Origin of the sequence: Enterocloster lavalensis (genome assembly GCF_046603895.1) — a bacterium.
GTDB lineage: Bacteria > Bacillota > Clostridia > Lachnospirales > Lachnospiraceae > Enterocloster > Enterocloster lavalensis.
Genome location: NZ_CP176637.1, coordinates 4,952,067 through 5,413,439 on the forward strand (window position 1 = coordinate 4,952,067; position 461,373 = coordinate 5,413,439).

Annotated in this window: 425 protein-coding genes, 3 tRNA genes, 2 other RNA genes, 7 pseudogenes, 2 riboswitches and 2 other annotated features (1 of these 441 cut by a window edge); of the genes and pseudogenes, 358 read left to right on the forward strand and 79 right to left on the reverse strand. The window is 55.7% G+C overall.

All coding sequences use genetic code 11. The features are described from left to right. Positions 1-91: 91 nt before the first annotated feature. The 7 genes and pseudogenes from ACK2JC_RS22180 (at position 92) to ACK2JC_RS22210 (ending at position 7,959) form a co-directional block, all read left to right on the forward strand. Entirely contained in the window at positions 92-730 is a 639-nt protein-coding gene (locus tag ACK2JC_RS22180) for a phosphoribosyltransferase (RefSeq protein WP_092363473.1), read from the forward strand. A gap of 75 nt (positions 731-805) precedes the next feature. Next, complete coding sequence (locus tag ACK2JC_RS22185; RefSeq protein WP_320938411.1) at positions 806-1,156, forward strand: inorganic pyrophosphatase; 351 nt, start codon at positions 806-808, stop codon at positions 1,154-1,156. A gap of 220 nt (positions 1,157-1,376) precedes the next feature. Next, the gene (locus ACK2JC_RS22190) at positions 1,377-2,411 is read left to right on the forward strand and encodes a YhcG family protein (protein WP_092363467.1); all 1,035 of its coding nucleotides are present in this window, start codon (positions 1,377-1,379) and stop codon (positions 2,409-2,411) included. Positions 2,412-2,563: 152 nt separating this feature from the next. Beyond that, the gene (locus tag ACK2JC_RS22195; RefSeq protein WP_368271254.1) at positions 2,564-4,411 is read left to right on the forward strand and encodes a DUF6320 domain-containing protein; all 1,848 of its coding nucleotides are present in this window, start codon (positions 2,564-2,566) and stop codon (positions 4,409-4,411) included. A gap of 35 nt (positions 4,412-4,446) precedes the next feature. Then, a pseudogene (locus ACK2JC_RS22200) lies at positions 4,447-5,406 on the forward strand (alpha/beta hydrolase); the annotation flags it as partial. 733 nt (positions 5,407-6,139) lie between these two features. Beyond that, positions 6,140-6,856 carry a FadR/GntR family transcriptional regulator gene (locus ACK2JC_RS22205; protein ID WP_320938413.1) on the forward strand — a complete coding sequence of 239 codons (717 nt, stop codon included), beginning with the start codon at positions 6,140-6,142 and terminating at the stop codon, positions 6,854-6,856. Positions 6,857-6,930: 74 nt separating this feature from the next. Beyond that, the gene (locus ACK2JC_RS22210) at positions 6,931-7,959 is read left to right on the forward strand and encodes a threonine aldolase family protein (protein ID WP_320938414.1); all 1,029 of its coding nucleotides are present in this window, start codon (positions 6,931-6,933) and stop codon (positions 7,957-7,959) included. A gap of 119 nt (positions 7,960-8,078) precedes the next feature. Here ACK2JC_RS22210 and ACK2JC_RS22215 read toward each other — a convergent pair whose 3' ends face one another. From ACK2JC_RS22215 to ACK2JC_RS22225, 3 genes are read right to left on the reverse strand one after another with little or no spacing between them, the layout of a single operon-like run. Next, positions 8,079-8,717 (reverse strand): class II aldolase/adducin family protein, encoded by a 639-nt coding sequence (locus ACK2JC_RS22215; RefSeq protein WP_320938415.1) that lies wholly within the window; start codon positions 8,715-8,717, stop codon positions 8,079-8,081. Further along, on the reverse strand, positions 8,714-10,156 hold the full coding sequence (gene otnK, locus ACK2JC_RS22220) for a 3-oxo-tetronate kinase (protein WP_368271255.1): 1,443 nt from the start codon (positions 10,154-10,156) through the stop codon (positions 8,714-8,716). Before otnK ends, ACK2JC_RS22215 begins: the two co-directional genes overlap by 4 nt. A 16-nt stretch (positions 10,157-10,172) precedes the next feature. After that, entirely contained in the window at positions 10,173-11,588 is a 1,416-nt protein-coding gene (locus ACK2JC_RS22225; RefSeq protein ID WP_320938417.1) for an SAF domain-containing protein, read from the reverse strand. 357 nt (positions 11,589-11,945) lie between these two features. Here ACK2JC_RS22225 and ACK2JC_RS22230 point away from each other — a divergent pair, with 357 nt between their 5' ends. The 7 genes from ACK2JC_RS22230 to ACK2JC_RS22260 all read left to right on the forward strand — a co-directional run bounded on the left by ACK2JC_RS22230 (position 11,946) and on the right by ACK2JC_RS22260 (position 21,136). Next, positions 11,946-13,913, forward strand: a complete 1,968-nt coding sequence (locus ACK2JC_RS22230) for a sigma 54-interacting transcriptional regulator (protein ID WP_320938418.1) — start codon at positions 11,946-11,948, stop codon at positions 13,911-13,913. Between the two features lie 322 nt (positions 13,914-14,235). Further along, positions 14,236-15,156: an ABC transporter permease gene (locus ACK2JC_RS22235; RefSeq protein WP_007714757.1), complete on the forward strand. Its 921-nt coding sequence runs from the start codon at positions 14,236-14,238 to the stop codon at positions 15,154-15,156. A 15-nt stretch (positions 15,157-15,171) separates the two neighbouring features. Next, a complete protein-coding gene (locus tag ACK2JC_RS22240; protein WP_118754725.1) occupies positions 15,172-16,077 on the forward strand; it encodes an ABC transporter permease in 906 nt (301 codons plus the stop codon). Positions 16,078-16,096: 19 nt separating this feature from the next. After that, positions 16,097-17,467 (forward strand): M20/M25/M40 family metallo-hydrolase, encoded by a 1,371-nt coding sequence (locus ACK2JC_RS22245; protein WP_118754724.1) that lies wholly within the window; start codon positions 16,097-16,099, stop codon positions 17,465-17,467. A gap of 59 nt (positions 17,468-17,526) precedes the next feature. Then, positions 17,527-18,510, forward strand: coding sequence for an ABC transporter ATP-binding protein (locus ACK2JC_RS22250; RefSeq protein WP_118754723.1), 984 nt, complete (start codon positions 17,527-17,529; stop codon positions 18,508-18,510). After that, positions 18,503-19,453, forward strand: coding sequence for an ABC transporter ATP-binding protein (locus ACK2JC_RS22255; protein WP_118754722.1), 951 nt, complete (start codon positions 18,503-18,505; stop codon positions 19,451-19,453). The genes ACK2JC_RS22250 and ACK2JC_RS22255 overlap by 8 nt, the downstream gene beginning before the upstream one ends. Positions 19,454-19,531: 78 nt before the next feature. Continuing rightward, positions 19,532-21,136 (forward strand): glutathione ABC transporter substrate-binding protein, encoded by a 1,605-nt coding sequence (locus ACK2JC_RS22260; RefSeq protein ID WP_368271256.1) that lies wholly within the window; start codon positions 19,532-19,534, stop codon positions 21,134-21,136. 77 nt (positions 21,137-21,213) lie between these two features. On the opposite strand, the gene ACK2JC_RS22265 is transcribed toward ACK2JC_RS22260, so the two are convergent. Beyond that, positions 21,214-23,190 carry an MATE family efflux transporter gene (locus tag ACK2JC_RS22265; protein ID WP_118754720.1) on the reverse strand — a complete coding sequence of 659 codons (1,977 nt, stop codon included), beginning with the start codon at positions 23,188-23,190 and terminating at the stop codon, positions 21,214-21,216. Positions 23,191-23,433: 243 nt separating this feature from the next. After that, entirely contained in the window at positions 23,434-23,877 is a 444-nt protein-coding gene (locus ACK2JC_RS22270) for a GNAT family N-acetyltransferase (protein ID WP_320938420.1), read from the reverse strand. Between the two features lie 276 nt (positions 23,878-24,153). Between ACK2JC_RS22270 and ACK2JC_RS22275 the strand changes: the two genes are divergently transcribed. The 5 genes from ACK2JC_RS22275 (at position 24,154) to ACK2JC_RS22295 (ending at position 30,024) form a co-directional block, all read left to right on the forward strand. Further along, positions 24,154-24,342: a hypothetical protein gene (locus ACK2JC_RS22275; RefSeq protein ID WP_411337829.1), complete on the forward strand. Its 189-nt coding sequence runs from the start codon at positions 24,154-24,156 to the stop codon at positions 24,340-24,342. 213 nt (positions 24,343-24,555) lie between these two features. Next, entirely contained in the window at positions 24,556-25,410 is an 855-nt protein-coding gene (metF, locus tag ACK2JC_RS22280; protein WP_007714696.1) for a methylenetetrahydrofolate reductase [NAD(P)H], read from the forward strand. Between the two features lie 38 nt (positions 25,411-25,448). Further along, entirely contained in the window at positions 25,449-26,096 is a 648-nt protein-coding gene (locus tag ACK2JC_RS22285) for a vitamin B12 dependent-methionine synthase activation domain-containing protein (protein WP_320938421.1), read from the forward strand. 144 nt (positions 26,097-26,240) lie between these two features. Beyond that, entirely contained in the window at positions 26,241-27,275 is a 1,035-nt protein-coding gene (locus ACK2JC_RS22290; RefSeq protein WP_276855300.1) for a threonine aldolase family protein, read from the forward strand. 13 nt (positions 27,276-27,288) lie between these two features. Beyond that, positions 27,289-30,024: a homocysteine S-methyltransferase family protein gene (locus tag ACK2JC_RS22295; protein WP_320938422.1), complete on the forward strand. Its 2,736-nt coding sequence runs from the start codon at positions 27,289-27,291 to the stop codon at positions 30,022-30,024. Positions 30,025-30,154: 130 nt separating this feature from the next. Here ACK2JC_RS22295 and ACK2JC_RS22300 read toward each other — a convergent pair whose 3' ends face one another. After that, entirely contained in the window at positions 30,155-31,474 is a 1,320-nt protein-coding gene (locus ACK2JC_RS22300) for a GGDEF domain-containing protein (protein WP_276855673.1), read from the reverse strand. Between the two features lie 251 nt (positions 31,475-31,725). Between ACK2JC_RS22300 and ACK2JC_RS22305 the strand changes: the two genes are divergently transcribed. Then, the gene (locus tag ACK2JC_RS22305; RefSeq protein WP_320938423.1) at positions 31,726-32,088 is read left to right on the forward strand and encodes a hypothetical protein; all 363 of its coding nucleotides are present in this window, start codon (positions 31,726-31,728) and stop codon (positions 32,086-32,088) included. A gap of 98 nt (positions 32,089-32,186) precedes the next feature. On the opposite strand, the gene ACK2JC_RS22310 is transcribed toward ACK2JC_RS22305, so the two are convergent. Further along, positions 32,187-33,116, reverse strand: coding sequence for a LysR family transcriptional regulator (locus ACK2JC_RS22310; protein ID WP_320938424.1), 930 nt, complete (start codon positions 33,114-33,116; stop codon positions 32,187-32,189). Between the two features lie 142 nt (positions 33,117-33,258). Between ACK2JC_RS22310 and ACK2JC_RS22315 the strand changes: the two genes are divergently transcribed. The 7 genes from ACK2JC_RS22315 to ACK2JC_RS22345 all read left to right on the forward strand — a co-directional run bounded on the left by ACK2JC_RS22315 (position 33,259) and on the right by ACK2JC_RS22345 (position 40,794). Then, the gene (locus tag ACK2JC_RS22315; RefSeq protein WP_227169987.1) at positions 33,259-34,149 is read left to right on the forward strand and encodes a DUF6282 family protein; all 891 of its coding nucleotides are present in this window, start codon (positions 33,259-33,261) and stop codon (positions 34,147-34,149) included. 20 nt (positions 34,150-34,169) lie between these two features. Continuing rightward, positions 34,170-34,898, forward strand: a complete 729-nt coding sequence (locus ACK2JC_RS22320; protein WP_227169985.1) for a PIG-L deacetylase family protein — start codon at positions 34,170-34,172, stop codon at positions 34,896-34,898. 41 nt (positions 34,899-34,939) lie between these two features. Further along, entirely contained in the window at positions 34,940-35,629 is a 690-nt protein-coding gene (locus ACK2JC_RS22325) for an RraA family protein (protein ID WP_276952957.1), read from the forward strand. Positions 35,630-35,654: 25 nt separating this feature from the next. Continuing rightward, positions 35,655-36,746 (forward strand): TAXI family TRAP transporter solute-binding subunit, encoded by a 1,092-nt coding sequence (locus ACK2JC_RS22330; RefSeq protein WP_320938425.1) that lies wholly within the window; start codon positions 35,655-35,657, stop codon positions 36,744-36,746. Between the two features lie 109 nt (positions 36,747-36,855). Further along, positions 36,856-38,736, forward strand: coding sequence for a TRAP transporter fused permease subunit (locus tag ACK2JC_RS22335; RefSeq protein ID WP_320938426.1), 1,881 nt, complete (start codon positions 36,856-36,858; stop codon positions 38,734-38,736). After that, positions 38,733-39,836, forward strand: coding sequence for a mandelate racemase/muconate lactonizing enzyme family protein (locus ACK2JC_RS22340; RefSeq protein WP_227169977.1), 1,104 nt, complete (start codon positions 38,733-38,735; stop codon positions 39,834-39,836). The genes ACK2JC_RS22335 and ACK2JC_RS22340 overlap by 4 nt, the downstream gene beginning before the upstream one ends. 136 nt (positions 39,837-39,972) lie before the next feature. After that, positions 39,973-40,794, forward strand: a complete 822-nt coding sequence (locus tag ACK2JC_RS22345) for a DUF368 domain-containing protein (protein ID WP_118754713.1) — start codon at positions 39,973-39,975, stop codon at positions 40,792-40,794. A gap of 36 nt (positions 40,795-40,830) precedes the next feature. On the opposite strand, the gene ACK2JC_RS22350 is transcribed toward ACK2JC_RS22345, so the two are convergent. Next, the gene (locus ACK2JC_RS22350; RefSeq protein ID WP_118754712.1) at positions 40,831-41,718 is read right to left on the reverse strand and encodes a DegV family protein; all 888 of its coding nucleotides are present in this window, start codon (positions 41,716-41,718) and stop codon (positions 40,831-40,833) included. Positions 41,719-42,053: 335 nt separating this feature from the next. Continuing rightward, complete coding sequence (locus ACK2JC_RS22355; protein WP_368275008.1) at positions 42,054-43,787, reverse strand: IS1634 family transposase; 1,734 nt, start codon at positions 43,785-43,787, stop codon at positions 42,054-42,056. A 488-nt stretch (positions 43,788-44,275) separates the two neighbouring features. On the opposite strand from ACK2JC_RS22355, the gene ACK2JC_RS22360 reads away from it, so the two are divergent. From ACK2JC_RS22360 to ACK2JC_RS22415, 12 genes are all read left to right on the forward strand, one after another. Next, positions 44,276-44,953, forward strand: coding sequence for an HAD family hydrolase (locus ACK2JC_RS22360; RefSeq protein WP_092363386.1), 678 nt, complete (start codon positions 44,276-44,278; stop codon positions 44,951-44,953). Next, positions 44,946-45,941, forward strand: a complete 996-nt coding sequence (locus ACK2JC_RS22365) for a metal ABC transporter substrate-binding protein (protein WP_331681191.1) — start codon at positions 44,946-44,948, stop codon at positions 45,939-45,941. The genes ACK2JC_RS22360 and ACK2JC_RS22365 overlap by 8 nt, the downstream gene beginning before the upstream one ends. A gap of 60 nt (positions 45,942-46,001) precedes the next feature. Next, positions 46,002-46,859 carry a metal ABC transporter ATP-binding protein gene (locus ACK2JC_RS22370; protein ID WP_320936191.1) on the forward strand — a complete coding sequence of 286 codons (858 nt, stop codon included), beginning with the start codon at positions 46,002-46,004 and terminating at the stop codon, positions 46,857-46,859. Further along, positions 46,843-47,664, forward strand: coding sequence for a metal ABC transporter permease (locus ACK2JC_RS22375; protein WP_092363377.1), 822 nt, complete (start codon positions 46,843-46,845; stop codon positions 47,662-47,664). The genes ACK2JC_RS22370 and ACK2JC_RS22375 overlap by 17 nt, the downstream gene beginning before the upstream one ends. 53 nt (positions 47,665-47,717) lie before the next feature. After that, on the forward strand, positions 47,718-49,088 hold the full coding sequence (locus tag ACK2JC_RS22380) for a TrkH family potassium uptake protein (RefSeq protein WP_320936190.1): 1,371 nt from the start codon (positions 47,718-47,720) through the stop codon (positions 49,086-49,088). Between the two features lie 47 nt (positions 49,089-49,135). Beyond that, on the forward strand, positions 49,136-49,792 hold the full coding sequence (locus tag ACK2JC_RS22385; RefSeq protein WP_118754709.1) for a potassium channel family protein: 657 nt from the start codon (positions 49,136-49,138) through the stop codon (positions 49,790-49,792). 161 nt (positions 49,793-49,953) lie between these two features. Continuing rightward, on the forward strand, positions 49,954-51,270 hold the full coding sequence (locus ACK2JC_RS22390) for a CobW family GTP-binding protein (protein WP_320936189.1): 1,317 nt from the start codon (positions 49,954-49,956) through the stop codon (positions 51,268-51,270). A gap of 6 nt (positions 51,271-51,276) precedes the next feature. Then, positions 51,277-52,233 carry a GTP-binding protein gene (locus ACK2JC_RS22395; protein ID WP_092363368.1) on the forward strand — a complete coding sequence of 319 codons (957 nt, stop codon included), beginning with the start codon at positions 51,277-51,279 and terminating at the stop codon, positions 52,231-52,233. 104 nt (positions 52,234-52,337) lie between these two features. Beyond that, a complete protein-coding gene (locus tag ACK2JC_RS22400; protein WP_368271437.1) occupies positions 52,338-53,321 on the forward strand; it encodes a GGDEF domain-containing protein in 984 nt (327 codons plus the stop codon). A gap of 582 nt (positions 53,322-53,903) precedes the next feature. Then, positions 53,904-54,911, forward strand: coding sequence for a 3-dehydro-L-gulonate 2-dehydrogenase (yiaK, locus tag ACK2JC_RS22405; protein WP_368271436.1), 1,008 nt, complete (start codon positions 53,904-53,906; stop codon positions 54,909-54,911). A 41-nt stretch (positions 54,912-54,952) separates the two neighbouring features. Further along, positions 54,953-55,942, forward strand: coding sequence for a LacI family DNA-binding transcriptional regulator (locus ACK2JC_RS22410; RefSeq protein WP_368271435.1), 990 nt, complete (start codon positions 54,953-54,955; stop codon positions 55,940-55,942). Positions 55,943-56,260: 318 nt separating this feature from the next. Then, the gene (locus tag ACK2JC_RS22415) at positions 56,261-57,967 is read left to right on the forward strand and encodes a DEAD/DEAH box helicase (protein WP_092363717.1); all 1,707 of its coding nucleotides are present in this window, start codon (positions 56,261-56,263) and stop codon (positions 57,965-57,967) included. Between the two features lie 142 nt (positions 57,968-58,109). On the opposite strand, the gene ACK2JC_RS22420 is transcribed toward ACK2JC_RS22415, so the two are convergent. Beyond that, the gene (locus ACK2JC_RS22420; RefSeq protein ID WP_368271434.1) at positions 58,110-59,207 is read right to left on the reverse strand and encodes a DUF362 domain-containing protein; all 1,098 of its coding nucleotides are present in this window, start codon (positions 59,205-59,207) and stop codon (positions 58,110-58,112) included. A 145-nt stretch (positions 59,208-59,352) separates the two neighbouring features. Here ACK2JC_RS22420 and ybaK point away from each other — a divergent pair, with 145 nt between their 5' ends. The 5 genes from ybaK (at position 59,353) to ACK2JC_RS22445 (ending at position 63,984) form a co-directional block, all read left to right on the forward strand. Further along, entirely contained in the window at positions 59,353-59,820 is a 468-nt protein-coding gene (gene ybaK / locus ACK2JC_RS22425) for a Cys-tRNA(Pro) deacylase (RefSeq protein WP_368271433.1), read from the forward strand. A 45-nt stretch (positions 59,821-59,865) separates the two neighbouring features. After that, the gene (locus ACK2JC_RS22430) at positions 59,866-60,378 is read left to right on the forward strand and encodes an adenylate kinase (RefSeq protein WP_368271432.1); all 513 of its coding nucleotides are present in this window, start codon (positions 59,866-59,868) and stop codon (positions 60,376-60,378) included. 130 nt (positions 60,379-60,508) lie between these two features. Next, positions 60,509-61,198, forward strand: coding sequence for a deoxyribose-phosphate aldolase (deoC, locus tag ACK2JC_RS22435; protein WP_276855701.1), 690 nt, complete (start codon positions 60,509-60,511; stop codon positions 61,196-61,198). Positions 61,199-61,460: 262 nt separating this feature from the next. Further along, positions 61,461-61,635, forward strand: a non-coding RNA gene (gene ssrS / locus ACK2JC_RS22440) — 6S RNA. Between the two features lie 81 nt (positions 61,636-61,716). Then, positions 61,717-63,984 carry a SpoIID/LytB domain-containing protein gene (locus tag ACK2JC_RS22445; protein ID WP_368271431.1) on the forward strand — a complete coding sequence of 756 codons (2,268 nt, stop codon included), beginning with the start codon at positions 61,717-61,719 and terminating at the stop codon, positions 63,982-63,984. A 292-nt stretch (positions 63,985-64,276) separates the two neighbouring features. Here the strand turns inward: ACK2JC_RS22445 and ACK2JC_RS22450 are convergent, their stop codons facing one another. After that, positions 64,277-65,425, reverse strand: coding sequence for a glycerate kinase (locus tag ACK2JC_RS22450; RefSeq protein WP_368271430.1), 1,149 nt, complete (start codon positions 65,423-65,425; stop codon positions 64,277-64,279). A 189-nt stretch (positions 65,426-65,614) separates the two neighbouring features. Here ACK2JC_RS22450 and ACK2JC_RS22455 point away from each other — a divergent pair, with 189 nt between their 5' ends. After that, complete coding sequence (locus ACK2JC_RS22455) at positions 65,615-66,736, forward strand: CdaR family transcriptional regulator (RefSeq protein ID WP_368271429.1); 1,122 nt, start codon at positions 65,615-65,617, stop codon at positions 66,734-66,736. Between the two features lie 11 nt (positions 66,737-66,747). Here ACK2JC_RS22455 and ACK2JC_RS22460 read toward each other — a convergent pair whose 3' ends face one another. Together ACK2JC_RS22460 and ACK2JC_RS22465 are read right to left on the reverse strand one after the other, a co-directional pair. Next, positions 66,748-67,485: a 3D domain-containing protein gene (locus ACK2JC_RS22460; RefSeq protein WP_092363330.1), complete on the reverse strand. Its 738-nt coding sequence runs from the start codon at positions 67,483-67,485 to the stop codon at positions 66,748-66,750. Positions 67,486-67,930: 445 nt separating this feature from the next. Next, positions 67,931-68,530, reverse strand: a complete 600-nt coding sequence (locus ACK2JC_RS22465) for a 3D domain-containing protein (protein WP_368271428.1) — start codon at positions 68,528-68,530, stop codon at positions 67,931-67,933. Between the two features lie 116 nt (positions 68,531-68,646). On the opposite strand from ACK2JC_RS22465, the gene ACK2JC_RS22470 reads away from it, so the two are divergent. The 6 genes from ACK2JC_RS22470 (at position 68,647) to ACK2JC_RS22495 (ending at position 74,313) form a co-directional block, all read left to right on the forward strand. Then, complete coding sequence (locus tag ACK2JC_RS22470) at positions 68,647-68,820, forward strand: hypothetical protein (RefSeq protein ID WP_166435009.1); 174 nt, start codon at positions 68,647-68,649, stop codon at positions 68,818-68,820. 84 nt (positions 68,821-68,904) lie between these two features. After that, positions 68,905-69,951: a heat-inducible transcriptional repressor HrcA gene (hrcA, locus tag ACK2JC_RS22475; protein WP_107435727.1), complete on the forward strand. Its 1,047-nt coding sequence runs from the start codon at positions 68,905-68,907 to the stop codon at positions 69,949-69,951. A 21-nt stretch (positions 69,952-69,972) separates the two neighbouring features. Further along, complete coding sequence (gene grpE / locus ACK2JC_RS22480; RefSeq protein WP_411338526.1) at positions 69,973-70,635, forward strand: nucleotide exchange factor GrpE; 663 nt, start codon at positions 69,973-69,975, stop codon at positions 70,633-70,635. A 53-nt stretch (positions 70,636-70,688) separates the two neighbouring features. Beyond that, the gene (gene dnaK / locus ACK2JC_RS22485) at positions 70,689-72,548 is read left to right on the forward strand and encodes a molecular chaperone DnaK (RefSeq protein ID WP_092363320.1); all 1,860 of its coding nucleotides are present in this window, start codon (positions 70,689-70,691) and stop codon (positions 72,546-72,548) included. An 88-nt stretch (positions 72,549-72,636) separates the two neighbouring features. Further along, positions 72,637-73,779: a molecular chaperone DnaJ gene (gene dnaJ / locus ACK2JC_RS22490; RefSeq protein ID WP_092363317.1), complete on the forward strand. Its 1,143-nt coding sequence runs from the start codon at positions 72,637-72,639 to the stop codon at positions 73,777-73,779. Positions 73,780-73,875: 96 nt separating this feature from the next. Further along, positions 73,876-74,313, forward strand: a complete 438-nt coding sequence (locus tag ACK2JC_RS22495) for a GNAT family N-acetyltransferase (protein WP_320936669.1) — start codon at positions 73,876-73,878, stop codon at positions 74,311-74,313. A gap of 118 nt (positions 74,314-74,431) precedes the next feature. Here ACK2JC_RS22495 and ACK2JC_RS22500 read toward each other — a convergent pair whose 3' ends face one another. Continuing rightward, positions 74,432-75,061: a CatB-related O-acetyltransferase gene (locus ACK2JC_RS22500; protein WP_368271426.1), complete on the reverse strand. Its 630-nt coding sequence runs from the start codon at positions 75,059-75,061 to the stop codon at positions 74,432-74,434. Between the two features lie 243 nt (positions 75,062-75,304). Here ACK2JC_RS22500 and ACK2JC_RS22505 point away from each other — a divergent pair, with 243 nt between their 5' ends. After that, a complete protein-coding gene (locus ACK2JC_RS22505; protein ID WP_368271425.1) occupies positions 75,305-76,750 on the forward strand; it encodes a transglutaminase-like domain-containing protein in 1,446 nt (481 codons plus the stop codon). A 115-nt stretch (positions 76,751-76,865) separates the two neighbouring features. Further along, positions 76,866-77,249: a DUF2500 domain-containing protein gene (locus ACK2JC_RS22510; protein ID WP_092369400.1), complete on the forward strand. Its 384-nt coding sequence runs from the start codon at positions 76,866-76,868 to the stop codon at positions 77,247-77,249. Positions 77,250-77,279: 30 nt separating this feature from the next. Here ACK2JC_RS22510 and ACK2JC_RS22515 read toward each other — a convergent pair whose 3' ends face one another. Next, positions 77,280-78,161: a DNA-3-methyladenine glycosylase family protein gene (locus tag ACK2JC_RS22515; RefSeq protein WP_320936667.1), complete on the reverse strand. Its 882-nt coding sequence runs from the start codon at positions 78,159-78,161 to the stop codon at positions 77,280-77,282. Positions 78,162-78,489: 328 nt separating this feature from the next. Beyond that, positions 78,490-78,731 (forward strand) — a binding site (T-box leader). 127 nt (positions 78,732-78,858) lie between these two features. Between ACK2JC_RS22515 and pheS the strand changes: the two genes are divergently transcribed. From pheS to ACK2JC_RS22575, 12 genes and pseudogenes are all read left to right on the forward strand, one after another. Then, positions 78,859-79,878 carry a phenylalanine--tRNA ligase subunit alpha gene (gene pheS / locus ACK2JC_RS22520; RefSeq protein ID WP_276952984.1) on the forward strand — a complete coding sequence of 340 codons (1,020 nt, stop codon included), beginning with the start codon at positions 78,859-78,861 and terminating at the stop codon, positions 79,876-79,878. Positions 79,879-79,938: 60 nt separating this feature from the next. Next, complete coding sequence (gene pheT, locus ACK2JC_RS22525; protein ID WP_411337846.1) at positions 79,939-82,362, forward strand: phenylalanine--tRNA ligase subunit beta; 2,424 nt, start codon at positions 79,939-79,941, stop codon at positions 82,360-82,362. 281 nt (positions 82,363-82,643) lie between these two features. Next, a complete protein-coding gene (locus ACK2JC_RS22530; RefSeq protein ID WP_368274871.1) occupies positions 82,644-86,483 on the forward strand; it encodes an EAL domain-containing protein in 3,840 nt (1,279 codons plus the stop codon). Between the two features lie 5 nt (positions 86,484-86,488). Then, entirely contained in the window at positions 86,489-87,421 is a 933-nt protein-coding gene (locus tag ACK2JC_RS22535) for a hypothetical protein (RefSeq protein WP_320936141.1), read from the forward strand. Between the two features lie 140 nt (positions 87,422-87,561). After that, positions 87,562-88,178: pseudogene (locus ACK2JC_RS22540) on the forward strand (ApaLI family restriction endonuclease). A gap of 68 nt (positions 88,179-88,246) precedes the next feature. After that, positions 88,247-89,395 carry a DNA-methyltransferase gene (locus tag ACK2JC_RS22545; RefSeq protein ID WP_207666188.1) on the forward strand — a complete coding sequence of 383 codons (1,149 nt, stop codon included), beginning with the start codon at positions 88,247-88,249 and terminating at the stop codon, positions 89,393-89,395. A gap of 104 nt (positions 89,396-89,499) precedes the next feature. Further along, positions 89,500-90,765, forward strand: coding sequence for a phosphopyruvate hydratase (eno, locus tag ACK2JC_RS22550; protein ID WP_092369428.1), 1,266 nt, complete (start codon positions 89,500-89,502; stop codon positions 90,763-90,765). Between the two features lie 154 nt (positions 90,766-90,919). Further along, a complete protein-coding gene (locus ACK2JC_RS22555) occupies positions 90,920-91,867 on the forward strand; it encodes a type I phosphomannose isomerase catalytic subunit (protein ID WP_320936138.1) in 948 nt (315 codons plus the stop codon). A gap of 257 nt (positions 91,868-92,124) precedes the next feature. Next, positions 92,125-92,376: a preprotein translocase subunit SecG gene (gene secG, locus ACK2JC_RS22560; protein ID WP_092369434.1), complete on the forward strand. Its 252-nt coding sequence runs from the start codon at positions 92,125-92,127 to the stop codon at positions 92,374-92,376. A 198-nt stretch (positions 92,377-92,574) separates the two neighbouring features. After that, complete coding sequence (gene rnr, locus ACK2JC_RS22565) at positions 92,575-94,776, forward strand: ribonuclease R (protein WP_302327705.1); 2,202 nt, start codon at positions 92,575-92,577, stop codon at positions 94,774-94,776. Positions 94,777-94,790: 14 nt separating this feature from the next. After that, the gene (gene smpB, locus ACK2JC_RS22570) at positions 94,791-95,258 is read left to right on the forward strand and encodes an SsrA-binding protein SmpB (RefSeq protein ID WP_092369437.1); all 468 of its coding nucleotides are present in this window, start codon (positions 94,791-94,793) and stop codon (positions 95,256-95,258) included. Between the two features lie 147 nt (positions 95,259-95,405). After that, positions 95,406-95,789, forward strand: coding sequence for a hypothetical protein (locus tag ACK2JC_RS22575; protein ID WP_092369440.1), 384 nt, complete (start codon positions 95,406-95,408; stop codon positions 95,787-95,789). A gap of 121 nt (positions 95,790-95,910) precedes the next feature. Here the strand turns inward: ACK2JC_RS22575 and ACK2JC_RS22580 are convergent, their stop codons facing one another. Continuing rightward, a complete protein-coding gene (locus ACK2JC_RS22580; protein ID WP_233460654.1) occupies positions 95,911-96,744 on the reverse strand; it encodes a DUF305 domain-containing protein in 834 nt (277 codons plus the stop codon). Positions 96,745-96,883: 139 nt separating this feature from the next. After that, positions 96,884-96,955 (reverse strand) — tRNA-Glu (locus ACK2JC_RS22585). A gap of 358 nt (positions 96,956-97,313) precedes the next feature. Here ACK2JC_RS22585 and ACK2JC_RS22590 point away from each other — a divergent pair. From ACK2JC_RS22590 to ACK2JC_RS22615, 6 genes are all read left to right on the forward strand, one after another. Then, the gene (locus ACK2JC_RS22590) at positions 97,314-99,233 is read left to right on the forward strand and encodes a putative bifunctional diguanylate cyclase/phosphodiesterase (protein WP_320936137.1); all 1,920 of its coding nucleotides are present in this window, start codon (positions 97,314-97,316) and stop codon (positions 99,231-99,233) included. Between the two features lie 150 nt (positions 99,234-99,383). Beyond that, positions 99,384-99,480, forward strand: a riboswitch (purine riboswitch). 246 nt (positions 99,481-99,726) lie between these two features. Next, positions 99,727-102,153 carry a xanthine dehydrogenase subunit XdhA gene (gene xdhA, locus ACK2JC_RS22595; RefSeq protein ID WP_368271924.1) on the forward strand — a complete coding sequence of 809 codons (2,427 nt, stop codon included), beginning with the start codon at positions 99,727-99,729 and terminating at the stop codon, positions 102,151-102,153. A gap of 12 nt (positions 102,154-102,165) precedes the next feature. Next, entirely contained in the window at positions 102,166-103,056 is an 891-nt protein-coding gene (gene xdhB / locus ACK2JC_RS22600; RefSeq protein ID WP_320936135.1) for a xanthine dehydrogenase subunit XdhB, read from the forward strand. Continuing rightward, complete coding sequence (gene xdhC, locus ACK2JC_RS22605; RefSeq protein ID WP_092369452.1) at positions 103,049-103,543, forward strand: xanthine dehydrogenase subunit XdhC; 495 nt, start codon at positions 103,049-103,051, stop codon at positions 103,541-103,543. The genes xdhB and xdhC overlap by 8 nt, the downstream gene beginning before the upstream one ends. Before the next feature lie 76 nt (positions 103,544-103,619). After that, positions 103,620-104,975, forward strand: coding sequence for a uracil-xanthine permease family protein (locus tag ACK2JC_RS22610; protein ID WP_092369455.1), 1,356 nt, complete (start codon positions 103,620-103,622; stop codon positions 104,973-104,975). A 151-nt stretch (positions 104,976-105,126) separates the two neighbouring features. Beyond that, positions 105,127-106,740: a sensor domain-containing diguanylate cyclase gene (locus tag ACK2JC_RS22615; protein ID WP_320936134.1), complete on the forward strand. Its 1,614-nt coding sequence runs from the start codon at positions 105,127-105,129 to the stop codon at positions 106,738-106,740. 7 nt (positions 106,741-106,747) lie between these two features. Here ACK2JC_RS22615 and ACK2JC_RS22620 read toward each other — a convergent pair whose 3' ends face one another. Beyond that, positions 106,748-107,608 carry a Cof-type HAD-IIB family hydrolase gene (locus tag ACK2JC_RS22620; protein ID WP_092369460.1) on the reverse strand — a complete coding sequence of 287 codons (861 nt, stop codon included), beginning with the start codon at positions 107,606-107,608 and terminating at the stop codon, positions 106,748-106,750. A gap of 141 nt (positions 107,609-107,749) precedes the next feature. On the opposite strand from ACK2JC_RS22620, the gene ACK2JC_RS22625 reads away from it, so the two are divergent. Then, on the forward strand, positions 107,750-108,109 hold the full coding sequence (locus tag ACK2JC_RS22625; RefSeq protein ID WP_320936133.1) for a hypothetical protein: 360 nt from the start codon (positions 107,750-107,752) through the stop codon (positions 108,107-108,109). Between the two features lie 465 nt (positions 108,110-108,574). On the opposite strand, the gene ACK2JC_RS22630 is transcribed toward ACK2JC_RS22625, so the two are convergent. After that, positions 108,575-108,943, reverse strand: coding sequence for a hypothetical protein (locus ACK2JC_RS22630; protein WP_320936875.1), 369 nt, complete (start codon positions 108,941-108,943; stop codon positions 108,575-108,577). A 232-nt stretch (positions 108,944-109,175) separates the two neighbouring features. On the opposite strand from ACK2JC_RS22630, the gene ACK2JC_RS22635 reads away from it, so the two are divergent. The 3 genes from ACK2JC_RS22635 (at position 109,176) to ACK2JC_RS22645 (ending at position 112,405) form a co-directional block, all read left to right on the forward strand. Continuing rightward, positions 109,176-110,018, forward strand: a complete 843-nt coding sequence (locus ACK2JC_RS22635; protein WP_320936874.1) for a DUF6612 family protein — start codon at positions 109,176-109,178, stop codon at positions 110,016-110,018. A 226-nt stretch (positions 110,019-110,244) separates the two neighbouring features. Continuing rightward, the gene (gene ytvI, locus ACK2JC_RS22640) at positions 110,245-111,333 is read left to right on the forward strand and encodes a sporulation integral membrane protein YtvI (protein ID WP_368271928.1); all 1,089 of its coding nucleotides are present in this window, start codon (positions 110,245-110,247) and stop codon (positions 111,331-111,333) included. 220 nt (positions 111,334-111,553) lie between these two features. Further along, a complete protein-coding gene (locus ACK2JC_RS22645; protein WP_320936872.1) occupies positions 111,554-112,405 on the forward strand; it encodes a DUF3658 domain-containing protein in 852 nt (283 codons plus the stop codon). 46 nt (positions 112,406-112,451) lie between these two features. Here ACK2JC_RS22645 and ACK2JC_RS22650 read toward each other — a convergent pair whose 3' ends face one another. Continuing rightward, positions 112,452-112,964 (reverse strand): DUF4397 domain-containing protein, encoded by a 513-nt coding sequence (locus tag ACK2JC_RS22650; protein ID WP_320936871.1) that lies wholly within the window; start codon positions 112,962-112,964, stop codon positions 112,452-112,454. Positions 112,965-113,209: 245 nt separating this feature from the next. On the opposite strand from ACK2JC_RS22650, the gene ACK2JC_RS22655 reads away from it, so the two are divergent. From ACK2JC_RS22655 to ACK2JC_RS22720, 14 genes are all read left to right on the forward strand, one after another. Next, positions 113,210-114,058 (forward strand): MurR/RpiR family transcriptional regulator, encoded by an 849-nt coding sequence (locus ACK2JC_RS22655; protein ID WP_320936870.1) that lies wholly within the window; start codon positions 113,210-113,212, stop codon positions 114,056-114,058. Between the two features lie 203 nt (positions 114,059-114,261). Next, positions 114,262-115,347: a 2-hydroxyacid dehydrogenase gene (locus tag ACK2JC_RS22660; protein ID WP_276855316.1), complete on the forward strand. Its 1,086-nt coding sequence runs from the start codon at positions 114,262-114,264 to the stop codon at positions 115,345-115,347. 18 nt (positions 115,348-115,365) lie between these two features. Then, positions 115,366-116,202, forward strand: coding sequence for a ketose-bisphosphate aldolase (locus ACK2JC_RS22665; protein ID WP_092369506.1), 837 nt, complete (start codon positions 115,366-115,368; stop codon positions 116,200-116,202). Between the two features lie 58 nt (positions 116,203-116,260). After that, positions 116,261-117,634 carry a GntP family permease gene (locus tag ACK2JC_RS22670; protein WP_007714464.1) on the forward strand — a complete coding sequence of 458 codons (1,374 nt, stop codon included), beginning with the start codon at positions 116,261-116,263 and terminating at the stop codon, positions 117,632-117,634. A 33-nt stretch (positions 117,635-117,667) separates the two neighbouring features. Beyond that, positions 117,668-119,185, forward strand: coding sequence for an FGGY-family carbohydrate kinase (locus ACK2JC_RS22675; RefSeq protein ID WP_320936869.1), 1,518 nt, complete (start codon positions 117,668-117,670; stop codon positions 119,183-119,185). Positions 119,186-119,382: 197 nt separating this feature from the next. After that, entirely contained in the window at positions 119,383-120,201 is an 819-nt protein-coding gene (locus ACK2JC_RS22680; RefSeq protein ID WP_320936868.1) for a 6-phosphogluconolactonase, read from the forward strand. A 74-nt stretch (positions 120,202-120,275) separates the two neighbouring features. Further along, complete coding sequence (locus tag ACK2JC_RS22685) at positions 120,276-123,020, forward strand: sigma 54-interacting transcriptional regulator (RefSeq protein WP_320936867.1); 2,745 nt, start codon at positions 120,276-120,278, stop codon at positions 123,018-123,020. Positions 123,021-123,050: 30 nt separating this feature from the next. Then, positions 123,051-123,524, forward strand: a complete 474-nt coding sequence (locus tag ACK2JC_RS22690; protein ID WP_092369519.1) for a PTS system mannose/fructose/N-acetylgalactosamine-transporter subunit IIB — start codon at positions 123,051-123,053, stop codon at positions 123,522-123,524. An 18-nt stretch (positions 123,525-123,542) separates the two neighbouring features. Beyond that, on the forward strand, positions 123,543-124,280 hold the full coding sequence (locus ACK2JC_RS22695; RefSeq protein ID WP_320936866.1) for a PTS sugar transporter subunit IIC: 738 nt from the start codon (positions 123,543-123,545) through the stop codon (positions 124,278-124,280). Further along, positions 124,273-125,100, forward strand: a complete 828-nt coding sequence (locus ACK2JC_RS22700) for a PTS system mannose/fructose/sorbose family transporter subunit IID (RefSeq protein WP_227169928.1) — start codon at positions 124,273-124,275, stop codon at positions 125,098-125,100. Before ACK2JC_RS22695 ends, ACK2JC_RS22700 begins: the two co-directional genes overlap by 8 nt. A 31-nt stretch (positions 125,101-125,131) precedes the next feature. Continuing rightward, positions 125,132-125,521, forward strand: coding sequence for a PTS sugar transporter subunit IIA (locus ACK2JC_RS22705; protein WP_092369524.1), 390 nt, complete (start codon positions 125,132-125,134; stop codon positions 125,519-125,521). Between the two features lie 155 nt (positions 125,522-125,676). Further along, positions 125,677-126,633: a hypothetical protein gene (locus ACK2JC_RS22710; RefSeq protein WP_368271949.1), complete on the forward strand. Its 957-nt coding sequence runs from the start codon at positions 125,677-125,679 to the stop codon at positions 126,631-126,633. Beyond that, positions 126,630-127,079: a hypothetical protein gene (locus ACK2JC_RS22715; protein WP_320936268.1), complete on the forward strand. Its 450-nt coding sequence runs from the start codon at positions 126,630-126,632 to the stop codon at positions 127,077-127,079. The genes ACK2JC_RS22710 and ACK2JC_RS22715 overlap by 4 nt, the downstream gene beginning before the upstream one ends. Positions 127,080-127,174: 95 nt before the next feature. Next, on the forward strand, positions 127,175-127,735 hold the full coding sequence (locus ACK2JC_RS22720; RefSeq protein ID WP_227169924.1) for a Uma2 family endonuclease: 561 nt from the start codon (positions 127,175-127,177) through the stop codon (positions 127,733-127,735). A gap of 685 nt (positions 127,736-128,420) precedes the next feature. On the opposite strand, the gene ACK2JC_RS22725 is transcribed toward ACK2JC_RS22720, so the two are convergent. From ACK2JC_RS22725 to ACK2JC_RS22740, 4 genes are all read right to left on the reverse strand, one after another. Further along, positions 128,421-129,461, reverse strand: coding sequence for a site-specific integrase (locus ACK2JC_RS22725; protein WP_368271951.1), 1,041 nt, complete (start codon positions 129,459-129,461; stop codon positions 128,421-128,423). A 185-nt stretch (positions 129,462-129,646) separates the two neighbouring features. After that, positions 129,647-130,084 carry an ImmA/IrrE family metallo-endopeptidase gene (locus ACK2JC_RS22730; protein WP_368271953.1) on the reverse strand — a complete coding sequence of 146 codons (438 nt, stop codon included), beginning with the start codon at positions 130,082-130,084 and terminating at the stop codon, positions 129,647-129,649. Between the two features lie 9 nt (positions 130,085-130,093). Continuing rightward, a complete protein-coding gene (locus ACK2JC_RS22735) occupies positions 130,094-130,930 on the reverse strand; it encodes a helix-turn-helix domain-containing protein (protein WP_368271955.1) in 837 nt (278 codons plus the stop codon). Between the two features lie 601 nt (positions 130,931-131,531). Next, the gene (locus tag ACK2JC_RS22740) at positions 131,532-132,017 is read right to left on the reverse strand and encodes a hypothetical protein (RefSeq protein WP_302327699.1); all 486 of its coding nucleotides are present in this window, start codon (positions 132,015-132,017) and stop codon (positions 131,532-131,534) included. 98 nt (positions 132,018-132,115) lie between these two features. On the opposite strand from ACK2JC_RS22740, the gene ACK2JC_RS22745 reads away from it, so the two are divergent. The 40 genes and pseudogenes from ACK2JC_RS22745 (at position 132,116) to ACK2JC_RS22940 (ending at position 158,365) form a co-directional block, all read left to right on the forward strand. Further along, complete coding sequence (locus ACK2JC_RS22745; RefSeq protein WP_368271957.1) at positions 132,116-132,625, forward strand: Rha family transcriptional regulator; 510 nt, start codon at positions 132,116-132,118, stop codon at positions 132,623-132,625. Positions 132,626-132,715: 90 nt separating this feature from the next. After that, positions 132,716-132,958, forward strand: coding sequence for a hypothetical protein (locus ACK2JC_RS22750; protein ID WP_368271959.1), 243 nt, complete (start codon positions 132,716-132,718; stop codon positions 132,956-132,958). Then, positions 132,939-133,127, forward strand: a complete 189-nt coding sequence (locus tag ACK2JC_RS22755; protein ID WP_368271961.1) for a hypothetical protein — start codon at positions 132,939-132,941, stop codon at positions 133,125-133,127. The genes ACK2JC_RS22750 and ACK2JC_RS22755 overlap by 20 nt, the downstream gene beginning before the upstream one ends. An 11-nt stretch (positions 133,128-133,138) precedes the next feature. Further along, positions 133,139-133,381 (forward strand): hypothetical protein, encoded by a 243-nt coding sequence (locus ACK2JC_RS22760; protein WP_368271963.1) that lies wholly within the window; start codon positions 133,139-133,141, stop codon positions 133,379-133,381. 10 nt (positions 133,382-133,391) lie between these two features. After that, a complete protein-coding gene (locus tag ACK2JC_RS22765; protein ID WP_368271965.1) occupies positions 133,392-133,580 on the forward strand; it encodes a hypothetical protein in 189 nt (62 codons plus the stop codon). Positions 133,581-133,596: 16 nt separating this feature from the next. Then, complete coding sequence (locus tag ACK2JC_RS22770; RefSeq protein ID WP_368271967.1) at positions 133,597-133,782, forward strand: hypothetical protein; 186 nt, start codon at positions 133,597-133,599, stop codon at positions 133,780-133,782. A 92-nt stretch (positions 133,783-133,874) separates the two neighbouring features. Further along, a complete protein-coding gene (locus ACK2JC_RS22775; RefSeq protein ID WP_320976996.1) occupies positions 133,875-134,369 on the forward strand; it encodes a siphovirus Gp157 family protein in 495 nt (164 codons plus the stop codon). Continuing rightward, a complete protein-coding gene (locus ACK2JC_RS22780; RefSeq protein WP_368271969.1) occupies positions 134,369-134,635 on the forward strand; it encodes a hypothetical protein in 267 nt (88 codons plus the stop codon). Before ACK2JC_RS22775 ends, ACK2JC_RS22780 begins: the two co-directional genes overlap by 1 nt. Further along, positions 134,553-135,227: a hypothetical protein gene (locus tag ACK2JC_RS22785; protein ID WP_368271971.1), complete on the forward strand. Its 675-nt coding sequence runs from the start codon at positions 134,553-134,555 to the stop codon at positions 135,225-135,227. The genes ACK2JC_RS22780 and ACK2JC_RS22785 overlap by 83 nt, the downstream gene beginning before the upstream one ends. 10 nt (positions 135,228-135,237) lie before the next feature. Then, positions 135,238-135,897, forward strand: coding sequence for an AAA family ATPase (locus ACK2JC_RS22790; RefSeq protein WP_320976999.1), 660 nt, complete (start codon positions 135,238-135,240; stop codon positions 135,895-135,897). Beyond that, on the forward strand, positions 135,890-136,513 hold the full coding sequence (locus ACK2JC_RS22795) for a hypothetical protein (RefSeq protein ID WP_368271973.1): 624 nt from the start codon (positions 135,890-135,892) through the stop codon (positions 136,511-136,513). The genes ACK2JC_RS22790 and ACK2JC_RS22795 overlap by 8 nt, the downstream gene beginning before the upstream one ends. After that, complete coding sequence (locus ACK2JC_RS22800; RefSeq protein WP_368271975.1) at positions 136,491-137,111, forward strand: CHC2 zinc finger domain-containing protein; 621 nt, start codon at positions 136,491-136,493, stop codon at positions 137,109-137,111. Before ACK2JC_RS22795 ends, ACK2JC_RS22800 begins: the two co-directional genes overlap by 23 nt. After that, positions 137,041-138,966 (forward strand): DUF927 domain-containing protein, encoded by a 1,926-nt coding sequence (locus ACK2JC_RS22805; RefSeq protein ID WP_368271977.1) that lies wholly within the window; start codon positions 137,041-137,043, stop codon positions 138,964-138,966. The genes ACK2JC_RS22800 and ACK2JC_RS22805 overlap by 71 nt, the downstream gene beginning before the upstream one ends. Positions 138,967-139,254: 288 nt before the next feature. Then, positions 139,255-139,635: a hypothetical protein gene (locus tag ACK2JC_RS22810; RefSeq protein ID WP_368271979.1), complete on the forward strand. Its 381-nt coding sequence runs from the start codon at positions 139,255-139,257 to the stop codon at positions 139,633-139,635. A 14-nt stretch (positions 139,636-139,649) separates the two neighbouring features. Continuing rightward, on the forward strand, positions 139,650-140,072 hold the full coding sequence (locus ACK2JC_RS22815; RefSeq protein ID WP_368271981.1) for a hypothetical protein: 423 nt from the start codon (positions 139,650-139,652) through the stop codon (positions 140,070-140,072). Positions 140,073-140,076: 4 nt separating this feature from the next. After that, positions 140,077-141,456 carry a DEAD/DEAH box helicase gene (locus ACK2JC_RS22820; protein WP_368274778.1) on the forward strand — a complete coding sequence of 460 codons (1,380 nt, stop codon included), beginning with the start codon at positions 140,077-140,079 and terminating at the stop codon, positions 141,454-141,456. Then, positions 141,453-141,686 carry a hypothetical protein gene (locus tag ACK2JC_RS22825; protein WP_368274777.1) on the forward strand — a complete coding sequence of 78 codons (234 nt, stop codon included), beginning with the start codon at positions 141,453-141,455 and terminating at the stop codon, positions 141,684-141,686. Before ACK2JC_RS22820 ends, ACK2JC_RS22825 begins: the two co-directional genes overlap by 4 nt. Further along, positions 141,683-141,964, forward strand: coding sequence for a hypothetical protein (locus tag ACK2JC_RS22830; protein WP_368272728.1), 282 nt, complete (start codon positions 141,683-141,685; stop codon positions 141,962-141,964). Before ACK2JC_RS22825 ends, ACK2JC_RS22830 begins: the two co-directional genes overlap by 4 nt. Next, positions 141,961-142,779, forward strand: a complete 819-nt coding sequence (locus tag ACK2JC_RS22835; RefSeq protein WP_368272729.1) for a DNA adenine methylase — start codon at positions 141,961-141,963, stop codon at positions 142,777-142,779. Before ACK2JC_RS22830 ends, ACK2JC_RS22835 begins: the two co-directional genes overlap by 4 nt. A 31-nt stretch (positions 142,780-142,810) precedes the next feature. Continuing rightward, a complete protein-coding gene (locus ACK2JC_RS22840; protein ID WP_368272730.1) occupies positions 142,811-143,608 on the forward strand; it encodes a DNA adenine methylase in 798 nt (265 codons plus the stop codon). A 19-nt stretch (positions 143,609-143,627) separates the two neighbouring features. Beyond that, positions 143,628-143,792, forward strand: coding sequence for a hypothetical protein (locus ACK2JC_RS22845; protein WP_368272731.1), 165 nt, complete (start codon positions 143,628-143,630; stop codon positions 143,790-143,792). Positions 143,793-143,813: 21 nt separating this feature from the next. Then, positions 143,814-144,008 (forward strand): hypothetical protein, encoded by a 195-nt coding sequence (locus ACK2JC_RS22850; RefSeq protein ID WP_368272732.1) that lies wholly within the window; start codon positions 143,814-143,816, stop codon positions 144,006-144,008. 41 nt (positions 144,009-144,049) lie between these two features. Continuing rightward, positions 144,050-144,334, forward strand: a pseudogene (locus ACK2JC_RS22855) (hypothetical protein); the annotation flags it as partial. A gap of 482 nt (positions 144,335-144,816) precedes the next feature. Further along, entirely contained in the window at positions 144,817-145,863 is a 1,047-nt protein-coding gene (locus ACK2JC_RS22860) for a tyrosine-type recombinase/integrase (protein ID WP_368272775.1), read from the forward strand. Between the two features lie 13 nt (positions 145,864-145,876). Continuing rightward, positions 145,877-146,305 (forward strand): hypothetical protein, encoded by a 429-nt coding sequence (locus ACK2JC_RS22865; protein ID WP_411337865.1) that lies wholly within the window; start codon positions 145,877-145,879, stop codon positions 146,303-146,305. 166 nt (positions 146,306-146,471) lie between these two features. Beyond that, positions 146,472-147,005, forward strand: a complete 534-nt coding sequence (locus ACK2JC_RS22870; RefSeq protein ID WP_368272029.1) for a terminase small subunit — start codon at positions 146,472-146,474, stop codon at positions 147,003-147,005. Further along, complete coding sequence (gene terL, locus ACK2JC_RS22875) at positions 146,995-148,392, forward strand: phage terminase large subunit (protein ID WP_368272028.1); 1,398 nt, start codon at positions 146,995-146,997, stop codon at positions 148,390-148,392. The genes ACK2JC_RS22870 and terL overlap by 11 nt, the downstream gene beginning before the upstream one ends. Before the next feature lie 493 nt (positions 148,393-148,885). Beyond that, the gene (locus tag ACK2JC_RS22880; RefSeq protein ID WP_368272027.1) at positions 148,886-150,424 is read left to right on the forward strand and encodes a phage portal protein; all 1,539 of its coding nucleotides are present in this window, start codon (positions 148,886-148,888) and stop codon (positions 150,422-150,424) included. 220 nt (positions 150,425-150,644) lie between these two features. Beyond that, a complete protein-coding gene (locus ACK2JC_RS22885; protein ID WP_411337866.1) occupies positions 150,645-151,997 on the forward strand; it encodes a minor capsid protein in 1,353 nt (450 codons plus the stop codon). 4 nt (positions 151,998-152,001) lie between these two features. Beyond that, complete coding sequence (locus ACK2JC_RS22890) at positions 152,002-152,280, forward strand: hypothetical protein (RefSeq protein ID WP_368272025.1); 279 nt, start codon at positions 152,002-152,004, stop codon at positions 152,278-152,280. A gap of 127 nt (positions 152,281-152,407) precedes the next feature. Continuing rightward, positions 152,408-152,998, forward strand: a complete 591-nt coding sequence (locus ACK2JC_RS22895) for a phage scaffolding protein (protein ID WP_368272024.1) — start codon at positions 152,408-152,410, stop codon at positions 152,996-152,998. A gap of 21 nt (positions 152,999-153,019) precedes the next feature. Continuing rightward, positions 153,020-154,141 carry a phage coat protein gene (locus tag ACK2JC_RS22900; RefSeq protein ID WP_368272023.1) on the forward strand — a complete coding sequence of 374 codons (1,122 nt, stop codon included), beginning with the start codon at positions 153,020-153,022 and terminating at the stop codon, positions 154,139-154,141. A 4-nt stretch (positions 154,142-154,145) separates the two neighbouring features. Further along, entirely contained in the window at positions 154,146-154,484 is a 339-nt protein-coding gene (locus ACK2JC_RS22905; RefSeq protein ID WP_368272022.1) for a hypothetical protein, read from the forward strand. After that, on the forward strand, positions 154,478-154,870 hold the full coding sequence (locus ACK2JC_RS22910) for a hypothetical protein (RefSeq protein ID WP_368272021.1): 393 nt from the start codon (positions 154,478-154,480) through the stop codon (positions 154,868-154,870). The genes ACK2JC_RS22905 and ACK2JC_RS22910 overlap by 7 nt, the downstream gene beginning before the upstream one ends. Beyond that, positions 154,870-155,478: an HK97 gp10 family phage protein gene (locus ACK2JC_RS22915; RefSeq protein ID WP_368272020.1), complete on the forward strand. Its 609-nt coding sequence runs from the start codon at positions 154,870-154,872 to the stop codon at positions 155,476-155,478. Before ACK2JC_RS22910 ends, ACK2JC_RS22915 begins: the two co-directional genes overlap by 1 nt. Beyond that, positions 155,471-155,908 carry a DUF6838 family protein gene (locus ACK2JC_RS22920; RefSeq protein ID WP_368272019.1) on the forward strand — a complete coding sequence of 146 codons (438 nt, stop codon included), beginning with the start codon at positions 155,471-155,473 and terminating at the stop codon, positions 155,906-155,908. Before ACK2JC_RS22915 ends, ACK2JC_RS22920 begins: the two co-directional genes overlap by 8 nt. Before the next feature lies 1 nt (position 155,909). After that, the gene (locus ACK2JC_RS22925) at positions 155,910-157,238 is read left to right on the forward strand and encodes a phage tail sheath family protein (RefSeq protein ID WP_368272018.1); all 1,329 of its coding nucleotides are present in this window, start codon (positions 155,910-155,912) and stop codon (positions 157,236-157,238) included. Positions 157,239-157,254: 16 nt separating this feature from the next. After that, positions 157,255-157,731, forward strand: a complete 477-nt coding sequence (locus ACK2JC_RS22930; RefSeq protein WP_092371388.1) for a phage tail tube protein — start codon at positions 157,255-157,257, stop codon at positions 157,729-157,731. A 20-nt stretch (positions 157,732-157,751) separates the two neighbouring features. Continuing rightward, positions 157,752-158,183: a phage tail assembly chaperone gene (locus tag ACK2JC_RS22935; protein WP_276949803.1), complete on the forward strand. Its 432-nt coding sequence runs from the start codon at positions 157,752-157,754 to the stop codon at positions 158,181-158,183. 14 nt (positions 158,184-158,197) lie between these two features. Beyond that, on the forward strand, positions 158,198-158,365 hold the full coding sequence (locus ACK2JC_RS22940) for a hypothetical protein (protein WP_166435107.1): 168 nt from the start codon (positions 158,198-158,200) through the stop codon (positions 158,363-158,365). A gap of 44 nt (positions 158,366-158,409) precedes the next feature. On the opposite strand, the gene ACK2JC_RS22945 is transcribed toward ACK2JC_RS22940, so the two are convergent. Further along, positions 158,410-159,504, reverse strand: a complete 1,095-nt coding sequence (locus ACK2JC_RS22945) for an SAP domain-containing protein (protein ID WP_092371382.1) — start codon at positions 159,502-159,504, stop codon at positions 158,410-158,412. A 98-nt stretch (positions 159,505-159,602) separates the two neighbouring features. On the opposite strand from ACK2JC_RS22945, the gene ACK2JC_RS22950 reads away from it, so the two are divergent. The 13 genes from ACK2JC_RS22950 to ACK2JC_RS23010 all read left to right on the forward strand — a co-directional run bounded on the left by ACK2JC_RS22950 (position 159,603) and on the right by ACK2JC_RS23010 (position 170,434). Beyond that, positions 159,603-162,146 carry a tape measure protein gene (locus tag ACK2JC_RS22950; RefSeq protein ID WP_276949805.1) on the forward strand — a complete coding sequence of 848 codons (2,544 nt, stop codon included), beginning with the start codon at positions 159,603-159,605 and terminating at the stop codon, positions 162,144-162,146. Then, on the forward strand, positions 162,146-162,817 hold the full coding sequence (locus ACK2JC_RS22955) for a LysM peptidoglycan-binding domain-containing protein (protein ID WP_092371376.1): 672 nt from the start codon (positions 162,146-162,148) through the stop codon (positions 162,815-162,817). The genes ACK2JC_RS22950 and ACK2JC_RS22955 overlap by 1 nt, the downstream gene beginning before the upstream one ends. A gap of 15 nt (positions 162,818-162,832) precedes the next feature. Continuing rightward, entirely contained in the window at positions 162,833-163,792 is a 960-nt protein-coding gene (locus tag ACK2JC_RS22960; RefSeq protein WP_092371373.1) for a hydrolase, read from the forward strand. Beyond that, entirely contained in the window at positions 163,785-164,099 is a 315-nt protein-coding gene (locus ACK2JC_RS22965; protein WP_092371371.1) for a DUF2577 domain-containing protein, read from the forward strand. The genes ACK2JC_RS22960 and ACK2JC_RS22965 overlap by 8 nt, the downstream gene beginning before the upstream one ends. Positions 164,100-164,114: 15 nt before the next feature. After that, on the forward strand, positions 164,115-164,516 hold the full coding sequence (locus tag ACK2JC_RS22970; protein WP_092371368.1) for a DUF2634 domain-containing protein: 402 nt from the start codon (positions 164,115-164,117) through the stop codon (positions 164,514-164,516). Beyond that, on the forward strand, positions 164,509-165,564 hold the full coding sequence (locus ACK2JC_RS22975; protein ID WP_092371365.1) for a baseplate J/gp47 family protein: 1,056 nt from the start codon (positions 164,509-164,511) through the stop codon (positions 165,562-165,564). The genes ACK2JC_RS22970 and ACK2JC_RS22975 overlap by 8 nt, the downstream gene beginning before the upstream one ends. After that, positions 165,557-166,501 (forward strand): putative phage tail protein, encoded by a 945-nt coding sequence (locus tag ACK2JC_RS22980; RefSeq protein WP_092371362.1) that lies wholly within the window; start codon positions 165,557-165,559, stop codon positions 166,499-166,501. The genes ACK2JC_RS22975 and ACK2JC_RS22980 overlap by 8 nt, the downstream gene beginning before the upstream one ends. Before the next feature lie 25 nt (positions 166,502-166,526). After that, positions 166,527-166,913 carry a phage tail protein gene (locus tag ACK2JC_RS22985; RefSeq protein ID WP_092371360.1) on the forward strand — a complete coding sequence of 129 codons (387 nt, stop codon included), beginning with the start codon at positions 166,527-166,529 and terminating at the stop codon, positions 166,911-166,913. A gap of 12 nt (positions 166,914-166,925) precedes the next feature. After that, positions 166,926-167,360, forward strand: coding sequence for a hypothetical protein (locus ACK2JC_RS22990; protein ID WP_118756410.1), 435 nt, complete (start codon positions 166,926-166,928; stop codon positions 167,358-167,360). Between the two features lies 1 nt (position 167,361). Next, on the forward strand, positions 167,362-168,672 hold the full coding sequence (locus ACK2JC_RS22995; RefSeq protein ID WP_411338527.1) for a glycine-rich domain-containing protein: 1,311 nt from the start codon (positions 167,362-167,364) through the stop codon (positions 168,670-168,672). Between the two features lie 13 nt (positions 168,673-168,685). Next, complete coding sequence (locus tag ACK2JC_RS23000; protein WP_092372108.1) at positions 168,686-169,039, forward strand: hypothetical protein; 354 nt, start codon at positions 168,686-168,688, stop codon at positions 169,037-169,039. After that, positions 169,029-169,190, forward strand: a complete 162-nt coding sequence (locus tag ACK2JC_RS23005) for a hypothetical protein (protein WP_166435116.1) — start codon at positions 169,029-169,031, stop codon at positions 169,188-169,190. Before ACK2JC_RS23000 ends, ACK2JC_RS23005 begins: the two co-directional genes overlap by 11 nt. Positions 169,191-169,687: 497 nt before the next feature. After that, positions 169,688-170,434: a glycine-rich domain-containing protein gene (locus ACK2JC_RS23010; RefSeq protein ID WP_411338528.1), complete on the forward strand. Its 747-nt coding sequence runs from the start codon at positions 169,688-169,690 to the stop codon at positions 170,432-170,434. A gap of 238 nt (positions 170,435-170,672) precedes the next feature. On the opposite strand, the pseudogene ACK2JC_RS23015 reads toward ACK2JC_RS23010, so the two are convergent. After that, a pseudogene (locus ACK2JC_RS23015) lies at positions 170,673-172,050 on the reverse strand (transposase). 173 nt (positions 172,051-172,223) lie between these two features. Here ACK2JC_RS23015 and ACK2JC_RS23020 point away from each other — a divergent pair. The 4 genes from ACK2JC_RS23020 to ACK2JC_RS23035 all read left to right on the forward strand — a co-directional run bounded on the left by ACK2JC_RS23020 (position 172,224) and on the right by ACK2JC_RS23035 (position 174,758). Beyond that, entirely contained in the window at positions 172,224-172,676 is a 453-nt protein-coding gene (locus ACK2JC_RS23020) for a phage holin family protein (protein ID WP_092369887.1), read from the forward strand. 17 nt (positions 172,677-172,693) lie between these two features. After that, positions 172,694-172,951 carry a hypothetical protein gene (locus tag ACK2JC_RS23025; protein WP_368274700.1) on the forward strand — a complete coding sequence of 86 codons (258 nt, stop codon included), beginning with the start codon at positions 172,694-172,696 and terminating at the stop codon, positions 172,949-172,951. Positions 172,952-173,034: 83 nt separating this feature from the next. Further along, complete coding sequence (locus ACK2JC_RS23030) at positions 173,035-173,883, forward strand: SH3 domain-containing protein (protein ID WP_368274701.1); 849 nt, start codon at positions 173,035-173,037, stop codon at positions 173,881-173,883. Between the two features lie 176 nt (positions 173,884-174,059). Then, positions 174,060-174,758 (forward strand): BRO family protein, encoded by a 699-nt coding sequence (locus tag ACK2JC_RS23035; RefSeq protein ID WP_368272105.1) that lies wholly within the window; start codon positions 174,060-174,062, stop codon positions 174,756-174,758. A gap of 83 nt (positions 174,759-174,841) precedes the next feature. On the opposite strand, the gene ACK2JC_RS23040 is transcribed toward ACK2JC_RS23035, so the two are convergent. Further along, positions 174,842-175,072 carry a helix-turn-helix domain-containing protein gene (locus tag ACK2JC_RS23040; protein WP_368272106.1) on the reverse strand — a complete coding sequence of 77 codons (231 nt, stop codon included), beginning with the start codon at positions 175,070-175,072 and terminating at the stop codon, positions 174,842-174,844. Between the two features lie 117 nt (positions 175,073-175,189). On the opposite strand from ACK2JC_RS23040, the gene ACK2JC_RS23045 reads away from it, so the two are divergent. Further along, positions 175,190-175,375: a hypothetical protein gene (locus ACK2JC_RS23045; RefSeq protein WP_368272107.1), complete on the forward strand. Its 186-nt coding sequence runs from the start codon at positions 175,190-175,192 to the stop codon at positions 175,373-175,375. A 208-nt stretch (positions 175,376-175,583) separates the two neighbouring features. Here ACK2JC_RS23045 and ssrA read toward each other — a convergent pair. The 3 genes from ssrA to yaaA all read right to left on the reverse strand — a co-directional run bounded on the left by ssrA (position 175,584) and on the right by yaaA (position 177,381). After that, positions 175,584-175,923: a transfer-messenger RNA gene (ssrA, locus tag ACK2JC_RS23050) on the reverse strand. Positions 175,924-176,110: 187 nt separating this feature from the next. Then, on the reverse strand, positions 176,111-176,584 hold the full coding sequence (bcp, locus tag ACK2JC_RS23055; RefSeq protein ID WP_092365615.1) for a thioredoxin-dependent thiol peroxidase: 474 nt from the start codon (positions 176,582-176,584) through the stop codon (positions 176,111-176,113). A gap of 5 nt (positions 176,585-176,589) precedes the next feature. Next, a complete protein-coding gene (gene yaaA, locus ACK2JC_RS23060) occupies positions 176,590-177,381 on the reverse strand; it encodes a peroxide stress protein YaaA (protein ID WP_320936267.1) in 792 nt (263 codons plus the stop codon). Between the two features lie 209 nt (positions 177,382-177,590). Between yaaA and ACK2JC_RS23065 the strand changes: the two genes are divergently transcribed. Then, positions 177,591-178,382 carry an SIMPL domain-containing protein gene (locus ACK2JC_RS23065; RefSeq protein ID WP_320936266.1) on the forward strand — a complete coding sequence of 264 codons (792 nt, stop codon included), beginning with the start codon at positions 177,591-177,593 and terminating at the stop codon, positions 178,380-178,382. Between the two features lie 92 nt (positions 178,383-178,474). Here the strand turns inward: ACK2JC_RS23065 and ACK2JC_RS23070 are convergent, their stop codons facing one another. Then, entirely contained in the window at positions 178,475-179,017 is a 543-nt protein-coding gene (locus tag ACK2JC_RS23070) for a hypothetical protein (RefSeq protein ID WP_320936265.1), read from the reverse strand. Between the two features lie 284 nt (positions 179,018-179,301). On the opposite strand from ACK2JC_RS23070, the gene ACK2JC_RS23075 reads away from it, so the two are divergent. Both ACK2JC_RS23075 and ACK2JC_RS23080 read left to right on the forward strand, forming a co-directional pair. Further along, positions 179,302-180,141, forward strand: a complete 840-nt coding sequence (locus tag ACK2JC_RS23075) for an Mrp/NBP35 family ATP-binding protein (RefSeq protein WP_007714434.1) — start codon at positions 179,302-179,304, stop codon at positions 180,139-180,141. Positions 180,142-180,176: 35 nt separating this feature from the next. Beyond that, complete coding sequence (locus tag ACK2JC_RS23080) at positions 180,177-180,887, forward strand: GTP pyrophosphokinase family protein (RefSeq protein ID WP_092365602.1); 711 nt, start codon at positions 180,177-180,179, stop codon at positions 180,885-180,887. 6 nt (positions 180,888-180,893) lie between these two features. On the opposite strand, the gene ACK2JC_RS23085 is transcribed toward ACK2JC_RS23080, so the two are convergent. Next, a complete protein-coding gene (locus ACK2JC_RS23085; RefSeq protein WP_411338530.1) occupies positions 180,894-181,715 on the reverse strand; it encodes a GNAT family N-acetyltransferase in 822 nt (273 codons plus the stop codon). Positions 181,716-181,934: 219 nt separating this feature from the next. Between ACK2JC_RS23085 and ACK2JC_RS23090 the strand changes: the two genes are divergently transcribed. The 8 genes from ACK2JC_RS23090 to ACK2JC_RS23125 all read left to right on the forward strand — a co-directional run bounded on the left by ACK2JC_RS23090 (position 181,935) and on the right by ACK2JC_RS23125 (position 190,752). Beyond that, entirely contained in the window at positions 181,935-182,438 is a 504-nt protein-coding gene (locus tag ACK2JC_RS23090; RefSeq protein ID WP_331681200.1) for a CidA/LrgA family protein, read from the forward strand. Then, entirely contained in the window at positions 182,428-183,132 is a 705-nt protein-coding gene (locus tag ACK2JC_RS23095; RefSeq protein WP_302326267.1) for an LrgB family protein, read from the forward strand. Before ACK2JC_RS23090 ends, ACK2JC_RS23095 begins: the two co-directional genes overlap by 11 nt. A gap of 55 nt (positions 183,133-183,187) precedes the next feature. Beyond that, a complete protein-coding gene (gene pepF, locus ACK2JC_RS23100) occupies positions 183,188-184,969 on the forward strand; it encodes an oligoendopeptidase F (RefSeq protein ID WP_320936263.1) in 1,782 nt (593 codons plus the stop codon). Positions 184,970-185,207: 238 nt separating this feature from the next. Next, entirely contained in the window at positions 185,208-186,578 is a 1,371-nt protein-coding gene (locus ACK2JC_RS23105; RefSeq protein ID WP_276855443.1) for an MATE family efflux transporter, read from the forward strand. Between the two features lie 13 nt (positions 186,579-186,591). Continuing rightward, positions 186,592-187,410 carry a pyridoxamine kinase gene (locus ACK2JC_RS23110; RefSeq protein WP_411337877.1) on the forward strand — a complete coding sequence of 273 codons (819 nt, stop codon included), beginning with the start codon at positions 186,592-186,594 and terminating at the stop codon, positions 187,408-187,410. Beyond that, complete coding sequence (locus ACK2JC_RS23115) at positions 187,407-187,670, forward strand: TIGR04076 family protein (protein ID WP_118754656.1); 264 nt, start codon at positions 187,407-187,409, stop codon at positions 187,668-187,670. Before ACK2JC_RS23110 ends, ACK2JC_RS23115 begins: the two co-directional genes overlap by 4 nt. Before the next feature lie 174 nt (positions 187,671-187,844). Next, positions 187,845-188,690 carry a helix-turn-helix domain-containing protein gene (locus ACK2JC_RS23120; RefSeq protein WP_368272110.1) on the forward strand — a complete coding sequence of 282 codons (846 nt, stop codon included), beginning with the start codon at positions 187,845-187,847 and terminating at the stop codon, positions 188,688-188,690. After that, positions 188,683-190,752 carry an ATP-binding domain-containing protein gene (locus ACK2JC_RS23125; protein ID WP_368272111.1) on the forward strand — a complete coding sequence of 690 codons (2,070 nt, stop codon included), beginning with the start codon at positions 188,683-188,685 and terminating at the stop codon, positions 190,750-190,752. Before ACK2JC_RS23120 ends, ACK2JC_RS23125 begins: the two co-directional genes overlap by 8 nt. Positions 190,753-190,758: 6 nt before the next feature. On the opposite strand, the gene ACK2JC_RS23130 is transcribed toward ACK2JC_RS23125, so the two are convergent. Next, complete coding sequence (locus ACK2JC_RS23130; RefSeq protein WP_320936259.1) at positions 190,759-192,237, reverse strand: phospholipase D family protein; 1,479 nt, start codon at positions 192,235-192,237, stop codon at positions 190,759-190,761. A 133-nt stretch (positions 192,238-192,370) separates the two neighbouring features. Between ACK2JC_RS23130 and ACK2JC_RS23135 the strand changes: the two genes are divergently transcribed. After that, a complete protein-coding gene (locus ACK2JC_RS23135) occupies positions 192,371-194,035 on the forward strand; it encodes an amidohydrolase (RefSeq protein WP_368274703.1) in 1,665 nt (554 codons plus the stop codon). 190 nt (positions 194,036-194,225) lie between these two features. Here ACK2JC_RS23135 and ACK2JC_RS23140 read toward each other — a convergent pair whose 3' ends face one another. Next, a complete protein-coding gene (locus ACK2JC_RS23140) occupies positions 194,226-194,390 on the reverse strand; it encodes a DUF6364 family protein (protein ID WP_092365549.1) in 165 nt (54 codons plus the stop codon). Positions 194,391-194,528: 138 nt separating this feature from the next. On the opposite strand from ACK2JC_RS23140, the gene ACK2JC_RS23145 reads away from it, so the two are divergent. Then, positions 194,529-195,047: a zinc ribbon domain-containing protein gene (locus ACK2JC_RS23145; protein WP_368271634.1), complete on the forward strand. Its 519-nt coding sequence runs from the start codon at positions 194,529-194,531 to the stop codon at positions 195,045-195,047. 37 nt (positions 195,048-195,084) lie between these two features. Further along, entirely contained in the window at positions 195,085-196,836 is a 1,752-nt protein-coding gene (locus ACK2JC_RS23150) for a zinc-ribbon domain-containing protein (RefSeq protein WP_368271636.1), read from the forward strand. Positions 196,837-196,955: 119 nt separating this feature from the next. On the opposite strand, the gene ACK2JC_RS23155 is transcribed toward ACK2JC_RS23150, so the two are convergent. Continuing rightward, positions 196,956-197,954, reverse strand: coding sequence for an AraC family transcriptional regulator (locus ACK2JC_RS23155; RefSeq protein WP_320936257.1), 999 nt, complete (start codon positions 197,952-197,954; stop codon positions 196,956-196,958). Between the two features lie 146 nt (positions 197,955-198,100). On the opposite strand from ACK2JC_RS23155, the gene ACK2JC_RS23160 reads away from it, so the two are divergent. Genes ACK2JC_RS23160 through ACK2JC_RS23170 form a run of 3 tightly spaced genes read left to right on the forward strand, consistent with a single transcriptional unit; the run spans position 198,101 to position 202,598 of the window. After that, positions 198,101-199,969, forward strand: a complete 1,869-nt coding sequence (locus ACK2JC_RS23160; RefSeq protein WP_320936256.1) for a glucose PTS transporter subunit IIA — start codon at positions 198,101-198,103, stop codon at positions 199,967-199,969. A gap of 10 nt (positions 199,970-199,979) precedes the next feature. Continuing rightward, positions 199,980-201,443 carry a glycoside hydrolase family 1 protein gene (locus tag ACK2JC_RS23165; protein ID WP_320936255.1) on the forward strand — a complete coding sequence of 488 codons (1,464 nt, stop codon included), beginning with the start codon at positions 199,980-199,982 and terminating at the stop codon, positions 201,441-201,443. Positions 201,444-201,467: 24 nt separating this feature from the next. After that, positions 201,468-202,598, forward strand: coding sequence for a M20/M25/M40 family metallo-hydrolase (locus ACK2JC_RS23170; protein WP_368271638.1), 1,131 nt, complete (start codon positions 201,468-201,470; stop codon positions 202,596-202,598). Positions 202,599-202,781: 183 nt separating this feature from the next. Here ACK2JC_RS23170 and ACK2JC_RS23175 read toward each other — a convergent pair whose 3' ends face one another. The 8 genes from ACK2JC_RS23175 to ACK2JC_RS23210 all read right to left on the reverse strand — a co-directional run bounded on the left by ACK2JC_RS23175 (position 202,782) and on the right by ACK2JC_RS23210 (position 213,979). Further along, the gene (locus tag ACK2JC_RS23175) at positions 202,782-203,852 is read right to left on the reverse strand and encodes an ABC transporter ATP-binding protein (protein WP_320936253.1); all 1,071 of its coding nucleotides are present in this window, start codon (positions 203,850-203,852) and stop codon (positions 202,782-202,784) included. Positions 203,853-203,863: 11 nt separating this feature from the next. Further along, on the reverse strand, positions 203,864-205,549 hold the full coding sequence (locus ACK2JC_RS23180) for an ABC transporter permease (RefSeq protein WP_092365526.1): 1,686 nt from the start codon (positions 205,547-205,549) through the stop codon (positions 203,864-203,866). A 206-nt stretch (positions 205,550-205,755) separates the two neighbouring features. Continuing rightward, positions 205,756-206,895, reverse strand: coding sequence for an ABC transporter substrate-binding protein (locus tag ACK2JC_RS23185; RefSeq protein ID WP_207648757.1), 1,140 nt, complete (start codon positions 206,893-206,895; stop codon positions 205,756-205,758). 137 nt (positions 206,896-207,032) lie between these two features. Continuing rightward, positions 207,033-207,812 (reverse strand): response regulator, encoded by a 780-nt coding sequence (locus tag ACK2JC_RS23190; protein ID WP_092365523.1) that lies wholly within the window; start codon positions 207,810-207,812, stop codon positions 207,033-207,035. A gap of 2 nt (positions 207,813-207,814) precedes the next feature. Beyond that, on the reverse strand, positions 207,815-209,488 hold the full coding sequence (locus tag ACK2JC_RS23195; RefSeq protein ID WP_092365520.1) for a sensor histidine kinase: 1,674 nt from the start codon (positions 209,486-209,488) through the stop codon (positions 207,815-207,817). Between the two features lie 7 nt (positions 209,489-209,495). Then, positions 209,496-210,557, reverse strand: coding sequence for an extracellular solute-binding protein (locus tag ACK2JC_RS23200; protein ID WP_092365517.1), 1,062 nt, complete (start codon positions 210,555-210,557; stop codon positions 209,496-209,498). Between the two features lie 324 nt (positions 210,558-210,881). Further along, positions 210,882-212,252 (reverse strand): response regulator, encoded by a 1,371-nt coding sequence (locus tag ACK2JC_RS23205; protein WP_368271642.1) that lies wholly within the window; start codon positions 212,250-212,252, stop codon positions 210,882-210,884. Beyond that, positions 212,249-213,979, reverse strand: coding sequence for a sensor histidine kinase (locus ACK2JC_RS23210; RefSeq protein WP_368271644.1), 1,731 nt, complete (start codon positions 213,977-213,979; stop codon positions 212,249-212,251). The genes ACK2JC_RS23205 and ACK2JC_RS23210 overlap by 4 nt, the downstream gene beginning before the upstream one ends. A 182-nt stretch (positions 213,980-214,161) precedes the next feature. On the opposite strand from ACK2JC_RS23210, the gene ACK2JC_RS23215 reads away from it, so the two are divergent. From ACK2JC_RS23215 to ACK2JC_RS23260, 10 genes are all read left to right on the forward strand, one after another. Beyond that, positions 214,162-215,502, forward strand: a complete 1,341-nt coding sequence (locus tag ACK2JC_RS23215; protein WP_320938608.1) for an ABC transporter substrate-binding protein — start codon at positions 214,162-214,164, stop codon at positions 215,500-215,502. A 15-nt stretch (positions 215,503-215,517) separates the two neighbouring features. Beyond that, a complete protein-coding gene (locus tag ACK2JC_RS23220; RefSeq protein ID WP_007714376.1) occupies positions 215,518-216,393 on the forward strand; it encodes a carbohydrate ABC transporter permease in 876 nt (291 codons plus the stop codon). Next, complete coding sequence (locus tag ACK2JC_RS23225) at positions 216,390-217,211, forward strand: carbohydrate ABC transporter permease (protein ID WP_092365505.1); 822 nt, start codon at positions 216,390-216,392, stop codon at positions 217,209-217,211. Before ACK2JC_RS23220 ends, ACK2JC_RS23225 begins: the two co-directional genes overlap by 4 nt. A 42-nt stretch (positions 217,212-217,253) precedes the next feature. Then, entirely contained in the window at positions 217,254-218,102 is an 849-nt protein-coding gene (locus ACK2JC_RS23230) for a glycerophosphodiester phosphodiesterase family protein (protein ID WP_320938609.1), read from the forward strand. Next, positions 218,099-218,824 (forward strand): sulfite exporter TauE/SafE family protein, encoded by a 726-nt coding sequence (locus ACK2JC_RS23235; protein ID WP_320938610.1) that lies wholly within the window; start codon positions 218,099-218,101, stop codon positions 218,822-218,824. Before ACK2JC_RS23230 ends, ACK2JC_RS23235 begins: the two co-directional genes overlap by 4 nt. Positions 218,825-218,949: 125 nt before the next feature. Continuing rightward, complete coding sequence (locus ACK2JC_RS23240; protein ID WP_227170742.1) at positions 218,950-219,660, forward strand: LytR/AlgR family response regulator transcription factor; 711 nt, start codon at positions 218,950-218,952, stop codon at positions 219,658-219,660. Positions 219,661-219,665: 5 nt separating this feature from the next. After that, positions 219,666-220,988, forward strand: a complete 1,323-nt coding sequence (locus tag ACK2JC_RS23245; RefSeq protein ID WP_320938611.1) for a sensor histidine kinase — start codon at positions 219,666-219,668, stop codon at positions 220,986-220,988. Positions 220,989-221,119: 131 nt separating this feature from the next. Next, entirely contained in the window at positions 221,120-221,878 is a 759-nt protein-coding gene (locus ACK2JC_RS23250) for a hypothetical protein (RefSeq protein ID WP_368272176.1), read from the forward strand. 15 nt (positions 221,879-221,893) lie between these two features. Further along, complete coding sequence (locus ACK2JC_RS23255) at positions 221,894-223,396, forward strand: hypothetical protein (protein ID WP_368272177.1); 1,503 nt, start codon at positions 221,894-221,896, stop codon at positions 223,394-223,396. A gap of 26 nt (positions 223,397-223,422) precedes the next feature. Further along, entirely contained in the window at positions 223,423-224,076 is a 654-nt protein-coding gene (locus ACK2JC_RS23260; RefSeq protein WP_320938150.1) for an ABC transporter ATP-binding protein, read from the forward strand. Between the two features lie 91 nt (positions 224,077-224,167). Here ACK2JC_RS23260 and ACK2JC_RS23265 read toward each other — a convergent pair whose 3' ends face one another. The 8 genes from ACK2JC_RS23265 to ACK2JC_RS23300 all read right to left on the reverse strand — a co-directional run bounded on the left by ACK2JC_RS23265 (position 224,168) and on the right by ACK2JC_RS23300 (position 233,977). Next, a complete protein-coding gene (locus ACK2JC_RS23265; RefSeq protein WP_092365482.1) occupies positions 224,168-225,457 on the reverse strand; it encodes an SLC13 family permease in 1,290 nt (429 codons plus the stop codon). A 59-nt stretch (positions 225,458-225,516) separates the two neighbouring features. After that, a complete protein-coding gene (locus ACK2JC_RS23270; protein WP_092365479.1) occupies positions 225,517-226,383 on the reverse strand; it encodes an oxaloacetate decarboxylase in 867 nt (288 codons plus the stop codon). Between the two features lie 200 nt (positions 226,384-226,583). Then, on the reverse strand, positions 226,584-227,783 hold the full coding sequence (locus ACK2JC_RS23275; protein ID WP_320938151.1) for a glycine C-acetyltransferase: 1,200 nt from the start codon (positions 227,781-227,783) through the stop codon (positions 226,584-226,586). Between the two features lie 16 nt (positions 227,784-227,799). Then, complete coding sequence (gene tdh, locus ACK2JC_RS23280; RefSeq protein ID WP_368272178.1) at positions 227,800-228,861, reverse strand: L-threonine 3-dehydrogenase; 1,062 nt, start codon at positions 228,859-228,861, stop codon at positions 227,800-227,802. A gap of 330 nt (positions 228,862-229,191) precedes the next feature. Then, positions 229,192-231,423 (reverse strand): sigma 54-interacting transcriptional regulator, encoded by a 2,232-nt coding sequence (locus ACK2JC_RS23285; protein WP_368272179.1) that lies wholly within the window; start codon positions 231,421-231,423, stop codon positions 229,192-229,194. A 213-nt stretch (positions 231,424-231,636) separates the two neighbouring features. Continuing rightward, positions 231,637-232,362: an SDR family oxidoreductase gene (locus tag ACK2JC_RS23290; RefSeq protein ID WP_368272180.1), complete on the reverse strand. Its 726-nt coding sequence runs from the start codon at positions 232,360-232,362 to the stop codon at positions 231,637-231,639. Continuing rightward, positions 232,349-233,182 (reverse strand): sugar phosphate isomerase/epimerase family protein, encoded by an 834-nt coding sequence (locus tag ACK2JC_RS23295; RefSeq protein ID WP_092365464.1) that lies wholly within the window; start codon positions 233,180-233,182, stop codon positions 232,349-232,351. The genes ACK2JC_RS23290 and ACK2JC_RS23295 overlap by 14 nt, the downstream gene beginning before the upstream one ends. A 3-nt stretch (positions 233,183-233,185) precedes the next feature. Then, entirely contained in the window at positions 233,186-233,977 is a 792-nt protein-coding gene (locus ACK2JC_RS23300) for a VOC family protein (protein ID WP_368272181.1), read from the reverse strand. Between the two features lie 357 nt (positions 233,978-234,334). Here ACK2JC_RS23300 and ACK2JC_RS23305 point away from each other — a divergent pair, with 357 nt between their 5' ends. The 8 genes from ACK2JC_RS23305 to ACK2JC_RS23340 all read left to right on the forward strand — a co-directional run bounded on the left by ACK2JC_RS23305 (position 234,335) and on the right by ACK2JC_RS23340 (position 242,125). Next, positions 234,335-235,363 (forward strand): LacI family DNA-binding transcriptional regulator, encoded by a 1,029-nt coding sequence (locus ACK2JC_RS23305; protein ID WP_368272182.1) that lies wholly within the window; start codon positions 234,335-234,337, stop codon positions 235,361-235,363. A gap of 18 nt (positions 235,364-235,381) precedes the next feature. Continuing rightward, the gene (locus tag ACK2JC_RS23310; protein ID WP_166445618.1) at positions 235,382-236,689 is read left to right on the forward strand and encodes an ABC transporter substrate-binding protein; all 1,308 of its coding nucleotides are present in this window, start codon (positions 235,382-235,384) and stop codon (positions 236,687-236,689) included. Positions 236,690-236,745: 56 nt separating this feature from the next. Continuing rightward, entirely contained in the window at positions 236,746-237,666 is a 921-nt protein-coding gene (locus ACK2JC_RS23315; protein WP_368272183.1) for a carbohydrate ABC transporter permease, read from the forward strand. Continuing rightward, positions 237,663-238,496: a carbohydrate ABC transporter permease gene (locus tag ACK2JC_RS23320; RefSeq protein WP_118754626.1), complete on the forward strand. Its 834-nt coding sequence runs from the start codon at positions 237,663-237,665 to the stop codon at positions 238,494-238,496. Before ACK2JC_RS23315 ends, ACK2JC_RS23320 begins: the two co-directional genes overlap by 4 nt. Before the next feature lie 22 nt (positions 238,497-238,518). Further along, a complete protein-coding gene (locus ACK2JC_RS23325; protein ID WP_368274702.1) occupies positions 238,519-239,685 on the forward strand; it encodes a Gfo/Idh/MocA family protein in 1,167 nt (388 codons plus the stop codon). A 134-nt stretch (positions 239,686-239,819) separates the two neighbouring features. Beyond that, the gene (locus ACK2JC_RS23330) at positions 239,820-240,431 is read left to right on the forward strand and encodes an ROK family protein (RefSeq protein ID WP_368272524.1); all 612 of its coding nucleotides are present in this window, start codon (positions 239,820-239,822) and stop codon (positions 240,429-240,431) included. Next, positions 240,412-240,750 carry an ROK family protein gene (locus ACK2JC_RS23335; protein ID WP_368272522.1) on the forward strand — a complete coding sequence of 113 codons (339 nt, stop codon included), beginning with the start codon at positions 240,412-240,414 and terminating at the stop codon, positions 240,748-240,750. The genes ACK2JC_RS23330 and ACK2JC_RS23335 overlap by 20 nt, the downstream gene beginning before the upstream one ends. Further along, positions 240,731-242,125, forward strand: a complete 1,395-nt coding sequence (locus ACK2JC_RS23340) for a glycoside hydrolase family 1 protein (protein WP_368272520.1) — start codon at positions 240,731-240,733, stop codon at positions 242,123-242,125. Before ACK2JC_RS23335 ends, ACK2JC_RS23340 begins: the two co-directional genes overlap by 20 nt. A gap of 75 nt (positions 242,126-242,200) precedes the next feature. On the opposite strand, the gene ACK2JC_RS23345 is transcribed toward ACK2JC_RS23340, so the two are convergent. Next, the gene (locus ACK2JC_RS23345) at positions 242,201-243,658 is read right to left on the reverse strand and encodes a sodium:solute symporter (RefSeq protein WP_092365439.1); all 1,458 of its coding nucleotides are present in this window, start codon (positions 243,656-243,658) and stop codon (positions 242,201-242,203) included. Between the two features lie 287 nt (positions 243,659-243,945). Here ACK2JC_RS23345 and ACK2JC_RS23350 point away from each other — a divergent pair, with 287 nt between their 5' ends. Together ACK2JC_RS23350 and ACK2JC_RS23355 are read left to right on the forward strand one after the other, a co-directional pair. Further along, on the forward strand, positions 243,946-244,659 hold the full coding sequence (locus ACK2JC_RS23350; RefSeq protein WP_233460650.1) for a LytR/AlgR family response regulator transcription factor: 714 nt from the start codon (positions 243,946-243,948) through the stop codon (positions 244,657-244,659). A 7-nt stretch (positions 244,660-244,666) separates the two neighbouring features. Next, positions 244,667-245,980: a GHKL domain-containing protein gene (locus ACK2JC_RS23355; RefSeq protein WP_368272518.1), complete on the forward strand. Its 1,314-nt coding sequence runs from the start codon at positions 244,667-244,669 to the stop codon at positions 245,978-245,980. 137 nt (positions 245,981-246,117) lie between these two features. Here the strand turns inward: ACK2JC_RS23355 and ACK2JC_RS23360 are convergent, their stop codons facing one another. Further along, the gene (locus ACK2JC_RS23360; protein ID WP_118754615.1) at positions 246,118-246,561 is read right to left on the reverse strand and encodes an Hsp20/alpha crystallin family protein; all 444 of its coding nucleotides are present in this window, start codon (positions 246,559-246,561) and stop codon (positions 246,118-246,120) included. Between the two features lie 803 nt (positions 246,562-247,364). Then, on the reverse strand, positions 247,365-249,254 hold the full coding sequence (locus ACK2JC_RS23365; protein ID WP_368271588.1) for a PfkB family carbohydrate kinase: 1,890 nt from the start codon (positions 249,252-249,254) through the stop codon (positions 247,365-247,367). 336 nt (positions 249,255-249,590) lie between these two features. On the opposite strand from ACK2JC_RS23365, the gene rbsK reads away from it, so the two are divergent. The 33 genes from rbsK (at position 249,591) to ACK2JC_RS23530 (ending at position 283,591) form a co-directional block, all read left to right on the forward strand. Beyond that, a complete protein-coding gene (gene rbsK / locus ACK2JC_RS23370; protein WP_107434859.1) occupies positions 249,591-250,529 on the forward strand; it encodes a ribokinase in 939 nt (312 codons plus the stop codon). Positions 250,530-250,670: 141 nt separating this feature from the next. Further along, on the forward strand, positions 250,671-251,594 hold the full coding sequence (locus tag ACK2JC_RS23375) for a dihydrodipicolinate synthase family protein (RefSeq protein ID WP_107434860.1): 924 nt from the start codon (positions 250,671-250,673) through the stop codon (positions 251,592-251,594). Between the two features lie 17 nt (positions 251,595-251,611). Beyond that, on the forward strand, positions 251,612-253,018 hold the full coding sequence (locus ACK2JC_RS23380; protein WP_107434861.1) for an ABC transporter substrate-binding protein: 1,407 nt from the start codon (positions 251,612-251,614) through the stop codon (positions 253,016-253,018). Positions 253,019-253,125: 107 nt separating this feature from the next. Then, entirely contained in the window at positions 253,126-254,040 is a 915-nt protein-coding gene (locus ACK2JC_RS23385; RefSeq protein WP_092365385.1) for a carbohydrate ABC transporter permease, read from the forward strand. 11 nt (positions 254,041-254,051) lie between these two features. After that, complete coding sequence (locus ACK2JC_RS23390; RefSeq protein ID WP_107434862.1) at positions 254,052-254,936, forward strand: carbohydrate ABC transporter permease; 885 nt, start codon at positions 254,052-254,054, stop codon at positions 254,934-254,936. A 33-nt stretch (positions 254,937-254,969) separates the two neighbouring features. Then, positions 254,970-255,989 carry a nucleoside hydrolase gene (locus ACK2JC_RS23395; protein WP_227168829.1) on the forward strand — a complete coding sequence of 340 codons (1,020 nt, stop codon included), beginning with the start codon at positions 254,970-254,972 and terminating at the stop codon, positions 255,987-255,989. Next, on the forward strand, positions 255,973-256,875 hold the full coding sequence (locus ACK2JC_RS23400; protein ID WP_320936508.1) for a nucleoside hydrolase: 903 nt from the start codon (positions 255,973-255,975) through the stop codon (positions 256,873-256,875). Before ACK2JC_RS23395 ends, ACK2JC_RS23400 begins: the two co-directional genes overlap by 17 nt. Positions 256,876-257,391: 516 nt before the next feature. Further along, on the forward strand, positions 257,392-258,309 hold the full coding sequence (pyrF, locus tag ACK2JC_RS23405; protein WP_107434864.1) for an orotidine-5'-phosphate decarboxylase: 918 nt from the start codon (positions 257,392-257,394) through the stop codon (positions 258,307-258,309). A gap of 18 nt (positions 258,310-258,327) precedes the next feature. Continuing rightward, complete coding sequence (locus tag ACK2JC_RS23410) at positions 258,328-259,113, forward strand: dihydroorotate dehydrogenase electron transfer subunit (RefSeq protein WP_107434865.1); 786 nt, start codon at positions 258,328-258,330, stop codon at positions 259,111-259,113. Between the two features lie 43 nt (positions 259,114-259,156). After that, complete coding sequence (locus tag ACK2JC_RS23415; RefSeq protein WP_107434896.1) at positions 259,157-260,059, forward strand: dihydroorotate dehydrogenase; 903 nt, start codon at positions 259,157-259,159, stop codon at positions 260,057-260,059. A gap of 192 nt (positions 260,060-260,251) precedes the next feature. Continuing rightward, positions 260,252-260,935 carry an orotate phosphoribosyltransferase gene (gene pyrE, locus ACK2JC_RS23420; RefSeq protein WP_007714275.1) on the forward strand — a complete coding sequence of 228 codons (684 nt, stop codon included), beginning with the start codon at positions 260,252-260,254 and terminating at the stop codon, positions 260,933-260,935. A 24-nt stretch (positions 260,936-260,959) separates the two neighbouring features. Then, positions 260,960-261,118: a hypothetical protein gene (locus ACK2JC_RS23425; protein WP_166434445.1), complete on the forward strand. Its 159-nt coding sequence runs from the start codon at positions 260,960-260,962 to the stop codon at positions 261,116-261,118. Positions 261,119-261,129: 11 nt separating this feature from the next. After that, on the forward strand, positions 261,130-261,606 hold the full coding sequence (locus ACK2JC_RS23430; RefSeq protein WP_092365365.1) for a VanZ family protein: 477 nt from the start codon (positions 261,130-261,132) through the stop codon (positions 261,604-261,606). Continuing rightward, the gene (locus ACK2JC_RS23435; RefSeq protein ID WP_007714265.1) at positions 261,603-261,923 is read left to right on the forward strand and encodes a hypothetical protein; all 321 of its coding nucleotides are present in this window, start codon (positions 261,603-261,605) and stop codon (positions 261,921-261,923) included. The genes ACK2JC_RS23430 and ACK2JC_RS23435 overlap by 4 nt, the downstream gene beginning before the upstream one ends. Positions 261,924-262,229: 306 nt before the next feature. Further along, entirely contained in the window at positions 262,230-264,326 is a 2,097-nt protein-coding gene (locus ACK2JC_RS23440) for an aminopeptidase (protein ID WP_107434897.1), read from the forward strand. 356 nt (positions 264,327-264,682) lie between these two features. Beyond that, positions 264,683-265,198, forward strand: coding sequence for a 5-(carboxyamino)imidazole ribonucleotide mutase (gene purE / locus ACK2JC_RS23445; RefSeq protein ID WP_107434866.1), 516 nt, complete (start codon positions 264,683-264,685; stop codon positions 265,196-265,198). Between the two features lie 118 nt (positions 265,199-265,316). After that, the gene (gene purM, locus ACK2JC_RS23450; protein WP_320936534.1) at positions 265,317-266,348 is read left to right on the forward strand and encodes a phosphoribosylformylglycinamidine cyclo-ligase; all 1,032 of its coding nucleotides are present in this window, start codon (positions 265,317-265,319) and stop codon (positions 266,346-266,348) included. Further along, positions 266,342-266,938, forward strand: coding sequence for a phosphoribosylglycinamide formyltransferase (gene purN, locus ACK2JC_RS23455; RefSeq protein ID WP_092365355.1), 597 nt, complete (start codon positions 266,342-266,344; stop codon positions 266,936-266,938). The genes purM and purN overlap by 7 nt, the downstream gene beginning before the upstream one ends. Positions 266,939-267,075: 137 nt before the next feature. Beyond that, positions 267,076-268,359, forward strand: a complete 1,284-nt coding sequence (purD, locus tag ACK2JC_RS23460; RefSeq protein WP_320936509.1) for a phosphoribosylamine--glycine ligase — start codon at positions 267,076-267,078, stop codon at positions 268,357-268,359. Positions 268,360-268,512: 153 nt separating this feature from the next. Then, the gene (locus tag ACK2JC_RS23465; protein ID WP_320936510.1) at positions 268,513-269,130 is read left to right on the forward strand and encodes a GNAT family N-acetyltransferase; all 618 of its coding nucleotides are present in this window, start codon (positions 268,513-268,515) and stop codon (positions 269,128-269,130) included. Between the two features lie 172 nt (positions 269,131-269,302). Further along, positions 269,303-269,911, forward strand: coding sequence for a metallophosphoesterase (locus ACK2JC_RS23470; RefSeq protein ID WP_368271595.1), 609 nt, complete (start codon positions 269,303-269,305; stop codon positions 269,909-269,911). 268 nt (positions 269,912-270,179) lie between these two features. Next, positions 270,180-271,388, forward strand: coding sequence for a substrate-binding domain-containing protein (locus tag ACK2JC_RS23475; RefSeq protein ID WP_092365349.1), 1,209 nt, complete (start codon positions 270,180-270,182; stop codon positions 271,386-271,388). Positions 271,389-271,473: 85 nt separating this feature from the next. Continuing rightward, positions 271,474-273,033 (forward strand): sugar ABC transporter ATP-binding protein, encoded by a 1,560-nt coding sequence (locus ACK2JC_RS23480; protein WP_320936512.1) that lies wholly within the window; start codon positions 271,474-271,476, stop codon positions 273,031-273,033. After that, complete coding sequence (locus ACK2JC_RS23485; protein WP_007714206.1) at positions 273,030-274,025, forward strand: ABC transporter permease subunit; 996 nt, start codon at positions 273,030-273,032, stop codon at positions 274,023-274,025. Before ACK2JC_RS23480 ends, ACK2JC_RS23485 begins: the two co-directional genes overlap by 4 nt. A gap of 3 nt (positions 274,026-274,028) precedes the next feature. After that, positions 274,029-274,985: a sugar ABC transporter substrate-binding protein gene (locus ACK2JC_RS23490; RefSeq protein WP_320936513.1), complete on the forward strand. Its 957-nt coding sequence runs from the start codon at positions 274,029-274,031 to the stop codon at positions 274,983-274,985. Next, complete coding sequence (locus tag ACK2JC_RS23495; RefSeq protein WP_118756248.1) at positions 274,982-276,475, forward strand: histidine kinase; 1,494 nt, start codon at positions 274,982-274,984, stop codon at positions 276,473-276,475. Before ACK2JC_RS23490 ends, ACK2JC_RS23495 begins: the two co-directional genes overlap by 4 nt. A gap of 3 nt (positions 276,476-276,478) precedes the next feature. Then, positions 276,479-277,726 carry a helix-turn-helix domain-containing protein gene (locus tag ACK2JC_RS23500; protein ID WP_107434873.1) on the forward strand — a complete coding sequence of 416 codons (1,248 nt, stop codon included), beginning with the start codon at positions 276,479-276,481 and terminating at the stop codon, positions 277,724-277,726. Next, positions 277,726-278,646: an alpha/beta hydrolase gene (locus ACK2JC_RS23505; RefSeq protein WP_302326212.1), complete on the forward strand. Its 921-nt coding sequence runs from the start codon at positions 277,726-277,728 to the stop codon at positions 278,644-278,646. The genes ACK2JC_RS23500 and ACK2JC_RS23505 overlap by 1 nt, the downstream gene beginning before the upstream one ends. Positions 278,647-278,957: 311 nt before the next feature. Next, on the forward strand, positions 278,958-280,289 hold the full coding sequence (locus tag ACK2JC_RS23510) for an MATE family efflux transporter (protein WP_411337902.1): 1,332 nt from the start codon (positions 278,958-278,960) through the stop codon (positions 280,287-280,289). A 34-nt stretch (positions 280,290-280,323) separates the two neighbouring features. Then, a complete protein-coding gene (locus tag ACK2JC_RS23515; protein ID WP_320936515.1) occupies positions 280,324-281,019 on the forward strand; it encodes an MBL fold metallo-hydrolase in 696 nt (231 codons plus the stop codon). Between the two features lie 381 nt (positions 281,020-281,400). Further along, positions 281,401-282,474, forward strand: coding sequence for an RNA ligase RtcB family protein (locus tag ACK2JC_RS23520; protein ID WP_118756243.1), 1,074 nt, complete (start codon positions 281,401-281,403; stop codon positions 282,472-282,474). A 9-nt stretch (positions 282,475-282,483) separates the two neighbouring features. Then, a complete protein-coding gene (gene prfH, locus ACK2JC_RS23525) occupies positions 282,484-283,071 on the forward strand; it encodes a peptide chain release factor H (protein ID WP_276949464.1) in 588 nt (195 codons plus the stop codon). A gap of 49 nt (positions 283,072-283,120) precedes the next feature. Then, positions 283,121-283,591 (forward strand): GNAT family N-acetyltransferase, encoded by a 471-nt coding sequence (locus ACK2JC_RS23530; RefSeq protein WP_320936516.1) that lies wholly within the window; start codon positions 283,121-283,123, stop codon positions 283,589-283,591. A gap of 72 nt (positions 283,592-283,663) precedes the next feature. On the opposite strand, the gene ACK2JC_RS23535 is transcribed toward ACK2JC_RS23530, so the two are convergent. From ACK2JC_RS23535 to ACK2JC_RS23545, 3 genes are read right to left on the reverse strand one after another with little or no spacing between them, the layout of a single operon-like run. Continuing rightward, positions 283,664-284,077 carry a DUF2871 domain-containing protein gene (locus ACK2JC_RS23535; RefSeq protein ID WP_368271518.1) on the reverse strand — a complete coding sequence of 138 codons (414 nt, stop codon included), beginning with the start codon at positions 284,075-284,077 and terminating at the stop codon, positions 283,664-283,666. Positions 284,078-284,091: 14 nt separating this feature from the next. Then, the gene (locus ACK2JC_RS23540; protein WP_302326207.1) at positions 284,092-284,775 is read right to left on the reverse strand and encodes a hypothetical protein; all 684 of its coding nucleotides are present in this window, start codon (positions 284,773-284,775) and stop codon (positions 284,092-284,094) included. Between the two features lie 14 nt (positions 284,776-284,789). Continuing rightward, positions 284,790-285,338 (reverse strand): TetR/AcrR family transcriptional regulator, encoded by a 549-nt coding sequence (locus ACK2JC_RS23545; RefSeq protein WP_276851813.1) that lies wholly within the window; start codon positions 285,336-285,338, stop codon positions 284,790-284,792. A gap of 190 nt (positions 285,339-285,528) precedes the next feature. On the opposite strand from ACK2JC_RS23545, the gene ACK2JC_RS23550 reads away from it, so the two are divergent. After that, the gene (locus ACK2JC_RS23550; RefSeq protein ID WP_107434883.1) at positions 285,529-285,939 is read left to right on the forward strand and encodes a DUF3788 domain-containing protein; all 411 of its coding nucleotides are present in this window, start codon (positions 285,529-285,531) and stop codon (positions 285,937-285,939) included. Between the two features lie 109 nt (positions 285,940-286,048). On the opposite strand, the gene ACK2JC_RS23555 is transcribed toward ACK2JC_RS23550, so the two are convergent. Then, positions 286,049-286,477, reverse strand: coding sequence for an NUDIX hydrolase (locus ACK2JC_RS23555; RefSeq protein ID WP_024735385.1), 429 nt, complete (start codon positions 286,475-286,477; stop codon positions 286,049-286,051). A 166-nt stretch (positions 286,478-286,643) separates the two neighbouring features. On the opposite strand from ACK2JC_RS23555, the gene ACK2JC_RS23560 reads away from it, so the two are divergent. The 7 genes from ACK2JC_RS23560 (at position 286,644) to ACK2JC_RS23590 (ending at position 291,147) form a co-directional block, all read left to right on the forward strand. Beyond that, positions 286,644-286,727: transfer RNA gene (locus tag ACK2JC_RS23560), tRNA-Tyr, on the forward strand. A gap of 4 nt (positions 286,728-286,731) precedes the next feature. Further along, a tRNA-Ser gene (locus tag ACK2JC_RS23565) sits at positions 286,732-286,819 on the forward strand. 263 nt (positions 286,820-287,082) lie between these two features. Further along, a complete protein-coding gene (locus ACK2JC_RS23570; RefSeq protein WP_007714143.1) occupies positions 287,083-287,355 on the forward strand; it encodes a hypothetical protein in 273 nt (90 codons plus the stop codon). A gap of 13 nt (positions 287,356-287,368) precedes the next feature. After that, positions 287,369-287,728, forward strand: coding sequence for a YccF domain-containing protein (locus ACK2JC_RS23575; protein ID WP_092368001.1), 360 nt, complete (start codon positions 287,369-287,371; stop codon positions 287,726-287,728). 71 nt (positions 287,729-287,799) lie between these two features. Next, entirely contained in the window at positions 287,800-288,498 is a 699-nt protein-coding gene (locus ACK2JC_RS23580) for a metallophosphoesterase (RefSeq protein ID WP_320936517.1), read from the forward strand. Positions 288,499-288,848: 350 nt separating this feature from the next. Beyond that, on the forward strand, positions 288,849-290,222 hold the full coding sequence (locus ACK2JC_RS23585; protein ID WP_118756235.1) for an MATE family efflux transporter: 1,374 nt from the start codon (positions 288,849-288,851) through the stop codon (positions 290,220-290,222). Positions 290,223-290,316: 94 nt separating this feature from the next. Continuing rightward, positions 290,317-291,147 carry an alpha/beta hydrolase gene (locus ACK2JC_RS23590; RefSeq protein WP_320936518.1) on the forward strand — a complete coding sequence of 277 codons (831 nt, stop codon included), beginning with the start codon at positions 290,317-290,319 and terminating at the stop codon, positions 291,145-291,147. Positions 291,148-291,320: 173 nt separating this feature from the next. Here ACK2JC_RS23590 and ACK2JC_RS23595 read toward each other — a convergent pair whose 3' ends face one another. After that, on the reverse strand, positions 291,321-291,821 hold the full coding sequence (locus ACK2JC_RS23595) for a pyridoxamine 5'-phosphate oxidase family protein (protein ID WP_320936519.1): 501 nt from the start codon (positions 291,819-291,821) through the stop codon (positions 291,321-291,323). Positions 291,822-292,040: 219 nt separating this feature from the next. Between ACK2JC_RS23595 and ACK2JC_RS23600 the strand changes: the two genes are divergently transcribed. From ACK2JC_RS23600 to ACK2JC_RS23665, 14 genes are all read left to right on the forward strand, one after another. Beyond that, complete coding sequence (locus tag ACK2JC_RS23600; protein ID WP_320936520.1) at positions 292,041-292,613, forward strand: HTH domain-containing protein; 573 nt, start codon at positions 292,041-292,043, stop codon at positions 292,611-292,613. Continuing rightward, positions 292,595-293,959 (forward strand): BglG family transcription antiterminator, encoded by a 1,365-nt coding sequence (locus ACK2JC_RS23605; protein ID WP_320936521.1) that lies wholly within the window; start codon positions 292,595-292,597, stop codon positions 293,957-293,959. Before ACK2JC_RS23600 ends, ACK2JC_RS23605 begins: the two co-directional genes overlap by 19 nt. A 2-nt stretch (positions 293,960-293,961) precedes the next feature. Continuing rightward, complete coding sequence (locus ACK2JC_RS23610) at positions 293,962-294,432, forward strand: PTS sugar transporter subunit IIB (protein WP_320936522.1); 471 nt, start codon at positions 293,962-293,964, stop codon at positions 294,430-294,432. A 175-nt stretch (positions 294,433-294,607) separates the two neighbouring features. Further along, positions 294,608-295,555: a class I mannose-6-phosphate isomerase gene (locus ACK2JC_RS23615; RefSeq protein ID WP_320936523.1), complete on the forward strand. Its 948-nt coding sequence runs from the start codon at positions 294,608-294,610 to the stop codon at positions 295,553-295,555. A gap of 15 nt (positions 295,556-295,570) precedes the next feature. Beyond that, positions 295,571-295,999 (forward strand): PTS fructose transporter subunit IIA, encoded by a 429-nt coding sequence (locus ACK2JC_RS23620; RefSeq protein ID WP_320936524.1) that lies wholly within the window; start codon positions 295,571-295,573, stop codon positions 295,997-295,999. A 2-nt stretch (positions 296,000-296,001) separates the two neighbouring features. Beyond that, positions 296,002-296,487, forward strand: coding sequence for a PTS sugar transporter subunit IIB (locus tag ACK2JC_RS23625; RefSeq protein ID WP_227168769.1), 486 nt, complete (start codon positions 296,002-296,004; stop codon positions 296,485-296,487). Between the two features lie 75 nt (positions 296,488-296,562). Continuing rightward, positions 296,563-297,345, forward strand: a complete 783-nt coding sequence (locus tag ACK2JC_RS23630) for a PTS mannose/fructose/sorbose/N-acetylgalactosamine transporter subunit IIC (protein ID WP_227168767.1) — start codon at positions 296,563-296,565, stop codon at positions 297,343-297,345. Next, positions 297,338-298,162, forward strand: coding sequence for a PTS system mannose/fructose/sorbose family transporter subunit IID (locus tag ACK2JC_RS23635; RefSeq protein WP_320936525.1), 825 nt, complete (start codon positions 297,338-297,340; stop codon positions 298,160-298,162). The genes ACK2JC_RS23630 and ACK2JC_RS23635 overlap by 8 nt, the downstream gene beginning before the upstream one ends. A 35-nt stretch (positions 298,163-298,197) precedes the next feature. Then, positions 298,198-299,421 (forward strand): hypothetical protein, encoded by a 1,224-nt coding sequence (locus tag ACK2JC_RS23640; protein ID WP_320936526.1) that lies wholly within the window; start codon positions 298,198-298,200, stop codon positions 299,419-299,421. Positions 299,422-299,433: 12 nt separating this feature from the next. Beyond that, complete coding sequence (locus ACK2JC_RS23645) at positions 299,434-300,375, forward strand: class I mannose-6-phosphate isomerase (RefSeq protein ID WP_320936527.1); 942 nt, start codon at positions 299,434-299,436, stop codon at positions 300,373-300,375. 21 nt (positions 300,376-300,396) lie between these two features. After that, positions 300,397-300,672, forward strand: coding sequence for an HPr family phosphocarrier protein (locus ACK2JC_RS23650; protein WP_320936528.1), 276 nt, complete (start codon positions 300,397-300,399; stop codon positions 300,670-300,672). Beyond that, entirely contained in the window at positions 300,669-300,815 is a 147-nt protein-coding gene (locus ACK2JC_RS23655) for a hypothetical protein (RefSeq protein ID WP_320936529.1), read from the forward strand. Before ACK2JC_RS23650 ends, ACK2JC_RS23655 begins: the two co-directional genes overlap by 4 nt. Beyond that, entirely contained in the window at positions 300,812-301,606 is a 795-nt protein-coding gene (gene proC / locus ACK2JC_RS23660; RefSeq protein WP_320936530.1) for a pyrroline-5-carboxylate reductase, read from the forward strand. The genes ACK2JC_RS23655 and proC overlap by 4 nt, the downstream gene beginning before the upstream one ends. Before the next feature lie 39 nt (positions 301,607-301,645). Beyond that, positions 301,646-302,344, forward strand: coding sequence for a phosphoenolpyruvate-utilizing N-terminal domain-containing protein (locus ACK2JC_RS23665; protein ID WP_320936531.1), 699 nt, complete (start codon positions 301,646-301,648; stop codon positions 302,342-302,344). Positions 302,345-302,558: 214 nt separating this feature from the next. Here the strand turns inward: ACK2JC_RS23665 and ACK2JC_RS23670 are convergent, their stop codons facing one another. Together ACK2JC_RS23670 and ACK2JC_RS23675 are read right to left on the reverse strand one after the other, a co-directional pair. Beyond that, positions 302,559-303,302 (reverse strand): hypothetical protein, encoded by a 744-nt coding sequence (locus tag ACK2JC_RS23670; protein WP_320936532.1) that lies wholly within the window; start codon positions 303,300-303,302, stop codon positions 302,559-302,561. A 20-nt stretch (positions 303,303-303,322) separates the two neighbouring features. Beyond that, positions 303,323-303,421: a hypothetical protein gene (locus ACK2JC_RS23675; RefSeq protein WP_368271520.1), complete on the reverse strand. Its 99-nt coding sequence runs from the start codon at positions 303,419-303,421 to the stop codon at positions 303,323-303,325. A 256-nt stretch (positions 303,422-303,677) separates the two neighbouring features. On the opposite strand from ACK2JC_RS23675, the pseudogene ACK2JC_RS23680 reads away from it, so the two are divergent. The 9 genes and pseudogenes from ACK2JC_RS23680 to ACK2JC_RS23720 all read left to right on the forward strand — a co-directional run bounded on the left by ACK2JC_RS23680 (position 303,678) and on the right by ACK2JC_RS23720 (position 313,270). Then, positions 303,678-304,924, forward strand: a pseudogene (locus tag ACK2JC_RS23680) (acetate/propionate family kinase). Continuing rightward, positions 304,914-306,716, forward strand: coding sequence for a sigma 54-interacting transcriptional regulator (locus ACK2JC_RS23685; protein WP_331681217.1), 1,803 nt, complete (start codon positions 304,914-304,916; stop codon positions 306,714-306,716). Before ACK2JC_RS23680 ends, ACK2JC_RS23685 begins: the two are co-directional and overlap by 11 nt. A 198-nt stretch (positions 306,717-306,914) precedes the next feature. Beyond that, positions 306,915-308,144, forward strand: a complete 1,230-nt coding sequence (locus ACK2JC_RS23690) for an MFS transporter (RefSeq protein ID WP_411337911.1) — start codon at positions 306,915-306,917, stop codon at positions 308,142-308,144. Between the two features lie 31 nt (positions 308,145-308,175). Continuing rightward, positions 308,176-308,952: a MalY/PatB family protein gene (locus ACK2JC_RS23695; RefSeq protein ID WP_368272153.1), complete on the forward strand. Its 777-nt coding sequence runs from the start codon at positions 308,176-308,178 to the stop codon at positions 308,950-308,952. A gap of 6 nt (positions 308,953-308,958) precedes the next feature. Beyond that, positions 308,959-309,354: a hypothetical protein gene (locus ACK2JC_RS23700; protein WP_368272152.1), complete on the forward strand. Its 396-nt coding sequence runs from the start codon at positions 308,959-308,961 to the stop codon at positions 309,352-309,354. A gap of 80 nt (positions 309,355-309,434) precedes the next feature. Next, positions 309,435-310,886 (forward strand): Na+/H+ antiporter NhaC, encoded by a 1,452-nt coding sequence (nhaC, locus tag ACK2JC_RS23705; RefSeq protein ID WP_320936826.1) that lies wholly within the window; start codon positions 309,435-309,437, stop codon positions 310,884-310,886. 259 nt (positions 310,887-311,145) lie between these two features. Continuing rightward, the gene (locus ACK2JC_RS23710; RefSeq protein WP_320936825.1) at positions 311,146-311,874 is read left to right on the forward strand and encodes a rubredoxin; all 729 of its coding nucleotides are present in this window, start codon (positions 311,146-311,148) and stop codon (positions 311,872-311,874) included. A 1-nt stretch (position 311,875) separates the two neighbouring features. Further along, positions 311,876-312,547: a 4Fe-4S binding protein gene (locus tag ACK2JC_RS23715; protein ID WP_320936824.1), complete on the forward strand. Its 672-nt coding sequence runs from the start codon at positions 311,876-311,878 to the stop codon at positions 312,545-312,547. 351 nt (positions 312,548-312,898) lie between these two features. Then, the gene (locus ACK2JC_RS23720; RefSeq protein WP_276851774.1) at positions 312,899-313,270 is read left to right on the forward strand and encodes a heavy-metal-associated domain-containing protein; all 372 of its coding nucleotides are present in this window, start codon (positions 312,899-312,901) and stop codon (positions 313,268-313,270) included. 61 nt (positions 313,271-313,331) lie between these two features. On the opposite strand, the gene ACK2JC_RS23725 is transcribed toward ACK2JC_RS23720, so the two are convergent. Beyond that, entirely contained in the window at positions 313,332-314,573 is a 1,242-nt protein-coding gene (locus ACK2JC_RS23725) for a RelA/SpoT domain-containing protein (RefSeq protein WP_092368046.1), read from the reverse strand. Between the two features lie 401 nt (positions 314,574-314,974). Here ACK2JC_RS23725 and ACK2JC_RS23730 point away from each other — a divergent pair, with 401 nt between their 5' ends. The 5 genes from ACK2JC_RS23730 to ACK2JC_RS23750 all read left to right on the forward strand — a co-directional run bounded on the left by ACK2JC_RS23730 (position 314,975) and on the right by ACK2JC_RS23750 (position 321,670). Continuing rightward, a complete protein-coding gene (locus ACK2JC_RS23730; RefSeq protein WP_320936428.1) occupies positions 314,975-316,888 on the forward strand; it encodes a diguanylate cyclase domain-containing protein in 1,914 nt (637 codons plus the stop codon). Between the two features lie 206 nt (positions 316,889-317,094). Beyond that, positions 317,095-317,466, forward strand: coding sequence for a type II toxin-antitoxin system PemK/MazF family toxin (locus tag ACK2JC_RS23735; protein ID WP_092368049.1), 372 nt, complete (start codon positions 317,095-317,097; stop codon positions 317,464-317,466). Positions 317,467-317,525: 59 nt separating this feature from the next. Beyond that, positions 317,526-318,968, forward strand: a complete 1,443-nt coding sequence (locus ACK2JC_RS23740; RefSeq protein WP_333684793.1) for a PTS transporter subunit EIIC — start codon at positions 317,526-317,528, stop codon at positions 318,966-318,968. 8 nt (positions 318,969-318,976) lie between these two features. Continuing rightward, positions 318,977-320,401 carry a glycoside hydrolase family 1 protein gene (locus ACK2JC_RS23745; protein ID WP_320938295.1) on the forward strand — a complete coding sequence of 475 codons (1,425 nt, stop codon included), beginning with the start codon at positions 318,977-318,979 and terminating at the stop codon, positions 320,399-320,401. 155 nt (positions 320,402-320,556) lie between these two features. Further along, a riboswitch (NiCo riboswitch) is annotated at positions 320,557-320,648 on the forward strand. A 95-nt stretch (positions 320,649-320,743) separates the two neighbouring features. Continuing rightward, a complete protein-coding gene (locus ACK2JC_RS23750) occupies positions 320,744-321,670 on the forward strand; it encodes a cation diffusion facilitator family transporter (RefSeq protein WP_320938294.1) in 927 nt (308 codons plus the stop codon). Between the two features lie 11 nt (positions 321,671-321,681). On the opposite strand, the gene ACK2JC_RS23755 is transcribed toward ACK2JC_RS23750, so the two are convergent. Then, complete coding sequence (locus tag ACK2JC_RS23755) at positions 321,682-322,623, reverse strand: AEC family transporter (RefSeq protein ID WP_092368061.1); 942 nt, start codon at positions 322,621-322,623, stop codon at positions 321,682-321,684. Between the two features lie 240 nt (positions 322,624-322,863). On the opposite strand from ACK2JC_RS23755, the gene ACK2JC_RS23760 reads away from it, so the two are divergent. The 6 genes and pseudogenes from ACK2JC_RS23760 to ACK2JC_RS23785 all read left to right on the forward strand — a co-directional run bounded on the left by ACK2JC_RS23760 (position 322,864) and on the right by ACK2JC_RS23785 (position 329,790). Beyond that, positions 322,864-323,673, forward strand: a complete 810-nt coding sequence (locus ACK2JC_RS23760) for a Cof-type HAD-IIB family hydrolase (protein WP_092368064.1) — start codon at positions 322,864-322,866, stop codon at positions 323,671-323,673. Positions 323,674-323,716: 43 nt separating this feature from the next. Further along, positions 323,717-324,772 (forward strand): suppressor of fused domain protein, encoded by a 1,056-nt coding sequence (locus ACK2JC_RS23765; RefSeq protein ID WP_320938293.1) that lies wholly within the window; start codon positions 323,717-323,719, stop codon positions 324,770-324,772. A 295-nt stretch (positions 324,773-325,067) separates the two neighbouring features. Next, a pseudogene (locus tag ACK2JC_RS23770) lies at positions 325,068-326,445 on the forward strand (transposase). 463 nt (positions 326,446-326,908) lie between these two features. Beyond that, positions 326,909-327,952 (forward strand): TRAP transporter substrate-binding protein, encoded by a 1,044-nt coding sequence (locus tag ACK2JC_RS23775; protein WP_320938292.1) that lies wholly within the window; start codon positions 326,909-326,911, stop codon positions 327,950-327,952. After that, positions 327,952-328,482 carry a TRAP transporter small permease gene (locus ACK2JC_RS23780; protein WP_092368073.1) on the forward strand — a complete coding sequence of 177 codons (531 nt, stop codon included), beginning with the start codon at positions 327,952-327,954 and terminating at the stop codon, positions 328,480-328,482. The genes ACK2JC_RS23775 and ACK2JC_RS23780 overlap by 1 nt, the downstream gene beginning before the upstream one ends. A gap of 3 nt (positions 328,483-328,485) precedes the next feature. Further along, complete coding sequence (locus tag ACK2JC_RS23785) at positions 328,486-329,790, forward strand: TRAP transporter large permease (protein ID WP_007714036.1); 1,305 nt, start codon at positions 328,486-328,488, stop codon at positions 329,788-329,790. Between the two features lie 58 nt (positions 329,791-329,848). Here ACK2JC_RS23785 and ACK2JC_RS23790 read toward each other — a convergent pair whose 3' ends face one another. Further along, positions 329,849-330,430: a LysE family transporter gene (locus tag ACK2JC_RS23790; protein WP_092368079.1), complete on the reverse strand. Its 582-nt coding sequence runs from the start codon at positions 330,428-330,430 to the stop codon at positions 329,849-329,851. A gap of 175 nt (positions 330,431-330,605) precedes the next feature. Here ACK2JC_RS23790 and ACK2JC_RS23795 point away from each other — a divergent pair, with 175 nt between their 5' ends. The 6 genes from ACK2JC_RS23795 (at position 330,606) to ACK2JC_RS23820 (ending at position 335,875) form a co-directional block, all read left to right on the forward strand. Next, entirely contained in the window at positions 330,606-331,148 is a 543-nt protein-coding gene (locus tag ACK2JC_RS23795) for an XRE family transcriptional regulator (protein ID WP_331681311.1), read from the forward strand. A 22-nt stretch (positions 331,149-331,170) separates the two neighbouring features. Then, positions 331,171-332,139, forward strand: coding sequence for a tRNA-dihydrouridine synthase family protein (locus ACK2JC_RS23800; RefSeq protein ID WP_320938290.1), 969 nt, complete (start codon positions 331,171-331,173; stop codon positions 332,137-332,139). A gap of 181 nt (positions 332,140-332,320) precedes the next feature. Continuing rightward, the gene (locus ACK2JC_RS23805) at positions 332,321-333,307 is read left to right on the forward strand and encodes a diaminopimelate dehydrogenase (RefSeq protein WP_320938289.1); all 987 of its coding nucleotides are present in this window, start codon (positions 332,321-332,323) and stop codon (positions 333,305-333,307) included. Positions 333,308-333,439: 132 nt separating this feature from the next. Further along, positions 333,440-333,934 (forward strand): HD domain-containing protein, encoded by a 495-nt coding sequence (locus tag ACK2JC_RS23810; protein WP_007714025.1) that lies wholly within the window; start codon positions 333,440-333,442, stop codon positions 333,932-333,934. Positions 333,935-334,182: 248 nt separating this feature from the next. Next, positions 334,183-334,689: a CarD family transcriptional regulator gene (locus tag ACK2JC_RS23815; RefSeq protein ID WP_368270920.1), complete on the forward strand. Its 507-nt coding sequence runs from the start codon at positions 334,183-334,185 to the stop codon at positions 334,687-334,689. Between the two features lie 415 nt (positions 334,690-335,104). Then, the gene (locus ACK2JC_RS23820; protein ID WP_007714021.1) at positions 335,105-335,875 is read left to right on the forward strand and encodes an SDR family NAD(P)-dependent oxidoreductase; all 771 of its coding nucleotides are present in this window, start codon (positions 335,105-335,107) and stop codon (positions 335,873-335,875) included. Here the strand turns inward: ACK2JC_RS23820 and ACK2JC_RS23825 are convergent. Then, a complete protein-coding gene (locus tag ACK2JC_RS23825) occupies positions 335,872-336,768 on the reverse strand; it encodes a LysR family transcriptional regulator (RefSeq protein WP_320938288.1) in 897 nt (298 codons plus the stop codon). The genes ACK2JC_RS23820 and ACK2JC_RS23825 overlap by 4 nt on opposite strands. Before the next feature lie 229 nt (positions 336,769-336,997). On the opposite strand from ACK2JC_RS23825, the gene ACK2JC_RS23830 reads away from it, so the two are divergent. The 4 genes from ACK2JC_RS23830 (at position 336,998) to ACK2JC_RS23845 (ending at position 341,472) form a co-directional block, all read left to right on the forward strand. Further along, positions 336,998-337,456 carry a MarR family winged helix-turn-helix transcriptional regulator gene (locus tag ACK2JC_RS23830; protein WP_092368094.1) on the forward strand — a complete coding sequence of 153 codons (459 nt, stop codon included), beginning with the start codon at positions 336,998-337,000 and terminating at the stop codon, positions 337,454-337,456. Then, positions 337,453-339,228 carry an ABC transporter ATP-binding protein gene (locus tag ACK2JC_RS23835; RefSeq protein WP_368270919.1) on the forward strand — a complete coding sequence of 592 codons (1,776 nt, stop codon included), beginning with the start codon at positions 337,453-337,455 and terminating at the stop codon, positions 339,226-339,228. The genes ACK2JC_RS23830 and ACK2JC_RS23835 overlap by 4 nt, the downstream gene beginning before the upstream one ends. After that, the gene (locus tag ACK2JC_RS23840) at positions 339,221-341,158 is read left to right on the forward strand and encodes an ABC transporter ATP-binding protein (protein ID WP_320938286.1); all 1,938 of its coding nucleotides are present in this window, start codon (positions 339,221-339,223) and stop codon (positions 341,156-341,158) included. Before ACK2JC_RS23835 ends, ACK2JC_RS23840 begins: the two co-directional genes overlap by 8 nt. 110 nt (positions 341,159-341,268) lie before the next feature. Continuing rightward, entirely contained in the window at positions 341,269-341,472 is a 204-nt protein-coding gene (locus ACK2JC_RS23845) for a DUF378 domain-containing protein (protein WP_092368104.1), read from the forward strand. Positions 341,473-341,604: 132 nt separating this feature from the next. Here ACK2JC_RS23845 and feoB read toward each other — a convergent pair whose 3' ends face one another. Continuing rightward, positions 341,605-343,971 (reverse strand): ferrous iron transporter B, encoded by a 2,367-nt coding sequence (gene feoB, locus ACK2JC_RS23850; RefSeq protein ID WP_320938285.1) that lies wholly within the window; start codon positions 343,969-343,971, stop codon positions 341,605-341,607. Between the two features lie 143 nt (positions 343,972-344,114). Then, a complete protein-coding gene (locus ACK2JC_RS23855) occupies positions 344,115-344,348 on the reverse strand; it encodes a ferrous iron transport protein A (RefSeq protein WP_007713999.1) in 234 nt (77 codons plus the stop codon). A gap of 132 nt (positions 344,349-344,480) precedes the next feature. On the opposite strand from ACK2JC_RS23855, the gene ACK2JC_RS23860 reads away from it, so the two are divergent. The 11 genes from ACK2JC_RS23860 to ACK2JC_RS23910 all read left to right on the forward strand — a co-directional run bounded on the left by ACK2JC_RS23860 (position 344,481) and on the right by ACK2JC_RS23910 (position 355,664). Then, complete coding sequence (locus ACK2JC_RS23860; protein ID WP_092368210.1) at positions 344,481-344,879, forward strand: metal-dependent transcriptional regulator; 399 nt, start codon at positions 344,481-344,483, stop codon at positions 344,877-344,879. A gap of 96 nt (positions 344,880-344,975) precedes the next feature. Continuing rightward, on the forward strand, positions 344,976-345,575 hold the full coding sequence (locus tag ACK2JC_RS23865; RefSeq protein ID WP_320938284.1) for an MBL fold metallo-hydrolase: 600 nt from the start codon (positions 344,976-344,978) through the stop codon (positions 345,573-345,575). A gap of 95 nt (positions 345,576-345,670) precedes the next feature. Further along, on the forward strand, positions 345,671-347,167 hold the full coding sequence (gene glpK / locus ACK2JC_RS23870) for a glycerol kinase GlpK (protein ID WP_227168526.1): 1,497 nt from the start codon (positions 345,671-345,673) through the stop codon (positions 347,165-347,167). 42 nt (positions 347,168-347,209) lie between these two features. Then, entirely contained in the window at positions 347,210-348,199 is a 990-nt protein-coding gene (gene dhaK / locus ACK2JC_RS23875) for a dihydroxyacetone kinase subunit DhaK (RefSeq protein WP_320938283.1), read from the forward strand. Positions 348,200-348,212: 13 nt separating this feature from the next. Beyond that, positions 348,213-348,845 carry a dihydroxyacetone kinase subunit DhaL gene (gene dhaL / locus ACK2JC_RS23880; RefSeq protein WP_320938282.1) on the forward strand — a complete coding sequence of 211 codons (633 nt, stop codon included), beginning with the start codon at positions 348,213-348,215 and terminating at the stop codon, positions 348,843-348,845. Positions 348,846-348,860: 15 nt separating this feature from the next. Continuing rightward, a complete protein-coding gene (dhaM, locus tag ACK2JC_RS23885) occupies positions 348,861-349,241 on the forward strand; it encodes a dihydroxyacetone kinase phosphoryl donor subunit DhaM (RefSeq protein ID WP_320938281.1) in 381 nt (126 codons plus the stop codon). A 266-nt stretch (positions 349,242-349,507) separates the two neighbouring features. Beyond that, on the forward strand, positions 349,508-350,893 hold the full coding sequence (locus tag ACK2JC_RS23890; RefSeq protein ID WP_320938280.1) for an MATE family efflux transporter: 1,386 nt from the start codon (positions 349,508-349,510) through the stop codon (positions 350,891-350,893). A gap of 150 nt (positions 350,894-351,043) precedes the next feature. Next, entirely contained in the window at positions 351,044-351,673 is a 630-nt protein-coding gene (locus ACK2JC_RS23895; RefSeq protein WP_092368128.1) for a manganese efflux pump, read from the forward strand. 239 nt (positions 351,674-351,912) lie between these two features. Beyond that, positions 351,913-352,755: a hypothetical protein gene (locus tag ACK2JC_RS23900; protein ID WP_320938279.1), complete on the forward strand. Its 843-nt coding sequence runs from the start codon at positions 351,913-351,915 to the stop codon at positions 352,753-352,755. Positions 352,756-353,274: 519 nt separating this feature from the next. Continuing rightward, positions 353,275-354,666, forward strand: a complete 1,392-nt coding sequence (gene ltrA, locus ACK2JC_RS23905; RefSeq protein WP_411337926.1) for a group II intron reverse transcriptase/maturase — start codon at positions 353,275-353,277, stop codon at positions 354,664-354,666. A gap of 170 nt (positions 354,667-354,836) precedes the next feature. Continuing rightward, positions 354,837-355,664 (forward strand): RNA methyltransferase, encoded by an 828-nt coding sequence (locus tag ACK2JC_RS23910; protein ID WP_320937274.1) that lies wholly within the window; start codon positions 354,837-354,839, stop codon positions 355,662-355,664. Positions 355,665-355,696: 32 nt separating this feature from the next. Here ACK2JC_RS23910 and ACK2JC_RS23915 read toward each other — a convergent pair whose 3' ends face one another. Further along, the gene (locus ACK2JC_RS23915) at positions 355,697-356,218 is read right to left on the reverse strand and encodes an ECF transporter S component (protein ID WP_320937273.1); all 522 of its coding nucleotides are present in this window, start codon (positions 356,216-356,218) and stop codon (positions 355,697-355,699) included. Between the two features lie 337 nt (positions 356,219-356,555). Here ACK2JC_RS23915 and ACK2JC_RS23920 point away from each other — a divergent pair, with 337 nt between their 5' ends. The 10 genes from ACK2JC_RS23920 to ACK2JC_RS23965 all read left to right on the forward strand — a co-directional run bounded on the left by ACK2JC_RS23920 (position 356,556) and on the right by ACK2JC_RS23965 (position 368,222). Next, positions 356,556-357,440 carry a MurR/RpiR family transcriptional regulator gene (locus ACK2JC_RS23920; protein ID WP_092368140.1) on the forward strand — a complete coding sequence of 295 codons (885 nt, stop codon included), beginning with the start codon at positions 356,556-356,558 and terminating at the stop codon, positions 357,438-357,440. Further along, positions 357,424-358,314: an N-acetylmuramic acid 6-phosphate etherase gene (gene murQ, locus ACK2JC_RS23925; protein WP_092368143.1), complete on the forward strand. Its 891-nt coding sequence runs from the start codon at positions 357,424-357,426 to the stop codon at positions 358,312-358,314. Before ACK2JC_RS23920 ends, murQ begins: the two co-directional genes overlap by 17 nt. Before the next feature lie 68 nt (positions 358,315-358,382). Further along, the gene (locus tag ACK2JC_RS23930) at positions 358,383-359,840 is read left to right on the forward strand and encodes a PTS transporter subunit EIIC (RefSeq protein ID WP_118756207.1); all 1,458 of its coding nucleotides are present in this window, start codon (positions 358,383-358,385) and stop codon (positions 359,838-359,840) included. A gap of 11 nt (positions 359,841-359,851) precedes the next feature. Beyond that, a complete protein-coding gene (locus ACK2JC_RS23935) occupies positions 359,852-360,766 on the forward strand; it encodes a PHP domain-containing protein (protein WP_368271521.1) in 915 nt (304 codons plus the stop codon). A 335-nt stretch (positions 360,767-361,101) separates the two neighbouring features. After that, the gene (locus ACK2JC_RS23940; protein WP_320938075.1) at positions 361,102-363,018 is read left to right on the forward strand and encodes a fructose-specific PTS transporter subunit EIIC; all 1,917 of its coding nucleotides are present in this window, start codon (positions 361,102-361,104) and stop codon (positions 363,016-363,018) included. Between the two features lie 11 nt (positions 363,019-363,029). After that, the gene (locus ACK2JC_RS23945) at positions 363,030-365,342 is read left to right on the forward strand and encodes a pyruvate formate lyase family protein (RefSeq protein WP_320938074.1); all 2,313 of its coding nucleotides are present in this window, start codon (positions 363,030-363,032) and stop codon (positions 365,340-365,342) included. Beyond that, entirely contained in the window at positions 365,326-366,237 is a 912-nt protein-coding gene (locus ACK2JC_RS23950) for a glycyl-radical enzyme activating protein (RefSeq protein ID WP_320938073.1), read from the forward strand. Before ACK2JC_RS23945 ends, ACK2JC_RS23950 begins: the two co-directional genes overlap by 17 nt. Positions 366,238-366,285: 48 nt before the next feature. Further along, positions 366,286-367,044 (forward strand): DeoR/GlpR family DNA-binding transcription regulator, encoded by a 759-nt coding sequence (locus ACK2JC_RS23955; protein WP_118756202.1) that lies wholly within the window; start codon positions 366,286-366,288, stop codon positions 367,042-367,044. A 291-nt stretch (positions 367,045-367,335) separates the two neighbouring features. Beyond that, positions 367,336-367,872 (forward strand): DMT family transporter, encoded by a 537-nt coding sequence (locus ACK2JC_RS23960; protein ID WP_368271522.1) that lies wholly within the window; start codon positions 367,336-367,338, stop codon positions 367,870-367,872. Then, positions 367,824-368,222 (forward strand): EamA family transporter, encoded by a 399-nt coding sequence (locus ACK2JC_RS23965; RefSeq protein ID WP_368271523.1) that lies wholly within the window; start codon positions 367,824-367,826, stop codon positions 368,220-368,222. The genes ACK2JC_RS23960 and ACK2JC_RS23965 overlap by 49 nt, the downstream gene beginning before the upstream one ends. Positions 368,223-368,275: 53 nt before the next feature. On the opposite strand, the gene ACK2JC_RS23970 is transcribed toward ACK2JC_RS23965, so the two are convergent. Next, positions 368,276-369,277, reverse strand: a complete 1,002-nt coding sequence (locus ACK2JC_RS23970; protein WP_092368152.1) for an asparaginase — start codon at positions 369,275-369,277, stop codon at positions 368,276-368,278. Positions 369,278-369,496: 219 nt separating this feature from the next. On the opposite strand from ACK2JC_RS23970, the gene ACK2JC_RS23975 reads away from it, so the two are divergent. The 13 genes from ACK2JC_RS23975 (at position 369,497) to ilvC (ending at position 382,043) form a co-directional block, all read left to right on the forward strand. Further along, entirely contained in the window at positions 369,497-369,922 is a 426-nt protein-coding gene (locus tag ACK2JC_RS23975; protein ID WP_320938072.1) for an NfeD family protein, read from the forward strand. 27 nt (positions 369,923-369,949) lie between these two features. Next, positions 369,950-370,912: an SPFH domain-containing protein gene (locus ACK2JC_RS23980; protein WP_092368158.1), complete on the forward strand. Its 963-nt coding sequence runs from the start codon at positions 369,950-369,952 to the stop codon at positions 370,910-370,912. 154 nt (positions 370,913-371,066) lie between these two features. Next, complete coding sequence (locus tag ACK2JC_RS23985) at positions 371,067-372,431, forward strand: MATE family efflux transporter (RefSeq protein ID WP_118756262.1); 1,365 nt, start codon at positions 371,067-371,069, stop codon at positions 372,429-372,431. A 118-nt stretch (positions 372,432-372,549) separates the two neighbouring features. Beyond that, a complete protein-coding gene (locus ACK2JC_RS23990) occupies positions 372,550-373,002 on the forward strand; it encodes a hypothetical protein (protein WP_320936747.1) in 453 nt (150 codons plus the stop codon). Between the two features lie 30 nt (positions 373,003-373,032). Further along, on the forward strand, positions 373,033-373,719 hold the full coding sequence (locus ACK2JC_RS23995; protein ID WP_320936748.1) for a response regulator transcription factor: 687 nt from the start codon (positions 373,033-373,035) through the stop codon (positions 373,717-373,719). Next, entirely contained in the window at positions 373,706-374,695 is a 990-nt protein-coding gene (locus ACK2JC_RS24000) for a sensor histidine kinase (protein ID WP_118756199.1), read from the forward strand. The genes ACK2JC_RS23995 and ACK2JC_RS24000 overlap by 14 nt, the downstream gene beginning before the upstream one ends. An 88-nt stretch (positions 374,696-374,783) precedes the next feature. Further along, positions 374,784-375,467 carry an ABC transporter ATP-binding protein gene (locus ACK2JC_RS24005; RefSeq protein ID WP_320936749.1) on the forward strand — a complete coding sequence of 228 codons (684 nt, stop codon included), beginning with the start codon at positions 374,784-374,786 and terminating at the stop codon, positions 375,465-375,467. Beyond that, on the forward strand, positions 375,464-378,172 hold the full coding sequence (locus ACK2JC_RS24010) for an FtsX-like permease family protein (RefSeq protein ID WP_368271524.1): 2,709 nt from the start codon (positions 375,464-375,466) through the stop codon (positions 378,170-378,172). Before ACK2JC_RS24005 ends, ACK2JC_RS24010 begins: the two co-directional genes overlap by 4 nt. Before the next feature lie 105 nt (positions 378,173-378,277). Next, a complete protein-coding gene (locus ACK2JC_RS24015; protein ID WP_024735233.1) occupies positions 378,278-378,472 on the forward strand; it encodes an HPr family phosphocarrier protein in 195 nt (64 codons plus the stop codon). Between the two features lie 184 nt (positions 378,473-378,656). Then, positions 378,657-379,493 (forward strand): NAD(+) diphosphatase, encoded by an 837-nt coding sequence (nudC, locus tag ACK2JC_RS24020; RefSeq protein WP_320936751.1) that lies wholly within the window; start codon positions 378,657-378,659, stop codon positions 379,491-379,493. Positions 379,494-379,598: 105 nt separating this feature from the next. Beyond that, entirely contained in the window at positions 379,599-380,267 is a 669-nt protein-coding gene (locus ACK2JC_RS24025) for an HAD family hydrolase (RefSeq protein ID WP_368271525.1), read from the forward strand. A 146-nt stretch (positions 380,268-380,413) separates the two neighbouring features. Next, a complete protein-coding gene (ilvN, locus tag ACK2JC_RS24030; protein ID WP_024735219.1) occupies positions 380,414-380,917 on the forward strand; it encodes an acetolactate synthase small subunit in 504 nt (167 codons plus the stop codon). A 115-nt stretch (positions 380,918-381,032) separates the two neighbouring features. After that, positions 381,033-382,043, forward strand: a complete 1,011-nt coding sequence (gene ilvC, locus ACK2JC_RS24035) for a ketol-acid reductoisomerase (protein WP_007713890.1) — start codon at positions 381,033-381,035, stop codon at positions 382,041-382,043. A 162-nt stretch (positions 382,044-382,205) separates the two neighbouring features. Here the strand turns inward: ilvC and ACK2JC_RS24040 are convergent, their stop codons facing one another. Then, positions 382,206-383,087, reverse strand: a complete 882-nt coding sequence (locus ACK2JC_RS24040) for a LysR family transcriptional regulator (protein WP_007713886.1) — start codon at positions 383,085-383,087, stop codon at positions 382,206-382,208. A 179-nt stretch (positions 383,088-383,266) separates the two neighbouring features. Here ACK2JC_RS24040 and leuC point away from each other — a divergent pair, with 179 nt between their 5' ends. Further along, positions 383,267-384,529 (forward strand): 3-isopropylmalate dehydratase large subunit, encoded by a 1,263-nt coding sequence (leuC, locus tag ACK2JC_RS24045; protein WP_024735215.1) that lies wholly within the window; start codon positions 383,267-383,269, stop codon positions 384,527-384,529. A gap of 118 nt (positions 384,530-384,647) precedes the next feature. On the opposite strand, the gene ACK2JC_RS24050 is transcribed toward leuC, so the two are convergent. Further along, a complete protein-coding gene (locus ACK2JC_RS24050) occupies positions 384,648-385,853 on the reverse strand; it encodes an IS110 family transposase (protein WP_368282939.1) in 1,206 nt (401 codons plus the stop codon). A gap of 303 nt (positions 385,854-386,156) precedes the next feature. Here ACK2JC_RS24050 and leuD point away from each other — a divergent pair, with 303 nt between their 5' ends. After that, the gene (gene leuD, locus ACK2JC_RS24055; RefSeq protein ID WP_092368185.1) at positions 386,157-386,642 is read left to right on the forward strand and encodes a 3-isopropylmalate dehydratase small subunit; all 486 of its coding nucleotides are present in this window, start codon (positions 386,157-386,159) and stop codon (positions 386,640-386,642) included. Between the two features lie 95 nt (positions 386,643-386,737). Here leuD and ACK2JC_RS24060 read toward each other — a convergent pair whose 3' ends face one another. Beyond that, a complete protein-coding gene (locus ACK2JC_RS24060; RefSeq protein WP_276851714.1) occupies positions 386,738-387,019 on the reverse strand; it encodes a hypothetical protein in 282 nt (93 codons plus the stop codon). A gap of 38 nt (positions 387,020-387,057) precedes the next feature. Continuing rightward, positions 387,058-387,945 (reverse strand): LysR family transcriptional regulator, encoded by an 888-nt coding sequence (locus ACK2JC_RS24065; protein ID WP_320938602.1) that lies wholly within the window; start codon positions 387,943-387,945, stop codon positions 387,058-387,060. A 322-nt stretch (positions 387,946-388,267) separates the two neighbouring features. On the opposite strand from ACK2JC_RS24065, the gene ACK2JC_RS24070 reads away from it, so the two are divergent. From ACK2JC_RS24070 to hydF, 6 genes are all read left to right on the forward strand, one after another. Then, complete coding sequence (locus ACK2JC_RS24070; protein WP_320938601.1) at positions 388,268-388,999, forward strand: hypothetical protein; 732 nt, start codon at positions 388,268-388,270, stop codon at positions 388,997-388,999. Between the two features lie 250 nt (positions 389,000-389,249). Continuing rightward, a complete protein-coding gene (locus tag ACK2JC_RS24075) occupies positions 389,250-390,539 on the forward strand; it encodes a serine dehydratase subunit alpha family protein (protein WP_092368195.1) in 1,290 nt (429 codons plus the stop codon). A 321-nt stretch (positions 390,540-390,860) separates the two neighbouring features. After that, a complete protein-coding gene (locus ACK2JC_RS24080) occupies positions 390,861-391,121 on the forward strand; it encodes a TM1266 family iron-only hydrogenase system putative regulator (RefSeq protein ID WP_092368198.1) in 261 nt (86 codons plus the stop codon). A gap of 227 nt (positions 391,122-391,348) precedes the next feature. Further along, positions 391,349-392,452 carry a [FeFe] hydrogenase H-cluster radical SAM maturase HydE gene (gene hydE, locus ACK2JC_RS24085; protein ID WP_334309322.1) on the forward strand — a complete coding sequence of 368 codons (1,104 nt, stop codon included), beginning with the start codon at positions 391,349-391,351 and terminating at the stop codon, positions 392,450-392,452. A 121-nt stretch (positions 392,453-392,573) separates the two neighbouring features. Next, positions 392,574-393,992, forward strand: coding sequence for a [FeFe] hydrogenase H-cluster radical SAM maturase HydG (hydG, locus tag ACK2JC_RS24090; RefSeq protein WP_107434889.1), 1,419 nt, complete (start codon positions 392,574-392,576; stop codon positions 393,990-393,992). A 16-nt stretch (positions 393,993-394,008) separates the two neighbouring features. Continuing rightward, on the forward strand, positions 394,009-395,370 hold the full coding sequence (hydF, locus tag ACK2JC_RS24095; protein WP_320938600.1) for a [FeFe] hydrogenase H-cluster maturation GTPase HydF: 1,362 nt from the start codon (positions 394,009-394,011) through the stop codon (positions 395,368-395,370). A 33-nt stretch (positions 395,371-395,403) separates the two neighbouring features. Here the strand turns inward: hydF and ACK2JC_RS24100 are convergent, their stop codons facing one another. After that, positions 395,404-395,892, reverse strand: coding sequence for a DUF2752 domain-containing protein (locus ACK2JC_RS24100; RefSeq protein ID WP_320938599.1), 489 nt, complete (start codon positions 395,890-395,892; stop codon positions 395,404-395,406). A gap of 21 nt (positions 395,893-395,913) precedes the next feature. Next, positions 395,914-396,177, reverse strand: a complete 264-nt coding sequence (locus tag ACK2JC_RS24105; protein ID WP_206196991.1) for a DUF4190 domain-containing protein — start codon at positions 396,175-396,177, stop codon at positions 395,914-395,916. A 354-nt stretch (positions 396,178-396,531) separates the two neighbouring features. On the opposite strand from ACK2JC_RS24105, the gene nagA reads away from it, so the two are divergent. The 12 genes from nagA (at position 396,532) to ltrA (ACK2JC_RS24165) (ending at position 408,840) form a co-directional block, all read left to right on the forward strand. Continuing rightward, complete coding sequence (nagA, locus tag ACK2JC_RS24110; RefSeq protein ID WP_118756190.1) at positions 396,532-397,671, forward strand: N-acetylglucosamine-6-phosphate deacetylase; 1,140 nt, start codon at positions 396,532-396,534, stop codon at positions 397,669-397,671. 175 nt (positions 397,672-397,846) lie between these two features. Continuing rightward, entirely contained in the window at positions 397,847-398,314 is a 468-nt protein-coding gene (rimP, locus tag ACK2JC_RS24115) for a ribosome maturation factor RimP (RefSeq protein WP_320938603.1), read from the forward strand. A 76-nt stretch (positions 398,315-398,390) separates the two neighbouring features. After that, a complete protein-coding gene (nusA, locus tag ACK2JC_RS24120; protein ID WP_092371947.1) occupies positions 398,391-399,554 on the forward strand; it encodes a transcription termination factor NusA in 1,164 nt (387 codons plus the stop codon). 29 nt (positions 399,555-399,583) lie between these two features. Next, a complete protein-coding gene (rnpM, locus tag ACK2JC_RS24125) occupies positions 399,584-399,856 on the forward strand; it encodes an RNase P modulator RnpM (protein WP_024735204.1) in 273 nt (90 codons plus the stop codon). Further along, positions 399,846-400,181, forward strand: a complete 336-nt coding sequence (locus ACK2JC_RS24130) for a L7Ae/L30e/S12e/Gadd45 family ribosomal protein (RefSeq protein WP_007713851.1) — start codon at positions 399,846-399,848, stop codon at positions 400,179-400,181. Before rnpM ends, ACK2JC_RS24130 begins: the two co-directional genes overlap by 11 nt. Continuing rightward, positions 400,168-403,545: a translation initiation factor IF-2 gene (gene infB / locus ACK2JC_RS24135; RefSeq protein WP_368272054.1), complete on the forward strand. Its 3,378-nt coding sequence runs from the start codon at positions 400,168-400,170 to the stop codon at positions 403,543-403,545. The genes ACK2JC_RS24130 and infB overlap by 14 nt, the downstream gene beginning before the upstream one ends. Positions 403,546-403,590: 45 nt before the next feature. Then, the gene (gene rbfA / locus ACK2JC_RS24140) at positions 403,591-403,998 is read left to right on the forward strand and encodes a 30S ribosome-binding factor RbfA (protein WP_007713846.1); all 408 of its coding nucleotides are present in this window, start codon (positions 403,591-403,593) and stop codon (positions 403,996-403,998) included. 96 nt (positions 403,999-404,094) lie between these two features. Further along, positions 404,095-405,069: a DHH family phosphoesterase gene (locus tag ACK2JC_RS24145; protein ID WP_320937980.1), complete on the forward strand. Its 975-nt coding sequence runs from the start codon at positions 404,095-404,097 to the stop codon at positions 405,067-405,069. 11 nt (positions 405,070-405,080) lie between these two features. Then, positions 405,081-405,989, forward strand: a complete 909-nt coding sequence (gene truB / locus ACK2JC_RS24150) for a tRNA pseudouridine(55) synthase TruB (RefSeq protein WP_276951016.1) — start codon at positions 405,081-405,083, stop codon at positions 405,987-405,989. Positions 405,990-406,036: 47 nt separating this feature from the next. Then, positions 406,037-406,993, forward strand: a complete 957-nt coding sequence (locus ACK2JC_RS24155; RefSeq protein WP_320937979.1) for a bifunctional riboflavin kinase/FAD synthetase — start codon at positions 406,037-406,039, stop codon at positions 406,991-406,993. Positions 406,994-407,270: 277 nt separating this feature from the next. Further along, positions 407,271-407,489, forward strand: coding sequence for a hypothetical protein (locus ACK2JC_RS24160; protein ID WP_411337816.1), 219 nt, complete (start codon positions 407,271-407,273; stop codon positions 407,487-407,489). Further along, a complete protein-coding gene (ltrA, locus tag ACK2JC_RS24165; RefSeq protein ID WP_411337943.1) occupies positions 407,449-408,840 on the forward strand; it encodes a group II intron reverse transcriptase/maturase in 1,392 nt (463 codons plus the stop codon). Before ACK2JC_RS24160 ends, ltrA (ACK2JC_RS24165) begins: the two co-directional genes overlap by 41 nt. A 172-nt stretch (positions 408,841-409,012) precedes the next feature. Here the strand turns inward: ltrA (ACK2JC_RS24165) and ACK2JC_RS24170 are convergent, their stop codons facing one another. Further along, positions 409,013-409,690, reverse strand: a complete 678-nt coding sequence (locus tag ACK2JC_RS24170; protein WP_320938358.1) for a Crp/Fnr family transcriptional regulator — start codon at positions 409,688-409,690, stop codon at positions 409,013-409,015. Positions 409,691-409,816: 126 nt separating this feature from the next. On the opposite strand from ACK2JC_RS24170, the gene ACK2JC_RS24175 reads away from it, so the two are divergent. Further along, positions 409,817-410,401, forward strand: coding sequence for a flavodoxin family protein (locus tag ACK2JC_RS24175; protein WP_320938359.1), 585 nt, complete (start codon positions 409,817-409,819; stop codon positions 410,399-410,401). 68 nt (positions 410,402-410,469) lie between these two features. On the opposite strand, the gene ACK2JC_RS24180 is transcribed toward ACK2JC_RS24175, so the two are convergent. Further along, positions 410,470-411,933: a GntR family transcriptional regulator gene (locus ACK2JC_RS24180; protein WP_320938360.1), complete on the reverse strand. Its 1,464-nt coding sequence runs from the start codon at positions 411,931-411,933 to the stop codon at positions 410,470-410,472. 172 nt (positions 411,934-412,105) lie between these two features. Between ACK2JC_RS24180 and ACK2JC_RS24185 the strand changes: the two genes are divergently transcribed. Next, positions 412,106-414,676, forward strand: coding sequence for a response regulator (locus ACK2JC_RS24185; RefSeq protein WP_411337946.1), 2,571 nt, complete (start codon positions 412,106-412,108; stop codon positions 414,674-414,676). 100 nt (positions 414,677-414,776) lie between these two features. On the opposite strand, the gene ACK2JC_RS24190 is transcribed toward ACK2JC_RS24185, so the two are convergent. Further along, positions 414,777-416,237: a nicotinate phosphoribosyltransferase gene (locus tag ACK2JC_RS24190; RefSeq protein ID WP_302327934.1), complete on the reverse strand. Its 1,461-nt coding sequence runs from the start codon at positions 416,235-416,237 to the stop codon at positions 414,777-414,779. Between the two features lie 252 nt (positions 416,238-416,489). Here ACK2JC_RS24190 and ACK2JC_RS24195 point away from each other — a divergent pair, with 252 nt between their 5' ends. The 16 genes and pseudogenes from ACK2JC_RS24195 (at position 416,490) to ACK2JC_RS24270 (ending at position 428,971) form a co-directional block, all read left to right on the forward strand. Continuing rightward, positions 416,490-418,160, forward strand: a complete 1,671-nt coding sequence (locus ACK2JC_RS24195) for an SMI1/KNR4 family protein (RefSeq protein WP_320938362.1) — start codon at positions 416,490-416,492, stop codon at positions 418,158-418,160. Positions 418,161-418,182: 22 nt separating this feature from the next. Next, on the forward strand, positions 418,183-419,115 hold the full coding sequence (locus ACK2JC_RS24200; RefSeq protein WP_276851434.1) for a hypothetical protein: 933 nt from the start codon (positions 418,183-418,185) through the stop codon (positions 419,113-419,115). Between the two features lie 46 nt (positions 419,116-419,161). Then, positions 419,162-419,719, forward strand: coding sequence for a DUF3795 domain-containing protein (locus tag ACK2JC_RS24205; protein WP_092367415.1), 558 nt, complete (start codon positions 419,162-419,164; stop codon positions 419,717-419,719). Positions 419,720-419,769: 50 nt separating this feature from the next. Continuing rightward, positions 419,770-420,198 carry a DUF3592 domain-containing protein gene (locus tag ACK2JC_RS24210; RefSeq protein ID WP_320938363.1) on the forward strand — a complete coding sequence of 143 codons (429 nt, stop codon included), beginning with the start codon at positions 419,770-419,772 and terminating at the stop codon, positions 420,196-420,198. A 26-nt stretch (positions 420,199-420,224) separates the two neighbouring features. Beyond that, complete coding sequence (locus ACK2JC_RS24215; protein WP_320938364.1) at positions 420,225-420,665, forward strand: GNAT family N-acetyltransferase; 441 nt, start codon at positions 420,225-420,227, stop codon at positions 420,663-420,665. After that, entirely contained in the window at positions 420,647-420,799 is a 153-nt protein-coding gene (locus tag ACK2JC_RS24220) for a hypothetical protein (protein WP_368271409.1), read from the forward strand. Before ACK2JC_RS24215 ends, ACK2JC_RS24220 begins: the two co-directional genes overlap by 19 nt. A 34-nt stretch (positions 420,800-420,833) precedes the next feature. After that, a pseudogene (locus ACK2JC_RS24225) lies at positions 420,834-420,962 on the forward strand (helix-turn-helix domain-containing protein); the annotation flags it as partial. 61 nt (positions 420,963-421,023) lie between these two features. Continuing rightward, entirely contained in the window at positions 421,024-421,278 is a 255-nt protein-coding gene (locus ACK2JC_RS24230) for a winged helix-turn-helix transcriptional regulator (RefSeq protein WP_368271410.1), read from the forward strand. Between the two features lie 179 nt (positions 421,279-421,457). Further along, the gene (locus ACK2JC_RS24235; RefSeq protein ID WP_024735194.1) at positions 421,458-422,042 is read left to right on the forward strand and encodes a helix-turn-helix domain-containing protein; all 585 of its coding nucleotides are present in this window, start codon (positions 421,458-421,460) and stop codon (positions 422,040-422,042) included. A 237-nt stretch (positions 422,043-422,279) separates the two neighbouring features. After that, complete coding sequence (locus ACK2JC_RS24240; protein WP_320938365.1) at positions 422,280-423,509, forward strand: ABC transporter substrate-binding protein; 1,230 nt, start codon at positions 422,280-422,282, stop codon at positions 423,507-423,509. Position 423,510: 1 nt separating this feature from the next. Then, positions 423,511-424,551 (forward strand): ATP-binding cassette domain-containing protein, encoded by a 1,041-nt coding sequence (locus tag ACK2JC_RS24245; RefSeq protein ID WP_320936622.1) that lies wholly within the window; start codon positions 423,511-423,513, stop codon positions 424,549-424,551. Continuing rightward, the gene (locus ACK2JC_RS24250; protein WP_320936623.1) at positions 424,548-425,792 is read left to right on the forward strand and encodes an ABC transporter substrate-binding protein; all 1,245 of its coding nucleotides are present in this window, start codon (positions 424,548-424,550) and stop codon (positions 425,790-425,792) included. Before ACK2JC_RS24245 ends, ACK2JC_RS24250 begins: the two co-directional genes overlap by 4 nt. Further along, positions 425,789-426,475, forward strand: coding sequence for a GTP-binding protein (locus ACK2JC_RS24255; RefSeq protein WP_227168463.1), 687 nt, complete (start codon positions 425,789-425,791; stop codon positions 426,473-426,475). Before ACK2JC_RS24250 ends, ACK2JC_RS24255 begins: the two co-directional genes overlap by 4 nt. A gap of 3 nt (positions 426,476-426,478) precedes the next feature. Beyond that, positions 426,479-427,516 (forward strand): iron ABC transporter permease, encoded by a 1,038-nt coding sequence (locus ACK2JC_RS24260; protein ID WP_320936625.1) that lies wholly within the window; start codon positions 426,479-426,481, stop codon positions 427,514-427,516. Between the two features lie 5 nt (positions 427,517-427,521). Then, a complete protein-coding gene (locus ACK2JC_RS24265) occupies positions 427,522-428,298 on the forward strand; it encodes an ABC transporter ATP-binding protein (RefSeq protein WP_320936626.1) in 777 nt (258 codons plus the stop codon). 43 nt (positions 428,299-428,341) lie between these two features. Beyond that, positions 428,342-428,971 (forward strand): class I SAM-dependent methyltransferase, encoded by a 630-nt coding sequence (locus ACK2JC_RS24270; protein WP_118756174.1) that lies wholly within the window; start codon positions 428,342-428,344, stop codon positions 428,969-428,971. Between the two features lie 110 nt (positions 428,972-429,081). On the opposite strand, the gene ACK2JC_RS24275 is transcribed toward ACK2JC_RS24270, so the two are convergent. Then, positions 429,082-430,122: a lactonase family protein gene (locus tag ACK2JC_RS24275; RefSeq protein WP_320936627.1), complete on the reverse strand. Its 1,041-nt coding sequence runs from the start codon at positions 430,120-430,122 to the stop codon at positions 429,082-429,084. Between the two features lie 357 nt (positions 430,123-430,479). Here ACK2JC_RS24275 and ACK2JC_RS24280 point away from each other — a divergent pair, with 357 nt between their 5' ends. From ACK2JC_RS24280 to ACK2JC_RS24360, 17 genes are all read left to right on the forward strand, one after another. Beyond that, the gene (locus ACK2JC_RS24280) at positions 430,480-431,748 is read left to right on the forward strand and encodes an SLC13 family permease (RefSeq protein WP_166434461.1); all 1,269 of its coding nucleotides are present in this window, start codon (positions 430,480-430,482) and stop codon (positions 431,746-431,748) included. Positions 431,749-431,829: 81 nt separating this feature from the next. After that, positions 431,830-432,723 (forward strand): LysR family transcriptional regulator, encoded by an 894-nt coding sequence (locus tag ACK2JC_RS24285; protein WP_092367376.1) that lies wholly within the window; start codon positions 431,830-431,832, stop codon positions 432,721-432,723. Between the two features lie 463 nt (positions 432,724-433,186). Then, positions 433,187-434,545, forward strand: coding sequence for an 8-oxoguanine deaminase (locus ACK2JC_RS24290; RefSeq protein ID WP_320938457.1), 1,359 nt, complete (start codon positions 433,187-433,189; stop codon positions 434,543-434,545). A gap of 142 nt (positions 434,546-434,687) precedes the next feature. Further along, positions 434,688-436,040: a uracil-xanthine permease family protein gene (locus ACK2JC_RS24295; RefSeq protein WP_118756170.1), complete on the forward strand. Its 1,353-nt coding sequence runs from the start codon at positions 434,688-434,690 to the stop codon at positions 436,038-436,040. Positions 436,041-436,109: 69 nt separating this feature from the next. After that, positions 436,110-436,343 (forward strand) — a binding site (T-box leader). A 93-nt stretch (positions 436,344-436,436) separates the two neighbouring features. Then, on the forward strand, positions 436,437-437,678 hold the full coding sequence (gene tyrS / locus ACK2JC_RS24300) for a tyrosine--tRNA ligase (RefSeq protein ID WP_368271408.1): 1,242 nt from the start codon (positions 436,437-436,439) through the stop codon (positions 437,676-437,678). 433 nt (positions 437,679-438,111) lie between these two features. After that, positions 438,112-441,246, forward strand: a complete 3,135-nt coding sequence (gene ileS / locus ACK2JC_RS24305) for an isoleucine--tRNA ligase (protein ID WP_368271407.1) — start codon at positions 438,112-438,114, stop codon at positions 441,244-441,246. A gap of 127 nt (positions 441,247-441,373) precedes the next feature. Beyond that, entirely contained in the window at positions 441,374-443,827 is a 2,454-nt protein-coding gene (locus ACK2JC_RS24310; RefSeq protein ID WP_320938459.1) for a glycogen/starch/alpha-glucan phosphorylase, read from the forward strand. Positions 443,828-443,939: 112 nt separating this feature from the next. Then, a complete protein-coding gene (locus ACK2JC_RS24315; protein WP_320938460.1) occupies positions 443,940-445,355 on the forward strand; it encodes a Wadjet anti-phage system protein JetA family protein in 1,416 nt (471 codons plus the stop codon). Further along, positions 445,336-446,127, forward strand: a complete 792-nt coding sequence (locus tag ACK2JC_RS24320; protein WP_320938461.1) for a DUF4194 domain-containing protein — start codon at positions 445,336-445,338, stop codon at positions 446,125-446,127. The genes ACK2JC_RS24315 and ACK2JC_RS24320 overlap by 20 nt, the downstream gene beginning before the upstream one ends. After that, positions 446,114-449,584 carry an SbcC/MukB-like Walker B domain-containing protein gene (locus ACK2JC_RS24325; protein ID WP_368271406.1) on the forward strand — a complete coding sequence of 1,157 codons (3,471 nt, stop codon included), beginning with the start codon at positions 446,114-446,116 and terminating at the stop codon, positions 449,582-449,584. The genes ACK2JC_RS24320 and ACK2JC_RS24325 overlap by 14 nt, the downstream gene beginning before the upstream one ends. Next, positions 449,466-450,740: a Wadjet anti-phage system protein JetD domain-containing protein gene (locus tag ACK2JC_RS24330; RefSeq protein WP_320938463.1), complete on the forward strand. Its 1,275-nt coding sequence runs from the start codon at positions 449,466-449,468 to the stop codon at positions 450,738-450,740. Before ACK2JC_RS24325 ends, ACK2JC_RS24330 begins: the two co-directional genes overlap by 119 nt. Beyond that, entirely contained in the window at positions 450,733-451,236 is a 504-nt protein-coding gene (gene greA / locus ACK2JC_RS24335; protein WP_227168441.1) for a transcription elongation factor GreA, read from the forward strand. The genes ACK2JC_RS24330 and greA overlap by 8 nt, the downstream gene beginning before the upstream one ends. 107 nt (positions 451,237-451,343) lie before the next feature. Beyond that, positions 451,344-451,979, forward strand: a complete 636-nt coding sequence (locus ACK2JC_RS24340; RefSeq protein WP_227168439.1) for a GyrI-like domain-containing protein — start codon at positions 451,344-451,346, stop codon at positions 451,977-451,979. Between the two features lie 371 nt (positions 451,980-452,350). Beyond that, complete coding sequence (locus ACK2JC_RS24345; protein WP_107434962.1) at positions 452,351-453,232, forward strand: tyrosine-type recombinase/integrase; 882 nt, start codon at positions 452,351-452,353, stop codon at positions 453,230-453,232. A 292-nt stretch (positions 453,233-453,524) separates the two neighbouring features. Continuing rightward, positions 453,525-454,313: a transglutaminase domain-containing protein gene (locus ACK2JC_RS24350; protein ID WP_227168840.1), complete on the forward strand. Its 789-nt coding sequence runs from the start codon at positions 453,525-453,527 to the stop codon at positions 454,311-454,313. An 89-nt stretch (positions 454,314-454,402) separates the two neighbouring features. Continuing rightward, the gene (locus tag ACK2JC_RS24355) at positions 454,403-456,043 is read left to right on the forward strand and encodes a cell surface protein (protein ID WP_227168436.1); all 1,641 of its coding nucleotides are present in this window, start codon (positions 454,403-454,405) and stop codon (positions 456,041-456,043) included. 18 nt (positions 456,044-456,061) lie between these two features. Next, positions 456,062-461,373, forward strand: partial view of an InlB B-repeat-containing protein gene (locus ACK2JC_RS24360; RefSeq protein WP_411337956.1) — the 5' portion only. 964 nt of this gene lie beyond the right edge of the window; only the first 5,312 of its 6,276 coding nucleotides appear in the window; it begins with the start codon at positions 456,062-456,064; the stop codon falls past the right edge of the window.

The following is a 461,373-nucleotide window of genomic DNA, read 5'->3' on the forward strand; positions in this document are numbered from 1 at the left end:
AATTTCTTGTGTGTTGGCCCTGTTCCGTAGTATAATAAAAGAAAAGCGGCGCGTTTTTCGAGGGAAAACGGCTGCGGACAGGGGGTATTTTATGGATAGCCGGACATTTAAAATCACATCCACGAACAACCACGTGCCACTGAAGATTACGCCGGGACATTTTGCCACCAACCACTCCCACATCAACTACTATCTTGACGTGACCACCTTAAAGGCCAGGATGAGCGAGGCCCGCCAGGCGGCGGAGGCCCTGGCCGGCATGTACATGTACGACACGGTGGTGGACACCATCGTCTGCCTGGACGGCACCCAGATCATCGGCGCGTATCTGGCCGAGGCGCTGACCAACGCGGGCGTGATGTCAAAGAATGCTCACCAGACCATTTATGTGATCGCGCCTGAGTACAACAGCAACAGCCAGATGGTGTTCCGCGAGAACACCCAGCCCATGGTCACGGGCAAGAACGTGATCCTTTTGATGGCTTCCATCACCACGGGCAAGACCATCGCCAAGGGCATCGAGTGCATCCGCTATTATGGCGGGATTCTGGCCGGTATCTCCACCATTTTCTCTGCCATTGAGGAGACGGACGGCATTCACATCAACAGCATTTTCGGCATGCGGGACCTGCCGGATTACCAGGCCCACGACTACCGCGACTGCCCGTTCTGTCAGAAGGGGATTAAGCTGGATGCGTTGGTGAACAGTTATGGGTATTCGAAACTTTAGATGAGACATTAAGGGATTTTGCGGCGGCGCCTGGAGCGCCGCTGTTTTTGGATAAAAATGCGACGGAGGCAGGAAATGGATAGAAATGAAGGATTCTGGGCGGCGCTCGACCGGCTTGTGGAGGAATCGGAGATTGTGATTGACCGGCCGAAGGGAACGGCCCACCCAAAGTTCCCGGATTTCATTTATAAGGTGGATTACGGTTATCTGAAAAATACCTCGTCCATGGACGGCGGCGGAATCGACGTCTGGGTGGGGACGGACGAGGGGAAACGGGTCGGCGGGGTGATGTGTATTGTGGATATGCTGAAACGGGATTCGGAGATCAAGATTTTGATTGGGTGTACGAAAGAGGAAGAGGAGATTGTCTTTGAGACGCATAATGGGACGGAGTTTATGAAGGGGGTGTTGGTGAGGAGGGGGTAAAGCGAAAACAGTAAATGCAAATTCATAAGTCATCAATCCGCCTCCAATTTTTCGAACAGAGCCTCCACGCTATCGAAAACGGGCTGCTCGCCGGAGGCAATTTTGGTTGTAACGTCATCGATGTCGATTATGTATGTCAAGAAAGTGGATGAATTAATTTTATTTTTAGCGTCGGTATGATATACTATTAAATATAAATTTATTAGGCAGGAGGCCGCGCATGGAAAATTTGAGCACTAATTTCTTGCAGCAGGTATGTAATCTTCTTGATGACGCACGAAAAAATGTTAAAACAGCGGTTAATTTGTCTATGGTTTATACCTATTATAATATTGGGCGTATGATTACGGAAGAAGAACAAAAAGGCAATGATCGTGCAGACTATGGTAAATATGTATTGAAAGAACTATCCCTGCATCTGGTTGAAAGATTTGGCAAGGGATTTTCAGTTACCAATTTAAAGCAAATGCGTCAATTTTATATGATTTATTCAAAGGATCAAATTGGTCAGACGCTGTCTGACCAATTTGAAAATATTCCAACCGTTGATACAGGCCGTAAGTTTTTCCTAAGTTGGTCGCATTATCTTCAGCTGATGAGAATTACCAATATTGACGAGCGCCACTTCTATGAGATCGAAGCGGTAAAAAATGATTGGAGTTTATCAGAGTTGAAAAGACAGTTCAACAGCTCTTTATATGAACGATTAGTGTTGAGCAAAGATAAAAGGGCAGTTGCACGGTTGGCCTCTGAAGGGCAGGTGGTTGAGTCACCCCAGGATTTAATAAAAGATCCATATGTATTGGAGTTTTTGGGTTTACCAGAGATGCCGGCTTATTCGGAAACCGAACTGGAAAGTAGAATTATAAGTAACTTGCAAAAGTTTTTGCTGGAATTGGGGACAGGATTTACATTTGTTGGAAGGCAGGTACGATTTACATTTGAAGAGGAGCACTTTAGAGTTGATTTAGTCTTTTTCAATCGACTACTTCGATGTTTTGTTTTATTTGATTTAAAAATTGGTGAATTGAAGCACCAGGATATCGGCCAGATGCAGATGTATGTTAATTATTATGATCGGAAGGTTAAGATGCCGGAAGAAAATCCGACAATTGGTATTATTTTATGTAAGGATAAAAAGCAGTCTATTGTTGAAATGACGCTTCCTATGAACAATAATCAGATTTTTGCAAGCAAGTATGAAACAATATTGCCGAGCAAAACGGACTTACAAAGATTATTAGAGCAAGGGTAAAGGCGAAAGATAAAATATGTGTTTATAATAGGGACATGTTAAGCTTTATCTCAATCCATCCCAAAAGGAAAATATACCTACCACTCACAACGCATACCCAAAGCCACATCGCAGGATGATAAAACATAGAAGAAGCTGGGAGAAGTAAAAGCATGAAGAAAAATCCACAGGGGAAGTGGTGGCGCAGACTGGATAACACCGGAAAAATCTTCCCGTTGATTGCAAATGAAAACCTGAGCAATGTGTTCCGCATCACCGCGATCCTGAAGGAGGAGGTGCGGCCGGAGCTGCTGCAGCGGGCCTTAGAGGACGTGCTGCCTCATTTTGAGGGCTTTCAGGTCAAGCTCAAGCGGGGCTTTTTCTGGTATTATTTCGAGTCAAATAAGCGCACGCCGCTCATCGAGCGGGAGAGCGGTTATCCCTGCCGCTATATCGACCCCAAGAGCAATCAGCTGTTTCTGTTCCGGGTGTCCTACTACAAGCGCCGGATTCATTTTGAGGTGTTCCACGCGGTCACCGACGGCATGGGGGCGGTGCTCTTCATCCGGGCGCTGGTCACCCGGTATCTGCAATTAAAACGGGGAGACGAGCGGGAGATGGAGCCGACGCCGGAGGAAAATGCCGTCGAGCCGGAGGACAGCTATCTGAAGAATTACCGCAAGCTTCCCAAGAAGCGCTACAGTTCTGCGCAGGCGGTACAGCTCAGCGGGGAGGAGCTGGAGTTGGGCGCGGAAAATGTGATTCACGGCAAGGTAAAGGTGCCGGAGCTGAAAGCGGTCTGCAAACGGTACGGCGTCAGCATCACCAAATACCTGGCTGCCTGCCTGATCTGGTCCATTTATGAGGAATATCTGGACGGCCAGCCCTGCGGCCGGCACATCGGGGTGAACCTGCCCATCAATCTGCGGGCCTTTTTCGGATCCCGGACCATGTCCAATTTCTTCGCGGTGACGGCCATCGATTTTAAGCCCGACGAGGCCCACATGCCCTTTGAGCGGATTTTAGAGCTGGTGAGCGGGCAGATGGACGAGAAGATCGTGAAGGAGAAGCTGGAGGAGACCATCTCCTACAACGTTTCCAATGAGAAAAAGTGGTATGTGCGGATTATCCCGCTGTGTGTGAAATGGGCGGCGCTGGGGTTCATTTTCCGGCGGAACGACCGGGCGCATACCATTACCTTATCCAATATCGGTCCCATATCCGTGGACGAGGAATATCGGGACGAGGTGGAGGGATTCCACCTGATCATCGGCGTGTCCAAGCAGCAACCGGTGAAGTGCGGGATCTGTTCCTACGGCGAGGACATGGTGATCTCCTTCACCACCGTGTTCGCGGACGCCCGGCTTCAGAAACGGTTTTTCGGAAAGCTGGAGGCGGACGGCGTGAAGGCGCAGTTCGAGAGCAACGGGATCGCCATGCCGGAGGCGGATCAGAAGAACTACCCCGAAATCGGATATGATATCAGTAAATGGAAAAAACTGGTTTGGATATTTTACGCGGTGCTGGCCGCGGCGGCTGTGATTGTGGGGGTGGTCAACTTGGCCACCTACTCCGGGCTCTGGTGGTCGGTGATCGCCATTTTCGGCATGGCCTACGCGGGTCTGACCATGCGCTATTCCATTCTGCGCCACGCCAACCTGGGGAAATCCCTGGTGATCGAGACGTTGGGCATGGCGGCGCTGCTGCTGGTGACGGACCACGTGCTGGGGTATCAGGGGTGGTCGGTGAATTATGGGATTCCAAGTATTATCCTGTTCGCGGATATCGCCATCGTGTTTTTGATCCTGGTGAACCGGATGAACTGGCAGAGTTATTTTATGTATCAGATTGCGATCACGCTGTTTTCATTTATTCCCATCGCCCTGTGGGCAGCGGGATTTATCACCCAGCCGGTGATGGCGATTATCACGGTCATTCTGTCCGTGCTGATTCTGACCATGACGGTGCTTTTGGGGGACCGGCGTGTGAAAAATGAGCTGATCAGGAGATTTCACCTGTGAGGTGAGACAGACAATTTCAACAAGATGGAGGTACGATGCGAGACAAGAGCGTTAGCGTGCGGGGAGCACTGATCCGCGATATGATTCAGGATGTGACGGAAACCACCTTCGGGCGGCCCATCAAGACCGGGGAGTTCCGCAAAAATCCCGTGGAGCCGGCCTGGGTGTGCCCGGCGGGATATCAGTACGAGATTATCGAGAAAGATGATTTTCTCATGGAGTATCTGCGGCCCGAGGGAGTGGTGACGGGCCGGGTGATTTTGCAGATTCACGGGGGCGGCTATATCGGTCCTATGAAGAACATTTACCGGAAATTTGCGGTGCGCTATTCCAAGCTGAGCTATGGCGGGGACGTGCTGACGGTGGACTACCGGGTGGCTCCGGAGCATCCCCACCCCGCGGCCCTGGAGGATGCGTTGGCCGCGTATCTCTGGCTGGTGCGGGAGAAAAAATACCGGCCGGATATGGTGGTATTTGCAGGGGATTCCGCCGGGGGTGGGCTGGCGCTGGCGCTGGTCATGTACCTGAGGGATCACCGGCTGCCGCTTCCGGGCGGGATGATTCTCATGTCCCCCTGGGCGGACCTTACCTGCGGCGGGGAGAGCTACGACAGCAACTATGAGCTGGACCCACTGTTCGGAAATACACGGGAGAGCATGCTCTACGATTCCCCCTATATTGGGGAGGAGGACCCGAAGAATCCCTATTTGTCCCCTGTTTTTGGAAATTTCAGGGGGCTGCCGCCTATGCTGTTCCAGGTGGGAAGCCTGGAAATGCTGTTGAGCGATTCCCTGACGGCGGCGGAGAAAGCCGGGAAGGCCGGGGTCCGCAGGCGGATTTCCGTCTATGAGGGGATGTTCCATGTGTTCCAGATGAGCATGGACCTGTTCCCGGAGAGCCGGGAAGCGTGGGCAGAGGCGGGACGTTTTTTGCAGATCATTTACCATATCCGGGTGAAGCCGGACGGGGTGGTGGTGCGGAAGGTCAAGCCGCGGTCGGGCCTGCGGGGATTTTTTCAACGGTTGTGGGCCGATATGGAGGCGGAAGGAGACGCGCGGGCCGGTGCGGGAAAGACAGAGGGCGGGCCGGTTCACACGCGCGGGGGGAAGAAGGTTGGGAGCGGCGGAGAGATGGCCGGGAGCGGCGGGAAGAAGGCCGGGAACGGTGGGAATAAGGCTGTGGGCGGCGGGAAGAAGGTCGGGAGCGGCGGAGAGATGGCCGTGGGCGGCGGGAAGACGTTCGGGAATGGCGGAGAGACAGCCGGGAGCGGCGGGAAGAGGGCCGGGAACAGTGGGAATAAGGCTGGGAACGGTGGGAAGAAGGCCGTGGGCGGCGGGAAGAAGGCCGGGAGCGGCGGAGAGAAGGCCGGGAACGGCGGGAATAAGGCTGTGGGCGGCGGGAAGACTGCCGGGAACGGCGGAGAGAAGGCCGGGAACGGTGGGAAGAAGGCCGTAGGAGGCGGGAAGACGGCCGGGAGCGGCGGAGAGAAGGCCGTGGGCGGCGGGAAGACGGCCGGGAATGGCGGGAAGAAGGCCGTGGGCGGCCCGAAGACGAGGTCGGCGTGCGCGATGAGCGCAATGAGGGCGACAAGGGCCTAAAACCATTTGCCCAACTGATTATGTTGTGCTAAAATGTGTGTATTATGCAGTTTTTCGTAACAGTTCGGACAGCAGATAAAATGATGGCTGTCCCGGCTGTTACAATTTTCAAGAAGGGAAGACGTCAGAGATGTTTACAGCGTTAAATGCAGAGGATAAGACCCTTCCAGAGCGGGCGGCGGACCAGGTGATTTCCATGATTGTGGATGGAACCTTTCAGCCGGGGGACAAGCTGCCGGGAGAGTATGATCTGGCGCAGCGGCTGAACGTGGGAAGAAGCACGGTCCGGGAAGCCATCAAGTCCCTGGTCAGCCAGAACATATTGGAGGTGCGCCGGGGAAACGGCACCTTTGTGAAGGAACATACCGGGGTGGCGGACGACCCGCTTGGATTCCGGTTCGTGCCGGACAAGCTGAAGCTGGGCCTGGACCTGTGCGAGATCAGGCTGATGATTGAGCCGGACATCGCGGCCATTGCCGCACAGAAGGCTACGGAGCAGGAGATGGATCAGATGCAGGAAGCCTGCGATCAGGTGAAATCCATGATCCGCCGGGGAGAAAACCACATGAAATGCGACGTGGAGTTTCACACCATGCTGGCGCGGTGCACCAGGAACAGTGTGATTTACACCCTGATCCCAATTATCAACCAGGCGATTCCGTATTTTATTGATATTACCAGACGGGAGCTGGTGGAGCAGACCATCGAGACGCATCAGCAGGTGCTGGACGCGGTCCGCGCCCGGGACGGCCATGCCGCCGCAGAGGCCATGCGCCGCCATTTAGAGTACAACCGGCGGAATATTGAAAATGCCATCAGCATGGAGCGGGAACAGAGCGGAAAATAGACGGGACAGGTCCGGCTGCGCAGGCGGTAAATACCGCGGCGGCGGGCCTGTTTTAGAGAAAAAGGAGTTTGGATATGGTTTCTTTTGAAAGCGACTACATAGCGGGAGCGCATCCGCAGATCATGAAACGTCTGGCGGAGACAAACCTTGAATGTCTGTCCGGCTACGGGACGGACAAATACTGTGAGAGAGCCCGGGAAAAGATCAGGGCCGCGTGCCGGTGCGAAAATGCCGACGTGGAATTTCTGGTGGGCGGAACTCAGGCGAACGCAGTGATTATCTCCACGATGTTGAGGGACTGCGAGGGCGTGATCGCCGCAAAAACGGGGCATGTGAGCGTCCATGAGGCCGGGGCCATCGAGTACACCGGGAATAAAGTTTTGGAATTGCCGGAGCAGAATGGGAAGATTGTGCCGGATGTGCTGGCCGGGTATGTGGCGGATTTCTATGCCGACGCCAACCACGAGCATATGGTATTTCCGGGAATGGTCTATTTGTCCCATCCCACGGAGTACGGCACGCTTTATACGAAACAGGAGCTGGAAGCGATCGCGGACATTTGCCATCAGTACGGCATGACGCTTTTTCTGGACGGCGCGCGCCTGGGATATGGGCTGATGAGCCGGGAATCCGATATGACGCTCTGCGATATTGCGCGAATCTGCGATGTGTTTTACATCGGCGGCACCAAGGTGGGCGCGCTGTGCGGGGAGGCCGTGGTATTTACCAAGAACAATAAGCCGAGGCATTTTATGACGTCGGTAAAAAAGCGGGGAGCGCTGCTGGCTAAGGGGCGGCTGCTGGGCATTCAGTTTGACGCGCTGTTTACGGATGATCTGTATTTTAAAATCAGCAGCCACGCCATCGAGATGGCGGAGCGGATGAAAGGGATTTTTGAAGGAAAAGGGTACAAGTTCCATATTGAGTCGCCGACGAATCAGCAATTTGTCATTCTGGAAAATGAGCGGATGGAGCGGTTGAAGCGGGATGTGGCGTTCAGTTTCTGGGAAAATCTTGATGAGAAGCACACGGTTGTGCGGTTCGCGACCAGCTGGTCTACGACGGAGGAGGATTTGATGGCGTTGGAGATGGCGTTGGGGTGAAAGGGCTGCAGTAATGTTACAGGGGAGACTTGAATATTTCGAGTCCCCCCTATTTTTTTGAATGCAATGAGACGCTGGCGATTGCCAGGTGATTTACGGATCGCTGTGTCCCATATGGATCAGGCGAATGGAAAATCCGCCTCATTTCTCAGCTCCCAGGCGATCCTGGCGCTCTCCTCCAGCTCTTCCAGCCGGAAGAACGCATCCATCACATCCCGCCCCGGCACCACCGGTCCGTGCTGCTTCAGCAGAAAGCCGCTGCTTTTGCCCAAGACGTTGCCGAAGGCGGCGAAGAGTTCCTCGGAGCCGGGCTTTTCGTAGGGAACAAGGCCAACAGGTCCCAGCTTCATGTCCAGGTAGGGCGTGATGGGCGGGATACAGTTAAATGGATGGGCGGCGGCATACCCCGTGCAGCTCCAGAGCACGCTGTAGGTGCTGTGGGTGTGGATGACCGCCCGGACGGCGGCGTCCGACTGGTAGAGCATCCGGTGCAGAGGCAGCTCCTTGCTGGGCTTTTTTCCGGGGAGAACGGTTCCGTCGGGCGCAACGGCGGCGAAATCTTTTGTGGTCAGGGTTCCGAAGCAGGTTCCGCTGGCGGAAATGTAGATTACGCCGTTGTGGATTACGCTTAAATTGGCGGAGGAGCCGGAGGTCTTGCCACGCTGGAACAGGCTGTGGGCGACCCAGACGGCTTCCGAGAGTATTGTTTCTATATCGTCATCCGCCGGAATCTCCGGCAGGTATTGATTCTGATTCATGTCACATCTCCTCTCTGCGGTTCGCAGATTTTGTCATCCCCGGTGATCTCCAGCGCGCGGAAGAAGAAGTCTTTCCGGCCGAAATTCCCGGATTTGAGCACGATCCGCAGCTCCGGGAACTGCGGCGGGATCAGCACAGGAACGCCCGGCGCCACGCTGGCTCCGATGTCGTAAGAGTTCAGGCCCAGTTTGCGGGTGACGGCCCCGGAGGTCTCGCCCCCGGCCACGATGAGCCGTCGCCATCCCCGCTCTACAGCCCTGCTGGCCAGCAGGGCCACGGTCTCCTCCAAAAGTGGGGAGAGGGGCCTGCCTCCCGCCAGCTTTCTGGTCGCCTGGAGTTGTTCCGTGGTCTCAGAGCTGTAAATCAGGACCGGCTGGCCGCGGTGATTTTCCAGAAAATGCCAGAGCGACTGAGCCGCCTCCTCGGGAGAATGGTCCAGAACCAGGGCGGGCTCCAGTTTCTTTGCGATGCCGCCCCGGCTCTCAAAATAGGCGATCTGAGCCAGCGTGGCCGGCGAACAGCTCCCCGCCAGCAGAAGGGCGGGGGAGGAGGTGAAAACGCCGGTCTGCACGGCACAGTCGCCGGATTGCCGGGTATAATCGCCGCTCTGCCGGCCACAATCCCCACCTTCCCCCGTCTCATATTCCCCCTCTCGCGTTTCCTGCGCCCTGCTTTCCCCCGTCAATCTCCGTGCCAACGGCTCCAGCAATCCGCTCCCTCCCGTCAAAAGAGGCAGGTGTCCGAAGAGCGCCGCGATCCGCTCGCCGTCCTGTGTATTTCCATAGTCAGGCACCACGTAAAAGCGGTCCAGGCCCAGACTCCTGGCTTTTTTCATCAGCCCAGCCTCCACGGTTTCCCGGGAGTAGGACAGGCAGGCCCTTTCGAGCAGCAGGCATTCCCAGCGGCTCTGGGGTTCCATCAGGGCGGGGAGGAAGGAATCCCACATGGGGTTTAACGGATGGTCCTTCATGGGGCTTTGATCCAGCGGGACGCCGTTCACATAGAGATGTCCCGCCGCCACGGTTCTCCCGTTGACCGGGAGAGAGGGGCAGAGGAGGGTGTAAGGGCTTCCGGTAAACTCCATGGCGGCGTCCGCGATGGGGCCGATGTTGCCCGCGGGGGTGGAGTCGAAGGTGGAGCAGTATTTCACATAAAATTGACCGGCGCCCTGGTCCCGCAGCCATCTGAGGGCCGCCAGGGAGTCGCGGACCGCCTGCCCCGCCGGCTGGATCCGCGTTTTCAGCGCAACTACCAGGGCCGCCCCGGTATCGTCCCCGGCAGGCGTCCCGCTGCGCAGCCATTCTTTGATCCTGTCTGTCTCCGCCTTCCCCTCCGGTATCCCGTTAAAGAGCCGGACCGCCATCCCGCCCGCGGCCAGAAAGGAGGCCGCGTCGCTGGCGCCGGTGAAATCGTCGGCGATGCATCCCAAGACTGCCATAAGCGTCCCCCTTTCCCTATAACCCGAATTCCCGGTCCTGGCGCGCTCTCAGCCGCCACAGGGTGGTGTCGGACCGGTCCTCGACCATGCCGTAGGTGATCAGCTCCCCGGCCTTGATATCCCGGGCCGCCCGGTTGCCGGTGATCATGTGGGCGGGGATGGGATTGTCCGGCGCTTTGGGGCTTGCGGGCTTTATCATGGCCTTCAGGCGCAGATCGTGGTCATTTCCCAGGACCTCTCCGGCGGGGATGTCGCAGAGCGCCTTTTTGACCAGGTCGAACCGGGGAATATATTCCAGTGTGCCGGTGTCGGTCCCCAGCAGCGCAGCGCAGAGGATGGTGATGGAGACCTCCAGTCCGCACAGATGGTAGGGGCGGTAGATGACGGCCGCAGAGCAGTCGTCGTTGGGAATCTGCCCCTTGGTGGTCAAAATGTAATTGGAGTACGCGTTGTCGCAGCGCACCACCATGTAAACGCCGCCGCCCATGCCGGACTCGTCCCTGCGCCGCAGGTTAGTGTGCACGTCGATGATCCCCTCATCCTGGTAAATGCCTCCGTTGCGCCGGGCGCAGTAGGCCACCGGCAGCTCCGTGATGCGCAGAATGCCGTCGGTGAGCTCAGGACAGGCCGGTTTCAGCCCGGTGGCGTTGGCGATCATGGTCAGTTCGCACAGATCGAAGGCTCCGGCCCCCGGAAGCCCGGCAAGGGCTTTGGCCCGGCCTTCCAGGTATTCCACGGCTTTTCCTGATGGGATTTTATGGAAATACTTCAGGTCCTCAGGTGAAACGTAGGCCACGTAGTCCTCGTGCACGGTGATGCCGTCGGCGGAAATGGACACGGCGCCCTTGTCCTCGTCCAGCACAAATTCCCCGTCCCTGGCCTTACCCGCGGAGATTACGGTCAGGCCCACCGATCTGGCCCACTCCACCATGGCCATCAAAAGCGCGGGCTGGTCGCCGTCCACCGGGGAGTAAACCAGACCCTTTTCCCGGGCCATTTTTTTCAGAATAGGGCCAACCACGCTGTCCATTTCCTTGCTGATGGCTGCCACGTGCTTGCCCTTTTCCAGGGCGGCCACACAGAATACGGCTCCCGCCTCAGGGACGCCGGTGCCCTCGCAGACTACCTCGATGCACGGAATATCCATGATCATCATGGGATTGTCGGTATAAATGTACCGGCCTTCCCGGATCAGGGCCGCCGCCTCCGCCGCGTCGGCGGAATAGACGATATGTTCCTCCGGGATATCCGCCTTCACAAACGCGCTTTTCGCCCGCTCGGGGTCCTTGTCCGCCACCACGCTGACCCGCAGCATGGGCGTCTGGTTCTGCTGGGTCACAACGGCGGTGCCGAAATGCCCCGCGCCGATCACCGCGGCCTGGACCTCCCTGCCCTTTTCCAAAAACGGTTGAAACAGATGACTGTAAATCATTGCGATCCTCCTCAATCGATATGTTTGATGCTGCTTCTTTTTAAAGCAAGTTTGGTGCCAAATTTTAATGACGGAACGATGGCGCGTTCTCCCGCCTTCGAGCGGCTGTCCCCGTCTCCTCCGCGGGGCAGCTGGGAATTTCCGGCCGGCGGCAGCCGCATAGCGGAAATGCGCTGGGGTCCAGCCGCTGCGTGGCGGAACCTCCCGGGATGTCAGACCGGGGAGGGGCATTTTTGGAAACGGAAAAATGAAAAATATGGGAAAATATGGTCATTGACGCGGTGAGCACTGCCGTTGTATGATTTCCATAATGCAACACATCTGCAACATTTTACCAACATATCAGGAGGTGTCCGTATGAAACAGGAGGGGGGCAGGCCGGCGAAAACGCGGCTGCTGTTTGTGGTGCCGTACCCGGAGCTGAAGGAGAAGGCGGAGTTTGTGGTCCGCAATCACCCGGAGCGCAGCCGGATCGCGGTGGATATCCGGGTTCTGACGGTGGAGGAGATGCCGGAGAAAATGGACGTGAGCGCCTACGACGCGGTGATCGCAAGGGGGTATTCGGCCCAGAAGATCCGCCAGCTTGCGGATCAGGTGCCGGTGATCGGCCTGGAAATTTCCAGCTACGACATTGTCCGGGCTATCATGGAGTGCAAGGAGCTGACCAATCCGGGAAAGATCGCGGTGATCAGCCCGGACGGGCCGCTCTACGAGGTGGAGGCGGTGTGCGGCCATTTCGGCTGTCAGGCCAGAGCCTATATGACCACCCGCCCGGAGGAGCTGGCCCAGGTGATCCGCCAGGCCAGGGAGGGGGGCTGCGACGCGGTGATCGGCGGCTATTCCGTGAACCTGTACGCAAAACAGGAGGGGATGCCTTCGGTGGTGATCCGCACCGGCGAGGACACGATCCGCCAGGCCCTGGGCGAGGCGGTTCGGATTGTGGAGCAGATCCGCAAGGAGCAGGTGGTGTCCCAGACCTACAAAACCATCATCTACGCCTCGAAAGAGGGGATTCTCTATGTGGACAGCCGGGGAATCATCCAGGTGCGCAACCGTGTGATCCGGGAAATGGAGGGGAACAACAGTCTGATGCACCGGAAGCTGGAGGAGGTGATTCCATTTTTCGCGGAGCCGTTTCGGGAGGCGGTGGCCACCGGCCGGGAGGTCAGCGGGAAAATTTACACCTTTCCCCAGACCCGGATCACGGTTTCGGCAGAATTTACCCCTGTGGTGGTAGGCCGGAAGGTGGCGGGTGTGGTGGTCAACGTGTCCGATATCACGAAGATACAGGAGATGGAGGGTAAAATCCGCCGGAAAATGGGGGAGAAGGGGCTGAGGGCCCGGTATACCTTCGACGACATTATCCATGAGAGCGCGGTGATGGAGGAGACCATCGCCCAGGCCCGCCGCTACGCGGCCTCGGAGGCCAACGTGATGATTCTCGGGGAGACGGGCACCGGCAAGGAGCTGTTCGCCCAGAGCATCCACAACGCCAGCCAGCGCAAGAACGGCCCCTTTGTGGCCATCAACTGCGCGGCTCTGCCGGAGAATCTGCTGGAGAGCGAGCTGTTCGGCTACGTGGAGGGGGCGTTCACGGGGACGGCCAAGGGCGGGAAAATGGGTCTGTTCGAGCAGGCCCACGGCGGAACCCTGTTTCTGGACGAGATCGGGGAAATCTCACTGGCCATCCAGACCAAGCTGCTGCGCGCCCTCCAGGAGCGGGAGGTGAGGCGCATTGGGGACGACAAGGTGATCTCTGTCAATGTGCGGATTATCTCGGCCACCAACAAGAATCTGACGCGGCTGACGGGCCGGGGGGATTTCAGGAGGGATTTGATGTACCGGCTGGATGTGCTGCGTCTGCTGATCCCGCCGCTGCGCAAGCGGGGCCAGGACGCCTGGCTGCTGTTCGGGCGGCTGCTTGACTCCTACGGGGCGGACCGGACGGGCGCGCCCGCCATGGAACCGGAGGCCCTTGCGATGTTTCGAAGCTATCCCTTCCGGGGAAATATCCGGGAGCTGGAAAATGTGACGGAGCGCATTATGGTTCTCTGCCGGGGCGGAAGAATCTCCGCGGCGGACATGGAACAGATTCTCTATCCCCGGGACGTGGAGGACGAGGAACCGCCAGCGGAGGGAGACGACGGGCAGAGCGCCGGAACCTGGGAACGTGAATATAAGAAGGAGCAGCCCTCCGGCGTCAGCGAGCGGGAGCTGATTCTCTGGGGCCTGAAGCAGTGCCAGGGCAACCAGAGCAGGACGGCGAAGCTGCTGGGAATGGACCGGTCCACCCTCTGGCGGAAGCGGCAGAAATATGGAATTTGAGGCGCACCGGGGGAGTGTTGCAGGAAATGATGCAGAAAATGTTGCCATTTTGCAACAAAAAAGGCAAAAGCAGGGGTCGGGATGAGAAAAATTCCGCAGAAAGTTTGTTATTAATTTGTCAGATATAAAAAAATACCAGCAAATAAAAGAATTTTCCGCGCCGCGGGGGAAGGCGCGGAATTTTTGGCACTGAAATTGCTTTATTTAGGGTTATAAACGGCGGCCCGGCCAGTACGGCCTGCTGGGACCCGCATACGCCGAGCCCGGCCTACCGCGGCCCGCATACGCCGCCGCGCCGTCAAAAAGGGGAAAGGATGGTTTTATGAGAAAATTTATATTAAAACGATTGTGCACGCTGATTCCGGTTTTGATTGTCGTCTCGATTCTGGTGTTTCTGATGGTGCATGTGATGCCCGGGGACCCGGCGCGGATCATGGCCGGGGACACGGCCACGGAGCAGGATGTGGAGAAGATCCGGGTGGCCTACGGATTTGACAGGCCGCTGTACGAGCAGTATTTCCGCTACATAAGCAAAGCCCTCCGGGGCGACTTCGGCACCTCTTTCCGCACCGGGCGTCCGGTGGCCCAGGAGATCGCCATCCGTTTTCCAAATACCATGCTGCTGGCGGTGGCGGCCATTGTGATCTCCATCGTGTTCGGCATCGGGATCGGGCTCATTTCCGCCACCAAGCGGAACTCGATTTTTGACAGCGTCAGTATGGTGCTGGCGCTGGTGGGACTGTCTATTCCGCCCTTTTACCTGGGGCTCATGCTGATGCTGATCTTCTGCGTCATCCTGAAATGGCTTCCCATCACCGCCGAGGTCAGCTTTGTGGGCATGATCCTGCCGTCCTTGACGCTGTCGGCCAGAAGCCTTGCCACCATCGCCCGCATGACCCGGTCCAGTATGCTGGAGGTCATGAGCCAGGACTACATCCTGACGGCCAAGGCCCAGGGCTTTAACAGCCGGAAGATTATTTTCAGCCACGCGCTGAAAAATGCCATGAACTCCATCGTCACGGTGGCGGGCATCCAGTTCGGCACACTGCTGGGCGGCTCGGTGATCACGGAGAAGGTGTACGGCTGGCCGGGGCTTGGCGAGCTGGTGATCACGGCCATCAAGGCCAGGGATTTCCCGGTGGTGCAGACGACCATTTTGGTGATCGCGGTGTCCTTTGTGGCGGTGAACCTGTTTGTGGATGTGCTGTACGTGCTGATTAACCCTCGGATCAAATATGTGTAGGGAGGGAGAGAGATTATGAGCGCAGAGAATCAGAACATGGCCTGCATGTTGTTGCAGGATGAAGATAATGAAGTGGTGGTGGGCAATCAGCTCCGCCGTATGTGGTACAGTTTCTGCAAGCGCAAGGTGGCGGTGCTGGGGTTGGTGATCGTGCTGATCTATATCATCGTTGCGATCTTCGCGCCGCTTTTGGCCCCCTACGATCCGGTGAAGCAGGATCTGGCCAACATGCTGCAGACGCCCGGGCCCAAACATCTCCTGGGAACCGACGAGATGGGACGGGATATTTTGAGCAGGATCATTTACGGGGCGCGGATTTCCATGAAGGTGGGCTTCTACGCGGTGGGCGTGGCCTTTGTGATCGGGATTCCCCTGGGGATTTTCGCCGGATATTTCGGCGGGAAGGTGGATCTTCTCATCATGCGCGCCATGGACGTGCTGCTGGCATTTCCGGGCATACTGCTGTCCATCGTGTTCGTCAGCGTGCTGGGGCCCAATCTGGACAACGCTATTTTGTCTGTGGGCATTTACACGGTGCCTAATTTCGCCCGGATGGCGCGAGGGGAGACCCTGGCCCTCAGAAACAGCGAGTTCATTGAAGCGGCCAGAGCCATGGGCTCCGGGGATATCCGCATCGTATTTTCCCATATCCTCATCAATATCGTCTCGCCCATGATCGTTATGGGAACGTTGAGCTTCGGCACAGCCATTATCACCACCTCGGGCATGGGCTTTCTGGGGATCGGAGCCCAGCCGCCCACGCCGGAATGGGGCGCAATGCTCTCCAGCGGCCGCCAGTATCTGCTGGTAGCCCCCCACGTGACCACGTACACCGGCCTGGCCATCCTGTTTCTGGTGCTGGGCTTAAACCTTCTGGGCGACGGCCTGCGGGACGTTCTGGACCCCAAGATGAAGGATTGATTTTGACAGGGAGGTAAGTATGACGGCAATCAGGGAACAGATATCGGCTTATGTGGACGCCAACGCCGGGCGTCTGGTGGAGGAGCTGCAGCGCTTTCTGCGCCAGCCCAGCATTTCCACCGTGAACCAGGGCATGGAGGAGTGTGTGGACATGCTCCGGGAAGAGTTGGAGGGCCTTGGGCTGAAAACAGAACTTTTGCAGGTGGAGGGGGCGTTCCCGGCGGTATTTGCCAGAAGCCCTAAAAAGGGGGAGAAGAAGGAGCTGTTCGTCTACAACCATTACGACGTGCAGGACCCCGATCCACTGGACCAGTGGCAGTCCGATCCCTTTGGGGCGGAGATTCGGGACGGGTATGTGTACGCCCGGGGCGCAACGGACGACAAGGGCAATCTCTACGCCAACATGAAGGCGCTGGAGGTTTTGAAGGAGCTTTTGGGGGAGGTTCCCCCGGGAATCAAGCTGTTTGTGGAGGGCGAAGAAGAGATCGGAAGCCCCAATCTGGAGCGTTATCTCAGCCGTTTTGCGGACGAGCTTCACGCCGACGGCGCGGTGGCCTGCGACCGGGGCGTGCACGAGTCGGGGCGGCCTCAGATGTATCTGGGCTGCAAGGGTATGGTGCGGGCGGAAATATCCTGCCACCGGGCCAAGCGGGACGTGCACTCCGGCCAGGCCCCGCTGATCCCCAACGCGGCCTGGGATCTGGTGCGGCTGTTAAATTCCATGATGGACGAAAATCATCATATCACCATACCGGGCTATCTGGACGCGGTGTTGCCTCCGACAGAGGAGGAACTGGCGCTGATTGGCACCGTTCCCATGGATCTGGGGGATTACAAGACAGAGTACGCTGTGGACCGGCTGGTCTGCGGGGACAAGGACGGGGAGGAGCTGGTGAAGGAGCTGCTGTACCGGCCCACCTGCAACATTTCCGGGATCAAAAGCGGCTGGACCGGGGAACGGGGAAAGACTATTGTGCCCTGCGACGCCTGGGTGCGGCTGGATTTGCGGCTGATCAAGGACATGACGGCGGAAGATGCCGCGAAACGGCTGGAGGAGTTTGTGAAGGCTTCCCCTTACGGGCCTTTTGAGGTGACGGCGGTGCCCAGCATTCCGCCCTACAAGGTTCCGCCAAACGACGAGCTGGTGCAGCTGGCCGGCCGGCTGGCCAAGGAGGTGTACGGCCGGGACCCGGTGGTCTGGCCCTATCTGGACGGCACCGCTCCCTTCGGGCTGTTCCCGCGTTACATCGGAGGGGACATCTTCGTCATTGGCCTGGGAGCGCCCTTTGCCACCGCCAATACCCACGCGCCAAATGAAAACATCAGCATCGAACAGTACCTGACCGGCATCAAGTACATGGCCAATATTTTCTATGAATATCTGTGTTAGCGCGGCAGCGAGCCGGAATATACACCGCGCCGGAGGGCGGCGGCGAAAGGGGAGTGTTTATGAGTGAAAATATATTAGAGATCAAAAATCTCAGCGTGGAGTTCCGCACCTTCGACGGTGTGGTGAAGGCCATCAACGGCATGAGCTTTGACGTCCCCCGGGGAAAGACCGTGGGCCTGGTGGGCGAGACGGGGGCCGGCAAGACGACCACCGCGCTGAGCGTAATGGGGCTGGTGCAGTCGCCTCCCGGCGTGATTACAGAGGGGGAAATCCTCTTTGACGGCGAGGACCTGCTGAAGGCAGGCGAGGCAAAGCTGCGGAAGTACCGGGGGGATAAAATTTCCATGATTTTCCAAAACCCCATGACCTCGCTGAATCCGGTCTACACGGTGGGGCGGCAGATCGCCAACGTGATCATGCAGCACCAGAACGTGAACAAGGCGGAGGCGGAGAAGCGGGCCGGGGATATGCTGGAAGTGGTAGGAATCCCAAGGGAACGGACCGCCAACTACCCCCACGAGTTCAGCGGGGGCATGCGGCAGCGGGTGTGCATCGCCATGGGGCTGGCCTGCAATCCCAGCCTGCTGATCGCCGACGAGCCCACCACGGCCCTGGACGTGACCATCCAGGCGCAGATTCTGAATTTGATGAAAGGGCTTAAGGATCAGTACGACACCTCCATCATTTTCATCACCCACGCCCTGGGCGTGGTGGCGGAGATCGCGGACTATGTGGTGGTGGCCTACGCAGGCAGCGTGATTGAGAAGGGGGATATCAAGTCCATTTTCACCAATCCCCTGCACCCCTACACCCGGGGGCTGTTCGGCTGCCTGCCGGACATCGAGTCCGTGGAGTCCAAACGGCTGCAGATCATTCCGGGCGCCATGCCGGACCCCATGAACCTGCCGGAGGGCTGCAAATTCTGCAAGCGCTGCAGCGAGGCCATGGACATCTGCCGGGTAAAGGAACCGGAGGAAATCCGGGTGGACAGCGAGCACATGGTGAAATGCCACAAATATCAAGGAGGCGGCAAAGATGAGTGAGATTCTTCTGGACGTTAAAAATCTCTGTAAGTATTATCCGGTCTCCGGCGGCACCCTCCACGCGGTGGACGACGTCAGTTTCCACATCAACAAGGGGGAAACGCTGGGGCTGGTAGGGGAGAGCGGCTGCGGGAAATCCACCATCGGGCGCACGGTGCTGCGGCTGATCCCACATACCTCGGGGGAGGTCCATTACAAGGGGGAGAACATTCTCACCTGTTCCCCGGCCAGACTGCGGTCCCTGCGCAGGCAGATCCAGATCATTTTCCAGGACCCGTACTCCTGCCTGGACCCGCGAAAGACCATCGGACAGATCATTTCCGAGCCGTTAGTCATCAACCGGCTGGCCGGAAAGAAGGAACTGAACGCCAAGGTGCTGGACCTGATGAGTAAGGGCGGCGTGAGCCGGAAGCTGTACAACGCGTACCCCCACGAGCTGGACGGGGGCAGGCGGCAGCGGGTGGGCATCATCCGGGCCCTGGCAATGAACCCCGAGTTCATTGTCTGCGACGAGCCGGTGTCCTCCCTGGACGTGTCAATCCAGGCGCAGATTCTCAACCTGCTCCAGGAGATGCAGGAAAATATGGGGCTGACCTACCTGTTCATTTCCCACGACCTCAGCGTGGTGCGCCATATCAGCAACCGCATCATCGTGATGTATCTGGGAAAGATCGTGGAAATCTGCCGGTCCAGGGAGCTGTTCGCCAATCCGGTCCACCCCTACACCAGGGCGCTGTTGTCGGCGGTTCCCATCGCCAAGTACAATTACAACCGCAGGGAACAGATTCTGTTAAAGGGGGACGTGCCCAGCCCGGTGAATCCGCGGCCCGGCTGCCGGTTCGCCAACCGGTGCTGGATGGCAAAGGAAATCTGCCACCAGGAGACGCCGGAGTTAAAGAATGTGGGAACAGACCACCAGGCTGCCTGCCATTTTGTGGGGTAGCGGGTGTGTAAGGGATATAACACTCTAAAGAAAGGAGAGGTATGGGTATTGGCGACAATACATCATACGAGGGGAAAGATGAAAAAAAGAAATTTGACCAGGGGATGCGCAGTTTTATTGACACTGACAATGCTGGCGCTGGCGGGCTGCGGCGGAGGAAAGGGCGCGGCTACGGCAGAGAGCCAGGGGGGACAGAACAGCCCGGCCGCCACCGAGGCGGCGGGAGGCGGGGAGTCCGCGAAAAGCAAGGATTTTGTCTACTGCTGCGGCACGGAACCGACCACGCTGGACCCCCATCTGATCAACGACAACGCCACGGCCAGAGCGGCGTTCCAGATTTACGAGACGCTGGTTTACCGCGACACGGATTCCTCCATTAAGCCCAGGCTGGCGGAGAGCTGGACCACCTCGGATGACGGCATGGTCTGGACCTTCAAGCTGCGCCAGGGCGTGAAATTCCACGACGGGGAAACCTTCAACGCGGAGGCGGTGAAGTACAATATCGAGCGGCTGAAAAATCCCGAGACCGCGGCCCCCAAGGCTTCGGTGGTAGATATGGTGAAGAACGTGGACGTGGTGGACGAGTACACGGTGGCCTTCACCCTGTCCGAGCCCAGCAGCGTGTTCCTGGCTCAGATCAGCAGCTACACCACGGGCATGTTGAGCCCCAAGTCGGCGGAGAGCCAGGGCAAGGAATTCGGCCAGCACCCCGTGGGCACCGGCCCCTTAAAGCTGGAGTCCTGGGATTACGGCAGCAGCCTGGTGATGACCCGTTTTGACGATTACTGGGGGGAGAAAGCCACGGTGGATTCCATCACCTTCCGCATCGTGCCCGAGGACGCCTCCCGGGTGATGATGTTAAAGACCGGAGACGCCGACCTGGTGGCAGGTATTCCGCCGGTGCAGATCGAGGAACTGCAGAGTGATCCCAACGTGAAGGTGCTGGTGGAGACCGGCTACCGGACCATTTTCCTGGGTATGAACAGCACAGTGAAGCCTCTGGACGACGTGCGGGTGCGCCAGGCCGTGAACTACGCCATCGACCGGGAGTCCATCATCAAGAACGTGATGCGGGACGTGGCCTCCTACCCGGATTCCTTTATGGTGTCCAATGTGATCGACAACTCCGCCAAGGGGCTGGGCTGCTATGAGTTCGACCAGGAGAAGGCCAAAGCGCTGTTGGCCGAGACGGGATATGCCGACGGCTTTACCCTGACGCTGAGCACGCCGGAAGGCCGCTACGCCATGGACCGCCAGGTGGCGGAGGTGATCCAGGCCATGCTGATGGAAGTGGGCATCACGGCGGAGATCAATGTTCTGGACTGGGGCGCTTACAGCGAGCAGGCCACTTCCGGCCAGCACCAGTTCTTCCTTCTGGGCATGGGCTGCCCCACCGGCGACCCGGAATTCAATCTGTTTATGAACTTCGGCACGGAAGGCCCTCAGAACTACTCACGGTTCAGCAACGCCACCGTGGATCAGCTGCTGGCCGAGCAGAGCACCATCCTGGACGCTGAGGAGCGCTCCAAGGTGATGTACCAGATCCAGGAGGAATTGAAAAATGACGCCTGCGGTGCGCCGCTGTATTATGAGCAGCAGACTTATGGAAGCGGGGCGGATGTGAATGGGTTTATTATTTATCCCGATGAGAACGCGAGTATGGCGTATTTGGTGAGGGAATAACAGCAGAGTGTGGCCAGGATGAGAGAGGACGCCGGGTAACGGCGTCCTCTTAACGTGCTTGCGCAATGAAATCGGTTTTAGTTATTCTTTCCCCTATGCCGCATATACTCACAAATCAAGCTTGCCGTGGCCTCCACCCCGATGGAGCTGTCAACGCATAATTCGTATTCATGGGGATCGCCCCACTCGCGGCCGGAGATGCTTTTGTAGTATGCAGAGCGTGCGGCGTCGGATCGGGTGATGCTTTTTTGGCCCTGTTCATGGGTGTCCCCATACATTTTCATCACATTTTGAACACGATAACCGGCAGGGGCGTAGATAAAGACGCGGACCACATTTTTGCAGCCGCGCAGCACATAATCAGCCGCCCGGCCCACGATGACGCAGGAACCCATGTCCGCGATACGCTTAATCGCCTTGTCCTGGGCGGTGACCGCCTGCTGGACGGCCTCCGTGCTCAGGTATAGTTCCCTCATGGCCATGTTTTCATTGGTATTCAGGCTGGAAATGAATTCCCTGGACAGACCGCTTTCCTTTGCGGCCAGGGCGATCATCTCCTTGTAATAGCATGGAATCCCCATTTTTTCCGCAACAAGCTGCCCGATCTGTTTTCCGGCCGAGCCGTGTTCGCGGGAGATGGTCAAAATAATACCGGCCCGGGACGGCTGAAGGACGGTTATCTCCGTTTCCTCTGAAGCCGCAGGGCGGCGGGGCAGTTCACCCCAAAGCCGGATCATGAAAAAGAATGTGACGAGGATGGCGATTGTATCGGCGGCGGGAGCGGCCCAAAAGATTCCGGTTACGCCCAGCCTGAGTGGCAGAATCAGGGAGAACACGATCAGAAGCGCGTCGCGCAAAATGGAGAGCGGAACTGCGGCCCTGGCGTGGCCGATGGACTGTAAAAAGATCGCGCACACCTTTTGCACGCAGGTGAACACAATCAATGAGAGATAAATCCGCAGGCACTGGGTGGCGAACTGCGTATAAAGTTCACCGTCCGAACCGAACATGCGGATAAAGAGCTGCGGGACTGCCTCGAACAGCACCGTACAGATCAGGCAGATGATCGCCGTCCATTTTAACATCAGTTTCAGCAGCTCCCGTACACGATCATACTGCCCCGCCCCATAGTTGTATCCGACGATTGGCTGCGCGCCTGCGGCGATCCCGATTCCGATATTCAGCACGATCTGAAACAGCTTCATAATGACGACAAAGGCAGCCAACGGAATGTCCGGGCCAAAAACCGACACTGAGCCATAACGTACCAGCAGGATGTTGTTGATCACGGTGATCACAACAATGGACCACTGTGTCAATAAGCTGGAAGTTCCCAGCGCCATCACGTGCTTTAACTCAATGAAATCAAGGCGGAAGCTGTCCGTGGACAGGCGGAACGTCCTGCTCTTGGCTAAGTAGGCGGAGCAGATTAAAAAGCTGACAAACTGCCCGAGTATGGTTGCCCAGGCAGCGCCCTTAATTCCCAGATCGAGAACAAAGATTGCCAGTGGATCGCCGACGATGTTGATGGCGGCTCCGGCCAGCATAGCTCCCATTGCATAGCGGGGACTGCCGTCCGCGCGGATAATCGAGGCCAGCGTGTTCTGCACCAGGGCGAAGGGGATCATGGCATAGATAATGAAGCCGTAATCGCGGGCCAACGTGAGGTTCGCGTCGGTTGCCCCGATCAGGCGCAGAAGGTGATCGCCCCCGAGGTACCCGGCCACAGTGATGACAAGCCCGGCCAAAAAGGAACACAGAATACTGTTTCCTACGCTTTTGTGAATTTTCTGGGTTTCCTTCCGGCCCAGTGAGACACTGAGCACGGCGGCGGCTCCGTCGCCAAAGAACAGGGACAGCCCCCAGCCTACGACTGTGATTGGGAAAATGACGCCTGTCGCTGCATTACCCAGATACCCGATCCCGTTTCCGACAAAAATCTGGTCGACAATGTTGTAGAGACAGGAAATGAGTAAAGAAAAGATACATGGAACCGCAAATTTTCTTAACAGCGATCCCACTTTTTCGGTTCCCAAATAGTTGCTTTCTTGCATAACATACCTCCGGTTTACAGGCAAAAACAGCACATGCAGAACCCATGCGCTGTCAAAAAATCACAACAAAAAAAACAACACATGCATCTGTACCGTGATCAGATTTATGCGCCGTGCGCTACATGTGTCGTTGATTGCCCTTATTTAATTTACGTCTATCAGCATATCATTTTAGAAAAAAATTTTCAAAGGCATTTTTTCACAAACTATCATCCGCCTCATGGTTGGGCATTTTCGCAATCTTCACGTCTGTTCCTGCCCGTCCAGCGCCTCCGTGAATTTAAAATGGCTGGCCGCCATCCCCTGCCGCTCATAAAACCGGTGGCTGGCTGTCCGTTTCCGGTTGCAGCATACCTCCAGCTGTAAACATCCCGCCGCTCTGGCGGTTTTTTCGGCTTCCGAGAAGAGAAGGCTGCCGAGGCCCTGGCCCCTGCGGCTTTCCGCCACCACAATCTCCTGCAATTCCGCGATTTTTCCGCCATGGTGCAGCAGACACTGGACATGCACGCTGGCAAAGCCCGCGGCCCCGCCGTTTTCCAGGGCGATCAGATAATGAATTCCGGGGTCTGTCAGATTCCTCAGATAGACTGCTTCAAGCTTTGCCCGGTCCAGGGGCGCTTCCTCCAGCTCGCAGATCAGGGAGTAGATTTGTGGGAAATGTTCAGGGCGGGCGTTTATAATTTCCATAGGGATACCTCCGTGAGGGCTTATGTTTTGGAAATAGTTTACCATCCGGGCGGGGAGATTGCAATGGTTGAGGCAGTGGGGAGGAATTTAATGAGTAACTAATAAATTCCATAGTAACTTGCAGACGTACAGCTTATTTTATAGAAGCTTCTTTGGCCTCAACGGCGGCCTCTCTGCACTTGGAGATCGCCATTCTCAACTTGGTGCTTCATGAGTACAATGTGAATGGGGTGAGGCCAAAGATGATTTCCATGAAATTGAAGGAGAAACATTATTTTGAATCTAACGAGTGTTCCGGCCGTGATTGTGCTGCTGATTATTTTGATATGCAAACGGGACAGTCTGATTCCGGCCGTCATTGTCTGCGTGCTGCTAATAGCGAAGCGGAGGATAGCCAAAAAAGTTGAAACGGGAGGGCACGGGATCCAGGACAAAGATGTAGAGAAACGATATAAAGAGAGCTAAAAAAATTTTATAGCATTATGAAGAAACAAAAATCCCCGGCGATTGGCGGAGGGTCCCAGAGGACTGGTATCCGCCACTGCCGGGGATTTTTCGGTCCGCGTTTATTCCGTTGACATATCCCGCCCCAGTCCTTATAATTGGAACTGTCGGCGGCTTTTCTCACGGTGAAGGGGGAAAGCGGCCGTTTGAATCAAAGGAAGCGAGGAAAATAACGTGAAGATAAGAGATATATTGGCGGCGGGAAAACCCACCCTTTCCTTCGAGGTGTTTCCGCCCAAGACGGTGGACGCCTACGAGCCGGTGGAGCGCGCGGCCTGTGAGATTGCGAAGCTGAAACCGGCGTTTATGAGCGTTACATACGGGGCGGGAGGCGGAACCAGCCGTTACACGGTGGATATCGCCGACACCATCAAGGGGTACGGCGTTACGCCGCTGGCCCACCTCACCTGCGTGTCCTCCACCCGGGAGAAAGTGCACCAGGTATTGGACGAACTCAAGTCCAGGGGAATCGAGAACGTGCTGGCGCTGCGGGGAGATCTCCCGGCGGACGGGGAAACGCCCCGGGAATACCGGTACGCCTCCCAGCTGATCCGGGAGATCAAGGAAAGCGGCGATTTCTGCATCGGCGCGGCCTGCTACCCGGAGGGCCATGTGGAGTCGGCCAACAAATCGGTGGATATGGATTATCTTAAGGAAAAGGTGGAGGCGGGCTGTGATTTCGTCACCACCCAGATGTTCTTTGACAACAGCATTTTATACAGCTATCTGTACCGGATCCGGGAGAAGGGCATCACGGTGCCCGTGATCGCCGGAATTATGCCGGTGACCAACGCCAAACAGATCAGCCGTATCACCGGCATGTCCGGCACCTATCTGCCCGCCCGGTTCAAAGCCATTGTGGACCGGTTCGGTGACAACCCGGCGGCCATGAAGCAGGCGGGCATTGCCTACGCCACGGATCAGATCATCGACCTGATCGCCAACGGGGTGAACGGCATCCACGTCTATTCCATGAACAAACCCGACGTGGCGGCCAGAATCCGGGAGAATTTGTCGGAAATTCTGTAACCGTGAAATATGGATTGTAAGGAAAATGGAGGTGGCCTATGGATCAGACCGAGGTGAGCCGGGGGGAGGTCCTCCGGTATATGGGCTGCAAGGGAGCACAGAGCGAAGCGGTAATGGCGCTGGTGGAGGACTGTCTGGACCAGCTGGGTCAGGCCTGTGAGCCGCGCCATCTGACGGCCGTGTTTCCGCTGTCTCTTTCGGCGGACGGAGGGATCGACGGGGGCTGTTTTCGCACCCACAGCCGGAATCTGTCCCGCAACCTGGCGGACTGCCACAAAATCATTGTATTTGCGGCCACCCTGGGCACCGGGGCGGATCACCTGATCCACAAGTACAGCCGCCTGGAAATGAGCCGGGCCGTGGTCTTGCAGGCCGCCGCCGCGGCTATGATCGAGGAATACTGTGATCAGGTGTGTTCCGCGCTAAAGGAAGAGTACGAGGCCCGGGGAGAGTACCTGCGGCCCCGGTTCAGCCCCGGCTACGGGGATTTTCCGCTGGAATGCCAGCCGGCCCTGTTAAATGCGCTGGAGGCGGGTAAGCGCATCGGAATCAAGCTGACGGACAGCCTGCTCATGATGCCGTCCAAATCCGTGACCGCGGTCATGGGAATCAGCAAAAAGCCGCACCGCTGCGACGTCAGGGGCTGCGAGGCCTGCGGCAAGACGGACTGCGCCTACCGGAGGTAGGATGCGTATGGCCTGGCGGTCCGGGCAGGCATTTCCGCCGTCCGTCACTCATTTCCGCTATGGGCCAATCATTTCCGTCGTCCATCAATCGAGAATGGAACACAACCTCATGGGCTGTGCCACAATATAAGGAGGAAGAGAAAAATGATACGTTTTAACTGTGATTACTGCGAGGGCGCGCACCAGCGCATTTTAGACAAGCTGGTGGAGACCAACATGGAGCAGACGCCCGGGTACGGGAACGACCGCTTTTGCGCCGAGGCGGCTCAGATGATCCGCGATCTGTGCAAGGCGCCCGAGGCGGCGGTGCATTTCCTGACCGGGGGAACCCAGGCCAACTTAACGGTGATCGCGGCCGCGCTGCGTCCCCATCAGGGCGTGCTCTGCTCCGAGGCCGGCCACATTGCGGTCCACGAGGCGGGGGCTGTGGAGGCTACGGGCCACAAGGTGCTGGGACTGTCTGCGCCCGACGGAAAGATCACGGCCCAGCAGGTGAAACAGGCCTATGTGGATCACATAAACGACGAAAGCTACGACCAGATCGTAAAGCCCGGCCTGGTGTACATTTCCCAGTCCACGGAGCTGGGCACCACCTATTCCAAAGCGGAGCTGGAGGAAATGTACCAGGTCTGCAAGGAGTGCGGCCTCTACCTCTACGTGGACGGCGCGCGCCTGGCCTACGCCCTGGGAGCTGAGGGAATGGACGTGGACTTTGAGGTTCTGGCTGCCAACTGCGACGTATTTTATATCGGAGGCACCAAGGTGGGCGCGCTGTTCGGCGAGGCCGTGGTGATCTTAAACGACGCGTTGAAAACGGATTTCCGCTACATTATGAGGCAGGAAGGCGGCCTGGTGGCCAAGGGACGTCTGCTGGGAATCCAGTTCTCCGAGCTTCTGCGCGACGGATTTTACATTGAGACGGGCCGCAGGGCCGACCGGCTGGCGGACGAGATCCGCAAAGCCTGCGAGGACCGGGGGTATCCCTTCCTGGTGCCCAACAATACCAACCAGATATTCCCGGTGATCCCGGACGCCGTGCTGGAGAGCTGGAAGGACAAATATGCCTTCGCGTACCAGTGCCGCGTGGACAAGAGCCACAGCGCCGTGCGCTTCTGCACCAGCTGGGCCACCAGGCCGGAGGACGTGAAAGCCCTGGCCGACGACATTCGCAACAGTTAAAGAGGACGGATACATGGATTTGTTAAGGGAAATGAGACAGCGCCGCCTGTTTTTCGACGGCGGCACGGGAAGCCTGTTACAGGCCCAGGGGCTAAAAGCGGGGGAATTGCCGGAGGTGTGGAGCATCACCCGCCCGGAAATCTGCGTGAAGCTCCACCGGGATTACCTGGAAGCGGGCGCGGACATCATCAAGACCAATACCTTCGGAGCCAACGGGCTGAAATTTAAGGGGCGGGAAAATGCGAGCGGCGCGGAGCAGGGCGCGTCCACGGCGGGTCACTCCGGTGCAGAGCGGGGAGCGTCCACGATGGGGCGCACCGGCACAGAGCAGGCAGCGTCCACGGCGGGCCATCCCGGCGCAGAGCAGACAGCGCCAACGGCGCCCCCTGCCGCCGCCCGCCCGGCCGACTCCTACAGCGTGGACGAGATCGTCACTGCAGCCATGAAAAACGCCCGCCGGGCGGTGGCGGAGGCTGGCCACGGTTATATCGCCCTGGACCTTGGGCCGACTGGCAAGCTTTTGAAGCCACTGGGCGACCTGGATTTCGAGGATGCGGTGGAGCTTTATAAGGAAGTGGTGAGGATCGGGCGCAGGGAAGGCGCGGACCTGCTGCTCATCGAGACCATGAGCGACAGCTATGAGCTGAAAGCCGCGGTGCTGGCCGCCAAGGAGGCGGGGGAGGGGCTGCCGGTGTTCGCCACCGTCGTTTTCGACGGAAAGGGCAAGCTTTTGACCGGCGGAAACGTGGAGTCCACAGTGGCGCTGCTGGAAGGGCTGCGGGTGGACGCCCTTGGGATCAACTGTGGCCTGGGGCCGGTGCAGATGAAGGGGATCGTTGAAGAGCTTCTGAAGGTCTCCTCCCTGCCCGTGATCGTCAACCCCAACGCGGGCCTTCCCCGCAGTGAGAACGGGGTGACGCTCTACGACATCGATGGGGACCGGTTTGCCCAGGTGATGGAGGAGATCGCCCGCATGGGCGCCTGCTTCCTGGGGGGCTGCTGCGGCACTACGCCGGAACATATTCAGAAAACCGTGGGCCGCTGCAAGGATGTGCCCCTGGTCTGGCCGCAGGCCAGGAAACGCACGGTGATTTCCTCCTATTCCCAGGCGGTGTGCATCGAGGGAAAGACCGTAATCATCGGCGAACGGATCAATCCCACCGGCAAATCCAAGTTTAAGCAGGCCCTGCGGGACCACAACCTGGAGTATATTCTGAAAGAGGGCGTGACCCAGCAGGACAACGGGGCCCAGGTGCTGGACGTGAACGTTGGACTGCCGGAGATCGACGAGCCCTCTATGATGGAGGAAGTGGTGAAGGAGCTGCAGGCCATCATCGACCTGCCCTTACAGATCGACACCTCCAATCCCCGGGCCATGGAACGGGCCCTTCGGGTCTACAACGGCAAGGCGCTGATCAACTCCGTCAACGGCAAGGCCGAGGTGATGGATGAAATCTTCCCGCTGGTGGCCCGATACGGCGGCGCAGTGGTAGCGCTGTGCCTGGACGAGTCCGGGATACCGGAGACGGCCGAGGGCCGCATCCAGGTGGCGAAAAAGATCATCCGGGAGGCCGCCCGCTACGGTATCGGCACCGAGGACCTGATTTTCGACGGTCTGTGCATGACGGTCAGCTCCGACAGCAAAGGCGCGTTGACCACTTTGGAGACCCTGCGCCGCATCCGGGACGAGCTGGGCTGCAAGTCGGTGCTGGGCGTGTCCAATATTTCCTTCGGCCTGCCCCAGCGGGAAATCATCAACGCCTCGTTCTTCACTATGGCTATGGAGTGCGGCCTGAGCGCGGCTATCGTGAATCCCAACTCCGAGGCCATGATGCGGGCCTACTACAGCTTTAACGCGTTGATGGATATGGATCCACAGTGCGGGGAATATATCCGCATCTATGGGGGCCAGTCGGGAAGCCTGGGGAAAACCCTGCCCCGGAACCCAGGCGCGGGAAGCGCCGGTGCTGCCGGTGGGGGCCTGGGCGCGGGAAGCGCCGGAACTGCCGGTGGGGGCCTGGGTACGGGGAACGCTGGAACTACCGGTGCGGGCTCCGCCTCCGGCACCACCGGCGCAGGCGCGGAATCCGCCTCCGGCCAGTCCGCAGCCGCTTTCGAAATCGCCTCACGCCTGTCCGCCGCCATCGAGCGCGGCCTGAGGGAGGAGGCCCACCGGGCGGTGGGAGAGCTTCTTGAAACCCGGGAGCCGCTGGACGTGATCAACACCGAGATGATCCCGGCCCTGGACCGGGTGGGAAAGGGCTTTGAAGCCGGAACCATTTTCCTGCCTCAGCTGCTCATGAGCGCCGAGGCTGCAAAGGCGGCGTTTGAAGTGATCAAGGACCGGATGGCCAGTTCCGGTCAGGTGCAGGAGAAGAAGGGAACGATCATCCTGGCTACGGTGAAGGGCGATATCCACGACATCGGCAAGAACATCGTCAAGGTGCTGCTGGAAAACTACAGCTACGAGGTGATCGACCTGGGCCGGGACGTTCCGCCAAAGACCATCGTGGAAACCGCGATGGAGCGGAAGGTCCGCCTGGTGGGCCTCAGCGCTCTGATGACCACCACGGTTCCCAGTATGGAGGAAACCATCCGTCTGCTGCGGGAGCAGCTGCCGGGCACCCTGGTGATGGTGGGCGGAGCCGTGCTGACGCCCGAATACGCCAGAACCATCGGCGCGGACGCTTACTGCCGGGACGCAATGGCCTCGGTGAACTACGCGGAGGAGGTTTTTGCGGGGACGTGATCCGGGCGTTACAGGGACGTATAAACTTAATTTTCATAAAAATAAGGCGCTGTGGGACATACTCTCACAGCGCCTTACTTATATCACGGCTTCCATCGCGGTCGGTGGCGAGGGAACAGCATCCCGGCCCTTATGAAGGAGGAAAATGAGCCGGTAAGGAGGAGCCAATGGATCGAATGCCAGAGTCAGAGCCCGCAAAGGAGATGTTCGTCCCATGCTCCGCCGCAGTTACGGGGAAGTCCTGAAAATCCGTCCCAAACGGGCACTCTCCGGGCGCGGAGCCGCACAGGCGGCAGGCGCTCACCTTATTTTTTCCGGTTTCCTTGGAATGGTACAGCTGTTGGTCCGACAGCCGGACCAGGGCGTCGAAATCCCGTTCATGTCTCAGCACGCCCGAGGCCAGCCCCAGGCTGATGGTCATATGGGGAGATACACTGTGGTCGGGAGCGGGGATTTCAAGGCACTCCACCAGCCTGCGCAGCCGCTCGGCGGCCTTGACCGCGTTGGCGTGGTCGATGCCGTAGAGAAGAATCTGGAATTCTTCCCCGCCGTACCGGCAGATCAGATCGGAACTGCGGTGGATGCCGCCGGCTAGGGCGGAAGCGATCTGCTGAAGGCACAGATCCCCCTCGCAGTGGCCGTTGGCGTCGTTAAAGCGCTTGAAATAGTCGATATCCACCATGATCACAGCGATGGGAATTTCCATGCGGATGGTGATGGGGAGAAGCTCTTCCAGTTTCTGGGCAAAGCCGCAGCGGTTTAACAGGCGGGTCAGGGAGTCGTGGTGGGCCTGGTTCATGAGGCATAGATTGGTCTCGTTGGCCTGGTACAGCTCCCGAAGGCTCCCGGTGATGCTGTGGTAACGGCTGCGGGAGAGAAAGACAGCCGCGCAGCAGAACAGGGCCATGTGGGAATAGATCATGGGCGGAGCCTGCCGGAGGCTGAACAGGCAGAAGGCCACCGAGGCGGTGAGGGAGATCGTGGTGACCAGTTCCCGCAGGGTAAGAAGCGGGCACGCGGCGATGTAGAGCATGAACAGCAGATAATTCTCCATGGTGATCCGCTCCCGCAGGTTCAGAAACGTCATGGAGAGGCAGAAAAGCGCCATCACCGCGGTGAAGGCGTAGGTATGGTATTTCAGCCGGGTGGTACCGGCGCCCTTTGCCAATGCGCGGAACATGTACTCGGTCAAAAAAATATTTCCGGCCATGACAAACACAAACAGCGCGATCACCGCCATATAGAGCCCGAACTGTCTTGTCCGGGCGTGGATCATGCAGAAAATGCTGACATTGACAGCCTGCACGAGAATCATCATAATGGAAAAATTTAAAATCTGCCGCAGATTGCTTAGGCGGATTCTGTCGGTCAGCTGCCGTTCCGTCTGAGGCGTGGAATTCCGGCTCGGGCAGCTGGACCAGAATACGCTCTTTTTAACATTGTCTAACATTTGTATTTCCTTTTCTCACAAGTTATTCCGCGTAAAATTACACATGTTAATTAGAATATGCGTGAAGAAGAGAAAATATAACCATGGGATGGAAAAATTTACACTTTTTTGACGGATGGGGGAGATGGAATATTCTGGAGGACCGCCCAGAAATTACCGCGCACAGATGAGGAAAAATGTGCTAATATAGATTTGTAACAAAAAAGAAATAATTTTGTAACAATTTTAACGACGGAAAGTGAGGACAAACTATGACAGTAACGATTCCCGCAATGGCGCTGGCAGCCATGGTCGGCTCCGGATGCCCGGTAAACCAGGCGAACATGAACCAGTACAGTCAGGTCATGAACAATCCCGGCAGCGCACAGCCTTACATACAGATGCAGAATGGGGGCGCAGACCTGGACGCGCTGCTCCGGCAGATGGGCGTTTCCTGCCCAGGCGGGATCTGCGACGGATTTGACAGCAACTGCCCCACCGGAAGCTGCGGCGCCGAACTGGACGGGAGCTGCTTTACCGGCGGTAATAACTGCGCGGGCCAGGGCAACAGCTGCAGTCTCCAGGGTTCCGGCACCGGCTGCGGCAGCCGGAATTACAGCGGCATTTACCGCTGATTGACAGACTGATTCGACATTTTCAATACTCCTTTTTATGAGAGGGGGCCCCAGAGGCCGGCGGCGGGCTTTGGGGTCCCCTTTCCGCACCCCAGAGCCTACATCCTCTTTTTCACAGTCTCAATAAAATCGCTGAAATACTGGGGCTGGTAATTTCCGCGCAGATAGCAGAGTGAGAGCTGCAGGATAGCCGCGGGATTCCCGAGGGAAAAGCAGACGGGCTTAAAGGGTAGCATCATATATTTAATATGGGTTTCCGCAGCGAAGCACACGCCCATGTCCTGGAGCACCATGCGCACGGACGCCTCGATGCTTCTGGTGGTGCACAGCACCCGGGGCGTGATCCCGGCATCCTTCATGATCCGGTCCGCGGCCCTGCGGGTGCGCTGGTCGTTGGGCTGCATGATGAAATTCTCATCCTTGAAAAGGCTTAAATCGATCTGCTTGTGCCTGGAACCGGGCCGTTCTATTCCGGCCCCGGCCAGCGGATGGGAGGGGGAGACGATCAGCATCACCTCGTCGTCCCGGATGTGTTCGGCTACGATTCTGGGATCTTTTGGGACATCGTTTAAAATGGCGAAGTCCACATCGCCGTCCAGCAGCATATTTTCCAGAAATCCCGAGTGCAGCTCTGTGATGATAATGTCCACATTCGGGTATTGCCTGGAAAAGGGGGGAAGGATACGGGGCAGAATGTTGGGGCTTCGCAGCACCGGCAGGGCGAGCCTGAGCCGTCCCTGTTTCTGTTTGTTGATATCGCTGAGCTCGTTTTGCAGCTCCTGCTCGATCTCCATGATCCGCTTCGCATGGTATAGGAAGCGCTCGCCCTCGTAGGTCAGCAGGAAACGGTTGCCCACGCGCTGGAACAGCGTGACGCCGATGCGTTTTTCCAGATTGCTGATGAACCGGCTGAGGGCCGGCTGGGAGATGTAAAGGGATTCGGCGGCTGCGGTGATGCTGTCGTACTGAGCTACCGCGGCTACATACTCCATATTCTTGTTGTTGATCTGCAAACCGCCTGGATTCATGGCAATTCCTCCAACCATAACATTGTGTTATTATTTATATTTGTTTTATGCATTTGACTTATTATAAATCAATGATAGAATAAAAATATAGTAAAAGTCAATAATTTTTTTCTCATTTTTCAAATTTTATTGGAGGTATTATATGAGCAGTCTGATCCAAGGGGCCTATGACCTGCATATTCACTCCGCCCCCGACGTATTGCCGCGCAAGGCCGACGATCTGGAGCTGGCACAGCGCTTTCTGAAGGCGGGGATGGCGGGATTTGCCATCAAGTCCCACTATTTCTGCACGGCGGAGCGGGCCGGGCTGGTGAACAAGGTGTATCCGCAGATTCACGCGGTGGGGGCGGTCACGCTGAATTCTTCCGTTGGCGGACTCAATCCTGCGGCGGTGGAGCTGGCGGGCCGGGCCGGCGCGAAAATCGTGTGGTTTCCCACCTGCGATTCCCAGTACGAACAGCAGCACGTGTTCCCGGAGAACCCGGGCAAAGCGGTCAAGCTGCCGTTTTGGGCCAACATCATTATCCAGATGCGCGAGGAAAATATTTCCTGCCCAACCATCACCCTGCTGCATGAGGACGGAAAGCTGAAGGACGAGGTCTGGGACATACTGGATATTATCGCAAAGTGGGATATGGTGCTGGCCACCGGTCACATTTCCCATGAAGAGACCTTTGCCCTCATTTCCGCAGGGAAGGAGCGGGGGGTGAAGAAGATGGTCGTCACCCATGTGGATTTTCCCAGCACCTTCTATGATATTGAACAGCAGCGGGAGTTGGTGGCCATGGGCGCGCAAATGGAGCACTGCTTCACCACCTACAGCACGGGAAAGGTGGATTTTGGTGTGACGCTGGAACAGATTCGAGCCGTGGGGGCGGACCGTGTGATCTGCTCCACGGATTTGGGGCAGAGGGCCAATGTCTACCCGGACGAGGGTATGGAGCAGTTCGCCCAAAAACTTCTGGAGGCCGGGGTCAGCGAGGATGATATCCGAAAAATGTTTGTAACGAATCCAAAAAATCTTATTTCATAAATGAAAGGGGAGGAATGCGTATGATGCAGGATGAACGGCTCCTGGTTGTGAGCGCCCACGCCGCCGATTTTGTGTGGCGGGCAGGCGGCACAATCGCCAAGTATGTGAAAAACGGGGCCCAGGTGCACCTGGTAGTGCTGAGCGTGGGGGTCCGGGGGGAATCCAACGATCTCTGGAAGGCCCCGGATCAGACCGCGGAGCGTGTGAAGGAGATCCGCACAGCGGAATCCAGGAAGGCCGCCGGGATTCTGGGGGTCCGAGACATCGAGTTCTGGGACATGGAGGATTATCCGCTGCGGTTTTCAGAAAAGCAGGAGGAGGACATGGTCAGAAGGATTCGTGAAATACGGCCCACGGCCATTATCACCCACGACCGTCGGGATGTCCTGAACCCGGACCACAACGCGGTCCACGAGTTTGTGTTCCGGTGCAGCGTGGAGTCCAACTCCGCCGGTGTGATCACGCCGGGCCTCAAAGCCACCAGTCAGATGCAGCTTTACGGCTTTGAACCCCACCAGACCGAGCTCAGCGGCTATGTGCCGGGGATATTTGTGGATATCACCGAGAGCTACCCGCAGAAGGTGGAGGCCATGGAGTGTTTCAAGGCGCAGGGGCACCTGATCGAATACTACAAGCAGCGCGCCTTCATGCGGGGGAACCACGCCAGACGTCTTTCGGGAAGGAAGGACTGCCAGTACGCGGAGAGCTTCGCCCGGGTATTTCCCCAGGTGGCGTCCGGCCTGGCGTAAGGGCGCATGCAACTGTCAATCAGATCACAGAGGAAATGAAGATGAATGATACGATAATGGGAAGAATCGGCTGCCGGGTCAAATCCAACTATGAGTTCGATCAACCGTGGCGGGAGCTGACAAAGGGGCTGGAGGGATTCTCCACCGCCAATCTGGCGGACGGAATGAAAGGCTTCTACTGTATGGATATGGGCATCCGCCCAATGGTTCCGGGCGCTAAAATGCTGGGTCCGGCCCTGACCGTCAAACTGAGGCCGGGAGATAATCTGATGTTACATAAGGCGACGGAGCTTGTAAAGGACGGCTATATCGTGGTCTGCGATACCCAGGGCTGCACCAGCTACGCCCTTTTGGGTGAGCTGATGGCCTCGGCGCTGAAAAAACAGAATGCGGGGGGAATCGTGATCGACGGCGTGATCCGGGACTGCGAGGAAGTGATCGAAGTGGGACTTCCGGTATACGCCCGCGGCTCCGTCAGCTGCGCCGGGGACAAGGAAGGGCCGGGGGAGATCAATGTTCCGGTCTGCTGCGGAGGTGTGGTGGTCCGTCCCGGAGATTTCATCGCCGCCGACGCAAGTGGCGTGGTGGTGATCCCCAGGGAGGATGTGGCCGACGTGGCTGCAGGTGCGAAGAAAAAGACGGATTATGAGGAGGTCCGCAGGCAGGAGATCGCGGACGGAAACATCAAAAAGGACAATATTAACCGTATATTAAGCGCCAAATGCGTGTGATCACGCAAAGGAAGGAGAAAGAATTATGTATAGAAATAACAGAAGGATGTTGACGGCTCTGGCTCTGGCGGTGTGCACCGCGTTTACCGCCGCCTGTTCGTCCGGCGCGGGCGCTGCCGCCCCGGAAACCACCAAAGAGGCCCAGACCCAGGCCCCGGCGGAAACTGAGAAGGAGACCGCCCAGGGTGCGGAATCCGAAACGGCGGCCCCGGAGGGGCAGAGCCATTCCCTGACCATGGCCAGCGGAACCAACGGCGGCGTGTTCTACATGCTGGCAGCCGCTTACTCCCAGCTGATCCCGTCGGTGAACCCTAATATGACCATCAACGTGGAGGCTTCCGCGGGAACCAATGAAAACCTGGCCCTTCTCTCCTCCTACGAGGCGGATGTGAGCTTTGCCAACCCCGGCGACGCCCTGAGCGCTTACGAGGGAAAGAGAGAGTTCGAGAGCAAGGCGGCCACGAACCTGCGGGCGGTTATGTCCGGTAACATGAACTATTTCCATGTAATGACGCTGGAGGACTCCCCGATCAAAACTCTGGAGGATATTAAGGGCAGAAAAGTGAGCGTGGGGCCCACCGGAGCGCCCTATATTATGCCTGAGATCATCGAGGCCGCAACGGGCTTTGTGGTCAACGAGGACTATACCGGCGAGTGGATGAGCCACGACCAGGCCGCCGAGGCCCTGATCAACGGCGATATCGATGCGATCTGCGCCACAAACGCCATTCCGTCCTCCGCCTACTCCAGCCTGACCGCGGCTCACCCGGACGTGGTGTTCATCAGCCTGACGGAGCAGGAGATCAACAACGTGATCACCAAACATCCCCAGTCCTATGTGCCTACTGTGATCAAGGCGGGCGCATATTCCACCATCAAAGAGGACACGCCCACGGTGGGACTGCGGGTGCTGATGTTCACCAACGACCAGGTAGACGAGGACGCCATTTACCAGCTGACCAAGGCCATTATGGAGAATACGGAGGCTGCGGAGGCCATCTACGCGCCTGCGGCGGACTACTGTCTCGAGACGCAGAAAGAGTCCATCGACAGCTATCCCCTGCCCATCCATCCCGGAGCGGAGAAGTATTACCGGGAGGCCGGTTTGATCCAGTAAGCGTTTTGATTGACTCCGGGCCCGCGCATTTTCGCGGGAATCCCGGAATCGACCGTTGCGGCGGCCGCAGACTGGCCGCCGCAATCCACGGGGAAAGAGGTGTTTCCACATGAAAACTGAAAAACCGGATATGAAAAAGTACCTCAATTATCTCATCACCGTACTTTCGGCCGTGCTCTGCCTGTTCCATCTGTACGCCGTGTACCGGGGTACGCTGTCCATCATGCGGCAGAAGGTGGTTCACATCGGGCTGATTCTGCTGTTGGCGGTGCTGGTGTATTTTGTGAAAAAGCTGGAAAAGGGAGAGCGGATTCACCCGATTGACGTGGCGGTGAACGCTCTGTTTTTCGGGGGCGTTATCTATGCGGCCTCCTACATTTTCATCATGGACAAGCAGCTTGTGTTTTTCCAGGGCGCGCCTAACAAGGAGATCATTCTGGCGGGCCTGATCCTGACGGCCGCGCTGTTCTTTATCACCCAGCGAACCCTGGGATGGGTGATGCCGCTGATCGCCGTCACCGCCCTGGCCTACGGCGTGTTCGGGGACCGGATTCCCGGCGCGCTGGGGCACAGGACCTACAGCATCGCCAGAATTTCTTCCTCCCTTATTTTGGGAGAGGACGGCATTATGGGCACGCCGCTGGGCGTATCCGCCGGAACCGTGGCGATGTTCGTCATTTTCGGGTCTGTGCTGCAATACACGGGAGCGGGTCAGGCATTTATCGACCTGGCTTTCGCCGCGTTTGGGACCATCCGGGGCGGCCCGGCCAAGGTGGCGGTGGTGAGCAGCGCGCTGTTTGGCAGCATCAGCGGCTCGCCCATCGCCAACGTGGTCTCCACCGGCACGTTCACCATCCCACTTATGAAGAAGGTGGGATATGAGCCGGAATACGCGGGGGCAGTGGAGGCGGTGGCGTCCACCGGCGGGCAGATCATGCCGCCCATCATGGGAGCGGCCGCGTTCATCATGGCCCAGAGCATGGGGGTGCCGTATATGACCATCGTGCGGGCCGCCATTCTGCCAGCGTTTCTATATTATTTTATGGTGCTCATTTCCATCCATCTGGTAGCGGTTAAAGGCGGCATGAAGGGGCTTCCGGCCAGCCAGCTGCCGGATTTTAAAGCGACGCTTAAGAAAAGCTGGTTTCTGATTCTGCCCATCGGGGTGCTGGTGTATATGCTGGTGGTGCTCAGACTGTCCACCAACAAGGCGGCGCTGTACTGCTGCGGCCTGAGCCTGGTCGCCAGCTGGTTCAGCAGGGAGAACCGGGTGACGCCAAAGGCTGCAATCGGTATTTTCCTGGACGCGGCCAAAAATATGATCAGCGTGGCCCTGGCCTGCGCCATCGCGGGCGTGGTGATCTCCATGCTGTCGCTCACCGGACTGGGGCTGAAACTGTCCTCCCTGATGATCATGCTCTCCGGCGAAAATCTGTACATTCTCATGCTGCTGGTGGCTATTTCCGGGATTATCCTGGGCATGGGGCTTCCCAGCGTGGGCGTTTACGTGATCCTTGCGGCTCTGACCGCGCCCGCCCTGGTGTCCTTCGGCGTTTCCCAGCTCAGCGCGCAGTTTTACGTGTTCTACTTCGGCTGTATTTCCGCCATCACGCCGCCGGTGGCGCTGGCGGCCTACGCAGCCGCGGGTATCGCGGGCTGTGATACCAACAAAACGGGCTGGCTGGCGGTGAAGCTGGGCCTTGCGGGATTCCTGCTGCCGGTGATGTTTGTGCTCAATCCGTCCATTCTGATGACCGGAAGCCCGGCCGCGATCCTGCAGACCGCGGTCACGTCCACCATCGCAATCACTGTTCTCACCATGGCGGTGAATGGGGTTCCGTACCCCAGAAAGGCCAGCCGTGCCGTGCTGATCCTGTCGGCCCTTCTGCTGCTGGACGGGGGCACCATGAGCGATCTTGGGGGCCTGGCAGCGGCAGCGGCGGTCTTTGCCATTGAAACGATTCTGAAAAAACGAGGAGGTCAGCCATGAAAATTAAATCTGTAGAGGCCAGAAATATCAGCATTCCCCTAAACCGCCCGATCCACAATCCGGCGTTTAAATTCACACACTGCAAATACACCATCGTGACCGTTACCACGGACGAGGGCATCACGGGCTGGAGCTTTTCCTTTGGGATGCACCACACAAAAGCGGTGGTGGACGAGCTGGCGGAAATTCTGGTGGGGGAGGAGATAGACACCAGACGGCTGTATGAGAAGATGAAACGCACCCAGGCGGTGCGCTGGGACAGGGGCGGAATCTCCATGCGGGCGCTCTCCGCCATCGACATCGCGCTGTGGGATATTGTGGGCAAGAGCTGCGGTCTGCCGCTTTACCGGCTGCTGGGCTGCTACCGGGAAGAGATTCCGGTGTATTACAGCGGCGGACATTACCCGGTGGATTCCACGAAAACTTCCGACATGCTGGACTATCTGGAACAGGATATCGGCAAAGGGCTGGACCGGGGATTTTCCTCCTTTAAAATCAAAATCGGCGGGGCCGCCGTGAGCCAGGACCTGGAGCGGATCGCGTTCTGCCGCAAGCTCATCGGCCCGGACCGGCGGCTGATGGTGGACGCGTTCTGCGCCTATGAGGCGGATGTGATCATTCCCATGGCGAAGAAATTCGAACAGTACGACATCGGGTTCCTGGAGGAGCCTGTGGCCCTGGACGATATACCGGGCTGCGCCTATGTGGCGGCCAATGTGTCCATGCCGGTGGCCCTGGGGGAGAGCCACTACACCATGGCACAGTTCCGGGACATTATTAACAGCAAGGCGGCCAGAATCCTGCAGCCTGATGTGGCCTACGTGGGCGGAATCACAGGCTTTATGCAGTACGCGGGTATTGCAGCCTATCACGGTTTGAGGCTGGCGCCTCACTGGTGCCACGACCTGTCCGTGCAACTGGCGCTGTCCATCCCGCAGATTCGGGAACTGGAGTATATGGACCAGAATTCCGCGCTGTTCCTGATCCAGAAGGTGATCGCAAATCCCGTAACTGCCAGCAATGGCATCGTGCGGGCGCCGGAAGGAGCCGGGCACGGGCTGGTGCTGGATGAGAAGGCTGTGGAGCGCTATCTCGCGTAACCGATAGACGCCGTTTCCATTTTCTTTGCAGAATTTTAATTCGACTTTTTCCGCCCCACAAGTTACAATGGGCTGCATAGACGGCCTGAGTCGGGGAATATATTGAAGAGACAGTGTGTGGGAAAAGGAGAATACGATGAACCGTGAAGGAATCACTACAATCTTAAAAGGCATGTGGATCGGGGGTACCATGACGGTGCCCGGCGTCAGCGGCGGGTCCATGGCTATGATTATGGGAATATACGACCGGCTGATCACCTCGGTCAGCTCATTTTTTAAACACCCGAAGGAGAGCGTGACGTTTCTGGCGCTCTTTGTGGGAGGGGCCGGGCTGGGCATGATTCTGTTCGCCCGGCTGATCAACGCCCTTTTGACCGGGCCTGCGGACATCCCGGTGCGCTTTTTCTTCCTGGGAGCCGTGGCCGGTGGCGTGCCCATGATCTACCGGGAGGCCGGGGTGAAGCGCCTGGATGTGAAAGCCTTTGTCTACCCGGCAATCGGAATCGCCCTGGTGGTGGCTCTGGCATTTCTGCCCCAGGGACTGTTCGGCCCTCAGGAAGGGGCTGGGCTTCTCGGGATGCTGCTCCAGCTTGTGGGCGGCGTGATCATCGCAGTGGGGCTGGTTCTGCCGGGAATCAGCGTGTCCCAGATGCTCTACATGCTGGGGATTTATGAAGGGATAATGGAAAATATTGGGAATCTCAACATCCTGCCCCTGATTCCCCTGGGAATCGGCGTGGTGGGCGGCATTTTCCTCACCACCAAGGTGCTGGAACGCCTGATGGAGCGCCATCCACAGCCAACCTACCTGATTATCCTGGGCTTTATGTTTGGCTCTCTGCCCGAGCTGTTCCCGGGGATTCCCGCGGGCGGGGCGCTGGTATTTAGCGCGCTCACCGCGGCTGCCGGGTTCGCGGCGCTATACGCCATGTCGCGGCGGGAGGCGGCTGCGGCGTAAAAAGGCTGCTGCCCTCCGCGATTCCCGCTATCTGCCTTACACGGTCCGTGGATCGCCCCAGTAGAACAGGGCCACGGTGCCCGGCCCGGTGTGGGAGCCGATGACCGTGCCGATGTCGTTGATCATTACGGGGCCGTCCAGTTTGGGGAAGGTTTGCTCCACCAGATCGGCCACCTCCCTGGCGTCCTCCATGCAGGCGGACTGGGAGATGAAGCATTTCCCGCTGTAATCCGTTCCGTCCAGGGCGTGCTCCTTCATCCGCTCCACGATCTCCCGGATCACCTTCTTTTTGCCGCGGATTTTCTCCCGGGGGATCAGCTTACCCTCCTGGTTGACCTCCATCAGGGGGCAGATGTTTAACATCCCTCCGAAGAACGCCGCGGAAGCGGAAATGCGTCCCCCGCGCTTTAAGTGGGAGAGGTCCGAGGTGAAAAACCAGTGGTGCAGGTTGGCCCGGTACGAAAGAAGCCAGGCGCAGAGCTCGTCGTAGCCGCAGCCGGACTGCATTTTCTCCCAGGCGGTGTCCACCAGCAGGCCGTACCCCGAGGAGGCGGACAGGGAGTCCACCACCGTGATCCGGCGGTCCGGATAGCGCTCCGCCATCTCGTCCCTTGCAATCTGTGCGGAATTGATGGTTCCGGAGATGCCTGAGGACAGCGTAATGTGAATGATATCCTTGCCGTCTTTTAAGAACGGCTCAAACATAGTTTCGTACTGTTCGGCGTTTACCTGTGAGGTCACAGGCATAGCGCCGTTTTTGACGCGCTGGTAAAATTCCTCGTTGGTGATGGATTTGCCCAGATCGTCGGCGTATTCGCACCCGTCCATGGTGAAGTGGAAGCAGGCGTACGGAATATTTTTTTCAGTAAAAAAGGATTCCGGCATGTCCGCGGTGGAACAGCAGGTAATAATATAATCGCTCATCTATGATTCCCCCTCGTATTTTCCCCAAAGCGGCAGGCCGGGGATCGGCTATGGCCTCCTCGTGTCCCGCTGTGCTTTAAGGTACAGACCCCGCAGCAGGCTGCGGGGGTGGCTGTCGTTTGGTCTGGGAAAAGTATAACACGGCCCGGGGTAAGGTGTCAATTCGGAGACCGGTATGGGAAAGAATGATAAAGAAATTAGAAAGAGGTTACAAAACTAGTAATCTATGCTATAATCCCAAGTTTGACAGTTTAGAATGTTGAAAACCCTTAGAAACGTCGTATTTATGCCGTTTCTGAGGGCTTTTCTTTTTGAAAAAAGGGAGTAATGGATTCTTATTCTTTTGAATGTCTGCAGATACCCTTTATGGTACGTTTCTTTATCAATTCATAGTCAGTACGGAACCCGGCGTACTCATGCAACGCATCCGTAAGCTTTGTACGTGTGTAAGATGGGATATATCCTTCGTTTCCTATGCTTGTTACCCTCATTTTTCTGAGTGTCGAAATAATCTCATCACAAGTGAACTGGCTGTCTAGTTTGCGTTCCAGAATCCGGTAGATTAAAAGCGCGATAAAACATGTCGTAAAGTGAGCTTTGATCCTGTCATCCCGTTTTAGGTAAACCGGCCTGGCCTCGAATTCTGATTTCATGATCCGGAAAGATTCTTCGATTTCCCACCGCCCTTGATTTACTGCTGCGATTTCGGAAGGGTCATCGTCGAGATTCGTATAGACGGCATAGAAGCCGTCATACTGGGCTTCTTCCTGTACGGCGTCCTGATCAATTTCGTAAATTTTATTTGCAGCGCATTCACCATATGCGGTGATCGATGTTTTCTTTATGAATCTGCGGTAATCATTCTGGCTATGCTTATCAATCCTTTTCGGCTCGGTATCAATTGCTTTTATCGCTCTTAAAATCTGCTGATTTCGGATCTGTTGTTGATAGTTCCTGTATTTCAGGGAATAGGTCACGATCAGAGTCTGATCGAAATCAATATCACGTTTCCCGTCATTTCCTTCCACATACAGCTGCTTGTAGAATAGCTTGCTGCGGTTTTTAGCGGTGTCTTCGAGCCTGCTGATATCATAGGTATCCAGGCTGTCTTTCAGATGCCATCCGGTGGGCTCCAGACACCATTGGCGCAAATCTTTTTTGAGCTTTTTAATGGACTGCGTTGTTATGAAACAGCGGCCGCCAAAGTTGTTGAATTTCCGGTTGCGTTCAGAAGACAATCCAGCATCCGTACAGACGATAAATTTTGAAAGCGAGAAATCTCTCAGGATCTGTTCTTCCAATGGGATCAGAGTAGTCTGTTCATTGGTATTGCCTGGATGGATACAAAAGGCAAGGGGGATCCCACTTCGATCAATGAAAAGTCCCATCTCGACGATAGGGCTCGGGCGATGTTCCTTGCTCGGACCGTATTGTTTCAGGCCTTCCTGACATTCCGTTTCAAAAAAGTAATTGGTACAGTCATAGTACAGGACTCCGGTCTGCCGTTTGACCAGCCGCCGGCTTGCTTCATACAGTTCCGCCTGGATGGAATCGGATTCGTTTGCAATGACAGACAGGGCACGATAAATCTGATGCAGTTCAAAAGCCGGTGGTTCGAGCAAATCGGAGGACTGCTCATAGCAGGAGAGTTTTGAAGACGGATTGAGGATCCTCTCATATACAAGACGTGAAAGGATGGAATCAAGGTCATAGGAAAACGAATATTCTTTTGAAATCTTTCTACAGATGTTTGGCAGGCGAAGATCATAGTAGATCTTCTGAAGGAAAAGGTAACCAACGTTATAGGAATTCTGCTTATCGAAAGGAATGAGAATATCCGTCCGCAGCGGAACAAGGACTTTATGCTGCTTTTCAGCTTCGGCCTGATTGAGCTCGTCCAGATGCGCCTTAGCCCATTTATTGGCATCTGTACAATGATATTTTTCCATGATTTCCCGTTCAGTTCCAAGGCGTTCCACAACTTCTGAGGAGCGTTTGCCGTCGCGGCGGACAGAGCGGATGATGTAGTAGCTTATTCCATTTTTGGTTTTATTTGTAGTCAATCGCATGGCAGACTCCTTAAGAGAGATGGTATAATCGTATTATATCATATATTACGCTATTACGCACTAAAAACTTTCTGAATTTGACAAAAAAATAAGCAGCCATAAGGCTTGCAAGATTTTCAGGTGTCAAACTCCCGGGTTGGCTGTCGTTTGGTCTGGGAAAAGTATAACACGGCCCGGGGTAAGGTGTCAATTCGGAGACCGGTATGGGAAAGAATGATAAAGAAATTAGAAAGAGGTTACAAAACTAGTAATCTATGCTATAATAAGGAAACGTATTTCTTATCATCAACCTGCGGTTGACGACAAGGTATAACAAGGAAACGTATCCCTTATCGCCAACCTATGGCTGACGACAAGGTATAATAAGGCATAAATAAGAACATTTATCGGCGATAGCCCCATCCGCGCAGGCAAAACCGGCGTTTGCGGTCCGGCAATCACCGTCGGAAATGGTATAAAGTATAAATATGGAAAGGAATGCCAATGCTATGTATAAATGCTGTATATTCGACCTGGACGGCACGCTGGTCAATTCAATCCACGCCATCCGTAAATCCGTAAACCTCACCCTGGCGTCGTTCGGGCTCCGGGAGATCACGGTGGAGGAGGCCAAGCGCTTTGTGGGCGACGGGTACCGGAAGCTGATGGAGCGCGCTTTGACCGCCTGCGGCGATGAATCGCTGGTGAATTACCAGGAGTCCCTGGTCCGCTACTCGGAATTTTTCAAGGATGTGTGCATGTACCGGGTGGAGCCCTACCAGGGTATTTCGGAGCTGCTGGATTTTTTGAAAGCCAACGGGATTAAGGCTGCGGTGCTCTCCAACAAACCCCACGAGCGGACCTTGGAAAATGTGGAGGGCGTGTTCGGCAGCGGCTATTTTGACATTGTAAACGGGGAACGTGAGAGCGAGGGAATCCGCCGCAAGCCCGCACCGGACGGCGTGTGGATGATCGCCCGGGAGCTGGGCGCGGACGTGAAGGAGTGCCTGTATCTGGGGGACACCAACACGGATATGGAGACGGGCCTGGCCGCCGGAGCGGACACGGTGGGCGTCACCTGGGGCTTTCGCGGGCGGGAAGAGCTGGAGGCGTTTCATCCGGCCTATATTGTGGATCACCCCTCCCAGGTGATACAGATTGTAAAGGACGTGAACGGGATTGCGTAATTGGATTAAACGGACGGCAGGGCTTCTGGCTCTGCTTTTCCTGGCGGCGGCGGTGACGGCCGGCTGCGCCCGGAGGCCGGAGACGACGGAGGACGGGCGGCTGAAGGTCGTTACCACGCTGTTTCCTTATTATGACTTTGTGCGCCAGGTGGCGGGGGACCGGGTGAACCTGACCCTGGTGGTTCCGGCTGGGATGGACAGCCATTCCTTTGAGCCCACCCCGGCGGACATGATCACCATCCAGGAGGCCGACGTGCTGATCTGCAACGGCGGAGAGATGGAGCACTGGCTCAGCCAGGTTCTGGACTCCATTGACAAATCCCACATGAAGATCGTCACCATGATGGACTACGTCGACGCGGTGGAGGAGGAGCATGTGGAGGGCATGGAGGATGCAGAACACGAGCATGCGGACCATGAACACGCGGATGAGGACGACGACGGCCACGGGGTGGAGATCGAGTACGACGAGCACATCTGGACGTCGCCGGTGAACGCCATGGCCATTGTAAAGATCATCAACCAGACACTGGACGAGGCCCTTCCAGGGGAGGCCGGGCGGTTCGATGAGAACACCCGGGCGTACCTCGGGGAGCTTGAAGAGCTGGATGGGGAATTCCGGCAGGTGGCCGCCCAGGGAAAACGCCATATGATTATCGTGGCGGACAAGTTCCCCTTCCGCTATTTTGCCGACGAGTACGGCCTGTCCTACCGGGCGGCCTTTTCCGGGTGCAGCAGCGACACGGAGCCCAGCGCCAGAACCATCGCCTACCTGATCGACAAGATCAAGGCGGAGCAGATTCCGGTGGTTTACTATCTGGAACTGTCCAGCCACAGCACCGCCAGGGTGATCGGGGAGGAGACGGGAGCCAAACCGATGCTCCTTCACTCCTGCCACAACGTGACCAGGCGGGAGTTCGACCAGGGCATCACCTACCTGCAGCTGATGAAGCGGAACGTGGATGCGCTGCGGGCAGGGCTTAGCTGAGCCGGATTTGAGAGCCGGACAGCCCGGCGGTTAAGGCAGAATGGATAACGAGGTAATAGAATGACACCATTGATTAAATGTGAACACGTGGATTTCGGATATGACAACCAGGACGCGGTGGTGGACGTGAACATGGAAGTGGACGCGGGAGACTACCTGTGCATTGTCGGGGAAAATGGTTCCGGCAAGAGCACCCTGATGAAGGGCCTGCTGGGCCTGTTAAAGCCCACCGCCGGCCGCCTGACGGTGGCGGAGGAGCTGCGCCGGACCGGCATCGGCTACCTGCCCCAGCAGACCGCGGCCCAGAAGGATTTTCCCGCCACGGTGCGGGAGGTGGTTTTGAGCGGCGCCTTAAGCCGCACGGGACGCCTGCCCTTTTACTCCAGATCGGAGAAGGAGCTGGCGGAGAAAAATATGGAGAAGCTGGGGATCACCCCCTTAAAAAAGCACTGCTACCGGGAGCTGTCCGGCGGGCAGCAGCAGCGGGTCTTAATCGCCCGGGCGCTGTGCGCCACCAGCCGCCTTCTGATTCTGGACGAGCCGATCACCGGACTGGACCCGGCGGCGATCCAGGACTTTTACCAGATGATCCGCCGCCTGAACCGGGAGGACGGGGTGGCCATTCTCATGGTCTCCCATGACCTGCGCAACGCGGTGGAGGAAGCCAACAAGATTCTGCACCTGCAAAAACAGGTGCTCTTTTACGGGCCTGCCCACGACTATATGAACAGCCAGGCGGCGGGCCATTTCTTCCACGAGAAGGAGCAGGGGAAATGCAAACCCACTGCGGGCTGCCACGCGGTCCATCTGCAGACCGGACCCGAGGGGCTTCCGGCGCCGGTATTGGGCGCTTCCGGCGGCAGGCATACGGGCCGTCAGGAGGAGAAAGGAGGCTGCTGCCATGGAAATGATCAGTGAGATGCTCTCTTATCCCTTTCTGGTGCGCGCCCTGGTGGGCGGCCTGATGGTTTCGCTCTGCGCCTCCCTTCTGGGCGTCAGCCTGGTATTAAAGCGCTACTCCATGATCGGGGATGGACTGAGCCACGTCTCCTTCGGGGCGCTGTCCATCGCCCTGGCCCTGGGCTGGTCGCCCTTAAAGGTGTCCATCCCGGTGGTGGTGCTCGCCGCGTTTTTCCTGCTGCGCATCACGGAAAACGGCCAGGTGAAGAGCGACGCGGCCATCGCCATGATCTCGGCCAGCGCCCTGGCCATCGGCATTATCGTCACCTCCATGACCACGGGCATGACCACGGATGTGAGCAGCTATATGTTCGGCAGCATCCTGGCCATGAGCCGCGAGGACGTGATTTTTTCCGTGATCCTCTCCGCGGTGGTGCTGGCCATGTACGGCCTGTGCTACCACAAGATATTCGCAGTGACCTTTGACGAGAGCTTCGCCAAGGCCACGGGCGTGCGCGTGAACGCCTACAACGTGGTGATCGCCGTGCTGACGGCTGTGACCATTGTGCTGGGCATGCGCATGATGGGCGCCATGCTCATTTCCAGCCTGATCATCTTTCCGGCGCTGACCTCCATGCGGGTGTTCAAGAGCTTTCGAAGCGTGACCATCTCCAGCGCCGCGCTGTCGCTGATCTGCTTTCTGATCGGCATGGTGGCATCCTACCAGCTGTCCACCCCCGCAGGGGCCAGCGTGGTGGTGGTGAATCTGCTGGCGTTCCTGTTGTTCGGAGCCTGGCAGTCCCTGGGGAAGCTGCGGGCATAAAACCGGCTGGGCCGGATGAAGATACAAAATGAATGGTAAACGAGGATAACGATATGGAACAAGATAAGAGCGTCCGAAAAAAACGGAATAAGCTGAGCAAATGCATTTCCCAGACTCAATTTATCGCCTACGGTTTTTTTATCATTATTATGACGGGAGCGCTTCTGCTCACCCTGCCCATTGCCAGCCGCGACGGGCAGTCGGAGCCGTTTTTCAACTGCCTGTTCACAGCCACCAGCGCCACCTGCGTGACGGGCCTGGTGGTGGTGGACACCTGGACCCAGTGGAGTCTGTTCGGCCAGGTGCTGATTCTGATCATGATTCAGCTGGGCGGCCTGGGCTTTATCAGCATCGGCATTTTCCTGTCCATTATTTTGAGACGGAAAATTGGCCTCAAGGAGCGGGGGCTGATGCAGGAGAGCGTCAACACCCTGCAGATCGGCGGAATGGTGCGTCTGACCAAGCGGATTATCAAGGGCACGGCGATTTTTGAGGGGGTGGGGGCGATCCTGCTTTCCATCCGCTTTATCCCACAGTTCGGGTTGCTCAAAGGGATCTGGTACAGCATTTTCCACTCCATCTCCGCCTTCTGCAACGCGGGCTTCGACCTGATGGGGCACACGGAAAAATACATTTCCCTGTGCAACTACGTGGGGGACTGGCTGGTGAACCTGGTGATCGTTTCCCTGATCGTCATCGGCGGCATCGGGTTTATCGTCTGGGACGATCTGTACACCAAGCGGTGGCATGTGCGCCATTACATGCTGCACACCAAGATCGTGCTGGTGACCACGGCGATCCTGATCGCGGGCAGCATGCTGCTGTTTTATATGATGGAGCGGGGAAATATCCTGGTGGGCATGACCGGATCCGAGAAATTCCTGGCCTGCCTGTTCAGCGCGGTGACGCCAAGAACCGCGGGCTTTAACACCGTGGACACAGCGGCGCTGACCGACGGCAGCAAGTTTTTGACCGCGGTGCTCATGTTTATCGGCGGAAGCCCCGGTTCCACGGCAGGCGGTATCAAGACCACCACCCTGATGGTGCTGCTGTTCTATGTGGTCAGCAACGTGCGCCAGACCTACGGTGTGGAGGTGTTCGGGCGCAGGCTTCAGGACGAATCCATCCGCCAGTCCGCCTGTATTCTGACCATCAACCTCTGCCTGACCATCGTGGCCTCCATCCTGATCATGACGGTCCAGAACCTGCCCATGTCAGCGGTCCTATTCGAGACGTGCTCGGCCATGGGCACCAGCGGCATGAGCACAGGCGTGACAAGAAGCCTGAATACATTTTCCAGATTTATGATCATTATGTTAATGTACTGCGGACGAATCGGCAGCCTTTCCTTTGCCCTGGCATTCACCAGGACCAAGCGCAAGCCCCATGTGCAGCTGCCGTCGGAGCGGATTACAGTGGGATAAAACGTATGCGGTATTAAGTTGACTGCGGAAGGGAGATAATCTATCTTATGAAATCAATCTTAGTAATCGGAATGGGCAGGTTCGGGCAGCACCTCTGCGAGAACCTGGGCAAGCTGGACAACCAGATTATGGCGGTGGACATGCAGGAGGAGCGGCTGGAGCCGGTTCTGCCCTACGTGGTCAGCGCTAAGATCGGCGACTGCACCAACGAGCTGGTGCTCAAAAGCCTGGGCGTGGACAACTTCGACATCTGCTTTATCTGTATTGGAAATAATTTCCAGAACAGTCTGGAAGTGACCAGCATGATCAAGGAGATGGGCGCCAGGTACGTGGTCAGCAAGGCCAACCGGGACATTCACGCCCGGCTTCTGCTCAAAAACGGGGCGGACGAGGTGGTTTACCCGGACCGGGATGTGGCGGAGAAGGCCGCGGTGCGTTACAGCGCAAACCATGTGTTCGACTACACCGAGCTGTCGGCGGGCGTGTCCATTTACGAGATTCTTCCCCTGCCGGCCTGGGCGGGGAAATCCATCAAGGATCTGAACATCCGCCAGGTGTACGGCATCTCCATCATCGGAGTGAAGGACACCGGGGGGCACATGACCATGCTGCCCGGGGCGGACTATGTGATCGAGAAGGACGTTCATCTGATGGTGTTGGGCAGGCAGGAGGACGCGGAGAAAATTCTCCGGCAGCTGCGTTAAACTGCGGGGGGAACGGCAGCCCGTTATGACTCCGCGTGAAATGGACGCCACCGCTTGACTTTGGCGGAGGGTTGTGCCAAAATAATGAATTAACAGGTTAATCATCAGGCTGTCCGGCAGGGCCGGAGCGGCGACGGATTGAGAAAGAAGGAAGAGCTGAAATGACAAAAATCGATATTATTTCCGGTTTCCTGGGAGCTGGGAAGACTACATTTATTAAGAAGCTGCTGGAAGAGGCCATCTCCGGCGAGCAGGTGGTGCTGATTGAGAACGAGTTCGGCGAGATCGGCATCGACGGCGGATTTTTAAAGGACGCCGGGATTGAGATTCGGGAAATGAACTCCGGCTGCATCTGCTGCTCATTGGTGGGCGATTTCGGAAAATCCCTGGAAGAGGTTCTGACCAAGTACAAGCCGGACCGCATCATCATCGAACCGTCGGGCGTGGGCAAGCTCTCCGACGTGATGAAGGCCGTTATCGACGTGTCCGCGGATATGGAGGTGGAGCTGAACAGCGCCGTGACCATTGTGGACGCCAACAAGTGTAAGATGTACATGAAGAATTTCGGCGAATTCTTCAACAACCAGATTGAGAACGCCGGAACCATCGTGCTCAGCCGCACGGACATCGCCGACGCTGCCAAGATCCAGCTGGACGTGGACATGATCCGCGGGAAGAACCCCAAGGCCGTCATCGTCACCACGCCGGTGGACCGCCTGGACGGAAAACAGCTGCTTGAAATCATTGAGAAGCGCGACACCATGCTGGACGATATGCTGGAGGAAGTGCGCCGCAGCCGCCACCAGGAAGAGGAGTGTTGTTGTGGGCATGACCATGACCATGGTCACGAAGGCCATGATCACGCTCATGAGTGCCACGAGCATGGCCACGATCACGAAGGCCACGACCACGCTCATGAGTGCCACGAGCATGACCACGGCCATGAAGGCCACGATCACGATCATGAGTGTCATGAGCACGGTCACGACCATGATCACGAAGGTCACGAACATGATCATGGGTGCCATGACCACGCTCACGAAGGCCACGACCACGCTCATGAGTGCCATGAGCATGACCACGCTCACGAAGGCCACGACCACAATCATGAATGCCACGAGCATAACCACGGCCATGAATGCCATGACCACGATCACCACCACGACCACGCCGGCCACCACCATCACCACCACGCCGACGAGGTGTTCACCAGCTGGGGCATGGAGACGATTGTTCCGGTCACCAGGGACCAGTTGGAGGACGTGTTGAAACGCCTTTCCGACACAAAGGAGTTCGGCGACGTGCTTCGGGCCAAGGGGATGCTGCCGACGGAGAATCCGGGCGAGTGGCTCTATTTTGACCTGGTGCCTCAGCAGTATGAGATCCGCGACGGCAGACCCGACTACACGGGTAAGGTGTGCGTGATCGGCGCGAACTTAAACGAGGGCGCGTTAAACCAGGTATTCGGAAGAGGTTAAAAAGCCATGGCATATGAGATAGATGACGATGTGATGCCGCTGTTTCTCATCAATGGATTTCTGGAGGCGGGGAAAACCCAGTTTCTGGATTTCACCATGCGGCAGGATTATTTTAAAACCGACGGGAAAACCCTGCTGATCGTGTGCGAAGAGGGAGACACGGAGTACGACGCAAAGATGCTGAAAAAGAACCGCACCGCGGTGGTATTTGTGGACAGCATGGAAAAATTGACGCCCCAGTATCTGGACGAGCTGGAGGTGATTTACCGCCCGGAGCGCGTGCTCATGGAGTGGAACGGCATGTGGAACCAGGATGACCTGCGCCTACCGGACGACTGGGTGATTTACCAGCAGATCACCATCATTGACGGTTCCACCTTCGAGCTGTACGTGCAGAATATGAAACCGCTTTTAGGCGCAATGCTGCGCGGTTCCGAGCTGGTTATCATGAACCGGTGCGACGGCCTTCCGGATGAAAAGCTCACCAGCTACCGCCGGACCATCCGGGCCATGAGCCGGGAGAGTGAGATCGTGCTGGAGGACAAGAACGGGGAGATCGAGCAGGCCACGCTGGAGGAGGATCTGCCCTACGACGTCAACGCAGACGTGATTGAGATTAAGCCGGAGGCCTACGGCATCTGGTATATCGACTGCATGGACCAGCCTGAGCGGTACAAGGGAAAGACAGTGGAATTCACGGCTATGGTGCTCAAATCCCCTAAATTTCCAAAAGGCCAGTTTGTGCCGGGCCGCATGGCTATGACCTGCTGCGAGGCGGACATGACGTTTTTGGGCTTCATGTGCAAATGGCAGGGAGCCGAGGAATACCGCACCAAGCAGTGGGTAAAGGTACGCGCCGAGGTGGGCGTGGAATATCAGAAGGACTATCACGGGGAGGGACCGGTGCTTTACGCCAGAAGCGTGGAACCTGCCCAGGAGATCAAAGACGTTGTACAGTTCTGATCCAATCGGCATCACCGGCCTGGTGATGCCTTTTTGCCCGGACCGGGGATTAGGGGGCGGAGTGGACGGCTTTCCTCAACCGCATACACACGAGGAGGTAATATATGATAACCACAATTCAAAGGCTGAAAGAAGAAAATGAGCGTCTGAACCATCGGGCCGGCCATGACTGGCTTACCGGCCTGTACGACCGGGAGGCGGCTGAGGAGAAAATCAACCGTTTGATTCAGGAGCGGGGCTGTGGGGTGATGATCCTTCTGGACGTGGACCGTTTTCGCAGAATCAACAGCCGTTACGGCCACATTGTGGGGGATCATGTGCTCAGCTCCATCGCCGAGGTGCTGGATTCCATGGTATTCCGGCACGACGTGGTGGGCCGGGTGGACGACGATGAATTTGTGGTGTTTATGCCGGTCAATCAGGACGAAAAATTTCTGCAGCAGCGCTGCCGCCAGATACGGGAGCGTTTAAAGACCATGGGGCTGCCGGGTGGCGCGGAGATTTCCATTTCCCTCAGCACCGGGGGCGCCATCTGCGGGCAGGACGACACGTACAGGAGCCTGTTCGCCCGGGCTTACGGGGAGCTGGACAAGGATGAGGTGAGCGCCCGCGAGCAGACGTCGGACTCCGATGCCCGCAAGGGCAATTTCATGGTGGATTTAAAGCAGGTCCGCGGGGAGCTGGCGGAGCAGAGCCTGATTCCGGGCGCTTACTGTCAGGATTACGAGACGTTCAAACATATTTACCGTTTTGTGGAACGCAGGCTCCGGCGGGCGGAGATCAGCTCTTACATTTTGCTGATCACCCTGACCGACGGGAACGGCGATTTTCCTCCTCTCACCAGGCGGGAGGAGCAGATGGCGGTGTTAAAAGACGAGATTCAAATCTCCCTCCGCTCCGGCGACGTGTTCACCCAGTACAGCAGCTGCCAATACCTGGTGATGATTTCCGACGCCTCCGCGGAAAATGTGGAAATGATCGCGGACCGCATCTGCACAGCCTTCTATAAAGCCATTGGCGGAGAGTGCCAGGGCGTTCTGCTGCACCACTGCTATCCCATGTGGCCGGCGGGGGAGAAGGAGCCGTAAGAGGAAGGAGCAGTCCACTTAAACTGTAAAAAATTGGAAGCGCGTACTGCCTCTGTAAAATGCCCTATATCGGAGGCAACAGAATATCATTAACTCAAAATGTGACGCCTATCAGCGCCGCAGTGCCATGAGATGAATTGTGGAAATAATTGTGGAAATTCATCTCCCGCGCTGCGGCGTTATTTTTTGTACGAAAGCGATAAAAAACGGGATGAGAGATCATCCGCCGGAAAGCAGATAATCCGCGAAGTATTCTATAATCTGTGAAAGCGCTTTTTCACAGATTTTCCATTTGAATCGAACTCAGGAAATGCACCTAAAATACATATAAAAACTTGACAAAAAGGTATTTGGTGTTATGATAATTATCAGAAGGGCCTTTGGGAAAATACCTCGTTTTAATTAAAACTAAGAAAGCCTTTTCACACACTTGCACCGAGCTCTAACAAGAAAGAGCAGGCCAGGTTGAAGAACGGAGCGCTGAAAAACGCATCCAATGGCTCTTTGGGGATTGCAGGCGAAGGGCGTTCCGGTCCGGACGGCAGCCTGCCTGCAATATGCAGAAGTTAAGGAGGGGAAACAATGAGAATTTCATACGAAGAGCTGTTGGCGAAATTCCAGAAGATTCTGGAGAGCCGTGGATTTTCCGGCGAGCACGCCAGGGACGCGGCCACCGTGTTCGCTCAGAACAGCCTGGACGGCGTGTACAGCCACGGCGTGAACCGATTTCCGCGGGTGGTGGAGTACCTGGACAAGGGCGAGATCAACTGTCACTCCATTGCGGAGTGCGTGGAGCGCATGGGGGCCATCGAGCGCTGGGACGGCCACCGGGGTTTCGGCCCCCTGAACGCGCGGCTGGCCATGGGCCGGGCCTGCGAGCTGGCGAAGGAATACGGCGTGGGCGTGGTAGCCCTGGGGAACAACAATCACTGGATGCGCGGCGGCAGCTACGGCTGGCAGGCGGCGGACGCGGGCTGCATCGGCATCTGCTGGTCCAACACCATGCCCAACATGCCCGCCTGGGGCGGCAAGGACCGGAAGATCGGCAATAACCCGCTCATCATGTCCATCCCCAGAAGCGACGGCAGGCACGCGGTGGTCGACTGCGCGGTCTCCCAGTTCTCCTACGGCAAGATCGAGGAGACAAGGCTGAAAGGCAGACAGCTTCCCGTTCCCGGCGGATACGACAGCGAGGGTAATCTGACCACGGACCCCGCCAAGATCGAGGAGAGCTGGAGAGTGCTGCCCATGGGTTACTGGAAGGGCAGCGGCATTTCCATCGCCCTGGACTTAATCGCCACCGTGCTGACCAACGCCAACTCCGTCTCCAAAATCGGCACCTTTGGCGATGAAGTGGGCCTTTCCCAGGTGATGATCGCCATCGACCCGTGCAAATTCAATTCCGTGGAGCTGACGGACCGCATTGTGGATGAAATTCTGGCGGATATCAAGGCCTCCCAGCCGGCCGAGACGGGGGGAGAGGTATTTTATCCGGGAGAAATTGAGCTGAACACCCGCCAGGAGAATCTGGCGAATGGAATCCCGGTGATCGACGAAGTCTGGCAGACTATTCTCTCGCTGGAGCGGTGATCATTTGAACTGTAAAATTATGTAAAACAGGGAGGCGATCCATGAATATCTACGACATTGCAGCGGAAGCCAATACGTCCATATCCACCGTGTCCCGGGTTTTGAACAATAAGGGAAACGTCAATCCGCAGATCCGCAAGCGGGTCGAGGAGGCGCTGAAAAAGTACGATTACAAACCCAGCGCCATTGCCCGCGGTATGGTTTCCAAGACCATGAAGAGCATCGCCATTCTCACCATCGACGTGCGGGTGACTCATTACGCCCGGATGATCTATGTGATCGAGCAGGAGTTCAGCAACCAGGGCTACAATGTGACGGTGTGCAACACGGGCGGCTCCATCGGTGAGTGCGACCGGTATTTTAAAATATTGGCGGAGAAACAGATCGACGGCCTGGTTCTGATCGGGTCCATTTTCAACAACCTGATCCATTATCCGCAGATCATTGCCCAGATTAAGGAGATTCCGGTGGTTCTGGCCAACGGCCATGTGGACAGTCCGAATTTTTATTCCGTATTGGTGGACGACACCAAGGCGATCCGCACGGTGGTGGATTATCTGTTGGACGGCGGCAGGAAAAACCTGGTCTACGTGTTCGACCTGGAGAATGACAGCGCTCACGCAAAACGCCGGGGATTTGTGGAGGGATTGAAGCTGAGGGACGTGTCCCAGCCGGAGTCCCGGGTATTTACGGCGGCCTACGGCCTGGAGGGCGGCATGCAAGCCGCGGAGGAGATCGTCCGCTCCGGGATCCCCTTTGACGGGGTGGTGTGCGGCGAGGACACCACGGCCATCGGCGTGATGAAGGGCCTGAAAAAACAGGGCTATCGCATCCCGGAGGACGTGGCGGTGACGGGCTGCAACAATTCGCCGGAAGCGCGGATCTGCGAGCCGGAGCTGACGACATTGGATAACAAACCGGAGCTTTTGGGCGGCATGTGCGCCCAGCTTCTCCGGGATACCATCGAGAAAAAAGGCTCGGCTGTCAGCGTCGCCATCCAGCCGGAGCTGGTGGTGCGCCAGTCCACTTGAGCGAAAAAAATTCCGCTGGCGGTACAATCCGCGCCGGCAGATTGGTAAACTTGCCGGTTGACAGCCAATACCGGATCTGTTATAGTTGATTACTGTACGAAACGAGAGGATGAAAGGCCTGAAGCGTGCCTGAAAACCTCTCGTTTCGGCGTGTGAAGGGAAATGATGACAGATCGGACCATGTTTGGGGTCTGAATTGTCTCGAAAAAATGCGGTGCATGAAGCGAATTGGTGGGTATGCACAATCGGCCTGCCGCCCGCGCCCCGGGTGGGGAAGCGATGTGGAAGCGGCAGAGAAAGAAAGGAATTTATTATTATATGGAAGCAATGAAATTTGATACGTTACAGTTGGATGAGCGGATTCTGCGGGCCGTTACGGAGATGGGCTTTGAGGAGGCCTCTCCCATACAGGCGCAGGCCATTCCGGTGGCTATGGAGGGCAGGGACATGATCGGCCAGGCCCAGACCGGCACCGGCAAGACGGCGGCCTTTGGAATCCCGCTGCTGCAAAAGGTGGACCCCAAGGTCAAAAAGCTGCAGGCGATTGTGCTGCTGCCCACCAGAGAGCTGGCCATCCAGGTAGCGGAGGAAGTGCGTAGACTTGGCAAGTTTATGCACGGAATAAAGGTTCTGCCCATCTACGGCGGACAGGACATCGTAAAACAGATTCGTTCCTTAAAGGACGGCACCCAGGTGATCATCGGCACCCCCGGCCGTGTGATGGACCACATGCGGCGCAAAACCGTAAAGCTGGACTATGTGAACACCGTGGTGCTGGATGAGGCGGACGAGATGCTCAACATGGGCTTTCTGGAGGACATGGAGACCATTTTAAGCCAGCTCCCCGAGGAGCGTCAGACCCTGATGTTCTCCGCCACCATGCCTCCGGCTATCGCTGAGATCGCCCGGAAGTTCCAGAAGGAGCCGGTGACGGTCCGTGTGGTGAAAAAGGAGCTGACCGTTCCCAAGGTCACCCAGTATTACTACGAGGTGAAGCCCAAGAACAAGGTGGAGGTGATGTGCCGTCTGCTGGACCTGTACGCTCCCAAGCTGTCCATCGTGTTTTGCAACACCAAAAAGCAGGTGGATGAACTGGTGCAGGCGCTTCAGGGCAGAGGATATTTCGCGGAGGGACTTCACGGGGATTTGAAGCAGATGCAGCGCGACCGCGTGATGAACAGCTTCCGCAACGGCCGCACGGACATTCTGGTGGCCACCGATGTGGCGGCCCGCGGTATCGACGTGGGCAACGTGGAGGCGGTGTTCAACTATGACATCCCTCAGGATGATGAGTATTACGTGCACCGCATCGGCCGTACCGGCCGCGCCGGGCGGGAAGGCAAGGCCTTCAGTCTGGTGGTGGGCCGCGAGGTCTACAAGCTGCGCGACATCCAGCGCTACTGCAAGACCCGCATCATTCCCCAGGCTATCCCGTCCTTAAACGACATCACGGAGATCAAGGTGGAGAAGATTCTGGATCAGGTCGAGGAAGTGATGAACGACAGCGATTTGAGCAAGATGGTGGGAATCATTGAGAAGAAGCTGATGGAGGAGGAGTACACCTCCCTGGATCTGGCTGCCGCTCTGCTGAAAATGAACATGGGCGAGGACAGCGAGGACATCATCGAGTGTTCCGAGCCAGCCCGTTCCCTGGACGATCTGGACCGCTATGGCCGGGACTTTAACCGTGGCCGTGGCAGAACCACCGGCGGAAACCACAGCCGCCGCAAGGGCGCTACAGACCGCGCCGCCGTCGACTACATTGTGGAGGGCGACGGAGACGACATGGCCCGCCTGTTCATCAACATCGGCAAGGCCCAGCGCGTGACCCCGGGCGATATCCTGGGCGCGGTGGCAGGAGAGTCCGGCATGCCGGGACGCCTGGTGGGCAGCATCGACATGTACGACGGCTACACCTTCGTGGATGTGCCGGTGCGCTACGCCGACGAGGTGTTAAAGGCCATGGGCCATGCCAGAATCAAGGGCAGAAACATCCATGTGGAGAAAGCCACCGGTAGAAGATAGACTGCCGGAGCCAGGGCAAATATTCCGAAATACGATGGGCCGCAGGCCATGCCGGCGGCCCATTGCAAGCAATACAAAAGCAGCAGGAGAACCGGCAAGGTTTTCCTGCTGCTTTTTTCAGCGGTTTATGATTTTCGGCCGGTTATTCCGCCCAGTTCTCCCTCAAAAAGTCCACCATATCCGCAGCTTTTGGCGGACAGCCATTTAAATGCTTTTGGTGGCAGGATGTGCAGCTTCCCACGCCGATTTCACCGGTCCTGCCCTTATAGCCCTGCCCGATGGACACAGGCGGCAGGCCACGGCGCAGAAGCCCCGCGTCGCTCAGACGGTCCAGGGCGTAGATCAGGGAGCCGTAACAGGCGCTGCAGGCGTCCTTTGGGGCGGTGTAGGCGGCCAGGGTGCGGACCCGGCGGGTCATTTCCAATTTCCGGTCCGGCAGGCAGTCCTCGTTGAGAGGGATGATATTGGCCGCGGACAGGTCGGCGCTGCCCACGCCCAGGGCCTCGGCCAGGCGGATATACTCCACGTCGTCGGGGGCGTAGCCCATGCAGTCGCACACATAGGCGTCGCATAGCACCGGGTCCCGGAAGCCCAGCACCCGGTTCATGACCACGGGATTTCCGCCCTCCTCGAAATCCAGGTCCCCGCAGATGTTGTCCACCAGGATGAAGCTGTCGGGGATCAGGGTGTTTAAATGAGCGATTGGGCGGTGCAGGCCCAGGGTGTGGAACCGGCGCTTCTCCGCATTGGGGAGCAGGCCCTTGTTGTTTTTCAGGGCGCAGGTGATAAGGGTCTGGCAGTGGCCCTTTAACACGGGCATGTTGATGAGGTAATCCGCAGCCGCCGCGCGGTCGCAGAGGCGGATGTTCATGCCGTGGGCGTCGTACTCCTTCCAACTGTCCTTCTGGAGGTCGTAAAAGGGCACGTTGTAGGCGCGGCACACCTTGTCGCAGCCGGCCGCCCTGGCCGCCAGGTCCGTGCGGTCCCCCACCCAGGCTCCTTCGATCACGCTGATGTGGTGAAAACCGTGTTCCTGTAAATACTCGATGGTTCCGGCCAGCAGCTGGGGATGGGTGGTGGCCCCGGTGGAGGGCGCGTTGGCGGACGCCAGGTTGGGCTTCAGCGCCACCTGCTTGTCCCGGTCCCCGATTAACGCCGCCACATCCGCCCGGGTTAAAATCTGCTTTGCCATCTCTTTGTAATCTGTGCCGTGAATGATCAGAATGTCCTGCTTTGTCATGGGAAAAGTTCCTCCTGATTCGGGTTCTGTGTGAGGGCGAACGACCTCACCAAGTGCTCATAGTATACCACATCTTGTAATACTGCCACAACTGTACTATAATGTGAAAAGCATAAAAAACAATGACAGCGAGGAGTGAAGTCGGATGACCAAGACAAATGTGATGCGTCTTCTGGACGCGGCGGGGATTGTTTACCAGGCGGGGAGCTATGAGGTGGACGAGGACGACTTGTCCGGGAGCCACGCCGCGGATTTGATGGGGGTGGATCACGACGCCATGTACAAGACGCTGGTGTTAAAGGGCGAGAAAAAAGGCTATGTGGTCTGCTGTATCCAGGTGGACGAGGAGCTGGACTTAAAGAAGGTGGCAAAAGCCGCGGGGGAGAAGAAGGTGGAGATGATTCACGTGAAGGATATGCTGGCAGTCACCGGCTACATCCGGGGCGGCTGCTCTCCGGTGGGAATGAAGAAGCAATATCCTACTTATATAGAAGAAACGGCTCAGCTCTATGACCAGATCACCGTCAGCGCGGGCCAGCGCGGCGTCCAGGTGACCCTGAATCCCGAGGACCTGCGCCGTTACGTGGAGGCGGAATTTGTTCCGCTGATCTGACCGGCGTTTCCTGTTTCAGGGTGGCAGAATTTTAGGAGAAAACAGATGATCATATTAATTGCAGGGGCCTCCCACACCGGAAAAACCGCTCTGGCACAGCGGCTGCTGGAGAAATACCATTACCCGTACCTCTCCATGGATCTGCTGAAAATGGGGCTGATCCGGAGCGGAAACACCGGGCTGACCCCGGAGGAGGACGGGAAACTCAAGGATTATCTCTGGCCCATTGTCCGGGAGATGATCAAAACCGCCATTGAGAACCGCCAGAACCTTGTGGTGGAGGGGATTTACATTCCCTTTGATTGGGAAAATGATTTCAGCGTGGAATACCGGAACGAAATCCGTTTCTATTGTCTCGTGATGACGGAGGCGTATATTAAAGACCACTTTGTCGATATCAAACAATACGCCAATGTGATTGAGACGCGGCTTGACGATTCCTACTGTACAGAAGCTTCTGTGCTCCAAGAAAATGCCTATAATCTGGAAATGTGCCGGAAATACAGCTGCAACTGTATCCTGATCGACGGCGATTACCAGGTGGGTCTCGGCATTTAGCCGCGCGACCGGGCAGCGTCAGGAAGAAGCTGCGCAAGGAGCGCCGTTTGACATTTGGACAGACAGGAATTAAAATGAAAGAAAACAGGAGCGTTAACCAAACGAAATGAATTGAAGGAGGAACAAAGCGATGGAGCGAAATGAGATATACAGACGGGTGGACCACACTCTGCTGGCCCAGACGGCCACCTGGGAGGAGATCCGTAGAATCTGCGACGACGCCCTGGAGTACGGCACGGCCAGCGTGTGTATCCCGCCGTCCTACGTGGGGCGGGCGAAGGAATATCTGGGGGACCGGATGGCGGTCTGCACGGTGATCGGTTTCCCCAACGGTTACAATACCACGGCGGTCAAGGTGTTTGAGACGGAGGACGCCGTTGCCAACGGCGCCGACGAGATCGACATGGTGATCAACATCGGCTGGCTCAAGGACCGGGAATATGACCGGATCCTCGATGAAATCCGCCGGGTTAAGGCCGCCTGTGCAGGTCGGATTCTGAAGGTGATCATCGAGACCTGCCTGCTGAGCGAAGAGGAGAAGATCCGCATGTGCGGCATCGTCACCGAGGCCGGGGCGGATTTTATCAAAACCTCCACCGGATTTTCCACCGCAGGCGCCACCTTTGACGACATCCGCCTGTTTGCAGAGCACGTGGGTGAGGGCGTGCGCATGAAGGCGGCGGGCGGTATTAAATCCTTTGGGGACGCCGAGGAATTCATCCGTCTGGGAGCGGACCGCCTGGGGACCAGCCGGATCGTGAAGTTGGCAAAGGCCGAGAAGGCCGGAGGACAGACCGCCCCGGATTCAGACCGCTATTGATCCCGGGCCGGACTGTTCAGCGCCTCGTCACAGCGGAATAAACAGCGGACAGCCCACATATCTTACATTAAAGAAGAGCCGTGGCTGCCGGAGCGCTGTCCGGGGATTTCCTCGAAACGGCGGGATTTTATTGACAATTCGAATATTATTCCGGGGAATGCTGGGTATACTGTCAGAATTGTTCACAAAAGTTCATAAAAATCCGCTTGAAAAATGAGATCGATTGCGCTATAATAAGGCCATACAAGATTATGTAACCTGTAACTACCTGGGATGTGCGATACTCTTACCAATTTTGAACCTACATTTCGACTCAGGGATTCCAATATTTTTAGACGGATGTCAGGCCTCCTTTGAGTGGAAGGCAGAAGTCTAAGTGAGGTTGCCCACCTAGCATTGCTAGGCGTCAATAAGTAAGAGACGGCATCTTGGGGTTACAGAAGACAAAAAGCAGCGAGCAATCGCTGCTTTTGCTTCTTGTAAATCTAAATTTGTAAATGACGCAGTGAGGGGGAAATATGAAGAACAAGATGATTTTATGGACGGCGGGTATGATATCCCTCGTCGTCGTGTTAATGATTATCATCGTGTCCCTGGAACCCCCAAAGGAAGGGATTACCCGCTCCCAGGCGTTCAAGGCGGCGGCGCTTCTGACCGCCTCCCGGGCGGAGTGTGAAGCCCACCAGAAGGCTGCGGGCCGTTCGCATTTCTCCGCAAAGGAGCAGGGAAACTGGTTTGTGAAATATATGGACTACCTCTACGACGAGGATTACCTGACCGAGGAGCTGACGCCCGCAAACCTGACCACGGCCCAGGGGCTTCTGACCTACAGGGAGGCTTCCTATCTGGCCGCCAGGGCGGGCAGTTCCTTCAAGACCAGAGTGGGAGCCAACAAGCACAACCAGGACAGCCCCTACCCGGAGGAGGACTGGTGGGCCCTGTACGGAGCCATGGCCAAAGAGCTGGACCCGGAGGGGAAGATCACAGATGTGACCGCGGTGCTCTACGGCACGCCCTCCAACCTGGAGCAGGCGGCCAGCTGGACGGCCTACACCACAGAGGGGGACTACGGTTTCGAGGGACTGGCGTTGGACGCCTATATGGACTGTGAGATCCGCTTCCTGGCCCGCGAGGGCGAGATGATCGCCATGCGGGAACTGGTTTCCGAGGACGTTACATATCCCAACGTTTGGCTGACCGACGGGTCGGAGGGGCATTTTAAAGTGTATCTGGGCACTCTGAGCCGGGAGTTCACCGTCAACGGTAAGATGGGCAAGGCCGAGGACCTGGAGAACAATCTGGTGGATCTGGTGCTGAGCCGGGGCAGACTGGTGAAAATCGTACTGAAAAAGGACCGGATTAACGGCAAGGTCCTGTCGGTGACCCAGGACGCCATCGAGATCGAGGGCTACGGCCGTTTGGAGCTGGCGCCGAATTTCAATGTTTACAAGCTCTATGGAGATTTTAAAACTCTGAGCCTGAAGGATATTCTGGTGGGCTACAACCTGCAGGAGTTTGTGGCGGCGGACGGAAAGCTGTGCGCGGCCCTGGTGGAGCGCCAGTTCGACGCCAAGACGATCCGGGTGCTGCTGATGAACACCGGCTTCAAAAGCCTGTTTCACCCCTCTGTGGAGCTGACAGTGCACGGCTCCGCAGTTCTGGAGTACGACGTGGGGGAGGGAAAGACCGAGAGCGAGGAATTGGCTGACGGCGCATTGCTTCAGATACAGCCCGGGGACAAACGGCTGGCGAACGGCCGTCTGGAGATCCGGCCTGCCGGGGACGAGGGAATCACCATCAATTCCATTGAGCGGGCCCAGGGGAATCCCACCTACAGCGGCAGCCTGGAGATTCGCCAGGAGGCCGATGGGCTGGTGCTGGTCAACGATCTGTATCTGGAGGATTATCTGACCAAGGTGGTTCCCAGCGAGATGCCCTCCTCCTACGAGAAGGAGGCATTAAAAGCTCAGGCCGTGTGCGCCAGGACGTATGCTTACCGGCAGATTCAGGGCAACGCCTACAGCCAGTTCGGCGCTCATGTGGACGACAGCACCAACTATCAGGTGTACAACAACAAGGAGACAGACGAGAAGACCACGGCGGCGGTAAAGGAGACCTACGGGAAGATGCTGTTCTACGAGGATAAGGCCGTCGAAGCGTTTTATTTCTCCACCTCCTGCGGCCACACCACGGACGGAAGCGTGTGGGGGTCTGAGGGCGCCAAGTTGCCCTACCTCCAGGCAGTGGAGTTGCGGGACCGGAGAAAGACGCAGGACCTGACGGACAACGCAGCCTTTGACGCCTTTATCCGCAATCCCGACGTGCCGTCCTATGACAGCAGTTTCCCCATGTACCGCTGGGAAACGAACGTGAGCAGCGATCTGCTCAGCGGAAAGATCGGGGGAGTGGGAACGGTGCAGAACCTGACCGTCACCAAACGCGGCCCGGGCGGAATCGCCCAGGAGTTGCTGGTGGAGGGCTCCGGCGGGAACACCACCATAAAGACCCAGGGCAGCATCCGCTCCACGCTGGGCGATCCGGGGCTTTCCATCGCCAAAAAGGACGGCTCGGTCATGGAAGGCAGCGACCTGCTGCCCAGCGCCTTTATCTCCATTGAGAAGCGTTCGTCCGACGACGGAACGATTTCCTTCCATATTTATGGAGGCGGATTCGGCCACGGCGCGGGCATGAGCCAGAACGGCGCCCAGGGAATGGCCAGAGAGGGCAAGGATTACAGGGAAATCCTGGATTTCTTCTACAAGGGAACGGAATTGCGAGAACAGTAGATTGGTTGCATACAGGGACAAAAAGGGCGCGGCCCGGAAACTCACATAAAGTTTCCGGGCTGCGCCTTTTTTGGCGGTCCGCCGCCAGGCCGTCACGCAGTCAGGCCAACCCGCCGCCGGACCAACACGCCGCCAGGCCAACCCGCGGCCGGTCCAACCCGCCACCAGGCCAACCCGCCGCCGGTCCAACCCGCCGCCAAGCCATCACACCGCCGGGCCAACCCGCCGCCGGGCCAACCCGCCGCCAGGCCATCACACCGCCAGCCCATCGCGCCGCCTTCTCCCCACCCTCTTACCGGGCTTCCCGGCAGGCTTTCCACAGCCGCATCGCCTGTTCGGCCGCGCCTGCCATATTTTTCATTGCGGTTCCGGGCTCCATAGCCTCGGACAGGGTGGTTACGGTCCGCAGGATGGGGAAGAAGGCGTCGATGCCCTTCTGATTGCAGGCGACGGCGTCCTCGGTGACACAGCCCGCGAAGGCCAGCACCGGTTTGCCGAACTGTTTGGCCAACCCGGCCACGCCCACCGGGGCCTTGCCCATGGCGGTCTGGCCGTCCAGGCGGCCTTCACCGGTGATCACCAGGTCCGCGTTGCGGATGTAGTCCGCCAGGTGGGTTTCCGCCAGCACGATGTGGATTCCGGATTCCAGAACCGCGTCCGTGAAGGTGAGGAAGGCGAATCCCAGCCCGCCTGCGGCCCCGGTGCCGGGAAAGCTGGCGTCGGCCCTGGGGAAGGTCTTGGCGGCCAGCGCCGCGTAGCGGTCCAGCCAAAGGTCCATCTGCCGGACCATCTCCGGCGTGGCGCCCTTCTGGGGGCCGTAGATGGCGCTGGCTCCCAATTCCCCGCAGAGGGGATTGGTTACGTCACAGGCCACGCAGAACCGGCACTGGGAAAGCTCCGGCAGCACGTTGTCCGAGCCGATGGTGGCCAGGTGCTTAAGCCCCGCGGCGCCCTGGGGAATCGGCTTACCGTCGCTGTCCAGAAAGTCGTATCCCAGCGCCTGGAGCATACCGGCTCCCCCGTCGTTGGTGGCGCTGCCGCCTATGCCAACGATAAAGCGGCGGCAGCCCCTTGAAATGGCATCCCGGATCATTTCGCCCACGCCGTAGGTGGTGGTGAGAAGGGGATTGCGGTCCTGTTCGGGAACCAGGGGAAGCCCGGCTGCCGCGGACATCTCGATCACCGCGGTGCCGGAGCTGCCGATGATCCCGTAGGAGCACTCCAAGGGCTGGCCCAGGGGACCGGTGACGGTGATGGTGCGAAGCTCCCCGTTCATTCCGCTGACCAGGGCTTCCACCGTGCCCTCGCCGCCATCCGCCAGCGGACGCACGGACACCACCGCGTCCGGGTAAACCCGGCGGATGCCCTCGCAGACCGCCCGGCCCGCTTCCATGGAAGTCAGGCTTCCTTTTAAAGAGTCGATTGCTACCACTGCGTTCATATTTCTGCCTCCCTGCTTTCTGAAATTGTATTGTGATCTGTCTCCACTATAACAGATCGGCAACCGGGAAAAAATATTACAGATACTGAATATTTTCTAATTTTATAAAAAAATCTGGTATGAATAACAAAGATACGCTATAATAAATCAGACAGACCAGAGAGATTCATCGGGAGGGCGGGGAATACCATGAATGAGCAGATTGACCGGAAGCTGGCACAGCAGATCGTGGATACGGTGAAGGACGTGTGCGGGCAAAATGTGAACTTTATCGACGGCTCGGGCCTGATTTACGCCAGCACGGACGCGGGCAGAATCGGCTCCTACCATGAGATCGGCCGGCAGGCGGCGGTGGCGGGAAAGGCCATTGAGGTGGAGGCGGACGACCGGTTTACCGGGACCCAGAAGGGGGTGAACCTGCCGGTATACCACAACGGCTCCATGGTGGCGGTGATTGGCATCAGCGGACCGCCCGGTGAGGTGCGAACGTACGCCCGCCTGGCGGAGCGCATCACCGGACTTCTGATCCGGGAACGGGAGATCGGCGCATTTTCACGCACCCAGGAGGAGCGCCGCAGCTACGTGATTAACGGGCTGATCCGCAGGGAGTCGATGGCGGAGGAATATCTGAAGGAGGCTCTCGCGGAGTGGGGAATTGCACGGGACACGGGGAAGCGGGTGGCTGTGATCCGGGTATACGGTCGCCCTTACGCGGCGGACGGCGCTGTGCTGGACCAGGACATCCGCCGCCTGTTTGAGCGGGTACGGGCCTGCCTGTACACCCGGAACTACCCGGACGAGTATCTGGCAGTGCTGGAGGAGGGCGATTTTGCCCGGACGGAGGGGATGCTTAAGGCCTTCTGCGCCGGGAGGGAACATGATCTGAAGGCGGGAGTGGGCAAGGCGGCGCCCTTGGAGGAGTTGGCAGACTCCTATGAGTCCGGCCTTACCGCTCTGGAAAGCCTGCGGGGATCCCAGGAAAATTACGCGGTGTACGATCAGCTGACGCTGGAAATTCTGCTCTCGCGGGTTTCCCGGGCCAGCCGGGAGGAATTTCTGCAAAAGACGGCGGCCGGGCTGACGGAGGAGGAGCTGGAGCTTTTGGCCGTCTACTTTGAGGAGGACATGTCCCTCTCCGGAGCCTGCGCCCGCCTGTTCCTGCACAAGAATACCCTGCAGTACCGCCTGGACCGCATCGGGCGGAAAACCGGCTTTAATCCCCGCAGATTCAGGGACGCGGCGGTGCTCTACCTGGCTGTAAAACTGAAAAACCGGCCCTGTCCGGCCGATGGAGCCGGGCAAAACCGGTAGGGGATGGTTCGTTACGCCTGAGACGGGATCAGATAGACTTCCGCGTTCTGGGTTCCGTGCTGAAGCGTCTCGCCGTGGGTGTTGAAGAAAATGTCGATGTGGTTGCCTCTGACGCCGCCTCCGCGGTCCTCGGCCGTGTACACCACGCCGTTGATCATGAGTTTGGAGCCGAAGGGAATCACCTTGGGGTCCACGGCCACCGTGTGGCTGGCCGCGGCGATGGCTCCGGTGCAGGTATGGCGGCCCCAGCCCTCGGAACAGGCGCGGCAGGGACAGTAACCGGTTGTCTTAAAAACACCCAGCGGAATCAGATTCTGGTTTCCCGCGGTTTTCTGGGCCTGAGCCTGGGCTTGGGGATCGCCCTTGGTGTGGTTCATGGTGTTGGCAAAATCCGAATCGCCCACATAACCTTCCACCCGGTACTCGCCGTCCGGAAGGGAGGACCAGTCCATGGGAATGGTGAATCCGTGGCAGCCGTTGCCTTTTCCCTGGCTCTCCAGCTTTTCACGGTATTCCCCCGCGGTTACCCGCTGGCGGAACACTTCTTCGCCGGTGGCCTTGTTGAACACAGCCACGGTGCAATCGATGGGGGAGTTGGGGAGATCTTTGTTATATGCCCAGCCGGTGATCGCGGAGTCGGAAACCTTTTCCAGCCGGCCTCTGGGAACCGCGGCAAATGCCGTGGTGGCGGATGCGGCCAGCAGACTTAAGGTGAGGATTGCTCCTGTTATCATTGTTCTAAGTTTCATGTCAGTACCTCCTGATTGCTCATGTAATAAATGGAATAGAAATTTAAAACTTATTACATAATATGTAACACTTTTGTAATATATGAGCAATAACCACATTTTTATCATACTTTTTAGGAGCTGTCAAGGAAATAAATGGAAATACCGGAAGAAAATAGACAAAAATATTACAGAAATATAAAATATTTACAAAATGCATAAGTTGTGTCCGCAGCACAAAACACTGTGTCCGCGATTTGCGGATTTGCAAATTCCGTAAAAAGGCTCCGAAAAGCCAAAATTCTTCGGACGGTTTCCCGCGTTTTTTGTACCCAACGATTACCCGCAGGCTGCGCCAGCGGCCCATTACATTCAAACAAAACAGAGCAGCTGTCCGTCCGGCTCGGTGCCGGAGGCCAGCTGCTCTGCAGCGTTTCATACAATATTCAATTTTAAAATGGTATCATCAGTCGGCCCGGAATACCTCCGCGGTGTACATGCCGGCGGCCAGCGCTTCATCGTGGGTCGCATAGTAGATATCCAGCTTCCTGCCGTTCACAGCGGAGCCCATATCCTCCACGGTGTAGACGGTGCCGTCAATCAGAAGCTTGGTTCCCAGCGGAAACAGGTTCAAATCCGCGGAGATCGTGTGATTCGGCTGGGGCGTGGTGCCGGAGTAGGTCAGGTTGTGTCCTTCGGAACAGGCGTCGCACCCGCAGTAACCTGTGATGGTGAAGGTCCCCAGGGACTCGCCGCTGTTTTTGTCCGGTTCCTGGTTTTTCACCGCGCCGGGGCCGGCGTCCACGTACGCGTCGTCCTCGTCGAACCGGACCTGGCTTTTGCCGGAACCGGTACTGGTAATATGAAGTGTCCCGTTATCCTCCGGGGCGTCAGCTTCGTTTGCTACCGTGACATTCGTTCCAACAGCTGCGTTTTCCCCGGCGGACTGTACCGTCTCCGGGCGGGGCTCCACCACGCTGCCCTGGGCGCCGTAGGCGGGAAGGGTAAACAGCATGCAGGCGGCCAGCGTCACGGCTGCAAGAACCTTATTCGATTTAATTCGCATATGTTTGCCTCGCATTCTCAATGAATCGACAGTTAATATGTGTATTTAACATTATATTACAAAATTGTTAAATGTCAAGTAAAAGTCGTTAAGTGGGATTTACAAAATTGTGAAAAATGGGAAAAGAACCCTGGAAATTAGTGGATTTTCATGGAAAAGTGGGGGAGAAAGCCATAGATATAGGGGGATGGTGGGAGAAAGTTACAGGATATGCCTTATTTACAGCAGGGGGAATACCGGCGGCAGGCGAAAAGGTTATAAAATTTTTAGAAATGCATATTGACAAATAAATTAAAAAGGAATATATTATGAAATGTAGATGTTAGCACTCTGAAGAGTTGAGTGCTAATAACAAGCGGAAAGGCGGTGCAGGTATGGCGATGGAACTGGATGACCGGAAAGTCACAATTTTAAAAGCGATCATCAAGACTTACCTGGAAACGGGGGAGCCGGTGGGTTCCAGAACCATTTCCAAGTATTCCGATTTAAAGCTGAGTTCCGCCACGATCCGCAATGAGATGTCCGATCTTGAGGACATGGGTTACATTATCCAGCCGCACACGTCGGCGGGGAGAATTCCCTCCGACAAGGGCTATCGTTTCTATGTGGACCAGATTGAACTGGAAAAGGACAACGAGGTCATGGAGTTCAAGGAGATGATGGTCCAGAAGGTCGACAAGCTGGAGCTGGTGCTCAGGCGGATGGCCCAGGTCCTGGCCAGCAACACCAATTACGCGGCCATGATCAGCGGACCCAGCTACCATAAGACCAAGCTGAAGTTTATCCAGCTCTCCAAGATGGAGGAGCGCAAGCTTTTGGTGGTCGTGGTGGTGGAAGGAAACATTATCAAGAACACGATGATCGACATCAGCGATAACCTGACGGACGAGGAGCTGTTGAATCTGAACATACTCCTCAACAGCAGCTTAAACGGGCTGACCATCGAGGAGATCAACCTGGATGTGATCAGCAAGCTGAAGGTTGACGCCGGCGCCCACCGGGAGGTGGTGGAGCTGGTACTCAACGAGGTGGCCGAGGCCATACGGGCCGGCGGTGAGGACCTGCAGATTTACACCAGCGGCGCCACCAACATATTTAAGTACCCGGAGCTCTCCGAGGGCGACAAGGCCAGCCGGCTGATCGGAACGCTGGAGCACCAGGAGGTGCTGCAGGAGTTCGTGGCCGAGGTAAACGCCAACTCGGACGGCGATTCAGGGATTCAGGTATATATCGGAGACGAGACTCCGGTTCAGTCCATGAAGGATTGCAGCGTGGTCACCGCCAATTACGATTTGGGTGGCGGTCTGCGCGGAACCATCGGGATTATCGGACCCAAGCGGATGGATTATGAGAAGGTGCTCAGAACCATGCAGAATCTCATGAACCAACTGGACGGGGCGTTTAAAAAGGATGAAAGGTGATAGACGGTGAACAGCGAGGACATGAATAAGGATGAGATGAACCAACAGACAGCCGGGGGACCGGAAAACGAAGCGCCTGAGACAGTGAATGAGGCGGACGGAGCGAACGCCGCAGAGCAGAGTCAGGAAATGACGCAGGAGAGCGCGGCAGCGGAAAATGGAAGCGCGCCGGAGAACGCCGGTGAGGCCGAGGATCAGAACGGCGGCGCCAAGGAAGAGAAGAAGGGATTCTTCAAGAAAAAGAAAGATCCGCGGGATGAAAAGATCGAGGAGCTGACCGACCGTGTGAAACGGCAGATGGCGGAATTCGAGAACTTCCGCAAGCGGACCGAAAAGGAAAAGTCCAGCATGTATGAGATGGGCGCACGGGACATCATCGAGCGGATTTTGCCCGTGGTTGACAACTTTGAGAGAGGGTTGGCCTCCATACCGGAAGAAGCAAAAGCCACCCCGTTTGCGGACGGCATGGAGAAGATATATAAGCAGTTCCAGAAAACACTGGAGGAGGCCGGCGTGAAAGCCATCGAGGCCGTGGGCCAGGAATTCGACCCCAACTTCCACAACGCGGTGATGCACGTGGACGACGAGAGCCTGGGCGAGAACGTGGTGGCCGAGGAACTGTTAAAGGGTTACATGTACCGCGACACCGTGGTACGTCACAGCATGGTAAAAGTGGCCAATTAATGAACCATTTACGATAGAGATCAGAGACGACAAATAATCAGGAGGAAAAAACGATGAGCAAGATAATTGGAATTGACTTAGGTACAACAAACAGCTGCGTAGCCGTGATGGAGGGCGGAAAGCCCACCGTTATCGCCAACGCCGAGGGCGTGCGCACAACGCCGTCCGTAGTAGCTTTTACAAAGACAGGAGAGAGACTGGTGGGCGAGCCTGCAAAGCGTCAGGCCGTTACCAACGCCGACAAGACCATCTCCTCCATTAAGCGCCACATGGGAACCGACTACAAGGTCGACATCGACGGCAAGAAATACACCCCCCAGGAGATTTCCGCGATGATCTTACAGAAGCTGAAAGCGGACGCTGAGGCGTATCTGGGCGAGCCGGTAACCGAGGCTGTGATCACCGTTCCCGCGTACTTCAACGACGCCCAGCGTCAGGCGACCAAGGACGCCGGCAAGATCGCGGGCCTGGAAGTAAAGCGTATCATCAACGAGCCCACGGCCGCTGCGCTGGCTTACGGTCTGGACAATGAAAAAGAGCAGAAGATCATGGTATACGATCTGGGCGGCGGCACCTTCGACGTTTCCATCATCGAGATCGGCGACGGCGTAATCGAGGTTCTGTCCACCAACGGCGACACCCGTCTGGGCGGCGACGACTTCGACAACCGCATCACCCAGTGGATGATCGACGAGTTCAAGAAAGCCGAGGGCGTGGACCTGTCCGGCGACAAGATGGCTATGCAGCGCCTGAAAGAGGCTGCGGAGAAGGCCAAGAAGGAAGTTTCCACCGCCACCACCACCAACATCAACCTGCCCTTCATCACCGCTACGTCCGAGGGGCCGAAGCATTTAGATATGAACCTGACCCGTGCGAAATTCGACGAGCTGACCCACGACCTGGTGGAGCGCACCGCCATCCCGGTACAGAATGCGCTGCGCGACGCCGGAATCACCGCGTCCGAGCTGGGCAAGGTGCTGTTAGTAGGCGGTTCCACCCGTATGATCGCGGCTCAGGACAAAGTAAAACAGCTGACCGGCAAAGAGCCCAGCAAGTCCCTGAACCCCGATGAGTGCGTGGCAATCGGCGCAGCCATCCAGGGCGGCAAGTTGGCCGGTGACGCAGGCGCGGGAGACATTCTGCTGTTAGACGTTACCCCCCTGTCCCTGTCCATCGAGACCATGGGCGGCGTAGCTACCAGACTGATCGAGCGCAACACCACCATCCCCACCAAGAAGAGCCAGATCTTCTCCACCGCGGCCGACAATCAGACCGCTGTTGATATTCACGTGGTACAGGGCGAGCGCCAGTTCGCCAGAGACAACAAGACTCTGGGCCAGTTCCGTCTGGATGGAATTCCGCCGGCGAGAAGAGGAATCCCGCAGATCGAGGTTACCTTTGACATTGACGCCAACGGTATCGTGAACGTATCCGCCAAGGATCTGGGCACCGGCAAGGAGCAGCACATCACCATCACCTCCGGCTCCAACATGTCCGACGACGACATCGATAAGGCTGTGAAGGAAGCGGCTGAGTACGAGGCTCAGGACAAGAAGCGCAAGGAGGCCATCGACGCCAGAAACGACGCGGACTCCATGGTATTCCAGACCGAGAAGGCTCTGGAGGAGGTTGGCGACAAGATCGCTGCCAGCGACAAGGCTGAGGTTGAAGCGGATTTAAGCGCTCTGAAGGAAGCCATCAACCGCGCGCCGGTGGATCAGATGACCGACGCTCAGGTTGAGGACATCAAGGCGGGCAAGGAAAAGCTGATGAACAGCGCTCAGAAGCTGTTTGCCAAGGTTTACGAGCAGGCTCAGGCCTCCGGCCAGGCTGGCCCGGGACCGGATATGGGCGGCGCTCAGGCGGGCGGACCGGCTGACGACGTGGTTGACGCCGACTTTAAGGAAGTATAAGACAACGGAAAGATAAATGACAGCTGTATGCCGGACCCTGGTCCGGCATATGGCGTGGTTCGATATTTGATAACGAGGTAGAGACAACATGGCAGAGAGTAAAAGAGATTACTATGAAGTTCTGGGCGTTCCGAAGACTGCGGACGACGATGCTTTAAAAAAAGCATACAGAGCTCTGGCCAAAAAGTACCATCCGGATGCGAACCCGGGGGACAAGGAGGCAGAGGCCAAATTTAAGGAAGCTTCCGAGGCTTACAGTGTGCTCAGCGATCCTCAGAAGCGTCAGCAGTACGACCAGTTCGGCCATGCTGCGTTTGACCCGGGCGCCGGAGCCGGAGCCGGTGGGTTCGGCGGATTCGACTTCTCCGGGGATATGGGCGACATTTTCGGCGATATCTTCGGCGATATTTTCGGCACCGGCCGGTCCACCAGGAGAAACAACGGCCCCATGCGGGGCGCCAATGTGCGGACCTCCGTGCGGATTTCCTTTGAGGAGGCTATTTTTGGCTGCGAGAAGGAGATTGAGATCAATTTCAAGGAAACCTGCGCCAGCTGCCACGGCACAGGGGCTAAAGCGGGGACCTCTCCCCAGACCTGCCCCAAGTGTAACGGCAAGGGCAAGATCATGTACACCCAGCAGTCCTTCTTCGGCCAGGTGCAGAACGTGCAGACCTGCCCGGACTGCGGCGGCAGCGGCCAGATCATCAAGGAGCGCTGTCCGGACTGCTACGGCACGGGCTACAAGACCGTGCGCAAGCGCTTTAAAGTGCCGATTCCCGCGGGCATCGACAACGGCCAGTGCGTGCGCCAGGCCGGCGGCGGCGAACCCGGCGTGAACGGCGGCGAACGGGGCGACCTGCTGGTGGAGGCTGTGGTCTCCCAGCATCCGATCTTCAAGCGCCAGGATACCAGCATCTATTCCACCGTGCCCATTTCCTTCACCAAGGCGGCTTTGGGCGGTGCCATCCGCATCAAGACCGTGGACGGAGAGGTGGAGTACGAGGTGAAGCCCGGTACTCAGACCGACACCAAGGTCCGCTTAAAAGGCAAGGGTGTGCCTTCGCTGCGCAACCGCAACGTGCGGGGCGATCACTACGTGACCCTGGTGATCCAGGTGCCGGAGCGCCTGACCCAGGCTCAGAAGGAGGCACTGCGCAAGTTCGAGGAGGCCATGGACGGCACAGCTTCGTCCGAATCGGAGAAACCCAAAAAAAAGGGGATTTTTAAGTAAGAGAAAATAGATCAGCAAAGGCGGATTTTCCGGTCGGGGACCAGAAGATCCGTCTTTTGCGGCTTAAACTGGAAGAAAATGGAAGGGCGGAGCGGGATGGACTTTGTGGCGAAATATTTTCAGGAACTGACAACCGTTGAATTGTATGAAATTCTCAAGGCGAGGGCCCAGGTGTTTGTGGTGGAACAGCGCTGTGTTTACCAGGATTTGGACGATGTGGATTACAGCAGCCTGCACATTTTCTGCCGGTTCGGACAAACGGTCCTGGCCTATCTGCGGGTATTTCCGAAAGCGGGTGAAGCGGGGGTCGTGCAGATGGGGAGAGTGCTGACCACGGAGCGAAAGACCGGTCTGGGCGGGAGACTGTTGAGGGAAGGGATCAGGATTGTGAGGAAAACCATGGGGGCCGGGAAAATTTATCTGGAGGCCCAGTGTTACGCGGTGGGATTTTATGAGCGGGAGGGCTTTAAAATCTGTTCCGGCGAATTTTTGGAAGATGGAATCCCCCATGTGCAGATGGAGCTGGAACTGTGAGAGGCTGATTCCATAGTGGGCCTGCGGCGGGAGGGGCGGCCGCGCGGGCGAAAAAATCCCCCTGCATCAGCTCGTCGGGGCTGAAACAGGGGGAAATGTTACGGGTAACGCCGTCCGTTTACATCAGGCGGTCCACCGAGCCGGACTGTATGGCGCTGATATTCCGGCGGATCCGCTCTTTGGGCCAGTCCCACCACCGAAGCTGCAGCAGGGCGGAGACGGTTTCCTCCGGAAAGCGCTTGCGGATCGGCCGGGCCGGGACTCCGCCCACAATGGTGTAGGGCGGGACGTCCTTTGTCACCACCGCCCGGGCGCCGATGATGGCTCCGTCGCCCACGGTCACGCCGGCCAGGATCACGGCTTCATAGCCGATCCAGACATCGTTTCCGATCACGATGTCGCCCCGGTTGTCCCAGGAATCCGTCACGTTTCCGCGGTCCAAGTCCCACTCCTCAAAGAACAGGGGAAATGGATAGGTGGAGAGCGGAGCCATGGCGTGGTTCGCGCTGTTGAACAGGAATTTGGCGCCGCAGGCGATGGAACAGAACTTCCCGATGATCAGCCGGTCGTGGTTGATCGGGTAATGGTACAGCACATTGTGCTGCTCAAACTCCGTTGGGTCATTGACAAAGTCATTGTACATCGTGTAGTCGCCAACCTGGATGCCGGGTTTGGTGATCACATGCTTTAAATACACGGTCTGACGGTCCCCGGTACGGGGATAAATCTGTTTCTCTGGAATAGTCATTTCAAAACCTCCTGTTATATTACAATACGCTTACAACTATTCCAGCCGCTGCAATGCAGAGCTTCACAGAATATCACCTCTCTCCGGATCAGATACGGTCATTTTATCACGTTTTCCATTTGAAGTAAACAGGGGGAGAACGGGGCCTGGGGCGGTTTTGGGCGGCGGATGTGCGCTTCCGGCTATACATTTTTCGGTATTTCGTGTATGATAGGGATATCTGTCAGAGAGGAACGTGAGAAAATGATGAACGAAAACAATTATTTTTTGACATTGAGCACACCGCTGCCCGAGGATATCCAGAAATTAAAATGGTGCGGGCAGTTTGACCAGGCCAAGCGGGTGATCGGGCTGCGGCTTAAGCGGGAACTGCCCCGGGCCATGAAAGACCGGCTCACCCTGGAGCTGGAGATTCTGGAGCGTTTGCCCGGGCAATACCCCTACTCCTGGGGGGAAGCCCTGGAGATTCTGAAGCGGGAGATTCAGGATTTTAAGGAGGAAGAGCTGACGCAGCTGTGGGAGGAGGATGCGGCGGACTGGATCTATGTGGACGGCCAGGTGAAGTTCCGCAGCAGCTTTCTGGCCAATATCCTGAAAACGCGGCCGGCCTACGGACGGCGCGCGGTTGATCCCAGCCATTTAAAGGGCAGGCAGGACAATTTCAGGCTGCTGGAAAACGCTATGACGCGGATGAAAGAGTCGGAGGGCATGAGCTGTTCCTACCGGATCCGCAGCACCGTTGAGATCACGTCGGAGGCGGAGCGGGAGGGAGAGTCCATCCGGGTCTACCTGCCGCTTCCCATCGAGTACAGCCAGATCCGCAATGTAAAGGTGGAGAGCGTGTCCATCGGCGGGCGGGAGGCGCTGCCTTCGGAGTACACGGTGGCGGACGCAGGGCAGCCGCAGCGGACCATCTGCTTTCACACGGAGCACCGCAAGGGACAGCGCTATGCGGTGGAGTTTTCCTTTGAAAACCATGCGCCCTACCGGGATTTCTCCCGGGGACAGGCCCTGGATCGGGCCGCCGCGCTGGCACAGCGCTCGGAGGGCAGCCAGGGTGAAATACGGGAAATCCGCCGGGATTTCTGCCGGGAACAGCTTCCCCACATCCGTTTCACACCCTATCTGCGCCAGCTGGTCCGGGAGGTGGTGGGGGAGGAGACCAATCCCCTGTTGAAGGCCAGACGGATCTACGACTACATAACCAGCCATGTGATGTACTCCTATGTGCGCAGCTATTTCACGCTGACGGATATTCCCGAGTATGTGAGCACCTGCTTTAAGGGGGACTGCGGCGTGCAGGCCCTGCTCTTTATCACCATGTGCCGGGCCGCCGGTGTGCCGGCCAGATGGCAGGCCGGGCTTTACACCACACCGTTGGAGATCGGCTGCCACGACTGGGCCCAGTTTTACGTGGAGCCCTTCGGCTGGCTGTACGCGGACTGCTCCTTCGGCGGAGCCGCCTTCCGGGAGGGATATGAGGAGCGCTGGGAGTTCTACTTCGGAAACCTGGACCCCTACCGCATGCCCGCCGCCAGAGAGTTCCAGGCGGACTTCAACCCGCCCATGTCCCATCTGCGCAACGACCCCTACGACAATCAGATGGGCGAGGCAGAGTACGGGGACCGCAGCCTGAAGGAGAACGAGTATTGTACCGATCATCGGATGGTGGAGTTGAGGGAGTGGTGATCACCCGGTCAGAATATTGTCAGATAGTATCAATCAAATGTTAAGGAAAATGATAAGACATTCCACCCGCGATTGCTTATAATGAAATCAGAGGAAAAAGAAAGCGGGTGATTTTATGGATTATGGATTTTTCGGCATTATGGATACGATTTTCCCGCTGATGTTCGGCGCAGTTTTTCTGCTGATCGTGGGAGTTATGATTCTCGCTTTGGTCCGGTCCGCCTCCGAGTGGAGCAGCAACAACAGTTCACCGGTGCTCAGCGTGGACGCCAGGGTGGTCTCCAAGCGCACCAATATAACCAGGCATATGAGCCAGGCGGACAGCAGCCATATGACTAGGAGCTCCACCGTCTACTACGCCACCTTCCAGGTGGAGAGCGGGGACCGGATGGAGCTGCGGATGTCCGGCCGGGAGTACGGGCTTTTAGCGGAGGGGGACCGGGGCAAGCTCACCTTCCAGGGAACCCGCTACCGCGGTTTTGAGCGCCGCCTGGTTTAAGCGTCGGAAGGTCTTATTTCACCGGCTGTGTCAGGGCGAGATTTTGTGTTGATTCAGCCGCTCGTAGTAAAATATGTACTGCTGGAGCACGCCGGCATAGCCGCCGTACCTCCCGAAATGGTCCGCCAGAATGGTGTCGTAGAGGCGGTTCTTGGGAGTGCGGCGGTATTTTTTTGCGCTGAAATACTCCCGCAGCAGAATCTTTTCGATCCAGGTGTCCACGGGAAACGCCTCGATGTGGTGCAGGCCGAAGAGGCAGACGCAGTTGGCTACCTTTTTGCCGATGCCGTAAAAGCCGGTGAGGTATTCCATGGCCTGTCCGTACTCCATGGTTTCCAGCTTTTTCAGGTCCAGAGTTCCGGCCGCGGCATCCTGGGACAGGCGGTGGATGTATTTGGCGCGGTACCCAAGCTTCAGGTCCAATAGCTCCTCCAGGGAGGCGCGGGCCAGCTCTTTTGGGGTGGGAAAGGAATAAACGGCGGAGTTTTTGTCGTCCCCGTCCGCAATTTTTTGCCCCCAGCGCCGGGAAATGTCCTCCACCAGCCGCCGGATACAGGGGATGGTTTTCTGCTGGGAGATCACGAAGGTGATGATCATTTCCCAGGGGTCCTGGCGCAGGATGCGGATTCCACGCCCGGCCGCGGCCGCGGCTCTTAAGTAGTTGTCGTCCGGGTCCACGGAGGTCAGGATGGCGGCGTAGTCCGTGGCGCAGTCGAAGTATGTAAGCCAGAAGGAGAGATCCTCCCGGGGACAGTCAAAGCTTACCCGGTTTCCCTCCTGGGAAACGCGCAGCAGACGGCCCCTGCTGACAATGGTGTAGCCGCCCGCCGGGGAGGGCAGCATGCGGAAGCACTGGCCGGAGTCGGCGATCTGTTTTAGGTCCAGACAGTCTATGGTTTGGATATGGGTCATCGGTTGTATGGCTCCTTTTAGGGATGGTTTCAAGTTTCGGGTGTATGAGATCAGTTTAAGGCGAAGGGAGTCCGTTGTCAAATGGCTTTTGATGGGAGAGGCGGGGGGGGGGGGGAGTGAGTACGTTCAGACGGATGGTCTTCTTGACCGGAAAAGCCGGTCAAGAAGCATCGGATGTTCATCCGATGTGAAAATTGGCGCGAAAAGACGCTTACAAGCGAGCTTGACGCGGCTTTTTGCACCAATTTTCGCGCCGTCTGAACTGTTTATGGGAATATATCTTGACTTTTTCCGAAAGAGTGGCTAAAATGTAGTTTAGATTTAAATCGCAAAGGCGATGAAGGTGTTCAGTAGAGGCTTATTTTCCGGCAGAGAGAGGGAGTCACCGGCTGCAAGCTCCCCCAGGTTCAGATAAGCGCTTGAAATTCCCACCGGAGCCGCACAGGTGAAGGCCCAGAGGCCGGTAGTCTGTGACGCTGGCACGCGTTATGTGCAAATGAGTGTCTGCGCGTTATGTGGAGCGCAGGAATCAGGGTGGTACCGCGAGCATATTTTTGTCCCGTCCCTTTTGCCGGAAACGGCGGAGGAACGGGACTTTTTTTCGTTGCGCGGGGCATGGGCCCGGCGTGACAGGAAGCCTTCCGGGCGGGATCGCACGGCGGCGGGATTCCCGAATTCAAAGAGAAAAGGAGAAGCCATGAGAGAGCAGTTAGAGAAAATCAGAGAAGAAGCGTTAAACCAGATTGAAGCTTCCGAGGCGCTGGAAAAGCTGAATGAGATCCGGGTGGCATACCTGGGCAAGAAGGGCGAGCTGACCAACCTGTTAAAGGGCATGAAGAATGTGGCGCCTGAGGACCGCCCCAAGGTGGGTCAGATGGTGAACGAGGTCCGTGAGCAGCTGGAGGGCAGGCTGGAGGAAGCCAGAACCGCCCTTGCCAAAAAGGCCAGAGAAGAGCAGTTAAAGCGCGAGGTCATCGACGTGACCCTGCCGGCCAGGAAGAACAAGGTGGGACACAGCCATCCCAACACCATCGCCCTGGAAGAGGTGGAGCGCATCTTCGTGGGCATGGGCTATGAGGTAGTGGAAGGTCCCGAGGTGGAGTACGACCGCTACAACTTTGAAAAGCTGAACATTCCCAAGGGACATCCGGCCAGAGACGAGCAGGATACCTTCTATATCAACGACACGATCCTGCTGAGAAGCCAGACCTCCCCGGTTCAGGTGCGCACCATGGAGAAGGGACAGCTTCCCATCCGCATGATCGCCCCGGGGCGCGTGTTCCGCTCCGACGAGGTGGATGCCACCCATTCCCCCTCCTTCCATCAGATCGAGGGCCTGGTGATCGACAAGAACATCACCTTTGCGGACTTAAAGGGTACCCTGGCCGAGTTCGCCAAGGAGCTGTTCGGGCCGGAGACAAAGGTGAAATTCCGTCCCCACCACTTCCCCTTCACAGAGCCCAGCGCAGAGGTGGACGTGACCTGCTTTAAGTGCGGCGGCAAGGGCTGCCGGTTCTGCAAGGGTTCCGGCTGGATTGAGATTCTGGGCTGCGGTATGGTACATCCCCACGTTTTGGAGATGTGCAACATCGACCCGGAGGAATATTCCGGTTTCGCCTTCGGCGTGGGCTTAGAGCGGATCGCCCTGCTGAAATATGAGATTGACGACATGCGCCTGCTGTACGAGAACGATATCCGGTTCCTGAAACAGTTCTGACCCGCAGTCTGACGGGCAGCAGACCTGCGCCCGAACCATAGAGAGAAAAGGAGAAGAAAAATGAACACTGCATTATCCTGGATTAAAGCATACGTTCCTGACCTGGATGTCACGGCTCAGGAGTACACGGACGCAATGACCCTCACCGGCACCAAGGTGGAGGGATTCGAGCGTCTCGATAAAAACCTTGAAAAGATTGTTGTCGGCCAGATCCTTTCCATCGAGCGTCATCCGGACGCGGACAAGCTGATCGTCTGCCAGGTGGACATCGGAGCCGGGGAGCCGGTTCAGATCGTCACCGGCGCGCCCAACGTCAAGACCGGGGACAAGGTTCCGGTGGTTTTGGACGGCGGAAAGGTAGCCGGCGGCCATGACGGCGGCCCCCTTCCCGAGGAAGGAATCGAGATCAAAAAGGGTAAGCTCAGAGGCATCGAGTCCAACGGAATGATGTGCTCCATCGAGGAGCTGGGTTCCGACCGCGACATGTATCCACTGGCGCCGGAGAGCGGCATCTACATTCTCCCGGAGGACACCCGGGTGGGCGCCGACGCAGTGGAGGTGCTGGGCCTGCGCGACGTGGTGTTCGAGTATGAGATCACCTCCAACCGCGTGGACTGCTACAGCGTGGTGGGAATCGCCCGGGAGGCGGCTGCCACATTTGGAAAAGAATTCCATCCGCCGGTGGTAAAGCCCACCGGAAACGGCGAGGATATCAACGATTACCTGAAGGTGCGGGTGGAAAACCCTGAGCTGTGCCCCCGCTACTGCGCGAGAATGGTGAAGAACATCAAGCTGGCTCCCTCCCCCGGGTGGATGCAGCGCCGCCTGGCGGCCAGCGGAATCCGTCCCATCAACAACATCGTGGATATCACCAACTACGTGATGGAAGAGTACGGACAGCCCATGCACGCCTTTGACTACGATACCCTGGCGGGCCACGAGATCGTGGTAAAATGCGCCAAGGACGGCGACGTGTTCCAGACCCTGGACGGCCAGGAGCGCAAGCTGGACGGCACCATCCTGATGATCAACGACGGCGAGAAGGAAGTGGGCATCGCGGGCATTATGGGCGGTGAAAATTCCAAGATCACCGACAGCGTGAGCACCATGGTGTTTGAGTCCGCATGCTTCAACGGCACCAACATCCGCCTGTCCGCCAAGAAGGTGGGCCTGCGCACGGACGCTTCCGGAAAATACGAGAAGGGCCTGGATCCCAACACTGCCAAGGAGGCTGTAAACCGCGCCTGCCAGCTCATCGAGGAGCTGGGAGCCGGCGAGGTGATCGGCGGAATCATTGACATTTATTCCCAGAAGCGTGAGGAGAACCGGGTTCCCTTTGACCCGGAGAAGATCAACCGCCTTCTGGGCACGGACATCGCCGAGGATACCATGATCTCTTATTTTAAGAAGATTGATCTGGACTACGACCCCTGCTCCAAAGAGGTGATCGTTCCCACCTGGCGTCAGGACCTGTACCGCATGGCGGATCTGGCTGAGGAGGTGGCCCGCTTCTACGGCTACGACAAGATTCCTACCACCCTGCCCTCCGGCGAGGCGACCACCGGCAAGCTGCCCTACGAGCTGAGAATCCAGGAGGTGGCCCGGGAGACCGCCGAGTTCTGCGGTTTCTCCCAGGGGATGACCTACTCCTTTGAGAGCCCCAGGGTATTCGACAAGCTGATGATCCCGGCGGACAGCAGACTTCGCCGGACGGTGGAGATTTCCAATCCCCTGGGCGAGGATTTCAGCGTGATGCGCACCACGCCATTAAACGGGATGCTGACCTCCCTGTCCACCAACTACAACCGCCGCAACAAGGACGTGCGCCTGTACGAGATGGCAAACGTGTATCTGCCCAAGGCCATGCCCTTAACCGAGCTGCCCGACGAGCGCATGCAGTTTACCCTGGGCATGTACGGGGAAGGCGATTTCTTCACCATGAAGGGCGTTGTGGAGGAGTTTTTTGACCGCGTGGGCATGAACAAAAAGCCCCACTACGATCCAAACGGTGACCACCCCTACCTGCACCCCGGCAGAAAGGCCGATATCGTCTACGAGGGCGTGACGGTGGGATACCTGGGCGAGCTTCACCCGGATGTGGCGGACAACTACAAGATCGGCGACCGGGCGTACGTTGCCGTGATCGACATGCCCTCTGTGATCCCCTTCACCACCTTTGACCGCAAGTACACCGGAATCGCCAAATTCCCGGCTGTGACCCGGGATATCAGCATGGTGGTGCCGAAGAACGTGCTGGTGGGACAGATTGAGGACGTGATCGAGCAGAGGGGCGGCAAAGTGCTGGAGAGCTACCACCTGTTCGATATCTACGAGGGCGCCCAGGTTCTGGCCGGACACAAGTCTGTGGCCTACTCCATCACCTTCCGGGCTAAGGACCATACCCTGGAGGAAAAGGAAGTCACCTCTGTGATGAACAAGATTTTAAACGGGCTCTCCAATCTGGGAATTGAGCTGAGAGCATAAATAAAACGCTTCGGACGCCGGGCTTGAGCCGGAAACGGAGCAGCGCGGGCAGCGCGGCAGCATCGCCGGTGGCGGAACTGCCGCGCTGTCTGCGTATTGTGAAATTTCTGGTTACAAAAAATGGCATTTCATGCCGAATTATGTAGAAAAAATGGCTGATTTTCCCACATCGTATTCACTATGGGAGATAAATATGCTATACTTTGAACAAGGTGCCGCTGCGCAAAAAGGACGGACAGAGCCCGGAGAGAGGGGCAGGCAGCGGCCGGAGGTGGATGGGGATGAATTCGGTTACAGATCACGATGGGGAAGAACTGCGCCGGGAGGAGAAGGAGCGTTTTATGGAATGCTTGCCTGCCGGCTTTTTGCGTTGCACAAAAGCGGGCGGGATAGAATACGCCAGCGAGGGAGTTCTGGCGCTTTACGGCTGCTGCGGACGGGAGCAGTTTCAGGAACTCTGCGGCGGCAATATCGCCGGGATGGTGCTGGCGGAGGACCGCAGACGCGCCTTCGGGGAGCTTGAGGAGCAGCTGAGGCGGAACCCGGACAGCTCCAAGACGGAGTTTCGGGTCCGGCGAAGAGACGGGGAGATCCGGTGGGTGGACTGCCGCGGGCGTGTGGTTACAGATTTAAACGGCAACAAGTGCTTCGGCGGCGTGCTGATCGACGACACGGAAGCCAAGATGGCGCGGCAGAGCTACTGGGAGCAGGCGCGCAGGGATTCACTGACCGGTCTGCTCAACCGCTCCGCCTGCGTGGCTCTGGTCAACGCCCGTCAAAACTGGGAAGGCCAGATCTGTGCGCTGCTGATTGTGGATATCGACAACTTCAAATCGCTCAACGACACCTGGGGCCATCTGTTCGGAGATATGGTGCTGACCGAGATCGCCAGGAGGCTGCAGGCGCTGTTTCGCAAGAGCGATGTGGTGGGAAGAATCGGCGGGGACGAGTTTATCGTATTTCTCCGCGATTTAAACGACTTGAACCAGCCGCTGTACCATGGCCGGCGCATTGTGCAGAGCGTTGGAGAGCTGCAGTCGGTTTTAGAAAACGCAGTGGAGGTGACCTGCAGCGTAGGAATCGCGGTCTCTCCGCAGGACGGGAGAAGCTTTGAACAGCTGTTGGAACGGGCAGACTGCGCCCTTTACTGGGGGAAGCGCAGCGGAAAGAACTTCTGTACAACCTACGCTCCCCATATGTCCGCCTGGGGCGAAGGCGAAATCCAGGACAGCGAGTGCCCACAGGAGTCCTGCATCGAGTCGGAGATGGGGCTGCGCCGGGTTAATACTCAGATCATCCAGTACGTGTTCCGGGCGCTTTACGACTCCGTGGACTTAGAGGAGGCAATCCGGCTGATTTTGCAGATTGTGGGCAGACAGTTTGATGTCAGCCGGGTGTATATATTTGAAAATCAGCCGGACGGCCTTCACACGGACAATACCTTTGAGTGGTGCAACGACGGCATACAGCCGGAGATGAGCCGTTTGCAGTGTGTCAGCTATGAGGTGGACGCTCCTGGCTACATCGACAATTTTAATGAGAAGGGGATATTTTTCTGCCCGGATGTGTCGCGTCTGGAGCAGAGGCAGCGCCGCCTGCTGGAAGGTCAGAACATCAAGTCCACGGTGCAGTGTGCCTTTTACGACAGCGGCCGCCTGGAAGGCTTTATCGGCTTTGACGAATGCCGCCGGAACCGGATTTGGACCGGAGAGCAGATCGATGCCCTATCTTTTGTAGCGAAGATTTTAGGCACCTTTTTGATAAAAGAGCGGGCTAAAAAGAAAACTGAAAAACAGATCAACGGCCTGAAGGAGATTTTGGACAATCTGCCCGGATGGATCTATGTGGTGGACGCGGACACCTACGAGCTGCTTTACCTGAATCGGAAGACCAGGGAGACGGCCACGTCCAGCCGCATCGGGAAATACTGCTACTGCGAATTCATGGGGCTGGGCCAGCCCTGCCAGTCCTGCCCGGCCAGGGAGGCCGTGCGCCGCGGGGAGCCGGCTGCGATGGAAATCTACAACGGATTTCTGAATCTCTGGGCCGATGCCGCCGGAATCCCGGTGATCTGGGAGGGAAAGCGGGCGGTGCTCCTGTCTCTTCAGGATATCACCAAATACAAGCGCCTGCAGGCTTACGCGCCTGCGCTCAGCGGGAAACGGCGGACGGATGGCCCCCTGCCGGTGGCTCAGGATGAAACCATGGCGATCTACGCGTCCGATCAGGAGGAGGCGGAGCGCTACGGGGAGTTCAACAGCACGGGTACGGTTATGGCCGCCGCCCTGGAGATTTTCAGGCTTCAGGACACCTTTGCCAAGGCGGTCAAGGTCCTTCTGGCATTTTTGGGCAGGCGTTACGGGCTCAGCCGGGTATCGCTGTACATGAACAATTCCCGGGACAGCGGGAAAAACACCATCTATCAGTGGGTGGACAATCAGACGGCGCAGCCCATTTCCCTTTCGGACAGCTTCCGGAAGGAGGAATTTTTCATCTGCCACGGCCTGTACGACCAGAGGGGAACGATGGTCCTTTCCAGGGACCGGTATGACACCTATAAGGAAAACCTGCGCCGGGTCCTGGAGCAGAGCGGAGCGTTGTCCGTGCTGTTCGCAGGTCTCTACAGCGATGGGCGTTACATCGGACAGCTGGCGCTGGTGAATTGCAGTAAGGCGCGCGCCTGGGATGAGAAGGAGCGGGGCGAGCTGGCGGAGGTGGCGGGATTAATCGCCTCGGAGGCCAAGACCCTGGAAGCGCTGGACGACGCAAACCGCAGGGCGGAGTATTACCGCGATGTGGATCCTCTGACCGGCCTGTTTACCTACAACATGTTCAAGGAGCTGGCGCAGAAGGCGCTGGATCAGGGCGTGGCCAGGCGGGTGCTGGTGGCCAGCGACATTAAGGGTTTCAAATACATCAACAGCGCCATCGGTTACACCCAGGGGGACAATATCCTGCGGATGTTTGCGGACATGGTGGTGCAGAGCAGCGGACCGGAGGTGATCAACGCCAGGGCCAACGGGGACGTGTTTGTGACGCTGGGCGTCTATGAGGACCGGGCGGATTTCCAGGAAAAGCTGCTTCTGAGCAATGAAAATTTCGCGCGGCTGCAAAATCAGATTTACGACGGCATCAACATCCGGGTGCGCTCCGGCGTGTATTTTCTGGACCCGGACTGCCGGGAGATCGACCTGGCGGTGGACCGGGCCAACCTGGCCCGAAAGTCGGTGGATTACATTCTCAAATCCACGGTGGTGTTGTACAAGGACGCGCCCTTTTCCATCAAGCTGCGGGAAAACGAGATGATCAACCGCATGGAGTACGCGCTGATGCACGGGGAATTTCAGGTGTATTACCAGCCCAAAATCTATTTGAAGGACGGCTCGGTGGCTGGGGCGGAGGCGTTGGTCCGCTGGGTGCGGGAGGACGGCAGGGTGATTCCGCCCGACGAGTTTATCCCCCTGTTCGAGAAGAACGGATTTATCACCAAAATTGATCTCTTTGTGCTGGGCAGCGTGTGCCGGTGGCTGAAGGAGCGGGAGGAGCGTGGGGAACCGCTCTTTAAGATCAGCGTAAACCTCTCCGGCGCGGATGTGCGGGATGATCAGCTCGTGTCCTATATAGCGGAGCAGGTGGAGGCATTTGGAATTTCACCGGAGTACCTGGAGTTTGAGTTGACGGAGACCGCGTTTCTCAGCGACACGGAGCAGATTTTCAGCGTGCTGAAACGGCTGCAGGACATGGGATTTACCACCTCCATCGACGATTTCGGCTCCGGTTACTCCATCATGAACATGGTGGCGGAGATTCCCACCGATATCATCAAAATGGACTGCGCGTTTGTGCAGAACTGCGGGAAAACGGACCGCGGCCGGGAATTCCTGGGCCAGCTGGTTTTGCTGGTGCGCAAGATGGGATTCGTGGCCCTGTGCGAGGGTATTGAGACGCAGGACCATCTGAATATGGTCAAGAAGATGGGCTGCGAATTGGGGCAGGGCTATTATTTTTCCCGCCCGGTGCCGCGGCCGGAGTTCGAGGAATGGCTGAAAAAGCAGCGGTTCCATCCTGGGGAAATTTGTGATATGATAGAGGTAAATCACAGAGGAAAACAGGAGGGGTGACCGTTATGAGAAAAATTCGTTATTCGGCCGTGGCCGCCGCCGGGCTGCTGGCGCTGGCGCTTGCGTTTCCGGCGTACGGAAAGGACAAGGAGGAACGGGAGCCGGTGGGCCAGATATCGCTGAGGATTTCTTCCGACATCGAGGCGGGGGAGGACGGCGATGTGGACGTGGAGGTGCTCTCCGGCAGCTGCTCCGTGTCCAGCGTGGACGTGGACAATCCCAAGGGATACTGGGTCGGAGGCGACAAGCCCAAGGTAAAGGTGGAGCTGTCCGCTGACGACGGATATTATTTCGATCAGGGTGGAAAGAGCGCCCTTGATCTGGACGGCGCCAAATATTCCGGCTCCAGCCGGGACAGCGACAAGAAGATCATGAAGCTGACCCTGACACTGGACAAGCTGGAGGACGGGGATCTGAATGTGGACGGGCTGCGCTGGGACGAGGAGAACGCCATCGCCCACTGGGACGACAGCCCCGAGGCCGGGGAGTACAAGGTGCGCCTGTACCGCGGGGATTCCAGCGTGGGTTCGGTGATCACCACCAAGGAAACCAGCTGGGAGTTTGCGGACAAGCTGGACCGGCCCGGCACCTACACCTTTAAGGTCCGAATCATTGACCGGGGCAACAACGGCGGCGACTGGGAGGAATCGGCCCAGCTCTACGTGACTAAGGAGGATGTGGAGCGCTTTGTGGGCGGCTGGCGGCAGGATGAGCGCGGCTGGTGGTTCTGCAACGCGGACCAGACCTATCCCGCAAATTGCTGGAAAAATCTGGGACAATTCTGGTATTTCTTCGGCGAGGACGGCTACATGAAAACCGGCTGGGTTCAGTGGGAAGGAAAGTCCTACTACTGCGACACCGTCAGCGGCGCCATGCTGACCAACACGGTGACGCCCGACGGATTCCATGTGGGCGCGGATGGGGCGAGAGTGGAGTGAGGGAGGAAAACATGATCTGAGGGGGAAGCGCAACAGGGATTTGCCGCTGTGCTTCCCCTCTGTGTTTGAATGCAATGGGCCGCTGGCGCAGCCTGCGGGCGATTGCTGCATCGATAGAGTAGGAGCAGTGAACGATGGACATGAGCGTATATGAGAGCATCAAGCGTTTAGCGGATGCATATGCAACGCGGTTAAAGCAGCAAGTTGATCTGCGCATTGAGGAGATGAAGGCGGATGACAACTCACATTATCTGCTCTATCGCGTTCTGGGCGTTTCGAATGACGAGGGTCGTCTGATCGACTTGTATCAGAATAAGGGCCGGTTTTCGTATAAGTATGCGGGAGCTTTTTGGAAGAGGCGGCGATTGCTTGCATGAAACACCGTTTCCCAGAAGCGGCAAAGGTAAAAATACCGAATAGCCTTGGAGCTCGTCCTAGAACATTTGAAATTGATTGTCTGGTGAACCAACTGGCCCACGAAATCAAATGGCGTGACGCTACCACGGACGGGGATCATATTACGAAGGAGCACACCAGAATTCAGGTGATCAAGGCAAAGGGATACAAACCGGTCAGGGTTATGTTCTACTACCCACAGCGCGAGCAGGCGGTCAAGATACAGGAAACACTTGAAACATTATATAAAGGGATTGGCGGAGAATATTACTGCGGCGACGGAGCATGGAGCTATATTGAAAAAATGACGGACATTGATTTGCTGGGGATTCTTGAAAAAATTGCACAGTCCAGAGAATGAGGAGAGACATGGTTATTAGAGACGACTGTTTAAATGCTTTAAAAAAAATGGAGGGCGAATCCATTGATATGGCATACCTGGATCCCCCCTTTTTTACCCAAAAAGAACAGCATCTAAAGGACTCCGACGGGAGGGAATACACATTTTCCGATCGGTGGGAATCCCGTGAATCATATCTGCGGTTTATGAGGTTGAGACTGGAGGAAATCAAGCGCGTTTTGAAAAAGAACGGCAGTATATTTTTACATTGTGACGACTCGGCATCCCATTATCTCAGGCTCATTATGGACGAGGTGTTTGGGGAGAATCATTTCAGAAGTGAGATTATCTGGACGTACAAGAGATGGTCGAATTCCCGCAAAGGCCTGATACCGGGACATCAAACGATCTTTTATTATACAAAAACCGCCAATTTTAAATTCAATACAATCTACAATGCGTATTCGCCGACCACCAATATCGACCAGATTTTGCAGGAACGGGTTAGGGATACTTACGGAAAAGCGAGTTATAAATATGATGATGAGGGAAACGTGGTTTTAGCCAGGGAAAAGAAGGGAGTGCCGATGTCCGATGTCTGGGAAATTCCTTTTCTCAACCCGAAAGCGAAGGAGCGAACCGGCTATCCGACTCAGAAGCCCGTTGAACTGCTGGAACGAATTATACGGATCAGCACGGATCCGGGGGATTGTGTGCTGGACCCCTTCTGCGGAAGCGGCACCACGCTGGTGGCGGCAAAGCTGTTGGGAAGAAATTATGTCGGAATCGACAGTAATCCCAGCGCGGTCCGGCTGTGCGGCCAACGCCTGGAATGCCCGGCAAAGACTGAGTCCAGACTGTTAAAGGTTGGCATTGATTCTTATAAGACGAAAACAGAGGAGGAGCTGGCACTTCTGAATACACTGGGGTGTGATGTTGTTCAGAGAAATAAAGGAATTGACGGCATTTTAAAAACGTACTATCGGAATGCCCCGGTGGCGGTGAAAATTCAGAAAAAGCACGAGAGCCTGCAGGAGGCGGCGGATTTGCTGTGCAGGGCGGGGAATAAAAAAAGGTGCAGTTTTCTGGTTCTGGTGCGCACATCCAGGTCGGCCGGAGACCAGGAGGCGGCAGTGCCTGCAAATATGATCGTGATGGACAGTCCTGAGCTGCTTTTAGAAAATGAACTCTCAAATCAATGCAGTTTATATGGTGTGAAGTCAGCACAGATGCTGTGATAAAAATGGATGCCGTCAGCGCCCCACGCTTCCGGGAATAATTCCCTACAAAAATGGCTATCCTTATATCAATGGAACGAATTGATATGAGGAGGTCATTTTTTATGTCAGAAGAAATGGAAATTGAGGGCCTGCAGGGCAGGGAAATTCTGGATTCCCGGGGCAATCCCACCGTGGAGGTGGAGGTGCGCCTGGCCGGAGGGGCCACCGGCCGGGCGGCTGTGCCCTCGGGAGCGTCCACCGGAAAATTCGAGGCAGTGGAGCTGCGGGACGGCGGCCCGCGCTATCAAGGGCTTGGTGTGAAAAAAGCCGTGGAGAACGTGAACACCGTGCTCAGCGAGGCGGTGATCTTTGAGAGCGCCTTAAACCAGCGCCACATCGACCGGCTCCTGCGGGAGGCGGACGGCACGGAGAACAAGGAGAACATGGGGGCCAACGCCATTCTGGGCGTGTCCATGGCCGTGGCCCGGGCGGCGGCCAACGCCCTGAACATGCCGCTTTACCGCTATCTGGGCGGCATCGGCGCCTGCCAGCTGCCGGTGCCTATGATGAACATCTTAAACGGCGGTAAACACGCGGACAATACCGTGGATCTCCAGGAGTTCATGATCATGCCCGTGGGGGCCTGCTGCTTCTCCGAGGGGCTGAGAATGTGCGCTGAGATTTACCACACCTTAAAACGTCTGCTGAAGGACAACGGCTACAGCACCGGCGTGGGCGACGAGGGCGGTTTTGCGCCAGACTTCAAGGACGCGGCGGAGGTGCTCAGCTACATGGTGAAGGCCGTGGAGCTGGCCGGGTTCAAGCCGGGCGACGAGGTGAAGATCGCCATAGACGCGGCCTCCAGCGAGCTGTACGACGAGGCCAGCGGCCTGTACCTGTTCCCGGGGGAGAGCCAGATGGCCGGACATCCGGTGCGCCGCAGCTCCGAGGAGCTGGTGGACTACTACGAAGACCTGGTCAACCGCTTCCCCATCTGCTCCATCGAGGACGGACTTCAGGAGGAGGACTGGGACGGCTGGCAGAGGCTGACCAAAGCCCTTGGCGGCAAAATCCAGCTGGTGGGGGACGATCTGTTTGTCACCAACACCAAGCGTCTGAAAAAGGGCATCGAGCTGGAGGCGGGAAACGCAATTCTGGTAAAGGTGAATCAGATCGGCACCCTGTCCGAGAGCTTCGAGGCCATTGAGATGGCAAAACGCGCCGGATTCGGGACCATTATCTCACACCGGTCCGGAGAGACGGAGGATTCCATCATCGCGGACATCGCAGTGGCCGTCAACGCAGGGCAGATCAAGACCGGAGCTCCCTGCCGCAGCGACCGGGTAGCCAAGTACAACCAGCTCCTGCGCATCGAACAGAATCTGTAAAAATTTTTTACAAAAGCTCCCGGTCCTTCGGGGGCTTTTCGCAGCTTCGAACCTTGACAAACGCTTAATCCATAGTATGATAAAAGGGATGCGGCAATCGCCGCCTGTGTATGCAACGAGAGAATCAAGGGGAACGCGATAAGGAGAAAAACACATGAGCGAATTATTATTTATGGAACCGGTGTTTAAGGAAGCCATCTGGGGCGGAAGCCGTCTGAAAGAGGTGTACGGCTACGACATTCCCAGCGATCACACGGGAGAGTGCTGGGCCATCAGCGCCCACAAGAGCGGGGACGGGCGCGTGGCCTCCGGCACCTACAAGGGCCAGACCCTAAGCTCCCTGTGGGAGAACCACCCGGAGCTGTTCGGCGCAGAGGGCGCGGAGGGTGTGTTTCCGCTGCTGGTCAAGATCATCGACGCCAAGAGCGATCTGAGCATCCAGGTCCATCCCGACGACGTCTACGCGGGGGCGAACGAGAACGGCTCCCTGGGTAAGATGGAGTGCTGGTATATTCTGGACTGCGATCCGGACGCCACCATCGTGGTGGGCCATAACGCCAAGGATCACGATGAGATGGTCCGCATGATCGAGGAGAAGCGCTGGGGCGAGTTCATCCGCCAGATTCCCATCAAAAAAGGGGATTTCTTCCAGATCAATCCGGGCTGCGTCCACGCCATCAAGGGTGGAACCCTGATCCTGGAGACCCAGCAGAGCAGCGACATCACCTACCGGGTCTACGACTACGACCGCCTCAGCGACGGCAAACCCCGTCCCCTGCACGTGAAGCAGAGCATCGACGTGATCCGCGCTCCTTACAAGGCCGACGAGGGCAAAGGTCCCCAGGTGACGGTGGACAACGGGCATGTGGTAAAGACCCATCTGGTCACCTGTCCGCGCTACACCGTGGTGAAGCTGGATGTGGCGGACGCATGGGAGGAGACCTTCCCGGCCGGATTTGCCAACGTCAGCGTGCTGGAGGGCGAGGGCAGCGTAAACGGGACGCCCATCCGCAAGGGACAGCACTTCATCGTGCCCGCGGGCTACGGAACCTGCCGGTTTGAGGGGAGACTCTCCCTGATCTGCTCCTGGCCGGAAGCGTAATACCCCGTAACAGTTCAGACGGCGGGAAAATTGGGGCGATAAGCCGCGTCAAGCTCGCTTGTAAGCGGCTCATCGCGCTAATTTTCACATCGGATGGACATCCGATGCTTCTTGACCGGTCTTTTCCGGTCAAGAAGACGACCCGTCCGACCTATTACAATTTCTCGTATTTTAGCGGAAAAATGGTTGTAATCCCGGACAAAGTATGGTATATTATTTATGTTTATGACCATAGAAAATGAAAGAGGTGTATCAAAGTGGCGGTTGCGGAGATAATTTTATCAGTTATATATGTAATTCTCGGTGTTGCAATATCTGCAGTGATTCTGATGCAGGAAGGCAAGTCCCAGGGTCTGGGCGCGCTGGGCGGCATTGCCGACAGCTATTGGGGCAAGAACAAAGGCCGTTCCATGGAAGGCGCTTTGGAGAAGTTTACCAAGTACGGCGCTATGGCGTTCATGCTCATTACCATTGCGATGAACGTGATCCTGAAAGCTCAGGGAGCATAAATCAGAACAGAAACGAAAGCGATAGACACCCTTTTGTAATTTACATTAGGGTGTTTTGTTTTTCCCGGAGGCAATGGGCTGTGCGCGCTGTCTGCGGATACCTGCGCCCGGGGAAATGGATCGGGGCCGCGCCCGGCATTCGGAGGCGGCCAGGAAAGAGGGAAAATGGAAGAATCGCAATTAAAAGAGCGGACGCAGATTCTGATGGATCTGATGAACGACAAGGCGTACGTGCCGATGAAGGCAAAGGAGATCGCCATACTGTTAAATCTGCCCAAGTCCCAGCGGGATGAGTTAAAGGAAGTGCTGGACTATCTGGTGGCGGAGGGAAAGGTTGGATTGTCAAAAAAAGGGAAATACGGCAAGCCGGAGACATTTTCCGTGAACGGAATTTTTTCCGGGCATCCCAAGGGATTCGGTTTTGTGACCGTGGAGGGAATGGACCGTGACGTGTTTATCCCCGAGGACCGCACCGGTCAGGCCTTAAACGGCGACCGGGTGCAGATTGTGATGGAAAATGAAGGCCGGGAGGGCCGCCGTGCAGAGGGAACCGTGATCCGGGTGCTGGAGCACGCCAACCAGGAGGTGATCGGCTACTACCAGAAGAACAAGGGATTCGGTTTTGTGATCCCCGACAATCAGAAGATCGCGGCGGACGTGTTTATCCCCGAGGGGAAGGATATGGGCGCGGTCACCGGCCATAAAGTGGTGGCCAGGCTGACGGACTTCGGCGGTAAAAGTAAAAAGCCGGAGGGCGAGATCGTGGAGATTCTGGGCCACATCAATGACCCGGGAACGGATATCCTCTCCATCGTGCGGGCCTACGGCCTGCCGGAGGAATTTCCGGAGGAAGTGATGGAGCAGGCAGGGCTGGCGCCGGATGAGGTGTATGTGCCGGAAACGCCCACGGCCCGCGGTTACGGCGCGGAATATGGGCTGGACGACCTGCAGAGCCATCCCGAATGGGGCGGAGACCTGGCGGGACGTCTGGACCTGCGCTCCCTGCAGACGGTGACCATCGACGGGGAGGACGCCAAGGACCTGGACGACGCGGTGACCATCTGCCGCCGGGGGGATGGAACCTGGCTGCTGGGCGTCCACATCGCGGACGTGAGCCACTATGTGGCCGAGAACACGGCGCTGGACGTTGAAGCCCTGCGCAGGGGCACCAGCGTGTACCTGGTGGACCGGGTGATCCCCATGCTGCCCCACAAGCTGTCCAACGGCATCTGCTCCTTAAACGCCGGAACGGACCGGCTGGCCCTCAGCTGCCTGATGGAGATCGACTCCAAGGGAAATGTGACGGACCACCGGATCGCGGAGACGCTGATCCGGGTGGACCGCCGGATGACCTACACGGCGGTGAACGCGGTGGTCACGGACCGGGATCAGGCGGTGATGGCGGAGTACCGGGAGTTTGTGCCCATGTTCGACGCCATGAAGGAGCTGTCCGGTATTTTGCGGGAGAAGCGCAAGATGAGAGGGGCCATAGACTTTGATTTTCCGGAGAGTAAAATCCTGTTAGACCCCCAGGGAAAGCCCCTGGAGATACGGCCCTATGAGCGGAACGCGGCTACGCGGATCATCGAGGATTTCATGCTGATCGCCAACGAGACCGTGGCGGAGGACTATTACTGGCAGGGGCTGCCCTTCCTGTACCGCAGCCACGACAAGCCTGACCCGGAGAAGATGAAGCAGCTGGCCGCCTTTATCAACAACTTTGGTTACCATGTGAAGATTCAGCAGGGTGAAATCCACCCCAAGGAGCTGCAAAAGCTTTTGGATCAGATCGAGGGCAGCCCGGAGGCGGCGCTGCTCACCAGGCTCACCCTGCGCTCCATGAAGCAGGCCAAGTATACCACGGACTGTATGGGCCACTTTGGCCTGTCCACCCGGTATTACACCCATTTCACGTCGCCCATCCGCCGTTATCCGGATTTACAGATTCACCGGATCATCAAGGAAAGCTTAAAGGGCGGGTTGAAGGAGCGGCGTGAGGAGCACTACGGGCAGATTCTGCCCGGTGTGGCCGCCCAGACCTCGGCTCTGGAGCGGCGCGCCGACGAGGCGGAGCGGGAGACCGGCAAGCTGAAGAAATGCGAGTACATGTCCCGGTTTATCGGACAGAGCTTTGACGGCGTGATCTCCGGCGTGACAAACTGGGGCCTCTATGTGGAGCTGCCCAACACAGTGGAAGGGCTGGTCCGCATCGGCGAGCTGCGGGACGATTACTATATATTCGACGAACACAATTACCAACTGACCGGCGAGCTGACGAAGAAAACCTACAAGCTGGGCCAGCCCATCCGCGTGGAGGTATCCGGGGCGGATAAGCTGACCAGAACCGTGGATTTTCTGCTGAGCCGGGATGAAGGTACGTTTACAGGTTCGGACAGGTAAGGAGGAAGGATACAATGGGGAAGGAAAGTATCAAGCTGGTGGCCAACAACAAGAAGGCTTACCACGACTATTTTATCGACGATAAATTTGAGGCGGGCATCGAGCTGTTCGGCACGGAGGTGAAGTCCATCCGCATGGGCAAATGCAGCGTCAAGGAGGCCTTTGTGAAGATCGACAAGGGCGAGGTGTTCGTCTACGGCATGCACGTAAGCCCCTACGAGAAGGGAAATATCTTCAACAAGGACCCGCTGCGGGTGCGAAAGCTCTTACTTCACCGCAGCGAGATCATGAAGCTGAACGGCAAGATCACCCAGAAGGGCTACACCCTGGTGCCGCTGCAGGTGTATTTTAAGGGCAGCCTGGTGAAGGTGGAGATCGGCCTGGCCCGGGGCAAGAAGCTCTACGACAAGCGGGCGGACCTGGCCAAGAAGGATCAGCGGCGGGAGCTGGAGAAGGATTTTAAGGTGAAAAATCTATATTGAGCTGTGTTTTCGAGCCTGTCGGCTGGCAGGCGGGGCAATCTGCCTCGTCTAAGGATTGACAGGCTCGTTAATTGTTTAATTTGCACAAATAATGTTGACTTTGGATTGGGGATTTAGTATGCTTTGGTTAAGGAAGGAGGTAACGAGATGACAAGAAAGAGTGATCTGCCGCTTTTGCTTCTGGACAACAGCAGCGTGATGACTGCGATGAACCAGGGCGAGTACAAGTGCACGAATCTGAGCTTCGAGGAGGCGAGATCGATTCTGGAGCTGTACGGGGATGATGTGATCTGCGGATTTACCAACCCGGCCATCGAGTCGATCATCTTTGAGCATCTGGGCATCAGCAGCCGGCATTATCCGTACAAGAGCATCCGGAACATGCGGCCCAACCAGGACGCTATCGCGTTCAAGCTCTATGTGACACCGTCGGAGACACAGCCGATCATTGAAGTTGAGGGAGTGGAGGCAAAGAAGATTCAGAATGTGTATGTATACTGTCAATTCGTCAACCGGAAACCGGAAGCATAATACAGGCGGAGACGGCCGTCCGTCATAATCCCCCGGAAGCAGAAGGGCAGACCTTCGCGCCGGGGGATTTTTGTCTGTGTTCAGCTGTATGAAAAAGACCGGCTGCCGCGGGGCTGCGGGCTTATTGCCCGGCAGGCCGGGATTCGGAGGCTGACTCCTGCTGCCCCTGCTGTAAACCTTCCAGAATTCCCTTCATCTGGGAGATCTCCACCTCCTGCTGCTCGATGATGGCGTTGGCCAACTGGGTGACCTCCTCGTCGTCCGTGTACTCCAGAATGGACCGGGCCATGTCCACGGCCATCTGATGGTGCATCATCATACCCTCGGCAAAGGCTTCGTCCACGGTGGCCGGGCTGGAATCGGGCATGTGGTGGCCGTGAGCGCCGTCCTCGAACATCTTGTCGTATTCCTGGCGGTAAGCCTTGGCCTGGTCCTCGTTGTGGGTGCCTTTTTCCTTCAGACTGCCGGCCATCTTTTCCATCTGGTCGATTTCTTCCCGCTGGACCTCGATGATATTCTCAGCCAGCTCTTTTAACTCCTTGTTTTCACCGCCGTATTTGAGGTAGGACTCCGCCATGTCCACGGCGGCCTGGTGGTGGGGGATCATCCCGGTGAGAAAGTCCACGGAGGCGCTGCCGGATTCCGGGATCCCCTGCATGCCGGTCATCATCTGATCCATCTGCCGATCCTGGTCCGCCAGGTAACTGTTTAAGTTCTGGTCTGCCGAAGCGCTGTGGCCGTCCATGTTGTGGCCGCTGTGGCTGTCTGCGGATTCGGAGGTCCCCTGTGCGGCAGAGCTTGCGCTTTCGGACGCGCCGGAGGAGGAAGCGGTGGATTCGGCGGTGGAATCCTGTCCGGAGCTTCCCGGATTTCCTGCTGAGAACATGATCCAGATCAGCAGCAGCGCCAGCACGACGATGGCCCCAATGGCCCAGTATCTTGAATTTTTGCTCATAATACATTTTCCCTTCTGCGTTTTATGATAGTTTGCATGGGATTAGTATTGGGAGTTATTAACAATTTCATACATGGAAGAAATGGAAGGATTTTAGACAAGAAAAAAACAACCGGCAGATACCGATTGTTTTCCTTTATGACCTGACCGGGAATCGAACCCGGGTTTACGCCGTGAGAGGGCGTCGTCTTAGCCGCTTGACCATCAGGCCTTTGTTTTTCTGTCTCATCTCCGACAGCTCGTTTATAATACCATATGTTTTTGGGTTTGTCTATAGTTTTTTGAAAAAAATTTAAAAAAATTATTTTGGAAAAAGTAACCGTTCAGACGGCTCATCTTCTTGACCGAAAAAGACCGGCGGGGAAGCATCGGATGTCCATCCGATGTGAAAATTGACACAAAAACCCGCTTACAAGCGAGCTTGACGCGGCTTTCCGCGCCAATTTTCCCGCCGTCTGAACGGTTACCTAAAAAAAGTGGATGATGGGAATCATTATTGTTGTCAAAATCTGCCGCTTTACGGTATAATAGGGAAGTGGTAAGGCAGCGGAAACACAAGAGGGGGACAAATGATGCATTGGGCGTTTGAGGGAGAGTATATCGCGTGTATTATCATTCTGATATTGGCTCTGTACTCCAGGGAGCGCGTATCCCATGTGGAACAGCAGAATGCGCTGTTCTATGAATGCCTGTCCGTCTCGTTCTGCTCGATTGTCATCAATATCGCCGCCATCTGGCTGATGGGGCGGCCCGGATTGGCGCCGTACTGGCTTTTATATCTGTTGAATATTCTGTATTTTGTCTCCATGGCCGCGGTGGAATTTCTTATGGCGCGGTATTACCTGTTGCTGATTCATCGAAACAGCGCGGACAAGCGCTGCTACTACCGGGCGGAGAAGGTCTCGGGCGGACTTTTGATCCTGTACCTGGCCGTGGCGGCATTTAACATGCGCACCGGGATCATTTTCACCCTCGGAGCGGACGGGTCCTACGTCAGGGGGCCCGGCAACCGGCTGATCTACGCCCTGTTTCTGATCTACTGGCTGATGGTGCTGGTCTGCTTTGTGCGGCAGCGCCGTTACGTGGACCGTTCCATGCGCCAGGTCATGAAACTGGCGCCGGTGATCGCCCTGTTTCTGGGAACCTTTCAGGGAATATACCCGGAGATGATCATGTCCGGAACCGTGATGGCGGTTTCCCTGCTGGTCCTCTTTATCAGTTTCCAGAGTCAGAAGATCCACACCGACGATCTGACGGGCCTGTTTACGCGGGAAGTATTTTACGACCAGATGGAACAGCGGCGCCTGGAGCGGCAGCCCTTTAAGACCGTGATCATCAGCGTGCACCAATTCAAAATGGTGAACGAGAAGTACGGCACCCGGGTGGGGGACGCGTTTTTGCGGCAGATTGCGGAATATATCAGGGAGGCCAGCGGCGAGGCGGTGGTATGCCGGTACGCGGGCGTGCGATTTGGAATTATTTTTGGGGGAATCCCCCAGCAGGAGCTGGACCGCTATCTGGCCGAGGTCCGGGAGCGGTTTGAGCGCGTGTGGATCTACGAGGGATGCCGCTGCCTGCTGCCGGTGAGTATGGCCTATATCGACCAGTATTATGAGATGGAGGATGTGGGGGAATTAAGCGCCTGCCTGGACTACGCTATCGGCATCTGCAAGGAGCGGGGAGGCGGGAAATGCCTGTATTTCTCCCGGGAGATGTACCAGGCCTTCCGTCGCCAGAACCAGCTGGTGGACCTGATCAAGCGGGGCATGGAGGCGGAGCAGTTCTATCTGAATTTCCAGCCTGTCTACAACTGCGCCAGGGGGAAGTTCGACAGCTGTGAGGCGCTGCTGCGCTTAAAGGACGAGAACGGCAGCAACGTGTCCCCGGCTGAGTTTATCCCGCTGGCGGAAAAGCGGGGGCTGATCAATGGCCTGAGCTGGATGGTCATAGAGATGGCCTGCCGGTTTATACGGGACTACCCGGAGTACAGCGGTTCGCTGTCCATTAACTTTTCTGTTTTACAATTTCTGGAAGCTGATATGGTCCCCCGGATGATTTCCCTGACCCAGCGCTACGGGGTGTGGCCGGAGCGGCTTAAGATCGAGATTACGGAGCGGATTATCGCGGAGGACACCAGGCGGGTGCTGTCGGTCATGAACCAGCTGACCCGCGCGGGCTTCGGATTTTATCTGGACGACTTCGGAACCGGGTATTCCAGCCTGTCCTATGTGCTGACCCTGCCCTTTGAGTGCATCAAGCTGGACAAGAGCCTGGTGGACGGCATCGGGAACGAGAAGAACCGGATTTTGGTGGAGGCCATTGTCAGGTGCTTTCACGCCATCGGGGTGGAGACCATCACGGAGGGCGTGGAGAATGAGGAGCAGCGCCGGATTATGGCGGAGCTGGGCACGGACAGGATCCAGGGCTACTATTACTCCCGACCGTTGCCGGAGAAGGAATTCCTGGAGCTGATCCGCGGGCAGGGGTGAAGCGGGTGCGCGGGGTGAGATTACGGGGAATATTGTGAAAATGCTGAGATTGCGCCGAAAGGATTTGTAAATAGTGCACAAAAATGCTAAAAAATCTTGAGATATTTGCTAGTGGACTAATTAATTTTTAGGCGCTATAATAGTAACAACTTAATAAGTCGTTTACCAATATGTATATCCTGGGGATTGGCCCAGAGTCTCTACCAACTACCGAAAAGAGTTGACTACATAGTTTATGTAGCCAGCTCTTTTTTTCGTTGAATGCAATGGGCCGCAGGTGCAGATTGCGGGCGATTGCTCCATTGAACGCTGAAAATGAACGGCGCATCGGGAAAAATACGGTATGGGAAGAGTCTGCCGGACTTGCAGAAGAGATGATCGGAAGCGGGGACGGGCGGACTTTTTGATTGGGTGCGGATCGCTTTGGCGGCCGCGCCGGGGCTGGCTGCGGGAACATGAAGTGACGGCAAATCAGGCAAGGAGGAAGCATAGAATGAAGATTGTAGGCCAGGAATTGAAACGGGTCGACGCTTATGGCAAAGTGACCGGAGAAGCGAAGTACACCGCGGATTTGGAACCGAGGGACATTCTCCACGGAAAGGTGGTGCACGCCACCATCGCCAACGGCCGGGTCAAGAGCTTTGACCTGACCGAGGCCATGAAGGTGCCGGGGGTGGTGAAGATCGTCACCTGCTTTGACGCTCCGGACTGCCAGTTCCCAACCGCGGGCCATCCGTGGAGCGTGGAGTCGAAGCACCAGGACATCTGCGACCGGCGGGTTTTGAACGAGCGCGTCCGTCTGTACGGGGACGACATCGCGGCCGTGGTGGCGGAGAACGAGGTGGCGGCGGCCCAGGCAGCCCGGCTGATCAAGGTGGAGTACGAGGAGTATGAGCCCATCGTCACCGTGGAGGCGGCCATGGCGGAGGGAGCTACTCCGCTGCACCCGGATTTGCGCAAGGATAACGTGATCGTGCACTCCCACATGACCATGGGGGACAGCGATTTTACCTTTGACAAGGGAATTTTGGCGGCCAGAGAGATGTACCCGGGCGAGGAGCTGATCGCGGTGGAGGAGGAGTACGATACGCCCCGCATCTCCCACTGCCACATCGAGCTGCCGGTGTCCTGGGCGTATGTGGACACCAACGGTAAGGTTACCGTGGTGTGTTCCACCCAGATTCCGCACATTGTCCGGCGCTGTACGGCTCAGGCTTTGGGGATTCCGGTGGGCCAGGTCCGCATCATTAAACCCTACATAGGCGGCGGCTTCGGAAACAAGCAGGATGTGCTCTATGAGCCCCTGAACGCCTTTTTGAGCATGTCCGTGGGCGGACGGCCCGTCCGGCTGGAAATCAGCCGCGAGGAGACCATTTCCGGCACCCGCACCCGCCATGCCATCAAGGGAAAATGTAAGGGCCTGATGACAAAGGACGGGCGCATACTGGCCAGGAAGATCGATGCGTTCGCCAACAACGGCGCTTATGCCTCCCACGGCCACGCCATCTGCGCAAACTGCGGCAACGTGTTCAAGGACCTGTACCGGGATGAGCTGGGCTGCGAGGTGGACTGCTGGACCGTCTACACCTCATCGCCCACCGCGGGAGCCATGAGAGGTTACGGCATCCCCCAGGCCGTCTGGTTTGCGGAATGCCTCACCGACGATCTGGCGGATCGGATCGGCATGGATCCCTGCGAGTTCCGGCTGAAAAACTGCATGGAGGAGGGGTTTGTGGACCCGGCCAACGGGATCACCTTCCACTCCTACGGTCTGAAGCGGTGTATCGAGGAGGGAAAATCATACATCCGCTGGGATGAAAAGTGGAAACAATACCGCAATCAGACCGGCCCGGTGCGAAAAGGCGTGGGTATGGCGATTTTCTGTTATAAGACGGGCGTGCATCCCATTTCCCTGGAGACCAGCTCCGCCCGTATGGTGCTGAACCAGGACGGCTCCATGCAGCTGTGCATGGGCGCTACCGAGATCGGACAGGGCGCGGACACCGTGTTCTCCCAGATGGCCTCCGAGACCACGGGCATTTCCTTTGACAAGGTTTACATCGTGTCCACCCAGGACACGGACACCACCCCCTTTGACACGGGCGCTTACGCCTCCCGCCAGACCTACGTTTCCGGCATGGCCTGCAAAAAGTGCGGGGAGGAGTTTCGCGGCAAGATTCTGGAGTACGCGGCCTACATGCTGAATCACGACCTGACCGACCTGTCCAAGACCGTTTACGCGGACCAGGTGAAGGAGGCTGCGGGCAGGCTGCGCGAGGCCCTGGGGCTTGGAGCGGACGAGGACGTGACTGCGGAGATGCTGGACATTGTGGACAGCAAGGTCGTGGTGAGCGGCGGGGATCCGGTGCTCTTTGACGTGGCCGTGGTGGCGGACACCGCCTTCTATTCCCTGGACCGCTCCGTGCACATTACGGCGGAGGTCACCAACCACTGCAAGGACAACACCTTCTCCTCCGGCTGCTGCTTCGTGGAGGTCGAGGTGGATATGCCCCTTGGCCTGGTGACGATGAAGGACATTGTCAACGTCCACGACTCCGGCGTGCTGATCAATCCCAAGACCGCGGCCGCGCAGGTTCACGGCGGCATGAGCATGGGACTGGGTTACGGGCTTTCGGAGGAGCTTCTGGTGGATGAGAAGACCGGAAAGACTCTGAATAACAACCTGTTGGATTACAAGATTCCCACGGCCATGGATACCCCGGAGCTGAACGTGCGGTTTATCCAGCTGGATGACCCCACCGGCCCTTACGGAAACAAATCCCTGGGAGAGCCGCCGGCCATTCCCGTGGCTCCGGCCATCCGGAACGCGATTTTAAACGCCACCGGCGTACATATGAATATGACACCCATGACAGCCCAGCGGCTGATTGCAAAATTCAAAGAAAAAGGTCTGATATAAGGAGAAGGTTCTATGTTTGACATCAAATCATTTTACGAGGCAAAGAGCGTTGCGGACGCCGTGGACGCCCTTGTGAAGGATCCGGATGCCGAGATCATAAGCGGCGGTACGGACGTGCTGATCCGGGTGCGGGAGGGCAAGGATGCGGGCCGCTCCGTGGTTTCCATCCACAATCTTCCGGAACTCAAAGGCGTGAAGCTGCTGGAAAACGGCGATCTGTGGATCGGTGCGGGCACATCGTTCTCCCACATCACCAACGATCCGCTGATCCAGAAATACATCCCCATGCTGGGGGAGGCGGTGGACCAGGTGGGCGGACCCCAGATCCGCAACACCGGCACCATCGGCGGGAATATCTGTAACGGCGCAACCTCGGCGGACTCCGCCTCCACCATGTGGACGCTGGAGGCAGTGGCGGTCCTGGAGGGACCGGAGGGAGAGCGCCGGGTTCCGGTAAGCGGGTTTTACACAGGCCCCGGCCGGACCGTGCGGGAGCGCACCGAGGTCTGTAAGTATTTCCTGATTCCCAGGGAGAGCTATGAGGGATGGGCCGGACATTATATCAAGTACGGCAAGCGCAAGGCTATGGAGATCGCCACCCTGGGCTGCGCCGTGCGGGTGAAGCTGTCAGAGGACAAAACGCGGGTGGAGGACGTGCGCCTGGGCTACGGAGTGGCCGGCCCCACGCCTCTGCGCTGCCGGAAGGCGGAGGAAGGCTTAAAGGGCTGCGCGGTTGCGGATCAGGAGGCCGTGGCGGCATTTGCCAAGGCGGCCCTGGACGAGGTGAATCCGCGTTCTTCCTGGAGAGCGTCCAAGGAATTTCGTTTACAGCTCATTGAGGAGCTGGCAAAGCGTGCATTTTATGAGGCGGTAAGAAAAGCGGGAGGTGAGGTCAATGCTTAACATCGTACATATGAAAGTAAACGGCAAGGAAGTGGAGCTGGCGGTGGATGAGCGGGAGTCCCTGTTGGACACCCTGCGCAACCGCCTGGGTCTGACCAGCGTGAAGAAGGGCTGCGAGGTGGGCGAGTGCGGCGCGTGTACCGTTCTGGTGAACGGGGAAGCCATTGACAGCTGCATCTATCTGACCATGTGGGCGGACGGAAAGAGCGTGATGACCGTGGAGGGCTTAAAGGGGCCGAACGGGGAGCTTTCCCCCATCCAGAAGGCCTTTATCGAGGAGGCGGCGGTACAGTGCGGATTCTGTACGCCGGGCCTGATCATGAGCGCGGTGGAGATCGTTGGCACGGGCAAGAAGTACAACCGGGAGGAGCTTAAGAAATTGATTTCCGGCCATCTGTGCCGGTGCACGGGGTATGAGAATATCTTAAACGCCATGGAGCGGATTGTGGAGGAGGTTTACCGGACCAGCCATCCAGAGGAGGCGTAAGCCGGAAACGACAGGGGCCGCAAGCAGCGTAAGCGGCCCGTTGAATGGAAAAAACAAAATCAGGGGGTAGTAAATCATGAACAGCAATGCGAATTGCAGTATCAATAACATCTACCGGCTGGAGGGCAGAGTGCCGCTGGGGAAAGCGATTCCCTTCGGACTCCAGCATATCTTGGCCATGTTCGTCTCGAACCTGGCGCCGATCACCATTATCGCCGGGGCGGCCCAGCCCGCGCTGAGCCAGGCCCAGACCGCGATTCTGCTTCAGAACGCCATGTTCGTCGCGGGTATCGCCACGCTGATTCAGCTGTATCCGATCTGGAGAATCGGTTCCAGGCTGCCGGTGGTCATGGGCGTCAGCTTTACCTTCGTCACCGTGCTCAGCACCATCGCCGCCAACTACGGTTATCCGGCTGTAGTGGGAGCGGTGCTGGTGGGCGGCCTCTTCGAGGGAACGCTGGGTCTGCTGGCAAAATACTGGCGCAAAATCATCACGCCCATCGTGGCGGCCTCGGTGGTGACGGCCATCGGATTTTCCCTCTTTACGGTGGGCACGCGGTCCTTCGGCGGCGGTTACGCGGAGGATTTCGGCTCTGCCCAGAACCTGATCCTGGGCACGGTCACACTGCTCACCTGCCTGCTGTGGAATATCTTTGCGAAAGGGTATTTAAAGCAGCTCTCCGTGCTGGCCGGACTGATCGTGGGTTACGCGCTGGCTATTGTCATGGGGAAGGTGGATTTAAGCCTGATCATGTCCGGCGGCGTGATCGCCTTTCCAAAGCTTCTGCCCTTTATGCCGGAGTTCCACGCCGGAGCGATTATCTCGGCCTGTATCATTTTCCTGGTGTCCGCGGCTGAGACCATCGGAGATACCTCGGCGCTGGTGTCCGGCGGCCTGAACCGGGAAATCACCGGCAAGGAGATTTCAGGGTCCCTGGCCTGCGACGGTTATGCCTCGGCCATGTCCACCCTGTTCGGCTGCCCGCCTGTGACCTCCTTCTCCCAGAACGTGGGCCTGATCGCCATGACAAAGGTGGTCAACCGGTTCACGATCATGACGGGAGCGGCCTGCATGATTCTGGCCGGACTGCTGCCTCCTGTGGGAAACTTTTTCGCTTCCCTGCCCCAGTCGGTTCTGGGCGGCTGTACGATTATGATGTTCGGTTCCATTTTGACCTCCGGAATCCAGATGATCGCCAAGTGCGGATTTTCACAGCGCAACATCGTGATCGCCTCCCTGTCCCTGTCCATCGGCATCGGCTTTACCACGGCCAGCGAGATCGGAATCTGGGATATCTTCCCGCCCCTGGTGCAGTCGGTGTTCTCTGCCAACGTGGTGGCGGTGGTGTTTGTGGTGGCGGTGTTCTTAAGCCTGGTGCTGCCGAAGGATATGGATATCAAGATGCTGGAGGACGGCGGGAGCGCGCAGTAGGCGTGCCGCCGGTCCTTGTATGGAAAATGCCTGTGGGTTGGTTCCCGCAGGCTTTTTCCGATTTTGGACCCGTTGAAATAATCATACCCCTGTGATAAAATGGAAATAAATTGGGAGAAAAGCGCAGTGCGGGCTGTGGGGGTACGGGCGGATGAAACGTGGGGGTAAAAAGAGTTTTAGAATCGGCTGTGAGATATTTTTCCTGGCGGCGAATCTGATGGTCATTCTGCTGATCGGCAGGAGAGAGTCCCTTTGGATCGACAGAAGCCTGTCCGGGCACGGCCGGGAGGCGGTCAGCCAGGTGGAGGGAGTGATGGAAAACTATGTGCACTCCTTCAAATTGTTCGCTCATATGCTGGCCGGGCAGATAAAGGATCATCCGGACCCGGATGAAATTTGGGATTATCTGAAACAGGCGGATTCCCGGCTGCTGGAGATTGAGGGGGATACTTTTGACGGGCTTTATCTGTATTACGAAGGCCGCTATCTCTACAGCTGGGATACCCCCTATTCCGTGTACGAGGGCACCGGCTACGACGTGACGGAGCGGCCCTGGTACCGGGATGCGGCGGCGGGGGCCGGACGGATTGTGTTTACGCCGCCCTATATGAGCTACGCCAACCACTATATCCTTTCCACCGTCTCCCAGCTCCAGCCCGACGGCGAGACGGTGTTCGCCTACGACATACGCCTGGGCGATATCCAGGAGGCGGTCCGCTCCCTGCAGGCCTATGAGAATGAAGAACTGCTGGTATTTGACGACAACGGAACAGTGATTGGAAGCCTGAATGAGGATTACCTGGGCGGCAGCCTCTACGCATCGCCGGAGGAGACCGGGCGATCCATAGAGGAGGCAAAAGCCGCGCTTGCGGCCGCGGAGGAGTCGGGGGCGCTGGACGGGCAGTTGGAGAAGCTGAAAGCCCGGGTGGAAGCCGCATTGGCATTTGACCATTTCCACAGAAGCCTCGGGGGCGGCGTTTCAGATCTGCTCGGGCAGGACGGGACGGTTCTCAGGGTGAATGCGGGGGGAAGGAGCTGCTACGGCTATCTGCACCGGGGCCAGTCCTTACACACGCTGATCCTGGTCCCCACCGCGTCCATGCTCAAGGCCACGGTCTCCGTCTGGCTGGTGCCGTTGCTGCTGGTAGAACTGTTTCTGATCTATGGGATCGGGCGGGCCGTTCAGTGGCAGAAGAATCAGGAGCTGCGGGAAGCCTATGTTCAGCTGGGTCAGACGCAGAAACGCCTGGAGATCGCTCTGATGGCGGCTCAGAAGGCGGCGGCCATCGATCATCTGACAGGGCTGATGAATTTTAAATCCTTTGAGAACGGCGTGACGGACGCGCTGGAGGCCATGGAGCCGGGGGACTGCGGAATTCTGATCATGATGGACGGAGACCACTTTAAGGCGGTCAACGACAATTACGGGCATATGGTCGGGGACGAGGTGATCAAGCTGACGGCTCAGATGATGATCGGACGGATCCGCACGGTGGACCTGGCCTCCCGGCTGCACGGAGATGAATTTTCGATCTTTATCGCCAATACGGCGGATTTCTCGGTGGCACAGCGGATTGTGGAGGATATCAACCAGACGCTGAAAGCGGAGGCGGCCAGGCGGAACATGCCGTCCATCACGCTGTCCGCCGGTGCGGTGGCCGCCCGCAGGGGAGATTCCTACGCCGCCCTGGCTAAGGCGGCGGATGAGGCGCTGTACCGGGCCAAGGAAGGGCATAACGGAGGGTTTGAGGCGGCCGGGCTGTGAGGGGACGTTACAGTGCGTATTTGCGGATGGCGAAGGCTACGCCGTCCTCCCGGTTGCTCTTGGTCTCATATTTGGCTACGGCTTTCAGGCAGTCCTGGGCGTTGCCCATGGCTACGGTCCAGCCGAATTCCGGGGTGAACATGGACAGGTCGTTGTCGCTGTCGCCCAGGACCATGATCTCTTCGGGGAGGATACCGCGTTCCCTGGCGTAGGCTTTTAAGGCCAGTCCCTTCTGGGCGCGGACGTTGGTCAGCTCGATGTCCGTGGGGAATGTGGAGGCGGTGGCGATGTCCGGGCAGGCCGAGAAGCGCTCTTTGAGGCGGACTACGGTTTCGGCGGGGATTTCGGTGCTGCCGATCTTGTAGATAACGGTCCCGGAGGGCACATCGGCCAGGGAACCGACGAAGGTGAATGCGGAAGCGAACCGGCTTACCGCCTGCTCCAGCGCGGCAGAGGGCTGTCCGGCGGCCAGGGAGCCGTCGTCAAAGAACCGGTAGATTCGCTGAAGCCGTTCCTCGCGGGGGAAGGTGCAGTAGACCCCGTTGGAGGTCATGATGTCCATGAAGATTCCGGCGTCCGTTAAAATCCGGTCGATATCCGCCAGATTTCCGGGGGTGAGGGGAATGGAGGTGCGGGCTTTTCCGTCCTCCGTGCAGATCATGGCCCCGCTCAGACAGATATAGCTGCAGCGGATGCCCGCTCCGCTTACGATGGGGTGGGCGCCGGAGTATGCTCTGCCGCTGCAGATCACAAACTCTGCGCCGCTTTGCTGCAGCTCCCGGATTGCGTTTGCATTTTCTTCCGAGATGTGGGAGAGCGGGTCTAAGAGCGTGCCGTCCATGTCGGAGGCTACCAGGCGGATTTTCATAGTTTGGATTCTCCTTTTGCAAATGATTTCTATTTACATAGTTTATAGCAAATATTGAATTTGTCAATTTCAATCGGTCCGCTGTCCGCGGTTTTGGCAGGAATTGATTGGAAACGGGCGGAATAAGGATGGGGTGGTTCTATGGTGCTTCGCTGTTTTTCAAAGGCCGATGAGGTCATTTGCCTGAATTTTTATCCGTCCCCGGCGGATGCCTGTCCAGGGGATTATTACGATACCTGCGGCGATCCGCTGACCGTCTATGAGACGGATTACAGCAGGCTGCTGCTGCCGTACCTGCGGGCGGTCCAGCCGGATTTCGACGTGTGCTGGGACAACTGGATTTCCAGGGAACAGTGGGAAGAGGTGATCCGGCAGATCGAGAGGGGGATGGGCCTTGTACGGTTCGACGACACGGTGTTCGATTTTTACACCAAATTCGTGGCCTGGATTGGGGAAGTCCTGAGGGCGGAGGAGATGGTCGTGGTGGAAGGAAATCAATAGCGGGATCCATGAGATTGGCAGGGCGCCGGAATTCCGGCGCTCTTGTTTGCATGTGATGGGCCGCTGGCGCAGCCTGGCGGCGATTGCATTGGACTGTCCACAGGCTATCCCCAGGACATCCACAGAGTTATCCACATAGTTTGCGATAAATTGGGAAAATGGACGGGGAGGTTGGGGATAAGTGCGGGTTAAACACCACGCCAGGCATTTTTTCAGACAAAGAGAATGACCAGCCGGGGGAGCTGGTCATTTCTCAAGGAGAAGGTATTTCGTTTCTTATGGGGTGTAGCAAAAACTATATAATGTATTGGGGGGTTACACTATTATAATAACACAGGGGGAGAAAAAAGTGTGCACAAAATTTATAAAAATTGGAAAAAAGCTTTGTGCATTTTGGAGGGGGTTATAAGGCGGGGGAGCGATTGTAAATTGCAAATCAAACGAATAGGCGGGAAAATTCCCGCCTCACCCCTCGTCCTGCTCGAAATCCACCAACACAATGTCCCCGTCCACGAACCCGGCGCCAAGGCCCTGGAAGGATTTTAACTGGTCCTTGCAGCGGCCGTTTTCCAGATAGGCTTCCAGCTGTGCGATAAAGTCCTCCAGGACCTGCTCCCAGGAAGCGTTCTGCTCCCAGCGCAGCAGGCTGTCCCTGGCGGCGTACACCTCGTCGCAGGCCCAGTCCGGGTCGTCGGCGTCAAAGCTGCCCGCGCCGATGAGTTCCGCGGACCAGCAGTGGTCCCCGTCGTCGTAGAGATTAAAATTTACCGCGGCGATGTCCCGGGGAAGGGGCTCCTGCAGCAGGCTGTCCAGCCATTCGGCTAATTCAAGCATTGATTGACCTCCTTTTTCGGTATTGATATCTGATTCCATTGTAGCAGAATGCGGGGGAAATACAAGCGTCCGTTCTGCCCAGGAAATCAGGCCGCGGACCCAATGTTGAGCAGAATATAAGCAGAATATAAATTTCCCGTTTCGATGGACAATAAATTGTAAAAATGATACAATTATCTTATGATTTTACCTGGAAATATATTCTGATTCCACATGGAATGGAGGGACCAATATGAAAAAGCTGAACCGGTTAATGACAGCGGCGCTTGTGATAACATGTTCCGTGAGTATGGTATCCTATGGCGGCACAGCCGCGTATCTCAAACAGAATGCGAAGGAGAGCAGCGCGGCCGCCAAGTCCACCTCCGCAGCCGGTTCTGCCGGCGAGTCCCGGACGGCGACCAAGGCGGACAAAAAGGCCCTTGCGGATGCGGGCCGGAAAACCCGGGATTTGACCAGCGTGGAAGTCCAGACCGCTGTGGATTTTGGACTGAAGGCGGGGGATGAGAGCGTCAAGCTGCTCATGATCGTCAAGGCCAAGGGGCAGGACATGGGCAAAAGCAGTATGAAATATCTGACAAGCACTCATATGGAGATGGCGGGGCAGTCGATGGATACAACCGCATTTTATACCAATGGTTATTATTACCTTGACTCAGATGGGGAGAAGCTGAAACTTGAGGTGGAGGCGTCCGAGGTTTTGGAGGTGTTTGAAAGCAACACCAACGCCGGCTGGCTGGATGGTTCCGACAGTTTTAAGGATTTAAAGGTCCGGACGGAGAAGAGCGGATCCAAAGTATATTCCTTCAGCTGCGATCCCTCCAGCGCGGGCAGCCTGATCCAGAATTTCAACGACCAGCTCGGCCTGTCGGACTCCAACATTGACATGAAGCTGCTCTATGGAACCGTTTATGTAGACTCCAGCGGCTACGTCACGCGGGAATCCCTGGATCTGAAAATGGACTTTGAAGCGGGCGGTCAGACCGCCAGCACGGATATGAAGATCGAGATCAAATTCACCAATCCCGGGAAGGCGGTCACGGTGACGCTTCCCTCCACCGCCGGATATTATTAGATCGCAGGGCGGCAGAGCGCGGGCGGAAAAGCGGGGCAAAAGCTCCGCTTTTTCGGATTGTAGGCAATCGCCCGCAGGGGAGGGCATGGTTAAAGGTCTGTTAAATTTTGTGGGATTCCCTTGTGCGTGCGTCTATTATCCCATATAATGCAGTCATAGACATATATTGGAAAAGAGGAATCGGAATCGATGAGACATGCGGCAAAAGGGGCGCGGAGATAGACGGATGAAAACAGAAGAGCGAAGAGCATTTATAATCAAATTTTTATACTACGCCATATGGCTAATGATCGCGTTTGTGATTCTGCGGTACGGCCTGCCGATGCTGACGCCGTTTGTGGCGGCGTTTGTGATTGCGTACCTGTTGAATACGCCCATCTGCTTTGCGGCGAAAAGACTGCGCCTGCCCCGGAAGGCCATGGCGATCTTCGCGGTGCTCCTGTTCTACTGCACCGTAGGCTCCCTGATCGCCCTGCTGTTCATCAAGCTGTTTTCCAGCGGGAGAGTGCTTTTTTCAAATTTACCGGCCATCTACAGCCATTACATTGAGCCGGTTTTCGCGGCTGTATTCAGAAGCATCGAACAGACGGTGCTCCGCATGGACCCGTCCCTGATCGGGACCATGGAGGAGCTGGAGGGGCATTTTGCCCAATCCGCGGGACAGATGGTTTCCAGCCTTTCCATGGACGCGGTGGGCTGGATTTCCGGGATCGCCTCGTCCCTTCCGGGGCTGTTTATCGAGCTGCTCCTTATGATTATCACCACGTTTTTTATCGCTGCGGATTACGACAAGCTGACGGGCTTCTGCCTGCGGCAGATGGGGGAGAAGCCCAAGGGCATTTTCCTGAACATACAATCCTACGTGGTGGGAACGCTGTTTGTGTGCATCCGCTCCTACGCGTTGATTATGTCCATCACCTTTGTGGAGCTGGCCGTGGGCCTGACGCTGATCGGAGTGAAGAATTCGGTGCTCATCGCCTTTGTGATCGCGGTGTTCGATATTCTTCCGGTGCTGGGTACGGGTGGGATCATGATCCCTTGGATGGTGATCACCGCGGTGATGGGGAATCCCCGGCTGGCCATCGTGCTGTTGGTGGTCTATCTGGTGATCACCGTGATCCGCAATATCATTGAACCCAAAATCGTGGGCAGCCAGATCGGCCTGCACCCGGTTGTAACCCTGGTCAGCATGTTCGCCGGGGCCCAGCTGTTCGGAGTGCTGGGGCTGTTCGGGTTTCCCATCGGACTCTCGCTGCTGGGGTATTTGAACGACACGGACACCATCCGCATTTTCAAAAAACCCGAAATGGAGTGATTGGGAAGTGCGCCGGTTTCCGCTGTGGAGTTATCAGGGGGCGGCTCCTAAACGCTGCCGGAGAATTATGTGTGATTGTTTAAGCCAGACGGGACTGCACCGGCTGGCTTTTTGCGTGATATGCCAAAAGCGGCCGCCCAATGCATTTCCTGATTGCTAATTTATGGAATCCGGTGTATGGTTGAAGGAGCGAAAATAAAGTCAGGGGAGAGATGAACCTATGATCGAGGTATTGTTTGGAGAGAGCGAAGCGGCATCCATGAAGATGGCCAAGGGCCGCGGCACGGTTGTCCGGAGTTCAGAAAAAACGGAGGAAGGGTCCGGGACATGGATCGGGGGGCATCCCGGGCAGGTGAGCTGTCTGGGCTTTATGCTGGACATCGGGGATATCAAAGAGCCGGTGGACGGACGGTACCGCCGGGATCTGATCCGGGCGATGTACGGGCAGGAGCAGTGGGGGAAGCAGGAGGAGGACGCGGACGAGCTTAAGGCAGCCGGGGACCTGTACACTGCGGAGCTGGAGCGGTTGGCTGAATACATCGGGCAGGGGGAGCCGGTCAGAATCTGGTACAGCGACAGCCCGTACTCCCGCTGCGGGTTTTATTTCCTCTGCAACTGGCTGTCCCACCGGCGCGCCGATGTGCGGACGGTCAAACTGCCGGAGTACAGGCAGTACGCCAATGCGATCAGGAGATACCGGAACTGGGGTGAGATCGGACCGGAGGAATTTGCCGGTTTCCTGTCCGGCGAGCGCCGGTTGTCCCATGAAGAGCAGCGTTTGTATGCGAACGAGTGGAGCCTCCTGGTAGAGGACAACAGCCCTCTGCGCGCGGTGATCAATGGGGAAATGACGGGCGTGCCCGAGGACTTCTACGATTTTCTGATCTGGAAACGGCTGACCGGAAAGCCGGTTAAGCAGGCCAGGCTGATCGGGGACATTTTAGGGTATGATCCCCTGGGTGTGGGAGACTGGTGGTATGCCGCCAGGATTCAGCACCATATTCTTCAGGGCAGAATCAAAGTCGTGGAGGACTCGGAGAAACTATATGCCAGAACCATTTCCCTGGCTTGAACCAGCGGGAATGAACGGAATCATTCCCACTGGCTGCGCGCCCCGGTTACATCTGGGACAGCTGTATGCGGGCGTTGTTGGAAGTGCTGAGAATGGTCAGCTGGTAGGTGCCGTTGCGGAAGACGGTTATATTGGTGTTGATAACCGGGGCGGCAAAAACTCTGCTTCGGTAAACCGTCAGCCGGTAGGTGCCGGGCATGATCTGAAGGAATCCGGAGGCGGTTCTGGGATCTAAATTGGACAGCACGAGGCGGGAATTTAGGTAGATGTCCAGCGGTTCCCGGATGGAGCTCATGTTGGAGAAACGAACCCGGGCGAATTGGGGGAACATGTTGACGCCGGGGCCAAATACACGCCAGGTCCAGTAGATCATGTTGTTGCCCGGCCGGAAGTTGCAGTTGGGGCAGTAGTTGGGGGAAACATTGGGCACGAAGCCGGGATATACGGGAGTCGGACCAGGATATACGGGAGTCGGGCCGGGAAAACGCGCCATGCGGCTGTCCACGTCCGCTGAGTTCGGCTCAAAGGGCGTGTTGTCGTCATATTCATAAGTTTCCATGAAAGGTGCACCTCTATCAGTTTTAGTGTAATGATAGTATATGGGCGGGGGCAGGCAGTTGTGCCGGGAGTGGAAAAATGGTATAATTATGGAAACGCATCACTGGTCATCAGCCTGGCGGCAGATGACAAGGTAAAATCAAGGAAACGCATCACTTATCATCAGCCTGGCGGCAGATGACAAGGTATAATTAAGCAAATACAACTCATATAATAGAAAATTACCAGCCCACGAGGAGGTAAAACGTGAAAGGCCAGATCTTTTCCTTAATCAGGACGAAATACAATACATTATCCAGTTCCCAGAAGGACGTGGCGGACTATATTCTGACGAACCCGGACAAAGTCATGATGAACACGCTGAATGAAATCGCGGCCGCGTGCCGGGTCAGCGAAACCACGGTGCTCCGGTTTCTGCATAAGCTGAACTATAATTCATACCAGCTGTTCCGCATCAATTTGACCCAGGAGCTCTCGAAAGACAATCAGGAGACTGTTTACGACGACGTGGGATTTCAGGATACGGAGGACGAGATTATCGAAAAGATCATTCACTCGACCGTGGCCTCCATCGCGGACAGCCGCCAGATCATTGACTCGGACAGCGTGAAGGACGTGGTGGGGAAGATCGCCGGAGCCAGGCGGATCGTGGTGGCGGGCGTGGGGGCCTCCGGTTTTATCGCCCAGGATCTCTACCACAAGCTGATCAAGCTGGGCCTCAACGCGGTCTGCGGCAATGATCCCCACATTATGAACATTCTGGCTACCGGCCTGGACAAAGACTCGTTCCTCATCCTGTTTTCCCACTCGGGGGAGAGCCGGGAAGTGCTGGACATGGCGGCAATCGCCAGGGAGCGCCGGTGTCAGGTCTGCGCGGTGACCAGCTACGCCAAGTCCACCCTGGCCAACCAGGCTGAGTATCTATTGTGCAGCTCCTCCAGGGAGACCATGTTTCGGTCCGACGCCATGACCTCCCGGATTGTCCAGATGGTTATTATCGACATTCTCTACGTCAGCCTCGTGATCGCGCTGGGAGACGGCATTCTGCCTCAAATCCACAGCTCCCGGCTGGCGGTGGCCAAGAATAAAATATAAAATGTGAATAAAAAAATACGAAGCGCCATACTGTTTTATCATAGTATTAACAAAACAGTGGGCGCTATTTTTATGTTAATATTCACGGAAACATATTGACAGATAAAAGGGAAAGGGGTAATATTCATCTCATGAGTAGCATTAATGCTACTAAATAATAGTTAAAAGTAGTAAAATTACTCATAAAAAGAAAGGGGAACATTATGAAGGCAATTTTATTGGGCGACGCGATGATCGGAGGAGCAGGGTTTCAGAGAGCTTGGGAGAAGCACATGGCAAGGTACGGCAGCGATCTTGTGGTGAACGATTGGGAGAAGGACTGGGGACAGCTCCAGTACAGGCGCCTTGAGGTGGAAAAGAGAGGGCCGGAGATCGAGACCGTGGATGAGACCATCCTGAAGGAGGGGCAGGACGCCCAGGCGCTCATGGGGCTGTTCGTGCCCGTGTCCAGCAAGGTGATGGACGCCATGCCGAAGCTCAGGATTGTGGGCGTTTCCAGAGCGGGACTCGAAAACGTCAATGTGGAGGAGGCCACCAGGCGCGGTATCCTGGTGTTCAACGTGCAGGGGCGCAACGCCCACGCGGTTTCCGACTTCGCGGTGGGGATGATGCTGGCGGAGTGCAGAAATATCGCCCGCGCCCATTTTGCAATCAGGAACGGGGAGTGGAGAAAGACGTTTACCAACAGCGATGTGGTCCCGGAGCTGCACGGCAGAACCGTTGGGCTGGTGGGCTTCGGCCACATCGGACGGCTGGTGGCGAAGAAGCTTTCGGGCTTCGACGTGAAGGTGGTGGTATACGATCCGTACACCCCAAAGGAGGCCATCAAAGAACTGGGAGCCGAGAAGGTGGAGCTGGAGGAGCTGTTAAAGAACAGCGATTTCGTATCCGTCCACGCCCGCCTCACATCCGAGAACAAGGGGATGATCGGCGAGCATGAGATCGGTCTGATGAAACCCACCGCCTACTTTATCAACACGGGGCGCGCGGGGCTGGTGGACCAGGATGCGCTGGCGAAAGCCCTTGGGGACAAGAAGATCATGGGCGCGGCCCTGGATGTGTTTTACACGGAGCCTCTTCCGGCGGACAGTCCGTTTATGACCCTGGACAACGTGACGCTGACCACCCACATTGCGGGAACCACCGCGGACGCCCTGTCGAACTCTCCCTTCCTGCTGATGGAGGACGTGGCAAAATTCCTGGAGGAGGGGGACAGCCGGTTCATCGTCAACCGCCAGGTGCTTCAGGACGAGGGATTTAAGGCGTGGCTTGCTTCTGTGAGACAGTAGATTCGGGAGGGATGAAACATGCTGGTAAATTTAAAATGTATTTTGGATGAGGCGTATAAAAACTACTACGCGGTGGGTTCCTTTAACGGATACAATTTCGAGACCTTTAAGGGGATTGTGGAGGCCGGAGCTGAGACTAATACCCCTGTGATCCTGGCCTTTGGAGCAAAGTATCTGCCAAATATGTCGGTGGAGACGGCGGCGGCCATGGCGAAGAGCCTGTCGGAGGAGGTATCCATTCCGGTCTGCCTCCACCTGGACCACTGCAAGGATCAGAACGTGGTGTACCGGGCCTTAAAGGCCGGTTTCGGTTCCGTGATGTACGACGGCTCGGCCCTGCCGTTTGAGGAGAATCTGCGAAACACCCTGGATGTGTGCCGGGTGGCCCACGCCTGCGGGGCTTCGGTGGAGGCGGAGCTGGGAAGCCTGGCCGCGGGCGAGCGGTCCCACGAGGGTTCCGCCGAGGATGTGGAGGCATACACGGACCCGGAGGCGGCGAAACAGTTTGTGGACGGCACGGGAGTGGACGCCCTGGCGGTGTCCGTGGGAACCGTGCACGGATTGTACAAGGGAAAACCCAACATCCGGATCGACATTCTAAACGCCATCAATGAGAAACTGAATATGCCCCTGGTGCTCCACGGCGGTTCCGGCATCCCGGAGCGGGACATTCTGGAGTGCATCCGCCATGGAATCGCCAAGATCAATGTCAACACGGAGATTTCAGTCTACGCGGTGGACCAGACCAAACTGTACCTTGAGAGCGCGGCCCCCCATTTTTCGGAGCTGTCTTTACGTCAGGTTGGCTATGTGAAGGAAATTGTCAAGAAATACATAAGCTTTTTCAGAGAGTAGCGCAGAACGTTCCCAACGGATATCGGAACTGTTACGAAACTATGGAGGAGGAAAAACAATGGGGTTAGGTCTATTATTAATTGTATTTGCAGTGTCGCTGGTGTTTGTACTGGTATCCATTATCAAGTTTAACCTGCATCCGTTTTTGTCCCTGCTGATCGGCGGACTGATCATGGGAATACTGGCCGGGCTGCCGCTCACCCAGGTGGCGGACGGCCTGGCGGCGGGGTTCGGCAGCACCATGCAGGGCATCGGAATCCTGATTATCCTGGGCGTGGGCCTGGGGCATCTCCTGCATATATCCGGCTGTACCAGCCAGATTGCGGCCGCCATGCTGAAGCTGACCGGCCAGAAGCGGGCCGGGGTGGCCGTGAACCTGACGGGCTACATCGTGTCGATCCCTGTGTTCTTTGACGCGGCCTTCGTCATTCTGGTGAACCTGGTCAAATCCCTTTCCAGAAAGGGCAAGATTCCCTTCGTTTCCCTGGTGACCGCCCTGTCCGTGGGCCTGATCGTGACCCACGCCATGGTGATTCCGACGCCCGGCCCCATTGCCGTAGCCGGGACCATGGGAGTCAACATCGGATGGTTCCTGCTCTACAGCATCGTGGTCAGCCTTCCGGCTTCCCTGGTGGGCGGCGTGCTGTACGGGAAATATCTGGGCGGAAAAGCGGAGTATGCCGACGATTTCGCCAACGCGTTTGATGACATCGAGGAGGAAGAAATCCAGGAATCCGCGGACCTTCCCTCCGGCGCCCTGGGCATTTTCCTGATCTTTCTGCCCATTATCATCATCCTGATCGGCACCATCGCTTCCATGCTGCTGGAGCCGGGTACGTCGGCTTACATATTCTTCAGCTTTATCGGAAACAAAAACATTGCACTGCTGATCGGCCTGCTTGCGGCGTTTTTCTCCCTGCGCAGGTATGTCAAGGACTCTTTTAACGACGTTGTCACGGAAGCGGCCACCCAGTCGGGCATCATTCTGGCGATCACAGGCGCTGGCGGAGCTTTCGGCGCGATCATCAACCTCACGGGAATCGGGGAGAAGCTAGTGGGCGGAATGGCCGGTATGACGGAGGGCGCGGGCATCGCCATGATCGTGGCCGCATTTGTGATCAGCCAGGTACTGCGGGCGGCCCAGGGCTCCACCACGGTGGCGCTGGTGACCACATCGGCGATTTTTGCCCCAATTTTGGCGGGAATGGCCACCGTGTCGCCGATTCTGGTATCCCTGGCTATCTGCGCCGGCGGCATCGGCCTGTCGCTGCCCAACGACTCCGGCTTCTGGGTGATCAACCGGTTCAGCAAATTCGACGTTCCGGGCACCATCAAGGTGTGGACCGTGGGCGGCACCATCGCGGGTCTGACGGCTCTGGTGATTCTGGTGGTGTTAAGCATGTTCACCGGCGTGCTGCCTGGACTTTTATAAGAAAACAGATCGACTTGGAAAAGAGGGATGGAAATGAGTTTGATTGCGTTGGATATCGGCACGTCCGGCATGAGGGCCGTGATTTACGGCCTGGATGGCAGCAGGAGGGGAACGTCCTATTTTGAATACCATTCGGACTTTCCCCAGCCGGGGTATGTGGAGCAGGAGCCCCAGTCGTGGCTGGATGCGGCGGTCATGTGCCTGAAAGGGATTTCCGGGTATTTGAAAGCCGGAGCGGATGAGCCGCAGGCAATCACGGTGACGTCCCAGCGGTCCTCGCTGATTCCCATGGGGAAGGACGGAAAACCGCTGCGTAGCGCCATCATGTGGCAGGACAAACGAACGGTAAAACAGTGCGAAGCGCTGATTGAAAAATACACGCTGCAGGGCCTCTACCGCAGGACCGGACTCAGAATCAACCCGTATTTTGTGCTTCCGAAAATTCTTTGGCTGCGGGAGAATCAGAGGGAAATCTACGACGCAGCGGACAAATTCATAGGCGTTCAGGACCTGGTGGTCCATTTCCTCACCGGGGAATATGTGACGGACCACTCCCAGGCCTGCCGCACCATGCTCATGGACATCAAGACCTTTACCTGGGACCGGGAGCTGCTGGGGGAGGCCGGAATCGGGGCGGACCGCCTGCCCCGGCTGGTTGCGCCCGGAACCGCGGCCGGTTCCCTGACAAGGGAGCTGGCGGAGTTGACCGGGCTTCCCGCAGGGCTTCCGGTGATCATCGCCGGGGGCGACCAGCAGAACGCGGCCGTGGCCCTGGGCGTGGTGAGACCCGGCGTGGCGGAGGCTAACACCGGAACGGGTTCCTTTGTGATCTGTGCGGTGGACCGCCCGGCCTTTGAGCGCAGCGCCAGGGTGCTGTGCCAGGCCTCGGCCATTGCGGGGCAGTGGATTATGGAGGCCGGAATCTTCAACACGGGCTCCACCTACCGGTGGATGAAGGAGCAGCTCTGCCCGGACCTGGACGACGATCCGGCCGCCTACGAGCGGATGAACCGGGAGGCGGAGCAGTCCCGGGTAGGGTCCAACGGCGTCATGCTGCTTCCACATTTTGAGGGGAGCGCCGCGCCCTTCTGGAATCCTGGGGCCAAGGGGATATTTTTCAACCTCTCTTTGGGCACCAAGCGGGGCGATATGATCCGGGCCATCATGGAGGGAATTGCCATTGAGATCAACGATAATGTGAGCCTGATCGAGATCACTTCCGGGAAGATCAGCACGGTGAGCGTGGCCGGAGGCATGGTCCGTTCGGATCTGTTCTGTCAGATACAGGCCGATATCTACAACAAGAAGGTGGCCCGCTACAAAAACAGCGAGGCCTCGTCCCTGGGAGCCGCCATGATCGCGGCGGTGACCCTGGGGGCCTACGGCAGCGTGGAGGAGGCGTATCACAACATGGTGTCCGACAGGCCCCGCCTCTTTGAGCCGGTCCCGGAAAACGCGGAGCACACATTGAAGCTTTTGGAGCGCAAGCATAAGCTGTACAATGCGCTGGTGGGCGGGAATGTGTATGGAAGTTTTGGGGAGCGGGTGTAAGGACCGCGTGTGATTGACAGGGCAGCGTGCCGGCCAGTGTTGAAAGGCCTCGACACTGGGCCGGAAAGGGCTGTGGATTCAGGTGTCAGCTTGGATTTTAGGGAGAATGTGCCGATTATTCCGACACATTCTTCTTTTGTGAAAAAATATGGTAAGATGAGCACATAAATACAATTAAGAACGGGGGAATGGAGAAAATGAAAGTCTATATTACCAGAGACAAGGAAGATTTTAGTCAGGTTATGGCGCAGATGATTCTCAAACACATGTATTCCGGCAAAGCCAGAGTCAATCTGTCTATCACGGCCGGTATCACACCCATCCGGGGCTATGAAATTCTAGCAGAATCCGTGCGGGGTAGAAATTATTTTGACAATGTTCATTACTATGTGTTTGACGATATTTTCATCCGTGGAGATAAGAAGGAGATCTACCGGACCACGGCCAGGGGAGAGGAGCCGAAGCTCTGGCCGGTTAAAAATCCGAACGCGGGTATTGTGAGAGAAAATCTGGATTGGAAGTATTTTGTTCCTGCCGGAGTGAAGGACGACCGGATCCACGATATTACGGAGGAAAATTATGGAGATATCGACCGTATGATCGCCCAGGCGGGAGGGCTGGACATGATCATCATGGGTCTTGGGCCGGACGGACACATTTGCGGAAATCTGCCGGGCACAGTTCCTTACTGGAATCAGGGGGCCAGGAAAGTAAGGGCGGATACGACCCCGGGAACCATGAAGATGGTGCGAAGCTGTTTGGACGAGTATCATTTGACAGACGAGTCGCTGCTGCCGGAATACTATGTCTCCTTTGGACCAAAGACTGTATTGGACGCCCGTCACGCAATTCTGATCGCCACAGGCAGCGAAAAGGCGGATATCGTGCGCAGGGTTCTGTACGATCCGGTATCCCTGGAGTTTCCCGCCTCCGTGCTGCAGCTCCACCGGGATCTCACCGTGCTGCTGGACCAGGAGGCTGCTGCAGATATTATGGATAAAATTGGAAATCAATAGGGCAAAACGGGTGGGAACAAACTTTACCGCGTGTAGTATACTGGTAAAGAAATCAAACGTAAAGGAGAGATGCTATGAACCTACCCGGCAGTACAAAACAGGAGATTTACGGGCTGGTAGCCCGGTGCACGGAGGATTTTTGTCAGACTCAGGCCCTGGTCTGCGATTCCGCCTACATCAGCGGCAGCCTGAACATATCCCGCTCCCTTGCCTCGCAGTATCTGAATGAATTTGTGCGGGATCAGGAGCTGATTAAAATTAATACGCGTCCGGTTTATTTCCTCAACCGCAGGATTGTGGAGGAGAGCTTCAAGGTCAGTCTGACGGGCAATTCCTTTTACGATCCGGAGGAGTTAACGGAGCTGGCGGAGAAGTCGTTGCTGACCCGCAAAAGCTTTATCCGGGCTATTGGAAACGACACCTCTCTTAGCCATTGCGTGATGCAGTGCCAGTCAGCGGTACAGTATCCGCCCAAAGGGCTTCCCATTTTGATCTGGGGGGAACACGGCGTGGGAAAAAGCTTTTTCGCCTCTCTGATTTACGATTACGCCAGGAGCGAGCGCCTGATCCCGGAAACGGCGTGCCTGATCCGGTTTGGAGCGGGCAGCCATCCGGGAGACGGTGATTACGATGTGCGCAAGCTGTTCGGGGAGGCCGGCCGGGAAGGCCGCGGCGGCCTGCTGAAGAAGGCTGCGGGCGGCTATCTGGTGATCGACCATGTGGAGAATCTGTCGTCCCAGTGCTGGACCCGTCTGCTGGACTACATAAAGACCGGGACCTTTTACCCCTGGGGAAGTGGGGAGCGGGCGTCAAACTCCACGTCGCGGCTGATCTTTCTCACCTGCCGCCAGCCCATGGAAGCGGTGGGGAGCGCGGTCCTCCAGCACATCCCGATCATCTGCCGCCTCCCTTGTCTGGAGGAGCGTCCCATGGAGGACAAGGAAACCCTGGTGATCTCATTTTACCGCCGGGAGGCGGCAGAGATCGGCCGGAAGATTTTTATCTCCAACCAGGTATTCAACACGCTGATCCACCACAGCTACGACCATAACATAGCCGAGCTTTACAACTGCATCAAGACCAGCTGCGCCAACGCGTATCTGGCCGCTCCCCAGGGAAAAAAGTCCCTGAATGTTCTGCTGTACCACCTGCCGGAGAATCTGGCGGCTGCAGAGGAGCCGGAGGAGGACCGGGAGTTGGAGGAGAAGGTGATGATCGATACGGCCACCTTTAACACCAGGGCCGATTCCGACCGGATTTTAAGCTTTTTTGACCGGATTCTCAACCTGTGCCAGCAATATGGGCACGGTAAAATGACGCTTCAAGGCTTTATGAAGGAGTGCAGGGAGAGCCTGGAACTCTACTACGAATACATTATTTTTGAGAAGAAATACAGCAACGCCAAGGTGCGCTCTATAGAGAGGACACTGGAGCGCGTTCTGGACGAAGCGAGCGGCAAATATGAAATCCATCTGCCCGCCAACTGCGCCTTTGTGGCGTCCCGGCTGCTGTATGCCCAGATTCAAATGCGCTCGCCGGTGCGGCTGTGGAAACTGAAAAATCAGGGAGATCTGGAAGTTTTGTCCTCCCTGGTCCGGCAGAACTGCGAGACGGAATACATGGCGGCGCACTGGATGATGAGCCGGATCTGCCAGAAGCTTGACATGACCATGGACGGGATGAATACGGTGTTTTTGGCTCTTAATATTGCATTCTACAACCGGAATCCCACTGGGCAGAAGTGCATTGGGGTGGTGATGGCGCACGGCTGCTGTACGGCCCGCTCCATCGCGGATGCGGCCAACAAGCTGTTGGGAGAGCAGCTCTTTGACGCCATCGACATGCCGTTGGATATTTCCGTGGAGGAGACGGCCCGAACCCTGAAGCAGTACATCTTAAAAAACAGCCTGAACCGGGATGTGATCCTGTTGGTGGACATGGGGTCATTGGAGGAGATGGGGGGGCAGATGGCGGATATCCCCAACATCAAGATCGGGGTCATCAACAACGTGTCCACCGGGGTGGCGATTTCCATCGGCAGCAGCATAAGGCGCAAGCTTCCCATGGAACAGATTCTGGCGGAGACCTGCGAAAAGACGGTCTGCACCTACCGCATTTTCTCAGGAGGAAAGAAAAAGGCGGCGATCCTCATCACCACAGAGACGGGGGAAACGGCGGCGTCAAGGGTGGTACAGCTGTTTCGGACCAGCCTGCCGAGGATGGTGGATATTAGCTTTATTCCCTACGACTACAGCCGTCTGGCAAAAAATCTGGATGAGGACGAGGTGTTTGAGCGGTACAATGTGCTGTTTGTGTCGGGAACTCTGCCGTTGAAGCTCTGCGGCACGGCTTTTGTGCCCCTGGAAAAGATCATTGCCTTCAAGGATATCGAGCAGGTGAACCGGATTTTCTCACCATATTTTACGGCGGAGGAGCTGGAACAGTTCAACCAGTGCCTGCTCAAAAATTTCAGCCTGGAAAACGTCATGAATTACCTGACCATCCTCAACGCGGACAAGCTGCTGAACTTTATTGAGGATGCCCTGAAACGGCTGGAAAACCTGATGGAGCTGCGGCTGTCCAATACCAATATGGTGGGGATGTACATTCATATCAGCTGCCTGGTGGAGCGTCTGGTCACCAAAACCGTGATTGAACGCCCGGAAAATCCACCTGCGCTTACCGGGGATCAGAGGCGGTTTGTGCGTCTGTTTGAGGAGAGCTTCGCCAGCCTGTGCGCCCACTACAATGTTGAGATACCGCTGGCCGAGATGTTATACATTTATGGATATATTTGCGACAGCGCCGGGGAGCCTTGATCCATTCGCGCGCTGGGAGAGGAGTAATGTATGATCGTGATGTTTCGGATTGATTACCGGCTGCTTCATTACCAAACTGCAGCCATGTGGCCGCTGAAGCTCAATGTCAATGAGATTATTGTGGCCAACGATCCGGTTTTAAAGGACGCCCTGCGCATCAGCCTGATGAAGATGACCGCCCCCCATGGCTGCAAGGTGAGGATCATTTCGGTGGCGGAGGCCGTCGGGTATCTGAACAGCCCTGAGGCAGAAAAGCGCAGGATCCTGCTGTTGGTGGAGGGAACCGCGGACGCGCTGCAGGTGGTGGAGGGGGTGAAGGGGATCACCCACTTGAACGCCGGGCTGATGAAAACTGGCGAGGGGAGAAAAATGGTCAGCCCGACCCTGGCCTTTGCACCTGAGGATTTCGACAATTTTAAGAAAATCCTGGACCGGGGCGTGAGCGTGGAGTCCTATGTGACGCCCGATGACCGCAGGATACCGATTACAAAATACTTAAAATAGAATATGGAGGGGGAACAAATGACAACAGCGTTATTATTAGGACTTGTCTGCTTTTTGGGGTACTGCGACGGTAAATTCCTGGGGGGTTCCATGCTGGACCGTCCGATTATCATGGGATCCCTGACCGGGCTGGTCATGGGGGATTTCCACACCGGCCTGGTGGTGGCGGGTACCATGGAATTGGCATGGATGGGACTTTTGTACTATGCGGGAACCGTTCCGGCCGATGTGACCGTGGGTTCCATTGTGGGAACGTATTTCGCCATCGCCACCGGACACGGTTTTGAGGTGGCGATCACCATCGCGCTGCCCGCTGGAATTCTGGGGGCCTATGTGGGCACCACCTTTAACACCATCGGCAGCTATGTGATGCATGTCTGCGATAAGTGGGCGGCTGCGGGGGAGATCGACAAGATCAACCGTTTTCATCTGATTTACGGGATCTTAAAGTGCCTGTTCATGGGCCTGGTGGTGTTCCTGACCATTCTTCTGGGAGCCGACGCCATCAGCAGCCTAATCAATGCGATTCCGGAAAATATCATGAAGGGTATGAGCATCGCCTCGGATCTGCTGCCGGCTGTGGGCTTCGGCATGCTGCTCAACATCATGTGGGACAAACGCTTCATACCGCTTTACTTTGTGGGATTCGTGGTGTCCGCGTATCTGGGGCTGGACATTATGGCCATCACCGTTGTAGCGCTCTGCATGGCGCTGTTTAAGATGTACACATCACAGGAGGAAACGGCAAATGAGTGATACCATGGATAAGAAAGTCAATCTGAAAGATCTCAAAAAGGTTTTCTGGCGGAGTTTTTTGATCGAGTGTTCCTACAACAGCGAGCGGATGCACAACCTGGGCTATATCTATTCCCTGACTCCGGTGCTGAAAAAGGTTTACAAGGACGACCGGGAGGGAATGTCGGGCGCACTGCAGCGCCATGTGGAGTTTTACAATGCAACCCCTCAGATTGAGCCCTGCATCATCGGCATCGTGTCCGCTTTAGAGGAGCAGAACGCCCAGTCCGGCAATCAAATGGGCACCATCGTGTCGGCTGTCAAGGCGGGCCTCATGGGCCCCATGTCCGTGATCGGAGACACCTTGTTTTTTACCAGTGGCTTTCGCATCATCGCGGTCAGCGTGGGCGCGGCCATGTGCGCGGCGGGAAATCCCCTGGGCCTGCTGCTGTATTTCCTGATTTTTAACATTCCCCACTACATTGTCCGCTACTGGGGCGTGACCAGGGGTTACAAGCTGGGCAGCAATTTTATCGACATGGTCATCGAGTCCGGCCTGTTGAAGAAGGTGACGGATGTGGCTTATATCGTGGGTCTGACGGTGATCGGAGCGCTGACGGCCTCGTACGTGTACCTGACCACGCCGCTGAGTCTGACCTACGGAGATTCCGTGATCAAACTCCAGGAGATTCTGGATCAGATCCTCCACAACATGCTGCCTCTGGGCGCGACGCTGCTGTGCTCGTATCTGATGAGACGGAAGAATTTTAAAGCGCAGACCCTGATCGTGGCTGTGATGGTGGTGGGAATTATCGGAGGCGTTCTGGGCATTTTTGGTTAATAAAAATATTTAAGATTGGAGAACGGAAACTATGCGGTATGTAATCGCCACACACGGGTATCTTGCGGAGGGCTACAAAAGCGCCATCGGGCTGCTGTCCGGCATGGACCATATCCACACGGTAAACGCCTATGTGGAGGAGCAGAAGGAGGTGGCGGAGGAACTGGAGCGCCTGCTACAGTCGTTTGACAGCGGGGAGCGGGTGCTGGTCCTGACCGACGTGCTGGGCGGCAGCGTAACCCAGGCGGTCAGCGGTCTGATCGGGAAATATCCGCTGTTCCTGGTGACGGGAATCAACCTGGGGCTGGTGATGGAACTGGTCCAGAAGGGGGATATGCTGACGGATGAGATGATTGAGGAGAGTATAGGCGCGGCCAGGGAGCAGATGGTGTGCGTGAACCATGTGCTGGAATCGTGCTGAGGATATAAACGCGGTTGAACGGCGCCGCTGCGCAGGTGGATCTCAGGATCTCCGGCGCAGCGGCGTTTTTTGCGGGAAATAGATTGCGGGAACTATCAAATGCGGTTATCATTGTAAGAAAAGAGCGGGCGTTTGCGGGATCGGGGGGCGGAGGTATGGGATCAAAAAGACTGATTGTAATCATCACAACATTGTTTATGGCGGCTTTATCTCCAGAGGGGCAGAGGCGCTGGGAGGCGGATACGCCGGCCGTTTCCCAGGCGATTGCCGGCGCGCAGGAAACAGGGGGAGAGATGGACGGCGGCGGATTTCAACAGGGGAGGGCGTTGAGCAGTGAGGAGCTTTTATCCATCATGGAAGCTGCCGCAGGGCACCAGTTTGAAACTTATACCTATGTGGATATGAACCACGACGGCGCGGCAGAGCTGATCGGAACGTACTGTGGAGACAGGGAGCGGTACACCACCTGGTATTGCAGCAGCGATGGAAGTTTCTGTAAACTGGTCCACCAAAATGATGATTGGATGGACGGCTGTATCATTGAACTGCTGGACCTGGGGCAGGAAACCCATGTGGTTTTGAACGCGTACCGTATGATGGGAACCGGCAAAAATTATACGATTCTGGCCTTGCGGGCCAACGGGATCAGCTGCATTTTATCAAACCGGTACGGGTATGTGCGCATGGACGAACACGGGGATATCACGCTGGACGTGGAAGCTTACGACGGCCTGTACGACCCGGAGGTCGACAGCCTGATCATGCACACCTGGAAGGACACATATCTGTATTTTGACGGTAAGACATACAAGGAATTCGGGGCGGCCCGGATGCCGGAATCCGCATTCCTGGAGTTCGCAGGTGCGGCGGAACGGAAGGGCGGCATCGAGCAGGAGCTGACACAGACGGATACGGTGGACATTGAATATTCGTATTTTATCCGGGCCAACGGGATTTTGCATGTGCAGTGCGCGGTTCACAATGTTTCCGGACAGATTTTGTACCGGTATTATACGCTGCGGTATTCCGGCAGACAGTTGGTTGGAGGGCTGGGGGAAGCCGGTTATGGGCAGATGGATTCGCAGTTTTCGGATTTGGAGGTGATATATTGAGCTTCATAGTTCTTGGGATCGCCATATACCTTAGCGTCTGCCAGAGAAAGGCTGAAAAGGGGATTAAGGAAAGGTGCACTGCAATAACAAGCGGAAAAATTGACCATACGAAACGCAGCGGATTTTTTAATGGTATAAAATTAAAACGTCGGGGATTAAGGATAAGCTGTTGGCCGTCATTTACGTTTACCTTCCATACAATATACCGATATCATGCGAAAGATAAGGACTATCAGGGAATTGACGCCAGAATGCCAATCGCATGTTTGAAAGCGGGAAATCTGGGAGATTCCGTTAAAATATCTTATAATCCAAGGGACGGAAGGGAGTTTTATTGCCCGAATGAGGATAAAAATGTTAAATATGGCTGGTGGATATTGGCGGGCTTGATTGTGTTGACAATCGCGGTTGTGAGGGGAGTTCTTTATTTTTATTGTCGGGGATGATACTTGTTACTTGATACTGGAAAATTGTTGATGGATGGGTTATACTATATACAGATAGACTATGGTGGAGGGAGTAATAGTCAGGAGGTGAGTTTATGCCATTACCGAAACAGAAAACCTATACGATAGAAGATATATACGCTTTGGCAGACGGAGAACGTGCAGAGCTGATTGATGGACAGATTTTTTATATGGCGCCACCGACAAGGACACACCAACGAATCGTGCTATCATTGAGCCGGAAGATTGCGGACTACATTGATCAGAATAGCGGGACCTGTGAAGTAAATGTTTCACCTTTTGCTGTATATTTAAATGCAGACGATAAGAGGTACTTGGAACCGGATATTTTTGTGGTGTGCGATCAGGATAAGTTAGATGAAAAAGGCTGCCATGGTGCGCCTGATTGGGTGATTGAAGTTGTCTCACCTGGGAGCCGCGAGATGGACTATTATATCAAACTAGCTTTATATAAAGAATCGGGCGTACGCTTATATTGGATGGTTGATATTGAGAGAAAGACGATTGTGGTTTATGATCTGGAACATGAGTCAATACCAGCGCTCTACCACTTTGTTGACAGTGTACCTGTAGGTATTTATCTGGATTTTAAAATTGATTTTAGCAGCATGGATTTGGCGAATGTGAATGAATAAGATTTATTGATTGCACTCTAATTATCATGAGTTAGGGTGCTTTTTTGTATGGAAGGGGGCGTTGGGATGGCATGGGGGGCGTGGGTGATGGGAAATAAGCTAGTGTACTATTTTTTGATATATTTGTATTCACAAGCGTGTTAAGCGTGATAGAAGTGTTTATATAATAGAAAATAATTATGTTTGAGTGTGATATTACTCAATTTAATCGACCATTGCCGAAACAAATGCCCTGTGTTATCATAGGTCTATGGAACAATCGTGTCACTGCAAGGGCGTTGGCCTCCCATATCGTACATAGGATGGGAGGTGGTGCAGATGTATTTCAGTTTTCAAGGCCTTATGGCTTTTGGACTGTTAATCATTGCATTGCTTACCTTTATTTTTAATAATCGTAAGTAGCGTTTTTCTTTAAAGTCCTGATAAAGGCGTAGAAAAACCACCCTTGTAAACTTGGCGAGTCGAAAGGGTGGAGTTTCTATCAGTTCATATCGGCCAACCCCCTGTGGGCGGTTGTTCCTTTTATGTTTATAATATAGCATGGATTGGAATGAAATTCAAGCTTGTGATGGCATTTCAATTTGTAATACAAAGAACATGCCCGGAACCCTTGCTATCGCAAGAATTCCGGGCATGTTCGCGTGGAGCTGAGGGGAATCGAACCCACCTGTTTTTCTTGTATTTACTAGGCTTTCCGGGCCTCGTGTGATATTTCGTGTGATACTTTTTTGAAGTGTTTCAATATCTTCTTGTTCTGCTTGTCTGCTTCCATGTCAATTACGTTTCGATATACGGTTTTCATTACATTGTCGCTTGCCCATCCACCCCGTTTAAGAATATATAAGTCCGGTACGCCAATGGCATGCATGATACTGGCTGCATAATGGCGAAGATCATGGAAGCGAAAGTGGGGGAGACCGGCGCGTAGGACGGCCTTTTTGAATTTGTTGCTGATTTGATCTGGCGTGGATTTGATAATACGCCCTTCAATGCCGGAAAGTTTGTTGATCACAAAATCCGGAAATTCCACCGTGCGGTAGCTGCTGAATGTTTTGGGCTGTCGGGTGTACCAGAGCCGGTCAGGACCCATCACCATACTCTTATTGATGTCGATTAAGTTCCCATGCACATCCTGCGCCGTGAGCGCGCATATCTCGCCGCGCCTCAAAGGACCAAATGCAGCGAGTAATACAGCTATTTCAAGTTCTGTTCCAGCAATGGATTCCAGCAGCTTTTTGACATCATTGTCTGATGGGCAATAGAGCTCAGGTTTCTTCTTTGCCGGAAGGGTGGTCTTTAAACGAAAATCAGGTGAAAACATTTCCAAGGAAGAGGCCAGAAGGCCGTGAATATTTCGAACAGTTTTGGGACTATGATCCTTTGAAAGATCGCTGATCCATATCTGCAAGGAAGTATTATTTAGGTCTTTCAATTTAGTCGTTCCAATCTCTTTGAAATAATTCCGCTGCATTTTTTCATAACCCAAGACTGTGCTGGGGGACAGGACGCCACGTTTGGCGTCAATATAGCGTGTGACGGCCCCGTAAAGGGTAAGGTTCTCCGGGGCCTGTGCGGCCTTGCCTGCAGCCCACTCTGAGGCTATGAACTGGGCCTCGCGTCTGGTGGGAGCGGTGAAGGACTTGTAATGCTTTTTGCCATCTACGTCTACGTGGTCGAATACCTGGATTCGCCAGGAGCCGGATGGGAGTTTCTTGGGGGTTGCCATGGTATCATTCCTCCTACTTTTGGAATTTTGGGTACAAAAAATACGCCCTTGCCAAGGCGTACCAGGAATGATATAATTCTATTGGTTGGTAGATTATATCTTCTGGCACGTCCAGCAAGAGAATCTATGTGAAAAGCTCTGGGAGTTAGTAGCTCCTGGGGCTTTTTATTTTACGAAAATATAAGTTATTTTAGTTTCAGCTCTATTAATTCTTTATGATACCCCCATAATCTAGCCAATGCACAAATCGAATATTGTCGCTCTACGACATATTCCTGCACGTCACTGTCAGATATTAAAAGCTCTGCAGCAAATTTATTGGCCTCTTTTTCAATTTTAGAATTTAGGAGAAGAGTTTTGTGCTTAATGAAGTAACAATTTTGTCGGGGATGCATGATTGCATGGCCTAATTCATGCGCCATCACAAATTCTAATTCATGAGGTTCCAGGTTTTCATTAAGCCAAATGCACTTACTCCGTTTAAGATACATATAACAACCATAACGGGAGCCGATATCACCTATCTGAATCTCTATACCTAAAGCCTCAGCAATCTGAAATGGATTAGAAGTTTTATATTTTCGTTGATAGTAAGCGACAATACGTTTTATATCTCTTGTCAATCGGCTCACCTACTTTTTATACTTGTCTGGGGTGTACTTCTCCTTGTTTTTTGCTTTTAAACGGCGTAACATCAATTCAACTTGCCCTAGAAAAAGATCGGTATCATCTTCAGGAATATCTTCACCATCAAATGCAGCTGGCCCCAATTCTTTGCTTGCGAGTTTTTCCCTTAGAGATTCTAAATCTTTTTTAATGTCACGTTCATCCTTTTTGGTGATCGTAGATATTTTTGATTCGGGAATATTGTATACGGTGCCGTTGCTTATTCCTGGCATGGTTCCGTATTTATTTGATAAAGCTTGAAATAGGTCATCTTCAAGGTTCTTTCGGTAAGATTTATTTCCTAACATCATAGCAACATAGGTGTCAAAAGGCACGTGTCTTAAATCATATCTATTAGATTCTACACTTCTTGAGAAGAGGCAGTGCAATACCTTGATTTGCGCTTCCATTCGTTTGTTTATAGGCAGGGAGACATTATGAGAAATATTTCTGTTTTCTGCTTTGATTTTTTCGCGTTCTGGATAATAACAATATAATTCTCCGAATTTTTCTACTGCTTTCAACCATGCGGAATGCTGCTTATAATGCGTCTTAATATCGTCTGGGTGAGATGAGTCGTACATCAAACCACATTCTTGGCATGTAGTAAGTCCTCTCTCCTTCATTAAATCATCAACTGTTACATTAAGTTTATTTGCTATCTGCTGAAGCTTTTCGACACTGGGGGTGTTTTTATTAAATTTGTTGATTGAACTTCTCGCAAATCCAAGTTCTTGTTCTAGGCGGTTGACTGAGTAGCCGTTAATTTTCGCAATATCTCTTATGTTTTCGTATAGTCCCATATTATACCTCAAAATTTTGCGCAATTAATACTTGATATACGCAAAATCTTGTGTATAATGAAAATATGAGTTGCGCAAGATTTTGCGATATATCAAATTAAATGCTATATTCTATATTAGTTGGTGGTACTTCTGATTTTAGAATATTTTACGCAATTTGTCAATATGATATCTCAAAATTTTGCGCAACAATAAGGAGGTGATGATTTTGTTGTACGATAACGTAAAGGCTCTCTGCGAAAATAAAAGAATTTCTATTTCGCAACTAGAACGTGTACTGAAGTTTCCAAGGAGCAGTATTTGTAAGTGGAACGAAAATGAGCCAGGAATTCGTAAGGTCCAGAAAGTAGCAGATTACTTTGGCGTTCCAATTGAAAAACTTCTGGAATAAACAAACATTTGTTCGATAAAGCCAATATACCACTGTCGGGCAGAGGTGTCAATGGAAAAAGGAGGGTGAAGAATCATTTTAAAAGTAGGAATAGTCATGGTGGTTTGGTTTATTGGTTTTCTTTGCATTAAAGCGATGAAAAAAATAGAACCCAATAACCGAATTTATCCTGTTTGGGTTCTATTTATTGTAGTCCTATTTACGTTATTTTCAATACATGAAAGGCTTGGTTGATTCCAATTCAGCATTTAGCGAGAGAATTATATCTGTAAGACGGGCACTGTAGGATTCTCGTTCAGAAAGAGAGTAACCATGACCAAAAACGTCTTGATTTACATAAGCAAGGAAATTGCGTAAATCAGTTTGATTATTTGAATTACAAAAAAGCATAGCTCTGTTAAGCGCTGAATGCAGAGCTTCATAATCATGGTTGCTTTGTTTACCCATGGAAAACACACCAGCAGATTGACAAAAATCAGAAAAAGCAGATTTCTTATCGGTGTAATAAATTTCAAACTGCTTTTCTGTAAGCTGTTGAAGCTGCTCCATTTGTTTTAATTTTTCTACGTGCTCAAATTCTAGTCGCTTCATTTTAGCGGTATGAAAATTATTGATAAGAGCAACGGCGATAGGTGAAAGAAATGCAACAATAGCAATTACAGCTGTAATTGCCCATGACAAATCTATTTCGGGCATTAAACCCCATCCTTTCTTTCGTACTCGGCGCTGCAACGCCTGTAAGTACATTATAGGGCAGGGGGAGGAAAACATCAATACAGAAAAGGAGTGATTTAGTGAACGATTTAACAAGAACAACCATCACATCGATTGAGGCCGCAGAGTGGTGCGGCAAAGACCATGGGAAATTGTTGCGTGATATCCGCAATTATATTTCTCAGCTAGGAGAAGCCAAAATTGGATTCTCCGATTTTTTCAAAGAAACTACCTATGTAACAGAGCAGAACAAGACGCTTCCATGTTTCCTGGTCACAAAGAAAGGCTGCGAGTTTATCGCCCACAAGATGACCGGACAGAAGGGGACAGAGTTCACGGCGCGGTATATTAATCGTTTCCATGAAATGGAATCCGGAAAGCTTCCCTGTCCCCTCAATCCCCAGATTGCCTCCAGCGTGGCAGAGCTGGGCCGGGTGACAGAGCGGATCATGCGCAAGCAGGGATCACCGGCGTACAAAATTGCGGAGGCATTTAAACTGGAATGTGAGCAGTTCGGTATTCAGCTCCCGGCGGATTTTGTAAAAGTACCTGACTATGAGCAGTTGTCGCTGACAGAGCTTTTGAGATGACCTGCCGGACCTGCCGTCACGGCTGTTGGTGTCTTGAGCGTGACAGGCGGTATCCATGCAGGAACTATAGTAGGAAGGAGGGAGCACGCAATGAAAAAGAGCGCATATCAGCAGCGCGAGGACGAGGTGAAAATCCTCATCAATGAAGCAAAAGTTCGAAACAACCTGACCGACGAAGGGTTGGCAAAGAAAATCGGAATGCCGTTGGGGACGCTTCGAAACCGAAAAGTTCATCCGGGGAGATATCGGCTGGATGATATCTGGTTGCTGGAGCAGCTGGCGGGCAGAAGGTTGTTAGGAGGAGGCGATTACAGTGATCAAGGTATTGGATGATCCAGCATATGCCGAACTGCAGGATGAGAACACCTGGCTGCGCGGCAGCCTGCGGGAAGCCCGGCGGGGCCAGGAAAGCGCGGAGCGGTTGGCGCTGATGTGCATGGTGCTGTTCGCGGTGTCTGGGACGCTGCTGGCGTTGACCTGGGGCGGGATCATTGTAGTGTGAGGGAGGAAATCATGAAGAGAGAACAGATGGAAGCTATCGCAGCCAGAGCAACGCGGCTTGCAGTGAGTAACCTGGACGCTGCGGTCGAGTACATGACAGAGCTGCGGTATTACGAGGAGTATCTGGACCAGCTGCAGACAGATGACGCCTTGTGCCTGCGGTGTTGGATCGGCCAGGAGATTGAGGCGGGCTGCCGGGAGGCGGTTGAGATCATGAAGATGTGGATCCGGGCGGAGTTGCCGGCGGCAGCGTGAGAGAGGTGAGATGATGTATACGCTGTACATATACAAGGTAATCCGCGAGTATGCGGACGGCACGCGGGGGAAGCGCACCAGGACATTATGCCGGTACGAGCCTGATTTAGCGGTTGGCGAGCTGTATGTCCATCTGGGGCCGGGATACCCAGGGCAGCAGCGAGTATTGAGCATGACGACTGAGCAGGTACCGGATTGAGAGGAGGTGAGGAACGATGATCAGAGGAGCCAAGACCATTGCAGAGTATGCGATCCGAAGCTGGCTTGAAACGGAGAACTTTGAAATGAGCTGTTTCGAGTTGACGATGAATGGCAATGAAGGCTTACTCACAGACAGGACCGGAGCAACTCTTCGGCTGGTCTATGATATTAGATCAAAAACTGTGAGCGTTGCTGAATGAAAAGAACCCCAGACGGGTGGAGCCGTCCGGGATTCGCAAAACAAAATAACTATTACACCTCCATTATACGGAGGCGAACGGAGGAAATCAAGATGAAATTATACGAATTGACCGAGCAGTATCAGGCGCTTCAGGATATGGCCTATGATCCGGAGGTGGACGAACAGACCCTGCGGGATACCATGGAAGGGCTGTGGGGCGTGATTGAGGAGAAGGCTGACGGGTACGCCAAGATCATCTTTGGGATGGAGGCTGATATCGAAACCCTGAAAGCAGAAGAGGAACGGCTGTATGCCCGCAGGAAACGCCTGGTGGATCGCCAGAAGTGGCTGAAGGACAACCTGGAAGCCAATATGCGGGAGATTGGCAAGACCAAGTTCAAGACGGCCTTGTTCAGCTTCAACATTCAGAAAAACGGCGGTGTGGAGCCGCTGGTGATTGACGGCGCCATTGATGACATCCCCGGCCGATTCCTGATTCCACAGCCTCCGACGGTGAACAATGAGGCGGTGCGCAAGCTCCTGGCAGAAAAGGAAGTGGATTGGGCGCACCTGGAGCCGCGCGGCGAGAGTCTGCGGATCCGCTGATGAATGGCGAGAAGATAACCCCGTTTCGTATGCAGGTATTGATGGATGTGGCGGCCCGGATTGTAAAGATCATGGTCACAGGAGCCTGGCACCTGTCTTTTGAAGAGATGGATATGGTTCTGACGCTGGTACGGAACGGGATGGACGAAAGCATGAAGCGAAATGCGAAAGGAGAGCAAAAATATGTTTCTGAAAACGGGAGAATTAAAGAAGATTATGAAGGCCAGCCTGAAGAAGCACGGCCTGATTGTGGGAAACGTAGATGATCATTACCTTGTGTATTCGGATTGCTGGGGTGCGTATGTAGAACATCCGTATGCGTCCAACAAATTCAAGGCGGCCATCATGGAGCTGATCGGGGACCTGCCGGAACCGGGTGAATGCTACCACTATACCATCGGCGCGGACAAGGAACTGGTCCAGGAAGCGGTTATTGATTATCCGGATCCGTATGAGGATTGGAAGCGGGCGAAAGACTTTGCCGCGATTACCCCGATGTTCCTGATGGCGTGGCCGCATGAATATCTTGTATTTCAGCGTCACAGTGATCTGGCATTTCTGACAGCGGAAAGAAAGCTTTCATGCGACGTGATATCTGCCAGTGAGCTGGATCATACGGCCGAAGGAATGCCTGGGCGCCCCAGTATGCTGTATTCTGTACTGTATTTTAAGAATGAGACAACCATTTACTGGGTACATACGGAATCGCCGGGGACTAAGGCGCGAGAAGTGCTGTTTCCACACATGAATGGGATTAGCTTTTTTGAAGATGATTGGATTGCAGAGAATGTCAATCAGGAAGAAGAGGAACTGACAGACCTGGAAGAGGAAGCAGCGGAAGAACCGCTCCCATACTAAGGAGGAAGCCATGGCAGTACCAGTATTGATTATTGGCCGGAGTGGATCCGGGAAAAGTACGAGCATGAGGAATTGTGTAGGAAAAGATTTTGCGCTTATCAATGTTTTGAAAAAGCCCCTTCCCTTTAAGGGCAGGATTCCGGCGGTTCAGACTGATGATTATAACAAGATTATGTCAGCATTGAAAGGTTGTCAGCAGAAATCTGTGGTCATTGATGATGCTGGATATCTTATTACAAATCAGTTCATGCGTGGTCATAGTAACGCAGGTAAGGGGAATGGCGTATTCTCTCTCTACAATGATTTGGGGGACCGGTTCTGGAGCCTGATTCAGTTTGTAGTGTCAATGCCAGAGGATAGAATCGTGTATTTTATGATGCATGAGGATAAGGATGACAGCGGTGATGTGAAGCCGAAAACGATTGGAAAACTGCTTGATGAAAAGGTGTGTGTCGAAGGCATGTTCACCATCGTGCTGCGCTGTGTCCTGGATGGAGAGGATCACCGGTTTATCACACAGTCGGCAAACGGCGCGGTAAGCAAGTCGCCAATGGGAATGTTTTCGGAACTTGAAATTGACAATGACTTATTGATGGTCGACAGCACCATCCGGGAATATTACGGGATTCAGAATCCGAAGAATGTAAAGGAGGACAAACAGAATGATTAAGAAACCACAGGGATATGATGAGGCTGCAGCTTATACAGGGGAATTTCAGGCATTACCGAAAGGTAAGTATGTGTGCAAGATCAGGCAGGTTGTAGAAGTGACAGAAGAGGACCGGAACGGGCACAAGTGGAGAAAATTTGTGATCCTGTATGATATTGCAGAAGGGGAGTATAAGGACTTTTACGATAAGCAGTTTAAGGCTGAAAAAGAAACGAATCCGAAAGCAAAATGGCGAGGAGTTTTCAAGCAGAACATGGATGACAAGGGGACTCCATGGCTCAAAGGAGTCATTACGGCCATTGAGCGCTCCAATAACATTACGTTTCAGTGGGATAAGGAAGGAAATGAAAAGACTCTCATCGATAAGAAATTCGGAGGTATTTTCCGCCGTCGGCAATATGAAAAGGACAATGGAGAGCGCGCAATGACAACGGAGCTGTGGAGGATCCGCAGCGTGGCCGGGCTTGCTGAGGCGGAAGTGCCGGAGGATGAACTGCTGCCGGAGGGGGCGGCAGGAAGGCCCATCCAGGCGCAGGCGGCACCTCAACCCAGTGTGGGTGACGGGTTCATGAACATTCCGGATGGGGTAGAGGATGAAGGCATACCGTTCCTGTGATTATGATCCAGAGCTGTACCGCAAAGTAAAAGAAGGGATATCCATGCAGCAGGTCGCGGAATACTATGGCCTGAAGGTGAATCGGAAGGGGCTGTGTCTGTGCCCCTTCCATCAGGATCAGCGGCCAAGCATGAAGATATACCCGGATGGGAAAGGCTACTATTGTTTTTCCTGCGGTTCTGGTGGAGACCAGATCAAGTTCGTTGCGCGGTACCAGGACGTGGGGAATTATGAGGCAGCCAGGGAGTTGGCGGCGGCCTTTGGGATACCCATTAACATCCCGGCGACATACAGGGAGAAACGGGAGGCGGAGAAGGCGCAGCGGCAGCGGCGTGAGCTGGCGGCTTTTGTACGGCGATCGAAAATGTATTTGACGGTCTACCGCGGCCTGCTGTGTGAGGCGATCCGTGAACATAATGAGCATTTCTGGGAAGGGCTGGGGAGTTTGACCCATGTGGAATATCTGCTTGATTGTCTGGAGCAGTGTCCAGAAGAACTATTTACAGACAAGAAGGCGGTGAAAAAGATTGGAGAAGTCGAAAGACGAATTGCTGACTGGTATATCCGCATTGAAGCCGACGGAACCATTTCCAGATGAGATATTTTATCAGATTTTTGAGATAGAGGATAATATCGAGCGAACCCAGTACATAGAGTCTCTTCGGAATACTGCCAGGCAGTTAAAACGGGTGACGGAGTTCAATAATCTGTATAAGTCCTTCGTGCTGGATTATGCCCAGCGGCAGAAACAGACTGGCCAGAAGACCAGGTTCACGGACCAGCCGCTGGAATTAATATGTGGGGAATGGACAGCAAACGATCTTGGCGTCAGGACGATCCGGTATGACAAGAACGCCATGCCGATGCCTTACCAAGCATGCAGCCATCCAATCCTTCCGGTCGAGATATTGAAAAATGTAGATACGGCACAGGAGAGGATCAAGCTTGCATATTTCAAGTCGGCGGCGTGGCAGACAATTACCGTTGACCGAAGTGTGTGCGCAAATGCAAATAAGATTGTGGATGCCCTGAGTCAGTTTGGAATAGAGGTCACATCGGACAACGCAAAAAATATGGTTCGGTACATATCGGATTGCGTCGGGCTGAATCCGCTAACACTTAACCCTAAAAAGTCAGTCAATCGCCTTGGATGGGCAGGCGGAGAGTTCATGCCATATGCACAGGATATTGTCTATGATGGTGACAGTGATTACAGCTCTCTCTTCAACAACGTGCGGGAGCAAGGGGACTATAAACTGTGGAAGGATTATTGCAGCAATCTGCGCAAGGAGAAGATTGTTCGTCTGGCTTTTGGTGCAAGTCTTGGGAGTGTATTGATAGAGCCATTAAATATTCTCTCCTTCATTCTCCATATATGGGGAGGCGAGTCTGGAAGTGGTAAGACAGTGGCAATTATGGCGGCTATGTCCATATGGGGAAATCCTAAAATAGGAGCATTGGTAAAGACACTGGACGGAACGAAAGTTGGCATCATACGGAATGCCGCATTTCTGTATTCCCTGCCATTTGCCGGAGATGAGCTTCAGACTCTACAAAAGGAATATAAAGGGAATTTTGACCAGCTGATATACCGTATTACAGAGGGCGTTGACCGTATGCGCGGGAAGGCAGCTGGAGGTGTGGAAGAGACCAAGACTTGGCATAATAGTTTTCTGTTCAGCGGGGAAGAACCGATCACGAAGTCGAACAGCAGGGCAGGGTCCAAAAACCGTGTAATAGAGATTGAAGCAGAGAAGAAAATCATAGAGAACGGAAATCAGACAGTTACGTTTCTGACATCAAATTATGGACACGCCGGAAAGAAGTTGATCGATTATCTCCTGAGTACCGACCAACAGAAGCTAAAGGAAGAGTACGAACGATATTTTTCAGAACTCTGCCAGATGGATACGACGGAGAAGCAGGCGATGGCAATGGCCTGTATCCTGGTAGCTGACCACATTCTTGTGGAACAGATATTTACGGATGAAAAACCATTAACCATTGAAAATGTGAAAGAATATTTAAAAAGCGCTAACGAGGTGGATGTAGCGGAGCGTGCCTACCAGACAGTGTTAAACTGGATCGCTAGAAATCCGGTACGATTCCTCGATCCGAAAGACGATAACTCTCTAAATAAAGGGGAGGTATGGGGGAAAATTCTCATAGAGGAAGACCGTCCGGAGGAGCCGCCAGTGGCAATCATTAATAAAGATGTGCTGAGCAGATTCCTGGAACAAGAAGGATATGATTATACGGCTCTCTGTAAAAAATGGGCTGCAAAGGACCGGCTTCGAAGAAATTCCCAAGGGAAATATATCCATAATACGAAAGTTTACGGAATTAAAGCGAATTATATAAAACTGAACATGCTGACAGACGGAGATGCGGACGGATTCATGGATGTCGATGAGATGGAAGATGACGGCCAGATGACCCTGCCGTTTGACTGAAAAGTCTAACCTTCGAAAAAAAGGTTAGACCCAAGGTTAGACCCTGAAAGCCGCGTAAAATAAGGCTTTTTAATATATGGTCTAACCGTCTAACTAGTCTAACCTAAAAATATATACATATAGGGAATTTTGCGTATGTAATTTTTGTTGCTAAAAAGTTCGTATATGTTCTTCTGTTTTAGGGTAGATGGTTAGACCCCTATGTATTTATAGGGTTTGCAGGCATTTTTCAGGTTAGATTCGGGGTAGACATTTCCGGGAAAAGGTTAGACTGGAGGAAGATCAGGAATGAGAATACCAATCATTAAGGTAAAAGATGGAGATTATGAACATATCGTAGGCACCAACAGTCATGATGTCTTGTACGTGGATGAACAGAGCGGTGGGATACAGTATTTGAACATCCAATGCTGCGAGGGAACAAAAAAATATGATGGAGAACAGACGATGCAGTTTATTGGATCCCCCGGATATTTTGAAGAAGTTCAGATTCAGTTTGTGACCATTGAAGAGCTGCTGGAAATCGCTACACAGCATATGAGGGAGGGAACAGAAAACAAATTGCTGCTTCACAAGATGATGGGAACGTATCTAAGGGAAAAGGAAATTTGTCAGGCAAAGCTTGCCGAGGATGAGGTTCAGGATTCTGGCGGGGCACTGTTATTTTGAGGAGGTGGGAGAACATGAACAATAAATCAGCAGGAACCAGGTTTGAAAAAGAGTTTGCCGGTCTCCTGGCAGATAACTGGTTCTGGGTGCACCTGTTTCAGGACAATAAGAATGGGCAGCCGTGTGATGTGATTGCAGCGCGGGCCGGCCGCACCTATCTGTTCGACTGTAAGGATTGTCAAAACGATTATTTCCAGCTCAGCAGGATGGAGGAGAACCAGTATAACGCGATGCACCTGTTTGAAATGACAGGAAACAGCCGGGGCAAATTTGCGATCCGTTTCCCGGGCGGTGATATCTATCTGGTGGATTATTGGCAGATCAAGGCATTGCAGAATGACGGCTTGAAACGACTGGACCGGATGGGGTGCGCCGTTCATGGTGAGAGATTCCAGCAATGGATGGAAGAACAGGACCGCAAGGACAACTGGAGGTGATCGGATGGAGTTGATAATTAGCAATGAGATCCAGATCCGTGAAGCAACGCCAGAAGTGGTGCAATACTGCCGGGACAATCTGGTATTTATGAATCCGGAATATCAACTGCGCCAACGCCGCGGCATGTGGCTGGGTAATACACCACAGTACATATATCTGTATCGGGTGGACGGAGCTGTGATCTATGTCCCTTGCGGAGTGGGAAAGCACCTGCGGCAGTTTCTGGGCGACTCCCAGGTGACAACGGATCTGGCGGATAATGGTCAGATAGAGTATTCTGGATCCGTGCCGCTGTACGATTATCAGGCGCCGGCTGTGGAAGCAATGGCTTCTTATGGCTGCGGGATACTCCAGAGCCCATGTGGATCCGGGAAAACGCAGATGGGGATTTCCCTGGCCGCCTGCCTGCGGCGGAAAGCGCTATGGGTAACGCATACCAAGGATCTGCTCACCCAATCATTTGAGCGAGCAGGGCAATATTTCCCGGCGGAGCAGCTGGGGACTATCACCGAAGGGCGTGTTAGTATTGGCAGCCACATCACCTTTGCGACGGTCCAGACCCTCAGTAAGTTGGACCTCACTCAGTACAAGTACACATGGGATGTGGTGATCGTAGATGAGTGCCACCGGGTAGCGGGTACACCGACTCAGGTCACGATGTTTTATCGGGTGATCAGCAGCCTGGCCGCGCGGTATAAGTATGGTCTATCCGCTACGGTGAGGCGGTCGGATGGATTGATCAAGACCACCTTTGCGATCCTTGGGGATATTGCCTATCAGGTTCCAGATGAGGCGGTTAAGGATAAAACCATGCAGGTGAGGATTCTGCGGAGAGACACTGGTGTACTGACGGACAGAAGCTGTTTGGATACGGATGGAACGCTGGTATACAGTTCACTGCTCTCATACCTGGCCGGGAACCGGAAACGTAATGAGCTGATCAGCGCCGATCTGGTCCACAACAGTGATCATTATAATCTGGTATTGTCAGATCGCCTGGAACATCTTCGAGTGCTGCGGGAATTGCTTCCGGACAAGCTGAGAGCGTTATCGGCCATGATTGACGGCAGCATGACCAGCAAACGGGCAAGGGCAGCGCGGGAACAGGCCATAGAGGATATGCGCGCTGGCCGGAAACATTATCTGTTTGCCAGCTATGCACTGGCAAAGGAAGGACTGGATATTCCGCGTCTGGATCGGTTGTATATGGTCACGCCAAAGAAGGATTACTCCGTGGTGACGCAGAGCATTGGCCGGATTGCCAGGGTGTATGATGGTAAGGAGGAGGCTGTCTGCTATGACTATGTAGACGATATCCAATTCTGCGAAAACCAGTGGAAACGCCGGCGGTCGCATTACAGGAAAGCGAGGTGCATTCTATGAGCACTTATGGTCAAGAGCAGAGAGACAAGGAGAATGCTGACCTGGTAAAAGGTGTGTGGTCCGATTCTTACCGGTTCTACCTAAAATACCACGGCCGCCCGATGGAACCGGGGGCCTGGCAGGAGGCAACCAAGGACTTTGCGGATATCATGAAGAAGTATGACGGTGCGCCAGTGTGCGGACGGGTTATGTTGGCAGTATTTGCACAGTTAGAGGAGGAGACACGATGATTAACGTAGGCGATACTGTGACCTGGGAGAGCCAGGCGCAAGGCAGCTGGACAAGTAAGACCGGGAAGGTGATTGCGGTTGTGCCACCGGGCGAAAGTGCTCTGGGGTGGGTACCGGCGGGAACTAAGAAGAGCCATGTCAAGTTTGAGGTGGACGTCTACCTCAAATGGGACCGGGCGGTGGTGGCTGTGCCTGCGGGAGCATATGGCGGGCTGACGCATTATTATGCGCCGCGGGTGTCTGCGCTGGAGAAGAGGATGGAGGGATATCAATCATGAATATTCCATTGCACTATCCCGGCAGCAAGAAGAGGATTGCACCATGGATTATTCAGCACATGCCGCCTCATCACAGCTACTTGGAACCATTTTTCGGTGGCGGTGCTGTGTTATTTGAAAAGTGTCCGGCGCCGATAGAGACGGTCAATGATCTGGATGATGAGGTGGTCAATTTCTTTCGAGTGATACAAGAGGCAGAAAGCCGGGCGCAACTGTGTGCATGGCTTGATTATACGCCCTATGCCCGATCTGTATATGAGGAGTCCTTCACGAATCCATCAAGAACACCAGTGGAGTGGGCTGCATACTTTGCAATCAGGTCATTACAGAGCCATGGTTTTCGATTGTCGGAGAAATGTGGATGGAAGAAGGATGTGTATGGCCGGGAGGCCGCTTACGCGGTCCGCTACTGGAACGAACTGCCGGCGGCATTGGCAGAGATGGCGGAACGTCTGAAGCAGGTACAGATAGAGCACCGGCCAGCATTGGAACTTATCAAAGCCTTCAGCCACTCGAATGTTCTGATCTATGCAGATCCGCCCTATGTGTTATCAACCCGTGGACGAAAACAGTATCGGCATGAGATGTCAGATCAGGATCATCGGGAATTGTTAGAGGCATTGTGTGAGAGCCGGGCTAAGGTTATGCTGTCGGGATATGAGTGCCCTCTGTATGAGGAATATCTGTCAGGATGGCATAAAGCACAGATTGGAGCCAGAGCGCAGCACAATTTGCCTCGGGTGGAAACACTCTGGATGAATTATGAGCCTGACAAGCAGATCTGCCTGGGAGATATGTTGGCGTACACAGATTGATTGGGAAATCGTTATTTAGGAGAGATGAAATATGAAATGTGTTTTAAAGTATCCGGGAGCGAAGAACCGTATAGCCCACTGGATTTGTGAGTACATACCGCCGCATGAGGTGTATTTAGAACCATATTTCGGTAGCGGAGCCATTTTCTTTAATAAGACTCCAGCCAGAATTGAAACACTGAATGATCTGGATGGAAATGTGGTTAATTATTTTAAGGTGGTTAGAGAACATCCCGAGGAGCTGGCAGAATTGCTTGCACAGACACCATATAGCCGGGATGAATATGAGAAAGCGTATGAGTCACAGGAGGGAATTACAGACATCGAAAAAGCAAGGCGGTTTGCAGTTCGTTGCTGGATGGGATTTGGCTGTGCGAATCGGTATAAAAACGGTTTTCGTAGTAGCCAGCAAAGAACAAGTCCGTGGACAACGAAGGCATGGAGAAAATTCCCGGAAGTGATAGTGGAGGCCGGGAATCGTCTCCTGAATGCACAGATTGAAAACCTGCCGGCATTAGAGTTGATTAGCAGATATGATACTAAGGATGTATTTATTTACGCCGATCCGCCGTATTTGCATGGGACTCGAAAAGGATATTTGTATAAGCACGAGATGGATGACGGTGAACATATCAAACTGTTGATTGCGTTATTCTGCCATCCGGGGAAAGTGCTTCTTTCTGGATATGATAATGACTTATACAACGAGATGCTTCCGGGTTGGAATAAGGTGCAGAGAAATACACAGGCTGAGAACGGTCTGGCCAGAGTGGAAACGCTGTGGATGAATTACGAAATAGGTCAGACAGAGCTTTTTCCACAAAATTAGCATTTGGGGAAGGATCGAAATGTATTTAAATATCGAATACAGAGACGGAAAGAAAGAACAGAAAAGTGTGGATGATTGTGCCGTTAAAGACGGGTGCCTTGTATACTATATCCGCTTTGGGGCAGGTGCCGGACATCATTATATTCCGCTTGATACCATCAAAGAATTTCATAAAGAGATTTAGCATTTTAAGGAAAGGAACTATATGAAAAAGTGGGATATTGAAATGTCGTATGGAGTTGGTTTTTCAGTGTCGGGAATAATGGCACAAACGAAGGATGAAGCAATCCAGAAAGCGAGGCACATGGTTGAAAGTGGAACAACTATTCTGCCATTTGATGGGTCTGTTGATGGTCGTGGGTTAGAGTTTGAGCAAGTGACATATATTCAGGAAAACTGACATTTAGCTGCCAACTGTGAAGTGTTGGAGAAAGCAGGATTATGAAATATCAGAAAAAGCCAGTAGTAATAGAGGCATTTCAGTATGATGGAGATTTAAAAGGAACTGACGGAAAATATTATGTGCCTGGATGGGCGGTAGAAGCATATGAGAAAGGTATCATGCATTACGGAGCATTGAAACTGGACGATCCGCCGTGTGAGTTGTTTATTGACACACTGGAAGGGACGCATCATGTGAGCGTTGGCGATTATGTGATTAAGGGGATCAAGGGCGAACTATATCCCTGCAAGCCGGATATTTTCGAGGATAGTTATGAGCCAGTAAACCGACATTTTCCGGCCAGGAGAAAGGAATCTATGGACAAAAGTAAAGATAAATTTCTGACTTTTTGCAACGAATGTGGATGGGAAGAAAAAACCATTGGCCTCCCATATCATTTTTGCCCTAAATGCGGTCACGTAAATATAGGGTTCATCAACTTGAAAAATGTGAGGGATGATAAAACAAAGAGGGTGCACAAATGAACCGTAAGAGGCGCACATGCTACCACGAGAACGGCTGTGGCCGGTGTAATGGGGAGAAAAACACACGAGGCAAGATATACCGCAGGTGCTTCTTATGCGCCGCGTATGAGCCGATAAAAAAGCCGGGGGACCACCCCGGCAAATAAAAACGAAGGGAAAGAACGTATGTTCAGAACCAATGGAAAGCGGCGGTCACCCGCCAAGATGATTCCGCCGCTTAAAGTATAGCCTGGGTCTATTATATCTGACTCAGGCAGAGAATGCAAGAGGAGGATATAGAGATGGCAGAACAGGTAAGAGTTGATGAAGTTGTAACGACAATCATGTATGGGTTGGCACAAGTGATCGCTGCTGAAGCAAAGAGTGAACAGGAACGCATGAATGAGGCCCAGCAGGTGCTGTATATGACCTTGTGCCATATGCGGATGTACGTGGAAGAGACGGCATTATCCACTCAGTTGGATAACAGCGCGGAATGGGTGCGGCTGTTCCTGGCCACGATGGTGATTCGAGGTTGTACGGAAAAGACGGTGGAGTCGTACCGCCAGGAGTACACGACATTTTTCGGGACTATTAATAAGGCGATTCCGGACATTACTACGGGGGACATCCGGGGGTATCTGGCGCATTGCAAGCTGGTTCGCAAGAATAAGGATGTGACGATCAACAACAAGACCCGTATGCTGCGGGGACTGTTCACGTGGTTGACAGAGGAGGAATACATAGAGCGCAACCCCATGCTACGGATCAAGGACAACAAGGTGGAACACCGTGTCAAGGAGGTGTTCAGTGACGAACAGATTACAATGATCAAGGACGCAGCCATGCGGCACGGTCCACGCAGCATAGCTATTGTGGATTTCTTGCACAGAACCGGTGTGCGTATATCTGAAATGGTGGCATTGGATCGGACAGATATTGATTTCCAGGATCGCCAGTGCATTGTCTATGGCAAGGGACGTAAGGAGCGGCCGGTGTATTTTAGCGGTGATGCTGCAGTACATCTTAAAGAGTACCTGGAGAGCCGCACAGACGATAATCCGGCGCTGTTCGTGGGAGGACGCTATACACCTAGAAGGTTGACAGATGATGGCGTAAGGCTGATTCTGCGGGAGATATGGGACATGGATGATCGACTGGCAGGAGTTGCAATCAACCCGCATAAGTGGCGCCGACAGTTCGTGACGGATCTTCTCGAAAAAGATGTCCCGTTGACATTGGTGGCAGACCTGGTGGGACATGCTAATCTCAATACTACGAAAGACAACTATGGAAATTATAGCCGCAATAAGGCAAGGGAGGCACATCGAAAATTTGTATCAGGGTAAGGAGGATATTGCATTGCAGGAAGTTAAAACGGAGAACGAACAGAAAAAAGAGTTTCTGATGAGCTACCAGCTGGCCAAGAGAGACGTGACCAGACTGGAGGAGCAGCTTGCAGAGCTGCGGATCGGCAAGATGTCACCCGGCTGTGAGATTGGGGACGGCCTGCCACATGCCCACAATGCCACAGACTTGTCCAGTTATGCCGCCAAGGTGGACGGGCTGGAGCGAGAGATTGTGGCGGCGCGGTACCGGCGGATATGTGCATTCGAGAGGGTGCGGAATTGTATCGAGGCTCTGGAGGATGAGCGGGAGAAGCTGCTGCTTACATATCGGTATCTGCGGGGAATGCGTTGGACGGCAATTTGTGAGAAGATGGACTATAGCTGGCAACATCTTCACAAGATTCATGCACGAGCTTTGAAAAATTTTAAAACATGCGATTGAATGCGACTATGTGGTTCTGCTATACTATAGGCAGTGAATTGGGTCCACCGGATATGGCGGACCCTTTTTGCTACCCATTTTGCATTCTCCGCCGGGTGAAACTTAGACCGGCGGGGCCTCCTCTATCGGAAGAAGATAGCCAAGATTGGAAGGTGAGGTGAGCCTGATGGCACTGACGTCAAAACAGAAAATATTTGCCAATGAATACCTAATCGATCTCAATGCCACCAGGGCTTACAAGGTGGCGTATCCACGGGTGAAGAGCGAAGAAACGGCTGCTGCCGCAGGGGCCAGATTGTTAAGAAATGTTAAGGTTGCAGCCTACATCGAAAAACGAATGAAGGACCGGGAACAGCGTACCGAGATCACCCAGGACCGCGTGCTGCAGGAGTTAGCCAAGATTGGCTTTGCAGACGTGACGGATTTTGTAACCATCGAGGGTCGCGGTAACAGCGCTGCTGTCAAAGTTAAATCCACCGCCGATATGCCCCGCGATAAACTGGGGGCTATTGCGGGGATCAAGGAGGGAGCAAACGGAATCGAGATCAAGCTAAACGATAAGGGCAAGGCCCTGGAGCTGATCGGCCGCCATCTGGGCATGTGGAACGATAAAGTACAGGTATCCGGCCAGGTAGAGACAAACAATCCCTACGCCGGCTTGACCACGGAGGAACTGAGGAAGCTGATCCATGGTGGATAGAGAGACATTAATTAGAGGAGCACAGATAGAGCTTGCACGGCGCGAGTTCTTTTTTTATTGCCATTTGAAAGCGCCGGATTTCTACAAAGAGGACAGACGGTATCTGGTTGACCTGTGTAACGAATTTCAGGACTTTATCCTGTCGGACGATGAAGTTATGGTGGTCAATGAGCCGCCGAGGCATGGCAAGAGCCGCACCGCGGGCCTTCTGGTTGAATGGGTGCTTGGAAATGACCGGGCACAGAAGATTATGACAGGTTCCTACAACGAGACCCTATCCACCATGTTCTCCAAGAACGTCCGCAATGATATCCAGGAGGAGAAGGCGGACCGGGATCGGATTGTGTTTTCCGATATCTTCCCCGGAGTGATAATTAAGCGCGGCGATGGCGCCATGAACCTCTGGAGTCTGGAGGGCGGCTACAACAACTACCTGGCCATGTCCCCGACCGGCACAGCCACCGGCTTTGGTGCTACGCTGCTCATTATCGATGACCTCATCAAGAATGCTGAGGAGGCCAATAACGAGCTGACCAAGGAGAAACACTGGAACTGGTTTACAGACACCATGCTGTCCCGCCTGGAGGAAGGCGGCAAGATCATTATTATCATGACCAGATGGGCCAGTGATGATTTGGCTGGCCGGGCCCTGGAACATTTCAGGGAGGCCGGAGCGCGTATCCGCCACATCAGCATGAAGGCATTGCTGGATCCCAAAACCCATGAAATGCTCTGCCCGGAGGTTTTATCCTATCAGTCCTACCAGGCCAAGATCAAAGCCATGGGGACGGATATTGCTTCGGCCAACTACCAGCAGGAGCCCATCGACCTTAAAGGCCGGCTCTATACCAGCTTTAAAACCTACAGCGGGCAGCTGCCGCAGTTTAAAGAGATCCGCAATTACACAGATACCGCGGACACTGGCGAGGATTACCTTTGCAGTATCAATTACGGCGTGACATTTGCCAACGAGGCTTACGTGCTGGATGTGCTCTATACAAAAGAGCCCATGGAGGTCACAGAACCGGCAACAGCCAAAATGCTGCATGCAGGGCATGTAAATGTGTCGGACATCGAGTCCAACAACGGCGGCCGCGGTTTTGCCCGCAGCGTGGAACGAATCCTGCGGGAAGTTCTGAGAAGCAACCACACGGTGATCCGTTGGTTCACACAGTCTAAGAACAAGCAGGCCCGGATCTATTCCCACTCCGCCTGGGTAATGCAGCACGTATATTACCCGGAGGATTGGAAGAACCGTTGGCCCGAGTATCACAATGCGATGATCAAATACCAGCGTGAAGGCAAGAACAAGAACGACGACGCCCCGGACGCAACTACAGGCATTGTCGAGAAGATTGGCGCCGGAGCAGCATTTAGCTTTGAGTGAGGAGAATTTAATGGATGAAATGGAAATGTGGCAGTGTACGGCTCATTGGCTGTCTTGTCTGTACCAGGATTTTCAAAGTAGAAGGATAGCAGGCGAGCAGATCCCATGTACCCGTTGTGATCGGGTTACGACATGTAATTCCTGCCCGCCTGTTAATTTTTGCGTTTTGGCCGAACGCTCAGGTGTGAAAATTGATTGCCGGCCTCAAAAAGACTAAAGGGTTGCGTGTTCCTGGGCGATTGGACAGTATCGCTCAGGACATTCTTCATAGTCGTCACAATCATAGCCGGAAATTTTGTATGTGGACTTTTCCTCATTTAGAATAGGGATTTCAGAATACACCACTTCAAGACTTCGCTCTTCATTGAGGAATGGACAATGGCCAGTAACTGTTTGATGAAAATGATGGGACATATGATAACTCCTTTCATTGGTATTTTCTATAAAGTATAAGACTATGAGCACAATTAAGCAACGAAAGAAGGTGATAAGGATGATAGATTACGGCAGCGAGACCCGGCGTATTAACGCCATTGTAAACGCTGGGGCAAGGACCCGAATGAATGATATCCGTTTTCTGGAGAAGGAAATCCAGAAATGGAAGCAATCCCCCATCCGCAGGGACATGATCCTGGCGGATCGCTATTATCAGGGAGATCACGATATCCTGCACACGCCCCGGACCGCGATTAACGAGAAGGGGGAGCTGGAGCCGGTAAAGAACCTGCCGGACAATCGGATCGTGGACAATCAGTATCAAAAGGCTGTTGATCAGAAAAAGAATTACCTGCTGTCAAAGCCGTTTACGGTCACTACTCAAAATGACCAATATACATCCGCTCTCAAAGACATCATGGACAAGCGATTCCTGCGAACCTTGAAGCGCGTGGCCGGTGATTCCATCAGCGGCGGGATTGGCTATCTGTACCCCTACTACAATGAGCAGGGCCAGCTGCAATTTAAACGGTTCAACAACTATGAAATCATCCCCTTCTGGGCGGATGAGGAGCACACAGAGCTGGACTGCTTTGGCCGGTTGTACCAGCTGGATGGATATGAAGGGGAAACGGAAAAGACCTTTGAGTTCTTCGAGCTGTATTCCAGCAATGGTGTGGACCGCTATCAGCTGGACGGCGGGAACCTGATTCCTGATATGCTGCACCCATCCGGGGCTCATTACCTGGTCGAACAGCATGATCCCGATGGCCAACATAAGGAGATACCTTACAACTGGGAGCGCGTACCGCTGATTCCGTTCAAGCGCAATGCACATGAGATCCCGCTGATCAAGTGCTGCAAGGGCCTCCAGGACGGGATCAACCTGATGGTCAGCACCTTTGAAAACAACATGTGCGAGGACGCCCGAAACACGATTCTGATCATAGTCAATTACGATGGGCAGAACCTGGGGGAGTTTCGGCGGAACCTGAGCCAGTATGGAGCAGTCAAGGTGCGCAACGACGGCAGCGGTGCCGGTGGCGATGTGCGGGCGCTGACGGTGGAGGTCAATGCAGAGAATTACAGAGTTATTCTGGAGATATTCAAGCAGGCCCTGATCGAGAATTGCAAGACCTATGATGCCAAGGACGCACGGCTGACTGGCGACGCCAATCAAATGCACATCCAGACCATTTACCAGGACATTGAGCTGGACGCCCAGGAGATGGAGACGGAATACCAAGCGGCCTTTGAGGATCTGCTGTGGTTCGTGGACCAGTATCTGGGTAGCACCGGCCAGGGGGACTACGAGCAGGAAGAGGTGGATATCACCTTCAACCGGAACATTCTGGTGAATGAGACGGAGCTGATCGACAACTGCATGAAGTCTGTGGGCTTCCTTCCCACCAAGCTGATTCTGCAGAAACATCCCTGGGTGGACGATGTGGAGGCGACGATGAAGCTTTTGGAAGAGGAGGAACAGAAAAAAATGGAACAGATGGACCCATATCAGCAGGCTTTCGGACAGATGAAGAAGCAGGAGCCGGGCCTGGAAGGTGGTGAGGCAGGTGGCGAAGGCAAACCAAGGGAATAAAGACTATTGGCACAAACGGTTCGAGCAGCTGGAGGATGAGCAGTACCGGCGCAGCGCGGCCTACTACCAAGACTTGCAGGAGCAATTCCGCAGGGCTTCCAATGACATTCAGATGGACATTGGCCGATGGTATCAGCGTCTGGCTGACAACAATGATATCAGTCTGGCCGGAGCCAAGCGGCTGCTGAAAAAGAACGATCTGAAGGAGTTTCACTGGACAGTGGAGCAGTACATAAAAGCCGGAGAGGAAAATGCCGTTGACCAGCGCTGGATGAAGCAGCTGGAAAATGCCTCAGCCCGGCACCACATTTCCTATCTGGACGCGATGAAACTTCAAATTCAGCAGCATGCAGAACTGCTTTCAACGGAATACGAAGGCGGCATGACAGATTTTCTCCACAAGTCCTATGCGGATAATTATTACCATTCTGCCTATGAGATTGCCAAAGGGACCGGTGTGGGAAGCAATCTGGCGCGGCTGGATGACAAGCGGATTGATATGGTGATCCGCAAACCCTGGGCCCAGGACGGCGCGGCGTTTTCAGACCGGATCTGGAGCAACAAGCAGAAGCTGGTAAATACCCTGCATACGGAGTTGTCCCAGAATATCATCCGCGGGGCTTCCCCTCAGAAGGCGATTGACAGCTTGGCCAGGACTATGGATGTGAGCCGCAGCCAGGCCGGGCGTTTGGTGATGACGGAATCCGCAGCCATCGCTTCCGCGGCGAAACAGGACTGCCTGAAGGAACTGGGAGTGGAGCAGTATGAGATTGTGGCCACGCTGGACAGCCATACTTCGGAAATCTGCCGGGATATGGATGGAAAAGTGTTTGCACAGAAGGATTATGAGGTGGGGGTGACAGCGCCGCCGTTCCATCCTAACTGCCGGACTACCACAGCGCCATATTTCGAGGATGAGTTTACAGCGGAGGATCAGCGGGCGGCCAGGGGAGAGGACGGGAAAACGCATTATGTGCCGGCGGATATGAAGTATCGGGAGTGGGAAAAGAAGTATGTAAAAGAATCCGCTGGACAAAAAGGCAGGGTGTTATATGAAGGAGTGCCAAAGACCTGGGAGAAACTTACGGAGGTAAGCGACAGTGTAAATGTGAATCCATCCGGATCCAAAGAAAATTGTGTAAACTGTACAGTTGCTTATGAAATGCGCAGACGCGGGTATGCAGTAGTAGCAGGAGAGCCAATTAAGAAGCTGCAACGTGAACCTTTCAGCGCATGGAAGAATCCTGATATAAGGACGATTGGTAAAAATGAGAATGCCCTAGAGGGAATAAAAGAAGATATGAAGAAATGGGGTGATGGATCAAGAGCTCAAATATCCGTTATTTGGAATCCAAGGAGAGGTACCGGGACTGCTTGGAATGTCACTTCGAATATGGGGCACTCTTTTGTTGCTGAACAGCGTGATGGAAAAACGTTCTTTCTTGACGTGCAGACTGGCAAAGAGTATAATGAAAATATATTCAACAGGGTTACGGAAAATGAGGTTCGTTATTGTCGAATAGATATGTTGGAGATTAATGATTTAGGATCGACAGCGTGTAGAAAAGAGTGATTTTATGATGGATTTTATGAAAGCTTGCGATTTGGCAAGAAACATATTTGTAAAAAGGGATTATAAGGATGGGCTCTGTGAGATATTCGATTCGGGAGATCGTTGGATTTTCATAGGGAGAATATTTGAAGAGGGTGTTGTTGAATATGGAAATTGTCCAGTTGCTATAGATAAAGAGACGGGACAATGTGAGGATTTCTCCATATCGGAAATTGAAAATTATGATTTATACTATGAATCAAAACCTGTCAAAGTACCTTCGGAATATGTTATAAAGGATTGATACCACCAGTCAGCAATGGCCGGTGGTATTTTTATACCCATTTGCCAGCCCGATCAGGCGTAAAACAGTCGGCTTAACCTGAAATCATGCGGTGATACCGCGTAAAAAATCGTAGAGGAGAGGTAAGATGAAGCGTAAATTTTTAGAGGATTTGGGACTGGAGAAAGAGGCCATTGACAAGATCATGGCAGAAAACGGGAACGACGTGAATGCAGCCAAGGCGGATTATGAGGCGCTTAAGCAGCAGCTGGAGGCAGCGAATACGCAGGTTCAGGAGCGGGACGGTCAGCTGGAGCAGCTGAAAAATGCCACCGGAGACGTGGAAGCTATGAAGCAGCAGATTGTGACTCTTCAGGCAGAAAATAAGACCGCGAAAGAGAAGTACGAGGCGGACTTGAAGGATCTTAAGCTCTCCGCGGCGATCAAAATGGCGTTGGGGAACAGCGCCCACGATGCAGATTTGGTTGCGGGCCTGTTTGATAAGGCGAAGCTGATTCTCTCGGAGGATGGGCAGGTAACCGGCCTGGAGGATCAGCTGAAGGCAATTAAAAAGGAAAAGGCGTTTCTGTTCAAGGAAGAGAAGGCACCGCAGCAGATTAAGGGCGGGAAGCCGGCTGAGGGGAGAGGAACCCCGCCGGCGGACAAGAAGCCTTCAGAGATGACTTACAGTGAGATGTGCAAATACCTGGAGGCCAATCCAGGTGCAACGATTGAGTAAAAAGAAAGGATGAGATAAGACATGGCAAAATTTAATGAGAAAACATTCAACCCGGAGGCATTTGGCAAATATGTGGACCGGATTCCGAAAACCAAGCGGAACGAGCTGATCAAGTCCAGAGCGCTGAAGGGAAATGAGCAGATCCGCCAGGCGTTCAGCAGCCAGACCGGCACGGCCTATGCGACTTTGCCGATGAAGGGACTGCTGGAAGGAGCACCGCTCAATTATGATGGTAAGACGGATATCACTTCTGAGAGAACGACTACCTTCGAGCGCAGCATGGTGGTGTGGGGCCGGTCCAAGGCATGGACGGAGGATGATTTTTCCACCGACATTACCGGCGGCACGGATTTCATGGACAATGTGGCGGCACAGGTGTCCGGCTGGTGGGACGATGTGTACCAGGATGTGCTTCTGGCGGTGCTGAAGGGCATCTTCGCCATGACCGGGGCCAAGAACCTGGAATTTGTCAATGGACATACCTGCGACATCACGGCCGTGGCCGGCGAGGATAAGGACGGGAATCCTTTAAGCTGCGTGGGGCCGACTACGCTGAATACGGCGATCCAGAAAGCCTCCGGCGACAACAAATCCAAATTCACCATTGCCATCATGCATTCCACCGTGGCGACCAACTTGGAGAACATGCGCCTGCTCTCCTACATGAAGTACACGGACGCGGACGGGATTCAGCGTGATCTGGCCATTGGCACCTGGAATGGCCGGGCTGTGATTGTAGATGATTCCATGCCGGTAGAGCATGTGGACGCGGTGGAAGAGAGCGGAACCGTTGGCCAGGAAGGTTATGTGCCGGCGGCAGCGGCCTATGACAAGTTTACCACCTACGTGCTGGGTGACGGCGCCATCGATTTTGAGAAGATCGGCGCGGAGGTTCCCAATGAAATGCAGCGCGATCCGAAAACCAACGGCGGCGAGACGACCCTGTATACCCGGGACCGGGCCTGCTATGCGCCGTATGGGATCTCCTACACAAAGAAACGCCAGTCCACCCTTTCCCCGACCAATGAGGAGCTGGCCAACGGCGAGAACTGGACGCTGGTGAACAACGGCGGCAGCGGCGCGGGTCTGAAGGTGATCGATCACAAGGCAATTCCCATTGCCAGGATCATTTCCAGGGGATAAGCGGATGGAGCTGGGGAAGATAAAGGCGCTGCTGGGGATTCCTGAGGCGGACACTTCCCAGGATATCCCCCTGCAGTTTGCCATGGATGATGTGAGGGAGACAATCCTGAACTATTGCAACCTGGATGAGCTGCCGGAAGGGCTGACCTGTACGGCTTACCGCATGACGATTGATTTGTACCGGTGCGACCGGCCGGGAGAGATGGAGGCGCCGCTGGCTGTGGCCGCTATCTCTGAGGGCGACACCTCCACCAGCTTTACCAGCGCGGGGGACGCCCTGGCGGGAGGAAGCCTGAAGGACTACCAGGGGCAGCTGAACCGGTACAGGAGGATGAGATGGTAATGGTAAAACAAGTCGTCAGGCAGGCCAGGAAAATGCACAGGGAGGCTGTGGAGGCCTTCTACGATGGCAGGTGTGGGATTTATGAGATGAGGTCTGAAAAGGACCCGGAGACAAAGGTGACGCGGCAGGTGGAGGCGCTGGTTCAGGACGGCGTCCCCTGCCGCTTATCGTACTCCAGTGTCACACCGGCGATGGAGAGTGGTACGATTACAACAGCAGCACAGACCATCAAGCTGTTCCTGGCGCCGGAGCGGATGATCCCGCCTGGCTGCCGGATTGAGGTGAGCCAGCAGGGGAAAACAGAGAGCTACGGACAGAGCGGAAAGGCAGCGGTCTATTCTTCGCACCAGGAGATACTGCTGGAGCTGTGGCGGGGGTATGCGTGATGGGTAAGAGCGGGAGCTTTGATTTTAGGGAAATTGAGAAGCTGCAGAAGCAGATTGAGCAGATGGAGCGTGACCGTGACCGATTTTGTGAAGCTTGCGCCAAGGAGCTGGCGGCCAGGCTGTTGACCAAGGTTATCAAGCGGACGCCGGTGGGGGAACACTCAAATCCTGTGAGGTTTACAGCACATCTACCGCCAAGGAAAGTTGAATTTAATACGAAAGATGGAAAACATGTTAGTTTCACTGCAAAAGCCAAAGTCAAGCAGGTAAGCTTTAGGGTGGATAAAGGATTGAATGGAGGGACACTACGTCGCGGATGGACGGCACAGTCCAATGGTTCCGGCGCGGAGGGATTAAAATCAAGAGGAATATCTGATTATGTAAACACCTTAATAGTTCATCATTTTGGTGATACCTATGTTATAGAAATTGCAAACCCTGTTGACTATGCGTCTTATGTAGAATATGGTCATCGTACGGCAAATCACAAAGGGTGGGTGAAAGGTCATTTTATGTTGACCATATCAGAACAACAGCTTCAGTCCCAGGCCCCATCCATTTTGGAGAAGAAGCTGACGCAGTATCTGAAAGGGGTATTCAATGTATAACGATATTCTGGACGCCGTTACCCGCAGGCTGAATGAGCTGTTTGGCGATGACTATGAAATATATACAGATCCGGTAAAGCAGGGATTGACGGAACCCTGTTTTTTTGTGCAGATTCTGGAGCCTACAGAGAAGCCTATGATCGGCTGCCGATATTACCGCGAAACCGGTTTTGTCATCCAATACCTTCCCAAAGAAACGCCGCAAACCCTGCGGGAAATGAACCGGACGGCTGAAATTTTGATGGATGGTATGGAGTACATTACCCTGGCGGATGGCAGTCGGCTGCGGGGAACCGGCCGGAGTATTCGGCCTGATCTGGATGAGCGTTTGCTGACATTTCTGGTCAGTTATGGCATGTTCGTGGTTAAGTCAAGGCAGGAGGAAACGACAATGGAAACGATTGAGATTGAGAAAGGAATGGTGAAATGAAATGGCACTTGGAGGCGGAAGTTTTACAGAGCGAAATAAGGTTTTGCCCGGAGCATACATCAACTTTGTATCCGCTGCGCGGGCGGCGGCGATCCTGTCGGAACGCGGCTATGTGGCTATGCCCCTGGAAATGGACTGGGGCCCGGATGGTGAAGTATTCACCCTGAATGGCTCGGATCTGCCGGAGCGCAGCCTGGAGCTGTTTGGTTATGCGTATCATCACGATAAGCTGAAGGGGATTCGCGATCTGTTCAAAAATGCGCGGACCCTGTACGGCTGCCGGGTCAATGGCGGCGGGATTCGGGCGGCCTGCGATTATGCGACGGCCCGTCATGCGGGGGTGCGGGGAAATGATCTGCGCCTGGTGATCAGCCAGACGGGGGAGCGTTACACGGTCAAAACGCTGTTAGATGGAAATGAAATGGATGTCCAGGAGGTATCCGAGGCGGCGGGTTTGGTGGACAATGCCTATGTGACGTTTAAGAGAGAGACGGCTTTGCAGGCCACCGCAGGAGTTCCTTTGACAGGCGGAACCAACGGGAAGCCGGCGGAAGCAGATTATCAGAAGTTCCTGGACCAGATCCAGAGCTATTCCTTCCACGCGCTGGGGTTGGTGTCGGATGACGAGGCTGTGAAAAAGCAGTTTGCCGACTTTACGAAAAGCATGCGGGATGAGATGGGAATCAAATTCCAGACAGTGCTGTTTCGGTATGCGGCGGATTATGAGGGTATTGTGTCTTTGGAGAATTGTCTGGCAGGAAGCGCGGCAGCTGAGGACAGTGGGGCGCCGCTGAGTACCGACGCCTGTTCGCTGGTATACTGGGTAACAGGAGCGATTGCCGGCTGCGCGGTCAACGCCTCCAATACCAACAAGACCTACAACGGTGAATTCAAAGTTGATACAGCCTATACCCAGAAGGCGCTTGAAGAGGCGATTAAGGGTGGCAGATTCATCCTGCACCGGGTTGGCGATGAGACCCGCGTTCTGGAGGATATCAACACGCTGGTGACCTATACGGAGGAGAAGGGCAAGGACTTTTCCAGCAATCAGACCATGCGTGTGCTGGACCAGATTGGCAATGATGTTGCGGCCCTGTTCGGGAACAAGTATCTGGGCAAGATCCCAAACGATGAGGCCGGGCGCGTGAGCTTTTGGAACGATGTGGTGACGTATTACCGGGAGCTGGAGAAGATCCGGGCCATTGAGAATTTCAAAGCGGACGACATCGTGATCGCCAAGGGAGAGGGCAAGAAGTCCATCGTCGCCAGCTGCCCGGTGACGCCGATCAGTGCGATGGCACAGCTTTATATGACTGTGGTCGTGCAGTAGAAAGGAGTGAGAGACTATGCTGAATAATCCGATTATGAACGCCAAGGACGCCATCAGCGCGTCGCTGGCGGAGTGCTTTATCACCATTGAAGGAAACCGCTATAATTTTATGCAGGCCATCAACCTGGAGGCCAGTATCGAGAAAACCAAGTCTGAGATCCCGATTCTGGGAAAGACCGGGAAGGGGAACAAGACCACCGGCTGGAAGGGCAGCGGATCGGCCACGTTCCACTACAACACCAGTATTTTCCGCCAGCTGCTGTACCGGTACAAGGAGACCGGGGAGGATGTGTATTTTGACATTCAGATTACTAACGAGGACCCGACCAGCAGCGTCGGACGGCAGACTGTGATCCTGAAGGACTGCAATCTGGACGGCGGGATTTTGGCCAAGTTCGACGCGGACGCGGAGTACCTGGACGAGGATGCTGATTTCACCTTTGAGGATTTTGAGATTCCGGAGGTGTTTGGAAATATGAGCGGAATGCTGTGAGAAAGAGAGGATGAGTGAATATGGGAGATTTAAGCAGATTTTTGAAAAAGAATAAGAAGACCAAGGAGAATCTGAGGTTGGCGGCCACAACGACTTTGACGGACGAGAAAGGGAAGCCACTGACATGGGAAGTGCGTCCACTGACCACAAAGGAGGACAATGCGCTGCGGGAGGAGTGCACCGTGGACGTTCAGGTGACAGGCAAGCCCGGTATGTTCCGCCCGAAGTTTAACGCCAACCGTTATCTGGCGAGAATGGCCGCGGCCTGCGTGGTATACCCGAACCTGAACGATAAGGAGCTTCAGGACTCTTATGGAGTGATGGGGGCGGAGCAGCTGATCCAGGAGATGATTGACGATCCCGGAGAATACAATCTGTTTATGAACCGTTTGCAGGAATACCACGGATTCGACCAGTCTTTCCAGGAAAAGGTGGATGAGGCAAAAAACTAATTGATGGAGGCGATATGGAGGCGAACATTGCCTACTATTGCCTCCATAAACTTCACAAATGGCCCCATGAGTTCCTGGACCTTGAGATCCAGGAACGGGCCTATGTGGTGGCAGCTGTGCAGATGAAGCTGGAGAAGGATAAGAGGGAAGCACAAAAAATGAAAAAGGGTAAGAAGCGGTAGATAAGCCTCTGGTGAAAGCGCTTGTTTTATTTGCAAATCCGTGGTCAACTTTTAAGTATGTCGAGTGTATGCTCTTGTATGGCGGTTGCAAGTTTAAACTGCATTTCCTGCATTATGGGTATTACTTCAGATTTAGAAATATGGTTGCAATCTGTTATACGCAAAAAGAGATCTCCGCTTTTAGAGGTGGCAACTCCAAAAAAATCTCCAAGAATAGCACATGCTTTCAACTGATTTTCATAGGTTTTTAAAATTTTAGGAATATTAACCTCGTCTTGTTCAAGAAACGCTGTGTAAAGTTGGAGTTTGAAGTCGGAAAGGCCTTTATCATACTCTTGTTTCCAATCCATTCCAATTCCTCTGGGAATGACTTTGCTCAGCTCATTTTTGCAAACCAATCGATATGCTTCATTTAAACGTCTTTTGTAAATACAATCCAAGCAATGATCTTCTAGCTCCAGGTTTTTGGTCATTGATAGTGGCAAATCAGCGATAACCTCCGTACCTTTGGCAGTTAGTATATACCGTTTTGTTTGGCCATTAAGAGTGGCGGAGAGCTGTTCACTGGAAACATTTGTTTTTATACGTTGTATAAGTTCCTTTTTTTTGCCCGCAATACCAAGATTGTATTGCTTTAAAATGGCTTTGAGCTCAATAACGGTTAAAAAGTCAAGTTCCATAAAAGCGTCAGATATTTGTAAGTAATGATTGACTATCAACCTGGTCATGGTTGCTTCAAAATCTAAAGAATATTCGTAAATCCAATAGGCATTAACAGTCGGATTTTCGACAGACTGTCCATTCATTTGCTTTAAAAAAGCTCTCTCTACGGAAGACAATGGAGAAGTATCCACATTGTGAATATTCAGCTCAAATGGATTGAATTTATGGATGCGCTGCTGACGTTCGTTATATAAACGATCGGATCGTTCTTGTGCGATTCGGTCTAATTCATCAATCGTGGCACTACTGTTAAGTGGGGTTTCTTCAATGATTTGGTGCGTCATTTGCTGTTGGCTCATAGAATCCTCATTAAAAGAAGGGGATCTTGGTGGAATTGGTTCTGGATTTACTGGTTTGAATAGAGAATCAGGTTCTTTTTTATCGCTGTTCTTTAAAAATTTGAATATGTTAAGCATTTTAAACACCTCCTGGAATCATTTTACTATGAGCAAACCTTAACGACAATAGAAAATCTGCTGACAGGGGGAAATATATTGCGAAAGGAAGTGAGTCCATGGCAGGGATAAGTTCTTCAATCCAACTGGCGGATCGGATGACACCAGTGCTGCAGTCAATCACAACGGCAATGAATATGATGGTGGGTAGCATGACTGCTGCGCAGACTGCATCAGATGTGGGGTTTAATCCGGAACAAGCGTTGGCGATGCAGCTTGCGGTGGCCGGTGCTTCTGCACAGTTGGCGCAGTATCAGGAAGAATTGGAAAATGTAAAAAATACTCCGGTAGCTGCACCGGATCCACCGGAATGGAACAGTGTATCGAACCAGCCGGTTTTTATGACCAGTGGAGCAGAACGATTTGAGAGCGAATATCAGGCTGCCGCTGCTGCTGCACAACAGCTAATCCAAAACCAAAAAGCAATTTCAGGTCAAGCTGTGCGTATGAAAGCTGTGCCGCCAGGAATGATCAATGATGTGGCGACAACTGAAATTCGTATGCAGAGCCTAACCAACCGTATCCAGAAATTGAACAGCATTCCTGTAAAATTCCGCACAGAGCAGACAAATAATGAATTGGAAGCTTTGCGTGGCAAATTATCTCAGGCGGTCAACGTGCAAGGGCAATTAAATGCTGCAATGGGACGAATGGATATTTCTGCTACCAATGCTGCTTATCAGCAACTTAATTCCATTATGGATTCCACGGAGCGGGATATAAGGGAGAATTTTTCGGCTCAGGAGCAATTTAACAGATCTGTCAAGGGCGGTCAGTCCGCGGCAGGAGGTCTGGAAAGCTCAATCAAGCGCTACGCGGCTATGTTGATCAGCGCAGCCACTGCGGGAAAGGCAATCTCACTGGCAGATCAGGTGACACAGACAACCGCCCGCTTGGACCTGATGAATTACGGTCTGGATACTACAGAGCAGTTGCAGCAGAAAATTTTTCAATCAGCGCAGCGTTCGCGAGGGGCATATCAAACAACGGCGGACGCGGTGGCAAAGCTTGGTATGCAGGCACGAGGGGCATTTTCTTCCAATGATGAGTTAATTGCGTTTGCCGAGCAGTTAAATAAATCGTTTGTCATCGCAGGAACCAGCGCCCAGGGCGTAGATTCTGTTATGCTTCAGTTGACGCAGTCCATGGCTTCCGGAAAGCTCCAGGGGGAAGAGCTGAATGCAGTGCTGGACAATGCCCAGCCTATTGTACAGAATATCGCAGATTATATGGGGGTTCCGGTTGGACAGATCAAGAAGCTGGCTTCTGACGGCGCTATTTCCGCGGAGATCATAAAGAATGCTATGTTTGCGGCAGCTGATGAGACAAACGCTAAGTTTGAGAAAATGCCGCTGACATTCGGTCAGGTGGCGAACAATATTAAAAACCAGGCGTTGATGGCGTTTCAACCTGCTTTACAGCAGCTTAGTGCGGTGACGCAGACAGAAGGATTCAGCACGCTTACGGAGAGCGTAACCAGTGCAATTCAGACATTGGCCGGAGGCGCAGTACAGGCTTTGAATTTGATGGGGCAGGCGGCGGTATTTGTCCAGGAGAACTGGTCCTGGCTTAGTCCGGTTATAGGTGCTGTGGCAGGGGCGATTCTTGGATACAACCTTGCTGCCGCGGCGCAGGTCGTTTGGTCAGGGTTGGCAACGGCAGCTACTGTTCTGCATACGTTGGCCACACAGGGCTTGACAGCCGCGCTTCTTGCTTGCCCGCTTGTGTGGGTGGCGCTTGCCATTGGCGCAGTCGTGGCAGGCATAGTGGCGTGGGTTAATCATGTCGGCGGCCTCAAAGTAGCCTGGTTGACCTGTGTAAACACAGTTCTAAGCCGGGTCGACATGTTAAAACTTGGCTTTACCGTCGCTTGGAACGCCATCCAGAACGGAATTGACACCATGCAATACGGTTTTGAAGCCTTTAAAGCAGGAGTGCTGAATGCTATCGGTAATTTGAAAGTCAAAGGCCTTACACTCCTCCAGGATTTCATCAATGGTGCGATTGATCGTGTCAATGCGTTCATCGAAACAGTCAACCAGATTGCCGGGACATCGATTGAAACAGTTGCTCATGTCGAATTTGCTACTAGTGCAGCGGTTGAGGAAGAGGCTAACCAAAAACAACGTGCCGCTGATTTGGCTGCATTAAAGGAGAAGAATGCAGCGGACAAGCAGGACAGACAGCAACAGCTGGCGGAGCAGCAGCGGCAGGCAGATAGAGCGAGAATGGAACGGCAGGCGGATATTGCGGCTGCAAAAGCGGAGGCAGAAGAAAAGAAAAACGCTAAAAAAACAGCGGAAGAGGGGAATTACAACCCAGAAGCAGCTTCGGTGGGAGACATTGCCGGAAATACAGGAAAAACCGCTGCCAACACCGCCGCTATAGCCGATTCCATGGACATCATGGACGAGGACTTAAAGTACATGCGCGACGCCGCCGAGCAGGAGATCATCAACCGCTTCACCCTGGCCGAATTAAAGGTAGACGTGAACAACAATAACACCCTTACCAAAAAGGCCGACTTCGAGGATCTGGGCGCGTTTATGAACACTTTCACCAGCGGAGTCCTGGCGGCCGCAGCGGAAGGAGGACACATCTGATGGCTTATGAGGTATACCTTGACGACATGCTGCTTCCTATCCCGCCCCAGAAAATCCCGATCAAATATCCCGGCCAAAACAAGACGGCAAATCTGATCAGCGGGGAGGAAATCAACATGCTGCGGCCTACCGGTCTGGCAGAGATCTCTCTGGATATTGTATTCCCTCAAATGGATTACCCGGCAGCGGTCTGGGACGGCAGTGTGGACGACGCAGAAGATTTTCTGGACCATCTCCAGGAACTGAAGGAGAGCAAAGTCCCCTTTGAATTCATCGTGATCCGCGATGGCCCCGGCCGGCTCCATTCCTTTGACACCAATCTGGATGTAACCCTGGAGGACTACAAGGTGTCTGACGACGTGAAGGAGGGATTCGACCTGGCAGTCTCCATTTCATTGAAGGAATACCGGAACTATGGCACCAAGATCATGAATTTTACTCTGATTGAAGACCAGAGTGTCCCGACAGCCAGTGAGTCGGAGCCTGAGCGCAAGGGTCAGCCGGATGAGGTTGGCGCCTATACAGTTGAAAACGGGGATAATCTGTGCAAGATTGCGAAGAAACTGCTGGGGGACAGTAACCGCTGGCAGGAGCTTTATGACCTGAATCGGGACAAAATCAGCAATCCAAACCTGATACGTCCAGGCCAGATCCTTACGATCCCGACATAAAGGCAGGTGAATATAATGGATGTACATTTATATATCCAGAACGGCCAAATGGTTTATGAACCAGTGGCTCTGGACAGCGTTACCTGGGAGACGAAGCGCAAGGGTGAGGCGGGAAAATGTTCCTTCACCCTGCTCCCGGACAGCCGCCTGAAAATAGAAGAGGGAAATGCAATCCGGGTGGACGTAGGCAGCCAGCCGGTATTTTTTGGCTTTATCTTCGAACGGAGCTGGAACGGCAACGGTCAAGTGAAGGTGACTGCTTATGATCAGCTGCGATATCTGAAAAATAAAGACAGTTACAATTATGAGGCCAAGACGGCAACCGAGGTGATCCGCATGATCGCCGGTGATTTCCTTCTGAACGTGGGAGAGCTGGAGGATACCGGCTATGTAATCGAGTCCCGGAATATGAAGGACAAGACGCTGTTTGATATTATTCTGGACGCCCTGGACCTGACCATGATCTACACCGGGAACATGTTCGTTTTCTACGATGATGTGGGAAAGCTGGCGCTGAAAAATATCACGAATATGAAGCTGGGAATCACGGTCAACGATCAGACTGCCCAGGATTACGATTTCAAGATCAGCATTGACCAGAACACATACAATCAGATCAAACTTTACCAGGACAATGAGCAGACAAAGAAACGAGATGTGTTTATGACAAAGCACACGGAAAATATCAACAAATGGGGGATTCTGCAGTTCAACGAGAGTGTTGACAAGGGTGTAAGCGGCCAGGAGGTGGCGGAGCGCTATCTGGCCATGTACAACCAGCCAACCCGGAGCTTGTCCGTCAAAAATGCCTTTGGAGATATCCGGGTGCGCGCAGGTTGTCTGCTGCCGGTATTTCTGGACGTACGGGAAATGCAGCTGCAAAATTATCTGCTGATCGAAGCGGTTACCCATAAGATTGATCAGGGAATCCATACAATGGATTTAACGTTGAAAGGAGCTGGTATCAATGCCTGACAACCAATGGATTGATAATATGAAACGGATCATGCTACAGGCCGTGGAGGCCGGTGATCCCTGTGACCTTCTTCCCGGCACGGTGGTGTCGGTCTCCCCAGCCGCTGTGCAGATTGATCAGAAGACCACAGTAAAGGGCGGCCAGGTGCTGGTACCCCAGCGGCTCACGGATCACACAGAGACGATGGTGATCCCGGAGTTGGGAGAGGTGTCCGTGACGGTAAAAAGTGGATTAAAACCGGGAGAGCAGGTGCTTCTGTTACAGAAAAAAGGTGGCCAGCAATACCTTGTGTTGGACCGTTGGTAGAGAGGAGGTGCAGACATGCTGCCGGATACAGGTAATATTTTAAAACAGGACTTTACCGTCCGTAAACAGCCATCCAGGACATACCGGCTGAAAAATGACAGGGTCTTGGGATATGTGGACGGCCTGGAGGCAGTAAAGCAGGCGGTGAACTGCATATTAAACACGGAGCGGTTTGAACATGTTATCTACAGCTGGAATTATGGCCGGGAGTTTTCAAAGCTGTACGGCCGGTCTCAGGGAATGTTGGAATCCAAAATAAAGAAGAGAATCAAAGAAGCGCTGACGCAGGATGACCGGATCCGAAGCGTCGGGGCTTTTTCATTTTCTCGAAGCGGAAAGCAGCTGCTTGTGACATTTACGGTTTCCTGCGATCAGGGAGTATTTGAGGCTGAAAAGGAGGTGGACACGGGTGTATGAGAACGTAACGTATGAAGATATTTTAAAACGTATGCTGAGCCGGGTTTCGGCCGATCTGGATAAGCGGGAAGGGTCCATTTTATACGACGCCCTGGCTCCGGCTGCTATGGAAATGCAGATGATGTATACAGAGTTGTATGCCGTTTTGAATGAATTATTTGCAGATACCGCCGGCCGTGAGTATCTGGTCAGGCGGGCCGCGGAGCGCGGGTTGACTCCAAAGGCATCCACCTATGCAGTATTAAAGGGCGAGTTTGATGTGGATATCCCCATCGGAAGCCGCTTCTCCTTGGAAACGCTGAACTATGTGGCGGTGGAACGAATTGCTCGCGGTCAGTACAAAATGCAGTGTGAGACCATAGGCACAGCGGGGAATATGCTGTTTGGAACGCTTATTCCAATCGAGTATATCCGAGGATTAACCAAGGCAGAGCTGACGGAGCTGTTGATCCCAGGGGAGGATGAGGAGGAGACGGAGCGGTTCCGGCGGCGCTATTTTGACAGTCTGAATTCCCAGGCGTTTGGGGGTAATATTGCAGATTACAGGGAAAAGGTGAACGGTATATCCGGCGTGGGAGGCGTTAAGGTGTATCCGGCGTGGAACGGTGGGGGAACGGTAAAACTGGTTATCATCGGTTCAGACTATGGGGTCCCGTCAGATGAGCTGATTCGAGCGGTAAAAGATACCATTGATCCGGAAGTGGATGCCGGGAAGGGGTATGGCCTGGCGCCCATTGGACATGTGGTGACAGTAGAGGGGGCAGCGCAAGAGCAGATTTCCATATCCGCCACGATTGTTTACCAGACAGATTATAATTTCGAGCGGTGCAAGGAGGATATTTTTAAGGCGATTGATACCTACCTGCACGAGCTCAATATGACCTGGCAGGATGACAGTCAGACGATTGTGCGGGTTTCACGGATTGAGGGAAGGCTGCTGGATATCGAAGGGATCATGGATGCCTACGATACGACGATCAACGGCAAATCGGGCAACTACGCGCTTCTTTCAAGTTCAATCGCAGTCAGGGGGGATGTGAGTGGATAAACGGGTTGAACAGTCGGAGCGGGTATTGGACCTGGCCGGGTACGTGCCGGAGTTTTTGCGGGATGTGACAGAATTCAGGCAGCTGTACAGTGCCCAGGAATATGAGCTGAAACGGCTGTACGGGAAAATGGACGAGCTGTGGAAGGACAGCCTGATTCCATCCGCCACCATTCAGGGAATTAAGCGGTTTGAGCGTATGATCGGGCTGAAGCCGTATCCAGGCGATACGTTGGAGGATAGGCGCGCAGCGGTATCCCTGAAATGGAACCAGCAGCTTCCCTACACGATTCCCAGGCTCAGGGAGCGCCTGGAGCTTGCCGTGGGGGAGGTGGGGTATGAATTGTGGGTGAGGGAAAATGCATACGAGCTGGAGCTGTGGATACTGGACCAGCCGTATCGTGTTTTGCAGGACCTTCGGGATATGACGAGGCAAATGATCCCGGCCAATCTGGTGTTTGTTTTTGCGGGGAAGTATCCTGGGGAAATGTCCGCGGAGGTTACGGTAGGAAGCCGGATGGAGCTGGCGGCGGATTTCTTCGCCAGGTACAACCGGGAATTTCTATATTTGGATGGGAACTGGCTGCTGGATGGAACCTATCTGCTCAACGGATATAAGGAGATCGAGGGGCTGGATCTGTACCCGGCCAGGACAACAATCCAAAGCGAATGGCGGTGTCTGGTGACGTCCTTATGGGCATGGGGATACGGGACCGGCGCGGGGGTAGCGCCTGGAACCGGAACGGATCTGCGGATTACCGGCGCTGCGGCCAGGCAGCCGATGGGAGATGGTAGACTGGGACTGGAGTGGACGCAGCCGGTGGCGCTGGAGATGGATTGCCAGCTGCGGGTGGAACATAATCTGTGGTATCTGGACGGGGCCACGCTTCTGGATGGAAGCAGTTTTTTGGATGCGGAAATATTTGAATATGACCTTTGAGGTCTTGAAAGGATGGTAAATATATATGGCACAAGGAGTAATCACGGAGATCGGACGTAAGAAGCTGTGCAGGGCCCACTCGGGCGATCAGACATTGCCGGCAATTACGCAGATGGCGTTCGGCAGCGGAGGCGTGGACGCGGACGGAAATGTAATCGAGACAACCGGGGCGGAGACGGCGCTGAAAACGGAGCTGCTGAAAAAGGATGTTGACAGCCACAGCTACACCAACGAGAAGGAGACAACCTGCCGGTATACGGTGCGGCTTTCCAAGGCGGAGTTGGCGAACCAGAACATTTCCGAGCAGGGGCTTTTTGACGCAGATGGGGATCTGGTTGCCTACAAGACATTCCTTCCCAAGGGCAAGGACGACGACATGGAATTCATCTTCGATATGGATGAAATATTTTAAGGAGGCGCAAAGATGGCGAATTTTCCGATTACAGAAAAGCCGCAGTTTGCGGATACCATGGAGCAGATCACGGCTCAGGACAGAGCTGCGCCGGACACGTTCAACCCGCGGTATCAGACCCTGCTGGACAATGATAATTATCTGCGGGAGCAGGTGGCGCGTCAGGATCGCACGACTGTGGTCACCCTGCCGGCGGCCGGCTGGTCCGCTGCGGCCCCGTATACCCAGCGGGTGGCGGTGCCCGGGATCCTGGCGACCGACAACCCGGAGCTACACCCGTACACACCGAAGGATCTGGCTGCGGAAGAGTTGAAGCTGCGGCAGAAATTCACGGGGATGATTACGGATGGGGATACTGAGGACGGATATGCGACGTTCTACTGCGGTGTCAAGAAGCCGACGGCTGATTTTCCTGTACTTCTGAAAGGGGTGAGCGCGAGTGAGTAAGATGATTATCAACGGCGGCGCCGGCGGGACCGGATCGGACGAGTGCACGGCCCGGCTGGCTGATATTCCAAAAGGCCTTAAGGCCGTGGCAGCCGATAGCAATGACGAGGCCGGAGTGGGTACTATGGCGCTTACAGGAAACGCCCAGGCAGGTCATGTGCTGGCCGGGGAGACGTTCTACACTAATAACTATAAGACCAAACTGACTGGCACCATGACGGTCAACAGCCTGCTGTCTTTTAGCGTTGCCGCCTATTCAGGACGCCGCGTATTAGCGAAATGGCAGAACCCGAATCAGGCGGCAGGGAAACCATTCAGCGGCGTGATCATCCGGTATTCCACCAGCGGATATCCTGGGACAACCGGCGGGACACAGATTTACAAGGGGGCCGGGAATAACACGGCGGCCGGAGCCTGGTCGCAGGCGTACCTTGACATGCCGTCCCTTAACACAACCTATTATTTTAGCTGTTACCCCTATGTAACAATAGGGGAGGGGGAAATTAATGGTGTGGTAAGAAATGTAACCTGTAAGACATCGGGTGAGCTCAACAAAACGTTTACAGCCTCCGGCAGTTATACAATCCCTGCGGGATATACAAAAATGGATCTGTTTGCGGTAGGTGGAGGCGGAGGAGGATGCTCTTCTTATTCTCAAAGTAGCGGAGGAGGTGGAGGCTATACCTCTACAACACTGGGATATTCTGTGGTTGGCGGCACAACATTAACGATCATTGTTGGATCAGGAGGTGCAGGAGCTGCATACAATCGCACAGATTCATTCGGAACAGATGGGGGATCGTCCTCTATATCAGGAATAGTGTCAGCAGCTGGCGGCCGAGGGGGTGGATCGAAGACCGGTGGTTCTGCAGATATGCGGAGTGGAGCATATTGTAACGGGGGTTCTGGCGACGGTGAAACCAATCAAAACTCCGGTTCCGGCGCAGATATGCCAGCCTATAAAGGTGGAAATGGTGGATCAGACGGAGGCAACGGGCAAGTATCTTACAACTGGCAATCATATCAGGGATGTCGCGGCCAGGGGCGTACAACAAGAGCCTATGGTAGTAAGACAGGAACATTATATTCAGGCGGAGGCGGAGCAGGAGATTCGTCCAGCGGAGGATACGGAAATAACTCACAAGGTATGGGAGGGGCCGGGGGAGGAGGAAATGGTGGGTTGATCAATACATATACGGATAAACAGAAGTCTGCAACAGCAGGTAGCACTAACACTGGTGGAGGTGGGGGTGGGAGTACAAAAGGTGGTCAACCAGGTGGCTCTGGGATTGTGTTAATGAAATTATATTAAGGAGGTTTTGACAATGGCAGAAATAAGCTATGCATACATACAGGTAGACGGCAATGGAGCCGTACAGAACATTGCAATGTTCGAGAATTATGAGGACGCGAATCGGATCACCCGGGCGGTATATGGCGACCAGGCATTTGCGGCAGAATACCGCTATGCGGTCCGTCCGGGTGGAATAGACCGGTTCCATGATGGACGGTTCTGGATGGTTGCTGAGGATGGCACGGAGACGGAGGCTGAGTACATCCCGACGGAACAGGATAAGATCAACATGCTGCAAGCAGAGAACGCACAGCTGAAGGAAGAGAGTAATGAGCTTACATTGGCAATGGCTGAAGTGATTGGAGGTGGCGTATATGCTGAGTAACATCCAAAAGAATATCCTTGTTCGGGCGCTACGGATCCGGCAGAAGAGCGGAGAGAATCCGGCAGAAGCCATAAAAAGCTACGTCAAACTGACCGATCAGGAGCAGGAGGAGGTACTGGCAGAATTAGAGGGAGGGCGCGCAGATGGGTAAGATAATCATACATGGGGGGGGGGGGCATATCTCTTGAAGATGTTACCGCAACCCAGAGCGATTTAATCAAAGGAAAAACAGCATACTTACAGGGCCAGGATGATCCGCTCCCTGGAACATTAGAGCTGACCGGGAACGCCCAGGCGGCACATGTACTGGCTGGGGAAACATTTTATGCAACGGACCCCAAAGACAAACAAACGGGGACAATGACGGTCAATAGTCTACTGTCTTTTAGCTGCGCGCCGTATTCCGGGCGGCGCGTATTGGTAAAATGGCAGAATCCCAAGGCGGCGAGCGGAAAACCTTATAGCGGGGTGTATATCCGCTATAGCACGAGCGGAAATCCTGGTAAGACCGGCGGAACCCAGATCTATAAGGGGGCCGGGAATAATACAGTATCGGAAGGGCAGTCACAAGCTTACCTGGACCTTCCAGCATTAAGTACGAAGTATTATCTGAGTATCTACCCGTATGTGACATGCAGTGCCGGGGAAATGACCGGCGCGGTGATCAATGGGACCGTGACTACCTCAGCAGTGCTCAATAAGACCTTCACCGCAGGAGGAGGTTACACGATTCCGGCAGGATATACCAAGGCCGATTTATTCGCAGTTGGCGGCGGCGGTGGGGCCGTAAATACATATAATCATGGGGGCAGTTATGGGGGATCTGGCGGTTACACCAAAACAGTAAAATCTATTGCTGTGTCCTCAGGGCAAGTGCTTAATATGACCATAGGTGCCGGCGGAGTCAATAACACAAATGGCGGAGCTACAAGTGTTACAATGAGTGGTGTTGTTTTATGCTCAGCCAACGGCGGATCATATGGTAAAAATTCATACGATACCGGCAATGCTGGTGGTTCCGGGGGCGGGCAATTTGGCCCATATACTGACAATGCGGATCATCTGGAGGGATATCCAGGAGGAAGTGACGGAGGCGACGGGTACCCGCTGAATACTAATTATACCGCAAAAGGGCAGGGAACGACGACCAGAGCATGGGGAATCTCAACTGGGACATTGTATGCTGGAGGAGGAGGTGGAGGCAGTGAATTGCGTTACTATGCCGGAGGAGCCGGGGGAGCCGGAGGAGGCGGAACTGGCGGAAGTGGAATATCCGGAGCTACCTATCAAAGAAATGGCACAACCAATACTGGAGGTGGGGCCGGTGGGGCCGGATACTACAGTACAGCGGAAGGGATTGGGGGATCCGGAATTGTACTGTTGAAATTATATTAAAGATAGTTGATTGCGAAACAGGTATTCAATCCTGATTCCAAATAAGGAAGCCACTTTGCGAAGCAGGAGGACCTGAATAAGTGGGATGTATTCGGATAATGGCGCACATTCATAAGCCATACGTTTTATGGAGTTGGTAAGTCCTATGCAATTAAAGATTTTAACGTCCGTATGCATTCATGCTTATGAATCTTATCTGCGAGAACCACACCGATTAATTGTGTAATGCCTGCGAGGATTAGGTCGGCATGAAGTGTTTTCTCATTTTGGGTTTTACGTCCGGCCAGACAGAAGCAGTCTTTTAAGTGATTGATAGACCGCTCCACATAGGTTCTGGTTTTGTAGACCTTATTCCATTCGTCAGTCCCTCGCAGAATACCTGGATAGGCACGAAGATTTTTCTCTGGATAAATGTAAATCATTCTGCCACAGGAAGACGTGGTACATGGGTTGTCACATTTACAGAGCCGGTGATAGTTTCCAGAAGAAGGATCTTTTATCCAAACAACTTTGGGACAGACGAATTTGTATCGTGTGACGCCGCTTTTAAGCTTACAGGTTCCTTCGTATTTCATTGGAAGAGAGGGATCCTTTGGACAACAGGGAATCCCGTTTTCATCAATGGTATAGTCAAGGTTTTCAAGATGTGCCCTGGAGTTCAAAGGAATATAGGCTTTCTTGAAGTGCCTGCCATTACCAAAGGTATCCCCGGAAAGAAGTTCCTTGTACAGGCGGACCGAATCAAAGGCGGAGTCACCAAGGAAGGTGTCAGGCCGGATCAGAGGATGTGTAGCGAAAAAGTCCTGAAGAGTAGGAATCAAGAGCCTTGCGTCATGGACAGATTTGTCCTCATCAGGCGAATCGGATTTCTTAGAAATGGTAATTTCAGGATGCTTCTCAAAGAAAGCTTTGTTGTAGAAATCAATGTGCCGGATAATGCCGAGGCCATTAGTAACAATTCCTATCTTATAGGCGTAACAGAAATGCCCATCGATATAGAGCTGTTTGATCTCCGGATTGGCAGCTGAATGTGAGGGCATGGAAGCATAGGCAGCTTTATATGGATCATAAGAATCGTCAAAGCCTTTGGATTTTGCATACGCTTTTAGCTGTTTAATGATGCGGTTTGCGTATTTAGGATTGTTTTCAGTAACCCAAGCTTCTATACCAGAAGAATCGAAGATAGTCATACTGGCTTTGGAAGAGTCAATCGCCTGACAGATAGGTTCAGTGAGGTCAACAAGGCGTGAGAAAACATCTTCGAGTTCAGGAAGAAAATCCTGTTTGAAGCGGGTTATCTTAGAAGCATCGGGGACTTTGTCAAAGCCACAGAATTCTCTGAGATGTCTGGAATAATGAAGGAAAATAAGCAGTAACGAGTCAGTAGGAATAGAAAAAATACGTTGAATGATTAAGGCCCATAAAAGGGCGAACAAAGGGTATTTGCGGGTTCTGCCCGTTGATGCATAGAAACGCTTCCGGAAGGAAGCAGGGACAATTTCAATAAGGTCAATATGGGATTGGAGCAGTGACAGGAAAGCAGGTTTGTCAGATTCATAAATATCCTGGCAACATGAAAAAATATCTGCCAAAGAAAGCTGATTGTATGGTATCATATAGGTACAACTCCTTTCAGGTGGATATGGTTGATTGTTACTGGACATCTCAATTTTACCATAAACCTGTGAGGAGTTGTTTTATTTTGACAAAGAAAAAAGCCCGAATTTATGAGGGCTGTGGCGTTTCGCAAACGCCTAATTATATTAAAGAAAAGGCGAGGTAAAAAGAAATGAAATTTTTGGACAAATGCAACGCGGCGTACGGTGCCATTGTGACGGTCCTGGTGGCAATCCTGGGACCCTATTGGTATATTTTTGCAGGCTACCTGCTCTCCAATGCCTTGGACTGGCTCACGGGCTGGTATAAGGCCAGAAAGTTGGGGAAGGAATCGAGCAAGACGGGGTTGAAAGGCATACTGAAAAAGATGGGCTACTGGATCATCATTCTGATAGCTTTTTTGATGCCGAAAATGTTTATCAGCCTGGGACATGATATCCTGGGAATCAATCTGGATTTTCTATTGCTGTTTGGGTGGTTTACGCTGGCGTGTCTGCTGGTGAACGAGATCCGCAGTGTTTTGGAGAATCTGGTGGAGTGTGGTTACAATGTGCCGGAGTTCCTCATCAAGGGCCTGGCCGTAACACAGAAACTTATAAATGCAGAAACTGAAAAGACGAATTAGGAAAGGAAGGTAAAATTATGCCCGAAATCAACACCAACAACATGACACCCGAACAGCTCAACGACCACATCAACGGCCATCCCGGCGGGAAGGGCCCGGCTACCTACTGCAGCCACACCGTCCCCTACGGTCCGGCCACCGGCCAGGAGGACTCCCGCGCCCACGATCCGAACCCCAATGACGGCAGCCCGGACAAGCCGGCCATGCCGCCGGTTAAACCCCGGCCGCACCACAACAGCGACCAGGACCCGGAACACGGGCCGGGCGTGAAATAGGCTGTTGCGAGATCGCAACGGTTGTGACGTCACAACTTTTCAGCCCTGGGGGATCCCGGGGCCTTATTATATGGAGGTAACCTATGATAAGTAATTGCGGCCACGACGAGCGTGGCAAGTATACCGGCGGCCAGGCCGGGGATCAGACCGGCCATGAGTGGGTTGCGATCCCGTGGTACAACAGGCCGTGGAATTATGTGCTGAGGCATCCGGACGCTACGGTGCGCAAAAAGATCGTGGAGCTGGCGCGCAAGGCAGCCAACAACGATATGATCGGCTATGATCAGGGGGATCGGTACAGCTTTTGGCAGCGACTCCAGGAGGCTGGCTATGATCCGGCCAAGATCACGGCCCCCTGTGAGTCTGACTGCAGCGCTGGCGTGGCGGCTATCGTTAAGGCGGTCGGGTATCTGACGGGCAATACCAAGCTGCAGGGTGTCAGTATCTACTGCTACACCGGCAATCTGCGGGCGGCGCTGAAGACAGCCGGCTTTGAGGTGCTGACAGCCAGCAAGTACCTGGCCAGCGACAAGTACCTGCTGGCAGGGGATGTCCTGCTGTATGAGGGACACCACACCGCCATCAACCTGGATGACGGGGCCAGCGCCGAGACTGCCGTTACATACACCGAGAGATGGCAGCAGGCCACAGACGGCCGCCGCTGGTGGTATCAGTATTCTGACGGCACATATGCCTGCAACGGCTGGTACTGGCTAACGGAGCGCACCGGCGGCACCTCCGGCTGGTACCTGTTCGACTCCGAGGGTTACATGCTGACCGGCTATCAGGTGGATCCGGCGGGAGATGCATTCCTCCTCTGTCCGGTTCCGGGAATCCACGAGGGACAGTGCATGATCACTGACGCGCGTGGCGCGCTGCGGATTGTCGGGGAGTACGACATGGAGAAGCGGCGGTATAAGTTTGATTGGTAGAACATAACCGAAAAAGAATACTTTGCGGAGTCCGCAAAGAAATCGATATGAAGTGTCTAAGCCTTGGGATATCCCAGGGCTTTTATTGTGCACAAAAATGGGGTGGGGGCATCGGAAATTGATTTCTGGTATCGTTGAAACAACCATTGTAAAAGCCTAACAGAAAGGATGATTTTATGAGACTAAGACTTGTTAAACAGGGAGATTTTTTAGGAACTAAATGTGATTTTTATGTAAATGAGACTGGCGATATCTTTATGAGCAGGACACAGATTGGGTATGCCTTGCAATATAAAGACCCAGCCAACGCGGTAAAGAATATTCATAATAAGTATCATGACCGTTTTGACCGGTTCAGCGTAGAGGTAGCGGGTGCTCAATTTGAACCCCCGTTAAAGTTCAATCAGAATTCTGCCAAAGTCTATATGTATGAAGAACGTGGTATATATGAAGTATGCAGGCGTTCAAGGCAGCCAGTATCAGACGCATTCAACGACTGGGTGTATGATGTCATTCTCTCCATCAAGAAGAACGGCTACTATATCGCTTCTGAGAGAGATGAGAAGTGGCTGGGGATCCGCCGGGAGACCAAGGAGGTACGCAAGGCCGAAACGGATCAGATCAAGCTATTTGTGGAATATGCCAGGGCACAGGGCAGCCAACACGCTGACCGATATTATGTGCTGCTGACGAACCTGATTAACCGCAGGCTGGACATTGAGCCTGGAGGCAGGGATAAGGCTGATCAGAAGACCCTTATGCGCTTGAAATCTCTGGAGACAGTGGTTGAGCTGCACTTGGCTACGCTGATGGCGGAGGAACTGCCATATAAGGAAGTGTATCAGGGCGTGAAAAAATTCATTGAAGCGCTGTAGAACTGGCTGCTGAATATTCAGCCGCGAGATACGTGCTAAGTCGCACATAATAGCGGGCTTCCGGTCTCCCGGCGGCCCGCCTTTTAATCTTTAAAAAATTCAGCATAGTCTACATTGAAAATTTCTTTTATAAGCCGCAAATCACTGGCCTTTATATTCCGTTTCCCACATTCAATGTTTGCCAATGTACTGCGTGACATTAAGCTGCCATTGAGCTGGAGCTGTTCAATAAGGGCTTGTTGAGTCATGCCTTTCGCCATTCGAATATTTTGTATATTACGGCCCATTGGCACATCTTGTAAAATCCATGGCATGGACATACCCCCTCATAATTGCCACTTGTTGGTGGCATTCATATGTTGAGTATATCCTGAAAATATGATAATATTGCCACTAGATAGTGACAAACAAGAGAAAGTGGGGAAAATAATATGAAACATCCAGTTGATGACCTGCTGCAACGCTTATACCACAATTCAGATGATGATCTGCTACGAGAGTTCAAGGCCGCGGAGGCAGAGATGGAAGCCGAGGGAGGACCAGTAGCGGACCCGGCAGGGTTCGAACGGCTGTGGAAGAAACTGATCGATGAGCATGAGAAGGGCGGGCGCCGATAATCAGCGGCCCGCCTGATTTCGTGTGATATTTTAAGAATGCAACCACCCGGAAACCCGCTAAAACAAAGGTTTTTTCGTGTGATATTTCGTGTGATATAAGGTTCATTTTGGGGGTGTTTTCATATCAATATTGTGATAATGCTACTGACTCTTTATAACGTAAAAACCGCGTAAATACGTTGTTTCTCGTAAATACGCGGTTTTTCTAAAGTGGAGCTGAGGGGAATCGAACCCCTGTCCGAAAACCAATTCCCTGTTCTTCTACTATCATAGTCCTTTATTTGACATTCCCTCTGCCGTCAGAGAAAGGACACCCGGACGGTTTCAGTAGCTTCATATTACGCCCATATGCTCAAAGCTTTGCATAAGTCGTTTCCTGCATAGTCGATGCCAGGGTCTTAAAGTGCAGGTGCTCTAAGTCTGACAGCCGCAATTAAGCGGCGATTGCTAAATTGTCTTCAGCGTTTGTATTTATTGTTGCCATTTGACCCATCGCATGGGGATAGCTTCACCAGCTGCATGATCCCCGTCGAAACCAGTACAACCCCTGAATGATAACAGGACTGGCCGGTCCGCTCGCAGTTTTCGAAACCGGGCGAACCTTGCGGAGCTTGTAACAAGCTGCCGGCGCCTATTGAGGCACCGTTAACATAATAGCAGTTTCACGGCCGTCTGTCAAGGCCCGGCAGCGTTGTTGTAGGGGAATTGTAAGAAAAATTGTAAAAATTTTCCTGATCACGATTCCTGATTTTTAGATTCCAGGTACTCCAGTATCTCCGCCGCATTGGTGTCCGGCTTGGCCTTGGGATACACCTTCTCGATCACACCCTCGGGATCGATGATATAGGTGGAGCGTACCACGCCAAAGCTCACCTTGCCGTAGAGCTTTTTCTCCTGCCACACGTCGTAGGCCTTGATGGCCGTCAGCTCCGGGTCGGAGACCAGGATGAAGGGCAGGTTGTACTTCTCGGCAAATTTCTGGTGGGAGGTCTGGCTGTCTTTGCTGACGCCGATCACCACCACGTCCTTCTGCTTAAAGCCCTCGTAGGCTCCCGCGAAGGCGCAGGCCTCCCGGGTGCAGCCCGGCGTGTTGTCCCGGGGGTAAAAATACAGCACCACCCGTTTTCCCCTGTAATTCTCCAGTGAAATCATGTTCCCGTCTTTGTCCGGCAGTGAAAATACCGGCGCTTTTGTTCCTGCTTCCAGCATATGTGTTACCTCCTGTTTTCTTTGACTGTTTCCTTAATAAATATCAGATTCTTCGCATCGGAGAGCTCGCCGCGGTACCGGTAGCCCAAACGGTCGAATTCCCGGATTTGCTCCGGCGTCTGAATCCGGCGCTCCGCCAGATAGCGGACCATTTCGCCGCGGGCCATCTTGGCCTCCGTAGCTTTGACCTTAATTTTGGGATTCCCGTTTTTGTCCGTTTCCATACAGCCGAACACCACGTTGAGAAACACTACGTCCGGCTCCAGATAGGGCTCCACGGCTTTGCTGTACTCCTTAGAGGCCAGATTGACTACGATCCGGTCCTCACGAACCAGCTCCCGGTAGATCCGTTTACCCCAGAAGCTGTAGAAGTCGGTGAAATGCCGCCCGCCCAGCTCCAGATCGATCCTGGCCTGCATCTCCAGCCGGTAGGGTACGATTCCGTCCAGAGGCCGCAGGATTCCGTAGAAACCGGAGAGAATCCGCAGATGGTTCTGTATGTAATACAGCTCCCCGCTTTGGAATACGCTGGGGGCCATATATTGGTACTGGATACCCTCGTAGGAGAGGATGGCCGGCGTCAGGCGGCTGTTTAAGTCCATATGCAAAAAACGCTTATAGTTCAAATCCGCGATGGAATCGTTGCATTTCCACAGTTTCTGGGCTTCGCCGCGGGTGAGTCCGCGCATGTACTGTAAAATCTGTCCGGTTTGTTCCATAAATGGGGGCATGCCGGAAATCTCCAGCTCGTCCTCCCGTTGGTTCATTTTTTTTGCAGGTGAAATAATCAGTTTCATATCCCGCCTCCTTTGTCCGCTGTGTACACGTCTAGCAAACCACACTTGAAGGGGATTGTCAAGCGGTATGCATTTCCTGAAAATACTTAAGAGGTCAAAAGAATTCTGTAAAGAAAGACGAACCAAAAGCTTAAGAGAAAAGAAATACAAGATCCGGAAGTTTCTGGTAAGATGAGATTAGAAAAATAATTCACAAGGGAGGAGAATTTATGAAAAAATTATCTGAAAACAAGAACAGCAGGAAGGTTCTGGCAGTTGCCGCAGCGGCGGTGACAGCCGCTGCGATCGGTCTGTCCGCGTGTTCCGCCCAGGCCCAGAGCCCGGGGACTATCGTGGTGCAGAATCAGGATGTGTCCGCCAACCAGCTGACGGTCAGCGGCAAGGAGGAAGTGAGAGTGGTGCCGGATATGGCGGAGATCGTATTCTCCATCCGCACGCAGAAGCCTACAGCCCAGGAGTGCCAGCAGGAGAACGCCAAGAATCTGAACGATACCATCGAGAAGCTCAAAAGCCTGGGCGTGGAAGAGCGGTCCATCCAGACTTCGTCGTACGGCCTGGATCCCATCTACAACTGGAATTCCGACACCAGAGAGATTACCGGATATGAGATGAACACCCAGCTGACCGTGTCCGATATCCCCATCGGCGAGGCGGGGTCCATCATGAGCCAGTCCGTGGTGGCGGGCGTCAACAGTATTGACAATGTGAGCTACTTCTGCAGCACCTACGACGAGAGCTATCAGGAAGCCTTAAAGAAGGCGATTGAGATGGCCAAGGGGAAGGCGTCCGCCATGGCTGAGGCCAGCGGCCGTACTCTGGGCGAGGTGAGCAATGTGGAGGAATACGGCTACAACCCCTACACTCGCTATACCGGCTACATGAGCGGCGGCGCCAGGAACGAGATGGCGATGGAAACAACCGCTGCGGCCATGGATATGGGCGTGATGGCCGGGGAGATCAGCGTGGAGGCCCAGGTTTCCGTTACCTTTAACCTGCAGTAAGCCAGGCTGCAATGCATTTGAGTAAATGAACGGGCGGCCGGATCGAAGAGATCCGGCCGCCTGCCTGCATCATCAAAACTGCTCATTCCCCGCTACCGCATTAGCACGCTCTGTAAATCGTCCCCGGGCGCGGCCAGCATGGCGCCGTCCTGGTCGTAATAGTATAGCTTGGCCTGTTCCGACCTGCCAAGCAGGTTGTACTCATGGCAGAGGCTGTTTACGGCTGAATTGAGGCTTTCGCAGTAAGCCGCCCGCTCTGTGGAGGCGGCGTTTTCCCAGTAAGCGCTGTCCAGATAAACGGTGTAGGTGCCCGCGTCGATGGAGCGCAGCTCCAGGATGCTGCTGTCTGTGGAGGCGAAATGGCTTAAGTCGGAGCGGAAGGCGCTGTAATTGGCCTGCGAGCGGGTGACGGCCCGAAAACCCATGGCCGCGGACAGCGCCAGGGAGAGCAGCAGAAGTCCCAGGGCGATGACAAAGGCCAGACGGGTGGTCCGCCTGGTAAAGTCCGCCATGGCCCGGGCGGTGGCGCCCTGTTCCGCCTGCTTGATCGCGGTGGGCAGCTCCGGATATTCATCGTATACACTGAAGGGAGCGCAGGCGCTGGGGTTGAGATTGTTTGCGGCTGGTTTCAACATAGAGGACACCTCCCGGCATAATGAGAGATCGCAAAGACGATCTTGAGTTCACAGAAAATTCACATTTTTTCTAAGTATATTTTAACATTTATGCCGAAAGAAGTAAAGGAATCCAGAGGACACATGTGCAGATTTCACAATTTTGTAAATATTTGGAAGTTCAAAAACGTTTTTATGTTAATTTTATGAATGTACCAATGGACAATACCGCGGAATGGTTTTATAATGGACATGATAATGACAGAATGGGAACATTCTGAAGATTGGAAGGAGAATAAAACGTTATGAGCGAATGTAACCACGACTGCGGCTCCTGCAGTGCAAACTGTGAGAGCCGTAAGACAGATAAAAGCGAGTTCCTGGAGGCACTGAACCCGGCCAGCTCCGTGAAAAAGGTGATCGGTATCGTCAGCGGCAAGGGCGGCGTGGGCAAGTCCCTGGTGACCTCCATGCTGGCAGTTTCCATGAACCGTAAGGGAAAGAAGGCCGCGATCCTGGATGCGGATATCACCGGTCCCTCCATTCCCAAGGCGTTCGGAATTCACAATGAGAGCGGTATCGGCGTGTCCCCGGACGGCAACCTGATGCTTCCGGCCAAGTCCCTGGAGGGCGTGGACATCATGTCCGCCAACCTGCTGCTGGACAACGACACGGACCCGGTGATCTGGAGAGGCCCGGTGATCGCGGGAGCGGTAAAGCAGTTCTGGAGCGAGACGCTCTGGCAGGATATCGATTTTATGTTTGTGGATATGCCTCCGGGGACCGGCGACGTGCCGCTGACCGTGTTCCAGTCCCTGCCCGTGGACGGCATCATCATCGTGACCTCACCCCAGGAACTGGTGAGCATGATTGTGACCAAGGCCGTGAACATGGCGAAGAAGATGGAGATTCCGATTATCGGCATTGTGGAAAATATGAGCTATCTGGAATGTCCGGACTGCGGCAAGCGGATCAACGTGTTCGGCGAGAGCCACATCGACGAGGTAGCCGCTGACGCGGGAATCAAGGTGCTGGCGCGTCTGCCCATCGATCCGAAGATCGCCCAGATGGTGGACGCCGGACAGGTGGAGTATTTGGAGCTTCCCTGGCTGGATGAGGCTGCCGCCGCAGTGGAGGGACTGTAGGCTTGCCGGACAACAATGTAATGAGGGGTGTACCTATGAATATTAATATCAATCCCAACAGCGAACTGAACCAGTCCATTGTCAACGTGCCGGATATGGTCCAGGTTCCGGAGGTGTGGATTCATCAGGCCCATGAGTTCCAGCGGGTGATGATGATGTACGCCTGCGCGATTCGGGAGGTGAAGACCAAGCTGGAGGTGCTCAACGACGAGCTGTCGGTGAAGAACCAGCGCAACCCCATCGAGATGATCAAGTCCCGGGTGAAAAAGCCCATGAGTATTCTGGAAAAGCTTCAGCGCAGAGGATTTGAGGTGTCCCTGGAGTCCATGCGGGAGAATCTGGACGACGTGGCCGGAATCCGCATTATCTGCTCGTTTCTCGACGATATCTACGAGGTGGCGGAGATGCTGGTGCGCCAGGACGACGTGAAGGTGATCGCGGTGAAGGATTACATCAAGAATCCCAAGCCCAACGGCTACCGCAGCTACCATCTGATCATCGAGGTGCCGGTATTTTTCACCGAGTGCAAGCGGAACATGCGGGTGGAGGTGCAGATCCGCACCATCGCCATGGACTTCTGGGCCAGTCTGGACCACCAGCTTAAGTACAAGAAAGATTTGCGGGACGACAGCGAGATCAGCCAGGAGTTAAAGCAGTGCGCGGATGTGATCGCCCAGACGGACGCGAAGATGCTGGCGATCCGCCAGAAGATCGAGGCCCAGGGCATCGCGGTGCGCAAGGAATAGCACATATCAATACAGATAGTAAGACAGGGTTTCCGTGATGTGAAACCCTGTTTTTTTGTACAGCCTGAGGGCGGGCAGGTTGTCGCCGGACACCTGGAGGGTGAGGGTGGAAATGCCTATGGCGGGCGTTAAGTCCTGAAGCTGCCGGACCATGGCGAACCCCAGGCCGTGGCCGCGGAAGGGTTCTGCGATCTCCACCTCGAACAGGCAGGCGGAAGGCGGCTGCACATATAGGCTGAAGGAACCGGCCTTTTGATCTCCGGGCAGCCAGGCGGTGAAGTCTAAGCGGCTCTCTGATTCCCCGGAAACGCTTGTCAGGCGGAGGGGAGAGAGGGGGAGCGAAGCTGAATGGAGACTTTTGCAGGCCCCTTTGTTCCATTCCATGGCGTATTCCTCGTACCAGAGCTCAGCGCCAATGGCAGCCAGAACATTTACGGCGGCGCCACTATTGGGATCAGCCACGAAACAGAGGTCCGGCTCTGGGAGCGCTTGGGCCGCATCCTGCTCCAGCATTTCCAACAGGCCGTTAAAATATCCCCGCTTTCTGGCGTCCGGCCGGGTGAAGCCGCAGCACTCCCACAGACCGTCCCCCTCAAACACGGCGATGGCGCTGTTGAGAACCGGACGGCCGGTCCCGTCCGGCATTTCCCCGGACAACAGATAAAAACGGTCTCCGTCCAGAGGGCAGGACAGGCGGATCTTGTCGTGGGCGCGGCAGAGGCCGGTTAGTTCCTCAAAGGCGGCGGCCTGGGCAGCCGTCAAGGTTCGGGTGCAGATTTTTTTCATGGCGCGGTATTCCTCCTGAGTGGACGGGGCGGGCTTTGGCATCGGGATTGCAAAGCTTTGTCCGTGGGGCAAATGATCGGGGTTCTGAACTATTATAGCCTGAAATCTGTCCCGGGGCAACCGCTTCCGGCGCGTGTCGGATGCGGCCGCGTCTGTGATTGGGGTCTTGCGCGGCGGGGGCTCAGGTGGTAGAATAGGGACGGCGCGCAGGGCGCGCTTTGGAGGGGCGTAAACGCCATAAAAAGGAGATTCAATTCACAGATGAAATATGTCAAACAGGTTGGAATTATTTGGGGCTTCACCATGGCGGGAGAGATATTACACGCGATCCTGCCGCTTCCGGTGCCCTCGGGAGTGTATGGGCTTTTCCTGCTTCTGGGAGCGCTGATGGCCGGCTGGGTCCGGCTGGAGAGCGTGGAGGGCACTGGAAATTTTCTGATGGATACCATGACTCTGATGTTCATACCCGCCATGGTCGGGCTGATGGAGTACGCGGCCCAGATTAAGGAAGTGTTTGTGCCTTTCATGATCGTGATCGCCGTGTCCACCGTTGCGGTGATGGTCGTGACCGGCCGGGTGGCTCAGACGGTGATCGATTTGCAGGAGCGCGGGAGAGGTAAGCGGGCGGAAGAGAGGCGCGGGAATTCGGCGGAGAGCCGGGTGAGCACGGCGGAATGCCATGAAAACACCGCGGACCCGCTTGATTGCCCGGCCCCGCAGCCGGACCCGCTGGAATCTGAGGAGGAACAAACCAATGCGAGATGAAATCAGAATGATTTTGGGCCAGTCCCAGTATTTCGGGCTGGCGGTCAGCGTGGCGGCCTATCTGTTCGCCGCGTGGCTGAGGAAAAAGACGAAGCTGGCCATTTTAAATCCCCTGCTCATCTCCTCGGCATTGATTATCGGCTGTCTGGTATGCGTAGGAATGGATTATGAGACATATAATAAGGGTGCTGGATTTTTAGGCTGGCTGCTGACGCCCGCCACGGTCTGTCTGGCGATCCCGCTGTACCGCCAGTTAAATCTGCTGCGGCAGCATGGAGCGGCGGTGTTGATCAGTATTCTGGCGGGCGTGGCCACCAGTGCGGTCAGCGTGTTTCTGTTGTCCAAGGTGCTGGGGCTGGGGCATGTGCATTATGTGACGTTGCTGCCCAAGTCCATCACCACGGCCATCGGAATGGGCGTGAGCGAGGAAGCGGGTGGGATCGTGACGCTGACGGTGATGAGTATTATTCTCACAGGCGTGCTGGGAAATATGGCCTGCGAGTTGATTCTGCGCCTGGCCCGGGTATCACACCCGGTGGCGAAGGGCCTGGCGCTGGGCACCAGCGCCCATGCGGTGGGAACCGCGAAAGCGCTGGAGATGGGCGAGATCGAGGGGGCCATGAGCAGCCTGTCCATCGCCGTGGCGGGGCTTTTAACCGTGGTGGCGGTGCCGCTGATGGCAAATCTGATCTGATGGGGCTGGTGGAGACTCACAATCCCATCCGCACAATGAAAGGAGAGTTTAAGCGATGAAAAAACGCAGTGAAGCAGATATCAGTTATACATGGAAACTGGAGGACATGATGCCTGACAACCGGACCTGGGAGGCGCTGTTTGAGAAAACGGCTGCCCAGATGAAGCAGTACGGGGATTTCAAGGGCACTCTGGCGGAGTCCGCAGAGACGCTGTACCGCTGCCTGAAATTTGACGACGAGATATCGCTGGATATCGAGCGCCTCTACGTGTACGCCCGGATGCGCTCCGACGAGGACACGGCCGAACAAACCTACCAGGACATGTTTGGGCGGGCCCAGTCCCTGTCCTTTGAGGCCGCGGAGCGCTCCTCCTTCATTGTGCCGGAAATCCTGGAAATGGACCCGTCCCTGCTGGCCTCCTACATGGAGTCGGAAAATGGCATCGGCCTGTACCGCCGCCTGATGGAGCGGATTCTGGGAAAGCGGGAGCACACGCTGTCTGGCCCCATGGAGGAGCTGCTGGCCCAGTCCTACGACGCCACCCAGGGGGCTTCCCAGATTTTCAACATGTTCAACAACGCGGATGTGAAATTCCCCTCCATCACCGGTGAGCACGGCCAGGAAGTGCCGATTACCCACGGCAATTACATTTCCCTGATGGAGCACAAGGACCGCAGAATCCGCCGGGACGCGTTCCTTGGCCTGTACAGCGTGTACCGGCAGTTTCGCAATACCCTGGCGGCTGCATTTTCCGCCAATGTGAAGCAGGCGGTGTTCTACGCAAAGGCCCGGAATTACGCTTCCAGCCGCCAGCACTCCCTGGCGGAGAACGAGGTGCCGGAGCTGGTCTACGACAACCTGGTGGCCGCCGTCCGGAAGAACCTGCCCCTGCTGCACCGCTACGTCAGGGTGCGCAAGGAGACCCTGGGCCTGGACGACATCCACATGTACGATCTGTATGTGCCCATGGTGGCGGAATTTGACCGGACTTACACCTACGAGGAGGCAAAAGCCATCGTGACGGAGGGCCTTGCCCCACTGGGGGAGGAGTACGGGAAAATCCTTCGGGAGGGCTTTGAGAACCGCTGGGTGGACGTCTACGAGAACGAGGGAAAGCGCAGCGGCGCATACTCCTGGGGCGTCTACGGCAGCCATCCCTACGTGCTGATGAATTTCCACGGCACCCTGAACGACGTGTTCACCCTGGCCCATGAGATGGGGCACTCCATCCACTCCTATTATTCGGACGCCGCCCAGCCCTATGTCTACGCCGGTTACAAGATTTTTGTGGCGGAGGTGGCTTCCACCTGCAACGAGGCGCTGCTGATCCGGCACCTGTTGAACCGGACGGAGGAGACCCAGGAGAAACGGTATCTGATTAACCATTTTCTGGAAAGCTTCCGGGGGACGCTGTTCCGTCAGACCATGTTCGCGGAGTTCGAGGCTGCGGCCCACAGGAAGGCCCAGGAAGGCGAGACGCTGACCGCCAGCGCCCTGGGGGAGCTGTACCACAAGCTGAACGAGGATTATTTCGGCCCGGAAATGGTGGTGGACCCGGAGATCGATTATGAGTGGGAGCGGATTCCACATTTCTATACGCCGTTCTATGTGTACCAGTATGCCACGGGATTTTCAGCTGCGGTGGCCATCAGCAGCCGGATTTTAAGCGGCGATGAGACGGCGCTGGCGGGTTACAAGAAGTTTTTGCAGGGAGGATGCTCCCTGCCGCCTATCGACCTGTTAAAGCTCTGCGGCGTGGACATGTCAACCACGAAGCCGGTGGACGAGGCGCTGAAGGTATTTGGGGAGCTGCTGGAGGAATTCTGCCGCCTGTAGGCGGCCGGGTCAACGCCCGCACGGACCATAGGGCGCTGTCGGGCGGCTGCTGCCCGCCGGATCATAGGGCGCTGTCGGGCAGGCCGCTGCCCGCCGGATCATAGGGCGCTGTCGGGCAGGCTGCTGCCCGCTGGCCAAGGGATGCTGGCGGCCGGGCCAACGCCTGCACGGCCCGCATTTGGGCCTGCGGCCTGCCCCAATATAAAATGACAACCGAAGAAAAGGAGAACAATCAACTATGTCACAGACAAAGGCCCGGTCCCATGTGGATCTGCTGAACGGCAGCCCGGGAAAAAATCTGCTCTTATTTGCGCTGCCGATGATTCTGGGGAATCTGTTCCAGCAGTTTTACAACATGGCGGACTCCATGATCGTGGGAAATTTTGTGGGGGAGGAGTCCCTGGCCGCGGTGGGGGCCTCCTACGCCCTGACCAACGTGTTTATCATGATCGCCATCGGCGGCGGCAACGGGGCTTCCGTGATCACTTCCCAATATCTGGGAGCCAAGAATTACAACCGGATGAAAACGTCCATCTCCACGGCTCTGATCTCCTTTCTGGTGCTGAGCCTGCTGCTGGGAGGCTTCGGCTTCGCCTTCAACGGGGAGATTCTGCGCCGTCTCCAGACCCCGGAAAATGTGCTGGATCAGGCCAGGCTGTACCTGGGAATCTATTTCCTGGGTATGCCCTTTCTGTTTATGTACAACGTCCTTGCTGCCATTTTCAACGCCATGGGGGATTCCAGGACGCCCCTGTACCTGCTGATCTTTTCCTCCGTGCTCAACGTGGGGCTGGACATCCTGTCTGTGACCGTGTTTGGCATGGGCGTGGACGGCGTGGCGATCGCAACCGTGGTAGCCCAGGGCGTTTCCGCCTGCATTTCCTTTTTCCTGCTCATGCGCAAGCTGCGGGGCTACCGGTCGGAGCGGGCGGAGGGGGAGCGGTTTGCATTTTTTGACTCCCGCATGCTCTGGTCCGGGACAAGGGTGGCGGTCCCGTCCATTTTACAGCAATCCATCGTGTCCATCGGCATGCTGCTGGTGCAGTCCGTGGTCAACAGCTTCGGCTCCCCGGCGCTGGCCGGGTACTCGGCGGGAAGCCGTATCGAATCCCTGTGCATTGTGCCCATGATCGCCACCGGAAACGCGGTGAGCACCTTCACGGCCCAGAATATCGGCGCGGGCAAGGTGGAGCGGGTGAAGCAGGGGTACCGGGCCAGCTACGCCATTGTGATCGGCTTCGCGGCGGCCATCGCGGCCATTGTGGCGGTGTTCCACGGGCCCATTATTTCCAGCTTCCTGAAGGGGGACAATACCTCCGACGCCTTTACCACGGGCGTGGGATATCTGTCCTTTATCGGCTGGTTTTTCGTGTTCATCGGGTTTAAGACCTGCACGGACGGCATTCTTAGGGGCGCGGGGGACGTGGTGGCGTTCACCATCGCCAACCTGGTGAACCTGGCGATCCGCGTGTTCACGGCCTTCCACTTTGCGCCCATCTGGGGCGTGGCGGCGGTGTGGTACGCGGTGCCCATGGGCTGGCTGGCAAATTATCTGATCTCCTTCTCCTGGTATCTGACGGGGAGATGGGCGAAACGGCGGTTGATTTAAGGAGGAAATGAACATGGAGCATCCGGTTTTACTGATCAATGATATGGCGGGATACGGCAAGGTGGCTCTGGCGGCCATGATTCCGGTGATGTCCCACATGGGTCTCAATGTCTGCAACCTGCCCACGGCGCTGGTGAGCAACACGCTGGATTACGGGAAGTTCGAGATTCTGGATACCACGGGGTATATGGAACACACGCTGAAGGTCTGGGAGGAGCTGGGATTCCGCTTTGATGCGGTTTCTACGGGATTTATCGTGAGCGACGTTCAGGCGCAGCTGGTGACGGACTACTGCCTGCGGCAGGCGGAGCAGGGCGTGCTGATCTTCTGCGACCCCATTATGGGAGACGACGGGAAGCTGTACAACGGTATGAGTATGGAGACGGTGAAGAATATGCGAAAGCTGGTGTCCTGCGCGGACTACGCGGTGCCCAACTACACGGAGGCCGCTCTGCTGGCCGGAGAACCTTACCTGGAGTCGCCGGAGGAGGGGGATATCCGGCGGCTGATCGGGAAGCTGCGGGGGATCGGCGCCAAGTCCGTGGCGGTGACCAGCGTGAGGCTTCAGGGCGTGGACCAGGTTTACTGCTACGACGCGGCGCTTGACCGGTATTTCGGGCTGCCCTTTGACTGCCTGCCGGTAAGATTTCCGGGCACCGGGGACATTTTCTCCGCTGTGATGCTGGGGCAGATTTTAAAGGGGAAGGATATGGAGGAGAGCGTGAGAAAGGCCATGGCCGTCGTGAGGCGGATGATTGAGCTGAATCTGGGGAACGAGGACAAGTACAAGGGGATTTTGGTGGAAGCCTGTCTGGAGGTGATCGACTCATGAGCAGACCGAAAATCCGGTTGACGGTGGTGGACCGGCTGGGGCCCAAGGGGTGTCACAGGGGGCATAAGGTGGGGGAATCCTTCGACTTCGACACGGAGCGGGGGCAGGTCTGTCCCATGGTCATGCACGTGGCATTTCCTTATATTGACATTTTACGGTATGGCGGGCGGATTCCGGGGCAGCCGGAGGGAACGGCGGTGTTCTGCTGCCCGGACGTGGAGACGATCAATGTGTTTAAGGTTGAGGTGGTGGAGGAGTAGAGAGCGGGTGAACCGCGGGTACATAAAAAGTGCGTTTTCCGAGGGGGAGACGCACTTTTTTAAATGTATTCCGTAGCGCCTCATCCGGCTCAACCGCAAAAAGTGCACAAAATATGAAAACATCAACACGCAAACCTGCTATAATCCATAGTTGAAAAAAGGAGGCCTTATCGAATGCATCAACTTGAAAAAATCCAGGCAGTAATTGAATACATTGAAGAACATCTGACGCAGAAGCTGGATATGAACGAGATTGCCGGGGCGGTCTTTTATTCAAGATATTATCTTCAGCGGATCTTTTCGCAGACGGTGGGAATGACCATCCACGACTACCTGCAGAGAAGGCAGCTGACCGAGGCCGCCAAACTGCTGGTATTCTCCGACATGCCGATTCTGGATATTGCGATGCTGGCCGGTTATGAGAGCCAGCAGGCTTTTACGACGGTTTTTTCAGCCATGTATAAGCAGACGCCCTACAAATTCCGAATCAGTGAAGAGTTTTATCCTCTGCAGCTGAAATTTCAATTTGAAAGGAGCTATCCTATGCTCAAAAGTAAGCAAAAGCAGCAGTGGCGGGTTGAATTTGCCTGCGAAGCGGATATTCCCTGTTGGATGGAGCTGGTCAGACTGGTGATCGACGGCTTTCCCCATCTGGATGAGGAGCAGTATATTGAAACGCTCCGCGATAAAATCCATTCCTCACAGGCGCTGATTCTGAAAGATGGAGAGACGGCGATTGGGATTATGATGTTCTCCTATCGGACCGGGAGTATTGAATTTATGGGCACCCACCCGCTTTACCGCCAAATGGGAGTGCCTGAGGCACTTCTGAATCAGGTAATGGGGGAATTGATTAAGGGAAAAGAGATCAGCATCACAACCTTCCGGGAGGGAGATAAAGCGGATACTGGACACCGCAGGGAAATTATTGGCCTGGGATTCGCGGAAGCGGAGCTTTTGGTGGAGTATGGATATCCGACCCAACGATTTGTATTGCCGAAGGAGGAGTCCAATGAGTGACAGACAGAACACCGGTATTCCGTTCCCGGATGAACTGGAACACTTGTCTTACATCTGTGGAATTCTGGAAGAGGCAATGGAAAAGGCGGAAGCGGACGTGAACCGCAAGGACCGGGAATATATGAAGCAAAAGCGGTACATGGTGGAGTACCGCGGGGAAATCGATCCCCATGAGATGTTCCAGAACGAGTTGGCTTTGCGGGAGATTGACCGCACCGGAGCTTTTGTCACAGGCATCCGGGACAGGCTTGCCAGGCTGAAAGAGTCCCCGTATTTCGCACGCATTGATTTTGCGGCGGAAGGCCGCGGGAAAGTGATGAAGTGCTATATCGGCCGGTTTGCCTTTACCAATGATAACGATATGCTGATCTTTGACTGGCGCGCGCCTGTCGCCAGTATGTTTTACGACTGCGAAGTGGGGCCTGCGGGGTACGACGCTCCCATGGGACGGGTGGACGGGCAGTTGACCCGGAAGAGGCAGTTCAAAATCAACGGCGGCGTGATGGAATACGCGCTGGAAACGTCAAGTAATATCCAGGACGATGTGTTGCAGCGGGAACTTTCCCGGACCTCGGATGAAAAGATGAAATCCATTATCGCCACCATCCAGAAGGAGCAGAACCAGATCATCCGAAACGAAAAGGCCGATATACTGCTCATTCAGGGGGTGGCCGGCTCCGGCAAGACGTCCATTGCGCTCCACCGGATTGCCTTTCTGCTCTACCGGCTCAAAAACAGGCTCTCGGCGCAAAACATAACGATTCTGTCCCCCAACAAGGTTTTTGCCGATTACATTTCCAATGTTCTGCCGGAGCTTGGCGAGGAGCCTGTTTACGAGCTGAGCTTTTATGATATTGCGGAAATTCAGCTGGAGGGTGTGATTGGCTTTGAGCCGGACCAAGACCCGCTGGAAAACCGGGATGAGGCCTGGGCGGAACGTGCGCGTTTCAAATCCACCCTGAGTTTTGTGAGGCAGCTGGACCGCTTCATTGAGCGCTTGCCGGAGCTGGTCTTTGCGCCTGCGGACTATACCTTCGGCCGTTTCACTGCATCCGCGGAAATGATCCAAAGCCGTTTTGCGGCCTATTCCAAATATCCGGTCAAAGACCGTTTGCGTATGATTGCGGACGACATCCACGACCGGTTTGCCACGGATAATATTATGGAGGACGACATTCCCAGGGCCGGAACCATCCTTAAAAGCCTGAATTCCATGTTAAAGGTAAAGAGCACGCTGGCTCTCTACAAAGCCTTTTATCAGGAACTGGGCCTCCCGAAGATGTTCGTGCCCGCGGGGAAAAAGACACTGGAATGGGCCGACGTTTATCCGTTCCTCTACCTTCATGGAGCTTACGCGGGACTGAGGGAGAGCGTGGTCATCCGGCACCTGGTGGTGGACGAGATGCAGGATTACACGCCTGTTCAGTACGCAGTGCTGAATCAGATTTTCAAGTGCCAGAAGACCATTCTTGGGGACTATGGACAGCTCATCAATCCAAACCACCGGCATTCGCTGGAGGACCTGCGGGAGTTGTACGGCGATGCTGAGTTTGTGGAGCTGAATACCAGCTACCGGTCTACCTGTGAGATTATCCGGTTTGCCAGGACAATCCAGGATGGCGCCCTGGAGCCCATCGAGCGGCACGGGGAGGAGCCGGTTCTCATACAGTGCTCGGACCGGGCGGCAGAGATTGACTGTATCGCCAATATGATAATGGAATTTGAGGAGAGCGGCCTTGCTACGCTCGGAATCATCGCCAGGACAAACCGGGATGCGTTGGCCCTTTACGAAGCTCTGGCGGAACGTTATGAGATTCATTTGCTCTCCCCGGAGAGCGGCAGCTTTGCGAACGGGGTGTCGGTCGCCTCCATTCAGATGTCCAAGGGCCTGGAATTCGACCAGGTCATTGTGGCAGACGCGGACAGCCGGACCTATGCCACACCCTATGACCGGAGTCTGCTCTATATCGCCTGCACCAGGGCTATGCACAAACTGGCGCTGCTCTATACCGGGGAACGGACAAAACTGATCGGAGAAGCGGGCCGGGAGATTTTCGTTTAGATGGTATTAAATCAGGAAACGCACCGGCTGCATCACCAGCCCAACCATGGCCCAGGCCGCGTGTTTCCACAGGGGAACTTCGGCTACGGTGATGTGATCGGGGATTTGGTAGCTGCCGTCGGGGAGCAGCAGGCGGCAGTCCTGCTCGTAGCTGGCCATGTAGGTTTCCAGCTCGGCGGTCAGGTCCTTGCTCTGGATGACCAACATGAGTTCTGTGTCCAGATAGGTGCTGCGCAGGTCGAAGTTGTAGGAACCGATGGCGGACAGCTCGTGGTCGATTACCACGGATTTGCCGTGGTAGGAGGTGCCGCCGTCGTATTCCAGGATGGTCAGGCCGGTGGCGGCCATTTTTTTGCGGTGGCGCAGGTAATCGCTGGAGGCAAAAAAGTTGTCGCCGTTCTCCACGGAATTGATCATCATGTCCACCGGAATGTGGCGGTTTACTTCGGTCATGGTGTCGTACATATAGGCGTTGAATACCGCGTAGGGGGTGTGGATGGTGACGTCCTCCCGCGCATGTTTCATCAGCTCGGTCAGGGTGAAGAACACCACGGGTTCTTTGCCGTAGATACCGGTGGGGTTGGAGACCAGGGTGATTTTTCCGGCCTCGCGGGTGTTGGCGGCATAGTAGGAGAGCGCCTGGGCGCGGCGGGAGCCGTCGCTTTCCGCCGGCGGGTCCAGCAGGTCCGGCCGTGAGGCGGCCAGGGCGGCGTAGCGGTCGTGAAGCATTTCCACGGCCTCTTTTACTTTGTGCTTTTCTGCCAAACCGGGATCATCGTGGAAGGGGCGGCAGACGTCCAGGTTCCACACGCCGTCAAAGTAGGCCAGGACCTGGTTTAAGGAACTGGCGCCGCTTTGATCCGTCTGGTGGGCGGTGTTGTAGACCAGAACTTCCCGGTCGTGGCTGCGGCTGTTGGTGGGGTAGCTGCCGATGAAGTAGTCAAAGGTGTTGCGGCCGCCCAGGATGTAGCCGTAGTCGTCCACAATCACATATTTATCGTGCATCCGGCCCTGGGTTTTCCAGGGCTGGGCCAGGTTGATGGGGTTGTAGAGGCGGATTTCCACATTTGGGTGGCTGGACAGAGCGTAAAAGACTTCGCTGCGCTCCATGCGCACCAGGCCGGAAAAGCCGTCCACCAGGATTTTGACCTGTACTCCCTCCTCGGCCTTGTGCAGCATGATTGAGAGCAGGTCCCTGGGACTTTCGCCGTCCCGGAAATCAAAGGTGGACAGGATGATCCGCTCCTGAGCCAGGTTCATGAGGCGCAGCCGCTCCTCCCAGGCGCTCTCGTTTGTCTCCAGAATCATGGCGCGGTCCACGCCGGGGCCGTCCTGGTAGAACGCTTTGGTGGAAAATTGTTCTTTTGTTTTATCAGGGATGGTCTTATAATGGAAAAAGGGCGCGGTAGCGCCGATTGCCAGATAGAGAAACGCCGCCAGCAGCAGAAGCGGCAGCCAATGCTTTTTCAGCCATGTGCGCAACATAGGATACACCTTCTTGGGATATACTTTTAGAATGAATTGAACCGTTTCCTTAGTTTATAACACACTATACCCGGAAATAAAGGAAATGTCAATGATCGCACAGGCTATACAGATGGAAAGGACGGATGAGCGGATGAGTCGGATGCTGTTTTACAAGGGAACTGTGATTACCATGGAGGAGCCGTTTTGTGCCCAGGCGGTTCTGACGGAGGACGGAGTGATTCGGGCGGTGGGGACGTTTGAGGATGTGAGAGCCGCGGCCGGAGAGGGGGAGAAATGCCTGGTGGATTTGCAGGGACATACCCTGATGCCCGGATTTATCGATCCCCACAGCCATTTTACGGCTTGCGCCAACGCCACCATGCAGGTGGATCTGGGGGAGGCAGAATGTTTTGAGGATGTGATCCGCCTGATCCGGGAATTTATTGAGCGGGAGAATATTCCAGCCGGGCAGTGGGTGAGGGCCTCGGGCTACGACCACAACCGGCTGAAGGAGGGACGCCACCCGGACCGGACGGTTCTGGATCAGGCTGCGCCGGAACATCTGCTGATGGTGTCGCATCAGTCCGGACACATGGGAGCGTTTAACAGCCGGGCGCTGGAAGCGCTGGGGGTGGACGGCCATACCCAGCCGCCTCAGGGCGGGATGATCGCGGTGAAGGACGGGGAACCCACCGGATATATGGAGGAGAACGCGTTCCTACAGTATATCCAGAAAGCGCCCATGCCGTCGCCGGAGGCATTTTTGGAGGCATACCGGAAGGCACAGAAACTCTATGCCTCATACGGCGTCACAACGGTGCAGGAAGGGATGATGAGCGCGCCTTTGGGGCCGCTGTACCAGCTTCTGCTGCACTCCGGAATCCTGGAGCTGGACCTGGTGGCTTACTTGGATATGGAGGCGGGGGATGAGCTGAAGCGCCAGTTTGCGGATCATATCGGGAAATACAAGGATCATATGAAGATCGGCGGCTATAAGATGTTCCTGGACGGATCGCCCCAGGGGCGGACCGCATGGCTGCGGGAGCCGTATCTGCCGGTTGAAGAGGGGGATGCTGGCCCGGCAGGGGAAACCACCGCCCCGTCCCCGGATTGCGGCTACCCCACCCTCACCGACGCCGCGGTCAAGTCCAATATCATGCGTGCGGAGCGGGATCAGATGCAGCTTCTGGCCCACTGCAACGGGGACGCGGCCTGCGAGCAGTACCTGCGGGAGTATGCCGCCGCCCTTGCGGAATTGCCGGATCACACCCCGGGGGATATCCGGCCGGTGATGATCCACGCCCAGCTCCTGGGGCTGGACCAGCTGGAGCGGGTGAAGGCCCTGGGCATCATCCCGTCATTTTTCCTGGCCCACGTGTACCACTGGGGCGATATTCACCTGAAAAATCTGGGACAAAAACGGGCGGAGCGGATCAGCCCGGCCCATTCCGCCCTGGAACATGGAATCCGCTTCACCCTGCACCAGGACGCGCCGGTGATCCGCCCGGACATGATGGAGACGGTCTGGTGCGCGGTCAACCGTATGACGCGAAACGGGGGCATTTTGGGAACCGAAGAGCGCATCAGTGTGGCGGATGCCCTGAAAGCCGTGACCATCAACGGGGCGTACCAGTATTTTGAGGAGGACAAAAAGGGCAGCATCGCCCCGGGAAAGCTGGCTGATTTTGTGATTCTGGAGCAGAATCCGCTGGAGGCCGATTCCATGGACCTTCGGAAAATACGGGTCCTGGCCACAATCAAAGAGGGAACATGTATTTACCGCGCCGACGGGCAGGGGACGGGCGAAGTACGATAATCGCAAACGAAACGTTAGGGGGGCAAAGCTGCGGCTGCGCGCCCCCTTTCAATATCACAGCTGATCAGGCAAGCCGCAAATGGGAACTGATCTTCACATTTGGGATTCGGCAAAAAGGGACCCCGGCGCACCGGAATATCCGGCGCACGGGAGTCCCTTTTTTGAGCCTCTTTGTGCGATCATATCCAACTTATTCCGCCGCGGGCGGCGTTTCGGTCCGCCTGGCCAGGTAGTCCTTCAGAATCAGATTGATGTACTGGGAGAATGAACGGTCGTCTTCCTCGGCCATCTGTTTTAACTGATCGATTACATCCGTGTCCAGCGTGATGCTTACTTTTGCTTTTAATGGTTTCATGATCATCCTCCTTTTTCGTATACTATAGCATTTTGTACCAATTCGTATTGACTAATCGCATTAAGTAGGATAAAGTAAGATTTGGTAAGAATTTAAGGTAATACGACCGAAAAAACAGAAGATGAGGAGTGGACAGCCGTGTTGGGTAAGATCAAGGAGAGCATTGACAAGAGTCTCGTGTCGGTGAGTGTCAAGTCCGGCACTTATCTGGAGACGGAGAAGCTGAAGGCCAAGGTGGGAAATGTGCAGGAGGAGATCCACAACCTGAAGCAGGAGCTGGGAGAGGCCATTTTCGCCCAGTGGAAAAACGGCGGGGTGAACCCGCAGACCATTGAGTCGGCATGTGCAGCGCTGAACCGGAAGGAGGCAGAGATCGCCGGTTATCAGGCACAGATCGATCAGATCACCTTGGAAAAAGCCAGAATACTGGGGGAGGAATTAAAACCTGCCGCCACTGGGCGCGAGGGTGGCGTGACCTGCTCCTGCGGAAAGGTGAACGCGCCGGGGGCCAAGTTCTGCAAGGCCTGCGGGAAAAAGCTGGAGGCAGGCGCGGAGGCGGCCCAGGAAACCGCGCAGAGCCGCCGTTGCCCCAGCTGCGGAGCCCTGATGGAGCCGGGAGCCAGATTTTGCTGCGAGTGCGGCCATCAGACCGTCTGAGCTGTCACAAAGAATACGGAAGAAGAGGGATAAGGGTATGTACTGTACGAATTGCGGGGCCGAGATGCCGGACGACGCGCTGTTTTGCACGGCCTGCGGGGAAAAGATCGACCACGAAGGCGAAGCGGCGGTCGGGCCGGAAGTAAGCGGATACAACGGAAAAACGAAGAAATGGGCGCGGAAATGGAAGGAGACTTCCGGCGCCCCCAAGTCACCGAAAAAGGGAATAAAAATCGCCCTGATCGCCGCGGCCGGAATCGCGGTCTGCGGTCTGGCGGCAGGGGCCGTGCTGTTAAACCAGCCCAAGGCGGTGATCGCAAGGGGCGTTAAAAACACCTGGAAGGCCATGTGCACCGAGGAGTCCGGCGTGGCGGAGTACCTGGGATTAAGGCAGATTTCCCGCATGGTGGATACGGGAAAGAGCCGCAGGAAGGCGGAGCTCTCGGTATCCGTAGGCCCGCAGGATATGGGGATCGGCCTGGCCGACGTGGGCTTAAGCGGATGGCTGGAGAAGGACGACAAGGGCAAGATGCTGGGCCGTGTGAGCGGCACCATGGGCGAGCTGGAGATCGCGGGTCTCGACTTCTATCACGATAACGAGAAGACGGTGGCCGGATCGCCTGAGCTTTACAGCAAATATTTTTACGTGGATCACCAGGAATTGAAGGAGAAGCTGGAGGATTCCAAGGTTCGTAAAATGTTAAAAGACGAGTTCGGAATCGAGTGGGACGGGGAGCTGGAAGATGAGCGCCTGGACCTCATAGCCGAGTATTGGGACGTCTCCAGGGAGAACTGGATCGCGCTGATGAAGAATATGGGCGTGGAGAAGATTGACAAGCGCACCTTCACCGTGGGCGGTAAGGACAAGGCCTGCCAGGGTTACGAGCTGACCATCGACCGGGACGATATCCGCCAGGTGTTGGAAGATATGGATGATGTGATGCTAAACAATTCCATGCTGGTCAATGCGGCTGCCGAGGCGTCCTGGACGTCGCCGGAGGATATGAAAAGGCAGCTTAAGGAAATCAGCAAGCGGCTTTTGGGCGCGCTGAAAAATGATCTGGTGCTCCAGGTCTACGTGGGCCCCAAGGGCCGGATCGTCTGCGTGGAGGGCGATTACACTCTGAACGGAGACGTGATCACCATGTCCCTTGGCGGCAGTCTGGAGCTGACCGGGAAAAAGAATCCCCTGGATACGGTGTACCTGGAGGCGGAGGGAAAGGTAGCGTCCATGGCCGCGGCCAAGCTGACCTTTTCCCGGGAGTTAAACGACAGCGGCAATATGATCAAGGACAAGGTTAACCTGGGACTGTCCGCCACAGGCGCGGGGATGTTCAACGTCTCAGCCAAGGCGGAAGCCAACGCCAGCCTGAACAAAGAGAAGGGCAGGTGGAACGCGGAGGCCAGCCTGACACTGCCCGGCGTCCAGGGCTCCGCCTCGGCCAACGGCACGGTGGGGGACCTGGCGAAGGGAAAACAGTTTGTGGTCACCCTGGACGACGCCAGCGTGGGGGCCTACGGCCTCAGCATGCCCTTTGTGGGCATCACGGCCAGCTACGGGGTGGAACCCTTAAAGGAGGAGATTGCGGACCCCACTGAGGATGTGAAGCTGGTCAACGTGTTAAAGCTGACCCGGGATGATCTCAATGAAATCGGCTCCGAGATCGGGGATAACGCCGGGAGCGGCGGCTTCGTTCTTCCCGGAGTGGGAAGCAAAAGCGTACCTGCGGCTACCACGGCTCCCTACACGGAAGCGCCGGAAACGACGGCATATGACAGCGGGTATTAAAACCATACACCATCATCAAGGGCCCCGGCCCCGAAGCAACGGAAAACGCTTTGGGGCCGGGGCCCTTTCATCGTATTTGGCCCGCGGGTCCACGGCTCATGCGGGACGAAAAGCGTTCGTCAGGCCAGGGGAGCCGATTTTAACCGCCGGTAAAGGGAAGGCGGCATTTTGTAGAGGGCTTCAAACTTTTTGTAAAAGAATCCCAGATTGTTGTACCCGATTTTGTTGGCAATTTCATAAATCGGCATGTCGGTATTGGATAGATAGAAACAAGCCTGATTCATGCGCTGCTGGATGATCAGTTCTTTGAAGGAATGTCCAACGGTCTTTTTAATATAGTTGCTCAGGTAATTGGGATGGAATCCAAAATGCTCCGCGGTATCCTGAAGCGTAGCGGTCAGGTAATGGCTTTCGATATAACCCAAAATCTCCATGATGGTCCGCCCGTCGTTTTTGCCGTAGGAAAGCTGCTGATCCTTGTACTGTCTCAAAATCTCACAGAAAAGCAGGATCATATACGCATCGATGATTTTATCGCTGCAGAATCCCGGACTGTAATATTCGCAGAGAATATTCTGAATCATGCTGTGAATCTGGTTCTCTTCCTGCTTTCGGAAAATCAGATACTGGTCATGGGCGGCATCCAGGGAGAGGGTGTTGATCAGAAAATGGTTGATGATCCCGTAGTCGCCCAGACGGAACAGAAAACCCTGGGTCAGGTATTCCTGGCGCATTTCGATGGTGATGATAATGTCCTGTTCGCCCAGGGACTGGATGCTGTGCGGAATATTGGTGTCCAGCATACAGATGTCGCCCTGGTTCATTTTGATGGGACGGCCGTTGACTTCCTGGGTGCAGGAGCCGGAATAGACATAGACAAACTCGATCACCGTATGAATGTGTTCCGGGATATCCGTAAAGCGGGATTCCTTGTGAACGCATACCAGCTTGTCCCTCAGCAGTTTGTTGAAGGAAAAGAGGTATACCTCCCGATCCTGGAACGGGATTCTGGGGATGGCGTGATAGCGCGGGGACAGGACGGCGGGGCCTGTCATTTTGTGCTTCTTTTCCGAATCCGTGTATTGAAACAGATATTCATTCAATTCCTGTACGTTCATATGCTCACCTCAACTTCATCATAAGTGCTTAAGTTTGGTAAGTCAACATATTTTCCAAGGAAATTGCAACAAGGGCTTTTTCCGAATATGATAGAGACATCAAAAGAAACAACAGTGCAGATTTCATGGAAGGAGGAAGCATATTGATGGGGGTTCTAAAACAAAGGGAGGACTGTGTCTTTTCGCCGGTAAAAGGAAAGTACATCCATCTGAAAGACGTCAGTGACGCTACATTTAACAGTGGCGTGCTGGGGACCGGTTTTGCGGTAGACCCTAAGGAGGATGTGATCCACGCGCCCGTGGAGGGAACCATTTCCGCGGTTTTCCCCACAGGACATGCCGTTGGCTTCACCACGGACAACGGTCTGGAGGTGCTGGTCCATATCGGGATCGATACGGTCGGGCTCAACGGAACGGGGTTTGAGATTCTGAAACAGCAGGGGGAGCGGGTACAGGCGCACGAGCCTGTGATCCGCTTCGACCGGGAGCTGATCCGCCGTCAGGGACTTGATCCGATGGTCATGGTTGTTTTTACGAACGGTGGGGAGTATAATCTGAAGCTGATGCCTGGAGAGCAGGTAACGGAAGAAACGCAGCTGGCTGCTGCATACGCGGGGGGAGAAAACGTGAACGAGGAGAAGAGAACGTCAGGATATGAATACGGCAAAATGTGTTCTGAAATTTTGGAAGCCGTTGGAGGGAGCCATAACATCAAGAATGTATTTCACTGCATTACCCGTTTGCGGATCGTGCCGGTCAACCGGGAGCTGGTGGATATGGACAAGCTGAACCAGGTCGGCGGATTGCTGAAGGTCATCGAATCCAGCGGACAGCTGCAGTGTGTTGTGGGCACAAACGTGCCGGAGGTGTATGCGGACTTTCTGGAAATTTCTGGTATCAAGGCGGGCGCGGAGACGGATCAGAACCCGGCAGGAGGGCAGGTTGAGGAAAAGAAACAGAATCTGATTACCAGAGGGCTGAATACGCTGGCTTCCTGTGTGACTCCGGGACTGTATGCGATCGTGGCGGGCGGTATGATCAAAGGAATTATTTCCCTGATCACGGCGCTGGGTTTGGTCTCTGCCAAATCAGACATCATTGTCGTATTAAACGCGGTGGGAGACGCGCCGTTCTACTTTATGCCGTTCATCATCGGATACGCTGCCGCAAGACGTTTTAAGGTAAAAGAGATATTTGGCATCATGACGGCCGGAATCTTAATGTATTCGACCTTTTTGTCGCCGGCTGAGGGCATCAGCGGGTACAGCTTTGGATTGTTCACCATTCCGGCCTATAATTACAAAGGCTCGATCTTTCCGGTGATCTTATCCGTATGGATTTTCTCGCTGATTTTCCACTTTATTGACAAGCGGATGCCGAAGAACCTGAGAATCGTGTTTTCAGGCGCCTTATCCTTCCTTTTCGCAGCGCCGCTGTTCCTGGGATTTGCAGCGCCCCTTGGCAACTGGATCGCAAAGGGGATGACCGGCGGATTTGCGTGGCTGTTCAACAATGTGGGGCTGTTTGCCGGGGCGTTGTTCTGTGGAATTATCCCGTTGACGATTATTTTTGGAATCAAGGGCTGGTCCGCCGTAGAGCTCCAGAACCTTTCCACATTGGGATATGATTATATGCTTCCGAACTTTTTCTACTCCAATCTGGCCGTTTCAGGGGCGGTGCTTGCCTATGCCCTGAAAATGAAAGCCGGAGAGCAGAGATCGGCGGCGGTATCCACCGGGTTGGTGTGTATTCTCGGAATCACGGAACCGGCCCTGTACGGAATCGCCCTGCCGGAGAAAGGACCGCTGTTTGCAGCCATGGCGGGCGGAGCCATCGCAGGAGCTGTAGCGGTGCTGATGGGCGTGGTGACCTATGCGTTTTCCATGCCCGGAATCACCAGTATCGCCACCTACATGGACGGGGGAAATAACTTCCTGAAGCTGCTGTTGGTGATGGCGGTTGCCTGGGGATCATCCTTTGCAATTTCCTTTATTTTGACGAAGAAAGAAAGGTAGGAGAAATAGAATGAGAACAGGTTTTCCAAAGGATTTCTTGTGGGGAGGGGCAATCGCGGCTTCACAGGCCGACGGCGCCTATGATCAGGGCGGAAAAGGACTGGACACCCAGGACCTCCGGTATTTTGACGCGGCGTGGACAAAGGAGGAGCGGGCAATGTTCCACAACCGCCGCATGAATGACGCAAAATTCCAAAAAGCGTTGACCGATCAGGACACGGTCCATTATCCATTCCGTTGGGGAATTGATTTTTACCATACTTACAAAGAGGACATCCGGCTGTTTCATGAACTGGGAATTAAGGTACTGAGGACCTCGATCAACTGGGCGAGAATCTATCCCAACGGCGACGACGCCAAGCCCAATCAGGAGGGAATCCGGTTCTATCAGGATGTGTTCGGCGAGTGTAAAAAATATGGGATCAAGGTGTTCGCGACGATCCTCCATTACAACATCCCGGTCAATCTGGTGTTGAAGTATGGCGGCTGGAAGAGCCGCAAGACCATTGATTTCTATGTGAGGTACGCGGCGACGCTTTTTGAAACGCTGGGAGACCTGGTGGACTATTGGCTTCCGTTCAATGAATTCAACGCGGGGCGCTTCAACCCCTACAATGGCGTGTGTCTGGTTCAGGACCAGGAAACGGATTATGCCAACGCCATTTTCCAGTGCCTGCATCACCAGTTTATTGCCAATGCGCTGACGGTGAAGCTTGGGCATGAGATGCTCCCTGGTTCTATGATCGGAGGTATGATCGCCAGGTTTACCACCTACCCCGCCACCTGCCATCCCGACGATGTGATGCAGATGATTCTGGATGACCAGTATTCCAACTGGTTCTATCTGGATGTGATGGCAAGGGGAGCCTATCCGGCCTATATGGAGCGCTATTTCGGGAAAGAGCAGATTCACATTCATAAGGAACCGGGCGACGATGAGATTCTGAAAGAAAATACCATAGACTTCACGGCATTTTCTTACTATTTCTCCCAGGTGTCTACCACGAGCCAGGGGTGGGAAAAGACCAGCGGGAACCTGATCATGGCGAATAAGAACCCGTATCTGGAATCCAGCGAATGGGGATGGCAGAAGGACCCGAAGGGCCTGCGCATCACGTTGAACCAGATTTATGACCGCTATCAGCTTCCGGTATTTATCGCGGAAAATGGCCTGGGCGCGAAAGATGGATTGGAGGCGGACGGAACGGTGCATGATCCTTACCGCATTGACTACCTGAAAGCCCATATCGAACAAATGAAAGAGGCCGTGATCGACGGGGTGGACCTGATCGGGTATACCATGTGGGGCTTTATCGATATCGTATCCTGCGGCCCGATGGAAATGAGCAAGCGGTACGGTGTCATCTATGTGGATCAGGATGACGAGGGAAACGGGACAAAAAAGCGGTACAAAAAGGACTCGTTTTTCTGGTACAAAAAATGCATCGAGAGCAACGGGGAAGACTTGTCATAGGGTAAGGATCATGGGGGAAATGGGATGAAGCGGGAGCGGATAGACAGTTTTATCGAACAGCATAAGGAGGAGGCCATTCTGCTTCTGCAGGAGCTGGGAAAGATTCCGGCTCCAAGCCATAAAGAGGACAGGCGGGCCGCGTTCTGCAAAAAATGGTTTGAGGAAAAGGGCTGCCGTGAGGTGCGGATCGACGGAGCCAAAAATGTGATCTGCATGTTCAACTGCGATCAATATGAGGATATGGTAGTATTGATGGCCCACACGGACGTGGTGTTTGACGATATGGAAGAATTGCCGGTGAGACGGCAGGACAACATTCTGATGGCCCCGGGAATTGGGGATGACACGGCAAATCTGGTGAATCTGATGATGGGGGCGGCCTTTCTTGCAGAACATCAGGACCAGCTGGCTGCCGGCATCCTGGTGGTGGCCAATTCCTGCGAGGAGGGCCTGGGAAATTTAAAGGGCTGCAGGGAAATTTTTAATCAATATGGAAATCGTATCCGCGCCTTCTATTCCTTTGACGGGTACATGTCTATGTGTACCAGTATTCCGGTCGGCTCCCACCGCTACCGAATCCAGGTGTTGGCCCGGGGCGGCCATTCCTACCGGGATTTTGGCAGGGACAATGCGATCCATATCGCAGCGCAGATCATCGACGATCTGTACCGGATCAGTCCGCCCAAAACGCCTGTCACCACATACAATGTGGGAAAGATAAACGGCGGCACGACTGTGAATTCCATCGCACAGGAGGCGGTGATCCTGTATGAATACCGGTCCAGCAGCGAAACCTGTCTGCAGGAGATGAAGGAAAAGTTCTGTGCGGTCATTGAAAAATTCCGCGCGCAGGGCAAAAAAGTCAATGTGGAGATACTGGGAATCCGTCCGGGCGCGGGAGAGATCGACCGCCAGGTTTTCGAGCGCTGGACAGCGGATAATATCGCCTGTATCCGGGAGGTTTACGACGGAGAACTGGATCGGTCCCCCAATTCTACAGATGCAAATATTCCGTTATCCCTCGGTATTCCCGCCAACACGATCGGCACGGTGAAAGGCGGAGGGGCGCATACCCGGGAAGAATGGGTGGATTTGAATTCCATACCGGGGGGAATGGGGATTGTGTTGAGGATTTTAGCATTGTATATGAATTAAGTGACGTTGCTGTCCGGGGGAACCCCATTGCATAAGGGGGCAGCGGTTTAAAGGCCCCGGCCCCGAAGCGTTTTTCTGATGCTTCGGGGCCGGGGCCCTTTTTATTTTACATCCCTGCAATCAATGGCGTCCGGCGTTCCCCTTGCACAGTTCCGCCGCCGGCATTTTCCTGCTTTTTACAACTCACGTAAGTATCTGGTTGTGGTCGTCCCTTCCGTCGTCCTCGTAGACCAAGAAGTCCGTGATCTCCAGTCCGATCTCCTCGCCCGTGCGCAGCACGTCGTAGGTGTGGGGGTCCGCGATCACCCGCAGCTGGATGCCGTTAATATCGATCTGGCAGTCGTTCACGTCCCCCAGGTAGAACATGGACTTGATGGCCCCGTGAAGATGGCCCTCGGCCTTGGTGAGTTTGATATTCTCGGGCCGGATGGCCACCACCACGTCGCCGGTCAGGGGCCCCTCGTAGGCCAGGGACTGGCCGATGCCCTTTAAGTCCACCGCGGAGCCGTTCACCTGGCCCTTGATGAAGTTCACCTTGCCCACAAAGTCCGCGATAAACTGGTTTTTCGGCCTGCGGTAGATTTCCATGGGGCTGCCCACCTGCTGGACCACGCCCCGGTTGATGACGAAGACACGGTCGGACATGGTCATGGCCTCCACCTGGTCGTGGGTCACGTAGACCACCGTGATTTTCAGCTTGCGCTGAATCTCCTTGATCTCAAAACGCATGCTCTCGCGCAGCTTGGCGTCCAGATTCGACAGCGGTTCGTCCAGAAGCAGGAGCTTGGGCTGCCCGATCAGCGCACGCCCCAGGGCCACGCGCTGCTGCTGGCCGCCGGAGAGCTGGCTGGGCATCCGGTTGGCGTACTGGCTTAAGTGGACGATCTCCAGAATCTCCTCCACCTTCTCCTTGATCTCGGCCTTTGGCACCTTCTGAATCTTCAAGGGATAGGCCACGTTGTCGAACACGTTCATATGGGGCCACACGGCGTAGGACTGGAATACCATGCCGATTCCCCGCTTTTCCGGCGGAACGAACACGTCCTTGGAGCTGACCACTTTGCCGTCGATGCGGATTTCCCCGGTGGTGGGCTTCTCAAAGCCCGCGATGATGCGCAGCATGGTGGTCTTGCCGCAGCCAGAGGGGCCGAGGAAGGTGATAAACTCCCCGTCCTGAAATTCTTCCGTAAATTCTTTTAAGACCGTCACGTCCCCGAAGGACTTGGTCACATGATTGATGGTGATAACAGACATCGCTTCTCCTCCTAAATTGAAAATTTCCCTTTGGTGACCTTGTTCAGCACATAGTTAAGGACAATTACCATGATTAAGATACCGGAAGCCAGGGCGGAGGCCGTCTGCTGGCTGTGGTAGGTCTGGTAGGTAAACAGCTCCACGCCCAGTGTCTTGGTGTTGTTGGAGTAGAGCAGGTTGGACATGGTCAGCTCGTAGAAGCAGGGCATGAAGATCAAAAACCAGCCTGCCACGATGGACGGCACGATCAGGGGGAACACCACGTCCTTCAGCCGCCGTATCCAGCCGGAGCCGGATATCTGGGCCGCCTCCTCCAGGGAGGGGCTGATCTGGGAGAACGCGGAGACCACGGTGCGCATGCCCATCATCATGTATTTGATCATGTAAGCCACCACCATAATGAACATGGTGTTGTAAATGTTGATCCCGAACCGGCCTGACATGGTCATGATCAGGGCCAGGGCGATGACCACGCTGGGGCTGCCGGAGCCCACGGTGATCAGGAAATCGGGCACTCCCTTGCCTTTCACGTTGGTGCGCTTGAGCAGATAGGCCATGATCAGGCAGATGATCATACCCAGGGAAGCGGCCCAGGCGGCGGAGATCAGGCTGTTCTGGCCGGAACCCAGGATGGATTTGCGGGTCAGGATGGTGTGCCAGTATTTGAAGGTAATGTTTCCGGTTTCAAAGATGGACTTGCCCATATTCATGGTAAAGGAGGTCATGAACACGGTGGCAAAGGGGATGGCCACCACCACGATGGCGAACAGGCTGACCACCACGGTGATGGGAATCCGCCACTTTCCAAGGTCCACGATGTTGGGCCGGGTGGATTTGCCGGACACGGTGATGTACTCGCGCTTGCCCACCACGAAATTGGACACGTAGAGCACGATCAGGGCGATGGCCATCAAAAATACCGCCAGGTTGGTTGCGTCGGTCAGTCCCTCCTGGGAGCCGATGTAGACGTAGTCCACGATGCGGGTGGTCACGGTGTAAATCTGCCCCGGCGCGCCGATGATGGACGGGATGCCGTAGCAGGAGGCCGCGGCCACGAACACCAGCAGAGCCGCCGCCACGATGCTGGGCAGCATCAGCGGGAGCGTCACGGTCATCAGGGTCTTAAAGGGGGAAGCGCCGGAGATACGGGAGGCTTCCTCCAGGGACGGGTCCATTTTCTCCATGGCCCTGGAGATGGTGATAAACGCGTAGGGATAGTAAAATGTGGTCAGCACCCAGACCAGGCCGCCGATGGAGTAGATGTTAAAGGGAGCGCTCTCCAGCCGGAAAATGGACATGATCAGGGTATTTAAGGTTCCCACCGTGGGGTTTAACAGCCTGAGCCAGGCCATGGCTCCCACGTAGGGCGGCACCATGTAGGTCATGACGAACAGGGTGCGGAAGAATTTCTTGCCGTACAGGTTGGTCCGCCCCACCAGCCAGGCTAAGGGGAAGGCCAGCAGCACGCCGAACACCATGGCCAGCCCCGCGGTGATCAGGGTGTTTTTTAAGCAGGTCCAGTTGAGCGGGTAGGAGTAGATCCGCTTGAAGCCCTCCAGGGAAAAGCTGCCGTCCGCGAAAAACGAGCGGTAGATCAGGTAGAGCAGCGGCAGAACCTGGAAAATGACCAGGAAGGCCACGATGGCCAGGATCACAAACCATTTAATGTCAAAGTAATATTTCTTTTCAGTATCCATAAGTTTCCTCAGCCCCTTCCAAAATGTGCAGGATCATGTTTTGCGCCACAGGAGTTCCCAGGACGACGAACTCCTGTAGGGCAAAAAAGCCGTTGCCGGTAAGATGGCAACGGCCCTGTGAATGAATGTCCGTGAAGGCGGCGGGCCGGATCACCGGCCGCGCCGCGCTTCCGATTGCATGCCCCGTCGGTCAGCTTGGGGGTATTTTACTGCGGCACCGTTACGTTTTCCTGGAATAATGTGCGGATTTCTTCGCGCTGGGTGTAGCATTTCACCCAGTCCACAGGCATTACGCCGGACATGATCTCGCTGGTGGGGATGGCGTCGTAGGGAGCGTTGGGGTAATCGCTGCGCACGGAGTGCATCCAGCCGGCTACGATATATTTCTGGCCTTCGGTGGACAGGAACCATTCCTCAACCGCCTCGCAGGCAGCCGCGTTGCCGTTGGCGCTGTGGGCGTCGTCGATGATCATGATGGGGGAAGGTGTGCTGATCACGCCGTCGGTGGGGTAGATTACTTCCAGCATGGAGCCTTCCTCCTCGCGTTTCTTCAGTACGGATTCCTCCAGAATCATGACTTCCTTGCACTCGCCGGTCTCCAGCTTGGTCAGAGCCACGGAGCCGGACTCGATGGCCACGCCCTGATCGCCCAGCGCCTTGTAATACTCCTCGCCGTATTTGTCCAGCAGCGCCACGATGGCCGCGTAGGAAGTCCCGGAGGTCAGCGGGTTGCCCATGGACAAGGAGCCCTTCATCTCGGGATCATAGGCGAAATCCTTGAAGGAGTTGGGAAGGCTGTCCTTGCTGTATTTCTCCGGGTTGTAGGCCAGCACCATGTTCAGCATGCGGACCGGATACCAGTATCCGTCGGGATCATAGTCGAACAGGAGCTTGTCGGTCTCGCTGAACTTGTAGGGGTGAAGGATGTTGGCCTCCTTCAGCTCCAAAGCGTAGGACGGCTCTGCAACCATCAGGATATCGCAGCCCAGCTTGCCGGAATCCATCTCAGCTGCTACCTTGGACTGTAAGGTTCCGGTTCCGCCGTAGAAGAACTCGATGTCCATGTTGGGGAATACCTCGTCCAGCTTGTTGTCCATGGCCTCGATGATATCCTCGTACATAGAGGTGTAGATCACCACTTTGCCGGTCATGTCCTTGTAGTCCTTGGCCGCTTCGGTGGCCGGCGCTTCCTGGCCGCCCGCCGCCGCGGTGGTGTCGGCAGCTGCCGCTGCGCTGGTCTGGGCCGGAGCCGGAGCCGCCGTCTGGCTGGAACCTCCGCCGGAACAGCCGGCCATGCCAATCACCATACTCGCACCGATCAGTAACGCTAAACCTCTTTTTTTCATATGCCCCTCCTTGTTAAAAATTATTTTTGTTGTTTTTATTTTAGCAGAATAGCTGTCTAAAACGACCTGAAATCCAATATAAAAGGAAAAAATGCCATATAATTTTCGGCTTGCCGGAAAATATATGGCATTATGCATTAAGAGGATATCTCTTTCATGTATTCTTTTGGGGAACATCCTAGGTATTTGCGGAATACCACCCGGAAGTATTTGTAATCGCCGATGCCGCTCTTCCAGGCGATGTCCTGGATGGGAAGCTCTCCCTCCCGGATCATTTCCAGGGCCTTCTGGATGCGGTAGCGGTTCAGATAGTCGTTGAAGGTGGTGCCCACCGCGTCCTTGAACTTGCGGTTGAGAAACGCCTCGCTGTAGTTGAGGTGGTCCACCAGGTCCTGCATGACGATCTTCTGCTGATAGTTCTCGAAGATGTATTCCAGCATCCGGCGGGCCAGCCGGTCCTCCACGGGCTGCTTCTGGAAATCCTTTAACACCGAGGTGCTCTCCCAGTCCTCTTTGGTTTTCTGGTGGGAAATCCAGGCGCCCCGTATCTCGCACTCCCGCTTGGCAAGCCGGACAGCCTCCTTCATGTCGGCCATGTTCAGGGGCTTTAACAGATAGCCCTTGACACCGTAGTGGATGGCCCGTTTGGCGTACTCAAAATCCGAGTAGCCGGACAGGATGATGGGAGCGTAGTTGTACTGCTCATAGCTATTTTCCAACATCTGGAAACCGTCCATCACGGGCATGTTGATGTCAATGACCGCGATGTCCGGATTGTGCTCCCGGATCAGCTCCAGGCCCTCGATGCCGTTGGCCGCCTCGCCCACCACGTTACAGTCCATCTCCGCCCAGGGCACGGAGTAGACCAGTCCCTTGCGGATAATGTCCTCGTCCTCCACGATAATTACCTTGTACAATGTCAGTTCTCTCCTTTCTGGCGGATTTTCACAATGACCTCCAGGCCAAGGCCCTCCTCATTTTTAAGCTCCAGGCCGCTCTCACTGCCGTACTGGAGGAACAGGCGGCGGGCGATGTTGCGCAGCCCGATGTGCTCGGAGCCGGGGCGGGGGCTGTGCAGGGTTTCGGCCAGGTGCAGGGCTTCGGCCTCCGGCATCCCAAGGCCGTCGTCCTTCACGCTGAGAAGGAGCAGGGAGTTGTCCAGGCGGCCAGTGATGAGGATGTGGATCTGCTGCTTTTTCTGGAAGCCGTATTTGATGGAATTTTCGATAATGGGCTGGAGCACCAGCTTGGGGATCATGCAGGGGAGACAGTCCTCCCCGATATCGATCTCGTATTGCAGTCGGTCGCCGTAGCGGCATTTCTGGATGTCCAGGTAATCGCCGATGTAGGCCATGTCCTCGTCCAGATGCACGTACTCCCTGGAGGTGTCGATGCTGTAGCGCAGAATCTGGGTCAGCTGGATGATCAGGCTGTCGGCCCTGGCCGGGTCGAACACCACCAGGTTGCGGATGATTTCCAGGGTGTTGTAGAGAAAATGGGGATTGATCTGGGCGGTGAGCTGGCCGATCTCGGTCTGGTTTTTCAGGCGCAGCAGCTCGGTGTTGCGGCTGTTTAACTCCTGGATGTGATCCAGCATGTGGTTAATCTGCACGCCCACGATGGAGAACTCGTCCTCCGTGCCCATTTCCACCCGGTGATCCGGGTCGGTTTTGCGGATGATGCGTATTTCGCTGACCAGCTTCTGGATGGCCGCCGCGTTGCTGGCCGCCATGGCGCTGCGCATGTTGTCCGCCAGCTTGTACCACAGAAGGCTCATGACCGCGATCACGCCGCCGCCGATCAGCAGCAGGGCCATGTTGTGGGGGTAGTAGACCAGGGAGTAGATGACCGCGTTGCCGTCCCCCGCCGTCTGGCGGTCCAGCCAGTAGCGGGTGCCGTGAATCTGCACGACGGGCCCCGGGCTCTCCAGCTGGAACTTGTTGACCTCCTGGACGAAGCTCACGCGGCTGCTGTAGATCACCCGCCCCGCGTTGTCGGTGATCACACCCTCGTAGCCGGAATCGGAGAGGCACTGGGCCCAGCCGTCCCCCTTTAAGTAGAGGTTCAGATAGCCGATGGTGGCGCCGTCCGCATTTATGGGGCGGGACATCACGTAGTCGGAGTTTGTGCCCTCAAAATAATAAACGCTGGTGTAGATGCCGTCCGGGGCGGAGCCGAAGGCGTTGTCGCAGATGGCCTTGTTGAAGCTGGAGCGGTACAGGTTCCACTCGTAGGGGCGGAAGCTGTTGTAGACGGAATTGCGCTCCTTGTCGCAGAGCACCAGGCGGCTGTCCAGGGGGCAGGCGGCGTTGAGCTCGTAGGCGGAGTAGGAGAGCATGGAGGTGCCGCCCTGGTAGAGAAGGATTTTCCGGCAGGTCTCCTGAACCTCGCCGTCGGTGAGAAATTCCGCGCCCAGGCCGTAGATTTGGTTGAAGGTGTCCGCAAACAGGCGGCTGTTCCTGGTGGCGCCCGCGTGGTTGGTGGCGGTTATAGCCAGGGCCATGCAGGAGACCATGAGCAGGGCCCCGGTGCTGACCAGCACGATCAGCCTGGTAAATACCAGCTTTTTAAGTTTCGCCTGAAATGTTCCCATGGCAGCTTCAGTCCCCCGTGTGCTCGCTCACAATGTTGGAGTAGCGGCTCAAAATGTCCAGTTTGTGTTTTTTCACGTAATCCATGTCCTCCTCCAGCATGTCGATGCGGTCCAGGGGAACCAGGTAGGCCCCGGACATGGCGTCCTTGCGCACGGAGCGGTTCATGAGCAGGTTGCCGTAGATATTCTGCATGTCCTTGCTGGTGATGAAGTCGATGAAATGCCGGGCGTACTCCGGCTGGTCGCCGCCCCGCACGATGGCCGCGGTGGCGGGCAGGTAGACGCAGCCCTCCTCCGGGTAAACGATCTCTATGTCCGCGCCGGAGCGCATGAGGGCGGCGCAGGGGGCTTCGTAGGAGAGTCCCACGGCCTTTTTGCCCGAGGCCACGCTGGAGTAGACCTTGCTGGAGGCGGAGGCGATCTCGCCCGTATGCCCGATCAGCTCGTCCACATACGCCCAGGCCCCGTCGTCCTCGTAGCCGCCCATTGCCAGCAGGATGTTGGTCAGCTGGGCCAGGGCGGAGGAGGAGTTGATGGGGTTGGCCATGATGATTTTGCCGTCCAGCTCGGGCTTTAACAGGTCCTTATACCCTTTGATCTCCACGCCCTGGGTCAGGGATTTGTTGACCACCAGGCAGCTGCCGGAGAGGATGTAGCTGGTGGTGTAGCCGGTGGTATTCTGGTAGGCGGGGATTAAGTGTTTGTCGTTGACGGACACGTAATCCAGGAACAAATCCGCGTAGGAGTACAGCTCCGAGTACACGCCGCCCAAGAGCACGTCCGCGGGCGGATCGCCGGACCCGGTGCGGATCTTCTCCAGCAGGTCCACGGTCTCGCCCTTCACCAGAACCACCTGGATCTTATATTTTTCTTCGAACAGAGGGATGGTGGCGTTCAGCAGCTCGTCGCTGCTGGACGTGTAGATGGTCAGCACATCGCCGCCGGTCCCGGCCGGGACGGCGTAGCGGTGCGTATAGAAAAAAGCCGCGGCCTGGAGCAGCGCGATGACTGCGGCCGTGGCAAACAGAAGCCGTTTGCCCATGGAGCGCCCGGTGGTGTGATCTGCCATGATATCCCCCCGTGTGTGATTCGAAAGCGGAAAATGTATCCGGTCCGCAGCGGAACCGCGGAGCCGGTATTTTTTTCCAATTTTGATTATTTTACTATTATAGCACCGGCTGGGGAGATTTTACAATGATAAAAGTGGAAGTTGCTGACTTCATAGGATACATGCACAAAAGAGCTGAGGTTTCACAACTAAAAAAGTCCTTCACCCTGCGGCAAAGGACTAAACGTTCGACCCGACCACTTATATACCGCGTATCGGTCAGCGGTAAACGTTTTTGTGATTCCATTCTAACAAGTAAGAAGAGAATGGTCAATCACGATTTTTTCACCCCTTCCTCCGATACTCCGAAGGCGTAATCTCCTCCGCCTTCTTAAACGACCGAATAAAAAAGCTTGCGCTGTAATACCCGACCCGCTCCGCGATCTCCCTTATGGTCAGGTTGGTCTCCAGAAGCAGGCGTTTGCTCTCGGCGATGCGCAGGGAGGTCAGGTAGTGGATGAAATTGCAGCCTGCCTTTTTCTTGAACAGGGTGGAGAAGTAGTTGGGGGACAGACCATACATCCCGGCCAGGCCCGTCAGGCTCAAATCCTCCGCGTAGTGCCGGTCGATGTAGGCGGTGATCTCCTCGTACTGGAAATCCTTGGAAGATGCGGAGAAGGTGGCCGCGGCCATCAAAAGCCCGCTCTTTAACCCCTCGGGCGATTCATCCTTCAGCCCGAAAGCCTCGGCCAGATACCGGGAAATGTTTCCGGCGCGGCCGGGATGGGACTGCCTCACCGGCTCCAGGCTTTTGAGAAGGGCCTCGCAGGCCAGGGTGAAGCCCGCGTAATCCGACTTCCCGTAGGTCTCAAGGCAGGTCTCGCAGCACCGGCAGACGGGCAGGAAATCCCGGGAATCCACGGGCGGAAGGCAGGTGTGGGGGTACAGCCGCCTTCCGCCGCAGGCGGACCTGAGGCAGGCCAGGGTCCGCATCCGTTTATAGTCCTCCTCCCAGCAGGTTCCGTCCCTAAACTTCCTGCCCTCCACCAGGGTGTGGCCGGACTGGTAGCGCTCCGCCAAATCCTTCAAATACTCCCGGCAGTACCCGGGATACTCCGGGGTCTCAAAGAGGAACAGGAGCACATAACCGCCGTCCCGGTGGGCGATCACCGTGATCCGGTCGTTGTCCACGGCCAGCAGCTCCGACACGGAAAATGGCTGGGCGGGCGCGTCGTCCGCGATCAGCACAGGGCGGCAGGGGACTGGAAAATGCGCCGTGTAGCCGGGGATATTGAGCAGGGCCGCCGTGGCCAGATTCAGGTTCTCCAGAAGCAGCGCCCGCCGCTGTTCCAGGGCGGAGATTGTATTTTCCACGATTTTCTCCAGGTCCGCCCGCCGGACCGGCTTCAGGATGTAGTCCTTCACCCCCAGGCGGATGGCCTCCTGGGCGTATTTGAAATCGTCGAACCCGGACAGGATGTAGAAATCGGTCTCACCGGCCGTCTCACGAGCCCGGCGCACCGCCTCCAGACCGTCCATGCCGGGCATGCGGATATCCACCAGGGCCAGGTCGAAGTGGGAGCCGCCGATGGCCTCCACCAGCCCGAAGCCGTCGCCGGTTTCCACCATGTCGTCGGGCCGGACGCCCAGGTCCGTCAAAAACATGCGGATGGACCGGCGGACCAGAAGTTCGTCGTCGGCAATCAGAATTTTCATGATATCGTTTCCTCCATAGCATCAACGTAAAGTTCAATCACGGTGCGGGTTCCCTCGCCGGGGCGGCTTTCCATGGAAAAAGAGCTTTGGGGCGAGAAGGAGGCTAGGCGCTCGCGGACGTTGGCCAGCCCGATGCCCGGAGCTTCGCCCTCCGGCAGCTCGCAGCCCGCTCCGTCGTCCTCGACGACGATGGTCACGCCGTGGGCGGCCGGGGAGAGGGAAATGCGGATGGTGCAGGCCCGGTTGCAGGGCTCCACGCCGTGTAAAATGGAATTTTCCACAATGGGCTGGAGCAGCAGCTTGGGAATCATGATCCCCTCGGCGGGAACCTGCCGGTCCACCACGTAGTTCAGCCGGTCGGAAAAGCGCAGCTTTTGCAGGGAGCAGTAGTCCTCCACAAAGGACAGCTCCATGGAAAGGGGGATGAGGGCGGGCGCCTTTAAGATGTAGCGCAGCATGCCGGACAGCTCGAACAGGGCGTTCTCCAGGGCGTCCCGGTCCCCCACCTGGTTGAGGGCCACGAAATTGTTCAGCGTGTTGAACAGGAAATGGGGCTGAATCTGGGCCTGCAGGGCCTTGAACTCCGTGTCCTTCTGCCGGATAGTCATCACATACTCCTTCTGGATGCGGTTTTGCAGCTCCTCGGACATGGCGTTTAAGGAATCCCCCAGGTCGTCCAGCTCGGTGTCCGAGACGTAGGTGTATTTCCGGCTGAAATCCTCGTTCTGGATGGCGTAGAAAATCCCGCGCATGGAATTGATGGACGCCACCATCTTTTTGGAGGAGAGCCGGAAGGAGGCCATGGCCATGACAACGCCCGCCAGGTACAGAAGCAGGGCGGTCAGATAAATGATGCCGGTCCTGGAATTCAGCTCCTGGTTGGAGAGCAGCACCGTGATATCCCAGGGGTAACCGGTGATGGGGTAGACGTAGCGCTGGAAGCTGCCGTCCGACAGGGAGACCGAGGCAGCGCCGGGGGTATTTTCCAGGGTCTCCCGGTCCTCGTCGCTTAAGGGGCGGTTGGCGTAGATGATCCGCTGGTTTTCATCCTTGATGATGATTTTGGAGTCCACATGGAATGTAAAATTCTGGAATAATCGGTCGAAAATCCGCGTGTTGACGTCGATCTTGATCACGTACAGGGGTTCCCGGGATTCCAGGACCACGATGGAGCGGGCAAGGGAGATAACCGGCGTGTCCCTGGGGGTGATGTAGTCCGGCACGTGGGGGCCGATGAGCAGGCAGCGCCCGTCGGCCCGGACCGCCTCCTGATACCAGCTCTGCTGCCCGTAGTCAAAAGAGGGGGAGAGGGTTTTGTGATCCGTGCCGGTAATAGTATAGTAGAGACAGCGGTCGCCCGTGACGATGAAAATGCCGTTGATATCCTCACGGGTGTAGCGGACGAAGCTCATATTGGAATCCAGATTGCGTTGCAGGTTCAGCCGTTCCATCAGGGCGTAGTCCTGATCCCTGGACAGGCCCCTCAGATAGTTGTAGAGCTCGTTGTTGTAATAGGGCTGCATGGTCACCTGCTCCAGCTCCTTTAAATAGGTGGCGATGTTGCTGTCCAGGGAGGACGCCGTGGTATCTAATAGAGAACGGACATCCCGGCTGTACTCCCGGGCGTAGATGTGGGCCACCACATAGGCGATCAGCATAAAGGGGATCAGAGTGCTGATCAGGAAGCTGATTAACAAATGGACGGAAAAGGATCGTTTGAATTTCATGGCGGTTCTCCTCTGGTAACTGGCGTGATTTGATTATAGCCGCTTTTGGTGCGATTATCAATGAAGCGCCGGCAAAACGGAAGAATGGGCAACGGAATCGTAAAAAAAGACTACTGGTTCCGGTGGATTTTTGTACTATAATGACCATATCAAAAAACGGAAGCACAATTTAAGGAGGAACGATGATGAAAAAATTCACAAAATATGCAGGCGCTCTGTTGGCGGCCGCGGTGGCGGCGGGAAGCCTGGCCGGATGCCAGGGAAGCTCTGAGCCCAAGGAGGCGGCCGCGACCCAGGCCCAGGACAGCGCAGCCCAGAGCGGCCAGGAAACCCAGGGGAGCCAGGCGGCCGGAGCTGAGCTGAGCGGTGAACTGGAGATTGTCACCAACGCGGATGAGCAGACCTTTAACGCGGTCAACGGGGTATTTGAGAAATTTATGGAAGAGAATCCAGGGGTGAAAATCAGCTACACCACCCAGGGCTCCGACTACGAGCAGCTGATGAAGGCCAGAATGGCGTCCAACGACCTGCCGGACATTTTCGCCACCCACGGCTGGTCCGTGGCACGCTACAGCGAATATCTGCGGCCCCTCAATGATCAGCCCTGGTTCGGAACCGTGGAGGAGGCGTTCAAGCGGAACATTGAAAATGCGGACGGTCAAATCTTCGTGCTGCCTTTGAACATGGACCAGGGCGGCCTGATGTACAACAAAACCCTGCTGGCCGAGCTGGGCATCGAAATTCCCAAAACCTGGGACGAGTTCATGGCGGCCTGCCAGCTGGCCAAGGACAAGGGGTATACCGGTGTGTTTATCGCCGGCAAGGACAGCCGCCAGCCGGCCAACCTGATGGATATTGCGGCCACCACCTTCCTGGCCTCCTGCGAGGACAAAGGCTACACCGACCAGCTGGCGGACGGCAGCTTTGACTGGAACAACTGGACGCCGGTTTCCCAGCTTCTGATGGATCTGAAGGCCAAGGGCTACTTAAATGTGGACTGCGTGACCTGCGACCCGGTGGACGCGGCCCCCAGAATGGCGGAGAACAACATCCTGTTCCTCATGAGCTCCAGCCCGGACCTGATCGGCCAGGCCCAGGAGATCAACCCGGACGCCCAGTACGGAATGGCCCCCATCCCGGCGTTAAACGACAGTTATGAGCCAGCCTTCTGCGGCGGCGAGCGCGAGGCTTACGGAATCTGGAAGGACACTGAGAACGAGGCCCTCTGCCTGGCGCTGCTGGACTACCTGGCAAAGCCCGAGAATGTGAAGATCGTCTGCGAGGCCAGCGGCAAGCGCCCGGCCATCCAGAACGTATCCCCGGACCTGGGCTCTGTGGCGGAGGATTACGCAACATACGCGGACACGGCCATTTATCCCTTCTTTGACCGCGTATACCTGCCCAACGGAATGTGGAGCACCATGAAAACCATCGGCTCCGCCCTGATCGGCGAGGAAATGACCGTGGAGGAGAGCGTCCAGACCATGCAGGCGGATTACGAGACGCTGCGCGAACAGAATTAAGACGGAGGTGTAGGGATGAGGAAGCGGAAGGATATTCCCATTGATCTGCTCTATTTACCGGCGCTGGTGCTGCTGGCCGCCTTTGTGCTCTACCCGCTGATCTCCGGCATCCAGATTTCCTTTACCAACTGGAACGGATATTCGCCAAGGTTCAAGTACGTGGGGCTGGCAAACTACAAAAAAATGTTTCACGACAAGATGTTTTACACCGCGTTAAAAAACACACTGATCTACGGCATAGGCAGCACGACCCTTCAGACGGTGATCGGAATTTCCTACGCCCTGCTGCTGCAAAAGAAATTCCACGGGCAGACCCTGGCCCGGGTCGTGATCTACCTGCCCGCCATGATCGCGTCGCTGATTATGGGCTATATCTCTTACTTTCTGGTCCAGTACAACAACGGCGCAATCAACGACGTGGTGAAGCTTTTCGGCGGCGCGCCGGTGGACTGGATGGCGGACGGCAAGCGGGCCGTCTGGATCATCGTCCTCATCAACTCCCTGCAATTCGTGGGTAAAACCATGATCGTGATGATCGCAGGACTCCAGGGTATCCCGGAGTCCTACGACGAGGCCGCGGCCATCGACGGGGCGGGCTACGGGCAGAGGCTGAGGCACATCACCCTGCCCCTGCTGCTGCCCGCCATCACCACCAGCGTGATTTTAAACCTGATCGGGGGACTGAAGCTGTTCGGAATCATCCTGTCCACCACAAGCGGCGGGCCGGGCTATTCCTCACACTCCCTGTCCACCCTGATCAATTACCTGTATTTCCAGAACCAGAACGCCGGATACTCGGCCGCGGTCGGAATGTTTATGTTCCTGTTTATTATGGTGATCAGCACGTTTGTGCGGAATTTCTTTGAGAGAAAGGTGGCGGGGCTCAGTTGAACAAGAAGAAACTTATATCCGGTCTGAAAACCCTTGCGGCGCTTCTGATTATCGCGCTGCACATCGCGCCCTTTTACATCATGATCAACATGTCGCTCAAGAGCGCATCGGAGCGGACTTCCCGGTGGCTGCCCCCGGTGAAGCTCTACATCCAGAACTATTTTAACGCGATGGAGACGGGCAAGCTGCTGCGCGCCCTGGGAAACACCTTCTTTATCGTGCTCTGCGCCGTCGTGATCATCGTGGTGGTGGGGGCCATGGCCGCCTACCCCCTGTCCCGGAAAACCACCCGGAGAAACCGCCTGATCCTGGCCGTGATCGTGGGCATCATGATGGTGCCACAGCTCAGCGTGCTGGTGCCGCTGTACAAGGAGATGGTGGCAATGGGCGGAATCAACCGGTACTGGGGCGTGATCCTGGTCTCGGCCACCTTCAACCTGCCCATGGCGATCTACATGTACAGCAACTTTATCGGCACCATCCCCAGGGAGCTGGACGAGGCGGCCATGATCGACGGGTGCAGCCGCATGCAGGTATTTTTCCGCATTATCCTGCCGTCCCTAAAGGCCACCACCGCCAGCGTGATCATCTGGACCAGCGTGGGCATCTGGAACGACTACCAGTTCCAGCTGTATTTCCTGCAAAAGCCCCAGTTTCGGACCATCACCCTGGCCATCACCACCTTTTTCACGGACTCCAAGACCGATATGGGCGCTGCGGCCGCGGCCGCGTTTATCGTAGTGCTGCCGCCCGTGCTCATGTACATCGCCCTGCAGAAGTATTTTGTCCAGGGGGCAATGGACAGCGCGGTGAAATAGAGATTAAAACAGAGTGGAATATGAGAGAGGACAAAACGTGAGATGAGAGACTGGAAGAAAAATATGGAAATTCTGTGCGATCCACAGTGCAGACAGGTGCAGATCGCCTGCCACCGGGGGAAATTCTCCTCCAGCGTGATGGAGAACACGGCGCTGGCCTTTCTGACCGCGGTGGGCCAGGGCGCGGACATGGTGGAAATGGACCTGGCGCGGACAAAGGACGGCAGGATCGTGGGGCACCACGACGACACCATGATCCGGCTGTTCCACAATCCCGGCCGCATCGGGGATTACACCCTGGAAGAGCTTAAAAATATGGAGCTTTACAATTACCTGGGGGAACCCTGCGTCCAGTCCATTGAGACATTTGACGAGATTTTAGACGGACTGCGGGACCGCACCATCCTGGTGTTAGACAAGTGCTGGGACTGCTGGGACGAGGTGCTTAAGCTGCTGGAGCGGGAGAAAATGACGGGCCAGGCCGTGTTTAAGTTCTATATTGAGGACGAGGCTGCCTGGCAGTGGGCCGCCCGCCATGAGAACTGCCTGTTTATCCCCATGCTGGGGGACACCGGATATCTGGGCCGGGTGGCGGAATTGGCGGAAAAGACCCGGGTGCCTGCGCTGGAGATTCTGCCGGAGCGGGAGACGGACGCGGTGTTTCAGGAGGAGACGATTCTGTGGCTGCGGGAGCGGGGGATCAAGACCTGGTGCAATTCCCTGAGCCTGAGCAAAAACCTGGTGTACGGCGCTGGCTACGACGACTTAAAATCCCTGCGTTTCGGGGGAGAAGCGGGCTGGGGAAGGCTGATCCGCCAGGGGGTGGACATCATCCAGACCGACTGGCCCTATGAGCTCTGGCGCTATCTGAAGGAGGGGGATTCCCTGTGACGGAGACGGGGCTTTTAATGGGCGGAGCGATCTTTCTGGCCTACGTGGTCAAGGGGATCACCGGGTTCGGCAATACCCTGGTGTTCAGCTCCATCGTGGGACTATTTCTGGACAATCGGAATATCAGCCCGGTGGAGCTGGTGGTGGGATATCCCTCCAACCTGCTGATCGCCTGGCGGGAGAGGCGGAGGTTAAACCCGCGGGTGTGGCTTCCGCTCTCCGGCATGGTGCTTCTGGGCAGTATCCCGGGGGTGTTCATCCTGCGCTACACGGACGCCGGGATGTTAAAAAAAGTGTTCGCCGCGGTGGTGATTTACCTGGGACTTTCCATGGCCCTGGAGTGGAAATCCCGGGGCGGCCGGGCGCGGAGCGGGGGAGGGTTCGGTTTCATGGGGATTCTCTCCGGCATGGTGTGCGGGATGTTCGGCATCGGTGCGTTTCTGGCCGCCTACCTGATGGGGCGGGCAGAGGAGCCGGAGGCGGTCAAGGGCAACCTGTGCATGGTGTTTCTGGTGGAAAATACCTTCCGCATATGGATGTACGGGACGGCGGGCATTCTGCCCTTCTCCCTGATCCGGCAGAGCCTGTACCTCTACGGCTTTATGCTGGCCGGGCTGGCGGTGGGGCTGCTGCTGTCAGGCCGGATCAACCAGAGGACCGCCAGGCGTGTGACCGGGTGGATGATTGTGGCCTCGGGGGCGGGGGTGCTGTTGGCGGGATGAAGCGTTGGATGCAGGAATGCATCCGGCGCTTTTTTGCAGTGCGCCCGGATTTGCGCTGGTCCCCCTTTTGTTGTATACTGTTAGGGGTGAACCTGAAACAAATCAAGAAGAACGGAGCACATCCTATGGAAAAAATTCTGCTGGTTGAGGACAACCCCGCCGCCTCAGCACGAATCAGAACATTCATTCAAAAAATGGACCCCGGATACGAGGTGATCGTCTTTCCGATGGCGGGGGAAGCCTATTCCTACGCCTGCCGGGAGACCATTTCCCTGTTTATTTTAGATATACAGCTGGCCGATTACAAGGGGACGAATCTGGCGAGACAGCTTCGGGCGCTGGAAGCCTACCGGTATACCCCCATTCTGTTTGAAACGGCGCTGGCCGGGGAGGAGCTGACGGCGTACCGCGATGTGCAGTGCTATGCATTTCTGATCAAGCCGTTTACAGAAACGGAATTCCGGGAGGCGTTCATGAGCGCCATCGGCCTGTCCAGGCAGCTTCGCCCGGCAGGGAAGAAGCTCTGTCTTGAGCAAAAGCAGTTCATTTTGGAGTATGACGTGTCCAGCATTGTATATCTGGAAGCTTTTGGAAAAAAGATAGTCATTCACACCGACAGCCCGGTGCTTGGCCAAAAGCAGGATACAATTTCGGGGTATTCCCTGGCGCGGCTGCTGGAAATGCTGGATGATCCGTCCTTCATCCAATGCCACAAAAGCTATCTCGTCAACCAAAACTATATTGGGAAGATCAACAAAACAGACCGGCAGATCGTGCTCAGAAACCACAGCGAACCCATCCCTGTGGGGGCAAAATACCAGTCTGCTTTATGGTGAATCTTATGGATACCATGTTTAATCTGCTGCAAATCCTGATGGATGCGGGTCTGATTTTATTGTGCTGCCAGACCGTCTTTAAAGAGCGGGAGCACTGGGGGAGAAAGGATTTCCTGCTGTTCCCTGTCATTACGCTGTTTTTTATGGCGGCGAGGGCGGGAATGACAGTTGGAAGCCCCTCGGGCCCTCTGTTTGCCAAGGAAGGGTATGAGGTTGCGCCCTCCAACAATGTGGCAATGCTGCTGATCCTGATTCTCCTGATTTTACTGGTAAACAGCGTCTATTATAAATTGCAGGACAACGGGTGGGCGTTCTGCGGCACAATGGCGGTTTTTTCGCTGTATCTGTTGGTTCGGACCATCAGCGTGGCCCTGCTCTCTTTCTGTGGAATCGGGGGAAATGGGATTCTGGCCGGCAGCAGGCTGTTGTCGCTTCTGTGTGTATACCTTCTGTCCCGCGCCTCCTCCTTTGGACGGGTCAGAGATACGATCAAAGAAGGGGGATTTACCGCAAGGCTTGTATCCGTCAATATCGGAATTGTCCTGATCGCGGCCCTCTCCGTTTTTTCCTTTGATATCAGCCGTTTTATGGAACATTTAAAAATCATCGGCGGAATCCTGTTTTTATGCCTTCTGTGCGACGGCCTGCTGCTGCATTACAATCAGCGGAGAATCCAGGAACAGAGGCGCATACGAATGATCGAACAGTACGTGCCGATCGTGGAGGAGCTGATCTCCCAGGTCAGGGCGCGGCAGCACGAATTTAACAACCGGATCATGGCCATAGAATCCGCCGTGAGTTCCGCCGCAACGCTGGAAGAGGCGAAAGAGAGCGTGGCGGCGCTGGCGGACGGCATTTCCCTCTCTTCCAGGGACCGCGATCTGCTGGCCTGTGACAGCAAAATAATTGCCGGAATGCTGTATGGCAAGATCAAGCAGGCGGAACTGGCGCAGATCAACATCGAACTGGAGTTTCGCGGCCTGTTTAAGAAAAGCGCCGTGCCGGAGACGGAATGGATTGAGGTGATCGGAATCCTGTTCGACAATGCGCTGGAAGCTTCCACGGCCGGGGATACCGTTTATCTGAAAACCTGCCGGAAGGACAGCGGCCTGGAGTTTACCGTGTGGAATCCGGCCCCGCCTCTGTCCAATACTGAATTTATGAAATTATTCAGCAAAGGCGTCACCACGAAACAGGACCGGTCCTCCCACGGTTTTGGGCTCTACAATGTGTTAAAACTGGCGGAACGCTGTCATGGAAAAATTCTGACCCGCAATGAAACCGTCGGCGGGAGGAACTACGTGGTATTTGGAATTCTTCTTCCATAAGGTATGAACATGGGGTTTAAGGGAATGAAAATCATTTTGTTCCCTTAAACCCCTCACTGATTCCCGGCTTATTGATCGGATGGGAGCGCGCTGATATACTGGAAAAAAACAAGTGGAAGGGAATGATTGTAATGTTCGATTTAATGAAAATGGAATGGAAAAAGGTCCGGCTGCCCGTATTGCTGACAACCCTGCTTCTGACCGCGGCGGCATGTATTTTGACCTGTACGCTGGACCGGAGCTACCGGCTGTGGTTCCGGCTGGATTCCTGGGAGATCGGAACGGCGTTTTTCGCCCTGCTGTTTCCCCTGTTTGTTGTAATACCGGTGTGCTGGAATCTCTATTATGAGCGGAAAAACCACTTTTTGCTGTATGTCCTGCCGCGGGTCAGGCAGAAACGGTATCTGACTGCAAAGTGGACGGTTCACGCGCTGTGCGCATTTTCGATCCTGTTTATCCCCCTCATGTTGTCGGCCATCGCCGCATTATACGTGAATCGGTCGGTTCTTTATGAAAACGAATCCTTTAGCCATGTTCTGATGGAGACCTACACGCAGGCGCCGCTGCGTTATGCATTTCTCCTGTCGCTGTGGAAGGGGATCATCGGGGTGCTGGTCATGACCTTTGGGTTCGTCTTGTCCATGTATGTCAAAAATATCTTCGTGATCCTGACGGGCCCGTTCATCTACCTGATCCTGGAGAATTTCATCCTGTCCATCCTGGAGCTGCCGAAGTACCGGCTTGTGGTTTCGTTTGAACCGACGAGTATAGCGGACGATGCCGTCACGGCCGGTTCGGTGATTGTGGGGCCTGTGCTGATGGTGATCGTGATTTTGGCCTCAGCCTTTTATTTGAAGAGAATCAAAAAGGTTTCTGTGGCGGAAGGATAGGGGGAGATTGCCTTGATGATGCTGGTGAGAAGCCATGTACGGCTTACCCTGCGCCAAAAGCTGCCGGTTTTTCTCGCGGGCTGTCTGATTTTTTCACTCAGCTGCCGGCTCCATACCAGACTGACATTTGAGCAGTACCTTTTATCGGTAGTCTCAGACCACTACTACCTGATCTATTTTGTCATTCCGATGGCGCTACTTACCTATTATTCCTGGATGGAAGATGACAGTGAAATCGCCATCGTGCGCTTCCCCAGCTACTACTCCTACTTTTGCAGGAAATGGCTTGCGGCCGGAGCGGCTGCGGCTGCGGTTCTCGGGGTTCAGACCGGGGTGGCGCTCCTGGCAGGAGCCGGGCTCGCAGGCGGCAATCGCTGGGCGCTCTCGGAAGGGATGGCCGTTTCGGAGCTGTTTTCGGTTCTGGAGCTGTATTTTAAAAACCCGGTCTCTGCATTTGCGGCTTACACGATGTACCAGCTGGCGGGAACCTGGTTCTTGGCTGGTCTCTGCATGTGGCTCGACCGCGTTGCCGGCAGCAGAGGGGCGGTGCGGATTCTGATGGGTCTGTACGCGCTCGCCGCTGTGTGGATCAAAATACCGGGATTGCATGGGATTCCTGTCACGGGGCTGAATCATCTGCTGATCCTGCACCACAGCCTGGGACTGGGCCGTCTGGCGGTCACGGTGGCGACGGCCGGTCTGCTGGCAATGATCATATTGTGGACGGCCTGCGATCGGCGGCGGTTTGGGCCATTATCCCTGCCCGCCTTTGGCCGTGGATTGGTTCCGTATTATATGAGAAAACTATTCTCAATCAGGAATCTGGCGGTTCTGTGCGCCGTGGCCGCCCTGATCGCAGGCTATAAGGGGCTTGCGTATCACGATGAACGCACGGCGGAGGACTGGGTTCTTCTTCTGTTTTCCGGGCATGGAACCGGCTATCTGCATATTCTGTCATTCCTCGAGATGTTGATTGTAAACGGCGCTCCGGTCTATTTGCTGGCGGCGTTTATGGGGGAGACTGTGAGGGGCCAGCCGCTGTTCGTCACAATCCGGGCGTCAGGGAGGCGGAATATGCTGACCGCGCTGTGGAAAGCGGGTTTTCCGTTTCTTTTCCTGTACTGTGTTATCTGGTTTCTTGGCGGATTGCTTGGAATAAAGCTGTTGGGATATGAGCTGACGGTTCATGCCTGGAAATGCCTGGCCGGCTCCGTGGGCCTGAAATTCTGCGACGTGCTGTTCCAATATTTGGTAATATTTACGATCTATCTCTGCACGAAGCAGATCACAGCCGGCTTTCTGGCAATACTCGGGGGGAATTTCCTGTGCATTTTGCCGTCTGGTTTTGCGTCGTATTGTCCCTTCGGCCTGTCCAGCACGGTCAGGCTGGGCACAGTGGGCCTGTACCCGGGGATCACATTCCGGATCGCATTTGACATTCAGATTTTGCTCATTCTGCTGTTGGGGGCGTGGAACTTAAAATATGGCTGGCGCAGGCTGCTCAATCAGCCGTTATAAAATCATGAAATCCGTAGGAGGCAGTTATGGACGCTTATATTGAACTGAACAATATTACAAAACGCTTTGGGCAGAATGTTATTCTGGAAAATATTTCCTTATCTGTGAAGAAGGGAGCCGCGGTCGGCCTTGTGGGGGCCAACGGGAGCGGAAAATCCGTACTATTCAAAATTCTCTGCGGGTTTGAACGCCCGGATTCGGGCCAGGTGCTGATTCGCGGAAAACAGCTGGGAAAGGGGCGGGATTTTCCCGAGCACGTGGGCGTATTTATCAACTCCCCGGGTTTTGTTGGAATCTACAGCGGTCTGCAGAACCTGAAATTTCTGGCCGCGATTCAGGGGAAGATCGGCGAACAAGAGATTCGGGAGGCCATGCTGAAAGTAGGGCTGGACCCTGAAAACAAAACGAAGGTAGACAATTACTCTCTCGGGATGAAACAAAAACTCGGCCTGGCACAGGCGATTATGGAGAACCAGGATATTCTCGTGCTGGATGAACCGTTTAACGCGCTGGACTATCAGACTTATGAGGAAATGAAGCAGATGCTGCTGGAACTGAAGGCGGAAGGAAAAACAATGTTTCTCACGTCCCACCATTACCAGGATATCGAGCTGCTGTGCGACCAGGTTTATCTGATTGAAAACCATAAAATTGCATTGGTATCGGGACATTTGACGTGACGGCCCATTGCATTCATAAAAGTACCGCAAGCGCTGGGCTTGCGGTACTTTTTACGTTCGATACAGGAATGCCGTAATATGTGGCCGGATTTTACCGGATCACTCCGATAAACACCAGCACCGATGCAAAGAGAATGGATGCGATGGACAGCACCATCAGCTGGATAAACAGCTTGTTTTTCGCCTCCTCGTTGTTCTCGCCCGCCAGGGTCATAGCGCCGCCGGTGGAGAAGGGGGAAACGCCTGCGAAATGGCCGCCGATCATGATCCCGGACACCAGAGCCGTCACGCTGACGCCCGTGGCCCCCGCGATATTGGGGATCATGGGGATCAGAGCCGGGCCCACCACGCCCAGGGTGCTGGAGAAGAAGCTCATGCAGCCCGCTACCAGCGCGATCACCAGCTTGGCTGCGGTGGCGCTTAAGTTGTCGCCGATCCAGGAGGAGAACATATCCACGGCTCCGGCCTGGGTGGCCACGGACACCAGCATTCCAACGCCGCAGACCAGTATAATGGTGGAAAATGGCACGAAGTTCAGCGCCTTCTTCTGGTCGCCCAGCTTTAACATCAGGGCGATCACCAGCAGCACCGTGGACACCAGGCTGGGCTCCAGGCCCTTGGAAACGGCTGCGATAAAGGCGGAATCCGGCATAAAGTTTTTGAGCAGCGGGAAAATGATCATCACGGCCAGGCCGATCACGATCAGGGCCAGGGTCTGGACCTGTTTTTTGGTAAACGGTTCGGGCCGCTTGATTTCCTTTGACACCTGGACGGTCCAGCCCTTAAAAATCAGGTAGATGATGGCGAAAATCAGCACCTGGGCCAGGATGTTGTTGAATGCGATCTTATTCAGGTCCGCAATCAGCGTTTCCCCTTCGTAACCCGCCGTCACCAGGCAGTTGCGCACCGTGGCGTAGCAGAGGCTGATGGGCGTGTAGCCGCCCGCCACGCCCGCACCCACCACGCAGATGGTGCCGATGATCTTGTTCATGCCGATCTTGTCGGCCGTGGCCATGACCAGAGGGGCCATGAAGGCGAACACGGTCACAGGGCCGGGGCCCAGGCCGGAGATGCCAAAGGAGATCAGCCAGAGCAGAATCGGGATGAACCAGGCCCTGTTCCGGCATAGGTAGATGGCATTTTCCGCGATCAGCATCAGCGTCCCGTTGGTCATGGCGATGCCGTAGAAGAAGGAGACCATCAGGATGAAGTAGAACAGGCTGGTGGGCCACATGGCGATCACCGCGCTGGACTTTAAGCCCAGCACAAAGCAGCCGAAAATATAGGCAAAGGCCATGGCGATGATTCCCACGTTGATCTTGCATTTGTAGCCGATGGCTACGGATATAAATATGGACAATATTATCAGATAGCTGGTCATCTCATATACCTCCCAATCCGGTAGAGCACACCCCCGTGCTGTTAATGGTTACGCCGCCCCTATTCCAGAAATGACTGTTCCAGGGCTCTGATCTCGTGTAAATGGATCATATTGTTGAAGGTGGGGAAATCCACCATCTGTTCCAGGGACGTCTCGCTGGTCTTATCCCGGGCCAGTCGTCCCAGGAATTCCTTCACCGCCTTGGTGGCGATGTAGAGGGCGGACACCGGGTAGATGGCGATACGGTAGCCGATCTCGAACAGCTCCTGGGCCGGAAGGAGCGGCGTTTTCCCGTGCTCCACCATGTTGGCCAACAGGGGAACGGAGAGGGTTTTGCCCACCGTGCGCATTTCCTCCACCGACCTGGGCGCTTCAAAGAAAATGATATCGGCCCCCGCCTTCTCGTAGGCCAGAGCCCGGTCCAGGGCGTCCTCAAAGCCGTTCACTGCCCGGGCGTCGGTGCGGGCCAGGATGCAGAAGTCCGGGTCCTTCCGGGCAGCAACCGCCGCTTTGATCTTCGCCACCATCTCCTCCTTGGAAATGACCTCCTTGCCCTCCATGTGGCCGCAGCGCTTGGGCGTCACCTGGTCCTCCAGCTGGATGGCCGCCACGCCCGCCTGCTCGTAGAGGGCCACCGTGCGCATCACGTTCATCAGCCCGCCGTAGCCGTTGTCCGCGTCCGCGATCACCGGGGTGTCCCCGGAGGCGTCCACGATGTTGCGCGCCATGTCCGCCATCTCAGCCAGGGTGATCAGGCCGATGTCCGGCTTGCCCAGCACGCTGGCCGACACCCCGTATCCGGTCATGTAGACCACCGGGAATCCGCTCTCCGCGATCAGCCGCGCCGTCCAGGCGTCATAAGCGCCGGGAGCGATCAATGTCTCATTGCCCTTTAAAAGCTCTCTCAATTTTCTTGCTGCTGTCATACGCACCCTCCTTGAATTGTGTTTGATACTGTTTTATAGAAGCAAATTCCGTGCCAAATGCGGAGGGGGCAAAAAAAGGGCATCCGAACCGGGTTTTACGCGATTCGGATGCCGTGTGTTTGAAATTTGTTTTGAAAATGTTTCGGGTGTGTTTCAAGTGTGAAATGTTTCTGGGGGAGGGAGGTGAACTGAGGGGCGCCTCAGGCCAGCCCCATTTCCTGCCGCACCTCAATAAAGCATTTCACGATGAAGTCGATATCTTCCCGGGTATGGCTGGCGCACACCTGGGTGCGGATGCGGGCTTTGCCCTTGGGAACCACCGGGAAGGAGAAGGCCACCACGTAGACGCCCTTTTCCATCATGCGCCGGGCGAATTCCCCGGCCAGCTTCTCGTCGTAGAGCATCACCGGAACGCAGGGGTGGGTGCCGGGGATGATATCGAAGCCGTTATCGGTCAGCTGTTTGCGGTAGTAGGCGGTGGTGTCCTCCAGCTGATCCCGCAGCGCCGTGCTCTCCTCCAGCATGTCGAACAGCTCCAGGCTGGCTCCCACAATGGCCGGGGCCAGGGTGTTGGAGAACAGATAGGGGCGGCTTCTCTGGCGGAGCAGGTCGATAATCTCCTTGCGCCCGGAGGTGTAGCCGCCGGAGGCCCCGCCAAGGGCCTTGCCCAGGGTGCCAGTGATGATGTCCACCCGGCCCTCCACGCCGTTGTACTCCGGGGTTCCGCGGCCGTGTTTGCCCACAAATCCCACCGCGTGGCTGTCGTCCACCATGACCAGAGCGTTGTACCGGTCGGCCAGGTCACAGACGCCCTTCAGATTGCAGATGATGCCGTCCATGGAGAACACGCCGTCGGTGGCGATGAGTTTGATTCTGGCCCCAAGCGCATCTGCATCCTTTAAACGGTTTTCCAGCTCCTCCATGTCGTTGTTTTTGTAGCGGAGCCGTTTGGCCTTGCACAGGCGCACGCCGTCGATGATGGAGGCGTGGTTCAGCTCGTCGCTGATCACCGCGTCCTCCGGGCCCAGAAGGGTCTCGAAGAGTCCGCCGTTGGCGTCAAAGCAGGAAGAGTAGAGGATGGTGTCGTCCGTTCCCAGAAAACGGGAAATTTTCTCCTCCAGCTGCTTGTGGATGTCCTGGGTTCCGCAGATGAACCGGACCGACGCCATGCCGTAGCCCCGCTCGTCGTAGGTTCTCTTGGCCGCCTCGATCAGCCTGGGGCTGTCTCCCAGGCCCAGGTAGTTGTTGGCGCACATGTTGATCACTTCCCGTCCGTCCTCCAGGCGCACCCTTGCGCCCTGGGCGGAGGCGATGGGGGCTTCCCCCTTGAACAGACCGGCTTCCTTTATCTCTTCCACAGTGCCGGCGAAAATACTTAATATGTCGTTTTTACGGGCCATAGCTGCATCTCCTTTTTTATGATTCAGATTCGTTGATATGGGACCAGTCCAGGATCACCTTGCCGGACTGGCCGGAAATCATGGCTTCAAATCCCTTTTCATAGTCGCGGATATCAAAATGGTGGGTGATGATCGGGGAAATGTCCAGTCCCGCCTCGATCATGGTGGTCATGGTGTACCAGGTGTCCCAGACCTTCCGCCCGTAGATTCCCTTGAGCGTCAGGCCGTTGAAAATAACCGTCTCCAGGTCCACCACGGTTTCCCGTCCCTGAAGTCCCAGAAGGGCCATCTTTCCGCCGTGCTTCATGTGGTGGATCATGTCGTGGAGCGCTTTCGGGCTTCCCGACATCTCCATTCCCACGTCAAATCCCTCGGTCATTCCGATGGACTTCATCACCTGGTCCAGCTTTTCCTCATTTAAATTGATGGTTCTGGTGGCGCCCAGCTTCCGGGCCAGCTCCAGGCGGTACTCGTTCATGTCCGTCACCACCACGTGGCGGGCCCCGCTGAACTTGGCGATGGCCGCGGCCATGATGCCGATGGGGCCAGCGCCGGAGATCAGCACATCCTCGCCCAGCACGTCGAAGGAGCGGGCCGTGTGGGTGGCGTTGCCGAAGGGATCAAAGATGGCGTAGAGCTCCTCCGGGATGTTGGGACGGCAGCTCCAGACGTTGGAGGAGGGGATCACCAGATATTCCGCAAAGGCGCCGTTGCGGTTCACCCCCACGCCCTTGGCGTCCCGGCAGTTCTCCTTGTGTCCTTCCAGGCAGTTGCGGCATTTCCCGCAGGTGATGTGTCCCTCGCCGGACACCAGGTCCCCCACGCTGTGTCCGTCCATCCCGGACCCCACCTCCACAATCTCGCCCACGTACTCGTGGCCCGCCGTAAGCCCGATGGGGATGGTGTGCCTTGCCCAGTCGTTCCACTGGTAGATATGTACGTCCGTGCCGCAGATGGCCGTCTTGTGAATCTTGATCTTCACGTCGTTGGGCCCCACCTCGGGAACCGGCACGCGCTCCATCCACAGCCCGGCTTCCGGTTTCTTCTTGGTCAATGCCCACATGGTCTGCTCCTGCATGATATAACCCCCTTGTCATATGATGTGAGTATGAAATTTGCCTTGTTTCCGGGTATCTTATGATTTCATTATAAGGGGAGGGAGGGCAAATAGCAAGGGAAAAATCCGTGATAGACGGACAAAAATTAATAAAATGTATTTGTATTACGCACACAAACGTGTGTCTTTTTGGGGAAAACATTTTGGCGGGATACCGGATGATGAGGGTGGTATGCCGCAAAGGATGGGAATATTTGGGGGCGGCGGCTTGCGGCGGGAGGGAATGTTTTTGGGACGGCGGCTTGCGGCGGGAGGTAATGTTTTGGGGGCGGCGGCTTACGGCAGGAAGGATTATTTCAGGTTCGCCAATATACCAAGAGCCTGCATTTTCCGCCAGAGCGTGGAGCGGCTGACTCCCAGAAGCCTGGCCGCCTGGGTGCGGCTTCCGCCGCACTGGCGCAGGGCGAGTAGAATCTCGTCCCGCTCCCTGCGCTGCCTGTCCGCCAGAATCCAGGAGGAGAGGGGGAGGGGAGAGGCGGGGGAGGGCGGAGCGGCGGGGCAAAAGCTGCCGCCCGTAATGCCGACCGCGCCATCAGTCGCTCCGGCCATGCCGCCAGTACCCCCGGTCGCGCCGCCAGTCGCCCCGGCCATGCCACCCGCCGCCCCGGCCACGCCGCCAGCCGCTTCGGCCATGCCGCCAGTCGCCCCGGCTATGCCGCCAGTCGCTCCGGCCATGCCGCCAGCGCCCCCGGCCATGCCGCCTGTATCCCCGGCCGCGCCGTCAGTCGCTCCGCTCATGCCGCCAGTCGCGCCGGCCGCGCCCCCTGCGCCCCCCGCCGCACTCCAGGCCCACCCCACATCCACCTCCTCATTCACAGACAACGCCTGCATTGCCAGCCGCTCCGCATCCATCCCATCCTTATACAGAACAGCCATCCGCTCCACCACGTTCCTCAGCTCCCGTATATTTCCCGGCCAGCGGTAGGCGCGCAGAAAGGGGATTCCTGCCAGCTCCAGCCGCTTTCCGTCCGGCAGGTCGGGCCGGAATTCTCTCAGGAAATGATTGATCAGCAGCGGGATATCCTCCCGCCGGTCCCGGAGCGCGGGCAGGTGGATCGCCAGCACGTTCAGCCGGTAGTACAGGTCCTCCCGGAACTTCCCCTCCTTCACCATCTGCCAGAGGTTCTTGTTGGTGGCCGCGATTACCCGGATATCCACCGGCACCACCTTTTCGCCGCCCAGACGGAATACCTCCCGCTGTTCCAAAGCCCGCAGGAACCGCAGCTGGATGTCCATGGAAATCTCCCCGATCTCATCCAGAAACAGGGTCCCTTCATGGGCCAGCTCGAACACTCCCTTTTTCCCGCCGCGTCTGGCGCCGGTGAAGGCCCCCTCCTCGTAGCCGAAGAGCTCGCTCTCCAGGATATTGGGCGGCACCGCCGCGCAGTTGATGGCCACAAAGGGCATACGGCTCCGGTCGCTCTCGTTGTGAAGGCTCTGGGCGAACAGCTCCTTGCCCGTACCCGTTTCCCCGGAGATCAGGATGGTGGCGTCGCTCTTGGCATATTCCCTGCCGATGTGTACGATATCCTGAAACGCCGCGCAGGCCCCCTGCATATCCTCAAACCGGGTGCCTGCCACAAAACCTCTGGTGTACAGCTTCCGCCGGATCTTCCCCTCCGCCTCGGACACCTCCTCAATACTCTGGAAGGTGGCCAAAGCCCCGATCAGCCGTCCCTGGCTGAAAATGGGGCAGCGGTTGGTGAGAATCTTCACGTTCCCCACATCCTGAATCTTGTTGTACTCCTCCCGCTGCCGCTCGATCACCACGTTCAAACGCGTATTGGGCAGCACGTCCTGGACCGGGCGTCCCATCACGTCCCCGCGGTCGATCTTCAAAATCTTCTCCGCGCTGGTGTTGAACTCATTGACGATTCCCTGCTCATCGGTGACGATCACGCCTTCATGAATCGTTTGCAGGATGCTGGCCAGCTTGTGGGCCTTTTTTGCGTCCTGCCGCTTGGCGAGCGCCACCTGAACCGCGGTGTCCACCGCCGTTTTCACGCCGTCCACGGACCAGATGTAATGCCCCCTCATCCCCTTGAGCGCCGCCCGCTCCAGCACAAAAGCCGTGCCGATCACGTCCTCGATGCCCTGGTTGTACAGATCGGCGAGCACCTGGTCGATCTCGCTGGACTGGTGGTAGACCCGCTCCGTCACCTCCACGTTCAGCAGCTCCTTCACCGAGGACACAAAGGGAACCCGCTCGCCGAAGGTGATCAGCCCGGTGCTATTTCCGTACTGCGCCGCCTTTTTGAGGGCCAGGAGAAAATCGAAGCCCGTCACTTTGACCTTCACAAAAGGCGTTTCCTGCACGTACTTCTCCAGAAAGCGCCCATTTCCGCCGCTTCCCACAAACACATCCACCGAGTGGTCCTTTTCCAGCCTCCGCACCTCGTCCTTTAAGTCCTCGAACAGGGCGTTCAGTATGACAAACTCCACCTCCTCCGAATAAAACGGCTTGATCTGATGAATAAACTGCTCAAAGGTGCCGTAGCTGGCAATGGCAATCCGTACCCCCATAGTTTCTACCTCCAACCGGTCTGTTTCACAAGTGTGTCAAATGATTCATTTCCGAAGCATATCAGAACCATTGTACTACAGAAGGATGTGAAATATCTATGCGCCGCCCGGAAAATCAGGTGGTTTTCCGAAAATGTGGCTGAATGGGCGCAAAAACAGACCGCCTCAGAATCGTCTGAAGCGGCCTGTTTTCCAAAGTAATCGAAACCGGTTCTAAAAACCGGCAGGAGTTACTTCGATATCGCGGATAATGACATAATCCGGATTGTCCAACAGAAATCCGGCAATCCGGGCGATGTCCCCGGGTTTTAGCATCCGGGCCATTTCCTTCTCTGACGGAGGCGTCGTTTTGTGGGACCAGATGGTGGTTGCGACCGGGCCGGGGCTGATGGAGGTGATGCGGATTCCGCTGCCGCGGCATTCTGCGGCCAGGGTTTCCGTCAGGGCCAGCGCCGCATATTTTGAAGCGGAATATGGGCCGCCTCGCGCGGCGGCGGCGTGGGAGGCCGTGGAGAGTATGTTGATAATGTACCCGGACTGCCGCTCCTTCATGGCCTTTAATACGCTCCGGGTCATATAAAACAGGCCGTCCACATTGGTATCCATGATCCGTTTGTACTCCTCAGTGGAGACGTTCTCAAAGGAACAGGGAGCGTGCATGCTGCAGCCCGCGGAATTGATGAGAACGTCGATTCCCCCCAGCAAGCGGCAAGCCTGTTCCACCGCTGCCGCCGCCTGTTCCGGGCTGGCAGCGTCCGCGGGTACGGTATAGACCGGCCAGGAGGCTCCGGCGGAAACAGAGAGCGCCGCCGCCTCCAATTTTTCCGGGCTGCGGGACATCAGGCAGATGTCGTAACCCTTTTCATAAAGCAGTTGTGCGCAGGCAAGGCCGATGCCCTGGCTGCCGCCCGTTATGAGCGCCGATTTACGCCTGCTCATGCAGCAGCTCCTTGGCGTAACGACGCATATAATTGACATATTCCGGCAGGGCCAGCTCCGCCTCCTGAATCTCCGGGTGCCAGTGCTTCTCCCACTCGAAGCAGAGGTAACCCTCATAACCGCAGTCCTTTAAAAGCGACAGCGCTTCCCGGATGGGCACGGTACCCTGGCCGGGAAGGACAATATCAAACCCTTCTTTGGAATACCCGGAGGAGTCCTTGACATGGACGTGCCGCAGATAGGGCAGCAGGTTCCGGCAGGTGGTCTCCATGGGTTCGCCAAACCGGTAGGGGTGGAGAATATCCCAGATCACGCCGGCCTGGTTGCCGACCGCCTCCAACAGCGGAAGCAGGGAGGTGGAGGTGCTGAAATCATCGTGGGTCTCAAACAGCAGCGTTACGCCGTAGGAAGCCGCTGTCTTTACGGCCTGCCGGTAACCGTCTATATCCCGCTCCAGCGCCGCTTCATAGGTGCTTCCGGGGGGAATGGGGCCTCCGAATACCCGCAGATAGGGACAATTCAGTCCCTGGGCAATGACGCAGAATTTCTCCAGCAGCTCCAGCTGTCTGCTGCGCCATCCGGGTTCGTCCTTGGCAAAGGAGATGCTGGTCCCGACCACGACCACCTCAAGCCCCGCAGACTGGAACCTGCGGCGGGTTTCGGGCAGGGCTTCCGGCGAAAAATCGTTCAGGTCCCACAGATCAATGGTGGACTGGACCGTCCGCAGCTCCACACCCTGAAAACCATATTTCAGGGCGAATTGAATAATCTCGTCGACGGTACAGGACGGGCAGGACAGTGAACTGAATGCTAATTTCATAGGCTATACCTCAAAGAGCGACACCCGGTCAATGAACTCCAGGGCGATTCCATCAGGGTCTTTGATATTGCACACATAACCGTTCTGTGTGGCCAAAAGGCGAGGCTGGGTGGTGACCTCCACACCCTGGGCGGCCAGCTTTTCCGCCAGCGCCTTTGTGTCCTTGACGCGGAAAGCGATGTGTCCCATGAGCGGGCCCTCGTGGGGCGTTTCGTTGTGCAGCAGCTCCAGGATATTTTTACCGGTGTTCATGTAGACCATATCAAACTTCCGGTCCTCAAAGTGGTAGTTTTGGAGCATTTCCATCTCCATGTCCTTGGTGTAGAAGTCGATGCCCGCCTGCAGATCATTGGCGTAGATGGAGGCGTGGTCGATCTCGATCACATCGGTGGACGGCTCCCAGGACGGCTCGGAGAAAGATTCAAGCCGTTCAATCAGTTCCACATTGGCCCCGTTGGGGTCCTTCAAAAAGGCGATCTTACCGCCGCCTGAGCCGGCTTTTTTGGGCGGAACGTGGAAATGCCAACCCTTTTCTTCCAATATGCGGGCAGCTTCCTCGATATGATCCACAGTGTAAGCGATGTGGGCGATTCCGTACTCGGTGCTTTCCGACGGGGACAGTGGGCTGAGAAATTCGATCATCTGGGTACCGATCTGCACATACGCTGCGATCGTGTGGGAGGCGGGAATATAGAGTCCCCTTACAAACTTAGCCCCCAGGTGTTCGGAATAGAATGCGAGGGTTTTCTGGAGATCCCTGACATTGACTCCGATGTGGTTAAATTCTTTTACCATAGTGTTTTCTCCTGTGCTTTATATTTTTATAAGCGCGCTGCTTATAAATGCAAAGTGATAAATAATATATATTTTCAATACAATTTCAACAAATAAGAAAATGGCTGGTATCGATGAAAAATAAAAATATGCATAAAACATATTGACAAGATCGAAAAAATCTGTATATAATAAACACATCAGATTAATATTAACGTTAATACAATGCTTACACCTGAATTATAATCATTTTCCCAATGCTTTGTCAATATTTATTTTATTTTTGTTGAAAATAGCAAAGAAAGGAGTTAACAAATGATAAAATCGCTGTTATAATAGTATTATCGATAATACAAACAGTGATGGGGGAATGATCGTATGTATGAGGTAACACTGAAGGATATTGCTGAAAAAGTGGGATGTTCGATTAATACAGTATCCCTTGCGTTGAAGGACAGCCCGCGGATCAGCGAGGCAACCAGAAGGAGGGTCAAGGAGGTTGCCAGCGATTTAAACTATGCATCAAACAATATGGCCAGGGCATTGGTTCTCAAAAAGACGGGAACCATCGGCTTGATCCTCAGAAATATTTCAAGCCTGCTGCTCACCACAGAGGCCCGCTATATTGAACAGTATTTGGAACAAAACGGATATACAATGTACGTGATTGCCAGTCACGACGACTTAAAGATGGAGGAGAAGGCGATCAACCTTATGCTCTCCAACAAGGTAGACGGCTTGATTGTAAATACACAGTTTACAGACAATCTTTCCAGGCTTGAGAAGCTGAGAAACCAGGGGTTCCCGGTGGTGCTTCTGTCGGGATTTGACAGGATGCCCCGGCTGGATGCAGTATACCCCAATCTGATCAAAGGAGCGTACCTTTCCACGAAACATCTGATCCAGATGGGACATCGGAGCGTGATCTATGTATCCAGCGCCCAGGATGAGTCCGGGATGGCGGATCCGAAGTATGTGGGCTATGAGAGGGCGCTGCGGGAGGCGGGAATCACGCCGGGGCCGGATATGGCGTGCTGGCTGGGCTCCACGGATTTTCATCTGGTCAGAGACGAGGCGCTGGGAGATTTGTTGAGAAAAGGAAAGTCAGAGCAGGCATTTTTTATAACGCAGGATGAGCTGGCCATACCGATCATCCGGTTTCTCTATAAAAATGGAATCATGGTGCCAAAGGATTTGTCTGTTACCAGCATCGACAACATCCGCTTTGCGGACAGCGCCATGGTCCCGCTGACGACGGTGGGGTTTGACCTCCGCTATATTTCTCATCACGCCATCGATATTTTGCTTGAGCAGATCAGGGGAGAACGCCCTCAGGACCAGTTTGAGGATGTTGCGGCTGAGCCGGAATTTTATATCCGTGAATCTTGTGGATACTATGATATTTAAGATGAATGGAGGATGGTTATGAGGTTAGCGAACGGTAGAATGACAAGAACCGCAGGCGCTGTTCTGGCGGGAGTGATGGCACTGAGTCTGGCAGGCTGCGGAGGAAGCGCGCCGGTACAGGAAAGCTCTGCCCCGAAGCAGGAGACGCAGGCGCAGACCGAGGCTCAGGCTGCCGCGGGGGAGCCCGAGGAACTGACGATCTGGATGGGAAGCTGGTGGGAGGATCAGATCCCCAAGATTGTAGAAGCCTATAAAGCGGTGGAGCCCAATGTAAATCTGACAATCGAAGCCCTTCCGGTCAACGGATACGTGGACAAAGCGGTCACCACCATACTGGGCGGCGGCGGACCCGATATCCTGGCGGTGGACGTGACGCAGATGGGAACCCTTGTGGACAAAAACCTGCTGCAGCCCTGGGACGATCAGATAAAAGACATGGATTTGTCGGATTTTGCGGCGGTCATTGAGGGCGGGAAGTTTGACGGCGTCTATTACGGACTTCCCTACCGTACCAGCAGCTCGATCATGTACTACAATAAAACGATGTTCGACGAGGCGGGAGTTCCCTACCCCGAGGCGGGCTGGACCTACGACGACATGCTGGAAATTGCAAAAAAACTGACCATTCCCGGCGAGCAGTACGGCGTGGGAATCGGAGCCAGCAATGCGGATCCGTCCAACGTATTCCTCACGCTGTCCCCGGTGATCTGGTCTTACGGGGGAGACTATTTGAACGAGGATCAGACGGAGTGCACGCTCAACACGCCGGAGGCCATTGAGGGAATCCGCTACTGGACCGGCCTTTACACCACCGAGAAGGTGGCTCCTGAGGGCGCGGTCAACTATACCATGACAAAGGATATCATGCCGCTGTTCATTGAGAATAAAGTAGCTCTGATGATGGGCGGAGATCAGAACGCCGTGGAGTTTGACACCAATTACCCGGACCTGAATTATGGATACTGCGTACCGCCCAAGGCTCCGTCCGGCTCCGGCGGATGGCTGTTCACCGTGCCGGTAACTGCTAAAAATTCTCCCGGCGCATATAAGTTTGCCAAATGGTTCCTGCAGCCCGAGGTGCTGGGTGAGCTGACGGTCCGCATACCGGCCAGAATGGAGGCCACCAACTACGGAATCTGGAACGATCCGCTGTACCAGACCATTCTGGAGAGCGCCATGGTCGGACGTCTGAGCCCCACCATCCCGCAGTGGACCGATATGCAGAAGATCATTATTGTGGAGCTTCAGAATATCATGCAGGGAGCCAAGACCGTGGAACAGGGCTGTGAGGATATGGCCCAGCAGTGTAATGATCTTTTGAAATAGTATGACGGACGCCCTGCACTAACACTGCAGGGCGTAAATGCAGAGAGGAGTAGGTCATGGAACGTTTTATCAACGGCGTGTTCCATCCGGATATCCAGCAGAAGCGGGCACGCACAGGACTGAAGTTTGTTGCACCGTGTACCGTTGTTGTGCTATTGATGATGATCGTGCCGATTATACGGACTATATCGTTCGCATTTTCAGAGGTGACGCTGCCATCCTTTGATACGCAGTTTAACGGGATCCGGAATTTTGAGAAGATCGTATCGCTGAAGGAATTTCCGGCGATTGTAAAAAATACAGTGGTGTGGATTGTGGGCTCGGTTGTGCTGAGAACAGGCATGGGATTTGTGGCGGCATTTATCATGGACGGACAGGGAAAACCGGTGAAGGCCGTGCGCCTGCTGGCTTTGCTGCCCTGGACGGTGCCCAGCATCGTGTCCGCCAACTCCTGGCGGTGGATGCTTCAGAGCGATTTTGGGCTCATCAACGGAATGTTTAAAAGCGTGGGCCTGGAATCCTGGTGCAGGCTGTGGCTGAGCACCGCCGAGACAGCCCTGCCGTCCGTGCTGGCGGCTTACACCTGGGCGGGTTTTCCGTTTGTGATGATGATGATTTTAGCGGGGCTTCAGGGAATCCCGGGGGAATTGTACGAATCCAGCGCCATTGACGGCGCCAGCCGGATCCAGCAGTTTTTCTATATCACCCTTCCCTCCCTGCGATCTGTGATCACCATGGTAATTGTGCTCGAGGTGGTAAACGCGATCAACGCGTTTGATCTGTTGTTTGTTTTGACCGGCGGCGGCCCGGGGACGTCCTCGGAAATTCTGGGATTGTTGATTTACCGCCTGGGATTCACCCGGTTCGACTTCGCAGGCGCATCCGCGGCCAGCACGCTGCTAATCGGAGCGGCTTTGGTGTGCTTCCTGTTCTACGCGCCCACACAAATCAGGAAAAAAGGGAGGAATCAAGCATGAAGAAACGGATGCATCCGGCCGTTATTGTGAAGATTCTGCTGATCGTCGGAATCTGCGCGTTCAGCCTGTTTCCCATTCTGTGGTGTCTCAGCACCTCCTTAAAGCCGGAGAGCCAGATTTATGAGGTGCCGCCGCGCTGGATTCCCAGAGAAGTGACGTGGGTCCATTATGGCCAGATTCTGAGGGACTCCAATATGCTGCATTATTTTAAAAACACGGTGATCCTGGCCACGGGGACCACGTTGATCACCATGACGGTGAGCGTGCTGGCGGCTTACGGATTCTCCCGGTACAAGTTCACGGGCAGTCGCTGCCTGATCTGGACAATTTTATTTGCAAGAGTTCTGCCGCGGGTGGCGGTGATCATACCCTACTATATCATCCTCAAGGAATTAAAGATGATCAACACCTACCCGGGCCTGATTCTGGTGTACCTGACCATCTGCCTGCCGGTTGCGGTGTGGATGCTGAAAGGATATTTTGACAATCTGCCCATTGAGGTTGAGGAGGCGGCGGTGGTGGACGGCTGTTCCCCGTTCCGCGTCCTGGTTGAGATCGTGATTCCCATGTGCAAGCCCATATTGGCTACGGTTGCCATGAACGCGTTTGTCCTGTCCTGGAACGAATTCCTGTTTGCCCTGACCATGACGGACGGCAAGGCCATGCGCCCGATTTCCGTGGGACTGGCGTTTTTTATAGACGAGATGGGCGTACATTGGGGGCCGCTGATGGCTGCTTCCATCCTCATGAGCATCCCGGCGGTGATTTTCTTCTCCCTTGCACAAAACCAGATGGTGCGGGGGTTGAGCGCCGGCGCGGTGAAGGGATGATAGAGATGAAAGGAACCGTAAAATGATGAAAAGAGTTGTGGTTGGCATAATCGGAAGCGGCTTTGCGGCGGACCTGCACGCATGCGCGTATCAGAAGGTCTACGGCGTGGAGATCGTTCTGAAGGCGGTCGCCTCGCTGGCTCCCAATGCAGGGGAATTTGCGGCGGCCCACGGGATCGCCGGGGTGTATACGGATTACCGGGAAATGTTAAAGGACCCGGAGATCGACGTCATCGACGTGGTTGCGCCCCCGTTTCTCCACGAGGAGATGATAAAGGCGGCCATAGAGAGCAAAAAGCATGTCATCTGTGAAAAGCCGCTGACCGGATATTTTGAACCGGCGGACGGTTCGCAGAGCTTTACAAAGGAGAAGGCCTACCGGGAGGTCCAAAGGAAGCTTAAGGAGCTGGGGGAGGCCGTTGAGGCGGGCGGCGTCAAGTTCATGTATGCGGAGAATTACATCTATACGCCCGCTCTTCAGAGGAGCCTGGAGTTTTTGAACGCCCAGAACGGCAGAATCCTGTTTATGCGCGCGGAGGAGAGCCACAACGGCTCCCATGCGGCCCACGCGGCGCTTTGGAAATGCAGTGGAGGCGGATCCTTTATCCGTCAGGGCTGTCACCCGCTGTCCGCGGTCCTCTACCTGAAGGAACAGGAGGCCAGGAAACGCGGGGAGGAGATCCGCGTCACCAGCGTGATGGCTGACATGGGAAATGTCAGCGGCGTTTTGAACGAGGAGGAGCTGGCATTTATTGAGACGAGAGCCGTGGACGTGGAGGACCTGGCAAATGTCCTGCTCACCTTTTCGGATGGCAGCAGGGCCGTAATCATGGCGGGGGACATGGTGGTGGGAGGCGTCAAGAATCTGGTGGAAATCTATACCAACAAGAGCGTCTACTACTGTAATATGGCGGCAACAGACGGCCTGCGCGCTTATCACGATCAGGCGCAGGGGCTGGAAAATGTCTATGTGACGGAAAAACTCACCACGAAAACCGGATGGCAGAACGTATTCCTGGAGGAAGAGCTGATGAGAGGGTATACAGGCGAGCTTCAGGATTTTATGGAATGCGTTGCCTTTGACCGGCAGCCCAAGTCCGGTTTCGAATTGGCGGCCAAAACAGCGCTGTTGGTTTACGCGGCGTACCATTCGGCGGAGACGGGGCGCAGGGTTTCGCTGGAACTTTAAAGGGAGAGGGCGGAATCCGGCACAGAGATTTCGCCCTCTCATTTGGACGCAATAGGCCGCCGGGAGACCGGCGGACAGTTGCAAAATGCGGTGAACCGCGCGGAGCGCAGGGGACATCGCAGTGCGGAGGCGGTATGGAAGAACAAATATATCTGCTGTTCGATATCGGCGGAACATCGGTGAAGTATGCGGCGGGCGACGGCGCGGGAAGGCTGTGGGAGCCGGGCAGCTTCAAAACGCCTGAGTCCGGTATGGAGGAGCTGCTGGCCCGGATGGCGGAGGTTTACGGGCGGTTTGAAGGCAGGCGGAACATCTGCGGGGCTGCGGTCAGCTGCCCCGGGGCGGTGGACGGGAAAAACGGCGTGATACATGGCTCCAGCGCGGTGCCGTATATTCATGAGATCCCGTTTCGGGATATGGTATCCGGGGCTTTGGGCGGCCTGAGCGTTCTCATAGAAAACGACGCCAGATGCTTTGCCATGGGAGAGATGTGGCTGGGGGAGGCTGCCGGAGCCGGCCATTTTTCAACCATTGCCATCGGCAGCGGCATAGGGGGCGCCATGGTCCACGACAGGCGGGTGCTTTACGGCGCAAATCTGTGCTGCGGCGAGGTTTCGAATTTCCCGCTGGGCGCACAGAAGCCGGACGGGACCAGGGAGGTGTGGTCTGATTACACCCCGGTTAACCTGGCGAAGCGCTACATCTGTCAGTTTGGTATGGAAATAAATGGAAAAAAAGCTGTTTGAACTGGCGGAGCAGGGGGATGGGACGGCGGCGGTTTACCTGGATCAATTTTATTATTACACGGCCCTGGGCTGTATTTTAATCCAGTTTTCCTTTGATCCGGAGATCATTGTCCTGGGCGGAGGCGTCAGCGAGAGGGAGGACCTGGCGCGGCGTATTGAGGAGAAGGTGAACGATATCCTGTGTCCGGGACAGAATTTCAGTTTTTTAAAGCCCAAATTGGTTCGTAGCAGAAACAATAACCGTTCAAACCTTAGGGGGGCGCTGTTTGCCCTGCTGCAGAGAGTAGAGGAGGAAAAGAATGAAGGAATATCAGTTTAAGGAAGGGTTTCTCTGGGGCGGGGCCTGCTCGGCGGTGCAGTGCGAGGGGCGCGGCCCGGAGGATGGAAAGCAGGATAACATCTGGGACCAGTGGTACCGGGAGGACCCGGGGGCATTTTACCAGGGGGTAGGGCCGGAGGTGACTTCGGACTTCTACCACAATTATGAGCAGCTGATTAAAATGATGAGAGAATGCGGGATCACGTCGTTCCGCACGTCCCTGCAGTGGGCCAGGATCATTTCGGACCGGGACGGCACGGTGAACCGGAAGGGGATTGGTTTCTATCACCGGGTGATAGACGCGCTGCTGGACAACGGAATCGAGCCGATTCTCTGCCTGAACCATTTTGACATGCCGATGTACTGGATGGAAAAGGGCGGGTTTGAGTGCCGCGAGACAGTGGACGCGTTCGCCGCCTTCGCCAGAGTCTGTTATGGGGAGTTTTCCGGCAAAGTCAGGCGCTGGGTTACCTTCAACGAGCCGGTGATCACGCCGGAGCAGGGATATCTGTATCTCCACCATTATCCGCTGGTGCAGGACGGCAGGCGGGCGGCGCAGGTGGCCTACTACATCCAGCTTGCCAGCAGCATGGCGGTGGAGGCTTACCGGCAGATGGGCTGTTCCGGCCAGATCGGCATTGTCTTAAACCTGACGCCCACTTACTGCCGGAATCCTGAGGACGAGCGGGACCGCAAGGCTGCGTATGCGGCGGACCTGTTCTTCAACCGGTCATTTCTGGACCCGTCGGTAAAGGGGGAATACCCGGCCGACCTGGTCCGCATATTGGAGGAGAATCAGGCGGTTCCGGTCCACACGGAGCAGGAGCTGGAGACGATACGCAGGAACACGGTGGATTACCTGGGGGTCAATTACTATCATCCCCGGAGAGTCGTGCACCGCAGCCGCCCGCTGGAATCCGATACGTTTATGCCGGACCGGTATTTTGAATATTATACGCCGGAGAACTGCCGGATGAACAAGTCCAGGGGCTGGGAGATCTATGAAAAAGGGCTGTACGACATCGGCATCAATATCCGGGATCACTACGGCAATATTCCCTGGATGGTCACGGAGAACGGCATGGGCGTTCAGGACGAAGAGCGGTTTCTGAACGAGGAAGGCATGGTGGAGGACGGCTACAGGGTGGAGTTCATCAAAGATCACCTCCGCTGGCTGCACAAGGCGATTGAGGAGGGCTGCAACTGCTTCGGCTACCATATGTGGTGTCCTTTCGACAGCTGGTCCTGGTCCAACGCATACAAAAACCGGTACGGTTTTATCCGCATAGACATCAATGACCACGCCAGGCCGTCGTTCAAACGGTCCGCCGCCTGGTTCCGCCAGGTGTCCGACGGGAATCGATTCACAGACTGATGTAAAAAGGGTATGGCTCGGATGAACCATACCCTTTTGGTTTGTTGATGCGATCAGATACCGGCACGAATTGCCTTAATCGTCCTCCTCCGGTGCAAGCTCGGTGGTCTCCACCTTGGGCGGCATAGCGTAGGAGAACAGGATGAAGCAGATGAAACCTGCTACCAGTCCGGGAATGATGGGCTGGCTGAACTTGATTCCGAACAGCATTCCGCCGGAAATATGCTCCAGATACACCACCACGATGGTGCCTGCGATCAGGGAGGCGATGGTGCCTGCCGTGGAGGCTTTCTTCCAGTAATGTCCCATCACGTAGGGGAAGAAGGAGCCTGCGGCCCGGAGCGTGAAGCAGAACATCAGGATGGACACGATGCTCTGGGTGTTGAACAGGGCGATCAGCATGGAGGCCACGCCCACCAGGCACATCACGGTCTTGGTCACCTGCATCACGGACTTGCTGGAAGCGTCGGGCTTCAACACAGCTTTGTAAATATCATTGGCGAAAATGGACCCGGCGCCCAAAAGGTCGGAGTCGGAGCTGGACATGGTGGCGGAGATGATGCCCGCGAACAGCAGTCCGCAGATCAGCGCCGGCATGGTGTTGATGGCCAGCACGGGCAGGGCGTAGCGCGCGCCAACGGAGGCGAACTGATCGGAGCTGAACTTGCCCATGTTGATCAGCGCCAGGGTGATGATGCCCAGGATCGTGGGGATGAAGGCGTAGATAAAGTTCACAAGAGCTGCCAGCCATGCGCCGCCCTTGGCCGCCTTCTCATCCTTAGCCGCGTAGAAACGGGATACCGCTTCCTGGCCCACGGAGAAGGTTGCGGTGTACATGATCACAAGGGAAATGATTCCGAACAGGTCGTAGCCCGCAAACAGGCTCATGGTGCCCTCGGGGATATTGGTGGTCACATTACCCCAGCCGCCGGCGTAGTTGATGGCGAAGGGAACTGCGATGATCATGCCGATCACGATCAGGAACACCTGGACGAAGTCGGTCAGGGTCACGCTCCAGAGACCGCCCATGATGGAGTAAACGGTCACAACCACGGCAACGATGATCACGGCCACCTGGTAGTCGATGTTCAGCATGGTGGAAAGGATGACTGCGGAGGCGATGAACTGTCCGGCGGTCAGGCCCACCAGGGGAAGCAGCATGATGATGGCGGTGATCAGGCCGCAGGATTTGCCGTAGCGCCTGCGGAAATACTCGGGCACGGTCTTTACCGTTGCCGCCCGGAACTTGGGAGCGATGAAGCTCAGGATAATGAACGCGATGCCCATGGTGGTAATGTACCAGGAAGCGCTGAGGCCGAAGCCGGACATGCCGTTCTGCACCACGCCCAGGGAGCTGCCGCCGCCGATCTCCGTGGCCGCCAGGGTGCCTGCCATCAAAAGCGGGCCAAGCCTGCGCCCAGCCACCATGAAGTCGGTGTTGGTGGAGATCTTGGTGGAAGAATACCAGCCGATCCACAGCATGACGAGCAGATAGACAATTACAATAGCGGTTACAAGAATGTTAGTACCCATACAAACCCCTCCTATATGTATTGAATGTCTTGTTATACTCAGTTTATCATGTAAAAAGCACGAAAAAAACTGCCGAATCTGCAAAAAAATTACCAAATATGACGGTTGGGGAGAGGACTGGGGGGAGGAAAGACCGCGGGTGTTCCGGGAGTGCCTCGCTGCCGAGGTGCGCCCTTGCCGCCTCCCTCCCGTGTCCTCCGCCCCGCCGCTTGACTTATACCGCCCCAGCACATAAAATAGAAAAAAGAGCTGAACGGAACATGGCAGATTTGCAGAGGGGGAATGATATGGACGTTTTGAAAATTGCGATCTGTGACGATACCGTGGAGGAGTGCAGGGAAGTGGAGGCGTGCGCGGCGCGCTTTTTCGGGGATCGGAGGCTGAAGGCCCGCATCGATACATACAAGGATATGCCGGAGCTTCTGGCGGCGGACGAGGAGTACGATCTGTACCTGCTGGACGTGCTGATGCCCGGCATGACCGGGATCGAGGGGGCGGGTGCCCTTCAAAAGAAGGTGGAGCGGCCGGTGGTGGTGTTCATCACCTCCTCCCTGGAATCCGCGGTGGACGGCTACAGCGTCAACGCGGCGGGTTTTGTGCTAAAGCCCGTGGAGCCGGAGCGCCTGGAGGCCACCCTGGAGCGGGTGCTGCGCCAGTACCTGGGGGAGAGGCGTGCGGTGCTCACCGTGACCCACAACCGGGTGCCGGTGCAGCTGAAGCTGGAGAAGGTGGTATACTTTGAGAACCGCCTGCACCGGGTGTACGCGGCGCTGGACGACGGGGAGCTTCTGACCATCAGCCACAAGCTGTCCGAGCTGCAGGAGGAGCTGGAGGGTTTTTCTCAGTTTCTGCGCTGCCACCAGAGCTATATCGTGAACCTGGACCATGTGGAGGCCCTGGAGGAATCCTGTTTTCAGATGGCCGGCGGGCAGGTGGTGCCCGTATCCCGCAATTTTTACAAGCAGAGCAAATACGCCTATTATCATCACCGGCTGAAATGAGGGGAAAATGAACGACGAAGCCTGCAGTGTTTTCCAGGACCTGATCAATCTGGCCGTGCGCATGATGCCCATTTTCATGTGCATGGAACCAAAACATAAGAACAAAGAAAATATTGCCGCCGTCTCGGCGTACCTCTGGGTCCTGATGGTGTCCATGGAGTCGGTGTTCCACATCGATCCCAGGGCGTTTCTGACGTTCCGTGGAATTTTCTCCTGCCTGTTTTTCCTGGTGCTGCTGGTGTTCTTCAAAGGCGGTCTGCTGAAGAAAGCCTTTTTGTACGTATCGGCCTGGCTGTTCGCCGTGCTCAGCCTGCCCTTAAATGAGATCGCGGCCCGGGCGCTGGCGGGCAGGACCGGCCTGACCCTGGGGCAGATCGGCGTGATCGTGTCCCTGATCTTTGCCGTCGGGTTCTGTCTGTTCGTGCGTTTCTGGCTCAAGTCGGTGGTGGAACAGCTCTTTTCCCAACTGTCCAACCGCTCCGGCACCCTTCTCCTCACTTATCCGTCGGTGTCCCTGGTGATTCTGTTCATCGGCATCAACACCATTTTCTCGCCCCGGTCCCTGGCCGGGCGGGGGATGGAGGACGTGCTGTTTTTTATGGCCCTGTGTGCCATGATCCTGGTGCTCTACGTGATGATTCTCAGCAGCACCCTGGAGATTGTGGGCCGCCGGAAAACGGAGGAGGAGCTGCGGTTTGCCAGGCAGCTGATCAGCCAGCAGCGGGAGCATTACAACCAGACCCTGGACTACATCGAGCAGGTGCGCATCATCCGGCACGATTTCCGCCACCATATCCATGCGCTGCTGAACATGGACAAGGAGGACCAGACCCGTTACCTCCAGAATCTGCAGCGGGAGCTGGACACCGCGGCGGAAATGGTGTTCTGCCAGAACCAGTCGGTCAACGGCCTGCTGCAGGAGTACGCGGCCAGGGCCCGCCAGGACGGCGTGGAATTTGAGGCCCGGCTGGACCTGTCCGCCCGGGTGCCGGTGGACGACTTAACGCTCTGCATCGTCATCGGAAACCTGCTGGAAAATGCCCTGGAAGCCTGCCGTCGCCTGCGGGAAAACCGGTTTATCCATCTGCAGGCCCGATGGATGGAGGACCACATGATGATGATGGTGGAAAACTCCTACAACGGCCAGATCAAACAGAGCGGCGGAAAGATTCTCTCCAGCAAAAAGGACGGCGGCCTCGGCATGATGAGCATCCGGCGGATTTTGAGCAGGCCGGGGGACGAGTTTGACGTGTGCTACAATGAAAATACGTTTACGGCTATGGTGAAGATTATGGATCGGACGATACCGGAGGCCAAATAATAGAAGATGAAGCCATAGAAAAAGGTTCTGCTTACGTCCTGGCAGAACCTTTTTTCTATGGCTTCATCTATGTTAAAGTGTGAATAGGGGGATAGGAGTAATAATGGTGGCTAACATGTCATTGATATAAAATGTAATCAGTTGATGGAGATATACTTGGGCGCTTCCTCCACCGCCTTGGGGGCGTCCTTGGGAACGGTCAGGCGCAGCACGCCGTTGGTAAAGGCTGCGTGAATATCCTCCTGGCGGAGCTGTTCGCCCACATAGAAGCTTCTCTTGCAGGAGCCGGTATAGCGCTCTCTGTGAATATAGCTGACCTTGGCCTGCTCGTCGCTATCCACGCTGGCCTGAGCGGTGATGGTCAGGTAACCGTCCTTCAGCTCAATGCGGATATCTTCTTTCGAATAGCCGGGCAGTTCAACGTCCAGCAGATAATTCCCGTCCTTCTCGCGGATATCGGTTCTCATAACCGGCAGATTCTTAGGCTCCTCCGCCTTCTCCCGGCTTCCGGTAAAGAAGGGATCATTGAAAAATTCATCAAATAAATTCAGTCCATAATTTCTTCTGGGTATCAGCATCATCGATAATTCCTCCTTGGTTGGTATCGGTATTTCCTTTTCATGCCCTTATTATAGCACGATTGTTAGCACTGTCAAGAGGTGAGTGCTAATTTTTTGAAAGTTTAGAGTTTCTTTATATTTTAATGGGGGGGGGGGAGAGATGCTGGAAAGTACGCCCATGGCGGGGGAGGGGTTCGGCGGCGAGTTCTGGGAAGTCATGTTGCTAAGGTCCCGACAGCACAAAAGAAGGGGTACCGTGGACATTCACACCGTATTCCTGAAGGAATACGCTGTTCAGGTCCACTCAAAAGCTTGCTTTGAGGCAAGCTTTTGCCCCCTTCTTTTGCACTGCCGGTACCTAAGCACCATTGACTCCCCTCCACACGCCCCCGAACCCCTCCCCCGCCATGGCCTGGCATTCCCGGCCATAACAAAAGGAGCTCCGCGAAGCCTTGCCCAAAATAAAAAAGGGCCTCCGCCCACCAATATATTTACGAAACAAAGCAACCTACAGCCAGCAATTTTCCGTCCTCCACCAGAAGCGGTGGCGGCTGGCAGAAAACGTAGTGGGTGAGAGGCGGGGACGCGGGGATGGAGGTGACTGTGGAGCGGTTCGGAGAGTCTTAGGGGCGAGGGGTGGAAAAAGCCGGGATTACGCAGGGCGTTCCACGCCCGGAGTAAAGCGTAGGCGGAGGGGCCGGCATCAGGCCGGCGCTGGAGCTCGGAGCGGTGCCCGGCTTTTTGCGCCCCTCGCCCCTTAGACTCTCCCACCGCGGAATCCGGAACCTCCAGCCCCGCGTCCCCGCCTCTCACGAACGGATGCATCAAAATCCCCAGTCCTCCATCCTCCTAACAACCCCCTCCAAAGAATTCCGATCAATCAATGCCGGAATCACCCCCTGCCGTGACACGCAGAATCCCGCCGCATAACTTGCAATCCGCGCCGCTTTCTCCGTCCCGTACCCCGCGGAGAGATACACTGCCAGCGCCGCGATAAACGCATCCGCCGCCCCCGTTGTATCCACCGGCGTGAAATCCGCCGCAGGCAGATACCCGGTAAAGTCCGGCGCCTTCACATAACAGCCCCGGTGTCCCAATGTAATGATCACAGTTTCCGCTCCCATCTGCAGAAAATGCTCCGCCCTTCCCTCCACGTCCGCGATCTGCGGACACAAAAGCTCAGCCTCCTTGCGGTTGGGCACAAAGATATCGATATACTGCATGAGATCCGGCGTGATCCGGTTGATGGCGGCCGGTTTTAAAATGTTTTTGACCCCGTTTTTCCGGGCGATCTCAGCCGCCTCCCGAACCGCCTCCACCGGGACTTCCGTCTGGAGCAGACAGTAGCCCGCGTTCTCGAACAGGCTGCTGAAAGCGCGGATATCCTGGGGGAGCAGCTTTTGGTTGGCTCCGGTTAAAATGGTGATGGTGCTCTCGCCGTCGTTCTGGACGTGGATGTAGGCCTTTCCGGTTTCGCTGCGCGGGTCCCGGCTGATTCCCTGGACGTCCACGTGGTTTTCCTCCATGCAGCTGTAGACCACGGCGGAATCGTAGTCGCTTCCCACCTTCCCGATCAGGGCCACGTCGTTGCCCAGCCTGGCCACGCCCACGGCCTGGTTGGCCCCCTTGCCGCCGGGGATGATGGAATGCCGGCTGGTGCTCACGGTCCGGCCGGGCTGGGGCAGCTCCTCCACGTTTAAGGTCACGTCGATATTGATACTGCCGATGACTACGATCTTCTTGGCGCTGTGGGCGTAGGGAAGGCCCAGACTCAGCATATTTTCCAGGGCGCAGTCTGTGACAAATTCGCCCGGGGCGTTTCCGATCTTTTCACAGCGGCTGATCAGCTGCGCGCAGACATATTCCCCGAACTCGCAGTAGGGAATCCGCAGGGTGGAGATTCCGGGGTAATGCACGCATTCCTCCGGGCAGTCCCGCAGGCTGACCAGGGACAGGTCGTCGGGGACCCGGTAGTGGATCCGGGCCAGCTGCTCCATGAGGCGCAGGGAGGCAGCGTAATGGCTGCTCAGGATACCGGTGGGGGTGTGGGAAAACAGACCCGCGTGCCAGTCGTCCTGCTCGATGGGCAGATTCATGCTGTCCGAGTAGGTGATGCCGTGGTCGAACAGGCATTTTTTAAATCCCTCCAGCACCAGCTGGGAGCGCTTGCTGCCGGTTTTGGTCAGACAGCCCAGCTTGGTGTGGCCGTAATCCAAAAGCAGCTTTGCACCCTGGTAGCCGATCCGGGTGAAATCGATGCGGCTGCCGGGGTCTGCCGGGGAATTGACAAAGCATACCTCGATGCCCTCGCTCTCAAAATACCGGGCGTATTCCAGGCTCTTTTCGTTTAGGGGCTCCCAGATGACGCCGTCCACCTTGTGGCGGCAGAGGGCGGTGATGTTTTTTAACTCCTGTTCGGGATCGGACATGCAGTCGCACAGCAGCAGGCTGTATCCGTTTTTCTGGGCGGTCTTTAAAATACTGTCCAAAAAGCGGCTGTTCCCGGCGGAGGCGTTTAACAGGAGGCCGAGCATGAAGGTTTTGGCTTCGGAAATATTTTTGACCGTGCCGTAGGGCGTGTAGTTGTAGTCCTTAACGATCTTTAACACACGGTTCCTGGTCTCCGCGTTGATGTTCTCATCCTTGTTGTTTACGATCTTCGAAACAGTCGATATGGACACACCGGCTATCTGGGCGATTTCCTTAATTGTCATAGGGCCTCCTGAAATGTTGTCGTTCCTTGGCGCTCTGTTCCCGTGGGGCGCGCTGTGCGCCGTTGGCAAAAAATACCCCGCAGGTATTGTTCGTGTATTGTAACAGATTGCCGTATCATAATAGCAGTTCTCCCCACATTATGATATATGAAACGGGATTTGTCAATATTTGTTAGAGGGCATATGAAAAATGTGTATAAAAAAACTATTTAAGAAAATATTTTTTGTAATATAATGCAAAAAGCTTGACAAAATCTCAGCTTGTGATAATATGAAATCACAAAAAAATGATTTAAGAAAGTGATTTCTTGACAAAATAGCACAAAAGGAGGAAGAATGAGCAGAGGCATATTGGTTGTGGGAAGTCTGAACATGGATATGTCGGTTCATATGGAGACCATGCCGGCGGTAGGGGAAACCGTCCTGGGGGATGGACTGGGATATCAGATGGGCGGAAAAGGGGCGAATCAGGCCTGCGCCTGCGGCCGGCTGGGCGGAGATGTGAAGATTCTGGGCTGCGTGGGACGGGATGAGTTCGGGAGCCGACAGATCGAAAGCCTTGGAGCGGCGGGGGTGGATGCCTTGGGACTGCGGCAGAGCCCCGGTCTGCCCACCGGTACGGCGGTCATTTACGTGGACAGAAACGGGGACAACAGCATCGTGGTGATCCCGGGGGCCAACCGGGAGTGCGGCGAGCAGTATTTGCGGGAGCAGGATGAGCTGTTCCGGTGGTGCGGCATTATCGTGCTGCAGATGGAGATTCCCATGGAGGCGGTTTTGTACGCGGCCAGAAGAGGCCGGGAGCTGGGAAAAACCGTGATCCTCAATCCCGCCCCGGCCCCGGACAAGCTGCCGGACGAACTGCTTGGCCTGGTGGATTACCTGACGCCCAATGAGACGGAGCTGGCCAAATTGAGCGGGATCGCAGCCGTGGGCCAGACGGATTTAAAGCGGGCGGCCCGCCTTCTGATCGAAAAAGGGGTGAAGAAGGTGCTGGTCACCCTGGGAGAGCAGGGCGCGCTTCTGGTGGACGGTGAGACGGAACGCCTGTATCCGGCCCGCCAGGTGGAGAGCGTGGACACCACGGCCGCCGGGGACTGCTTTAACGGAGCCCTGGCCACGGCCCTGGCTGAGGGAATGGCGGAGGACGAGGCGATCCGCTTCGCCAATCTGGCGGCTTCCCTGGCGGTGACGCGCAAAGGAGCGCAGAGCTCCCTGCCGGACCGGGAGGAAGTGGAGCGCTTAAGCGGGGATAGCCGGGAGCGGAGCGCTTAAGAGGACGGCCGGAGCCAAGCGCTTAAGCGGGGCAGCCGGGAGTGATTAAGAGGACAGCCGGAGCCAAGCGCTTAAGCGGGCAGCCGAGAGCGATTAAGAGGACACCCGGGAACGGAGCGCTTAGGGACGTAAAGGAGACATATGGAACGAGAGAGAAAGGATCATACATCCGGCGCAGGCCGGACGGAAGGATTTTCGGGTATATTTCCCTACATCGTGTCGCCAGTGGGGGAGCGCGGGGAGATTTTGGAGGAGCCGCTGCGCAGGATGGTTTCCCAACTGATTGGCTGCGGCGTCCACGGGCTGACGCCTCTGGGGAGCACGGGGGAATTCTACTACCTGAGCTGGGAGCAGAAACGGCGGATTGTGGAGATCGTGCTGGATGAGAATCAGAACCGGGTGCCCGTGGTGGCAGGGGTTACCTCCTCCAACACCATGGAGGGCTGCAGGCAGGCCCGGGAGTTTGAGGCCATGGGCGTGGATGGGATTCTCAGCATCCTGGACGTATATTTTCCGGTGAAACCCAGGGAGGTGGAGGAGTATTACGCCAGCGTGGCAAAGAGCGTTTCCTGCCCCATTGTGCTGTACAACAACCCGCGTTTTATGAAGTTCAATCTGGAAGCGGACACCCTGGAAGCGCTGTGCAGGATTCCCAATATCCAATATTACAAGGATGCCACGGGGGTGACGGGGAACCTGATGACGCTGCGCAACCGGCTGGGGGACCGGCTGAAGATCTTCAGCGCCTCCGCCCACATTCCGGTGTTCGTGATGATGTTGGGCGGCGTGGGCTGGATGGCGGGCCCGGCCTGCGTGATTCCGCGGCAGAGCGTGCGCCTGTATGAACTGTGTCGGGACGGGAAGTGGGACGAGGCTATGAAGCTTCAGACCAGGCTTTGGGAGCTGAACCGGGTATTCCAGAAGTACAACCTGGCGGCCTGCATCAAGGCCTGTCTGGAAATACAGGGGTTTGCGGTGGGAAATCCCATCCCGCCCATTGCGCCGCTTGACGCAAAGGCCCGGGAGGAATTGGAGAACGTACTGAGACAAATGGAAACGTTGTGAGGTAAAGGAGGAAAAAGATGAAAAAATGGTTATCGTTGCTTATGGTGTGTACATTAGCGTTGTCGTCGGTTGGCTGTTCGTCCAAACCGGCTGACGGGTCCGCCGGGACTGAGAAGGCGGCGGATACCACGGCTGCCGGGACAAGCGCCGCGGCCGCGGATGCCGGGGAAAAGCAAAACGGGAACGACGGCGGCTCCGAGGCGGCTCTGCCCTCAGGCTCCATCACCTGGCTGACCAACTCCGCCTATGGGGACGTGCCCCAGAAGCTGGCGGACGCTTACATGGAGCACAACCCTGGCGCCACCATCACCCTGGAGAGCTACACCAGAACCCAGATGATGGAGGTCATCGAGGTGAAAATGGGCGCGGGGGACAACAGCTACGACGTGTTCTTTGTGGACCAGCCCCTGATCGCTTCCTATTACTGGAAAGACTATCTGCTTCCGTTAAACGACTACGTCAGCGAGGCGGATATGGACGTGTTCACCGACGCGGACAAAGCGTCCAGCTACGTGGAGGGAACGCTGGAAGCGCTGCCCCTCACCTCATCCTCACAGGTGCTCATGGTCAATTTAGACTTGATGAAGGAAGCCGGAATCGAGCTTGACGAAAGCTATTTAAATCTGGAGGACCGCCTGACCTGGGAAAAACTGGTTGAGATCGCCGTGGATTTCCAGCAGAAAATGGATCCGGACCACACCAAGGGCTATTGGGGATTCGCGCTGGGGCAGCAAAATAACCCCTATCAGATCCTGGCTCTGGGCAATTCCCTGGGCGAGAAGGCCATTGCCGACGACGGCGTCACGGTGGAGGGCGTGTTCAATACCGACGGCTGGGTGAAGGCCCTGCAGTTCTATCAGGATTTATACACCAAATACGGCGTTTCCCAGGTGGGAACCACGGACGACGAGGTTAAAGCCCTGTTCTACAGCGGAAAATGCCTGTTCTACCTGGCGAACACCATCCGGGCCACAGAGGCCGACTTCGACATCGCGGGCATTTACCATCCCTACTTTGAGGGCGGCGAGATCGCGGTTCCCACCGGCAGCTGGTACCAGGGAATCAACAAGGCTACCGACAACCTGGAACTGTCTCTGGACTTCCTGAAATGGTGCACCATCGGGGACGGCGGAGAAATCTGGATGCTCAACAACAACCAGGTTCCGGCCAGAAAAGACCTGCTCCAGAACGTGATCGACGACAAATATACGGAATTCTCCGTGTGGCCGGGAAGCGCGACCAAGCTGGCCGCCATGGAAAATCTGGCCGGACACGGCTATATGAGGCCCACATCCTACGGCTGGAAATCCTTTGACAGCATCACGGCCAATATGTTCGCGGATATCCGAAGCGGCGCGGACGTGAAAGAGACGCTGGACCAGACAACGGAGCAGCTGCAGCAGGATTTTAACCAGTACAAGTAGATTGCGGCGGAGACGGTCGGAATCAGGCGCTGCGGTCTGCAGAACCGTTTAACGGACGGTTCTGCGGACCGCGGCACACAGACGGCAATTTTGGGAGAGGGATTTGCATGAATGGTATGAAAACAAAGTGTGGAACCAAGGGGACTGAAAAATGGACCGGGTATCATATGAAGCGAAAGCTGATACCGTATCTGTTCGTGGCTCCGGCCATGCTGGTTCTGATCGCCTTCAAGGTGCTGCCGATCTGCGTGAGCATCCACGGAAGCCTGTTTAAGGTGGGAGCGCGCAACATCCGGCATTTTGTGGGATTACAAAACTTTATCAATCTGTTTCAGGACAATATTTTTTACATTTCATTGAAAAATACCATCGTTTTCAATCTGATGACCACGCCGGTGGAAATCTGCTTCGCCTTTATCCTGGCGGCCGTGTTCAATCAGAATCTGCCGGGAATCAAGGTATTCCGGACGATTTTCTACATACCGGTGTGTATTTCCATGGCCATGGCCACCACGGTCTGGGCGCTGATGATGAACCCCTACCAGGGGCTGCTCAACACATTTCTGGGATATTTTGGAATTGGGTGGCAGGGATTTCTCACAGATCCCGGCCAGGCTCTGGGCTGTATCATGATGATTGCAGCGTGGAAAACCATACCGTACTGGATGATGTTCATGCTGGCGGGCATGCAGTCCATCCCGGAGAGCGTGTACGAGGCCGCCCGCATCGACGGGGCTTCGACCATAAAATCCATTTTCAAAATCACCATTCCGCTGATGAAGAACACCTTTGGATTCGTGGTGATTTCCAACTCCATCCAGAATCTGCTGCTCTTCGCGCCCATGTACATCCAGACCAACGGAGGTCCCAAGAACGCCACCAACGTGCTGATGCTGGAGGCCTACAAATCCGCGTACAGCTACAACAACATGGGGCGTTCCTACGCCATTGTGGTGATTCTGATTGTGGTGAGCATCCTGTTTTTGAACGCGCAGAATAAATTTTTCAAGATCGTGGATTAGGAGGTGGGGCTGTGAATACTGTAAATTCCGAGTTTGAAAGGCAGAAACGGCGCAAACGGGCTGTGAAAAAGGGCGTTATGGTATTGAAATACGCCGCGCTGGCCGTCGCCTCCTTTATCGTGCTGATGCCGATCCTGTGGTTTATGACCTCCTCGTTCAGGAGCAACAACGAGGTGTTCGCCAACATCAACCCGTTTTCCCTCCGGGAGATGTTCTTCGGAACTTACTCCCTGGAGAACTACAGGACGATATTTGTAAAGTACAATTTCGCGAGAACGGTGGGAAATACGCTGCTGGTCTGCTTTCTGACCATCACCATCGGCATTTTCGTCTGCTCCATGGCGGGGTACGCGCTGGCGAAGATGGAATTTAAGGGGAAACGGATCATGATGATGCTGGTGTTGTTTTCCATCATGATCCCCTTTGACGCCATCGCCATTCCGCTGTACTCCATTATCATGAAGCTGCGGTGGATCGACACCTACAAGGCGGTGATACTGCCGGCGGTGGCCAACGGCATGACCATTTTCCTGTTCCGCCAGAGCTTTGTGGACATCGACAACTCCCTGCTGGAATCGGCCAGGATGGACGGGGCGGGGGAGTTTCGGACCTATCTTCAGATTGTGATGCCGGTGAGTATTCCCACCATTATCAGCGGCGCGCTGGTGATGTTTACGGCCCAGTGGAACGCCTTTATGTGGCCCCTTCTGGTGGCCCGGTCCGATAAGCTGAAAATGCTTCAGGTGGCGCTGGCGGATTTCCAGCTGGAGAACGGCACCATGTGGGCGGAGCTGTTTGCGGGAATCACCATTTCCATGGTGATCCCCTGCGTGATTCTCATTCCCTTCCAGAAGTATTATATCCGGGGAATCGCTTCGTCCGGAACCAAGGGATAGCGCTGTATCGAAGAGGAGGTAATGAATTTGGCCATGAGAAAGATCATTCTGGACGTGGACACGGGAAGCGACGACGCGGTGGCGATTATGACCGCCATTCTCAGCCGGGAGCTGGAACTTCTGGGGGTTACCACCGTCCACGGCAACCTGCCGCTTCCGTACACTACGGACAATACGATGCGGGTTATGGATTTTATGAAATCCAAAATCCCGGTCTATCAGGGCTGCCCCTATCCGCTGGTCCAGGACCTGACGCCCGGTCGCAGGGTGAACGCGGACGAGGTAAAGCACGACACCATCATTGACGGCAAGGTAGTGGCCGTCCACGAGAAGGAACTGCCGCTGCCCCCCGCCGTCAGCGGCGTTCAGGAGGAGCACGCCGTGCCCTGGCTCTGGCGGACGCTAAAATACGCAAACGAAAAGATCACCCTGATCCCGGTGGGCGCCATGACAAATATCGCTACGGTATTGCGCATGGACCCCACGGTGGCGGAACATATCGATGAAATCATCTGCATGGGCGGCGGTATCCACGTGCACAACCGGTCCTACCGCTCGGAGACGAATTTTTACAATGATCCCGAGGCGGCCAAAATCATGCTGAACTGCGGCGTGAAGGTGACCGTGGTGACGCTGGACGCCACGCACAGCTCCTGGTTCGGGTATGAGGAGGTAAACGAGCTGCGCCGGATCGGCACCAAGGAAGCGGAGTTCGCGGCCCAGATGCTCTACCACCGCATCTACGCGGCCAACCTGATCGGAGCAAGAGCGGAAAAGAAGAGCGCGCTCCACGACGTGCTGGCTGTATGCGCGGCCATCGACCCGTCAGTTCTCACCGACGTGCGCCATGAGTCCTGCGACGTGGACATCGGGGGCCACATCGCGGACGGGGCGCTGATGGTGTCCTCCCGATACCGCTACAGCCGCCCTGAAAATCCCACCTACATCGCCTACCAGGCGGACCGGGATAAACTGTTTGCCATGCTGTGCCGCTATCTGGCGCGCGGTGAGAAAATTACAGGGGAGGGGAAAACGCTTGGAGGAGAAAACTGAAAAGACCAAAATCATCATCGACACAGACATCGGGGACGACGCAGACGACGCCCTGGCCATCTGCCTGGCCGTAAAATCCCGGCAGCTGGAAATACTTGGGATCACCACCGTGTTCCGCAACACGGCCGCCCGCGCCAAAATCGCGGTGAGCCTGCTGCGGGAGCTGGGCCGTGAGGACATTCCGGTGTATGCGGGCCTCGGAAAGCCCCTTGTGGAGGCGGCGGACGTCACCGCAGTGCCCAAACAGCTTTTTCCGGAGATGGAGCAGCTGCCCTACGAACGGTCCATGGATGCGGTAGAGTATCTGCGCCGGACCCTGACCGAAGCAAAGGAGCCCATCACCCTGGTGACCATCGGCCCCCTGACCAACATCGGGGTACTGTTATATCTGCACCCCGAGGTAAAGAAAAACATCCGGGAGATCGTAATGATGGCCGGAGCCTACTATATGCATTACAGGGAGCTGAACGTGCGCAGCGACCCCGAGGCGGCCAACATCGTATTTACGTCCGGCCTTCCCATCCGTGCCGTGGGCCTGGACGTCACCACCCGCTGCCAGGTGGACGACCAGCTGGTGGACCTTCTGGCGAACTGCGGCAAGCCCGGTACAAAGCTCCTGTCCCAGCTGCTGCTGTGCTACCGGGAAAACCGCGGCCGCCACACCTTCCTCCACGACCCCATGGCCGTGTTCGCGGTCCGCGACCGGGACCTGCTGGAATTTTCCGGCGAGGACATCCAGGTAGAGCTGCGCGGAGAGCACACCAGAGGAATGACCTTCAACCGCTTCCAGATCGGCTTCGGGAATGAACATCAAAACATACGCTGTGCGAAGCAGGTACAGGCGGAAGAATTTAAGAAAGCCTTTACCCAGATCATCACATCATAATAAAAAAATGCACAAATCAAAAGGCACCTACTTGCGCAGAAAATACGCCATAGCGGCGAAATACGCGGGAAGGTGTCCTTTTTAGCGAACTCAAGAAGCATTTCTTTTACCCCAGGCAGAAAACGTAGCGGGTGAGAGGCGGGGACGCGGGGCTGGAGGTGACTGTGGAGCGGTTCGGAGAGTCTTAGGGGCGAGGGGCGCAAAAAGCCGGGATTACGCAGGGCGCTCCACGCCCGGAGTAAAGCGTAGGCGGAGGGGCCGGCATCAGGCCGGCGCTGGAGCTCGGAGCGGTGCCCGGCTTTTTGTGCCCCTCGCCCCTTAGACTCTCCCACCGCGGAATCCGGAACCTCCGGCCCCGCGGCCCCGCCTCTCACGAACGGCTACATCCCCACCTCCCCCAAAATCCCGCCCACCCCGCCAGTAAATTACTTGAAACGCGAAATCATATATGTTAGAATGGGGAGAGGTTTCCGGGCATACCCCGGGAGAACGTGAGAGAAGATCAAGGAGGATACCATGATTCAACAGTTAATTGAGAAAATAAAGAAAACGAAAGCGCCGATCTGCGTCGGCCTTGACCCCATGCTGAACTACATCCCCGAGCACATATTAAAGAAGAGCTACAACGAGTTCGGCGAGACCCTGGAGGGCGCGGCGGACGCCATCTGGCAGTTCAACAAGGAGATCGTGGATCACACCTGTGACCTGATCCCCTCCGTCAAACCCCAGATCGCAATGTACGAGCAGTTCGGAATCGAAGGATTAAAAAGCTATCAGAAAACTGTAGATTACTGCCAGCAGAAGGGCCTTCTGGTGATCGGCGACGCCAAGCGGGGTGACATCGGCTCCACCTCCGCGGCCTACGCCACCGGCCATCTGGGCAAGGTGCAGGTGGGCAGCAAGACCTACAGCGGTTTCCACACGGATTTCCTCACCGTGAACCCCTACCTGGGCACGGACGGTGTGAAGCCCTTTGTGGACGTGTGCAACAGCGAGGACAAGGGCCTCTTCGTGCTGGTCAAAACCTCCAACCCCTCCAGCGGCGAGTTCCAGGACCGCCTGATCGACGGCCGTCCCCTGTACGAGCTGGTAGCTGAGAAGGTAGTGGAGTGGGGCGATACCTGCATGGACGGCGACTACAGCAACGTAGGCGCGGTGGTAGGCGCCACCTACCCGGAGATGAGCAGGATTCTGAGAAAGCTCATGCCCCGCACCTATTTCCTGGTGCCCGGCTACGGCGCCCAGGGCGGCACCGCGGCGGACCTGGCCCACTGCTTTAATGAGGACGGGCTGGGCGCTGTGGTGAACTCCTCCCGAGGCATCATCGCGGCTTACCGCCAGGAGAAGTACAAACAGTTCGGTCCTGAGCACTTCGCGGAGGCCTCCCGCCAGGCTGTGATCGACATGGTTGCGGATATCAACAGCGTGCTGTAAGGAATGGAGCGTGGGAAAATGGCAAAAGTGAAAGTGACGGCAAAGATCACGGCCCAGGAGCAGCTGGCCGACGGGATCTACAGTATGCAGATTCAGGTTCCTCAGATCGCTTCCCAGGCCGCTGCGGGACAGTTTGTGGACCTGTACTCCCGGGACGGCTCCCGCCTGCTGCCCAGGCCCATCAGCCTCTGCGGCGTTGACCGGGAAAATGGAACCCTCCGGCTGGTATACCGGGTGGCCGGGGCCGGAACGGAAGAATTTTCGCATTTAAAAGCGGGCGACACCATCGACGTGCTGGGTCCCCTGGGCAACGGCTTCACCCTCCGGGAGGGGAAGAAGGCCTTCCTGATCGGCGGCGGCATCGGCATTCCGCCCATGCTGGAGCTGGCTAAGGAGCTGAGCCTTGTCACCGGCCGGGAGAATATCCAGGCAGTGCTGGGCTACCGGGACATCCAGATGTTTTTAAAGGAAGAATTTGAACAGTACGGCCCGGTATACGTGGCCACGGAGGACGGCAGCTTCGGCACAAAGGGAAATGTTCTGGACGCTATCCGGGAGAATGCCCTGGACGCCCAGGTGATCTACGCCTGCGGCCCCACCCCCATGCTGCGGGCGCTGAAGGCATACGCAAAGGAGCAGGGCATGGAGTGCTGGCTGAGCCTGGAGGAGAAGATGGCCTGTGGAGTCGGCGCGTGTCTGGCCTGCGTATGCCGGTCCAAAGAGGTGGACGGACATTCCCATGTGCACAACAAGCGGGTCTGCAAGGACGGCCCTGTGTTCCTGGCGGATGAGATCGAGCTGTGACGGAGGTGCGGGCGTGATGAATACAGATCAAAAACAGTGCAATATTAATATGGAAGTGGAGATCGCGGGCGTGAAGCTGAAAAATCCGGTGATGGAGGCTTCCGGCACCTTCGGCTCCGGCGAGGAGTACAGCGAGTTTGTGGATTTGAACCGCCTGGGCGCGGTGGTGACCAAGGGCGTGGCGAGCGTGCCCTGGCCCGGGAACCCAACCCCCAGGATCGCGGAGACCTACGGCGGCATGATCAACGCCATCGGCCTTCAGAACCCGGGCATCGATGTGTTCACTGCCAGGGACATCCCCTTCCTCAAACAGTACGACACGAAGATCGTGGTCAATGTCTGCGGCAAGACCACCGAGGACTATATCGACGTGGTGGAGCGCCTGGGAGACCAGCCGGTGGACCTGCTGGAGATCAACATTTCCTGCCCCAACGTGAAGGAGGGCGGCATCGCCTTCGGACAGGACCCCAAGGCCGTGGAGGCCATCACCAAAGCGGTGAAGGCCCACGCGAAGCAGCCCATTATCATGAAGCTGAGCCCCAATGTGACGGACATCACCGTCATGGCGCGGGCGGCCGAGGAGGGCGGCGCGGACGCCATTTCCCTGATCAACACTCTGACCGGGATGAAAATAGACGTGAACCGCAGGACCTTCGCTCTGGCCAACAAGACCGGCGGACTGTCCGGCCCGGCCATCAAGCCGGTGGCGGTGCGCATGGTATACCAGGTGGCCCAGACCGTTAAGGTGCCGGTGATCGGCATGGGCGGAATCTGCAATGCAGAGGACGCGCTGGAGTTCATTCTGGCGGGCGCCACGGCGGTATCCATCGGCACGGCCAATTTCCACAATCCCTACGCTACGGTGGAGACAGTGGATGGGATTCGGGACTATATGGTAAAAAATGGAATACAGGATATCAGGGAACTGATCGGCGCGGTGCGCTGAGAAGGTTGTGCGGAGCGGGAGGCCCGGAGGTCTGAGGCGGTTTGCGGCCCGGGGCGGACGCACCGTGCGGAGGTTTGCGGCCCGGTGGCCCGGGGCGGACGTTCTGTGCGGTGCGGCAGCAGGCGGCGCAAGACCGCCCATCCCCCCCTATCCCCCGCGCGGAAATACACTGAGATAACGAGGAGATAAAAAATGGAGAGCTATAAGCAGGAATTTATTGAATTTATGGTGGAGAGCAAGGTGCTCAAGTTTGGCGAGTTCACGTTAAAGAGCGGGCGCAAGTCTCCGTTTTTCATGAACGCGGGCAGCTATGTGACCGGAACCCAGTTGAAGAAGCTGGGCGAGTATTACGCCAAGGCCATCCACGACAACTTCGGCCTGGATTTTGACGTGCTGTTCGGGCCGGCTTACAAGGGGATTCCGCTGAGCGTGGCCACCACCATGGCCATCAGCGACCTCTACGGCAAGGACATCCGCTACTGTTCCAACCGCAAGGAGGCCAAGGACCACGGAAGCGACGCGGGCGTGCTGCTGGGAAGCCCCATTAAGGACGGGGACCGGGTGATGATCATCGAGGACGTGACCACCTCCGGAAAGTCCATTGAGGAGACCTATCCCATCGTCAAAGCCCAGGGCAACGTGGAGGTTGTGGGACTGATCGTATCCTTAAACCGCATGGAGCGGGGCAAGGGAACCAAGGGCGCCCTGGATGAGATCAGCGAGCTTTACGGCTTCCCCACCGCGGCCATCGTGACCATGGAGGACGTGATGGAGCACCTCTACAACCGCGAATGCAATGGAACTGTTGTGATTGACGACAAAATCAAGGCGGCGCTGGACGCTTACTATGAGCAGTACGGCGCGGTCAGAGACTGACAGCTGACAGCAAGGAGAGTGTCTATGAATCAGATGGAGAAAGTATATAAGACTATGCGCAACACCGGCGCAGGGAGCATCGCCATCGGCGTGATCATCCTGGTGTCCGGGCTGACTGTGGGAATCGTGGCGATTGTCAATGGCGCGCTGCTGCTGAAGCGCAAATCCGACATCATTTTTTAAGAGAGGCGCCCATGATTCGAAACACCACAAAACGCCAGAAGCTTGGCTGGGTACTGTTTATCCTGTACCTGTGCCTGCTGGCTTATTTCATGTTTTTTTCCGAGAGCTTCGGGCGGACGGATACGGACAGGGGCTACGCCTACAACCTGGTTCCCTTTAAGGAGATTCTGCGGTTCATACGTTACCGCGGCACGGTAGGACTCTGGGCGTTCCTGATCAACATCGTGGGAAATGTGGTGGCGTTTATGCCCTGCGGTTTCTTTCTTCCGATTGTCAGCCGCAGGAGCAAGCGGTGGTACAGAACCATCGTGTTTAGCTTTGCATTTAGTTTTATGTTGGAGACAATCCAACTGATTTTTAAGGTCGGAAGCTTTGACGTGGACGACATGATACTCAACACGCTGGGCGCGGGCCTGGGTTTTGTGTGCTACCAGGCGGTCCAGCGCACGAGAATTTATTTGCGCAAAAAGGAGGGAAACGGACGGTGAAGTACGTCGGTGACAAGGTTTCCTATATCCGTCATCCCTTTGCGAAGAACAGCTATTTCAGCCTGGGACTGGGGCTTGTCTGTATGCTGCTTGCCACCGGCACCATGATTGTGTCGGTGCGAAACGCCGGGCAGGCCGGTCTCATTACCGGGGCGCTGGGATTTTCCAGCATTGTGGCCGCGGTGATGGGGATCTGGTTCGGGTTTATCTCTTTTATGGAGAAAGAAAAAAATTATATTTTGGCAAAGATTGGCGTGGGAATCGCGCTGGTGGTGATTATATTCTGGCTGATGGTGCTGGTGGTGGCGCTGCGCTGAGGCGCGGTTCACCGCAGCGCCTGGGGCGTGTCCTGTCCTGAGAAATACCGGTCGAGGCCGGGAGCTTTCCCGGGCCAGGCGGCGGAAATGAGGCTCAGACATGCGCCGGGGTTATGCAGCCGCCGGCGCGTTTTGTATTGAATGCAATGGGCCGCTGGTGTAGCCTGCGGGCGATTGTTTAGCTGCAATGGATAGCTGGCGCAGCCTGAGGGCGATTGTTGCGAAACGTGCTGCAGTTTGCTAAGGAGCTTTATGGGGCGGGCTGTGGGCTGCAAGTTTGGATTCAGAAGGGAAGTTGAGAGCAGAATGGATTACCGGGAATTGTTGAGGGAAGAAAACGAAGCCGTGAGGGAGCGCTACGACCTGTCCATGGAGCGGATTGCCGCCATGGAGGAGGAAGGTCCGGCGGAGCCTTACGGCTGTTATTTTAAGCGGGTAGCAGCCTTTATCGGACAGATCCGGGAGCTGGTCTGTCAGATTGAGGCAGGCACGGAGCTTACGCTGGAGGAACTGGAGGAGCGTAACCGCAGGCTGTACGGAGACGTGCTGCCGGAACACTACGGGAACAGCTTTGCCAACCCAGACTGCGCGGCGGAAATACTGGGCGCGGAGCTGGGGCAGCTTCTGGCATTTTTGTACACGGAGATAAGGGGGGATATCGCCTTTGCCTTTGAGATGCGCCTGGAGGAGATTACCATTTTAAATGAGACCTTTATCGAGGTGTGCAACCTGTTTGAGCAGGCCGAAGCCGAGGGAAAGAGCGCGCCCCAGCCTCAAGAGGTGCGGGATATTCTGTACTGGTTTGTCAGCGATTACGCGGACATTACCGTGCGCTGGCGCATCCGGGAGGCCGTGGACCCGGCTTTGTCCTTTGCCGCGGACATTATCCGGGAGTCGGATCTGGGCGACCTGCGCTACCTGTACCGGTTCGGGGAGTATATTTCCGACCATGAGCGCAGGCTGGCGGAGTTTATGAACAGCCTGCCCCGGGAGACGGTGGACCGCATGGCGGACACCTACACCGAGGGATTCCGCCGGGGTTTTGAGGTCATGGGGCGGGATCTGAGCAAAAAGCGCACCGTGGTGATCGAGTATCATCTGGGTTTTGAGCGCATGATCCGCAAGGCTATGGAGAATTTCCAGGAAATGGGACTCACGCCCATTCTCTACCGGGCCGCGGTGCAGTCCATTAACCGCAGGGCGGCGGGCAAGCGGGGATATTACGGCGCATCCCCCAACAAGCAGTACGAGTACGATCACCGCTACGACAGCGCCCTGTATATGGGGAGCGCCATAAGAGAGCGCAAGCTGGCGGTGAGCCGGGCGGCCTACGAGGAGTTTAAGGAGCTGGCCGGGTGGTGCGCCGGGCCAGCGCTGGTGGAGACCTTCGGCGAGGAGGGATTTTCGCCGGTGAACAAGAAGACGGCATTTTCCCTGAACGCCCACCAGGAGGAAGTGACGAGCTCCCTGGCAAATGAGCTGCGCCAGATCGCCAACCGGTATATGCCGGGGGACGAGACCAGCTTTACCATTATCGCATTTCCAATGCCGCAGATCGGACCGGATTTTGCGGACATTTTCCGGGAGACCATTGTGATCAATACCCTGGACTATGACAAGTACCGGGATATCCAGCAGGTGATCATCGACGCCTTGGATCAGGCGGACTTTGTGGAGGTGACGGGCCGGGGGAGCAATGAGACGGACATTCGGGTGAAGCTTCATCCACTGGCGGACCGGACCCGGGAGACGAATTTTGAGAACTGCGTGGCGGATGTGAATATTCCTCTTGGGGAGGTGTTCACCTCGCCGCTGCTGACAGGGACGGAGGGGCTGCTCCATGTGGGGAACGTGTATGTGGAGGATTACCAGTTTAAGAATCTGCGGATCCGGTTTGCGGAGGGCCGGGTGACGGACTTTTCCTGCGAGAATTTTAAGCCCGACGGGGACTGGATGGAGCAGGGAAGGAAGCTGGTGAAGCAGGTGATTCTGCGGGGACACGACTGGCTGCCTCTGGGGGAATTCGCCATCGGCACCAACACGGCGGCCTACGCCATGGCGAAACGGTTTGGGATCGGCGACAAGCTTCCAATCCTGATCGCGGAGAAGATGGGGCCCCACTTTGCGGTGGGGGATACCTGCTACAGTTTTGCGGAGGATTCTCCCATGTACAATCCCGACGGCAGGGAGGTGATCGCCCGGGACAATGAGGTCTCTCTTCTCAGAAAGACGGATATGGCCAAGGCGTATTTCAGCTGCCACACGGACATTACGATTCCTTACTCGGAGCTGGGGGATATCACAGCGGTGAGAGCGGACAGGAGCCGGATCGGGATTATCCGGGACGGGCGGTTCGCGTTGGACGGGACGGAGGCGCTGAATGAGGCGCTGGGGGAACGGTAGCGTAGGATGGCGGAGCTTGCAGCAGAGATGCGTGGAATATAAGGGACACGGAATATAGGAACGCGAGATATAGGGCGCGGAAAATATAACGGTGTGATATACACGGGCGGAAGTGTGTGTGCAGGTGATGTGCATTTGCTCCCGCCCTTTTATTCTGCGCTTTTTCGCGGGGCTGCTGCAAGGTGATTGGGAAACGACGGGATATTTGCGTCCTTTTCGTGCACTTGCCTATTGACGGAGCGGGAAAATCCTAGTATTATAATTATAAGTAAATGAGAAATACATAAAGATATATATTAGATTTACTAATAATAATTATTTGTCAGGATAATGACCACTGAAAAGGAGAATGAACAATGGCAAAAGTAGGAATTGTGATGGGCAGCGACTCGGATATGCCGGTTATGGCCAAGGCGGCGGAGATTCTGGACAAGTTCGGGATCGATTACGAGATGACGATTATTTCCGCGCATCGGGAGCCGGACGTATTTTTCGACTGGGCGAAGAGCGCCGAGAAGAAGGGATTTAAGGTGATTATCGCGGGCGCGGGCAAAGCGGCCCATCTGCCGGGCATGTGCGCGGCGATCTTCCCCCTGCCTGTGATCGGCATCCCCATGAAGACCTCCGACTTAGGCGGCGTGGACTCCCTGTATTCCATCGTGCAGATGCCCAGCGGCATCCCGGTGGCTACGGTGGCCATCAACGGCGGGCAGAACGCGGGCATTCTGGCGGCGAAGATTCTGGCGGCTTCCGACGGGGAATTGCTGGGTAAGCTTAAGAATTACTCCGAGAGCCTGAAAAATGACGTGGTGAAGAAGGCCGAGAAGCTGGAGAGCATCGGTTATAAGGAATATCTGGCGCAGATGAAATAAGGCGTGCGGTGGCGTATGAGCGGTGGCCGGGGAGTTCCCGGCAGGCAGGGCGCGGGTGTGTTTCCGCCCCAGTCAGGCGCATTTTAGTGGAAAACAAAGCGGAGGACAAATTACGATGATGGATTACAAGAACGCCGGAGTTGACATTGAGGCCGGTTACAAGTCGGTGGAACTGATGAAACAGTATGTGAAGGGAACCATGCGGCCCGAGGTGTTGGGCGGCCTGGGCGGCTTTTCGGGGGCATTTTCCATGTCTGCTTTCAAGGGGATGGAGGAGCCCACACTGCTCTCCGGCACGGACGGCGTGGGGACCAAGCTGAAGCTGGCTTTCCTTATGGACAAGCACGACACCGTGGGCATCGACTGCGTGGCCATGTGCGTGAACGACGTGGCATGCGCGGGCGGCGAGCCCCTGTTCTTCCTGGATTATATTGCCTGCGGCAAGAATGTTCCGGAGAAGATCGCCACCATCGTGAAGGGCGTGGCAGAGGGCTGCAAGCAGTCCGGCGCGGCTTTGGTGGGCGGCGAAACCGCCGAGATGCCGGGATTTTATCCAGAGGATGAGTACGATCTGGCCGGCTTCGCGGTGGGGATTGTGGACAAAAAGGACCTGATCACAGGCGAGAGCCTGGTGGCAAACGACGTGCTCATCGGCATGGCCTCCTCCGGCGTGCACAGCAACGGCTTTTCCCTGGTGCGCAAGGTGTTTGAGAAGGAATTGACCAAAGAGGGCTTAAATACCTATTATGAGGAGCTGGGTACGACTCTGGGCGAGGCGCTGATCGCGCCCACCAAGATTTACGTGAAGGCGTTAAAGAGCGTGAAGGAGGCGGGCGTGACCGTGAAGGCGTGCAGCCACATCACCGGCGGCGGCTTCTATGAGAATATTCCCCGCATGCTGAAGGACGGCGTGCGCGCGGTGGTGGAGAAGGACAGCTACCCCATCCCCCCGATTTTCGGACTGCTGGCTGAAAAGGGACAGATTGAGGAGAAAATGATGTACAACACCTACAACATGGGCCTGGGTATGATCGTGGCGGTGGACCCCGCTGACGTGGAGAAGACCATGGAAGCCATGAAGGCGGCCGGGGAATCCCCCTATGTGGTGGGACGGATCGTGGACGGCGAGAAAGGTGTGGACGTATGCTGAGAGTCGGCGTGATGGTGTCCGGCGGCGGCACCAATTTGCAGGCGATTCTGGACGCGTTGGACTGCGGGAAGATCACGGGCGCTGAGATCGCGGTGGTGATCAGCAACAATCCGGGGGCTTACGCCCTGGAGCGGGCCAGGAGCCGCGGCATCCAGGCGGTTTGCATGTCCCCTAAGAGCTTTGAGAGCCGGGAGGCGTTTAACGAGGCGTTTCTGGCAAAGGTGGACGAATATGAGCTGGACCTGATCGTGCTGGCGGGATTTTTGGTGACCATTCCGGCGGCCATGATCGCAAAATACCGGAACCGGATCATCAACGTGCACCCGTCCCTGATCCCCTCCTTCTGCGGAGTGGGCTACTATGGACTGAAGGTCCACGAGGCGGCCCTGGCCCGGGGGGTGAAGATCACCGGCGCCACCGTGCATTTTGTGGACGAGGGAATGGACTCGGGCCCCATTATTTTACAGAAAGCCGTGGAGGTGCTGCCGGGTGACACGCCGGAGGTATTGCAGCGGCGGGTGATGGAGCAGGCGGAGTGGGTGATTCTGCCGGAGGCCATCGACAGGATCGCCAACGGGCGAATTGAGTGATAGACGGGAAGCCCGCCGGAGGAAAGACCGGCGGGCGGATTTTGGTTGAATGCAATGGGCCGCTGGCGCAGCCGGCGGGCGATTGATTGAATGCAATCGGGATTGGACTGTGAGAGGCAGTGGAAAGGACGGACGGGATGAAAGTATTGGTTATCGGCGGCGGTGGCCGCGAACATGCGATTTGCTGGAAGCTGGCCCAGAGCCCCAAGGTGAAGGAGCTTTACTGCGCGCCGGGAAATGCGGGAATCGCGGAGATTGCCAGGTGCGTGGGCATCGGTGTGATGGATTTTGAGAAAATGACAGAGTTTGCCAAACAGGAAGCCTTTGACCTGGTGGTGGTGGGGCCGGACGATCCCCTGGCAGCGGGTCTGGTGGACGCGCTGGAGGCGGCGGGGCTGAGAGCCTTTGGGCCTAGAAAGAACGCGGCTATTCTGGAGGGCTCCAAGGCATTTTCCAAGGATTTGATGAAGAAATACGGGATTCCCACAGCGGCCTATGAGACCTTTGACACGCCGGAGGCGGCTTTGGAGTATCTGGAAACTGCGCCGGTTCCCGTGGTGCTGAAGGCGGATGGCCTGGCCCTGGGCAAGGGCGTGCTGATCTGCAATACCCGGGAGGAGGCCAGGGAGGGCGTGAAGACCCTGATGCTGGACAAGCAGTTCGGTTCCGCCGGGGACCGCATCGTGGTGGAGGAGTTTATGACCGGCCGGGAAGTGTCCGTGTTGGCGTTTGTGGACGGTAAGACCATCCGCATCATGACCTCCGCCCAGGACCACAAGCGGGCCAAGGACGGCGACCAGGGGCTCAATACCGGCGGCATGGGGACGTTTTCGCCCAGCCCGTTCTATACGCCCGAGGTGGATCGGTTCTGCCGGGAGCACATTTACCAGCCAACGGTGGACGCTATGGCGGCGGAAGGGCGGGAGTTCAAGGGGATTATTTTCTTTGGACTTATGCTGACCGCAGACGGGCCAAAGGTGCTGGAGTACAACGCCCGGTTCGGCGACCCGGAGACCCAGGTGGTGCTGCCGCGGATGAAGAACGATATTGTGGACGTGTTTGAGGCGTGCGTGGACGGCACTTTGGATCAGGTGGAGCTGGATTTTGAGGACAACGCGGCGGTCTGCGTGGTGCTGGCCTCGGCCGGGTACCCGGAGCACTATGAGAAGGGGTATAAGATCGAGGGCTTGGAGAAATTTAAGGATCAGGATGGGTATTATGTGTTCCATGCGGGAAGTAAGTTTGACACAGAGGGAAATATCGTGACAAACGGCGGCCGGGTGCTGGGCGTGACGGCCAAGGGGAAGGATTTGAAGGAAGCCAGGGCCAATGCGTATAAGGCGACGGAGTGGGTGGAATTTGGGAATAAGTATATGAGGGGGGATATTGGGAAGGCGATTGATGAGGCGATTGCCAATTAATGTCAAGTTGTGTCAGTCAGGACAAATTATGTCATATAGTAAAAGCCTTAAAAGACGCTCCGAAAGTGGGCGTCTTTTGCGTTGTAAACATTTGTTTTGGTATGGTAAAATAGTTTAGTATGTACAGAGTAGAGAAGCAGAAGGGGGAGAGTTATGGATAAATCATATTATTTTAATGACAAAAATGTACTTGCAGAAAACGAGCAATATCTGTTGAGAAAACAACTTTCGGAGGACAAAGAAGTTTATTATAATCTATTTTCTGAAATATCTATAATAAAGGGTCGGATGGAAGAGAAAATGTTCAGAAAATATTTTGAAAAGATATGGGTGGAAGAACAAAATGAAGACGCTATTCGTGTTTCAATTATATTGAGGGAAGACGGTGCCTATGTAGGAAATATTACATTGCGTGAACTCAATTCCAAGACTCCGGAACTAGGGTGTGATGTTGTTCGAAGATATCAGAGACAGGGGGTGGCATATGATGCTTTGCGATTATTTATGCGTCAAGTATCTAGTATAAGCAAGATAGATTATTTTCTGGCGCGAATTTATTCAAATAATGAACCAAGTTTGGGATTGTTTCAAAAATTAGGTGCAACATTTATTGGAAAAGAGCCAAGTGAGTATCAGGCTTTTTTGAATCAATTAAAAGATAAAGATGATGAGAATTATGAATGGTTAATAAATTTGCACCCTGAGATGGAAAATATTGCAGGAGGAAAATTCATTGCTCACTATAAAGTGACATATAAAGATATTGAGTAGGTCTGTAATGCGGAAGAAAGCAGGGATCGTATGGTATAATCAGGCTGTCTGCCAGAGGGGTGGCACCTGGAAAGGATAGAAGGATTGTGATATACATAACAGGGGATACACATGGGCGGTTTGAACGGGTGGAGCGGTTCTGCGTGCGGTTTGGGACAAGCCGTGAGGATTATTGATCATACTTGGAGATGCAGGGATAAATTTTAGTGGTGGGTGGCGTGACCTGAGGAAGAAAGAACTGCTGGAATCGTTGCCGATTACAATATTTGCAATCCATGGAAATCATGAGCAGAGGCCGTATACCATTGAGACATATAAAGAAAAGATGTGGCACGGTGGTAAGGTGTATTATGAGGAAGAGTACCCGGATTTGCTGTTTGCGAAGGACGGGGAAGTGTTTGAACTTGATGGGAAGAAAGCCATTGTGATGGGCGGGGCTTATAGTGTGGATAAGATGATACGGCTCATGTATGGGTATGGGTGGTGGCCGGATGAGCAGCCTTCGGAAGAAATTAAAAGGGATGTGGAGCGGAAACTGGATGAACTGAGATGGAAGGTGGATGTTGTGCTGAGCCATACCACGCCGTTGAAATATGAGCCAGTGGAGGTGTTCCTGAAAGGGATTGATCAGAGTAAGGTGGATAAGTCTACGGAAGAGTGGCTGGATGGGATTGAGGACAGGTTGGATTACCAGAAGTGGTATTGTGGGCATTATCATACGGAGAAGAAGGTTGACAGGGTGGAGATAATGTTTGAGAATACGGAGGAGTTTTGCTTTTGATATTTTAATAAGAACTTTTTTGAGAAGCGTAGGTAGGAAATGGTTTTGAAATTGCTCCGGTAAAGGTCATCCATCTAGCGTTGCAACACCCCCTTTCAATGCACTTTTTTGCGTTTCGCAAAAAAGTGCATTTTTGTTTCATTCCTTCACCGACTTCACCGCAATTATTTTAACCCCGTCTGCAAGTATCTTGAATTTAAGCCCCAACCCCGCTGTGCTATACTTCTTTCAGATCATAAAAACAAGCACTCAAAAGGGAGGTAACAAAATGAAACGAAGAATGTTTGGGGCACTGGTGGCAGCGGGGCTGGTTTCCGCATTGATCGCGGGCTGCGGCTCCTCCAACACGGCGGCTACGGAAGCGGCGAAAACAGCGGAGTCGGCCGGAACCGCAGGAGCCGAGTCCCCGGCCGGCACGTCAGGGGGCGCTGAGGCAGCGGCAGGTACGGAGTCTGCGGGCGGGGCTACGGCAGGTGTGATCTGGTACAATTTTGCGGATACCTTTATCGCCAATGCCCGCCAGTGTCTGGGCAACGTTGCGGCAGCCGACGGAACCATTAAAATCAGCGACGCAGACAGCCAGAACGACATTACGGTCCAGGATAACAATTTTAACAATTTTTTGACCCAGAAGCCCAAATATCTTGTAATCAATAACATTAACAATCCGGCTGCCGATTCTATTGCAAAGACCTGTACGGACAATGGTATCGTGGCTATTTTTGCAAATACCACAAGCCCCAGCGACGACGCCTTTGCCCAGAATGAAAATCTGTGGTACGTCTCGTCTGTATCTACCCAGTCGGGCGAAAATATGGGAAATGCGATTGTAGAGTATTTTAATACCCATGAGAATTGGGACCGGAACGGCAACGGTAAGGTGGATTTCATACTCCTTCAGGGAATGCAGACCTTCAGCGATACCATTAACCGCTCCTCCTACAGTCTGGCCGCCATCGAGGGCGCGGGATATGAGCTGGGCAAAAACATCGGCGGAGACGACGTGACGGGCGTGAAAGGCGGGGATTCCATCAACGGCGTACTGTGCAATTTCTCCCGTTCCGAGGCGCAGACGAACGTGGAGGCACTGATTGCCAATTACGGCGACGATATCGACTGCATTCTTGCGGATAACGACGATGAGGCTCTGGGCGCAATCGCGGCGCTTCAGGCCCATGGATATTTCACAGATGAGAGCAACACCATTCCGGTGGTGGGCGTGGACGCCACAGTGGCCGGCTGCGAGAGTATTAAGAACGGAACACTTCTGGAGACCAGCCTGAACAATCCGGTCAAGCTTGCCAAATCCATTTACAAGCTGATGTACCTGCTGGAGAAGGGCGAGGCGGTCACTACGGAGAGCATTGGATTAGACGGAGTCCATGTGGAAGGGCACAAAATCCTGATCGACTATATTTCCATCACTAAGGACAATGTGGAAGAGGCAAGCTATGATATCAACGATACCAGCTTCTGATAATTGCAGGCAGTTTGTGTTCTGAGGCAATGAACCATAAAAGATCAGGTTCCTTATGCCTGATCTTTTATGATAAGAGGAGAAAATGAACATGAGTAATGCGGAATATGTTTTGGAAGCGGTTGATATTACGAAAACCTTTCCCGGCGTAAAGGCCCTGGACGGCGTTTCGCTGCGCGTGAAGCCCGGCACCGTACACGCCCTTATGGGGGAGAACGGTGCAGGTAAATCCACTCTTATGAAGTGCATTTACGGAATCTATTCCCCGGATGCGGGGGCCATCAGGATAAGTGGCGAGAAGGTGGAGATAGAAAACCCCAGAAATGCCATGGATCTGGGAATATCCATGATCCACCAGGAGCTGCATCCGGTGCGGACCCAGAATGTCAGTGAAAATATTTTTCTCGGCCGCCTGCCCTACAAGAAGCGGGCGGGGGTGCGCTGGGTGGACCGGGAGCGGCTGGTCCGGGATACACAGGAGGTATTTGAGCGGATCGGCATCAAAATCGACCCGAAACAGAAGGTCTCGGAACTCTCCACCTCCTACTGCCAACTGTTGGAGATCGCCCGGGCGGTGTCCATCGGAGCCAAGGTGATCATCATGGATGAGCCCACATCCTCCCTGACCGAGACGGAGACGGAAATATTATTTAAAATCATCCGGCAGCTTAAAGAGGAGCGCGCCGCAGTGATTTACATCTCCCACAAAATTGATGAGATTCTTCAGATTTCCGATGAAATTACCATTATGAGAGACGGAAAGCTGGTGGGAACCTGGCCGGCAAAGGAAATGACTACAGATACGATTGTGAGCCGGATGGTGGGCCGGGAGATGAATAACCGCTTTCCGCCCAAGACGCACAAGCCCGGGAGCGAAGATTATTTGAGAGTCGAGGGGCTGACCAGCATAAGTCCCCATTCCTTCCAGAATGTGAGCTTTTCAGTGCGCAGGGGAGAAATATTCGGGATCGGCGGCCTGGTGGGCTCCCAGAGAAGCGAACTCATGGAAGCTATTTTTGGTTTGGGTGAAATCAAGAGCGGAAAACTCTACATAAATGGAACACAAGTTCACAACCATTGCCCGGCGGATGCCATAAAACATAAAATGGCCCTGCTGACAGAGGACAGGAGAAAGACGGGAAATATCGGCTGCGCCTCCGTGGTGGATAACATGCTGGTGGTGGATCAGAACGTAAATCCCGGGCGATACCGGAAAAACGGCCTGTTCCTGGACAAGAAAAAGCGCGGACGGGAGGCAAAACGGTTTGTGGATATGCTCTCCGTCAAGACCCCAACCCTGAAAACGTCCATGGAATCGCTGTCCGGAGGGACGCAGCAGAAGGTGCTTCTGGGACGCTGGCTGTTGTCGGAGCCGGATATCCTGATTCTGGACGAACCGACCCGGGGAATCGATGTAGGGGCAAAGTATGAGATTTATGAATTGATGGAGGAAATGGCCCGGGGCGGGAAGTGCGTGATCATGATCAGCTCGGAGATGCCGGAGCTGATGGGCATGTCGGACCGGATTATGGTGATGTGCGAGGGCCATATGTCGGGAATCATCGAGCACTCCGAGATATCGGATGAAAAAATCATGTTGCTGGCCAGCACCTATACCGCGGAAGATGTAAAGGAGAAACCATGAAATCGGAAAACATTTCAAAATTCTTGATTAACAATATTTTATATATCTGTCTGTTGATTATGATTGTCATAATTGCGGTTATCTCGCCGTCCTTTCTGTCAGCCAGGGTGCTGAGCGATGTGCTGATCCAGAGCGCGCCCAAGATTTTGCTGGCTATGGGGATGCTGGTGGTGATCATTGCAGGCGGTATGGATATGACCGTGGGCCGTCTGGCCGGCCTGGGTGCGGTGATCGCAGGCACGCTGGCGCAGCAGGCCGACTATTACCTGAAGTTCTGGCCCGGGCTTGGGGAGCTGCCGATCATCGTTCCCATGCTCGTGTCGGTCGCAGCCGGCCTGATGGTGGGTGCAGTCACCGGTATTATCATCTCAAAATTCCGGGTTCCGGCCTTTCTCGCCGGATTGGGAATGCAGTTGATTATCTACGGAGGAAATCTGCTGTTTTTGAAGAAAGCGCCGAACAATTCCCAGCCGTTGGCAGGCTACAAGCAGTCCTTTGTACAGTTCGGAACCGGCTCCTTTATGGGGATCTCTTACTTGATAATTGTAGCGTTACTTGTTATGATATTTGTATTCGTGCTGTTAAATATGACAACGCTCGGCAAAAATATCTACGCGATCGGAGGTAACAGAGAGGCGGCAAAGGTAGCAGGTATCAACGCGTTTAAGATCGATATGTTCGTTTATATGCTCTCCGGCGCCTTGGCGGCCTTCGCAGGCTGTATGCTGGCGGCCCGCACCGGAAGCGCAAACGCGGCGTTTGCGGAGGGGTATGAGATGGACGCGATCGCAAGCTGTATCATTGGAGGCGCCTCCTTCGCCGGAGGGATCGGAAATGTGCCGGGCGCATTTCTCGGCGTCATCATCTTCAGCGTGATCAACTATGGCCTTACCTTTGTGGGACTGAGTTCCTACTGGCAGTTTATCGTAAAAGGGCTGATTATTATTGTCGCAGTGGCCCTGGATATGCGCAAGTATTCCGCCAAAAAATAGGAAATGTTTAGAGATTACAGAAGAGGCAGCGGCGGTCCAGTGGGGCTTTTGACGCTGACGTTCCTCCTTGCGGCGATTTTGCTCTCGGGCTGTGGCGGGAGGGAGGAAGCCCTGTATCCGGTCACAAGGGTATCGGTTATTCTCCCCCACAATGACGATGGATACTGGAGTCTGATCCGGGAGGGAATTGAGGAGGCGGAAGCAGAGCTGGGAGAATCTTACAATATTGATATCCAGATCAGCATTCCCCAGCTCAATTACAATATCAGCCAGATGACGGATATCCTGAAGCAGCAGGTGGCCGCCAGGGTGGATGTGATTGTGATCCAGGGAAATGAGGACGAAACCTTCCGCCAGGTGCTTCTGGAGGCGCAGAACCAGGGAATTCAGATCATCTGCGTGGATACGGCGATTCGGGATTTTCCTTGCAACTTGTATATTGGAACCGACAATTATGAGGCCGGAAGAATGCTGGGCGAGAACCTGGCCGGGCTGGCAGGCGGAACGGCAAGGGCTGCGGTGGTGACGGGGGAACCCGGCTATTTAAACCTGGAGCAGCGTTTGGAGGGATTCCGGGATGTGATCGCCGGGTATCCCGGCATAGAGATCACCAGCGTGAACTACAGCCATTACGACGGGCTTACCTTTATGAATCAGTACCACAGCCTGTCCGATGAGGCGGATATTCTGGTGTGCCTGGAAGGCACAGGCGGACAGACGCTGAGCCATGCCTTCACAGGGCCGGATACGGAGTACCGTTTTGTGGTTGGCTTTGATGCGTACACTGGGGTGGAAAGCCGTGTGCTTGCGGGAGTGGTAAAACAGGATACGAACCAGATGGGCCGCCGCATCGTGGAGGAGATTGCAAATTATGTATCGGAGGGCAGCTACACGGGCGGCGTTATCTATACGGACTGCCATTGGCTGTCCGCCGATCATTACGACGAGGTCAGCCGATGAAAAAATCCGTCTTATTTAATACGGTGGCGAAAAAATACGCCATGGGATATATCATTATGGGATTTTTCGTGCTGGTGTTCCTGGTGTCCGGTCTGTTTGAAAATTTTTATGTTTCCAGCCGGTACTCCCGGGCCACCTCGGAGCTGGTGGCGGTCAACCGTTTGGAAACCGCGGTCAACGATCTCAATGACAGCGTCAACCTGGCTTACCTGTATCTCTCCGCGGATGGAGCGAAAGCCTATGACAGGGGAACGGGTAATGTCCGGGAGGAGATAACCGGGATCGAGGCTCAGCTTGAGCAGCGCTTTGAACGGGAGCTGTCCGATGCCTGCAACACCGTCAAGACGTACATCGAAAAAAGTGAAAGCTTGATGGAGAATCTGGGAGAATATTTAAACGGTCAGAAACGCAGGGACGCGGATTACACCTCTCTGGAACAGCAGTACGGTGAGCTGCAGGAGGTGTACGGCTATGTCAATCTGCGGTTTCAAAATACCTATACAGCAAAGCTGGGTACTCTGAGAGCGATGGAAGCGCGCCTGGACCGGCTGCAGAGATACACTGCTGCGTTTCAGCTGGCGCTGATGGCTATGATGGGACTCATCTGCAGTGTTTACCTGTATAAGGTGATCCGTGAGGTGTCCGGTTCCATCCGGAAAATGATGGCGGGTGTGAATTCTATGCGGGAGAATATTTCCCTGGCGGAACCGATTCAGGTGGGCAGCAATGACGAGTTCGACGAGTTTGCGGGGGCGTTCAACCACATGATTGAGATTATCCGGGATCAGATGCGAAAGATTGAGGAAAACGCCGATATTAAGGAGCGCCTGGCTGCCCTGGAGATTGAAAACCTGCGCATTTACAGTGAGCTTCAGAAAAGCCATCTGAATTTTCTGCAGTCCAGAATTAACCCCCATTTCCTGTTCAATACCCTGAATATGATTTCCTCCCTGGCGCGCATCGAAAATGCAGACCAGTGCGCGGAGTTAATGGAGATCACGGCCACGTTTTTGCGGTATAACCTGGACAATATTTCAAAGACCGTGACGCTGCAAAAAGAGATGGAAAATCTGAAGGACTATGTTGCCATTCAGGAATACCGGTATGGAGGAAGGTACTCGTATTTCTTTGATGTGGACGAACGCTGCCTTGATTTTAAGATGCCCTGCATGATTCTCCAGCCTCTTGTGGAAAACGCCATCCAGCACGGGATTGCCATGAAAATGAGCGGCGGCTGCGTGTGGATCCGGGTGTTCCAGACCGAAGATCATATCTGCATGGAGGTAAGGGACAACGGAGTGGGCATGACGCCCCAGCAGATCCGCCGGATCTACGAGGATTTTGAAAATAACGGATCCTCCGGCATGCACATCGGGCTGCGGAATATTTATCACAGAATCCAGCTGTTTTACAACGGGCATGCAAAATTTGAAATAGAGACGATGGATCCGGGACTGAAAATTGTGATTTTGCTTCAGCGGGAAGGGTGACCTATGAATTTTACAATGGTGATTGCAGACGACGAGCCGTTGGTGCTCAAAAGCCTGGAGATGCTGGTGGCAAAGAATTTTCCGCACATCCAGGTGACCGGGCTGGCTGAAAACGGTGTGGAGCTGAAGGAATTGTTGGAACGTCTGGAGCCGGACCTGGCAGTGGTGGACATACGGATGCCGGGATTGTCCGGGATCGAGGTGATTGAGCTTATGCGCAGCAAGGGCTGTAAAACCCGTTTTATCATCAATACGGCGTTCAGCGATTTTGAGTATGTGAAGAAAGCGCTTGACCTGAAAACCGACGGATATATCCTGAAACCAGGCAAACAGGACGAGAAGATCCGGGCGATTTCGGAGCTGTGCAGGGCTGTGGAGGCTGAGCGGAAGAAAAACAGCAGACAGAGCAATCTGGATTCGGCGCTGCAAGTGGTGAACCCTTATCTGGGCAGCGAAATTTTGATGTCGATATTTTCGGAAAAATGCGATGAGGAACACTTTAAGGTTTACCTGGACATCAATGGGCTGAATTTTTCCGGAGGATGTATCGCAACATTTCTCATCAAAAGGCCGGGCCGGATGGGGGCCAGGGAACTGAATCGGGAGTTAGGAAATATACTGGACGGTATCTGTGGTTTTCTGGCCACCGTCACATCCGACGGAATCGTTGTGCTGCTCTTTGCTCCCGATCGTTCAGACCGTGAGGAGCAGAGAAGCTGGTGCGCGGGGCTGGCGGAGCTCATCGCCCGGGCGCTTATGGAGCGCACGGGATCGGAATGCCTCTATGGAGTGGGAACTGTCTACCCGTCCTTTTCCGATATGCCGCGCTCCTACCGGGAGAGTATCGCAAAACTCAGGGAAGACCACAAGGACCGGCCGGATTTGCCGGCGGATAATGCCGATAAGATAAAAGATTATGTGGAAACAGCCAAACAATATATTGAGAGCAATTTTATCCGGGACATTTCCCTGATGGCCTGCGCGGAGAGCGTGGGCATCAGTCCCTATTACCTGAGCCATATTTTTAAAGAAAAGACGGGAAGAACATTTGTGGAGTACCTGACGGCGGTGCGCATGGACCGGGCGAAGGAGCTATGCCGGAATCAGAATCTCACCGTCAAGGATATTTCAGACCGCTGCGGGTATATCAATACCACGTATTTCTGCAAGGTGTTCAAGCGTAACGTGGGAAAAACCATTGGGGCATACAGGCAGGAATTGCTCAGAACAGAATCAGAGAGGGGAACATAATGTCAGAATTAAGTAAGCGAATGAGAGCGGAATGGAGCGTTAACGATGCGAAGCGGGACGCGGGGCTTACCACACCGGAAACAGTTGAGCGGTTTGACGGTCTTGCCTACGGGCCGGATCCGGTCTGGAACCGTCTGGATGTTTACCGCCCCATAAGTGAGCGGGGAAACCGGCTTCCGGTGATTGTGAGCATCCACGGCGGCGGCTGGGTATACGGGGACAAGGAGCTGTACCAGTTTTATTGCATGTCGCTGGCCGGGAGGGGATTTGCGGTGGTGAATTTCTCGTACCGGCTGGCGCCGGAATCCAAATTTCCCGCGCAGCTGGAGGACACCAACCGAGTGATGGAGTGGGTTTATGCGAATTGTGAAACCTACGGATTTGATATGGACAATATTTTCATGGTGGGGGATTCTGCCGGGGCGCATCTGCTGGGGCTGTATACCGCCATCTGCACCTCCCCGGAGTACGCTGCCGGGTATCCGTTCAAGGCGCCTCAGGGATTTATCCCCAGGGCGATTGGGATGAACTGCGGCGCGTATGAGCCGTTGACAGAGGAGGAACATGAGGGCGGGGTTATGAATCTGGAACTCATGGGGGATCTGCTGCCGGAGAAGGGCTCTCCGCGGGAGCGCCGTTTGATCAATGTGACGGATCACGTAAACAGCAGTTTCCCGCCGGTGTACCTCATGACTGCAGTGGGAGATTTCTGTATGGATCAGGCGCCCAGGCTCAGGGAAAAGCTGAAAGAGGCTGGCGTGTACTGTGAGTATAAGCTTTACGGGGATCAGGAGCACCCGCTCTACCACGTATTTCACCTGACCGTGCAGGAGGCGGAGGGACAGCTGTGCAATGATGAGGAGTGCGGATTTTTCCGGCGCATGATGAAGAGAGACGGCAGGGACGGGGATACCGTATAGCAGGCAGCAGGACGGCCGATTTTGAGGGCGGCGCTGGGGGAGCGGAGGCTGGGCTGTATTGTTGACTTCAGCGGTATTCATTGTTATAATAAGAAAAGGCATTCCTTATCATCAGCCTGGCGGCTGGTGACAAAGTATAATCAAGGAAACGTATCCCTTATCATCAGCCCTGGCGGCTGCTGACAAAGTAAAATAAATTAAAAATTGATCTGAAAAGTAGCGAGGCGTTCGAAAGTTACCCCTGTGGTACGGTCATCCAGGCCGTATGGTAGCGAAAGAACGCCTCTGTTTTTGAGGAGGAACGGACATTCATGCGCCATAAGGAGACAACACAGGAAAATATCATCGCCACACTGGTAAAATTCTGCGTTCCCCTGATCCTCAGCGGAATCCTGCAGCAGCTTTACAACTGGGTGGACGCCTTTATTGTGGGAAATGTGGCCGGTGAGGAGGCGCTGGCGGCAATCGGAGCCACGGGTACGGTGAGCGGACTGTTTTTGCTGGCCGTCAACGGCTTCACCCTGGGGCTGGCGGTGCTGTTTGCCCAGCGCTATGGCAGCGGCAGGCTGGAGGAGATCCGGAATACGCTGTCCTCCTTTTCCATGATTTTGGGCGCGGTGTTCCTGGTGCTGGCGGGGATCGGAATCCTGTGCGCGTATCCCCTGCTTCGCCTGCTGAACACTACCCCGGACACCATCGTTATGGCGGAGGATTACCTGCAGATTATTCTGGCCGGAGTCCCGGTCATGGCGGTGTACAACGTCTACGCCGCCGCCCTGCGCGGGGCGGGCAACAGCCGGGCACCGTTTTTCTCGATCCTGTGCTCGTCCGTTGTGAATATGATTCTGGACGTGATCCTGGTGGCATTCTGCCAGATGGGTGTGAAGGGCGCGGCCATCGCCACGGTTGTCTCCCAGGCCGCCATGACGGGGTATATCATCTATTACAGCAGAAAATACGAATTCCTGCGGATTCATCCTTTCCGCTGCCCGGTGGACCGGGCGGCTGTGAAGGCAGGGATTCATCTGGGGCTTCCGCCCATGGTCCAGTCCTGCGTCAACGCCTTCGGAAATCTGATTTTGCAGAATTTCATGAACGGATTCGGCACCCAGACGGTGGCCGCCATTACCACGGCGTACCGGGTGGACACCATCATTTTTCTGCCAATGATCAACATTGGCTCCGGCATCTCCACTATTGTGGCCCAGAACTACGGGGTGGGAAAACACCGGCAGATTCCCAGGGTTGTCCTGGCGGGCACAGCCATGATGACGGCGGTTTCACTGGCCTTGACATTTCTGGTCATCCGGGCCGGCGGCCCCCTGATCGCCATGTTCGGCGTGAGCGCCGCGGTCACGGAAATCGGCCGGAACTTTTTCCAGCGGATCGCGAGTTTTTACGTGGTGTATGGGTTCTGCATGTCCATCCGCGGGTATCTGGAAGGGATCGGGGACGTGGTATATTCCAGTCTGGCGGGAATTCTGGCCCTGATCTCGCGCATCCTGTTTTCCTACGGGTTTGCGGCGTCCTGCGGGAATATGATCATCGCATACGCGGAGGCGGCGTCCTGGGGCGTTATGTTGATGTTGTATGTTGGAAGGGTGATGCGGAAGCGGCATGTGCTTGCCTGGCAGAAACAGTGAGAACGAAACGCGCAATTTATGAAAGGTATAAAGAATGAGATTAAAAAAATTAACCGATAAAATTTATTATGACCCACATCAACCGGAAGTGGATCGTCCGATGCTTGCGTACTTAAAAGGAAGCAGGATGTCATTAGCCATTGATGCCGGATATTCTGACAATCATGTGAATGATTTTTATGAACATTTAAACCAATCGGGATTAAAAAAGCCTGACTTTACAGCGATTACCCATTGGCATTATGACCATACATTTGGAATGCACCAGATTCAAGGCGCGAGTATAGCCTGCTGCCGGACAAATGAATTTTTGCGAAAGGAGCAACAAAAAGCAGTTGATTTGCAGTATATTGATAAACTGAAAACGGCGGATCCCTGTTTTAAAAGGGAATATCATAATAAGCAATCGTTGAATATTGTTTTATCAGATATCGAATTCAGGGAGGAGATTATATTAAATCTGGGCGGATTGACTGCTAAAATATTTCAAACAGTATCTCCTCATTCAGAAGATGCGGTATGTATTTATGTGCCGGAAGAAAAGGTCCTCTTTTTAGGAGATTCGACAAGCGAGGATTTTTTCAATGGGGGATTTATGGATCATTGTAAGTTAAAAAAACTAATAATGATGATAGAGGATACAAATTGCGAGTTTTGTGTTTTAAGCCATACAGAACCTTTGAAAAAGGGAGAGTTGCTGGAATATCTTTATGGAATATTACAGAGCTGACCGTATCAACAGGAATAACAACGCTACACGCAATCCCGGGCAAGGGCCGCTGTTGCCGCCCTGAAAATAATGCTCCGCAAGCGAAGCTGCTGCGCGCCCTTGCCCAAATTCACCATGCTCGAGCAATTTAAGGATTGACATTTCCCCATTTTCCGTATATAGTAAACCGTAGATCAAGAAGGACCCGAGTCCTTCATAAGAAAAGGAGTGGTTGTTATGTTGGCAAACGGTAAAAGAGAGGTAAAAATTCAATAACCACGTAAATTTTGGCAGGGACAGGTGTAGAAGGCTTTTTTTGCACACGGCTCGTTGTCGTGTTTTTTTGTACCCTTTTTTTCGGGAAATGGACCTGGCCCTGAGACTTATGAAGGAGAACTTGATTTGGAGAAAGAAAATTTAATATTGATCAGCAACCATAAAAACTGGGTGGAGCAGGCGGCCAAGGACCAGCTGGCGGGCGTGAGCCGCCTCCCCGGAGTGGTGAAAACCGTGGGCCTGCCGGACCTCCATCCTGGAAAAACCCCGGTGGGCATGGCGGTTTTGAGCCAGGGCCTGTTTTATCCCCACCTGATTGGAAACGACATCGGCTGCGGCATGAGCCTGTTTTCCACCGGCGTCCGCCGGGGACGCTTCAAGGTGGAGCGGTGCGTGACCCGGCTGAATTCCATCCGGGAGCTGTCCGATATCCCCAGCGGGAATCCCTACGGGGAGGAGTGCCCGATCCGGGACTTCGGCACCATCGGTTCCGGCAATCACTTTGCGGAGTTTCAGTGCCTGGAAAATGCCCCGGACCCGGAAATGGCCCAGGCGCTGGGGCTGATGGACGGCCAGGTATTCCTTCTGGTGCACTCCGGCTCCCGGGGCTACGGCCAGGATATTCTCTCCCGGTTTTATAATCCTGGAGGGATCCGGGAAGACTCTGAGCAGGCTCTGGCCTATCGTTCGGAGCACGACCGGGCCCTTTTGTGGGCGGACCGGAACCGGCTGGCGGTGGCTGAAAAGCTGCTGGATTATCTGGGGGTGGACGACACCGTGGTACCGGTGGTCCAGAGCTGCCACAATTACGTGGAGCGGCGGCCCGAGGGCTGGCTTCACCGCAAGGGCAGCGTGTCTACCAAACAGGGGCCGGTGGTGATCCCCGGGTCCCGGGGCAGCCTGACCTATGTCTGCATGCCCGGGGAGGACACGGCGTTTTCCCTGGACTCCGTCTCCCACGGCGCGGGCCGGAAATGGGCCAGAAGCATTTGCAAAAGCCGTATCGACCAGAAATACGACCGCAATTCCATCCGCAGCACCAAATATAAGAGCCATGTGGTCTGTCACGACACCAACCTGCTGTTTGCGGAAGCGCCCGAGGCATACAAAAACGTGGAGCAGGTGATCGATTCCCTGCTGGAATACGGCCTCATCCGCGTGGTCGCTACCCTGCGTCCGCTGATTACGTTCAAAGGGTAGGTGACGGATATGAGAATACAGATTAGTTCCGGCCAGGGGCCGGAGGAGTGCGAGCTGGCCGTGGGGCTGTTTTATCAGGCGCTGCGGCGGGAGGTGGAAGGTATTCAGATGATAAGCGGCGTCAAAGGGCGCAGGGGAGGATTCTCCTCTGTCGTGCTGGAGGCGGAGGCGGACTTGTCCGGGCTGGAGGGCAGCGTGCTTTGGGTGTGCAAAAGCCCGCTCCGGCCGGAGCATAAACGGAAAAATTGGTACATCGACGTCAGCATTTTGGAAGAAGTTCCCAGAACCAGCAAGGAGATGCAGGTGCGCTTCGAGACCTTCCGCAGCGGCGGAAAGGGCGGCCAGAATGTCAACAAGGTGGAGACCGGCGTGCGGGTAGTGCATATTCCTACCGGCATCGCGGTGGTGTCCACGGAAGCCAGGAGCCAGCACATGAATAAGCAGATTGCATTAAACCGGCTGTGCGACATCCTGGCGGACCGCGACCTGCAGTGCGCCCGCAGAGAGAAGGAGCTGGCCTGGATGGAGCACAACCGGCTGGAGCGGGGCAACCCGGTGCGGATTTACGAGGGCAGGGAGTTTGTGAGGCGGCGGTGAGGCCGGGAAACAGAATTGAAAATGGAATCGGAAAAGGAGACGATCATTGATGAAACTGCATTTGGAACCTGTGACAGCGCAAAATCGGGAGGAAATACTGCGTCTGGGCGTGCTGCCCGGCCAGAAGGGCTACATTGAGACCGTAGCCCAGTGTATGGAGGAAGCCGGGGAGTACGGCGGATGGCGGCCGGTGGGAATCTATGACGGGGACCTGCCGGTGGGATTTTCCATGTACGGATTTTTCCGGGAGGAGTACCCGCCCGAGGGGCGGCTCTGGCTGGACCGTCTGCTGATCGACGCCCGGTTTCAGGGCCGGGGATATGGCAGGACGGCGCTGGAAGCGCTGCTGGAACGCCTCTCCCGGGAGTATCCGGAAAAAGACGTCTATCTCAGCGTGATCGAGGGAAATGATGTGGCCACCCGGCTGTATGAACAGTACGGCTTCCGGTTTATCGGGGAGAAGGATATCCACGGCGAGGACGTTATGGTGAGAGCATGGAACGGAAATTTGATTGGATAAGCGGGTAAAATAAAAGCAGGCCTTGATCCGGTAACCATTTTGTGGGACCGGACCAGGGCCTGCAGTCTGTTGTTAAGATACTTGTTTTTTGATTTTCAGCAGCAGCAGGATCAAACTCACGCCCATGAGAATGTGCCCGATCCCCGCGATTCCTGAGATCGAGGCGCCCATTGTGCGGCTTAGGGCGGTTCCCCATACCTGGGTCAGCCCTCTCATCAAAAAGCCGAGGGCTGTGATATTCAGGCCGAGCTGGTAGGTGACCAAGAGCTTACCGGTGTTCGGCTGGCTGGAAAAGCCGAAGTTTTGTTCCAGCAGCATCAAAAACAGGAAGAAAAACATGCCGAGGAGAAAGTAATGGGTGTGCATGACGGACAGATTGGTCTTGCCCGTAAAATGGTTAAATTTCGTGAATTCCCGGTAAAAGACTCCGAAGATCATGGCGAGAATCGCGTACAGTATAGCAGTGTTCAGATAGCGTTTTATCATTGTGGTTTTTCCTTTCATATGGTTGCCGGCCGTCCGTTGGGCTGCCGGTAGAGCTGCCAGCACATCCGGACGATCCAGACGTAGGCCAGCGTTTTTGGGATCATCAGCACGCCCACAACCGGCGCGATACCGCTGAACAGTACCACCGGCAGGTAGAAGCCGAAGGAGAGACCAACGGCCAGGGGCATAAAACGGAAAACGGGGTCGCTGTGTTCCTTGGCTTCCCGGGCAAACATGACGATCACAAGGATCCCCATGATTGCAAAGGGGACATTGCGCAAAATTCCCGGGAGAAGAGGCGGGCGGTAGGCCAGCCACTGGTTTTGCGGAAGCAGGCAGAGGGCGATGCGCAGGGCGGAAAGCAGCCACATGGTTCCCGTGAGGCCCCGCCGCCCACGGATCTGGTATCGGTCCCGCCAGATATAATAAAGAATCAGGTAAAAGACGGTCATGGTGATGGAGGTGACAAATTTCCCAAAGCCCAACGCTGCGGCGTTTGCCTCCAAACCGTTGGTCCAGAGGGCGTAGGAGCGGGGCACGAGATGGAAGGAGTCGCCCGCTCCCAGAAGCGCGGCCATCCATCCCGCCCGTCTCACCATGGGGCTTCTGCCTTTTGCCGCCATAATAAGCCCTGAAAATAGTGCAAAGCTGAGATACAGAATGTCAAAAACAGTTTCGGCGATTGCCTGTGCGGTCATGAATTCACCTTCCTTTAATAAAGCGTCCGTTTGACGAGTTCTATTAAAAAATCAATATTCTGCGCCCGAATCCTCAGGAGCATGGTCAGATTCATCATTAGAAATCGGGCGAACTGTTCCCTGGTGAAGGTTTCGTTCCAGACGTCCCTTTGAACCCGCCCGTCCAGCTCCATCCGTCGGACCAGCGATTGTTCCAGAGCCGCCTGCATGGATTCCATACGGCCCAGGCCCGCCGCCTCCACATTGACCAGGCTGCCCATGAGCCGCCCGGCGGAGCGGTCGATCCGGTCCCTCAAAAAGGCGAATATTTCTTCCAGCTGGCCGCAGAAGGAATCGGAGGTGATGGCGTCCCCCAGCTCGCCCAGCGCCTGTTTCCAGTAAGCTTCCGTGAGCGCCAGAAGGATTTCGTCCTTATTTGCAAAGTAATTGTAAACGGTTCCGGTTGCAATCCCGGCCTTCCGGGCGATGGAGCGGATATTGACCGCCTCGATGCCCTCGGCGTCCGCCACACAGCGCGCGCAGTCCAGCAGGGTATCGCGCAAGGTGTCGTCTTTCTTTCTCATCCTATCACCTTCTTATTTGGTAAGTGAACGTGTTCATGTATAGTATATGCGCGGAAGGATGTTTTGTCAATATTAAATGAACACGTTCATAAATAAAACGCTTAATCAGAACGCGTCTCTGTGATAAAATAGGGCATAAGCCGGGGATTTTGGGGCTCATGAGGACGAAACCCGCAGAGGAGGAGAAGCGATGTATGAGAGAATGCTCGACAAACAGATCAAGCCGAGCCTGGAAGCGATGGCGGATTATTGCGGCGAAAATGGCGAACGGTTTATTTTGCTGAATCAATGGCTGGGGAAAACTTTTGAAACGGAGCAGCAGATTGTATTCCCCTATGGGAACCAGTATGGATGGGGCGTGGCGCACCGGAAGAAGCGGAAGCTTTTGTGCAATGTGTTTGCGGAGGACAACGGATTCACTGTGATGCTGCGCCTTTCGGACCGGCAGTACAAATCCGTCTACGGGCAGCTCCGGGCCGATACCCGGGAGCTGATCGACCACAAGTATCCCTGCGGTGACGGCGGCTGGATCCACTATCGGGTCGCCGGGCCGGAACAGTTCGAGGATATACAGGTTTTGTTGACGGTGAAGTGTTCGTAGGATTCGACTTATTTTAGCAGCTGTGGGGAGGGAGCGGAAGATGGAAAACGGACCTGGGCGGTTGGTTGGAACGGGAATTTTGCAGGCGGATATGGAACACGCGGCAGAATTATAGATAACCTCTGCGTTTAGCCTCCGCCAGCAGCTCCGGCTGTATCAGCGGATAGGTCCAATGATCGGCCAGATGTTCTGTGATGAGGATGGATTCAATTTCACTGTGGAGCTCCGCCTCAAAGGTTTTTATGTCGGCATAGTACAGCATTCCGAAGATTTCCCGGGCGTTCAAAGGATCCCCGTCCGTCACGGAATATGCGCATACCGGGGTGATCTCAAAGTCGGTTGCCCCGGTTTCTTCATATAATTCCCGTTTGGCGGTATCCAAAATACGTTCGCCGGGCTCTCTGTGTCCGCCCGGAAACTCGTAGGTGGTTCTGGCACGGTGTTTGCAGAGTACCCATTTTCCGCCGGTTTTGGCGATAATGACCGCAAACTTAAATAGCGGATCATTTACTGTTTCATAAAAATTTACGTTTACCATTTTCCAGAGCCTCCCATGTGAACGATTCGTAATGTATTATTTTCAGTTTAATCCGTTGTCTCACGTCTGTCAAATCGGAATATTTTTAAAATAATTAAAAATAGCGCAAATCTGCACACCTCCCCATGCTATATTACGTTCATGACAAACACATGCAAGGCAAAACGGAGAGGTAAACCGTAACTGGAAGCGGGCCAGACTGTAAATCTGGTGTCTACGGACTCTGGCGGTTCAAGTCCGCCCCTCTCCACTGGGCAGATGTGGCAGAGATGGCCGATTGCGGCTCCCCGCTAAGGAGTTGACCGGGTAACCGGTCCGAAGGTTCGAATCCTTCCATCTGCGTGATTGACAAGGAAGGCAGTTTTTGTGTATACTATGAGCAAGAAATCGGAAAGGAGAGCGTTTGTGATGATCGTCAAATTATGCAAGGCAAACAGGGCGAGTTATGGGCAGTCCGGTGCCGTCAGTCGGTCCTATGGATCGTATTGCGGCAGCGGACGTATTGGCGTAACTTTTCATCACTGCCAGGGCGTCCTCTGACCGATTGTTGGAAACACGGGGGCCCGGCGGCCCTTTTTTGATGCGGAGAGTGAGGTAGACCAGCTATGCATCAGACCATGTTTCCACTTCTGATTATGAATATACTCGAAAATCATGCGACCAGGGAGCACCCGCTGACGATTACGGAGATCACGGATTTTGTGAACCGGGAGTTTGCGGCCTTCGCGTTTGACAAGGACCGGGTGATGAACCGGTCCACGGTCACAAGGATTCTGGACGCAATGGAGCTTTGGACGGACGGAAATCTGTTTAATTTCCGGGTGGTGCAGTGCGGCACCGGGGGAAAGAAACTTTTCTGTCTGGAGCGTCCGGCCTGAAAGGAGGCTTTTAATGGGTTGTCTGGGAAATTTACTTTGGTTTATATTCGGCGGCGCCATCAGCGGACTCAGCTGGTGTCTGGCGGGCTGCCTGTGGTGTATCACGATTGTGGGGATTCCGGTGGGGATGCAGTGCTTTAAGCTGGCGTCTTTAAGTTTCTTCCCCTTCGGCAAGGAGGTGCGCTACGGAGGCGGAGCGGTGTCCTTTCTGCTGAACGTGATCTGGCTGCTGGTGTCCGGCCTTCCGCTGGCTCTGGAACACCTGGCGCTGGGGCTGGTCCTCTGCGTCACGGTGATCGGGATTCCCTTTGGGTTGCAGCAGTTTAAGCTGGCAAAGCTGGCGCTTATGCCCTTTGGGGCGGAGATTGTCTAAGGAGTGGGAGACATCCGCTCCACCGGCCCGCTTGGCGGGGAGAGAGGACTGTAAGAAAAGAGGACTGTCAAATGGCATTGTACGCAATCGGCGATCTGCATCTGTCGTTTACTGTGAATAAACCCATGGAGGTATTTGGGGCAGAGTGGAAAAACCATGTGGCGAGGATTGAGAAGCACTGGAAAAAGCGCGTGGCCCCTGAGGACACGGTGGTGGTGACCGGGGACCACTCCTGGGGGAGAAACCTGGAGGAATGCGCCGCGGACCTGGAATTTATCGCCGCTCTGCCGGGGAAGAAGATTCTGCTGCGGGGCAACCACGATATGTTCTGGGACGCCAAAAAGACCTACCGGCTGAACGAACAGTACGCCGGGCGGCTGTGTTTTTTGCAGAACAACTTTTACGCCTATGAGGACTGCGCACTGGTGGGCACGAAGGGGTACTGCGACGAGGGGCGGGAAACGCCGGAGCATTTTGAGAAGCTGGTGAACCGGGAATTGGAGCGGCTGCGTATGTCCTTTGAGATGGCGGCAGCGGAGGGATTTTTGCGGTTTATCATGTTCCTGCATTACCCGCCCACCAGCATCGGGGAGATGGAGAGCGGCTTCACGCGGATGGCGGAGGAGTACGGGGCGGAGCAGGTGGTCTACTCCCACTGCCACGGCCAGGCCCGGTATCAGGACAGTCTTATGGGCGAGGTGGAGGGCGTGGAGTACCGCCTGGTCTCCTCCGATTACCTGAAATTCCGGCCAGAGCGGATTTTGGATTGACGGCGCGGCACGGTTGACAATAGCGGGAAATATTTTTATAATGAAACAAAGAATGAGAGAGGGGTGAACACAGTGTTATTTGGAAAATTTTGTATTGTATCCGGCTCTGCACAATTCAATCAGACAGAACATTGTGTGGAGCCCGACCGGATTGAGATGTTTTTTGAGAGGCGGGGCTGTTTAAACCGGAGTTAACGGATTTAAGAGCCTTATTTGTGTTGCCGTTCAGATAATCGAAAAGGGTTGGATCAAAGGCCGCGGACAGTGTTTTGTCTGCGGTTTTTTTGCTGCCCGCAGTGGGGCGCCTGCGCCCTATTGTGCCAAATCACACTCTGAAAGGATTATTTGAAATGGAACATAGAAATCAGGATTTAACGTCGGGAAATGTTCCCGGGAAGCTGCTGCGTTTTGCGCTGCCGCTGTTTGGGGCGAATCTGCTGCAATCGCTTTACAGCATCGCCGATATGGTTGTGGTGGGGCGTTTTGTGGGAAAGACCGGCCTTGCCGCGATCAGCAATGCCTCCATGATCGGCTTTATCATCAATTCCATCTGCATCGGCCTGACCATGGGCGGAACGGTTTTGGCGGCCCAATACAAGGGGGCCGGTGACGAGCAGGGGCAGAGGGAGACGGTGGGGACTCTGTTCAGCGTGTCCTTTATCGCGGCAATTCTTGTCACGGCCGCCGGTCTGCTCCTCTATGAGCCGGTGTTTGCGCTCCTCCGCGTGCCCGCGGAGGCCATGGAGGACGCCTGCGGGTACATGCGGATTCTCTGCGCCGGGACCGTGTTTGTGTTCGGTTACAATGCGGTCTGCGCCCTGATGAAGGGGCTGGGGGACTCGAAAAGCCCGCTGTATTTTGTGGCAGTGGCCGCGGCGGTCAATATCTGTCTCGACCTGCTGCTGGTGGGACCTCTGAGGATGGGGACAGAGGGTGCCGCATACGCTACTATTTTTTCCCAGGGGGTATCCCTGGTCATATCCGTCGTCTATCTGAGGCGGAAAGAGTTCCTGTTCGACTTTAAACTGAAAAGCTTCGCTGTCCGAAAAGAAAAGCTGGCTGTCATTTTAAAGGTGGGACTGCCCACCGCGGTCCAGATGGCGGTGGTGAACATTTCCTACCTGCTCATCACGGGAATGTTAAATACATTCGGCGTCTCGGTGGCCGCGGCCTCCGGCATCGGGCTGAAGATCAACACCATGGCAGGGATGCCCTGCTGGGCCATCGGGCAGGCGATCACCACCATGGCGGGGCAGAATATGGGCGCTCAAAATGTGGACCGGGTGAAGAAAACTGCAAAGAGCGGCCTGATTTTGAACCTGGCCGTGACATTCGCGGCGGTGGCCGCAGTTCAGATCGGTTCCGAACATTTGATCATGCTGTTCGATCCGTCCAGCGCGGATGTGGTCAGGGACGGGGTGCTTTACCTTCGGATCTGCTGCAGCGTAAACAGTCTGGTCTATGCCGTCATGTACACCTTCGATTCTTTTGCCATCGGCGTCGGGTCCGCCAATATCGCCATGTGCAACGCGTTTTTAGACGCCATGATCCTGCGCCTCCCGGTGTGCTGGCTGCTGGCATTTCCCCTTCAGATGGGATTTGCCGGGGTGTATATCGGCCAGGCCGTGTCGCCGGTTCTGCCCGCGGTTGTGGGGGCCGTTTATTTCCTGCGCGGGAAATGGACGGCTAAAAAGCTGATCGGCGGCGCTCCGGGGAAGAAGTGAGGGGAAATGGATCAAGTCCGCGCGGATTTCCTTGAGGCCGCCCCCGCAACATGATAGAATAGAGGTATATTCTAAAGGTTAAGGAGGGGTACATATGGCAAAGGATCGCATTGAGAGTAAGTATTTCTGCGTGTCGCCGGGGATCGAGCTGCACTATCTGGAGAAGGGGGAGGGAAGGCCGCTGGTGTTCATTCCGGGGCTGACCTTTTCGGGGGAGATTTTTAAGGCCCAGCTGGAGTATTTTTCCGGAAATTACCGGGTGATCGCCATCGACCCGCGGGGGCAGGGCCTGTCGGCCAAGACGGTGGACGGTAACGATTACATGACCCACGGGCGGGATCTGGCCGCGCTTATGGACGGCCTTGGGTTAGACGGAGCCGTGTTAGTGGGCTGGAGCACGGGAAATCTGGAGGTGTGGAGCTACATCCGCCAGTTTGGGAAGGAGAAGCTGAGGGGCGCGGTGACCATCGACATGTCTCCGCTGCCCCTGTCCGCTGATCCCAGGTGGTGGACCGAGGGGACCATGGAGGAGCTGTCCGAGGTGGCAACCCAGTACCTGACAAGCCCCGAGGGTTCCAGGGCGTTTTTCAGCGATTACGCCACCGGCGTGATGATTCAGCATGAGATGGAACCGGCGGAGCTGGAATATCTGCTGGATATCTCCGGGCGGACGCCTTACTGGGTCTGCAAAGCCCTGTTCTGCGACGCCATCTTTTCCAATTTCCTGGAAACCGCCAGGGAGGTGGGCGCTGGTATGCCCAGTCTGATGTTCATCGCGGAGCACTGGGCCGATGTGGCAAGGCCCTTTGTGGAACAGCAGTTGCCCGGCTATGAGATTCAGGTCATGGGCGGCCATCTGATGTTCTATGAGTACCCGGAGAAATGGAACGGACTGCTGGAGGAATTTTTGAACCGGCTGCCGTAGGGAAACTGTGATGCCATTATGGAACTATAAAAGGAGTCCGGCGCGATTTATTTCAGCGCTGGGCTCCTTTTCCGAATCAAATGGACTGCTGGCGCAGCCTGCGGCCCATTGCCGTGATACGCCAATGGGGCGCACGTCTGAGATGTGAATATTTTTCGCAGGGCGGGCCGCATTTACTGCGTATCGGCCTCGCGTTTTCGGACCAGCTCGATGGCTTCCTTGCCGGTCAGGTGTTCGATGACTAATTCCAGCATGCAGAGGGCGCGGTACTCTTTGTCGATCTCCTCCATACGGCCTTTTTCGTCGTCCGGCGTGTACTTGGCGGTCAGACACTCGATGGCGCTGCGCTTTTCGGCGTCGTCCTCAATCACCCGGATTCTGCCGAAGGCGATGGCGCTTCGGAAATAGGTGGTGTATTCGCCGGGAACCACGTTGTCCTGGCCGGTCACGCAGAAGGAGGCCTTGTCGCAGCTGCGGATGGCGTCTATCTTGTGACCCGCCTTTGCACAGTGAAAATAAATCTTTCCGTCGTTGTAAACGTAGCTCATGGGCACCGCGTAGGGGTAACCGCCGTCGCCGGACAGGGCCAGCACGCCGGAGGTGTTGTTCTCCAGAATCTCCAGAGCCTGTTCCTGGGGCAGCAGCTGGCGTTTTCTTCTCATTTCTCTGAACATGTGGAATTCTCCTTTTAAATCATAATGAATGCCTGTTATCTTCCTGCCCGCCGGCAGTCTGAAACATGAATTTGTAATGAGTTTAGCACAAACGGAGCAGTGCGTCAATTTTGTTACCGATTTTGTACCCGCCTCCGCCGCCTTCGGAAACACTGTCCTTTTCCGCAAAAAAATGTTATAGTAATCTGAGAAAATGTGAGAGGAGCGTGGGGGGAAACCATGGCGCAGCTGGAGAAACGGAAAGCGGTTATTCTGAACACGCTGCTGGAGCGGGAGGACTACATCACCGCCCAGCAGCTGGCGGCCATTGCCGGGGCGTCGGTGCGGACGATCAAGAGCGATATCGCGGCTTTAAACAAGCTGGTGGAGAACTGCGGCGTGCAGATTCGCTCCGTGCCCAACCGGGGCTACCGGCTGGAGCAGGGGGAGGACGCGGATTTGTCGGAGCTGAGCCTTATGATGGACGATTCGGAGCTCCGGCGCTTCTACAAAGTGCCCCAGGACGCCAACGAGCGAATTTACTACCTGATCCGCAAGCTTTTGGTGGTGGACTATCCCTTAGAGACGGGGGAGCTGGCCGATGAGATTTACGTCAGCGAGCCCACGGTGGTCCGGGATTTACAGAAGGCAAGGATCATCCTGGCCAAGCGGAATCTGAAACTGGTGATGGAGAAGAAGGGGAACGTCCGCCTGGAGGGCAGCGAGTTAAACAAGCGGCTGGCCATCTCCGAGTTTTTTTCCACAATGAAAAGCACATCGGCAAGGAGGAGAACGTGTTCCGGGACGGCTTAAACCGCCAGGAGGTGGAGGGAATCCGAATCATTTTGCGGCTGGTCTGCCGGGAGTTTTCCATCGTGCTGTCGGACGCCTCCCTGTCCAACCTGGTGATCCATGTGTTTATCGCCCTGACCCGGTATCGATTTTACAACTTCATCGAGGCCGACGAGGCCCTTCAGGCGGAATACCGGGACGCGGTGGAGTACGCCGCGGCCAAGCGGCTGACCGAGGCCCTGGAGGAGGCCTACGACTTTGTGATCCCGGACGACGAGGTGATCTATTACGCCATGCACCTTCGGGTTAAGCGGATTTACGATGAGATTCCACTGACGGACCAGGAGCGGGTGCGCATTAACCAGTGCATTTCCCAGTGCTTCTGGGAGATTTACAAGGAGTACGGCGTGGATTTCTCCCAAGATCAGGAGCTGCGCCATTACCTGTACCAGCACATTCCGCTGATGATCATCCGGCTGAAAAACCACATGAGCTTCCGCTATCCCCAGGTGCTGGACAAGCCCTCCTCCTACCTGTTTTCCATCAAGCTGACCTACATTGTGGCGGACGTGATCGGGCGTTTTTACCAGGTGGGGGTGAACGCCCAGGAGTTCGAGTACCTGGCGATCTACTTCTGCTTCGCGTTGCTCAAGAGCCGCAGCGGAAAACGGATCTGCATCGGCGTGTACAACGGAGGCGGCCGGGCGGAGACCGTGATGTATTTCAACGCTGTCCGGGGCGCGTTCCTGGAGGAGGACTACGAGGTGCGGATCGTGGATTACGGGGATCTGTTCCAGCGGGAGCGGGGAACTGTGGATATCTGCGTCAGCACCTGCAGCCTGGAGGAGCCGGCCGGGGCGGAGGTGGTGATGATCCGGGACCGGACCTATATCCAGGAGATCCGCAGGGCCATTTACCGGCACAAGACCCGCAGTCTGGACTGGGCGGCCTACTTTCCGCCGGGCTGCGTCACGCCCTGCTTAAAGGGGAGGGAGCCGGCAAAGATTCTGCGAAACCTCCGGGATATTCTGGCGGAGCGGGACATTTTTCCGGCGGAGGGGCCGGAGGAGCCGGGGTTCGAGTGCCTGGAGGTGGGCAACGGCGTGATCCTCGTCCACGATCCGGGGCGCAGGTGCAGGAAAGGCTTCTTTTTCCTGGGCGTGCTGGAGCGGCCGGTGATCTGGGACATGGAGGTGGCCAAGATTCTGGTGATGGCCGACACGGCGGACCGCCGGGACCCGGATTTACAGACCCTGTGCTACATCCTTTCCAAGTGGATGACGAACTGCAAGGGGGAGGATATCATGGAAAAGCAGTGGGATGACCGGGAATGGATGCGGTTCATGAGCGAGCCGATGGAGGACTGAATATGGGGATTTTACTTCGGGTGGACGATAAACTCTGCCACGGGCAGGTGACCTACCTGTGGATCAAGAAAATGAAAATAGACCGGCTGATCATCGCGGACGACCGCCTGGTGGCAGACAATTTCAGCCAGGTGATCTTAAAGCTGTCAAAACCGGCCGGGGTGGAGCAGGAGATTCTGACCGTCCAGGCCGCAATCAAGCGCCTGGCAGAGGAGCACCGGGACGAGAATCTGCTGGTGCTGGTGGGCAGCATCGAGAACGCCTGGCAGATCGCGGCAGGCTGCCCCGGAATCCGCCGGGTGAGCATCGGGGCGGTACGCCAGCACCGGGGCTCCAGGGCGTGCAGCCCTCACATTTATCTGGACGAGGAAGAGCTGGAATGGTGCAAAAATATGATTCAGAGCGGGATACAGCTGGAGTGCCGGTATGGATACGACGACCCGCTCATCGATCTGAGCCCGTTTCTGGGTTGAATCTCCAATGAAATTAGATAAAATCACGAAAGGCAGGGGGAGACTCCTGCCTTTTCTGACGAATTCGTACATAAATGTTGCACGATTAATCGTGCAGAACTGTATTTGAACCAAGGCGGCATTTTTCCTATACTGTGAGTAACAAATAACCAACCAACACGTAGGAGGGACTGTCGTGGAAAAGAAAATCTACTATTTAAATCCGGTATTCGAGGCCAAATACTGGGGAGGCCAGGCGCTGCGCGGCCGGTACGGCTACAACTCGGATATCCCCAATATCGCCATCGCGTACCACGTGATCGCCCTGCCCAGCCACAAGCTGGACAACGAGGTAGTGGGCACCGGGGAGACATTGTCGCAGTTTTACGAAAACCACCGGGAGCTGTTCGGCTGCAATCGGGAGGATTTCCCTATCCGCATGGATTCGGAGAACAACGTGGAGCTGCTGTCCATCCAGCTTCACCCCAATGACGCCTACTGCCTGGAGCACGAGGGGGAGCGGGGCAAGGTGGAGTGCTCCATCCTGGTTCAGGGGGACTGCGACCGCATGGCGATCCGGGGCCACAACGCCCAGACCCGTGAGGAATTCCGGCGCATGGTGGAGGCGAAGGAGTGGGATAAGCTGCTTCGGGTGGTGGAAATCAAAAAGGGCCAGTACACCTATTCGCCCCTGGGCACCATCCACGGCTCGCCCAATAAGCCCACGGATTTCGACTGCATTTCCCTGTCCTTTGAGACCAACTCGGACATCACCTACCGGCTGTACGACTATGACCGCAATATCGACAACCGGCCGCTCCACGTGGAGAAGGTGATCGACACTGTGAATATTCCAGACGATAAGAACGTGGGTCTGGACCCGGTGGTGGAGGAAAAGGACGGCTGCCGTATTTCCACCTTTGTGGATATCCCGGGCGTGTTCACCTCCTTTAGGGTACAGGTGGAGAAGGAGGGAACCTATGAACTGCCGGAGTTCGTGTTCTTCTTCTGTATCGACGGGGAGGGCGAGATCAACGGTACGCCTATAAGGAAGGGCCAGACGGTGTTCGTGCCATGCAATTTCGGACCGCTGTCCATCCGGGGAAATGTGGATCTGGGGGCCATGACTTACAAAAATGTGTAGAAACGGGGAATGTGAATGAGAAGAATTTTGCTTGCAACGCATGGCCGCATGGCGGACGGGGTGTTGAGCGCGGTCAGGCTGATTATGGGGGACACGGCGAAAATGGACGTGATCAACGCGTATCTGGACGGAGCGCCGCCCACCCGGGAGCTGAAGGAGTATTTCGACGGGGTGGGGGAGTCGGACACGGTGATCGTGCTGACGGACCTGCTGGGCGGAAGCGTGAACAAGGAGGTATTTCCGTATCTGGAACGGCCCGGCGTGTTCGTGATCGCGGGCTTCAACCTGGCCATGGCGCTGGAGCTGGCTTCCATGGGTGAGGACGAGGCGGTGACGGAGGAATTTTGCCGGGAGCTGGTGGAAACGGGCAGGAGCCAGGTGGTTTTTCTGAACGATCACTGTAAACCGCAGGCCCAGGCCGATGATTTCTTTGGGGAGGGTTAGGAATGATTGTATTGATTCGGGTGGACGAGAGGCTGATTCACGGGGAGATCGTGTACAGCTGGAAAAATGCCGTGCGCTACGACTCGCTGGTGGTGGTCAGCGACGAGGTGGCGGGCAATGAGATGAGAAAGACCGCGCTGAGGATCGGCTGTCCCCAGGACGTGAAGGTGGCCATCCGCAGCGTGGCGGACGCCATTAAAATGCTGAACGACCCGCGCCTTTCAAAGTACCGGACCATGGTGCTCTGCGAGGAAACGGTGACGGCCCTTAAGGTGTACGAGGGGATCGCGGAGCGGCCGGAATTCAACGTGGGGTACATGAAGCCCAGGGAGGGCAGGCAGGAGCTGACCAAGGGCGTGCACGTGACCCGCGAGGAGGCGGAGGCCATCCGCCGGGTGAAGGACATGGGCGTGAAAATCAACCTGCAGCGGGTGCCTACCGCGCCCGCCGCCAGCTATGAGAAGGCAGTGGAGAAGCTGAATTTCTGAACATATGTGGTTTGCCCCGGCTGCGCTTTGGCGGGCAGTAAGCTGCAATTCCAAAATGGATAAGGGGGTTATGTTATGCATGAAGCATTGATCGTTGGTTTAATTGTGGCATTGATTGTGGTGACGGAGCGAATTCTGGCGGCGCCGCTTATCATCCGGCCCATCGTCACCTGTCCTTTGGTGGGACTGGCGCTGGGAGATTTCCAGACCGGCCTGCTGGCCGGGGCCACGCTGGAGGTGACCTTTATGGGAGCGGTCCAGATCGGCGCCTCCCTTCCCGCGGACGCCACGGTGGGCGGAGCCATCGGCGTGGCGCTGGCCGTCATGAGCGGCAGAGGGCTGGAGAGCGTGATGGTGATCGCCCTGCCGGTGGCGGTGGCGGCCTCGACGCTGAAGCTGATCATGTTCACGGTACGAAGCTACTATATGCCGCTGGCGGAAAAGTACGCCAGGGAGGCCAATGTGAAGGGTCTGATCATGGTGGACATCGTGGGCGGACTGGGCCTTCAGTTTATCATCTATTTCCTGGTGACCTTCGGGGCCATCTACGCGGGAGCTCCGGCCGTTGAGGCGTTTCTGGACTCCATCCCGGACGTGGTGATGCACGGCCTGGACGTGGCCGCCGGCATTCTTCCGGCAGTCGGCTTTGCGTATCTGCTGCTGCCGATGTTGAAGAAGGAGACGTTTCTGTATTTCCTGCTGGGCTTTATCCTGGTCTCCTACATGGGCTTGGGAACGGTGCCGATCACCATTATCGCCTGTGTGATCGCGTTTATCATTACATTTGAGTTGCAGAAAAACGGCGGCGCGCAGAAAGCGAAGGCCGACGACGATGAGGAGGGGCTGTTTGATGAGTGAGAATCGTGCAAATCTGACCAGGGATGAGAAAAAATTTGTCCGGGAACTGTTTTTCTGGGACCATCTGTTTGACACCTGCTACAACTACCAGCTCCAGCTGAGCATCGGCTTCGCCTTAAGTATGTGGCCGGCCATCCGCAGGTTTTACAAGACAAAGGAGGAGCGGGCCAAGGCGCTGACCAGACATCTGATGATGCCCTACAACAACGGCGCGCCCATGAACACGCTGGTCAGCGGCGTATGTTCGGCCCTGGAGGAGGAAGCCAGCCAGAACCCGGAGTTTGACACCAATATCATTACCAACATCAAGGTGGGACTTATGGGGCCGGTGGCCGCCATCAACGACTCGTTCTTCTTCGGCACCTTCCGCCTGATCGCCTCGGCCATCGGCATCGCGCTGTGCACCAAGGGCAGCTGGCTGGGCATCCTGCTGTTCATTCTGATCAACAACATTCCAAGAGTGCTCAGCATCTACTACTGCGGCGTATTGGGCTACAAGACGGGCCTGGGGCTTCTGACGGATTTAAGCACCAGCGGCATCGTGGATAAGGTGTCCAAGGCGGCCAATATCGTGGGCGTGACCATTGTGGGGGCCATGACGGCTATGATGGTATCGCTCAACACCACGGTCTCGTGGACCATCGGCGGCGAGGTGTACGCGCTGCAGAATTATCTGAACGACATTTTCCCCATGCTGCTGCCGCTTTTGGTGACCCTGGGGCTGTACAAGATTCTCAGCAAGCGGGTGAGCATGGTGGTGGTCATGCTGCTGGTACTGGGCTTCTCCATTCTGGGGGCTCTGGTGGGAATTATCTGATGGTTTTGAACAATTAAAAAGGAGAGATTTGCGACATGGAAAAGGTTGTGGTAATCGGCGCGGGCCGAAGCGGAAGAGGTTATGTGGGCGAGCTGTACGATCTGGAGGGTTATGAGATCACATACGCGGATATCGATCAGGAGCTGGTGGACCGGCTGAACGGCCAGGGCTATTACACGGTGTTTAAGATCGACGAGGACGGGAGCGAGGAGGTGCGCAGGATCACGGGCTACAGAGCGCTTCACACGATCCGGGACCACAAGGCGTACATCGACGCCATCGTGGAGGCGGACTACGTGTCCACTGCCACCTTCCCGGACGGGTTCGACGCCATTTCCGACGATATTGTGGAGGCGCTGCGGGAGCGCATGAAGCGGGGGATCAAGCGGCCCATGGCCATCACGGTGGGGGCAAACTATGTGGGCGTGTACGACTATTACAGCAAACGCATCGGGGATCAGTTAAATGAGGAGGAGAGGGAGTATTTAAATACCTATATGCCGCTTGTGGAGTCCATTATCCGCAGGGCCAGCTCCTATCCCACGGAGGCTCAGAAAAAGGTGGATGAGCTGGCGATCCAGGGCGACTGCCTGAATACCCTGGAGGTGGAGCGAAACGCCTTCCGGTTCGGGGAAGGCCATGTGCTGCCGAAGTTCTTTAAGATGGTGGACAATGTGAAGCGGGAGATGATCATTAAAATCTGGATCGGCAACACCCTGCACTGTTCCTACGCCTACCTGGGCCAGTATTACCACCTGCACTCGTCCTTCGAGGCCGCGGTGAACGATTATGTGAGCAAATGCTCCTACTACGCCTGCGAGGAGGCCTACAACGCGGTGGCAAAGCAGCTGGGGCTTCCCATGCCCCGCCCGGTGAAGGAGTGGCAGGGAATCTGGACCTATTACCGCAACCCGTCTTTGCAGGATACGGTGCTGCGCATCGGCGCGGACCCCATCCGCAAGCTGTCCCGGAACGAGCGCTTTATCGGCCCGGCCCTTATGAGCCTGGAAAACGGGGACGTGCCGGTGTTTATCTGCCGGAACGCGGCCTACGGCTTCGTGTTCACCAACCCGGAGGACCCAAGCGCCTGCCGTCTCCAGGAAATGATCCGGGAGCAGGGGATTGAGAAAACCATTGTGGATGTCTGTCAGCTGGATTTAAGCCAGGCGGGTGACAAGGTGGTCTATGACCTGATTTTGCAGAGCTATAAGGAGATTATTTCCTATAACCCAACCTGGTATCTGTTTGTGGAGAAATAGAGGGGAGACGCCGTGCCGAATCAGATTTATCAGATTTTACCTGTGTTCGAGGAGCGCCTCTGGGGCGGACAGCGCCTGCGGGAGCGGTTCGGCTACCAGTCGGATTTAAAGAATATCGCAGAGGTGTACAATGTGATCGCCATACCGGGCCATCTGGACTGCACGGTGGCGGATACAGGGGAGAAGCTTTCGCAGTTTTACCACACCCACCGGGAGCTGTTTGACTGTGAAACACCGGATATGCCGGTGCGCATGATCATGTGCGCCGCGAAGGAGCCGCTGTCCATCCAGATTCACCCGGACGACGGTTACGCATTGGCCCATGAAGGGATGAGGGGGAAGCCGGAAGGCTCCCTGGTCCTGGAGTGCGATGAGGATTTCTGCATGCTCCACGGACATTTTGCGAAAACCCTGGAGGAATTTAAGGCGTTAGCTGAGGCCAGGGACTGGAAAACGCTGTGCCGGTATATCAGGCCGCGGGAGGGGGAGTACATCCACATCCCACACGGCACCCTGCACGCCTTCGCGCCGGGGGCGGTTGTGATCGCATTTTCGGTCAATGGGGACGTGACTTACCGGCTGTACGACTATGACCGGGTGGACCCGGATACCGGGTTAAAGCGGGCCACCCACCCGGAGGACGTGTACGCCAACGTCAACATCCCCGACAAGCTGGTGGAGCCCTACCGGGCTCTGCCTGAAGAAATAAACGGCTGCCGGATTTTCCGGTATCACGACGAGCCGGGCGTTTACAGCTGCGGGCGGGTGCAGACGGCCGGGGAGCGGGGATTTTTCGGGATGGAGGAATTTTACTTCGTCACCTGTGTGAACGGATCGGGCAGTATAAACGGGCGTGATGTACAGCTGGGAGAGTCCTTCTTCATCCCGGCCCACTCCGGCCCGGTGGAGCTGCGGGGAACCCTGGATTTGACCTATATCACCTACAGGGCATAAAATGAGACAGGAGTCAAGGCTATGTATGTAAAGTCAGTGGTGATTAAAAATAAGACCGGGCTGCACGCCAGGCCGGCGGCGGAGTTCGTGGGCTGCGCCAAGCGCTACAGCTCGGACATCCGGGTACGCAGGCCGGGGGAGGCCGAGGGCGTCAGCGCCAAATCGATGATGCGGGTACTGTCAAAATGCCTCTCCCAGGGGGTGACGGTGGAGATCAGCGCCCGCGGAGAGGACGAGGAGCAGGCGGTGGAGGCCCTGGCCGCGCTGGTGGAGTCCGGCTTCGGGGAGGAGGAATGAGGGCGGCCGCGGCGTTCTCCGGGATGGGGCGGGTGGCCGCGGCGTTCTCCGGAATAAGGCGGGCGGCCGCGGCGTTCTCAGGGATACGGCAGGCTGCCGCGGCGCTTATGGAATCGTTGTTGGAAAGCGGGGAGACGGAATGAGACTGGGAATGATCGGCTGCGGAAATATGGCCGTGGCTATGATAAAGGGGATTTTGGACAAGGGGCTGGCCCTGCCGGAGGAAATTCTGGTCAGCGATTTAAGCGCCGCCGCCCGGGATCGGGGGACAGCCCTGGGCGTGACGGTGACGGAGGACAACCGGAAGACGGCCGCCTGGGCGGAGATTCTGGTGGTGGCGGTGAAACCGCAGTTTTACGGGGCGGTTTTGGAGGAGATCAGGGATTGCCGTCCGTCCGGTCAGGTGGTGGTGACCATCGCCCCGGGAATTTCCACGGAGTGGGTGGAAAAACGTCTGGGGGCGGAGACTAAGGTCATCCGCACCATGCCCAACACGCCGGCCATGGTGGGGGAAGGCATGACGGCGGTCTGCTGCAACCGGAATTTGGAGCAGGCGGAACTTGAACGGGTTCTGGGGCTTTTGGGCGGATTCGGCAGGGCGGAGCAGATTCCGGAGCGCCTGATGGATGCGGCGGTTTCCGTGGGCAGCAGCTCCCCGGCCTATGTGTTCCTGTTTATTGAGGCTATGGCAGACGCAGCGGTTGCGGATGGTATACCGCGGGACACTGCCTACCGGTTCGCGGCCCAGGCGGTGCTGGGGAGCGCAAAAATGGTGCTGGAGACGGGAAAGCACCCGGGGGAACTAAAGGATATGGTGTGCTCGCCCGGAGGGACGACCATTGAAGTGGTGCGAAGCCTGGAAAAAAATGGATTCCGAGGCAGCGTGATGGAGGCCATGAGGGCCTGTACGGAGAAGGCGAAGCGGATGGTGTAGGATGCAGGGTAAGACCGGCGGTTAAGATGGAGGTGGAATATGCGGACATACAGAGGACGGACGGTCTGCGGGGGAACCGTGGGGGGCGCGGCCGCGGTTTGCAGCCGGGAAATGCCGGCGTATCCGGTTCCGGCTGGAGTTGAAGAGGAGCTGATGAGGTTTGAGCGGGCGAAGTCGGAGGCTCTGGGACAGCTTGCACAGCTGGAGGAGGAGGTGGCCGCCCAGGCAGGTGAAGAGGCCGCCGCGATCTTTGCCGTGCACCGGCTGCTGTTGGAGGATTTTGACTACATCCAGATGGCGGAGGACGGCATCCGGGTGGGAAAGAGCGCCCAAGAAGCGGTGCAAGGGGCCGGGCGGACCTGCGCGGCCATGTTCGAGCAGATGGAGGACCCGTATCTCAGGGAGCGGGGCGCGGATATGATGGACATCTCGGCCCGGGTCATCGCCTGCCTGAACGGCTGTGCGTATCCGCCTGAGTCCGGGCCGGAAGCAATTCTCATCGCGGAGGATTTTTCGCCCAGCCAGGTGGCGGCCTGGCAGCGCGGGGGAGACCGGGCAATGATTTTATCCGCGGGATCGGAATATTCCCATGCAGCGATCCTGGCCAGGGCCTTCGGCGCGCCGATGATGGTGCAGACCGGGATTGCGGTTGACGAGCTCGCCGGAAAGCAGATTAAGGGGAGCATGGAGGCCGGTAAGGAAGGCGGGCTGGGACGGGTTATATTGGAAGTTTTGTGAGCCTGGGATGAGATCAGGACAGATAAAAAGAATACTGTATACAAGATAAGACGCCGGAAACCGCTTGTGACTTCCGGCGTCTTATCTTCGGTCCATTGCTACTGGCGTCAACTGCGATACGATCCGCAACGGCTGTGAGATGCTGGGGATGCAGATGGAAGACGTGATCCGGGAAACGATTGCGGGGATGAGAGAGGAGGCGGGGCCGCGGATTTCAGTTTTTGAAAATCCAGTGCTCCGCCACGCTTCCGTCCATCAGCACCACCTTCAAAACCAGCCCCCCGGCTTCCATATCCAGAGAAAAACGGTCTCCGGAAACGGGCTGATCGAACGCTTCTTCCCGGCGCTTTTTCTCTGCATCGATGGTGAAACGGTAACCATCCCGCGACTTAAAGATCATGAACCAGGCGTATTTCCCGTCCGGCATTTTCACGGAGTAGCCTTCGTCAAAGGGCAGGCTCACCGTCTCTCCGCCGGCCAGGCGCTTGCCCAGGATTTCACCGTAGTTTTCCGTCAGATGCAGCATGTCGAAGCTCCCGGAACAGGTGTCGTAATAGCGGCTTTCTGCGGTGAAGGTATCTCCGGTGAGACCGGATTTCAGGGTGTAGACGGCGTTGCAGGAGTCGATGACCTCTTTTTCTACCAGCTCCAGGGTCTCCCCGTACATGTCCTCGTAGTGGGGGATGATATAGCCCTCGTTGTAAACCTTGGAGCCCGGGTCGTGGTGGAAATAGTAGCCGGGACCGTTGACGAACAGACTGTCCAGGTTCCAGGCGGCCAGGCTGATGAGCAGCAGAAGCCCGGGCACCCACATCAGTTTCAAACCGCCCTTTTTTCTGCGCACTACGAACACAACGGCCAGCACAACGGCCGCTATCGGAAAAATGACCATGGCCGCAAGGCCCAAAAAGAAAAGGGCCAGGACCAAAATTGCAAGCAGGATTTCAGGAATTGTCATGCCGGATCACCTCCAAAAGATTATAAAATCAGGCCGATTCCCAAAAAGGAAGCGGTCTCCTCATGGTTTTCGCTGATCAACCATTGGTATTTTGGGGATACAATGTAGAAGTCGCCCAGCCCGCTGCTTTCTCATGTACATGGAGAATGTCATTACTTTGCGCACCGTCCATTTCTTAGAATTGAACTGATAGGGCCTTACATCTTTTTGATTATACCAGACAATCTGGCAAAATCATAGCAGGTACTGCGCACCGTTTTATTCAAGCGGCCTCATTTCTTATTGCAAATACCAGCCACCCAATGCTAAAATAAAACAAAATGCGGTCCGGCCCGTTGAGGCCAACGCCGCCGCAGCGCGAGGGAGGGCAAACATATGAAGATTTTGGTGATCAACAGCGGCAGCTCGTCGTTAAAATTCCAGGTGGTGGACCCGGAAAACGAGAAGGCTCTGGCAAAGGGCGTTTGCGAGCGGATCGGAATCGACGGGATTTTTAATTACCGGACGGACGGGGGGATTTCCCTGAAGGAGCCGGTGGCAATGCCGGACCACAAGGCTGCGGTGGGAGTGCTGTTAAGTATGCTGGTGGACCCGGAGCGCGGCGTGCTGAAGGATTTTTCGGAGATCGACGTGGTGGGACACCGGCTGGTCCACGGGGGCGAGAAATTTACCGGTTCCGTGGTTATCACCGAGGAGGTGATCCAGGCTATGACCGAGTGCAACGACCTGGCGCCCCTGCACAACCCGGCTAATCTGGTGGGCGTGGCGGCCTGCCGGGAGCTGATGCCGGACATTCTGATGGTGGGGTGTTCGACACCGCGTTCAACCAGACCATGGAGCCAAAGGCATTTCTCTATGGCCTTCCCTACCGTTTTTATGAGAAACTGAAGATACGCCGTTACGGCTTCCACGGCATCAGCCACAAATACGTGTCCCGCCGGGCGGCGGAGTTCATGGGCCAGGATTACAGGCGCGTAAAGACCATCGTCTGCCATCTGGGCAACGGCGCCAGCATCTGCGCGGTGAAATACGGCCAGGTAGTGGACAACTCCATGGGCTTCACGCCTTTGGAGGGGCTGGTGATGGGCACCCGCTGTGGGGACGTGGACGCCGGAGCGCTGGAATACCTGGCGAAGAAGGAAAATCTGGATTTCCAGCAGATCATGACCATTTTGAATCAGGAGTCGGGGGTGCTGGGGATTTCCAGCAATTTTTCCAGCGATTTTAGGGAGCTGAAGGACGCGGAGATCAAATACAACGACAAGGCGGCCCTGGCCCGGGAGATTTTCGTGTACCGGGTGGCCAAATATATCGGCAGCTACGCGGCGGCCATGAACGGGGTGGACAACATCGTGTTCACCGCCGGGGTGGGGGAGAATGACTCTGATATCCGGGAGCAGATTTGCGAGTATCTGGAATTCCTGGGCATCGCCATCGACGAGGTGAAGAACCGGGAACAGGGGGAGGCGGTGCGTATCTCCGACGGCGCTTCCAGGGTCAACGTGCTGGTGGTCAAGACCAACGAGGAACTGGAGATTGCAAGGGAGGCTGCCGCGGTGGCCGCCCAGGTTAAGGCAAACAGGGAGACAAAGGCGAAAGGGGCAGCTCATCATGCAGAATGAGACGGAAGCCAGGGCCGGGGAGCGGGAGGTAGACCGGGTTGGGAGCGGGATGGAATATACCCCGGAGATGATGAACCGGATTTATGAGGCGGTGCTGAATCAGGTGGAGGAGGCGGTGGTGATCTCGGACGACGAGAACAAGGTGATCTTCATCAACCGGGCGGCCGAGGTGATCGAGGGCGTGGACGCGAAGAAGTCCCTGCACAAGAGCATGGAAGAGCTTTACTGTCCCACGGAGAACACGCCGAAACACAGCCGCCACGCCATCGTGCTGAACACGGGGATCGCGGCCAACGAATATTTCAACCAGTATGTGGTGAAGGCGAGCCACAAGGTTTTAAACGTCATTGAGCGGATGTTTCCGGTGAATTACAAAAACCGCACCGTGGCCGTGTACTCCCTGATCAAGAACCTGCCCGTGATGAAAAAGACCATGGAGCAGAGCCTGGAGCTGTACACCCATTTCGAGGAGGAGAAGCCGCGCAACGGCACCAAGTACACCTTCAGCAGCATTCTGGGCAACGACATCAACTTTGTGGAGGCCATTTCCAACGCCAAGCACGTGGCCCAGAACCAGACCAACGTGCTGATTTACGGGGAGACAGGCACGGGCAAAGAGCTGTTCGCCCAGAGCATTCACAACTACAGCGTGTTTCAGAACGGGCCGTTTATCTCCGTGAACTGCGCCGCAATCCCGGCCACCCTGCTGGAGAGCATGTTTTTCGGCACGGTGAAGGGGTCCTACACCGGGGCCAACAATATGGCCGGGCTGTTCGAGCAGGCGGAGAACGGCACCCTGTTTCTGGATGAGATCAACAGCATGGACATCGCGCTCCAGGCCAAGCTTTTAAAGGTGATTGAGAACAAGACCGTCCGGCGCATTGGCTCGGAGAAGGAGCTGGCTATCAACTGCCGCATCCTCTGCGCCCTCAACGAGGACCCGCTGGAGTGCATCGAAAACGGCAAGCTGCGGCGGGACCTGTATTACCGCCTGTCCTCCTGCATTTTACACATCCCGCCCCTGCGCAGCCGCAAGAGCGACATTCCGCTCTTGTGCGGCTGCTTCATCACCCGCTTCAACCGGGAGTACGGCCAGCACATCCGGCGGATTGACTCCGGGTTGATGGAGCGCTTTCTCCGCTACCAGTGGCCGGGAAATGTGCGGGAGCTCCAGCATGTGGTCGAGAGCGCCTATTCTGTGTCGGAGCAGAATCTGGATGTGCTCCGGCTGGAACATATCTCGCCTTATTACCGCAGCTTCTTTGCGGAGCCGGGGGCGGCGGGAGCAGCGGCCCCCGTGGCGGCGGGGACGGCTGGTACAGCGGAGCCGGGGCCCCCGGGATCAGCGGCCCCCGTGGCGGCAGGTACGGCTGGTACGGCGGGGCCGGGTGCAGCGGGGGCCGCTGCGGCTTCCATAGCGGCGGGTAGGGTGGATGCAGCAGCTTCCATGGCGGCGGCCCCGGCCGCTTCGCAGCCTGTGGATTCTCCGATTTCCTCAGCCGCAGGCGCTACGGATCCCATGGATTTCCCCACTACCTTTCCGGCCGCTCAGGGGGATTTCCGCGCCCTGCCGGGAGAACCGACCGCCCATCGGCCTGGAGGTTTCCCCGGCAGCCCCGGCCAATCACCGGAGCTCCCGCCCATCCCCCTAAAGGAGGCCATGGACGCCTATGAGAAATCCATCCTCGCCGCTACATTGGCGCGCCTGGGCGGAAATGTGTCCGCGGCGGCCAGGGAGCTTATGATCACCCGGCAGGCCTTGCAGCACAAAATCAAAAAGTACGGACTTTGATTGCATAGTGACAATTTTTTTGGCAGTGTAAAATAATTTGGCGCCAAAAAAATTGTCACTTTTTGCGCGCAGAGATTTGGAAAATCGGCAAAACCTTCTGTTTAGGCGCATTTGAATTTTTGGCATGATATTTGCTTGTTATATAAGCGTACATGTACAATACAAAAATTTATACGCAACAGATGGAAGGAGTCAAGTATGAAAAAAAGTTTTAAGCAATGGGCTACGCTGATCGCAATCTGCATGGCGGGGGGTACCATATTCAAGCTGGCCTATTTGCGCGATGTGTTCTATGTAGCGATGCAGGAGGCCTTCGGCTTCACCAACACCCAGTTCGGCCTGATGATGACGGCCTTTGCGGTGACCCAGTTTATCGCGTACCTGCCGGGCGGATGGATCACGGACCTTGTCCCTGTAAAATATCTGATACCGGTATCCCTGATTTCCACCGGCCTGTGCGGCTTCTGGCTTGCCACCTATCCGCCGTTTACCAGTGTGCTGATCATACAGGCGGTCATGGGAATCACCATAACACTATTGTTCTGGGAAGCCATGATCAAGGGCACCCGTATGATCGGAACCGCTGAGGAACAAGGGCGGATGTTCGGACTGCTGGAAGGTGGACGCGGGCTGTTCGCCACCATCATTTCCTTCGCAGCGCTGTGGATGTTCACCAACTTCGGCGAGGGCAGAATGGGCCTGCGCGCCACCATGATTTTCTACGCCATCGCGCTGTGCGGCCTGGGCGTCGTCTGCTTTTTCCTGATCGAGAAAAATGACGTGGAGGGCAAGGTAAACGCCAAGGAGGCCCTGGACGGACTGGTACACGTGGCCAAGCTTCCCAGAGTGTGGGTTGCGGGCGGAATCGTATTCTTCGGGTATTCCTTCTATAACGGCCTGAGCTATTTTTCATCCTATCTGACCGAGATTTGCGGCATGTCCGTCAGCATGGGCGTTGCGGTAAACATCGTCCGCCAGTACCTGATCGCCTTTATCGCGGCTCCGATCGGCGGTATGATCGCCGACAAGATGGGATCCTCCATCAACTATTTAAAGATCGCCCTGACCCTGGGCACGATCCTGACCGGAATTTACCTGGTGATCCCCACAACCATGGGAATCGTGGTGGTAGTGGGACTTATGCTGGTGCTGGCGGCGGTTATGATGACCATCCGCGGAACCTATTACGCCACCACCGACGAGATCCAGATCCCCATCGTGATGTCCGGCACGGCCGCCGGTATTCTCTCCATCGTGGGAAATACCCCCGACCTGTTCATTTTCACCCTGTACGGCTACTTTATGGACGCGTATCCGGGCATCCAGGGCTACCGCTATATTTTCATCGCCATGATGGTATTTGCGGTGCTTGGCGTGGGCTGCTGCTTCCTGCTGGCCCATATGAAAAAGAAAATTAAATCAAACTGAAAATAGATCGAAGAAAGAGAAGGTAAATAATATGAGCTGTGTACATAATTTTGACGAACCAATCAACCGCGTCAACACCGATTCCTTCAAGTGGGACTACGAGGGCGAGAGCGGGAAATACATTCCCCTGGGCGTTGCGGACACCGATTTCAAAGCGCCCCGGGAAGTGATCGACGCGGTGCGCGAGCGGGTGGACTTCGGCGTGTTCGCCTACGGCTACCTGCCCCAGCGCCGTTTTGCGGACGCGGTCTGCGGCTGGTATCGGAAGCGCTACGGCATCGCCCTGGAGCCGGAGGCGGTCCGCCACTCCCAGGGCCTGATGACCGGCGCGCTGTGGATGATTTTAAACGCCTACACCCGGCCTGGCGACAAGATCCTTTTGCAGCCCCCGGTTTACAACACCTTCAACGTGGTCATTCAGGGCGCGGGACGTTTTGTGGAGACCAACGACCTGATCTTGAAGGACGGGCGATATGAGATTGATTTTGAAGATTTGGAGAAGAAAACCTCCGATCCCCGGGTGCGCATCCTGCTGGTGTGTAACCCCGCAAACCCCGTGGGACGCGTGTGGACCAGGGACGAGCTTATGCGCATGTACGAGATCTGTAAGAAGAACAACACCCTGATCGTCAGCGATGAGATTCACGGCGATATCGTGTACGCGCCCCACAGACACATCCCCTATTTTTCACTGTCGGAGGAGATCGGGGATAACGTGATCGTCATGGGCTCCCCCAGCAAGACCTTCAACCTGGCCTGCTTCTACTCCGCCTATGTGGTGATCAAAAACAAGGCGCTCAGAGATTAGTATAACGTGGTGTACGACGACTATCATTTCGACTACAACTACGTGGGCATCGAGGCCCTGATCACGGCGTACAACGAGTGCGAATACTATGTGGACCAGCAGAACGAGTATTTCAGGAACAATATTGAACTGGTGAAATCCTTTATCGCAAAGAACATGCCTGAGGTGAAGGTGATCGAGCCGGAGGCCAGCTACCTTCTGTGGATCGACTTCAGGGCCTGGAACCTGACGCCCTTTGAGCTGGTGCACCTGTTCCAGGACGCGGGCGTGAAGCTGAACAACGGGGCCAACTACGGGAAGCCCGGTATGGGATTTATCCGCCTGAACGTCGCCACCCAGACCGCGGTTCTGGAGAAGGCGCTGGAGTGCATGAAGAAAGCCAGCGAAAAGCGGCCTAAATAAGAGCCGTCCACAGATACAAAATACGTGACAGCCACCGGGCGGGACAATGGGAGCCTGCCCGGCGGAAAAGGAGAAGGGTAATGGTAGATCGAGATATTAAGATTTCCGAGGCGGAGGAGCAGGCACAGAGCGATAAGCTCCTGTCAAAGAATTTCAAGTATCCGGTGTCGATCGGATACGCTGCACTGGTAACGGGATGCGTGTTCGGATTTGTGGCGTTCGGCCTGATTTTTTTCGAGGCCCCGCTGGAAATGATGTTTTTACTTTCCTGGATCGTGGTGGTTCCGCTGCTCATGCGTCTGGGTTACAAATACGGGGAATTGCAGGACATGGCCTGGGATATGGCCGTGGCCTCCTTTGAGCCCAATGTGGTGCTCATCGTGATCGGAGCCATGATCGCGGTGTGGATCGCCAGCGGGACCATCCCCATGATCATCTATCTGGGGCTCAAGTTCATTTCCCCGAAAATATTCCTGTTGTCGGCGCTGATTCTGGCGTCCTTCACCTCCCTGGCCACCGGCACCTCCTGGGGAACCCTGGGGACCGTGGGCCTGGCGCTGATCGGGATTGGAAACGCCATGGGTATTCCATCGCCCATGACGGCGGGCGCTATCATCTGCGGCGCATACTTTGGAGATAAAATGTCCCCATTGTCGGACAGCACCATTCTGGCTGCGTCGGTGTCGGGAACGGACGTGATGACCCACGTGAAGCACATGCTCTGGACCACGGTGCCGGCCTACGCCATCACGGCGGTACTGTTCGTGATTCTGGGCCTGCGCAACATTTCCGGGGTCTATGACACCAGCACTGCGAACCAGATCATGGCCACATTTACCCAGTTTTACAATTTTACCTGGTTGGAGTTTCTGCCCATCGGAATCGTGCTGATTCTGCTGGTGAAAAACACGCCGAGCATTATCGCGCTGATGATCGGAACCATTTCCGGTATGTTCGTGGCGGTGTTTCACCAGCAGGTGGCGCTTAAAACGCTGCTGGATTTTATGGTAAACGGCTTTGTGATCAGCACGGGAAGCGAGTTTGTGGACATCCTGCTGAACCGTGGCGGTATTATGAGCATGATGAGCGCATTTCTGGCGATTTTCCTGGCGCTCTGTATCTCGGGAATGCTGGACAAGACGGGCGTGCTCAGCGTGCTGGTGAATCCGCTGATCAAAAAATGCGGCAATTCCACCTTCAAAATCATCGCCTGCACGGCGGCGCTCACCTACGTGACCAACGCCATCGGCTCCTCCATGCTGTTCGCCTCCATCGTGACCGCGACTTTGATGAAGGACATTTTTGTGGCGAACCGGATCGCGCCGGAGAACCTTTCCCGGACGCTGGAGGATGCGGGCACCTTCGGGGCCGTGCTGATTCCATGGAATTCCAACGCCATCTATGCGTCCCAGATGCTGGGCGTGTCTCCGCTTGCGTTTATACCGTACTGTTTTTTGAATTATATCACGCCGATCATCGATTTGATTTACGCAAAGACGGGATTTACGGTTAAAAAAATAGAGGGCAAATAGGGCTCAGGGCAGAGGTGGATTCAGATGAAGCGTTTGATTAACACCGCGGTCGCTCCTGAGGACATCGGGCCATACGCCCAGAGCTGGAATACAGAGAAAATGCCGGAGGCGTTCATCGCGTAGGAGATGCCGGGATAAATAGAAATAGTAATTATTATTAATTTTGTGACCAAGTTACAGAACATTTTGTCTGCTTCTGCTATACTTCTCCCATAAGCAACTGATGGAGTGGTACATTTTGCATGAAGGAGGTCACAAGGTGAAAAAGTATGTCTGTTCGATTTGCGGATATGTCTACGATGAGGCGGCGGGAATACCGGCGGCGGGAATTGGGCCGGGAACCCGGTGGGAGGATTTGCCGGAGGGATGGGTCTGTCCGCTCTGCGGCGCTTCCAAAGATCTGTTCAATCCGGTGGAGCCGCAAAAAAAGTCGGAAAATGGGACTGTGAAGGCGGCGGGGCCGGAAGCGGTGAGCGAACGGGACGGCGGAGAAGAGGCGCGTGAGCCGGAGGATGGCAGCGGGGACGAGGAGCTGCGGGAGCTCTCCGCCGGGGAGCTGTCGGCGCTGTGTTCCAATCTGGCCAGGGGCTGTGAGAAGCAGTACCGGGCGGAGGAGTCGGCGTTGTTCACGCAGCTGGCGGATTACTTCAAGGCAAAGACGCCCGTGCCTGAGAGCGCGGAGCTCTCCGGACTTTTAGAGCGGGTCGGCCGGGATTTAAACGTGGGCTTTCCGCAGGCTGAGGCCGCGGCAAAGGAAAATGGGGACCGGGGCGCGCAGCGGGCGCTGGTGTGGAGCGGGAAGGTCACAAGGATTCTGGATGCCCTTTTGAAGCGCTGGGAGAAAGAGGGGGAAGCCATGCTGGAGCACACCAATCTCTATGTGTGCGATATCTGCGGCTTCGTCTATGTAGGCGACAATCCGCCGGAGCTCTGCCCTGTGTGTAAGGTTCCGGGCTGGAAGTTCAGTCAGATCGAAAGGAGGGCATAAAATGATGAAGAAATTTGCCATGCGCAACCTGCGCCTTTGTACCAAGGACTGCCTGTGCCTGTATGTCTGCCCCACAGGGGCTGCGGACACGGAGAACAGCATCATTGACCGTGAGAAATGCATCGGCTGCGGCGCCTGCGCCGAGTCCTGTCCCTCCAAGGCGATCTCCATGGTTCCGGTGGATATGCCGCCTCAGCAGCCCAAGGAAGCCGCGGTTTTAAACAAACTGAACGCGCTTTCCGGCAGCAAGACGGCCCAGGAGGCCGTAGCCCGGGAACTGGGACAATCCACCCACAACCCGGCGCTGGACCAGTTGGCCCGGGCTCTGGAGAAATCCAACCGGCTGATGGCCGAGGACATTCTGCGGGAGGCGGGATACATGCTGCCTCAGAGCGGAAACGCCAACCGTTTCCTGCGGTCTCTGCTGGATCACCCGGTCTACGCCGATGTTCCCGTGGAGGCGGTCAAACGCCTGCTGGAGCTGCTGCCCGCCAACGAGGAGGAGCCGGAGACAGAGTCCTCCAGGGACGGGGAGCCTGAGGCCCGGCCGGAGCGCTGGCGCTGTACGGTGTGCGGTTACATACATGAAGGGCCGCTGCCTGAGGATTTTACCTGCCCGAGATGCAAACAGCCGGCGTCCGTGTTTGAGCGGATTCCGGAAGATGAGGCGTAGATAAAAACGTTGACGGTTGAGCGGGATCGTGTGGATGGGAGGGGACGTTGCGCAATGCGGCGGCCCCTTCCAATCTGTACACCCCACCCGGTATCGATATTTCGACAGAAGATCTATTCATGGATCGGAAAAAGCGATTGACAATCAGGTTAATCAATGCTAACCTGAAAACAGAACCGGGAGAGCCGGCCAATAAAATCCCCTGCCGCTTTTTTTATCGGCAGAGGTTAGCTTTTCCTAACGAAACCGGGCCGCCGTCTGCCAATCCATTCCGGCCAGCAATCCGCAAGTTTTATCCGGAAATACATTGCCGCTGTCACACGGCGCCTATATGTGAAAAGGAGGATCTCAATGTCAACTGCGATTCTGTGTTTACTGCTCATTATCATGATTGTGTTCGGACTGAGGAGCTATTTAAAGCGCCTCACCTCCGGCTGCTGCGGCGTTTCCGCCCGGCCGGGGGTGAAGCTCAACCGGGTGAAGGACCGGGACAAGTCCCACTACCCTTACCGGGTGCTGCTGAAAGTGGATGGAATGTCCTGCGGCAGCTGCGCGGCCCGGGTGGAGAACGCCTTAAATGCACTGGAGGGCGTGTGGGCCCAGGTGGATTTGGGGGAAGAGCAGGCCGATGTGCGCATGAAACGGGAGTACGGCGAGCAGGAGTTGAAGGCGGCGGTGAAAACGGCGGGCTACACGGTTTACCGGGTGGAAAAGGCGGTGTAGGCTGGGCACACGATCCATGTGCCCGGCCGTTTCTTTGGTTATGCGGTATTGGAATTCAGTCTCAGGAAGGGAATTGTTCTCCCAGCTTTTCCAGCAGCTCCCTGGCCTCGTCCCCCTGTTTGGTGATGAAGTCGGCCTCCGGCACCTCGATGTCGTGGATCAGCATGTTGCGGCTTTTTCGCAGGGAAACGATGCGGTTTAGGCAGTCCTTGTCCAGCACGTTCATCCGGTTCAAGGTGTTGATGTTGAAGGCGCCCCGCAGCTTCTGGGAATTCCGGTTGGAGATGCGGTTGAGCATGCGCTCCAAAGGCACCCACTGGCTGAAGAAATAGCTGGCGGCCTGGCGGCTGTCCTCGCCTCCGCCCTCCCGTCCGTCCCGCAGTTCCTGGTAAATGGCGTAGCGCTTTTCATTTCCGGTGATGATCTGATCGACGATCTGCTGGGAAATGTTGCGGCGGTCCTTCTCGAATTTCACGGATTTGAGGACGGGCTGGATCTCCTTGACCGTGTTCATCTTAAGGCGGCTGATCAGGCGGAACAGCAGCTCGATGTTCCCCATGCGCAGCTCGATGTCCTCGGGTCGGAAATTGTTGCTCAGATAATTGTACAGGTAGGAGGCCAGCTCATACTGGCTGGAAAAGGCGGCGTTTTTGTTGCGCACCCGCTCGTTGCCTGCGCTCTGAAGGCGTTCCAGGGCGATCTCTCCGGCCAGCACCAGGCCGTTCAGCTCGTCCAGGATCGCCAGCTCCTCGTCGGAGAGGGTGCCCTGAAGGGGCTTGTACACCAGGTCGTGCTCCACCTCGGACCAGGCGTGCATGAGAACGGAAGCCACCTGAATCTCGATGCGTGCCTCGGCGTACTTTTTCTGGGAGGGTTCAAGGGAGTCCTCCCGCATGCGGGCGCGATAGTGGTTGGCCCAGTAACCGGAAAAGCGCTTGTTGTAGGTGGGCGGCTTGGACTGCTCCGGGAACTGTTTGGTCTCCAGAACCGTGAACAGGTCGCAGACCAGACTGTCCGTCTTGTCGCGGTCGCCCGGGAAATACAGGGACACGCGGACACCGGAAAGGTCGGCGATATCCTCATATATCTCACGCATATTTTTATAAGGCACGGCTCTTCTGGAATTCCGGATCAGAACCTTGCTTTTGAGGCGGCCGGGCGCCTTGGGCCGGGAGGTCACCATGGCCCGGATACCGGCGGACTGAAGGGAAGCTTCCAGCTGTTTCGCCGCAAGCCGTCCCGCTGCCTCATAAAAATTCAGTTTTCGTTTATAATTTTCAATAAATTGATTGATTAAATCCATGGCTATTCCCCGTCAATATTGTTATTTAAGTCTGTCTCTGTTTTCGCAGAGATACGTTTCCTTGATTATACCTTGTCGTCAGCCGCAGGCTGTCGATAAGAGATGCGTTTCCTTGATTATACCTTGTCGTCAGCCGTAGGCTGTCGATAAGAGATACGTTTCCTTGATTATACCTTGTCGTCAGCCGCAGGCTGTCGATAAGAGATACGTTTCCTTGATTATAACGCATTTTTGCCCGCCCGTCATCCGCAGAATCCATAAGATTTTCGAAAGAGGGAAATTTTTCCTTCCCTTTGGGCTGTGGGACATTTATAATAGAGACAGAACAGCCGACGGTGAGCGGCGGGAATTTGGGAAAATTCCGCCGGCAGCGGCTGGGCGGAGCGAAAGGGGGAAGCGGGATGAAGCGGATGATTCGCAGACGGCTGTGTATGGTGATTCTGACCGCCATGCTGCTGACCCTGTTCCTGAATTATTTTGTGCAGATTCAGAGCGCCCGGAGGGGAATGTATGAGGAAGCGCTGGACAATTTTAAGCAGATTGAGCGGATTCTGGACCAGAACGAGCAGGATACGGCCAGGGCCAGGCAGGAGTTGAAGCAGGACTGCTTTATAAGGGCCAAGGCGGCGGCCTACATTTTACAGAGCCACCCGGAGGTGATCCCGGATCAGGCGGAGATGAAGAAGATCGCCGGCCTGCTGCAGGTGGACGAACTGCACCTCTTTGACACCCAGGGTAATCTGTACGCGGGTTCCGAGCCAAAGTATTACGGCTACAATTTTAATTCCGGCGAGCAGATGCGCTTTTTTCTGCCCATGCTGACGGACCGCAGCCTGGAGCTGTGCCAGGATATCACGCCCAACACCGCGGAGAGCAAGCTCATGCAGTACGCGGCGGTTTGGAGGCCGGACGGGCAGGGGATCGTGCAGATCGGCCTGGAGCCCACCCGCGTGCTGGAGGCCATGAAGAAGAACGAGCTGTCCTACATTTTCTCTTTGGTGACAGTGGAGAACGGGTCTGTGATTTTTGCCGTGGACCCGGAGAATTTTCGGATTCTGGGAGCCACCCAGGATGCGCTTGTGGGAAAAGAATTAGAGGATGTGGGCCTGGGACCGGAACAGGTTCTGAGCAGCCGAAAGGGAGTGCGGGCGGAGCTTGACGGGGTGGACAGCTACTGCGTGTTCGCGCCGTCCGGCTCGGTGATTTTGGGGATGGCGCGGAGCAGCGTTTCGCTGTACCGCGGGGTAAACCGGAGTACCGCCCTGGTGGCACTGTATCTGGTGCTGGTGGCGCTGCTGATGATCGTCTCCATCTCCAACTACATTGACCGATACATTGTGGACGGGATTTCCTCCATCAACCGGAAGCTGACGGAGATCACCGTCGGCAATCTGGAGACCACGGTGGAGGAGGACAGCACGCCGGAGTTCTCGGAGCTCAGCGGGCGCATCAATCTGATGGTGCGCAGTATTCGGGACAATACCAACAAGCTGTCGCAGATTCTGGACGTGGCCCAGGTGCCCATCGGAGTTTATGAATACAACCAGAGGATGAGGCGGGTGATGGTCACCAGCAGGGTGGCCGGAATCCTGGGGCTGGCCGGGGATGAGGCAACACAGCTGTTTGCCGATCACGCTCTGTTTGAGGAACATCTGGAAGCCATACGGCAGAACCCGCTGAACGAGGAGAAGGGTGTGTACGTCCTGCCCGGAGAGCCGGAGCGGTTTGTCCGCCTGGAGACGTATTTCCGGGAGTACAGCGTTTTGGGACTGATCGTGGATGTGACGGAGGATATCCGGGAGCGCAGGCGGATCGAGCAGGAGCGGGACATCGATCTGCTCACCGGCCTGTACAACCGGCGGGCGTTTTACCGGCGCATGGAGGAGCTGTTCGGCAACCCCAACGAGCTGGGGGCCTGTGCGATGCTCATGGCGGATGCGGACAATCTCAAGCAGGTCAACGACCGGTTCGGGCACCAGAACGGGGACCGCTATCTGCAGGGCGTGGCGAGGATTTTCAGGTCCGTCTGCAGCGAGAAGAGCGTTCTGGCCCGCCTAAGCGGGGACGAATTTGCTGCGTTCCTGTACGGCTGCGCCAACCGGGAGGAGCTGGAAACGCTGATCGAACGGCTTCGCAATGTGATGAATGTGGAGACGGCGGAACTGACCGGCGGGGAGCCCATTCCGGTGCGTTTTTCCGCGGGCTGTGCCTTTTATCCCGAGGACGGGGAGGACTACGCGAGCCTGCTCAAGTGCGCAGACACGGCGATGTACAAGGTGAAGCGGGAACGGAAACATAGAGAGTTGGAAGAATAAGGAAAATAGTTCAGGCGTTGGACGAGCCGCTGATGGAGACATCGGCGGCTTTTTTGGATGCCGCCCCACCACGAGCGCCGCCGCAAAAAAGAATCGCCCGGGCCTGAATAAAATGGAAAAAGCCGGAGAGAATCAAGGATAGGAATTGATTGCAGGCGCGCAGGCAGGCGTTGGCCCGGGCGCGCGGTGCAGGAGGAGGAATATTCATGAAATTATTATATAAAGGCGACATTTATTTTGCAGACCTCTCCCCGGTGGTGGGAAGCGAACAGGGAGGCGTGCGGCCCGTTCTGGTTATTCAGAACAATGTGGGCAACAAATTCAGCCCCACCGTGATTGTGGCGGCGATTACCAGCCGTATGGACAAGCACAATCTGCCAACTCACGTGCTGATCGAGCAGAGCCGGTACGGGCTGCAGAAGGATTCCATGATCCTGCTGGAACAGGTGCGCACCATTGATAAAAGCAGACTGCGGGACTACATAGGCCATTTGGATTTCTCCGATCTGCTGCGCGTCAACCGGGCGCTGATGGTCAGCATGGACCTGGGAACCCCGGTTCGGGCCCTGGCGGAATAAAATGGGCAACGTCCACAATACGAACGGCATGATATGCAAAAGGTCAGGTGATGTCCGATATGGATAAGAGAAGAGTGGCAGAGACAATTTTAAACCTTGTGGGAGGCGCGGACAATGTTAAGGAGGTCACCCATTGTTTTACGCGCCTGCGCTTTGTCCTGAAGGATGAACGCATTCCAAAGGACGAGGAGGTGAGCCGGGCGGAGGGCGTCATTTCCGTGGTCAGAGCGGGCGGTCAGTACCAGGTGGTCTGCGGCACAAAGGTGCAGGGGATTTACCAGGAATTGGAAGATATACTGAGGGAGAAGAGAAGTGGAGGTGGGGCGCCGTCGGGCGCAGTCCCCACTTCCCCCCGACGCCCCATCGGGGATCTGATTCTGCAGAAAGTGGCGGAAATTTTCACGCCCCTGATCCCGGCCATCGCGGCGTCGGGGCTGATCAAAGGGCTGCTGACTGCGACGCGGCTTTTGCTGGAGCGCTACGGCATCGATCTGGCGGCCACGGACACCTACGTGATTTTGAACGCGGCCAGCCAGGTGATTTTCTATTTTATGCCCATTTTCCTGGCAATGACCTGCGCAAAGGCTTTCCGCTGCAACCGGGTGATGGCCATGGTGGTGGGCGCCTCGCTGGTGTATCCACAGATGGATGCGCTGATCCAGAACACGGAGCAGGTCACCACCATTTTCGGCCTGCCGGTGCTGAAAAACGCCTGGCAGATCGGTTCCTCGGCCAAGGTGTTCTCCTACACGGAGTCCGTTATCCCCATCATCCTTGCTATTTTGTGCATGGCGGTTCTGGAGCGGTGGCTCACCCGTGTCATCCCGGAGATCGTCCGGCTGATTGCGGTGCCCGGGCTGGAGCTGCTTGGGATTCTGCCGCTCACCCTGGTGGTTTTGGGACCTGTGGGAATTTACGTGGGCAACGGGATCCAGCATCTCTACGACACGATGATGGGCTTCAGCACGGTTCTGGGCGGCGCGCTGGTGGGCGGGCTCTGGGGCGTCTGCGTCATTTTCGGAGCGCACCGGGCGCTGCTTCCCATCGGGCTCAATGATGTGGCGGTGAACGGGCGGCAGAACCTGCTGGCGTTTGCCGGTGCGGCCAATTTCGCCCAGGGCGGGGCTGCCCTGGGGGTATGCCTGAAAACCGGAAACCGGGAGCTGAGACAGATCGCAGCCTCCGCCGCCCTGACCGCCTCGGTGGTGGGCGTGACCGAGCCTGCGATCTACGGCTGCAACCTGCGGTTAAAAAAGCCCATGGTCTGCGCGGTGATCTGCGGGGCGGTGGGCGGCGCGGTCATGGGAATCGGAAATGTCTACGGCGACGCTTTTGCCAACAACGGCGTGCTGACGGTCTTTACCTACGCGGCCTACGGCATGACGAGGTTCGCTTTTTACCTGGCGGGCATCGGAGCGGCCTTTTTCGGGGCGGCAGCGCTCACCTACCTGGTGGGATTTGAGGAACTGCCGGCCTCAGACCGGGAACAAAATGGAGAATGAGAGGGCAGATGGTGACAGAATATAAGGTACGAAAATTTCCGGAACATTTCCTGTGGGGCGCGTCCTCCTCGGCCTTTCAGATCGAAGGCGCGGCGGAGGAGGATGGCAAGGGGCCGACGGTGGCGGACGTCAATGCCGCAAAGCGCGCCCATCTCCAGGCGGACACCCGGGTGGCCAGCGACTTTTACCACCGGTTTCAGGAGGATATTGAGTTATTCGCCCGGCTGGGGCTGAAGGCGTACCGGTTTTCCCTGTCCTGGGCCAGGATTATTCCCGACGGGGACGGCCCGGTCAATGAGGCCGGACTGGAATTCTACGACCAGGTCATCGACCGGCTGAAATATCACGGCATCGAACCACTTGTGACGTTGTACCATTTTGACCTTCCCTACCGCCTGGTGGAGCAATACAATGGCTGGGAGAGCCGGGAATGCGTCCACGCCTTTGAGCGGTATGCGAGAATCTGTTTTGCGCGTTACGGGAACCGGGTGAAATACTGGCAGGTGCACAATGAGCAGAATCTGATGATCCGGGTGGACGAGCGCATGAATATCCGGGCAGAGGATCCCTGGGAGGCGGACCGGCAGCGGGCGCAGATGGACTACCACATGTTTTTGGCCCACGCCCTGGCCGTCCGGGCCTGCCGGGAGCTGGCGCCCGGCGCGTTTGTGGGTCCGGCCATATCCTCCACCTGCACCTACCCCGCCACCCCGGATCCCAGGGATGTGTGGGCCGCCCGCAGCAACGACCGGTTCAAGACGGAGTATGCCCTGGAAATGTACACGGCCGGGCGTTATCCGGGTTATTACCTGCGCTATCTCCAGGAGCGGAATATCATGCCGGAGACCAGGTCCGGGGACGGGGCGCTGCTTGCAGGCGCAAGGATCGACTATCTGGGGGTAAACTACTACCGGACCCTGTGCGCCTCCTACCTTCCGTCCGATCCGTCCCACCCGGCTGGACAACGGCAGTTCCGGGGCAACGAGGTGGATTTCGATCAGTTCGGATATTTCCGGGACGAGCGAAATCCCTTTCTGGAGGCCAGCGAGTACGGCGCGCAGATCGATCCTATGGGGCTGCGTCTGGTGCTCAACGAGTATTACCGGAAATACCGCCTGCCCATGATCATCACGGAAAACGGTCTGGGTGCCGCCGACGTGCTGAGCGCGGACGGACAGGTGCACGATCCCGGCCGGATCGCCTATTTGAAGAGCCATATAAATGCCTGCGCGGACGCCATCGCGGACGGGGTGGAGCTCTTCGGATACTGTCCCTGGTCCGTCATGGACCTTTTGAGCTCCCACCAGGGCTTCAAAAAGCGTTACGGCCTGATCTATGTGAACCGCGACGACCGGGAGCTGCGGGACCTGCGCAGGATTCCCAAGGACAGCTTTTACTGGTACCAGAATGTAATCCGCAACAACGGGCTGTGAACGATAGGCCGCAACCACGCGTTGTCTGAGCATACAAAACGCTCGGACAGCGCGTTTTTTGCGATTTTTGCAAAATGGAGCTCCGGGCCGGAACCGGACGCGCCCTTCCGTCATAGAATGAATTACAGAATCAGCCGGCGCGCTGAGGAATCGTAATGGCATAAAGGAAACAGGCCGCGGGCGGCAGCGCGCGGGCCGGGCCGCATAAGCGGCAGCAGGTGGATCAGGCGGCATCTGCGGGACAATGGTTTTTTTGATTGTTCCGCGGATGCCTTTTTGCACCTGTAAACTGCTGTATTTCTGCGAAAAAGCGGCGGAACTTGACGTTGGGAGGGAGATTGGATGAACTTAATTGGAAGGAAACGGAAAATTCGAAGCGGAAGGCAGACTGCCATGTATGTGTCGCGGGTCAGCATAGCGGTCAATCTTGTGCTGTCCGCGTTTAAGCTGTTCGCGGGCGTGGCCGCGCATTCCGGAGCCATGATTTCCGACGGGATTCACACGGCTTCGGATGTGCTCAGCACCTTGATTGTGATGGCCGGGGTGGCGATGGCGGACCGCCAGTCCGACAAGGAACACCCCTACGGCCACGAGCGAATGGAATGTGTGGCCGCCGTCCTGCTGGCCGCGGTGCTGTTTGCCACCGGGGCGGGAGTGGGCATCGAGGCGGTGAAAACCGTTGTGGTCCAGCGCGCGGGCGGTCTGGCGGTTCCGGGGCGGCTGGCATTGATTGCGGCGGTGGTATCCATTGTGGTGAAAGAGTGGATGTACTGGTATACCAGGGCTGCGGCCAGGAAGATCGATTCTCAGGCGCTGATGGCGGACGCTTGGCATCATCGCTCGGACGCCCTTTCCTCCGTGGGCGCCCTGGTGGGAATCGCCGGGGCCAGGATGGGGATCGCGGTGTTGGACCCGGTGGCCAGCCTGGTGATCTGCATCTTTATTGTGAAGGCCGCGGCGGGGATTTTCCGGGACGCGGTGGACCGGATGGTGGATAAATCCTGCGATGACGGGACGGTGGAGGCCATGCGCAGGGTGGCGCTGGAGACGGAACCGGTTCTGGGCGTCGACGATATCCGCACCCGCATGTTCGGGCCGCGGGTTTATGTGGACATTGAGATTTCCGCGGACCCGTCCCTGCGTTTGGACCAGGCCCACGGCATCGCCCACCAGGTGCACGACGCCATCGAGGCGGAATTTCCACAGGTCAAACACTGCATGGTCCATGTGAACCCTTATGCCGGGGAGCTGGAGGAGGGGGAAGCTTAAAAAAGGACCGGTCAGCCGACCAGTCCCATTTCCCTGAGAACAAACACCCACAAAAAGATTGTGATCACGGATACCGCGGTGCTCAAAACCACGAACTCGCCGGCCAGCTCGCCGTCTCCGCCCATATTTTCCGCCATGGAGTAGGAGGAGGCGGCGATGGGGGTGGCGAACATGGTGAAGAGGACGAAGCGCTCCAGGCTGTCAAAACCCAAAGCCAGCGCCAGGGCGAAGATCACGGCGGGCAGCAGCACCAGTTTGACCGCCAGCGCAGGCACCAGATACCTGGCATTGCCGCGGATGGAGGAAAAATGCATGGTGCCGCCCAGCACGAAGAGGGCTAAGGGGGTGGTCAGGTCCGCAAACTGCCCCACGGGCTTCTCCACACAGGCGGGCAGGCGCAGCCCCAGAATAAAGGCCACAAATCCCGCGGCAGCGCCCAGAATCAGCGGGTTTGTGCACACATTTTTCAGCAGAACCGCAGGGCGTGGCTTTCCGCCGCGGAAGAGCTCCAAAATGAACACTGCGGTCACGTTGTAGATGGGAATGACGATGGCGATCATCATGGACGCCAGGGTGGTTCCTCCCGCGCCGTAGATGCTGGCGGTCAGGGGAATGCCAAAGAGCACGAAGTTGCTGCGGTAGATGGCCTGGATAATCACGCCGCGTTTGGGATTTTCCCGGACCAGCCGGGGGACGGTAAGGAGCAGGACAACCTGCAGGATCAGAATACCGGCGACGGCAAATACCACCAGCTTTGGGTTTAACGTAAAACCGGTCTCGATTTTGTACAGATTGTTGAACATCAGGATGGGAAAAAATGCCTTAAATACCAGTTGGTTCAACCGGCCGAGGAAGGTCTCGTCGGCCAGGCCGCTGCGCCGGACTCCGTAGCCGAAGGAAATGTAGATCAGGAAGGGGACGACGGCGTTTACCGCCACTAGAAAGCTGCTCATCTGTGAATTCTCCATTTTCTAACGTCTCGTTTCGTGGCGGTGAGGGAACCGCACGGTTACATAGGTTTATTATAGAAGCTGCGGGGAGAAACTGCAATCTGTTTTTTGAAGAGCGTGGAGCGCGCAGATGGGTGCGCAGATACCACTTTTTACTTTGCAAAACACCGCGGTGATGGTAAGATAGATAGGACACATGGCCGGAGCGGGGGACAAACGCGACGGGCAGAAGGAGGACAGGTGATGACAGGACATTTTAAAATCGTATTCAGCGATATCGACGGGACGCTGCTGGACAGCCAAAACCGGGTGCCGGTAAAGACCAGGGAAGCGATCCTTGAGCTGGAACAGCGGGGGATTCCGTTTGTGCTGATCTCGGCGCGCAGCCCGGAGGGGATGGAGCCGATTAAGCGGGAGCTGGGGAATCATGCGCCGATGGTGAGTTTCAGCGGCGGCCTGATACAGGATGCAGAGGGAAATGTGCTCTCGGAGAAAAAAATCGGTCTGGAGCTTGCGGTTGCGCTCAAGGACATGTTCGACCGTGAATTTCCACAGCTCTGCTGCAATACTTACGGGGGCAGTTTGTGGGTGGTGGATGACGACCGGAATCCCTGGGTGCGGGGAGAGGAAGCCATCACCGGCCTGAAGGCGTCCGTGGGGACTGTGGCCGAGCAGTTTGCTGCCATGGGCGGCGTGCACAAATTTCTGCTGATGGGGGAGCCGGAGGAAATCCGCAGCGCCCAGGAGCGCATTCACCAGGTATATCCCCAGCTGTCTCTGGGCGCATCCAAGCCGGAGTATCTGGAGGTTATGGACGGGACCGTGATGAAATCCGCCGGAATCCGTATGCTCTGCTCCAAGCTGGGCATCCCGGTTGAGGAATCCATCGCTTTTGGAGACGGCTTAAACGACGTGGGAATGCTCCAGGCCGCAGGAAGAGGCTACGCCATGGCCAACGCCCCCGCGGAAGTGCGGGAGCGCGTGGCCCATACAGCCCCGGACAATGATCACGAGGGGATTCTGGCCGTTTTGCAGGAGCTTTTTGACCTGTGACCGCGGCCGGAACCCGCAGTAAAACAGAGGGAGGATGTATCACATGAACGACACGGAAACATTGTTGGAGCAATGGTCCCCGCTCTGCAACATGCAGGCGTTTGTGGAAGCCAATGACAGCACAGTCTATTTCTATCTCTGGGTCTATCCGGGCACGGAGATGGCGGAGATCAGAAGCTGCTGGGTGTGCAACCGCCGGCCTGCCATGGAAGAGATGGATTACGCCGCCATGGACAGCGGGGAAGCGCCCCGGATGCCGCTGGAATACGTGGACCACGATCCCGGGGGCATAGAGCTGGATCGGGACAGGCTGTCCGTCGTCTGGTTCGAGGAGGGGGACGCTGCCTTTCTCTTCGAGGGCGGGCGGATGATTGCGGCGATTCCAGGCTGGGCGGGAGAGAAGTTCCCGGGGTACTCTCTGTTTGCCAAGGGGGTTGGCCCCTTTGCCTGGGAGCTGAAAACGGCCCTTCCGGCGCTGTCTTTGAGGGCAGACCGCAGCCGCGCTTACTGGGAGGCTATGGCGGGGGATTATTTCCAGGAGCTTCAGGGGGAACAGCTGGCGGCGCTGGAAGACTATTTCGGGCCCCACCGGCAGTATTTCGCCATCGACGGCGGACAGTTCCCGCCCCGGGCGCTGGTCACCGGGGAGAAGGGCGGCAACCGCTACGCCTTCACCCTGGGAAACGGCGCGCTGTCCCAGCCGAAGATAGAGCAGTATTTCCAGGAGGATTCGTGGAAATACCGCCGGTTCGAGCTGGGGATCGCGTTTCCGCCCGGCACGGACGAGGGCAGGGCGCGGGCCATGCTCAGCTACGTGGCGGCCCAGGCGGCCCTTCCCTGGCGGGAGATCGGATGGCTGGGGCACGGGCACACGATTCCCTGCGAGGCCGCGCCGGGCTACGCCGCCGTACTGCTGCTGAATCCCGCCCTGTGCCCGGTGGACCGCGGACCGTCCTACCCGGATTTTATGGGCGAGCCGGTGAACCTGCTGTGGGTCATGCTGCTGACGGCCGGGGAGTATGAGGACGTGATGAAACATGGAGAAGAGGGGATTCTCGCCCGAAAGGGCGGGGAGGCGGCAGGGTGGAACCTGATCTAGGATATAAGTAAATCGAGAGAATTTAAGCGCCGTCCGGCAGCTGAAATCCAGCCGCCGGACGGCGCTTATTTTGAACGCAATGGGCCGCTGGAGCAGCCTGCGGGCGCTTGTTGCCGGATCATTTCACCGCGTCCTCCCTTTTTTAACAAACATATAGGCGTTTGCGAAACGCCACAGCCCTCATAAATTCGGGCTTTTTTCTTTGTCAAAATAAAACAACTCCTCACAGGTTTATGGTAAAATTGAGATGTCCAGTAACAATCAACCATATCCACCTGAAAGGAGTTGTACCTATATGATACCATACAATCAGCTTTCTTTGGCAGATATTTTTTCATGTTGCCAGGATATTTATGAATCTGACAAACCTGCTTTCCTGTCACTGCTCCAATCCCATATTGACCTTATTGAAATTGTCCCTGCTTCCTTCCGGAAGCGTTTCTATGCATCAACGGGCAGAACCCGCAAATACCCTTTGTTCGCCCTTTTATGGGCCTTAATCATTCAACGTATTTTTTCTATTCCTACTGACTCGTTACTGCTTATTTTCCTTCATTATTCCAGACATCTCAGAGAATTCTGTGGCTTTGACAAAGTCCCCGATGCTTCTAAGATAACCCGCTTCAAACAGGATTTTCTTCCTGAACTCGAAGATGTTTTCTCACGCCTTGTTGACCTCACTGAACCTATCTGTCAGGCGATTGACTCTTCCAAAGCCAGTATGACTATCTTCGATTCTTCTGGTATAGAAGCTTGGGTTACTGAAAACAATCCTAAATACGCAAACCGCATCATTAAACAGCTAAAAGCGTATGCAAAATCCAAAGGCTTTGACGATTCTTATGATCCATATAAAGCTGCCTATGCTTCCATGCCCTCACATTCAGCTGCCAATCCGGAGATCAAACAGCTCTATATCGATGGGCATTTCTGTTACGCCTATAAGATAGGAATTGTTACTAATGGCCTCGGCATTATCCGGCACATTGATTTCTACAACAAAGCTTTCTTTGAGAAGCATCCTGAAATTACCATTTCTAAGAAATCCGATTCGCCTGATGAGGACAAATCTGTCCATGACGCAAGGCTCTTGATTCCTACTCTTCAGGACTTTTTCGCTACACATCCTCTGATCCGGCCTGACACCTTCCTTGGTGACTCCGCCTTTGATTCGGTCCGCCTGTACAAGGAACTTCTTTCCGGGGATACCTTTGGTAATGGCAGGCACTTCAAGAAAGCCTATATTCCTTTGAACTCCAGGGCACATCTTGAAAACCTTGACTATACCATTGATGAAAACGGGATTCCCTGTTGTCCAAAGGATCCCTCTCTTCCAATGAAATACGAAGGAACCTGTAAGCTTAAAAGCGGCGTCACACGATACAAATTCGTCTGTCCCAAAGTTGTTTGGATAAAAGATCCTTCTTCTGGAAACTATCACCGGCTCTGTAAATGTGACAACCCATGTACCACGTCTTCCTGTGGCAGAATGATTTACATTTATCCAGAGAAAAATCTTCGTGCCTATCCAGGTATTCTGCGAGGGACTGACGAATGGAATAAGGTCTACAAAACCAGAACCTATGTGGAGCGGTCTATCAATCACTTAAAAGACTGCTTCTGTCTGGCCGGACGTAAAACCCAAAATGAGAAAACACTTCATGCCGACCTAATCCTCGCAGGCATTACACAATTAATCGGTGTGGTTCTCGCAGATAAGATTCATAAGCATGAATGCATACGGACGTTAAAATCTTTAATTGCATAGGACTTACCAACTCCATAAAACGTATGGCTTATGAATGTGCGCCATTATCCGAATACATCCCACTTATTCAGGTCCTCCTGCTTCGCAAAGTGGCTTCCTTATTTGGAATCAGGATTGAATACCTGTTTCGCAATCAACTATTAACAAACATATTTCATGCTGGAAATCTACATTCCCCAATCCCGCAACGTGGAAAATTTTGTCCTCTTTTTGGGGCAAAAATTAATTCTTTACCAGATATGCTAGAATGCTGCTAAGCTTTGTTTTAAAGGGTTTTCAAAGCGTTTTTCCTGTGTTAGAATCCCCATCGAAATGGTTCCGCCGGGGAGCGGGACCGGATAGAAGCAATCATCAGGAGGGATGAAACTATGAGGAGGAAACTGACAAAAGTATTGTCACTGGCCTGCTGCGCTGCGCTTGCGTGTATGACCTTAAGCGGCTGCGGGAGCACCCAGGAAAAGAGAACCATCCGGATCGGTCACAACCAGTCCACCAACCATCCGACCCACCTCGCACTCACGGCGTTTCAGGATTTTATCAATGAAAAGCTGGGGGACAAGTACGTGGTGGAGGTGTACCCCAGCGAGCTTTTGGGGGCCCAGACGGACATGGTGCAGCTGACACAGACCGGAGCCATCGACTTCTGTGTGGCCAGCAACGCCATACTGGAGACATTCAGCAAGAACTATGAGATTTTTAATCTGCCCTATCTGTTCGCCAGCCCGGAGGCCTACCACAAGGCCATGGACGACCCGGACGTGACGGAGCCGATTTTCGATTCCACCAAGAAGGCGGGCTTCACGGCCGTGACCTGGCTGGACGCCGGCACCCGGAACTTCTACACCATCAACAAACCCATTGAGAAGCCCGGGGATTTGAAGGGACTTAAGATCCGCGTGCAGCAGTCCCCGACCAACATCGAGATGATGCGGCTGCTGGGCGGTTCCGCCACGCCCATGGGCTTCGGCGACGTCTACACGGCGCTTCAGTCCGGGATCATCGACGGGGCGGAGAACAATGAGATGGCTCTGACCGACAACGGCCACGGCGATATCTGCAAGTATTATTCCTACGACATGCACCAGATGGTGCCGGACATCCTGATCGGCAACAACGCTTTCATGGAAAGCCTGTCCGAGGAGGACCGGGCCGTGTTCGAGGAGGGCTTTAAGCTGGTGAACCAGGTGGAGCGGGAAGAGTGGGTGAAGGCCGTGGAGAACGCCAAGGAGCGGGCGCAGAACGACCAGCAGGTGCAGTTTGTGTACCCGGACCAGCAGCCCTTTGTGGAGGCGTGCAGGCCGCTGCACGAGACCGTGATCGGCAACAATCCGGCGCTGCAGCCCATCTATGATCAGATTCAGGTCTACAATCTTCAGTATCCGGCGGATACAAAGACAGGGGGGGACAAGTGATGAAACAGTTGCGAAACGCATTGACACATTTACTGAACGGCCTGGCGGGTCTGAGCTTTTTGGCCATGGTCGTTCTGACCTGCTGGCAGGTTGTCACACGGTATCTGCTGCAAAATCCCTCCTCCTGGTCCGAGGAACTGGTGTCTTATCTGTTCGCCTGGATGGCCCTGCTGGGAGCCAGCCTGGTGACCAGCGAGCGGGGACACATGAATATTCCGGTCATCGTGGAGCGGATGCCCGGCGGCCTTAAAATGGCATTTTCCATCTTTGCGGAGCTGGTGGCCTTCGCCTTCTCCGCCGTCATCCTGGTGTTCGGCGGCGTCCAGATCACCAGCCTGGCCATGGGACAGATGACTTCCTCCCTCGGGGTTGCCATCGGCGTGTTCTACATCGTACTGCCGCTGTGCGGAGTGCTGAACATGGTTTACACGGCTATGAATATCTACGACATCGTCAAGGGAAATATCCCCGTTCTGCCCACCAGCGAGGAGGACAGCCTGGTGGACAATCTGAAAAAGGAGGAGGCGTAAATTATGGCAATGGAGTCTTTGGCAATCATTATACTTGTGTTGGCGGTGCTGTTGATCGCAGGGGTCCCGATCTCCTATGCGATCGGAATTTCCGCCCTGGCCGCCATCGTACAGATGGTATCGCTGGACGTGTCCGTGCTGACCGCGGCCCAGAGAACTTTTGTGGGCATGAGCAAATTCAGCCTGACAGCCATCCCCTTTTTCGTACTGGCGGGCAACCTGATGAACCAGGGCGGCATCGCCAAACGGCTGGTGGACTTTGTGCTGGCGATCTTAGGCAAGCTTCCCGGTGCCCTGCTGGTGACCAACGTGGGCGCCAACGCGCTGTTTGGCGCGATCTCCGGTTCCGCCTCCGCAGCGGCGGCGGCCGTGGGCAGCATGGTCCAGGAGGGGGAGGACAAACAGGGTTATGAGCGGGCCGTCTGCGCCGCAACCAACGGATCAAGCGCCCCCTCGGGCCTTCTGATCCCGCCCAGCAACGCGCTCATCACCTACTCCCTGGTCTCCGGGGGAACCTCCGTGGCCGCCCTGTTTCTGGCCGGGTACATCCCGGGAATCCTCTGGGCCATCTGCTGTGTGGTGGTGGCGGTGATCATTGCCCGCAAGAAGGGGTATGCGGGCACTCCGGGGAAATTTGACTGGAAGCAGCTGGGAATCGCCACCTTAAAGGCGATCCCCGCCCTGTCCCTGATCGTGGTGGTTATCGGCGGAATCATCGCAGGAGTGTTTACCGCCACCGAGGGCTCGGCCATCGCCGTGGTCTACGCCCTGGTTCTGGGCATCTGCTACCGGAACATTACCTGGAAGAGCTTTTGGAAAATTCTGGTAGACAGCGCCAAGATGAGCGGAATGATCGTGTTCCTCATCGGCGTGTCCAATATCCTGGGATGGGTGATGGCCTTCACCCAGATTCCCCAGGCCATCAGCGCGGCGCTCCTGGGCATGACCAACAGCCCGGTGATCATCCTGCTGATCATGAACGTGATCCTGCTGATCGCGGGCACCTTTATGGACGTGACGCCCGCCATCCTGATCTTCACCCCGCTGTTTCTGCCCATCGTCAGGACCTTTGGCATGCACCCCGTGCAGTTCGGCCTGATCCTGGTGTACAACCTGTGCATCGGAAACATCACGCCCCCGGTGGGCAACACCCTGTTCGTGGCCATCAAGGTGGGAAAAACCTCCCTGGCCAAGGTGATGCCCTATATGTTGATGTACTACGCCTCCATCCTGGTGGGCCTGGTGTTAGTGACCTACATACCGGCGGTCAGCATGGCGCTTCCGACCATGGCCGGGCTGATCAAATAATCATCCATAAAAAATGTTTGCCCGTCTGCCGTGAAAAGCAGGCGGGCAAATTGCGATGCTAATGAAAGAGCGCAACGGCGCAGTAGACCAGAAGAAGGGCCATCACGGTATTGACCGGTTTGGCGTGCCTGGAAAAGAATTTGCAGAACGCGGCGCCAAACATTGCCCATATAAAACAACCGGAGGCTCCGATCAGAGAGAGTATGACGGCGAACCCGGCCAAGGACAGCGTTGTTTGGTATACGGGAAGTATGTACAGGGACATCGCCGTGATCGCATAGATATAGATTTTAGGATTCGCGAACTGGAGCACCATACCCGAGAGGAAGCCGGTTTCCTTTCCGCCTCCGGTCTCCAGGTCGGCGGAGCTTTTCCAGACTTTCCGGGCCAGATACAGCATGTAGGCCGCGCCCAGTATCTGCATGACGAGTTTCACTTTCGGAAGCAGCGAATAGAGCGTTGCGCTGAAGGCCGTGCAGAGGAACATAACCGCTGTAAAACCGGCCACAATCCCAAAGAGAAAGCGAAGGCTCCGCCGGAAACCCAGCCGGATGGCATTGCTCATCGCGAGGAGGTTATTCGCTCCCGGCGTGTAGGCGGTGATAAAACAGTAAATTAAAAAATCGTATAAATGAAACATATCTGACCCCTTTCTGATGAGTTCATGGACGCGCATTCCTTACGCGGTTTCTCTTTACAAATAGGATTTGAAATTGTATAATGGTACAAAAAGAATATTATATCGCACATGTGCGATATAATAATACAACATGTGCAATATAATGTCAATAGAGAGGAGTGCTTTTTTGGATCAAATGAATCAAATCGTCGCTAAAAATATAAAAAGGCTTCGGGAAGAGAGAAAGCTGAGCATGGACGAGCTATCGAAGCTGAGCGGCGTCAGCAAAAGCATGCTTGCGCAGATTGAGCGGGGCGGCGGCAATCCGACCATATCCACCCTGTGGAAGATTTCAAATGGAATGAAGGTGCCCTTCGACGCGCTCACTGTGCGCCCCAAAAGCCCGTATGAACTGGTTAAAACATCGGACCTGCAGCCGCTGCTGGAGGACGGGGGAAAGGTGAAAAATTACTCCATTTTTCCAGATGATGAAAACCGCAGGTTCGCGGTGTACTATCTGGAACTGGAGGAGGGGAGCTATTGGGAGTCGGAACCGCATCTGAAAGGGGCCGAGGAGTTTATTACCATATTTTCAGGAAAAATTGAAATCTGCACCGGAGGCCGGAGCTTTCAGGTGGAGAAAGGGGAAAGCATACGGTTTAAGGCCGATGCCGTCCATTCCTATAAAAATATCGGAGCGGAACCGGTGTTGCTGCACATGATCATTTACGATCCCTGACAATCGTTTGGAGAAAAACGCTATGAACCTATATTTTGCCCCCATGGAGGGGCTGACAGGATACGTATACCGGAACGCCCACCGCGCCTGCTTCGGCGGAGTGGACAAATATTTCACCCCTTTTTTGACGCCCAATCAGAACCACAAATTTACTGCGAAAGAGGAGAAGGACGTTTTACCGGAGCACAACCAGGGGATTCCCCTGGTGCCCCAGATTCTTACCAACCGCGCTGAGGACTTTATCTGGGCCGCAGGGGAGATGAAGGCCAGAGGCTACCGGGAGGTGAACTTAAACCTGGGCTGCCCCTCCGGCACCGTGGTCTCCAAGTACAAGGGGGCCGGATTTTTGGCCAGACAGGAGGCGTTAAACCGCTTTCTGGACCAGATTTTTCAGGAGGTGGACCTGGAAATCTCCGTCAAGACCCGGATCGGTATCGCTGCGCCGGAGGAATTTCCCGAGCTGATGGAGATTTTCAACCGCTATCCCATCCGCGAGCTGACCGTGCACCCCAGGCTGCGGACGGATTTTTATAAAAATACTCCGGACTGGGAGTCCTTCGGGTACGCGGTGAAGGAGAGCAGGGCGCCCCTGTGCTACAATGGGGACGTCTTTACCGCAGAGGCATTTCGCAGCGCGGCGGCCCGGTTCCCATCTGTGGGAAGCGTTATGCTGGGCCGCGGGCTTCTGGCCAACCCGGCCCTGGCGGAGCGGATAAGAGGCGTGGAAGAAGCGCCCCTGACCTCCTCCCGTCTGGCGGCTTTCCACCGGGCATTGTACGAGGGTTATTGCCTTGCGATCCCGGAGGAGCGCAATGTGCTGTTCAAAATGAAGGAAATGTGGACCTATCTGATCTGTATGTTCCCGGAGGCGGACCGGTACGGAAAGAAGATCAAGAAAGCGAGGTCGGCGGGAGAGTACGAGGCTGCGGTGGCCGCGCTGCTTCGGGAGCGGGAGCCGGATCCGCGGGCGGGATACCGGGCTGCCCTCTGAGAAGCGTTTGAAAACAGTTCACAAAAATTTTCCATTTCGCCCATTGTAATTTACCGCATTACAGTGTTATACTGTTTTTAAATTTTTGCAACAGTTCAGATGGCGGGAAACTTCACATCGGCTGCCTGAGCTGTTACGAATTTTTGCCAAAAGGAAACGCACAAGAAAGGGAAGATGAGACGTGACAATCAGAATCGGAATTTTAGGCTATGGTAATCTGGGAAAAGGCGTGGAGTGCGCGGTGAAGCACAATCCGGACATGGAGCTGGCGGCGGTGTTTACCCGGCGCGATCCGGCGGGCGTGAAGATTCTCACTCCCGGCGTGAAGGTGCTGCCGGTGGAGGCGGCTGTGGGAATGAAGGACCAGATCGACGTGATGATCCTCTGCGGCGGCAGCGCCACCGACCTGCCGGTGCAGACGCCCGGGTTCGCCCGGCACTTCAACGTGGTGGACAGCTTTGACACCCACGCCAATATCCCGCAGCATTTCGAGGCTGTGGACGCGGCGGCCGGGGAGAGCGGCCACGTGGGCATCATTTCCGTGGGCTGGGATCCGGGAATGTTTTCCTTAAACCGCCTGCTGTCTGGCGCGGTGCTGCCGGAGGGCAGGGACTACACCTTCTGGGGCAAGGGCGTGAGCCAGGGGCATTCCGATGCCATCCGCCGGATTCCGGGGGTGAAGGACGCCAGGCAGTACACCGTACCTGTGGACAGCGCCTTAGCGTCGGTCCGGGCCGGGGAGAACCCGGAGCTCACCACCCGCCAGAAGCACACCCGCGACTGCTACGTGGTGGCAGAGGAGGGAGCCGACTTAAAGCGCATCGAGGAAGAGATCGTGAACATGCCCAACTACTTTGCGGACTATGACACCACGGTGCATTTTATCAGCGGGGAGGAGCTGCAGCGCGACCACAGCGGGATTCCCCACGGCGGTTTCGTAATCCGCAGCGGGCACACCGGCTGGGACAGCGAGCACAGCCATGTGATCGAGTACAGCCTGAAGCTGGACTCCAACCCGGAGTTCACCGCCTCGGTGATCGTCGCTTACGCCCGTGCGGCTTACCGCATGGCCGCGGAAGGACAGAAGGGCTGCAAGACCGTGTTCGACGTGGCCCCGGCCTATTTAAGCCCAATGGACGGCGCGGAATTGAGAAAGCATCTGCTGTGACACGGCGCCTGTCCTCCCTGCGCCGGAACGCCGGAGATCCGGCGTTTCCACGAAATTCCGCACACCCCCTTGCAATTTCCCGGCACATCCCTCATAATGGAATTATCAGAAAATGAAAGCGAGTGATAGCCGATGGATATTGAATTGTCGGAGGATATCGCCCCGGAGTATTTGGAGGATGTGTGGAACATCCTCACAAACAGCGAATTTTTGCGGCTGAGCCAGTACGTCCATCACCATTGGACCAACCGGTTCATGCACAGTCTCAACGTATCCTACCTGTCCTGGCTGATTGCCGGGAAGCTGGGCTGTGATGCGCGGGCGGCCGCCAGGGCCGGCCTGCTGCACGACTTCTGCCCCTACGACTTTAAGGCGGTGACGCCCACGGGAGAATCCCAGGCGTACTACCACCCCAAAGCCGCGGCAAAGAACAGCGAAGCGCTCTTTGGCATCAGCGACCGGGAGCGGGAAGCGATTTTGAGCCACATGTTCCCTCTGGGGCCTCTTCCAAGGAATCGGGAGGCATGGATCATCACGCTGGCGGACAAAGTCTGCGCCACGATGGAGGGCTGCCATATTGCCATCGCGCTGGCCAGACGCGGACGCGTAACCGTGGTGCCTGCCTGACCATGTAAGACAAACGTCAAAAAGCTGCCGCACAGAGTTCTGTACGGCGGCTTTTTGACGTTTGAAGGCGGAGAACCGGTCCGAGCACTGTGATTATGCACAACGCCCGGCCTGTGGAATTTCGTGAAAAACCGCCTATTACAGGGAGGTTTGGAATCTGGTATAATTTATAAGGGAACGCATCCCTTATCGAATGGAAGCGGTAACCGATGGTCACAAGAGCGGCGTAAGATTGGAAAGGTGATGAAATGTTTGAAAAAGGAGATTTGATTCTCTATGAAACCGCAGGCGTATGCAGGATCGAGGAGATTTCCTGGCTGGAGTTCCTGAAAAACGACCGGGTGTATTATTCGCTTGTTCCGGTGTTTGAAAAAGACTCGGTGATCTATGTGCCGGTCGACAATGAGAAGGTGAAGATGAGGCCCATCATGACCCGGGAGGAGGCGGAAGCCTTCATCGAACAGCTTCCCGGCATCGAGGGGCGCAGGGACATCGGCGAAAAGGAAAAAGCCCAGGTATACAAGCAGATTCTGCTTTCCGGGAACCACCGGGAGCTGGCCGCAATGATCAAGGGGATTTTTGAGGTGGGACAGGTCAGAAAGGGCAAGGGAAACCGCCTGGCCGTCCGGGACGAGGAGAATATGAAGCGGGCGCAGAAGCTGCTCTACGGGGAGCTGGCCGCGGCGCTGGGGATGCACCCGGATCAGATGCCCGCATATATCGGGGAACGCCTGGAACGCCCCGCTGTGATTTGAATAGAAGCTGACAATAAATGGAAATAAGAACCGCCGGCGGATTCGGCGCGCAGATGCGCGGAATCTCCGGCGGTTTTTTGTGCGCAGATGGGCAGAACCTCCCCTAACCAGGATTTGCCTCTAAAGTCTCCCCTTCCCCCTCTCAAAAACTAAAAAATATTGTTAATTAAAACTCGAAACTAAAAATATTTTTGACCATTTGCACAAGAAAACGTCGCACGATTATGCATGAAAAACTAAAAAACACTGAATTCAATGCGCTTTTTCACTGAGATAGATAAATAACAAACGAAAAATTCTGTTATTGACAAAAAATTTATACTCGATATAATGAAAACAGAAATTGATTGGGAATTGTTACCGGTCCGGGTTGCCCAGGGCGGCCGGACGAAGAGAAAGAAAAGGAGGATCAGCTATGCAGCATTTGAGAAGAATGGAAGACCGGGTTGTACTTTTGACAGGTGGCGGCGGCGGAATCGCCAGGGGAGTGGCCCGGGCGTTTGCGGATGAGGGCGCCAAGATGATACTGACGGATATTTTTCCGGGCGGAATGGAGCGGACCAAGGCGGAGCTGGAGCACGATTTCGGCACCGAGGTATTTACCTGCGTGGCGGACGGTTCCAAGGAGGACGAGGTAAAGGAAGCAGTGGAAAAGGGCGCGGCCCATTTTGGCAAGCTGAATGTGTTGATCAACAGCGCCCAGACCTCCGCCTCGGGGCTGACCCTGGTGGAGCACACCCAGGCCGACTTTGACAAGGCCATTTACTCCGGCCTGTACGCCACATTTTTCTATATGAAATACGCCTTCCCATTCCTCAAGGAGACCAAGGGATCGGTGATCAACTTCGCCTCCGGCGCGGGCATCTCCGGGAAACCGGGACAGAGCTCCTACGCCGCAGCCAAGGAGGGCATCCGCGGCCTTTCCCGCGTGGCCGCCAACGAGTGGGGCGCCTACGATATCAACGTAAACGTGGTGCTTCCGTTGGTGATGACCGATAAGCTGGCGCAGTGGGGACAGGAAAATCCGGAGATGTTCCGGAAGAATCTGGATGAGATTCCCTTAGGCCGTTACGGCGACGCCCAGAAGGACATCGGCAAGGTCTGCGTGTTCCTGGCCAGCTACGACGCCAAGTACATAACCGGCGATACGCTGTTCATCCAGGGCGGCGTGGGGATGAAGCCTTAAGCGCCTCCGGCCTTGGCGGAGAAGGGCTCGCGCATGAAGCTGATAAAGTCCTTTAGCACCGGCTGGTCCTTCAGCGATTTATAATATAGGCCGTAGGAGAGCACCCCGGCGTCCTCCACGGGGACGTAAATCAGGCGCGGGTGGCGCATGGCGGCCACGTCCGGCAGCAGGGTAAAGCCCAGGCCGGCCTCCACTAACGTCAGGGCGCAGGCGGGATTTTCCGTAAAATACAGCTCCTCCGGCGGGTGGTAGCCGATGAGCTGCCCCTGAATCCGGGCGATGGCCGCCGGATTCTTGCCCGGCTCGCACAAAACCATTCCGCCCTGGCGCAGTTCCTCCAGGTACAGGCGGCTGCGGCCTGCAAAGGGATGGGAGGGAGCGATCACACAGGAGACAGGCACCTTTGCCAGTTCGAGAAAGGTGCCCGGCTCCTTTTTTACGTGCTCCGCCTGAAAGCTCATCATCACATTTATGGATTCCTCATCCAGCAGGTTCTGCAGGGAGCTGAAGGGGATCAGATTGATGTACGGGTGCACCTGGGGATATCGTTCGCGCATCTTTTGCAGCACAGGGGGAAGCAGGGCCAGCTCCAGGGCGCTGTGGCAGCCGATGCCGAAAAAACGCACCTCCTCCCGGGCCTGGTGGGCCAGCTTAGCCTTGGCCCCGTAGGTCATGTTGAGGATGTTCTTGGCGTCCGCCAGAAAACTCCAGCCCTCGGGGGTCAGCTTTACGGAGCGGGTGGTGCGGATAAAGAGCTTTGCATCCAGCTCACCCTCCAGGGAAACGATCTGGTGGGTTACCGCCGGCTGGGTGATGTGCAGAATGGATGCGGCCCGGGCGAAATTCAGGTTCTCCGCCACGGTTACAAAACACTCCAGTTGTGTGGTGTTCATGACAATACCTCCCATATTTTTCCAATCAATGTTCCAACGGCAAATCTGCCAAAATCCCTTATAATAAAAGAACTTCATAAACATTAATAAAAGTTTTTTTATTAATAATAACATTTTTTGATTTCACTTTCAAGAAGCTTTGGTGTAAAACAGTTCATGTGCGAATTGTTTACATCCGAACAATCCGGCCGGGCCAACCGGTTCTGCCGGACAGAAAGGAAGGCGGCAAATGGATCAAATGGAAGGACGGCGGGCTCTGCGCCTGTTGAAAAAAGTGAATCTGGGGCTGGAATCCTCCATCAACGCGGGGATGGCCGAGATGGATCTGACGGCGGCCCAGTGCGACGTCCTGGGCTATCTGGAGGAGCACAGGGGGAAGGCCGTGTACTCCACGGATCTCCACCGGGACTTAGGCGTCTCCCGCGCCGCGGTCTGCGCTCTGATCAAAAAGCTGAGGGCCAAGGGGTTTGTGACCCTCACCGCCGAACCGTCGGATGACCGGCAAAAACGCATAGAACCCACCGGCAGGTCCGGCCTGCTCCACCAGAAAATGGAGCGCAGGGTGGACCGCGTGGTGCGGCAGATTTACCGTGATTTCACGGAGGATGAGGCAGAAGCCTTTACCGGGCTTTTGCAGCGAATGTATGAAAACGTTCAAACCATGATAAAAGAGGAGGCAGATTTATGATAATGACCTTACTGGGCCAGGTGAAGCAGTACCGCAGAGACTCCATCCTGACCCCGGTGTTCACCGCCCTGGAGGTGCTGATGGAGGTGCTGATCCCATTCATCACCGCATCGCTGATCGACCAGGGAATCGAAGCCGGAAATATGACCAAGGTGCTCCAGTACGGCGGCCTGATGCTCGCCATCGCGTTTTGCAGCCTGGCCTGCGGCGCCCTGGCCGGGACCTTTGCAGCCAGCGCAGCCTCGGGCTTTGCCTGCAATCTGCGGGACGGGATGTACGAAAATATCCAGCGGTTTTCATTTTCCAACATTGACAAATTCAGTACCGCAGGTCTGGTGACCCGCATGACCACGGATGTGACCAACGTGCAGAACTCCTACCAGATGATTCTGAGGATCGCGGTGCGCGCGCCCTTTATGCTGCTGTGCAGCATGGCCATGTGCTTTGCGACCAACGCCAGATTGAGCCTGGTGTTCGTGGCCGCCATCATCGTGCTGGGCTGCGTGCTGGCTCTCATCGTGAAGTGCACCACGAAAATTTTCGACGTGGTGTTCCGCAAATACGACGCGTTAAATGCCAGCGTGCAGGAAAATGTGTCCGCCATCCGCGTGGTGAAGGCATTTGTCCGCGAGGACCACGAGAACCGTAAATTTACCGACGCGGCTGGGCAGCTTTACCAAATGTTCGTGAAGGCCGAGTCCATTCTGGCCTTCAACAACCCCACTATGATGCTGGTGATCTACGGCTGCGTGCTGTCGCTGTCCTGGTTCGGCGCCCACCTGGTGGTGGGAGACGATATGACCACCGGCCAGCTGACCAGCATGTTCAGCTACATCATGAGCATTCTGATGTCGCTGATGATGCTCTCCATGATTTTCGTGATGGTGACCATGAGCGCGGCCAGCGGGCGGCGGATTGCGGAAATTCTGGAGGAACAGCCTGACCTGGTAAACCCGGACCGGCCCATTACGGAGATTCCCGACGGGTCCATCGATTTCGACCATGTGAGTTTTTCCTACAAGCATGGCGGCAGCGGCAAGGAAACGCTGGCGGACATCGACCTGCACATCCGCTCCGGCGAGACCGTGGGCGTGATTGGCCAAACCGGCTGCGGCAAATCCAGCCTGGTGAACCTGATCAGCCGCCTCTACGACGTGACCCAGGGCAGCGTGCGGGTGGGCGGAATCGACGTGCGCCGCTATGATATGGAGGCGCTCCGGGACCAGGTGGCTGTGGTGCTGCAGAAAAATGTACTGTTCACCGGCACCATCCTGGACAATCTGCGCTGGGGAAATGAACAGGCCACCCGGCAGGAGTGCGAGGAGGTCTGCCGTCTGGCCTGCGCAGACGAGTTCATAAGCCGCCTTCCCGACGGATATGGCACCCACATCGAGCAGGGGGGCTCCAACGTCTCCGGCGGGCAGAAGCAGCGCCTGTGCATCGCCAGAGCCCTTTTGAAAAAGCCCAGGGTATTGATTCTGGACGACTCCACCAGCGCGGTGGACACGGCAACGGATGCCAGGATACGCGCGGCATTTGCCGAGCACATCCCCGGAACCACCAAGATCATCATCGCCCAGCGCGTTTCCAGCGTGGAACACGCGGACCGCATTCTGGTGCTGAACGAAGGGCGCATAAGCGGATTTGACACCCACGAAAACCTGTTGTCGGGCAATATCATTTACCGGGAAATTTATGAGACACAGATGAAGGGCGGCGGCGATTTCGACCAGCCCGGAGGAATTGGAAAGGAAGGCGAGGAAAATGGCTGAGCGCAGGATGAAAACCATAGGCGGGCCGAAAGGCGCGGCGGCTCCGGGAGGAGGTAAAGGCGCGGCCAATCCACTCCCGGTGATGAAACGGGTGTTGGCTTATATGCTGAAATCTTATAAATTTCATTTTATGGCAGCTGTTGTCTGCATTTTGGGGGCAGCGCTGGCAACCCAGCGGGGAATCCTGTTTATGCAGGTGCTGATCGACGACTACATTCTGCCCCTGGCAGGGACCGATCATCCCCGGTTCGGACCGCTGGCGGCGGCGCTGCTTTCCCTGGCAAGCACGTATCTGCTGGGAATTCTCTGCTCCTACGGCTACAACCGGATCATGGTCAGCGTGAGCCAGGGCACCATGCGCAACCTGCGGGTGGAGCTGTTCACCCACATGGAATCGCTGCCCATCAAATATTTCGACACCCACGCCCACGGCGACCTCATGTCCATCTACACCAACGATGTGGACACCCTGCGGCAGCTTTTGAGCCAGAGCATCCCTCAGATAATCAACTCGGCCGTGACCATTGTGATCGCGTTTGTCAGCATGCTGACCCTGGATGTGCCGCTGACCCTGGTCACCCTCTGCATGGTGGCGGTGATGCTCTTTACCACCTCCCGCTTAAGCGGAAAGTCCGGCGTGTACTTCGGGCGGCAGCAGCGGGACATCGGGGCGGTCAACGGCTACATTGAGGAGATGATGGAGGGGCAGAAGGTGGTCAAGGTATTCTGTCACGAGGAGAAGGCGCTGGAGGATTTCAGACGGATCAACAACCAGCTGCGGGACAGCGCCAACAACGCCAACAAGTTCGCCAACATCATGATGCCCATCAACGCCAACCTGGGAAACATCAGCTACGTGCTCTGCGCCGTGGTGGGAGCGGCGTTAGCCATCAAAGGCTTAAACGGCCTGACCCTGGGAGCCCTGGTATCCTTTCTGACCCTGAACAAAAACTTTACCCAGCCCATCACCCAGATCAGCCAGCAGATGAACAGCATTGTCATGGCCATGGCTGGAGCGGAGCGGGTGTTTGACCTGCTGGATGAGACGCCGGAGACCGACGACGGCTATGTGGAGCTGGTCAACGCCAAATACCGGCAGGACGGCAGTCTGACAGAGACAGAGGAGCGCACCGGAATCTGGGCGTGGCGCCATCCCCACCAGGCGGACGGCACCGTCACCTACACCAAGCTGGAGGGCGATGTGACGTTTAACGACGTGGATTTCGGTTACGATGAGAACAAGATCGTGCTCCACAACATCAAGCTGTTCGCCACCCCGGGCCAGAAGATCGCCTTTGTGGGCTCCACCGGCGCGGGTAAGACCACGATCACCAACCTGATCAACCGCTTTTACGACATCCAGGACGGGAAAATCCGCTACGACGGCATCAACATCAACAAGATCCGCAAGGCGGACCTGCGGCGTTCCCTGGGAATGGTGCTTCAGGACACCCATCTGTTCACCGGAACGGTCATGGACAATATCCGCTACGGCCGCCTGGACGCCACGGACCAGGAGTGTATCGCGGCCGCAAGGCTGGCCAACGCGGACGGCTTCATCCGCCGTCTGCCGGACGGTTACGACACCGTGCTGACCGGGGACGGAGCCAATTTAAGCCAGGGACAGCGGCAGCTGTTGTCCATCGCCAGGGCGGCGGTGGCCGACCCGCCGGTGCTGATCCTGGATGAGGCAACCTCCTCCATCGACACCCGCACCGAGACCCTGGTGCAGCAGGGAATGGACCGTCTGATGGCGGGCCGGACCACCTTTGTCATCGCTCACCGCCTGTCCACCATCCGCAATTCGGACTGCATTATGGTGCTGGAGCAGGGCCGGATCATCGAGCGAGGAAGCCATGCGCAGCTGATCGCGGAGGGCGGAAGATATTATCAGCTGTACACGGGCAAGCTGGCGGCAAAGACGGCGTAAGGAGGGAAGCGGGCTGCGGTTGCGGCGGTCCCTGCATATTTTTCTTATTTTTGTATAGTCTGGCTCTTTTTGGCACATACTGTAATTGCATATAAAAGGAGGTAATGACTATGGGAAATAAAGCGCTTGACTACACCGCCCTGACGGTCAGCCTGATCGGAGCCGTCAACTGGGGCCTGATTGGATTTTTCAATTTCAATCTGGTGTCCTGGATCTTCGGTTCCGGCACCTGGTTCAGCCGGATCATCTATGGCGTAGTCGGAATCTGCGGCCTGTACCTGCTCACGTTTTTCTCACGGAGCGGCGACCAGTAGCGCCAAACGCACCAGCATAAACGCACAGAGACCGCGTCTCCCCGATACAGAGGGGGTACGCGGTCTCTTCGTTGATTTTCGGTACATCATCAATGGTTCTAGTTGTTCGGCAATCGAAAACCGCCGCCTGGCTTACGCCAGCATTCCGGCCACTCCCGCCACCAGCATGCACAGCACGAAACCGCAGAGCGTGGGGATGAGGAAGGAGGCGATCACCCATTTCCAGCCGCCCGTCTCCTTGCGGATCGTCAAAAGGGTGGTGGAGCAGGGCCAGTGCATCAGGGAGAACAGCATGGTGCAGATCGCTGTAACCCAGGTCCAGCCGTTGGCCACCAGCAGTTCCTTTAACTGGGTCAGGCTGTCGAATTCCAGCAGGCTGCCCTGGGCCATGTAGGCCATGATAATGATGGGGATCACAATCTCATTTGCCGGAAGCCCCAGGATGAAGGCCATCAGAATCACGCCGTCCAGGCCCATGAGCCTTGCAAAGGGGTCCAGGAACGCGGAACAGTGGGCCAGAAGGCTTAAATCGCCTACATACACGTTGGCCATGATCCAGATCAGCAGGCCCGCCGGTGCGGCCACCACGATGGCCCGGCCCAGGACGAAGAGGGTGCGGTCAAAAATCGAGCGCACGATCACCTTGCCGATCTGCGGGCGGCGGTAGGGCGGCAGCTCCAGGGTGAAGGAGGAGGGAACGCCCTTTAACACGGTCATGGACAGGGCCTTGGACACCGCGAAGGTCATAAGGATTCCGAACAGAATCAGCAGGGTCAGCAGCAGGGAGGAGAGCAGGGTATTTCCGGCTCCACCCGCCACGCCCACAAAAAACATGGAGATAATGGCGATCAGGGTGGGAAACCGGCCGTTGCAGGGCACAAAGTTGTTGGTGACCATGGCGATCAGCCGTTCCCTGGGGGAGTCGATGATCCGGCAGCCCACGATGCCCGCCGCGTTGCAGCCGAAGCCCATGCACATGGTCAGCGCCTGTTTGCCGCAGGCGTGGCAGCATTTGAAGGGTTTATCCAGGTTGTAGGCGATGCGGGGCAGATAACCGGAATCTTCCAGCAGGGTGAACATGGGGAAGAAAATGGCCATGGGCGGCAGCATCACCGACACCACCCATGCCAACACCCGGTAGATGCCGAGGACCAGCATCCCGGTGAGCCATTCCGGAGCTCCGATGTAGTGAAAGACGTCCAGCAGCCGGTCCTGCACCTTAAACAGCAGGTCGGAGAGCAGGGCGGAGGGATAGTTGGCGCCGGTGATGGTGATCCAGAATACCAGGGCCAGCAGCGCCAGCATAATGGGGTATCCGGCCCATTTGCTGGTGAGCACCTTATCCAGCCGGCGGTCCCCGTCGTTGTAGCCCTCCTTCTGGAAATGTACGGCCTTCCGGCTCACGGCTTCCGCCGCCTTCACCAGCCCGGAAACGATCTTATCCTTCAACTGCTCCGGCCGGAGGCCGCCCGCCTTCAGATAGTCCCTGGCCGCCTCCACTCCTGCGGCCACCGCCGGGTCTTCCAAAATGTCAAAACCTAAGTAGGCTTTCAACTCATCCATCAGGGACCTGTCGTAATCCAGGAGCTTTAATGCCAGCCAGCGGGGGCTTAAAGCTGCGGGGGAATCGCAGCAGGGAGAAATCGCGGCGGCCTCGGCCACCTCCCCAACGGCCGCGTTCCCGGTTTCGTCTGAGGCCTCTTCGATATTCCGGGCTTCAGCGCTGGCCGCCCTATCCCGGGTTGCCTCATCCTGGGCTGCCACCTCCCCAGCTGCCACCTCCCCAGATGCCGCCTCTCCGGCTTCCGCCGCCGCATCCGATCCGCCCACGGGACTTTTCCCGCACACCGCGGCGCGGATCGCGGGCTCCGCGATGCGGATGGCCTGCTCGATCAGAGGATCGTACTGCACTTTAAACGGCGTGAGCGCGGTCTCCCGGTCCACCAGGTCATCCAGCTGATCCATCATCCGGTCCAGGGATTTCTTCTTCCGGGCCACGGTTCCGGCCACCGGGACGCCCAGTTCATCCGACAGGGCGTTTAAGTCAATGGAAATGTGTTTGCGCTTCGCCTCATCCAACAGGTTGACGCAGACCAGCACCCGGTCCGAGATTTCCATGGTCTGGAGCACCAGGTTTAAGTTGCGCTCCAGGCAGGTGGCGTCGCACACCACCACCACGGCGTCGCTTTTGCCGAAGCAGATGAAATTTCTGGCCACCTCTTCCTCAGCGGAATGGGCCATCAGGGAATAGGTTCCGGGAATATCCACCAGCACGTACCCGTGACGCCCGGTTTTGCACCAGCCCTGGGCGTTGGACACGGTTTTTCCCGGCCAGTTTCCGGTATGCTGGTTCATTCCCGTAAGGTTGTTGAACAGAGTGCTTTTGCCCACATTGGGATTGCCGGCGATCGCCACTACTTTATCTGTCGGTGCCTGTTTGCGGATCTCCAGGCCGGAATCGACAGCGCCCATTCCGACCGAAGTGTTGGTCAGCCCCATAGTTATAAACTCCTTTTTCTAATAATATTTTGTAACAGTTCAGACGACGGGAAAATTGGTACGGGAAGCCGGGTCAGGCTCGCTTGTAAGTAGATTTTCGCGCCAATGTTCCGCCGTCTGAACGGTTGCAATAACTTAGCATATTAAGCCTGCACCAGAATGTTGCGGCAATCTTCGGAACGGATCGCGATCACCGCGCCGCGGATCAGATAGGCGCAGGGATCGCCGGCCGGGCTTCTGCCAAGGCACTCCACCTCGGTGTTTTCCACCAGTCCGATGTCCAGAAGCCTTCTGCGGATGCTCCCCGTGGAGACAAGTTCCTTCACTGTGGCCTTTTGGCCGGGTTTTATATCGTTTAACGAATGAATTTTATTCATAAATAAGCCACCTCAAAATAGATTTAGGATAAGGAAACATTTTTCCTAATGTTATAGTATTGCAGGAGGAGCACATTGGTTACAGATCCCAATCAAAAAGTGCCGCAAAATAAGGACAGCGGTTTTTATACCATGAAGGAATACCAGCAGGCCGGGGCCGAGGGGCTCACCTCATCCATGGAGGATTACCTGGAAATGTTATGCCGCCTGCAGCGGGAGGGGCGCCCCCTGCGGGTCAACGTCCTGGCGGAGAGCCTTCACGTCAGGCCCTCCTCCGCTTCCAAGATGCTGGGAAATCTAAAAGGCCTTGGCTACATCGATTTTCAGAAATACGGGGCTGTGGAGGTCACGGAAAAGGGGCTGCGGGAGGGCGAATACCTGCTGCACCGCCACCAGGTCCTGCACCGCTTTTTCTGCGCCCTCAACGGCACGGAGGATGAACTGGAGCAGGTGGAAAAGGTGGAGCATTTCATGGACCGGGTCACGGTGGGGAACCTGGAGCGGCTGCTGGGGAAAATGGAGGGAAGATAGAGGTACACCCGATAAATTCCCGGCCAATACTCTGGAAAAAATCTACAGGCCATTGTATAATAGAAGCATCTTTTTATATTCCCAAGAGAAAGGAGCATGACAATGGCCAAACTGCTGTATCAGGGACATGGAAGTTTTCGCCTCGTTTCGGAGAAGGGAACCGTGGTCTACGTGGACCCCTATGTGGGGGAGGGGTATGATATGGAGGCGGACCTGGTGTTGGTGACCCATGAGCACCACGACCACAATGCGGTGGAGCTGGTCACGGTGAAGGAGGGCGGCCGTGTGCTGCGCGCCGCCGATATGCTGGAGGAAGGGCGCTACCAGACCCGGGTTCTGGGGGATATCACCGTCCACGCGGTGCCCGCCTACAACAAGAATCACGACCGCAGCGCCTGCGTGGGTTACCTGATCGGCGTGGATCACAAGCGGATTTACGCGGCGGGGGATACCTCCACCACGGATTTCATGGAAAAGCTGGCGGGGGAGCACCTGGACTACGCCCTGCTGCCCATCGACGGCGTCTACAATATGGACGGCCGCGAGGCATCCCGCTGCGCTGACATCATCCGGGCAAAGCACGCGATTCCCATCCATATGAAGCCGGGCGGGCTGTTCGACCGGGCGGTGGCGGAGACCTTCCAGGCCGAGGGCCGCATCATTCTGGAGCCGGGGGAATGCATCACGCTGGAATAGCAACGCGGCAACCCGCAGGTAAAAGCCCGGGCTGGCAGCGACATGCAGCGATCCGCGGCCCACAAGGCCGGCCGCGGCAGGATAAGGAGGAGAATATGGCAAAATATGTAATGGCATTGGATGCGGGGACAACCAGTAACCGGTGCATTTTATTCGACGAGCATGGGACCATGTGCAGCGTGGCCCAGAAAGAGTTCACCCAGTATTTTCCAAAACCCGGCTGGGTGGAGCATGACGCCGGGGAAATCTGGTCCACCCAGCTGGGGGTGGCGGTGGAGGCCATGTCCAAGATCGGCGCCACGGCCGGGGACATCGCCGCCATCGGCATCACCAACCAGCGGGAGACCACCATTGTGTGGGACAAGGAGACCGGGGAGCCGGTGTATCGGGCGATTGTCTGGCAGTGCCGCCGGACCTCCGCCTACTGTGACTCCCTCAAGGACAAAGGGCTGGTGGACAGCTTCCGGGCAAAGACGGGTCTGGTGATCGACGCCTATTTCTCGGGCACAAAGCTGAAATGGATTCTGGACCATGTGGAGGGAGTCCGGGAACGGGCCGAGCGGGGCGAGCTGCTGTTTGGAACGGTGGAGACCTGGCTGATCTGGAAGCTGACCAGGGGCCGCGTCCATGTGACCGACTACTCCAACGCCTCCCGCACCATGTTGTTCAATATCAACACCCTGGAGTGGGACGAGGAAATTCTGCGGGAGCTTAATATTCCCCGCTGCATGCTTCCCAAGGCCATGCCCTCCAGCTGCGTTTACGGGGAGACCGATCCCCAGTTTTTCGGAGGCCCCATCCCCCTCGGCGGCGCGGCGGGAGACCAGCAGGCGGCGTTGTTCGGCCAGACCTGCTTCAATCCGGGCGAGGCGAAAAATACATACGGCACCGGCTGTTTCCTGTTGATGAATACCGGGGAGAAGCCCGTGTTTTCCAGGAACGGTCTGGTGACCACCATCGCCTGGGGACTGGACGGCAAGGTGAATTACGCCCTGGAGGGCTCCATCTTTGTGGCGGGCGCGGCCATCCAGTGGCTGCGGGACGAGCTGAAGCTCATCGAGTCGGCCGCGGATTCCGAGTATATGGCGAAAAAGGTGAAGGACACGGCGGGCTGTTACGTGGTGCCCGCATTTACCGGCCTGGGAGCGCCCCACTGGGACCAGTACGCCAGAGGCGCCATCGTGGGTCTGACCAGAGGGGTGAACAAATACCACATTATCCGGGCGACGCTGGATTCCCTGTGTTACCAGACAAACGACGTTCTGACCGCAATGAAGGCGGATTCCGGCATCGAGCTGGCGTCCCTTAAAGTGGACGGCGGAGCCAGCGCCAACAATTATCTGATGCAGACCCAGGCCGATATTATCGCAGCCCCGGTAAACCGGCCGCAGTGCGTGGAGACCACCGCAATGGGCGCGGCCTACCTGGCGGGTCTGGCCGTGGGCTACTGGGCGGACAAGGAGGACGTGGTGCAAAACTGGGCCATTGACCGCACCTTTACGCCGGAGATCACCGAGGCCCAGCGGACCGCGCGGGTGAACGGCTGGAACCGGGCGGTGAAATGCTCATACGGCTGGGCAAAGGACGAATAGAAGCGCCTGTGGGGCGAAGTCAGGGAAAGGGGACAGTTCAATATGAAAAAATTTATCAACGATCCCTCCATGGTGGAGGAGCAGATGATCCAGGGGATGGTCAAGGCCCATCCGCAGCATCTGCGCAAGCTGGACTGTGGCAATGTGGTGGTCCGGGCGGTGAAAAAGGAGGGCAAGGTAGCCATCATCAGCGGGGGAGGAAGCGGCCATGAGCCGGCCCACGGCGGGTACGTTGGGACCGGCATGCTGGACGCCGCGGTGGCGGGAGCCGTGTTCACCTCCCCAACGCCGGATCAGATTTACGAGGCCATCAAGGCGGTGGCCACGGACGCGGGCGTGCTGATGGTGGTGAAAAACTACACCGGCGACGTGATGAATTTTGAGATGGCGGCGGAGATGGCGGCCGATATGGATGAGATCGAAGTCCGCCAGGTGGTCACAAACGACGACGTGGCCGTGAAGGACAGCCTGTACACGGTGGGGCGGCGCGGCGTTGCGGGAACCGTATTTGTCCACAAGATCGCCGGAGCGCTGGCCGAAACCGGCGCTTCCCTGGACCAGGTGCAGGAAATGGCCCAGAGGGTCATCGACAACGTGCGCACCATGGGAGCGGCCATCGCCCCCTGCACGGTGCCCGCTGCCGGAACGCCTGGATTTACGCTGGCGGAGGACGAGATGGAGGTGGGCATCGGCATCCACGGGGAGCCGGGGACCCACCGGGAAACGATGGGCACAGCCGACGAGACGGCCGGCATGCTGCTGGAACAGATATTGGGAGATCTGGACTACAGCGGGCGGGAGGTGGCGGTGATGATCAACGGAGCGGGAGCGACGCCCCTGATGGAGCTCTACATCATCAACAACCACGTGGCCGACGTGCTTGCGGCAAAGGGAGTGCGCGTATACCGTACCTTTGTGGGCGAGTACATGACCTCCCTGGAGATGCAGGGCTTTTCCATCAGCCTGCTGCGCCTGGATGATGAGATGAAGGCGCTGCTCGACGCTCCGGCGGACACGCCGGCATGGCGATAGGAGGCGGTTGGAAATGGCGGATACAAAAAAGGTGCTGGAGATTTTGAGAGCCATGGGCCGGACCATTGCCGATGAGAAGGATTATCTGACCCGGCTGGATCAGCCCATCGGCGACAGCGACCACGGGATCAACCTGGACCGCGGTTTTCAGGCGGTGGAGCTGAAACTGCCCGGAATGGAGGGAAAGGACGTCGGCTCCATTTTAAAGGACGTGGGCATGACCCTGGTGTCCACCGTGGGCGGAGCCTCCGGGCCGCTGTACGGATCGGCGTTTATGAAGGCGGGCGCGGCGGCCGCCGGAAAGACGGAGGTGGACGCGGAGGGCTTTCTGGCCATGCTGGATGCCGCGGTGGAGGCCGTTAAAAAGCGGGGCCGCGCGCAGGTGGAGGAGGCGACCATGTTGGATGCCATGTGTCCCTCCCTGGAGGCAATGAAAGAGGCCAGGGCCCGGGGCGAAGGCGCAGGTCCCATGCTGGAAGCCGGCGTGAAGGCGGCCTGGGCGGGAGCGGAGCACACCAAGGATCTGGTCGCCACCAAAGGGCGGGCCAGCTATGTGGGCGAGCGGGGAATGGGCCATCAGGACCCGGGGGCCACGTCTTACGCCTATCTGTTGGAGACGATTGCACACTGTATACAAGAAGGATAAAAGGGGGATGGGAAAATGGTAGGTCTGGTTGTAGTATCCCACAGCGAGAATCTGGCGAAGAGCGTGGTGGAGCTCACGGCCCTGATGGCGCCGGCGGCTCGGGTAGCAGCGGCAGGCGGCATGGCTGACGGGGGCTTTGGCACCTGCTTTGAGAAGATCCGCGACGCCATCGAGTCCGTGCGCTCGGAGGACGGCGTGCTGGTGATCATGGATTTGGGCAGCGCCGTGATGACCACGGAGATGGTGGTGGAGCTGTTCGAGGGCCAGAAGGTGGAGATGGTGGACTGTCCGCTGGTGGAAGGGGCTGTGGTGGCCACCATCGACGCGGTGGGCGGAATGAGCTTTGAAGCCATCAAGGAGGATCTGGCAAAGGTCGGCACCACTCCGAAATTTTAGGGAACTAAAAATTCCAACGCGGATTCGCCGGAAAGCGGCCAGGTTCTGTGAGGACCCGGCTGCCGCAGGCGGTCCGCTTTTTTGCTGCGGGAAATATGGGCGGGGGAAATCCGAAATCCGGATTCCCGGATTCCCGAACACGGCCATTATTGCCCTGCACACAGGGGTGTGATATACTGAAGCGATACGGCGGCATTTCCGGGCATTTTCAGGAAATGCCGGTCACAATCGTTAAAGGGCAGGCGCGTTCCTGCCGGGGGGTACGGATGAGACAGTTAATCGGAAACAAAAAATTTTATCAGCGGGTTTTAATGATCGCCGTGCCGATCATGATTCAGAACGGCATCACAAATTTTGTCGGCCTTCTGGACAACATTATGGTGGGAATGGTGGGCACGGAACAGATGACGGGCGTGGCCATTGTGAACCAGCTGCTGTTTGTCTATAATATCAGCATTTTCGGGGTGATCTCCGGCGCAGGAATCTTTGGCGCCCAGTTTTTCGGCGGCGGAAACCATGATGGAGTCCGCCATACCTTCCGGTTTAAAATGATCGCCAGCCTGATTCTGACCGCCGCGGCCCTTGCCCTGCTCCTGTTTCAGGGTGAGGGACTGATTACCATGTATCTCCACGGGGAGGGCAACGAGGCCGCTTTGGGGCTTGCCCTGGGACAGGGGGAAAAGTATCTGGCGGTCATGCTGCTGGGCCTGCTCCCCTTTGGCGTGGAACAGGTTTACATCAGCACCCTGAGGGAGTGCGCGGAGACGGTGATTCCCATGAAAGCGGGAATCGCGGCGGTTTTCGTGAACCTGGTGCTGAACTATATTCTGATTTTCGGCAAATTCGGGGCCCCGGCCCTGGGGGTGGTGGGAGCCGCCGTGGCCACCGTGATTTCCCGGTATGTGGAGGCCTCCATCGTCATTATCTGGACGCACCGGCACACCAGGAGAAATCCCTTCATCGCGGGGGCGTACAGGAGCTTTTACATCCCGGCCAGTCTGGTTAAGAGCATTGTGGTCAAGGGCACGCCGCTGATGATCAACGAGGCGCTGTGGGCCGTGGGAATGGCCGCGATCATGCAGTGCTATTCTCTGCGGGGACTGGAGGCCGTTGCGGGGCTCAACATTTCCTCCACCATCGGCAATGTGTTTAACGTGGTTTACCTGGCCTTCGGAAATGCGGTTTCCATCATCGTGGGACAGCTGCTGGGCGCGGGAAAGATGAAGGAAGCCAGGGAAACGGACACGAAGCTGATCGCGTTCTCCGTGGCGGCCTGCGTCTGCATCGGAGCGATTCTGGCCCTTTTAGCGCCCCTGTTCCCGGAAATCTACAATACCAGCGGGGAAGTAAAAGCGCTGGCGGCTTCATTTATCCGTATCATCGCCATTTGCATGCCCATGGGGGCGTTTATCCACGCATCCTATTTCACGCTGCGCTCCGGCGGAAAAACCGTCGTCACCTTCCTGTTCGACAGCGTGTTCATGTGGCTGGTGAATATTCCCTTCGCCTATGTGCTCAGCAGATACACCGGGCTTCCCATCGTGCCGCTCTATCTGGCCTGCCAGATGATTGACCTGATCAAATGTTTCATCGGCTTCGTATTGGTAAAAAATGGGATTTGGATTCAGAATATTGTGGAACCAAAGCCGTGAGGGCAGGGCAGAAAACGGCGTTTACAGGCAGACAATCCGGGAGGGCTTTCCGTCAGGGGGAGCCCTCCTTTGCGCGCGCCGGGAGGGGACAGGGAGTTACCAATCCCAACGGGCGGGAATATACTAAAAGAAAAAGCAACGGATGGCAATATGCTGAAAATCATTACCTTTGTCCTTGCGCTCTGCACGGACACTTTTGTGGCCAGCCTGGCCTACGGCGCCAACCAGGTGCAGATTTCCTGGCAGAAGGCCGTGGCCTTAAACGGCATCTGCAGCGGCTGCCTGGGGCTGGCGCTGGGCCTGGGAACCCTGATTCAGGTGCTGGTGCCCCAGGAGCTGGCCCGATCGGTGGGGTTTGTCTGTCTGTTTTTCCTGGGAGTGGTAAAGCTTCTGGATTACAGCATCAAGCGATATATCAACAATCATTGTACGCTCAACAAGAATTTCCGTTTTTCCCTGTCGGGGCTGAAAATCATCATCAACATTTACGGGGATCCCATGGCGGCGGACTGGGATAATTCCAAGTCTCTCTCCTGGAAAGAAACGATCTGCCTGGGCTTAGCCATGTCCATCGACTCCCTGGTGGCCGGAACCATGGCCGCGTTTGTGGATCTGCCGGCCCTTCTGACCGTCGGAACCTGCTTTGTAATGGGGATGGCGCTGATGTACGCCGGGCTTTACGCCGGACGCCGTCTGATTGCCAGGGACGGACTGGACCTTTCCTGGCTGTCGGGCCTGCTGTTCATTTTCCTGGCATTTTCAAGGACCAGAGGGGCGTGAGGGGAAGGCTCCGGGGCGGCGCAGGCGGGGCCGCACGCTGGGGACAGGATTCAGGATAAATTAAGAAGGCCGTAAAGTTTTTGCAGAGGGTCTATGTTATAATTTAAGAAAATGCAGGGCTGGCCATCAGCCTGGAAGCTACCGGGCGGTCGGCGTCGCGGTATTATGATGGAAACACAGTCCCTGCCTTCAACCGGCAGGGGAGAGGCAACAGCGAAAACACGGCGAGGAGGAGACAGATGAGGAAATTATGGACGGCAGTAGCGGCTGCAATATTCTTGACGGCGGCGTTGGGAACGGGAACAGCTTACGCCCACGATGCGGAGTATGGAATGTGGACCGGGGAACAGAACGGCCTGCTTCTGGGGATTGTGGAGGAAGCGGGGGAGGACTGGGTGGTCCTAAAGGAAGTCAAGGCGCTGCCCAGCGGAGATAAAGGCGGGGTGAATGACCGCCAGCTGCCGCCGGAGGAAGTGCCGGAACGCCTGAAGGTGACGGACCTGAGGCCGTATTTGATCTCGTACAATAAGGTGGAGAAGCCGCAGGCCGGGCAGTGTCTGCTGGTCAGCGCCGATCTGGGAAAAAATGGAGAGTGGAAAGCGCTGTGGCCTCCCTATGAGGTCAGCAGCCTGGATACGTCCACTTTGGAATTCCAGACCGATGAGGATAAAAACATGTACGGCGCAGCCTGGGAGCGGTTTGTACATTCCGGAGGGAAGGACTACCGGTTTGCCTTTGAGCACGGAGATTTGTCCGACACCCTTTATTTACAGGTTCCACGGGACGACGGCACCATGGAAAATCAGATTATTTTCCAGCGGGAAAACAAAATTGAGAGCCAGGCGCCCGGCAGCCTGGAAGCGGCGCCGGACAAGGAGACCGCCGCCGTTCAGGAGAGCGCCGCAGCCGGACAGACGGGGCCGGAAACCACACCCGCAGCCCAGGCGGCGGGAGCTGAGACCACTCAGGCAGAGGAGACGGGCACGGCGTCCATGGGGCTGGAGACGGTCCTGATCGCGATTGCGGCCGGGTTCTTCGGGGGGATGGTGATCAGCAGGTTGAGAAAAAATAAGAAGCGGTAGGATTGAAAGCAGGATAACCATTAAAACGGCATCGGAGGCCAGAGGCTCTCAGATGCCGTTTTTTGAAAGTGCGCCCGGCGGCGCACGTTTCTAACCGGTGCAAGTCCGGAATCCGCCCGGTAGTGGGAAGGATATAGCCGAAAGCAAGGGTGTCCATCGTGAGATGGAATCTGAAGGAAGCTGGATGTGGGGAACATACTAACCCATGGGCAAATCTCTGGTCTGACGGACAGAAATCACATCAGGCTATGCATGAGGGTAAGACTGCATTACAAGCCGAAGCCCAATAACTACACGGAATCATGTATGGTAAATGTGGCAGATGGATGGAGAGAAAGAAACGTGTGATACCCGGGGAGGTCTGTGCGGAATGTCCCGAAAGGGATAACCACTATCGAGAGGTAGTGCTGAACGTACAGAAGTCAGCCGAGGTCATAGTAGTCGAGTACCACAGGGTACTTCGGTGAAGGACCGAATCAATAGGAGTCTTTAGTACAACCGGGAAAGGAGGAAAGAGCCTTGGGTACAGAAAACAAAGACAGCTGCTCGCAAAGAGATAGCGCGGAACGTGAAGGGTATGTGAGAGCGCACCGTTCTTTCCGCCGGATATGGAAGGAAAGGGACGGTGCACAGCCGGAACTCTTGGAGGAGATACTGGATAAGGGCAACCTTAACAGAGCTTTTAAGAGGGTGAAGGCAAACAAGGGAGCGCCAGGAATCGATGGGATTACCGTGGAAGAAATAGGCGCATACCTGAGGGAAAACCAGAAAGAACTTATCGAGAGAATAAAAAGGGGAAAGTACACCCCCGACCCGGTGAGACGAGTGGAGATTCCCAAGCCGGACGGTGGAATACGAAAGCTTGGTATTCCAACCGTAAAAGACCGCATTTTCCAGCAAGCGCTAACACAGCGCCTTACACCGGTCTACGAGCCGTTGTTCTCGGAGAACAGTTACGGTTATCGTCCGGGAAGAAGTGCGAAAGACGCTATTCAGAAGGTGAAAGAGTATGCAGAGCAGGGATATACCCATGCGGTAGCATTGGACTTGTCGAAATACTTCGATACTCTGAACCATGAGATACTCCTGAATATCCTGCGCAGAGATGTAAAGGACGAAAGGGTAATCCAGTGGATTAAGAGGTACCTAAAGAGTGGCGTTATGGAAAATGGAGTAGTCATGGAAACAGAAGAAGGATCGCCGCAAGGGGGAAATCTTTCCCCTCTGCTGGCGAACATCTATCTGAACGAGTTTGACCAGGAGTATCAGAAACGGGGAGTTATATTTGTCCGTTATGCAGATGACATCGTGCTGCTGGCGAAAAGCGACAGAGCGGCAAAGAGACTGCTGGAGACAAGCATGAAATATCTGGAAGGGACACTGAAACTGAAGGTGAACCAAGAGAAAAGCCGTGTAGTCAGTGTATTTGCAATCCGAAATTTTAAGTTTCTTGGCTTTACATTGGGAAAGAACGGAAAGGGCATCTATGTCCGGGTTCATGGAAAGTCATGGAAGAAGATGAAGTCAAAGCTGAAAGACCTTAGTTCCCGAAGGTCTGTTCAGAGCATACGCCCAGCACTAGCAAAGATAAAAGTGTATATGCGGGGATGGCTGAATTATTACGGAATAGCAGATATGAAGAAGCGAATAGACGAACTCAATAAGTGGCTATACCACAGAATCCGAATGTGTATATGGAAGCAATGGAAGAAACCGAAAACGAAGGTGAAGAACCTGCGGAAAATGGGAGTGCCGGAAGACTTGGCATGGCAGGCAGGAAATAGCCGAAGAGGTTATTGGTTTACGACGCATACGGTAGCGGTGAATCTGGCAATGACAAAAGAAAGACTGATAAGCAGTGGCTTTTATGATTTAGCTGCCGCCTATCAGTCGGTGCACGTCAACTGTTGAAACCGCCGTGTACCGAACGGTACGCACGGTGGTGTGAGAGGACGGGAGCTAATCACTCCCTCCTACTCGATTGCTTCCGGTTTTCAAGCGCCGCAAAATGTAGTATACTCTCTGTAAATATTTTGTTTTTCAGAAACAGGCGCACTCCGCGCCTGACAAAGGAGTCCCACATGCCAAACATCATCGAAATCACCGATTTTTCCGCCCCGGAGCTGGACGTCTACGCCCGGTACTCGGAAGTACAGCTGTTAAACCGCCACGAGCCGGAAAAAGGTATTTTTATCGCTGAGAGCCCCAAAGTGATCGGGCGCGCCCTGGATGCCGGCTGCGTTCCGGTATCCCTGCTCCTGGAGCGCAAACACGTGGAGGGACAGGGGAAGGAGATCATCAGCCGCTGCGGTGAAATCCCCGTCTACACGGCTGAATTTGACGTGCTGACAAAGCTCACCGGCTTTAAATTGACCCGCGGCATGCTCTGCGCCATGTACCGCCCCGGGCTTCCCGGTGTCGGGGAGGTCTGCCGCGGAGCGCGCCGCATCGCCGTGCTGGAAAACGTGATGAATCCCACCAATATCGGCGCGATTTTCCGCTCAGCCGCCGCTCTCAACATGGACGCGGTGCTGCTGACGCCCGCATGCAGCAATCCCCTGTACCGCAGGGCAATCCGCGTCAGCATGGGCACGGTATTCCAGGTCCCCTGGACCTTTCTGGAGGGCACGGAGTGGCCGCAGCCCGGGATGGAGCTTCTGCGCAGCCTGGGCTTTAAAACCGCGGCTATGGCCCTCAGCGACGACTCCGTCAGAATCGACGATCCGCGGCTTATGGCGGAGGACAGGCTGGCCCTGATTCTGGGAACGGAGGGCGACGGGCTGGCGGAAGAGACCATCGCGGACTGCGACTACACGGTCCGGATCCCCATGTCCCACGGCGTGGACTCTTTAAATGTGGCGGCCGCCAGCGCCGTCGCCTTCTGGCAGCTGGGCCGCCGTCCTGCCTAGCCGCCAGCTCCGTCGCCTTCTGGGCCGCCGCCTTACCTGGCTGCCATCATCCGCTTCATATCCGGCACGGCCGCCAGCAGTGGGAACAGGGCGGTGGAGATCACCAGCCCGCTGGCGCCCTGGATCAGGTTCGCCGGAACGCTGGCTAAGGCTGCGGCTGTGCCGTAAATAAAGCTCTCGCAGAAACAGTATCCGCCCGCCACCAGGGCAACATCGATCAGACCGCAGATTGCCACCGCAGCCGTGCGGTTTTTTAAATGTCCGGACAGCCGCCGGAAAGCGTGGCCCGCCAGAAAGGCCACCAGTCCCTTGATGACAAATGTGATCGGCACATAGAGAAAATATCCACCTAACAGATCGGCCATGGCGGAACCCATCCCCGCCGCCAGAAACGCCGCGCCGGGATTTAAAAAGATGCCGCACAGGATTACAACCGCGTCGCCCGGATGGATGTAGCCGCCGGTTCCCGGCGTTGGAATGCGGATTGCCATGGTCGCCACGCACGCCAGCGCGGCGAACAGGGCGGCGATTACCATTTTTTTCGTCTGTCTCATAATTGATTACCTCCCGGTTTTCTGTAAATGTTGGTATTACGATATCAGAAAAGTGGACCGAACAAAATAGCCAGTTATAGTATAAATAACCAGTCCAGTATGTGGACCAGACTTTGCCGGGCAAAACGCGCTCCCCCGCATTTCCCAGGATACAACGAATAAAAATTAGTGAAGGTGCACAATACTTCATGGAATTTTAACATAAAAAGCAAATTGTTTCACATTTCGGGCCGGAATATGGTATAATCATTCATGATAAGAAACAATGTTGCATATGAACATAAAATTATTGAATTATTGTTTTATTAAGCATATCATAGAGACAGGAGGAAGAAACATGAAAAGCGTTTTGGTGCGGCTGAACGAATACCAGTTACAGATGACACCGGCGGAGAGCGAGGTCGTCCAGTACATACTGCATCACCCCGAGAAGGCGGCGGAGCTGTCGGTTCATGAGCTTTCGGCCCGGGCGTTCTCTTCATCGGCGACTATCGTGCGGATGTGCCGCCGGCTGGGGTTCGACGGGTATAAGGAATTGCGGCGTTCGCTCCAGTATGAGCTGGCGGTGCGCAAGCAGTCGGAGCTGGAGAAGCGCGACGAAGTGTCGCGGGAGGATTCCCTGGAACAGATGGTGGATAAGATCACCTACAAGAATATCGTTTCCCTGGAGGAGACGAAAAATCTGGTGGATCTGCCGGTTTTGCAGAAATGTGTGGACCTCCTGTGCGTGGCCCGGAACATCTGCCTGTTCGGAATCGGTTCGTCGCTCTGCGTGGCCCGGGATGCTTATCTGAAATTCCTGCGCCTGGATAAGGCCTGCGTTCTCAACGACGACTGGCATTCCCAACTGCTTCAGGCGCGCAACATGCGGCCGGAGGACGTAGGGCTGTTTATCAGCTATTCCGGCCAGACCGAGGAGCTGATCAAATGCGCGGAGGCGGTGAAAAAATCCGGCGCAAAGATGATTCTGATCACCCGGTTTGCCGCCTCGGCCCTTTCGGACTTAGCCGACTACAACCTGTATGTGGCGGCCAATGAATCGCTGTTCCGAAACGGAGCCATGAGCAGCCGGATCAGCCAGCTCAACATGATCGATATCCTGTATACCGCCTACGCGAATACGGATTACGAACGTTCGATGGCGCGTCTCTGCGCGACGCACATTGAGAAACCAAACTATAAAAATGCCAAGGAGGTCAAGCGTTATGCTGGAACTGAATAAACTGACCACGGAGGCCCGCAATCCGGGAACAGCCGGATTGGACACCATGACGCCGCTTGAGATTGCGACGGTGATGAACCGGGAGGACGAACAGGTAGTCGCGGGCGTCCGCAAGGTGCTGCCGGAGGTCGCCGCCGCCATCGGGTGGGTGCAGGAGTCCTTTGAAGCGGGCGGAAAACTGGTCTACATGGGCGCCGGGACGTCGGGGCGTCTGGGGGTGCTGGACAGTGTGGAGTGTCCGCCCACCTTTGGGGTTCCGCCGGAAATGGTGGTGGGCCTGATCGCAGGAGGCGACCGGGCGTTTGTGAAGGCCGTGGAGGGGGCTGAGGATTCCGAAGCCCTGGCCCTTGAGGAGCTTAAGGCCCTGCCGTTGAACGGGCGGGACGTGGTGATCGGGATTGCGGCTTCCGGGCGAACGCCCTACGTGATCAGCGGTCTGCAATACGCCAGATCCCTGGGCTGCAAAACCGTGGCCATCGCCTGCAACGCCGGCAGTCTGGTGGGAAAAGCCGCGGACCTGGCCATCGAGCCGGTGGTGGGGCCGGAGGTGTTGACGGGTTCCACCCGCTTAAAGGCCGGAACCGCCCAGAAAATGATTCTCAACATGATTTCCACCGGCGCAATGGTGGGCATCGGAAAGGTCTACCAGAATCTGATGGTGGACGTGATGCAGACCAACGAAAAGCTCCGCGTCCGGGCCAGAAACATCGTGACGGAGGCCACGGGCTGTTCGGAGGAACAGGCCTGCCGTCTGCTGGAGGCAGCGGGCGGAAACGCAAAGACCGCCATCGTGATGGAACTGTTAAACTGTACCGCCAAGGAGGCGGAACAGAATTTGAAACGCGCTCATGGGCACATCCGAAAATGCCTTTGACGGATAGGGGAATGCGGGTCCAATGGGCCCTGCAATGCAAAAAAATAAGAAAGTGAGAGGTGAATTCTATGAGTAATGAAGAGCTCGCAAAGAAAATCGTCGACTTGCTGGGGGGCAAGGATAATATTCTGAACGCAGAAAACTGCATGACGCGCATCCGGGTCAATGTGAAGGACGGGTCCAAGGCGGACCGCCAGGGAATCAAGAACACACCGGGCGTTCTGGGCGTGGTGGGCGATGAACCCGACTACATCCAGGTGGTGCTGGGACCGGGCAAGGTGCGGGACGTGATGCAGATCTGCACCACCAAGCTGGGCGTGAAGGAGCAGTCCCCCAGCCAGGAAAGCAAGGGGCAGCCCAAAGGCCAGGTGGGCGACTGGGAAGCCAACAAGAAGGCGGTCAAGAGCAATCAGAAGCACCAGAATCTGATCAACAAGGTGCGGGTCCTGGCGGACATCTTCACCCCCATGATCCCGGCGTTCATCGCCTCCGGTATCTGTAACGGACTGGGCAAGGTCATCAAGATTCTGATGACAAACGGCGTGCTGCCGGACGTGGTTGCCGTGGTTGTCATCTACAACATTTTCGTCCTGATCGGCAATGCGTTCCTGTCCTACATGGCCATCTTCACCGGCGTCCGGGCCGCCAAACAGTTCGGCGTCAACGAGATGCTGGGCGGCATGATCGGCGCGGCCTCCTTAAACTCCGTGGTCAACACCATTTCAACGGCCATCGGCTGGTACAACAAGGACGTGGTCAATGATTCCGTTCTGGCCACCGGCGCGGGCGGCATCATCGGCGTTGTCATCGGCGTATGGATTCTGGCCCAGATCGAGCGCTGGGTGCACAAGCACATGCCGGAGGTTCTGGACGTGTCCTTCACGCCTCTGATCTCCATGCTGATCGCAGTACCGTTCTTTGTGCTTCTGGTAATGCCTGTGACCGGCTGGCTTTCCACCCTGGTGTCGGCGTTCCTGAACCTGTTTATCAATTCCACTAACCCTGTGGTCAGCGTGATCGCCGGATATATACTGGCGGCCACCTTCCTGCCCCTGGTGCTGCTGGGGCTGCACAGAGGACTTGTACCCATCTACGCCATCCAGATTGAATCCCTGGGCGGAACCACCCTGTTCCCGGCGGTAGCCATGGCGGGCGCCGGACAGGTGGGCGCGGCCATCGCCCTTTACATCAAGGCAAAACGCGTGGGCAACCACCGCTTAAACCGTGTTATTGCAGGCGCTCTGCCCGCAGGCATTCTGGGCATCGGCGAACCCTTGATTTACGGCGTTACCCTGCCGTTAATGAAACCCTTTATCACAGCCGGTCTGGGAGCCGGTTTCGGCGGAGCCTACGTCATGCTGACCCATGTCATGAGTACGGCCTACAGCCCCTCGGGCCTGCTGGCAGTCACCCATATGCTGCCGGAGTGCATGCTGAATTACCTGATCGGCATGGTCATTGCCTACATTGCAGCCGCGGTGATCACTTACATTTTCATTCCGGTTGAGGATATCGAGAACGCATAGGAGCGAAGTTCATGATTGATTTGCACACCCATACCTGTTGTTCGGACGGGGCCGACAGCGTGGAGGCGCTTCTGCGCCGGGCTGAGGAAATGAAGCTGTCCGTCCTGTCCATCACGGATCACAACACGGTCGCAGCCTACCGGGGCCGCGGAATTTCGGAATACTCCGGGACGCTGATCCCGGGAGTTGAGATCACCTGCATGTACCAGGGCGAGGTGGTGGAGGTCCTGGGCTACGGCTACCGGCTGGCGGACATGGAGGTCGAACTTTCCCGCCATGTGCTGACCTTTGCGGAGAAGCAGAGGCGGGAGTTTGAACTGATCTGCGCGGCCTTGCGCCGGGCGGGAGCGGCCTTTGACCCGGCGGAAATATCCTTTGACCCCACAAAGGAATCCAGCCGGAAAGCCTTTCTGCGCCATCTGAATCAATTTCCGGAGAACCGCCGCTTTTTCAGCAGCGATGAGACCTGGCAGAGCTCTAAGGCGTTTACGCGGGAGGAGATTTACAACCCGGAGAGCCGCCTCTACGTGGACGAAGCGCCCCTGTACCCGGATGTGCGCACCGCGGTGGAGATGATCCACCGCAGCGGCGGGATCGCGTTTCTTGCCCACCTGTACATCTACGCCCACGCGCCGGAATTCCGGCGGCGGCTCTGGGAGATCGTCCGGGAATTCGGCCTGGACGGCGTGGAGTGCGCCCACTCCGCGTTTACGGCGGAGCAGATACTGGATTTAAACGGTTTCTGCCGGGAGCACGGCCTGCTGCGAAGCGGCGGCAGCGACTACCACGGCAGCCGCAAGCCGGGCGTGAGCCTGGAAACCGGGCGTGGGCAGCTGGATATTACGGAGGAATATCTGAAGGAGTGGCCCGGGGATAAACGCCGTGGCTGGGAAACAGACGGCATTTTACCGCCTCCGCAGGTGTAAAATTGAAAATATTGTACCCTCAGGGCACGGTTTCGCAGGCAAAGCGGAATCGTGCCCTGTTTTGCCGCCCAGGCCGGGGAAAGACGACAAATTTGTTGGCGGTTAAGATTTTTTTGAATCATAAAGAAATAAAATGAATTAAAATGAATCAAAAAGGTTGACAGTGAATCATGGCGATGATATAGTTAATTCATAAGATCCGGCGGAGTTTATACATCTGAAATAAGGAAGAAAGGGGGGAACGCAGGGAAGTGGCAGATCAGATGTGTCGGAGGTATTTGCTGTATTAAAAGAATGTAAACCGCAGAATATGATAATGATCAGGAGGATTCAAAATGGGGGACATAATGAGGTTTCTTTCGCCAAATCTGATTAAGGTTAATATGCAGGCAGAGAGTCGGGATGAGGCGGTTCGTGAACTGGCGGAGTTGCTCTTTCAGGAGCGGGTATTGAAGGACAAAGAACGGTATATTCAGGATGTGTTGGAGCGGGAGGCTCAGGTTTCCACAGATTTGGAAAATGGGGTGGCTTTACCCCACGGTAAGTCGGAAACGGTGCTAAGGCCCGCCGTGGCAATCGGAACATCGGCCCGGGGGATTCGGTTCAGCGGAGAAGGCACGTCCAGCCGGGTCATTTTTCTGATCGCGATGCCGGATCAGGCGGATGATACCCACATTACCTTGCTCAGCGGTATCACGTCGCGGTTGCTGGATAATGCCTGCTTGGAGCGCATTAAGGGCGCGGCAGAACCGGAGGAGATTCTGGCGGCCCTCACGGAAGAGAAGGCTGGCGCAGCGCGCGGCGGCACGGGAAAGTTTCTGATCGGGGTGACGGGCTGTACCGTGGGCGTGGCCCATACATATCTGGCGGCCAAGGCTCTGGAGAAGGCGGCCAGGGAACTTGGCGCGGAAATCAAGGTGGAGACCAACGGCTCCATTGGTACGGAAAATGTGCCGACCAGGGAGGAGATTGAACGGGCGGAGGGAATCATCATCGCCAGCGACAAGGAGACGGATATGGAGCGATTCCGGGGAAAACGGGTGGTGAACACCAATGTGAAGGAGGGAATCGATCATCCGGAGGAACTGATCCGCATGGTGCTGGATGGGAAAGCGCCCCTGTACGGTAAGGGACAGGCGGAACCTGCAAAAGAGAGGCGTAGCCCTGTGGCGGAAAAGGGGACCGCTCAGGCAGCTTCTGGCGGTAAAATGCTCTATAAGGCGTTGATGAACGGCGTTTCCTTTATGATTCCCTTCGTCGTGATCGGAGGATTGCTCATTGCGATCTCCCTGGCGGTGGGCGGGGAACCTACGCCTCAGGGGCTGGTGATCCCGGAGGGCAGCTTCTGGAATCAGATTTCCGCTGTGGGAAGCGCCGGCTTTACCATGATGATTCCGATTCTGGCGGGCTACATCGCGTATGCCATTGGCGACCGCGCGGCTTTAGCGCCCGGTATGATCGGCGGCTGGATCGCCAACAACGGCTCTTTTTACGGAGCGGATGCGGGTACGGGATTCATCGGCGCCATTGCGGCAGGGCTGCTGGTGGGCTACTTTGTCAGATGGATGAAGCAATTTAATTGGCCGGAGGTGATCAGGCCTCTTGTGCCGATTATGATTATTCCCATCACCGGCTCCCTGTTTATCGCATTTATCTTTATATTTATCATCGGCGCACCCATTGCCTCCCTGATGACTGCGCTCTATTCCATGCTGGAGTCCATGTCTGCGGGAAGCATGATCCTGCTGGGCATTGTGATCGGACTGATGCAGGGCTTTGACATGGGCGGACCCTTCGGAAAAGTGGCGTTTATGTTTTCAGTGGGACTGATCGCGGAAGGCCAGCCCCAGTTTATGGGAGCGCAGGCTATGGCGATTCCCGTAGCGCCACTGGGAATGGCGCTGGCCACCTTCCTGGACAAAAAGCATCAGCTGTTCCTGCCTGAGGAGACAGCCAACGGCAAGGCGGCTCTGGCGATGGGACTGGTAGGGATTTCCGAGGGCGCGATTCCCTTCGCGGCCGGGGACCCGCTGGCGGTAATTCCCGCCAACATGATCGGCTCCGCAGTGGCCTGCACCATGGCGTTTCTCTTCGGAATCACAGATTCCGTGGCTCACGGAGGCCCCATTGTACTGATTCTTGGCGCAGTGAACAAACCCCTGATGGGACTGATCTGTATGGCTGCTGGAACGGTGGTGACGGCAATGGTCTGTATGACATTAAAACGGCTTAAATTAAAAAACAGCAGATAGGAGTGTTGACTGTGGCAAGGATAAATATTGATGGCGAGCAGAATGTGGAGGTCAGTATAAAGATTCCCAGCCAGAAGACGCCAAAAGAGCAGCTGGAGATCATGGAGGCCTACACTAGGGCGCATATGGAAAGTGGTGGACTGGACAAAGCCCAGCGGGAATTAGCATGCCTGAGAACCATTTACCCAGCGCTGTTTCGCACCATCGAGGAGAGGGATTTAATCGCAGGCCGCCTGGATTTCCTTCCCATCGGCTTTGGATGTGTGACCAGTATCGGTGGAGTTGGGCATTACTGTGTGTTCCACAAGCTCAGGGAGTTTAAGCAAATGCTGTCTGATCCTCGGGATTTGGCCCGTGTGGACCGTCTCTACGACTACTGGCAGGAGTGGGATGTGAAAACCATTTACTGTCAGGACGTGTTAAACGATACCACAACCGGCCGTTTCATTGACTGCGATTATCCCTTGATGGCCACAGCCAGGCTCAGCGGCATGATGCTGAACTATAAGAAACTTATGCGCCTTGGAGTGGGCGGACTGATGAAGGAGATCGGGGCGCGGATATCAGCTCTTGAGGCAGCTACGGATGCGGACCGGGGTTCCATCTCCTTTTTGCAGGCCGCGCTGGGGACCCTTGAGCTGTTTCAGGAGGTAATCAGGAGGCAGTGCCAGCTGGCGCGCGCCGCCCTGGAAGGGGCTGGGGCCGCCAGACTGCGGGAACTGCAGCTGATGGAGGCGGATCTGGAGGCGATTCGGGAGAATCCGCCGGAGACGTTTCATCAGGCCTTGCAGCTGCTCTGGCTGTACGCGCTCTGCGCCGGGGCCATCAACTACGGCAGGCTGGACGACGCTCTGGGAACTTTTTTGAAGGAAGATCTGAATCAGGGCAGGATTACCCAGGAGGAGGCTTACAGATATTTGAAATCCCTGTGGAGCCTGATCGAGAACCGGAGAACCACGGTCAACGGCAGGATCATTGTGGGCGGGGCCGGAAGAGAGGACCCGGAGGCAGGGGATATCTTCACCAGAATCTGCCTTCGGGTCTGCCGGGACACCCGGTATGTAGAGCCGCAGTTTACCCTGCGCCTGTACCGGGATACGCCTCAGGATATTCTGGATATGGCCTACGACTGCATCGCGGAAGGGGCCACCTATCCCACGCTGTACAACGACGAGGTCAATATTCCAGCGGTGGAGTACGGCATGAGGGTGAACCGGAGTACGGCGGAGCAGTATGTGCCGTTTGGCTGCGGGGAGTTTGTGATACAGGGCAAAAGCGTGGGAACGCCCAATACCCTATTAAACCTTCTGAAGCTGTTGAACATGGCCATGAATCAGGGCGTGGATCCCATGGACGGTATATACAAGGCTGGGCCGGTCAAGCTGGCATCGCCGGGGGAATACCACAGCTTTGAGGCATTTTATAACGATTATAAACGGCTGTTGGACTACTATTTTGACCTCAGTACAGAGGCCCAGTACCACAGCTACGAGGTGATGAACCGGGAGGTATCCTTCCTGTTCACCAGCATCCTGATGGACGACTGCGTGGGCAGAGGAAAGGCGCTGCTTGACGGCGGCGTTGAGATTCTTGGGGGAACCAATGAGACTTACGGCAATATCAACGCCTCGGACGCGCTGTACGCGGTTAAAACCCTGGTATTTGAACAGGGAAAGTACACTCTGGAGCAGGTGAGCCAGGCGCTGCTGACGGATTTTGCGGAAAATGAAGCCATGCGCCGGGCGCTGTGGAGAGCGCCCAAATACGGGAACGATCATGAGGCGTGCGACAATTTGGCAAACGACCTGTTCGAGTACGTGGCAAAAGGCATCCGCCGGAGAGGAATTGACCGGGGCTTGGGATATTATCTGATCGTTATCAGCAACAACCAGACCAACACGGACTGGGGCCATAGAACCAGCGCCTCTGCGGACGGCAGGAAGAGCGGTATGTTCATGAACCCGGCTAATAACCCGCAGGGAGGCGCAGCAAAAAATGGCCCTACGGCGGTTTTGAATTCCCTGGCCCGTTTCCGGGCCAGGTATCACGGCGGCAGCGTCCAGAACATAAAATTCACGCCCAGGATGATGGCTGAGGACCGGGAGAAGATCAAGGCCCTGTTTCGCACCTATTTCAAGCGGGGCGGGTGCCAGCTGATGGTGACGGTGGTGGAGCCGGGGGCCTTGGAGGACGCTCAGAAGAATCCTGAGAAATACCCGGATCTGATCGTGCGTGTGGCGGGCTACAGTGCGGTATTCGTCAATTTGACAAAAGATGTACAGGATGAGCTGTTGAGCAGGGAGTTGTATGATGAGGGTATTTAATATTGAGCGGTTTGCCACCCATGACGGGGACGGAATCCGCACAGTCGTATTCTTAAAGGGCTGTCCCCTGCGCTGCCCATGGTGCTCCAATCCGGAGTCCAGGGAACCGGCCAGGCAGTTGTTTCATACCGCAGGAAAATGCCTGGGCTGCGGCAGCTGCCAGAAGGTGTGTCCGGCGGGCGCGGTCCGGTATGAGGGCGGCAGGGTTCATTTTCGTGTTGAAATATGCACGGAATGCGGAGCCTGTGCAGACATCTGTCCCGGGGAGGCGCTGGAATTTGTGGGCAGACAGATGGAAGCGGAGGAGATTGTCCGGGAGGTGCTGAGGGACCGGGACTATTATGAGGAGAGCGGAGGCGGCGTCACCCTTTCCGGGGGAGAGCCGTTTGCGCAGGCCGGGGAGTTGGTCAGGCTGCTTCTGTTGCTGAAACAGCAGGGGCTTAACACTGCGGTGGAGACTGCGGGACAGTATCCCACAGAGCGCCTGGAGGAAGCACTTCCCTATGTAGACACCTGGCTGTATGATGTGAAGCATATTGAGGAAGAGAAGCTTCGGACGGTAGTGGGAGGAGACTGGGGACAGATCGAGAAGAACCTCCGGTTCCTGGCCGGACAGGATAGCAGCCGGATCGTGATCCGGGTGCCGGTGATCCCCGGCTTTAACGACTGTGCAGAGACGCTGGAGCGGATCATCGGCCTGGCAGCCGGGCTGGAAATCCGGCGGGTGGATCTGCTGCCGTACCACACCCTGGGGCGGGAGAAATACGACAAACTGTCCATGGATTACAGTTTGAAGGGGATTCCCATGATGGACCGCAAGAGTCTGTACCCTCTGGGCGCGGTGGGCCGGAAGCTGGGGGTGGAGGTGACTGTGGGGGGAAGAAAGACGGATTGACAGGTGTTTTCCTCCTCTGTTATGATATGGACAAAGGAGGAGATGGATATGCTGTCACAGCAAAGGCTTTATCATATCATGAGTATTGTGAAAGAACAGTCCTTTGTGACCATAAAGGAATTGATGGATCAACTGGACGTATCAAAATCCACAGTCAACAGGGATCTCATTGAGCTGGAGGAACAGGGGCTTATTACCAGGGAGCGGGGAGGGGCCATGTGCAGGGAGGTGTCGGATACCTTAAGTGCCTTCAACGAGGTGCCCACTGTGAATAAAGAGAACTTGTGCGCCGAGGCTAAAGCGGCGGTTTGCAGCAAGGCGGTGCGGAATGTGAAGGACGGGGACTGCGTGTATGTGGACTCGGGCACCACGCCGGTGTATTTGCTGCCTCATCTTCTGGCGCGGAAGGTGAAGATTGTGACTCCCAGCATTTATCTGATCAAGAAGGTTCCCATTACCTACAAAGGGGATATCTATTTGCTGGGCGGCCGCTTTTCGCCGGACTACGATCTCAGCTCGGGGCCGATGGCGGTGGAAATGATTCGCAGCTTTAACTTCGACCATGCGTTTTTCAGCACCAACGGGGTGAGCACGGAGAGCGGGGAGGTCTATATTTTTGATATGGAGATCGGTACAATGAAGAAGGAGATCATGAAGAAAAGCCAGAACCGGTATCTGCTGATCGACGACTCCAAGTACCGGATCAAGGCGATGTTTACCTGGGCAAAATTGGAAGAATTTACCAATGTATATGTGAATCAGGCGCCGGCAGGGGAAATGCCGGAGAATTTTACGGTCTGCCCATAAGTTTCGTTAGTCCGCTGTTCTCCAGAGACGGCGGGAATAAAAATTGAATCGAGCGACACCGCCCCGGAGCCGGGTTTGCCGGCCAGGGGCGGTTTTTCGCTTTTTGCGGGATGGGATACTGAGCGGAAAGCGGACGGAAAAACACCGATGGACATTTTCGCTGTTTTGTAGTAATGTTATAAATTAATACGGCCTGCCGCGGCCGGAGAGAGGTCCCACCCGGCCTGCCCGGCCCGGCAGCCACCCGCCCGGCAGGCCCGCCAAAGAAAAATACACACGGAGTGATACGCAATGGAACGCAATCGTCTGATCGCAAAAGCAGAAATCGTCTTCTCAATGGCAGTATTTGGCACCATCTCCATTTTCGTGCGGAACATCCCGCTGCCCTCCGCGGAGCTGGCGCTGTACCGGGCGGTGATTGCGGCCGCAACCCTGCTGGTGTGGCAGCTTCTGACCCGGACCATGGTGCGGTTCCAGGACATAAAAAAAGAGCTGCCCCTGTTGCTTCTCTCAGGGGCGGCCATGGGCGTGAACTGGATTCTGTTTTTCCAGGCTTACAAGTACACCAGCGTGGCGCTGGCCACCCTGAGCTACTATTTTGCGCCGGTGCTGGTCACGGTGGCCAGTCCTCTGCTGTTTCAGGAGCGGCTCACCGGGCGGCAGATGTTCTGCTTTGTCATGTCCACCCTGGGTCTGGTGCTGGTGATCGGCGTCAGCGGGGGCGCGGGGGCGCGGGGGCGGGGGACACGGCTGGGGTGCTCTTCGGCCTTGGAGCGGCGGTGTTCTACGCGACCGTGGTGCTCTGCAACAAGGGAATCCGCAATGTGACCGGAATCAACCGCACCTATCTGCAGTTTCTGGCCTCCATCGCGGTGCTGCTTCCCTATGTCCTGCTCACCGGGGGATTTCACCTGGCACAGCTTCCGGCTAAAGGCCTCATAAGCCTCCTGGTGGTGGGCGTCGGCTATACGGGGATCGCATACACCCTTTACTTTTCCTCCCTGCGCTACCTGAAGGGGCAGGAGGCGGCGATCCTAAGCTACATCGACCCGCTGGTGGCCGTGCTGGTGTCGGTGACCGTGCTGGCGGAGTCCGTCACCTGGCTGCAGGCGGCCGGCGGGGCCATGATCCTGGGCTTCACCATCCTGAATGAGCTGAAGCCGAAGGGGGCGGCGTAAGCCACCGGCGTTTTCCTGCAGCGGAAAAACGTGTCGGCGCGGGCGGATGTTTCTTATGATTTCCACAAAATATCCCGGTTCACCGTCCGGTAAAACAACCTGCGTATCTCCTCCGGCTCCTTGGTCTGTCCCAGGATCCACATGATTTTTGTCACCGTCGCCTCCAGGGTCATATCGTAGGATTCCAACAGCCCGAATTCCTGCTTGATGTTCTTGCCCACCTCGTAGACGGACATGTTGCTGCCTTCATTGGTGACCTGGGTGGTCATGACCACGGTCTTGCCAAGAGCGGTCCAGCGGCCCACGGCCCGGTAGTAGTCCCCGGAGTCGTAGGAGGGCAGGCCGCCCACGCCGAAGGATTCGATGATCACCGCGTCGTAGTGCCCGGCCATATAGTCCAAAAGGGAGGCGTCCATGGACGGGATCAGCTTTAACAGCACCACGCCGGAGCTCATCTCGTGGTAGAATTTCACCTGAGCGCATTCCGGTTTGTCGTCCAGGTAAAACAGAATGTGGTCCTCCTGGATGGCTGCGATATAGGGGAAATTGATGCTGGAAAATGCGTTGTAGCTCTTGGTCCGCTCCTTCTTGCCGCGGGTTCCGGCGATCACCTTGCCGTCAAAGACAATGTTCACCCCGTGGGCGCGGTCGTTGGAGGCGAAAAACAGGCTGTCTGCCAGATTGGTGCGCGCGTCGGTATTTTCCATGTCGATGGGCTTCTGGGCCCCGGTGATCACGATGGGTTTGGGGGAGTCCTGAACCAGGTAGGACAGGGCCGCGGCGGTGTAGGCCATGGTGTCCGTGCCGTGGCAGATCACAAAGCCGTCGTAGCGGTCGTAGTGCTCCTCAATAGCCCGGGCGACGGCCAGCCAGTGGCGGGGCTGCATGTTGGTGCTGTCGATATTGAATACCTGAAGGCTGTCGATGTCGCAGTAGCGCTTGCTGTCCGGAACGTAGGTCAGGATTTCCTCGGACGTGATCACCGGTTTAAGGCCTGCGTCGCTGCGCTTGCACGCGATGGTGCCGCCGGTTCCTAACATCAATATGTGTTTCATAGATTTCTCCTTTGAAGGGTAAAATGAGAACGGTGTGCCGGTAGGTTCCAATGCGATTATATTCGATATTCCGTTTTTGTCAATAGCCTGAACCGGACCGGACCGGAGGTGGCGACGGTTGAATTTATTACGAAAACCTGAAGTTTGCAATCCACTCATTGGTTTTTAGCAGGTTTCATGGTAGAATGGAATTAACTTCGTGAAAGGAGGGGATTCTGTATGGTAGTAATCTATTGGATGATCGCGTTTCTGGTCTTTCTTGGAGTGGAGGCGGCGACCACATCCCTGGCGAGTATCTGGTTTGCAGGGGGAGCGCTTGCCGCGCTGGCGGTGGCAGCCGTGGGACTGGGCGTAAAGGCACAGCTTATTGTGTTTGTTCTGGTTTCTTTTATTCTGCTCCTGCTGGTACGTCCCCTGGCTTCCGGCTTTATGAAGGGGAAGGACACGAAGACCAATGTGGACGGCCTGGTGGGACGTAAGGCCGTGGTTAAGGAGCGGGTGGACAATTTGGCCGGCACCGGCACGGCGGTTTTGGGAGCCGAGACCTGGCTGGCCCGTTCTGTGGTGGAAGGACAGATCTTCGAGCCGGGAACTGTGGTGGAAGTGGCTGCGATCAGCGGCGCCAAGCTGATAGTCAAGGCATAATGTAAGAGGTATGAAAGGAGAAAAAGTATGTTTTTTGAAGGACTGGGAACATTTTTGGTGGTGATTATCATTCTGGTAATCGTGCTGGCCATTGTTTCATCCTGCGTGCGCATCGTGCCCCAGGCCCGTGCGCTGGTGGTGGAGCGGCTGGGCGGTTATCTGGGAACCTACGGCGTAGGACTCCATATTCTGGTACCCTTTATCGACCGGGTGGCCAGAAAAGTGGATTTGAGGGAGCAGGTGGAGGATTTTCCGCCTCAGCCCGTAATCACCAAGGATAACGTCACCATGATGATCGATACGGTGGTATTTTACTATATCACAGACCCCAAGCTGTACGCCTACGGCGTGGAGCGTCCCCTGCAGGCCATCGAGAACCTGACGGCTACCACGCTGCGAAACATCATCGGCGATCTGGAGCTGGATGAGACGCTGACCTCCCGCGAGACCATCAACGCCAAGATGCAGGAATCCCTGGATATCGCCACGGATCCCTGGGGCATCAAGGTCACCCGCGTGGAGTTAAAGAACATTATGCCTCCGGCCGCCATTCAGGAAGCCATGGAGAAGCAGATGAAGGCGGAGCGGGAACGCCGCGAGTCGATCCTGAGAGCAGAGGGTGAGAAGAAGTCCATGATCCTGGTGGCAGAGGGCCACAAGGAGTCCGCGGTTTTAAACGCCCAGGCCGAGAAGGAAGCGGCCATCCTGCGCGCGGAAGCGGAGCGGGAGAAGAAGATCAAGGAGGCGGAAGGCCAGGCGGAGGCGATCCGCACCGTGCAGATGGCACAGGCCGACGGTATTCGGTTTATCAAGGAGGCTGGTGCCGACAACGCAGTGCTGCAGCTTAAGAGCCTGGAGGCCTTTGCGGCGGCGGCCAACGGCAAAGCTACCAAGATCATTATCCCCTCGGAGATTCAGGGAATCGCCGGTCTGGTGAAGTCCATCGCCGAGGTAGCCGGGACCGAAAAAGCGGAGACGCCGGAAAAGTAAGAACATTTTAACGGGAGGCCGGCAGAGCCGTTGGCGATGAACGCGCCTCCCAACCAATATTATCATGACAGGGCAGGGAAAACGTGTTATGAAAGCAGTCGATCAATCCACGAAACAGGGGACGGAGCTGCAGGAACAGGCCGGAGGCGCCGCCATGGACAACAAGATTGTCAATGGCAGTATCTTCGGCCAGTTGTTGCTTTTTTTCTTTCCCATTTTATTTGGAACTTTCTTCCAGCAACTTTACAATACGGCGGACGCCATGGTGGTGGGCCGCTTTGTGGGCAAACAGGCCCTGGCCGCGGTGGGCGGCAGCACCAGCACGCTGATCAACCTGCTGGTTGGTTTTTTTATTGGCTTATCCAGCGGCGCTACGGTGGTAATTTCCCAGTATTACGGGGCGGGCAAGGCGGATAAGGTGCACTGGGCGGTACATACCTCGGTGGCGTTTTCCGTGGTCGGCGGACTGGTGATGATGGTGGTGGGCATTGCCTGCGCTCATCCGGCTCTGGTGGCTATGAAGACGCCCGACGATGTGATGGGGCACTCCATGATTTACCTGCGCATCTATTTCGTAGGCACTGTGGCCAACCTGCTCTACAATATGGGGGCGGGTATTCTGCGGGCAGTGGGCGACTCCAAGCGGCCGCTGTATTTTCTGATCATCAGCTGCTTTGTCAACATTGCGCTGGATCTGTTCTTTGTGGCGTATTTAAAGATCGGCGTGGCGGGGGCGGCCCTGGCTACGATCCTTTCCCAGTGCATCAGCGCGGCCATGGTGATGGTGTGCCTGATGCGGACCAAAGACATTTACCAGCTGGTGTGGAAGGCAGTGCGCATCGACCGCAGGATGCTGCGCAGGATCGTGCGCATCGGTTTCCCGGCGGGCATGCAGTCCATCATGTACAATGTCTCCAACGTGATCATCCAGACCGGAGTCAATACCCTGGGTACGGACAACGTGACGGCCTGGGCCACCTACGGCAAGGTGGACGGCCTGTTCTGGATGATGATCAGCGCCCTGGGAATCTCCGCCACCACCTTTGTGGGCCAGAATTACGGCGCGGGCCGTATGGACCGGGTGCGCAAGGGAACCAGCGTCTGTATGGGAATCGGTGTGCTTTTGACCACCATCGTGGGCGTTGTGCTGTACACCGGCGGCTATCTATTGGTGGACCTGTTCACCGAGGACGCGGAGGTGCGGAGGATCAGTATGGAGCTGGTTCGTTTCATGGTTCCCACCTTTATCACCTATATCGCCATCGAGGTGCTCTCGGGAACCCTGCGCGGCGTGGGCGACGCCTGGATGCCGCTTGTGATCACGGGAGTGGGAATCTGTGCGGTGCGTGTGCTGTGGATTATCGTGGCGCTGCCGGTACGTCCCCACATCCTCACCGCGGCCTTCAGCTACCCGCTGACCTGGACCATCACATCCCTGGCGTTTGTGGTGTATTACTACTGTTTCAGCCGGTTGAGGCGGTTTAATTTGAAGAAATATTTCCGCTTACCGAGATTTTAAATTAAGATAGCAAAAAATTCCAATCTCATTTACCGGTAACCGCCGGAAGGGGGCGCTGGCACAGGCGCTCCCTTCTTTTAACGATTTTTATAAATGCGCGGATGGAGTGGTGGTGGAGATGAAGAGGGCAAAACGTGTTTTAATTGTACTCACGGTGCTGGCGCTGTGCGCCCTGTTCGGGTTCCGGCGGGACATAGGCGCTGGGGTCAACGACCGGTATAAGGAGGCGCTTTGGGAGCGGTATTTCGGGGCCGGGCAGACGGACGGCCTGGAGGTGCTGGAGTCCTCGGACTACTGTGGAATTGAAGAGTCCTCGGGGGAGTTTGTAGTCTGGGTCGGAGTGGTCATTCGGAGCGGGTTTTCGCAGGGAGAACTGGAAGCTCTGCTGGAGCAGCGGTATGGAGAGACGGTCGATGTGACATGTGTTCCATATGATGCAGCGTTTGCCAACTCCCACGGCTTTACCGGTATTCAAAAGGAGACTGCGGGGCTGGAATCCACGAAAGGCTATTATTTTATCGGAATCATGTTTGAACCGAAAACAAAGATTGACAAAAGAAACAAAACATAAGCAGGCGGATCATGCCTGGGAGGAATCGGAATGTTACGGATTTTTTTGGTTGAAGACGATGAGGCAATCGCCCGGAATCTGATACGTTTGCTCAGCGCCGAGGGGTTTAGCGTCACGCACGCTCTTACCCGCGGGGAAGCCCACCAGATTCTGGCCGGGAGCCAGTTTGACCTGGCGCTGGTGGACATCTCGCTGCCGGACGGAAACGGCTTTGCGGTCTGCACGGAGATCAAGGAAAATGAGGATATTCCCGTCATTTTTCTCACAGCTTCCGACGATGAGGCCAGCGTGGTCACGGGATTTCATATGGGGGCGGACGATTACGTCATCAAGCCCTTCCGCCCTCGGGAGCTGGTGGCCCGGATCAGGGCGGCTTTGCGGAAAAACGGGCGCTCCGGCGCGGTCTTTAAAATCCATGGGCTCTCCGTGGACACGGCCAGCGGTCTTGTGAAGAAGAACGGCGAAGAGGTTTTTCTCTCCGCCCTGGAATACCGGCTCCTGCTGGTGTTTGTCAACAATCCCAGAGTCATTGTCACCAGGGGCAGGCTGCTGGACGAGCTGTGGGACGCGGCGGGGGAGTATGTCAACGACAATACGCTGACCGTGTACATCAAGCGTCTGCGGGAGAAGATTGAGGAGGACCCGGCCCGCCCGCAGATCATTCTGACCGTCCGCGGAACCGGGTACCGGTTGGGAGGCGCGTATGCTTCGGAATAGGGAGTTTCGCAGGTTTGCCGTTCTCTTTGCCCTGATGAGCGCGGCCGCGGTTACAGCTGGATTTGCCATCAGTCCGGCTGCGGCAGTCCTTGCCGCCGCCATCGCCGTTGCCTTTGGCGCGGCGTTTTTTGTGTTCACCAGAAACCGGTACAAGCGCATCGCCCGGCTTTCCGGCCAGATCGACCGGGTGCTCCACAATGCGGATTACCTGTCGTTCGAGGAAGCGGAGGAGGGGGAGCTGTCCATCCTGAACAGTGAGATTTCGAAAATGACCCTGCGCATCCGGGAGCAAAACCAGGAGCTGAGACGGGAAAAGTCCAACCTGGCCGCTTCCCTGGCCGACATCGCCCATCAACTGCGCACCCCGCTCACATCCGCGGGCCTGATCCTGCCGCTGCTGGCGGACAGCCCGGAGGAGGGGGAGCGCAAGGCCCTGGCCAGGGAAGCGGAGGAGCTGCTCGTGCGCATGGACTGGCTGCTCACCTCCCTGTTGAAGATATCCCGTCTGGACGCTGGAATCGTGGAGTTTCAGCGTCGGCGGATTGCGGTGGACGAACTCATCCGGGCCGCGCTGCGCCCGCTTCTGATCCCAATGGAGCTGCACGGAATCCGGCTGCAGGTCCGGGTGCCGGAGGGCGTGGAGCTTTGGGGCGATTTTGGCTGGCTCTCGGAGGCGGTGGAAAACATCCTCAAAAATTGTCTGGAGAGTGCCGGGGACAACGGACGGATTGAGATCGCCTGTTCGGACAATCCGCTGTTTACCGAGCTAACCGTCCGCGACAGCGGTGCGGGCTTTGAGCCGGAGGACCTGCCCCGGCTGTTTGACCGTTTTTACCGGGGGAAAACCGCAGGCGCATCGGGATACGGGATTGGGCTGGCGCTCTGCCGGATGATTATCACGGGCCAGGGCGGGTCCGTCACCGCGGGGAATCACCCCCAGGGCGGCGCGGTATTCTCCATCCGCTTCCCAAAGTGACGGATCTGTCACCTAAAAGTCACGAAACTGTAAGCCAAAGGTTCTATTATATGAGTAGACGTTATAAGGAAAGAAGGGAGCTCACATAATGGAGTTTTTAAAGGTTGAAAACCTGTGCAAGGTCTACGGCAAAGGCGAAAGCCGTGTTACCGCCCTCGCCCATGTCTCGCTTACCATCGAAAAGGGGGAGTTTACCGCAATCATCGGCACCTCCGGCTCCGGCAAGTCCACGCTTTTGCACATCATCGGCGGGGTGGACGTGCCCACAAGCGGGGCGGTATATCTGGATGGACAGGACGTGTACGCCCAGAACAATGAAGCGCTGGCTATTTTCCGCAGGCGTCAGGTGGGGCTGATCTACCAGTTTCACAATCTGATCCCCACCCTGAACGTGGTGGAGAATATTACCCTGCCCATTCTGATGGACCGGCGGGAGGTCAACCAGGAACGGCTGGATGAACTTTTGGAGCTTTTGGGGCTTTCAGACCGGAAAAACCATCTGCCAAACCAGCTCTCGGGAGGGCAGCAGCAGCGCGTTTCCATCGGTCGCGCCCTGATGAACGCCCCGGCCGTCATGCTGGCGGACGAGCCGACGGGCAGTCTGGACAGCCGGAACGGCCAGGAGATCGTCCGGCTGCTGAAATTGAGCAATATCAAATACGGGCAGACTCTGATTCTGGTCACCCACGACGAGAACATCGCCCTGCAGGCGGACCGGATCATCGGAATATCGGACGGCAGAGTGGTGCGGGATGAGAGGGTGAGGCCATGAACATTTTCAATAAAGTCACTCTCCAGAGTATGAAAAAGAGCCGCACGCGGACCATTGTGACCGTGATTGGCGTCGCCTTGTCCGCCGCCATGATTACGGCGGTGTCCACCTTTGCCGTCTCGCTGCAGAACTACATGGTGAACGGCGCAATTCAAAAATATGGCGGCTGGCACGTGGAGTTTTTGGGCGTCCCGCCCTCCTTTGTCCGGGAGCAGGCCGCAGACAGCCGGGTGGCGGATACCGCCGCCTTTGAGGAGATCGGATACGCGGTGCTGGAAGGCGGAAAAAATCCGGATAAGCCCTATCTGTTCCTCGCGGGATTCAGCCCGGATACCTACGCTTCCCTTCCCATGAACCTGATTTCCGGGCGGCTGCCGGAAAACAGCGGGGAAATTCTGATCCCGGCCCATGTGGCGGCAAACGGCGGCGTGGGGTATCGGGTAGGCGACCGGCTGACCCTTCAGGTGGGAAACCGCAGAAAGGGCGGCGCGGTGCTGGGCCAGCACGACCCCTACAGCCCGGAGGAGACACTGGCGGAGGCGGAACCGGCGGGCGGGGATACGATGGCGCTGGGGGCGGAGAAAACCTACACGGTTGTGGGAATCTGCGAGCGGCCCGGGTTTGAGGAGTCCACGGCGCCCGGATATACCGTTATCACACGGTGGGACGGGACGGATACAGGGGATAACCTCAGCGTGTTTGTCACGCTGAAACAGCCGCGGCAGGTCCGCGCCTACGCGGACGGCGTGCCCGGAAGTTACGCCCGGGTCTTTAACGACGATGTGCTGCGGTTTATGGGGCTTTCCGACGATGCGATCTTTAACGGGCTTTTGTACTCCGTGGTGGGAATCCTGGTAGCCCTGATCATGGTGGGGTCCATTTTCCTGATCTACAATTCGTTCACCATCTCGCTGAACGACCGGGTGCGCCAGTTCGGAATTCTGCTGTCCGTGGGAGCCACCCGAAAGCAGCTGCAGAATTCCGTGCTGTTCGAAGGCCTCTGTATCGGCGCGCTGGGAATCCCCATCGGGATTCTTGTGGGAATTCCTGGCATCAAGCTGGGGCTCTCGCTGGTGTCGGCTAATTTTGGAAACATTATGTACGACACCGTACCCTTAACCCTGAAGGTCTCCGTCCCCGCCCTTGCGGCGGCCGCGGCGGTCAGCATGGCGACGATCCTGATTTCCGCCTATATCCCGGCCCGGAAGGCGGCGGGCGCTCCCGTGATGGAGTGCATCCGACAGACGGGCGAGGTCAGGCTGAACGCGGGGACGGTGAAAACCTCAAAGCTGGCGGCGCGCCTCCTTGGGCTGGAGGGAACGCTTGCGCTGAAAAATTTCAAGCGGAACAGACGGCGCTACCGCAGCATCGTGTTGTCCCTCACCCTGAGCGTGGTGCTGCTGGTGACTGCCAGCACCTTCAGCTCTCATCTGAAACGGGCGGCTGAGGGGGCCGTGATGGACAGCGATTACGATATCTGTTTCTGCGCCCGGGACATGGACGAGGGGGAGCTGTTCGCACTCTACGACAAGCTTCGGACCGCGGACGGAGTATATGAAAGCTCCTATCAGGCGGTGTCAGCTTATACGGCTTCCGTGAACACGGAAGATTTCTCAGCGGGCTACCGGGAATCCGCCGGTTATGGGCCCGGAGGTGAAGTCGTAGAGCTGCCCATGGATGTCCAGTTCATTGAGGATAAACTATATTGGAACTTTATCGAAAGCCTGGGACTCTCCCGGGAGGAATTTACCGGGCCGGACGCTCCACTGATCGCTGTGGCTAAGGCCAAAAAGGCGGATGAAGGGGAGACGGGGGAGAGCAGTCTGATCAATATGTTTGCGGGATCGGGCATAAGCCTGAGCCTGAAACCGGTGATGGACGGCGGGGCGGAAATGGGCGGTGGGGCGGAGACGGGCGCTGGGCCGGAAATGGGCGGTGAGCCGGGGACGAGCGTTGGGCCGCAGACGGACGGCGCGCCGGAAGTGGATCGCCGGCCAGGGGCCGGGCTGGAGCAAAACGTGGTCCTGGCCTTTGTGGACACCATCCCCCTGGATACGCTTCCCAAGCCGCCGTCCGAGGTGACGCCGTACGTGTTCCTGGCGGTGGCGCCCTATGGGGTGAAAGCGGATTTTGTCAGCCCCGGGACGCGGACGGACCTGGGTTTGACCTTCCGGTCTGAAAGTCCGTCGCAATCCACCGCTGAGATGGAGGCCATGATCCGGGGCGCGGGAACCGCCTGCGGTTACACCCTTTACAATATGCAGAAAATACTTGAGCAAAACCGCAACACCACCTTTGTGGTGGACGTGTTCACCTATGTGTTTGTGGCGATGATCTCGCTGATCGCCGTCGCCAATGTGTTCAATACCATCTCCACCAATATCAGACTGCGCAGGCGGGAGCTGGCCATGCTCCGCTCCATTGGGATGTCCGACCGGGATTTCCGGAAAATGATGAGTTTCGAGTGCATATTATACGGCGCGCGGACGCTGTTTCTGGGGCTTCCCATGGCGGGAATCCTCTCCTGGCTGATCTACAGGTGGATGGTTTGGGGAGGCGCTGAGATCGATTTCATGTTCCCCTGGGACAGTATGGGAATCAGCGTGCTCGGCGTGTTCCTGGTGGTGTTCGTCACAATGCTCTACGCGGTGAACCGGATCCGCAAGGAGAATATTATCGACGCGCAGCGGGATGATATGACCTGACGGGAATTTTCACGGCACTGAAAAATATTTAAAAATAGGATGAATATAATCCTGCGCTCCGGGGAATACTCCAGGCAGAAAACATTTAAGGCAGGAGGAATATTCATGATTGTACAGGATGTTGTATTTAATTCGGTGGAGGACGCCCAGCGCTTTGTCAGCCAGGCGGAGCGCTGGCCCTCCGATGTGGACGTGTCCCTGGGCAGCTGCATGGTGGACGGTAAATCGCTGTTGGGCGTGCTGAGCCTGGGAATCCACAAAAAATTGCACGTGACGATTCATGAGAAACCGGAGAACTAAGCGTTATGATTCGCAGCCCCGCGGAAAAGCTCAGTTCTGCAAACCGTAACAACTAAGAATTCAAAATTCAAGAATGTGATACTGGAACTGTACGTCCGCTTTCGTTTATGATATAATAAAAACCGATTCCCACAAACGGCTGTTTTGCAGTCCGCCGGAACGGGAACAGGAAAGCGGGTAAGACATGATACAGGAAATAGCACCAAAGACATTTGATCCCGCCTTCCGGCGGCAAAAGCCGGAAGACAGGGATTTTTTGCTGCATTATGAGTACAACAAGGTGATGCTGAAGAAGGAGGGGGACCGTCTTATGATCCCCACCGTGGGCGAGCTTTTGGAGGAGGCGCCGGAGATCGCCGCGAAGGCGGAATATCTGTTCTCCATCGACGACTGTGCCTATTTTGGGATGCCGGACATGGCGGTGCCGGAATTTGGCGGCTATGTGATGGAGGGTATGCAGATTTTCCGGAAATTTGATCCCATGTACCAGGGCTTTGCCGGGATCACGGGCGGACAGATTTACCGCTTCCGGGAGAGCCGGAAATTCTGCGGCCGCTGCGGACAAAGGATGGAGTACAGCCAGACCGAGCGGGCCATGGTGTGTCCCGGCTGCAAGCAGACGGAGTACCCCAAGATCAGCCCGGCTGTGATCGTGGCCATCACCAACGGGGACAAGCTTTTGATGTCACGCTACGCCCACGGCACCTACCGCCATTTCGCGCTGATCGCGGGTTACGTGGAGGTCGGGGAGACTTTTGAGGAGTGCGTCCGGCGGGAAGTGATGGAGGAAGTGGGGCTGAAGGTGAAAAACATCCGCTATTACAAGAGCCAGCCCTGGGCATTTTCCGACACGGTGATGATCGGCTTTACGGCGGAGCTGGACGGGGACGACACCATACGGCTCCAGGAGGAGGAACTCTCCGAGGCGGGGTGGTACACCCGGGACCAGGTGGAGGATTACAGCCCCTGCATCAGCGTGGGACATGAGATGATGCGCGCGTTTAAGAGCGGGACGCTGTAGGCGGATGGATCGGCGGGAGCTGCCGCCAAAAGCGCAAAAAAGCGGGGCCTGCCGCCTGCCGTAAGGCCTCAAGCCAAGGCAATGAGAACAACGGGATGGAGGATCATACATTTGAAGGATTACATACTATTTGACCTGGACGGGACGCTGACCAATCCCAAGGAAGGGATTACCAAGAGCGTGCAGTATGCGCTGAGGCGCTATGGAATCCAGGTGGACGACCTGGACAGCCTGATACCGTTTATCGGGCCGCCGCTCTCAGAGAGCTTCCGGCGGTTTTACGGCTTTGAGGAGCAGCAGTCCAGGGAGGCGGTACTGGTGTACCGGGAGTATTTCACGGACCGGGGATGGCTTGAAAATCTGGAATACCCGGGCGTCCGCGGGATGCTGGAGCGGCTTTCGGCTGCGGGAAAGCACCTGATGGTGGCGACCTCCAAGCCGGAGGTATTTGCCATGCGGATCTTAAAGCATTTCAACCTGGACGGTTATTTTGAGCATGTGGCCGGAGCCGACCTGGAGGAAACCCGGGTGAAAAAAGCGGACGTGATGCGCTACCTTCTGGAGCGGGCCGGGCTGGGAACGGACCGGGAGAGCATCGCCCGGATGGTGATGGTGGGCGACCGGGAGCACGACGTCCTGGGAGCCGCCGAGCTGGGCATTGACTGCGTGGGCGTGCTCCACGGCTACGGCAGCCGGGAGGAGCTGGAACAGAGCGGAGCCTGCGCGGTGGTGCGGGATGCCAGGGAGCTGGAAGAGCTGCTTCTCACCATGTAATCCGGTCTTGCTATAACTTGAATTCATAATGACCATTCCTATTATATAATTGACAAATAGAATAATGGTTGTTATGATTGAAATTACTATTAAGAAAGTCACGAATGCCCGGTTAAGGGGCATGGTATGGAGAGGGTGGGATGATGATGGATGACAGAATCGTATTGTCATTGCTGGTTGATAACACCGCCGGCGTGCTGGCCCGCGTGGCCGGACTGTTCAGCCGGCGCGGCTATAATATTGAGAGTTTGACCGTGGGTGTCACTGCTGATCCCCGGTATTCGAGAATGACCGTGGTTTCCCTTGGAGACCAGACGGTGCTGGAGCAGATCAAGAACCAGCTCAACAAGCTGGAGGATGTGCGGGATATCAAGGAACTGCAGCCCGACCGCTCCGTTTACCGGGAGCTGATGATGATCAAGGTGAGGGCCGGAGCGGCCGACCGCCAGTCCATCAGCGCGATTTCCAGCATTTTCCGCGCCACCATCGTGGACGTGGGCAAGGATTCCCTGACCGTTATGCTGACCGGCGACCAGTCCAAGCTGGATGCGCTGATCAATCTGCTGGAGGATTATGAGATTCTGGAGCTGGCCAGGACGGGCCTTACGGGTCTGGAACGCGGTTCCGAGGATATCCGTTATCTGCCGTAGGCGGAGTTGTTACATATTACATTGTGAGCTAAGGGCGCGGCCAAAGGCGGACAGAGAGTCGTCGGTTTTGTTACCTTAACATATATTTTCTAAGAGGTATAAGGAGGATAAAGAAATGCCAAAGATTTTTTATCAGGAAGATTGTAATTTATCACTGCTGGAGGGCAAGACCATTGCCGTCATCGGTTACGGCAGCCAGGGCCACGCCCATGCGCTGAACCTTAAGGAGTCCGGCTGCAACGTGATCGTTGGCCTGTACGAGGGAAGCCGTTCCTGGAAGAAGGCGGAGGAGCAGGGATTTGAGGTATATACCGCAGCGGAAGCCACCAAGAAGGCCGACGTGATCATGATTCTGATCAACGACGAGAAGCAGGCCGCCATGTACAAGGAGTCCATCGCTCCCAACCTGCGTCCCGGCATGATGCTGATGTTCGCACACGGCTTTGCCATCCACTTCGGCCAGATCGTTCCGCCCAAGGATGTGGACGTTACCATGATCGCTCCCAAGGCCCCCGGCCACACGGTGAGAAGCGAGTATCAGAGAGGCAGAGGAACCCCCTGTCTGGTTGCGGTTCATCAGGACGCCACCGGCAAGGCACTCGATATGGCGCTGGCTTACGGCCAGGGCATCGGCGGCGCAAGAGCCGGAATCCTGGAGACCACCTTCCGCGTTGAGACTGAGACCGACCTGTTCGGCGAGCAGGCTGTGCTGTGCGGCGGCGTTTGCGCGCTGATGAAGGCTGGATTTGAGACTCTGGTTGAGGCCGGATACGCTCCCGAGAACGCGTACTTCGAGTGCGTACATGAGATGAAGCTGATCGTGGACCTGATCTACGAGAGCGGCTTTGCCGGCATGCGCTACTCCATCTCCAACACGGCTGAGTACGGCGATTATATCACCGGACCGAAGATCGTGACCGACGAGACCAGAAAGGCCATGAAGAAGATCCTGTCCGATATCCAGGACGGTTCCTTCGCCAAGGAGTGGCTGCTGGAGAACCAGGTTGGCAGCCCGCACTTCAACGCCATGAGAAAGAACGAGGCCGAGCAGCCGTTAGAGAAGGTCGGCGCGGAGCTGAGAAAGCTGTACAGCTGGAACGACACCGACAAGCTGATCAACAACTAAACAGAATGAACGACCGGGGCAGGCAAGGCTTGCCCCGTTTTTGCGCTACAATGGGCCGCTATCATAGACTTTGGGCGAACCATTGGGAATGCGGAACGGAAAAACTCCCACAGGCCCGGCAGGACGTTGTGGGAGTTTTTGTGTGGGGAAATGGGAACTGCGTCAGTACAGGAATTCCAGAAACGTTTTTAAGGCCATGGCCTGGTTGCTGGGATGGTAGGCGAAGCCGATGGTGCGGCGGGAGATGGAATTCTGCAGGGGAATCTCCACCAGCACGCCGGTGTCCAACTCCTTCTGCACCAGCTCCCGGATCACGCAGGCCACCCCCAGGCCGATCTTGGCGAATTCGATCAGCAGGTCCATGGTGGTGACTTCCAGAATCTGGTGGGGGAAGATGGCATTTTCCGCCATGTACTCATCCACATGGTGGCGGGTCATGTTGTTCTCGTCCAACAGCATGATATTGCCGGTCTCAAAGATGTTGGTATCCGAACCCTCCCGCAGGTACAGGTTCTCCAGATAGGCCCTGGTGGACACGAAAATGTCCTGGATATCCATCACCGGGATAAAGGAGAGGTCCTTTCGCAGGGACGGCTCCGCCACCAGTCCCAGGTCGATCTTCTGCTGCTCCAGGCGGTTTAAGGTCTGGACCGTGGACTGGCTCTCAATGGTCACCTTCATGTGGGGATACTGGTCGATAAAGGTTTTCAGGTACGGGAGCAGGATGTACTTGCACAGGGTGTTGCTGACGCCGATTCGCAGGTGGCCGATGTCGAATTCCTGGATCCGGCGAAGCTCCTGCTCGCCCCGCTCCAGGGCTTCGAAGGCCTCTCTTGCATGTTCGAAGAGGATCTCCCCTTCGCTGGTCAGCTGCACTCCGCGGGAGCTGCGGGTAAACAGGGAGAGCCCCAGACTGTCCTCCAGCTTGCCGATGGCCTTGCTGATGGCGGGCTGGCTTATGTAAAGCTCCTTGGCCGCCTTGGAAATGTTGCCGGCCTTTGCCACCTCGTAAAAAATTTTGTACTGTGACAGGTTTTGTTCCATATCCTAAAATCCTCTCTAAATGGAATCATTTGACACGAAAATGATATAACTTTCTTTCATATATACCATTCATATTATGTATTTTTATTATAGCAGTTCTTATGTTAGAATGTAAAGCGTGGAAAATAAATTTTAATAAATTTTCTCTATAAAAAGAAGAATTCAAGGAGGAATTACTTATGGGAATGACGATGAGCCAGAAAATCCTTGCCGCCCATGCGGGGCTTTCGGAGGTGAAAGCCGGACAGTTGATCGAGGCGGATCTGGATCTGGTGCTGGGCAACGACATCACCTCGCCGGTGGCGATCAACGAGATGAAAAAGATCGACAAGCAGACGGTATTTGACAAGGACAAGATCGCGCTGGTGATGGACCATTTTATCCCCAACAAGGATATCAAGTCCGCTGAGAACTGCAAGTGCTGCCGGGAATTTGCCTGCCGCCATGAGATCACCAACTATTTTGACGTGGGCGACATGGGGATCGAACACGCTCTGCTTCCGGAGAAAGGCCTGGTTGTGGCGGGGGACGCCATGATCGGCGCGGACTCCCACACCTGTACATACGGCGCGCTGGGCGCATTTTCCACCGGCGTTGGCTCCACGGATATGGCGGCCGCCATGGTGACCGGCAAGGCCTGGTTCAAGGTTCCCTCGGCCATCAAGTTTGAGCTGGTGGGCAAGCCCGGGAAATGGGTCAGCGGCAAGGACGTGATCCTGCACATCATCGGTATGATCGGCGTGGACGGGGCTCTCTACAAATCCATGGAATTCACCGGCGAGGGCGTGAAGAACCTGACCATGGACGACCGGTTTACCATCTGCAACATGGCCATCGAGGCCGGCGGAAAGAACGGCATTTTCCCGGTGGATGAGCAGACCGTTGCGTATTTGAAGGAACATTCCAAACGGGATTTTAAGGTTTACGAGGCGGACCCGGACGCGGAGTACGATGCCACCTATGTGATCGATCTGTCCGAGCTCAAGCCCACGGTTTCCTTCCCCCACCTTCCCTCCAACACCAGGACCATCGACAACGTGGGCGACGTGAAGATCGACCAGTCGGTGATCGGCTCCTGCACCAACGGGCGCATCGACGACATGCGGGTGGCGGCTGAGATTTTAAAGGGCAGAAAAGTTGCGAAAAACGTGCGCTGCATCGTGATTCCCGCCACGCAGGCCATCTATCTGCAGGCTATGCGGGAAGGGCTGCTGGAGATCTTTGTGGAAGCGGGAGCCATCGTGAGCACTCCCACCTGCGGACCCTGCCTGGGCGGTTACATGGGCATTCTGGCGGCAGGCGAGCGCTGCATCTCCACCACCAACCGCAACTTTGTGGGCCGTATGGGCCATGTGGATTCCGAAGTGTACCTGGCAAGCCCCGCCGTTGCCGCGGCCAGCGCCGTGACCGGCAAGATCAGCTGCCCCTGCGAGCTGGACTGAGCCTGCAAATAAAAAGTCAATAGGAAAATGAGAAATTTTCAAGATTTATTGTTGATTAAATTTCAGGTACAACAAATAGACCACCGTTATCCGCTGGTCTGAAAGGATGCGGTATTCTCTATTCTGGAAGAGACATTAGATATTCTTTTACCCTTCCGTAATAGATACGCAGAAACTTATTAGCGCCTGCAGTCATGTAGACATAGTAAGGCTTTCCCTGAGCACGTTTCTTATCAATAAACGCATATACAGGGTCGTCCTGCGGTTTTGTTTTGATGAGACAGTCCATGACCTGAAATAAGGTTTTTCGGAGGGAAGATGAGCCGCGTTTGGAGGTTGGAACGCTTTTTTGTTCATAGGTTCCGGATTCATTGACACCTGGGTCTACACCAGCAAATGCAGTGATAGCGCCCTTGTGGGTAAAGCGTGTGACATCTCCGATTTCAGCCATAAGCTGAGGACCAAGAGACGGGCCAACACCCTTCATCCCCATAACAACGGGATATTCAGGCAGCTTGGCGGCTGTGTCATTCATCAGGGTACGGAGTTCTTCCACGGTTCTGGAAGCAGTGTTTAATTGTTCTATGGACTGTTTCACGATCAGCTTGGTTAGATCATCTTTTGGAAGTATAGGAACAAGCTCCTTTGCGGCCCCATAGATTTCTTCAGCCTTGTCTTTGCTGAAGTTGTACTTCCTGCGTTTGCACCACTTCTGATAATGGTCGACAAATGCATTTAATGAAAGTTTACGAACACAGTCCACATGCCAGTATGTAGTAGCAAAATCAACCCACTTCTGGCTGCCGTCCTCACGGGCAGGGCTATCAAAGTAAGTATTAACACCAGGGTAAGTCTGATCGAGGATACCGATGAGGTTATTCTTCATAGCTGTTTTGTGTTTCATGTAGAAGCCAAACTGACGGTTCATGGTCTTTAATTGATTGCGTAGTTCGTCCATAAGACTATACTGTTTCAATTCCGTCCAACTGTCAAGGGTGTAACGAGCTATTTTTACAGAGTCAGCTTTATCAGATTTTACTTTGCGGAGGGAATGAGCTCCAAAATCTTTAATGAGCTTAGGATTTACGGCAGTTACAAAAAGACCTGCCAGAGAAAGCTCACGAGCCAGTGGTTCGTAGTAACGGCCAGTATGTTCCATAACGATGCGTGATTCACCATCGATTGATCGGATCTGCGCAATTAAGGATTGGATGTTACTGGAAGTGTGCTTGATTTCAAAGGGAGAAGAAACGATTTCTCCATAAGGTCGTAGAATGGCGACCATACTTTTCCCTTTGGAAACATCAATACCAACAGCGTTCATGTTCATAAATTTGTCACTCCTAAAGAATATTGCAATAGATAAGTACCAGTTTTACTCATTGCCTATTCAATCTACTGTGGTGTGACACGAACGTACCAAAGGCAGTTCAACCTGCATAAAACGAACGCTGCAAATGAGGAGCTGGTTATCAGTCTCAAATACGGACGCGAAGTCCAAGAAAGGAAGCCGATATACCGATTGCTCCAACATTGTAACAGCTTAAGCAACAAGATGGATAATTCCTTACTGGCTGTAAGGGATATTAACCATAAATATATTGTAGTAGAAAGGAGAAGATAGAAGATGAAAGCATGCGGACATGTGTTTAAATATGGAGATAATGTGGATACGGACGTAATCATTCCGGCCCGCTACCTAAACGCCACCAAGGGCGAGGAGCTGGCGGTGCACTGTATGGAGGACATTGACAAGGACTTCGTGAACAAGGTGCAGAAGGGCGACATCATTGTGGCCAACAAGAACTTCGGCTGCGGCTCCTCCAGAGAGCACGCGCCTCTGGCCATCAAGTGCGCCGGCGTCAGCTGTGTGATCGCCGAGACCTTTGCCCGGATTTTTTACCGCAACTCCATCAACATCGGCCTTCCCATCATCGAGTGCGCGGAGGCGGCCCGTTCCATCGAGGCAGGGGACGAGGTTGAGGTGGACTTTGACTCCGGTATGATCACCAACAAGACCAAGGGCGAGAGCTACCAGGGACAGTCCTTCCCGCCGTTTATGCAGAAGATTATCAGCGCAGGCGGGTTGGTGAACTATATCAACGGTCAGTAATTGGAAAATGGACAGGAACAGGCGGGGCTTGCCGGCGATTTTGCCGGCAGGCCCCGCTTATCTGCGCAGACCGGGCGAAACAGTCCGTAGTGCCCTCACCTTTTCCGGACCGCCCAACGGCCGGTTTGGCTCTCACGCACGGCATAGTAACCGCAGGGCATATCCCGTAACGCGCCAACCGAATTGTCCAAATCAAAAACAAATTTCAGCGAAACAAGTCTCCCGTCCCCGGTTTCATGTGCGGTCTTACCGCACAGAAACTGCCACATCCCGTCGTCCTCATCGTGGGACACGTACAGGACAGGTTCCTCGCCGCTCATCACATGACGGCAAATAATCGCCGCCGTGTTGGGTTCATCATAAAAAGGAAATTCCATAAACAGCGCTCCTTTTGTGTTTTGATTGATATTGGGACTCAGCCGTGGGGTTCGGACTGGGCGGCCAGCAGCAGAAAGGCCTCCATCTCCCGGCTCACCCACTTATCCTTGTGGTAGACGATCTGTTTCCAGATGCGCATGGTAAAGCCCGGGACGTGAACCGGGACCAGGCGGCCGTTTTCGATGTCCTGGCGCACGGTGAATTCCGGCAGAAAGGAAACGCCCTGGTTGTCGCGCAGCAGGCGGACGATAAATTCCGTGTTGCCGATTTCCAGAAACGGATGGATATCCAGCTCAAGGGACGCCAGATGCTGCTCCAGCAGGAGACGGTAGCTGGCGTCCTTCTCCGTCAGGATCAAGGGCTGCCGGATCATTTCCTCCAGGGAAATGCTGGCGTTTGCCAGCGGATTGTCCGCGCTGGTGACGAAAATGACCCGGTCCGGCACCTCCAGGGCTTTGACCCACTTGGGGTCGTACATCTTCTTGTCCAGAAAATACACGATATCCAGGGCGTTGCAGTTCATCATATCCAGCAGCTTGTCCGGCGAACCGGTAACAATGCTCACGGAAACCCTGGGATACAGGCGGTGATATTCCTTCAGCAGATCCGGGAAAATCGTGGCGCAGATGGATTCGATGGTGCCGATACACAGCCGCCCGGAAAGCTCCGACGGCTCCGAAAGCGCCGTCCTGGCCCGCGCCATATCCGTGATCAGACGCCCCGCGTGCTCCGTGAACACCAACCCCTGGTGGGTCAGCGTCACCTGCTTTCCGATCCGGTCAAACAAACGCGCCCCCAGCTCCTGCTCCAAATGCTTGATCTGTATGGTCACAGCCGCCTGCGAATAGCCCAGCTTCTCCGCCGCACGGCTGAAACTTTTAAGCTGCGCCACCTCCATGAAGGTGACAATCTCACGAAACTCCATCCAATCCACCTGCCTGACCCGGCTCAACCGGAAATATTTATGATCAATTCCTGCCTGCAAAAATGGCACAAACCAGCGCTTGATGGTATAATTGGATTGTCGGGAAACAATTACACAGCAAGGAGATTTATGCCCTGTCAAGTATACCACGTAATATGGAAAATGAAAACAAATTATCACAAAGCTTCTTTCGGGCTCGCTCCTTTCTGCGGTGCGGGAGAAGGCCGGTTTGACAGTAAAAGGAAGATTCTGGAGAATAGAGTCTTGCATATTTTATAAAACAGGGTTAAGATTAAGAAAAAGGATTGGGGGATATATGTCTATGAAAAAGGGTTTTAAGGTTTTGCTGGCGGCTTCTTTAGGCTCCTGTTTTTTGGCTATGACATCCTATGCGGGCGGCTGGCAGGCGGATGGGGCCAACTGGCGGTATCAGAATGACGATGCTTCCTATGCTGCCGGCGGCTGGGTCGCAATCGGCGGAAACTGGTATTATTTCGATGCTGATGGTTTAATGAAAACGGGATGGATACTTGACAATCAGTCATGGTATTATTTAAATCCTTCAGGCGAGATGCGCATGGAGCCTTTGTTTGAAAATCAGGTTACCTATTATTTCGATTCAGCCAGCGGCGCGTGTACCAATCCCGATGCCGCCAATACGGCGCAGGCTGCAGGAAGCGGGGTATTGACGGAGCAGCAGTATTTGGATCGTTTTGATGAGTTTGGTAAACGGTTGGCGGATATCTCAGGCCGCGTGGAGAGCATAGACTATGGTGATGTTGAAGCTGCGAAACAGGTGTTGAATGAGATGAAAACTCTATTTATTCAGTTTGCAGAAGTTCAGGCGCCTGCCAGGTTTGCGCAGGCCCATGAACGGTATAAAAATGGGTGCGCTGCGATGGTAGATCAGCTGGATATTACGATACAGATGAACGATACCACTGATATTTATGAGTTGTCCGAAGGTATCATATCGGCAGCTGAGGCGCAGAAGAAGGCTGAAGAAGAGTTCGAAGCTGGCGATGCACTTTTGAATGCTGCCTTGCAATATTAAGTGAAATGTAGTTTGGAATGTATAAAAAGGGCGTTTGGAATAATGATATTCCAACGCTCTTTCTTTGTGAATAAATAAGGATGCCTGCAAAGCCTGTGGGTGATTGCAGCCTCGTTCTCTTCTATAAAAAAAATTAAACGATATCATAAAATCATTAAAATTTACATCTCATCCCCTCTATGCTACACTAAAATCAACAACAATTCAACCCAAAACGATTCGAATTTGTACGAAAGGTCAGGAGATGAACATGGAGAAGACAGATGTGAGATACGGTGCGTATATTCAAATTTTGAAAGAAGAGCTGGTGCCCGCCATGGGATGTACGGAGCCCATTGCCCTCGCCTACGGCGCCGCCGTGGCCCGCGATATTTTAGGAGGCATGCCGGACCGGGTGAAGGTTCAGGCCAGCGGCAGCATTATCAAAAACGTGAAGTCCGTTATCGTGCCCAATACCGGTCATTTGAAGGGAATCCCCGCGGCGGCGGCGGCCGGTATCGTGGCAGGCGACGCCTCCCGGGAGTTGGAGGTGATTGCCCATGTGGATTCCGACAAGGTGGGGAAAATCCGTGAATTTATGGAAAACACCCCCATTGACGTGGAGTATGTGGACAACAACATCACCTTCGACATCATCGTGACCCTCTGGAAAGGCGGGGACAGCGCTCTGGTGCGCATCGCCAACTACCACACCAACATCGTGCGCAAGGAGAAGAACGGCCAGGTGCTGTTTGACATTCCGGTGGCGGACGAGAGCGAGGAGGGCCTGACCGACCGCACCCTGCTGACCATGGAGGGAATCTGGGACTTTATCACCACCATGGACGTGGAGGACGTGAAGGAGTTGCTGGACCGCCAGGTGAATTACAACATGGCCATCGCCGAGGAGGGCATCAAGGGGAATTACGGCGCCAACATCGGCAAGGTGCTCCTTGACACCTACGGGGACGACGTGCGCACCAGGGCAAAGGCCATGGCCGCCGCCGGTTCCGACGCCAGAATGAACGGCTGCGAGCTCCCGGTGGTGATCAACTCCGGCAGCGGCAACCAGGGTATGACCGCCTCCATCCCGGTGGTGGTTTACGCGAAGGAGCTGAACTCCGGCGCGGATAAAATGTACCGGGCCCTGGCATTATCCAATCTGACCGCCATCCACCAGAAAACCAGGATCGGCCGTCTGTCCGCCTACTGCGGCGCTGTCAGCGCGGGAGCGGGAGCGGGAGCCGGAATTGCCTACCTCTGCGGCGGCGGTTACGACGAGGTGGTGCACACCGTGGTCAACGCCCTGGCGGTGGTGTCTGGCATCGTCTGTGACGGAGCAAAGGCCTCCTGCGCGGCCAAGATCGCTTCCGCCGTGGACGCCGGAATTCTGGGTTACAACATGTACGTCCGCGGCCAGCAGTTCTACGGCGGCGACGGTATCGTGACCAAGGGCGTGGAAGCCACCATCGCCAATGTGGGCCGCCTGGGCAAGGATGGTATGAAGGCCACCAACGAGGAGATCATCCGCATCATGGTGGGGGACAAATCCCTCTGCTGATTCGTCAGATTGTACAAGAATTGTCGGACATTTTAGTCAATAAAGCCGGATTGACAGACCGGCGCTGATCCCGTATCATAATAACAAACACTGCGCCGCAAGAGATTCTTCCGGCAAAGGAGTTGTAATTTCATAGTTATGATACTGACCCCAAGCAAAGCTGACGGGAAAGGCGACGGTATATGGTACATAACACATTTGATATGTGTCTGTTCAGGGTACGCCTTTCGGGCGTACCCTTTTTTGCGGTTTCGGGGTAGTGGCTGTCGCAAGGCGGCTGTTCGGATTGAAAATATATACCTATACAGGAGGGATTCAGAGATGGAGACAAGGATCGCGGTAATCGGAATTATTGTGGAAAACAGGGAGTCGGTGGAAGCGGTGAATACCATTCTCCACCAGTACAGCCAGTATATCATCGGGCGCATGGGGCTTCCCTATGAGAAAAAGAAGATGAACATCATCAGCATCGTGGTGGATGCGCCCCAGGACGCTATCAGCGCCCTGTCCGGAAAACTGGGCCGCCTGCCGGGCATCACTTCCAAGGCGCTGTACTCCAAAGCCGGGGAGAAGCAGGCTTGACGGGCCGAAGCACCAGGCCGGGGCAGGCCGCGGCCCCGAGCCGGACCACCGCGCCGGTCCTGAGCCAGGCCACCGCTTCGGCCCCGAGCCAGGCTACCGCTCCGTCCCCGAGCCAGACCACCGCTTCGGCCCCGAGCCAGGCCGCCACCCTGGCCCTGAGCCAGACCACCGCTCCGGCCCTGAGCCAGGCCACTGCGCCGTCCCCGAATCGGGCCACCGCCGCAGCCCTGAGCCAGGTCACCACCCCAGCCCAAGCCACCTCACCCCTCCACCTCCTCATCGACCGTCTGGCTGCCGGGGAGAAGCTGACCCGGACGGAGCTGGCCTGTCTCCTGGAGTGCCGGGAGGGAGAACACCGGGACTATCTGTTTGCCCGGGCCAGGGAAATCCAGCATCGGGTTTTTGGCAACAAGGTCTACATCCGGGGCCTCATCGAATTTACCAATTACTGTAAAAATAACTGCTATTATTGCGGTATCCGCCGGGACAACCGCAGCGCTTCCCGCTACCGCCTGACAGAAGAGCAGATTCTGGAGTGCTGCCGGGCCGGATACGAGCTGGGATTTCGGACCTTTGTGCTCCAGGGCGGGGAGGACCCGTATTTCACCGACGGGCGCATTACCGGTTTGGTCCGCTCCATCAAGGCTGGGTATCCCGACTGCGCGGTGACCCTCTCCATCGGCGAGAAGGACCGGGCCAGCTATGAGGCTTACTTCGCGGCAGGAGCGGACCGGTACCTGCTGCGCCACGAGACGGCCAATGACGGGCACTATGGGAAACTGCACCCGGCGGAGCTTTCCCTCCGGCGGCGCATGGAATGCCTGAGGGATTTAAAGGACATCGGCTTTCAGACCGGGGCCGGGTTTATGGTGGGTTCCCCAGGGCAGACCATGGACTGTATTTTAGATGATTTGGAATTTTTAAGAGATTTTGAGCCGGAAATGGTGGGGATCGGCCCCTTTATCCCCCACCACGACACGCCCTTCGCCGCCTGTGCGGCGGGGACGCTGGAGCTGACGGTGTATCTTCTGGGACTGGTGCGGCTTATGCTGCCGCGGGTGCTTTTACCTGCGACCACGGCTCTGGGGACCATCTCGCCGGGGGGCAGGGAGCAGGGAATTCTGGCAGGCGCCAATGTGGTGATGCCCAACCTCTCGCCGGGGGACGTGCGGGAGAAATACCTGCTCTATGATAATAAGATCTGTACGGGAAACGAAGCCGCCGAGTGCCTGGACCAATTAAGGCAAGCCATGTCCTCCATCGGGTATGAGGTGGCCGTTGACCGTGGAGATGCTCCCGGACATTCCAAAACGGAAGGTTCGGAGCTATAAATGGCAGTGACGTCCTCATTTTCCCCATCGGTCATGGGTGGTGGGGGGGGGGGGGGGGGCAGGGCCGCAATCATTGAGGGGGAAGGAAGCCTGACCTCAAAAGAAAAGGAGAAGAAATATTATGTATGATCCCAAATCACCCCATGCGGACGACTTTATCGACCACGGTGAAGTCCTGGAGACACTGGCCTACGGGGAGGCCAACAAGCACAACGCGGCGCTGATCGACGAGATTCTGGCCAAAGCCAGGCTGAGGAAGGGACTGACCCACAAGGAAGCCATCGTGCTGCTGGACTGCGATCTGGAGGAGAAAAACCAGGAAATATACGCCCTGGCCGAGCAGATCAAGAAGGATTTCTACGGCAACCGAATCGTAATGTTCGCGCCGCTGTATCTGTCCAATTACTGTATCAACGGCTGCGTTTACTGTCCCTACCACGCGAAGAACAAACACATCGCCAGAAAGAAGCTGACCCAGGAGGAGATCCGCCGCGAGGTGATCGCCCTTCAGGACATGGGTCACAAGCGCCTGGCTCTGGAAACCGGCGAGGACCCGATCCACAATCCCATCGAGTACGTGCTGGAGTCCATTGACACCATTTACGGGATCAAGCACAAGAACGGAGCCATCCGCCGGGTCAATGTGAATATCGCCGCCACCACGGTGGAGAATTACCGGAAATTAAAGGACGCGGGCATCGGCACCTACATACTGTTCCAGGAGACCTACCACAAGGAGAGCTATCTGAAGCTTCACCCCACCGGCCCCAAACACGACTACGATTACCACACCGAGGCCATGGACCGTGCCCAGACCGGCGGCATCGACGACGTGGGCTGCGGCGTGCTGTTCGGCCTGGAGCTGTACCGCTATGAGTTCGCCGGGCTTTTGATGCATGCGGAGCACCTGGAGGCCGTGTTCGGCGTGGGCCCCCACACCATCAGCGTGCCCAGAATCCGCCGTGCCGACGACATTGACCCGGACGCTTTTGACAACGGCATCGACGACGATACCTTTGCCAAGATCGTGGCCTGTATCCGCATTGCCGTGCCCTACACCGGAATGATCGTGTCCACCCGGGAGAGCCAGAAAACCAGGGAGCGCGTGCTGCACCTGGGGATTTCACAGATCAGCGGCGGCTCCAAGACCAGCGTGGGCGGTTACTATGAGCCGGAGCCTGAGGAGGAATGTTCCGCTCAGTTCGACGTCAGCGACAACCGCACCCTGGATCAGGTGGTGAACTGGCTCATGGGCATGGGGTATATTCCCAGCTTCTGCACCGCCTGCTACCGGGAGGGACGCACCGGCGACCGGTTCATGTCCCTGTGCAAGAGCGGGCAGATTCAGAACTGCTGCCACCCCAACGCCCTGATGACGCTCAAGGAGTACCTGATGGACTACGCGTCCGAGGACACCAGGCGCATCGGCGAGGTTCTGATCGAGCAGGAGATTGGGAATATTCCCAAGGAAAAGGTACAGCAGATCGTGCGTGATAATTTGATCAAGATTGAGAACGGAATCCGGGATTTCCGGTTCTGATGAGAGGAGAGGCTATATGGGAATGAACGATACGCCCAGCGCGGACCGGGTGCACATTGGATTTTTCGGAAAGAGGAACGCCGGGAAATCCAGCGTGCTCAACGCGGTGACAGGTCAGGATCTGGCCGTGGTATCCGACGTTCGCGGGACCACTACGGACCCGGTGTCAAAGGCAATGGAGCTTTTGCCCCTTGGGCCGGTGGTGTTGATCGACACACCGGGCATCGACGACGAGGGAGAGCTGGGCGCGCTGCGGGTGAAAAAGAGCTATCAGACACTGAACAAAACCGATGTGGCGGTGCTGGTGGTGGACGCGGCGGCGGGGCCGGGGCCCGAGGACCTGGAGCTGTTCGGGCGCATCCGCCAGAAACAGATTCCGGTGGTTGTGGCGTACAACAAGGCGGATACGCTAAAGTCTGCCGCGAATCAGCCAGGCGGCTCAGGCGGGGAGTCTGCCGCGAATCAGCCGGGCGGCTCGGTTCCGGAGCCAACGGCGGAACCAGCCGAACAAAAAGCCCCCGTCCCCGGCCTCTCCGCCCCTCAGCCTTGGGGCGGCTCCCAACCCTGGGACGCCACCCAGCCGCTCTATATCAGCGCCCGCACCGGCCAGGGCATCGCCGAGTTGAAGGAACGCCTGGCCCAGCTGGGCAAACCCCAGGAGAACAGCCGCCGCATCGTGGCGGACCTGCTGGAGCCCATGGATCTGGCCGTGCTGGTGGTTCCCATCGATTCGGCCGCGCCCAAGGGCCGCCTGATCCTGCCCCAGCAGCAGACCATCCGCGACGTGCTGGAGGCATCGGCCGTTGCCGTGGTGGTCAAGGATACGGAGCTTAAGGAGACGCTTTCCGGCCTTGGAAAAAAGCCAAAGCTGGTGATCACGGACAGCCAGGCCTTTGCCAGGGTGTCGCGGGAGACGCCGGAGGATGTTCTTCTGACTTCCTTCTCCATCCTCTTTGCCCGTTACAAGGGGAATCTGGCGGCCGCGGCGGCGGGAGCCAGGGCGGTGGAGCAGGTGGGGGACGGCGATCCGGTGCTGATCTGCGAGGGCTGCACCCATCACCGCCAGTGCGAGGACATCGGAACCGTGAAGCTGCCCCGCTGGATCCGGGAGTATACCGGGGCGGAGCCGGAATTTGTGTTCACCTCCGGCACCGCGTTTCCCGACGATTTAAGCCCCTACAGGCTGGTGGTACACTGCGGCGCCTGCATGTTAAATGAGCGGGAGATGAAATACCGCCTCAAATGCGCCCAGGACCAGGGGGTTCCGATGACAAATTATGGAATTTTGATCGCGTATATGCAGGGGATTTTGCAGCGGAGCGTCCAGGCGTTTCCGGACATCGCCGCACTGGTGGGTCCTGACGCCCGGCGGGGGTGAACGAAACCGCAGACCCTAGAACAGCCGCAGGGATCAGGACCAGTACCCGAGATAGATCAGAATGTTTTTCAGAATCCAGTTGATCAGGATCAGCGCAATGGCGGCGTAGAAATACAGCGGCCTCAGCCTGAGCCGGGGAAATGAACGTTCGGGAAATACATAGTGCAGAGTGTAAGTGGATAAAAATAAGAACATCATAAAAACGGTGTAAACCACAAAGGGGTGCATCCGCAGGCCGGACAGCACATGTCCGTGCATCAGCGCGCGGATGGCCCGGGTTCCGCCGCAGCCGGGGCAGTAATAACCGGTCAGGCGGTAGAGATAACAGCCCGGCAGAAAGGTTTCTACAGTGTATCCCATCACATGAAAGAACAAAAGGCCGATTGCGCAGCAGCCGGTGAAGATCAGGGCTGCCGCATAAAAGGCCTTTTGTGTTTTCTCCGGAAACGGCAGGACGGATGGCTCCGCCCATTTGGCCGCACGGTAAAAACAGTTTTTAAATCGGCTGTGTTTTTGCTTCATCGGTCAAATCCGCCGGGATGATCAGCCGAGGCTGCTCAGGCTGGACAGGAACGCATAGCCGGTGATCAATGCGATTGCATAGATTGCCAGCGCGATCAGAGAGCACACTAAACCGGCGATGGCCATACCCTTTCCGCCCATGTGCTTGGACAGGCTTACACCTGCAAAAATAACGCCGAGAATGCCTAAAATCTGCGGAACGTAGGGAATGCAGCAGGTAAATACCAGGGCGCAGATTCCGCAAACCATCGAAGCAATCGATAATCCGCTGCTTTGTGTCTCCATAAGTTTTATCCTCCGTTTTCTTTTTTACATCGCAAATGACCTACCATACCCATCCGCGACATGAATAATTGACAATATTTAGTATAATGGAGCTGTTCGGACAAGTCAAGAGCGCCGGGTTCATTTTTCAAAATCAGTCCATTTTGCAGGGAATAAATCTGTCAGTTTTGTGGAAAATATCAGAAATAGAGAGCGCGTTTTTGGCTCCCGGTTATTTTGGCGCAAAAACAGAGAAATAGTCCGGGAGGGTTGAAAAAAAATGTGGGAATGCTATACTTAAACAGAGCGGGAGACCGCGGTATTTTGAGACGGCAACCATACGATAATAATATAAGAAAGCGGAGAGGACATACTATGATCATTCAGAGTAAACGGATCTGGATTGCAGGGCAGTTTATTGCGGCCCAGCTGGAAATTCAGGAAGGGAAGATTCTGCGGGTGCTCCCTTACGGCAGCAGACAGGCGGACGAGGATTGCGGGAATGACCGGATTGTGCCGGGCTTTATCGATATCCACACCCACGGAGCCTACAATTTTGACACCAACGACGGGGAGCCGGAGGGATTGCGGGAGTGGATGCGCCGCATCCCCGAGGAGGGCGTGACCTCCATCCTTCCCACCACTGTGACGCAGATGCCGGATGTGCTGGAGAAGGCCGTGGCGAATGTGGCCGCTGTGGCCAGAGAGGGCTACGAGGGGGCGGAGATGCTGGGAATCCATTTTGAAGGCCCCTATCTGGATATGGAGTATAAGGGCGCCCAGCCGCCGGAAGCCATCGCAAAGGCCACGGTGGAGCAGTTCAAGCGCTACCAGGAGGCGGCGGAGGGGATGATCAAGTACATCACCCTGGCGCCGGAGCACGATGCGGACTTCGCCCTGACCCGGTACTGCAGCCAGAACGGCGTGGTGGTCAGCATGGGGCACTCCTCAGCCACCTACGAGCAGGCGCTCCTCGGCATCGCCAACGGCGCGACCTCCATGACCCACGTGTACAACGGCATGACGCCCTACCACCACCGCAAGCCCGGACTGGTGGGAACGGCCCTGCGGGTGCGGGACATCTACGGGGAAGTGATCTGCGACGGCTGCCATTCCCATCTGGCGGCGCTCAACAACTTTTTCACCGCCAAGGGACGGGATTACTCCATCATGATCAGCGATTCCCTGAGAGCCAAGCACTGCCCGCCGGGAGGAGCGTACCAGCTGGGCGGCCATGACATCGAGATCGGCGAGGACGGACTGGCGCGCTTAAAGGGCACGGAGACCATCGCGGGATCCACCCTGTTCCTGAACCGTGGATTGAAGATTCTGGTGGAGGATGCCATGGTGCCCTTTGACACGGCTTTGAATTCCTGCACCATCAACCCCGCCCGCTGCCTGGGTGTGGATGACCGCAAGGGGCGCATCGCCGCAGGGCTTGACGCGGACCTGGTCCGGCTGGCCGATGACTATGGGGTTCTGCAGACCTGGTGCAGAGGCGCAAAAATGCTCTAGGAGCGCCCGGCGGGCTGCGCGGCCCCGGGGAGAAGTTTAAGAAAATGCTTGCATTTGCGCCTCCCCCGTGCTATAGTAGGTATGATAACTAGTGTAGATTACTGATAAAGAGTGGACAGCGGTCCACTCTTTCGTCTTGTGTAGGACTGGATTTTGAAGGAAAGGTGGTGAAATGATGGAAAAAAAAGAATCTTACGAATCCAGAGTGGAGGCCTATCTGCTCCCGCTGATGGAAGAACATCATTTTGAATTGGTGGATGTGGAGTACGTGAAGGAAGCGGGTACCTGGTACCTGCGTGCTTATATCGATAAAGAAGGCGGAATCGCGGTGGACGACTGCGAGGTGATCAGCCGTAAGCTGGGCGACTGGCTGGACAAAGAGGATTTTATCAGCGAGAGCTATATCCTGGAGGTCAGCTCCCCGGGACTGGGACGTCCGCTTAAGAAGGAAAAGGATTTTGTCCGCAGCCTGGGCAAGGACGTGGAGGTGCGTCTTTACCGCATGCGGGATAAGCAAAAGGAATTCACCGGCGCGTTAAGCGCATATGATGCGCAGACGGTGACGCTGGATATGGAGGATGGAAGCCAGATGGTATTCGACCGGGCGGACATCGCCCTGATCCGTTTGGCCTTCGATTTTTAGAGGTATGGCGGGCAGCCCAGAACGCCCGTAAAATGATGTGATTTCACATGTAGGACACATGGATAGGAGGATAAACATGAATAAGGAACTGTTAGAGGCAATGGAAGTGCTGGAGAAGGAAAAGAACATCAGCAAGGAAACCCTGCTGGAGGCCATTGAAAACTCCCTGCTCACTGCCTGTAAGAACCACTTCGGAAAAGCGGATAACGTCCGGGTGAATATCAATCCGGATACCTGCGATTTCGCCGTGTATATGGAAAAGGAAGTGGTGGAGACTCCGGAGGACGATCAGCTGCAGATCAGCCTGGTGGACGCCAAGATGATGAACCCCAAGTACGAGGTGGGGGATACGGTGCAGATTCCGCTGGATTCCAAGAAATTCGGGCGTATTGCCACTCAGAATGCCAAGAACGTGATCCTGCAGAAGATTCGCGAGGAAGAGCGCACTTCGCTTTACAAGGAATATTATATGAAGGAAAAGGACGTGATGACGGGAATCGTGCAGCGTATGCTGGGCAAGAACGTCAGCATCAACCTGGGACGTGTGGACGCCATCTTAAACGAGAGCGAGCAGGTCAAGGGAGAAACCTTCCGGCCTACCGAGCGCGTCAAGGTATATATTCTTGAGGTAAAGGATACGCCCAAGGGACCGCGCATTTCCGTCTCCAGAACCCATCCGGATCTGGTGAAGCGCCTGTTCGAGTCCGAGGTGGCCGAGGTGCGGGACGGCACGGTGGAGATCAAGGCCATCGCCAGAGAGGCGGGGTCCAGAAGCAAGATCGCCGTGATGTCCAACGATCCCAACGTGGATCCGGTGGGCGCATGCGTGGGCTTAAACGGCTCCAGGGTCAATTCCATTGTGAATGAGCTGCGCGGCGAGAAGATCGACATCATCAACTGGGATGAGAATCCCGCATACCTGATCGAGAACGCTTTGAGCCCGGCCAAGGTGATCTGCGTGGTGGCCGACGAGGAGGAGCGCGAGGCTCAGGTGATCGTGCCGGATTACCAGCTGTCCCTTGCCATCGGCAAGGAAGGCCAGAACGCAAGGCTGGCTGCAAGGCTCACGGGCTTTAAGATCGACATCAAGAGCGAGACCCAGGCGCGCGAGATGGGGCTGTTCGAGCAGATGGGACTGCAGTACGGAGACGCCCCGGAAGACACATATGAGGAAGAAATTCAGGATGACTACCAGGATTATGACAGTGAAGCCGGCCAGGAGGACGCAGACCAGCAGTAGTGGTACCAGATAGGTTAGGAGTGATGTAGGTGAGCATGAAAAAAGTTCCGCTCAGACAGTGTATTGGCTGTGGTGAGATGAAGAGCAAAAAAGAAATGATCAGAGTGATCAAGACCGCCGACGAGGAGATTTTATTGGACGCCACCGGGAGAAAGAACGGCCGCGGCGCTTATCTCTGTCCGTCCATGGAGTGCATGAAAAAGGCCGTAAAGAGCAAGGGCCTGGAGCGCTCCTTCAAGATGGCGATTCCAAAAGAGGTGTACGACGCTCTGGAAAAGGAGATGGAAGCGCTTGGTCGATAAGAAAAAGTTGTTAAACATGATTGGGCTGGCCACCAGGGCCAGAAAGGTGGTAAGCGGAGAATTTTCCACAGAAAAGTCAGTGAAGAGCGGAAGATCCCATCTGGTGATCGTATCAGAGGAAGCATCGGACAATACAAAGAAGATGTTTACCAACATGTGTGCTTACTATAAGGTTCCGATTTATCTGTTTGGCACGAAGGATGAGCTGGGGCATGCCATGGGGAAGGAGTTTCGGGCTTCCGTATCCGTGGAGGATGCCGGGTTTGCAAAGTCAATGGCAGGACTAATGAATGTAAATGGAGGTAGTGTGAATGAGAGTAAATGAATTGGCAAATGAGCTGGGAAAAACCAGTAAACAAATATTGGAATTGATTAAACAGTCGGACCCGTCGTCCAGCATGTACGCGGTGTCGAAGGTGACGCCCGAGCAGGAGAACGCGGTTCGCAGAGCGCTCTCGCCCAGGAAAGAGGCGGCTCCGGCTCATCAGGAGAAGGCGGCTCCTCCCGTCCAGGAGGCCAAGGCGGCTCCGGCTGCAAAAGCGCCCGAGGGGGCTGAGAAGCCCGCGGGACAGCCGGCCAAGAAGAAACTGACCGCTGTATTCAGACCGCAGAACGCCCAGCAGCAGATCAAGCGCCCGGCGCCGAAAGCGCCCGCGCGTCCTCAGCAGGCGGCTCCGGCTGCGGCACCGGCCCGTCCCCAGGCGGCTGAGCCGGCTCCCAAGGCTGAGACGGTGAAAACCGAGACCCCGGCAGTGCAGGCTCAGAGCGTGCAGCCCCAGCAGGCGGCGCCCGCTCCGGCTCCGGCACCCGCGCGTCCTCAGACCGAGGCGGCGCCCGCGGCCCAGCCTCAGCAGTCCCAGCAGGAGATGAGACCCCGCCAGGAAGGCTACCAGGGCAACCGCCAGGAGGGTTACCAGGGCAATCGTGACGGCAACCGCCAGGGAGGCTACCAGGGCAACCGTGACGGCAACCGCGAGGGAGGCTACCAGGGCAGCCGCGACGGCAACCGCCAGGGAGGCTATCAGGGCAACCGTCCTCAGGGCGGAGGCTACCAGGGCAACCGCGAGGGAGGCTACCAGGGCAACCGTCCCCAGGGCACAGGTTATCAGGGCAACCGTGAGGGTTACCAGGGCAACCGTTCCCAGGGCGGAGGCTATCAGGGCAACCGTCCCCAGGGCGAGGGCTATCAGGGTAACCGTCCTCAGGGCGGAGGCTATCAGGGCAACCGCGAGGGAGGTTATCAGGGCAACCGTCCTCAGGGCGGAGGCTACCAGGGCAACCGCGAGGGAGGTTACCAAGGCAACCGTCCCCAGGGCGGAGGCTACCAGGGCAACCGCGAGGGTTATCAGGGCAACCGTCCCCAGGGCACAGGTTACCAGGGCAATCGTCCTCAGGGCGAGGGCTACCAGGGCAACCGCGGCCAGGGAGGCTATCAGGGCAACCGTCCCCAGGGCACAGGCTATCAGGGTAACCGTCCCCAGGGTACAGGTTATCAGGGCAACCGTCCCCAGGGCGGTGGCTATCAGGGCAACCGTCCCCAGGGCACAGGCTATCAGGGTAACCGTCCTCAGGGCACAGGCTATCAGGGCAACCGTCCCCAGGGCGGAGGTTATCAGGGCAACCGTCCTCAGGGCGGCGGCTACCAGGGCAACCGCTTCGGTGGAGGCGGCTATCAGGGCGGTATGGACAAAGACCGCGATACCACCGGCAATACCAGAGGGCAGGGCAGAGACAATACCCGCAGACCCGGAGCCGGCAAGTCGTCCTTCGACACGCCGATCCAGGCAAAGCCCACCAGCGGACGCCAGAATAAGAACGCGCATCGGAATGACCGCTACGACAAGCGCGACCGCGATGACGTAAAGAAGCCGGTTAAGACCGGCAAGGGCGCATTCATTATGCCCACGCCCAAGAAGGAGGACGCCAAGGTTGAGGAGGTTAAGACCATCACCCTTCCGGAGACCCTGACCATCCGCGAGCTGGCCGACAAGATGAGGCTGCAGCCCTCCGTGATTGTGAAGAAGCTGTTCTTAAAGGGACAGATTGTGACCTTAAACCAGGAAATCGACTACGATAAGGCTGAGGAGATCGCCATGGAGTTCGACGTCCTGTGTGAGAAGGAAGTAAAGGTTGATGTGATTGCCGAACTGCTGAAAGAGGATGATGAGAGCACTGAGGACATGAGTCCCAGACCGCCGGTTGTGTGCGTAATGGGCCACGTAGACCACGGTAAAACCTCCCTGCTCGACGCTATCCGCGAGACCAACGTGACCTCCAGGGAGGCGGGCGGAATCACCCAGCACATCGGCGCTTCCGTGATCGAGATCAACGACCGCAAGATCACATTTTTGGATACGCCCGGACATGAGGCGTTTACCGCAATGCGTATGCGCGGCGCCCAGTCCACGGATATCGCGATCCTGGTGGTTGCGGCGGACGACGGCGTGATGCCCCAGACCGTGGAGGCTATCAACCACGCCAAGGCGGCCGGAGTTGAGATCATTGTTGCCATCAACAAGATCGATAAGCCCAGCGCCAATGTGGATAAAGTAAAACAGGAGCTGTCCGAATACGAACTGATTTCCGAGGATTGGGGCGGCAGCACGATATTTGTACCGGTTTCTGCACATACTAAGGAAGGTATCACCGATCTGCTTGAGATGGTGCTGCTGACCGCGGATGTGATGGAGCTGAAAGCGAACCCCAACCGCAAGGGCCGCGGCCTGGTGATCGAGGCCGAGCTGGATAAGGGCAAGGGTCCGGTTGCCACCGTGCTGGTGCAGAAGGGCACCCTGCATGTGGGCGACACCATCGCGGCTGGCGCCTGCTACGGCAAGATCCGCGCCATGATGGACGACCGGGGACGCCGGGTGAAGGAGGCAGGACCTTCCACGCCTGTGGAGATTCTGGGCCTTAACGACGTGCCCAACGCCGGCGAGGTGTTCGTGGCTACGGAGAACGAGAAGGAGGCCAGAAGCTTTGCCGAGACCTTCATCTCCGAGGGTAAGAACAAGCTGATCGAGGACACCAAGGCGAAGCTGTCCCTGGACGATCTGTTCAGCCAGATCAAGGCCGGCAACATCAAGGAGCTGCCCATCATCATCAAAGCGGACGTACAGGGTTCCGTGGAGGCTGTGAAGCAGAGCCTGACCAAACTCTCCAACGAGGAGGTTATGGTGAAGGTGATCCACGGCGGCGTGGGTGCGATCAACGAGTCCGACGTATCCCTGGCCAGCGCTTCCAACGCCATTATCATCGGCTTCAACATCCGTCCGGATGCCATGGCCAAATCCGTGGCGGAGCGCGAGAAAGTGGATGTACGCCTGTACAAGGTCATTTACCAGGCCATCGAGGACGTGGAGGCTGCCATGAAGGGCATGCTGGATCCGGTATTCGAGGAGCAGGTGATCGGCCATGCGGTGGTGCGCCAGACCTTCAAGGCTTCCGGCGTGGGAACCATCGCGGGTTCCTATGTGCTGGACGGCAAGTTTACCCGCGGCTGCAAGTGCCGCGTGACCCGTCAGGGCGAGCTGCTCTTCGACGGAGCGCTGGCTTCCTTAAAGCGTTTCAAGGACGATGTGAAGGAAGTGGCGGCAAACTACGAGTGCGGTCTGGTATTTGAGAAGTTTAACGATCTCCAGGAGGACGACGAGATCGAGGCTTACACTATGGTAGAGGTACCGAGATAGTAGCGCCTGACAGATTGCCCTCCGGGAAGAAAAGAGAGGGAAATTATGCGCAAGAACAGCATTAAAAATACGAGAATCAACATGGAGGTACAGCGGGAGTTAAGCGAGATCATCCGGGGCGGAATCAAGGATCCGAGGATTCACCCCATGACCAGCGTGATTGCCGTTGAGGTAACCCCTGATCTCAAGTATTGCAAGGCATATATCAGCGTTCTGGGAAATGAGGACGCGGGCAAGGCGACCATCGAGGGATTAAAGAGCGCCGAGGGGTATGTGCGCAGGGAGCTGGCCAGACGGGTCAACCTGCGCAACACCCCCCAGATCAAGTTCATTCTGGACCAGTCCATCGAGTACGGCGTGAATATGTCCCACCTGATCGACGAGGTGACAAAGGACCTGCACGCCGGGGAGCCGGAGTCTCACGAGCCGGAGTCCGACGAGCCGTTGGACTGATTCCGCGGTCGCAACATTTCCGGACAAAGTGACATTAACCGCACCAAAGCGCCTGAACACACAGGCGTCCGGTGCTTATCGCAAGGAGGAAAGCCTATGAGCCGTATACTGGAATCTATGCTGGACGGCGTGAAGAGCGTCGCGATCCTGGGTCATATCCGCCCCGACGGGGACTGTCTGGGATCGACCCTGGGCCTGTACAATTATCTGGGTAATAAATATCCGGGGATTCACGCCCGGGTTTACCTGGAGGAGGCGGCGGAGAAGTTTGCATACCTCAAAGGCTTCGACGAGATCCGCCATGAACCGGACGACAGGGTCTATGACCTGTGCGTTTGCCTGGACAGCGGGGATATGGGACGTTTGGGAAAATTTTCCTGCTATTTTGAGCGGGCCAGGGACAGCATCTGTCTGGACCACCATGTGACCAATACCCGCTACGCTTCCGCCAATCTGGTGGTGGCGGACGCCAGCTCCACCTGTGAGGTGCTCTTCGGCCAGCTGGACGAGGCGTACATCGACCGGACGGTAGCCGAGTGCCTGTACACCGGGCTGATCCACGACACCGGAGTGTTCAAGTATTCCTGCACCTCGGCTAAGACCATGGAGATCGCGGGCAAGCTGATGGAGAAGGGCATCGATTTCGGCGCCATCATCGACAACAGCTTTTACCGCAAGACCTACGTGCAGAACCAGATTCTGGGAAGAGCTCTGTTGGAGAGCGTGACCTTTATGGACGGCAAGTGCATTTTCAGCGCGGTCCGCAAAAAAGACATGGAATTCTACGGCGTGGACAGCAAGGACCTGGACGGAATCATCGACCAGCTGAGGCTGACCGAGGGCGTGGAGTGCGCGCTGTTCCTGTATGAGTCGGGCGCTCAGGAGTACAAGGTGAGCATGCGTTCCCAGGACAGGGTGGACGTGAGCCGGATCGCCACATTTTTCGGCGGCGGCGGCCATGTACATGCGGCCGGCTGCACCATGAGCGGCAGTATTCACGACGTGATCAACAACCTGGCCATACATATTTCCAGGCAGCTGTCGCCGGATACTGAGGCTGACCAGCAGTAGGAGAGCAGGCCATGATAAACGGATTGATAAACGTATACAAGGAACCGGGTTACACGTCCCACGACGTTGTGGCCCGGCTCCGCGGCATTTTAAAACAGAAAAAGATCGGGCACACGGGGACTCTGGACCCGGCCGCCCAGGGCGTGCTTCCGGTATGCCTGGGGACGGCCACAAAGCTCTGCGACATGCTGACGGACCGGACCAAGACCTACCGGGCCGTGCTGCTTCTGGGACGGGACACCGACACCCAGGACACCACGGGAGAGACGGTGTTTGCGGACGAGGCCGGGGCGCTGGCCCTGGACGAAGAGCGGGTCCGGGAGGCCGTCATGGGTTTTCTGGGCGATTATGACCAGATCCCCCCCATGTACTCCGCTCTGAAGGTGGACGGCAAAAAGCTCTACGAGCTGGCCAGAGCCGGAAAGGAAGTGGAGCGCAAGGCGCGCCCGGTCACGATCTACGAACTTCAGGTGGAATCCATCGAGCTTCCGCGGGTGGTGATGTCGGTCACCTGCTCCAAGGGCACCTACATCCGCACGCTCTGCTATGATATCGGCAGAGCGCTGGGCTGCGGGGGCTGCATGGAACAGCTGACCAGAACCAGGGTGGGAAGCTTTTTGCTGGAGGACAGCCTGAAGCTGGACGAGATTGAGGCTTTGGCCAGGGCCGGGCAGATTGAGCCCCATATTCTGGGAGTGGAAGAGGTGCTGGCGGACTATCCGGCCATCCACGCCAAACCGGAGGCGGACAACCTGGCCCGAAACGGCAACCCGCTGTTTAAAAACCAGGTGCAGGAGAGTGTGAAGCCGGAGGAAGGACAGGCCTGCCGCCTGTACGACAGCGGGCAGCGCTTTATCGGAATATACGAGTACCGGACGGACAAGCGCTGGTTCAAACCCCAGAAGATGTTCCTTTCTTAATGTCTGCGCCGGACCCTGATACAGAAGGAAGCTGAGGGAGATAAGGGATGAAGTATATTGCGGATACCACAGAATTTCACATTGATGTCCCCACCGTGGTGACGCTGGGTAAATTTGACGGAAGGCACAGGGGGCATCAGAAGCTGATGCGCAAGATGATGGAGATCAAGGCGGGATTTGGGTATGAGACCGCGGTGTTCACCTTCAGCGTGACGCCGGCCGTCATGGTGACCGGACAGCGCCAGCCTGTGCTGACTACCAACCTGGAGCGCCGCAACAATCTGAAAAAGACGGGCATCGACTGGCTGGTGGAGTATCCGTTTACAGAGGAGACGAAACACATGCAGCCGGAGGAATTTGTCCGGGAGGTCCTGGTAAACCGCATGAACGCCAGGGCCATTGTGGTGGGCACGGACTGCGGCTTCGGCTACCGCCGTTCCGGCAACGCCCAGGTGCTGACGGAGCTGTCGGGCAAGTACGGCTACCAGCTCTACGTGATCGAGAAGGAGAGGGACGACCGGCGGGACATCAGCAGCACCTACATAAGGGAGGAGCTGGAAAAGGGAAATGTGGAGAAGGCCAACGCGCTTTTGGGGGAACCCTACGCCATCCACGGGACCGTGGTTCACGGCCGCCACATGGGAGGCAGCGTTCTGGGATTTCCCACCGCCAACCTGATACCGCCGGAGATCAAGCTGCTGCCGCGGTTCGGGGTCTACGTGTCCCGGGTGCTGGTGGACCGCAGGTATTACCGCGGGGTCACCAATATCGGGCGCAAGCCCACCATCGACGGGGAGAATCCGGTGGGGGTGGAGACCTTCATATTCGACCTGGAGCAGAACATTTACGGCCATGTGATCGAGGTGCAGCTGCTGGCCTTTATCCGCCCGGAGCGGACCTTCGCCTCCCTGGGGGAGCTGAAGGAGCAGATCGGCAGGGATAAGGAGACGGCGGCTGAGTATTTTAAACAGCATAGGGATATGGCGAAAGCCGGGGCTGAGTAATCAGTTCCGGCTTTTGCGGGTGCGCCCGGCGGCGCACGTTTCTAACCGGTGCAAGTCCGGAATCCGCCCGGTAGTGGGAAGGATATAGCCGAAGGCAAGGGTGTCCATCGTGAGGTGGAATCTGAAGGAAGCCGGATATGGGGAACATACTAACCCATGGGCAAATCTCTGGTCTGACGAACAGAAATCACATCAGGCTATGCATGAGGGTAAGACTGCCCCACAAGTTGAAGCCCAATAACTACACGGAATCATGTATGGTAAATGTGGCAGATAGATGGAGAGAAAGAAACGTGTGGTACCCGGGGAGGTCTGTACGATATGTCCTGAAAGGGATAACCATTATCGTGAGATAATGCTGAACGTACAGAAGTCAGCCGAGGTCATAGTAGCCGAGAGGCGAAGGACCGAATCAATAGGAGTCCTTAGTACAACCGGGAAAGGAGGAAAGAACATTGGGTGCAGAAAACAGAGAAAGCTGCTCGCAAAGAGATAGCGCGGAACGTGAAGGGTATGTGAGAGCGCACCGTTCTTTCCGTCGGACATGGAAGGAACGGGACAGTGCACAACCGGAGCTCTTAGAGAAGATACTGGATAAGGACAACCTGAACAGAGCGTTCAAGAGAGTAAAGGCAAACAAGGGAGCACCGGGAATCGACGGAATGACCGTGGAGGAAGCCGGAGCATACCTTCGGGAGAACCAGAAAGAGCTTATCGGGAGAATCAAAAGGGGGAAATATACTCCCGACCCGGTAAGACGAGTGGAAATCCCAAAGCCAGACGGTGGAATACGAAAGCTTGGTATTCCAACCGTCAAAGACCGTATTTTCCAGCAAGCCATAACACAACAGCTCATGCCGGTCTATGAGCCGTCATTCTCGGAAAACAGCTATGGTTATCGACCGGGGAGAAGCGCAAAAGACGCCATTCTGAAAGTGAAGGAGTATGCAGAACAGGGATATACCCATGCAGTGACATTAGACCTGTCGAAATACTTTGATACACTTAACCACGAAATGCTCCTGAATATCTTGCGAAGGAATATAAAGGACGAAAGGGTAATCCAGTGGATTAAGAGATACTTAAAGAGTGGTGTCATGGAAAACGGTATAGTCATGGAAACCGAAGAAGGATCGCCGCAGGGCGGAAACATCTCGCCACTGTTGGCAAATATCTATCTGAACGAGTTCGACCAGGAGTTTGAGAAGCGGGGAGTGGCATTTGTACGCTATGCAGACGATATTGTGCTGTTAGCTAAAAGTGAGAGAGCCGCAAAGAGATTACTGGAATCCAGCACGAAATATCTGGAGAAAACACTGAAACTGAAAGTGAATCAAAAGAAAAGTCGTGTGGTAAGTGTGTTTGCAATCCGAAATTTTAAGTTTCTTGGCTTCACATTGGGAAAGAACGGGAAGGGCATATATGTCCGGGTTCATGGGAAGTCATGGAAGAAGATGAAGACAAAACTGAAAGAGCTCAGTTCCCGAAGGTCTTGTCAGAGTATACGTCCTTCATTGGAAAAGATAAAAGTATTCATGCGTGGATGGCTGAATTATTATGGGATTGCGGATATGAAGAACAGGATAGACGAACTAAACTCATGGCTGTATCACCGTATTCGAATGTGCATATGGAAACAATGGAAGTTACCCAAAACAAGGAAAAGAAACCTAATAAAACTCGGGATACCTGAATATTTTGCACATCAGGCGGCAAACAGCCGCAGGAAATACTGGTATGTAACGGGAATGGGAGCGGTCAACAGAGCATTAACACAAGAAAGACTGATAAACAGAGGCTTTTATGATTTAGCTACTGCCTATCAGTCCGTGCACGTCAACTATTGAAACCGCCGTGTACCGAACGGTACGCACGGTGGTGTGAGAGGACGGGAGTTAATCACTCCCTCCTACTCGATTGCTTGTCTGTGTTTTGCGAAAAGATCATGGAAAACTGTAACATCTGATACAGAAAAAAATCGTTTTTTGGAGTATACTTCTAACTGAGAAATCCAGACGCTCAGGGTTTCAGGGTTTCACGCGAACAGTAGGACGCCAGCCGGTCGGGATCGCAGAGCTCAATCCACTTGCGGTGGGGGATAATGATGTTCTCATCGCGCAGGCGCGCAAGGCTTCTTGCGATATGGACTCTCGTGGTGGTGAGGATTTCTGCGATATTTTCCTGGGTCAGGTAAATATCAGGGCTGCTCCCCTCGGGGCCGTGCTGGGAAAAAAGGTACAGCAGATTACACAGCTTGATGAAGGTGCTGTTGTATTCCTGATGCGCGCTCTCGTACAGCAGAAGATTGATGTAGGCTGCGTACCAGTTCAGCATACGGACGCTGAGTTCCCGGTTGTCGTAAAACATGTGGAGCATCTCCGCCTTGGTAAAGGAGAGAACTTCCATCTCCGATAAGGCGGTGGTGACGATGGACTGCTCAATCTTAAATTCTACCTGGTGGCAGCCGGGAAATAAGGTGCCTTTGCTGTGCATGGACGAGATTTTGCGGAAACCGTCTTCATGTTCCAGGGAAGTAAGGGCAATACCGGAAATAATGTAGTATACATGGGTCAGCGGCTCGCCGGGCGCCCAAAGGTATTCGTGTTTGCGAAAGCGCTTGCGGACATGGGGGTGGGAGAGAAAATATTCATAAAAGTCTGTGTAGTCGTCAGCAAAATAATAACGTGGAATCAGCATGGAACGCCCCGCCTTTCCTGAGAATATGTTCATCATAGCATAAAATCAGGGCTGCTGCAAATTGTGAGTTGCTGCCGGAGGGAGAAGGCGGGCGCTGCATCAAATCAAAAACGGGAGGAAACGGATATGAAACAGATTCTGATCATACAGGGCGGCGGACGCCCCAAAGGAAACACGGCTCAGCTGGTTGCCGCTTTTAAGCGCGGAGCGGAGGAAGCCGGCCATCAAGTGGAGGTGGTATCTCTGATAAAAAAGGAGGTAAAAGGCTGCCTGGGATGTAATGCCTGCCGGTACGGGAAGCCTTGTATCCAAAAAGACGATTTCAATGAGCTGGCGCCGAAAATAAAAGCGGCGGACCTGGTCGTATTCGCGTCGCCCTTGTATTTCTGGACTTTGTCCTCCCGGATCAAGGCATTGATTGAGCGGTTTTATTGTATTGCGGAAAAAGATACGGACCCGCCCCTGGGCCGCTATGAACGGTATCCGGTCAAAGATTCCGCGCTGCTGGTTACGGCGGCCGACAATTTTTTCTGGACCTTTGAACAGGTGACCTCCTATTACCAATATGCGATTGTCAATTATATTGGATTCCATGACCGGGGAATGCTGCTTGCCGGAGGCTGCGGCGATACAAATGATGGGCCTCAGATTGACAAGACCCGTCATTTGCATGAGGCATATGAATTTGGAAGGAAGATTTTTGCCTCATAGGCGCCGGGCGGAGCGGAAATAAGACCACCCTACCCTGAAAGAAGCGGCGTATGAGGACAGCTTGCCGGCTAATATTTCTCCGGAATCCGAATATGAGCTGCATTATAAAACTTATATTTTTCTAATATATGCTTCCTCATACGCACTAAATAGTAACGGTAACAATCCGCTATGCCATCTGCAAAGGAACCTGCATCCCCTTCAATTAGTTGCTGAAGCGCCAGAATAACTTGTTTGTTGAGACGGAAAAGCGTATGTCTCCTGGATGGATAATAAGCAAAATGATGCCCCCATTCGAGCAGACGTCCGGTTTCGGATAATATAATATAAAAAGGTTCCAACGTGGTATGTCTCAGGATGGCTTCAAAAATATCCGCCAGGTAAATAGAGTCGGAAGAGGTAAAACGATCTGCTAACCCATCCAGTTCTGCTCTTGTAAAATGTGGAGCGGCTGCGAAAGCCGCCGGACGGATGATCAGTACCATTAACTGTAGGGCATGAATGTAACGCAATGCCTTTTCCACATATCCGGAATTAAGAGCCAGCTGATGAAGTTTCGTGTGATCCGGCTCTATAACGATCGTGCCTTTCCCATTTAATTTCTTTACAAAACCTCTCTGTTCGAGTTCTGCCAAAGCCTTTCTGACCGTCGATAAAGAGACGTCATATTGACTGGCCAGCTGCTTTTCATGCGGAAGAAACATTCCGACGGAATATTCCCCAAGGCCAATTTTTAGATTCATATCGTCAATAATTTTTGAGTAATGGTAATCCCGGCCGCGCATGGGATTCCATGAAAATTTCAATCCAGTTTGTTCAGGACATTTGGGCGTGGTATCCGACAGATAATTTAAGGTATCTTCAATGGAATCTGCAAGTTTTTGATACATGTTTGATAACTGATGGTACATTGTGAGCGGATCATCGCCCTTTAATAGATCGATTATGGTATTGGTTGCAGATGCAGACCCCTGTGAAACGTGCTCAAAGAAATAAGGGCAATCTTCTGCAAAGAATGTGAGCTTATTATAAAGGCCAAATGTAGAATAGAGTTCGCTCAACAGGGGATTACCACCGATTCTTAACAGATCATATCCTAATTTGGAAGGAGGGCGCCATCCGCCGGGTGTATGCCCCGAACGCAATACTTTCATAGCCTGTTTATAGTGGGGCATGAGTTCCACATCAACGCCCCGCAAAGCAAAAACCAGAAGTGGAGGCAGTATCAGGGCAAAAGTCTGATAGACCTGTAAAATCCCATCCTTTTGTTTTAAAATCTCGAAAACAGTATTTGTTGAATTGCATGTATCTTTTGTTGAGACAACGACCGGTGCAAGGCGGGGCTGAATATCGATCAGCCCTTCCTCGCGCAATGCGTCAAAGACACGGTTGATCGTATATCTGCTCACATGAAATTGATCGCAGTACATCCTTGAAGATGGCAGGGCATTTCCGGGAAGTATCTGGCCCTCCAGAATGGACTGCTTAATTTCGTTATATACAAATGTAAACTTTGTTTCCTGCGGTTTCATCACGCGCCTCCTGTCTGAATGGATTATATCATGCCGGACCAATTTTGTCAGTATGAAAGGGCTATACCTATTTGCACACCTTACCAATATTGGTGTTGCCGGTAGGTGGAGAGAACCTTTATAATGAAACTGTAAAATTGTTAGGAAAGAGTTTCAGGGAGGATTGACATCAATGGGAAACAGTAAACAGAAGAATCCCACAACGCGTTTTTTGATATGCAGTTTCATTGGGCTTTTGATCTTCAGTGTTATTATTTTCAGCCTGCTCGGAATCTATATGGGCCGAAAGAGCAAAAAGGCCGTTTACGAAATTGGGGAAATCTACATGTCCGGAATGAATGAGCAAATGTCCAGACACTTTGAAACGGTTATAAAATTGCGTTTTGATCAAGTCAGAGGCATTGTTTCCGTCGTCTCATCGGAAGATGGCGATAAAGGGAAGCTATATGAGGAACTTATTTACAGGGCGCAGGTCAGGGATTTTGATTATTTAGCGCTTTGCTCTGCCGGGGGAGATTTTCAGACACTTTATGGACAATCAATACAGCCGCTTAACCCGGAACCCTTTGTAGAGGCATTATTGCAAGGGGAACAAAGAGTGGCGGTGGGCGTTGATTCTGCCGGAAATGAAGTGGTATTGTTCGGCGCTTACGCCGCTTATCCGATGGATAATGGCAACAGGAGCACCGGCCTCATAGCCGCCGTCCCCCTGGAATATATTACGGATTTCCTTTCGTTAGAGGACGAAGAGCAGTTGATGTATTATCATATTATACGGCCAAATGGCAGCTTTGTAATACAAAACGCCAACACTGAGTTATGGTATTTCTTTGAACAATTACAAAAGCAGCTTAATTTGACAACAAAGGAAGAATCTGGGGAAAACCCGGTTGAAAAATTCGGCATTGCTCTAAAAAATCATGAAGAATACGCTACGACAGTTGAAGTAAATGGTGAAGAACGGCAAATTTATGGGATATCATTACCTTATTCGGAGTGGTATTTAGTATCGGTGATGCCTTATAGCAGATTGGACGGTATCATAAATAATCTGAGCAGCCAGCGTGTGCTCATGACATTGCTGTCCTGTGCTTCTGTTTTAATCATTCTGACATTGATTTTTCTTCGGTATTTCTCCATAACCCGCTCTCAGCTGCATGAATTGGAGAAAGCCCGGCAGACGGCCCTTGAAGCGAACAAGGCGAAAAGCGAATTTTTAGCAAATATGAGCCACGATATCCGTACGCCTATGAATGCAATCGTAGGCATGACCGCCATTGCCACAGCCCACATAGACGACCGGAAGCAGGTACAGAATTGCCTTAGAAAAATCACATTGTCAAGTAAACACCTGTTAGGGCTGATCAACGATGTTCTGGATCTGTCTAAGATTGAAAGTGGTAAATTAACATTAACAATCGAACAGATTTCATTAAAAGAGGTTATTGAAGGAATTGTCAGCATTATGCAGCCGCAGGTTCAGACAAAAAAGCAGAACTTTGACATACATGTTGAAAATATCTTAACAGAAAACGTGTGGTGCGACGGTGTGCGCTTGAACCAGATTTTGCTGAATCTCTTATCGAATGCAACGAAGTATACGCCGGAGGGCGGTTCGATCCAATTATCCCTCTCGGAAGATCAATCTCCGAAAGGGGAAAATCATGTCCGGATTTATATCAAGGTCAAAGATAATGGAATCGGCATGTCGCCGGATTTTCTGAAAAAAATATATGAATCCTACAGCCGTGCGGATGGGGCCAGAATACACAAAACCGAGGGCGCCGGTTTGGGAATGGCGATTACAAAGTACATTGTGGACGCAATGGAGGGAACCATTGATATACAAAGTGAGCTGGATAAAGGCACCGAGTTTTTTCTCATGTTTGATTTTGAAAAAGCGGCTGCAATGGAAATGGACCTGGTTCTTCCTTCCTGGAATATGCTGGTGGTCGATGATGACGAACTATTATGCAGGACAGCCGTGGACGCACTAAAATCCATCGGGATAAAAGCTGAATGGACATTAAGCGGAGAAACGGCAATAGAACTGGTAAACCAACACCACAAAAAGAGAACGGATTATCAAATCATTCTATTGGATTGGAAATTACCTGGCATGAACGGGATTCAGACAGCAAAGGAAATACGGCGCAATTTGGGAGATGACGTACCGATTTTGTTGATTTCCGCATATGACTGGAGTGAATTTGAAGCGGAGGCCCGGGAGGCGGGGATTAGTGGTTTTATTTCCAAACCGCTTTTTAAATCTACGCTGTATCACGCTTTGCGTCAGTATATGGACGTTGAAACGGAGCATGACCGGACATTGAACCAAACGATTGATTTATCCGGGCACCGTATCCTGCTTGCGGAGGATAATGAGCTTAACTGGGAGGTCGCAAGAGAATTGTTGTCCGATCTGGGGGTGGAGATGGATTGGGCAGAAGACGGTCAAATGTGTCTGGATAAGTTCCAAAAATCCCCAAAGGGTTATTACGATGCGATTCTCATGGACATACGAATGCCGCATATGGGAGGGTATGAGGCTACAGAAGCGATTCGGGGACTGAATCATCCGGATGCCATATCCGTTCCAATTATAGCCATGAGTGCAGATACTTTTTCTGACGATATACAACATTGTTTCGCATGCGGTATGAATGCCCATATCGCAAAGCCGATTGACGTTGCGGAATTGACCCGCTTATTAAAAAGATATTTAATCGAAATTCAGCCCTGAAAGAAGGGAGCCGCAAAATCATCTGTTTTGATGACTCTGCGACTCTCTTCTGCCGTGCTGATCCATTTTTATCAATTTTCTACGCTACTTTTAAGGCACCCTATTTGGATACATGATAGGAATCCAGCAGCTGGTTTTTCATGTGCCACAGCTCGTTGGAGAGGTCCACATGCACGGTGTGGGGGTTGATCAGACGCTTGGACTCGTCCCACAGGGTGTCCAGTTCTTTTTTGCAGTAAGCCTGGATGTCCATGACCTTGGGGGAGCGGTATACGCATTTCCCTTCCAGGAAAACCGGAACCATCAGTTCCCGCAGAGTGTAGGACCCGGGGGCCAGTTTGGTTTTCTTCCAGGTCTCGATGGGGTCGAACAGGAGTAAGGAGTTGCTGGAATCGTACTGTTCGCCCACCAGGCAGATCAGATCGGCGATGATTTTGCCCGTGTTTTTGTCGTAGATCCGCTGGATGGTTTTGTTGCCCGGGTTGGTGATTTTTTCTGCGTTCTCGGACAGCTTGATTTTGGGAATGAACTGGCCGCTGGCCTTGTCGTAGACGGCCGCAAGCTTGTATACGCCGCCGAAGGAGGGGCAGTCCTTGGAGGTGATCAGGTTGGTGCCGACGCCCCAGGAATTGATGGTCGCGCCCTGCATTTTCAGGCTGTTGATCAGCTCCTCGTCCAGGTCGTTGGAGGCGGAGATCACCGCGTCGGAGAAACCGGCCTCGTCCAGCATCTTTTTCGCTTTTTTGGACAGGTAGGCCAGGTCGCCGCTGTCCAGGCGGATTCCGTAGAAGGTCAGGGGAATTCCGGCCTCGCGCATCTCCTTAAATACCTTGATGGCGTTGGGTACGCCGGAGTTTAAGGTGTCGTAGGTGTCCACCAGCAGGATGCAGGCGCTGGGGTACAGCTTGGCGTAGGTGCGGAAGGCGGTCAGCTCGTCCGGGAAGCTCATGATCCAGCTGTGGGCGTGGGTGCCCTTCACCGGCACGTCGAACATTTTGCCGGTGAGCACGTTGGAGGTGCCGATACAGCCGGCGATCATGGCGGCTCTGGCGCCGTAGATTCCCGCGTCAGGTCCCTGGGCCCGGCGCAGGCCGAACTCCATGACGCCGTCGCCCTTGGCCGCGTAGACGATGCGCTCGGTTTTGGTGGCGATCAGGCTCTGGTGGTTGATGATGTTGAGCAGGGCCGTCTCCACCAGCTGGGCCTGCATGATGGGGGCGATGACCTTCACCAGGGGTTCCCTGGGGAATACGACGGTGCCCTCGGGGATCGCGTAGATATCGCCGGTAAAGCGGAACTCATGGAGATAGTCCAGAAAATCTTCCTCAAACATGTTCAGGCTGCGCAGATATTCGACCTCGTCGTCGGTAAAATGCAGGTTCTCAATGTACTCGATCACCTGTTCCAGCCCGGCGCAGATAGCGAAGCCGTTGCCGTGGGGATTGGTGCGGTAAAACATATCAAAGATCACCGTCTCGTTGGCGTCTTTTTCTTTAAAATACCCCTGCATCATGGTCAGCTCATACAGGTCGGTCAGTAGGGTTAAATTCCTTTGCTCCATGTTGTTTCCTCCTATGGCGCGGGCAGCCTGCTCCTGGCAGTAAAATTTTGGAGGTCCGCGCGGTTATTGTACAGTAGTATAGCATAAATTTTACAAAAGGCAAATGAATTGATAAAAAAATAACAATCAAGTGTGGGCGGCAAAGGGAGGAGGCCGGGATATCAAGAGGAAATAAATGGGGTTTTTGAGGGATTTACATGGCGTGGGGCGGGGAAATGGTGTAGAATAAGGGGAAGAGAGGAGGCGGGCGGAATGATATTGTACAGACCCGTGGGCAAGCGGGAATTGGAACTGATTGAGCAGAGCGGATACAGGGCGTTTCCGCCGCGTTTGCCGGAACAGCCGATTTTTTATCCGGTGTTGAATCAGCGGTATGCGGAGGAGATCGCCGGACGCTGGAATACCCGGGACGCCAGGTCCGGCTATCGTGGTTACGTGACCCGGTTTGAGGTGGAGGACCGGTACATTTCCCGGTTTGAGTCCCACATTGTGGGGGCTTCCTGGCATGAAGAATTCTGGATTCCGGCCGGGGAGCTGGAGGAGTTCAACCGGCACATCCTGGGGCGGATCGAGGTGGTGAAGACCTTTGGGCCGGAGGAGGAAATGGAGGCGGACGGAGGTATGCTCCGGATGTCTTCTGACCACGCCGCCCATCTGCGGGAGGTGGTAGAGCGGGCGGGAAAGGCGGACCCCATGCGCAGGGTGTTTGGGGCGCAGAAACATCAGTACCGTTTGAATCCGGTGGTTTCCCGGGAGGAGGTTGAGCGGTTTGAAGCGCGGTATAACGTCAAGCTGCCCCCGGAGTATGTATTTTTTATAACCCAGGTCGGAAACGGCGGGGCAGGGCCTTACTATGGGTTGTATCCGCTGGAAAAGATGGCCGCGTATACGGAGTATCTGGAAGTGTATGACAAGGAGGATATGCAGGGGCTTCCGGCATTTATTGACCGGCGGATGACCAGGGAGGACTGGGCCGCGGCGATGGAGCGGGCGGAGGACGATACGGCCTACGACAAGGTGATGAAAGAGGTCTGTGCCGGTCTGCTGGTGATCGGAACCCAGGGATGCACCTACGACAATCTCCTGATGTGGAAAGGCAGCGAGCAGGGCAAGATCGTTTACATCGACTGGAATCTGGAGCCGGAGTACGGTCCGTTTTTGACCGGAATGTCTTTTCTGGACTGGTATGAGAGCTATTTCCAGGAAATCATCGCGGGCAACAGCGTTACCTCCTACGGCTACCGCAGCCTGAAATCCGAAGAGGAGCTGGCCGCGCTGTATCCGGCCGTGGAAACGTCCGAGGAGCGGCGGCAGATTCTGATGGGATTTTTCCGCTTTAACCGGGTGGAGCCGGGAACGGTGGAATTTCTCGCCGGACTGCGTGACCCGGAGCTTGACGGGCTGCGGACGGAGCTGCTCTTCCGGTTCGATCCTGCCAGAGGCTTTCAGGTGTTCGAGGAGCTTTTGGGCGGGAGAAATCCCGCCGGGGCGGTGGACTGTGCCAGGCGGATGCCGGATGAGAATAAGGACCGGTATTATTCTCAGATGGCCGGACTTCTGGGAAGGCCGGAGGTGAGAGAAAAAAGCCGGCTGTTGTTTTTCCTCAACGACTGTAGTTGCCGCAGGGCAAAGGATTTGGCTGATTTTGCGGCTGATCCAAAAAATGATGAGGAGAGCCGGAAAACAGCGGTCTATGTGATGGGCTGCTGCCCTGACCGGATGGATTTTCTGCCGCTGTTTAAGGCGCTGATGCGGGGGGACTCCTACTGGCTGGCCCACACCGCCCTCCAGGCCGTGGCGAAGACGCCCTGCATGGAACTGCTTGAGACTTATGAGTGGATGTGGGATAAGTACAAGGGGGACAAGGTGATGCGCTCCAACCTGGTGATTGCCTTTAAAAATCTGGGGATTAACCGGGAATGAGCGGGGAGGCGCGATATTTGGCATGGAAATTGTAATGACGGAATTTCTGGATGTGGCGGCATTACAGCGGGAACTGGGTATGGAGGCCTGGACCATGGCGGACTGCTCGGTGGGGGCGGACGGTATGATTTACCTGCTCTTTTCCGCCTGTGTGCCGGAGCGGATCAACGGGATGTTTGTGGACACCCGGGCGAATACGGAATACCGGGGGCTGGGGATTGCGGCGGACTGGCAGGATGGGACGATTCTGGGCTGGGAACAATATGACTTCGGCATGCACGAGATGAATTACCATTTTATACAGCCGGTTGGGGAGGACATTCTGCTGTTGGGAGCAAGGGCCAGACGCTACCGGGACGGGAGTGCGGACCAAAACGCCGTGATTGTGGACCGGTACGGCCGTAAGCTTCATAAAATGTGCCTGGGCGACGGCATTGAGTCCTGTGCCGTCACCCGGGACGGCCGGATTGTCACCAGCTATTTTGACGAGGGCGTATTCGGCAATTTCGGCTGGGACCAGCCGGTGGGAAGCTGCGGCCTGATCGTCTGGGACCGGGATGGAAACGCGGTCTGGAAAAACAGGGCTTACTCCATCTGTGACTGTTATGCCATGAATCTGGACGATCAGGAAAATCTATGGTTCTACTATTATGATGAGTTTAACCTGGTGCGGACGGATTTCAAGTCAAAGGACTGGGTTTTTAAGCCGCGCAGGGACGGGATAACGGCATTTCTGGTCACTGCCAGCGGCAGAGGTCTGTTGACCGACGGCGGCTACGGGAAACACGGACAATTCCATTACTATGAGTTCAGAGGAATGAATTTGGCGTACAAGGCTCCGGTGGATGTGGTGTTTGACGGAAAAACGTTGTCGTTCAACTGGCTGCATTTCCGGGGGTCTAAAGCGGTGTTGGTGGACAACTGCGGCCGTCTGTTCTGCCGGGAGATCCTGTGAGCCGGACAGGTCGTATATTAATTCGGACTATAAGGGGAGAAACGCGATGAAAAATTTCAACCGGGAATACACCGCATTTGCACTCTGCGGCTTAAACTGCGGTCTCTGCCCGATGTATCACATGGAAAACCCCTGCCCCGGTTGCGGGGGCGGGGAGGGAAATCAGTCCTGCGCCATCGCCCGCTGCAGCCTGGAACACGGCGGACCGGCGCATTGTTCCCAGTGCGGGGAGTTTCCATGCGCCCGGTATGAGGGGCTGACCGGGTACGACTCCTTTCTGTCCCACCGGAATATGCTGCGGGACTTGAAACGGGCGGAAGAGATGGGATATCCGGCTTACCGGGCGGAGCTGGAGGAGAAGATGGAGATTCTGCGAAAGCTGCTGCTTCAGTACAACGACGGGCGGCGCAAGACATTTTTCTGCACCGCGGTCAATCTGCTGGAACTGGAGGACGCGCGTGCGGTGATGGAACAGATCGAGGCTGGGACCGGGCCGGAACAGGGGCTTAAGGAGCGGGCGGCGGCCGCGGCGGACTGCTTTCGAACGATGGCGGACAGCCGGGGGATTTCGCTGAAGCTGCGGAAAAAAACGAAAAAGGCGTAGACGCGCTCTGGTACAGAGGGATTTGGGCGGGAATACGGAAAGGATTTGATATGGCGATTGTGATGATTTTGCTGGTGGCCGTTATCGCGCTGCGGTACGTGAGCATTTTCTATTACTGCAGCGAGCTGAAAAAGGAGATAGCCGGCGCGAGGGAATCCTACAGGGGAACCGCTATTGCCCAGATTGCGGATGTGGAGGAGGAGCGCGTGGATCGCTCGACCACTTTTTATTGGCCTGTGTTCCGGTTCGAGGCGGAGGGCAGGACGTATCAGAAAACCAGCGCCATATTCAGTGATAAAAAGCACACGTACCAGACCGGGTGGTATTATGAAATCCGCTATGACTTAAACGACCCGGAGAAATTTATGCTGGCGGACGACGTGGAGGCCTACGACATGGCAGAGCGGGTGTCCCGGAGCTTTGTGATGGCCATCGTGGTGGGCGGCGGGCTGGCGCTTCTGGTGGCGGCGCTGCGGTAATTATTTTTAGGTCAGGAGGACGGAACATGGATGGGAAAGCGGTGAGGCCCTTTCAGGCAGGGGATTTGGATGCGGTGATGGAAATATGGCTGAGCGCCAATTTGCAGGCCCATTCCTTCATACCGGAGGAATATTGGCGGGAAAACGCCCGGGAGGTGCGCAGGCTGCTGCCGGAGGCGGCGGTTTATGTCCGGGAGGAGGACGGCGTTCCCGTGGGCTTTATCGGGCTGCAGGGAAATTACATCGCGGGACTGTTCGTCCGTCCGGACCGGCAGTCCTGCGGCATAGGCGGAGAGCTTCTGCGGTTCGCCAGGGAGCAGAACAGCTGCCTTTGCCTGAGCGTTTACAAGAAAAATGAACGGGCGCTGGACTTTTACCTGCGGCACGGCTTCCGGATCAAAGCGTGGCGGACGGATGAAAATACCGGGGAGCAGGAGGTGTCCATGTCGTGGCGGGGGGAGAGATGAGGGGCTGGAGTGTGAAGGATTTAACAAAATCATCCGCGATTCCTTCATTTGATTTTGATCATCGCGTTAAGGTGAATTGTGAAAAAGTTCAGACGGTGGATGGTAAGAAATATTCAGTGTTGGCTAAAATATAAGCATTACGAGATGTAGCAACAGGAGGTGCGGTCCATGACGGCAGAAGAGATTTACGCCGGTGAATCCGATAATGTGGAATTTAAAGAAGGTATTCCAGCCAAAAGCGAAAAGTACATGAAAACCGTTGTGGCTTTTGCAAACGGCAAGGGTGGCAAGATAATGCAAAGAATATGAACTCCCGGAACCGGAGTTTCTCGATTTCGACGGAGATTTCAGAGTGAATATGTTCCGGCGGACAGCGATTGGAACGAATGGTATCAGTGAGACTAAAAATGAGACTAATGATACCAAAGAGACGATTGCATTGAGTCTAATTCTTGAGAATCCGGCAATTACCCAAAAAGAAATAAAGGAAAAGATGGGAATCTCATTAGTTACGGTAAAGCGCCTGATGGCAAACCTACAGAAGAGCGGAAGAATCCAGAGAAAGGGATCCAGTCGAAGCGGCACGTGGCAGGTGGAGGAACCAAAGGATTAAGTGTGGCAGAGCTGAATCAGTATCAGATAATCGAAAACCTGAATGGGGAGTTTACGGATGAAGCCCGAAAGATCGTCTTTGGGTACGAAGATAAAACCGCCGGCAACCCCAACTAAACGGAGCGTTGATTGGCTTTTGCCTCATTGTCTGCTAAACTCTCAATCAGGAGGTAAACGAACATGGACTGTGTAAAAATCGGGAAGCTGATCCGCGCGCTGCGCAAGGACCAGGGGTTGACGCAAAGACAGCTGGCCGCGGCAATGAACATCAGTGAGCAGGCTGTCTCCAAGTGGGAGCGGGGATTGGGGTTCCCGGACGTGTCCTTACTTCCGGAATTATCGGAGGTCCTGGGCGTCAGTCCGGAGACAGTGCTCTCCGGGGAGATGGACGCCAACGATCTGGTAGGAGGAAATATGAAGAAACTGAAATTTTACGTCTGCCCCACCTGCGGAAACCTGATAACCGCCACGGCGGAGGCGGCCGTGTCCTGCTGCGGCAAAAAGCTGCGGCCCATGGAGCTTCAGAAGGCCGGGGCGGAGGAAAAGCTCAAGGTGGAGCTGATCGAGCAGGATTATTTTATCACCACGGACCACGAGATGACCAAGGATCATTACATCACCTTTGTGGCACTTCTGACCGGGGACAGCCTGATGCTGCGCAAGCTGTATCCCGAGTGGAACCTGCAGACGCGCATTCCACGCTTCGGCCACGGGATGCTGGTGTGGAATTGCAGCAGGCACGGGCTGTTCTGGCAGGCGCTGTAAATCAGACCGTAAAAATCTAAAATGTGAAATGAGGGCGTTAAGACCGCGGAAGGCGGTTTTGACGCCCTCGTTGCGTTCCGGCGGTGGATACACGCTAAAGGCGGATGCCTGCGATTTCATGTATTTTCCGGAACTGGTTGATTTTACCAGCGTTATGTGATAAAATACATAACGATCGTTATTCTTAAAAAAGAATAACGATAAATAAATCGAATCTACAAAAAATGGAGGAGAAGCATGAGAAAAAATTTCAGGGTATTGGGAACCGTATTCGCGCTGGCGCTGGCCGTGACGGCAGGCTGCGCGGCGACGGGAGGAAACGCGCAGTCGTCCGTCACGTCTGAGACCCAGGCGGAAACGGCCGTCGAACCGGGGAACGAGACAGCCGCCGGGGGGCAGTCGGGGAGCGGGACCCAGACGGAGAGCGGAAATCAGGCGGGGAGCGGGACCCATACAGAGAGCGCATCCCTGACGGAAAAACCGGTAAAGGATATGGCGGGGCGCGATATCCAGGTGCCGGATGTGGTGAAATCCGTGTACTCCACCAGCCCGGTGGGAACCAATTTCATGTACACGTTTGACGACAGGATGGTGGCCGGTCTCAATGTGGATCTCTCCGATGAGGAGAAACGCTTTACCACGGAGTATTACCAGAATCTTCCAAATCTTGGCGGCTGGTACGGTAAGGGGAATGAGGGGAATATAGAGGAGATCATCAAGGCGGACCCGGACCTGGTTCTGGCCTCCGGAGTGGACCGGTCCAGCATCGACACTGCAGACCAGCTTCAGGAAAAGCTGGGGATCCCCGTGGTGCTGATCGACACGGATTTTGATTCCATGGCCGAGTCTTACCGCTTTGTGGGCCGGATCACCGGCAATGTGGAGCGGGGCGAGAAACTGGCCGCGTACACGGAGGAAACCATTCAAAGGGCCAGGGAGATCACCGCTTCCATCCCGGAGGACAAGCGTGTGACCGTGTATTACGCGGAGGAGGCCCTGGGGCTGAACACGGACCCATCCGGCTCTCCCCATTCCCGTCTGATCGACCTGTGCGGCGGAATCAACGTGGCGGACTGTGAGATTTCCCCGGGATACGGGAGGACCGAGGTGTCCATGGAGCAGGTGATCGCCTGGGATCCCCAGTTTATCATTGCCTGCGTGGACAACGGCTTTGCGGATTCCGGCAGCTACAGCGCGATTATGAACAATTCCCAGTGGGCCGTGATCCGGGCGGTGAAGGACGGCCACGTGTACGAGACGCCGACCGTGCCCCAGAACTGGTTCGACCGTCCGCCCAGCGTAAATACCATTATTGGGATCAAGTGGGTGCAGAACCTGCTGTACCCGGAATACACGGATTACGATATTAAGGAGGAGACAAAGGCGTTTTATTCCCTGTTTTACCACTATGATCTGAGCGACGGCGAGGTGGACAGCCTTCTGGCCCGCTCGCTGAGGGCGCAGTGATATGGCGGAGATTGGACGGGAACTTTTAGCGCTGCCATGGCGGGCGGTTTTGGAACGCTATCCTTATGCGGAGGATTATTTTCAGGCCAACGGACTGGGCGGGATGGATTTTCCATCCCCCTCCCTGGGCCGGGACATAGAGGCGCTGGATGAGGATATCCTGGACGACGTGGGGATCTCCAGGGAGGAGCTGGCAGAAAACTTTCTGCTGTTTATCGGGCGAATGGAGCGGCTGAAACGCAAGAGCGCGTCCCTGGAAAGCCTGACCATTCTGGGAGGGCACAGAAAGGACGGGGAACCGGAGCGGCTGGATCTGACCATCCGCAGAGGGGAGGTGCTGGCTATCGTCGGCCCCACCGGCTCCGGAAAGAGCAGGCTGCTGGCGGATATCGAGTGCCTGGCCCAGGGGGACACCCAGACCGGGCGAACCGTGCTTGTGGACGGCCGAAAACCCACGCCGCAGGAGCGGTTTTCCATTGAAAACAAGCTGATCGCCCAGCTCTCCCAGAACATGAATTTTGTCATGGACCTGCCGGTGCTGGAATTTCTGAATATGCATGGAGAGAGCCGCATGATCTCCGGCATCGGGGAGGTGGCCGGGCGGATTTTCGAACATGCCAACGAGCTGGCGGGGGAACCATTTTCCCCGAAAACCCCGCTGACACAGCTCAGCGGCGGCCAGTCCCGGGCGCTGATGATTGCGGACACGGCCATGCTCAGCACCTCGCCGGTGGTGCTGATCGACGAGATCGAGAACGCGGGGGTGGACCGCAAAAAGGCCCTGGAGCTGTTGGTTCAGGAGGGGAAAATCGTGTTGATGTCCACCCACGATCCCCTGCTGGCCCTCATGGGCGCCAAGCGCCTGGTGATTGAGAACGGCGGGGTGAAAACGGTGATCAGAACCAGTGAGCGGGAGCGGGAAAATCTGGCCGCGCTGGAGCGGATAGACCGGAAAATGCAGCGGCTGCGCAATCAGATCCGCCTGGGCGGGGCCATCGAGTATTCCGTGGCCGGATATTTTGCGGAAGGAGAAGAGAGATGAAGATAACAGGTACCACGCCGGTGAGCCGGATTTTAAGCGAGTACCCGGACAGTTTTGAGGTATTTTTGAGAAACGGGTTTCCATACCCGGACGGTCCGGCCATGATCCGGGAGATCGGGGAGGACACCATGCTTCAGACCGTGTTGCGGGTGCGGGAAATGAACCTGGAGCTGTTTTTGTACGATCTGGAAAACGCCATCTTAAAGGCGGAGCAGGAGCGGCGCTATGTGCTGGAAGATTTTAACCCCTGGGATCACCTGGATTTCTATGGAAATACCATCTGTCCCCTGAAATTTACCTTCAAGGACGCTCTGGAGGAGTTGGAGCGGGAGCACGCCGGCAAGACCGGGACGGTGCGGAAATGCTATGTCGAGGCTGGGAAAAATTCCAACGATACCTGCGACGAGCTGTGGTCCGATCCGGACCCGGAGCGTTTTCCGGCCATACTGTTCACCAAGGAGTTCAACCAGTATCTGGGCAGGGACTTTCGGGAGCGGATGGCGGACAAGGGGTATTTTACTGCGGATTTCTACCGGGACATCGAGATCAATCCCCAGTTTGTCAATGCGGGCCTGATGGACCCCCTGGGCCAGTACGGGGTCTACGCCGTGATGGCGGATGTGCTGCTGGTCGACCGGAACAAGCTGGGAGATTTGCCGGTTCCGCGGACCAGAAAGGACCTGCTGGACCCGCGCTACAGGGACCGCATCGTTTTGTTCGGAAAGGACCGGACAGAGATTTCCAACGCGACCTTCCTTTATATTTACAAGGAATTCGGAATGGACGGCATCCGCAGTCTGGCCCGGAATGTGAAGCACGCGCTCCACGGCGCCCAGATGTCCAGGATGGCCGGTTCCGCCAACACGGAGGGAGGGGCTGTCTATTTGGTATCCTGGTTTTTCGCAAAGACCTGCGTGAAGCCCAATGTGGAGATCGTCTGGCCCGAGGACGGCTGTATGACGCTGCCCATGTATCTGTTGGTGCGCAAGGACCGTCTGGAGGCGGTGCGGGATATTGTGGACTATATCGTGGGGGATGAGTTCGCCGCCGCCTGCTCCAGGGCGTATACCCCGGCAGCCAACGCTGCGGGCGGGGAGATACTGCCTCCCGGGGCGAAGCTTGCCTGGCTGGGCTGGGACTATATCCGCTCCCATGACCTGGAAGCCGTCGCGGGAGCCTGCAAGGATGTATTTTTTGCGGAGTGGGAGCGGACGCACAGAGAGGGGCGGATGTTCTTATGAGACTGATCACCGTATCCGGGCCGCCTTCCTCGGGAAAGACCTCGGTTGTGATCCGCGCGGTGGAGCAGATGGGCGGCGGGGAGAAGGTCATGGTGGTGAAGTTCGACTGCCTGTCCTCCACGGACCAGGAGCGTTACCAGCGGGCCGGAATCCGGGCGGTCACCGGGCTGTCCGGCAATCAATGCCCCGATCATTTTTATATCAGCAACGTGGAGGACTGCGCAAAGCGCGCCCAGGCGGAGGGCTTTGAATATCTGATTGTGGAGAGCGCCGGTCTCTGCAACCGCTGCGCTCCCCATCTGAAGGACTGTCTGGCCGTCTGTGTGATCGACAACCTGTCCGGGGTGAACACGCCCCACAAGATCGGGCCCATGCTGCGCTTTGCGGACGTGGTGGCGGTGACTAAGGGGGATATCGTGTCACAGGCGGAGCGGGAGGTATTTTCCTTCAAGGTGAAGCAGGCCAATTCCCGGGCCGGTATCCTGTTTGTGAACGGAATCACAGGCCAGGGCGCTTTTGACCTGGCCAGGGAGATGAAGCTGGGCCCGGAGCTGGGAATGGGGCTGGCGGGCAGACGCCTGCGGTTTACCATGCCCTCCGCCCTGTGCTCCTACTGTCTGGGGGAGACCCGGGTGGGCGAGGAGTATTTGAAGGGCAACTATAAAAAGATGAAGTGGGATTGAGGTATGGAACCGATGAGAGAGGAAATGGACGAGATGCTGGAGCGGGAGGGGAGCCGGGCGTGGATCAGGCTTCTGCTCTTATTCCTTCTGCTGGCGGTTGGGTTTATCATGTCCCTGGCGGTAGGGCGCTATTACATCCCGGTGTCGGAGATTCTCACCGCCTTTACCGGGGGACAGGTGCCGGATAAGACCGGACAGGTTTTGATGGTGGTCCGCCTGCCCCGGGTGCTGGCGGCCGTGCTGGTGGGAGGCGCCATGTCGGTGTCCGGAGCGGCGTATCAGGGGATGTTTAAAAATCCTTTGGTTTCGCCGGATATTCTGGGCTCCTCCGCGGGCGCCGGTTTTGGCGCCGCCCTGGCGATTTTGCTGTCCTTCGGCGTGGCGGGGACCAAGGGGGCGGCATTTTTCTTCGGCCTGTTCGCAGTGTTGATCACCTGGCTGATCAGCCGCCGGTTCGGAAAGGGGGACGACAGCCTGTTCCTGCTGATCCTGGGCGGGATCATCGTATCCAACTTGTTTCAATCCCTGATCTCGCTGGTGAAATACGCGGCGGACCCCACGGACAAGCTGCCGGCCATCACCTTCTGGCTCATGGGCAGCCTGTCCAAAGCGGTGATGAAGGACGTGCAGGTGATGCTTGTGCCCTTTGTGCTCTGTACGGCGGTGCTGGTGTTCTGCGCGGGACGCCTGAACATCCTGGCTCTTGGGGAGGAGGAAGCCAGGACGCTGGGGATCAATACGGGGCTTTTGCAGGTGGCGGTGATTGTCACGGCCACGGTTCTGACCGCTTTCTGCGTGTCCCTCTGCGGTATGATCGGCTGGGTGGGGCTGGTGATTCCCCATCTGGCCCGGATGATGGTGGGGCCCAACTTTAAAGTGCTGCTGCCCGCCTCCCTGCTGTTGGGCAGCAGTTACCTGCTGATCATGGACGACCTGTGCCGCAGCGTGTTTGCGGTGGAGATTCCTCTGGGAATCATCACCTCCCTGGCCGGGCTCCCGTTTTTTCTCTATCTGCTGACCAGGCAGAACAAAGGGTGGTGATTTGGATGATTCGGACGGAAAAGCTCTGCTGCGGTTACGGCAGCAGGATGGTTCTGCAAAATGTCAGCCTCTCCATGGAGGCGGGGGAGCTGTGGTGCGTGCTGGGCGCCAACGGAGTGGGGAAAAGCACACTGTTCAAAACGCTTCTGGGACTTTTAAAGCCCATGGGCGGGACCGTGCTTGTGGACGGCAGGCCCGTGGAGCAGTGGAGCCGGGCGGAATTTGCGCGCCGGGTGTCCTATGTGCCTCAGGGGCACACGCCGCCGTTCCCGTTTAAGGTGTGGGAGGTGGCGGCCATGGGGCGGAATCCCTACCAGCGGGGCATAGGCCGCCTGTCGCGGGAGGACCGTCGAGTTGTGGCGGAAGCCCTGGAAATTTTGGGAATCGAACGGCTGGCCGGGGAAATTTACACCAGGATCAGCGGAGGGGAGCGTCAGCTGACGCTTCTGGCCCGGGCGATTGCCCAACAGACGCCGGTGATGTTTTTGGACGAGCCGGTGTCCAACCTGGATTTCGGCAACCACGCCCGGGTGCTCAGGCATGTGCGGGATTTGGCGGCTATGGGCAAGACCATGGTCATGACCACCCACTGCCCGGACCACGCCTTTTTTCCGGAGAGCCGGGTGGTGCTGCTGGACCGCGGCGGCGTGATCTGTACGGGCCGGGGCACGGACGTGGTGACGGAGGAATTGATCCGCAGGATGTACGGCGTGGACAATCGGATCGTGGTGCTGAACCGCGGAGACGGCGAGGCGGAGCGGGTCTGTGTGGCCGATTGCTGAGTGCGGTTGGAAATGGATCGGAATGTGAAAGGAGAGAGACAGGATGGAGAAGATAGACTTTACGAACCCGGACTATGAATTCGACGATATAGCGGAGCAGGTATTTTATCCCATCTATGATGTGATCGCCCAGGACCTGCTGGAGGAGACGGGAATCGTCTCCGGGTCCATGCTGGACGTGGGTTGCGGGGGCGGCCATCTGGGTTTTGCGGTGATGGCTAAGTCGGATTTGACAGGGGCTTTTGTGGACATCAACGCCACGGCCGTAAGGCTGGCAGAGGAGAGGGCGAAACGGCTGGGAGTCCGGGAGCGCAGCCGGTTTTACCGGGCGGACGTGGTCTCGCTGCCCTTTGAGGACCGGTCCTTTGACCTGGTGATCAGCCGCGGCTCCATGTTTTTCTGGGAGGACCAGGAGCGGGCGTTCTCAGAGATTCTGAGGGTTTTAAAGCCGGGCGGCAAGACCTACATCGGCGGCGGGCTGGGCAGGTCCTGGCAGCGCAAAGCCATTATGGAGCGGATGGACGAGCTGGGCCTGGTCTGCATGGGCCGTCAGAAGGACGCCTCAATGGCGCTTACGGACGGGGAATACCGGAGTCTGGCAGAACGGCTGGGACACCCGCTGTCCATTGTGAACGACGGGGAGCGGGGGCATTGGCTGGTTTTTGAGGGATGAGAGCGGAAAAATGCATAGGGAGCAGGCATTTTAGAGAGCAAGCGGGCGGAGCCTGCGGTCAATGGATCGCTGGCTCCGCCCGTTTGCCGGTGCGCCCGGCGTTTTCTGTTTTAACGGAATGTGATGCAGACCGGACTCCCCGTATGCACGATATCCAGCGCAGGCAAGAGCTGCCCGGTCACGCTGTCAAAGGCAAAGGGCACGATGGTGTCGCTGTCCTCGTTGGCCACGTAATACCTCCCGTCGGGCCCGAAGCAGCAAAAGCGGGGGGTTTTGCCCAGACAGGGATAGAAGCCTGTGGCGCGCAGGTATCCGGTCAGGGGATCAATGCGGTAGACCGACAGGATATCCGTGTACCGGTTGGACACCAGCACCCACTGGCCGGTGGGGTCCACCGAGACCTCGCTGGCGTCGGAGTAGCCGGTGACGGTCTCGGGCACCGTGGAGAGCTCCTGGAGCGCCTTCAGCCTGCCGGTCTCCTGGTCGAAGTCAAAGTAGAGCACCTTGTTGCCCTTTTCCTCGCACATGTACACCCAGCGGTTGTTGGGGTGGACGGCGGCGTGGCGCGGCTCGTCCCAGGTGCGGGAGAGGAAGCGGTCCGCCTCGGCGAAACTGCCGGTCTCCTGGTCGTACTTGAGGGCGCGCATCTGGCCGTATCCGTTGCCCCGGCCCTGGGCGCAGGCGAACAGATAGCTTCGGGTCTGATCCCAGAGGCACTGGTGGATGGTGGACACCTTGCCCTCCTCCTTGCCCTCGTAGGTGAAGGTGGAGACGACCCCGCCAAGGGAGCCGTCGGCGTTCCGGCGGATGGTGTAGAGCGTGCCGCCCTGAAGGGTGGCCACGATCACGTTCTGGTTGTCGGCGTCCACGGTGACGTCCACGGGATTTTTGCCGCCGATGTCGATGGTGTTTAAGTGCCGCAGGGTGCCGTCGGCCTGAATCTCATAGGAGGAGACCAGGGTCAGGTCGCCGTGGACGCTGTACAAATATTTCTGTTCCAGGTCCAGGCACTGGTAGCTGGGATTGTCCTCCACAAACAGGCACTGCTTTTCGTTCCAGCTGCCGTCCGGCTGTATTTCATAGACCACAAGTCCGTTGCCGCGGGCGTTGCGCGCTTTGGTGGTGCGGCAGCCTACATATGCGTATTTCATAGCATTTTCCTTTCTTTTACAAAATTGATTGGGTTCGTCGGGTGGTTTGTCTTGCCGTCTGCGTTCATTATAAAGAACAATATACAGTCTGTAAAATTCATATTCCCATATGGCTGTATTAAAAAAATGGATGGCGGGGAGAACGGGGAACTGGCGGGGCGGGGAAACGTGATGGATAAGGTGCATAAAAAGGAATATAAGTTTTTGTGACATATGGATAGAGAACGGCCCAAAATGGCGAAAGGGGGGCATATATTGCCATATTGAAAAATGCATTTTACCGCAGCGCCATCATCTGCTAGGATAAATGTATGCACTGCAGGTTATGATGCAGCGCGAATACAGAGGGAGGAATTCATGATGAATATGGCGGTAGTATCATTGATTGCCCTGGCGGCGGCGATTGTGCTGGGGTTTGTGAAAAAGGTGAACGTGGGGATCGTGGCCATTGCCATGGCCTATCTGATCGGAATTGTGTACGGAATCGGGGCGGGGAAGATCACCGGCGGCTTCAGCTCATCCATGGCCATGACGATGATCGGAGTCATGTACCTGTTCGCCATTGTCAGCGGCAACGGCACCCTGGAGCTGCTGGCCAAAAAGATCACCGGTCTGGCGGGAAACAGGAGATACCTGCTCTATGTGGCGGTCTACGCCATCGGGGCCATTCTCTCCGGCGTGGGGCCGGGCGCGATTCCCACGCTGGCCATCGTGCCGGTGCTGGCGATCCCGGTGGCGTTAAAGGCGGGAATCAACCCGATTCTGCTCTCCCTGATCGGGCAGATGGGAGCCCAGTGCGTGCGCATGTGCCCCATCACGCCGGAGGCCGTGGTGGTGGCCGGGTTGATGACAGAGCAGGGGCTGGACGGAAATACGCTCCCGGCCATGTGGAGCATGTGGGCCACAGAGCTGGTGATGATAGCCTGCGCGTTCATTTACTTTAAGGGATGGAAGTTTGACAAACCGCTGGCCACGGCGGCCGGGCAGGGCCTGGAGGAGAAATTTTCGGGCAGACAGATTTTGTCCCTGGCCGGGCTGGGCCTGATGATTCTCTGCGTGGTGGTGTTTGAGTTGAATGTTGGCCTGATCAGCCTGGTGATCGGCTGCGGGCTGATTCTGCTGGGCTGCGCGGATGAGAAAAAGGTGGTCCGGGATCTGCCCTGGAACACGATTCTCCTGGTGCTGGGCGTGGGCGTGCTGATGAATATTGTAAAACTGTCCGGCGGCGTGGATCTGCTGGCGGAGTCCATCACCAGGATCAGCAGCGAGCGCACGATCTCCCCCATGGTCTGCGGCGCGGCCGGCGTCATGTCGTTTTTTGCCTCCGGTCTGGGCGTGGTATTCCCCACGCTGATTCCCACGGTGGGTAAAATCGCGGCGGGTATGCCCGGAGTGGGCCCGGCGGAGCTGATGGCCAGCGTGGTAATCGGAGGGACGGTGGCCGGATTTACCCCCATCTCCACCGCGGGCGCTCTGATTCTGGCAGGCGTTTCCCAGTTTCCGGAGGTGGAGGAAACCTACTCCCAGAACAAGATGTTTGTGCAGCTGTTTGTATTTTCCATCATCTGCATGCTGATCGGAGTCGCAATGGCGGCCCTGGGCGTTTACCGGGTGATCTGCGGTTGACATCATTTTCCCCTGTTTGCTATAATCAATGAATAAGCCGGCATAGCCGGTGCGACGGCAAACATTCCTGGGGGTGTCACAGTGGACTCGAAACAGATTCAATATATCTTAAAAGTAGCTGAGTGTCAGAATATCACACGGGCGGCGGAACAGCTGTACGTGTCACAGCCTGCGCTCAGCCATTTTATTTCCAAGGCGGAGGAGGAGCTGGGGGCGAAGATTTTCAACCGGGGAACCACGCCCCTGACCCTGACACAGGCCGGGGAGCACTATGTAAAGACGGCCCGGATGATGATGGCGCTGGAGGAGAATTTAAGGCAGGAGATCGACGATCTGAACAACAGCCGGGACGGGGAGATCCGTCTTGGGCTTTCCGACATGCGGGCCACGTCCTTACTGCCCTTCGCCCTGCCGGAGTTTCGAAGGCTCTATCCCAACGTGACCATAAAAACCGTGGAATCCGGCAGCAGAACCGTGGAGGACAACGTGCGTAACGGTCTGGTGGACCTGGGGATCATTCCGCTCTACGACTACGGCCAGGACCTGTGCGCTAAAGTGCTCTACGACGAGGAGCTGCTGCTGGTGTCCTCGGAGGACCTTCCCTGCGAGCGGGGGAACGTGCGCCCATGGGTGGACATCGAGGAGGTGACGGGGCGGGATTTCGCCCTGCTCACAGGCGATAACCGGCTGCGCAGGGCGGTGGACGCTGTCTTTCTGGAGCACGGCGTGAAGCCGCGGACCGTGATGGAGTCCCGGAACAACATGACCGTCTACATGCTTGCAACCAGCGGCATGGCCCTGGCCATTGTGCCGGAGACCGTGGTGCGGATGATGAACCCGGTGCGAATCCCCAGAATCTATTCCATCGGCAAATCCGGCTTCCACTGGAACATCGGGGCCATCCGGCGGGAGGACGCGGTGCTCTCGGGCGCTCAGGAGCAGCTGATCCGCCTGCTGCGGAACCGGTATCTATAAATCCAGGCTCAAAATCAAAAACTTTGTTAGTATTATACAAAAATAGTTAGAAAAGTCTGTGAGATTTTGAACATTGATTTTATGACCAAAGATTGCTATATTATTAACGTATCATTTGTTCTTTGAAAAATCGTAACAGTTCAGACGGCTCATCTTCTTGACCGAAAAAGACCGGTCAAGAAGCATCGGATGTCCATCCGATGTGAAAATTGACACAAAAACCCGCTTACAAGCGAGCTTGACGCGGCTTTCCGCGCCAATTTTCCCGCCGTCTGAACTGTTACGAAAAATCATATCTATATAGCTGTTTAAAACATAGCTGGGACCACGCGGCATACCGGCGGTATCATATATACCGCAAAGCGTATGAGGGTGCATCGTGGACACCCGTGCCGCCGGCAGTATACCAGTCGTATAGTCTATGAAGCAAAGATTGTTTAGGAATTTACATCAGGAGGTTATCATGAAAGGAACCCTGTTAGTAAAGAACGTTAAGCATCTTGTGACATGTGACGCGAATGACAGACTGCTTGACGGGGTGGATGTGTTTGTCCGGGATGGAGTAATTGAGGCCATCGGGCATGTGGAAGGGACAGCGGAGGATGTGATTGACGCATCTCATATGGTGATGTATCCGGGTTTGATCAATACACACCATCATTTATATCAGACGTTCAGCCGCAATTTACCACAAGTACAGAACATGGAGCTGTTTCCATGGTTAAAAACTTTATATGAAATATGGAAGCGCGTGGATGAGGACGTGGTTTATTACAGTTCGCTCACCGGTATGGGCGAGCTGTTAAAAACAGGGTGCACCACCTGCCTGGATCACCATTACGTGTTCCCCAAAGGGGCAGGTGGCGACCTGATGGGCGCCCAGTTTGAGGCGGCCCGGGCCCTTGGCATGCGGTTTCACGCCACCAGGGGCAGTATGGACCTAAGCGTGAAGGACGGCGGGCTTCCGCCGGACAGCGTGGTTCAGACGGTGGATGAAATTCTCTGTGATTCGGAGCTGGCCGTGAAAAAATATCACGACGGCAGCCGGTATTCCATGGGGCAGGTGGCCCTGGCGCCCTGTTCCCCCTTCAGCGTGACCGGGGAGCTTCTGCGGGAGTCCGCGGTGCTGGCCAGGAAGCTGGGCGTGCGGCTCCACACCCACCTGGCGGAGACCAGGGATGAGGAGCAGTTCACCCTGTCCTACTTCGGGATGCGGCCTCTGGCGTACATGGAAAGTCTGGGATGGACCGGGCCGGACGTGTGGTACGCCCACGGAATCCATTTTAACGACCAGGAATTACAGCTTCTGGCGAGAACCCGGACCGGCGTGGCTCATTGCCCCATTTCCAATATGAAGCTGGCTTCCGGCGTGGCGCTGATCCCGCGGATGCTGGAGCTGGACGTGCCGGTGGGACTGGCTGTGGACGGCTCCGCCAGCAACGACGGGTCGAACCTGCTGGAGGAAATGCGGGTGGCCTACCTGCTGCACCGGCTGAACTGGAGCAGAAAAGCGCCGTCGGGTTATGAGATTTTAAAGCTGGCCACCAGGGGCAGCGCCCGGATTCTCGGGAGAGACGAATTGGGCCAGATCAGTCCCGGCATGGCGGCGGACTTCTTCCTGGTGAACTTTGACCGCATCGAGATGGTGGGCGCGCAGTTCGATCCGGCCTCGGCCCTCTGCACGGTGGGCCTGAAGGGCAGCGTGGACTACACGGTGGTGAACGGACGGATTGTGGTCCGGGACGGAAGGCTGGTCAACGTGGACGAGGACCGGATTGTGGAGAAAGCCAACGCGGCTGTTGAAAACTATATAAACGGATAAGCATTTTCCCGGCCGGAAGCGCAGACGCGGCGGGAGATGCCGCCGCTCTGCTGCTGTGAAGCCGCCCGCCCGCAAGAGAACGCGGGGGCGCAGGCTCCGTCCGGGCTAAAGGCCAGCATAACAGAGAGGTGTGAACATAGATATGGAAAATCATAACAGATATGCAAAGGTAACGGAATTAAACGGAAGGCCCCGCCTGCTGGAGGCCCTTCCCCTGGCCATGCAGCACGTGGTGGCCATGATCGTGGGCTGCGTGACCCCGGCGATTATCCTGGCGGGGGTTACAGGCTTAGAGGCCTCCGAGCAGATCATCCTGATCCAGTCGGCGCTTCTGATCTCGGGCGTCGCCACCCTGCTCCAGCTGTTTCCGCTGGGACGGTTCTGCGGCTCGGGGCTTCCGGTGATTATGGGGGCCAGCTTCGCCTACATACCGCTTTTGATCTCCCTTGGAAGCAGGTTTGACCTGCCCACCATTTTCGGGGCTCAGCTGGTGGGCGGCCTGGCGGCCGTGGCGGTGGGGCTGTTCTACAAAAAGCTGACCAGGCTGTTTCCGCCCCTGGTCACGGGCACGGTGGTATTTACCATCGGTCTGTCCCTCTATCCCACAGCGGTAAACTACATGGCGGGCGGCGTGGGAGCCGAGGATTTCGGAAGCCCCAGGAACTGGCTGGTGGCCGTGGTCACCCTGGCAATCGTGCTGTTCTTCAACTATTTTACCAGGGGAATCTGTAAGCTGGCCTCTATACTCATGGGTATGATCTTCGGATATGCCCTGGCCCTTGTGATGGGCATGGTGTCCTTTGAAAATGTAAACGCGGCCGGCTGGTTCCAGTTCACCATGCCCATGCATTTCGGTATGAAATTCGAGCTGACCTCCATCATTTCCATGCTCATCATGTACATCGTCAGCTCGGTGGAGGCCATCGGGGACTTCACTTCCACGGCGGGCGGAGGCCTGGACCGGGAGCCGGAGGAGCGGGAGATGTGCGGCGGAATCATCGGAAACGGAATCGCCAGCATCATCGGCGCGTTTATGGGCGGACTGCCCACCGCCACCTTCAGCCAGAACGTGGGCATCGTGATTATGACCAAGGTGGTGAACCGCTGCGTGCTGGGCCTGGCGGCCCTGATCATTCTGGCTGCAGGGTTCATCCCCAAGTTCGCCTCCCTGCTGACCACCATCCCTTCCTGCGTGCTGGGAGGAGCCACGGTTTCCGTGTTCGCCATGATCGCAATGACCGGAATCAAGCTGATCACAAAGGAGAAGCTGACGGCCAGAAATACCTCCGTGGTGGGCCTTGCGGTGGCCTTAGGCATCGGCGTGATCCAGGCAAACGGCTGCCTGGCGCTGTTCCCGGACTGGGCGCGGACGATTTTCGGGGAGTCCGCGGTTGTGATCGCCACCATCACCGCCGTGACCCTGAACCTGATTCTGCCGGAGGCGGAGGAGGAGCGGGAGGCCGGGGCGGCGAAAATCGCCCGGGCAAATGGCTGAACGGGCGCTTAGAAAATCCGGGGTTGACAAGCAGCGGCGATTTTAGTATCATGAATAAAATCATATGGTGTAAAGGCTATGACAAGAATTAGTAACATTTATGAAAATCTCAGAGAAGAGTTGGCCGGTGAAAAACTCCGATTGGATGAATGCGAATACGTCTTTGAGCCGTTATCTGAACTTTTAGTAGGAGAATCCGGGTTTGCCCGTTACAGCAACGAGTATTTTATATACTTGCAGAGGTTTTATTCGCGAGAATAAAATGAATGAAGGTGGTAACACGAGATGAAATTCGTCCTTTCTATATATTATAGAGAGGGCGTTTTTTTATTGAATGCAATGGTCCGCTGGCGTAGCCTGCGGGCGGTTGCATGAAATGATTGGGAGGAGAAAAGGATGGGAGAAAATAATTTTAGTGAAAAAGAGAAGGATATTGAGAATGCGATTAAAGTTATGCTCAAGGGGGTAGCAGAGCATACGGCGGTTTCGGAGATCCGCGCAAAGCTACAGAAGGCAGCAGACGAGGACCGGCCTTTGATCGTAAAGTTAGGACTTGACCCGTCCGCTCCCGATATTCATCTGGGGCATTCCGTGGTATTAAGAAAAATCCGCCAGCTACAGGATTTGGGACATAAAGCGGTGATTATCATTGGCGATCACACGGGAAGAATTGGAGACCCTACGGGGAAATCGAAAACCAGAAAGCAATTAACGGAGGAGGAAGTATTAATCAACGCGCAAACGTATCAGAATCAGATTTTTAAGATTATTGATCAAAACAAGACGGAAGTCCGGTATAACAGCGAATGGTTTGAGAAAATGAATTTTGCGGATATCCTTACGCTTGCATCGAAATGTACCGTGGCCAGAATGCTGGAACGGGACGACTTTCACAAAAGATACACGAATCACCTGCCGCTCTCAATTCACGAGTTTTTCTATCCGCTGATGCAGGCCTATGATTCGGTTGCCATTAAAGCAGATATCGAGCTGGGAGGCACTGATCAGACATTCAATATTCTGATGGGGAGATATATTCAAAAGGATTACGGTTTGGAATCGCAGCTCACTTTATTTATGCCGCTGCTGGAAGGCATTGATGGAATTGAAAAGATGAGCAAGAGTTTAGGAAATTATATCGGTATCGATGAAGCGCCCCATACGATTTATGAAAAGGTGATGAAGATACCGGACAATATGATCCTAAAATACTATAATTTATGCACGGATATACATCCTGATGAAGTGGGCGAGATCGCGAAGCGTTTGGAGAAGGGCGAGAATCCCCGCGATATAAAAATGGAGTTAGCTTACGAGATTACAAAGCTGTACTGTGGAGAGGACGGGGCCGCCGCGGCGCGGAGACGATTTATCGACGTATTCCAGAGGGATTTGATTCCGGAAGATATTGAAATCCTGCATATCGGAAATGAAGATAATCTGGAGGAAATGATCTTAGCCGCACTATTGGAAACCGGAAAATTCAAATCGAAAAGCGAAATCAGACGTCTGGCCAAACAGGGGGGTGTTAAATGGAACGGAGACCGGGTTGTTGAAATAAAGGATATCAATTTAAATGCCGGTGGTAACATTCTGAGGATTGGCAAGAAATATATCTTTAAGATTGAGGCGCCGTAATTTGGAATTTTATCTGAAATTGATGTGTTTTGTCCCGGGTTACAAAAGAAGTTATGCCATACCCGGTTGACATTTCCACACAGTGTTATTATAATATAGAGGTTAAATAAGGAAAAGCTGTGATGGAGACAGTAGGCCTGTGGGAACGTGACAGAGAGCCGGGGAGGGTGGAAACCCGGTACAAGTAGCGCAGAACTGAAGATCACTCCGGAGCTGTCCGGTTGAAGGGCCGCGGATTTGCCGCGCAGTAGGCCGGGACGCAATTCCTGCGTTAAAGGAACTCATATGATGGTATGCAGTAATAGGTGGTGAAACGAAGCGTTTTTAAGCTTTCGTCCTGTTCGGGGCGGAAGCTTTTTTGCTTTTTATCGAATTTTTTACATCCATCATAAAACAAACCCAGTATTATATTCTAAGAACGGAGGAAGAGGCAATGTATGACAAAGTCCCCACAGACCTAAAGTTTGTGGAACGGGAAAAAGAAGTGGAAATGTTCTGGGAAGCCAACCACATCTTTGAGAAGAGCATCAAAATGAGAGAGGGCTGCAAGCCCTATGTATTCTACGACGGGCCGCCAACGGCCAACGGCAAGCCACACATCGGCCACGTGGAGACCCGTGTGATCAAGGACATGATCCCGCGCTACCGCGCCATGAAGGGCTACATGGTGCCCAGAAAGGCCGGATGGGACACCCACGGCCTTCCGGTGGAGCTGGAGGTGGAGAAGAAGCTGGGTCTGGACGGCAAGGAGCAGATCGAGCAGTACGGCCTGGAGCCCTTTATCCAGGAGTGCAAAAAGAGCGTCTGGAAGTACAAGGGCATGTGGGAGGATTTCTCCAATACCGTGGGCTTCTGGGCGGACATGGACGATCCCTACGTGACCTATGACAACAACTTTATCGAGTCCGAGTGGTGGGCTTTAAAGCAGATTTGGGACAAGGGCCTTCTGTACAAGGGCTTCAAGGTCGTTCCCTACTGCCCGCGCTGCGGCACCCCTCTGTCCTCCCACGAGGTGGCCCAGGGCTACAAGGACGTGAAGGAGCGCTCCGCCATCGCCCGTTTCAAGGTGAAGGGCGAGGACGCCTACATCCTGGCATGGACCACCACGCCCTGGACGCTGCCCAGCAACCTGGCTCTGTGCGTGAACCCCAACGAGGACTATGTGAAGGTGAAAACCGGGGACGGCTACACCTACTATCTGGCCCAGGCCCTGTCCGAAACCGTGCTGGGGGAGGACTTCGAGGTTCTGGAGACCTACAAGGGCAAGGACCTGGAGTTTAAGGAGTACGAGCCGCTGTTCGACTGCTCCGTGCCCTTCTGCGAGAAGCAGCACAAGAAAGCCTACTACGTGGTGTGCGACACCTACGTGACCCTGACCGACGGTACGGGAATCGTTCACATCGCCCCCGCCTTCGGTGAGGACGACGCCAACGTGGGCCGCAAGTACGACCTGCCCTTCGTGCAGCTGGTGGACGCCAAGGGCGACATGGCCTCGGAGACCCCCTTTGCGGGCAAGTTCGTGAAGGACGCCGATCCGCTGGTGTTAAAGGATTTAAAGGAGCGGGGCCTGCTGTTCTCCGCGCCGGCCTTTGAGCACAGCTATCCCCACTGCTGGCGCTGCGGCACGCCGCTCATCTACTACGCCCGTGAGTCCTGGTTCATCAAGATGACCGCGGTGAAGGAGGATCTGATCCGCAACAACAATACCATCAACTGGGTTCCCGATTCCATCGGCAAGGGCCGCTTCGGCGACTGGCTGGAGAATATCCAGGACTGGGGCTTATCCAGAAACCGCTATTGGGGAACTCCCTTAAATATCTGGGAGTGCGAGTGCGGACATCAGCACTCCATCGGCAGCATCGAAGAGCTGAAGAGCATGTCCGACAACTGCCCGGAGGAGATCGAGCTGCACCGCCCATACATCGATGCCGTGACCATCACCTGCCCCCACTGCGGAAAGCAGATGAAGCGGGTGCCCGAGGTGATCGACTGCTGGTTCGATTCCGGCGCAATGCCCTTCGCCCAGCACCATTATCCCTTTGAGAACAAGGAGCTGTTCGAGTCCCAGTTCCCGGCCCAGTTCATTTCCGAGGCCGTGGACCAGACCAGGGGCTGGTTCTACTCTCTGCTTGCCGAGTCCACCCTGCTGTTCAACAAGTCCCCCTACGAGAACGTGGTGGTTATGGGCCTGGTGCTGGACGAGAACGGGCAGAAGATGAGTAAGTCCAAGGGCAACGCGGTGGATCCCTTCGATACCTTGAAGGCCCACGGGGCCGACGCCATCCGCTGGTTCTTCTACACCTGCAGCGCCCCCTGGCTGCCCAAGCGCTACCAGGACAAGGCCGTGACCGAGGGACAGCGCAAGTTCATGGGTACTCTGTGGAATACCTACGCCTTCTGGGTACTGTACGCCAATATCGACCGCTTCAACGCCATGGATTACACCCTGGAGTACGACAAGCTGGCCGTGATGGATAAATGGCTCCTGTCCAAGATGAATTCCATGGTAAAGACCGTGGATTCCAACCTGGACAACTACATGATCCCCGAGGCCGCCAGAGCCCTCCAGGAGTTCGTGGACGACATGAGCAACTGGTACGTGCGCAGAAGCCGCGACCGTTTCTGGGCCAAGGGTATGGAGCAGGACAAGATCAACGCCTATATGACGCTGTACACCGCCCTGGTGACCGTGGCCAAAGCCGCCGCCCCCATGATCCCCTTCATGACCGAGCAGATTTACCAGAATCTGGTAAGAAAGATCGATCCCTCCGCCCTGGAGAGCGTGCACCTGTGCGATTTCCCGGAGGTCAACGAGAGCTGGATCGACGCAAAGCTGGAGAGCGACATGGACGAGGTGCTTAAGACCGTGGTCATGGGCCGCGCCGCCAGAAATACCGCCAATATCAAGAACCGCCAGCCCATCGCGCAGATGTACGTGAAGGCCGACCACGAGCTGTCCCGCTTCTATGTGGAGATCATCGAGGACGAGCTGAACGTGAAGCAGGTGACCTTCACCGACGACGTGCGGGCGTTTACGTCCTACACCTTCAAGCCCCAGTTAAAGACCGTGGGGCCGAAATACGGCAAGCTGCTGGGCCGCATCCGCCAGACCCTGACGGAGATCGACGGAAGCGCTGCCATGGATGAGCTGAACGAGAAGGGCCAGCTGACCTTTGACTATGACGGCCAGGAGGTTGTGCTGACCAAGGACGACCTTTTGATCGACGTTGCCCAGAAGGACGGCTACGTGACCGAGGAGGACAACTATGTGACCGTGGTGCTGGACACCAACCTGACTCCGGAGCTGATCGAGGAGGGTTTTGTCCGCGAGCTGATCAGCAAGATCCAGACCATGCGCAAGGAAGCCGGCTTCGAGGTTATGGACCGCATCAACATTTTCCAGGACAACAACGACCACATCGCCGAGATCTTCAAGGCCCATGCGGACCAGATCAAGAGCGAGGTTATGGCCACGGATATTTTCCTGGGCCAGACCGGCGGATACGCCAAGGAGTGGAACATTAACGGGGAAAATGTCATGCTTGGTGTTGAAAAGACCGTGAAATAATGGTAGAATAGCTTGAGGCGGGGTGAACATAAGTGGCGTCACCCCGCTTTTAGATTGGTATTATTTGGAAATAATGGTGCCATCAAAACGTCCGCCCGAGGCGGACGGGGAATCAGGAGGATCGAACATGAACAAAGGCTTCGATAAAGCGACATTTAAACGCACTGTGTTGGACAATGTGAAAAACATGTTCCGCAGAACCATCGATGAAGCGACCCCGCAGCAGGTGTTTCAGGCAGTGGCCTATGCTGTTAAGGACGTGATCATCGACGAGTGGATCGCAACGCATAAGGAATACGAGAAAAAGGACGCAAAGACCGTTTACTACCTCTCCATGGAATTTCTCATGGGCCGCGCCCTGGGCAACAACATCATTAACATCTGCGCAAGGGAAGAGGTGAAGGAGGTTTTGGATGAGCTGGGCTTCGATCTGAACGTGATCGAGGACCAGGAGCCGGATGCGGCTCTGGGCAACGGCGGCCTGGGCCGTCTGGCGGCATGCTTTCTGGACTCCCTGGCAACCCTGGGATATCCGGCCTACGGCTGCGGCATCCGCTACCGCTACGGCATGTTCAAGCAGAAGATCGAGAACGGCTTCCAGGTGGAGGTTCCGGACGACTGGCTGAAGGACGGCAATCCCTTTGAGATCCGCCGCCCGGAGTACGCCACCGAGGTAAAGTTCGGCGGCTACGTGCGCATCGAGAACCGGGACGGCAGAAACCGCTTTATCCAGGAGGGCTACCAGTCCGTGATGGCGGTTCCCTACGACCTGCCGGTGATCGGCTACGGCAACAACGTGGTCAACACCCTGCGCATCTGGGACGCCCAGCCCATCAACACCTTCAACTTAGACTCCTTTGACCGGGGCGATTACCAGAAGGCGGTGGAGCAGGAGAACCTGGCAAAGACCATCGTGGAGGTGCTTTACCCCAACGACAACCACTACGCGGGCAAGGAGCTGCGCCTGAAGCAGCAGTATTTCTTCATCTCCGCCAGCGTGCAGCGCGCGGTCAAGAAATATAAGGAGAAACACGACGATATCCGCAAGTTCTACGACAAGGTGGTGTTCCAGCTCAACGACACCCACCCCACCGTGACCATTCCCGAGCTCATGCGCATCCTGCTGGATGAGGAGGGCCTGACCTGGGATGAGGCGTGGGAGGTGACCACCCGGACCTGCGCGTACACCAACCACACCATCATGTCCGAAGCCCTGGAGAAATGGCCCATCGAGCTGTTCTCCCGCCTGCTTCCGAGAATTTACCAGATCGTGGAGGAGATCAACCGCCGCTTCATCGAGCAGATCCAGTCCAAGTACCCGGGCAACTACGAGAAGGTCAAGAAGATGGCGATCATCTACGACGGCCAGGTGAAGATGGCGTACATGGCCATCGCGGCCAGCTTCTCCGTCAACGGCGTGGCAAGACTGCACACCGAGATCTTAAAGAACGAGGAGCTGAAGGATTTCTACCAGATGATGCCGGAGAAATTCAACAACAAGACCAACGGCATCACCCAGCGCCGCTTCCTGCTCCACGGCAATCCCCTGCTGGCGGATTGGGTGACGGATAAGATCGGCGACGAGTGGATTACCAACCTGCCCCACATTGAAAGGCTGGCGATCTACGCCTCCGATTACAAGTGCCAGCAGGAGTTCATGAACATCAAGTACCAGAACAAGATCCGCCTGGCTAAATACATCAAGGAGCACAACGGAGTGGACGTGGACCCGCGCTCCATTTTCGACGTACAGGTCAAGCGCCTGCACGAGTACAAGCGCCAGCTGATGAACATTCTCCACGTGATGTACCTGTACAATCAGCTGAAGGATAACCCGAATATGGATATGGTTCCCAGAACCTTCATCTTCGGAGCAAAGGCTGCGGCGGGTTACAAGCGAGCCAAGCTGACCATCAAGCTGATCAACTCCGTGGCGGATGTGATCAACAACGACAAGACGATTAACGGGCGGCTGAAGGTGGTGTTCATCGAGGACTACCGGGTAAGCAACGCGGAGCTGATCTTCGCGGCGGCGGACGTCAGCGAGCAGATTTCCACGGCCAGCAAGGAGGCATCCGGCACCAGCAACATGAAATTCATGCTCAACGGCGCCCTGACCCTGGGCACTATGGACGGAGCCAATGTGGAGATCGTGGAGGAAGTGGGAGCGGACCGCGCGTTCATCTTCGGCATGTCCTCAGACGAGGTGATCCGCTATGAGAACAACGGCGGTTACAACCCCATGGAGATATTCAACAACGACCAGGACATCCGCCGGGTGCTGATGCAGCTGATCAACGGCTACTTCTCACCCCAGGATCCGGAGCTGTTCCGGGATATCTACAACTCCCTGTTAAACACCAAGAGCAGCGACCGGGCGGACACCTACTTTATTCTGAAGGATTTCCGGTCTTACGCCGAGGCCCACAAAAAGGTGGACCGGGCGTACCGCGACGAGGCCTGGTGGGCGGAGTCGGCCATCCTCAACGTGGCCCACTGCGGAAAGTTCACCTCCGACCGAACCATCGAGGAATATGTGAGAGATATCTGGCACCTGAGCAAGGTACAGGTTGAAATGTAAGTAAATGACAAGCTACAGGGGGCTGTGCCGCAGCGAGAACGGGCACAGCCCCTTGGAGTCGGTGCGGCAGGCCGCGGGCAGAATGCGGCCAGGACGCGAAAGGAGCTTCCCCATGAGACTGAAAGACAGAATACCGGGAGATTTCTATAAGCTGTTCGCCAGCAAATACAGGGACAATTACATATGCTTTTTGCTGGCCATTTACGAGGAGACCACCAGGCTTTACTCGGCGCTTTGCCTGACGGAGGCGGAGTGCCGGGCCGTGATCGACGAGTGCATGGAGGCCGAGGGCCTGATTCCCTCCGAGGACGAGGAGTTCGAGGAGGGGGACAGCCTGGTTTACAGCCCCGGCTCCACCCGCTTTCTGTACAATCTGGCCCAGTGGGGGTGGCTGAAGCGGGATTTCGACGAGCGGACCAACAGTTATTTTTACTCCTTTCCCGGCTACAGCCTGACCTACCTGGAGACCTTCCGCAAGCTGTGGAGCGAGGAGGAGGATTTGAGCCACGAGAGCATCCGCTCGGTCTACAGTCTGCTGCACACCTACCTGACGGACCGGGAGAAGGACGTGGAAATCCTGGGGGACGCTTTAAACGCCTCCAAGCGGCTTTTGCAGCTCCTGTCCAACATGCAGGACGGCATGCGCAGCTATTTTGACGAGCTGTCCAGGCAGAAGGATATCCGCGGCATCCAGGAGGTGCTGGTGGACGAGATCAACAACACGGACAGCCGCAAGTACGCTCTGCTCACCAGCACGGACAGCTTTTACCGCTACAAAGAGGCGGTGAAGGAGATTGTGCAGGAGATTCTGGAGGACAACGAGGCACGCAGGGAGCGGTTGGAGCGGGAGTTAACCGCCCTGCAGCCGGAGAGCGCCCAGGCGCTGCGCTGCCGCAAGAACATCGACCGCAGCCGGGAGGCGGACTCCCTGGTCTACGAGACCCTGCGGGAGTTCGATTTCATCGAGGTGAAGTACAACCGGCTGATCGAGCAGAAGGCCGTGTTCGCCGCCCGGGCCAACGCCAGAATCCGTTATCTGCTGCGGGAGGGCGAGGAGGAGGACGACAATCTGATGGCCTTTATCGGCGTGCTGCGCCGCAGCCCGGACCAGGAGGAGATTCTGGCGCAGCTGGGGGAGAGCTACGCTCTGACGGCCCTCAGCCGTGTGGTGGGGGAGAACAGCTTTTACGCCAGGCGGGATGAGAAGCGGGCCTTTGAACCGGCGCCGCCGGAGCTTCCCGTCACCCCGGACAGCAGCGATCTGACGGACTTTGTGGTGCGCCCGGAGTATACCCAGAAGGAGATCGACGCGTTTATTCGCAAAAACAGCCGCGGCGGGGCGTTTTCGGTCACGGAGGACACGGTTTCTGGCGTGGCGGACCTGGAAAAGCTGCTGTTTGTCTGGCGGGACGCGGCGGCCGGGGACGGCGGCATGAGGATCACCGGTACGGACAGCGAACCCATCCGCAAATTCGGCTGCAAATACACAAAATTCACCATGGAGAAGAGTGAGAACAGCGATGATTGAGTACGTGAACAGCTTAACGCCCCAGGAGGCGGAGGAACTGAAGAGAACCATCCGGGATTTGATGCGCCAGAGCTGCATCATTGAGACCAAGTACGACACGGACCGGGACTGCCTGAAGGATAATCCGCGCTACCGGGTCTGCATGCGGCACAGGGAATTTTTGACGGACTATTTCGACATTATGGGCTGCACCCTGGTGTTTGATCCCCAGGACCATTTTTTTCGCCTGTCCGGCGACGGGGTTGGGCTGGAAAAGTTCAGCGAGACCACCACGCTTTTTATTCTGCTGATGAAGCTGATCTACAAGGAAAAGATCATGGGGGAGGGGCTTAAGGCCACGGTGACCAACCTGGAGGAGGTGCGCCGTCACGGCGTGGACACGGGGATACTGAACCGGAAGCTGACGGACCGGGAGGTCTACGAGGCCGTCTCCGTGATGAAAACCCACCAGATGCTGGAAATCCCCTGCGCCATCGGCGATCTGGAGGACGACACGCCCATTTATCTGTACAACATGATCAACGTGTTCTGCCGGGGCGCGGCGGTGACGGAGCTGTACCAGAGGTATAAAAAGCGCGAGGAGGAGGCCGCGGACGGGCTGCTGCAGGAGCGGCTGAGGCTGGAGGAGCAGGGCGGGGAGGCCCGGGAAGGGGCGCCTGGCCCTGCTCGGGACGCAGCGCTTGGCCTGGCCCAGGAAGCAGCGTCCGGTCTGATCCAGGAAGAAGCGCCGGGCCGGACCCAGGAAGGAGATACCCAGGATGAAACCATGTAAGAAGATCATTACCCGCATGTGTATCAACAACTGGGGCGGAATCGGCCACCAGGTGATGGAGTTCAACGAGTACGTGAACCTGTTTTCCGGCATGAGCGGTTCAGGCAAGTCCACGGTCATGGACGCCGTCCAGGTGCTGCTCTACGGCAGCCTGTCCCAGAACTTCCTCAACAAAGCGGCGGACGAGAAGAACCGGCGTACCGTGATGACCTATCTGCGGGGCGCCCAGAAGGACGGCACCTCCAACCGCGGAAACCGGGATTTCTGCGCCAATCTGGTGATGGAGATACGGGACACCCAGGACGAGTCCTACCGCTGCATCGGCGTGGCCTTCGACGTGCGCTCCGGGGACCGGGACATCAACAAATACGCTTTTTTCTCCCATGACGGCATGCTGGATGACTGCCTGTATCGCAATGAGGATGGGATTCCCCTGATGGTGAAGGAGATCGGCGATCTGGTAAAAAGGCACCAGAAGGACCCTAGGGGCCGTCTGCGGGGGGAGGACATCAACCGCACCTACCCCACCAACGACGCCTACCAGACCGCGCTGTACGACCAGATTTTCGGCTATATCGACGGCAAGCGCTTCATCACCATGGAGAAGAGCGCCGTAGCCCTGAAAATGTCCAACGGCGTGGGTCAGTTTATCAAGGATTACATGTTCCCCAAGAGCAGCAGCGAGGCCATCGAGAAGATCAGCCGCCAGCTGGGGGATTACACCGATATCCGGGACACGGTGCTGGATATGGAGAAGCGGATCGACCTGCTGGCCGCCGTGCGGGAGTCCGACGGCAGGCTGACGGTGGCAAAGGCCGCCGTGCTCCAGAACGAGTACATTTTAAAGCGCCTGCGCCTGACGGCCATTGAGGAGGAGCTTGCGCGGCTGGAGGCAGAGCGGTCCGGCAAAACCCTGCTGCGGGCCTCCCTGGCCCAGAAGCGGGACCTGTTAAAGGCGGAGATGGACCGGATTCACGGGGAGCTGGTGGAGACCGAGTCCAGCTTAAAGGCCAGCGACTACGGGAAAATGAAGGAACAGCTGGCCCAGCTGGACGAGACGATCGTCCTGTTAAACCGCAACTGCGCCGCCTGGGACCGTTTCGTGGCCTCCCTGTCCAAATGGGAGGAAAATGAGGCTGTCTACGATCTGGTCAGCAACGCCGCGCTCCAGTCCATGGAAGATCTTCGGGACCGGAAGGCGGACGCGGATACCCTGGAGACCTTACGGACCGCCCTCAAGGAGACCATGGAGGAGATCAACGAGGCCCGGGACAACCTGGCGGATGAGCGCAGGGACTTAAACCGCGAGCTGAAGGAGAAACGGGACCGTCTGGCGGACTGGAAGAGCGGCCAGAAGTCCTACCGCAACCGGCCGGGCTTAAAGGAGGCCAGGCGGGAGCTGGAGCAGGCCCTGTACCGGGAAACCGGCTCCAAGGTGAGGGTCAGCATCCTGGCGGACACCTTCGACGTGCGGGACCCGGAGTGGAAGGATGCCGTGGAGGGGCGTCTGGGGCGGGTGAAATACAGCCTGATCACACCCCCGGCATTTTCCCACACCGCGGCCGTGCTGTTTCGGGAGATGAAGCAATTCGAAAATGTGGACCTGCTCCACGTGGCCAATATCGTGAGGGACGGGCAGGAGGCCAGGGAAAACGCCCTCTACGAGGCGGTGGAGACCGATGTGGACTATGTGGACGCCTGCCTGCGGCATTTCCTGGGAAGGGTGATCAAATGCCGGACCGTGGAGGAGCTGGAGCAGGTGCGCGACGGTGTGACCGCGGACTGCTACTCCTACAGCAACTATACCCTGCGTCACCTGCTCAGCAAGGACTACCGGGACAACGCCTGCATCGGCAAGACCATCCCCAAGTCCCGCATCGACCAACTGGAAGCGGAGGTGAGGGCCTTGGAGGAGACCGGACGGGAGCTGACCGGGCGGATCACGGCCCTGGAACAGGCACGGAGCTACGAAAATCTGTCCCAGGAGAACGACTATTATCTGGACCTGGCCGGGGCTGAGAAGGAGCAAAAGAAGCACGAACTCCGCCGGGAGAAGCTGGCCCGGGAGATTTCGGAGCTGGAGCAGGGCGCCATGCGGGAGCTGCGGGAACGCCTGGAGGAGACGAAAAAGCGCTACGCCCTCAAGGAGGACGAGTACACCCGGGCCGGGAACGAGTTCGCGGCCGCGGAGCGGGAGCTGGGCACCATCGAGGCGGACCTGCGCAACCAGAAGGCCCAGCACGCGGAGGCGGAGTACGGCTTTACCCCCAACCGGGCCGAGGATGAACGGATCGCGGAGCGCCTGCAGGGCCGCAGCTTAAACGGTTACCGGGCGGAGGCGGCCCGGGCCCTGGAGTCCGCCAAGTCTGATGTGGAGAATTATACGGGGGAGCGCCAGGCGGCGCGGATGAAGTTCAACCTGGCCTACAGCGCCTGCGGCCTGACGGGCACCGAGGAGTCCAACAGGCCCTACGAGGATTTGTACGAGCGCTACAGCCGCCAGTATGTGGAGGAGTATAAGGAGGAGTTCGAGCGCAAATGCCGGGAGGTATACCGCAGCCTGCGGGACAACGTGATCGCCACCATCCACGGGGACATCAAAGCCGCTTACCGACAGGTGCGGGAGGTCAACCGGGTGTTGGGCGCCACGGCATTTTCGGACAGCGTGTACAAGATCGGTATCACGCCCGCGTCCAACGAGAACAGCCAGTTCTATGAGATGCTCACCGCCCCGGAGCTGGACAGCAAGGTGGTGAACGAGGACGACGTGGAGGGGCAGATCAGCTTCGGGGACGACGTGTTTGAGCGGAAGTATGAGCGGGAGATCAGCCTGCTGGTGGAGAAGTTCATCCCGGACCGCACCGGGGACGAGCGGGAATCCGCCAAAAAGCGGGCGGAGATGGAGAAGTTCTCGGACTACCGCAATTATCTGACCTTCAACATGTATGAGGTGACAATGGATGAGAGCGGCCAGGAGAAACGGATTCCCGTGGATGAGATGGCGGGAAATGACTCCGGCGGCGAGGGCCAGAACCCCAAGTACGTGGCGCTGTTCGCGGGTTTTGCCCTGCTGTTCGCCCACCAGAACCACCGGGACAGCCGGATCAAGATCGTGCTGCTGGACGAGGCTTTCTCCAAGATGGACAAGACCAGAAGTTCGGTGTGTTTAAATTACGCCAGAAAGCTGGGACTTCAGGTGATCATCTGCGTGCCGGACGAGCGCCTGATGACCCTGGTGAAAAATGTGGACTGCGTGTACGGCTTCCGCAGATACAAGAATCAGATTTCCATGCTGATGATCGACAAGGGAAGCTATCTGGATATGCTGGAGGGATCGGATGAGCAGGGAAACGAATCAGAGCCGGAGCAAGGAACGGACCGGGAAACGGAGCAAAGGCAGCAGCGAGAGCCGCAGCGGGAAAATGACGCTGTTGGAATGGATACTGAAACAGAATAATACCCCGGGCTGGCGGACCGGCGCCTCGTCCGGGGAGCGCCACCCACAGATCACCCAGGAGGCCATCGAGGCCGTGGGAAAGCGGGAGCTGCTGGAACAGGCGGCCGTCCTGGAGGGAAGTGGGCTGATCGCGGTGGACTGGCGTGAGATGAGAAACGATATCGCCAGAATCCACTACCGCCTGGAGGACGTGGGCCGGATGTATGAGCTGGCCGGGATTCCCGATCCAAGGGAGGCGCTGGCCAGGGCGGGGAGTCTGGTGAGGCAGTACCGGGCGGATTTAGAGAATGAGGATTTTAAGCCCTTTTACGACAAGCTGCTGGAGCAGATCGGGAAAGGAAGTCTGCCGGAATACGTTGAGAACGAGGACTTTTTTCGGGCCCTCAACGCGGTTGCGGACAACCGGGAGAGCCTGTGGGAGACTCAGTTCAGCGCCCGGGTGTTCGGAAACGCCAAGTATTTTGGGAAGTATCTGCGGAAACCGGTTTTGCGCAAGCTCTGCCGCTACGGCTCCGCTGTGGAAGACGGCATGGAAGAGGACGAGGTGTTTGCCGAGTACGGAATCATGAGCTATTCCCAGCAGATGGAATGTAAGGGGCCGCTTCTGGTGGACACGCCGGACCGGGAGGGGAAGCGCCGCCTGGCCTCCGGGGAATCTTTTCCACTGGGGATGGTGCTCAACGCACGCACGCTGGCGGCGGCAAGCCCGGCGGGACTGCCCGGCGTCCGGCGCATTATCACCATTGAGAATAAAGCGAATTATGAGTCCATGGAGTACAGCGGGGATACCTTGTACATTTACTGCCATGGATTCTTTTCGCCCAAGGAGCGGCGTTTCCTGCGCAGCGCGGTAGAGCTTGCGGGGGCGGAGACGGAATTTCTACACTGGAGCGATATGGACTACGGCGGAATCCGCATTTTCCGGTTCATGAAGGAAAAGGTATTTGCGCAGGTGAAGCCGTTACACATGGACGCGGAGAGCTTTGAGCGCTGCCGTCTGGCCGGGGCGGGAATTCCGTTGGAGGAGGAGAAACGTAAGAAGCTTTTGGCCCTGGGCGTGCCGGAGCTGGAGGAGTTAAAAGCCTGTATTTTACGGTACGGGCTGGAAATTGAACAGGAAAATCTTTTGGAAGGAAGGCAGGAAACCCATGTATGACAAACTGACTCAGAGCGACATCGACAAGATGATGGAGGAGATCGAGCACCGGAAGCTGGTGGTGCGCAAGGAATGCCTGGAGGCGGTGAAGGAGGCCAGGGCTCACGGGGATTTGAGCGAAAACTTCGAGTACAAGGCGGCCAAGCAGGACAAGAACCGCAACGAGAGCCGCATCCGCTATCTGGAGCGCATGATCAAGACTGCGAAGATCATTTCCGACAAGTCCTCCTCGGACGAGGTGGGCCTCAATGACACTGTGGAGGTGTACATTCCCGAGGACGACGAGACAGAGCGCTACAAGATCGTCACCACGGTGCGGGGAAATTCCCTGAAGGGGCTGATCAGCATCGACTCCCCCCTGGGCAAGGCGCTTCTGGGCCACAAGGTGGGGGAGACGGTGTATGTGAAGGTGGACGAGCGCTTCGGCTATGAGGTGGAGATCCGCTCCATCGACACCACCACCGAGGGCGAGGAGGAGACGCTGCGAAGCTTCTGACCCTTGCACAGAAAGAGGGCACGTGATTTTCCGCGTAAACTTCAATAACATGACAGAAGGATGTCGTGTTTGACGTGGTATGATAGTGGAAAAGGAGGGAATTACCGATGGCATTTGATTTCAAGAAAGAGTACAGGGAGTTTTATATGCCCGGGAATCAACCGGAGATTGTCACGGTGCCGCGGGCGGGCTACATTGCGGTCCGGGGAAGCGGGGATCCCAATCAGGAGGGCGGGGACTATCAGCGTGCGGTGGGCGTTCTGTACGCCGTGGCCTACACCATCAAGATGAGCTACAAGGGCTCCCGGCGGATCGAGGGCTTTTTCGAGTATGTGGTGCCGCCTCTGGAGGGCTTCTGGTGGCAGGAGGGCACTTTGGGCGTGGATTATTCGGACAAGAGCCGCTTTAACTGGATTTCCGTGATCCGCCTGCCGGATTTCGTGAAGCGGGAGGACTTTGACTGGGCGGTTAAGGAGGCCTCCAGGAAGAAAAAGCTGGACTGTTCCATGGCGGAGTTCCTGACGGTTGACGAGGGGCTGTGCGTGCAGATTATGCACCTTGGATCCTACGACGACGAACCCGCGACCGTGGCCGTGCTGGATGCGTTTTTAGAGGAAAACGGGTATGAGAACGATTTCTCCGGAGACCGCCTGCACCATGAAATCTATCTGTCCGACCCGAGACGGTCAGCGCCGGAAAAGTGGAGGACGGTGATACGGCATCCGGTGAAGATGAAGGGGTAGGGCCGGTTTTATATCTCTGGGCGAACGGACCCGATGCCTGCATTCGCTTTCATCGAACGGTATAAGCCCCGGCATGAGACTTCGCGTTCCTCATGCCGTTTTTTTATGTGCGGGGGATATATCTCACGTTTATTTACAACTGACAGACAGACCAAATCAATTTGCCGGACCGTGTCCGGCACTTTTTTTAATTTTAAAAGAGGAACCAATCCATATTTCCAGTTAGTTTAATAAGACATCCGAAACATTGAGGTGCCGGAACCATTTGTTGATTATAATAGTTGATAAAACCATTTTCGGCGTTACAGGGAATGGGGTTTTAGCCATTGGGACAGAATACTACCGATATTACAGACTAGCAGGAGGCAGCGATGAAGAATAATCAGGACAGAATGATGACAGCTCAGAAGATTCGTGAATATTGTAAATGGTTGGAGCACTGTGAAAGGAGCAGGGACACCATACAAAGGTATGCGTATCACCTGACCAATTTTATGGAGTTTGCAAACAACAGGCCCGTCCGCAAGGAAATGGTTGTGTGCTGGAAAAGCATTTTACGTGAAAATATGGCTCCCGTAACCGTGAATGGAGCGTTGGCTGCATTAAACGGTTTTTTTAAATTTTGGAGCTGGCAGGACTGCAAGACAAAATTTTTAAAGATCACCCGGAACGCCTTTTATCCGGAGAGCCGGGAGCTCTCAAAGCAGGAATACCAGCGGTTGGTAAAAACAGCGGCTGAATCCGGGAAGGAGAGAATTTGCCTGGTGTTGGAAACGATCTGTTCCAGCGGAATCCGTGTATCCGAGCTTCCCTATATCACAGTGGAGGCGGCCGGGAAAGGGCAGGCGGAGGTGGATTGCAAGGGCAGGATCAGAACCGTTCTGCTGACAAAGAGGCTTTGTAAAGTATTGCTGGATTACGCAGGAAAAAAGGGGATTGAGAGAGGAATGATATTTGTGACAAGAAGCGGAAGGGCTTTGGACCGGAGCAACATCTGGAGGGAAATGAAAGCCCTGGGGCTGGAGGCGGGAGTAGACCGGGAGAAGGTATTCCCCCACAATCTGAGGCATCTGTTTGCAAGAACGTACTATGCCATGACAAAGGATCTGTCCAAGCTGGCCGACATATTGGGACACAGGGACATCAACACGACTCGAATTTATACTATGGAAAGCGGGAGTGAACACAGGAAACAGCTGGAGCGTATGAGATTGATCCTGACCCCTTACAACGGAATGTCTCTTTTGTTGTAATTAAGAATTTATATCTGGTAAAACATATTATATCATATCACAGATTTACATAGGTTTCTACATTTTTCTACAATATTTGACATTATTTTTGGCACAGCAATCAGACCAGGTCACATAATGAGACCGGGCCTGATTAGTTGCCGTTTTTCTGAAACCGGATTTCTCCGGATATTTCACATGAATTATTGTTAATCGTTCTTGTTATCTTCCGAATCAACCGTTTTCCCCGGTTTGGCTTTACAACAAAAGAGACATTCGGTTGTAGAGAGGGAGGGGGGATGGTGTGAGGAGAATGAAAAAGGCCGGAATCTGTCTGACGGCGGCTCTTTATATGCTTTTTTATTCCTCCTTCGCTGTGAATGGGATGGCGGACCGGCCGCCGGCAGGAACAGAGGAAGAAAGTAGGAAAGAGACGTTCATTGGTCTTTCTGCGAATGACATGACGGTCCGCAGCCTCGAATATGAGCGCCAGGGGGCGTTGGTGATTGAGGCTCTGGGCCGGGGGAATTCCCGGGAGGAGCAAACCGGGACGGAGGCGCGCTTTTCTTCCGATGAAGAAGCCCATTCTTTTGGCCGGTATTTTAACCGCTATATCTATCTGGGCAAGGAGCCCGTTACCCTGTATTCGGTGAGAGAGGGGGAGGAGGATTATGCCATTTTCTTTTCCTGTGACAATCCCGGGCTGGCCCTGGGGCAGCACAGACAGGTGCAGGATAAGCTGGCCGGGCTGGCCGGAGCGGCCCGTGACCTGGGGGACAGAGAAAAGGCGGAGTTTTTTTACCAATGGATTTATAACCATGTTTCCTACGATGAGTCGCTGCAAAACCGTACGGTTTACCATGCTGTGATGGAGGGGAAGTCCGTATGCTGGGGTTATGTGTCCGCTTATTTGTCTCTGTGCAGAATGGCAGGCCTTACATGCGAACCGGTTTACAGGGGAAACCATGCCTGGAACAGGATTTGGCTGGATGGGCAATGGATTTATTGCGATATTACGTGGGACAAGTGTCTTGGAGGCAGCACGTGGAAATTTATGACGCAGGAAGAGATGGACCTGGATTTCCTGCACAATGGGTTGTGATAAAAGGCAGACCGGGTGCTGACATTGGAAAATAATCCCTAAACGGGTTTACATAGATATTTTATATTGGAAGGATGAAGGAAAAGAGGATGAAAAAAAGGAAAATGGCAGTGATGGCTTCGGCTCTGGTCATTGCAGCAGCTTCCCTTGCCGGGATAGAGGCGAAGACGGCGTACGCTGTTGAAGGCTGGACCAGTGACGGAGAAGAATGGAAGTACCTGGATGATGAGGATAACCCGGTGCGGAATGTCTGGAGGCAGTCCAGGGATGCCTGGTTTTACCTGGGCTCTGACGGTGTCATGAAGAGGGATTGCTTTGTGGAGGACGGAAGCGGCCTCTACTATGTAGATGAGGAAGGGAAACGGGTCGAGAACGATTGGGTTCTGGCACAGGAGGATGAGGATTCGGGCTATGAGGCCGGCTGGTATTATTTCGGCGGTAACGGCAAGGCTTACCGCAAGACCTCCACCCCGAGGAAAACCATCGGGGGTAAGACCTATATGTTTGACGAAAATGGCCGTATGCTTACGGGGTGGTTTGACCGGGACGGGGAACCGTTGGATGAGGACGACGATCCTATGGTGGAGGGGGAGTGCTATGCGGGAGAGGACGGCGCGCTGCTCACCGAAGCCTGGCTGGATTATTCGGAGATAGATCCATATGCGCTGGATGACATTACCAGCAGTATCAGTGGAAGGGATTACAATGAATATGACCGGATATGGCTGTATTTCAACAACCGGTCCAAAAAGGTGAGAAGTAAAGGCGATCGTTTGGTTCAGAGGAATATCGATGGAGTCACCTATGGATTTGATGAATACGGAATTATGCTTCCCTGGTGGTCGAAGGCGGGCAGCGTCAGCAACGCGGACAAGAGCAATCCCTCCAGTGAGCTGTCGGCCCGGTTCTATGCAGGCTACGACGGTGGAAAGCTGTTAAAGGACAGCTGGTTCTGGATGTACCCTGAGGAGGGGCTGGCAGAGGATGACAGCAATGACGGTGAGTACAGCTGGTGGCACACGGACCAGAACGGCGAGGTTTACCGGGACCGGATCAAGAAAATCAATGGACGCCGTTATGCATTTGATGGTCTGGGCAGGATGCAGACCGGTTTTGTCCTTTTTGACGGATCCAGTACCTTTGTTGCCCAGTACGACCCGGACGTGTGGTCATCCCAGGATTTTAAGGACGGAAATCTATATGGGGGAGAGAAGGCGGACCTATATTTCTTTTCCCCGGACGAGCTGAACGACGGCTCTATGCAGACAGGGGATGAAGTGTCGGTAGAATTGGCTGACGGGGTATTTACTTTTGGGTTTAAAAGCAATGGAATTGCCTACGGAAGCAGAAATGAGCTGAAGCGGGTAAAGGATTCCTACTATATAAATGGATTAAGGCTGGAAGCAGACCAGGAATTCGGCTACGGCGTTGTGAAGGATGAAGCGGATACCTACCGGGTGGTCAACACCAGGGGGAAAACCGTGTCAGGAAGCAAAAAAGTTTTAGAGGACGGAGACGGGGGGTGGATTCTTGTCATCAACGGACAGTTTGCGGCCAGGGTGGACGATGAGCACAAACCCAAATGGCACAACGGCCCGGACGGCCCCGGCTTCTATCACTATGATCCTGACAACAAGACCGATAAATATGCGGGAGGAATCATCGCGGGTCCCGACACGCCCCCGGATCCGGACAGCCTTTTGGATGAAGAAAAATTAAATTTTGAATGACAGGAGATGATGTGAAAAGTGAATATAAGAAGATGTCAAATATGGAAACGTTTTGTTTCGGCTCTGCTGGTGTTCTGCCTTACCTGCGGCCTGGTGTGGACCAATGGGGGGATCCTGGCAATGGCATCCACGGAGCTTCCAAGTGAAAACCTTGGGGCAGCCAAAAGTGAGGGGACGATTGTGGGGTGGGTTTCCAGCGCCGGATCGGGAGAGAATGGCGCCGGCGCTTCGCCGGGAACCACGCTGCGATTTGATCTCCATGGACTGATTAACGCTGCCGACAACCAATATGTTAAGGATTATACCTCCCAGATTATAACCACCTATATGAATACCGGATATGCAACTATTCTGCAGATTGATAATGGGTCTAAAATTAAGGCGAATGGTCCAACGAATGGCTCGGTGGAGAATCTGACCAGCCTGGGCGTAGAATTGAAGATTGCACTCTCAGCCAGCCCGGACAACAAATATATATTTGCGGATTATTATATCTATGACACAAACGGTCAGGGAGGGGAAAACGGCAGGGATGTCAAGATGGGAACCGGCGCTGATATCATGATTGGGGGAGGTACGGGAAACCCGTCCCAAAATGACGACCGTGCAACGATCTATAAAAATGACAACGGCTTCCATATGGTGAATAGCAAAGTATATACCACCTTTGACTGCATTACAAATGACGACAGCCTGGGCGTAACGCCTCCCGATACCAGATGGGTGGGAAATTTTTCAGACTGGGGCCGTAATGTGTTTAATGAATCCGAGGAGGACATTTCCTCGGGCCAGGATTCCGGCCTGGCCTATTCGTGGAATTTTAAGCTCCGCCCTTATGAGATGGTACATAAGCGGGTGGCGTTTGCAATCAGGGATACGTCCTATTATGTATCGGCATCCGGCGGTACGAATGCGGATTCGACGAACGGAACCTACGGCGATCCGTTTAAAACCATTGATTATGCCATACAGAGAATTGGAAACAAAAAAGGCTATGTCTATGTGATGGATTACCCGGCTATTTCAGCCCCAATCAGTCTGACGGGCTCCAAGCAGGATATAACCATCACCAGCACAAATTTTACAACGGACGGTACGCCTGTGAGCGGAATTAAAACCTTGCAAAGAAATTCATCCTACAGCGGGGAGCTGTTTAACGTATCAGGGGGAGCAATTTTGAGGCTGACGGATATTGCCCTTGACGGAGCGGGAGTCAGAAGTTCTGACCCGTTAGTGAAAGCTTCTGCCGGGCGGCTGGAAATTAACAGCGGGGCAAATCTTAAAAACTGCAAGGGAAGCCCGGAAAGCATGGGCAGCGCTGTGAATATTACAGGCAGCGCCTCCCTTTCCATGAACTTTGGCAAGGTTTCGGAAAATAGATCGGAAGGTAAGGGAGCGGTCTATTTTGACAGTTCAGGAACCTTTGAGGTGATCAATGATGTGTTGATAGAGGACAACCAGCCCCCCTCGGGCGGGAAGGCCAATGTATACCTGGGGGAAGGAATGGTCATTACTGTGAACGGGGATCTGGGCGGAGGCCGGATTGGCGTGACCACGGCAAAGCAGCCGGAGGCATCCCCGGGAGGAATGGCAACAGTCGCAGAACATGAAGTTAAGGTTGCGGTTCCCGGAACAGGCAGCTCTGTTAATACGGCGCCAAGTCCATTTGTGGATAACTTCTTCGCAGACCTGGATAAGGAGGACGGTCTTGGAGTCTATGTGGCGGTGGGAACAAAGAATCTGGCAGGAGCCGGGGAAAACAACGACCGGAATGCGGTATTGAAGAAGAACGGCCTGCAGATCAGCCGGTTTATACGGGAGGCGGGCACAGGGGCTCCCATTGCCGGAGCGCAGTCACTTCCGCCTATATCGGCGGCTTCAGGAGATCCGGTAGATCTTGCGCCGCCCGGAGGAATCCTGGGCTATGAGCTCACAGGAATCGTCATTGAACAGGGAACACCCCCTACGCTCCAGGGAAATCTGGAATCAGGTTCCAACTTTGGCAAGGTTACCGGAACCATGCCGAACCAGGACGTGACGGTGTATTATGAATTAAGCAAGATCGAATCAAAGATTATTTTTGAGAGCAATGGGGGAACGCCGGAACCGCCTACCCTGACCGGAACCTACAATGAACCGGTAAACGCACTTTTGCCGACCATCAGTCGATACGGCTATGTATTTAAGGGCTGGAGTTCCAATCCTCCGGATTCTCCTCATGGTCCCAACTATATTAGTAAGCTGCCGGACAAGTATCCGTTTTCGCCAGTTACTTATTATGCGATTTTTGAGGCAGACCCCAATGTAAAGTTCAACTATACGGTGGAACACGAGAACCAGTCGGGGACCGTTGTTTTTAAGACAACTACTCAGGAGAACAAGTACAGCGTGGATACGCCCCTGCACGAGGTAAAAAAGAATGTAAAGGGCTATCTGTGGAGCCAGGAAGATTCCAGTACCATTCCCACACAGTACAACTATAACGGTACGCCCCAGGACGTGGGAACCTTCCAGACAAACGGCGGGTTTGACGGGAAGATGCCGGGGCAGGATGCCACCGTGCAATTCCGGTATAAGGTGGACTACGAGAATCCTGACAACCGTTATCTTCTTACGGTTAAACACGAGACAGGAAACTTTAATGAGGTGGCGCCGGATGAAACCTCCCTCCATTTTCCGGAGGATGAAATCACGATGCAGCCTGTCAATAAGTATGGATATAAATGTGTGGGCTACGAGTTTGTACGCGGCCACCAGTCCTTTGACAATGCAAGCGGATTGACTTATGCAATCACGCAGAATTTTGACGATGACTTTGTATTTAACGGCCTTATGCCCAATCAGCCTGTGACCCTGACCTATCTCTATCAGGCTACGAATCGGTATGAACTGTCGATTCGATATGAGGATAAGAATACCGGTGACGAAGCGCTGAGGAATATCATACCTCCTATTTTAGCCGGACAAATCACGGCAGACCGGGCGGTCGGCGGCTCGTATGAGGAGCAGTACGGCTATACCATTACCAATCCTAATATCGACCGCCTGGTAAAACCGGACGGGGCGACCATATGGTTTAGCAGCTACAACAATGATTGGGGTGGAACCATGCCCAACGACGACACCCAGGTGATTTACCGTCATGACCGGATTCCGTCCAAGTGGGCGGACATCACCTACAAGGCAGACGGGAAAGGTTCGCTCCAGGGAGGGGAGGGGGTCTCTCCGGATGTACAGGCTCTTACCGACGGGGAGTTCAAGGCCAGCGTCCTGATCAACGATGGAACGGATAAAGGCAGGAATAAGGCGTATACGCTATCCCAAATCAAGGAGAAACGTCTGATGCCGGTGCCAAAGGCGGAGAGCGAATACTACCGCTTCGGAGGATGGTTTATTGACGCAGATGACAGCGGGGATCTGAATGGGGACGAGACAATTTTAGCCCAGGATTACCAGTTTGAAGGGCCGGCTGTCCTTACGGCACATTTTGAGGAGAACCCGGATGCCTGGATCACCATCGCCTTTGAGGCGGGGGAACATGGCTCCATCAACACAGGGGAAGCCCTCACCCTGCGCACCACCTACGACAAGAAATGGTCAGACATTCAGGGCAGCACTCCCCAGTGCACGCCACAGGTGAACTACCTCCCGGACGGCTGGTACGCCAATGGTGAACCGGTGGAGGATGACACCCCACTTGTAAACGGACAGACCTACACCATGGAATTTTATCCCGATCCGGCCGTGTTCGGAACCGACGTGTCGGCGCCCAATGCACTGGCGGGGCTGAATACCCAGGGGAAGGGCCGTGTCACGATATTCGGCACAGCCCAGGGATATAAGTATATCCTCACCGACCTGGCGGGTGAGGTTCTGGCGGTGAACAAGGGAAATATCCTCACCAGCCGCACCTATTTCGACGGCCTTTACCCAGGGATGCCCTATATCGTTTATGAGGCTACAGGGAACACCAGGGTGGAGACAGGAGATTTAATCGGGACGATCCAGGGCACCGTCAGCGATGGAACCCAGGTGGTAACCCCTGTAGTGGAGACCAACTACCAGGTGTTCTATGACGAGGAGGAGGAGGGCAAGACCCAGCTTCTCATAAAGCCGGCGGATTCGGCTTCGGATTACGCGCTTCTGAATCACGCGGGAAATGTGGTGCATACGCCCCAGACCGGGGCGGGTGGATGGCAGAAGCCGTCCGGGAACCCTGCCTCCCTGGAGTTCACGGGGCTTGACTATAACAAGGAATACACCGTGGTTGCCCGGCCCACGGGGCGCAACGAGATGACGGCGGAGGAACGCGGGGAATACGGAAGCACCATTGCCATGGACCCGGGCGGGGAGCTGGAACTGCCTGAGTATATCATCGAGACGGTAAACGGCGACGTGGTCTCCGTGGGGGACACGGAGGTGGGAGGCTCCCGTTACGAGGAAGCTCATAAGGGCGACCGGGTGAGCATTACGGCGGATCCTGTGGACGGGGCCGGCCGGCCCTTCAGCCACTGGGAGTTTGCAATCGGGAGCGTAAAGGGTCTGGGGGATACCGTCCACCAGCGCGAGGTAAGCTTCACCATGCCGGATAGCAACCTGGTTCTGGGGGCAGTTTACCAGCGCGAGGCCTCCCCAAGCAATGCAGAGGTAGTATATGAAGTCCGGGGAGGAAGCCGCGGCGAGCTGGCCCTGGACCCGGATGCGGTACAGGACCTGGAAGACGAGCTGACCACGGATGCGGACCAGGAGCTGATGCAGGTGAACCGCGCGGACGTCACCTACAAGGTGGTGTACCGGAAGAACGGAGTGAAGGCCTCGGAGTCCAACGCAATAAAAGCCAGCGGCCTGTATGAGATGGAACATGAGGACGCCTACAAGGAAGCCTGGGGCCTGGATGTATCCATAGAGCGGTATGTGAATGGCCGCCGTGTGGACCGGGCCAGCGCCTCCAATGCATCTTTTAAGACCTATGTACAGTTGGATCGGAAGGATGTGGATATGATGGACTACCAGCTTTTCGAGCTGGTTCATGACCCGGATGAAGGGGAAATCAGCGTGAGCCAGGTTCCCATGGACTACGATCCGGAGGAGACCGGAGGCCTGTTCACCTTCACAGCCACGGAGGGCAGCAGATACGTGATGGTGTATAACCGCGCTTACCGTCTGTATTTCCTGAACAACACAGTGCCGGTGGAAAGCCGTTACCGCTATTGCTTCAAGGTAAGGCGCAATGAATGGCCCGGTCAGGATTACTATGAAACAGAGTACGCAGGGGTGGAGGAGCAGCTTGATCACTTCATAAGCCCCGAGGGAGCGGACTTCAACTATAT

Bases quoted from the DNA above. Each gene is read 5' to 3' on its own strand.
- ACK2JC_RS22660 (WP_276855316.1), top strand. From the start codon at position 114,262: ATGAAGGCAATTTTATTGGGCGACGCGATGATCGGAGGAGCAGGGTTT.
- ACK2JC_RS23485 (WP_007714206.1), top strand. From the start codon at position 273,030: ATGAAATCGGAAAACATTTCAAAATTCTTGATTAACAATATTTTATAT.
- ACK2JC_RS22360 (WP_092363386.1), top strand. From the start codon at position 44,276: ATGTATAAATGCTGTATATTCGACCTGGACGGCACGCTGGTCAATTCA.
- bcp (WP_092365615.1), bottom strand. From the start codon at position 176,584: ATGCTGGAAGCAGGAACAAAAGCGCCGGTATTTTCACTGCCGGACAAA.
- ACK2JC_RS22340 (WP_227169977.1), top strand. From the start codon at position 38,733: ATGAAAATTAAATCTGTAGAGGCCAGAAATATCAGCATTCCCCTAAAC.
- ACK2JC_RS23000 (WP_092372108.1), top strand. From the start codon at position 168,686: ATGGCAGAAATAAGCTATGCATACATACAGGTAGACGGCAATGGAGCC.
- ACK2JC_RS23950 (WP_320938073.1), top strand. From the start codon at position 365,326: ATGATGAGGGTATTTAATATTGAGCGGTTTGCCACCCATGACGGGGAC.
- ACK2JC_RS23550 (WP_107434883.1), top strand. From the start codon at position 285,529: ATGTATGAGAGAATGCTCGACAAACAGATCAAGCCGAGCCTGGAAGCG.
- ACK2JC_RS23620 (WP_320936524.1), top strand. From the start codon at position 295,571: ATGAGAAGAATTTTGCTTGCAACGCATGGCCGCATGGCGGACGGGGTG.
- ACK2JC_RS22380 (WP_320936190.1), top strand. From the start codon at position 47,718: ATGGAACAAGATAAGAGCGTCCGAAAAAAACGGAATAAGCTGAGCAAA.
- ACK2JC_RS24350 (WP_227168840.1), top strand. From the start codon at position 453,525: ATGAAAAAGGCCGGAATCTGTCTGACGGCGGCTCTTTATATGCTTTTT.
- ACK2JC_RS22690 (WP_092369519.1), top strand. From the start codon at position 123,051: ATGATCGTGATGTTTCGGATTGATTACCGGCTGCTTCATTACCAAACT.
- ACK2JC_RS22780 (WP_368271969.1), top strand. From the start codon at position 134,369: ATGAATGGCGAGAAGATAACCCCGTTTCGTATGCAGGTATTGATGGAT.
- ybaK (WP_368271433.1), top strand. From the start codon at position 59,353: ATGACCAAGACAAATGTGATGCGTCTTCTGGACGCGGCGGGGATTGTT.
- dnaK (WP_092363320.1), top strand. From the start codon at position 70,689: ATGAGCAAGATAATTGGAATTGACTTAGGTACAACAAACAGCTGCGTA.
- ACK2JC_RS24250 (WP_320936623.1), top strand. From the start codon at position 424,548: ATGAAGATAACAGGTACCACGCCGGTGAGCCGGATTTTAAGCGAGTAC.
- ACK2JC_RS23115 (WP_118754656.1), top strand. From the start codon at position 187,407: ATGAGCAGACCGAAAATCCGGTTGACGGTGGTGGACCGGCTGGGGCCC.
- ACK2JC_RS24355 (WP_227168436.1), top strand. From the start codon at position 454,403: ATGAAAAAAAGGAAAATGGCAGTGATGGCTTCGGCTCTGGTCATTGCA.
- ACK2JC_RS22390 (WP_320936189.1), top strand. From the start codon at position 49,954: ATGACAAAAATCGATATTATTTCCGGTTTCCTGGGAGCTGGGAAGACT.
- ACK2JC_RS22650 (WP_320936871.1), bottom strand. From the start codon at position 112,964: ATGGAAACTTATGAATATGACGACAACACGCCCTTTGAGCCGAACTCA.
- purE (WP_107434866.1), top strand. From the start codon at position 264,683: ATGGCAAAAGTAGGAATTGTGATGGGCAGCGACTCGGATATGCCGGTT.
- ACK2JC_RS23590 (WP_320936518.1), top strand. From the start codon at position 290,317: ATGGCAAAGGATCGCATTGAGAGTAAGTATTTCTGCGTGTCGCCGGGG.
- ACK2JC_RS23200 (WP_092365517.1), bottom strand. From the start codon at position 210,557: ATGGCAGATCACACCACCGGGCGCTCCATGGGCAAACGGCTTCTGTTT.
- ACK2JC_RS22870 (WP_368272029.1), top strand. From the start codon at position 146,472: ATGGCACTGACGTCAAAACAGAAAATATTTGCCAATGAATACCTAATC.
- ACK2JC_RS23690 (WP_411337911.1), top strand. From the start codon at position 306,915: ATGAAAAAAAGTTTTAAGCAATGGGCTACGCTGATCGCAATCTGCATG.
- purM (WP_320936534.1), top strand. From the start codon at position 265,317: ATGGATTACAAGAACGCCGGAGTTGACATTGAGGCCGGTTACAAGTCG.
- dhaM (WP_320938281.1), top strand. From the start codon at position 348,861: ATGGTAGGTCTGGTTGTAGTATCCCACAGCGAGAATCTGGCGAAGAGC.
- xdhC (WP_092369452.1), top strand. From the start codon at position 103,049: ATGCTTAACATCGTACATATGAAAGTAAACGGCAAGGAAGTGGAGCTG.
- ACK2JC_RS23715 (WP_320936824.1), top strand. From the start codon at position 311,876: ATGATGAAGAAATTTGCCATGCGCAACCTGCGCCTTTGTACCAAGGAC.
- rbsK (WP_107434859.1), top strand. From the start codon at position 249,591: ATGAGCAGAGGCATATTGGTTGTGGGAAGTCTGAACATGGATATGTCG.
- yaaA (WP_320936267.1), bottom strand. From the start codon at position 177,381: ATGAAACTGATTATTTCACCTGCAAAAAAAATGAACCAACGGGAGGAC.
- ACK2JC_RS22350 (WP_118754712.1), bottom strand. From the start codon at position 41,718: ATGAGCGATTATATTATTACCTGCTGTTCCACCGCGGACATGCCGGAA.
- ACK2JC_RS23750 (WP_320938294.1), top strand. From the start codon at position 320,744: ATGAACTTAATTGGAAGGAAACGGAAAATTCGAAGCGGAAGGCAGACT.
- ACK2JC_RS22950 (WP_276949805.1), top strand. From the start codon at position 159,603: ATGGCAGGGATAAGTTCTTCAATCCAACTGGCGGATCGGATGACACCA.
- ACK2JC_RS24190 (WP_302327934.1), bottom strand. From the start codon at position 416,237: ATGGAGCAAAGGAATTTAACCCTACTGACCGACCTGTATGAGCTGACC.
- ACK2JC_RS24170 (WP_320938358.1), bottom strand. From the start codon at position 409,690: ATGCTGATTCCACGTTATTATTTTGCTGACGACTACACAGACTTTTAT.
- ACK2JC_RS23755 (WP_092368061.1), bottom strand. From the start codon at position 322,623: ATGAGCAGCTTTCTAGTGGCGGTAAACGCCGTCGTCCCCTTCCTGATC.
- ACK2JC_RS22260 (WP_368271256.1), top strand. From the start codon at position 19,532: ATGAAAAAAAGAAATTTGACCAGGGGATGCGCAGTTTTATTGACACTG.
- ACK2JC_RS24070 (WP_320938601.1), top strand. From the start codon at position 388,268: ATGAAAAAGGGTTTTAAGGTTTTGCTGGCGGCTTCTTTAGGCTCCTGT.
- ACK2JC_RS22825 (WP_368274777.1), top strand. From the start codon at position 141,453: ATGAGCACTTATGGTCAAGAGCAGAGAGACAAGGAGAATGCTGACCTG.
- ACK2JC_RS24005 (WP_320936749.1), top strand. From the start codon at position 374,784: ATGGAGTTTTTAAAGGTTGAAAACCTGTGCAAGGTCTACGGCAAAGGC.
- ACK2JC_RS23505 (WP_302326212.1), top strand. From the start codon at position 277,726: ATGTCAGAATTAAGTAAGCGAATGAGAGCGGAATGGAGCGTTAACGAT.
- ACK2JC_RS23305 (WP_368272182.1), top strand. From the start codon at position 234,335: ATGTATGAGGTAACACTGAAGGATATTGCTGAAAAAGTGGGATGTTCG.
- ACK2JC_RS23230 (WP_320938609.1), top strand. From the start codon at position 217,254: ATGAGAGACTGGAAGAAAAATATGGAAATTCTGTGCGATCCACAGTGC.
- ACK2JC_RS24155 (WP_320937979.1), top strand. From the start codon at position 406,037: ATGAAGTATATTGCGGATACCACAGAATTTCACATTGATGTCCCCACC.
- ACK2JC_RS22945 (WP_092371382.1), bottom strand. From the start codon at position 159,504: ATGCTTAACATATTCAAATTTTTAAAGAACAGCGATAAAAAAGAACCT.
- nagA (WP_118756190.1), top strand. From the start codon at position 396,532: ATGATCATTCAGAGTAAACGGATCTGGATTGCAGGGCAGTTTATTGCG.
- tdh (WP_368272178.1), bottom strand. From the start codon at position 228,861: ATGCAGGAGCAGACCATGTGGGCATTGACCAAGAAGAAACCGGAAGCC.
- ACK2JC_RS23035 (WP_368272105.1), top strand. From the start codon at position 174,060: ATGAGACTAAGACTTGTTAAACAGGGAGATTTTTTAGGAACTAAATGT.
- pheT (WP_411337846.1), top strand. From the start codon at position 79,939: ATGAACACTGCATTATCCTGGATTAAAGCATACGTTCCTGACCTGGAT.
- ACK2JC_RS23810 (WP_007714025.1), top strand. From the start codon at position 333,440: ATGGATATTGAATTGTCGGAGGATATCGCCCCGGAGTATTTGGAGGAT.
- ACK2JC_RS23165 (WP_320936255.1), top strand. From the start codon at position 199,980: ATGAGAACAGGTTTTCCAAAGGATTTCTTGTGGGGAGGGGCAATCGCG.
- ACK2JC_RS23960 (WP_368271522.1), top strand. From the start codon at position 367,336: ATGGAACGCAATCGTCTGATCGCAAAAGCAGAAATCGTCTTCTCAATG.
- rimP (WP_320938603.1), top strand. From the start codon at position 397,847: ATGGAAAAAAAAGAATCTTACGAATCCAGAGTGGAGGCCTATCTGCTC.
- ACK2JC_RS23425 (WP_166434445.1), top strand. From the start codon at position 260,960: ATGAATCAGATGGAGAAAGTATATAAGACTATGCGCAACACCGGCGCA.
- ACK2JC_RS23380 (WP_107434861.1), top strand. From the start codon at position 251,612: ATGAAAAAATGGTTATCGTTGCTTATGGTGTGTACATTAGCGTTGTCG.
- ACK2JC_RS23045 (WP_368272107.1), top strand. From the start codon at position 175,190: ATGAAACATCCAGTTGATGACCTGCTGCAACGCTTATACCACAATTCA.
- eno (WP_092369428.1), top strand. From the start codon at position 89,500: ATGTCAGAAGAAATGGAAATTGAGGGCCTGCAGGGCAGGGAAATTCTG.
- ACK2JC_RS23210 (WP_368271644.1), bottom strand. From the start codon at position 213,979: ATGAAATTCAAACGATCCTTTTCCGTCCATTTGTTAATCAGCTTCCTG.
- ACK2JC_RS23005 (WP_166435116.1), top strand. From the start codon at position 169,029: ATGCTGAGTAACATCCAAAAGAATATCCTTGTTCGGGCGCTACGGATC.
- ACK2JC_RS22925 (WP_368272018.1), top strand. From the start codon at position 155,910: ATGGCACTTGGAGGCGGAAGTTTTACAGAGCGAAATAAGGTTTTGCCC.
- ACK2JC_RS24105 (WP_206196991.1), bottom strand. From the start codon at position 396,177: ATGGAGACACAAAGCAGCGGATTATCGATTGCTTCGATGGTTTGCGGA.
- ACK2JC_RS23340 (WP_368272520.1), top strand. From the start codon at position 240,731: ATGAAGGAATATCAGTTTAAGGAAGGGTTTCTCTGGGGCGGGGCCTGC.
- ACK2JC_RS23635 (WP_320936525.1), top strand. From the start codon at position 297,338: ATGAGTGAGAATCGTGCAAATCTGACCAGGGATGAGAAAAAATTTGTC.
- ACK2JC_RS23640 (WP_320936526.1), top strand. From the start codon at position 298,198: ATGGAAAAGGTTGTGGTAATCGGCGCGGGCCGAAGCGGAAGAGGTTAT.
- ACK2JC_RS23935 (WP_368271521.1), top strand. From the start codon at position 359,852: ATGATTGATTTGCACACCCATACCTGTTGTTCGGACGGGGCCGACAGC.
- ACK2JC_RS24315 (WP_320938460.1), top strand. From the start codon at position 443,940: ATGAGACTGAAAGACAGAATACCGGGAGATTTCTATAAGCTGTTCGCC.
- ACK2JC_RS24245 (WP_320936622.1), top strand. From the start codon at position 423,511: ATGGCGGAGATTGGACGGGAACTTTTAGCGCTGCCATGGCGGGCGGTT.
- ACK2JC_RS22445 (WP_368271431.1), top strand. From the start codon at position 61,717: ATGAAGAACAAGATGATTTTATGGACGGCGGGTATGATATCCCTCGTC.
- ACK2JC_RS22310 (WP_320938424.1), bottom strand. From the start codon at position 33,116: ATGAATCCAGGCGGTTTGCAGATCAACAACAAGAATATGGAGTATGTA.
- prfH (WP_276949464.1), top strand. From the start codon at position 282,484: ATGAGAATACAGATTAGTTCCGGCCAGGGGCCGGAGGAGTGCGAGCTG.
- ACK2JC_RS23790 (WP_092368079.1), bottom strand. From the start codon at position 330,430: ATGTTTCATTTATACGATTTTTTAATTTACTGTTTTATCACCGCCTAC.
- ACK2JC_RS24270 (WP_118756174.1), top strand. From the start codon at position 428,342: ATGGAGAAGATAGACTTTACGAACCCGGACTATGAATTCGACGATATA.
- ACK2JC_RS23530 (WP_320936516.1), top strand. From the start codon at position 283,121: ATGAAACTGCATTTGGAACCTGTGACAGCGCAAAATCGGGAGGAAATA.
- purN (WP_092365355.1), top strand. From the start codon at position 266,342: ATGCTGAGAGTCGGCGTGATGGTGTCCGGCGGCGGCACCAATTTGCAG.
- ACK2JC_RS23535 (WP_368271518.1), bottom strand. From the start codon at position 284,077: ATGATAAAACGCTATCTGAACACTGCTATACTGTACGCGATTCTCGCC.
- ACK2JC_RS24330 (WP_320938463.1), top strand. From the start codon at position 449,466: ATGAGCAGGGAAACGAATCAGAGCCGGAGCAAGGAACGGACCGGGAAA.
- ACK2JC_RS23290 (WP_368272180.1), bottom strand. From the start codon at position 232,362: ATGAGCAGGCGTAAATCGGCGCTCATAACGGGCGGCAGCCAGGGCATC.
- ACK2JC_RS23410 (WP_107434865.1), top strand. From the start codon at position 258,328: ATGGCAAAAGTGAAAGTGACGGCAAAGATCACGGCCCAGGAGCAGCTG.
- pheS (WP_276952984.1), top strand. From the start codon at position 78,859: ATGAGAGAGCAGTTAGAGAAAATCAGAGAAGAAGCGTTAAACCAGATT.
- ACK2JC_RS22190 (WP_092363467.1), top strand. From the start codon at position 1,377: ATGGAAAATTTGAGCACTAATTTCTTGCAGCAGGTATGTAATCTTCTT.
- ACK2JC_RS23040 (WP_368272106.1), bottom strand. From the start codon at position 175,072: ATGCCATGGATTTTACAAGATGTGCCAATGGGCCGTAATATACAAAAT.
- ACK2JC_RS22315 (WP_227169987.1), top strand. From the start codon at position 33,259: ATGAGCAGTCTGATCCAAGGGGCCTATGACCTGCATATTCACTCCGCC.
- ACK2JC_RS23595 (WP_320936519.1), bottom strand. From the start codon at position 291,821: ATGTTCAGAGAAATGAGAAGAAAACGCCAGCTGCTGCCCCAGGAACAG.
- ACK2JC_RS22555 (WP_320936138.1), top strand. From the start codon at position 90,920: ATGAGCGAATTATTATTTATGGAACCGGTGTTTAAGGAAGCCATCTGG.
- ACK2JC_RS23855 (WP_007713999.1), bottom strand. From the start codon at position 344,348: ATGAATAAAATTCATTCGTTAAACGATATAAAACCCGGCCAAAAGGCC.
- ACK2JC_RS22890 (WP_368272025.1), top strand. From the start codon at position 152,002: ATGATGGATTTTATGAAAGCTTGCGATTTGGCAAGAAACATATTTGTA.
- ACK2JC_RS23430 (WP_092365365.1), top strand. From the start codon at position 261,130: ATGATTCGAAACACCACAAAACGCCAGAAGCTTGGCTGGGTACTGTTT.
- ACK2JC_RS22880 (WP_368272027.1), top strand. From the start codon at position 148,886: ATGATAGATTACGGCAGCGAGACCCGGCGTATTAACGCCATTGTAAAC.
- ACK2JC_RS22860 (WP_368272775.1), top strand. From the start codon at position 144,817: ATGGCAGAACAGGTAAGAGTTGATGAAGTTGTAACGACAATCATGTAT.
- ACK2JC_RS23490 (WP_320936513.1), top strand. From the start codon at position 274,029: ATGTTTAGAGATTACAGAAGAGGCAGCGGCGGTCCAGTGGGGCTTTTG.
- ACK2JC_RS24345 (WP_107434962.1), top strand. From the start codon at position 452,351: ATGAAGAATAATCAGGACAGAATGATGACAGCTCAGAAGATTCGTGAA.
- ACK2JC_RS23345 (WP_092365439.1), bottom strand. From the start codon at position 243,658: ATGGGTACTAACATTCTTGTAACCGCTATTGTAATTGTCTATCTGCTC.
- infB (WP_368272054.1), top strand. From the start codon at position 400,168: ATGAGAGTAAATGAATTGGCAAATGAGCTGGGAAAAACCAGTAAACAA.
- nusA (WP_092371947.1), top strand. From the start codon at position 398,391: ATGAATAAGGAACTGTTAGAGGCAATGGAAGTGCTGGAGAAGGAAAAG.
- ACK2JC_RS22770 (WP_368271967.1), top strand. From the start codon at position 133,597: ATGATCAGAGGAGCCAAGACCATTGCAGAGTATGCGATCCGAAGCTGG.
- ACK2JC_RS23930 (WP_118756207.1), top strand. From the start codon at position 358,383: ATGAGTAATGAAGAGCTCGCAAAGAAAATCGTCGACTTGCTGGGGGGC.
- ACK2JC_RS23825 (WP_320938288.1), bottom strand. From the start codon at position 336,768: ATGAACACCACACAACTGGAGTGTTTTGTAACCGTGGCGGAGAACCTG.
- ACK2JC_RS23555 (WP_024735385.1), bottom strand. From the start codon at position 286,477: ATGGTAAACGTAAATTTTTATGAAACAGTAAATGATCCGCTATTTAAG.
- ACK2JC_RS24295 (WP_118756170.1), top strand. From the start codon at position 434,688: ATGGAAAATCATAACAGATATGCAAAGGTAACGGAATTAAACGGAAGG.
- ACK2JC_RS23625 (WP_227168769.1), top strand. From the start codon at position 296,002: ATGATTGTATTGATTCGGGTGGACGAGAGGCTGATTCACGGGGAGATC.
- ACK2JC_RS24080 (WP_092368198.1), top strand. From the start codon at position 390,861: ATGGAGACAAGGATCGCGGTAATCGGAATTATTGTGGAAAACAGGGAG.
- ACK2JC_RS23140 (WP_092365549.1), bottom strand. From the start codon at position 194,390: ATGAAACCATTAAAAGCAAAAGTAAGCATCACGCTGGACACGGATGTA.
- ACK2JC_RS22995 (WP_411338527.1), top strand. From the start codon at position 167,362: ATGATTATCAACGGCGGCGCCGGCGGGACCGGATCGGACGAGTGCACG.
- pyrE (WP_007714275.1), top strand. From the start codon at position 260,252: ATGGAGAGCTATAAGCAGGAATTTATTGAATTTATGGTGGAGAGCAAG.
- ACK2JC_RS23295 (WP_092365464.1), bottom strand. From the start codon at position 233,182: ATGAAATTAGCATTCAGTTCACTGTCCTGCCCGTCCTGTACCGTCGAC.
- ACK2JC_RS23255 (WP_368272177.1), top strand. From the start codon at position 221,894: ATGATGCTGGTGAGAAGCCATGTACGGCTTACCCTGCGCCAAAAGCTG.
- ACK2JC_RS22245 (WP_118754724.1), top strand. From the start codon at position 16,097: ATGACGGCAATCAGGGAACAGATATCGGCTTATGTGGACGCCAACGCC.
- ACK2JC_RS23310 (WP_166445618.1), top strand. From the start codon at position 235,382: ATGAGGTTAGCGAACGGTAGAATGACAAGAACCGCAGGCGCTGTTCTG.
- ACK2JC_RS22670 (WP_007714464.1), top strand. From the start codon at position 116,261: ATGGGGTTAGGTCTATTATTAATTGTATTTGCAGTGTCGCTGGTGTTT.
- murQ (WP_092368143.1), top strand. From the start codon at position 357,424: ATGCTGGAACTGAATAAACTGACCACGGAGGCCCGCAATCCGGGAACA.
- ACK2JC_RS22900 (WP_368272023.1), top strand. From the start codon at position 153,020: ATGGCAAAATTTAATGAGAAAACATTCAACCCGGAGGCATTTGGCAAA.
- ACK2JC_RS23915 (WP_320937273.1), bottom strand. From the start codon at position 356,218: ATGAGACAGACGAAAAAAATGGTAATCGCCGCCCTGTTCGCCGCGCTG.
- ACK2JC_RS23335 (WP_368272522.1), top strand. From the start codon at position 240,412: ATGGAAAAAAAGCTGTTTGAACTGGCGGAGCAGGGGGATGGGACGGCG.
- ACK2JC_RS23575 (WP_092368001.1), top strand. From the start codon at position 287,369: ATGGGTTGTCTGGGAAATTTACTTTGGTTTATATTCGGCGGCGCCATC.
- hydG (WP_107434889.1), top strand. From the start codon at position 392,574: ATGTATGATCCCAAATCACCCCATGCGGACGACTTTATCGACCACGGT.
- ACK2JC_RS22325 (WP_276952957.1), top strand. From the start codon at position 34,940: ATGAATGATACGATAATGGGAAGAATCGGCTGCCGGGTCAAATCCAAC.
- ACK2JC_RS23495 (WP_118756248.1), top strand. From the start codon at position 274,982: ATGAAAAAATCCGTCTTATTTAATACGGTGGCGAAAAAATACGCCATG.
- ACK2JC_RS24050 (WP_368282939.1), bottom strand. From the start codon at position 385,853: ATGAACGCTGTTGGTATTGATGTTTCCAAAGGGAAAAGTATGGTCGCC.
- ACK2JC_RS22320 (WP_227169985.1), top strand. From the start codon at position 34,170: ATGATGCAGGATGAACGGCTCCTGGTTGTGAGCGCCCACGCCGCCGAT.
- ACK2JC_RS22470 (WP_166435009.1), top strand. From the start codon at position 68,647: ATGGGAAAAGAACCCTGGAAATTAGTGGATTTTCATGGAAAAGTGGGG.
- ACK2JC_RS24160 (WP_411337816.1), top strand. From the start codon at position 407,271: ATGGAGAGAAAGAAACGTGTGGTACCCGGGGAGGTCTGTACGATATGT.
- ACK2JC_RS23545 (WP_276851813.1), bottom strand. From the start codon at position 285,338: ATGAGAAAGAAAGACGACACCTTGCGCGATACCCTGCTGGACTGCGCG.
- ACK2JC_RS23580 (WP_320936517.1), top strand. From the start codon at position 287,800: ATGGCATTGTACGCAATCGGCGATCTGCATCTGTCGTTTACTGTGAAT.
- ACK2JC_RS22345 (WP_118754713.1), top strand. From the start codon at position 39,973: ATGAACCGTGAAGGAATCACTACAATCTTAAAAGGCATGTGGATCGGG.
- ACK2JC_RS22685 (WP_320936867.1), top strand. From the start codon at position 120,276: ATGAACCTACCCGGCAGTACAAAACAGGAGATTTACGGGCTGGTAGCC.
- ACK2JC_RS23990 (WP_320936747.1), top strand. From the start codon at position 372,550: ATGAAGAGGGCAAAACGTGTTTTAATTGTACTCACGGTGCTGGCGCTG.
- ACK2JC_RS24280 (WP_166434461.1), top strand. From the start codon at position 430,480: ATGATGAATATGGCGGTAGTATCATTGATTGCCCTGGCGGCGGCGATT.
- ACK2JC_RS23360 (WP_118754615.1), bottom strand. From the start codon at position 246,561: ATGATGCTGATACCCAGAAGAAATTATGGACTGAATTTATTTGATGAA.
- ACK2JC_RS23830 (WP_092368094.1), top strand. From the start codon at position 336,998: ATGGATCAAATGGAAGGACGGCGGGCTCTGCGCCTGTTGAAAAAAGTG.
- ACK2JC_RS23110 (WP_411337877.1), top strand. From the start codon at position 186,592: ATGGAGCATCCGGTTTTACTGATCAATGATATGGCGGGATACGGCAAG.
- ACK2JC_RS23775 (WP_320938292.1), top strand. From the start codon at position 326,909: ATGAGGAGGAAACTGACAAAAGTATTGTCACTGGCCTGCTGCGCTGCG.
- ACK2JC_RS23995 (WP_320936748.1), top strand. From the start codon at position 373,033: ATGTTACGGATTTTTTTGGTTGAAGACGATGAGGCAATCGCCCGGAAT.
- ACK2JC_RS23480 (WP_320936512.1), top strand. From the start codon at position 271,474: ATGAACATGAGTAATGCGGAATATGTTTTGGAAGCGGTTGATATTACG.
- otnK (WP_368271255.1), bottom strand. From the start codon at position 10,156: ATGGCAGTCTTGGGATGCATCGCCGACGATTTCACCGGCGCCAGCGAC.
- ACK2JC_RS23215 (WP_320938608.1), top strand. From the start codon at position 214,162: ATGATGAAAAAATTCACAAAATATGCAGGCGCTCTGTTGGCGGCCGCG.
- greA (WP_227168441.1), top strand. From the start codon at position 450,733: ATGTATGACAAACTGACTCAGAGCGACATCGACAAGATGATGGAGGAG.
- ACK2JC_RS23980 (WP_092368158.1), top strand. From the start codon at position 369,950: ATGTTTTTTGAAGGACTGGGAACATTTTTGGTGGTGATTATCATTCTG.
- ACK2JC_RS22205 (WP_320938413.1), top strand. From the start codon at position 6,140: ATGTTTACAGCGTTAAATGCAGAGGATAAGACCCTTCCAGAGCGGGCG.
- ACK2JC_RS22180 (WP_092363473.1), top strand. From the start codon at position 92: ATGGATAGCCGGACATTTAAAATCACATCCACGAACAACCACGTGCCA.
- ACK2JC_RS23650 (WP_320936528.1), top strand. From the start codon at position 300,397: ATGTATGTAAAGTCAGTGGTGATTAAAAATAAGACCGGGCTGCACGCC.
- ACK2JC_RS22495 (WP_320936669.1), top strand. From the start codon at position 73,876: ATGGACTTTGTGGCGAAATATTTTCAGGAACTGACAACCGTTGAATTG.
- ACK2JC_RS22635 (WP_320936874.1), top strand. From the start codon at position 109,176: ATGAAAAAGCTGAACCGGTTAATGACAGCGGCGCTTGTGATAACATGT.
- ACK2JC_RS24180 (WP_320938360.1), bottom strand. From the start codon at position 411,933: ATGAAACCGCAGGAAACAAAGTTTACATTTGTATATAACGAAATTAAG.
- pepF (WP_320936263.1), top strand. From the start codon at position 183,188: ATGAAAAAACGCAGTGAAGCAGATATCAGTTATACATGGAAACTGGAG.
- ACK2JC_RS22375 (WP_092363377.1), top strand. From the start codon at position 46,843: ATGGAAATGATCAGTGAGATGCTCTCTTATCCCTTTCTGGTGCGCGCC.
- ACK2JC_RS22785 (WP_368271971.1), top strand. From the start codon at position 134,553: ATGTTTCTGAAAACGGGAGAATTAAAGAAGATTATGAAGGCCAGCCTG.
- ACK2JC_RS23725 (WP_092368046.1), bottom strand. From the start codon at position 314,573: ATGGATTTAATCAATCAATTTATTGAAAATTATAAACGAAAACTGAAT.
- ACK2JC_RS23730 (WP_320936428.1), top strand. From the start codon at position 314,975: ATGAAGCGGATGATTCGCAGACGGCTGTGTATGGTGATTCTGACCGCC.
- ACK2JC_RS22680 (WP_320936868.1), top strand. From the start codon at position 119,383: ATGAAAGTCTATATTACCAGAGACAAGGAAGATTTTAGTCAGGTTATG.
- ACK2JC_RS23160 (WP_320936256.1), top strand. From the start codon at position 198,101: ATGGGGGTTCTAAAACAAAGGGAGGACTGTGTCTTTTCGCCGGTAAAA.
- hydF (WP_320938600.1), top strand. From the start codon at position 394,009: ATGGGAATGAACGATACGCCCAGCGCGGACCGGGTGCACATTGGATTT.
- ACK2JC_RS22625 (WP_320936133.1), top strand. From the start codon at position 107,750: ATGGTGCTTCGCTGTTTTTCAAAGGCCGATGAGGTCATTTGCCTGAAT.
- ACK2JC_RS22710 (WP_368271949.1), top strand. From the start codon at position 125,677: ATGGGATCAAAAAGACTGATTGTAATCATCACAACATTGTTTATGGCG.
- ACK2JC_RS23150 (WP_368271636.1), top strand. From the start codon at position 195,085: ATGTACTGTACGAATTGCGGGGCCGAGATGCCGGACGACGCGCTGTTT.
- ACK2JC_RS23440 (WP_107434897.1), top strand. From the start codon at position 262,230: ATGGATTACCGGGAATTGTTGAGGGAAGAAAACGAAGCCGTGAGGGAG.
- ACK2JC_RS23030 (WP_368274701.1), top strand. From the start codon at position 173,035: ATGATAAGTAATTGCGGCCACGACGAGCGTGGCAAGTATACCGGCGGC.
- tyrS (WP_368271408.1), top strand. From the start codon at position 436,437: ATGGGAGAAAATAATTTTAGTGAAAAAGAGAAGGATATTGAGAATGCG.
- ACK2JC_RS24210 (WP_320938363.1), top strand. From the start codon at position 419,770: ATGGCGATTGTGATGATTTTGCTGGTGGCCGTTATCGCGCTGCGGTAC.
- ACK2JC_RS22300 (WP_276855673.1), bottom strand. From the start codon at position 31,474: ATGTTAGACAATGTTAAAAAGAGCGTATTCTGGTCCAGCTGCCCGAGC.
- ACK2JC_RS23375 (WP_107434860.1), top strand. From the start codon at position 250,671: ATGGAACGAGAGAGAAAGGATCATACATCCGGCGCAGGCCGGACGGAA.
- ACK2JC_RS23365 (WP_368271588.1), bottom strand. From the start codon at position 249,254: ATGACAATTAAGGAAATCGCCCAGATAGCCGGTGTGTCCATATCGACT.
- ACK2JC_RS24340 (WP_227168439.1), top strand. From the start codon at position 451,344: ATGGCATTTGATTTCAAGAAAGAGTACAGGGAGTTTTATATGCCCGGG.
- ACK2JC_RS22400 (WP_368271437.1), top strand. From the start codon at position 52,338: ATGATAACCACAATTCAAAGGCTGAAAGAAGAAAATGAGCGTCTGAAC.
- ACK2JC_RS23125 (WP_368272111.1), top strand. From the start codon at position 188,683: ATGAGTGACAGACAGAACACCGGTATTCCGTTCCCGGATGAACTGGAA.
- ACK2JC_RS23515 (WP_320936515.1), top strand. From the start codon at position 280,324: ATGAGATTAAAAAAATTAACCGATAAAATTTATTATGACCCACATCAA.
- ACK2JC_RS22645 (WP_320936872.1), top strand. From the start codon at position 111,554: ATGATCGAGGTATTGTTTGGAGAGAGCGAAGCGGCATCCATGAAGATG.
- ACK2JC_RS22610 (WP_092369455.1), top strand. From the start codon at position 103,620: ATGAACAGCAATGCGAATTGCAGTATCAATAACATCTACCGGCTGGAG.
- ACK2JC_RS24230 (WP_368271410.1), top strand. From the start codon at position 421,024: ATGTTCCGGCGGACAGCGATTGGAACGAATGGTATCAGTGAGACTAAA.
- ACK2JC_RS23795 (WP_331681311.1), top strand. From the start codon at position 330,606: ATGAATCAAATCGTCGCTAAAAATATAAAAAGGCTTCGGGAAGAGAGA.
- ACK2JC_RS22845 (WP_368272731.1), top strand. From the start codon at position 143,628: ATGTATTTAAATATCGAATACAGAGACGGAAAGAAAGAACAGAAAAGT.
- ACK2JC_RS22370 (WP_320936191.1), top strand. From the start codon at position 46,002: ATGACACCATTGATTAAATGTGAACACGTGGATTTCGGATATGACAAC.
- ACK2JC_RS22420 (WP_368271434.1), bottom strand. From the start codon at position 59,207: ATGACAAAGCAGGACATTCTGATCATTCACGGCACAGATTACAAAGAG.
- ACK2JC_RS23695 (WP_368272153.1), top strand. From the start codon at position 308,176: ATGAGCTGTGTACATAATTTTGACGAACCAATCAACCGCGTCAACACC.
- ACK2JC_RS23120 (WP_368272110.1), top strand. From the start codon at position 187,845: ATGCATCAACTTGAAAAAATCCAGGCAGTAATTGAATACATTGAAGAA.
- ACK2JC_RS22305 (WP_320938423.1), top strand. From the start codon at position 31,726: ATGACAGTAACGATTCCCGCAATGGCGCTGGCAGCCATGGTCGGCTCC.
- ACK2JC_RS24000 (WP_118756199.1), top strand. From the start codon at position 373,706: ATGCTTCGGAATAGGGAGTTTCGCAGGTTTGCCGTTCTCTTTGCCCTG.
- ACK2JC_RS22775 (WP_320976996.1), top strand. From the start codon at position 133,875: ATGAAATTATACGAATTGACCGAGCAGTATCAGGCGCTTCAGGATATG.
- ACK2JC_RS23760 (WP_092368064.1), top strand. From the start codon at position 322,864: ATGACAGGACATTTTAAAATCGTATTCAGCGATATCGACGGGACGCTG.
- ACK2JC_RS23765 (WP_320938293.1), top strand. From the start codon at position 323,717: ATGAACGACACGGAAACATTGTTGGAGCAATGGTCCCCGCTCTGCAAC.
- ACK2JC_RS24240 (WP_320938365.1), top strand. From the start codon at position 422,280: ATGAGAAAAAATTTCAGGGTATTGGGAACCGTATTCGCGCTGGCGCTG.
- ACK2JC_RS24200 (WP_276851434.1), top strand. From the start codon at position 418,183: ATGGAAATTGTAATGACGGAATTTCTGGATGTGGCGGCATTACAGCGG.
- ACK2JC_RS23170 (WP_368271638.1), top strand. From the start codon at position 201,468: ATGAAGCGGGAGCGGATAGACAGTTTTATCGAACAGCATAAGGAGGAG.
- ACK2JC_RS22385 (WP_118754709.1), top strand. From the start codon at position 49,136: ATGAAATCAATCTTAGTAATCGGAATGGGCAGGTTCGGGCAGCACCTC.
- ACK2JC_RS23610 (WP_320936522.1), top strand. From the start codon at position 293,962: ATGGGGATTTTACTTCGGGTGGACGATAAACTCTGCCACGGGCAGGTG.
- ACK2JC_RS22965 (WP_092371371.1), top strand. From the start codon at position 163,785: ATGCCTGACAACCAATGGATTGATAATATGAAACGGATCATGCTACAG.
- ACK2JC_RS22505 (WP_368271425.1), top strand. From the start codon at position 75,305: ATGATGAACGAAAACAATTATTTTTTGACATTGAGCACACCGCTGCCC.
- ACK2JC_RS22225 (WP_320938417.1), bottom strand. From the start codon at position 11,588: ATGATTTACAGTCATCTGTTTCAACCGTTTTTGGAAAAGGGCAGGGAG.
- xdhA (WP_368271924.1), top strand. From the start codon at position 99,727: ATGAAGATTGTAGGCCAGGAATTGAAACGGGTCGACGCTTATGGCAAA.
- ACK2JC_RS24290 (WP_320938457.1), top strand. From the start codon at position 433,187: ATGAAAGGAACCCTGTTAGTAAAGAACGTTAAGCATCTTGTGACATGT.
- ACK2JC_RS22240 (WP_118754725.1), top strand. From the start codon at position 15,172: ATGAGCGCAGAGAATCAGAACATGGCCTGCATGTTGTTGCAGGATGAA.
- ACK2JC_RS23065 (WP_320936266.1), top strand. From the start codon at position 177,591: ATGAAAAAATTATCTGAAAACAAGAACAGCAGGAAGGTTCTGGCAGTT.
- ACK2JC_RS23955 (WP_118756202.1), top strand. From the start codon at position 366,286: ATGCTGTCACAGCAAAGGCTTTATCATATCATGAGTATTGTGAAAGAA.
- ACK2JC_RS22255 (WP_118754722.1), top strand. From the start codon at position 18,503: ATGAGTGAGATTCTTCTGGACGTTAAAAATCTCTGTAAGTATTATCCG.
- ACK2JC_RS23300 (WP_368272181.1), bottom strand. From the start codon at position 233,977: ATGGTAAAAGAATTTAACCACATCGGAGTCAATGTCAGGGATCTCCAG.
- ACK2JC_RS23320 (WP_118754626.1), top strand. From the start codon at position 237,663: ATGAAGAAACGGATGCATCCGGCCGTTATTGTGAAGATTCTGCTGATC.
- ACK2JC_RS22795 (WP_368271973.1), top strand. From the start codon at position 135,890: ATGATTAAGAAACCACAGGGATATGATGAGGCTGCAGCTTATACAGGG.
- nhaC (WP_320936826.1), top strand. From the start codon at position 309,435: ATGGTAGATCGAGATATTAAGATTTCCGAGGCGGAGGAGCAGGCACAG.
- ACK2JC_RS22905 (WP_368272022.1), top strand. From the start codon at position 154,146: ATGGAGCTGGGGAAGATAAAGGCGCTGCTGGGGATTCCTGAGGCGGAC.
- ACK2JC_RS23685 (WP_331681217.1), top strand. From the start codon at position 304,914: ATGCAGAATGAGACGGAAGCCAGGGCCGGGGAGCGGGAGGTAGACCGG.
- ACK2JC_RS24215 (WP_320938364.1), top strand. From the start codon at position 420,225: ATGGATGGGAAAGCGGTGAGGCCCTTTCAGGCAGGGGATTTGGATGCG.
- ileS (WP_368271407.1), top strand. From the start codon at position 438,112: ATGTATGACAAAGTCCCCACAGACCTAAAGTTTGTGGAACGGGAAAAA.
- ACK2JC_RS24255 (WP_227168463.1), top strand. From the start codon at position 425,789: ATGAGACTGATCACCGTATCCGGGCCGCCTTCCTCGGGAAAGACCTCG.
- ACK2JC_RS22535 (WP_320936141.1), top strand. From the start codon at position 86,489: ATGAGAAAAATTCGTTATTCGGCCGTGGCCGCCGCCGGGCTGCTGGCG.
- ACK2JC_RS22465 (WP_368271428.1), bottom strand. From the start codon at position 68,530: ATGCGAATTAAATCGAATAAGGTTCTTGCAGCCGTGACGCTGGCCGCC.
- nudC (WP_320936751.1), top strand. From the start codon at position 378,657: ATGATACAGGAAATAGCACCAAAGACATTTGATCCCGCCTTCCGGCGG.
- ACK2JC_RS22330 (WP_320938425.1), top strand. From the start codon at position 35,655: ATGTATAGAAATAACAGAAGGATGTTGACGGCTCTGGCTCTGGCGGTG.
- ACK2JC_RS23920 (WP_092368140.1), top strand. From the start codon at position 356,556: ATGAAAAGCGTTTTGGTGCGGCTGAACGAATACCAGTTACAGATGACA.
- ACK2JC_RS22955 (WP_092371376.1), top strand. From the start codon at position 162,146: ATGGCTTATGAGGTATACCTTGACGACATGCTGCTTCCTATCCCGCCC.
- ACK2JC_RS24235 (WP_024735194.1), top strand. From the start codon at position 421,458: ATGGACTGTGTAAAAATCGGGAAGCTGATCCGCGCGCTGCGCAAGGAC.
- ACK2JC_RS23260 (WP_320938150.1), top strand. From the start codon at position 223,423: ATGGACGCTTATATTGAACTGAACAATATTACAAAACGCTTTGGGCAG.
- ACK2JC_RS23085 (WP_411338530.1), bottom strand. From the start codon at position 181,715: ATGCCAAAGCCCGCCCCGTCCACTCAGGAGGAATACCGCGCCATGAAA.
- ACK2JC_RS22765 (WP_368271965.1), top strand. From the start codon at position 133,392: ATGATGTATACGCTGTACATATACAAGGTAATCCGCGAGTATGCGGAC.
- ACK2JC_RS22720 (WP_227169924.1), top strand. From the start codon at position 127,175: ATGCCATTACCGAAACAGAAAACCTATACGATAGAAGATATATACGCT.
- ACK2JC_RS22335 (WP_320938426.1), top strand. From the start codon at position 36,856: ATGAAAACTGAAAAACCGGATATGAAAAAGTACCTCAATTATCTCATC.
- ACK2JC_RS22760 (WP_368271963.1), top strand. From the start codon at position 133,139: ATGAAGAGAGAACAGATGGAAGCTATCGCAGCCAGAGCAACGCGGCTT.
- ACK2JC_RS22515 (WP_320936667.1), bottom strand. From the start codon at position 78,161: ATGACCCATATCCAAACCATAGACTGTCTGGACCTAAAACAGATCGCC.
- ACK2JC_RS24065 (WP_320938602.1), bottom strand. From the start codon at position 387,945: ATGGAGTTTCGTGAGATTGTCACCTTCATGGAGGTGGCGCAGCTTAAA.
- ACK2JC_RS23020 (WP_092369887.1), top strand. From the start codon at position 172,224: ATGAAATTTTTGGACAAATGCAACGCGGCGTACGGTGCCATTGTGACG.
- xdhB (WP_320936135.1), top strand. From the start codon at position 102,166: ATGTTTGACATCAAATCATTTTACGAGGCAAAGAGCGTTGCGGACGCC.
- ACK2JC_RS22500 (WP_368271426.1), bottom strand. From the start codon at position 75,061: ATGACTATTCCAGAGAAACAGATTTATCCCCGTACCGGGGACCGTCAG.
- ACK2JC_RS22675 (WP_320936869.1), top strand. From the start codon at position 117,668: ATGAGTTTGATTGCGTTGGATATCGGCACGTCCGGCATGAGGGCCGTG.
- ACK2JC_RS22830 (WP_368272728.1), top strand. From the start codon at position 141,683: ATGATTAACGTAGGCGATACTGTGACCTGGGAGAGCCAGGCGCAAGGC.
- ACK2JC_RS23890 (WP_320938280.1), top strand. From the start codon at position 349,508: ATGAGACAGTTAATCGGAAACAAAAAATTTTATCAGCGGGTTTTAATG.
- ACK2JC_RS23860 (WP_092368210.1), top strand. From the start codon at position 344,481: ATGAAGGAATACCAGCAGGCCGGGGCCGAGGGGCTCACCTCATCCATG.
- ACK2JC_RS23025 (WP_368274700.1), top strand. From the start codon at position 172,694: ATGCCCGAAATCAACACCAACAACATGACACCCGAACAGCTCAACGAC.
- ACK2JC_RS22630 (WP_320936875.1), bottom strand. From the start codon at position 108,943: ATGCTTGAATTAGCCGAATGGCTGGACAGCCTGCTGCAGGAGCCCCTT.
- ACK2JC_RS23500 (WP_107434873.1), top strand. From the start codon at position 276,479: ATGAATTTTACAATGGTGATTGCAGACGACGAGCCGTTGGTGCTCAAA.
- pyrF (WP_107434864.1), top strand. From the start codon at position 257,392: ATGATTCAACAGTTAATTGAGAAAATAAAGAAAACGAAAGCGCCGATC.
- ACK2JC_RS23475 (WP_092365349.1), top strand. From the start codon at position 270,180: ATGAAACGAAGAATGTTTGGGGCACTGGTGGCAGCGGGGCTGGTTTCC.
- ACK2JC_RS23395 (WP_227168829.1), top strand. From the start codon at position 254,970: ATGAGAAAGATCATTCTGGACGTGGACACGGGAAGCGACGACGCGGTG.
- ACK2JC_RS23845 (WP_092368104.1), top strand. From the start codon at position 341,269: ATGGGAAATAAAGCGCTTGACTACACCGCCCTGACGGTCAGCCTGATC.
- ACK2JC_RS24010 (WP_368271524.1), top strand. From the start codon at position 375,464: ATGAACATTTTCAATAAAGTCACTCTCCAGAGTATGAAAAAGAGCCGC.
- purD (WP_320936509.1), top strand. From the start codon at position 267,076: ATGAAAGTATTGGTTATCGGCGGCGGTGGCCGCGAACATGCGATTTGC.
- ACK2JC_RS22430 (WP_368271432.1), top strand. From the start codon at position 59,866: ATGATCATATTAATTGCAGGGGCCTCCCACACCGGAAAAACCGCTCTG.
- ACK2JC_RS23800 (WP_320938290.1), top strand. From the start codon at position 331,171: ATGAACCTATATTTTGCCCCCATGGAGGGGCTGACAGGATACGTATAC.
- ACK2JC_RS23910 (WP_320937274.1), top strand. From the start codon at position 354,837: ATGCCAAACATCATCGAAATCACCGATTTTTCCGCCCCGGAGCTGGAC.
- ACK2JC_RS22665 (WP_092369506.1), top strand. From the start codon at position 115,366: ATGCTGGTAAATTTAAAATGTATTTTGGATGAGGCGTATAAAAACTAC.
- ACK2JC_RS23600 (WP_320936520.1), top strand. From the start codon at position 292,041: ATGGCGCAGCTGGAGAAACGGAAAGCGGTTATTCTGAACACGCTGCTG.
- ACK2JC_RS22290 (WP_276855300.1), top strand. From the start codon at position 26,241: ATGATACGTTTTAACTGTGATTACTGCGAGGGCGCGCACCAGCGCATT.
- ACK2JC_RS22215 (WP_320938415.1), bottom strand. From the start codon at position 8,717: ATGAATCAGAATCAATACCTGCCGGAGATTCCGGCGGATGACGATATA.
- ACK2JC_RS24205 (WP_092367415.1), top strand. From the start codon at position 419,162: ATGAAAAATTTCAACCGGGAATACACCGCATTTGCACTCTGCGGCTTA.
- dnaJ (WP_092363317.1), top strand. From the start codon at position 72,637: ATGGCAGAGAGTAAAAGAGATTACTATGAAGTTCTGGGCGTTCCGAAG.
- ACK2JC_RS22910 (WP_368272021.1), top strand. From the start codon at position 154,478: ATGGTAATGGTAAAACAAGTCGTCAGGCAGGCCAGGAAAATGCACAGG.
- ACK2JC_RS23195 (WP_092365520.1), bottom strand. From the start codon at position 209,488: ATGGGAACATTTCAGGCGAAACTTAAAAAGCTGGTATTTACCAGGCTG.
- ACK2JC_RS23940 (WP_320938075.1), top strand. From the start codon at position 361,102: ATGGGGGACATAATGAGGTTTCTTTCGCCAAATCTGATTAAGGTTAAT.
- ACK2JC_RS22810 (WP_368271979.1), top strand. From the start codon at position 139,255: ATGAGAATACCAATCATTAAGGTAAAAGATGGAGATTATGAACATATC.
- ACK2JC_RS23510 (WP_411337902.1), top strand. From the start codon at position 278,958: ATGCGCCATAAGGAGACAACACAGGAAAATATCATCGCCACACTGGTA.
- ACK2JC_RS22270 (WP_320938420.1), bottom strand. From the start codon at position 23,877: ATGGAAATTATAAACGCCCGCCCTGAACATTTCCCACAAATCTACTCC.
- ACK2JC_RS23720 (WP_276851774.1), top strand. From the start codon at position 312,899: ATGTCAACTGCGATTCTGTGTTTACTGCTCATTATCATGATTGTGTTC.
- ACK2JC_RS23970 (WP_092368152.1), bottom strand. From the start codon at position 369,277: ATGAAACACATATTGATGTTAGGAACCGGCGGCACCATCGCGTGCAAG.
- ACK2JC_RS22615 (WP_320936134.1), top strand. From the start codon at position 105,127: ATGAAACGTGGGGGTAAAAAGAGTTTTAGAATCGGCTGTGAGATATTT.
- ACK2JC_RS23010 (WP_411338528.1), top strand. From the start codon at position 169,688: ATGACCGGCGCGGTGATCAATGGGACCGTGACTACCTCAGCAGTGCTC.
- ACK2JC_RS23630 (WP_227168767.1), top strand. From the start codon at position 296,563: ATGCATGAAGCATTGATCGTTGGTTTAATTGTGGCATTGATTGTGGTG.
- ACK2JC_RS23265 (WP_092365482.1), bottom strand. From the start codon at position 225,457: ATGACCAGCTATCTGATAATATTGTCCATATTTATATCCGTAGCCATC.
- rbfA (WP_007713846.1), top strand. From the start codon at position 403,591: ATGCGCAAGAACAGCATTAAAAATACGAGAATCAACATGGAGGTACAG.
- ACK2JC_RS22750 (WP_368271959.1), top strand. From the start codon at position 132,716: ATGAAAAAGAGCGCATATCAGCAGCGCGAGGACGAGGTGAAAATCCTC.
- ACK2JC_RS24185 (WP_411337946.1), top strand. From the start codon at position 412,106: ATGGGAAACAGTAAACAGAAGAATCCCACAACGCGTTTTTTGATATGC.
- ACK2JC_RS22590 (WP_320936137.1), top strand. From the start codon at position 97,314: ATGATGCATTGGGCGTTTGAGGGAGAGTATATCGCGTGTATTATCATT.
- ACK2JC_RS22195 (WP_368271254.1), top strand. From the start codon at position 2,564: ATGAAGAAAAATCCACAGGGGAAGTGGTGGCGCAGACTGGATAACACC.
- glpK (WP_227168526.1), top strand. From the start codon at position 345,671: ATGGCAAAATATGTAATGGCATTGGATGCGGGGACAACCAGTAACCGG.
- leuC (WP_024735215.1), top strand. From the start codon at position 383,267: ATGGGAATGACGATGAGCCAGAAAATCCTTGCCGCCCATGCGGGGCTT.
- ACK2JC_RS22395 (WP_092363368.1), top strand. From the start codon at position 51,277: ATGGCATATGAGATAGATGACGATGTGATGCCGCTGTTTCTCATCAAT.
- ACK2JC_RS23895 (WP_092368128.1), top strand. From the start codon at position 351,044: ATGCTGAAAATCATTACCTTTGTCCTTGCGCTCTGCACGGACACTTTT.
- ACK2JC_RS22265 (WP_118754720.1), bottom strand. From the start codon at position 23,190: ATGCAAGAAAGCAACTATTTGGGAACCGAAAAAGTGGGATCGCTGTTA.
- ACK2JC_RS24260 (WP_320936625.1), top strand. From the start codon at position 426,479: ATGGAACCGATGAGAGAGGAAATGGACGAGATGCTGGAGCGGGAGGGG.
- feoB (WP_320938285.1), bottom strand. From the start codon at position 343,971: ATGGGGCTGACCAACACTTCGGTCGGAATGGGCGCTGTCGATTCCGGC.
- ACK2JC_RS22295 (WP_320938422.1), top strand. From the start codon at position 27,289: ATGGATTTGTTAAGGGAAATGAGACAGCGCCGCCTGTTTTTCGACGGC.
- ACK2JC_RS23315 (WP_368272183.1), top strand. From the start codon at position 236,746: ATGGAACGTTTTATCAACGGCGTGTTCCATCCGGATATCCAGCAGAAG.
- ACK2JC_RS23095 (WP_302326267.1), top strand. From the start codon at position 182,428: ATGCGAGATGAAATCAGAATGATTTTGGGCCAGTCCCAGTATTTCGGG.
- ACK2JC_RS23740 (WP_333684793.1), top strand. From the start codon at position 317,526: ATGGATAAGAGAAGAGTGGCAGAGACAATTTTAAACCTTGTGGGAGGC.
- ACK2JC_RS22580 (WP_233460654.1), bottom strand. From the start codon at position 96,744: ATGAGCAAAAATTCAAGATACTGGGCCATTGGGGCCATCGTCGTGCTG.
- ACK2JC_RS23240 (WP_227170742.1), top strand. From the start codon at position 218,950: ATGGAAAAAATTCTGCTGGTTGAGGACAACCCCGCCGCCTCAGCACGA.
- ACK2JC_RS24195 (WP_320938362.1), top strand. From the start codon at position 416,490: ATGATATTGTACAGACCCGTGGGCAAGCGGGAATTGGAACTGATTGAG.
- ACK2JC_RS23780 (WP_092368073.1), top strand. From the start codon at position 327,952: ATGAAACAGTTGCGAAACGCATTGACACATTTACTGAACGGCCTGGCG.
- ACK2JC_RS23670 (WP_320936532.1), bottom strand. From the start codon at position 303,302: ATGACAATTCCTGAAATCCTGCTTGCAATTTTGGTCCTGGCCCTTTTC.
- ACK2JC_RS22990 (WP_118756410.1), top strand. From the start codon at position 166,926: ATGGCGAATTTTCCGATTACAGAAAAGCCGCAGTTTGCGGATACCATG.
- truB (WP_276951016.1), top strand. From the start codon at position 405,081: ATGATAAACGGATTGATAAACGTATACAAGGAACCGGGTTACACGTCC.
- ACK2JC_RS23735 (WP_092368049.1), top strand. From the start codon at position 317,095: ATGAAATTATTATATAAAGGCGACATTTATTTTGCAGACCTCTCCCCG.
- ACK2JC_RS24060 (WP_276851714.1), bottom strand. From the start codon at position 387,019: ATGGAATTTCCTTTTTATGATGAACCCAACACGGCGGCGATTATTTGC.
- ACK2JC_RS23465 (WP_320936510.1), top strand. From the start codon at position 268,513: ATGGATAAATCATATTATTTTAATGACAAAAATGTACTTGCAGAAAAC.
- ACK2JC_RS23815 (WP_368270920.1), top strand. From the start codon at position 334,183: ATGTTTGAAAAAGGAGATTTGATTCTCTATGAAACCGCAGGCGTATGC.
- ACK2JC_RS22250 (WP_118754723.1), top strand. From the start codon at position 17,527: ATGAGTGAAAATATATTAGAGATCAAAAATCTCAGCGTGGAGTTCCGC.
- ACK2JC_RS24265 (WP_320936626.1), top strand. From the start codon at position 427,522: ATGATTCGGACGGAAAAGCTCTGCTGCGGTTACGGCAGCAGGATGGTT.
- smpB (WP_092369437.1), top strand. From the start codon at position 94,791: ATGGGGAAGGAAAGTATCAAGCTGGTGGCCAACAACAAGAAGGCTTAC.
- ACK2JC_RS22185 (WP_320938411.1), top strand. From the start codon at position 806: ATGGATAGAAATGAAGGATTCTGGGCGGCGCTCGACCGGCTTGTGGAG.
- ACK2JC_RS23245 (WP_320938611.1), top strand. From the start codon at position 219,666: ATGGATACCATGTTTAATCTGCTGCAAATCCTGATGGATGCGGGTCTG.
- ACK2JC_RS22985 (WP_092371360.1), top strand. From the start codon at position 166,527: ATGGCACAAGGAGTAATCACGGAGATCGGACGTAAGAAGCTGTGCAGG.
- ACK2JC_RS24100 (WP_320938599.1), bottom strand. From the start codon at position 395,892: ATGAAGCAAAAACACAGCCGATTTAAAAACTGTTTTTACCGTGCGGCC.
- ACK2JC_RS22230 (WP_320938418.1), top strand. From the start codon at position 11,946: ATGAAACAGGAGGGGGGCAGGCCGGCGAAAACGCGGCTGCTGTTTGTG.
- ACK2JC_RS22455 (WP_368271429.1), top strand. From the start codon at position 65,615: ATGAATGAGCAGATTGACCGGAAGCTGGCACAGCAGATCGTGGATACG.
- ACK2JC_RS23180 (WP_092365526.1), bottom strand. From the start codon at position 205,549: ATGGATACTGAAAAGAAATATTACTTTGACATTAAATGGTTTGTGATC.
- ACK2JC_RS22530 (WP_368274871.1), top strand. From the start codon at position 82,644: ATGAATTCGGTTACAGATCACGATGGGGAAGAACTGCGCCGGGAGGAG.
- ACK2JC_RS23900 (WP_320938279.1), top strand. From the start codon at position 351,913: ATGAGGAAATTATGGACGGCAGTAGCGGCTGCAATATTCTTGACGGCG.
- ACK2JC_RS22410 (WP_368271435.1), top strand. From the start codon at position 54,953: ATGAATATCTACGACATTGCAGCGGAAGCCAATACGTCCATATCCACC.
- ilvN (WP_024735219.1), top strand. From the start codon at position 380,414: ATGGATGACAGAATCGTATTGTCATTGCTGGTTGATAACACCGCCGGC.
- ACK2JC_RS24145 (WP_320937980.1), top strand. From the start codon at position 404,095: ATGAGCCGTATACTGGAATCTATGCTGGACGGCGTGAAGAGCGTCGCG.
- ACK2JC_RS23185 (WP_207648757.1), bottom strand. From the start codon at position 206,895: ATGAAAAAAAGAGGTTTAGCGTTACTGATCGGTGCGAGTATGGTGATT.
- ACK2JC_RS23655 (WP_320936529.1), top strand. From the start codon at position 300,669: ATGAGGGCGGCCGCGGCGTTCTCCGGGATGGGGCGGGTGGCCGCGGCG.
- ACK2JC_RS23270 (WP_092365479.1), bottom strand. From the start codon at position 226,383: ATGACAGCAGCAAGAAAATTGAGAGAGCTTTTAAAGGGCAATGAGACA.
- ACK2JC_RS24310 (WP_320938459.1), top strand. From the start codon at position 441,374: ATGAACAAAGGCTTCGATAAAGCGACATTTAAACGCACTGTGTTGGAC.
- yiaK (WP_368271436.1), top strand. From the start codon at position 53,904: ATGAGAATTTCATACGAAGAGCTGTTGGCGAAATTCCAGAAGATTCTG.
- ACK2JC_RS23540 (WP_302326207.1), bottom strand. From the start codon at position 284,775: ATGACCGCACAGGCAATCGCCGAAACTGTTTTTGACATTCTGTATCTC.
- ACK2JC_RS22620 (WP_092369460.1), bottom strand. From the start codon at position 107,608: ATGAAAATCCGCCTGGTAGCCTCCGACATGGACGGCACGCTCTTAGAC.
- ACK2JC_RS23665 (WP_320936531.1), top strand. From the start codon at position 301,646: ATGCGGACATACAGAGGACGGACGGTCTGCGGGGGAACCGTGGGGGGC.
- ACK2JC_RS22725 (WP_368271951.1), bottom strand. From the start codon at position 129,461: ATGGCAACCCCCAAGAAACTCCCATCCGGCTCCTGGCGAATCCAGGTA.
- ACK2JC_RS23175 (WP_320936253.1), bottom strand. From the start codon at position 203,852: ATGTCTGTTATCACCATCAATCATGTGACCAAGTCCTTCGGGGACGTG.
- ACK2JC_RS23080 (WP_092365602.1), top strand. From the start codon at position 180,177: ATGAATATTAATATCAATCCCAACAGCGAACTGAACCAGTCCATTGTC.
- ACK2JC_RS22700 (WP_227169928.1), top strand. From the start codon at position 124,273: ATGAGTGATACCATGGATAAGAAAGTCAATCTGAAAGATCTCAAAAAG.
- ytvI (WP_368271928.1), top strand. From the start codon at position 110,245: ATGAAAACAGAAGAGCGAAGAGCATTTATAATCAAATTTTTATACTAC.
- ACK2JC_RS22835 (WP_368272729.1), top strand. From the start codon at position 141,961: ATGAATATTCCATTGCACTATCCCGGCAGCAAGAAGAGGATTGCACCA.
- ACK2JC_RS24075 (WP_092368195.1), top strand. From the start codon at position 389,250: ATGGAGAAGACAGATGTGAGATACGGTGCGTATATTCAAATTTTGAAA.
- leuD (WP_092368185.1), top strand. From the start codon at position 386,157: ATGAAAGCATGCGGACATGTGTTTAAATATGGAGATAATGTGGATACG.
- ACK2JC_RS22210 (WP_320938414.1), top strand. From the start codon at position 6,931: ATGGTTTCTTTTGAAAGCGACTACATAGCGGGAGCGCATCCGCAGATC.
- ACK2JC_RS23070 (WP_320936265.1), bottom strand. From the start codon at position 179,017: ATGTTGAAACCAGCCGCAAACAATCTCAACCCCAGCGCCTGCGCTCCC.
- ACK2JC_RS23865 (WP_320938284.1), top strand. From the start codon at position 344,976: ATGACAATGGCCAAACTGCTGTATCAGGGACATGGAAGTTTTCGCCTC.
- terL (WP_368272028.1), top strand. From the start codon at position 146,995: ATGGTGGATAGAGAGACATTAATTAGAGGAGCACAGATAGAGCTTGCA.
- ACK2JC_RS23975 (WP_320938072.1), top strand. From the start codon at position 369,497: ATGGTAGTAATCTATTGGATGATCGCGTTTCTGGTCTTTCTTGGAGTG.
- ACK2JC_RS22820 (WP_368274778.1), top strand. From the start codon at position 140,077: ATGGAGTTGATAATTAGCAATGAGATCCAGATCCGTGAAGCAACGCCA.
- ACK2JC_RS22960 (WP_092371373.1), top strand. From the start codon at position 162,833: ATGGATGTACATTTATATATCCAGAACGGCCAAATGGTTTATGAACCA.
- ACK2JC_RS23585 (WP_118756235.1), top strand. From the start codon at position 288,849: ATGGAACATAGAAATCAGGATTTAACGTCGGGAAATGTTCCCGGGAAG.
- proC (WP_320936530.1), top strand. From the start codon at position 300,812: ATGAGACTGGGAATGATCGGCTGCGGAAATATGGCCGTGGCTATGATA.
- ACK2JC_RS23330 (WP_368272524.1), top strand. From the start codon at position 239,820: ATGGAAGAACAAATATATCTGCTGTTCGATATCGGCGGAACATCGGTG.
- ACK2JC_RS23570 (WP_007714143.1), top strand. From the start codon at position 287,083: ATGCATCAGACCATGTTTCCACTTCTGATTATGAATATACTCGAAAAT.
- ACK2JC_RS22740 (WP_302327699.1), bottom strand. From the start codon at position 132,017: ATGCCCGAAATAGATTTGTCATGGGCAATTACAGCTGTAATTGCTATT.
- ACK2JC_RS22800 (WP_368271975.1), top strand. From the start codon at position 136,491: ATGAAGGCATACCGTTCCTGTGATTATGATCCAGAGCTGTACCGCAAA.
- ACK2JC_RS22940 (WP_166435107.1), top strand. From the start codon at position 158,198: ATGGAGGCGAACATTGCCTACTATTGCCTCCATAAACTTCACAAATGG.
- ilvC (WP_007713890.1), top strand. From the start codon at position 381,033: ATGCCAAAGATTTTTTATCAGGAAGATTGTAATTTATCACTGCTGGAG.
- ACK2JC_RS22840 (WP_368272730.1), top strand. From the start codon at position 142,811: ATGAAATGTGTTTTAAAGTATCCGGGAGCGAAGAACCGTATAGCCCAC.
- ACK2JC_RS22450 (WP_368271430.1), bottom strand. From the start codon at position 65,425: ATGAACGCAGTGGTAGCAATCGACTCTTTAAAAGGAAGCCTGACTTCC.
- ACK2JC_RS22935 (WP_276949803.1), top strand. From the start codon at position 157,752: ATGGGAGATTTAAGCAGATTTTTGAAAAAGAATAAGAAGACCAAGGAG.
- ACK2JC_RS24040 (WP_007713886.1), bottom strand. From the start codon at position 383,087: ATGGAACAAAACCTGTCACAGTACAAAATTTTTTACGAGGTGGCAAAG.
- ACK2JC_RS23785 (WP_007714036.1), top strand. From the start codon at position 328,486: ATGGCAATGGAGTCTTTGGCAATCATTATACTTGTGTTGGCGGTGCTG.
- ACK2JC_RS23130 (WP_320936259.1), bottom strand. From the start codon at position 192,237: ATGTTGCGCACATGGCTGAAAAAGCATTGGCTGCCGCTTCTGCTGCTG.
- dhaL (WP_320938282.1), top strand. From the start codon at position 348,213: ATGGCGGATACAAAAAAGGTGCTGGAGATTTTGAGAGCCATGGGCCGG.
- ACK2JC_RS22285 (WP_320938421.1), top strand. From the start codon at position 25,449: ATGGATCAGACCGAGGTGAGCCGGGGGGAGGTCCTCCGGTATATGGGC.
- ACK2JC_RS23075 (WP_007714434.1), top strand. From the start codon at position 179,302: ATGAGCGAATGTAACCACGACTGCGGCTCCTGCAGTGCAAACTGTGAG.
- ACK2JC_RS23135 (WP_368274703.1), top strand. From the start codon at position 192,371: ATGAGTCGGATGCTGTTTTACAAGGGAACTGTGATTACCATGGAGGAG.
- ACK2JC_RS23220 (WP_007714376.1), top strand. From the start codon at position 215,518: ATGAGGAAGCGGAAGGATATTCCCATTGATCTGCTCTATTTACCGGCG.
- ACK2JC_RS22705 (WP_092369524.1), top strand. From the start codon at position 125,132: ATGCGGTATGTAATCGCCACACACGGGTATCTTGCGGAGGGCTACAAA.
- ACK2JC_RS22850 (WP_368272732.1), top strand. From the start codon at position 143,814: ATGAAAAAGTGGGATATTGAAATGTCGTATGGAGTTGGTTTTTCAGTG.
- dhaK (WP_320938283.1), top strand. From the start codon at position 347,210: ATGAAAAAATTTATCAACGATCCCTCCATGGTGGAGGAGCAGATGATC.
- ACK2JC_RS24015 (WP_024735233.1), top strand. From the start codon at position 378,278: ATGATTGTACAGGATGTTGTATTTAATTCGGTGGAGGACGCCCAGCGC.
- ACK2JC_RS22415 (WP_092363717.1), top strand. From the start codon at position 56,261: ATGGAAGCAATGAAATTTGATACGTTACAGTTGGATGAGCGGATTCTG.
- ACK2JC_RS23205 (WP_368271642.1), bottom strand. From the start codon at position 212,252: ATGAAAATTCTGATTGCCGACGACGAACTTCTGGTCCGCCGGTCCATC.
- ACK2JC_RS22970 (WP_092371368.1), top strand. From the start codon at position 164,115: ATGCTGCCGGATACAGGTAATATTTTAAAACAGGACTTTACCGTCCGT.
- ACK2JC_RS22930 (WP_092371388.1), top strand. From the start codon at position 157,255: ATGCTGAATAATCCGATTATGAACGCCAAGGACGCCATCAGCGCGTCG.
- ACK2JC_RS24275 (WP_320936627.1), bottom strand. From the start codon at position 430,122: ATGAAATACGCATATGTAGGCTGCCGCACCACCAAAGCGCGCAACGCC.
- ACK2JC_RS24325 (WP_368271406.1), top strand. From the start codon at position 446,114: ATGAAACCATGTAAGAAGATCATTACCCGCATGTGTATCAACAACTGG.
- ACK2JC_RS22545 (WP_207666188.1), top strand. From the start codon at position 88,247: ATGGCATACCTGGATCCCCCCTTTTTTACCCAAAAAGAACAGCATCTA.
- ACK2JC_RS22790 (WP_320976999.1), top strand. From the start codon at position 135,238: ATGGCAGTACCAGTATTGATTATTGGCCGGAGTGGATCCGGGAAAAGT.
- ACK2JC_RS23835 (WP_368270919.1), top strand. From the start codon at position 337,453: ATGATAATGACCTTACTGGGCCAGGTGAAGCAGTACCGCAGAGACTCC.
- ACK2JC_RS23840 (WP_320938286.1), top strand. From the start codon at position 339,221: ATGGCTGAGCGCAGGATGAAAACCATAGGCGGGCCGAAAGGCGCGGCG.
- ACK2JC_RS24175 (WP_320938359.1), top strand. From the start codon at position 409,817: ATGAAACAGATTCTGATCATACAGGGCGGCGGACGCCCCAAAGGAAAC.
- hrcA (WP_107435727.1), top strand. From the start codon at position 68,905: ATGGCGATGGAACTGGATGACCGGAAAGTCACAATTTTAAAAGCGATC.
- ACK2JC_RS22920 (WP_368272019.1), top strand. From the start codon at position 155,471: ATGTATAACGATATTCTGGACGCCGTTACCCGCAGGCTGAATGAGCTG.
- deoC (WP_276855701.1), top strand. From the start codon at position 60,509: ATGGAGCGAAATGAGATATACAGACGGGTGGACCACACTCTGCTGGCC.
- ACK2JC_RS23745 (WP_320938295.1), top strand. From the start codon at position 318,977: ATGGTGACAGAATATAAGGTACGAAAATTTCCGGAACATTTCCTGTGG.
- ACK2JC_RS23090 (WP_331681200.1), top strand. From the start codon at position 181,935: ATGAAATATGTCAAACAGGTTGGAATTATTTGGGGCTTCACCATGGCG.
- grpE (WP_411338526.1), top strand. From the start codon at position 69,973: ATGAATAAGGATGAGATGAACCAACAGACAGCCGGGGGACCGGAAAAC.
- ACK2JC_RS22895 (WP_368272024.1), top strand. From the start codon at position 152,408: ATGAAGCGTAAATTTTTAGAGGATTTGGGACTGGAGAAAGAGGCCATT.
- ACK2JC_RS22235 (WP_007714757.1), top strand. From the start codon at position 14,236: ATGAGAAAATTTATATTAAAACGATTGTGCACGCTGATTCCGGTTTTG.
- ACK2JC_RS23350 (WP_233460650.1), top strand. From the start codon at position 243,946: ATGGACGTTTTGAAAATTGCGATCTGTGACGATACCGTGGAGGAGTGC.
- ACK2JC_RS23275 (WP_320938151.1), bottom strand. From the start codon at position 227,783: ATGGCCCGTAAAAACGACATATTAAGTATTTTCGCCGGCACTGTGGAA.
- ACK2JC_RS23385 (WP_092365385.1), top strand. From the start codon at position 253,126: ATGAATGGTATGAAAACAAAGTGTGGAACCAAGGGGACTGAAAAATGG.
- ACK2JC_RS22460 (WP_092363330.1), bottom strand. From the start codon at position 67,485: ATGAAACTTAGAACAATGATAACAGGAGCAATCCTCACCTTAAGTCTG.
- ACK2JC_RS23985 (WP_118756262.1), top strand. From the start codon at position 371,067: ATGGACAACAAGATTGTCAATGGCAGTATCTTCGGCCAGTTGTTGCTT.
- ACK2JC_RS23325 (WP_368274702.1), top strand. From the start codon at position 238,519: ATGATGAAAAGAGTTGTGGTTGGCATAATCGGAAGCGGCTTTGCGGCG.
- ACK2JC_RS22695 (WP_320936866.1), top strand. From the start codon at position 123,543: ATGACAACAGCGTTATTATTAGGACTTGTCTGCTTTTTGGGGTACTGC.
- ACK2JC_RS23155 (WP_320936257.1), bottom strand. From the start codon at position 197,954: ATGAACGTACAGGAATTGAATGAATATCTGTTTCAATACACGGATTCG.
- ACK2JC_RS23250 (WP_368272176.1), top strand. From the start codon at position 221,120: ATGTTCGATTTAATGAAAATGGAATGGAAAAAGGTCCGGCTGCCCGTA.
- ACK2JC_RS22735 (WP_368271955.1), bottom strand. From the start codon at position 130,930: ATGGGACTATACGAAAACATAAGAGATATTGCGAAAATTAACGGCTAC.
- ACK2JC_RS22355 (WP_368275008.1), bottom strand. From the start codon at position 43,787: ATGCGATTGACTACAAATAAAACCAAAAATGGAATAAGCTACTACATC.
- ACK2JC_RS22815 (WP_368271981.1), top strand. From the start codon at position 139,650: ATGAACAATAAATCAGCAGGAACCAGGTTTGAAAAAGAGTTTGCCGGT.
- ACK2JC_RS23820 (WP_007714021.1), top strand. From the start codon at position 335,105: ATGCAGCATTTGAGAAGAATGGAAGACCGGGTTGTACTTTTGACAGGT.
- ACK2JC_RS23105 (WP_276855443.1), top strand. From the start codon at position 185,208: ATGTCACAGACAAAGGCCCGGTCCCATGTGGATCTGCTGAACGGCAGC.
- ACK2JC_RS22575 (WP_092369440.1), top strand. From the start codon at position 95,406: ATGACAAGAAAGAGTGATCTGCCGCTTTTGCTTCTGGACAACAGCAGC.
- ACK2JC_RS22915 (WP_368272020.1), top strand. From the start codon at position 154,870: ATGGGTAAGAGCGGGAGCTTTGATTTTAGGGAAATTGAGAAGCTGCAG.
- ACK2JC_RS23355 (WP_368272518.1), top strand. From the start codon at position 244,667: ATGAACGACGAAGCCTGCAGTGTTTTCCAGGACCTGATCAATCTGGCC.
- ACK2JC_RS23285 (WP_368272179.1), bottom strand. From the start codon at position 231,423: ATGGGGGTACGGATTGCCATTGCCAGCTACGGCACCTTTGAGCAGTTT.
- ACK2JC_RS22510 (WP_092369400.1), top strand. From the start codon at position 76,866: ATGGATTATGGATTTTTCGGCATTATGGATACGATTTTCCCGCTGATG.